Raw genomic sequence first — 461,373 nt, 5'->3', positions numbered from 1 at the left:
GTAGCGTTGGTAAACGGTCCTGCAGTTGGAGCCGGAGCGATGTTGGCGTTGATCTGTGATTTTGTTTTGGCAACAGACAAAGCGTATTTTGCTCAGGCATTTTCTAATATCGGTTTAATTCCTGATACGGGTGGAACTTATTTCCTTCCAAAATTACTCGGAAGACAATTAGCTAATTATTTAGCATTCACAGGAAAAAAATTATCTGCGGAAGAGTCAAAATCTTACGGTTTGGTGGCAGAAGTTTTCACTGAAGAAGAATTCAATTCAAAATCAATGGAAATTTTAGAAAAAGTGTCAAATATGCCGACTGTTGGTTTAAAACTAACCAAAAAAGCATTTGCTCATTCTTATGACAATACACTCAAACAGCAATTGGAGTTAGAAGGCGATTTACAACAGAAAGCAGCAGAAACTGAAGACTTTAAAGAAGGAGTAAGTGCCTTTTTAGAAAAAAGAAAACCTATTTATAAAGGAAGATAATTAATTTGAAAATGAGTTAATTTGAGAATTTGAAAATGTTTAAAGAGCATTAAATGAGAAATGATAAAGAAAATATTATTGTAAATAAGACTTTTGATTTTGCATTAGACATTATCGAATTTTCAGAAGGTTTGTATGAATCTAAAAGATTTCCATTAGCAAATCAGATTTTCAAATCTGGAACTTCGATTGGAGCCAATGTTAGAGAAGCCCAAAATGCAGAAAGCAAGGCAGATTTTATCCATAAATTGAAAATTGCCGCTAAAGAAGCTGATGAAACAGAATATTGGCTTTTACTGTGTTTAAAGTCTCCACATTTGCAATCGCCCAATGAAAAATTAATTTCAGATTTAAAAGAAATTTTATTAATTCTATCTAAAATTATTTCAAGTTCGAAGCTTAAATAATTTTCAAATTAACTCATTTCCAAATTTTCAAATTAAAAATATGAATGTAGGAATTATCGGTGCCGGAACCATGGGAATCGGCATTGCACAAGTAGCCGCAACGAACGGATGCAAAGTTTGGGTTTATGACGCCAACACAAAACAGGTAGAAACGGCAACCGTAGGTTTGGAAAAAACGTTAACCAGATTGGTTGATAAACAGAAAATTTCGGCAGAGAAAATGACTGAAATTTTATCTAATATTTCCATCGCTACAGAATTGAAGGACTTCAAAGATTGTGAATTGATCATTGAAGCCATCATTGAAAATAAAGAAATCAAAACCAAAGTTTTCACAGAATTAGAAAAACATGTTTCTGAAAGTTGTGTGATTGGTTCCAATACATCTTCCATTTCCATCACCTCTCTTGGTGCGGAATTACAGAAACCGGAGCGTTTCATCGGAATTCACTTCTTCAATCCGGCTCCGTTGATGCCTTTAGTGGAGGTTATTCCATCCTTATTAACCGAAAAATCTTTAGCGGAAAAAATCTACAATCTCATGAAAGATTGGGGGAAAACTCCGGTTATTGCAAAAGATATTCCCGGATTTATCGTCAACAGAATTGCCCGTCCTTTCTATGGAGAAGGGTTGAGAATTGTTGAGGAAAGCATCGCAACGGTAGAACAGGTTGATGATGCCATGAAAACTTTAGGTAACTTTAAAATGGGACCTTTTGAATTAATGGATTTAATAGGAGTTGATGTGAATTTATCGGTGACTAAAACTGTGTACAACGAATATTTCTACGATCCGAAATACAAACCATCTCTTCTACAGCAAAGAATGTCGGAAGCCAAACTTCACGGCAGAAAAACAGGAAAAGGTTTTTACGATTATTCGGAAGGAGCTGTTAAACCGGAACCAGTGAAAGATGATGCGCTTTATCAACAAATATTCATGAGAATTATTTCCATGCTGATTAATGAAGCCGTAGAAGCAAAAAGGTTAGGCGTAGCAAATGACGAAGATCTGGAATTGGCAATGCAGAAGGGCGTAAATTATCCCAAAGGTTTATTGGCTTGGGGAAAAGAAATCGGATATGCTAAAATCTCTGAAACTTTGCAGAATCTGTACGAAGAATATCAGGAAGAAAGATACAGACAAAGCCCGTTGCTTCGTAAATTGAATTAAAAATTTGAAAATGTGCTAATTTGAAAATTTATTACAGTAGGTTTTGATTTTCAAATTCTCAAATTGATTTAATTTTCAAATTAAAATTATGGATATAGAATTATTCAGAGCCGAACTTGAAACAAGGCTTATCATTGAAAAAGAATACATCAGTCAGGAACTGTCTTCGATACATGATTATCAGGAAAAGCTTGAATTATTAGGCAAATTCAATGAAAAATATAAAGAACTGATTAAAAGATTAGCAAATGAATTTGGAATTAATTTACATGAACGTTTTCAAGCAGAAGATCCATCAAATTCCGAAAATCTTTCATACAATCAAATCATTCTTGGAAAAACCATGGTGGTTTACGACAAGTTAGCTGATGAATTATATGAAGAAATAACACATTAATCTGAAATTTAAACCATGTTTAAAAGAATTTTTACAAAAAAGAACTTTTTACGCTCATTCGTGAATGCCGTTATTTTTGTAGTTGGATTTTCTCTTATCAAATTTCTTTTTTATTATTTGGGATGGGACGATGAAAAAAGCATCAATATATATGGTTTTATCGTTTATTTCATCTTTATGTTTTTAGCTTTTTTCATTTTGGACGGCAGAGAATACACATGGAAAGATGTGATTAGATTTAAAAATTTAAATAAGAGTAAATGAATCCGAGACAGGTTGCAGAATATATGTTTGATCAGGATTATTTTTCCCAATGGATGAATATCAAACTGATTGAAGTTAAAGAAAATTATTGTTTAATTGAAATGCCCATTAAAAAAGAAATGATTAACGGGCTGAAAACGGTTCACGGAGGCGTTACGTTTGCTTTTGCAGATTCTGCACTGGCTTTTTCGTCCAACAATTCCGGAGATGCAGCCGTTGCATTGAATTGCATCATCAATTTTACCAAAGCCGGAAAAGAAGCGGATACTTTCAGAGCAGAAAGTATTTTGGTCAATGAAACCAGAAAAACCGCTGTTTACGATATTAAAATTACCAATCAAAACGAAGAGTTGGTGGCAAAATTTGTCGGAACAGTGTATAAAATAGGAAAAAAAGTAACGGAGCTATAGCTCAATGTAACAATTTATCAGTATAATAATTTAACAATGATGAAATAAAAATTAATTTTAACACAAATGATTAATTTCGAAAATAATCCATTAATTGAGAAAACAGTTCAATTTTCTTTAGATATCATTGAATTTTGTGAATTGTTGGACGAAAAGAGAAAATTTGTTATTGCTAAACAATTGTTGCGTTCCGGAACAAGCATCGGAGCCAACTCGTTTGAAGCACAAAACCCTAACAGCAAAAATGATTTTGTCAACAAAATTAAAATTGCAGCTAAAGAATTAGAAGAAACAAAATATTGGCTCTATCTCTGTAAACACTCTAAAAGCTATCCATTTGATGAAAAATTGGAAAGTCAGATTATAGAGATTGGAAAAATTATTTATAAAATATTAAGTACAAGTTTAAAAAATTAATGTAACAATGTACCAATATAACAGTCTACCAATGATTGTTACATTGTTACATTACTAGATTGTTAAATTGAATTATTATGAACAACGTATATATCATAGATTACATAAGAACTCCCATTTCAAAATTAGGCGGAGGTCTTTCAGAAGTAAGAGCCGACGATTTGGCTGCCATTGTTATTAAAGAAATTGTAGCAAGAAACCCTGAAGTTCCTGTTGAGGAAATTGAGGACGTTATTTTCGGGTGCGCTAATCAGGCAGGAGAAGATAATAGAAATGTTGCCAGAATGGGGCTTTTATTGGCTGGACTTCCATATAAAATCGGAGGGGAAACGGTGAATAGATTGTGTGCTTCAGGAATGTCTGCGGTGGCAAATGCTTTTCGTGCAATTGCTGCAGGAGAAGGTGAAATTTATATCGCAGGCGGAGTAGAGCATATGACACGTTCTCCTTATGTAATGTCAAAACCAAGTACAGCTTTCGGAAGAGACAGTCAGATGTTTGACACCACTTTCGGATGGAGATTCATAAACCCGAAAATGAAAGAAATGTACGGCGTTGACGGAATGGGGGAAACTGCAGAGAATTTAGCAGACATCCACAACATCAGTCGTGAAGATCAGGATAAATTTGCCCTTTGGTCTCAGCAGAAAGCTACTAAGGCTCAGGAAAGCGGAAGACTGGCAGAAGAAATTGTAAAAGTTGAAATTCCTCAGAAAAAAGGCGAACCGAAAATATTTGATACCGACGAATTCATCAAGCCGACTTCTTCAATGGAAGGATTAGGAAAACTTCGTCCGGCTTTCAGAAAAGAAGGAACGGTAACCGCAGGAAATGCTTCCGGAATGAATGACGGAGCAGCAGCTTTAATTTTAGCAAGTGAAGAAGCTGTAAAAAAATATGGTTTAAAACCTAAAGCTAAAATCTTAGGTTCTGCTGTTGCCGGTGTTGAGCCAAGAATCATGGGAATCGGACCTGTAGAAGCGACTCAAAAACTATTAAAAAGACTGAATCTTTCATTAGACGATATGGATATCATTGAGTTAAATGAGGCATTTGCGGCTCAGGCTTTAGCTGTAACAAGAAGTTTAGGCTTACAGGATGATGATTCAAGAGTAAATCCAAACGGAGGTGCTATTGCAATCGGTCATCCACTTGGAGTTTCCGGAGCCAGAATCGTTGGTTCTGCGGCAATGGAACTACAGAAACAAAATAAAAAATATGCATTGTGTACGCTTTGTATCGGTGTCGGACAAGGGTATGCGATGGTGATTGAAAGAGTTTAATTTGAAAATGTGCTAATTTGAGAATTTGAAAATGTCACATCGCATTTTAATTTCAAATTGGTACATTATCAAATTTTCAAATTGATTAATTCTCAAACTAAAATTATGAATATCTACTCATATCACGGAATTCGCCCCATCATAAAACCTTCAGCTTTTGTTCATCCACAAGCAGTGATTATTGGCAACGTGGAAATCGGCGAAGAAGTTTATGTTGGTCCCAATGCAGTGATTCGTGGCGACTGGGGAAAAATAATAGTAAAAGACGGTGCCAATGTTCAGGAAAACTGTACCCTGCACGTTTTTCCGGGAATTGAAACCATACTTGAAGAGTCTGCACACATCGGGCATGGAGCGATTATCCATTCTGGGCATATCGGAAAAAATTGTCTGGTCGGAATGAATTCTGTCGTGATGGACAAAGCGGTCATCGGTGACGAATGTATCATCGGCGCTTTAGCTTTTGTTCCGGCAAACTTCAGATGTGATGCCAGAAAATTAATTGTCGGAAGTCCTGCAAAGATTATTCGCGATGTTTCTGATGAAATGATCAAATGGAAAACGGAAGGAACAAAATTATATCAGGAACTGGCAAGAGAAGGAAAAGATGCTATTCTGCCTTGTGAACCTTTCACAGAATATATTCAGCAGATTCCTACGAAAATTGTGGATTACAGCATTTGGAATGATGTGAAATAATTAAAATTATTATGATCAAAAAACTTCTCATTTTCTGCAGTATTCTGTTTGCATTTCAGTCTCTGGTTTTCGCCCAGACTGAAAATGTAAAACCACTGATTATTGGAGAAATCAGAACGATACAATCTAAAATTTTGAATGAAGAGAGAACTTTGAACATCTATCTTTCACAAAAATTCGACAAAACAAAATCTTATCCAATTATTTATCTTTTGGATGGAGGTATGAATGAAGATTTTATTCATGTGACAGGCTTGGTTCAGTTCTTTAACCAAATGTATTCCATGCCGGAAACAATTGTGGTTGGAATTGCGAATATTGACAGAAAGAGAGACTTTACTTTTCATACGGATTTAAAAGATTTACAGAAAGATTACCCTACAACAGGACATTCAGATAAGTTTATTAATTTTTTAGATAAAGAATTGAAGCCTTATATTGAAAGTCAGTTCAAAACCACCGATAACTATCTATTCGGACAATCTCTCGGCGGACTTTTAGCAACCGAAATTTTATTGAAAAAGCCTGAACTGTTCAATAATTACTTTATTATCAGTCCGAGTTTGTGGTGGGATGATGAAAGTCTTCTAAAACAGGCTCCTCAATTATTAGCTAAAATTCCGGATACTAAAAAATTTATTTACATTTCCGTTGGAAAAGGAGAGCATCCTGTAATGGTAAAAGATGCAGAAGATTTATTTGATGTTTTAAAAAAATCAAACAAGAAAAACTGGACAGTGGAATATAAAATGATGGAAACAGACAATCATGCAACAATCCTACACAGAAGTTTGTATGAAGGTTTGGTAAAATTGTTTCCGTATCAGGAACCGAAAAATTAAAAATGTAACAATATAAAAATGTATCTGTGTAAAAGATTGATACATAGTTAAATTAAATATTATATGGAAAAGTTAAAAAACTATATCTACGGCGAATGGATCGAAGGAAACGGAAACGGGATTCCTTTATACAATGCTGTAAACGGAGAACAGGTTGCCATTTCCGACACGGAAGGTCTGAATTTTGAGCAGGCTTTAGATTACGGAAGAACGGTAGGTTACAAAAACCTTTCATCCATGACATTCTACGATCGTGGTGAAATGTTGAAAAAAGTCGCGCTTTACCTTTTAGAAAGAAAGAAAAAATATTACGAACTATCGTATAAAACAGGAGCAACTCACGTTGACTCCTGGGTAGATATTGAAGGAGGTTTTGGTACATTCTTCACGTATTCAGGATTGGCAAAAAGAATGCTTCCGAACACCCCATTTTGGGTAGATGGAGATACTCAGAAAATTTCAGCAAACGGAACTTTTTTGGGAACTCATATTTTAACGCCGAGTGAAGGGGTTTCAGTACAAATTAATGCTTACAACTTTCCAGTTTGGGGAATGCTGGAAAAGTTATCTACATCATTGTTAGCAGGTGTTCCTTCGATTGTAAAACCTTCTCCTTTCGGTTCTTATTTAACAAACGCTGTTTTTCAGGATATGATTGAAAGCGGAATTCTTCCGGAAGGAGCGGTTCAGTTGGTTTGCGGTGAACCGGGAAATATTCTGGATTATGTGCAGGATGGAGATTCTGTTTTGTTCACAGGTTCTGCAACAACAGGAAGAAAATTAAAATCTCTGCCTTCAATTGCAGGAAATGCCGTTCGTTTCAATATGGAAGCAGATTCTTTGAACTGTTCAATTCTTGGGTTGGATGCAAAACCGGGAACTCCCGAGTTTGATTTATTCATCAAAGAAGTTCGTAACGAAATGACGACGAAAGCAGGACAAAAATGTACGGCAATCCGTAGAATTATTGTTCCCGAAAACTTAATTGGTGATGTTCAGAATGCTTTATCTAAAGCTTTAGACCAGACAAAAATCGGAAATCCGTTGAGTAGAGAAACCAGAATGGGATCTTTGGTCGGAAAACAACAGTATGATGAGGTTTTAAGAAAAGTTGATTTGCTTAAAGCTGAAACCGAGTTAATTTACGACGGAAAGCACGAATTGGTAGATGCCGATTATGAAAACGGAGCTTTCATGAGTCCGAAATTATTCTTAAATGACTCTCCGTTTACTAAAAATATTTCTCACGATGTTGAGGCTTTTGGTCCGGTTTCTACGTTGATGCCTTACAAAGATGCGGAAGAAGCGGCAGCTTTGGCAAAAAGAGGAAAAGGAAGTCTTGTTGGCTCAATTATCTCGCATGATGACAAATTTGTCGCCGAAACAGCGTGGAAAATGGCTTCACAGCACGGAAGAATTTTTGTACTGAACAGAGACAGTGCAAAAGAAAGCACAGGTCACGGTTCTCCGCTTCCGACTTTGATGCATGGCGGTCCCGGAAGAGCAGGAGGCGGTGAAGAAATGGGCGGATTAAATGGTCTTCATTTCTTCCTTCAGAAAACGGCAATTCAGGGTTCTCCGGATGTTTTAACCGCGATTACCAAAATTTATCAGCAAGGAGCCGAGAAAAAATATTCAGACAAACATCCTTTCCAGAAATATTTTGAGGAAGTTGAAGTGGGAGATTCTCTGGAAACAGCAGGAAGAACGGTTACAGACGCAGATATCGTAAATTTCTCCAATGTTTCATGGGATCACTTCTATGCACACACGGATGCAACAAGTTTAACAGGAACAATTTTCGATAAAACTGTTGCTCATGGCTATTTTATTCTTTCCGCAGCGGCAGGATTGTTTGTTTCAGGGAAAAAAGGACCGGTTATCGCGAATTACGGACTGGAAAACTGTTCGTTCTTTAAACCTGTTTATGCTGGAGATACCATTACGGTGTATTTAACGGCAAAAGAAAAAATCAACAGAGGGGTAAAAGGAAGAAATATTCCTTCCGGCGTTGTGAAATGGTTAGTTGAGGTCGTAAATCAGAGAGATGAGATCGTTTGTGTGGCAACTATTTTAACGTTGGTGGCAAAACAGTCTCCTTTTATCAATTTAAACTTAAAAAATATTCAGAAAATACTAAATGGATTAACAGATTCTACTCAGCCAAACTGGGGAAAAATGTCTCCTCAGCAAATGATAGAACATCTGGAACACGGGGTTTTGGTAAGTCTTGGCGAACCGGAAGCTGATAGGTGCTTCACTCCTGAAGAACAGTTGGAAAAATGGCAGGATTCTTTATATAACCACAGAAAAATGCCGAAAGATTTCCCTGCGCCGTTTTTGGCGGATGATGAAAAACTATTGGAGTTAAGACATAAAAATCTCGAAGCTGCAAAACAGTCTTTCATTGATAATTTAAAAAGATTTGTAATTTATTACAAAGAAAATCCACAGGCAGAACACATGAATTTCGTATTCGGAAAACTGAATAAGGAAATGTGGGAATTGATGCATAAAAAGCATTTTACGCATCATTTTGAGCAGTTTGGATTGATTTAAAATTCAAATAATCAATGTACCGATATAACAGTGTAACAATTTTGTTGCGCTGTTTTTTATTTTAAACTCTACAATCATAAAAATACATCTGTTAAATCATTATATTTATTTTATGGAAACTTTTGCTCAGCAAGTAATTGAATTCAATAAAAAATTACAATATTCCGGAAAACTTCCCGAAGATTTTCAGGTGCTTAATCCATATCTTGATAATCCTGAAACGCTGGTCGTCATGGAGAAGTTTTATCAAAAGTTTTACAACGATTCCAATCAAAGAAAATTTTTAATAGGAATTAATCCGAGTCGTCATGGAGCAGGAGTTACAGGAGTTCCGTTTACGGATACCAAACGATTGGAAAGCGTCTGCGGAATTCAGATGAAATCTGCCCGGACTCATGAAGTTTCTTCGGTTTTCATGTATGATATGATTGAACAATATGGCGGAGTGGAAGAATTTTATAAAGAGGTTTACATCAATTCGCCGTTTCCTTTAGCAATTGTCAGGAAATCGAAAGGCAGTTGGATCAATGCCAATTATTATGACGATAAAGGTTTGTTTAATGATGTGAAAGAATTTATGATCAGCTCATTACAAAAACATTTAAGTTTAAATCTCCAAACTTCGGAAGTTTTTATTTTAGGAAAAAAGAACGCAGATTTTATTTCAAAATTAAATCAGGAAGCAAATCTTTTTAGTAAAATGACCGTTTTGGAACATCCCAGATATATTCAGCAATACAAATCTAAGGAGAAAGAAATGTACATCGACAAATATATTTTGGCTTTGAAGAATAACGGTTGATTTATTTTTGAATCATATTTTCACTTTTATTTTTCTAAAAACTCTGTTATTAGTATTTTTGTAAAAATCCACCTTAAATTGTAAAAATGAGCGATTTCGTAACATCTGAAATTAAAAATAATATTGCCGAAATAACATTCGGAACAGCAAAAAGTAATTCCCTTCCGGGAGCAATCCTCGAAAAATTGGCGCAGACCATCCTTGATGAAGGCGCTAAAGATGAGGTGAAAGCAATTTTAATAAAAAGCGAAGGTGAAAAAGCTTTCTGTGCAGGTGCCAGTTTTGATGAGCTTTTGGAAATTGAGGAACTGGAAAAATCAACTCGGTTTTTCGGTGGCTTTGCAAAAGTTCTGAATGCAATGAGAAACTGCGGGAAAATTGTTGTGGTGAGAGTTCAGGGAAAAACTACAGGTGGTGGAGTGGGTTTGGCTTGTGGAGCGGACTACTGTTTTGCGACTACCGATTCTGCCTTAGCGTTAACAGAAATCAATTTAGGAATCGGACCATTTGTGATAGGACCGTATGTTGAACGAAAAATAGGAAAATCACAATTTTCGGCAATGGCAATTGATGCAGATTTCAGATCTGCAGAATGGGCAGAACAGCATAATATTTATCATTCCGTTTCACCTACGATTGCAGAAATGGATTCTCAGTTGGATAAATTTTTAGAAAAATTATCTTCGAGAAGCAAAGAGGCTCTGGCTTTAATTAAAAAAGTTTCGTGGGAAGGAACTGAACATTTTGATGAATTGATGCCGGCAAGAATTCACATGAGCGCAAGCCTGATTCTTGAAGAATCTGCAAAGAAAAATATTGAGGCAATTAAAGAAAAATTAAGGACTAAATAGATATTCTTTCTTTTGATTCCTTGAAAAACCGTTGTAATATCGTCAACGGTTTTTTTATAAAAACTTGACTATATTTAAAAAATAAACTAAAATGGGTTCTTACGAAATTTTCATTTTGCTGATATGTCTTTCAGCAGGATTTGCTTTTATTAATCAGAAGTTTCTGAAGCTGCCTTTTGTGATAGGATTATTTTTTCTGTCAACAGCTTTATCTGTTATCGTACTTACTTCCCAATTATGGATTGATATTGATGTAAAAGGGCTGGAAAAATATCTGGAAAACTCACACCTGGACAGGCTGATCATTGATGTTTTTCTGGGTTTTTTACTTTTTGCAGGCGCACTCCATACGAATTGGGGCAATCTGCGTTCTCAGATTAAGCCTATTGCAAGCTTTGCTTTGGGCGGAGTAATTCTTTCTACAGTTATTATTGCCGGTCTTTTTTATTTTATTGCCGGCTTATTGGGAATTGATATCAGTTTTGTGTACTGTCTTATTTTTGGAGCTTTAATTTCACCTACCGATCCGATTGCGGTCCTTGGAATTTTAAAACAGGCAGGAGTTCCCAAGAAAACGGAATCTGTAATCGTGGGAGAAAGTTTGTTTAATGACGGAATCGGGGTGGTGTTGTTTATTGCATTGCTGGATACGCTCCGTGTAGGAGAATTTGATTTGGGGCATTTTGGTCTGCTTTTTATGCAGGAAGCCGTAGGTGGAATTTTGCTTGGTCTTGTGTATGGGTATTTCCTTCATTTGCTGCTGAAAGCTGTAGATCATTATGAAACAGAAATCCTGATTACCCTTGCTTTTGTTATGGGAGGATATTATCTTGCCAATCATTTTCACATTTCAGGAGCCTTGTCTATGGTTGTAATGGGATTGATGGTCGGAAATTTCCGGACGAGTCTCTCAATGAGTGATACTACCCAGGAATATGTCAATAAATTTTGGGAACTGGTAGATGTGGTTCTCAATGCATTGCTTTTTATTCTTATTGCTTTCGTCCTTATTGAAGTTGATTTTAAGATTGAATATGTAATTCTGGGCATTGTATCAGTGCTTATAATTCTTTTTACCCGTGCATTTTTAGTGTATCTTCCATTAAGTATCTTTCCTAAATTTTTTAATCTGAATAGAGTAGACGCAAGAATTATTTCCTGGGGCGGACTTCGGGGCGGGCTTTCCCTTGCATTGGTATTATCACTTCCTCACAATTCTTCTAAAGAAGTTTTGCTGGTTGCTACCTATTGTACTGTTTTGTTCAGTATTCTTATTCAGGGACTTACTGTAGGTAAAGTAGCCAAATGGAGCAAATAAACTAACTTTAATATTAATCAAAGACTGAAAAATTCTTCAGTCTTTTTTTATTTTAAAATAAATATTTGGAAAATTCAATAAAATTAATAACTTTGTAATTCAAAGTTCTTTTATATGGAATCAAAAAACTTTCACGAAGACTTATCACACATTCGTTCTATGATGGAGCGATCTTCAAGGTTTATTTCATTAAGCGGGTTATCCGGAGTTTTTGCAGGACTTGCTGCGATTATTGGCGCAGTATATGTTTACTTCGCTTTTCAGCGCGAAGGAATTGACTATTTTGAAGGCGACAGAAATATTTTTGGAAAAGAACTGGTAAAAGAATTGGTGATGACGGGATTTGTGATTTTGGTTGTTGCTGTTTTGTGCGGATATTTTTTTACTGCAAGCAAAAGCAAAAAGAAAGGACTTAAAATCTGGGATGCTACCACAAGAAGATTATTGGTAACATTTGCAGTGCCTTTAGTAACCGGAGGATTGTTTTGTCTGTTGCTTCTGTATCATCATTTGTTCGTTTTGGTGGCTCCGGCAACTTTAATTTTTTATGGACTTGCTTTGGTGAGTGCAGAAAGATATACTTTAACGGATATAAAATATTTAGGATATTGTCAGATAATCTTAGGATTACTTTCATTTATGTTTCTTGGTTGGGGTTTAGTAGCCTGGACAATCGGTTTTGGTGTGCTGCATATTGTGTATGGATGGATTATGCATGTGAAGTATAAGTAATGATGCTCATTCAGTTCATATTTTTTGTTATGATATGTGGGATTTCTCTCATCTTCCTTTTATTATATTATGGAACTAAAAATAAAGTCTTTAAAAAATTATTTATAGGATATTGGTTGTTTTTTATTTTATCATTTGTGAGTTTGCTTGTAGTCGGTTTTATTAATAGTCCAACTACTGTTGATAAAGAAGATATTTACGGAATATACGAAGTTGATAAAGATATGTTCAGAGGAAAGAATGCTGATTGGCAATTTCAACATTTTAGTTTTGAAATTAAAGAAAGTGGAACATTTTATTTTTATGAATATTATGATGATGGAAAAATTAATAGAAAGCACACAGGAAATGTAGAATTTATTGAAGGCTACGCTAGTCCGCATTTAAGATTAAGTAATGTAAAACCAGAGCATCAAATAGTAGATAATGAACCTTTATTAGTAAGAAATAAGTGGAATTTTTATTACGTTTTTAAATCTAAAAAATTTGGAAATGTATTTTTTAAGAAGAAAAATAATTAGTCTCAAGCAAATTTAATATCAATGATCAACATTTCAAAACTCAATAAAGAATTCGAAAGCCGTGTAAGATTGGGCATAATGTCCGTTCTTATGGTGAATGATTGGGTTGATTTTTCTGAAATGAAAAGTTTGTTGGAAATCACAGACGGAAATCTGGCAAGCCACAGTAATGCGCTTGAAAAGTCAAATTATATCGAAGTAAAAAAAGAATTTGTAGGTAAAAAACCAAAAACGTCTTATCGGGTTACTCAAAACGGCCGAACTGCTTTCACAGAGCATTTGAATGCTTTGGAAAAACTCCTCGGAAAATAACTTCGATATTTTTTTAAATTTAAACTTTGAAATACAAAGTACTTTATAATAAATTAAATAAAAATGACAAACAGAAACACAACACTAGCAATTTTTGCTGTTCCCGCACTCTTATTGGCAGCAGCATTTTTAGGAAATCTTTTTGTAGATGGCTGGAACTGGTCAGGATTTGATTTCCTTGTTGCCGCAGTCTTACTTTTCGGAACAGCGGGTCTAATCTTTTTGGTACGGACTTTCATAAAAAACAGAAATTACAGAATCTTATTAAGTCTTATAATTGTCGTATTTCTTGTTTTAACATGGATAGAATTGGCAGTAGGAATCTTTGGAAGTCCATTCGCAGGAAACTAAAAAAAGAAAATGACCAGAAAGAAATTTTTAAAAAGACTTTTGCAGCTTTCTGCAGTCGGAGCTTTGCCTTTTCTCTATTCATGGCAGATTGAGCCGTTTTGGGTAGAGTTTGTAGAGAAGAAACTTCCTGTTAAAAATCTGCCTGAAAATTTGGAAGGAAAAATTTTAATGCAGATTTCAGATTTGCATGTAGGAAACAGATTCGACTGGAATTTTCTGATTGAATCGTTCGCAAAAGCTCAAAACTTTCATCCTGATTTTGTGATGTACACAGGTGATTACGTCAACCACGGTACTCCGGAAGATCACAAAAGTTTGCAGAAAGTAATGGAAAAAGCAGTTTACGGAAAGCTGGGAACTTTCGGAATTTTAGGAAATCACGATTACGGAAAAAACTGGAAAGATCTCGGTTCTTCGGAAGAAATTTGCCGCATTTTAGAAAATAATAGTATCACGATGCTGAAAAATCAGCAGACAGAATCTCACGGATTAAATTTTATCGGCTTTGATGATTTATGGTCACCCAATTTTGATCCGATGGAAATCATGAAAGATTATGATCCGGAAAAAGCAAATCTGGTACTCTGTCATAATCCCGATGTTTGCGATAAAGATGTCTGGAACGGTTATCAGGGCTGGATTTTGAGTGGTCATACTCACGGTGGACAATGCAGAATTCCGGGAGTGATTACCCCGATTCTTCCTGTGGAAAACAGAAAATATATTTCGGGCGAGATTGATCTTGAAGACGGAAGAATACTCTACATCAACCGTGCTTTGGGACATTCTTTTCAGGTTCGATTTATGGTTCGTCCGGAAATAACGGTTTTTACTTTAATTCAAGCTTAAAATAATGAAGGATTCAACCATCATAAATATAGGAAACTACGCTTTCTGGGTTTCGTTTGTTCTAATAAGTTTTTGCTTTTTAGGATCATTTACAAGTGAAGGATTTTTATTTGGAATTCTTGGAGCAATTCTAATGCTTTTTGGAGGCTTTATTAATATGATGATATTTTTTTTCCTTATGATTTATGGTTCTTATCACGAATCTCAGTTCAATATTTGTTATAAATCCGCTATGACAATTTTAAAGAATATTCTTGTTATAATTTTTTATGGAATTTTAATAAAAATAATAGAATTATGAATAATTAAGCTATTTAAACATAGGAAAATACACATTCGGATTGTTTTTTCTTCTTGGAAATATTTGCCTTCTCGGATATATGAGTACAAAAATTGATGCTTTCCAGATTCAGGATTTACTTTATTGCAATTCACAATTCCTATTTCTGTCCTTACTCATTTATGGTTTATTCCGAAAAACTAACTTAAAAGAATGTGTTAAAGCGTCACTAATCATTTGCATTAACAATCCCATTGTAATTCTGTATTTTCTATTTAGTTATTTTCTTAATGGGATTTTAATTCTAATTAATCTTCAAAAATATATCAACTATGAAAAACTACGCACAAAATTTATCATATTCATGTACGAAAACTCCCAAAAACAGTACAGGAGATATTTTAAAAAGAAAAAAAGGCAATGGCAGTTTAACGAAGAACAACTGTTAAGCTTTAAACAAGATTCTTTGGGACGAACCTTAGGCGAATTTTACAAAAAGCACGGTTTCAGGATGATTCCAAAAATGGAAAATCACGATGTTTATCATCTGATTACCGATTGCAGTACCAATATTTAGGATGAAATTGCCATGCAGTATCTGCTTTTCGGAAACGGAAAAAGAAGTGCTTATCTTTTAGGCGTTTTGGCTTTGGGAACTGTTGTTTTTCCGGAATACTTCAAGACATACATCAACGCTTATAAAAAAGGCAGAAATATGAGAACCTTTCACCACTGGAATTTTGAAGAACTTTTGTGGCAGAATTTTGACCATTTGAAAGATTTTATCAGGCAAAAAGAAGCACCTGTTGCTTTTTAGTCTCAACCTTAATTTTAACTATAATTTTATGAAAACACATCACTATATATTCATTTCGACCGTACTTTTCGTTATTCTTTTTTATAACGAAAGTATAGGTCTTAATCTTGGAATTTTAGGAATTTCCTATTCAGTTTTTACAATAATCAAAACGCCTAAAAGAAATTATACCAAAGTATTTCTGTTGCTTTTTGTGACGAGCATTTTATCAAGTCTTGCATTTGCCTGGTTTGTGGATTTTGCCTCTTTTCTGGCATTGGTTTTATCGCTTTTACTGCTGTCTTTTAAAGCTAAAAACAAAAAGATGAAAAGTCTTTTTCTCCTTCCTGTCTTTGTTGTAAATGTTTTTACTTTTATTTGCAGGGTTATCAGTTTTGATGAATGGCTTCCAAAACAAAATACTTCAGAGCTCTGGAAGAAGATTTTTGCCTTTGTGTTGATTCCTTTTATTTTCGTAGCCGTATTTTTCGGAATTTATTCTGTAGGAAGCAGTCATTTTGCCAATATTTTCAAAGATGTCGAACTGGATGTCAATCTGTTTCAGATTTTTGCATTAGGAGCTTTAGGCTTTTTCATTGCGTTCAATTACTTCAATTTTGCGGTAGAAAAGTTTTTGTATAAGCAAAATTGCTTACTGAGCAATGATTTTCAGCAAAAGCATAAAACACCAAAACCTACATATTCATTTCTGGATTTGAACACGGAAAGATTGAGCGGTATTATTTCTCTTATTTCTCTGAATGTGCTTCTTATTTTCTTTATCATCACCTACAATTATGAGCAGTTTTATGAAATAGTAAAAACTCCGAATCAGCTTTCTGAAGAGACGCATGAGAGAGTAAATGCAGTGATTTTGTCTATCATGATGGCAATTCTGGTCATTATGTTTTATTTTAAATCCAATTTTAATTTTGATCCTGAAGCGGGATTGCTGAAAATCTTAGCCAAAGTATGGTTGCTGCTCAATGTTGTCCTGATTTTTTCGGCAATTTTAAAAAATTCAGAATACATCAGCAATTATGGTTTTACCTACAAAAGACTTGGGGTGTACGCTTTTCTGCTTTTGTCATTGATCGGATTGACGCTTACTTTCATCAAAATTCAGTATAGAAAAACCAATGCATTCCTTTTCAATTCAATGAGCTGGAGCTTTTATGGAATAATTTTAGTATGCAGTTTTATTAATTGGGGTGGTGTCATCACTTCCCAAAATATGAAAAGAAAAGATTTTGCGGTAAATTATCATCTGAACAGCATCAATTTCAGCGAAAAACAGCTTTTGAAATATGCTGAAGATCATAATGATACATCGCTGAAAAATAAAATTTCAGAAAGAGTCAAAGAGCATCAGTCAGCTTCTTTTCTTTCTCAGATTCTGTATTATAAAACACTAAACTAAAAACTATATCAATATGAAAAAGTCAGTTCTCTTAATTATTCCTCTACTGATGGCTTCATGCAGCAAACAAAGTTCAGAAGCTCAACAAAAAGAAGATTCACTCACATCTGTGGTCAATACGGATGTAAAAAGGAAAGATTCTGTTTCTAAACCAATTGTTGAAGATTCTTTACAAACAAAACAAGTAAAAAATGCAGGCGAAACAGTAAAAATTCTGAATGCCGAAAAACTTCCGTGTACCATTGATCAGAAATTTGATGCTAAAATCCAGAAGCTGGTGATCAGGATTCCCAATTACAGCAAACCTGAAATTCATGGAAGCATTTCCCCGCAAAAGAATAATATGAATGTTCGCTTCAATCAGATCAAATTACCTGACGGGACTTATGACGGTCCCTTTGGAAAAGAAATTTCTTACCAGATTAAAAATAAAGGTGAAGTCTGGCTGATCATCGGCAAAAATCTGATGGCTGAAGGAGCAGTTGAAGGAGATTTTTCGGTAACGGTAGAGTAATTGGTATAATTTCTGTAACTAGAATTTTAATCAAAAATAGGGATAGGTCTTTGCGATATAAATCGTCATAAACAATTCCACGCAATTTAAATCATTAAAAATCTACTTATGAAAAAGGTATTTTCAATAGCCATTGTATCGTCGGTTTTTTTGACGAGCTGTGGTGCAGTACAGTCTATTGTTCAGAATACATTTCCGTATACAACCAATGTTCTTATATCAACGGGAGTTCCTGCCAATAAAGAAGTTTCGTCTACCTCTACGGCTTCCAATGTGCAGACTTGGGTAGGAGGCAATAATAATGCTCAGATTAAAGATGTAAGAATTTCTGATGCAAAAATTTCGGTAGTTTCTCCTACAGGAGGAAATTTAAGCGCATTAAAATCAGTAAAAGTATACATTTCTTCTACCGGAACAAGTGAAAGACTGGTTGCTTCAAGAAATGATATTTCTACCAATTCATCCAGTTTAAACTTAGATCTTAACAGCGAAACAGGATTTTTAGACAGCATTGTAAAGAGTTCCGGACTTTCTGTAAGAACGGTTTATGAATTGAAGAATCAGACTTCTTCAGACATGAATATCAAAGTAACACTCAATTTCAGCAGTGTTCCTGTAAGATAATTTTAAATCAGTTAAATTTTATATTAGGGAATAGCTTTTCAGTTTTTGAAAAGCTATTTTTACTTCTGTTCTGTAGGAATAGGTTCATATTTAAAATGAATAATAAGTTCTAAATTTTTTGAAACGGATTTATTTTATTTCTTAGCTTTACAGTTCAAAAACACTCAACAATGGAAATCGTCGCCCAAATTCTGATTGCAGTTGTAGCTGCAGAACATCTTTATATTCTCTGGATGGAAATGTTTGCATGGGAACCTAAAGGAAAGGAAGTTTTTAAAAAAGCGTTACCGGCAGAATTATTTAAACCAACAAAAGGTTTAGCAGCAAATCAGGGTTTGTATAACGGTTTTTTGGCTGCCGGATTGATCTGGTCATTTTTTATTGAAGATCCGAAATGGCAAACCAATATTGCATTGTTTTTCTTGGCATGTGTTGCGGTAGCCGGAATTTACGGTGCTGTTTCTGCGACAAAAAAGATTTTCTTTGTTCAGGCGCTTCCCGCAATTGTAGCAATTATTGCTGTGCTTTTAAAATAAATTAGTTGAATATTGTTCAGAATCATTATTCAAATGGATCAAAATTTATGAATTAAGGTAACAGAATCTTTTTCAGTTTTTCTGCCATATTTTTAGGGGTAAGCAATCCTTCATGGTAATCAATAAGTTTCTGATTTTTATCTAATATAATCCACAAAGGGTAAACAGGCTGATTTTTGTTTTTAGCTAAAGCCGTGGCAAGCTCGTGAATTCCTGAATTTCCATTGGGCAAGTATGTAAATTCTTTTTCCTGAAAACTGATCGTTTCTTTTGTTTTTTCTGCTTCAAAACTGATGAAGTAAAAGTGATCATTAATAAACTGAGTTAATTCTTTATCCTTATTGAGTTTGAATGATTCAATTTTGCAAACCGAGCACCAGTCGGTATAAATGTGAATAATTACAGGTTTGGGATTATTCTTTTGCAGAGTTTCTACCTCCGAAAAAGAATGTTGTTTTAACTGTGAAAAATAAAACCCTGAAATGGTTAACATTATAATGAGTGAAAATTTCATGTTGACTGATATTTAATTTCATACCTAATTTAAAGCAATATTTATAACTTTAATAAAACTCAATTACTTTAGTTATTGAAGTTCTTTGCTGAAAAATTGAATCTTTACATTAAAACTTATTTCAAATTATATTTGACGCCTAAAAAACCTCTGATTCTCTGCATCGGTGCAAATCCGTAAGTTGTATCAAATGTATATCGGTTCGGGTTGTTTATTGGATCGTTTATCTGATTGTCAAATGGATCAAACGGTCTGATAATAGGATCTTTTGGGGTGAAATTGAATAAGTTTTTAATTCCGCAATACACTTCAAACCCAGATCTGAAACTTTTTGAAACCTGAATATTTGCTAAAGAATACCACGGAGAATATTCCGGTCTGTAATCATTTTCTAAAATCGGCAGTCTCATAGGACCATACAGTTGTCCCGTAAAATCTACAGTCAGATTATTTTTAAATTTATACGTTAAGCTGTAAGTTCCGCTCCATTTTGGTGCATGAAGCTGCTGTGACTTTTGCCTTTCATCATCAAATTTTTGGTAAACATCAAGATACGTTATTCCCAGATTGATGCTCAAAGGAAAGCTCAGGGCAAAATCTGCATTTAGAGAAACACCTCTCGAAATACCGTAGCCATTGAGATTATCATAGATAATCTTTTCAGGATCTGAGTCAAAATCACCCACAATTTTATTGCTGAAATAGGTATAAAAAGCCGATGCATCAAGATTGATCAGCTGATTTCCGGCAGGAATTTTCCACATGTAATTCAAATTTCCGTTTACTGATCGTTCCGGCTGAAGATCAGACTTAATTATTACCTGTCTGGAACCCGTCAAAGCAGCATGGTCTTCGGTAAACAGGTTTACTACCCGGAAACCCGTTCCGAAATTAAATCTCAATGTATGAAAAGGATTGGGTGAAAGTTTCCAGGCAAACCTTGGTGAATGTACACTCTGATGTATTTTGTCATAATCAAATCTATACCCGAGAAGCAACGTATTTTTTTCATTGATTTCCCACTGATCCTGAATGAAAGCGCCAAAGATTGGTGAATTCATCGGTTCATTATTTAGTCCGTCTGAAGATAAAGTTCCTGGTGTATTGTCATCATAAAAAGTTTTTTTGTAGGTCAGTCCCAAAATAAAATCATGATTTTGTATTTTTTTATCCCAGTAAGTCTGAATAAAAGCTGTTTTTTGCGTAGCGAGATAGGAGTTGTTCCCATAAAATGAATTCTGATCATGAAAATTATATGAAAACTGCGTCATAATATTTTCTTTAAAAGGAAGCTGATAAATACCAAAAGCTTCAAAACGATTTGTGTAAATGCTTTCTCCATAGATTTGGTCACTGCCGCGGTAAGATTTGTTCCACTGCATTTCTCCTCCAAAACGGTCTTCGTATAAGTATCTCAGCGCAAAGCTTGCCTGTCGATTTTCTTTTCTTCTAAAATTCCATTTGTTAAAAACCGAAATTCTGTTTTGCAAAGCTCCGTCTGTAAAGTTGTCATTGTTTTCGTCAAATCTCTTGGTGAAATTAAAATAATTCAGACTCAGTAATGAAGCTGTATTTTTACCCAAATTAAATTTTGTAGACAGATCAAGATTATTTTCTGCCCAGCTTGTAGTCATTACATCAATGCTTAATTTGGGTGCTGTCAAAGCATTTTTAGTGATGATATTGATGACTCCGCCCATTGCTTCGGAGCCGTAAATAGATGAAGCCGGACCTTTCACAACTTCAACTCTGTCTATTAAACTGTTTGGAATTCCGCTTAAACCATAAACGGTGGAAAGTGAGCTTACAATGGGCATTCCGTCAATTAAAATCATCGTGTACGGTCCTTCCAGTCCGTTGATGTGGATGTCTCCAGTATTACAGACCGAACAATTCAGCTGTGGCTGCACGCCATTTACCATCGAGATGGCTTCGAAAATATTAGGTGTCGGATTTTTCTGAAAGAATTTTTGGGAATAAATTTCTACCGCAACAGGACTTTTTGATTTACTGACAGGCTTTATTGTTCCCGTAATGACAACATCATCAATTTCTTTAGTATTTAGCTCTTCCTTTTTAGGAATTGCAGCCGAATCTGTTTTTTTTAATTGTTGAGCAGCTAAGCTATCTGTTTCCTGAGAGAAACAAAATAAAGACAAAAACATAAAAGGAAATAATATTTGCCTCATAAAATTAAAATTGTTAGACAAAACTAACAATTATTTTTAGAATATAAAAACTAAATATTGTCAAAATTAATTTATAGAAATTGATGCTTAAAAAATGTGATTTAAATTGTTTTCATTCATTTCATTTAAAAATGTTAAATTTGAGAATCACATATACCAAGTAAAATGAGATACCATCAGTCGGGAAATATCCCTCAAAAAAGACATACCATTTTCAAATCACCGGAAGACAAATTCTATTACGAACAGCTTTTCGGAACGGAAGGTTTTCACGGAATTTCTTCCCTTTTATACCATATTCACCGTCCCACCCAGATCAAATCAATCGGGGAAGCAAAAGATGTTGCTCCGAAAATTGCAATTGAGAAGAATGTAACTCCAAGGATGTTTAAGGGAATGAATGTAACTCCTGAAGACGACTTTTTGGACAGCCGTAAATTTCTGATGGTCAACAACGACCTGAAAATGGGACTGTCAAAACCGAGAAAGTCAATGAATTATTTCTATAAAAACGCAGAATGCGATGAGCTTTTGTTTGTACATCAAGGAGCAGGAATTCTGAAAACTTTTGTCGGAAATCTGGAATTTTCTGTAGGTGATTACCTGATTATCCCGAGAGGAACGATTTATCAGGTTGAGCTGAATTCTGATGATACAGTATTGTTTGTTCTGGAAAGTCATTCTCCGATTTATACTCCAAAAAGGTACAGAAACGAGTTTGGTCAGCTGCTGGAACATTCGCCTTTTTGCGAAAGAGACATTATTGCACCCACATTTGTTGAACCAAAAGATGAAAAGGGTGAATTTTTGATTAAGGTTAAAAAAGAAAATCAGATTACAGATTTCATCTATGCAACACATCCGTTTGATGTCGTAGGCTGGGATGGATACTTTTATCCGTATAAATTCAATATTAAAAATTTTGAACCGATAACAGGAAGAATTCATCAGCCGCCTCCGGTTCATCAGAATTTTGAAGGACACAATTATGTAGTTTGTTCGTTCTGTGCAAGAATGTACGATTATCATCCGCAGGCAATTCCTGCGCCTTATAATCACTCAAATATTGATTCTGATGAGGTTTTGTTTTATACCGAGGGTGATTTTATGAGCCGGAATCATATTGATCTGATGGATTTTACGCTTCATCCTGGAGGAATTGTTCACGGACCGCATCCGGGAGCAATGGAAAGAAGTATCGGAAAGAAATTTACCGAAGAATATGCCTTAATGGTAGATCCTTTTAAACCATTAAAAATTACTGAGGAAGCATTGAAAGTTGAAGATCCATCTTATAAGACCTCTTGGCTGGAAAGCGAAGACCACAGTTTAAAAGATCGTTTGCAAGAGTAGCTTTTATTTTAATTTAATAAAAAACATCAGTAAATTATTGCTGATGTTTTTTATTGGGGCTAAACTTCGTGCTATAAATGTATTTTAACTGCCACAAAATCTTTGGTGCAATTGTTTTGTCTGTCGATACTGTTATTGATGTTTAGTAATGTCTTTATGGATATAGCACAAAGCTGATAAAAGTATCAATGAACAACACTTTTATCAGCTATATTAAGGTGAGTGAGAATTCTGTTTTATCCTATTGAATGGAATCCAACTTTGTTTCCTTCTGTATCGATAAAAAGCGCAATAAAGCCTCTGTTTTCACCAATATTAGTTTTCGGAAGAATAATTGTGCCACCAGCACTTTCTACTCTGCTTAACGGAATCGAAAGGTCTTTTCCTCCATCTAAGTATACGGTTGTGCCAGTCATTGAAGGAACGAATTTCTCACCGATAGCAATTGCTCCGCCAAATCCGCCTTTTTGTGGATCAGACGGTAAATATGCATATTGCATATTAGGGTCTTCATGAATTTGAGCATCTAACACTGTAGCATAAAATGTTTTTGCTCTAGCGAAATCTATTGCAGGGATTTCAAACCAATTTAGAGTATTGACCATTTTTATAAATTTTTATTTGTTTTTATTTTTTTTAGTTTGTTAAGAATTAGCAAAGTTTACTTATAGTTTAACTGTTCTGCATTGTCTATGTGTTTCGGCGGAGTCTTTTAAAAGTTTGCACGAAAATGATGGGATTTTTAGGAAAAAAATGCCTTTTAGTATTTAACTCGCTAACAAATCACCCAAATACAGGTAACACCAACTGATCAATCTGTGTCTTGGCATTGCGTATTTTCTCCTCAGGATTAAACAAAAGTCCGGAAGCATCAATAATTTGGACGTGTTGAATACCCAATGTCTGCCATAAATACTTTGCATACGGAGTTGCGAAATCCTTCTCGCTGCCTATGCCAGTACCGCCGCTGGTAAACAGGATGTAAACGCTGCGGGCTCGGAGTAGACCTTGCGAAACACCGTCTACGTATTCAAAGGTCGTATTGAGACGGCTGACATGGTCGACGTATGATTTAAAAGTAGAAGGAACAGTCCAGTTGTAAAGTGGCATGCCAAGCACCACCACGTCTGCGGTAATAAGTTCGGCAACCATCTCGTTAGAAAGCTGCATAGCCTCCTGCATGACTGAAGTTGGGTTTTGCATGGAATACAGACTTCCATCAACAAAAGCCTCATTTGGGAGTGGTAAGCCTGTCGCTAAATCTCGGGTCGTAACGTTAGCCTCAGGATATTCCCGCAACAAGCGAGTGACTAAGTGGTCGGTCAGATGTCGGGACACTGAATCGGCATAACGCGAGCTGCTGTCTAAGCGCAGAATTTCAAGAGGGCGGATGAAAGAGTTGTTAGTCATGATAAAAAGAATTGAAATGAAGTAATTGATTTTCTATTTTTTGTTTAGTTTTATTTATTTTTGTATTGCAAATATGCAGAGTTAAGTTAAATAAAAAAAGTAGGACATTTAAAACGTGTAAGTATGGAAAATAGTACTATTACTGAAAATAAGGAAGATAAGTCAGAAAAAAAAATCATTTTTGATGAAAAGTCTTGTCCCGTAACAGCAACAATGAAAGTTTTGGGCGGAAAATGGAAAGCAATATTAATTAATGCTATCTATCATACCTCTCCTGCAAGATTTGGAGAATTGAGGCGAAGTGTAAAAGGAATAACCCAATCAATGCTCACTTCTCAATTGAGAGAGTTAGAAGATGATGGAATTATTAACCGAAAAATCTATGCAGAAATTCCTCCAAGAGTAGAATACACTTTGACTGAATTTGGGCTTACCTTATCACCTATCATGCAATCAATGGCTGATTGGGGCTATGAATATAGAATGAAAAAGCAAAAGGAATAGTGTACTAAATTTCTACTCTTTAAGTTGGTCGCATATTTTGTCATCATCTTTTTGAATTCAGCAAAATTTTGTTTCGATTCTGTTTAGAAAAATGCTTTGAAGTCCTAACTATCAATTTTCGGTTAAGTTAAACAAATATAAATTTGATATATATTGGCATTTGAAATGATTTTTTTATGGACAAAATTCTCCGAGAATGGTGAGTTGACAAATCAAATGATAGCTACAGTAAGGAAAAATTAGAACTAAAATACTAAGATGAGTAAAGATGTAGTTTTAAAAAATGAGTAATTTTGTAATACTACATTATTACTCACTGCCCATTGCTATGGAAGAAGTTATCACAAAACCAATTATTGCGAAAGAACTGCTGGAATCTCTCCAGACAAAAATAGAGGAGGAGAAACAGGTCATTGTACACTGTTGCTTTCCCGCATCTCCCTTTTGGGGAAATCTTATCAGAATTTGGAATACCACATATCTTATTGATGAGACTTCCGGACACAGAAGCAAACTTATTCATGCAGAAAATATCAGCATTTATCCTAACTGGACTCCCGTTCCTTTTATGAGAGACTTCTGGTTTACATTGGTTTTTTCAGGCTTACCTAAGGATTGTAAAAGCTTTGATTTTAAAGAAGTTATTCCCGAAGAAGGTGGCTTTTTTGTTAAGTCGATTAAAAGAAATACATCAGATATTTACCGAATTAAGATCTCGGAATAATTTTTATTTTAAACTGATCAGAACAGGGTTGTATACCTTCAATCCTGTAAAAGAAATTTAAACTTACTGTTTGTCATTTTAAAACCACACTTAATTCCCAATATTTAGGACAGAGATTAACCATGTTAATGATTTAATTCAAGTTATTTCAGTTTTTTCAGGGAAAGCAAAACCGCCTTTTCTTCACACTTTTCAAAAGTGATTTCGAAAGAAGGTTTTTTTTCAGGATAAGACAGAAGATAATCCGGACATGGCTTCTTTTGTGCATTACTGCGGTCAAAATCAATTTTTCCGTTGGTGATGATACTGTCTTTCAGAAACTTTTCATCTATTTTCAAAGCATTCATTTCAGATTTAAACTGATCAGAATATTCAAAGTCTTTAGAAAGTGTTTCGGCGATAACACGGCTGTTAGGAAGATATCCGCTGCAGCTTACGCCTTTTTTATTAAGTACGAAAAAAACAATAATCAGCCCCGGAACAAGACCAATCATAAAGAATTTTAGCTTTTTCATTAGAAAATTAAAAGATTGATGTCATGATAAGTAAGTCCAAAGCGGTCGCAGATTACTTTTTTAGTATGTCTGCCTTTGTACATATAAAGACTTTGCTTCATTTCATTTTTTCGTAAAAGCATATTTTCAAAACCTCCTTCTTCGTCATAATTCAGGATATATGATAAAAAGAAATTTGAAATCGCTTTGGTTGTAGTTCTTGGCATTTTAGAAGTTAGATTCGGAAGTCCGCAGTGGATAACACCATGCTTGATGATGTAAGGATCTTCCATCGTAGTAAGTTCGGAAGTTTCTATGGCTTTACCGTTGTCAATAACAATATCAATAATTACGCTTCCTTTTTTCATCTTCATCACCATTTCTTCTGTGACGATAGGCTGCATGTTGAGTCTTGGTAAAGCGCCGATTACTACATCAGCTCTTCGGATGCTTTTGCTGAGTTCTTTAGGGTCAATAATAGAAGTCGGAACTCGGCTGTCTACCAAAGTATGTAATCTTCTGAGTTTGGAAAGTGAATTATCAAAAACTTTTACGCTGGCTCCCAATCCGATGGCTGCTTTGGTTGCAAATTCGCCGACAATACCGGCTCCCAGAATCACAACTTCGGTTGGTCTTACACCGGTGATTCCGCCAAGCATCAATCCGTTGGATAAAGCTAATAGTTCTGATGCATAAAGAATAGAAACGCTTCCTGCAATTTCTCCGATTAATCTTACCAGTGCAAGCTGTTTGTATTCATCCGCAATAAATTCAAAAGCAATAGCATTGATTTTTTTCTCGGCAAGCTTCATGAAATAATCTTTGTCACGGAGATTGATCTGAAGTGCAGAAACAAGATACGAACTGGGTTTCAGATATTCTATTTCCTCTTCAGTAGGAGGATTTACTTTAAGAACAAGATCCTGTGCAAATGCTTCTTTGGGATCCTGAGTAATTTTGGCACCTGACTCTGAGTATTGTAAATCTGTAAAAAATGAGCCTTGTCCTGCGCCTGATTCTACAATGATTTCGTGGCCATGTTCTATAAGAACCTGCACTGCATCGGGAGTTATACATGTTCTCCTTTCGTTGAGACACGTTTCTTTTGGAATTCCGATACTGAATTGTTTGCCCTTTTTGATTACTTCCAGCTTTTCCTCTTTCGGCATCAGTTCTTCTTCTGAAAAAGGCGTAAAAATATTTGTAGTACTCATTTTTATTCAATTATGACTTACCATTTTGTTCAGCAAAGATATAATTTTTAATCGAATGTGATTTCTCTGCTTTCGCCGGTATTCTGTATGCTCATTGAGTGAAACTTCAGACCGTAAAGTTCATCCTCGTATACTTCGGGCCATTCTATGATGCACAAAAAAGAATTATCCAGATATTCTTCAATTCCAATGTCGTAAACTTCATCAATATTTTTGAGACGGTATAAATCAAAATGAAAAATCTTTCCTTTCGGAGAACTGTATTCATTGACGATAGAGTAGGTAGGTGAGCTTACTTCATCTGTACTCCCCAGATTTTTAAGTAAAAACTGGGTAAAAGTTGTTTTTCCGGCTCCTAAATTCCCCTTTAACAAAAGAATATTATGCTGTAGCTCAGGTAAAATTGCATCTGTGACCTTTTGCCAGTCGTTGATGTTTTTTATGCTGAAATTCATTGATTTTATTTGTTGCAAAATTATAACAAAACTGTCATATTTGTTACTTTAATTCCTATTTTCACTACTTTTGCGGTTATGATCTCCAAGCAGACGATAGATAAAATATTTTCCACAATCAGGGTAGAAGAGATTGTTGGTGAATATGTGCAGCTGAAAAGAGCAGGATCCAACTTTAAAGGGCTGAGTCCGTTTCATGAAGAAAAATCGCCCAGCTTTATCGTTTCTCCCAGCAAACAGATCTGGAAAGATTTCTCAACAGGAAAAGGTGGAACGGCGATTTCATTTCTAATGGAAATCGAAAATTTCACTTATCCGGAAGCGCTTCGCCATGCAGCTAAAAAATACGGAATTGAAATTGAAGAAGACAAACGGGAATTTTCTGAAGAAGCCAAAATTGCGCAGTCAGAAAGAGATTTACTCTACAAAATTCATGAAGTTGCCAATGAGTTTTTCCAGAATGTTCTTTGGGAAAATGAAGAAGGAAGATCAATTGGTCTGTCTTATTTCAGAGAACGGGAACTGAAAGACGATATTATCAAAAAATTTCAGCTCGGATATTCTCCCGAAAAAAAGAATGCTTTTACCGAATTTGCACTCGAAAAAGGATACACCAAGGAGGTTCTGGAGAAATCAGGACTTTCTATTTTTCCTGAAAATTCTCCCGGCGGTATCGACCGTTTTAGGGAAAGAGTGATTTTTCCGATTCATAGTTTTTCGGGGAGAGTTTTAGGCTTTGGAGCCAGAATTTTAAAAAGCAATGTAAAAACTGCCAAATATCTCAACTCGCCTGAAACAGAAATTTATCACAAATCTAATGTTCTGTATGGTTTAAACCAAAGTAAACAGGCGATTTCCAGAAAAAATGTCTGCCTTTTGGTGGAAGGATATATGGATGTGATTTCTCTGCATCTTTCAGGAATTGAGAATGTAGTGGCGAGTTCAGGAACTTCTCTCACAACGGAACAGATTAAGCTGATCAAAAGACTGACAGAAAATGTCACCATCCTTTTTGATGGGGACAATGCAGGAATTAAAGCGAGTTTCAGAAGTATTGATATGCTTTTGGCAGAAGGGATGAATATTCGTGTTTTGCTTTTTCCTGAAGGTGATGATCCGGATTCTTTTGCCCGAAAACATCCGCAGGATTATGTGGAAAAATTTATCGAAAACGAAGCTACAGATTTTATAGATTTTAAAGCTGAAATTCTTCTGAAAGATGCTGGAAATGATCCTATCAAAAAAGCAGAAGCAATAAGAAATATCGTAAAATCTGTTTCTTTTGTACAGAATGCTTTAAAGAAAGAAATTTATTTAAAAGAAGTTTCCGGCAAGTTCGGTCTGTCTGAGCAGAGTCTATTCAACGAGCTGGATGTGCAGCGGCAAATTACCGAGAATCAAAACCAAAGAGTTCAGCAGAAAGAGCAAAAACCTGCCAAGCTTGAAATTGTTCCTAAACCTGAGCTGGAGGTTGATTCTGTTCAGTTTAATATTTTTCATCAGGAAAATAAACTTATTAATCTGATGATGATGTTTGGGGATGTTGTCCTGCAACGCACCAATGAAGAGAAACAAAAGTATGAGATTACGGTGATTGAAGAAATTCTCCATCATTTTGAAGAGGAAAACTATGAATTTCAAATAGAAATCAACCAAAAAATTATTGAGTCCATCAAAGAAGGAATTGAAAATGAAGAACTGCGTTCAGGTAATTTTTTCCTTAAAATGATGGATGAAAATATTACTCATAAGGTTGCAGATGCTCTTATGATTCCAAATGAGCTGAGTGACTGGACAACCCGGAATATTTTTCCGCCAAATATCGGTGATTTTGTTTCTACTGAAGTAGAAGCTGATATTCTGATTCACAAATATTACTATATTCATTTTATAATTAAAAAAATGACACAGGAATTGGAGCTGTACCGTGATACAGATCAGCAGAAATATTTTGAGAACATTAAAAAGATCATGATGCTTACAGAATTTTCTAAACATATTATTGATAAGTTAGGATGGTCGCCTGTGACAAAAAGTCCTATAAAATTTTAGGAATAAAAATTGTAATTTAGGTATCAGTAAATTTTAAGAAATTATACCAATAGATATGGACATTAAAAAAGAATTCAGAGATTTCTCAGTAAAACATTTGGGAAACAGCGGTTTGGTAACCGATCAATATATGGGAGCATTCAATCCTACCAATCTTACACCTTACATTATGGAGGAAAGAAGAATGAACGTAGCGCAAATGGATGTTTTTTCCAGATTGATGATGGACAGAATTATTTTCCTTGGAACAGGAATAGATGATCAGGTTGCGAATATTGTAACAGCACAGTTATTATTCCTGGAAAGTTCTGATCCTAATAAAGATATTCAGATTTACATCAATTCTCCGGGGGGAAGTGTTTACGCAGGTTTGGGAATTTATGATACCATGCAGATCATTAAGCCTGATGTTGCAACTATCTGTACCGGAATGGCAGCTTCTATGGGAGCGGTTCTTTTGGTTGCCGGTGAGAAAGGAAAACGTTCTGCTTTGAAGCATTCCAGAGTGATGATTCATCAGCCAAGCGGCGGTGCACAAGGTGTAGCTTCGGATATGGAAATTAATCTGAGAGAAATGCTTAAGCTGAAAAAAGAATTGTACGATATTATTTCTGAACATTCCGGACAGACGTACGAATGGGTAGAGAAAGCGTCTGACAGAGATTATTGGATGACTTCTTCTGAAGCAAAAGAATTTGGAATGGTAGATGAGGTTTTACACAGATCAAAAGAGAAATAATTTTTTCCTCGAACAAAATAAAATTCGGCGCACCTCTGCGAGGCGCGCCGAATTTTTTAAATATCTTAGATCTATTATTTTTTGTCTAAAAGCGAAATATACTCTCCGTATCCTTTCTGTTCCATTTCTGCTTTCGGAATAAATTTCAGCGAGGCTGAATTGATGCAGTAGCGAAGTCCGCCTTTATCTGCCGGACCATCGTTAAATACATGTCCCAAATGTGCATCTCCTGTTTTGCTTCTTACTTCAACTCTGGTCATTCCGTGAGAACGGTCTAATTTTTCATCAATCAGCTTTTTGGTAATCGGCTTAGAAAAACTTGGCCATCCACAGCCTGATTCAAATTTATCGGTTGAGATAAACAAAGGCTCTCCGGTGGTAATATCTACATAAATTCCTTCTCTTGTTTCGTCCCAATACTCATTTTGAAATGGTCTTTCAGTTCCGTTTTCCTGCGTTACATTATATTGTTCGGCAGTAAGTTTTTCTTTCAAAACTTTCTTATCCTGCTTTTGGTATTTTACCTCTTTTTTAGGCAGTGGGTTTGCATTTCTTGCCATTTCAAAAAGACCCGGCTCAATATGGCAGTATCCTCCCGGATTTTTGTCCAGATAGTCCTGATGATAATCTTCTGCTTTATAGAAATTTTTCAAAGGAATAGTTTCTACCACTACCGGTTTGCTGTAGTTTTTGGCTAGTTTTTCCACTTCAGCTTTCACAATCGCTTCAGTCTCTTTGTCTGTTGAGTAAATTCCTGTCCGGTACTGGTTTCCTCTGTCATTTCCCTGTTTGTCTATACTTGTAGGATCAATAGTTTTAAAATACAGATGAATTAAAAGTTTAAGATCTACCTGCTCAGGATCATAAAGTACCTTTACCGTTTCGGCAAAACCCGTAGTGTGGCTTACGACTTCTTCATAAGTAGGATTTTTAGTATTTCCGTTGGCATATCCTACTTCAGTTTTTACCACTCCTCGAACTTGTTGAAAAAAATGCTCGGTTCCCCAAAAACATCCTCCTGCAAAATAGATTTCTTTTAAGTTTTTACTGTTCATAATGGTGTTATTTTCTTTTTTATTTTCTGTGGATTTTGGTTTTGCATCTCCACAACTTCCTGCAAACACAGCTATTCCGAAGCTTAATCCGAATAACATTAATATACTTTTCATTTTTCTCTTATTATTTAAATTCATTATTTATCATTTAAAATCATTAATCCAAATCCCAAGAGCATCAAATCTTTCAGAATGAAAAAATCTGTAACAGGAAATCCGTCAACAACTTTCCATATTCCGGGAGTTGTGAAGAGATAGCTTAGTGTTACGGTGAACACTGCAATCATTCCGATTCCTGCAAACCTTTTCAGCATTGCAAATTTCGCACTAAACAATAATACAATTGCAATGATAATTTCTATCGTTCCGATAGCATTTGATACCGATTGAACATTTATATAATCATAAACGAAAAAAGTAAGGAAATGGTTTTCCAATAAGGGTTTTATTGCGTTGGCTTCTGTAGGAGTGAATTTAAAAAGCCCTATCCACAGCAAGATTAAAGAAGCTCCTAATAAGGAAATAGTGTAGCCTGTTTGGTACGTTTTGTTTTTAACTGATGTTGTTCCGCTCATTTTTTTTAGTTTTTAAATGAATACTTTTATTTTCAAAAGTATAGTCGGAACAAGAATAAAATCCTGACAGCTTTTTTCTATATTTTCAGATTTTTCATCGTTTTTTCTTTAAAATTCTGAATATCAACTGAATCAGTTGATCTTTCGGACTGAATTTTTCTTTTTAAAATATCATCCAAAATTTTCAATTTTTCCTGATAAGATCTGCACCATCTGCATATTTTCAGATGAATATTGAGCTGTTTTTGTTCTTTGGAAGAGATCGTTTTTGCAATACTTTTTTCCATGAGCAGGGTAGCGGTGCTGCATGGTAGAAAGAGTTTATGAATTAGTTTTTTTAGCATTTTCAGTTCATTTATGTGGACAAAAACCAATTGAGTTCCAAACACTCTCTTAGCTGTAGCCTGCTTCTTTGTAGAATCTTCCAAAGATTAGTCGCAGAAAGTTTTAATTCCTGACAGACTTCTTCTCCTTTTTTTTCTTGAAGATAATACAATTTTATGGGAATTTTCCATCTTTCCGGTAAATTTTCTATACAACTATCAAATATTTGATTAAAATCAGAATCATTCAACAGCTCGTTTTCTTTATCTGAAATGTTCCATTCTGCCAATACATCATCATTTCTCCATGAGCCCGTTTCATCAAAATAATGATCAAAACTGATATGAGGTTCAGATTTGTATTTTTTTCGGTAAAAATCAGAAACTTTTCTTTGAAGAATTGCCATAAGCCACGTTAAAGGCTTGCTTTTGCCTTCAAAAGATTCATAAGAATGAAAGGCAGCAACAAAAACGTCCTGTACAATGTCTTCTGCCTCTGTTTTGTCTGAAAGTAGAAAAACGGCACGTTTCAGTAAAGGAGCCGAATACTGATCAATCCAGTTTCTGAAGGTTTCGTTTTTGGTCATTCTTTCGATAGGTCAAGTGCTGAATAATCCGATCATTAAATATTTGGTAAAAATTTAATTATAATTATCCAGCAAAGTTTGAATTTATTTAACAATAAAAAGTAAAATTAATTTAATTTCAATAATCAGCAAATAAAAATGTCTCTGGAAATTTCAGAGACATTGTATGTTTTAAAAATTAAAATTCAGCGTTTTTCGGTGTTCTTGGGAACGGAATTACGTCTCTGATGTTCGTCATTCCCGTTACGAAAAGAACCAGTCTTTCTAATCCTAATCCAAATCCGGCATGCGGTACAGAACCGAATTTTCTGGTATCTAAATACCACCACAATTCGTGCTCATCAACGTGCATTTCTGCCATTTTTGTTTTTAGAACATCTAATCTTGCTTCTCTTTCGGAACCACCGATTATTTCACCAATTCCCGGGAAAAGTACATCCATTGCAGCAACCGTTTTATTGTCGTCGTTCAGTTTCATGTAGAATGCTTTGATTTCTTTCGGATAATCAAATAATACTACCGGGCTTTCAAAATGTTTCTCAACCAGATATCTTTCATGCTCAGACTGAAGATCGGTTCCCCAATTCTCCACCGGATATTGGAATTTTCCTTTTTTATTCTCCTTTGAGTTCATTAAGATCTCAATAGCTTCTGTGTAAGAAACTCTTTTGAATCTTTTAGAAACTACATTTTCAAGCTTTTCAATCAGACCTTCTTTTGCTCTCTCTTTTTCAGGTTTAGATTTTTGTTCTTCTGCGAAACGCTTGTCTAGGAAATCCAGGTCATCTTTGCAGTGATCCAGAACATATTGAATTACATATTTTAAGAAATCTTCTGCAAGATCAATGTTATCTTCCAGATTATTGAAAGCCACTTCAGGCTCAATCATCCAGAACTCTGCTAAGTGACGTGTTGTGTTTGAATTTTCTGCACGGAATGTCGGTCCGAAAGTATAAATTCTTCCCAATCCCATTGCTGCTGTTTCTCCTTCAAGCTGTCCGGAAACCGTCAAATTGGTTTTTCTTCCGAAAAAGTCCTGAGAAAAATCAATATCTCCCTGCTCATCTCTTGGAATATTATTTAGATCAAAGTTGGTCACTCCAAACATTTCTCCGGCTCCTTCCGCATCGGCTCCTGTAATAACTGGTGTGTTGATGTAGAAAAACTGGTTTTGGTTGAAGAAAGAATGAACGGCAAAACTCACCGCATGACGTACTCTGAAAACAGCTCCGAATAAATTGGTTCTGAATCTTAAATGCGCCTGCTCTCTCAAAGTTTCCAATGAGTGTTTTTTAGGCTGAAGAATTGTTTTATCTCTTTCTTCGGTAAAATTATCTCCTAAAATGGTAATTTTTTTCGCCAGAATCTCTACGGTTTGTCCCGCTCCCTGGCTCTCAACAACTTCACCAACAATTTTGAGAGAAGCTGCTGTACTGATTTTAGAAATTATTTCTTCATCGAAATTTTCAAAATCAACAACAATTTGCAAATTATTAATTGTAGAACCATCATTTAGCGCAATAAAGCGATTAGAACGGAAAGCTCTTACCCAGCCGTAAACCGTAATGTCATGATGTAATACTTTTTTGTAATCCTGTAGGATTTCCTTAATTGTCTGCTTTTTCATTTGTTGATAATAAAATTTTTTGTCTAAAAATTAATGTGCGCAAAGTTACAAAAAAACAGCGCAATTTGAGGATTAGGCTGTTTTAATTCAATTTATTTATCCATTATTTGATGAAAAAACTATGCTCTCAATATGAATCAGTTGAAGAAGATAGACTTCTTTCTCTCTTTTCCTTTCCTGATTTTCCATGCATGATAAGAGCTGGGAACATCATATTGCCATTTTGGAAGAATTAAAATAATCAGAATAACATCAAGATGAGAGATAAATCCCAGAATTATTGTTAAGATGAAAGTCCAGTCGGCTTTTTGCAACCCTATTAAATATGTTAATGCTAAAAGTAAACTCAATCCCCATAACTTTGAAAGCCATGCATGAGTGGAGGTTTCCTTTCCGAATTTTATCCAGCTTATGATATAACAAAGTGCTTCCATAAAGAAAATTAAAGCAATTCCTTTCCATTCGTTTTTTATTATTTCCGGATTAAGGAAATAGGCTGCAAAACCTAATGATAGCCAGAAAAACAAATCTACCTGACTGTCGAGTCTTCTTAATTTTTCGGATGAAACACCAATTTTTCGGGCTATAATTCCATCAAAGATATCAGTTAATAAACCGAAATACATTAAAGCTAAAATTAAAAATTGGGAATCTTCACTCTGGAAATAGGCTAATAAGAGTATGACAGGGGCTAAAATGAAGCGTATGGCAATGAGAATATAAGGTATATTTTTCATGTTTTATATTTTATTTAAAAATAACATTATTGGATTCTTTTATATTTTTCTACATAATTGATGCTATATCCCGATCCCATAATTAAGAGAAAGGCTCCGTCGTTATTATAATAATCCTGTATAAATAAACCGTTCTTACCGGTAAGTCCTATTTGTGATTTAAATCCCAGACAACCGCCCAGCAAATAAGGAATTCCGTGACATTTTACAGTATGATTCTTTAATACCAATACTCCTTTCTTAAGTTTTGCGTCATATTTAAATGAATATTTGAGTGAGTCATTTTTTAAGATCCTGAATTGTACTTCATAGCTTTTATCCTTTAAATTTGAAACAGCTTTTACAGATACTTTATCAGATTCTGAAATATTGGGATTTTTTATATTAAGCATTTCCGCAACAGTTCGCAGTCTGTCAGATTTCTGGTTTCCTGCATTAATGTGCTCATATCCTTTAAACTCAAACTCTCCATTAATCAATGAAACATTTTCTTTTTTAAGTGTTGTCATATCATCTTTAATCAATTTGCGATCAAAAGAAACACAGGAATTAAAAAACAGTGCAAGAAGTAGAATTAAAAAAAAGTTTTTCATAGTTCAGAATTTTAAAATTTTATAATTCAAAATTATTGGCAGAAAGCACAAAAATGAATGCGATAAAAAATTAAAATAAATGCCTAAATTTGTGAAAATCGCAAATTGTGTTTCAGGAGCTTTTACTTAAAGAAATTAGAAGAAAAATAGGCGACAAATCTCTTAATGATGAGATTGCGAATATTCTTAATATCAGTTATGATGCGGCACACAGAAGAACATCTTTGAAGGCTAAGTTCAGTCTTGAAGAAGCTTTGGAACTTGCAAGATATTTCCAGATTTCTCTGGATCAGTTTCAAAATTCTGATCATCATATTTTGGTTAAAAGAACAACAGCTGTAAAACGAACAGAAGATCTAAAATCTTTTTTTCAGAATAATCTGAATGTTTTTGAAAGTCTTCCTCTTTCCGAAGAGATGACGATTTATTATTCTGCTAAAGACATTCCTTTTTTTTATACACTTTCAGATTCCATGCTTTCCCGTTTTAAAATTTATGTATGGATGAATCTGCTGAATGCGAAGCAGGTGTTTATTCCTTTTCTGGAATTTTCGCCACCTGATTTTGAATTGGACACACAGGAGTTAAAGAAAAAATATGAAGAACAGAATATTGTTGAATTATGGAATGATATGACGGTGTCCAGTATTTTACAACAGATTATATTCTATGCGGAAACGGGACACCTGAAAACGAACGAAGCACAGGTTATCCTTTTTGAGCTGAAAGAACTTATAAGATATATCGAAGACAAAATAGAAAACAATCCAAAATTTCAGTTGTACGAAAATGAGCTGATGCATCTTTCCAATGACATTTTTTTTCATCATCCGCAACGGTCACTTTTTGCAATTCCAACAAATATGTTTGGTTATCTCTTAATTAATAACGAGAAAACCTGTAAGGAAACTCATAATTATTTTGAACACCAGATCAAAAATTCAAAATCGCTGAATACCTCCGGCAACCGCGACCGTAAAATATTCTTTAATAAAATGTATCGTCAGATTGAGGCTTTAGAACAAAAATTATTAACTGGAATGTGGTTTTAGATTACTGAATTATTCGTCCTTTTTAGAAGGAGCCAAAAAAACATCAATAAGACCTTCCGGAAGCTGCATTTTGATGAATCTTTCTTCTCTGTTCACTTCAAGAATCCAGTCCTTAATGATCGGGATTACCACTTCCTTTCCATCCAGATTAGTTACAAAATAGTTTTGAGCAGTCTGATCGTTTACAGATCTTATCACGCCACAATTGTTTCCGGCATCATCCAAAATTTCAAAGCCAATAATTTCATGATAATAAAATTGCTTTCCGGTAAGTTTTGGAAGGGTAGATAAGGGTAGGTAGACATTTTTTCCTAAAGACTGGTCTACCAATGCTTCAGTGGAGTTTTTAAAAGCAATATTCAACGCATCATTTTTGCTCCAGGAAGATTTAGCAATAAAAAAAGGAACCAGCAACCCATTGATTTCTATAAAAATAGAATCAAGTTTATTATAAATTTCTGGTTGATCTGTATCAAGTTTTAGGATTACATTTCCGGCAAGACCATGTCTTCTGGTTATTTTTCCTAGTAAATAGCAGTCTTCTTTTTTCATATTGCAAATATAAGAGAAACGATCAAATTTTTTGTGAATCTGAAAGTTTAAAATAAAAAAGGCACGATTATTTCGTGCCTTTTTTGTATTTCTTAAAAAGATTAAGCCTGAGTTTCTTCAGTTCCTTCTGCTTCAGCAGCCGGAGCTTCACCTTCAGCAGTCTCTTCAGCTGGAGCATTAGCAGCTTCTTCAGCAGCTTTTGCATCTGCTTCTGCCTGTGCAGCAGCAGCAATTCTAGCTTCATTTACTTTTTGCTCAGCTTCTAAAGCCGATTTTTTCGCATCAGCTTTAGCAGTTGCCAAACCATCAACTTTACCTTGTACTTTTGCATCTTTCGCATCAAGCCAAGCATTGAATCTTTTCTCTGCTTCAGCTTCATCAAAAGCACCTTTAGCAACACCACCTTGTAAGTGTTTTTTGTAAAGAGCACCTTTGTAAGAAAGAATAGCTCTTGCCGTATCAGTTGGCTGAGCTCCGTTGTTTAACCACTTTACAGCAGCATCAACGTTCAAGTCAATAGTAGCAGGGTTAGTAACTGGGTTGTAAGTTCCTATTTTTTCGATGAATCTACCATCTCTTCTTGCTCTGGAATCTGCAACCACGATGTGAAAGAAAGGCTTACCTTTTTTACCGTGTCTTTGTAATCTGATTTTTACTGACATAATGTTTGATTGTTATGGGAACTCGTCCCGGTTAAATATTTAAGTGTGCAAAGATATATAAAAAAAACAATTCTGAGAAATTTGCCTGAAATTTTAAGTTTCAACTTTTATCCTTATCTCTCTTCCGTTTTAGGCTGTATCTTTTTGAGCGGCGTTTTTTGGTGGTGTTTCAGAAAAAGGAAGCTGTTTCACTTGGGTCTATTTGGGGGAGATGTCAGGAGTTAGGGGTTAGGAATTAGGAGTTAGTTAGAGTTATAAATAAGAAGGTAAGAGGAAAGAATTTCAATAACTGAGCTTGTTTGGATAAGTAATCATTAGGTGCCTTAAGTGTAAAGTAAATCAAATTGACATTTTCAATATAGCAGTCCTACGGACTGCCCCTCACTTCCTGTCTGTAGCCTCCCTCTTTCTTCACCATCCTCCACCATTCACCATTCACCATTCACCATTCACCATTCCCCTTTTGTAAAATTTTTCTTTCGAATAACCAGTTAGTTAGGGGTGAATATGGATTAAATATGAATTTTATGTTAAATAATTTTGGAATTTAAAGGAAATAGTTGGTATTTTTGCCGGACTTAAGACGAGAGTTAAGGGTAGCGCAGAAGAGCATTGAAAAGCGGAGAGAATTATGATCTTTTCTTTTACGGATTACTTAAGGGTAAGAGTAGAGGGGGTATGAATCTTTGGGCGGCTGGTTATTTTGGAAATATTTTTTTAAAAATAAAGCTTGCCGGAATAAAAAAGATTTGTATCTTTGCAGTCCCGATACGGGGAGCGCAGGAGATTGTTGGTTTAATGGGATTGAGGAGTTAGGGTTAATAAAAAAACTTTAAAATTTTCTTGAGAAACATTTGGCTGATAAGAAATAATTTTTTACTTTTGCACTCGCAAATACGGAGCGACACTGACAGAAAGATTGCTTCGTTATAAAGCGGAAGAATAGAGATCATTGAAAAATAGATATAACAACCAAGTAAGGAAAAACTAAAGCGTCAAATAACTTTGAGTGAGTCAAGACAAACATACAATGGAGAGTTTGATCCTGGCTCAGGATGAACGCTAGCGGGTGAGCGACACTGACAGAAAGATTGCTTCGTTATAAAGCGGAAGAATAGAGATCATTGAAAAATAGATATAACAACCAAGTAAGGAAAAAACTAAAGCGTCAAATAACTTTGAGTGAGTCAAGACAAACATACAATGGAGAGTTTGATCCTGGCTCAGGATGAACGCTAGCGGGAGGCCTAACACATGCAAGCCGAGCGGTAGAGTCTCTTCGGGGACTTGAGAGCGGCGTACGGGTGCGGAACACGTGTGCAACCTGCCTTTATCAGGGGGATAGCCTTTCGAAAGGAAGATTAATACCCCATAATATAATGAACGGCATCGTTTATTATTGAAAACTGAGGTGGATAGAGATGGGCACGCGCAAGATTAGATAGTTGGTGAGGTAACGGCTCACCAAGTCAGTGATCTTTAGGGGGCCTGAGAGGGTGATCCCCCACACTGGTACTGAGACACGGACCAGACTCCTACGGGAGGCAGCAGTGAGGAATATTGGACAATGGGTGAGAGCCTGATCCAGCCATCCCGCGTGAAGGACGACTGCCCTATGGGTTGTAAACTTCTTTTGTACAGGGATAAACCTAGATACGTGTATCTAGCTGAAGGTACTGTACGAATAAGCACCGGCTAACTCCGTGCCAGCAGCCGCGGTAATACGGAGGGTGCAAGCGTTATCCGGATTTATTGGGTTTAAAGGGTCCGTAGGCGGATCTGTAAGTCAGTGGTGAAATCTCACAGCTTAACTGTGAAACTGCCATTGATACTGCAGGTCTTGAGTAAAGTAGAAGTGGCTGGAATAAGTAGTGTAGCGGTGAAATGCATAGATATTACTTAGAACACCAATTGCGAAGGCAGGTCACTATGTTTTAACTGACGCTGATGGACGAAAGCGTGGGGAGCGAACAGGATTAGATACCCTGGTAGTCCACGCCGTAAACGATGCTAACTCGTTTTTGGGTTTTCGGATTCAGAGACTAAGCGAAAGTGATAAGTTAGCCACCTGGGGAGTACGTTCGCAAGAATGAAACTCAAAGGAATTGACGGGGGCCCGCACAAGCGGTGGATTATGTGGTTTAATTCGATGATACGCGAGGAACCTTACCAAGGCTTAAATGGGAATTGACAGGTTTAGAAATAGACTTTTCTTCGGACAATTTTCAAGGTGCTGCATGGTTGTCGTCAGCTCGTGCCGTGAGGTGTTAGGTTAAGTCCTGCAACGAGCGCAACCCCTGTCACTAGTTGCCATCATTAAGTTGGGGACTCTAGTGAGACTGCCTACGCAAGTAGAGAGGAAGGTGGGGATGACGTCAAATCATCACGGCCCTTACGCCTTGGGCCACACACGTAATACAATGGCCGGTACAGAGGGCAGCTACTATGCGAATAGATGCGAATCTCGAAAGCCGGTCTCAGTTCGGATTGGAGTCTGCAACTCGACTCTATGAAGCTGGAATCGCTAGTAATCGCGCATCAGCCATGGCGCGGTGAATACGTTCCCGGGCCTTGTACACACCGCCCGTCAAGCCATGGAAGTCTGGGGTACCTGAAGTCGGTGACCGTAACAGGAGCTGCCTAGGGTAAAACAGGTAACTAGGGCTAAGTCGTAACAAGGTAGCCGTACCGGAAGGTGCGGCTGGAACATCTCATTTTAGAGCGTTGAAGAACGTTAAACAAAATTAGTGTAGCAATACACAAAAAACTTACTTAAAGTTAAAGCTTTAGTTTTTTATTTGGTTGATATATTAAAAAATACAAAACCCACTAGAAATTAGTATCAGGGAACAGAGAGACGGGGTACGAGTTAATGGATACGGATAACCCGGAACCAAGAACACGGAACACGGAACACAAAGAGTCTCGTAGCTCAGCTGGTTAGAGCGCTACACTGATAATGTAGAGGTCGGCAGTTCGAGCCTGCCCGAGACTACTAATTATAAGACGGGAAGATGTGAGATATTAGACACCAGATTTTAAGTCTGAAATCTAGAATCTGACATCTGAAGTCTACTAGAGGGGAATTAGCTCAGCTGGCTAGAGCGCCTGCCTTGCACGCAGGAGGTCAAGGGTTCGACTCCCTTATTCTCCACATATTGTATGATGTACGAAAGTACAAGATATAATGTATGAGGGTAATATCAGGAAATGTGTACTGCATAGTGACGGAGCCGTCATTAATACATTTTACATATTACATTAGTACAAGAAAAAAGATCATTGACATTAACGGTAAAGACATCACAAAGAGAAAACCGAGCACTTATAAGTGCTTGAGTAACCTAAAAATAGGAAAGAAATCGTTAAGGGCGTATGGCGGATGCCTAGGCTTTCAGAGGCGACGAAGGACGTGGTAAGCTGCGAAAAGCTCGGGGGATTGGCACACACGAATTGATCCCGAGATGTCCGAATGGGGCAACCCAATACATTGAAGATGTATTACCTCTTAGGAGGAGCAAACCCGGAGAACTGAAACATCTAAGTACCCGGAGGAAAAGAAATCGAAGAGATTCCGTAAGTAGTGGCGAGCGAAAGCGGATTAGCCCAAAAGTCTTTATATATTTAGAGGAATGTTTTGGAAAGAACAATCAAAGAAGGTGATAATCCTGTACTCGAAAGGTATATATAGATGATAAATGAGTATGGCGGGACACGTGAAATCCTGTCTGAATATGGGGGGACCATCCTCCAAGGCTAAATACTCCTGAAAGACCGATAGTGAACAAGTACTGTGAAGGAAAGGTGAAAAGCACTTCGAATAGAAGGGTGAAATAGAACCTGAAACCGTACGCCTACAAGCGGTCGGAGCACCTATATGGTGTGACGGCGTGCCTTTTGCATAATGAGCCTACGAGTTAATTTTACTAGCGAGGTTAAGGACTTCAGGTCCGGAGCCGGAGCGAAAGCGAGTCTGAATAGGGCGGATAGTTAGTAGGATTAGACGCGAAACCTTGTGATCTACCCATGGGCAGGTTGAAGCTTTGGTAACACAAAGTGGAGGACCGAACCGGTTGACGTTGAAAAGTCTTCGGATGACCTGTGGGTAGGGGTGAAAGGCCAATCAAACTGGGAGATAGCTCGTACTCCCCGAAATGCATTTAGGTGCAGCGTCGATATATAGTTTATTAGAGGTAGAGCTACTGATTGGATGCGGGGGTTTCATCGCCTACCAATTCCTGACAAACTCCGAATGCTAATAAATGATGGTCGGCAGTGAGGGCATGGGTGCTAAGGTCCATGTCCGAGAGGGAAAGAACCCAGACCAACAGCTAAGGTCCCCAAATATATGCTAAGTTGAAGCAACGCGGTTGAACTGCATTGACAGCTAGGATGTTGGCTTGGAAGCAGCCATTCATTTAAAGAGTGCGTAACAGCTCACTAGTCGAGCGGTTCGGCATGGATAATAATCGGGCATAAGCATATTACCGAAGCTATGGATTTATAATTTAATTATATCTGGTAGGGGAGCATTCTGTTTGCGCAGAAGCAGTATCGTGAGGTATTGTGGAGCGGACAGAAAAGAAAATGTAGGCATAAGTAACGATAAAGGGGGCGAGAAACCCCCTCACCGAAAGACTAAGGTTTCCTCAGCCATGCTAATCAGCTGAGGGTTAGTCGGGACCTAACGCGAATCCGAAAGGAGTAGTGGATGGACAATGGGTTAATATTCCCATACTTGCTCACACTAAAAAGGGGACGGAGTGCCGTACTTACTGGAGACTGACGGAATAGTCAAGGCCTAGCCTTCGGGCGAAGCTGCTGTAGGGAAAGTGCTTCCAAGAAAAGCCGAAGTGAAGCAACCCGTACCAAAACCGACACAGGTAGTCGAGGAGAGAATCCTAAGGTGCTCGAGTGAGTCGTGGCTAAGGAACTAGGCAAAATAGTCTCGTAACTTCGGAAGAAGAGACGCCATCAGCAATGGTGGCCGCAGTGAAGAGGCCCAGGCGACTGTTTATCAAAAACACAGGACTCTGCTAAATCGAAAGATGCTGTATAGGGTCTGACACCTGCCCGGTGCTGGAAGGTTAAGGAAGGTGCTTAGCGTAAGCGAAGGCATTGACTGAAGCCCCAGTAAACGGCGGCCGTAACTATAACGGTCCTAAGGTAGCGAAATTCCTTGTCGGGTAAGTTCCGACCTGCACGAATGGTGTAACGATCTGGGCACTGTCTCAGCCACGAGCTCGGTGAAATTGTAGTATCGGTGAAGATGCCGATTACCCGCAATGGGACGAAAAGACCCTGTGAACCTTTACTATAACTTCGTATTGACTTTGAGTAAGTAATGTGTAGGATAGGTGGGAGGCTTTGAAGCAGGCACGCTAGTGTTTGTGGAGCCAACGTTGAAATACCACCCTTTACTTACTTGGAGCCTAACTTCTTTTAGAAGGACATTGCGTGGTGGGTAGTTTGACTGGGGTGGTCGCCTCCAAAAGAGTAACGGAGGCTTTCAAAGGTACCCTCAGCACGCTTGGTAACCGTGCGTAGAGTGTAATGGCATAAGGGTGCTTGACTGTGAGACCTACAAGTCGATCAGGTGCGAAAGCAGGACATAGTGATCCGGTGGTTCCGTATGGAAGGGCCATCGCTCATAGGATAAAAGGTACTCCGGGGATAACAGGCTAGTCTCCCCCAAGAGCTCACATCGACGGGGAGGTTCGGCACCTCGATGTCGGCTCGTCACATCCTGGGGCTGGAGAAGGTCCCAAGGGTTGGGCTGTTCGCCCATTAAAGTGGCACGCGAGCTGGGTTCAGAACGTCGTGAGACAGTTCGGTCTCTATCTATTGCGGGCGTTAGATGTTTGAGAGGGCTTGATTCTAGTACGAGAGGACCGAATTGAACAAACCTCTGGTGTATCAGTTGTACCGCCAGGTGCACCGCTGAGTAGCTATGTTTGGAAGAGATAAGCACTGAAAGCATATAAGTGCGAAACTCGCCTCAAGATGAGACATCTTTTAAGGGTCGTGGGAGATGACCACGTTGATAGGCTACAGGTGTAAAGTTGGTAACAGCATAGCCGAGTAGTACTAATTACCCGTAGATTTATAGCCTATTGGTTTACATTAAAACAAGCCTTATAAGTGCAATCAAGGTTTTGCCTTTGTGATGAAATTTACCGATAAAAACAGATGCCAGATATGAGACATCAGATAACAGAGTTTTTTTAAATCTGAAATCTGAAATCTTCCCTCTGATATCTTATATACAGCCTTTAGGGTGGTTTTAGCGGTGGGGCTCACCTGTTCCCATTCCGAACACAGAAGTTAAGCCCACCAGCGCCGATGGTACTGCGACAAGCGGGAGAGTAGGTCGCCGCCAGTTTTTATTCAAACCTCATACACAAATGTATGAGGTTTTTTTATGCCCTTTTTCTTCCTTCTTTCCTTCTCATTTCCTTCTTCTTTGTTCTATTATCCTGTTCAAAACTGTTTGAAACAGCAGGATAATGATAGAGTAACAATCACAGACTCATACTAAAAATTTACTACCTCAAACTATTTACATCTAATCTAAGGTGTTTACTCAAAGCAAAGCAAAAAGTAGATTAGATTAGAATCAGCTTTTAAAAATATTTATAATATTCAGGATAAGATTATTTTAAATTTCTTCTACAATAAAAATAGTCACAAATTTGCCCACCAATATTTTTAAAACTAATTTTGCATGAATCTAAAATAAAGTAAATATGTCAACTTACGTAGTTGTAGGTCTTCAATACGGAGATGAAGGGAAGGGTAAAATCACAGATGTTTTATCTGCAAAATCAGATTATGTTGTACGTTTCCAAGGAGGCGATAATGCAGGTCATACGGTTTATGTAGGAGATGAAAAATTTGTTTTACATCTTCTTCCTTCCGGAGTTCTTCAGTGTAAAGGCAAATGTATTATTGCCAATGGAGTAGTTGTTAATCCTAAAGCCTTCATGAAAGAAGTGGGGCAGATTGAAGAAAAAGGTCTTAAAACGGACCATATTTTTATCAGCAGAAGAGCTCACGTAATTATGCCGTATCATATTCTCTTGGATACTTACCGTGAAGAAGAGCATGGAGGCACACAGATTGGAACTACCAAAAAGGGGATCGGACCTTGTTACGAAGATAAGATTGCAAGAGTAGGAATAAGAATGGTAGATTTACTTAATCCTGAAATTTTAAGAGAAAAAATTGAAAAAAACCTAAAAGTAAAAAATTCTCTTTTTGAAAAATACTACGGAAAACCGACATTAGATGTTGAAGAGATCTATAACGAATTTCTAGAAATCGGAAAACAGCTTCAGGACAGAATTGTTGATACTGAAATTGAACTGAATGAAGCTATTCAGCAGGGTAAAAATGTACTTTTTGAAGGTGCACAAGCTCTAATGCTGGATATTGATTTCGGGACATATCCTTATGTGACATCATCTTCTCCATCAACAGGAGGAGTTTGTACCGGAGCCGGAGTTCCGCCGACTTCGCTCAAGAATCTAATTGGTGTAGCAAAAGCTTACTGTACTAGAGTAGGTAACGGACCGTTTCCATCTGAACTTGATAATGAATTGGGTGAAAAGATCAGACAAATTGGGCATGAATTCGGTGCTACGACAGGCAGGCCAAGAAGAACAGGCTGGTTAGATTTAGTATCATTAAAACATGCTTGTATGATCAATGGTATCAACAATTTAGTGATTACAAAACTAGACGTACTGACAGGAATAGACACCATTAAAATTGCTACAAAATACAAAACAGAAGACGGTAAAATCATAGATTATTTTACATCTTCCACTACCAAGCTATATGATTACGAAGCGATGTATGAAGAGCTTCCGGGCTGGACAGAAGACATAACCAAAGCAAGAAGTTATGATGAACTTCCTTTAAATGCTCAGAGATACATAGAATTTATAGAGGAATATTTAGGAATTAATGTCTATCTCGTTTCGGTAGGCCCTGAAAGAAGCCAGAACATTATCAGAAAAGAGTTGTTTTAATATTTCAAAAATATAAAATAAGAGACTGTCATTTGGTGGTCTCTTATTTTTTGGAGCTAATTCCCGCTATCGCTACTCGGTTTTTCTAATTTCGGCGGCTTTTCCTCCGGAATTAGAAAAGAGCTCAGACATGCCGCTCAATCGGGGCTAATAAACTGTGCTCATTAGAATGTAACCCTTTTTCATCATATTCTAATTATTATTCAACGGATAGTTAAATTTTATTTTTATTACGGTTTTAATTTAATTATTTGTTTTGTGTTAATGATTTGGCAAATATTTTGATATTAATCATGATAATTGAATGATTTATTGAAAACTGATAATTGTTCATCTTAACAATTAAATTTTACTGTGATGAAACACCTAGAACACAACCAGGAATTTCGGCTTAATGAAATTCTTTTCCAAAACCGTAACAAAGCGTATGGTGCGTACGCTTTAAGAAACGAATCAAACAGAATTTTAACTAAAGCACTTGTCATTGGAGCTAGTTTATTAGCCGCTGTAGCTGTAACTCCGCTCTTAATTAACGCTTTTAAAACAACTGAAACTGCTCCGCCACCTTTTGTTTTGCCGCCTCCAATGCAGATAGTAGATGTACAAGAAGATCCACCTGCTGTAGCTCCTACTCAAACTGTAACTCCACCACCAAGTGTGAAACAGTACGATTCACAGGTCGTAACTCCCACCAGAAATGCAGATGAAAGTAATTTGGTAACGGAAATACCAAAGGATGCGATTGCGGGATTAAAAAATGATTTTGAGGCAAAACCTGCTGACCAGAATATCTACATTCCGGTAAGTGTTAACTCTGGATTGGGTACAATTGCTCCTCCAAAGATTGTTCCTCCTGCTGAAAGCGATTCTGATGATGCAGTGAAAAATCCGGACATACTTGTTGTAAATGCAGATTTTGAAGGGGGAATTAATGCATTCAGAAATAAGGTAATGAATAAGTTTGATATATCACCATTTCAGGATGAAGGAAGTATAAGCACAACCGTTACATTTGTTGTAGAAAAAGACGGAACAATTTCAAATATTAAAACCAACGGGAAAGATGCAGGATTTAACGCTGAAGCTGTTAGAACAATAAAAGCAGTAAAAGGAAAATGGATTCCAGGTAAAAATAAAAAAGGTGAACCCGTGAGAAGTTTATTTAAATTTCCTATCTCAATGAAATTTGATAGTTAGTTTACATAAAAACCTATATATATAGTTATCCACAAAGAATTTTTTTTGTGGATAATTTTTTTACGATGTAATCTTCTTATTAACAATATTTTAACTCAATTTTCGTTTTAGCTATTCTTTAATAGCAGAGAAAAAAGTGTATTTTTGAGCATTAAAGTTTGAGCAATGGCAAAAATTATAGGTATCGCTAATCAGAAAGGGGGTGTAGGAAAAACAACAACCGCCGTCAACTTAGCCGCAGCATTAGGTGTATTAGAAAAGAAAATTCTTATTATTGATGCAGATCCGCAGGCAAATGCAACTTCTGGTTTGGGTGTGGAAGAAGTGCAGTATTCTACCTATAATCTTCTGGAGCATAGTGTCGATACCAGAAACTGTATTCAGAAAACCACTACTCCAAATTTAGATATTGTACCTTCTCACATTGATTTGGTTGCGGCGGAAATTGAATTGGTTGATAAAGAGAATCGGGAATATATGCTTAAAGAAGCATTAAAAGGAGTTAGAGATGATTATGACTATATCATCATAGACTGTGCACCAAGTTTGGGTTTGATTACAGTAAATGCTCTTACAGCGGCAGATTCTGTTATTATTCCTATCCAGTGCGAATATTTTGCCCTTGAAGGTTTGGGGAAACTTTTGAATACTATTAAAAACGTACAGAAAATACATAATAAAGATCTTGATATTGAAGGTTTGTTGCTTACGATGTATGACAGCCGTTTGAGACTTTCTAATCAGGTGGTGGAAGAAGTGAATTCTCATTTTCCTGAAATGGTTTTTGAGACCATCATCAGTAGAAATGTAAGATTAAGTGAAGCTCCAAGTTTTGGTGAAAGTATCCTGAATTACGATGCAGAAAGTAAAGGCGCAATTCAATACATTCAGCTGGCAGAAGAAGTTTTATTAAAAAACGAAAAATTAGTTAAAAATTAATATGATTTTTGTAGTGAATAATTAATTCATCAATTATCATTTATAATAATCATTTATAAAGAATGAAGGACAAAAAAAGAGCAATGGGACGTGGTTTAGGAGCTATCCTGAGTGCAGAATCCAAAGCTACAGTCAATACGGCGACCGATGAAGGTGCAGATAAATTTGTTGGAAACATTATGGAAGTTCCGATAGAAGATATTTATCCTAATCCTACGCAGCCAAGAACTTATTTCGACGAAAAAGCATTGAATGAGTTAGCACAGTCTATTAAAAATCTTGGCGTAATTCAGCCGATTACTCTTAGAAAAGACGGTGAAAAATTCGAGATTATCTCGGGAGAAAGAAGATTCAGAGCGAGTAAAATTGCAGGTCTGTCTTCTATTCCGGCATACATCCGTCTGGTAAATGATCAGGAGCTTTTAGAAATGGCTTTGGTTGAAAACATCCAGCGTGAAGATCTGGATGCTATTGAGATTGCTTTAACATATCACAGACTTTTGGAAGAAATAGGTCTTACCCAGGAAAATCTAAGTCAGAGAGTAGGTAAAGACAGAAGTACTATTACCAATTCTATAAGATTACTGCGATTAAGTCCGGATATTCAGAATGCTATCAGAAGCGGAGAGATTTCTGCAGGACACGGAAGGGCAATTATCAGCCTCGAAAGCGAAGAGCATCAGAAAGCACTTTTTGATATGATCATCAAAGAAAAGCTGAATGTCCGCCAATCTGAACAGGCAGCTATTGCTTTGAAAAATCCTAAATCTCCTGCTGCAAAAAGAGCAAAAGCAGAGCTTTCTAATAACTATAAAAGAGCACAAAAAACAATTGCAGATATTCTTGATGTAAAAGTAGAAATTAAAACGACTGGCAGCGGAAAGAAGGGTAAAATTGTTTTAGATTTTAAAAATGAAGATGAGCTGGAATATATCTTATCGCATATTAAATAAATGAAAAAAAATCTTTTCACTTTCTTTATTTTTTTATCAGGTCTGGTTTTTTCACAAATCAACCCGAGAGACAGTATAAGACTTGAACATTACGCTACCGACAGTATTCCTGCGGCGAAACCTCAGGCTCCTGCAAAAGTTATTCAGGAAATAGAGAGAGTAAATGCACCTGCAAAAGACAGGGTATCTAAACTAAATCCTACAAAAGCAGGTTTATATTCTGCGGTACTTCCGGGTTTAGGACAGACTTATAACAAAAAATACTGGAAAATTCCTATTGTTTGGGGAGCTGTAGGAACCGGAGTGGGAATTGCCATCTGGAACCAGAACAGATACAAAGAATACCGGGAGTATTATATTGCAAAATTAAACGGAACTCCAAATGAATTTTTGACGAGATTTCCGAATCTTGACGCCGTTGCTTTAGGAAATGCACAGGATCGTGCAAAAAGGCAAAGAGATTATGCCATTGCAATTACAGGATTGATATATATTTTAAATATTGTTGATGCAGTGGTAGATGCTCATTTATATGAAGGAAGAAAAGACCCGGATCTCACCTTTACGCCTGCAGTAATTTACGATGATTACAATTTAAACCCGCCTAAAACAGGATTGGCATTTACCTATAGATTTTAAAGAAAAAAAAGATTTTACTAGAATGAGAATAGCACTAGTCGGATATGGAAGAATGGGCAAAATTATAGACGATATTGCCACTAAAAGAGGTCACGAAATTGTTGCCAGACTGAAGGAAACACCGACTGCGGAAAACCTAAATAATCCAGATGTTGTCATAGAGTTTTCGTTGCCGGAAGTTGCTTTTGATAATATTAAATCTTGTCTTGAAAATAAAATTCCCGTAATCTGCGGTACAACCGGCTGGCTGGAAAGAAAATCAGAAATTGAAAATATTACTGTTCAGAATGACACGGCATTTTTATATGGCTCCAATTTCAGTTTGGGTGTAAATTTATTTTTTGCTTTAAACGAAAAACTGGCAGGACTCATGAAAAATGTTGATCAATACACCTGTCAGATTGAAGAAATTCATCATATTCACAAACTGGATGCGCCAAGCGGAACAGCTATTTCTTTGGTAGAAGGAATTATCGGTAATTCGGACAAATATGATGCTTGGAAGCTCGAAGAAACTCAGGAAAAACAATTGGGTATTTTCGCGGTAAGAGAAGATGAAGTTCCGGGCACACACAGCGTTTATTACCGAAGTGAAGTAGACGAAATAGAAATTAAGCATACCGCTTTCAACAGAAATGGTTTTGCATTGGGAGCAGTTGTTGCAGCAGAGTGGATCAAAGATAAAAAAGGAAATTTCACCATGAAAGATGTTTTAGGACTTTAGTTTTGTAACAAAATTCCTACCTTGCAAACTAATAACAATGAATGATAATATGCAAATAGTAAATCTGTTATCATCTATCGCTCATCATTAATCATTTATATAGATTTAGGCACAAAATTTATGAATTACTTTTTAACGTATACAGTTTATGTCCTCATTTTGTCAATACTGATGGGGATTTCTACATGGAAACTGTTTAAGAAACTAGGGTACAGTCCGCTTTTTGCATTCATACCTTTTTATAATTATTTTATTATCCTTAAAGAGACAAAACATCCGAAATGGTGGGCGGTTTTATCATATTTACCAATTGTGGGACCTATTATGATGAGCGTTTTTCACTTGTATCTGATGAAAAAGTTTGGGAAAACTCTTTTTAAAGATCAGTTGCTGACCGTAATCTTGCCTTTTATCTATATGGCAACAGTAAATTATTCAAGAGATGCTGAGATAGAGGATGAAAACGAAATCTATCTGACTCAGGAAGAAAAAGAAGCAAAAAAGAAAGATTCCTTTATGGGATCTATTACTTTTGCTGTTGTTTTTGCTACCATCATTCATACTTTTGTTACTCAGCCTTTCGGAATTCCTACCGGTTCAATGGAAAGAACTTTGCTGGTTGGAGATTTTCTTTTCGTGAATAAATGGAGCTACGGTTACAGGCTGCCAATGCGTCCACTAGCAATTCCTTTTTTACAAGGAACAATTTATGACTTCCAAAAGGATGGTAACCCCAAAAATGACGGAAAATCTTATGTAGAAGCTGTAAAATTACCTTACGAAAGAATTTTTCAGTTTAACAAACCGCAAAAAAATGATATTGTTGTTTTCAATTATCCACGTGATTCTGTGCACGTTTCATTAGACAGAGCCGATCCCTATGTAAAAAGATGCGTTGCTGTTGCAGGAGATACATTTGAGATGAGAGACGGCAGAATGTTTGTGAACGGAAAACCGGAAACAGTTTTGGGAGATCAGGAAGTTCAGCATAGATATATCGTTAGTACCGGAAGCCAGCTTGATATTCCGGGTTTGTATAATATTTATGGATTTTTGCCTGTACAGGAAATTCAGAATGGGAATGGTTTTATATATGCATTTCAGGGTTTGACGAATAAGGTTGCTGCAGAAATTAAACAGCTTCCTCAAGTTGTTGAAATGAAAGAGGACATTCAGCCTAAAGGTGAATCTGCTATTGCATATTATAATAATGAGACAAAGTCAAAAATAGATACTACAAATTCTATTTTTCCGATTAATAAAGCTTGGAATCAGGATCAGTACGGACCGCTAAAGATTCCTAAGAAAGGAGATGTAGTTACCATCAATCAGGAAACTTTGCCGGAATATCAGTGGATCATTAAAAATTACGAGCACAATACACTTGAAAATAAAAACGGTAAAATTTTCATCAATGGAAAAGAAGCCAATCAATACACGATTCAGCAGGATTATTATATGATGGTTGGAGATAACCGTGATGCTTCATTGGATGCAAGATTCTTTGGTTTTGTTCCTGAAGAAAATATTGTTGGAAAACCAATGTTTACGTGGATGAGTTTGCAAGGAGCATTTTCAGATAAAAGCTCATCTTATCAGGCTCCATTCAAAATTCGTTTTGACAGAATGTTTAAGGCGACCAACACAGGAGAAGCTAATAAAACATCTTATTGGTGGATTGCGGCAATGATTCTTATATTGTTTTTCGGATGGGAATATTTTGTGAAATTATTCAGCAAAAAGAAAGACAGCGACGAGATTTAATGATAATTTTAAAAAAAATAAATGAAGTATTTGAATAAAGTACTTCATTTTTCTATAAAGACTATGCAGAATATATTACTACCCGTATTTTATTTACCGCCTGTTTCATGGTTTTCAGAATTTTTAAATGCTGAAAATGAAATCATTTTTGAGCAGTTTGAAAATTTTCCTAAGCAAACCTACAGAAACAGAACCAATATCTACGGAGCGAACGGGAAACTTTCATTAATTATCCCAATCAATCATAACGGAAGCAGAATTTTTAAGGATATAGAAATTTCTTACAGGGAAGATTGGCAAAAACTTCATTGGAAGTCTATAAAAACAGCGTATCAAAGCTCGCCATATTTTGAATATTACGAAGCTAAACTGATTAAGCTGTACGAAAGCCGAAGTAAGTTTTTACTTGATTTCAATCTGAAAAGTATTGAGATCGTTCAGAATATTTTAAAAATAGAAAAGGCATACTCTTTGAATAATGAGTATGTTAAATTTCCGGAAGAAGTTAACTTTAGAGAAAGATTTTCGGCAAAAAATCCTTCAGAATACGAAATGAATGAATATTACCAGACATTTTCTGATAAGATGGGTTTTCTAAAAGATTTGTCGATTTTAGATCTTATTTGTAACAAAGGTCCGGAATCTGTTACTTATCTTAAAGAGATAAAGTAATTATTTAAATTAATTTTCAAAAAGAACAATAAATCTAAATATGAAAAAGGTATTTTTAGCAGCGGTTTTTTTAGTAGGTTTTACCTATTCATCTGCTCAGCAGATTTCTGATAAAAAAGAAGATAAAGATTTGATGACGTGGTATCACAAAGATTTTGCGACGTCAAATGTGTATGGAGTAAATACAGAAAATGCATACAAGTTTTTAGAATCAAAAGGTTTAAAACCTCAAACTATTGTTGTAGGTGTTTTAGATAGTGGTGTTCAGGTTGATCATCCAGGCTTAGTAAAAAACATGTGGACAAATCCTAACGAAATTCCAGGAAATGGAAAAGACGATGACGGAAACGGATATATAGATGACATCCACGGATGGAATTTCATCGGAGGGAAAAATGGAGATATTGGTGTTGATAATATGGAAGTTACCCGTGTTGTTGCAAAATACAAACCTGTTTTTGAAGGAGATGACTCTACAAAAAATAAGGCAAACCAGGCAAAAATGCCGGAGGAATTTGCAATGTATATGAAATCTAAGGAAATTTTCAATAAGAAAAGTGTAGAAGGAAAACAGCAGTTCAAGCAATTCGAAATGATTAGTCAGTCGATTCCAACGATAGTATCACTTTTAAATGGAAAGCCTTTGACAACAGAAAACATTAAAGGAATTACTCCGAAAAAACAGGAAGAGGCAATTGCATTGGAAATTCTTAAAAGTCTGGCAGGAAATCCTGAATTTACGGGTAAATCTCCGCAGGAAGTAGGTGATATGATTGCAAAAGAAATAAAACCTGCGCTTGATCATTTTGGTCCGATGGCAAAACAATATGATTTAAGTTTTGATCCGCGTAAAGAAATTGTAGGGGATAATTATGATGATTATTCTGAAAAAGCATACGGGAACAATCATTACGAAGGTCCTGATGCAGAACACGGAACACACGTAGCCGGGATTATTGCAGGATTGCCCCAGGGAAAAGAAGTACAGTATGGAGTAGCTTCCAGAGTAGCAAAAATTATGACGGTAAGAACAGTTCCTAATGGCGATGAGAGAGATAAAGATGTAGCCAATGCTATCCGGTATGCTGTGGATAATGGAGCTAAAATTCTAAATATGAGTTTCGGTAAACCTGTTTCTCCAGGGAAGAATGTGGTTTGGGATGCTTTCAAATATGCAGAAAATAAAGGTGTTTTATTGGTAAAAGCGGCAGGTAACGAGAATGAGGATGTTGCAGAACATCTGGCTTATCCTACTAACTTTAAAAACGTTAGTGATGCAGCTCCTTTTGTAAATAATGTAATGGTTGTAGGAGCCAGTACGAATAGAAACGAGGATCTGAGAGCAGGGTTTTCTAACTATAACAAAAAAATGGTAAATGTCTTTGCTCCTGGTGAAGAAATTTATTCTACGGTTCCTAAAAATGATTACAGTTATCAGCAGGGAACTTCAATGGCATCACCTGTTGCAGCTGGAGCAGCGGCAGTTCTGCTGGCTTATATGCCCAATCTGAAACCTCATCAGATCATAGAAGCTTTAGTGAAAACAAGCAACATCAGTAAAGAAAATGAATTTGGAGAAAAATCTCAGGCAGGTGGCGTAATTGATGTTAAGAAAGCAGCAGAATATGCTTATAGCAATTTCTATGATGGAAAAGCTTCATCTCAGAACTCAAAAACTGGCAATAAGAAAAAAACTTCAAGAAAATCTGTAAAGAGATAGTTATCAGTTAGTTTTAAAAGAATAATTTATTTAAGCCTGTTTTTACAGGCTTTATTTTTTTGTTCATGAATTAAATTGGCACGGTTTTTTGTAGTATCTTTAAATGTTAAAATAAATAAACGGAAAGTGAATCTATTGTAATAAATGCTTTTGATTTACTTTAACATTAATAATAAACATTAAACTATGAAAAAACTATTACTTGCAGGCATAGTGGGAACTTCACTTTTTGCAGTGTCTTGTTCCGGAGTTAAAAAGGCAGGTGAGGCACAGAACCAAAGAGCTGAATTTCTGAAAATGAAAGGTGATTGGCAAATCGTTAGTATAGACTACGATAAGTCTTATAAAATAAAGCCTTTTGACGAAGGAGCCGATGCTCAATGCTTTATTGGCAGTCACTGGAGATTTATTCCTAATAATTATTCAGGATCGTACACATTGAACGGTGGCGGATCTTGTCCAAAACTTATCCAGCCGATTAAGGTTGATATCAAATCCAATGTATTTAGTTTTAAAAAAATTGCAGAGGGAACAAAAGCTAAACAGAACACGGCAGGATATACATTAAATCTAATTGATAGAGGTACAGATGAGTTTTCTTTAGAACAGAATGTTCCATTTGAGGGCAACACAATTAAGGTCGTGTACAATTTTCAGAGAACAGGTATGGATTTTACCAGATAATTTTTAAAAATATTTACAATGAAATTTAATAAAACATATATTAGCGCATTATTTTTATCTTCAGCTTTAATTTTAACAAGCTGTGAAACAGTAAAAAACTCCAATCATCAGCAGAGAGGTACCGCAGTAGGTGTGGCTTCTGGTGCAGTAATTGGCGGGATTTTAGGAAATAATGTAGGAAAAGGGAAAAATGCGGCTTTAGGTGCAGTTTTAGGAGGAGTTATTGGTGGTGTTGCAGGTAATGTTATTGGCAGTAAAATGGATAAGCAGGCAAAAGAGATTAAAGACACTCTTCCTGGTGCGGAAGTTGAAAGAGTAGGTGACGGTATCAAAATTACTTTAAATGAAAGTATTGTTACTTTTGCATTCGATTCTTCCAATCTTACTGCTTTGGCAAAGACTAATCTTGATAAATTATCAGAGGTATTAGTTAATAATCCGGATACGAATATCAATATTTATGGTCATACGGACAGTAAAGGTTCTGATGATTACAACCAAAAGCTTTCTGAAAGAAGAGCCAATGCTGTAAAATCATATTTAGTATCAAAAGGTATTGCGGCAAGCAGAATGTTTGCTTTAGGAGAGGGTGAGGCAATGCCAATCGCATCAAATGATACTGATGAAGGAAGAGCAAAAAACAGAAGAGTTGAGTTTGCTATTACTGCAAATGAAAAAATGATTAATGACGCTCAAAACGGTCAGTAATACATTTAATAAATAAATATTATTTCAAAAAACCGCCATGGCGGTTTTTTTTGTATTTTTATACGTGAATATTTTATAAATCTGTATTTTTGCACCTGAAACTACATAAATGAAGAAATATCTAAAGCTGCTTCGTGTAGAACAATGCGTGAAAAACCTGTTTGTCTTTGTACCATTATTCTTTTCCGGGAATATTAATAATATAGATTTACTGTCCAAAAGTATTTTTGCTTTTGTCATATTTTCTTTAGCTGCCGGAGTTGTTTATATTCTGAACGATTATAATGATATTGAAGCAGATCAAAAACATCCGGAAAAGAGAACAAGGCCGTTGGCAAGCGGAGCTGTTTCCAAACAGAAAGCAATAGCCATTCTTACCGGATTGATTATTACAGATATTCTTTTAGTATTATTTGCTCACTTTTTCTTTCATATTGAGGTGTGGAGATTTGCTTTAATCATCATCTTTTATTTTGTGATGAATCTGGCATATACTTTCAAGCTGAAACATGTTCCTATTATAGATATTTTTATTATCGCCATAGGCTTTGTCCTTCGTGTTCAGGCAGGAGGGTATATTACAGGAATTTTCATATCACAATGGGCAACATTGCTCACATTTGTTTTAGCATTGGTATTAGCAATAGGCAAAAGAAGAGGAGAGCTGATTAATGCACAGATTTCAGGTAAAACCAGAAAGTCCTTAGATGGTTACAATGTTCAGTTTGCAGATATCACGCTTTCAATTTCGGTGGCTCTGGCAATTGTCTGCTATCTGATGTTTACTTTATCACCAGAAATTCAGGGAAGGCTGCATTCTGCGGTTTTTTATACGGTTATTTTTGTTGTATTTGCTTTTTTGAGATACCTACAGCAGACTTTAGTGTACAATCGTACCGAATCGCCAACCAAAATAGTTTATAAAGACCGTTACATACAGGTTACTTTAATATTGTGGGTAGCTGCATTTTTAATTTTAATCTATTTTAAATAATGAAGCCGGATTTCACACAAAAAGTTTCAAACTGGGGTAATTTTCCTGTGGTGGAAAAGCAAATGAAGTCGGAAGACAGCTTTAGAAAAATTAAAGAATTTATTCAAGACCACAATGAAGTTATCGCAAGAGGCAACGGAAGATGTTACGGTGATGCTTCTTTGGGTGAAAATATTTTCTCAACCAAAAAGCTCAATAAGTTTATCAGCTTTGATAGGTTAAACGGAATTATTGAATGTGAATCTGGGGTTCTTTTGTCAGATGTTTTGGAAATTTCTGTTCCGCAAGGTTATTTCTTAATGGTGACACCCGGAACCAAATTCATTACAATTGGCGGGGCTATTGCTTCAGACGTGCACGGAAAAGGGATTCACTGTTTTTCAGAATGTCTTATAGAGTTTAGTCTGATGAATGAAAGTGGAGATGTTTTAAAGTGTTCAAGGGATGAAAATTCTGAGAAATTTTGGGCAACAATTGGAGGAATGGGACTTACTGGAATTATTCTGTCGGCAAAATTCAGGCTTAAAAAAATTGAAACAGCGTATATTCGTCAGGAAAGTATAAAAGCGAAAAATCTGGATGAGATTTTTGAATTGTTTAAAGAATGCGAAAGCTGGACCTATAATGTAGCATGGATTGACTGCCTTCAAAAAGGTGAAAACATTGGAAGAAGTGTACTGCAAAGAGGTGAATTTGCTTTGAAAAATGAGCTTCCGGAAAAATTTAAAGGAAAGCCGCTTCGTTTGAAAACAAAAAAATTACCAGCCGTGCCATTTTATTTTCCGGGTTTTGTACTTAACAATCTTACGGTAAAAATTTTCAATTTTTTAATTTACAATAAGCAAAAAAATAAAATTGTAAAGAATATAATACCCTACGAAAGCTTTTTTTATCCCCTTGATATTGTAGAAGACTGGAATAAAATTTATGGTAAGTCCGGCTTCATACAATACCAAATGGTTATTCCTAAAGAAAAAGGAAAGGAAGGAATGAGAAGAATATTGGAAACTATTGCTAATTCTGGGAACGGCTCTTTTTTGGCAGTTCTCAAATTTATTGGTAAAAACAATCCAATGGCATATAATTCATTTCCATTCGAGGGTTACACTTTAGCATTAGATTTTAAGGTTAATAATAAATTAAAAAAACTTGTGGCTGAGCTTGATCATATTGTAGAAGAATTTGGCGGAAGAATTTATCTTGCCAAAGACAGCATGAGCAAGTCTTCTTTAACGGACTATCTGCGAAATGTAGAAAGCTCAAAGTTTGTATCTCTGCAGCATAAAAGAATCTTAAATAATAAATAAATGATTGTTCTCGGTACAACATCCGAAGTTGCCCAGGCTTTTGTAGAAAAAGCTTTGCAGGAAGGGGAAAAGTTTGAAAAAATTTATCTCTTCACATCAAATCTGGAGTCTGCAGAAAGATTTGCCAGACATATTGATGTGAAATTCTTACAGCAATCAGAAGTTATTGAATTAGATTTAACAAAAGAAATAAAATATTCTGAGTTTGAGCACATCAATTCGAATGTATTATTTTGTGCAACAGGGTATTTAGGAGAAGGAACGGAAGAGGGTTTATACGATAATAAAAATACAGAAAGGATTATCGAAATTAATTACTCCAAGCTTGTTCCTCTGATTAATTATTTTGCCAAAAAGTTTGAAAGCAGAAGATCAGGAACCATCATCGGGCTTTCTTCTGTTGCAGGTGAAAGAGGAAGGCAGAGTAATTTTATTTACGGAAGTGCAAAAGCGGCATTCACAGCTTATTTGAGCGGACTGAGAAATTTTCTTTTTGAAAAGAAAGTCCATGTAATGACAGTAAAACCAGGCTTCATGGCTACAAAAATGACAGAAGGTCTGCCACTTAATCCAAAATTGACAGCAACTCCCAAGCAGGCGGCAGAATTCATTTTTAAAGCATACAAAAAGCAGAAAGACGTTGTGTATGTTTTGCCGGTGTGGGGAATTATCATGATGATTATCCGCAATATTCCAGAGTTCATTTTTAAAAAATTAAAGCTTTAAGTAATGAAAAAACTGTATTGTTTTGATTTTGACGGAACAATTACCTATAAAGACACAATGTTCTTGTTTCTCCGATATTATAATCCGGTGAAATTCAGAATGCATTTTATCAGGCATATTCCGCTGTTTGTTCTTTTAAAATTGAAACTGGCAGATACTGAAAAAGTGAAAAAAAGTTTCATTGGTTCTGTTCTGAGAGGTCAGCTTCAGTCAAAAATAGAAGAGAAAGCTGAAAAATTTTTTGAGGAAAATTATCCTAAAATCATCAGAGAAAACGCTTTAGATTTTATTAACAATATAGACAGAGAAAATACTCACAGTCTTATGGTAACTGCATCTCTTGATATTTGGGCTAAGCCTTTTGCAGAAAAACTGAAGATGCAGCTGGTTTCTACTCAGGCAGAGTTCAGAAATGGTATTTTTACAGGAAATTTTATTGGCATTAATTGTAACGGAAATGAAAAGCTGGAAAGAATAAAAAAAGAAATTTCCGGACATAAGTATGATAAAATCATTGCTTTCGGTGATACTTCCGGGGATAAGGCAATGTTAAAATGGGCAGATGAAGGTCATTACCGATTTTTTCATTAATTTTGAAGAATCAATAAAAATAAAATGAACAAATTGCTAATTTTGTTTTTTGCAACAATACTGAGTTGTACAGGAACTACAGCACAAAAAACTTCGAGTATGCAAAATCAGGCAGAAATTCTTGTTTCTGAAACTCAGGGCGGAACAGAAAAACAAGGATTCAGAATTTTAAATAACCGACAGGAATTGGCAGACGAAATCAAAGACAGATATACTGCATCCAGACAAAGTCCTATAATAGAAACACCCGCTTTCCCGAAAGATAAGAAAGTAGTGGTTTATTATATGGGAACTTTCAGTTCCGGAGATCACCAAGTCAATGAAATTAAAAATATTTCAGTAAAAAATAATACCCTTTTTATAGAAATACCCGAATATGAATCTGGTGGAATGGCAATTCAGGTAATGTCAAATCCTTGGTTTGTGTTTTCGGTTCCGGAGAGTTACCAATTCACTTCTGTACAACTAAAATCTTCAAAGTAAAAATGAATAAAATATATTTGGATAACGCTGCAACAACACCTCTTTCTGATGAGGTAATTGATGCAATGATTGATACCATGAAAATCAATTTCGGAAACCCGTCATCTACCCACAGTTTTGGTCAGGAAGCAAAAATCCTGATAGAAAATGTGAGAAGACAGGTCGCAGATTATCTTCATGTAAGTCCTGCTGAAATTATTTTTACTTCATGCGGAACAGAGTCCAATAATATGATTATTAAATCTTGTGTAGAGCATCTCGGCGTAGAAAGAATTATAAGTTCTCCGATGGAACATAAATGTGTTTCCGAAAGTATTCTGGATATGAAAAGCAGAAAAGGAGTAGAGGTAAACTATATTCGTCCCAATGAAAAAGGAGATATTAATCTGGCAAAATTAGAAGAACTTCTAAAATCTTCAGATAAAAAAACACTGGTAAGTTTAATGCACGCCAATAATGAAATAGGAAACCTTATTGATTTGAAAAAGGCTGCACAAATTTGCAAAGAAAATAATGCATTGTTTCATTCAGATACTGTGCAGACAATGGCTCACATGCACCTTGATTTTTCTGATATTCCTGTAGATTTTGCTTCATCCAGTGCACATAAATTCCATGGTCCGAAAGGGATCGGATTTGCTTTTGTTCGTAAAGCAACAGGTTTGAAAGGCATTATTACAGGAGGGCCACAGGAAAGAAGCCTGAGAGCAGGAACGGAAAATGTTGCAGGAATTGCAGGTTTAGGAAAAGCATTGGAACTTTCCATCCAAAATATGGAAGATTATGCTGATCATATGCAAAGCATTAAAAAATATGCTGTAGAAAAACTTTCTGATGAAATTCACGGAATAAAATTTAATGGTAGAAGTGCAGAAGCTGAGAAGAGCTTATATACAGTAATAAGCATTTTACTTCCGTACAAAAATCCGCTTATCGGATTGCAGTTAGATATGAAGGGTATCGCAGTTTCGCAGGGGAGTGCCTGTTCTTCGGGAGCTTCTAAGCCATCTATGGTCATGATGATGGTGTTGTCTGAGGACGAAATGGATCATTGTACACCGCTGCGTGTTTCTTTCAGTCACTTAACTACAAAAAGTGATATTGATGCACTTGTACAGGCTTTGAAAGAGATTTCAAAAGATTTTGTTATAGAAAATACAAATGTTGAGCATAGATAGTCTTATGGCTCAATAGTTGTAAATTTGTATCTATAAATTAGAATATTAATAATAAAAAATAAAAACATGGCTTTAGAAATTACAGATAGCTCGTTTCAGGAAACAGTTTTAAAATCAGATAAACCGGTATTGGTAGATTTTTGGGCAGTATGGTGCGGACCATGCAGAACATTAGGACCAATCATTGAAGAAGTAGCCAGCGATTTTGAAGGAAAAGCTGTAGTAGGAAAAGTAGATGTAGACAACAATCAGGAAATTTCTATGCAGTACGGAATCAGAAATATTCCTACAGTATTGATTTTTAAAAACGGAGAAGTGGTAGATAAATTGGTAGGAGTAGCCCCAAAAGAAGTTATTGCAGAAAAATTAAGTGCACACTTATAAAAATAATTAATTTGATAATGAATGCTTTCCGGATTCGGGAAGCATTTTTTTGATCTGATGTTTGTAAAATAAGTTAAAAAGTGTATTTTTGCAGTACCAAAATGATCCGGTAGTTCAGCTGGTTAGAATGCCGCCCTGTCACGGCGGAGGTCGCGGGTTCGAGTCCCGTCCGGATCGCAACTACAATATCAAAGTAGTACAAAAAGCTTTAAAACATACGTTTTAAAGCTTTTTTTGTTTTATGTATGTTCAAAGAGAACTAAAAAATCACAATCTGAAAGTGACCTATTCAGTGACCTGTTGAAACAGGTTAAAAAAGGTCACTGGAAATTCAGACAAACCCTGTTCAGCAGCTAGTTCAGCAACTGAATATCTTGTGATAAGTTTTTGCTAAGGTTAATTTTAAATCTTAAACGCTAAACAATATGAACAAGACATTCAATTTACTTTTCTATGTAAAAAAAGCTAAAATCAATTCTGTAGGAGAGTCTCCTATTTATTTGCGGATTACCATCGACGGCAAAATAACCGAGGTAAGCACAAAGCGTACAGTAAAGCCTACGAAATGGAATTCTGCAATGCAGAAGGTTAGTGGTTCTTCAGAAGATTGCAGATCCCTTAATTATTATTTGAAAACATTTGAGCAGAAAGTTTACGACACCTATCACGAATTAATCAGAGATAACGAAACAGTAACTTCTGAGGCTCTTAAGAATAAGTTAGTAGGTAGAGGTAGAATAACCCGAACACTCATTCCCGTTTTTCAGGATCATAATGATCGAATGGAGAAACTTATAGACAAAGAATTTGCCCAAGGAACATTAACCCGTTATAAGACCTGTCTGAAACATACCAAAGATTTTTTGAAATGGAAATACAGTATTACCGACATTGAAATAAAAAAGATCGATTATGCTTTTCTAAACGATTTTGAATTTTTTTTAAGGACTGAAAAATCCTGTAATAATAATTCTGCAGTAAAATATATCAAGAATTTTGGTAAGATTATTCGTATCTGTCTTGCAAATGGATGGCTGGAAAGAGATCCTTTTATGAACTATCATTCTAAGTTTAATGAAGTGACAAGAATGTTCCTTAATGAAAAGGAGATAGAAGTACTTTTTGCCAAAGATTTTAACAATGAAAGATTGTCTTTGGTAAGAGATATTTTTCTGTTCAGCTGTTTCACCGGACTAGCGTACATTGATACTCAAAAACTAACATATCAAAATATCAATTTGGGACTTGATGGCTCTCAATGGATTTATACAAAACGTCAGAAAACTAAAACTACTTCTAATATTCCCTTGCTTTCTCAAACAGAGAAAATTATTGAAAAATACAAAAATCATCCAGTATGTCTTAATAATGGAAAGTTGCTGCCCATTCTTAGTAATCAAAAAATGAATGCATATCTTAAAGAGATTGCTGACTTGTGCGGAATTAACAAAGAATTGACCTATCATATTGCACGACATACCTTTGCAACTACAATCACTTTGTCTAATGGGGTTTCCATTGAAAGTGTTAGTAAAATGCTAGGTCACAAGAGCATTAAGACAACACAGCATTATGCGAAAATACTTGATAAAAAAGTCAGTAAGGATATGATGGAATTGAAACAAAAATTTACTAACAAGGAAACTGTTGTAATTTTTTAGGTAGCTCGGTTTTGCTGAAGGATTTTTGATAATTGTAATAATAAAGATTATCTACTGAACTTTGGGAACAAACTTAATTTCAAGGAAATCGGACTGCGTTTTCCCATCATCTATACGAAGCACTCTTTCGATTTTTATTGATTTATAATAGCTAATTAATTGAAATCTGTGAGTATCATTTATATGTTATTTAATAGATAATGTATTAAAAAAATGCTCAGCAAAAATAAAACAATGGTGACTATGAGCAAGAAAATGTTGTTCTCGTAAAATGTATTATTATTAATACGTTTTTTGTTATTGTAGTAGTTAATATATGAAAATAATAAAACTATAGCTCCAACAATTACAATTATAATCCCTACAAGACTGGAATGTCCATTTTGAAAGTGAACTATGTTTTTAGCTTCTGCAACTAAAGATATCTGCTTAAGAAATAAGGAAAATTTAACTAATACGAATCCGAAACCCATCAATGCTATCGATGTTCGCATCCACGCAAGAAATGTTCTTTCATTTGCCAAATGTTCACTGGTATGATTAGGTTTATCTTTATTCATATCTTATTAAAATTTATCTTGCCCACAATAGCTAACAATACCAAATTTACAAATTAAGTTTGAAATAGATTTTTTATCGATTAGCAATTTGCAACAAGATAAAATGTTCTAGGTTACATATTGACGGTTTACATTCAGAAGAATTACATTATATTAGATGAAATATTTTTGCAATGGAACATACTGCATTTTCTTCCGATGTCATTTCTTCACAGGAATTACTTGATAAGCTTTACCAAAATGGTAATCTAAAAACCTACCGGGAAGGTGAAATCATTCTAGATGAAAATGCTTCGATCCGCTCTATACCAATTGTAATGAAGGGATTGTTGAAAGTAATACGAACGGAAGAAGATGGAAGAGAAATATTATTATACTATATTAAAGCAGGTGAAAGCTGCATTATGTCTTTTCTTGGTGGAATGCATAATGAAAAGAGTATTGTAAAGGCAGAAGTTGAAGAAGATTCCGAAATACTTTTCTTACCTGTAGAAAAGGTGTCGCTCTTTATCAAAGAATATCCGGAATGGCTGGACTATATTTTCAGACTATATCACAAACGCTTTGAAGAATTACTGGATATTATTAATGCTATAGCTTTTAAAAAGGTAGATGAGCGACTACTAAATCTTCTTACTAAAAAAGCAGAAATAGCAAATTCAAATACTATAGTCGTTACTCACGAGCAACTTGCGAATGAACTTGGAACAGCAAGAGTTGTTGTTTCCCGACTTCTAAAGCAATTGGAAGATTCTGGAAAAGTGAAATTGGGAAGAAACAAAATTATTGTTTCAGATCTGAATTAAAATTTTCTTATGTAACAAAAGTAGCGGTGCAGTAAACACGAAATATCCATTTTTGTCATATAAAAGTAAAGAGATGGAAATTTTCGGATACATTGCCGCAATATTTATTGGTATTTCCTTAGGGCTGATAGGAGGAGGGGGAAGTATTCTTACTGTGCCTGTCTTAGTATATCTCTTTGGTATAGATGCCTTCGTAGCCACAGAATATTCACTTTTCATAGTTGGAATCAGCAGTGTGGTAGGTTCAGTTTCCTATTTTAAAAAAGGGCTGGTCAATATGAAAACCGCTTTGGTTTTTGGCATTCCGTCAATAATTTCTATTTTTTTGACCAGAAATCTTATTTTGCCACTGATTCCCGATGAGGTTTTTACAATCAGTACTTTGGTGGTGACCAAAGATATCTTATTACTTCTGATTTTTGCAGTATTAATGATCCTCGCTTCCTATAAAATGATTTATAAAAGCGAAGCACTGCAAATACAAACCATTCATTCCGATAAAAACAGCACTCTTTTAGTATTGGGAGAAGGTTCTGCAGTTGGGGTGTTGACTGGTTTGGTCGGTGCGGGTGGGGGCTTTATGATTATTCCAGCACTCGTCAATCTCCTAAAAACCCCAATGAAGGTGGCCATCGGTACCTCGCTCGTCATCATTTCCCTCAATTCCCTTATTGGATTTTTTACTTCAATGCATAATGTTCCCATCAACTGGAAACTACTTGCAACGGTCTCATCCATCTCTATATTAGGGATTATCATAGGGGCACAATTGTCAAAAAAAATAGACGGTGGAAAACTCAAACCTGCTTTCGGCTGGTTCATTCTAACAATGGGAATTTTCATCATCGTAAGAGAAATTTTCTTGTAACTGTTAAGCGACTTTTGCAGTATAATTTTGGCAAAGAATTAATACATCCATCTTCGTTATTTTTTGCAATAGAGCGAAAAAGAAATAATAACTCTTCTGTAACAAAAGTAACCGTAATAGTAATCCTAAAGATATAATTTTGAAATAAATTAATTAAGTACAATGATAGAAGTTATAAAACAACCCTGGCCGTGGTATATAGCGGGTCCGTTAATAGGGCTTACAGTTCCGGCTTTGCTGATAGTGGGCAACAAATCTTTTGGAATCAGTTCCTCTTTAAGGCATATTTGCGCAGCGTGTATTCCTGCCAACATTAATTTTTTCAAATACGACTGGAAAAAAGAACTCTGGAATTTGTTTTTCGTCTTCGGAATTGTACTAGGTGGAATCATTGCTTCCCAGTGGCTGATGAATCCGGGAGAAATCTCTGTCAATCCCAACTTAAAAGCTGAGTTAGCAACGTACGGAATTACCGATTACAGCAATCTCGTTCCAGTTCAGTTAATGAATTTTGCCAGTCTGTTAACTTTAAAAGGTTTCATCACAATGGTTGTCGGTGGATTTCTGGTAGGTTTCGGAACACGCTATGCGGGTGGTTGCACCAGTGGACATGCTATTATGGGATTGTCAAATTTACAGTTGCCATCACTCATTGCAACCATTTGTTTTATGGCAGGAGGTTTTTTAATGGCGAATGTGATTTTGCCGATTATTCTTTCACTTTAATTTGAAATAAGATGACAAAAGAAAAAGATTTAAGTCCACAGGACAGCGTTGGCGCAACACAAAGCTATTTGACTCAAAAATGGTATTACAATCTGAAGTACCTTTTTGTGGGAGTAGCATTCGGAATTGTTTTTGTAAAAGCAGAGATCATCAGCTGGTTCAGGATTCAGGAGATGTTCCGTTTGCAGTCGTTTTTTATGTACGGCGTAATCGGTAGTGCAGTTCTTACAGGAATGATTTCAGTGTTTATTATTAAGAAATTCAACATCGAAACAATTTATGGGGAAAAGATTTCAATTGCACCGAAGAAATTTAACAAAGGGCAGATCTATGGCGGATTGATTTTCGGTTTTGGCTGGGCGATTACAGGGGCTTGCCCGGGACCCCTTTTTGCACAGATCGGAACGGGAGCATTGGCAGTTGTCGTTACTTTAATCAGTGCTATTTTAGGAACCTGGGTCTATGGATATTTGAGGGATAAATTACCCCACTAATATATTTTTCAGTAAAAATCTAATTCTTTGAGACTGGTTCGGCTTGGATGCAGTCTCTTTTTTTATTCAGGGATATGTCTTGTTTATCACTGTTGATGATCTGTATTTCTTGCTTTATTATCAGATCATCAAATTATTTTCAGACAAATAGGTCACATCCTGACGTATTAGGTAATAGGGGTAGCATTCGTTCACTAATTTGTATATTAAAAACTAATATAGAGGATACCGATCAGGAAACGATCTATCAGAAAACAATTATAGTTATCTTAGTAGAGTGACGACTGATAGATTAAAAAAAATTAACTTATGTAACAAAAGTAGCGGTATGGCAATTTACAAACACTGAAATTTGTACTATAAAAATTAAAAGTTTAACCTTTAAAAAATTAATGGATGTTTTTTCAGCATATTTACGATAAGAGCCTTGCGCAGGCCAGTTATTTAATCGGTTGTCAGGCGAAAGGCGAAGCCATCGTAATAGACGCCAAAAGAGATATTGATACCTATCTACAGGTTGCCAATGAAAACAATCTGAAGATCACACATATTGCAGAAACCCATATTCATGCCGATTTCTTGTCAGGTTCCAGAGAACTTGCGGAAGTTACCGGAGCTAAAATGTATCTTTCGGATGAAGGTGGTGAGGACTGGCAATATGAGTTTCCGCATATTGGTGTAACCGACGGAGATATTATTACTGTTGGAAATCTTAGCCTAAAAGTAATTCATACACCAGGACATACACCTGAAAGTGTTAGTTTTCTTTTGACTGACCATCCTGCTACTGACGAACCGGTAATGATCTTTACAGGCGACTTTATCTTTGTTGGCGACATAGGAAGACCTGATCTGTTGGAGAAGGCTGCCGGAATTGTCGGTAATCAGGAAGATGGTGCGAAAGAAATGTTTCATTCTGTCAGGGATTTCACTAAACTGCCGGAGTTTATCCAGGTCTGGCCAGGCCACGGTGCTGGTTCCGCTTGCGGAAAATCTTTGGGAGCAGTTCCAAGTTCTACGGTAGGTTACGAAAAGATAACCAATTGGGCTTTCCAGTACGACGAAGATGAGGACGGTTTTGTAGACTATCTGCTGGAAGGGCAGCCGGAACCTCCAAAATATTTCGCAATGATGAAGAAGCTTAATAAAGTGGAAAGGCCTTTATTGACGGAAGTTCCCAAACATAAGAAACTTTCCAAAGGTGTGTTTTTGGAGGCTTACCATAATGGCGTTAAAATAATTGATACGAGAAACAAAGAAGATTTTGCTGACGGATTTATTCCAAGCAGTATTAATATTCAGGGGAATAATTCTTTTTCCACTTGGGTGGGATGGCTCGTAGATTACTCGGAACCTTTCATTCTGATCGCTCCGGAAGAAAAAATGGACGATCTTACACGGAAATTAATGAGAATCGGGATGGATCAAATGTTGGGATATATCGTTACAGTTGAAAATTTAGGCTTAGATCTCCAAACCGCTGACGTTGTAGGAATTGAAGAATTTAGATCATATCTGAACAGAGATGACATTCAGGTAGTAGATGTAAGAAATCAAACGGAATACGAAACTGCACATATCGAAAATGCCGAAAATGTTTTTGTAGGAACATTGGAAGATAATCTTGACGAGATATCCAGTAGTAAGCCGGTGGTCATTCATTGCCAAAGCGGTGATAGAGCCACCATTGCATATTCACTGCTGAAAAAAAATGGATTTGTGAATGTGAAAAATTTTTCAGGCGGAATGAAGGAATGGACAGAAAAAGCTAACCCTGTAAAGAAATAAAATGGATTTACTATCATTGTTATTTGGCAAAAAGGATAATTCTGCTGTGATAAAAGCTTTGGATGAAGGTGCTTTTTTAGTTGATGTGAGAACTCCCGGAGAATTTGCTTCAGGAAGTGCAGAAGGAGCTGTGAACATTCCTCTGAGAATGATTAAAGACCAACTCTCAGAATTCAAAAACAAGGAAAATATCATTGTTTTTTGTAAAAGTGGAACCCGAAGTGCAATAGCAAAAGGTACTTTAGAGCGAAACGGACTTGCTAAAATTTTTAATGGCGGAAGCCTAAAAAATATGATTAAACTAATCGAAAAATAATGAAAGACCTCTGGAACGAACGATACAGGCAATCTGATTTCGTTTACGGCGATCAGCCCAACGTGTATTTTGCAGAAAAATTGGCTGGACTTAAACTGGGGAAAGCAATTTTTCCCGCTGAAGGAGAAGGCAGAAATGCTGTTTTTGCCGCGACGAAAGGTTTTGAAGTCGATGCTTTCGACCAGAGTGAAGAAGGCAAAAAGAAAGCTGAGCGACTTGCGGATAAAAATTCGGTCACCATTACTTATAATTCGGTTTCGGCGGATCAAATCAACTATGAAAACGGGAGTTTTGACCTATTGGTAATGATATTTGCCCATTTTCCTGAAAAAATGAGACGTGATCTGCACAGGCAATTTTCTTCGCTTGTCAGGAAAGGTGGAAAGATTATTCTGGAAGGATTTAGTAAAGACCATTCCGTGTTTCAGAAAGAAAATCCAAAAGCAGGAGGACCGAAAGATTCGGAAATGCTTTATGATATAGAAGATTTGAAAACTGATTTTTTCGATTTTGATTTTCAGGAAGCATTTATATCCGAAACTGTACTGAATGAAGGTCCTTATCATCAGGGAAAAGCATCGGTTGTGCGTTTATTTGGTACAAAAAAATAGAGAAAGTATGAATAATTTATTGAAAAAATGGAACTTTGTACGAATGCTTCGTTTGGCAATGGGAATTTTTCTTATGGTGGAATCGATACAATCAGGAATGTGGTTGCTGGCGGCTATTGGAGCAATTTTTGTTGCAATGCCATTATTGAATCTAGGCTGTTGTACAACAGGAAACTGTTCGATGCCGACTCGTGATTTAAAAAACAGCAATGATGAAGTACATTACGAGGAAATTATATAAAAATTGAGTAAAATGAATAAATTTCAGGAACTAATCAGTCAGGAGAAACCCGTATTGGTAGATTTCTTCGCAGAATGGTGCGGTCCATGCAAAATGCAGGCGCCTATTCTTCAGGATCTCAAAAAGAATATTGGTGATGCAGCAAGCATTGTTAAAATTGACATCGATAAAAATCAGGCAGTAGCAGCGCAGTTCGGAATCCGAAGTGTTCCTACTTTGATGATCTTCAAAAATGGAGAAGTAAAATGGAAACAATCCGGTGTTTTTCAGGCGGATGAACTGGAAAGATTAATCAAGCAAAACCTTTAAAATGTATAAAAACCTAATAGTTGTATTTTTTCTCATCGCAATTACAGGATGCGGAAAAGCTCAGAGTAACAAAAGCGAGAGCAGTCTTCCTGCCAAAGAATTTTCTAAAAAATTGGACCAGACCAAAGATGCACAATTGGTTGATGTAAGAACACCTGGAGAATTTCGTAACGGTCATCTTAAAAGTGCAATGAACATCGACTGGAATGCAGATGACTTCACAGAGAAAGCAAAAGCGCTCGATAAGGATAAACCTGTATTTGTGTATTGTATGAGCGGACCCAGAAGTACGGCCGCCGCTGCAAAACTTCAGGAAATGGGTTTTAAAAATGTATATGAAATGCAGGGAGGGATGATGAAGTGGAGGAACGCTGAGCTTCCGGAGATCAAAGCATCAACTGCTGCAGGAATTAGTCTTGCCCAATATAAGGAAATGTTGAAAACCAATACTCCCGTTCTGGTAGATTTTTATGCCGAGTGGTGCGCTCCCTGCAAAAAGATGGAGCCTTACCTTAAAAAGATGGCTGCTGAAATGCCGGATAAGGTGAAAATTTTAAGAATAGATGCAGATGCAAATACAGAACTCTGCAAAGAACTGAATGTTTCTGCACTACCGGTCCTGAAGCTATATAAAAACGATAAATTAGTCTGGGATAATTTAGGTTTTGCAACAGAGCAGGAAGTGAAAAACAAGATTGCACAATAATGTATTTCATATAAATTCTGTTAATGTTTTTGACCTTACTAATTAAAAATTTATATTTGCAGGAATGACTTATCAGAAATTAAATACCAATCATATAATGAAAAGCGTTATTTCAATGTTTTTCATTATATGTATTTTAATTTCTTCCTGCGCTGTAAAATACGGTATCAAAAACCTACTCAGTCTGCAGCCTTCCGCTAAAAGTCATACCTCCGCACCAAAGGAGAAATTTACTACCAACACAACCACGGCCTCTGTCTGCAACTTTTGCAAGGAAAGAGAAATTACCGCTAAAAATGATACCCATTTTTCAGTGGCGGATTTTCAGGAGCTTGCTGCATTTACATTCATTCTATTTGCAGGGGCATTTCTGTTTATAAATCTTAGAGTACATCCATTTTACAGTACTTCCAAAATTGGAAATACGGTTCCCATCTTCATACAATACCGCAAACTTATCATTTGATTTAAAATTTAATTGGTCTCTTCTTGTAGAGACTCAAACGATTGATTTTAAATTTTTATTAATCCTTATCGGAATCATTTCGGTAACTGTTAATCTTTCATACAATGATAAGAAAAAGTCTTTCAGTCCTTATTTTTGGGCTGATTACTCAACAGTCTGTCCTTTATGCCCAGCAAGAATCACTTTTGGGTAAAATATGGACAGAAACACAAAAAAACTATTCAGGGATCCGTGCAGCCGAGTCTGCAATAGAATCTTCAGAATATAACGAAGAGACAGTAAAATCCAAGGCATTACCACAGGTAAAGCTTCAATATCAAAATACCTATGGAACATTAGAGGGAAGCAGTGGTGGTTTTTTCCCACAGTCCGGTTTTTTTAATGTTTCCGGAAACAGGAATTCAGGCTCCTCTTTATCCTCAAACAATTTCGGCTCAGCCATTGCGGAGTACGAGATCTACAACTTCGGGCGTCAGAGATCCGAGGAAAGATCAGCAAATGAGTTCACACAAAAGCTCAGGACAGATAAAGAATCCTATTTGCTGAGGCTCAAAAAATTGCTATCACAACGTTATCTTGACTATGTCTTTAATGGCGCCAAGCTCAGATGGGCAGAGAGAAACTCGACGAGGCTCGAAGAAATCCACAGTTCAAGCAAAGCCCTTTCGCGTGCCGGTCTCAAACCGGAAGCAGATTCTGTACTTACCTATTCATCGTACGTTCAGGCATTGGCAATGCAAGATAATTGGTTTGGAAAGCAGCAGGCAGCCACAGAAAAACTTAAGGAATTTTACATTGATAATTTTAAAGTAGAGGATTACCAGGTCAGTCATTTTCTTGACCCTGAAATAAATTCTTTTAACAGTGAGAAGGTTAATCCATCACATCCTTTTTTAAAGTCCGTCCATCAGGAGTCCGAATACTACCAGACCAAAGCGGAAACAGAGAGAAGATCATCACTTCCGTCGCTTAAGATCTTGGGAGGTTATGCTTACAGAGGTTCAGGATCCGATCCATATGGCAATGTCTCAGGGAAATTTACCGATGGTTTCTCCAATTCTGCCAACAATGCTCTTGTTGGACTTGGATTGACGTGGAATATCAGCAGTCTTCATACGAACAGGCAAAAAGCCAATATGATGTCAAAAGAAGCAGAACGTCTGGGTTATCTCGAAAACCAGTATCAGCTATCAATGCAGACTGAGATTAAAGCCCTTGAAAGCAGGATTGTAGAACAGCAAAAACAACTTAAGAAAGAAAGTGCTTCTGTGAAAGGCGCATCAGATGCGTACGAAATGTATGTAGCAAGATACAAGAGTGGGCTTATTACCCTCACTGAACTGTTACAGATCCGTCAGATTCTTGAAAATGCAGAAAAAAGTCAGATCGATGCCGCAAAAGAATTCTGGGAGCAGGTCATAGCAAAGGCTGAACTCACCGGCGATTTTGATTATTTATTTACCCAACTTTAAAATTTTAGAATGAATTTAATACGTTTTGCGCTCAGAAAGCCCATTGCCGTCATGGTCGTTTTCCTGTCGGTCATTGTGCTTTCCCTTACAGCTATAAAAAAAATAAAAGTAGATATTTTCCCGGAGGTAGAGTTGCCGTCAATGTATATTGCGATGCCTTACGGAGGGCTTTCACCTCAATATATGGATGGTTTTATGTCCAATGAATTTCAAAAAGTTTTACTCTTTGTGAATGGTGTCAAGAATATTGATTTCAAAAGTGTTCAGGGACTGACCTTAATGAAACTGACCTTTTATCCAGGCACCGATATGGCTCAGGCTGCAGGTGAGGTTTCTACGCAGGTTTCACGGGCAATGGGATTTTTACCACCCGGTGCAGTACCGCCCATGGTTGTGCGGTTTGACGGTAATTCACTTCCGGTCGGTCAACTTGTCTTTGAAAGTGACAATCACTCTGTAACAGAGCTTCAGACAATGGTCCTAACCAAAATCCGGCCGATGTTTGTTGAGATTCCCGGTATTACGGCTCCGGCACCTTTTGGGGGTAACATCCGTTCGATCGTTGTAAATATTGACCCGGCTGCAATGCAGAGTAACGGACTGAGTCCGGAAGAAATTACTTTGGCGATCACAAAAAGCAGCCATCCTTCGCCAGCAGGAAATATCAGAATGGGCGAAACGAATTATATGGCACCGATCAATTCCATAGCCAAAGATCCTGCGGAGTTTCTTAAAATCCCGATAAAGACCCAAGACGGTAGAACTCTTTACGTGGGTGATGTAGCCAATGTTCAGGATGGAGCTGACCAGACATCTGGATATGCATTGGTCAATGGGAAACGCTCTGTGTATCTCCCGGTGATCAAAAAATCAGATGCTTCAACACTGACAGCAGTTGAAAATCTAAAAAAAGCAATGCCAAAACTGAGAGATCAGCTTCCAGATGATGTGAAGGTAAGTTATGAATTTGACCAGTCAAAATATATTGAACGTTCCCTTTCAAATCTAATTCATGAAGGACTTTTGGGTGCACTCTTTACAGGACTGGTCATTATTCTTTTCCTTGGTGACCTTCGAGGTGCACTGATCGTGGTCTTTACAATTCCCATAGCAATATTAACAGCCGTCTGTGTACTCTATTTTGCAGGATATACTATTAATATAATGACCTTGAGTGGGTTAGCCTTATCCATCGGAATTTTGGTAGATGAAGCCACGGTCACGATCGAGAATATCCACCAGCATATGGAAATGAGGAAAACCAAACCCAAAGCCATTCTTGATGCAGTACTTGAAATTTCCATTCCGAAGGTGCTGATATTATTATGTATTTTGGCTGTTCTTACGCCTGCCTTCATTATGACGGGCATTCCAAAAGATATGTTTCTTCCGCTTTCTTTTGCAGTTGCATTCGCAATGATAGCTTCCTTTCTGGCATCCCAGACCTTCGTTCCGATCCTGGCTAACTGGATGATGAAGAATAAGCATATTGAGAAGCATTATGTTAAAAACAGGAGTTTTTTCTATCGATTCAGAGCGGGCTACAGTCACAAAATGAGAAAATGGTCGGGAAGGACTTTGGTGTTGTTTTCGGCCTATATCATTTTCTCGGGTCTTTTAATATTTTTAATGATGCGCTCATTGGGAACCGATATTATGCCTCTTTCCAACAGCGGTGATTTTCAGATGAGAATTGATGCGCCACAGGGAAGCCGTCTGGAGAAAACTGAAAAGCTGGTGAAGGATATTCTCAAAGATATTGAAGGTATTTTGCCAGAAAATGCGGTCAGCATCAGTTCGGCCTATGTCGGTTTACATCCGGCAGCAACGCCGATTAATCCCATATTTCTTTTCACCAACGGAACACACCAGTCTGTTTTGCAGGTTTCTGTAAATAAGGAGTTCTTTTCAGGGTCTATGGAAGATCTGAAAGAAAAGATCCGCAAGACGATTGCTGAAAAGCATCCTGAAGCGCAAATCAATTTTGAACCGATGGAACTTACCGAAAAAATCATTGGACAGGGATCGATGACCCCGATAGAAATCAAGGTAGGATCTCCGAATCTGAAACTGGCGGCATCTCACGCAAAAAAAATAGAGGAAAAGCTAAAAAGTAACGATTTCCTGCGAGACGTCCGCATTGCAGAGCCACTTCAATATCCGACGTTACAGATCAACGTAGACCGAAATCTCGCTGCGCAGTTCGGACTGACGATGCAGGATGTGACACGCAGTCTTGTGACCGCTACCTCTTCAACCCGCTACACTGACAAGAACCTCTGGGTCGACCCAAAATCAGGACTTGTCTTTCAGACACAGGTCCAGATTCCAGAAAGTATAATGAACTCTGAAGAGATCCTGAAATCACTTCCACTGAAAAAAGACAGCCCGAGACCTGTTCTTGAAGATATTGCTACAGTTAAAAAAACGACCGCACCTGCACAGGTCAACCGAAAGGGACCTATGAGATATTTAACGATTATCGGAAATGTGTACGGAAAAGACCTGGGCTCTGCTTCCAAAGCGGTGAAAAATGCCATCAGTGAGACCGGAAAACCTCCAAAAAGTGTTTCTGTCTGGACAGAAGGCACACTGCAGCTACTGGATGATACACTCGACAGTCTTGCAATGGGACTTTTGGCGGCAGTACTAGCGATATTCCTAATGCTTTCTGCTTATTATCAGTCATTTAAAGTACCTTTTGTTGTTCTTTCCGTGATTCCTTCCGTGATCGTGGGAAGTCTTGTTTTGATTTTCATTACCGGCAGTACGCTCAACCTCCAGTCATATATGGGGATGATTATGTCCATCGGTGTTTCGGTTTCAAATGCCGTATTACTTATCAATCAGGCAGAGTACTACCGTAAACATTACCATATCAGTGCGCTTCATTCTGCGAGAATGGCAGCGGCGTCCAGACTCCGCCCTGTACTGATGACCGCTTTGGCGATGCTTGCCGGGATGATTCCTATGGCAATCGGTATCGGGGAAGGTTCTGAGCAGGTTGCTCCACTTGGTAGAGCTGTTATCGGTGGTATCATCGCATCCACTCTTACCATTCTGCTTTTGGTTCCGCATTTTTTTGCAGCAGTAATGTCCAATGCAGGACATTCAAATCCTTCCTTGGATCCGGAAGATGAGGAAAGTAAATTTTTCGTACAATCTTAAATAATTAAAAAATAATGAAAATCATCAATAAAATAAAATACATCTTTATTCCGGTCGTTCTTTTGGGAGTGATTTCCTGCTCGGGCGAAAAGGAAAGTAAAAATGAAACAAAAAAAACAGTTCAGCCTGCTCGGTCTTTCGTGACCACAGAAATCAAGCTGATAAATCCCACTTATCAGATTTCCGTTCCAGGCGAACTGAAACCTTATGAATCGGTGCAGATCTTTGCGAAGGTTGCCGGATTTATCAAGAAAATTTATGTTGACAGAGGTTCAGTTGTGACCAAAGGTCAGCTTCTTGCAGTTCTGGAAGCACCAGAAATGAATCAGGATTACCTATCCGATAAATCTTCACAGCAGAAAACATACACCGACTATCTTTATGCTAAACAGGCTTTTGAGCGATTGCAGGATGCTGCCAGTACAAAAGGAGCTGTTGCGGACATAGAACTGGATAGGGCTAAAAGCATTATGCAGAGTTCCAAAGCAACATACGAGGCATCAAAAGCGGGCACCGGTAGGTCTTCACAGATGAATCAGTACCTTAGGATCACGGCACCTTTCAGTGGTGTGATAATGGATAGGAATCTGTCGGTAGGAGCCTTGGTTGGTCCCAATTCAGGAATGGCTCTTTTCAGTATCGCTCAGAAAAATAAGCTGAGACTGACGGTATCTCTTCCTGAAAAACACGCATCAAGTGTCAATGAGGGGATAGTGGCGCAATTTACGGTCAACTCGATCCCAGGAAAAAATTTTGAAGCGCATCTTTCAAGGAATTCCGGTGTTATCAGTCAGGAAAACCGTTCGATGACCCTTGAGTTTGACGTTCCAAATCCGGGCACTGTCTTAAAAGGGGGAGAATATGCACAGGTCCAGCTCAATCTGAAAAGAAGTGCACCTACATTTTTTGTACCCACGAAAAGTATTCTGCAGACTCAATCCGGAACCTTTGTGATGACCTTCAATGATAATACGGTAAGCAGAGTTGCTGTGAAAGAAGGAATCACCTACGAAAAAATGACCGAGGTCTTTGGTGCACTATCCGGCCATGACAAAGTTCTAGTAAAACCTTCCGAAGAAATTGAGGAAGGAAAGATATCAACCCCAAAAAAAAATAAATAATGATAACGACCTTAAAATTTAAAACACCTATTTTCATTCTTATGATGACCCTGTTTTCTTTTTCTTTGAGTGCGATGCAATCAAGAGTTGAGAATCAGGATGGGCCCATCCCACAAAATAATGTAAATGATAATGAGGATATCATCTTAATCGATGAGAACGGAAAGAAAATTGCTTTGAGTGAACTGAAAGGAAAAGTGGTCTTTGTAAATTTCTGGGCCACATGGTGCAGGCCTTGTGTCGAAGAAATGCCGAGCATCAGAGACCTGAAAGACAAATTCAAGGGAAATGACAATATCGTTTTTGTCCTTCTCAATGTGGAAGCCAACCTGACAAAGTCTAAGAAATTTATGAAGGATAAAAACTACGATCTTCCGGTGTATGTCGCAGCCGACACTATTCCTTCGCAGTACTTTCAGGGAGCAATTCCGACGACTTTGATCTTTAATAAAAAAGGAGAACTCGAAGCACAGATGCAGGGAGGGCAAGATTTTGACCAGCCTGAGATTTATGAAGCACTGAAAAAGTTAACCGGACAATAATTTATTAAAATAAGAACAATGGAAAAATTTAAAATATGGCTTCGGAAGAACTGGAGTACGGCACTTTTGGTGTCAATATTCATCGTGTTGCTTGTGAGTCCCGATGCAAAAGCATGGCTGATGCGCCAGATCATCTCTACCGGTCTTATGAACTCAAAGATTGAAGAAAAGGAAACAGAGCCGACCGTTGAGTCGACTCCTTTGTCCAGTACTGAAAACTTCAGTGTCAGGAATGATAAAGGTGAGATCATCAATACTTCTGACCTCAAGGGAAAAGTGGTGTTTATTAACTTCTGGGCGTCTTGGTGCCCGCCTTGCCGTGCGGAATTCCCTTCGATTCAGACATTCTACGACCGATCTAAACCCAATAAAGATCTTGTTTTTCTTACAGTCAATCTGGATGAGCAGACCGCCTTGGGTAAGATGTATCTTGAGAAAGAACAATTCACTGTTCCGTTTTTAGTTGCAGAAGGTTCGATTCCAACTGCTTTTTTTAATGGTTCGCTTCCTACGACCGTCGTTTTGGACAGATCAGGAAAAATCAGGATGCATCATGCGGGAATGGCAGACTACAGCAAAGAATCATTCTATCAAGAAATCAATCAACTTTTAAATGAAAAATAATGAAAAACTTAATTAAGATATTGACCATCTCAGTTTTCCTGACAGGGTTTATGGGTTTTGCGCAAAAGGCAACAGTTTACGAATCTGCAAAATCTATTAATAAGGAGTACAAGGCTTTGTATGTGATCAATGAAGGTGATGACCAGAAAATCAGAGTCATTATCAGAAATATCAATAACGCGATGGAAGATCCCAGGCTGAAAGGCAAACTGAAGGTCGAACTGCTGGCCTTTGGGGGCGGAGTGGAAATGTTCAGAAAGAAAAATCCCTATGGAGAACTTCTTACAGGTCTGCAAGATAAGGGGGTAGTGATGGTACAGTGCGAAAATACCCTTCGTGAAAAAAAGATCGAAAAGTCCGAATTATTTGAGTTTGTAAATTACACCCCCAGCGGAAATGGGGAGATGATTTTGAGACAGGATGAAGGATGGGCAATAGTTAAACCATAATATTGGAAATTATGAAATTATCAATAGGATTCATCAACGATGTGCACGGCTATATGGAACCCCATCCAGAGCTGTTTTATGACTATCAGAAAGAATATGTTAAAAGTGCAGGAGGTTATGCCAGAATTCAGACCATCTTCAAAAAGATCAGGGCAGAAAATCCGAACGCATTGCTCTTCGACGGAGGGGATACGTTTCACGGAACAGTTCCGGTGGTACAGTCGAAAGGAGAGGTCTTGATTCCCATACTTAACCAACTTGGATTTGATGCAATGGTAGGACACTGGGACTTTGCCTATACACCAAGACATCTGTTAAAATTGGAAAGCCAGCTCAATTATCCCGTCTTGGGCTGCAATGTTTTTGATGAGCAGGGAAAACGATTTCTGCTACCTTACAAAATATCTGAAATTGGAGGACTCGTAATTGGTATTATCGGGATCTGTTCCAATATTATCGATAAGACAATGCCGGAGAAGTTCAGTGAAGGCATAACGGTGACCGATGGAATTGAAGAGACAAATCAATGCGTCAGAGAATTAAGAGAGGATGCTGTGGACATTATTATTCTTTTGTCGCACAATGGTTATCCGCAAGATATCGAACTGCTCAAAAAAGTGGAAGGAATCGATATTTGTCTCAGTGCACACACCCATAAGAGGATGTACGAAGCAGAAAAAGCAGGAAACTGCATTATCATCCAATGTGGCTGCCACGGATCATTTGTAGGACATCTAAAGCTTGATGTCGAAAATGGAATGATTACACATTTTGATTACAAGCTCATTGAAACTGACGACAGTCTTGATGAAGATGTAGAAGTTAAAGATATGGTTGAAAAAAGTTTACAGTCTTTTTCTGAAATGAAAAGTACAGTATTGGGGACGACAGAACATATTTTGCACCGCTATTCCACGCTGTCTTCTACTATGGATGACTTTCTTCTGTCTGCCGTCAATTTTGCCACGGACGTTGATATCTCCTTTTCCAATGGATGGCGCTATGGTGCACCTATAGATGTCGGAAATATTACCCTATGGGACTTATACAAAATCGTACCGATGAATCCGCCTATTTCCACCACAGAGCTTACTGGAAAAGAGATCTTCGAAATGTTAGAAGAAAATCTGGAGAGGACCTTTTGCGCAGAGCCGATGAAACAAATGGGAGGCTATGTTAAGCGTTGCAACGGATTGAGAATTTTGATGCGCATTGAAAATCCGCCGGGTTACAGAATTCAGGAAATCTATTTTCAGGGAAGACATTTACAAAAAGACAAGGTTTACAAAGTTGCTTTCCTCACCGAGCAGGGTGTTCCAAAGAAATATGGAAAAAACCGCACAGAGACAGGATCTAATGCCATAACAGCAATGACATATTATCTTGAGAATAATTTTAACATTAAAAGATCTGAAGATTCTTTTCTTTTGGTCTGAAATAAAGGCAGAAGATCCGAAGATCCTCTGCCTTTTATTTTATGTGCTGGGCAATTCCGATGATTGAATGTTGCTATTTGATCAGGCTATTGATAAAGTTTTCCAGATTAGTAAATCCTGTTAGAGTGATGACCGATCCGTCTGCGGCATCATTCAAGTTCAGTCTGTTTTTATTTTCCCAGTCATCAGGTATGCCGTCGCCGTCTGTATCTTTCAGCTTTGATGTCTCCTGCTTCACTTCCGGTTGCCCTCCGGCATCGACTTCCGTTTTAAAGATCTGGCCTTTCTTTCCAAGGCTTTTAAAATATCCGATGATCCGTTTATCAACCGCATCCCGTTTTAAAGAAGACCCAGCTTGCGCCAAGACCACTTTCCATGCTTCTACGGCGGCACTGATCGTAACATTACTTCTTGATATTGCAGATGGTTCTTTTACAAGCGTTGCAGTTTGTTTGATAAAATCTTCATCAGTGACCAACCGCCCGTTTACTTTGCCATCTTTATTGAGGTCTACATAATTATCTTTGTGATAAACATGATCGGTAGCAGTGAACATATCTAGGAAATGATCGGTCGAACTCGGTCCGGCAATAAAATAATTACCTACAAGGTCCTGATAATGATCTGTCGCCGAATGTCCTCCAACGAAAGCACTTTTGCCCCAGTTGTACACGACATTGTTAATATATTCAATTTTTGCTTTTGCTTTGGGATTCCGGCTTTGATTGCCTGTCCACAGGCAATGGTGTACTGTTATATCGACAGGATTTTCCAACAAGGCGCCGAAACGCTGCGGATCGATACCTTCACCAATAAGACAATATTGCAGGGTAATATTAGTACTGTTCTTTATATGCAGGTTGTCCCATCTGCCCCATTGAATGGAAACATGATCAAAAATAATATCCTTCAGGTCATCCGCCACTACAGTACAAGCACCTTTGGGCATATCAATACTTCCTCTGAACCTTATAAACCTGATGATAGAATTTCCGCCAAAGGAGATACCATTACCATATACAGTGATTCCGGAACCTGGTGCAGTTTGCGCGGCAATAGTAATTCCTGGAGCTGCTGCAATCTTTTCTTTGATCTTGATCACACCGGCAACATCAAAAACAACAGTCCTACCGGTTTGGCTTACCGCATCCCTGAATGAACCACTGCCTGTATCGTTAAGATTGGTAACGCGATAAACAGTTCCACCACGACCACCCGATGCAAAGCGCCCAAAGCCTTCTGCTCCAGGAAAGGCCAGCTGTTGCGCATTGATCATCAAATTGAAAGAACATAAAATGAAGGATAGAGATATTTTCCAAAACATAGCCATTTGATTTATAGCGAAATTAGTGCGAACATACTGATGGAGTGTCCTGCACTTTCTGTTTTTTAAAAATCTTAATTACGATAATTCTCAATAATGTAGAAATATTTTGGTGAATCAAGGAATGACAGGAAATAGAAGCTTCCATCAGTGATGAAAATGGTCAGAAGGGAAAACTGCAGTCATAAAAAATGCCCTTGGTTACAGATCCAAGGACATCTTTAATGTTAATAAAACTTCCACTTCATTATAGGTACAGAAGGAAGATATCAAAGTTATTATGCCAATCGATTCAGACAAGCAAGTTCCGGAGTACTACGAACCTCGTCTAGCCGATAGTAATATTCATCTCCGGCATTTTTCAAAGGTCTTTCTACCCTAAAGGAATAGTGCCGTTCATCCACCTCTGTAATAACTACAGGTATGGCTTTACGTCCATCATTGGAGATCCAGGCCTCATCTCCGACATTAAACTTCTCTGGTACTCTTTTGCTGTAGTGTAAAGGAATAACATTTTTCACGAAAACGATTTTTCTAATATCATTTTTAGGTGTTGGTGTTTTTGTTACTATTTTATCCTTATTTGGCTGCAGACTGCGTTTAATATTTGCATTGTAGCTTTTCCACGCATTTTTCAAAGCATTGACAGCTTCTCTTGCAGCACTTTTTGATCCTAAATATGATTCATAGTTCTCAAGATTGTCAAATGACGGCCATGTGCTATCCGTTTTCACGTCTCTGGCCAGATCGCCTAGCGGTGAATCCCTGTTGACCTGTTTGCTCAACCAATCGGTGAATGTTAGATGTGCTACAATGGTATGAGATGGTTGTGGCTCTGCATCAAAACTCCTAAGGCAGTGTTTCCAGTTTGAAAATCCATATTTTTTGGCAGTAATATCCAAAGCCTCAGTATGCTGAATTCCAAGTTCTCTTTTAAGCTTTTTTGCTTGTAGTTTATAAAAACTGATCGTATGATTGTTCGGTTCCATTGAATTTCTCTTTTATTTCACAAGAAATAAATGTCACCCACTAACCACTACTCTTGTGTATGAAACAAAAGTTATTCAATTAAAAAGAATTACAGTGCTTATCAGCTTTGCTACTAGTGGGTGGCAGGCTCTGTAGAGTAGACCTACACAAATATATAGAAACTAACCTAATAAACATGATATAATCAAAGTTTATTTAGAAACTATTTTAAATAATATCTGAGAGACCTTTTCCGAACCTTTGATCTCCCTTTCGAATATCGATCAGTTCATCTATATTTTTGCCGGTATATTTTTTTGAAAATTCATAAAGCTTGTTCCAATATTGAGAACTGTCATTTTTATGTCTTCTGACAATTCGAATATCGTGATGTCTTCCTGTTGCTTCTCCATATTCATCGGTCGTAGGAATTGAGTAGATCAGATAATCAGCCAAATGATGAAACTCCGAGTGATCAAATATCTCCGTATCAATAAGCGATTTCGATACCTGGGCGTAACGACTGTCAAAAAGTTGACGGTCATTCATAAATATTGAATAGAGACATTCATGAATATAAGTTGTTATATCTTTTCCACGAAAACGATAAATACAATCGATCTGTTTATTTCCCAGCATCAGTGCATCTCTCCATTCGTCTCTCCACTCGTCATGAAATTCTTTACCGTCAAGCTCGATGGCAACCAGATAGTCATTAGATCTCAATAAAAAGTCCAAGCGAAAAAGTCCGGCGGAATTTCGGATCTCATATTGTGGTATGATCTCAAAACGGTCATTCACAAACTTTTCAAATTGCTGGATGAAAATTTCTTCCAGAGGACTTTCAAGTTGGTTTCTGTTGATATGGATGGTGTTACTCATAATTATAAAATTAGTAATATATTTTGTAGATCAGATCATTATTATTGAAGGTCAGTCTTTTATCACGAATTTTATTCTGATTAAATTTTTATAATATTGCTCCAAATAGGCTCGTGCGTTATCGTAACATTTTATGTCGGGGCAATCCGATCTCTTTTTCATGCGGATAAGGTTCCCTAAAAGTTAAGCTCACATCTTCACGAAGGCTCCTTTCTATTTCGTGGGCTTTATACTTGTCCATTGAATAACGTGGATCTGCGATCAGCGGCATCTTTGCCATCTTGGTAATGGTTACTGTAGGAAAATGATAATCGACCTCAACCGTTCCCAGTAATAGGTAGATCCCACCTTCTTTAAAAGGAAACCTTCTCAGGCTGTCCGGAAAATGGGCGGTATCAAAATATTCCCCTTCAGCATCGATCCAGGTTCCGAAATACATATCATCTTTCTTTCCGGGATGATCTTTCTTTTTAATGGGCACATGCTTTCTGGAGATCAAATAGGCCAGCATCTTGACCTGTTTTTTATGATATTTCAGCAGATCCCTCACCAGCACATGGCCTCTGTACTTAGTTTTCAGCAGGTCAAACATAGAAAAGGAGACAGGAAAGCCCAATATCTCAATTTCATCAAAAGCATCTTCAAATTGATTCCGTTCAATAACCGGCAGTTGATAATCCTTCTGCGGCTCATCAAATAAAGAAATGACTTTTATTCTATATTGCCCTTTAGACAATAGAAATCTGGCTTCGATCAGCAATTCATGTTTTTGTTTCCCTGTAGATCTGAAGGCGCCAATAAAAATGAGTATCTGCAGTGACTCTATACCGATGGGCACTCTTTTAATAAAATCCTCAAGTGATGTATAATCTCCATTGTTTCTTCGTTCGTCAGTAATGAGCTGCTTGAGCGAGGCTTCCAGTTTTTCAATGTGCATAAAACCCAGGTATACGTCTGTTCCATACACTGTCGTCTGAAATTCGCTGAGGTTAACACAGGGATTATGAATGGTCGCTCCTGCCATTTTTGCCTCGTGAACATATACTTCCGTCCGGTAAAATCCACCACCGTTGTTGATGGCTGAGACCATAAATTCAATAGGGTAGTAAACCTTTAGATAGAGACTCTGATAGCTTTCTACGGCATAGGAAGCGGAATGTGCCTTGCAGAATGAATACCCAGCAAAAGATTCGATCTGGCGATATACTTCCTGGGACAATTGTTCAGGATGTCCTTTTTTCCTGCAAGACTCAAAGAATTCATCTTTTAGTTTCTGCAATGCAGATAAAGAACGGCCTTTGCCACTCATGGCTCTGCGCAAGACATCACCGTTTTCTGCAGAAACACCACCGAAATGAAGGGCAATTTTGATGACATCCTCCTGATAGACCATGATTCCATAGGTTTCTCCCAATTCCTTTTCAAAAACCTCGTGAAAATATTCAAACTGATCAGGATGGTTATGCCGAAAGATATACTCCCGCATCATCCCGCTCTGTGCCACACCGGGACGGATAATGGATGAGGCAGCCACCAAAACCTTGTAATTCTCACACTTCAATCTTCTCAACAAGCCCCGCATAGCAGGCGATTCAATATAGAAACAGCCAATCGTCTTTCCGATACTCAGATATTCGTTGCACTTGGCCTCATTTTTTGAGATCCTTGTATCCTCAATGTCGACAGTGATCCCTCTTTTTTCTTCGATCAGTCTGACCGTATCTTTTATGGTTCCCAATCCTCTTTGTGATAGAATATCAAATTTTTCGAGACCGATCTCCTCTGCGGTATGCATATCAAATTGTACGATCGGGAATTCCTTTGGGGGAAATTCCAAGGCAGAATAGTTCGTGATCGGTTCCTCTGAGATCAGGATCCCACAGGAATGCATACTTCTTTGGTTAGGAAAACCTATCAGTAATTTCTCATATTTGTAGATCTCCTGAACGATGGAATTCTGATCATGCTGATCTTTCGGTCTTTTGGAGAGCTGATCGAGTTCATCTTTTGGCAATCCGAATACTTTGCCCAGTTCCCTGAATCTAGATCTGCTTTTAAATTCTACATTGGTCCCACAGAATGCCACATGGTCTTTTCCATATTTTTTAAAGATATATTCCAATATGGCATCTCTGTTCTTCCAGCTCCAGTCGATATCGAAGTCAGGAGGTGTCTTCCGGTTAAGATTCAGAAACCTCTCAAAATAAAGATCCAGTTCCAAAGGACATATGTCAGTGATCCCGATGCAGTAGCTGACAATGGAGTTGGCACCGCTTCCTCTTCCGACATGCATAAATCCTACACTTTTGCTGTATTGTACAATATCCCAGGTAATTAAAAAGTAACCGCAAAAATTCAACTGGTCAATAACTGCCAATTCTTTTTCCATTCTTTCCCTGGCTTGCCCATTATCAAGAGAATAGCGATCACATAAGCCTTCAAAAGCCAACTGATTCAGCAGTTTGAAATCATTTTCTTTGCTATTGGTATAATATTTTTTATTTTTTGGTGTCTTGAAGTCAAAATCGAAACTGCAAGCATTGACAATATATTTGGTGTTTTCAACGATCTCCGGATATTGGGAATACTTGTCTAACAGTCCTCTTTTACCAATAAAGGTCTCATTGCTTTTACAGTAGTCATCTTCTGTAAGTTTGCTGAATAAAGTATTTCCTGCTATTGCCCGTAAAACTTTATGCAGTTCATATTCCTCATCTGTCTTAAAAGTGACCGGTTGCAGGATGACCATTTTATGGATCAGAGCTTTTAGTTCAGGATTGAACAGCAGGTTTATCTCATCCTGTCTTATTCCTATAAATTCATGGTCCAGCAGTTGTTCAGGAATATTTTTTAAAGGATAGATCACAAAAGTATTTTCCAGTTCAGGATTAGCTTTAGGAATCTCAATTCCTTCACAATTATAATTGGTCAAAAGCCTGTTGATCTCTGCGATACCTTTTGGGTTTTTTGCAAGACATATATAATACTGTTCATTCTCAATCCGTACATCAACACCGACGATCGGTTTGATTCCATTATCCTGACAAAGCCTGTAAAACTGGTAGATACCGGTAACCGTATTGATATCACTCAGTGCCAAAACCTTTAATCGATGGTCAACAGCCAGCTGGACCAGATCTTCAATAGAGATGGTTCCGTAACGTAAACTGTGATATGAATGGCAATTCAGAAACATAATAAAATATTAAAGTAATAGACCTGATGCTCTCCCGACACTGGATGGACCGAACCTGTCCTTCAGATGATCCATTGTCTGATACAAAGAGATCAGTTCTTCCGTATCTTCAAAAAGATCCATCTGATGAAGGCCATGAACCAGACCGGTAAACCTGACACCGATCAATCGGATCCTCATTCTTCTTGTGTAGACCTTATTGAACAGTTCCAAAACATACCGCAATAAGGTATGGTCAGCCGAAGTATAGGGGATCCTGCATTGTTTGGTCTCCGTATCAAAATTGGCATACCTGATCTTAATGGAAACCGTTGAGGTCAGCCATTTTTCGTGCCTCAGCTGATAACAGAGCTTTTCAACCATTCCTGACAATACACTTCTGATATTCTGAATATCGATAGTGTCCTGAGAAAATGTATTCTCCGTCGAGATCGATTTTCTTTCACAATAGGGTATGACCGGCGTTTCATCGATACCGTGTGCTTTCTTCCAAAGTACCGTTCCATTCTTTCCGACCAGTTCCTGTAATACATCGACCGGCATCTCAGAAAGGGTCTTTATGGTCTTGACACCTAATCTGGAAAACAACTGGAAGGTCTCAGGCCCCACCATCGGGATCTTTTTTATCGATAACGGATTTAAGAAAGGCTGGACATCCAATGCTTTTACCTCCAATTTCCCAATAGGCTTGGATTCACCCGTCCCGATCTTGGAGACCGTCTTATTGGTAGAAAGGGCAAAGCTGATCGGCAAGCCTGTATTTTTCATCACGGCATCGGCAACTTCATTCGTCCATTGGTAACAGCCAAAGAATTTATCCATTCCTGAAAGATCCAGATAAAATTCATCAATGCTTGCTTTTTCCAATACCGGTACTTTTTCCTGAATGACCTCGGTCACCACATGTGACATATTGGAATAATATTCCATATCACCTTTGATCACTCTGGCTTCAGGACATAACCTCAAAGCCATCCTAATGGGCATTGCCGAGCGGACACCGAATTCCCTCGCCTCATACGAGCAGGATGCCACCACACCACGGTCACCGCCTCCAATGATCACGGGCTGTTTCTCCAACACAGAGTTTTTCAGCCGCTCACAGGATACGAAAAATGTGTCCAGGTCCATATGTGCAATTGCTCTTTCCATACTGCAAACTTAGTCACGTTTTTAAACAAATTATGTATATTTGTTGTCATAAATTATGACAATGTCAATTTTTGCAGATAACATCGTGTTTTTAAGAGGTAAGAAAAATCTAACGCAGCAGAAGCTGGCGGATGAACTCATTCTTACCAGATCGAGATATGTTTCTTATGAGTATGAAAAGGCAGAACCGCCAATTGATGTGTTGATAAGGATCTCCAAATATTACAATATCAGCATTGATCTTTTAGTTACTGTTGACATTCGAAAATATCCAATTGATGATATTTTGAATCTGCCCAATAATCGGGTAGTCTTACCTATTGTTGTGGATAAGGATGGTAATAATTACATTGAGATCGTTCCACAAAAAGTTTCAATGGGTTATTTGAAAGGCTTCAATGATCCTGGCTATATTGAAAAACTTATGAGGATTCTTCTGCCATTTTTAAAAAATGGAAAATACAGAGGCTTTCTGGCAGACGGCGATTCAATGCCACCTTTTGCCGATCAATCTATAATTATCGGAGAATATGTTGAAAAACTGGATGACCTTAAACCTGATAAGGATTATGTTTTTGTGACTAAGGAAGGTATCACTTATAAGACATTTTTAAAGAGAAATAAAAAATCAATTATGGTAGCAGCTGATAATTTATTTTATGAACCTTATGACATTGCATTAGGGGATATAGTTGAAATATGGAGTTATGTAATGGGAATTTTACCTAAAGACTATAAACCTTTAATGCCGGATTATGCCAATTTAAAAATGATGATTGGGGATTTGAAGACCACGATTCTTAACCTGGAAAATAAGGTTTCTAGTTTTTAAACATAGTCTGTTAATTAAAGACCTTCCCAAAAAGAAAATTAAAAACACAAATGATAAAAAAATATCCCATAGAAATGGGATAGCATAAAGAAAAATATTTTAAAAGAAAATTGCAATGGGCCAGCTGACTTTATTTGATACTGAAGAATTTTACGAATTTCCAAAAGACCTTTTGGAATATAAAGAAAATTTCTTGAGCAGGGAAGAGGCGGATCGATTGAAAGACCATCTGTTTAAAACGGCTCCATGGGAACAACGTACCCAGAAAATGTATGATAAGACAGTCATAACCCCACGACTAACCGCCTGGTATGGTAATGACAAAAAATCTTACGAATCGGCTGATAATAATACTTCAAGTACCAATCCCTGGACTCCGGAGTTGCTGGCATTAAAAGAAAGAATTGAACAAGAATTTGGTTGTAGGTTCAATGGGGTTCTATTAAACCTTTATCGTGACCAAAATGATTCAGTAGCTTGGCACAGAGATAAGGAAAGCAGATATGGAAAAAGACCTGTTATTGCATCTATCAGCCTTGGACAGACCAGAAACTTTGATTTCAGAAAAAAAGACCATCATCAGAGCAAATACAGTCTGCCACTTCCAAACGGTTCATTACTGATTATGAAAGGGGATTTACAGGAAAACTGGGAACATCGGATTGCCAAATCTACTATACCAATGAAAGAACGAATTAATCTGACATTTCGAATGATTCGTGAAAGTTAATATATATATAATTACTGGCCTTGTCAAAATAGGATTGGATTTAATAAATAATTTGTAGCAATATTAAAAATTACATCTTATGCAATATTTCGCTTTATATTTCTATCTTTAGTTTCATATATTAATCATTAGATGTGAATGAAAACAATTGATTGGTCACGTTTCAATTCTGATATTTTTACGCATTTTTGTAATGCGTTACTATCTTTTGAATTTGGAAATAAGTTTATACCTTTCAGTGCACCAGGTAACTACTTAATTACCTTATTTAAACCTCCTTTAACAAATAATTCGCCTCATCTTGAACTCAAAGTTTTCAGTCAACTCATTGTTGAAAAATTAAATTTGTTTGTGAAAAAAATAATTACAACTTTAATTGGTGAAGTCTCCGCTAATACTAATTTGCCATTTTGAAATAATTACTATTTCAATATAAATTGTTGTAAGATTATTTTTCTGGTTGTAAGGAAAGTATTAGGCTTAAATTTTATAAATCATGATCAATAATAATCTCCCTTAGTTTATCAGTTATATTGAATTTCGTATGTTCAAATGAAAGGTCTTGAAAAAGTTGTATTATTAATTCAGTTACAAAATCAATTTTTACTGCAACTAGAAAGCCTTTATCTTTATGATTCTCGGTCATAATTCCAACAAGATAATATTTAGAAATTCCGTTTTCATCTTTATCGTTAAAATCAGGAACATGCCAGAGGCCACTACCACTAATCCCTTTCAATTCTTTTGTTATCTGTGGTAAATTAGAATTTAGAGGTATTACTTTTCTTTTATACTTGACCAAAATAAAATTATCTCTATTGAAACCAAATTTTTCATACGTTTTTTGATCAACTGTTTCAGTAATAAATTTAACAGGAATTGGTTTAAATTCAGCTTTACCAGCAACTTTCTTAACGCCGCTTACAGGATATCCAGAAATGAAATAATATCCTTCATCATCTAATATATGATTTGTACTGATCTGTTCTGGAGTAATAAATTTCCATTGTTGATCATCAAAGTGTTTGTTCATACGTGGGGAAAACTTAAAAAGAGAAAAGTCTATATCATCAGATTGATTACCATCTTGAAAAGTTGTAGCTAGTACTCCATTTAAATTCAAAACCTTAGTTCCCCCTGACGGAACTATCAAACCTTTCCAGTCTTGTATATTTAAAAGATGCCCAGCGCTAATTAAATATCTGGATTTTTGTGTTTTTAAATAAATTCCACAACCAACGGGTTTAGCCGAGGGGGGTGCAGGTGTCAGGATTACTGGGGTATGGTTAAGAATTGCATTATTTATGCTCGGGAATAGTTTAATAAGGTCTTTATTCATATCAATTATAATAATAACATTCGCATTATTTAACTTAAAATTTGTGAGTAAAAGTTATTTTAATCAAATTCTTTCTACTGCAATAAAATCTCTTTCTTCTCCAAGTTTCCCCCCTTTTATGATTCCTTGATTGTAGATTAAAGAAATCGGATCACAAAAAGCGTATAAAATTACAGAATGATAATCAGTATTAACAAGATCATTATTTTGAGGAAAAGAGTGGTAAAGAATTTTATTGTAGTGGGGCTGCAGATGTTTGATTAATGCTTTCTCTGCATCTAGTGAAACCGTCTTGTCACTAGGAAGTTTATAATTTAGGATAAAGTCAGCCATTTCTTCCGGTGTAGCCTCTTTACCCCAGCTAACAATACTATTATTATCGCATATTCTCATAAGCAACACCATAATCTCATTGGACGGAATGTTACCAAAACTAAAAGGAGTTTCATTGATTAATATTTCCTGAAAAGTTGAATGATTTGATAATCTTTTGCAAATATTCTGCTCTGTTGATTTGCCGACGTAGTGTATTTTATAATTGAGCATATCTTGATAATCATCTGAAAATTGAGCATAAAGATTTCCTTTCCAATGATGATAAAAAAGTTTATCAGGAGAAAACCAAACTGCCAATTCGCTCTTTTGCGTTAATACATCCCTCTCCAAAATGGAAAATGCTTGGATTCCATCAAAAGGGTATTGAATTTGTTTTTCTAAAGTATTTCTCCTGTCATGTGTTCGAAGCTGTATTTCTTTTTTAAAATCTAGTTTAAAACTTTCTTGATTTAAAGGTAGTTCACAGGCAATAATCTTGCTAATACCTTCCTGATGAATTTCAAATTTTAGTATACGCTTGTTCGAGAAAGAGAATTTATGAAATGTGATCTCCTTTCTTTGTACAATAATATATAAGTGACTGTCAATAACATTTTTATAGAAGTTTTTGTCACGAGTTAATAGACTTAGATGGTAAGCACTAATAGCAGAATAACCCAATTCGATATCGTTATATAAAATCCCTTTTTGCATATTTAATTTAAGAAGTTTTCGTTTATTAGTTATAATTTGTGATTTTGTGATTTAAAATGTATACTAAAAACTTTATACAAAAAAGTTATAGATTCTTATAATGCTTATATGAAATTTTAAAAATATTACTCTTTTATGTAATTGAAATCCTTTATGAATTTTACGTTTTAAAATATCTTATAACATTAGATTATGCTTACTATTTGAACGTCTTTTGTTACAAACAAGTAGTCCAGATTTAAAAATAATCAAAGTTTAATACCTAAAATGGACTTCGTTACAAGCAGAAAGTTCTTTTACTTTAAGATATTCCTAGATTTTATTTGTTCAACAATACTATAATATTCTTCTTTGTAAGATGTTGGATTTTCTAACCAATTAAAATTATGACCGAACTGATTATCCCAAAATTTTAATCCAACACAAGCAATACCCCAAATCTCATGAGAATCATGAAAATTAAACATCTCGAGTATATTTGTTAGTCTATCTTCAGAATTTGGATGCTGTTTTCCTTCTGTCGTGGCTTTGAAAAAAAACATTGATAAAACACCGATTACCGCTCCAACACTAACAACAGTTTTTTTCGCAATTTCAAAAGGACTTTGAACATCACTTAGCCCTGCCTTAATACTCTCAATAGCTTTACTGTCTGCCTCAATCTCATATTCTAAATAATGACTATCAGTAGTCTCAGAAGTTATTTTGTCAAAATGCAATTCTAAATGAATGATCTCATGACAAAAAATAAATTTTACAGCTTCAGTGTAAAAACCATTAGTCTGTTCAATATATAATCTGTTTTCGGCTAAAAATCTCTCAGGATTTGGTAGAATATCTTTTTCCCAAGGCGTATAATCAACAATCAAATGTTTAGCATAGTTGAACATTTCGTATGCAAGCTGTTTGTTCTCTTCTTTTATTGGATATACTTCTCGATTATGTAATTTGTTGTACTTTGGGAAATCTATTTCTTCCAAGTAGATTACATAAATTGAATAAGTTATACACCATATGTAAGATAAAAAGGTTTCATGAATTGTTATTTGTTTAGTATGAAGATTTGCATAAGGAGTTCTAAATCTGCCGTTCTCAATCATTATTGGTTCTTCCCCAAATTCAAAATTTAATTCTGAATTAAATTTTCCCTCCCTTATAAGTTTTTGTAAATTTAAAAAAAAATCTTTATTGGTATTATTGAACATAAACACAATCATATAATGTAAAACCCTAATTGGTTGTGTACCAAAATCAGTATTTTTGTGATGATCAATGATTCCAAATTTTTGTGTTAGCCAATTCATCTTTGAATCTATTATTAAATTTTAATAAAATTTTATTTTTAAAACCAAATCTATGATGTAAGTCGAGTACATGCTTAACTATGTTTGACTGTATTTTTCATTTTCCCATTTAATGACATTTAATTGTGATAGGCATATCTTTACAGATTTGATGAAAATATCTAGTTTTAATATGATAGGATTATTTATTGAAAAATATTCGATAGGATCACCGACTTCAGTACTTGAATATCTGTAACTATCTAGACTATATTTTGTGCATAAACAAGAATTTAAAAACAACATTCTCATTATTGTTGCACCTACATTTAACTGATTAAAGAAATCCGAAGCCATTTTGTTGTAATACGCATTTTCCTCTATAGAAAGTAATGATTCCTTTTCTTCAAAATTTTTATCAACAATATAATTTTTAAAATTCTGAAAAGATGATATATTGCTATCTAAATCATACAAATTTCTTGTGCTTTTTTCAATTTCGGACAAAGTATTATTCACAAGTTGTTCATCTGTTAGCTGCTTTATGATCGATGCAAAGTTATCAATTCCCTGACCACCAAATATGTTTTCTTTTTCATCTAAAATCTTAAAAACTTTTATAGGATTATGGCTGATTTTTCGTCTTAAATCATCAGTGTCAATAACTCCTATTCTTAAGCCAAGATATTTTACTGCTTTTTCGACTGCTTGATGATAAAAATATATTGCATTACTGTATATTTTGTTATTAAAAAGCAACTCTGCAGTATTAATATCATTTCGAGCTATTTGTAATAAATCGTTCATGGTTATGTCTTTCAAATATTAGTAAGTAAATATAAATATTTATTAATAGTTAAAATATGTTTTTAAGGCTAACAGATTTGTAATCTTAGCTATTTAAACTATAATTATCTGCAACTTTTCTTTTTGAAAGGAGTCCAAAAAAAGTCCTCGAATAAATCGGGGACTAAAAACTAATAACCATGAAACTCAGATTAACTGGGGATCATTGCAAATATATAAATTTACATTAAAAGAAATGGTTTTAAAATAGCAATCAATCTAATGTTTATATATTCTTCAGTACCAATAAGAGTTTTAATTAGTCAGTTTTCTTTCTATGAATTTACTATTGCCTCAATATTGGCAATGTAATATTGCTTTTACTAAAGAAGAATTTATAAAATCTTCAACAAAAAATAATATAAAATTTACACTGTACCGATTATACATCTTCTATGTAGAAGTGGATTATGACGATCAGGACAATAAATAGTAAATCATAGCAACTTTATAAATGCTAGAAACTAAAAGGGATAATTTCAAATTTTCAAAACAAACTGCTGTTATCAGTTTTTTCTACTTCTTCGGTTATTATGTAGTTTAACTTCGTCTTCGGTTAATACCCTTTTTTCAAGTATGACATAGTTTTTAATTACCTTACCATTCTTGTCAAAATCAACGGTGTCATTTTTCCTTCTATTTACTTGAATTCGCAATAAAACAAGATCATTACTTAAAATTTTTTCAGGTAAGAGTTTAGTATAAGAACTTAATCCCAAAGCCTTCGCAGCAAGATGCAACTTTCTAATGTTATAACGAGCGTTCGAGCCGAAATTTTCAACTTTACCTACATAACCATCTGCAAAACCCATTCTTTGTGATAGCTCTACCTGAGATATGTATTTGTCCGCTCTTCCTCTGTATTCCCTAATTATATCAATCATAAAGAGATCAAGCTCAGATATAATAATTTCAACAATTTTACCGTCCACCATTTTTAATATTTCCCCCCAATTACAACAATATTTAAAAAATACACACATCCATATTTGGATGTATTGGATTTTATATTTATATTTGCTTTTTACGTTATAATACGTAATTTTGCGATACTTCAAAGAATTATAGAAGCTATTGCTTAGAACCTCGTACTAGAAAATCGCCAATTTTCAAAACAATGCAACGAGACCATAAGTAAAGTAGCTCACGCTTCGGCGTGGGCTCACTTACGGAGTTTGTTGCAAGGTGTTTGGCGATACCTCTAGTACAAGCGATGATGTAGTGAGTTCCACGCTGTTTTTATTCCAATGCTGTTCGTTCGCTCTACATTCTAAGCCGCTTCCACAAAATACAGTATCAGACTGCACGATACAATGGGGAGTACAATCCATTGCGGCCTTACAGCTTTGACGGGACACAATTTCATTCATATTATTTCAAGATGTGCTGGGGCAGGAGGTTTTGCTATGTCCTTACTGAAGCTTCCTCCCAAGCATCATCAAATAGAAACGCTAAAAACATATTCAAGAAACAGAAAGTGTAACGTAACCATAGAAAAACAAAAGCCCTTTCCACAAAAGTTGACTGCTAGCGTAGGAAAGAGCAAAGTCTAACGAATTAAACCTATTCAAAAGTATGAAAAAAAACTTTTGCAGCCTAAGTCATCTTCAATTGGCTTTTGGCTTCACCTTGCTCGTCTCCGGCGTAGCAATAGGGCAGATGCGCACCATTACAGGCACTGTCACAGAAAATAACCAGCCACTCAAAGGCGTTTCCGTATTCCAGGAGGGTAGTAATGAAGTGGCTGTGACCAATGCATCAGGCGTTTACCGTGTTCAGGTATCGGGAGAAAACCCGATAATCATTTACCGCCATCCGGACTATCCCGAAAGAAAAATCACTTTAGGCAGCAGGATAACCGTCAATATCTCATTAGGTAAAGAAAAAGAAATTGAGGAAGTTGTTCTCAATGCAGGTTATTATAAGGTCAAAGACAAAGAAAGAACAGGAAGCATTGCCAAGATCTCAGCCAAAGACATCGAAAATCAACCAGTAACAAACATTCTTGCTTCTGCACAGGGCAGAATGGCAGGTGTCAGCATTACCCAAAACTCGGGAACCGCAGGCGGAGGATTCGATGTCCAGATCAGAGGAAAGAACAGCCTTCGTCCTGAAGGAAATTATCCTCTTTATATTGTTGACGGCGTTCCCTTGAATTCGCAATCCAATGCGCTTACCTCACTTTCGGTTGGTATTCTATCAAAAGGAGAGGCAAGCCCGCTTAACTCCATCAATCCAAATGATATTGAGAGTATGGAGGTATTGAAAGATGCCGATGCGACAGCAATATACGGTTCAAGAGGTGCTAACGGCGTTGTGATCATTACTACAAAAAAGGGAAGTTTCCGCAAGGCTTCACTTGAATTTACAATGAATACGACCATTTCCAAAGTGAATCAATTTATTGAAATGGCGAATACTTCACAATACCTGCAGTTGAGGAAGGATGCTTTTAAAAACGATAATATTTCTGCATATCCTGTAACGGCATATGATCTCAATGGCAAATGGAATCAGTCACGGGAAATAGACTGGTACAAAACTTTTATCGGAGATACATTCCTTAGCCAACAGCAACAGCTTTCATATTCAGGTGGAAATTCACAGAATCAATACCATTTAGGAATCCATCATCAGGAACAGGGCACAGCTTTCGGAAATGGGATGGGCTATAAAAGATCGGGGTTCAATTTAAGCAATACCTATTCTACGGAAGACAGAAAGCTGAAAATCAGCCCGACCATTTATTATACGGTTCAGGACAATACTCTGAATGATGCCGATCTGACAAGGCAGATTCTCCTTGCACCGAATGCACCAGTCTTGTACAATCCGAATGGTCAGCTGAATTGGGAAAACAACACATTTGCCAATCCACTCGCAAAGCTTGAAAATAAGTACAGTTCAAAGATCAAAACCCTGACATCTAATATGAATGTTGATTATCAGGTGTTTGAAGATTGGTCACTAAAGCTCAATGCCGGATACACGCTTACGGAGCAGAATGAATCCCGTCTCAATCCGTCGACTGCGTTTAATCCGTCCACCGGAGCCAACAGCAGTACATCAATGAGATACGATGGAGTCGTTGTACGAGACAGCTGGATCATTGAACCACAGCTTCACTGGAATAAAAAATGGACTCATCATAAGTTAAGTGCATTGGCAGGAATGACCGTAGAGGAAAGGAAGGATCGGATCCTGCGTCTTCAGGGAAACGATTTTTCTTCCAATGACCTTATCGGTAATCTTTCCAATGCCAAAGTACAAAAGGTTCTGGACGATAATGAAGTACAATACCGTTACAATGCCTTTTTCGGGAGGTTTAATTATGATTATTCGGGAAAATATATTGTGAACTTAACTGCCAGAAGGGATGGTTCAAGCCGATTTGGTCCGCAGAAAAGATTTGCCAACTTTGGAGCGGTAGGAGCAGCGTGGATCTTTTCGAAAGAGTCTTTTCTGGAAAACACTTCGTGGCTGAACTTCGGAAAACTGAGAATGAGCTTAGGAACTGCCGGAAGCGATTTGATCGGGGACTACCAATTTATGGATACCTATACCACCACCACCCAGATCTATGATGGTGTTTCGGGAATATACCCGTCGAGGCTTTTCAATCCTAATTTCAGTTGGGAAAAGACAACAAAGATGGAAACAGCATTGGAATTAGGCCTGTTCAAAGATAAGGTCAACCTGACCGTGGCATATTACCAAAACCGATCATCCAATCAGCTGGTAGGTCTACCTTTGGCAGCCACCACAGGGTTTTTAACCGTGCAGAGCAATTTTCCTGCAAAGGTGCAGAACGCAGGTGCGGAAGCAGAGTTGAATGTCAATCTTATCCGTAAGAAAGACTTCCGATGGTCAGTCGCAGCCAATCTAACGGTTCCCCGAACGAAACTCCTCGAATTTGAAAACATTGAATCCACCTCTTATGCAACGATGTACGAGGTTGGGCGTTCAATGAATATTAAAAAGGTGTATGAGTTAAAAGGTGTAAATCCGGATACTGGTGTATATGAGTTCAGTGATCTGAACGGTGACGGGAAGATCGATCTGAATGACAGGATCAAAGTAGTTGATATTGGAATGAAATTCTTCGGAGGGCTCAGCAGCCAAATCAACTATAAGAACTGGTCATTTGCCTTTTTGATCCAAGGAGTTAAACAACGGCAATACAGCCTGGATTACAGCATTTCACTCTTGGGTATTATGTCCAACGTCCCTTCTTATATGCTAGACTACTGGACACCCGAAAACAGGGATGCACGTTATCAGCGTCCCGGCACAGGAACCAATTCCGATGTGACCCGTGCTCATTCCCTATACCAAAGCAGTGATGCGGTCATTGTTGACGCTTCATTTATCAGGCTCAACAATGTTCAGCTAAGTTATAAGATTCCATTAAAAGAAGGTCTCATTCGCGACCTTACATTACAGGCACAGGCGCAGAACCTTTTCACGATCACAGGATACAAAGGTTTGGATCCCGAAGTTGCCGGCTTTTACCTGCCTTCCATTAAATCGTACTCATTAAGTGCCACCCTTAAATTTTAAGTTATGAAAACAGAAACAAACTATATCAAGAAACATATCGGCAAAAAGCTGTTTGTAGTTGGAGCAGTAGCGGTATTGATCTCCTCAGTCGGCTGTGAGAAATTCCTCGAAGTGGATGAACCTCAGAATCAGATCTCTCAAAGCATGGTGTTTAAAGACAAGAAACTGGCGTATGCGGCACTTTCCGATGTTTATTCCAACCTGCGAAGTAATACTCTGCTGAATGGAGGACTAGCGGGTGTGGGAACATTAATGGGGTGCTATACCGATGAGCTGACCTCTGTGAGCAATCAGCCTGTCGATTTCAGAAGCTTTTACGAATTAGGTGTTCAGCCCAATACCCCTACGGTCAATACCCTTTGGGTCAATTCGTACAAACAGATCTATGCTGTGAACAGCATCATCGAAGGGGTTTTGCGGAGTGTTGCCTACCTTGATGAGAGTACGATGCTTCAGATCTTAGGGGAAGCCTATTTTATCAGGGGATTGCTTCATTTCTATATGGTCGAACTGTATGGTGATATTCCTTATGTTTCAACGACTGATTACAATATCAATCAATCGGTATCAAGAATGTCTGTTAGCGAAGTGTACTTAAGAATCGAGGAGGATCTGAGAAAGGCTGAAACCATGTTAACTGATACCTATCCAAGTGCTAACCGCACCCATATCAACCGTTCAGGGCTAAGGCTTTCCCTCGCAAGACTATACCTGTATCAAAACAAATGGTCAGAAGCGAGGAATTATGCATCACTGGTCATTCAGAATCCTGCGTATTCCGTGGAACAGGACCTCAGCAAAACATTTTTAAAAGATTCGAAAAGTGCCGTTTGGCAGTTTATGCCAGTAGATGCAGGGATCAACACTTTAGAAGGTCAGTATTATACATTTTTGACTCTTCCGCCAGCCAATGTGGTCCTGTCGCAGAGCCTTCTTAATTCTTTTGAAGCCGGAGATCAGAGAAAAGTACAGTGGACAAAGAAATTGTCCAATTCCCAAGTGAGCTATTCCCACGCTTACAAGTACAAGCAGTACAATAAAACCTCGACCACATCATTGGAATATTCGGTGGTACTACGAATTGAAGAAGCATATCTTATTCTTGCGGAATCAGAAAATGAACTGGGGAACACAGGGTCAGCACTTATTGCAGTCAACAAATTGCGAACCCGTGCCGGACTAACTGCACTGAGTGGACTTTCTCAACAACAGCTCAGAACGGCGATCTTGGATGAGAGACGTCACGAACTGTTTACAGAGTACGGACACCGCTTTTTTGACCTGAAAAGAAAAGGCTTGTTAGATAATACCCTATCTCCATTAAAGCCGGCTTGGCAAAACTTCCGAAAACTGCTGCCTTTACCGGAAAGAGAACTATTTGCCAACCCAAAACTAAATCCGCAAAATGAGGGATACTAATATCAGAAAAGTAGGAAGGAAAGTAAAGGCTCTTTCAATGATCGCTTTGATGATCCTCCCAATCAGTTTCTTCAAAGCCCAGCAGCGATTTGCACCTGATACTTTTAAGCAGTGGTACCAACTGGGTAACATATCCGTCAGCGATTACGGGAAATACAGCTATTTTATACGAAAGTATGATGACAGGAAAAGAGATGCTGTACTGTTAAATAATGTGACTGGCGAGAAAATAGTAAGCGGTCTGGCGGTGAAAAGCGGCTTCGGTCGCGATTTTTTTATTGCGTTGGATTCAAACGGAGTATTGGATGTCATCAACCTGAAAAATGAAAAGCGTTTAAAAATAGATCAAGTCAAAGATTTTTACATTTCTGAAAATAGTAACAGTTGTTACTTGTTAATGAATGATGGACAACTCAATATGATGAAAGCTGACCAGTTAAAATATGTTCAGATTGCAAAAAATATCGGCAGACTTGAGATATCTTCGGATAAGAAATGGATGCTGGCGATGTCTGATCAGAGTTCTCTTCTTATAGAACTAGAAACTGGAATTAGAAGGAATCTAGGGTTGGTCGATAAATCTAATTTCGTTCGGTGGAATCTAATTTCGTCGACTGCAAAATTTGATATTCTGATTACAACGGGAAATAATTATAAAATGGTCACGTATGATAAGAACGGAATTTTGATCAAAGAAATTGATGTTAAAAATCCCGGAAAGGAATACAGACTTACAGGATTCACGGATAGTGGTCAATTGATTGCCATACGATCGAGGTCTGCAAAAAAATTGCAGGACAGCATTGAGGTTTGGAAAACGGATGATCTGGCACTCGGAGCCAATCTTAACAAACGCGAGGGTCAGTCTTTCGATGCATTAATTATTGCTCCGGTTAAGAAAACAACAGTTTCTTTTCCATATACGGAAGGCGTAACAGATGTAATGCTGGTCTTCGGTGATCAATACTTGCTCGAAGTGATGGCTTATGCCAATGAAAATTTTACGGATGAACATTTGATACCGGGCATCAGGCTTAAAAATCTCAGCAGTGGTGTAGTGGAATTCTCAGTTCAGCGGTCTCCATCATATATTCCGACCAAAACAGGAAAACTTTTCTATTTTGAAGGGAAAGACTGGTGGATGTATGATCCGGTGCTGAAAGTCAAACGAAATCTAACAGCAGAAATTGATGACCAGTTTTTTTCATACAACAGGCAGAATATTAAATCAACCTTACCCATAGGCGATCTTCATTTTTCCGAAGATCAGCAAACCGCATATGTAACAGGTAAAAATAATATCTGGAAAATGGATACGGGAACGGGCAGATTTACCAATCTTACACAGTCAAAAGACAAAAATATTTCTTTTGGGATCTTAAACAGGTCTTCCGAGCTGATAGAAAAAATGAAATGGACAGAGTTTAATACTATCAAAGAAGACTGGCTGTTAATAAAAACATTGCATCAAGATCAATTACAGGAAGGTCTTATCGTTGTGAGGAACAAAAAAATAACAGTCATAGAAGGACCTCAAATTATACAGATCGACAATGTGGTGATCGAAGATAATTGTATTTCCTATACCATAGAAAACTCAAGACTTCCGCAGGAATTAAAGATGTACGATCTCAAAAAGAAAAAGTTAAAATCAGTTTATTCTTCAAATGAGAGCAATCTGACAAGTATGGCACTGCCTGCCTCAGATTTGATCTATTTTACGGACAAGCACGGAAACGAAACTTACACTGCGGTGATTCTACCACCGGATTATGACCCTGCTAAAAAATATCCTGCGATTGTACGTGTTTATGAAAATACAGCTTCGTCGGTAAAGAAATTTCTCTCGCCATCATTTTATAATCAGCCCGGATTCAACAGATCGTTGGTAGCAATGGACGGCTATATCGTTATTATGCCCAGAATATTCTATCAGATCAATAAACCCGGAGAGTCTGCATTAGAAGCGGTGGAAGATGCTGTGAATAAAACCGCAGAAAAATACAGCATTGATAGAAATAGACTAGGTATAATCGGCGAGTCTTTTGGCGGGTTTGAGGTCAATTATATCATAGCCAATACAAAGATGTTTCGAGCAGCTGTAAGTGGTGTGTCGCTTTCAGATATTACGGCATCGTACTTTTCGATGAGTAAAAAATACCTTCGTCCCGATATTTGGCGGTATACGGATCAGAGCTTCAGGTTTTCGGGGAATTTTTATGAGCTGAAAGATGTTTACATCAAGCAAAATCCGGTTTTTCATGCCGACCGTATTGATACCCCTTTGTTGATATGGACAGGAAAAGAAGACAACCACGTTGACTGGGAACAAAGCGTTGCGATGTTTATTGCATTGAAAGGCCTGGCAAAACCAGCAGAACTTATACTGTTTCCGAAAGACGGTCACGCTTTGCAGAGACCATCAAATCAGATACAGGCAACAATTAAAATAGGAGAGTGGTTTAATAAGTACCTGAAAAAGTAGATATTACTATAATGTTCTTAATAAATACGCAGCCCAAAAGGACTGCGTATTTATTTTTGTAAGGATATTGATCAATTTCAAAATCCTAAACAAAAGAAAGGCTGCCTTTTGTGAGACAGCCAGATTGATTTAAGGTTTGAATAATTGCTCAGGGCAGCTCGTTCCCTGAAGTTCAAAAAGCTGGTTTCCTACTGTGTCCTCACATATGAAAGGAGTAGCAACGTCTGAACATGCGACATGCATGTTTTCACAGGTTGGATTTTCCGGATCAGACTCATCGATTCTGTATCCGTCAACAATTGCTTTGTCAGCTGTTTTAAAACTTTGTGTGACAAAAGCTGCACCTGAACCCATAAGGATCACAAATGCGGGTAAAATGAATTTTTTCATAATAAAAGTATTAAATGATTGTGCTTACTCTTTTTTCAGGTTTTCAGCTTTCCCTGTCTGAAAATGTTTCGATACTGACTGCGCATATCTGTATCTCACAATTTCATTTTCTGTAATGGTATAGAAGTATTTTTGTGTTGCAAGCATCTGGCTCATTCCTGAATTGTTTTTGTTGCTGATATAAAAACTACCGAAATATTCCTGTTTACTGATATTATACATATCAACGACACTGGATTTCTTCCAGAGTTTCTGCGACTCAAATTTACCTTTGATGTTAGATTGGTTAAAAAGGACATCGTCGTAAGCAGAAGCATTAACATTGACGATCACTGGCGGCGCTGCCATTTTGCGATGACCATTCTGCTTGGTTACAATCTTAAGTTTCGTGCTGTTTAAAGTATCAATCGTTTTAAGATGTTGAAGTCCTGAGAAATCAGGGTTGCTTACACTAAAAGTATTTTTGTAATAATGGATAAATATTAATTTGTCTGCATCTGAACTGTACAGTAATTTTCCATCTGTTGAAAAGACTCCGTCTCCGTCCGATAAGATCATATCATTATTGATGACCACACTTTTGGAATCTTTTATTTTCAGAAGCCCTAAAACATGCTTGTCGCTTTTTGAGCTTTTTGCTCTGAAAACAATTGATGTGCTATCGGGAACCACATAGTCATTAAAATAAACATCTTTAAAACTGTAAACATTCAAGGCTGAACTTCCTAATTTTGCCCGGTAGATAATTGGTGCGCTTCCGTCAGCCAGATAAACGAAAGGAAATCGTACGACCATCTTCAGATTTTTAAGAATGAGTTTGCTCTTTGGAGGAACAAGCTGATACTGCTGAATTGTATTAAAGCTATTATCTACGATGCTGAGCGTAAAGGGCGAAGTATAATTTCCGAGATAGATATATCCATTATGTTCACCTGCAAAATAATACGAATTGACTTTAAGATCCAGCTTGTTTTCTTCAATAACGGGATGGATCAGAAATCTTCTTGTAAAATTATTTTCTTTCTTAATGATGTGCTCAGACGAAAAAAATAATACAACAATAAACAGACAGCTCAGTAAATTGGAAATCAATAACAAAAAAACACTTCGTCCCAGTCCATTGGTCTTATTTCTTTCATGTAAGATAACAGATGCTGCACCAAGTACAACACAAGAAATATTAAAAATGAGATGTTCGGTCCATCCCAGATCTTCAAGTATGCCACCGCAAGAACATGGAACAAAATCACTGTAATTCAGAATCAGATAGATATAGATCGTAAAGGCGGACATCAAAGCTGTTGCCGCATAGAGAGCAGAAATCCTTGTTCTTTCAAATATCAGGAGTATAGAAATTAAGATCTCAACAATGATGACGGAATAAGAAACTATTCCTGCGTAAGCACTTAACAATGGTGACTGACCAATTTGGATTTGAAAATTCTCAAAATCCATTAATTTACTGATACTCGCATAGCAGAAGAGTAGTATAAAAAAATAGCGCACGAATTCTACAAATCTTGTTCTGATGGTTTTCATAGTTCTGTTATTTATCCTTTTCTGACTAAAATCCATTTGACGTTTTTACCGCAGTAGGCGGGCATTACTTCGCCTTTTGAAACATAAACTACAGTGCTTATACTTCCTTCAATTTCCCATTCTCCACTTACGGTACATTTCTTTCCTGTATTTAAGATGACTTTCTGATTTTCCATTTTTGAAACTGTATCAGTTGAGCAGAAATCATCCTTACCAGATCGTATCCTGCACTATCCTCCAGTGCTGCTTATCCTTTTTCGGTTCATCGTCATCACCTGTATCCATATTGTCAGAACCTTTTTCTTCTGCAATGCCATTTTGAATCCTTGCAGATTCTTTATTGCTTTGAACTTTCATATTTTGTTGTTTCTGTTCTGTTGTATTTAAATCAGACTCAGATCTTTCACAAGACTGCATAAAGAATGCAGTCATTAGACTTAAAAGTGAGATATACTTTTTCATTTTTTTAACAATGGTTTTAAAGTTATCCCGGCCGGTTTTTGATATTGATTAGAATTCTGATGTCGAAATTAGGAGGGTTAGGGAATTAAAAAAACTATTGTTGCATCAATTGATACATTAAATGTAACTATTGATCAATTCTACCAACAAAATTAAGGTGTATCGTATTGGTAATCAGTTAGTTGTTTTGAGTGTAAAGTTTGAACAAGCGTTTGATTGTGGATTTTTTGTTAAATTTGTATATATCTTATCATAATGCATTATTATAATGGAGTTTTAACGCTATTATTCACTTTGTTTGTGTTTATGACACAAGGTCAAGAGATGCAGCAACAATCTTACAAGGAGATTTCCCGATTGATTGATTCTTATTCTGAGAATGATGAAAGGGCAATGGTTTTTGTCAAAATGTACATTGACAAAGCAAAAAATGACCATAACCTTAAAAAACTGATCCGAGGTTACGAAGAAGCCATCTATTATAGCAAAAAAACCAGCAGGAAATTATCTTACGCTGACAGTGCCATTATCACTGCAACCAAATCAAACGACCAGGATCAGATCGCAAGAGCCTACGCAGGAAAAGGAATTATTTATTACTATAATCTAAGACAATATAAAAAAGCTTTAGAAGAATATTTGATAGCATTCAAATATTCAAAAAATTCAAAAGATGGTTACCTTAAAAATAAGATTATCTATCATTTGGGAATGATCAAAAGCTATTTGGGATACTATAAATATGCAGCCGTACATTTTGAAGAGACAGCTGATTTTTTTGAAAAAAATGCCAAAGAGAGTTTAGATCGGAACATTAGGTTCAATAATGAATCAGGTTATTTTAACAGTATTTATCGCTTAAGCACTTGTTATAGAAATCTAAAATTATATAATAAGGAAGACTCCCTCATAAATATTGGGCTGGAAAGGCTTCATAACAACAGCGAGCAGGTGATTGAGTTTGGGTACTTCCAGAAAGGAAAGGGAGTGCAGTTACTTAGAAAGGGAAAAGCAGATGAAGCATTGAAGCACTTTAAAGTGTCTCAAGATATTCTGAGCAGCAATCAGGATTACGCTTCATTGACGAGCGTCTATTTTTATATAGGGAAACTATATAGATCAAAGGGAAACAAAGCTGAATCGTTAAAATATTTTAATAAAGTTGATTCGCTGGTCAATAAATTTTGGTTTATTACCCCTGAGATCAGATCAAGTTACCTGTATCTGATCGGTGATGCTAAAAAAAATAGGAATTCTGAACGGAAGATTTATTACTCGGACCAGTTGTTAAAGGCCGACTCAATTATTAATGCTGACTTTGTGATGCTCACGGACAAAATTTATAGCGATTATGATACGGACAATTTAATAGAAGAGAAGAAGCAGATGATCAGAGGTCATCAAGTTATTTTATATTCTTCCATTGGTGCGGGACTGGTAATCTTGTTTTTTTTAATTTGGAGGTTCAGGAAAAGAGAAAAGGAATTGAATGCCAGGTATCAGGAAGTGCTTGAAAAATTAAATACCTCAAAAGAAACCATTAGTTTCGACGTCATACCACCCGCTTCATCTGATGAAAACAGTTTAGACTTATACAGTTCAGAAATTATCGAGGACATCAAAACAAATCTAAAGATTTTTGAAGACGAAAAACAATTTCTTCAGCAGAATTTAACACTTGACATTGTTGCCAAAATGATAGGAAGCAACCGCACCCATTTATCGCATGTACTCAATGTACACTTTGATGTAACATTTCCAACATACCTTAAAGCTTTAAGAATCAGATATATAACCAATTTGCTTGTAGAGGATACTAAATATCTTAGTTATAAAATTGAAACACTCGCAAAAATATGCGGGATGGCGAACAGGCAGATCTTCTCAGCACACTTTCTCGAGATCAACAGTATCAGGCCTAGAGATTTTATCAGAATGAGACAGGAAGAATTAAAGAAGACCTGACTTTTTTATTTTTTAGCCCGATTTTTACGTTAACAATAAATTGAAAAACGTATGAACGGACAAAATTTTAAAAAAAAAGTTGATCAACTTTGGAAAAATCTTACAACAGCAGTATATCAGATCAACAGAAGTGAGAATGATATTGTGATTCGGGCAGAAGAAATTCTGATGGAAACAGACGCTTCTATAAGACAATTGAAAGACCTATTGCGCCAATATCAATTTCCGGACTGGAGTAACGAAATATATTTCTTTAAAAATACCAAACCGCAGTTCGTAGCAGTTTATATTTACTACTCCAAAGTGTTAGCTTTAGAAGCCTCAAAACCCTATGCTGATTCGCAGTCGTTAAGATCGTATTATGAAAATGAGAGATCCAATCTTTTATATTTCTATAATGAGCAAAGAGAATTCATCAGTTATTATCGTCGTAAATCGACATACTTGGACAAAAAATATTTCGTTCGGTTCAAATTTGATTTTAAATTGAAGCTCAGTCCTGAACTGTATAGTTATGATGAGGAATTTTCCACTTCCCACGACCATATTGTGTCTCAAATAATGGCAAATGATCTTTTAGAACAATATTTAACAAATAAAATTGATTCAAACGACAGTAAAGAAAACTCTATTGACCATATTAAGAATCTGGAATGGACAGCCCCGAAAGTTGCCCTTATTGAGCTGTTGTATGCACTTCATCAAACGAAGTGTTTTAATGGAGGTCATTCAGATCTGGCGGAAATTTTCCGCTGGGCAGAAAATTCATTAAATATTAGTTTAGGGAATTATCATAAAACACTCAGCGAAATCAGGTTAAGAAAAACGGATAGAACTAAATTTTTGTCATTGCTTCAGCAAAATTTTAATCAGTATTTGGATGACTTAGACCTGTAAGGAGAACAATTAGTTTCTACACAAAATTCTCCAATTTCAAATAAGACCATCTTCTATTTCACCATTAAAAACATATAATACTTTAAGCTGCCTTAATATTGACGGACTATTAATTCAGAGTCCTTAAAGTTTATAATTTCAACAATTGACTTATGAAATAGCATATCATAGGACTTGTAATTGTAAATCTTTCGGTAGTATCGATAAGCTACCGAAAGATCTTCTGTGTGATTTATTCATAGAGCAGCTTTCTATACACCATTATCAGCGAGATTGCTACTTAGATGATCTTTAAAAGTATTTCAAGCTAATTTGAATTCGATCAAGATAATTCTTAAAAATGTCGGGAAAACTATAGTCTTAATGGCAAGAAATAAAAAATTTATATAAATATTGAATGATAATCCAATAAAAGTGTTGCTTATCGCAATGGATGGGATGTTTATTTTACAATTTCAAAAAAAATCAGTTTAATCACCATTAACCATTGATCTAAAACTCAGTATTCAAAGGATGTACAGGAGAATCTTTCGGTAGTACCGAGAAACTACCGAAAGATATAAAGCGTGATTTTGAAATTTTGTCGAACAAAATAATTGACAAATGGCAATATCTATTATCACCAAAGAAGACCTTCAGCAATTCAAAATTGAACTATTGGAAGGCATTGAAATATTACTCAAGGGTAAGACGACAGAGCAAAAATTATGGCTTCGGAGTTCTGAGGTCAAGAAGCTTCTTAATATATCTTCAGGAACCTTACAAAATCTGAGGGTCAACGGAACATTATCGTACAGCAAGATAGGGGGCTCCTTGTATTATAATTATAAAGACATCCAAAAATTACTCACGGATAAAAAACATTAATTTTTAATACGGAATTATGAAGAATAATAAAAATATCATCGGCTTTTTTGAGCGTGTTATTGAAGATGAGCGATTGTATCCCTCTCATATAAGTATGTATGTGTCTCTTTTCCAGTTCTGGAGTTTGAACCGGTTTCAGAATCCTTTTCGGATCAGCAGGGAAGATGTGATGAAGTTAAGTAAGATCAGGTCAATCGCTACCTACCATAAATGCATCAGAGAACTTTATCGCGCAGGATTTATACGTTATTCACCAAGTTATAACTCATACAAAGGAAGCTTGGTCGAGATCATTGATTTTGACACTGAAAAAGCAGGTGAAAAAAAAATATCTCAAAATCAAAATTTCTTACTACAAGATGAGATTCGGTTTTTAGTTCCGGTGTTCAATGAAGTTGAGTTATATTTTACTGAGCGGGATCTTCCATCTGCTGAAGCAGATCGTTTTTTCTCTTTTTATCGATCTAAAAACTGGAAATTGAGTAATGAGAAACCAATGAAATGCTGGCAGGCTGCTGCGAGGAATTGGATCTCTGAATTGAAAAAATCTATAAATTAAGAACAAATGAAGAATATAGATCCCAAAACTCCGATATGGCGACTAACTGTTGAAGAATTTTTGGAGGTTTCCAAAGAAATTAATTCGGAAAAAAAATATGAATATGGATTGAAAGGTCTGGCGAAAATGCTGGGATGTTCTATTTCGAAAGCCTCGGAAATAAAATCTTCAGGACTGTTAGATGACGCCATCATTCAAAAAGGAAACATTATCATAATTGATAAGGAAAAGGCATTAGCGCTTTTTGCACAAAAATAAAGATGCATTACCTTGAATTAGTGCAGCGGTTTTGGGATTTTAACCAAAAAACATCAATTGGAACAACGGGAATTTCAATGTACTTGTACCTGCTGAAAATTGGTTCTGACAATGACTCTTGTGATTTTCAAATTTCTGATGTTGTCATAAGCATAGAATTAGGAGTCACTCGAAAAACGGTAAAATCCACTAAAGAAAAACTCCGGAATTTAGGATTAATTCAATACCAAACAACAAGCGGACTTGCGTGTAAATACAGGTTAATAGAAGATTATCCTTCACATATTTCTAGCCCTGAAATTGTGCATAAAGAAGAAATTGGAAAGGACGAATCTATTCAAAAAATAGTAGAATTCGGAGTTTCATTACTTACAGGTCGTCCCGTTCAAAATCTTTCTGAAAACACCAATGATCAGGAAATTGAAAGCCATTTATCGCAATCGATACAATCCTTACAACCACAACCAACAACTCAAAAAGGTAACAATGAAAATATTCCTTCTTTGGAAGAATTTATGACGTATGCGGAAACATTAAAAATTTACGCTGCTGAGTTAGATTCTGAAATACAATCGAAATATGAAAACTGGAAAAACAATGGCTGGAAAAATAGTTCTGATAGACCCATTACCAATTGGAAATCTTCATTGAAAAGTACGTTACCTTTTATGAAAGGTCAAATGGAAAGTCATCAACTTTCACTTCAATCCATTCCGGATATAAAACGTCCAAAATCACAAAACGGCAACCTTTGAAAGCTCGGCAAATGTCTACGATAAAAATCCACTAAAAAAATTGAATTATGACACTATCAGATTTAAAACCCGGTCAAAAAGTAACCATTAACGGAATGCTTGCCGAGTACAAAGGAATTCAAAAAGTGAAGATCCCAAATTTCGGTAAAATCGAGAAAAGGGTCTTTCAAGGTGAAGGAATTAATATTTACAAATATTACAGTATTGCGGACGGTACTAAAACGCTCGAAAGCGAGATAATCAAGTTGATATAAAATTACAAATCGATTTTAATCAATTTAGAATATAAGGAAGGAAAATAAAGACTGAAATTTTAAACCAAATTGAAGCATTATTATGGCTGTACCGGAAAAGGATTTACGGTTGATCCGCAAGAATTTTGAAAGTAATAATGAAGTAAGTCCTGAGAGAATTCGGTTGGGAAACCATTTCGTGGACGATTTTATTTTCGAAGGTCACGAGGCTGCGGATATTCCCATCAATGCTCTTAGGGTGATATTTAATATTGTTTCTACCATCAGTAATGAGCAATTTCGTCCGGAAGACCGACCTAAGCAACTCTCCTTGTTTGATGAGGAGTTTGAAACCGAGAACAATATTTTCGCTTCCTTAAAAATCAGGAATAGCAAAATTTCGCCAAGCGGTTCTACTAAGCAAGTGGTAGATGCTTACGAATTTCTTACGAAATTCAAAATGAGCTGGTACAAATCCACTAATTCCAAAGGCAAGGAAATCAAAACTTTTGGAGGACTAATTTCTATACCTAGTTATGACCAGAGAGGTTACACCACGTTTTTAATCAGCAGTTATTGGCTTAAAAAACTAATGGTTATTCCGGAATATAATTACGTTTTGTACAATTTGGTGTACAATATCAGGAACAATAAGCATATTATTTTCGCTATCTGGCTTGCAAAGCTACCTGAAAACGGAGCCTTTTTAAAACTCTCAACACTGAACAAGAAATTTGGATTGAAGTATAAAACTTCCAAGGATTTTTGTTTCAAATTTTTAAAACCTGCAAGAATCAGTTTGAATAGATTTAATACGCTTTCCTTCAATTACAAGTACAGAGGCGATGCAATCTTTATTATTCCTTATTTCACTAAAACCATTTTGAACAACAATTCATCTCAAACCACAAGAGAACATTTGGAACCAAGCGAAGCGTATCTTGACCATAGGGAAAAAATTGCCCAGAGATTAAGTTACATCAGAAAAAGATATGGTCTGCACGAAAATGAAATGCTCCAGTTTTCCCATCAATACAGAAACGTTCCACAAACCAGAGTTTTGATAGAAATGGCATTCAAAGAATTTATCCGAACGGCTCGATTGAAAGAAATTAAATCTACGGAATTTCAAGGAAAATTATTTCTGAATGAAATTCAGGAACATCTCATACAGATTTATCGGCGTACAAAAATGGGAGAATTATTACCAAATGGTTATCCGATAATTATTTGAATTCGGAATTGCGCTCACCCGCAATTCGGAATTGCGGTCACTGAAGTTAAGAAAATGTTAAAATTCCGAAACTTTTGATTGAGATTTCGGAATTGCGCTCACTCCGAAATTCAAAACCCACTAGAAATATGGATAATCATAAAAAAATGTGGATAACTACGAGTATAATATTAAAAATGAATGAAAATAGAAAGTTGAATTCGGAATTGCACTCACCCGAAAACTGTTGTTTTTTCGGAATTGCGGTCACTCTACTTTCGGAATTGCGCTCACTGGAATTCGGAATTGCGCTCACCGAAAAAGTGCCTTAAAACCTTTGCTATAAGAGGATGCAATGCCTCATTAAAAGTATATTAAAAGTAGTTAAAAAGTCTTTTTTTATTAAAAAGGAAAATGTGGATAAAAAATTTGCTTTAAAAAAGAAAAAAAATGAATTGTAAAGAAGTAAAAGAAAAAGTCAATATAAGAACAGTTTTGGAATCGTTCAGCCTTTTTCCTGTTAAAGAGAATCGGAAAACTGCATTTTACTTTGCGCTCGACAGGGAAGAAAAAATACCGAGTTTTTCGGTTGATTTCGTAAAAAATAAAGCATTTGATTTCGGAACTGGGAAAAGTTATGATGTTATTTCAATTGTTCAGCAAATGAATCGATGTTCAGTTTCTGATGCTTTGAAATATCTTGAGAAATTTGACTTCTCAGTTCAAAATAATACCCAGATTGAAGATGTCGACAAAGTCAAAAGTTATCAAATCATAAAAGTAAATCAAATTCAGCACCCTGCTTTAATTCAATATTTGAAATCCCGAAAAGTGTGTGTACAAAAAGATTTGGTAAAAGAAATTGAGTACCGGTTGAATGGTAAGAAATATTTCGGGATTGGATTTTTCAATAATTCCGGAGGTGTTGAAATCCGAAGTAAGTATTCAAAAATATGTTTGGGCAAAAAAGATGTCACTTTGATGAAAAATGATTTGAATAGTTCTAATGAAATTGTGGTTTTTGAAGGTTTTTTTGATTATCTGACTTTTAAAAATTTGGAAAGTGCAGAAAGTTCAATTTCAGATTGTTTGGTTCTCAATTCTACAGCAATGCTTTTTAAAGTCGATGATAAACTTAGAGAATATGACAAAATCTCACTTTTCCTGGATAATGATGATAATGGAATTACAATCAAACAGGTTATCCGGAAAAACTATAAAAATGTTGAAGATTGCTCTTTGCTGTACAAAGATTTTAAGGATTTGAACGAGTGGTTTTGTGCAACAAAGTAAAATGTAAAAATTCTGAAAATAATTTTAACGAGAAATTATATTTTAAGAATGATAAAACTGGTTAAACCTTAAAAAAACAGATTAGCTAATGTTCGATTTTCTATTTTTCCTACTATCAAAACCGTCTATTTAATCACTTCTAACTGATGTTTGGCTTTTTACTATTGCAAATGTAGGACAGCATCATTCACCTAAAAAAATATTTTTGGGTTTCTATAAAAATTCTTTCCACGAGTTCCAATAATTTTTTCAGACACTCCTGAATCCTTCGGACAAAAATATTTCGAGCCACAATCCTCCAAAGCTTTGGAGGATTGTGGTTTTATATGCCTGATACTTTCCTATGATCATCGGCAAAGAAAAAGACGGAACCTCAGTTATACGAATCAATTAAATCGCAGACGGTCTTTGACATCAACGGAAAAAACAACAAAATAAAACAACAAATAATTCTGCTTTTCCAATTGGATATAAGCAGAAAAAAAAACGAGTGTCCTCGAAACCAAATCAATCAAATCGAAAATTTTAACAAACTCGAAAATCAATTATTAACAATCAAAAATTAACATTATGAACATCGTAGGCAGAATTACAAAAAACGCAGAAATCAACACTTTAAAAAATGACAAACAGGTCGTGAATTTTTCACTAGCCATTAATGACAGATTTAAAACCAAACAAGGCGAACTAAGAGAACAGACCACTTATTATAACTGCTCCTATTGGCTAAGTGCCAACGTAGCTAAGATTTTAACGAAGGGAACATTAGTAGAGCTTACAGGCAGAGCAAGTGCGAGTGCGTGGATTGGAAAAGATGGAGAAATAAAATCGGGGTTGAATTTCCATACTTCTAACATCAAAGTACACGGAGGCGGAAAAAAGTCTGACACAGAAGAACAACCAGCTTCACAGCCACAGAAATCCAATGCTTTTGCGGAAGATACGGACGATGATTTACCATTCTAAAAGCATTCAAAATATGGAAGCACAATATAACTTTCAAATGAAGCCGAAAAGTGATAAGAATGATTGGGAAAAGGTGGAAATCTTTTCCCAATTCTATTGCGAGAGAACGACAGCAATACGGTATGCAAAAAGTCTTTCAAGAAAATTCAAATCAGAAATCCGCCTTACAGAGGGAAAAGAACCTTTCAAAACAAGCGGAACATACATTTACGAAAACAACAATTATACAACAAATATTATGGCAAATTGGTGCAACAATAAAGTAACATTCACAGGAAATCGAGAGGTTTTGGACAAAGTCTCGAATGTATTTCAAGAAATGATAGAAAAGGAAACTAAGGGAAATATTGGGCAACTGCCCGATTTTGTCAAGAGCAAAAACGGTTACTTCTGTGAAATTTATCGAAGTGAAACAGATGAATGTTCTTTCCATTATGAGACAAGATGGAGCCCAAATATCGAAGCATTATGGATTGTTGCAAATCATTACGATGTCGGATTTGTATTGGATTACGAAGAATCTGGCTGTATGGTTTTTGGCAAGACCATATGCGAAAACCAAATCTTACAGGATTATTTTCTCAATCAATGTGACTTTCAAGACTTCATCTACAATGTAGATACAGATTGTTACGAATTCGAAGGTGAAAATTACGATTACAAAGAGGAGATTATGACAATCCTATTAGACAGGAAAATAAATAATAACAAACAAAAAATTGCATAAATGAAAACATCACTTCAACAAACAGAATATTTACTGATAAAATCAATGACCAACAGTGAATGGGATAATGGCGATTTTGCCATTATCCACATTACGGGAGAATGGAAAGAAATCCAAAAGAAAAGGCTCGAAGCCGTAAAGCCTTTGGAAAATGACTATGATTTAAAATGGCTGAATTATGCCGATACCAATGTAGAGTTTTTCAAATTTTCGGAAGAAAATTATCCCTAAGTTGAAGAATGGCTTTCGGAGAGAAGCAGGATTTTTATCGAATTGGAAAAAGAGGATTTGAAAAAATTTTTGCAACCCGAAAATAATCTGAATTGCTACCAAATGCAAGTCTATAAAAACGGAAATGCCATTTACAACGCTTTTGGAAAACAGACAGGCGAAGAATTTTGGACAGAAGAATTTTCATTATATCAATTAACTCAACAACAATGAGAGTAACAGACTTAAACGGTTGCAAGATTAAAGTAACCAATCTTGATGAAGCTATCCAAATTACAGCAGAGTAAGGAATATGAACATACAAACAAAGAATTTTCAGAATTAGATAAAAGACTGAGAAGGTTTTGGAAAGATATGTACGGAAAACTACTAAAATCAAAACAATATGAGCAATCTCGCAGACAAAACGGAGTATAAAGCATTGAACATTATTGCCAAAATGGTAAAACAATATGAAAAATTACACTATTTGGATATGACCAAAGAAGATGATTGGAATGCCACAAACGCAAGAAACCTATTACAGAGCATTATTCAAAATAATGAATATAAAATTAATTATAACAGAAATAGTAAAAAATCAATTTTAAAAACAAAATTATGCAAACCAATTTTTTCAGACAGATAGGCAAACTCAATCTTACAGGAGATTTGCAAATCACACTCCGACAAGGGGCAGAAAACAGTTTCGTTCTTTCCGTATTGCTCAACAATGAGCAATGCGGAGACGAGGCAAGGAAAACGATTCCGCCACTCAATTTAAGGGGGACAGCGGAAGAATTGGACAACGGATTTTTTGAAAGTATTTCGACACCATTGCAGACCGCATCGGGCTTAATGGTAGATATGGAAAGTTTTATGAAACAGGTCGAAGAAGCCAAGAAGAAATCGGCAATGGAAAAGGAGAAATCCGACAAGGAGAAAAAAGAAAAGGAAGGCAAAGATAAAAAGTACAAAGAAGCCTTGCAAAAAGCCGAAGAACTCGAAAAAGACGGCAAATACAAAGAAGCGTGGTCAGCTCTTCCAAAAGTATCGGAATTTCCCGATTATGCTGAAATCATCCGCAAAAAGCAGGATGAATATGAGAAACATTTTGCACCAAGCCTATTCTCTGAAACGACCAATGAAAATGTTGAATCTTAAAAATATTATAAATGTTACTTGCAACCCTATTAGACCGAGTTTTTATACTCAAAGATAACGGACAGGAAATACGTTTACCTGACCCTGAACCAAAATGGAGCGTAGAATCAGTAATGAACTTTTACGCCAACACGTACCCGATACTGACCACTTCAAAAATTTCAGCACCGAAAATCAAGGATGATGCTGTTGAATATCAATTTGAAAGTGTGATGGGAACAAAAGGATAATAAATAGTTGATGGTTTTTGGTTGACAGTTGATAGAATTACAATCTAAAAGCTAACAACCATCAACCATAAACTGACAAACAAAAATAAAATGAATGCAACGAAAAACCATATCGGGGACAATTCAACCTCCCGAAGAAAAAAAACAAAGGCAACTTCACTTACAATTGAGGGAATACGCACAATGGATGCATCAGATAAAAGACAGTTCGGAAGTTCAGAAAGACCAACGGAAATCCGTTCCAATCTCCCAACTTCCAATGCTTTTCTGAGAACCTGCTTTATGCCGAAATTAAAGGAGAATGAAATAACAATAACACAGGGCAAACGTAAGTCTGCTAAAACAGAAAGGGATTTTTATAAGTCCCTTTCTCAATTAGCAAAGCATTATGATATAACCCCAATGCCGACACAGCATTTTAATTATCCATACAATATCAGCCTTGCTTTGAGAGATATTGAAACGCAGTTGAAAACCAAGACTGAAAATTGGCAGAGTGTTAGGCTGATAGAAAAAGGGAGTAAGACTTGCTTTGCAATAGAAGAAAGATGCAACACAGGGGCAACCTTGTTTTATGTTCCCGTCGTACCGCTTTATCAATTGCTCCGCAATAAGGTACACAGAAAAGCAGCTTGCTTACTATTGTCCGTATGCACTTATCTGTATAGAAATGTAGATATTCCATATTACAGACAGGAAGATTCTTATCTCTATTGGAATTACGAAATGCTTACTGATTGGATAGAGCAGGACGAAGAAATAGAAGATAACCACATCTGCAAAAAAGAACTTCAAAGGGCGGAAATCATCGGAGATATGATGGGACAAAAAATTTCCAATGCTAAGAATCTTCTTTTTTTTGAGCAACGCTTGAAACGTTTTATACCGAAAAACAGGTTTGATAAAGAATGCCTTCAATTGGCAGAAAAAACCTTTAAACTTTATTGTGATTACCCTAATGAAAGCATTTTCAGAAATGCCCACTATAATAATGCAAACAAGCCCTCAGAAATGGAGGGAGATGACAATTATAATGAGGAAACTGTTATCGCAATGGATAAATATATTTCCTTTTTTGCCGAGAGTGACGGATTGATTTATGATAATCTAACGAGTATGGTCAATAATGAGTTCAACGAATATGCTGAAACACAGCAACCAATGATTTTTAAAACCTTTGACGGAAGTGATATATTGGATAAAAACCTTGATTTTGAAAATCAGTTGTTTAAGGTCTTAAACGAATTGTGCCGATTGCTCAACTAATCTGTGCATACACGGCGCAAATAATTCAATTATAAAAACAAGCTATGAGAAATACAGCCAATACAATTAAGAACGAAGAAACCGACATAACCAATAATTTTGGAACACTTTACTATCCTAAATCAGCACTGGTCTTTTATGAGACAGAAGATTATAATCGCGATGGTTATGTTGAACATTTTGATATTGACCCTAATGGAAACCCTGTCAATGCCCACCCTTTGACTGTAAGGGAGGCACAACGACTCTCCAAATCTTTAAATATTCAAAATAAGAAAGAAAAAGATTTTCTAAGACCAAGTGGTATTATTTCTGAAACTGTACTATTTATAGATACATCGGAAAATGGAAAAGTGGTCTGGTACACAAAAGCACAGGAACGACAGTTACTATTTACCGAAAAGCTTTCCATTCCAAATGATTTAGCGAATGTGCCACCTTTGCTATGGTGTGCCAATAAGCAGGGAATGAAAATATTCGCATTGGAGACAGACCAACGCCCCAATACAGATACACCACTATTTCACGCTCCGTTCTTTAATGTTTACGAAAGCGGAAGTGTTTGTATGGGAACGGTCGACGTAAACATTAAAAGTTCCGCATCACTCGAAGAGTTTACTAAGAAATGGGAAAACTATTTTTTCAATTCTTATTTCAGCCATTTGGTCAACAGCCATAATCCGATTAAAGGAAACTTGGTAATCCTTTGGAAAAGCCTTATTGATTCAAAAGAGCCGTTTCCGACAGATATTCTAATCAATTCAAATCTAACTTTAAAAAATCTACTCTAATGATACAATCTGAAAAAACAAAAGTCCATTTTACCGATGATAGCCTTTTAAATCCTACCAATCCTGTAATGGTAAACCTCATAGGTGCAGGTGGTACAGGTTCTAAAGTATTGACCGCCTTGATCGAAATGAACCATTCATTGATTGAATTGGGACACGCAGGATTACAGGTGCGGTTGTGGGATGATGATATTGTCACAGAAGCGAATCAAGGCAGACAGCGTTTTGCAGAATGTGAAGTAGGATTACCAAAGGCAGTTGCACTGATAAATCGGGCAAACCGATGGTCTGGAACGAATTGGAAAGCCGAAGTCAGAAAGTTTGAAAGAGATTCTTTAGGAAGAATCCAAGAGAATATGCAGTCCGCAATTTATATGTCGTGTGTTGATAATGTCAAATCACGATTTGAAATTGCTGATATTCTGAATGAATTGAAAGAGGGTAGGAGATTATACAGAAACCAGGCTAAATATTGGATGGATTTTGGCAACAACCGATATTCTGGACAGGTTTTGCTTTCTACAGTTGAGAATATAAAACAACCTGATTCCGAAAAATATCAAACAACGTCGAATCTTCCTTATGTGACGGAAGAATTTGGAGAACTGCTTTTGCAGTCTGAAACGCAAGATGATACACCAAGTTGCAGTTTAGCAGAAGCATTAGAAAAGCAGGATTTGTTTATTAATTCTACATTAGCACAAATGGGATGTTCTCTATTGTGGAACTTGTTTCGCAACGGACTGACTGAAAACAGAGGTTTTTTCCTTAATCTAAAAAATTTCCATTCTCAACTGATAAAAATATAAAAAACCGCCTGACCAAAAGTTGGGCGGCAAAAATGCAATTCCTCCCTGCGGTCGGAAACGTATTTTTGCGGAAAGCGGAACAACCCCATTTCTAAAACAATTCCGGACTTTGGCTTTGGTTTGTTTTAGAAAAAAGGTTGTAAGTATTAACTGACTATAGAAAACTCGTTGTGCATAGTTTCAATTAAGCATTAAAATAGTTAGTTGAAACTATGCACTTTCAGTGCAAGAATTTCAGTTTCTATAAATTTTTTATTCGACACAGATGCACAGATAATAAAATGAATTTTTTAATATTTTATTATCTGTGCATCTGTGGAGTTTTTTAAACGAATTTCATTCGTTGTTCAAATCTATGGACTGAAAGTCCATAGTGGTTTAGTTATTTACAACAAGCATTTCCCTCTTGAATAGGTGGGCACTTTACTGTACCGTAACTACAAAACACGCAACAATCTCCCTTTATAGGTTTTAGAGTTGTTTTGCAACTCTCACACTGATAGAAAAATTGACAAGCATCAGTTGGCATTTCTTCGGATTTCTTATGTCCGCAGGTTGGACAAGTTATTTCGGATATTAAAATGATGTCCATTATGAAATAATTTTGCTTTTTAGTGATTTGTAACCAGTAGAGTTGATAGCTTTTTCGATTTGCTCGATGCTGGTTTGTTTGTTGTCGAACTTTACAATTGCGTTGCCTTTTTCGTAAGAAACAATAACTTCAACAATGCCTTTTAGTTTGCTAATTTCTGTCTTTACATGATGTTCACATCCTGAACAAGTCATTCCTTTAATAGTAAATTCAACTTTCTGAATTTTAGAAGTCGAAGTAACAATTGCCGTGATTTTTGTCTTCGGAACAAAGATGTGAGCATAACTCGGAAATGATAGAAGTAAAACTGATATTACGGTAATACTTCCTAACAATGATTTCGTTTGCATAAAATTTTGTTTTTGATTTGTTTCACAATTACAGTCAATTTGTTTTTGAGGTTTCAGTTTTTGATACCAAGCAAAGCCAAGAACTAAAACAGTCATACCAATAAAATAAGGTCGAAAAGGTTCGAGCCACGAAAAGGTAGAAGCAATTCCGCTTGAACCCGCAACTATAGCCAAAATTGGCGTAATACAGCACAAGGACGAAGCAATTGCTGTCAAAAGTCCTGCACCGATTAATTTTTTTTCTGTTTTCATATTGCTTCCAAAATTTTGTTTTCGTTAAGGATTTTGAAAAAAGGTTTGAGCATTTTTTCATACTCTTTTGCCAACGAATAGAAAATAGTTTGCGCTTGTCTTTCCGTTTCAATGAGTTTTCTGTCTTTGAGTTTTCGCAAGTGCTGAGAAACTGCCGAAATGGTCATACTGAGAATATCGCTTAGGTCGCAAACACAAAGTTTCTTTTCTTCATAAAGAAGAAAAAGTATTTTCAGTCTTACATTGTTACCCGCTAACTCAAGTCCGCTGGATAAATAATCAACTGTCCCTTTGATTTCACTAATCCGGTCTTTGCAACGCATTATCTGCTTAACGTCCGCCTGCTGCCTTATACAAGAAAGATTATCCATAAGTACAAAGATAAGCAAATTGTTTATTTAAGCAAATACTAAAATACAAAAACATCTTTTTATACATTTTCATAAAAGGATAAAAGATTTCCGTATAAGTCTAATGCTGCAAATTCTCTTGTGCCATAATAGGTACTTTCTATCTCTGTTTTTTCATTGTGAAGCACCTCTTTTTCTTTTAGCTCTTTATACAGCTCTTCAACTCCTTTTACTTCAATTCTGCAACTGTGTGTTCCTGCTAAAAAGCTTTCTGCCCCACTACTAATCGGTTTTAGAAATAGAAAAATGCTTTTCCATTTCCAACTATAATTGCAGGAAGCCCACAAATGCAGTTCTATGTTGCCCCGAACCAAAATTGCAAAAGTGTCTTCCTTGTGCCGACAATCAAAACCAAATTTGTCTTTGTAAAATTGAACTGCTTTGTCAATTTCCCTGACAGGAAATGCGGGTGTTGCCTTTATCAGTTCTATCATTGTCATGTGCAATTTTAAATTGTAATATTGTGGTAAATAGTTGAGACAGCTCAAACGGATTGAAAAAACGTTTTCGGTTTCCTGGCTTAGCTGTTTATCCTTTGTTTTAATAATTTAAAGATAACCCAATACCCCAGCCCATATCGCTATCATAATGTGTACGAATACCCACATTTTTATTGATAATATATTTTAGCTCTGTCATATATTCCATATCGGTGTTGACCATAAAACCAGCCCTCAATCTCTTTGTGATGGGAATATCTTCACGCATTAAAGAAAGACGTACAATTCCATCGTGATATACCTCTGCCTGAAAGTTTACTAACATTGGTAATGTGTACATAAAGCCCAAGCTAATAGCTCTACGTGTATCTTTTTCATTTTTCTGTCCGAATAAATTGGTTTCGTGTTCATCCATACCCATTTTACGATACCTCCAATCAAAACCTATAAACGGCATAAACCATTGCATTTTTCCAATGTACCTTCCTAAATGTGTTTCTACTTCATAACCGTGCATATCGTTATAGCCTAATCGCCATTCTGTCCCTAAACTCCATCTTGAATTCTGAAGCATCGCATCACCATCATTTCCATTGCTAGCAAAATCATTCTGAGCCATTAAGTGTGGCATATTGCTTTCTCTTTGCAACATATTATATGCTTGTTTTTTGTTAGGTAAATTCGGATTTTGATAATCGTCAACTGCAAATACCCTGTTCATTCCTGACATCATATGATAAAGGATATGACAGTGGAAAAACCAATCTCCTTCTTCGTTTGCTAAAAACTCAATGGTATCAGTTTCCATTGGCATTATATCTATAACATTTTTTAGTGGTGATTTTTCGCCTTTGCCATTGATTACCCTGAAATCAAAACCGTGCAAGTGCATTGGATGGCGCATCATTGAGTTATTATGAATGGTAATTCGTAGAATTTCTCCTTTTTTCACAGGTATTTTATCAACTTCTGAAAGTATTTTATTATCCATACTCCACACATAACGGTTCATATTTCCGGTAAGGGTAAATTTCAATTCTTTTACTGGCGCATCTTTAGGAAGTTCCGTATTGGAAGGAGATTGTAGCATTGCATAATTCAGCGTTTTGATTTCTCCCAAAGCATTTGCATTGTAACGGTTGGGATCATTTTCCATATTCATATTGTGTTGACTATGGTCTTCTTTTGGTTTTGCCTCTCCAGTAATTTCAGGATACATTACCACGTTCATATCCATTTGGTTCAGGCTCATTTTCATTCCCATATCGTCCAAATCTCCATTCATCTTCATCATATCGTTCATCATCTTCATCCCTTCAAAATATTTTAATTTAGGAAGTGGTGATATTAATTGTTTGATGCCATTGCCCACAAAATAACTTGCGGATTGTGTTCTGTCTTCAGTAGTAGCTAGAAACTGATAAGCAACACCATCTTCAGGAATTGTTACTACAATATCGTAAGTTTCAGAAACCGCAATGATTAATCTATCTACTTCCACAGGTTCTACATCATTACCGTCATTTGCAACTACGGTAATTTTACCGCCTGCATACCGCAACCAAAAATAGGACGAAGCACCACCGTTTGAAACTCGCAATCGTACTTTATCGCCCGCTTTTAGCGTTTTGCCGTCCACCTTTTTTAAATCGGTCGTATGGTTTCCATTGATTAAAATTTTGTCATAATACACATCGCTTACATCCATTGCCAACATCCGTTTCCATTCGTTGGTTAGTTTTGTTTTGAAATGTCCTTCTCTAATAGCTTCTGCATAAGACTGTGTTGCATTTTTTTTAATAGCTGCCCAATCGTTGGCATTATGCAGCATCCTGTTGATGTTGTCGGGATTAAGATTTGTCCACTCGCTTAAAATGATGGGTACAGTCGGCAAATCGTCAATTCCTTTTCTAAAGGTTTTATCATCATCCTTTTTCTTCATTATAAAACTGCCATACATCCCAATTTGCTCCTGCAAACCAGAATGTGAGTGATACCAATGCGTTCCGTGTTGGATAATTGGGAAGCGATAGGTATAGGTTGTGCCTGCCTTAATAGGTTTTTGTGTAAGCCAGGGCACACCATCTTCTTTGTTGGGCAGGAACACTCCGTGCCAATGCAATGAGGTACTTTCTTTTAATTGGTTATGTACAACGATTTCGGCTGTATCGCCTTCGGTAAAAGTGAGCGTTGGCATTGGTATTTGACCATTTACGGAAATGGCTCTTTTTTCTTTGCCTGCGTAGTTTACAAGCGTATCTTTTACATACAACTCGTAACGAACTACTTTTTGTGCAAAGAGAGATTGCGAACATAACAGTATAAAAACTGCTTGCAGCAACCTGATCGTAACATTTTTAGGTATATTCATTTTGATATTTTTTTTCTTGAAACTTAATCCTGCTCTTTTAGCCAATTGGTTAAAACTTTGATTTGCTCATCATTCAGTTTTGTGTTTTTATGCATCATTGTATATGATGCTAAGGGCATTTGTTTAGTTTCGATTTGTTCTTTAATTGAGTTTAATAATCTTTCCTGCTTCCTATTTGAGTATGTACCCCATTCGTTGAAATTCAAATCCTCTTTTGCGTTTTTTATGTGGTTTTCTACTAATGCTCTCATAGGTTGCACATAGTCGTACCAAACATAATTAGTATTGTTACTATGACAATCGTAGCAAGAGGTTTGAAGCATCGCTTTTACTTCAACAGGCATTTTATACGCTTGGGTAAAATCGGTTGTGTAAACCTGCCCTTTATCTACATTAAGGGCAGGCTGATAAAATTGAATAGCAATAAAAATAAACAGCACTATTGTCAACATTATCTTTAATACTCTCTTCATTTTTAGAACTCTTTTTTTACAGAGCCACAGGTAAGCATCTTGCTGCCATAATAAGGATTTTTGATAGTCTTAGCTTCGTTAATCCAAACCGCACCTTTACCATCATTGTACATTGGGCAGTAGTCCTGATATAATTTTTGGGTAGTTCCAAATAATGTGATAAGGTCAGAAACGTCTTTACTTAGCGATGCTAAATGCTCTCTCTGGTGGTCTATTTTACCAGCATTGTCACTAATATGCTCTGCATTTTCTTTGGCATTTTCCGCTATTTCCATATATTCTTTATGTTTATTCGCTGGGATAGCGTTCATATCCACATTTTTTAAGGTAGTAAACAATTGCTTTCCTGCATTAGCCGCTGCTTTGTCATTATCTTCAACAAGTGCATTTTTTAAAGCCAAATAATCCTTAATTATAGGTGCGACAGTAAACTTTTGAGCTTGCTTCACATCGGACTTTTCTGCCTCTTGAGAAGATGTATCCGTTGAAGTAACAGTTGCTACCGTATCATTGTGTGTAGGTGATTGTAACTCCGGAGTTGCAGCAATTGTTGTGCTATCATTAGCTTGCTGGTCGCTATTTTTATTTGAAGATTGATTGCAGGAAATTGTTACCGCTGCAACTGTTACTAATGTAATGATTGAGAAAATTATATTTTTCATTTTATTTATTTTTGATATTATTGAAGAAATTTGTCTTATTTATTTGTTTTCAAATTCATTTAGCTTACGCTTCATAAATTCGATTTCTTGTGCCTGTGTTTCCAGTATGTTTTTTTGTAACTGTATCAATTCGGGGTCGGTAAGCTTAGCTTTTTCAGACATCAATACTGCTGCTGCGTGATGCGGTATCATACCTTTTACAAACTCTTTATTTCCCACAAATAATTGCTCCCGAATACCAAACCAAGAAAAGATACCAATCGCAAGGGAAACCGTTATGATTGCCCAGTTGATTTTTTTGCTTTCATACATTCCTTTCATTATCAATAGTTCTATAATCAACATTGCAGAAACCATCAGCAAAGTCATATACAAATTATTGATGTTCAGGATAAGGTTCTGTAAGCCGTCAATCATAGCATACATAATGAAGTACATAGCTATGAACATAGCAACAGCCATTACAGCAAAGCGTTTGTACATTGCTAAAGAGTGATTAGTATTATGCTTTTCATTCTTATGGTTATGTTGCATTTCGTGTTGGTTTTCCATACTTTCCATAACAATAGCGTTTTATTTGTTATTAATAGTTTCCTGTACGCTACCGCAAGTAAGCATTTTGGAGCCGTAATACGGGTTTTTAATTGCTTCTTCTTTGCTTAGCCAATTTGCTCCTTTACCATTATTGTACATTGGGCAATGTTGATAATAAACAGGTGTTTCTTGTTTTGAAACTTTGGCTAATTCGTACATATTATTAGCCAGTAAAGCGAAAATTTCTCTTTGTTTGGTAACATCTTTTGCTATAGCAATTTTTTCTGCATTAGCAGTTAAATCTTTCATTACTTTCATCCAAACGGTATGTTCTTCGTTGGAAAGTTTTGTCATTTCTACTGCTTTAATGGCTTTTACCAATTCGGTAGCTTTTGCGGAAGAAGTACCTGCATCAGTTTTTACCAACGCATCTTTCACTGAAAAATAGTTATTGAAAACGGCTTTTAATTGCGGTACATTTTGTGTTTCAGTGGTATTTTTTTGAGCTATATCGCTTTGGTTATGGTTGGCGTGTTCATTTTTCATATCCATACCTGCATCTCTGGTTTTTGCAACTGGTTTTAGTTCCCTTTTATACTGGCAACAGTCGGATAATTTTGCATATACATCATCTGGAGCCAAAAATTTCTCACTGTCATAACCTGCTAAGGCAATGCGTTTCAATATTTCGTCCTGATTTGTTTTTTTACCATCATAGTTGAGTGTAGCAATCTTGGTATCTTTATTCCAATCTACCGTGGCTACATTTTTTAAATTTCCTGCTTTTTCGATGGTTGTTTTACACATTTCGCAGTTGCCATATATTTTTACAGTTTCTGTTTTTGCATTTTTGATTTGTGCAAAACTGTTTACGGCTGATAGTAATACGATGATTACCATCAATATTTTTGATATTGATTTCATTTTTATTTTTTTTAATTTAATAAGATATACGAAGAGTTTGCGAAAACTGGATTCAGCTTTCGACAAGGCACACGTATGGCTAACAAGCCATCGTTTTAGCTTATTTTAGGTGGTTGCCAAATGGAAGAGTAGCCTGAAGAATAGTAGGCTTCTTTGAAACCGAATTTTTGCTTTTTAATTTCAGCAAAAGGGTTAGCTGTTTTTAAATCTATTGGTATTGGTAAGCTTACAGAAGATGAAGAAGTGATACATCCACATGAACTGTGCTTACAATTGCCGTCGCAGTCGTGACCATTTTTGCATTTTTTACAGGACTTGTCCTTGCAACTGCTTTTATGTTCTGCTTTTGCAGATTGATCTTTTGAGCAGGACTTTTGCTCTGTCTTAGTTGTTTTTTTTGCACAAGCATAGCTTATGCTTGGCATTAGGAAAAAGCCCAAACATAGTAAGATGACAAAGCTGATATGTTTACTCAAATTTTTCAACACTACAAAATTATGAAATTATTTCTTTTAATTGCTATATTTTGCACTTTCGTGAACTGCAAACACAGAATTATAGATAAAATATCTAAATCACTAGTCTGCATAGTCCTTTTTATGCTTATTAAAATAAATATACAGTTAATTACCTAAAGTGTTTGTTATAAGTTAAATAACTAAACAGGTTATTAGGATAAGGAAATTATCTTTGTTTAATGGTTCTATCTTAAAACCTGCTTTCTGTACAGTTTCAATTACCTGTTCTTGTGTAATTCCTTCTGATTTTACGGTAAGCACCTTGTCTTTAGTTGTATCTACTTCCCAATGGCATATTATACCATGGTATTATCCAAATGAGGTTTTACAGATGCTACACATCCACCACAGTTAATATTTGTTTTGAATCGTAAGTCTTGATTATTCTTTTCCATTTTGTTTATTGAATAATTCATTTAAAGTTTAAAACTGCGTAATCGCAATGCATTTACGATTACCGATACAGAACTTAAAGACATTGCTAAAGCTGCAATCATTGGAGATAATAAAATTCCGAAAAACGGATATAAAATACCTGCTGCAATTGGAACACCAAGCACATTGTAGAAAAAGGCAAAGAATAAATTTTGCTTGATGTTTTTCATAACAGCATGGCTCAAATTTTTTGCTTTAACGATACCTAATAAATCGCCTTTTACTAAAGTTATTTTGGCACTTTCTATGGCTACATCAGTTCCAGTTCCCATAGCTATTCCGATATTGGCTTGTGCTAATGCCGGAGCATCATTTATACCATCACCAGCCATAGCTACAATTTTCCCTTCTGCTTGTAAACGTTTAATTTCGTTGAGTTTATCTTCGGGTAAGCATCCTGCTTTATAGGAAGATAAACCTAATTCATCCGCTACTGCTTTGGCTGTATTAACATTGTCGCCAGTAAGCATAATTACTTCTACACCTTGGAGCATTAGTTCTTTTATCGCTGCTGCACTCGAAGTTTTTATCGCATCGGTAATTGAAACAAAACCAACTGTAACATCATCAACAGCAATGTAAGAAACCGTTTTACCAAGTTTTTGTTCTGCAATAATTTTGGTTTCTAAATCGTCAGAAATAGTTGCCTTAACCTGTTCCATTAGTTTTTTATTGCCTAATGCTACTTTTCTATTGGTAACCGTTCCTGTAACTCCTTTTCCTGTAACATTTTCAAAATCTTTGACTCCAATTAATGAAATAGATTTTGTTTTGGCATAATTGACTACTGCTTGTGCCAATGGATGTTCACTGTATTGGTTTAAGGAAGCTATATTTTGCAATAAATCATCCTCGTTATTAGTTGATGCGTAAATTTTTTCTACAGAAGGTTTTCCCTCAGTTAGCGTTCCTGTTTTATCTGTTATTAAAACATCCACCTTATTCATATTTTCTAAGGCTTCGGCATTTTTAATTAATACTCCAGATTGTGCTCCTTTGCCCACACCCACCATCACAGACATCGGCGTGGCTAAACCTAAAGCACAAGGACAAGCTATGATTAAAACTGCAATGGCATTTATAAATCCATAAACCTTCGCTGGTTCTGGACCAAATAGTGCCCAAACAAAAAAGGTAATTACTGAAATGATTACTACAATGGGTACAAAATATTTAGAAATACTATCGGCTAATTTTTGAATGGGTGCTCTTGAACGAGAAGCATCGTTAACCATTTGTACAATTTGAGAAAGTAATGTTTCAGAACCTACTTTTTCGGCCATCATTACAAATGATTTGTTCCCGTTGATTGTTCCCGAAATTACATTATCGTCTTTCTTTTTGTCAACGGGAATTGGTTCTCCTGTAATCATTGCTTCATCAATACTGCTTTCACCATCGGTTATTTTTCCGTCAACTGGAATTTTATCTCCTGGTTTTACGCGTAATAAATCACCTTTCTTAATATCATGAATGGAAATCACTTTATCGCCCCCTTCACCAATCAAAGTAGCTTCGGTTGGTGCTAATTGTAATAACGCTTTTATAGCTCCACTGGTTTGGCTATGTGCTCTTGCTTCTAACAATTGTCCCAACAAGACCAGTGTAATGATTACTGTTGCTGCTTCAAAATAAAGATGAATGGTTCCGTGTTCGGTTTTAAATTCTTCCGGAAAGATATTCGGAATCAGCATTCCTACAATACTAAACAAAAATGCAACTCCAGTTCCTATTCCGATAAGGGTAAACATATTTAGATTCCAAGTGATTATGGATTTCCAAGCTCGTACAAAAAACATCCAACCAGCATAGAAAACAACAGGAATTGAAAACAGAAATTGCACCCAGTTCCACATGTTGCTGTCCCTTATTTGAAATAACGGATTGTTATGTACCATTTCCATCATGGCAATAATAAAAATTGGCACCGTAAAGAGGGTTGCAATTTTCATTTTTTTAAGCAAATCCAGATAGGTTTTTTTTTCTTCGGAATCGCTTGGTTCCATGGGTACTAAATCCATTCCGCATATAGGACATGAACCCGGACTATCTTGAATAACTTCGGGATGCATTGGGCAGGTGTACATCGTTTTCTTTACATTCAATTCTGCTTCTTTTACCAAATGCATTCCACAAACAGGGCAATCGCCAGCTTTATCATAAGTTTTATCGCCTTCACAATGCATTGGACAATAGTATTTGCCTTTTATATTGCTAGTCACTTCGATTGTTTTTTTATCATCGTGAGAATGAGCAGAGCAGCAGGATTTTGCCACTGGTTCATTTGTCGTGGTATGTTGTGGGCTTTTGTTATTGCTCATTTCTATGGTATATTTTCCAACAGCGGTTAATGCTTTTTGCAATTGTGTAGTTGGAATGTGTTTATCCATTGTCAGGGTAGCTGAGTTTTCATCTTTTGAAACTTCAACATTTGTCACATTTTCAACCTTTAATAAAGCTGATTTCACCTTTGCTTCGCAACCTCCACAGGTCATACCTGTTACTTGATATTTGTGTACCATTTTGTATGAGTTTTATGATACAAAGTTCCGTATTGTTTCCATTTTTTCGTTGTGGAATTTTGGGAATGATTTGTAAGATTTACTTAGACCTTATCCAAAGGTTTTCTTTTATCCTCTCGTATTCGCTTGAAATAACTTGGGGTAAGTCCTGTTACCTTTTTGAATTGGTTGCTTAAATAGGCTACACTTGAGTAATTTAAACGGAAAGCAATTTCACTCAAAGATAGTTCATCATATACCAATAATTCTTTTACCTTCTCTATTTTTTGGGCAATAAAATATTTTTCGATAGTAGTGCCTTCAATTTCTGAAAATAAATTAGAGAGATAATTATAGTCGTGGTGTATCTTGCTATTTAAAACATCCGACAAATTGTATTTTGTTTCGCCATCCTGATGATGAACGAGGTCAATAATAATATTTTTTATTTTTTCTATAATTCGGCTTTTTTTATCATCTATTAATTCAAAACCTAATACAGTCAGTGCTTGCACTAAATTGGTTTTAACGTTTTCAGCTAATTCTTTATCCAAGGTAACTTCTCCCAGCTTTATATTTTTCACAGTCAATCCAAGCTTCTCCAATTCATTCTGCACTACCATAATACAACGGTTGCAAACCATATTTTTTATAAAGAGTGTTGTCATATATTTTGTGCTTTATTTGAAATTAGCTTAAAATAAGCTCTATAAAATTACAATTAATATTTTCTTGTAATTGTAGAACAGTTGTCAATTGATGTATTTATCCACTGCGTTGTCCAATTCTTCATTTTTAATATTGCTTAAATTTATATCTGCCAAATGAAAAACTGGTCAAGTAGTTTGCTGACTTTCTTTATATCATTTCTTTATTCAAAGCATCAATGAGCATTTTGGTCATAATATTTCTTCTTTAGCCACAAACTTGCACGTACCAATAATATCAGTACAGGAACTTCCACCAATGGGCCGATAACGCCCACAAATGCCTGTGGCGAATGAATACCGAAAACCGATATTGCTACGGCTATTGCCAATTCAAAATTGTTTCCTGTGGCTGTAAATGCGATGGATGCGTTTTTATCGTAAGGAACTTTAAGAGATTTATTGATAAAGAAGCTCACGAAAAACATAAGTATAAAATAGATGATTAACGGTATTGCTACTTTTACTACATCCATTGGCAACTCTACTATTTTATCGCCTTTCAGACTGAACATCAATACTATAGTAAACAGTAAAGCATACAATGTAATGGGCGATATTTTGGGTACAAATTTCCGGTTATACCATTCTATACCTTTTGATTTTACAAGGATGTATCGGCTTAAAAAACCTGCCAAGAAAGGAATACCTAAATATATCAATACGCTTTCGGTAACATCTTTCATTGATACGCTTACATTGAAATTGGCTAATACTAATTTTGCAGGTAATACGTTGATGAATAACCATACTAAAAAACTGTAAGTAAATATCTGGAAGATACTGTTTAATGCAACTAACATAGCTGTATATTCTCTGTTTGCTTTAGCTAAATCACTCCAAACGATTACCATTGCGATACATCTTGCCAAACCTATCAGTATCAAACCTGTCATATAATCGGGTTCATTCCTTAAAAATAAAACGGCTAACCCGAACATTAGCACTGTACCGATAACCCAATTCAGCAATAAGGATATACCAATTACTTTTTTATCCTTAAACGCCATAGGCAATAATGAATAATCAACCTTTGCTAATGGCGGATACATCATCAATATTAAACCTATTGCCAACGGAATATTTGTAGTGCCTACGGATAGCGCATTTGTAATTTTTGAAATACCGGGAAAAATATATCCCAATCCTATACCTACTGCCATTGCAAGGAATATCCATAAGGTAAGGTATCTGTCTAAGAATTTTAGTTTTGGTTGCATCGGCTACATTTTAATCATTGAAAAAACATAGAACATTTCCGTTGCTATCTGTAAACTTCTATCAGCATAGACCTTTGATTGTTCCGGTGTATTGTCTGAAATTTTAGGGTCTTCAAATGTGATAGGTATTCTCTTTTCTGCTCCTGCAATAAAAGGGCATCCGCCGTCTGCCTGTGAACAGGTCATAATAGCTGCAAACGCTGATACAGGATTGAAAGGGCTATCATATTTTTTGGAGAAACCAACAATCGGCAAAGAATTATCACTATACTTTATGGCATATACAGGATTGTCGGTATCTGCTATTTTGAAAATACTTAATCCCTGATGTGTCAATGCTTCTGCCACTTTCGGGAATAATGCCGTTTCTTCTGTACCACCCGAATAACAATGTACCTTTGGGATAACATAGTGTGCTGCTGCTACCTGTGCCCAAACCTGCGATAAATGGCTTCTTCGGGAATTGTGGGTACAAATGAAGTTGATACTTATTTCCTGACTATTGTTTACTTTTTGCTGTACAAAATCTATCAGTGGTCGTAATATATTTTTGCGTTCTTCACTGATGTTTTGAAAAGTAGTAACATTATTTATTGTTTCAACTAAATTCTTATACATTTTGATTGATTTAAAGGGTTTAACAACATCCTGAATTAGGTGTGCAGGAAGCATTATTCAACGCTGATAATTTTATTTTTTGCTTTTCGACAGGAATACCGCAAGCATCCTGAGCAAGACAAGCTGTTGTTTTACTTTTCAGTACGAATGTTTTTCCGTTGAAATCCAAATCATATTTCCCGATAGTATCAATTTGATATTCTACTTCAATTTCGGCATCTTCCATACCTAATTTTTCTTCGGATAGTTTGATGATATTTAATAGTTTGGTTGGCTTCAATCTATGTTCGTAATCGTCAGCATTCCATAATTGGAAATTGACAACTTTTTCATTGCGGATTACACCACCACAATCAATAAAAATTTTATTGATTTGCCCAACTTCGGTAACGTGGAAATGTTCGGGAACAAACGTTCCGTTCTCTAATTGAAATTCAACATGCTCTAATGTTGGTAAGATTTCTTTGATTTTTGATAGTTTCATAATTTCATTATTTAATTGTTATATTGCATTATTACGATTGATTTGGTTAAAATAAATGCTTAGCAACATTTATCTATACCTATATCGTCAACAAAGAAAGTATTGAGTTCCTTCTTAATCTGCTGCCAGACATTTTCATCAATGCAGTAGCATACACTGGTTCCCTCTATATTTCCTTTGATAATACCAATGTTTTTTAGTTCTTTCAAATGCTGCGAAATGGTAGCTTGTGCCAATCCCAATTCCTCTACCAAGTCATTACAAATACAGGCATTTTGTTTAATGATATATTGCAGGATAGCTATGCGTGCAGGATGAGCCAATGCCTTTAGCGAAGTTGCTAAACGGTTCTGCTGTTCCGTGTATATTTCAGTTTTTGTAACTCCCATTTTTATCAAAAATTATACATCGCAATATTACGATTAATATTTTAACTACCAAAATTGTTTAAAAAAATATTTAGTGAAGTTTACCCCTGTTGCACCAAATGTTGCAAATTCGGATCATTTTTTTTATCCGCTCTTTTTCATTTTCAATAATATTTACAATGTTTATTTTTATCTGGCGGTAATTCAGTAAAGATATCCTGTTGTTGATTTCCGGGCAATGATGGCGGTTGCTTTTAGGGTTGGTTTTGTTGGATGTCCTTTCAAAGCCACTTCGCTTTTTTGCAAAACGCAATTCCAAAGTCTAAAGTCCTACGTTTTTCCGAACAAAAAAGCTTTGAGGGGATGTCAGGTTCTCTTCCCTTTTTTAATTTGACGGAATGTATTGTGAACTCTGCTGTAGCTTTCCCTGCAAACTGTATAAAAAGGATTATACTAGTCATCAACCTGCATAAAATAAATACAGCTTTAAATTCATACCTGTGTAAATAAGATACAGATCATCATCATAAAATAGAATCATGCCGATCATCAAACCTGCGTAATACACATACAGCTGGAGTTCATACCTGCGTAAATCATATACAGGTCACCTGCTTAAGATAAGTACAGGTCAAAATCCTTACGATTTGATCTACAATACGATAGATAAATTATCACTTTGAAAGGATTTATTATTTACTTTCGTATGCTCAGACTTCACTTCCACACATTTCCAATAAAAACAATAAAAGAATCAAAACTGCTGATTATCAATACTATTAATCGTTTTTCAGAACTCCGAAAAATAAGCGGCTTTTTTTGAGCAAGATGTGTCTTTGTATATACAAACTTTTCAAGTTTTATATCCAAAGACGATCTTGCCTTTTTTTCAAAAAGGGGAAAAAAACTGCGGAACTTGTTTTTTTGTTTTTAATTAAATTTTGGTACAAGAATCCAAATTAATCCAAATCATTCTTTTTTAATCCTGGGAAGTTTCCAAACTAATCCAGATTATTCTTATTTAGCCCAAACCCATTGAATACTATTGTTTTAGAAGGTTTTAACGCCCAATTTTGTCACAGAATTTTTAATCAAAATACTAATGAAAAAATTGAGTCATCTTCTACTGGCATTAATAGTAGTATCAATCCAAGGTCAGGTCGGCATCAATACCGAAACTCCAGAGGCGACTTTAGAAGTGGTAGGAAAACCAAATGATGTCAATCATTATGACGGAATTATTCCTCCACGAATTACAGGAAATCAACTCGCTGCAAAGACATATTCATCTACAAAAAAAGGAACTGTCGTCTTTGTAACATCTCCGGCTAACAATTTATCAGGACAAGTCATTCAAATAACTGAACCCGGATTATATTATTTTGATGGCAATTTGTGGCAAAGATTTTCAAAAGAAAAGCAACCCACTGAATATAGAATTCTATTGACGTTTGACCATACCAGTACTGCGGCTCTTAGTGCAACTTCTACATGGTCCGCTCCGGTTAATTATAATGGAAATACAAATAATTATTTAACCGCTTCTAAATACTATACCATTGGGACCAAAAATTATGGAGGCTTAAAAGGATCCGTATCATTCAGAAAAGTTAATGGTATCGTCAATGTAAAATTTCAAATATTCAGGTCGACTGATTCAGAACCAATTACTTCCGACGCACTTATAAATATTCCGGATATCTTTAGTGACATAGGGTATATTCCTAACCAGATTGTTTTTTTACATCCTGAGAATTCAACAATGCTTATTCCTGCCTTGCTTGAAAATTTCACCATAAAAATTCCTCAAGCTTCTTTAGGCGCAATATCAACATCATATTATACTTATGGAGAAGTTCAGGGCTACTCAAATTGGATCAGACCCTATCTACACTAGGACGCTAAAATTATAGCAATTAATACAAATTATACACAGTTAATACGATTCTTAAGACCAAATGAATTTTAATAAAAAATAAAATGAAAACATTAATTTATTTTTTTCTGCCTTTCATAGCAACAACAATACAGGGACAGATTGGCATCAACACCCAGACGCCCGAGGCTACTTTAGAAGTTGTAGGGAAACCAAATGACACCAATCATTATGACGGGATTATTCCTCCAAGGATTACAGGTAACCAACTCGCAGCAAAAACATATTCATCTGCAAAAAAAGGAGCTGTCGTGTTTGTAACATCTCCAGCTACTAATTTATCCGGTCAGGTTATTCATATCACAAAGTCCGGGTTGTATTATTTTGACGGTGATCTATGGAAGTCATTTATAAAAGAAGACCCACTAAATACAGTTGCACTCAAGGGCAACACTTCTACGGTTGAACTTATTGTCAAGAACAGTCTGCATCTTAATTTTGATGAGAAAGAAAATTACATACTGGGAAATTCCAGAAGTCCAATCACCGGTGACTACAATTCTATTTTTGCAACCGACTCTAATATAACCTCTGGAAAAGGAAATTCCGCTAGTGCTTATGCAATGTCTCAAGGAGAAGTTACAGGCAAACTTAATTATGCTGCAGGAGTTTCTGCTTTGAATGGCATCGCAAACGGCGTAATCTCCGGTAGTAGAAATATTGGAATTGGTCCGGGAGCTATGTCCTACATTACTTCAGGAAATGATAACATCTCTATTGGCTATCTGTCAGGAACAGGAAACCGAACAGGGTCTAACAATATTTTCATCGGCATTGGCGCTGGTAGCCCGGCCACAGGAAACAGAAGCGTAAGTAATAAACTAGCTATACATTCAACCCGCGTTACAACAAGTTCAACCAGCTTTTGGGATAGTATCACGAACAATTATACGGATTACAAATTTGCTTTGATTTCGGGGGATTTTTCTGAAAGATGGTTAAATATCAATGGCAAGCTCAGCGTTACACCTTCCCAAATGCCCAATGCAGACGGAGATTCATCCTATACGAAAAAAGTAGTTGCCAAAACAGATGGTTCATTTGGTTTTGCAACAGAGATAGTTCCAACTCCGCCTGCTACCGGAACATATATTCTAAAAAGCGTAAACGGTTTGACAAGTTGGGTAACACCTTAATCATAAACTATGAAAAACTTTTTCAAATTTTTATGCCTGATGATCACTCTTTCACTAACATCTTGTAGGTCTATTGTTTCGAATCCTGGCAAACCATTAAAAGATAATTCTTTAGCATTAAATCACAAATATGACGTTCAGGATTTCACTGCAAAAATCCACAAAATAAAAATCACATCAGTTGATGGCAACAATATTTATGGTATTTCCAAAAAAGGAGAGACGATTTCAATAGATAAAAAACAAATCAGGGAAGTGAAAAAAGTAAAAGTCGTTAGTTCTATCGTTGTAGGCATTATGGCAATTGCGGCGGTCATCTTTGTTCCAATATAGAAAACAACATTTTTAAAATCAAATTTGAATTTGAAAGATGAATATTGATGAGCAAAAAGATGAAGTTATTTTTTTCAGAATTAAGAGTGAAAAGAAGAAAGATTGGAAAAAAATCTGTTCCAATAAACAAATTTCCCTGACTAGTCTAATCATCAATTCCGTAGAGAATAGAATGATGGATGACGAGAGACGAAAAGTATTGGCGTTCATTGAAAAACAGGATAACATCTTCGGAAAAATTGAAAATAATATCAATCAGGTAGCAAAAATAGCAAATGGTCAAAAATTTATCAGCGAAAATAAACTCAGAAATTTTTCGGATAAGTTATCAGAGATCATAATTCTGAAAAAAGAACAGAACGAAATCTTTACAAAAATCTATGCAAAGCTATCAAGATGATTGTTAAGATCATGGATCCGGCAGGTCCGAGTTTTCCAGGAGTTCATTATAACGATAAGAAAATTGATAAAGGCATTGGAGAATTAATGCTGATGAAAAATTTTCCTTCATTCATTAACGAATCAAGCAGCAAGCAAGAAGTAAGAAACTATTTAAGAGCTATTTCAATCGGGAATAAAAAAGTGTTGAAGCCTCAATTTCACGCGATGATCTCTACAAAATTTCAAGGGCATTCGAAAGAAGAGCTTACTAAGATAACGGAGAATTTTATGGATGAAATGAAATATGGCGAACAGCCTTTCATTGTGGTTTTTCATAAGGATACAGATAATAATCACGTACACATTGTTTCAACCCGGGTTGATAAACAGACAGGGAAAAAGATCAATGACAGTTATGAAAGGCTTAAAGCCCAAAAAGCATTAAGCGTTACAATGGAAAAATTATATGGTCAGAAACCGGAAGAAGAACTGGAAAAGCTGCTGAACTACAAAATAAGTTCGCTTGATCAGTTGGAAACTCTACTCAGCAGAAATGGTTACAAGATAGGCAAAAACACAAGTGATGAAAATTCTTTTAACATTTTAAAAAACGGAGTAAACCAAAAATCTATTAGAGGGGATCAGATTGTTTTTGATAACAGCAAAAATGAAAAAAGGGCTAAGCAGATGAAAGCCATATTAAGCAAATACAAAGAATTGTATTCCAATAAGGTTTTTAAAGTGGTGGATAATAGAAAAAATGAAGCAGTGCTTCCAAAAGAGAAGACTACTGACGGAGGAAATGATTCAAAAATGAAGATTGCCTTTGAAAGCGAGCTCCAAAAAAAGCTGAAAGATGTTTTCGGGATCGATATGGTTTTTCATCATAAAGAAGATAAAAATCCTTTCGGCTACACCGTGATCGACCATAAAACAGGAGAAGTATACAAAGGAAGTGATATTATGAAAATGAATGAAGTATTTGAATTTACTTCTGACAAGGTGGATAAGAAGACTTTTGAAATACTGAAGGATTATAATATTCGCAGCCAGGAAACAAAAAAGATCCTGCTTGAATTTTTTAAGAAGAATAATCCGGAAGCAGAAATCAAGGACTTTATGCTTTTTGAAAACCGAGGGAAGAAAGATTTGGAAACCTACCGAAAAGTCCAGTTTGAAGTAAAGGACTTTATTAGAAATAACAAAAACACAAATGATGAAAAAAAAGATATTTCTATAACAAAAGGCGAAGATGGAAAGCTGTATGCTGTTCATACCAGATTTCATTACGTGGGTGAACTTCAACCATTAATCGGAGAAAAGGAATATCAAAAATTTCTGAATCCCATAAGCGTCAATGAAGTGCAGACAGAAAACCGGACTGAAAATAATGAAAAAACAGAATTAAACAAAGCCGTCAACGAAATGCTTTTTGAGTTGATGAAAAGTTCGGGAACTGCAAAAGACCCTGCCGAAAATGAACTCAAAAAAAGACGAAAAAAGAGACGATAAAGTTGATGGAAAAATCATCTTCAGTCCAATAAAAATCAACTAAAACCTATGATCATCACATTTGCTACCCAAAAAGGAGGAACCGGAAAAACGACATTAGCCATCGCTTTTGCCAATTACATTACCGCACTTTCAGAAAGAAAACTCAATGTTTTCGATTTTGATTATCAGAAATCATTCTATCACAAATGGAAAGAAGATGAGCTATTGGACATTCCAAAATTGTACGATGTAGAAATTATTGGCGAGGAAGAAGAGCAGCCTTTTTCAGACTTTGAAACTCTCATTAATTTAAAAGAAAGCGATGAGATCAATCTCTTTGATTTGGCCGGAACGCTCGATGCAAAATACAGTGATTTGCTCATATACAGTGATTTTATCGTAACACCTTTTGAGTATTCCGATGTTTCTGTAAAATCGACTTTGGTCTTCATCAATATGCTGGGACTACTGGAAAGTGAGGCCGAAAGAATATTTATCCGTTCCAAATATGATAAAGGCTACAAGTATCTGAATCAGGAAGCAATGGACATTGAGCTCGCAAAATATGGAATGCTGCTGCCAAGCCCGGTATTTAAAAGAAACTGCCTACAAACTATTAATACCAGAAGCCTTATAGGCAAGCAAAAATATGCAGTAGAACATACATTCGATGAACTTATAAAATATATCAATGAAACCTCAAAAATCAAAATACAAGTGATTAAAAAGAGGTAAAAAATCAAAGATTCAATACCAACAAACGACAACGATTGACTGACAACTAAATCAATAAAAAATGATAAAAATTTCACTTACTATTCTGGCTGTTTACGTGTTGTATTATGCAGGTAACATTGTATACGATCTGTTTCTGAAGAAAGAAAAAGAAACCTATAAAGAAGAGACGGAGGAATTTTCTTTGTCCGAAATTTCCGAACAGTACGAAGATCTTACTGCAACTATAGGGATTGAAGATGTAGAAAATCTCAACACTCCCAAGTCCTTTAATAAAAATGTAATCCATTCTGATATCACTGAAGGAAATGAAGAACGACAAGATCTGGAGTATTTAAGAAAACAATTTGAATCTGAACAAGATCTGGATGAATTCGATAATCCATCAAAAAAGGATTTTACCGAAATTGAAAACCAATCACATCCTGAAAATGCTGAATCAAGCGAAGAGTATTTTGAACAAAAGGAAAAAATATCAACCGAAAAGGAAAATCAGAAACCTAATGAAGTGATTAGCGAAAACCCGATCACGGTTAGTGCAGACCAGAAAACTTCCAGAATTAAAGATTGGAAGGCGATGCTGAATCTTTCTGAAACCCTGGTTCAATTGGTTGCAAATCACGATGGATATAAGGTTTATCAATCCATTATGTAGTTAGTCAACTTAAACAAAATCTAACGTACTGATTATTAGACTTAACAGCGGATTTCCATCCGTTGTCCGGGACTTCTATGCCCAAAATTTAACACTCAATTGATTATTAACCCTTTATAAATTTTTTGAATTATGATGAAAAATTTTTTCACAAAAAACGTGACAACAAAGAAAGTTCTAACCCTAGCCTTGGCAATTATGGCGATAACTCCAGCATTTGCACAAGGTGGTGCAACCGCTATTTCAAATGCCGCAAGTGATATCACTGATTATTGGGATCCGGTCAAGCTGATTTTGAAAGCAGTAGGAGGATTGGTCGGTTTTATCGGAGGTCTCCGAGTGTATAATAAATGGACGAATGGTGACCAGGACGTCAACAAAGAGATCCTTGGTTATGGGGGAGCAATGATCTTCTTGATTGTAGTTCCGGAATTCGTAACAGCATTCTTTGCCTAATATGGGATTCTACCTTTATAAGGGGCTGAAAAAGCCCCTTATATTCTTCGGACTCAAAGGGAAATATATCTTTTACGCAGTTGGTGTCATCGGAGGCGGGGTCATTTCAGCATTGGTACTCTCGAAGTTCGGTCTCTTAGGCTCTTTACTTGGTCTTGCAGTCACCGCAGGCGGAGTTTATCTTATCTTCAGAAGACAGGACAAATATGGTTTGTATGACAAAACCAAAAACTTCGATCACATCTTAATTTTTCCCAAAAGGTTAGACAGTAATAAACTTTTAAAGAATGGCAACAACAAAAAAACAGGCATTTAGCATTCCTTTTATCGGATATGATCTTGGAAAGGATTTCAATTGGGATTTTGATGTACTTTTCGGACAATACGGAAACCCTATTATCGGGATCAAGATAAAAAACATTGTCGAGCAATATTCGGCAGATCCTGACAGCTATCTCACTTTCCACACGGTTTTAAATCAGGTGGTATCAATCATTGGAGAAGGAAGAATTGTTCAGAAGCTCGATATTTTTTCAAAAAAGAAATATTCAGCCGAACAATCCAACCAATTTCTACAACAAAAATATTCGGAACATTTTGACGGCAGACTTTTCAAAACCATTGAAACGGTTCTGTTCTTTACCGATATTATTGATGACAAGCTGAAAAAGAAAAATAAGCATTACAATTTCTCTGAAAAAAGCTATAAAGAACTACGGGACAAATGTCAGAAAGTATTGATGCTTTTGAAGCAGAATGACTGTGAACCGCAGTTTTTGTTTGAGAAAGATTTTGAATATTATATATCAGGTGTTTTGTCGATGCAATTTTCCGATTCTCCCATATTTGATAATATCAAAAGCACCAACGAATTTTTGCAGATCGGAAACAGGTTTGTAAAAAATATTTCCTACGTGGATGTAGAAAATATTGATCTTCCTTCAGAAATTGAGCCTTACTCTGTTCTCGGCGGTAACGGTGCAGCAGCAGAAACAGCAGTTGATAATTTTAGTTTTATCAATGAACTAGAAGATTATGAGACCATTGTCTACAATCAGATCATTACGATTCCGCTTCAGGCACAACAGCAGAGGGAACTCGACAAAAAAAAGAAAAAGCACGAAGGAGCAGCCAACAATTCTCCGTCCAACGCCATTATAGCAGATGAAATCCAGACCCTGCTTCATAACATAGCCATTGACGGACAGCTCGTTGTCAATGCTCATTTTTCAATCCTTTTTTCAGCACAGACACTGGAGAAAATGGAAAATATTCAGTCAATGATTGAAAACAAGCTTTTTACGAAAGGAATCATTGTTTCTAAAAACGCTTATAACCAATTGGAACTCTTTCGGTCAGCTATTCCGGGCAATGGAACAGAACTTAGGGAGTATGATTTATTTATGACGACAAGCGAAGCGGCCTTGTGTTTTTTTTTTAAGGAAAGTTACCCCGTCAATGAAGAGTCCAATTTCTACCTGAGATTCACCGACAGACAAGGTGTTCCGCTAAAAGTTGACCCATCGGATCTACCGATGAAAACAGGAAGAATAAACAACAGGAACAAGTTTGTATTAGGACCGTCAGGTTCGGGGAAATCATTCCTGATGAACAATATTATTGAGCAGTATTTGACCTACAATTATGACGTGGTCATTGTTGATACAGGAGATTCGTATTCGGGAACGTGCAAATATAAGGGAGGCAGATACATCCAATACACTGAAGAAAAACCAATCACGATGAATCCTTTTCTTATGGATCAAAAAGAATTTAATATCGAAAAAATAGAATTTTTAACCAACCTGATCTTCTTGATTTGGCAAGGTCCGGATTCTTCAATGTCTTCCGCACAAAAATCCATTTTAGACAATGTGTTGATGTCGTTTTACCACGGGTATTTCAATGCTGGAACTCGATGGTATGAAAATAAAACTTCTGAAGAACTGATTCTATATCTCGGAAAATACAACATTCACGAAGATGATCTATTCACGGAATATGAGAATGAAGCAAAAGGACAGCATACTTACTATGACATTTTGGGAATTACTTTCGATGCCAGTTCCGATGAAATAAAGGAAGCGGGAAGAAAATTATTGAAATTCTATCATCCTGATAAGAACATCAATAACCCGGAATATGAAAGCGAAAATTTCTATAAAGTGTATGAAGCGTATGACACGCTGAACGATGAAGAAAGAAGGAAAATATACAATGAAACGCAGTTGATTTTAATCAAGTCGAATGACATCATCAGGCAACCCCGATCAGCAGAAGAATGGAATGAATCCTTTAGAAAAGCCATCATCAGGAAAATAAAAGAACTGGAAGAAAAGCTGGTTGTAACAGAACTTTCGTTCAATGGGTTTTATGATTATTGCGATCAATTTCTTCCTATTTACCTGAATAATAAAAAACATAATATTATAGAGAAAGAGTTTAATCTGCGCACCTTTTTATTTGTACTGAAAGATTTTTACAAAGGCGGAAGGTACGGAACAACGCTCAATGAAAGTGCAGATAATACGCTGTTCGATGAATCTTTCATCGTTTTTGAAATTGATAATGTAAAAGATAATCCCAAGCTCTTTCCGATAGTAACGCTCATTATTATGGACACTTTCATTCAGAAAATGAGACTCAGAAAAGACCGCAGAAAAGCCTTAATAATCGAAGAAGCATGGAAGGCCATTGCTAGTAAATTGATGGGTGGATACATTCTTTATTTATATAAAACGGTGAGGAAATTTTGGGGAGAAGCGGTGGTGGTAACGCAGGAACTGGATGACATTATTGGAAATGCAGTGGTTAAAGATTCCATCATCAATAATTCGGATACATTTATTTTGCTTGACCAGACGAAGTTCAAAGACAACTTTGATAAAATCGCTTCATTGCTATCGCTCAATAAAGTAGAGCAAAACAAGATTTTTACCATCAACAATCTCAACAACAAATTCGGGAGAAGCCGATTCAAAGAATTTTACTTAAAAAGAGGTTCAAAAGGAGAGGTCTATGGAAATGAAGTTTCGCTTGAACAATATCTCACCTACACTACAGAAAAACCGGAAAAATCGGCAGTTGAATATTATGTGCACCAATACGGAGACTATGATGAAGCATTGCGCAGAATAGTTGGTGATTTAAAAACCTTCGGAGACAGTCTGGAAAACTTAGTGTCACTCGTGAATTTATACCAAAATCCTTTAGATCAAAAAATCAATTCCTTTTATAGAATGATGAAAAAAGAGAACAAAGGAAAGAATGTTTTTAAAATCATTTCACAGCAACTGGAAGACCGTAATATCAGTTTTTCAGAATTAATCAGTAAACAAAATTACGCTTATGAAAACGTTTAAACCTATAAATTTCCCAAGAGGATTTCGTCACGTTTCATCTCTGGCGAACCATATTATATTGAAGGTTTTTCTACTAATTTTCTCCCTCTGGGGGACAATGGGATTCGCCCAAAACACCTACATCGACCCTACGGTAACAGCGGCAATGATTCTTTATTCTGAAAATCTAAAAGCCAAGCAGAACGAAGTCATTGAGGAAACTTCAAAATTAAAGGACGCACAGACCTGGGTGGGAACACAGATGGTAGCGGCTAATGACATTCAGAATAAAATTCTGAAGGGTTTAAAAGAGGTTTCCGGCACTTTACAAAATGGAATCCAAGCACAGGAAATCTACTCTGAGCTCAATAAATGTTATGCTTATTCATCACAAGTGGTACAACTAGCATCAGAACATCCTGAGTATGCCATTTTTGGGGTGAAAGCTTCACAAAAAACGTATGAGCAAAGTCTAAAGATTGTTACCGACGTTTCTGATATTCTCGCTTCCGGAGAGCTGAATCTTGCAACAGCAGGAGACCGCTACAAAATTCTTCATAATATTTCCGGTAATGTGAAAAATCTGAAGCTTTGGCTTTTAGCAATCAAACTGCGATTAGAAAAAGCAAACCGATTGGGATTCTGGAATTCTATTAATCCATTTGCCGGATATATCAATACAGACAAAGCTATTGTTGAAAATATAATGAACCGGTATAAACGGAATTTTTAAATTTTTCTATGATGAAATCGAAAAATGAGATTCGCCGACCTTACGGTGGCAAAAATAAAATTGTTGTCAGTTTGCTTATTCCTCTAGTTTATTTGGTATTGAGATCCTCCGGTGGTGGGTCTACCCCTGCATGGCAACAGGAAAATGTTTCATTTCCGATGATGGATATAGAAATCAATGCCACGATGAAAGAACACGACAGGCAAAAAGAAATGCGACAAAAACAAATTGCGAATGCCACCGTAGAAACGGCCAACAGAAACCAATGGAACAATTTTAAAGAAAAAATCACCAAAGTTCAGGACAGATTGCGAATTGTTTCATTTGCCATTCAAGCGATACCCACCGGAATAGCAATGAGCAGGGAAATAACCAAAATAACAAACAATCAGACTGCTATTATCAATGAAATAAACGATGCTCCCTATTCCATTATCGCTGTTTTGCCTTCTCAGGTTCAGTTTGTTGATGATCTGCAAATGGTAACACGGCTGGTAACCGGGATCATTTTGTCTTACGGAGCCATCAACCAAATGGAAAAATCAGAACGTAAAGTATTATTAGACTATGCTTTGGGTGAAGTAAAGGCGATAAGCAGAAATTCTACCCATATGCTTTTAAAGATAAGGGATATTAAAGCCAAGGTAAAACGTAACAAAAGAGCCTTTCAATATTATGTCAACAGGGATAAGCAAGTAGTTGAAAGCATCATGGATAACATTAAATCTTTCTAAAATGAAAAAAATATTTTTTTCCGGAGTTTTTTTCTTCTCTGTTGCATCTGTAAAAAGCCAGCAAATAGTGATTAACGACAAACTTCTGTCACAGATCACCGTAAACCACGGTGTTCGATTAGGAAGCGAACAGGCTTTTCTGGATTCCTATGAAAAGCAAAAAGAATTGTATGATGATATCAACAATAAAATCACGCAGATCATTGCGATTCAGGAATACATCTATCAACAACTGAAAAATGTGAATTCAGCCTTGACCCAGAGCAAAAAACTCATTTATCTCTATCAATATTTGGGTAAAATAGTAACGAACTCCAATAAAATGCTGGATCTATCAGCACAGCATCCTGAATATTCGGTACTCATTTCAAAATATTATGTTGAAATCGGGAAGCAGACGACGAAACTTCAGCAGGAAGTTACGCAGGACATTCTAAATGAGGAAAAAGATTTTCTAATGGACGCAATGGATAGGGAAATGCTGATTGAAAAGATTTTTACAAGGGTCAGAAATATCAACGGAAATATTCTGTACATCAATTTACGATTAGAGAATGCCAAGAAAATCCCTTATCTGTATCAGGTTCCGGTGCTTCGTAATTACATCAATATAGACAAAGCCATTGTTGGCGACATCATCACCAAATACCATTACCTCTTTAATTAAAAAATTATGGAAAATCTACTAAAAAAAATCAGCCTATTTCAGTTCATCTTGATTACAGGCAGTGTGTTTGGACAAGTCAGCGTCAAGAGATTAAATGATCCTTCCATTGTTGCCCAGCATAAAAGAATGGTCTTTCAAGATTGGGGAGATTGGAGACCATATCCAAAATACTTTTTAGGAATCCAAACCAATTTTGCCTACGCAACGGTGTGGGGAATTTGGGCTCCAAAAATCAACAGGGATTATAAGGATGGGGAAGACATTCGTCCATTAAAACCGACAGGAGTTCAAAATCAAAGGTTTGCCCAGCTAAAGTTTCAAGAGGAAGAAGCAAAAAAGATAAAAGCAGCTTCAGATACCATTCATAAAAGGAGCGTTCAGGATTTTGCCCATTGGACGTCCGCTACTGTCGATGCCGATCCTCTTTGGCTATTGTATTACAAACGAATGCTAAAACCTATTACTGAATTTCCCGATACACCTCAAAATTTTATCGAGTGGCGACTGAAAGACCTGCAAACGTTTGAAACACTCAGCTCAACAGGAGCATTAAAAAGACTTCAGGAAGAACTGGATCTCATCAAAGAAAAATATTCAATGTCCAGAAGTATGGATATGCCAAGGGGAAAAAGGTTCATTATGTACCACGAAACCCTTATCAAATGGCGAAAATTTGTTCAGGAATTAAGGAAGCACAACAACAAGACAACACTTCTTACAGATTACAAGAATATTCTGAAAAACCATTCAAATTTTGCTTTGCCACCTGCGTGGACACCTTCATCAGACGGGCAGATTGTTCAAAATATAATGAACCACTACAAACACCGATATTAAAAATGAATAAAACGATAACATTAACTTTTTGCCTATTAGCAATTCTTTTACCTGTAATGGGTTTCGCCCAGACAGACGGCGATTACAGTAATCTACTCCAATTTTTAAAAGGAGATGGCGCTTTTGAAAAATGGTTTATGGAGGTTTTTACCAAATTAGACAATAGTGTACAAGATAGCGCCGCCGGATCTGCTTTGGTAGGAAAAGCAATAGGCGGCTTAGGCGCTCTCATGTACCTTGGATATATGGGTTGGCAAATGGCGGCCGGAGATAGAGAATGGGAAATCACTCCAATGCTGAAACCAATTCTTATCGGATTTACGCTTGTTTATTGGAGTGGATTTGTCAGTATGATTCAAGCGCCATTTGAGGCCATTGCCGAACCCGGAATCTCAATTTTCAGCGAAATCGAATCGGAAGTCAATGATCTACGGGTTGAAAGATTTAAAAAACAGCAACAATTATTGGATGCTGTTATAAAACTGAAAGCGGAAGAAGATGCGAAGCAGGAAGTCATTGAGAATACCACTGAAGATGCTGATGATTCGTGGTTTGATATCAGTGAGGGATTGGATAAATTGATTCAGCCTATCAAAGAATGGTCAATACGAATGGAATTCCAAATGCAAAAATTAGTCGCAGAACTCATTGAGTTTTGTTGCCTTTCCATTCTTAGGATTTGTGTATATCTCATTTTCTTCATTCAAAATATATGGTCTTACATTTTAATCATTTTAGGACCGATAGCTGTTGGAATGGCTCTTATTCCCGGATTTGAAAATTCATTATACAGTTGGGTATCAAAATTCATCAACATTAATCTTTACACTTTTGTTGCCTATACGATCATCAACATCGGTCAGCAATTGATCGCTTCCGGTTATACAATGGAGATCGAAAGGTATGATACCTTATTATCCAATGGAACCATTACCAACTTAGACGCTTTGATGGTCTATGTGAGCAACTCCGGAATGATCTACAATCAGCTTTTCACCTGTGTTGCCTATGTTGTTACGGGAATCGGAGTACTAATGACCCCAACCATTGCAGACAGTATTGTTTCTGCAGGAGGGGCGGGAGCAATGACGAAAATGAAAAGTGCAGCAGGAAAAATGGCAAGCAGTGCTAAAACAGCAATATTGGCTGCCAAAACAGGAGGAGCTTCTGTAGCAGCAAGTGCAGCAGCAGGTTCAGCATCAGGCAGAGTTCAAAGAGCGATGAAAAAAGGAAAATAAATGTTGTACGAATGACCAACAACCAAACATTATCAACCAACAACTAAAATAAAGATGCTTATCAAAAATATAGAACAAAGAATCAAGATCAACAAGGTCATTTCTTTATCCACCATTGCTTTTGCTGTTTTCATTGTCATTGCCGGATTTTTCTTTGCATACAGAATGATCGAGGATTCCAGAAAATCAATTTACATTTTAGACAATGGCGTTCCGGTTCTTGCCAAGCAGACTGATGTCCTGCTGAACCGACCTGTTGAATATAAAGCTCAAATTGAATTATTCCACAGATTGTTTTTCACACTCGCTCCCGATGATACCTATATCAAGGATAATATTCAAAAGTCATTGTATCTTATTGATGACAGCGGAAAAAAGGAATATACGAACCTAAGGGAAAAAGGATTTTACAATCAAATAATAGCTTCCAGTTCGATGGTCAGTATCCATACCGATTCGATTACGCTTAGTATGGAACAAAAGAAATTTAGCTTTTTCGGTAAGCAGATGATCACAAGAAAATCTTCTGTCATTACGAGGAAGCTCATCACCGAAGGTTTCTTTGAAGACATCATCAGAAGTCCCAATAATCCTCACGGTGTGATTCTTAAAAACTGGCGAATCATCAATAACGAGGAACTGTCCAATCAAAATAAAAATTCTTACTAAAATGGAAACTACATTAAAACAAAAGGGTCAGAAATGGCTGCAGTGGGCAGTTCAAAATCCAAAGAAATTCTTCACGTATTCAATGATTCTACTGTCGGTTTCATTTATAGGGTCTCTAATTCAAGGTATCTTTTTCCCTTCCGAAACAGCATTTAAAATAAGACCTCCGGTTCTCTATTCTAAAAATAAGTCGAGTCAAAATCTATCTGTCAACAATGATAAAGAGATGGAAAAAATAGTACAAGAACTGAAAACTTTAAAAGTGAAAAGAGACAAAAACGCACTGAAAAAAGAAGACAGTTTACGAATTGACTACTTGTTCAACCAATACCAAAAATTAAAAAATGGACATTAAAAAAATAAATTTTAAAGAAAAAAAATATGTTCTGCCTCTTTTGGCTCTGCCATTTCTTTTTCTTTTCGGCTACGTAGGAGCACAGTTTCTCAAAGAAGATACTTCTGAAAAAAATAAACCAAAAGAATTGTCACTATCACTCGGCGATACGCAAGATTCCATTATGACCAAAAATGATGCGTATGATGCTTTTTTCAAAAAAGAGGATAACAGAACGATGCTTGGTGGTTTGGATAAAGAAGAAGATAGTTTATTGAACTATGATGACCAATTGTCACTGGACCAAAAAAGAAAAATTGACTCCTTAAAAGCAGAAAACGGAAGACAAAACAGATACCAGGCAAAAGAAAATCAATCCTCGTATTACAAACCAAATCAATCACAGAGGGATGACAAAGATTACAACAGGTCTTCAGAAATCATTAAAATGCTGAATGACAAATCTTACGGGAACCAAGAAGATAAATACGCAGATACACCAAAAGAAAAGACACAAAGTGTCCAACCAGACCCTGTAAAATATCTGAAAGAACAAATGCTCGTGATGGATTCTTTAGAAAAATCCCGTGATCCTGAGTACCAAAGTAAACTCGCAGCAGAACAAAAACTGAAGTCCAATAAAGAGAAAATGGAAGATTTTCTTAATTCAACTTTCAATGTGAGCAAATCCGGAATCAACAGTGGTTTCAATGCTTTCTATAAGGAGAAAGAAAACAGCTTTATCAAAGCGGTCATTGACGAAAATAACAAAGGCTTTCTTGGAAGCAGGATTAGGTTCCGATTGTTGGAAGACATCTTTGTCGGGAACAAAAAAATAATCAAAGGTTCGATATTATACGGACAAATCTCAGGATTTTCAATGCAGAGAGTCAATCTCAACATTGTATCTGTATTCACAAAAGGAGAAATCTATCCTGTCAATCTTTCGATTTATGATGTTGACGGGATGAAGGGATTGTACGTTCCGCAAAGCGTTTTCAGAGATATGATGCGGGAAATGGGAAGTAACTCAGTACAAGGAACTCAGATGGATATGGGCGGAAAAGGATTTTTCTCAAGCATTGGATCCAGCCTGTTTACATCAACATCTAAATCTATTGCCAACCTGATCAAAGAAAATAAAGCAAAACTGAAATACAACTCATATGTCTTTTTGATCGACGAAAATCAATTGAAAGATTCACAAAACCAACAAAAAAAATAAAACAATGAGAACTTTATTATACACCCTTTTAATATTCACAGCTCAATTTTTCACGGCTCAAACTGCAACCAAAGAACAGATTGTTTCCGATTTACCTGAGATTGAAATTACCGAAGGCATCAACCTGCATATTATCTCGCCTGAGCCCATTCAGTACGTGGATTTGTCAACAGAAAAACTGACTGGAGATTTGCCTTCTACAAACATTGCCAGAATAAAGATCACAGACCATCCTGATTCTGACGAGAAAGGAAAAATCAATATACCTTCCGTTTTTGTTAATGGAAATACTATTGGGATCATTACCGTTGTCGCACAATCTTTCATTGCACAGTATAAAGTGGTGCATAGAAATCAGGATAACCTCAATACGATTACCAATATTCATATACAGCCCGAAGCGATGCAGCCTGTAGAATTTGATAAAATGGTGTTCTCTAATCTTGAACTGAGAAAATTTTCGATGGATATTATTCGAAAAAAATCTGAAAAAAATCCGATTAGAGAAGAAAAAAATCTAAAACTCAGCTTCCAGCTCAATAATGTCTATGTGATGAGTGCTTATATTTTTTTAGATATGACCATCAAGAATAATTCTAATCTGAACTATGATATTGAGGATTTGAAATTCTCCTTGGAAGACAAAAAAATACACAAAGCCACCAATAACCAAAGTGTAGATCTAACACCCATTTTACAGCTCAATCCGCAGAAACACTTCAGAAAAAATTTCAGGAATATTTATGTTTTCAAAAAATTCACTTACCCAAACAGTAAAGTGATGATGATTCGCTTGATTGAAGAACAGCTCTCGGGGCGCACCATAGAAATGAAAGTCAACTATTCAGATATTCTGAAAGCAGATACCTTTTAATATTAAGACTATGGAAAATTTTACAGTTATGCTGTGTTTTGCACTGGTGATATTACTATTTACCTACCATTCTGTTGCTATAATTATTATTTATAAAAAACGAAAAGAATTTATCATTGCCTATAAAAGGGTGTTAAACCTTAAAGATTGGTGTGATAAAATATCTGAAGAGCCAGGTCACTCATACATTATCGAGAGTGTCGAAAAAAGAGGAAATGAATTAATAAATAAATTGAATCTGTTGAATGCCAAACTTGTTAAAATACAGGAACATCATAAAAATTTGCAGGAACGGCAACAGAAGCTACACGATAGTTTACTGGAAGAACACAAATTACTGAATCAATATTTCGAAAATTATTCTTAATGCAAGAGCAACAACACCAAATAAAGATCTATGGCTTTCTACAAAAAGCGGTGTACGCAGTCGTAGCACTCGATTGTGCTTCGCTTTTCTACCTTAATGCCAATGTTCCGGTAGTATCAAACTTGTTGAAAAATTTTTCAAAGTTGAGTTTTATCTACCCTCCTATCAATGCCAAATTTGCAACATTGATTCTGATTGGATTAGTGGCTGTCGGAACAAAAGCCAAGAAAAAGAAAGACCTTAATATTAGTAAAGAGATTATTGCTCCTATGATTTTGGGATTGCTGATGATTTTTTCTTCACTGGTTTGGCAGAATGAGGCAGGAAATGAAAAACTTCCAAGAGTGTTTCCCGGATTTAATCTCTATCAGGGAATCTATGCAGTTCTTTCTTTTTTAGGGGCAGTTATTCTTCAAATGGGTGCAGATAGTATTTCAAAACTGATGCAGCAGAAAATGGGAAAAGACCGATGGAATGTTGAAGAAGAATCTTTCGACCAAAATCAGGAATTGGTAACATCGGATGTCACAATCAATATTCCATACTTGTTCCGTTACAAAAACAAAAGCAATAAAGGTTGGATGAACATCAATCCTTTTAGAGGAACGATGGTCATTGGAACACCAGGTTCTGGTAAATCTTTTGGTGTGATCAATCCTGCCATAAGACAAATGATTGCAAAAGGTTTCTGTCTCTGCATCTACGATTTTAAATTTCCTGATCTAGCACAGATTGCATACTACCATTATTTGTTGAAAAAAAGTAAGGAAGCAGACTACGATTACAATTTCCACGTCATTAATCTGAAAGAGGTTGAAAAATCAAAACGAGTCAATCCATTTCACAAAAAGTACATCCAAACTTTAGCAGAAGCCCAGGAAATGGCAGAATCAATGGTTTCATCTCTACAGAAGGGAGGTTCGAGTTCCGGAGGTGGTTCTGAAGCTTTCTTTACCCAATCCGCCATCAATTTTCTGTCTTCCTGTATTTATTTTTTTGCAACATTTGAAAATGGAAAATATTCTGATCTGCCTCATATTCTTTCCTTTATGAACCGCAGTTATAAAGAAATTTTTGACACACTTTTTACCAACGAAGAAATTTTCTCTTTGCTTTCGCCTTTCAAAACGGCGTATGACAACAAAGCGTTTGATCAGCTGGAAGGACAAATTGGAACTTTGAAAATATTCCTTTCCCGATTGGCAACTAAAGAAAGCTTTTGGGTGTTTTCGGGAGATGAAGTGGAATTGAAGATTACTGATCGTGAAAATCCATCCATTATCATATTAGCATCAGATCCGGGAACACAGGATATTAACTCAGCCCTTTATTCCTCGGTGTTAAACAGGACTTTAAGATTGATCAATTCCAAGCACAATTTACCGGGAGGAATTATCGCAGACGAATTTCCGACGATTTATATTCATAAAATTGATAACATCGTGGCCACTGCAAGAAGCAATAAAGTTGCTGTAATGCTTGGATTACAAGAAATTCCGCAGCTCAGACAGTTCTACAAAAAAGAAGTTGCAGATACTATTTCTGCGATTGTTGGAAATATTATTTCCGGTTCTGCCAGAGACAAAAATACATTGGATTGGTTGGAAAAACTATTTGGGAAAATTAAACAGAAATCATACTCACAATCAATTTCACAGCAAGGGACGACCACCAGTATTAATGAAAAGATGGACAATATGATTCCTGCCGGAAAAATTGCGGCTCTGAAAACCGGAGAAATGGTTGGAATGATCGCACAGGGAGAAGAAAATGATGCTGAGGAATATAAAACGTCTGCAATTAGTGGTAAAATTAACCTGGATATGAAAGCGATTCAAGAAGAAGAAAAAAACTATGTTAAAATGCCATCTTATTACTCTTTTGTAGATAAAAAAGGGGTTAACCGCAAAGAAGAAGTGCTGATGACCAACTTTAGAAAGATCAACAAAGAAGTGGAACTCATTGTGAATGAAAATATTAAAGCTGCGTAAAATGAAAAAACTAAAATACACATTTACATTGATGGCGCTGTTTTACAGCTGCTTATGCTTTGCCCAATTCAATACGATTACACCAACAATACCGAAAAAATCTGAAAATCCAAAGGTATCCGAAAAATCTAATATTGAAGATAAGGTAAAACAAAAGAAGGCTAAGAAATCTTGGAAGCAAGTTTTAAATATCACCACAAAATCAGATTTAAAAAATGAAACCAAAGGTTCGACGAAGTGGTTAACGAGTCAAATAGATTCACTGAAAACACTGATTAAAGAGTATAGCAGTGTAAAAGAAATACGAAAAAATGAGTTTGAAAAACTGAAAGATTCTTTGATGCTGCAAGCACAAAATAGAGTAGAAGAAACAAAGAAAGCATCAAAAAAACAAAACTTTTTTACAACGTATGATTTTGTAGACGAACCTGCAGCATCTTTTTCAAAAATTGTAATGCCTCTTAAAAACAAGATCACCATTACATCTTCTTATGGGACAAGAACTCATCCTATTTTCGGAACAAAAAAAACGCACAACGGCATCGACCTTAAAGCCAGTTATGAGAATGTCTATTCTGTAATGGATGGAATTGTTGCAGCAACCGGTTGGGATTCTAAAGGCGGAGGGAATTTCATAAAGGTAAAACATTTTAACCGTTTCGAAACTTCCTATCTACATCTTTCAGAAATGTATTATCGAGCTGGAGAAATAGTAAAAGCTGGATTTGTCATCGGAAAAAGCGGGAATACCGGAAACTCCACAGGACCACATCTGCATTTTTCGGTGAAAGAATTCGGACAAAACATCAATCCTTCTCATTTTTTAAATGACCTCATAAAAGTAAACAATTTAATAGCAACATACAATGAATAACATAACCTTACCTACCGATGAACTGAAAAAATACGGAATTATTAATGAGGATAATTCTTTCTCTAAAAAGCTAAATATAGAGGATGTTCAGAAATTTCTGCAAGGATATACCATCGTTGCAGACCACGACAAAAACAGGGCGACTTTTCAGCTGACTGATAATAATACTAAACTGAAGGTCATCTTTTTGGAAAGAGATAAAAGTATTTCTGACATCCTCGAAAACAGTAAAAATAATATTCAATATACTGATGTCAAGAATGTTTCTAAATCTGAAAATGAACTGAGTTTCGAAAAAAAAGCTTTCATTTTTGACAAAGAGACCGAAAAAGTAGTTGAATTTGATTTCATTAAAAATGCAAGAGAATTGACCGCAATTATTGCAGATAAAAAAAATACAGAAGAACTTAACCGTTACATAGCAGAACTTCTAAAACTTAAATCTTTTCTGCAAGATAAAATTGTTCAGTTCCCAGAAATGGCAAAAGAAATTACGAATGATTTGAATATTGTATCCAAAGAATTTAATACAGTTGCTGGAATCTCTGAAAAGCAAAATCACTCTCAAAAGCAGGAAAAATCAGATTTACAACTAAATGTGAACGACCCTGATGTCTATCAGGATGCCAATCGAATGAGAGATGAGGAAAGCCAAGAGCAGGACGAGGAAATACCAAAGTCAAGAGGTTTTAGAAGATAGCTTAATAGGTGGAAAAAATGGAAGACAATCTAACCTGGTTTGATAAGAATATAGTTCCCAGAACGAAGGCTTATAAAAATTTTGTGAAGGAAATTGAAAACACTTCACCTGAACAGTTTTTTCGGGACGGAGAGAGGCTGTTTACCGATAGAGAGAAAAAGTTTATGGCAATTCATCAATCTAAGGGAAAAGAATTTATTCAAGGTTCAAATTTTACATTGAAAACATTTTTCAATTCAAATCAGGGTTTCCCTATTGAGGATAAATTTAATACTACCGCTGAATTAGTCAGATTTATTGAAAAGCAGCAACTAGCCAATAAACATTTGATTTTGCAAAATAACAGGGAGTCTACTGAAATTGCTATAAGTAATGAGTCCATAAAACAGAAATTTCTCTCTGATCTCTGGGCTCAGGAATTGGAGAAAAAAACTGATTTAAGTTCCGGATTGACCTATACGCAAATTGATGAAAAGCAAGCTCATCATTATCGAAATTATGAAGTTGAAGCTGTAAAGTTATCATTAGAAGGGGTTCATCAAATTGAAATGACTGATCTGGAAGAAAATGCAGACTTTTTTTCAGATGAAGGCTTTGAAGAAAATTTAACCCCTGCATCTGACCTTCCGGACGGCTGGACCTGGAACGATTACGATGATGGGAGTGGCTCGCTGAAGAGTCCAAGCGGTCATAGGTATTACAGCTATGATCTGCAAACTCAGGAATATACATTACCGTACGGTCGGCGAGAATGGACAGGTATGAGAGATTTTTATGATGCTCCAAAAAGTTTGAACGAATTCAAAAGCTATGTCGAAAACGACTTAAAAGCAAAAGCGGTGCAAAATAATCTTTATCCGAAACTTTCCGAAGAGGAAAAAAATGATATTCTCAAATACAGGATCTTTATGAAAGAAAACGAATTCATACTGGAGAACTTGCAGATCACAGCGAGCCAAAGAAAAGCTTATTCAGAGAAAATGGAATTCGGAACAACAGATGGAGATTATTCTCTTACAAAGGCACAAATGGACACAATCCCAAATGTTATTGATGGTCATACGTTGTCAAAAAATGACAAATACGAATTGGCTTTCGGCCTATTGGAAAAACAGCTATATGGGGAATCCTACGAATTATTGGATAGCGGTGAAATTCTAAAAAATTATCTGGATGAAAATGTTTTTTCAAGAAACAGAATATTAACAATGAATGATATAAAATTTAACAATCAAACCCCAAACATTATGGAAACACAGAACGAATATGAACCATCTCAGTATCCGAAATTTCAATTAAAATATCTTGGTTTCGGAGAAGGAGAACAACTGCACAAAGATTTAGAAAACGGAATTAATGCTCCCGAAAAAGAGTTCGAAATTAAAACCACTTCCGACAAAACGATGCCCGGAAATGAAATGGAATTCACGTTAAAATTCAATAAGATAGAAAATGGAAGTGTCTTTATGAATTTTTATAATGCTAAACTCACTAAAGCAAATGGCGACGTTATCTCCCACAATTTTCCTGTTAACAGGGTGAATACATTTACTGCTAAAGAAGCAGTCAACCTTTTGGAAGGGCGTACGGTAAAAATACAATTTCACAATCCGAAAACAGAAAAAATAGAACCTGCATTTGCCAAACTGAATTTTAACGAACCCAAAACCGAAAAAGGAAATTACAATTTCCAGAATTTTTACAAAAATTATGGAGTTGATACGGCTCAGATCGTAGAAAAATCCAAACTGATCTTCGATAAGCCGGAATGGAAGGAAAGTACCATAAAATCTTTGGAAAAAGGAAATATCGTGAAGGTAAAATTTGAATTGGATGATAAAGTAATAGAAGGCAAAGCGGTGCTGAATCCGCAATACAAAAATCTGAATCTGTATGATTCTGATATGAACAGAATCAATACCAACAAGCCTTTAGAAGGTTTGGAACAAGACAACAAGCACGAAAAAAATAACGTGAAAGAACAAAGTATTAAACGATAGATAACACTTACAACCAATCATTTATTTCCCAGCGGTAAGTCAAATTAATTAGGCTGCCGCTTTTTTAAACCCTATATCTATGAAAAAACTTTTAATACTACCCAGCTTGTTTTTTCTTTTTGTAAGCACTTCCTGCCACAAAGAAATCAAATCCGAAAAAGGAGGAATCGATGTTGTCTCCAATGTATATTTTGATGTTTCCAAAAATCTGAACAATATCCAAAGTTTTCATTTGTCAAGCCTTAATTATTCAGGAGATTCCATAATAGAAAGGATTCCGGATGTTGATGCTCCCGAAATAACCCAACAGATTTATTTCATTAAAGATTCATTGTGCTATACTATTGAAAATGAAAATCCCGGCAAAATTATTCTGTCAGACATCATAAAGAAACAAAAGCCGCTTTCGGTTGAAAAGAAAAAAGGAGGAACATTGTTTTCTCAGGAAAAAATCCCCAATTACAGAAACAGAAAAAATCTGAATGATACGGTTTTGTTTAAGAAAAAATACAAACGATTTGAAATCAACTCACCTTGGATGTACACCCGGTTTTACATTTATCCAACGGATACTATTTTACCGTACTCTATTTACAAACACGCGGAAAAGGACTACCACGGAAGGCTCGAAAGGATTGATTCTTACAATAAAAAGACGGACATATTCGTGACGCTTCAATTAATATCAAGAAAAAACTGGGACAGTGAAGCCAAAGAAATTTTTGAATTTAACCACTTCATAAAAAACAGAAAAAAGTGAAAGATGAAGATTTTTTTAATGAGATAAATGATGACATTTCTGTAGTTGAAGGAAATAAAAAGGAACTTATTGTTTTCACAAACAGTAAGGATATGCTTTCATTCTTGGAGCTTCTTCAATTGAACAAGCAAGTCAATAATAGAACAATTATTACCTTAAATTCCGGTTCCAATAGCAAAAAGTTCCTCAATAGATACCAGAATTATGATGGCAAAATGTTTTTATGTCTGAGCGGGGACAGAACAGGAAATGCAATAACCAGAAAAATTCTTACAGAATTTAATGGCAAAAATATCAAAGACGTTCGTCCGTTGTATGAAATTTCTGAAAATGGGAATCAAGACCTGACCGAATATTTAGAGAATAAACTCAATTTTCAAGATAAAAATACTAATTTAGTTGAACCAAAAATTTCTGAAAATGAAAGCAATGCAATTGAATCCGGAACAACATCCGATCCTCAGCAAGTGGGAAACGGAACACCTGAACAAAACACTGGAGAACTTGGCTCAAAAATCCAATCCGAGCAAAACGGAAGTTACGAAAGCGGACAAGCAGTGGGCAGCAACAATGCTGGAAATGGACTTGCAGGCACAGAACGGAGCGATTTGGGAAACCGAAACCGAGGAAGAGGATCCAATGGAGGAACACAACCGCAAAATGATGAAAAAAATGAGGGAAGAGAATATTCCTTGGGCGGAATCGTATCCGGGAGAGCTATATCCGATAGAAGAAGATCCGATAGAAGACCTTCCGAGGTAAGTGAAAATTCAACAAATAAGGTAGAGCTAGATGTTCTCATTTCAAAATATAAAGGGCGAAAACTTAATAATGAACAAGTTGCGGAAGTAGTTTCTGCAGCTTGTTTTGTTTCTAATGACAACAGAATTCTTCTCAAAGAAAATCTGAAAGTCACGGATGATTTAAAAGAAATCTGCAATCAATTCCAAAGTGGCGGAACCGCAAAAGAAGGCAGAGGGATTTTAGATGAATATTACACACAAGATAAAATTGTCGATGCAGTCCGCAATTTAATCAAAGACCATTTCAAAACTCAAAAAGGAATTTCTGTTTTAGAACCCAGCGTTGGTACAGGAAATTTTATCTATGCCACTCGCGAATTATCTGTAAATTCTAAAATTACAGGCTTTGAAATCAACGAAACCACGGCGAAAATTGCAAAAATTCTACATCCCGAAGTCGAGATCAACCTTCGTTCGTTTGAAACTGAATTTATTGATGACAGAGGTAATAAAAAAGACTCAAAAGATTTTTCAGAAAGATATGATTTGGTCATCGGAAATCCGCCTTATGGCGAACATCGTGGGCTTTACAAAGGATTAGGCGAAGAACCTAAAATTTCAAAATACGAAGATTATTTTGTTAAACGGTCATTAGATTCTTTGAAACCCAACGGCGTTTTGGCGATGGTTCTTCCATCAGGTTGGCTCAACCGACAAAAGAATTTACAGAATGCTAGTGTTTTGGAAGGTTTCCGTTTACCCAATGGCGCTTTTGCAGGAACACAAATCGGAACGGATATTATCATTCTCAAAAAAAACAATCACCAGATTTCTGCGGATATTTCCAAATATTTTGAAAATAATCACACAAGAGTTCTCGGGGAAAACCGTGAGAAAACCAATCGTTTTGGGCGTTTGGAAAATTATATCCACGGAAATTTGGATGAAGCTCTCTTTAAGATTGAACAATTTAAAAATAAAAAAGAAACCGAGAGAATCGGAAATCTTTTTGAAGATTTGTTTTTAGAAAATACTGAGTCCAATTCTGTTACAAAAGTTCCTGTAAAAAAAGAAATTATTGCGGAGAAAATAGATGAGTTGAATTTAACAGAAACTCAAGAAAAAATTGAATTGGTACTTTCTAAACTCAATAACATCAAGTTTAAATCTCCCACCATTACGACTGAAATAAGAAAGTATGAAAAACTGCGCGAAGATTTAATCACAAAACCAGCATCGTTTTCAGAAGAAAAATTAAAAGAATTGATAGAAAAAAGTGATAGAATAATTTCTATTCACAATACGAGAACTGAGAATGAATATAAAGTCCAAACGGAGCCTTCCATAAAGAAAGGAATTTTAAAATATCAATTCTCCAAACAGGATGAAATTGTAAATACTTCCTTGCAAAATAGTTCAAACATTACGAAAGAACAAATTGAAGCATTCAGAGATACATCTTACGATGGAACGCTCAACAATCACGAAAAACATTCCAAATTTTCAAATTATTCTGATGGAGTTTGGATTCACGATTTTTATTATGCAGAAGGAAATATTTATGCGAAGTTAGAGCAGCTCGAAAAAGATTTTGCAGATAAAAATGCTGTTGGTGGAACGGAAAATCAGTACGAAAAACAAAAAGCATTATTAGAAAATGTTCTACCAAAAGCGAAATCTTTAGATGAAATTTATATCAGTCCGAACCACGAGTTCGTGCACAAATTTGAGTTAGGCCAAATAGAAAAAGACCAATATAATCATATTACAAAACGTACCGAATCAGTCATTGTAGATTACAATCTTGCGGAAAGATTCAAAGACTTTGTAGGCACTTTGTCAAGTGAAGCCTTTGCGGGTTCTTCAGCTTGGGAAGTGCGAAGCTTTGTAGATAATGAAACGGTTACAGGAAGCGATAAAGAGCGAAATGCGTTAGTCAGAGAAAGACGAAAAGCTGCTGCGAATGATTTGTTTTACAAATTTGTACGTGAAGAATTATCAGATGACATTAGAACTCGTTTTGTAAAAGATTTTAACCGCAATTACAATAACATCCACGTTCCGGATTATTCTAAATTCCCATTGTTTTCAAAGATTCATAAGAATTTCAAAGGAAAGGAATTTAGATTAGCAGAGGTTCAGAAGGCGGGAATCGGAAGACAGACCACAAAAGGCGTAGGACTTTTAGCGCACGAAGTGGGTTATGGAAAAACATTGTCCGGAATCCTTTCAATGCACGAAGCAATGGAAAGAGGAAATGCGAAAAGACCAATCATCGTAGTTCCGAATGACAGCATTATGAAACAATGGGTGGAAACGATTTTTGAAACGATTCCCAACGCGAAAGTTAATGTTTTAGGGAATTTGGGGAAAGATTATGACCTTTCAAAATTTGATAATAAAGACGGAGAAATAACCATCGTTACTTATGAAGGTTTTAACAATATTGGATTTTCATCAGAAATAACCGAAGAACTTTCGTCAAAATTCAGTTACATCTCTGCAAGTGAAATGAAGGGCGTTACCAATACCGAAAGAGACCTCCAAATTGAGTTTCAGAAAGAAAAGGAGATTGAGGGAAAAATGAAGCGTGGTAAAATCTATGACTGGGAAGATTTTGGATTCGACCATTTGACTTACGACGAAGTTCACAATGCCAATCATATTGTAGGAAAAGTAAAAATTGAGGACCGAAGATTTGCGTCCGATTTTAGAAGTCAAAACCAACAGACTTCCAAACTGGGAATCAATACCTGGATGGCAGCTCAGTACATTCAAGACAAAAACGACGGAAGAAATGTGACCTTGCTTTCCGCAACGCCTTTTACCAACAAGCCTTTGGAATATTATTCCATTCTTTCTTTAATAGCAAATAAAAGATTAGAAGAATCGGGATATTTCAACGTCAATACTTTCTTCGAGACCTTTATGGAAGCGGATAATGATATGGAAATTGATGCAAAGGGTGATGTGAAATTTAAAGCCAACGTTCGGAGATTTAAAAATAATTCGCTGTTTCAACAATTACTTTCGGAATTCATTGATATAAAAGGAGAAGAAGACAATCCTGAATTAATTCGTCCCAACAAAATTAACAAAGAATATAAAATTGAACAGAATGATCTCACAAGAGAACAGTATGAGCTGCTCAATGAAAATTTCAGTGAGACTGAAAAAGGAGCAATTTTAACACATATTCTCAATGCCAGATTGATTGCTATTTCACCGTATTTATCGCCATTTTATGATGGCGAAGAACCTTCAATAAAAAAATTCATAGAAAATTCTCCGAAGTTAAAAGACACGATGGATTTGATAAGGCAGAACAAAAAAGATCTTCCTGACTCAGGACAAATTGTGTATTCTGAATTAGCAGTTGCTCAGTTTCCAAAAATAAAAGAATATCTCATAACAGAAATTGGTTACAAACCCGAAGAAATCGGAATCATTACCGGGGCGACCAATAAAAACCAAAGAATTTCTATTCAAAATGATTTTAATGAAGGAAAAATAAAAGTAGTTATTGGAAGTGAAGCCATTCAGGAAGGAATGAACCTTCAGGAAAACACAACCGATGTTTATATGCTTACGTTGCCATATAATTTTACGTCACTCCGACAAGTGGAAGGACGAGCCTGGAGGCAAGGAAACAAGAACGAAAATGTGCGGGTTAATTTTATGCTGACCAATGACAGTATTGATGTGTTTATGCTTCAAAAACTGCAATCCAAACAGGCAAGATATTTAGAAGCAATGAAAAAAGGAGCCGATGTTTTGGATATTTCAGACATCAGGACTCAAGAATTAAAAACCTCCATCATTACCAATCCCGAAACCAGAGCCAATATCGAAATCGAACTCATTAAAAAGAAGATTGAAAGTGAAAAAAATAAACATTTGGCCGATAGTGCATTTGTTCTGAGAAAATATGAAGATGTTTTGAAAGTAAAAGAATTGGTAACCCAAGCCGAGCATTCATATAATAGAATTGAAGGCTATTCGAAAAATGGCGATGCAAATGCTGAATATTGGGCAACCCAATTACCATCATATCAAAAAACAATTGAACTTCATAAAGTTCAAGTACAAGAAGTAATTGAAAATTTAGCTCAGAAAGGAATAGATGTTACTCAAATTGAATATCAAACCAAAATGACTGAAGATAAAATTGCGGAACTGGATAAAAAGCTGGAAGAGCTTCCAGCAGTTAGAGAAAATTTAGTAGTTCAATACAGAATAGAAAAAGAGGAACAGCTTAAAGCGAATGAAAATAGAAATTATGTGAGAGAAAGAGCGAGGGAAAATACAGTTTTATATAACAATTTAACAACAGTAGATTTTATAGATAAAGTATTAAACCAAAAAGAGAATATTTACTTAGATAATTTTCAGAATGTTGTCCGAAGAAGGTAGTTATTTATTTGTATATAGCTTAGTAAGATATATTTATATTGATTGTTTAGTACGGATTATTAAAAGAGATTTGTGCTTTGTAAGATACTGTAGTATAAATAATTTTTTTTAAAAGTCTTGTTAGTAATAAATTTTAAAAAAATAGATAAAATTTAATATATATTTATAAATGTAAAATAATTAACTTTGTCGCATGAATTTTCTAAGATTGCTTTTTACAGTCTACTTCATGGCATTATCATTAATGCCATGCATGGATGTTGCAAAAGCGCAATCAAAAAATGAAAATGTATCATATTCCTATATAAAATCTGAGCAAAACGATGCTCATTCAAAAACAGATTCTTGTTCTCCTTTTTGTTATTGTAATTGCTGCAGAATCAGCGTTACTTCGCTCAAAATAAATCCTGTTTTAGAATATCGTAAACAGATAAAAGAGTACTATTCTAAAAAAATTCTTTTCATAAAGAATGACTTTGCATATTTGGTGTACGATCAGATATGGCAACCTCCTAAAATATAATTTTTGTTAATCAGACGGAAGAATTGTCTTTCGTCAAAACAGTTATGGAAACATTGCAATAGCATTGCGTTGTATTCTTACTCATTTTTGTCGCTCGATTTTTAGAACAAATAGTTGTTCCAAAAGGTAGTTGTGACATTCAATAAAAATTATATTCTCATGTTAGATAAAATCATAAGATTTAGCATCAAGAACAAGATTGTCATTGGTATAATGACCTTGTTGTTGATTATTTGGGGAGTTTGGAGCGCAACCAAACTTCCGATCGATGCCACACCCGACATCACCAACAATCAGGTTCAAATAATCACGGTATGTCCTACTTTGGCCGGTCAGGAAGTTGAACAGTTGGTGACATTCCCTATAGAACAGAGTATTGCTAATGTTCCTGATATTGAGGAGACCAGAAGTATTTCACGATTCGGTTTGTCTGTAATCACTGTTGTATTTAAAGAAGAGGTTGACGTTTATTTTGCCCGCCAATTGATCAGTGAAAAGCTGAAGCAGGCTGCTGAAGAAATTCCAAAAGGAATTGGCACACCAGAGTTGGCTCCGGTAAGTACAGGACTTGGGGAAGTATATCAATACATCCTTCATCCAAAGAAAGGAAGTGAGAAAAAATACGATTCCAAAGAACTTCGTACAATGCAGGACTGGATCGTTCGAAGACAGCTTAATGGTACTCCCGGAGTTGCAGAGATTAACAGCTTCGGAGGACAGCTAAAACAATATGAGGTCGCTGTTAACCCTGATCGTCTACGAGCGATGGGAGTTAGTATTTCTGATATTTTTGCAGCTCTTGAAAAAAATAATCAGAACACAGGCGGAGCCTACATTGACAAAAAGCCTAATGCTTATTTTATCCGTGGAATTGGACTTGTGACCTCTCTTGAAGATGTTGGGAATGTTGTAGTTAAAAATGAAACAGGGAGTGTGCCTATATTCATTAAAGATGTTGCTGAGGTTCGTTTGGGAAGTGCGGTTCGATATGGTGCCATGACATTTAATGGTGAGGTGGATGCTGTAGGTGGAGTGGTGATGATGCTTAAAGGTGCTAATAGTAATGAGGTAGTGCAATTAATCAAAGAAAAAATACCAACTATTCAAAAATCTTTACCTACTGATGTGATTATTGAGCCTTATTTAGACAGAACTAATCTAGTTGGCAGAGCTATTGATACTGTCGAGAAAAATCTTATCGAAGGAGCGTTGATAGTGATTTTTGTGCTGGTAGTATTTCTCGGTAATTTACGAGCCGGTCTTATTGTGGCATCTGCCATTCCGTTGTCCTTACTCTTTGCTTTGGGAATGATGAACGTTTTCGGAGTAAGTGCCAACTTAATGAGTTTAGGGGCGATTGATTTTGGATTAATTGTCGACGGAGCTGTTATTATTGTTGAAGCGACTCTTCATCACTTAGGATTGCGGAAAACAACACGTCTTCTTACCCAGTCTGAGATGGATGAAGAGGTATTTCTTTCAGCTTCTAAAATCAGAAGCAGCGCAGCATTTGGGGAGATTATTATTTTGATTGTCTACATTCCTATTTTAACGTTAGTAGGTGTTGAGGGTAAGATGTTTACTCCGATGGCTAAAACTGTAGGTTTTGCAATCTTTGGTGCATTGATATTATCATTGACCTATATTCCAATGATGAGTGCACTTTTTTTATCGAAGAAAATCTCGCATAAAGAAAATTTCTCAGATAAAATGATGAACCGACTCCAAAAAATCTATCAACCTCTACTAGAGAAAGCTTTAAAAGTAAAATATTGGTTAGTAAGTGTTACTGTTGCATTATTTGCAGTTTCATTATTTATATTTGGAAGAATGGGGGGCGAGTTTATCCCTCAACTCCAAGAAGGTGATTTTGCTTTTCACTGTATTCTTCCACAGGGAAGTTCATTAAGTCAGAGTATTGAAACCTCTATGCAGGCCTCCAGGCTGATCAAGCAGTTTGACGAAGTTAAAATGGTTGTAGGGAAGACCGGTGCTGCTGAAGTGCCTACTGATCCAATGCCTCCTGAAGCTACTGATATGATGGTGATCTTAAAACCGCAAAGTGAATGGAAAACAAAAAAATCATATGATGAATTAGCAGATGAGATCTCTGAAAAGCTTGAAGCTATTCCCGGGGTATTTTTCGAAAAAAATCAACCGATCCAGATGCGTTTCAATGAGTTGATGACAGGAATCAGACAAGATGTAGCGGTTAAAATTTTCGGTGAAAATTTAGATTCTTTAGCGATATATGCGGATAAAACAGCAAAAATTATTCAGTCTGTTAATGGTGCGAGTGCTCCACAGATCGAACGTGTTAGTGGTCTTCCGCAAATTAATGTTGAATATGACCGCACAAGAATGGCTAATTACGGGCTGAATATTGAAGACGTAAATACTGCTGTAAGTACTGCTTTTGCAGGTCAGGCTGCAGGTCAGGTATTTGAGAATGAAAGAAGGTTTGATCTGGTGGTTCGTTTGGATAGTTTACATAGAACCAGTATTGATGATGTCAACAATCTGATGGTGTCTACGAAGACAGGAATACAGATCCCGCTTTCACAGGTGTCCAATATCAATTATAAACTTGGCCCCGCACAGATTAGTCGTGAGGCAGGTAAAAGGAGAATCGTCATTGGTTTTAACGTAAAAGGCCGAGATGTAGAAAGTGTAGTAGAAGAAATCCAGCAGAAGCTTAATAAAGAAAAATTACCATCAGGATATTATTATACATATGGCGGACAATTTGAGAATCTTAAAGCTGCCAGTAAACGACTGACCATTGCTGTACCTGTATCATTATTTTTGATCTTTATGCTGTTATATTTTACTTTTGGTTCGCTAAAGCAGGCTGCCTTGATCTTTACGGCAATTCCAATGAGTGCTATCGGCGGTATATTCGCGTTAATGCTTCGCGGTATGCCTTTTAGTATCAGCGCGGGAATTGGGTTTATTGCATTATTTGGTGTAGCGGTACTTAATGGTATTGTGTTGATCGGAACATTTAACGAGTTAGAGAAGGAAGGTGAAACCAATATTTTAAAACGTGTGATGGAAGGAACTAAAACTCGTCTGAGACCTGTTTTAATGACAGCCACAGTCGCATCATTAGGATTTTTACCTATGGCAATTTCAACCGGAGCCGGGGCAGAAGTTCAGAAACCTTTGGCGACCGTTGTAATCGGGGGACTGGTTACAGCAACTTTCTTGACTCTTTTTGTTTTACCGATGTTATACATTATCTTCAGTACTAAACTAAAAATCAAAAAGCCTTCAGGTAATAAGCCACTGACAGCGGTTTTAGTTTTAGGTTTTTTATTCATTGGACAGACCTTTAACGCACAACAAGGTACCCCTGTTACAGTTGAGGAAGCTACGAGCATCGCATTGACCAACAATAATTTAATGCGGTCGAAAGATTTGGATATTAAAGTAACAGAGGCACTGAAACCTACTGCTAAAGAACTTCCAAAAATGAGTTTAGATGCTCAGTTAGGCCAATACAACAGTAAAAAATTCGATCAATCTTTTTCTATATCTCAAAGTATTCCGTTTCCAACATTGTTTAAAGCAAGAAGAGAACTTATCGCTGAACAGATCAAAGGAAAGCAGATCAATAAGGAGATTTCGGTCAACGAACTTGCAAGACAGGTTAGGACCTATTACTATCAGATCGAATATCTGCAATTTAACCAGTCAAAATTAAAAAATCTGGATAGTTTATATCAGGATTTTATAAGAATTGCTACGGTCAGATTTAAATCAGGAGATATTAAAAAGATAGAGATCAATACTGCAGAAACTCAGAAAGGGGAGATCAATTTGTTGTTGAAGCAAAATGAAGTTTATTTGAATAATGCATACAAAAACTTAAAAACCTTATTGAATACTTCGGGAGACATCTCGGTTCCTTATAACACAAATTATGAGCCCCTGAAAGCTAATTATGTATTTGACAGCGCGTCAATAGCGAATCATCCAACAGTAAGGTCTTACTATCAGGAGATGACCATAGCAGAAAAAAATAAAAACGTTGAAAGGTCTCTGGGCCTACCTGATTTCAGTATAGGTTACACCAATCAGTCTTTAATCGGTACCCAGACGATCAATGGTATGGATCGGAATTTTAATGCGGGAAATAGATTTCACGCAGCAACTATTGGCGTTACGATTCCCCTGACTTTCGGTGCTACAAAAGCGAGAATGCAATCTTGGGAGTTCCAAAAGCAAGTAGCGGAATCTAATGCAAAATTACAGCAAAAACAGCTGGAAGCGCAACTGGAAAACGCTTTGAATCAATATCAGCAGGATGTAGAGCAATATAATTATTATATTAATCAGGCTATACCCAATGCTGAGAAAATAGCTAAAGCCGGACAATTGGGATATAAAACAGGAGAAATTTCCTACGTTGAATATCTTTTTGCGCTTCAGACTTCTACCAATATTCAATTAAAGTATCTCGAATCGATTCAACAGGTTAATCAATCTGTTATTACCATTAATTCTATCATAAACAAATAAAATGAAAATTAAATATAATATAGTATCTACGCTGTTAATTTCTTTTTTAGTCTTAAGCTGTGGAAAAAAAGAAGCCTCTGAGGAAACGGAAGTAAAAGCAAAAACCGAACAGGTAGAGGAGGCTCATGAAGAGGCACCGCAAACGATCGCGGCATTAACAGAAGAACAAATGAAAGCAGTCGGAATCTCCTTAGGTAAAATTGAGATGAAAGATCTGACCTCACTTGTTAAAGCCAATGGTGTATTGAGTGTTCCCAACAATAGAAAAGCTACCGTTACCTCTCTGTATGGTGGGGTGATTAAGACATTAAATGTACAGATAGGAGATCATGTGAGGAAAGGGCAGGTAATTGCATCAATCAATAATCCCGAGTATATTCAGCTTCAGGAGCAATATCTTACAGTGAACAGCAGGATCGCGTTTGCTGAACAGGAATATAGAAGGCAACGTGAACTATTTGATAATGATGCCGGAGCAAAAAAGAATCTGCAAAGCTCTGATGCTGAATTAAAAAGTTTAAGAACCCAAAGATCATCACTACAGAGACAGCTCCAGCTTATGGGGATCAGCCCGGGTAAAGTAAGCAATGGTAATCTACGATCTGGGTTGGTTATAACTTCACCGATCAGTGGAACCGTAAGCAGTATCAATGCGCAGATTGGAAGTTATGTTGATGTGGCATCACCAGTTCTTGATATTATTGATAATAGTTCTATCCATTTAGATCTTCAGGTTTTTGAAAAGGATCTACCTAAAATGAAAGTTGGACAAACTGTACAGTTTAAGCTGACCAATAATCCGGAAACTTTGTATAACGCTACCGTATTTAGTATCGGGTCGTCATTCGAAAATGAGAGTAAAACGATCTCTGTACATGCGAGTGTTACAGGAAATAAAGTGGGGTTGATCGATGGGATGAATGTTACCGGAATGGTAAGCCTTGGAAACTCAAGCACCGCTGCCGTTCCTGATGAAGCAATCGTGGAAGCTGACGGTAAATTCTATGTTTTCATACAGACTTCTAAAAAGCCTGAAGAACATGCTGAAGAGGAAGAAGGGGGTGAGAAAGAGGAAGGTACAAAAGAGGCAGCGCATACCAAGAATCAAGGAAAAACATTGAATTTTGAGAAAATAGAAATTGTTAAAGGTTCTTCAGATCTAGGTTATACTGCAATCACTCCAGTGACCAAAATTGCACCTGATACAAACATTGTGGTAAAAGGTGCATTCTTCGTCAATGCTAAATTATCTAATTCAGGAGGGCATGAAGATTAGATTTATTATTACGAAAGCCTTTATATAAAAGTTTCAGCTGTAATAAAAAATAACATTATGCTACGAATCGAATTAAATCGTGAACTACGTATCATAATGTTATATCAAATCTATAAACAAAAGTTATGTTACTAAACAAGAAAATTTCAATCTGGTATTTTATTGATCAAATTAAAAGCCAAATATTACTGATTGTTATACTTGCTGTAGGTATAGGTTTGTTGGATCTGCATCCTATTTTCAAAAAAATATCAATTCCATTAAGCATTCCCGCAATTTTAGGAACTGCTGTATCACTGCTACTTGCATTTAGGACGGCGCAGTCATACGAGAGATGGTGGGAAGCAAGAACCGTTTGGGGTGCTATTGTTAATGATTCCAGGTCTCTTATCCGATTAATTATTCAGTTCATTCCTCAGGATAGTGCGGACGTTAAAATATTTGCAGAAAGACAAATCGTATGGGTCTATGCGTTAGGCGAAGCATTAAGAAAACAGCCTTTTTCCGGTAAAGTAGGGGAGTATTTGAATATGCATCAGATTAACGCTGTTAATATACCCAATGCAATTTTGGATGAACATTCTTATCACTTAAGACAAATAGCCGAAAAAGGATTGGTATCAGATTTCAAGGAGGTTCAGCTTAACGAAGTTCTCATGAGGCTGTGTGACAATATGGGAAAATGTGAAAGATTGAAAAATACGGTATTTCCACGTGCCTATAGTATTTTACTGCATACTCTTATATATGTTTTTGCTTTTATACTCCCTTTCGGATTGGAAGATTCCCAGCTCACCTTGGAAATTATTACAACGATCACTATTCCTCTGCTATTTATAGCCATTGAGAAAACAGCAATCATCATGCAGGATCCTTTCGAGAATACTCCTGTGGATACGCCAATGACATCTATTGCACAAACTATAGAAATCAATATTTTACAGATGATCAAAGAAAATGATATTCCTGTTAAAAAAGAAAATAATACTTACTTCGAAATGTAGAGTCAATCTAGTAAATACATAAAATTATGAGCGACACAAATAAACAGACTGGATCTGCATCAAGCAGACATAAGAAAAATTTACTCATCGTCCTAGCACTAAGTGGTACTTATCTTATTGCTGAAGTCATTGGAGGAATTGCAACAAAAAGTCTTGCATTGCTTGCGGATGCTGCTCACATGCTAACAGATGTTGTCGGTTTACTCCTAGCATTTATTGCAATCAAAATTGGTGAGAGAAAGGCTAGTCCTGAAAAAACATTTGGGTACTATCGCACAGAGATTTTGGCTGCTGTGATTAATGCTGTTGTGCTATTGGGTATCTCATTATTTGTTTTATATGAGGCATTTCAAAGATTTAAAAATCCTCCTGAAGTGCAAAGTGGCTCCATGATGATCGTTGCAGGAATTGGTTTTGTGGTCAATATCATCGGTATCCTTATCATAAGAAAGGACTCCAATGAAAGTCTTAATATGAAAGGTGCTTATTTTGAGGTCTTGTCGGATATGCTGACATCCGTAGGAGTAATGATCGCAGGTGTGATAATGCTGACAACACAATGGTATTACGCAGATCCGATCATTTCTGCGGCAATAGGTCTATTAATCATTCCCAGAACCTTAAAGTTGCTTATGGAAGCGGTTAATGTCTTATTGGAAGGTACACCGAAAGATGTAGATATCAGCAAGCTTAGAGCATCACTGGAAGAACTCCCGGAAATCAAGGGACTCCACGATCTTCATGTTTGGTCTCTTACGTCAGGCGTTAATGCCATGAGTGCTCATGTGATTGCAGATGAAAATAAAAATCGCAACGAAATCCTGAAAATATTAACAGACAAAGTGACAACAGATTTTAAAATAACCCACACCACTTTTCAAATCGAATATGAAGGCTATGATGAAAGTGTAATACACTTATAGATGAACGGTAAAAATAGATTGATAATAAATAAAATCTAATGGTTAGTTCTCTATCACATAAAATTGATTTCAAAGGATAATAATGTTTTAATCACTTATAAAACTTGTTTATGAGACTAATTAAAATTAAGAGAAGCACTTATAGCCTGCTCACTAATTTTTTCTTATTATACATGATCTTGTCCTTTTTTCTTAGGATAGGGCTTTCTGTGGCCAGCATTCAAAAAGCTGATCTTAGTTTTATTTCATTGTTGAAAGTATTTGCTATGGGATTTTTGTTTGATATTGGTGTAGGGGTATTTTTTGTGCTACCATACAGCCTATATCTGCTTTTGTTTCCCCAGAAATATAATAATTCGCTTTTCAATAGAGCTATGACTTTTTTTTGTTTTACTGTAGCTGTGCTTATATTGTTGTTTTCATTTTTTGCTGAAGTAACATTCTGGCAGGAATTTGAAAGTCGGTTTAATTTTATTGCAGTTGATTATTTGGTTTATACCTATGAAGTAATCAATAATATTAATGAATCATATCCTTTGCCATTGCTCATTACAGCCATGTTACTAATGACCTCTTTGGTATTTTTACTTTTCTATAAGAGGCATTATTTCACAGATAATTTTGAAGGCAGTACACCTTTTATACAGCGATTCACTATTTTTTTAGGATTGCTTTTTATTTCAGTCTTCTACACATTTTTTATTGACAACAGTTTAGCAGAGAGCAGTGAGAACAGGTATAGGAATGAGTTGTCAAAATCAGGAATCTATTCTTTTTTTTCAGCTTATAAAAATAACGAGATCAATTATGAGCACTTCTACACACTCATCGATAATAGAGAGGCGTTTAATATTGTGAGAACTGATCTGCAGGAAACTGACTCACATTATGTATCAAAAGATTTCTCAATTGTACGTAACATTAAGGGAGATGACTCCTCTGAGAAGCCCAATGTTATTATGATCACATTGGAAAGTTTCAGTGCAGACTTTATGAAAACATTTGGCAACAATCAGAATCTGACACCTACGTTGGACTCATTGGCGAATCGAAGCATTTTATTTACCAATATGTATGCTACCGGAACAAGAACCGTGCGAGGAATGGAGGCACTTTCACTTGCCGTTCCGCCTACACCGGGGAATAGTATTGTTCGTAGGAAAGACAACGATAATCTGACCACTGTAGGATCTATCTTCGGTCAAAAGGGATATGATACTTCATTCTTATATGGTGGTGATGGATATTTTGATAATATGAATAATTATTTCGGTAATAATGGATACACAATTGTTGACAGGAAAAGAAATTCTTTTGTAGGGGAAGATTATCAGTCTCCAAGAATACCAATAGAAGACAATGAGGTCACTTTTGAAAATGCCTGGGGTATTAGTGATGAAAATCTTTATGATCAGGTGATAAAGCAAGCAGATCAAAAATTTGCAGCGGGGAAACCTTTTTACGATTTTGTAATGAACACTTCCAATCATCGTCCTTATACATATCCTGAAGGAAAGATTGATATTCCCTCGGGATCGGGAAGGGAAGGCGCCGTGAAATACACAGATTATGCGATCGGTCAGTTTTTTAAAAAGATAAAGAATAAATCCTGGTACAAAAATACCATTGTTATAATTGTTGCAGATCATTGTGCCAGCAGTGCGGGCAAGAACGATATCGATGTCGCAAAATACCATATCCCTGCAATGATTGTCAACCTGAACGACAACGAACCATTCAGAATTGAAAAAATGTGCTCTCAGATCGATTTGTATCCAACACTTTTCGCACTTTTAGGTTGGACATATCAGAGTAATCTTTATGGTAAAAATGTTTTAGGCGAAAGCTATATTCCAAGAATATTTGTAAGTACCTATCAGAAACTTGGATATATGGAAAACAACAAATTGGTTATTCTAGGTCCACAGCAAAAAACAGAGACGTATTTGTATGACAAGGAGAAAAATAAACAAAATCCAGAGATGCTGTCTGAACAGTATGTAAAAAAAGCGATAGCAAATTATCAGTCGGCCTACTATCTTTTCAAGAATGAAGGATTAAAACAGAAGCGGATTAAAAAGGGAAATATAACCACAACTAGATAAAGTGATATAAAATGGATCTAAAATTTGAACTTTTACTTGCCGGAAAATTATTATTAGCACTGTTTTTTGGCGCGATAATAGGTTTCGAAAGAGAAACTGCCCATAAAGATGCAGGGGTTCGCACTTTTGGCGTTCTCTGTATGGCTTCTTGCTTATTTGTGGCAGTTGCCTCGCATCTTACAGATGATAAATCTGCAATAGCGAGAATGTTGGCGGCGATACCTGCCGGTTTAGGATTTATCGGAGCTGGACTGGCATTTAAAGATAGTTCCAAAAGCATGCAGGGGCTTACAACATCCACTGCTTTATGGGCTGCATCGGCAATAGGATCTGCCCTTGCACTGAACATGTTTTTGTTATCTTTTTTAGCAACTGTTCTTACCTTGTTCATCTTAAGTATTAACAAATTTGGCTGGTATAAAAAAATTCTAAAAACCGGAAGACAATCAGACCAGGATATATATATAAAGTAACCTAAAAATCATAAAAATAATATTATTATGGAACATAAACACATCTACGACGAAAATGGAAAGCAGCTCTGCTGTACTCCACAGGAAGGCAAAATCTATAAAGATGCTGGAGCCAAAAAATTAGTTGAAGAAGACGGATGCTGCGCTCCAAAGAAGAAAACGGAAGATCATCAACATACAGATGATGATGGACATGATCATGCAGAAACTGATAAAACAGCGTTTCAGATGTTCTTGCCTGCGATTATTTCTTTGGTATTGTTATTAGCAGGCATTGCATTGGACAATTACATTAAGCCTGAATGGTTTAAAGACTGGGTACGTATTGTCTGGTACGGTGTTGCTTATCTACCGGTAGGCCTACCGGTTTTAAAAGAGGCATTTGAAAGTATCAAACAAGGTGATGTGTTTTCAGAATTTTTCCTTATGAGCATTGCAACGATAGGGGCTTTCATTATCGGAGAATTTCCTGAAGGAGTAGCGGTTATGTTGTTCTATGCAGTAGGAGAGGTTTTTCAGACTCTGGCTGTGTCGAGAGCTAAAACCAATATTAAGGCTCTTTTAGATCAACGTCCTGATGAGGTAACGATTATTGAAAATAATCAGCCTAAAAAAATCAAAGCTGCCGAAGCCAAAATCGGGGATACGATTCAGTTAAAATCAGGAGAAAAACTGGCATTGGACGGAGAACTGATCTCCGATTCTGCGTCTTTCAATACCGCAGCGTTAACAGGAGAGAGCAAACCTGATTCTAAAAATAAAGGTGAAACAGTTTTAGCCGGAATGATCAATATGAACAGCGTAGCTTTGATTAAGGTTAATACAGCTTATGAGGATAGCAAACTCAGTAAGATCCTTGAACTGGTACAAAATGCAACAGCTCAAAAAGCTCCGACTGAACTTTTTATCAGAAAATTTGCAAGAATTTACACCCCAATTGTGGTTGCATTAGCTGTTTTGATCTGCTTAGTACCTTATTTCTTTGTTGATGATTATGTTTTCAGAGATTGGTTGTACAGAGCATTGATTTTCTTAGTTATATCTTGTCCGTGTGCATTGGTGATCTCTATCCCGCTTGGCTATTTTGGAGGTATCGGAGCAGCGAGCCGCAATGGTATATTATTTAAAGGAAGCAACTTTTTGGATAAGATCGCTGAGATTCAGAATGTGGTAATGGATAAGACCGGAACTATGACAGAAGGTGTTTTCAAAGTTCAGGACGTTACCATTAAAGAAGGATTTGACAAAGATGAGATTCTCCAATTGGTCAATGTTGTTGAAAGTAAAAGTACCCATCCTGTGGCTACTGCTGTTCACGAGTTTGTAGGAGAGATCAACAATTCGATCAATTTAGAGGATACTGAAGAAATTGCAGGGCATGGGCTTAAAGCGAGAGCTAATGGGAAGGAAATCCTGGTGGGTAATTTTAAACTATTGGATAAATTTAAGATCGGTTATGATGTAGACCCATCCAAAATCGTATATACGGTGATAGCTATCGCATATGATGGAAAATTTGCAGGATTCATTACGATTGCCGACCGAATCAAGGACGATGCAAAGCAAGCAGTTGAAAAACTTCATAGCTTGAATGTAAAAGCGACTATGCTAAGTGGTGACAAGACAACTGTAGTAAAATATGTGGCTGAGCAGATCGGTATTGACAATGCTTTTGGAGACCTGCTTCCGGAAGATAAGGTCAACAAGGTCAAAGAAATCAAAGCAAGAAATGAAAGTGTGGCTTTTGTTGGTGATGGTGTAAATGATGCGCCTGTAGTAGCATTAAGTGATGTTGGAATAGCAATGGGTGGACTTGGCAGCGATGCGACCATCGAAACTGCCGATGTTGTGATCCAGGATGATAAACCATCAAAAATACCTATGGCGATCAATATTGGAAAGAAGACCAAAAGGATCGTCTGGCAGAATATCATTCTTGCCTTTGTTGTAAAAGCCATCGTGCTCGTACTTGGAGCTGGTGGACTGGCTACGATGTGGGAAGCTGTATTTGCTGATGTGGGAGTTGCTTTGATTGCAATACTCAATGCAGTCAGGATTCAAAGAATGAAATTTTAAAAGAGATTATCACAGATAAAAATAGAGCAAATTCTAGTATCCTGTTTCCTTAGGATATTACAATTCTAAGGAAAATTTGCCTCCACTCATATTATTAAGATTGAGTTCCCATAAAAGATGGGAACAGGGAAGTTACATCCAATTTTACGATATAAAATTGAATACTATTAATGTTAGATCCGAACAATAAAAATCAGAAATATAATTTTTATGTGGACTTATGTAAAAAAAAACTCAATACTAATCCTTTTACTGAAATTCTCTCTAAGTATTTATGCTCAGGATAGTTTGTCATTGCAAAAAACTGCTCAACAAGATTCTTTAATAATAAGAGATGATACTTTGGATTATAAAAAACTTATTGTTCCGGTTAGCTTGATTTCGGCAGGTGCAATTGGTTTTACAATTCCTGAAATCAAAAAGTTTGATTATGATGTGAGAAGGGAGGTAAACGATCATACATTAAACAATTCAAAATTAGACAACTATACCTTATTTGTACCAGCTGCGCTCGTTTATGGTTTAAACATAGCGGGTGTTCGAGGGAAACATAACTTAAAAGATCGAACGATCATTTTAGCAACATCACAAGCTATCTTATTGGCAATAGTTATTCCTTCAAAATCATTGATCGGCAGGGAGCGGCCTGATCAATCAAATTATATGTCATTTCCCTCAGGTCATGCAGCGATCGCATTTTCAACTGCACAGTTTATGTTCAGAGAATATAGGGACAGCAATTATTGGATCAGTCTGTCAGGATATCCGTTTGCCATTTTTACTAGTGTGTACAGAATCATCAATAATAAGCATTGGGTTACAGATGTCCTGTCTGGTGCTGGTATCGGAATTTTTTCTACTGAGATAGCATATTGGTTATATCCAAAGATCAAAACTTTATTTAAAAGTAAGAATGAAAAAACATTATCTATGATTTCTCCTTATTTCCAGAAGAGTTATCAGCAGAAAAGTTTGGGTTTGAATTACCAGCTATTTTTTTAAATGAGAAATTATGGGATTTAAAAGACGATTTAGGAGACGAATAATCAGGAGGGGAAAGCATCGGCTTGCGTCAGAAGATATATTCTATTTGATAGTTTTTAGTATCCTGATACTATCTCTTATAACATATGGATTTAAGAAATATTTTCATCCTGTCAAAGACCATCATTTTAAATATCATCAAAGTAAAAACTAATCAATCTACTTCCTAAAACGATCAATAGTTAACTATGGACAGATAGAAATAATATTTTTTTAGAGTAATGTTTTAACATATCACGTTTTTAAAGGACATTTAAAATTATTTAGATGTTTGAAGCAATATTGTTTAAAACAATGGAAAGTATTTAAAATCAGTAGATTATAGCTTTGTTTTGGCATCTTATTTGCCTTTCACAAATAACAACATATATAAATTAATATTCACCTTTAAATTAAAATGTTATGAACAGCGAAGATCAAAAAAAAGAGACACACGACCATCCAGAACATCACGAACACAAAGAACATCATCCGCACAAGGAACATCACGAGGGTCCTGAACATGCAGATGAGCCGGAGCATCACGATGAGGCCGAGCATCATCAAGAAAAAGAACATCACGATGAGAAAGAACATCATGATGAGAATAAGAAGTAAATAGCATAGTTCTTATAAATACTGAATTTCAATACTGGAATTCAGTATATTTTTAATAATATAATGTACCGTATTTTAATCTTTCTTCATAAGTGAGCATTTTCAAATATTAATATTTAATTGAGTCGTTATGTATAAAATCTAGATTGAATTCGCTAATTCCAGTAATCCTACGAAACAGTCTTTCTTGCTTTTTGTCCCTTAACAAAAACATAAAGAATATCCACGGAGTATTAACTCAAGAATGACTTTTTGCTCAATCCTAAGATCTGCGGAGGCAAATTATTAGAAATACGTTGAAATACCAAAGCTGAAGCCTACAGTTTTTGCCGCAGGGTTCGCAAAAATGTCTTTCTGTTTCTGAAATCTATAATTAAGTCTAAAAACAGTTTGTGCATTGGGTCTAAAACTGATTGCAGGCATAATACTCCATAAATCTTCTCCAATTTTGCTGTTGTCTTCTCTGAAATGACCTACGTTCCAATCTACATACTCTAAACGGCATGCAAGATTAACGGTTGCTCTTTCCCAATCCAAAATTTTTCTTTTAATTATTGGCTGAACAATGTCTATAAATCCTCCATGCTGCCTGTCTCCATATTGTTGTGTATAAGTTTCCGGGACATCTACTTTAACCCAAGCCCATTCTGCAGTAATTAAAGTTCCAAGGTTTGGAAGTGTATTATTATAATCCAATGCAAATACCCGAACCCTTCTTTTATCGTCAACCTGAAGACCTTCATCCTGAAATTTATTATAGATTCCTCCCATATAAGAGACTCCAAATTCTCCTGCTTTTTCATGTCTTGTGGCAATTTTTGCTGTTAAAAGAGGAACACCGCTGTTAATTTCTTCAAAACGTTCAGGATTACTTTTGGCAGCAGGTAAGTACGTTTTGTTTTGATTATTGTCAATAATTGAATTATCAAAATTTCCTGATAGATATACCTCGTATCCGAACATCCACTCGGCTTTATACATTTTTCCATAAAATCCGAAACCAGCATTACTGAATGTAGCAGGCAACATTTCTGTAGCAGATATAGGACGATCGGTAAACTCCCATTTCGGACCGTCATGATTTTGGTTGAAAGCACCAATTGGATTCATAATAATTCCTCCTCTCAAATTAAGCAAGGGATTAAACTCTACATCAATGGCAGCAAATTCAATATTAATCTCTTTACCTCCTTCTTCTAATTCTATTTCACTCAGAAATTTAATTTTTGAGGAAATTGTAGAAGATACAAAAAGTGTCATCCTACGTAATTGAAATTGATGTCCATCAGATATACCATCAGTGCTGATATGCTGCCAATTGGCTTCCGCATAGCCACCAATAGAGACAGGCACTTTCCCTAATCCTAAGAAGGGACGCTTGTAAACGGCATCCATGTTCAAAGAGCGAGAACTGTCTACAGGTATTCTTTTTAGTAATTCAGAATCTATCTGTGCTGTGGCTTCCTGAAAAATTAAAATTATAATTAGATAGATAATTTTTTTCATACCGGTTTTTTTAAAGAAATTTTCAAAAAATCCGATTCTATGTATACTGGAAATTTTCTTAAGGTCTGATCAGCAGGACCGTTTTGTACTAAACCTTGGTTGGAAAATTCACTACCATGTGCAGGACACTGTAGCTTATCTCCAAATACTTGTAACTGGCTACCCTGATGGGTACATTGCATCCATAATGCTTCATACTCAGTTTCCGAAAAACGAAATACACAAATGGGATATTTGAGAGATTCATTTTGAATAATTACATAGGATAATTTTTTGTCAGGATATTTTGTATCCATAAAATCCTCCAAAGGCAATATGATATAATCGTCTTTAATCGCTCCTGAAATCATTTTATTGCTTATACACCCTGAAAGAATGGGAGGAATTGCAGTAAAGCCTAAACAGACCAAACTGCATTTTTTGAGAAATTCAAGTCTGTCCATAATTATAAGGATTTCAAAAATTTAATAATAGCTTCTTTTTCTTGGACTGGTAATTGAGTGTAATTGGTTCTGCTGGTTGCAGCCTCTCCCCCGTGAAGCTGTATTGCTTCTTCTATACTTTTTGCCCTGCCATCATGCATTAAGAAGTATTGACCGCCTTGTGATTTTGGAGATAAACCTAACCCCCACAGTGCAGGCGTACGCCATTCATAAGTTTTCGCAGTGCCTTCCGTATAGTTGTCATCCAAAGAAGCACCCATATCATGAAGTAATAAGTCTGTGTACGGATAAAACTTTTTATTGGATAATGGTGAAATTGAGGAGGATGAAGTTTTCAGTTCCGGGACATGACATTTATTACAACTTATCTGAGAAAATATAGTCTGACCTTGTTTAATGATACTATTTTCTGCGTCTCGCTGAATAGGTGTTTTCAATGTACGAAGATAAAATACAACATCTGCGATGGTCTTATCAGAAACTTCGGGATCAACATTCATTCCTGAATAAACATCGTGAGGATTAAAAGTTGAAGTAATGCCCATATCTTGATTGTAAGCATTAACGGTTTGTTGTAGTAAACTGTATGTGGATGCCTTTTTACCAAATCTTCCGATATACTTCCCTCCTTTTGTTACAGCAAAGAAGAATGGTGCTTGATATGCCGGAAGATCAATATAATTGGGGACTCCTGAGATGCCATCATTATTTGTATCAAAAGGGTCAGCCATTGCCAAAATATCCATATCAGAAACCAATTCAATAAAACCTAATCCGGTATTGGCAGGCGGAGTAAATTTAGAAAATGTTGCTCCGGGAGGAATTGCTTCCGGAGTATAACCTGGTATCGCCCTATTTTGCAATTGAGGACCACCTAAAAGCAAAAATAAATTTCCTGTTTCGTCAGTCTGTCCAAAACGTATAAGAGTAGTAAAGGGAGTCCCTTTTCCATCACCAGCATGACAGCTTCCACAACTTGTTGCCACGAAGGTTGGACCAAGACCTTTCCCGACCGTGAAGGTTTCATCGTTAAAGGCGATATCCCCTCGCAAAAATTGTTGGTTTTCAGCATATGATAACCCCACAATGGAGCCATCAAGTAATTCACTCTCATCTATCGCTTCAGGCTGAAGTTTATCACAAGCTTGTACGATCAGAAAAAGAAGATAGAAAATTATAATAATAGGTATATATCTCTTGCTCACGTTTTTTTTTCAAATATAATAAAAAGTTAGATTAATCTAACTTTTTATTTCGCTATGTCTAATTATTTTTATGACTGCTGTGCATTTATAGCAAACACTATAAATAAAGATTAGATAATTTGAAACGGAATTTAATCTCAGGATATGTGCTGTTAGGATATTTTTCTTGAAAAACAATAACCTTTATCGCATAGTAAATTAATGTGGATATTGAACAGTCCTAGTGTACAAATTTTAATAGCCAGACGAAACAGTTGGTTGCCAAGTGCTAAGGTTGACCGTCTTAATAGTAGTAGGTAATTATTTTTTGTAAATTATACAATTTTACCATCTAAACTTACCAAAGATAAAAAGGATGATAGTTCATTAATGATTTTTGGTTTGGGGATTTATATCAAAAGCGAAAAATGATTAGGGCAGGGTATATTTGTTATTTGAAAATCTGTGGATTATGGAAGAGATAGAAAAAAGATCTACATTTATTTGTGAAAAATAAAAAAAAACATATCTTTGCACCAGTAAAAACGACGCACTCTATTTTTGTTTATTAAAGTGACCTATTCGGTGACCTAAAAATAAGAGAACGACATAAAGCTTATGGATAGGGAGTTTTTCAAATAAGAACAAGTCCCGTCCGGATCGCAATCCTGTAAGATATTACAGGATTTTTTTATTCATTAACCTTAAATAGCATTAAAAATCATTATGAGCGATACTATCATTTGTCCTAAATGTCAGTCAGAATATACGTATGAACAAGACGGAATGATGGTTTGTTCCCAGTGCTTTCATGAGTGGAATCCTTCTGAAGCAGCAGATGAAGATAAAATTTTTGATGTTAACGGAAATGAACTACAAAACGGAGATTCTGTGGTTGTAGTAAAAGATTTACCTGTAAAAGGGGCTCCGAAACCCGTAAAAGCAGGAACTAAGGTGAAGAATATACGTTTGAGACCGGGATCTGATCACAATATCGACTGTAAGATTGATGGGTTTGGAGCAATGGCTTTAAAATCAGAATTTGTGAAGAAAGCATAAACACAAGGCTATTATATATCAAATAGCTATTGTCTCCTGTGCTGGCTGAATTTGAGGTGAAAGTTAGATGAAAATGATTTTTACTGTACCTTCAATCTGTTTATCAGTAAACATCAAAAGCTTTTTATTTTTGTATCTGATTTTATTCCAGTAATGGTTTCCTGCAAACCTGCTTTCGAGAACTTCGGCAATACTTCCATTTTCTGAGATTTTGATCTGGTGCGGATAATAAAAAAAACTGTCGACTTCCAGTTCTTCCATTTCATTGGGTGAAAACAGGTTTACTTCTCCAAAAAGTTTTGCAACATATTCATTTTTTGGATTTTGATAAGTTGCTGCTGCATTATTGTTTTGAATTAAGTCACCATTTTTAAGAATAACAATTTCGTCAGTCCATGCAATAATATCCTGAAGTTCATGCGTAGAAATAATAAGGCTGATATTATTTTCTCTCACATATCTGAAAAGTTTCTCCCTAAGCTCAATTTTTCTGGCAAAATCAAGATTGCTGAATGGTTCGTCAAGTAAGAGTAACTTGGGCAAAACAGAAAGTGCTCTTGCAATGGCAACTCTCTGCTGTTGTCCTCCGCTCAGATTTTTAGGTAAAACTTTGGCAAATTCAGTTAATCCTACAACATCAAGCAGTTCTTCAATTTTTTCTTTTTTCCGGGTCAGATTAATATTTGAAATAAATTTTCCAACATTGTCAGCTACAGTAGCATAAGGCATGAGATCGAAACTCTGCGCTACAAACTTCATTTCAGATTCTCCCGGGACAAGATTTCCTTTAGGACCCAATAATTTTCTTCCTTCAAAAACAATATCACCTTTTTCCCAATCATGTAATCCATAAATGAGACTCAATAAGGTGGATTTCCCACATCCGCTTTCTCCGGCTAATGCAATAATTTTACCTTTTTCAAACTGAAGGTTGAGGTTTTCAAAAAGTTTTTGATCTTTTGAATAGGAAAAATGAAGGTTCTTTATCTCAAGTAGCATATTGCAAAAATAAGGTTTTTAGGTTAAGCTGGCATATTTTTAGTAATTTAGCAACAGCAAACTTATATAGATTTAAATTGAGAATCAATCAGTTTTTATGAAATCTGACAATAATAAACTTTTAAATATGAAAAAAAATATCTTATCTTTTGCTGTTACTGCATTTTTTCTGTCAATTATCATTGTTTCATGTTCTAAAGAAAAACCTGTTACAAGTGATTCTAATGAAGTTTCCACCACTAAAGAGGGTGCCAGGTTTGTAGTAGATACTTTAAACAGTAATATAGAATGGAAGGGATATAAAGTTTTTAAAACAGAAAGTTCAAGCCACTTTGGAACCATAAAATTTGAAAGCGGAGTAGTTACCGTGAAAGATGGAAAACTGGAAAGCGGAAATTTTGTTGCTGATATGTCTTCATTAACCTCAGAAGATTTGAAAGACAAAAAAGATGATCTTGAAAAGCTGAACGGTCATCTCAAAAGCGCAGATTTTTTTGAAGTTGATAAATTTCCAACCTCTTCCTATGAAATTACTAAAGTGAGTCCGACTGCTGAAGGTGATTATAACACAGTTCTTGATGGAAATCTTACGATAAAGGGAATTACAAAGCCTGTGCAGTTTAAAGCAAATGTGGCTGTAAAAGGAAATGAAGTAAGTATTGCTACAGAGCCAAAAGATATCATGAGAGAAGAATTTGGAGTTAAATTTCAGTCACCGGTTGAAAATGGAGTGATTAAAAACGAAATAACGCTGCAAATGAAAGTTAAGGCGCTAGAAAGAAAATAATTGTAGATTCTGATGAGTAAAGCAATTCTAATATTAAGTATTATCTGCATGATTTTTTTAGTAAGTCTGCAGTTATTCTTTTACTTATCTCTAAATCACCAGATTATCCGTATTCTGGGAGAAATGTTTACAATACCTTCGTTATTATTGTTAATTTTTCTGTTTTTCTTTAGTTTGATCAATTCATTGAGAAAGAAAAAAGAATATTATTTAATTTTTGCCATTAATTTTTTTACGGTTCTCACAATTACGGTCACTACAATAATAGATCCAAAGTAATGATATCAAATAAGAAAAGTCTGTTTCTGAGTGGAGCAGATTTTTTTATAATATTAGAAAAGGTTTTTAAGCCGAAAAGCGTATTTTTGCAAATACATTTTTTTGAAAGTAAAAGCGATGATTGATAAGATAGAAGATTTACTTGAAGAAGTAAAAAACTTCAGCACTACAGGTAAAGACGAAATAGAGAGCTTCCGGATCAGATTTAACGGTAAAAAAGGAATTCTGAATGATTTTTATGAAACATTGAAAGAAATTCCTAACGACCAGAAAAAAGAATTCGGACAGAAAATCAATACTCTTAAGCAGGCTGTTAATGCTAAGCTGGAAGACTTAAAGAATGCTTCCGAATCTTCTGTTGTTGTTGAAAAAGAAGATCTTACACGACCTGCTTTTCCTCTGGATTTAGGTTCCCGTCATCCCATCAATCTTGTTAAAAGCAGGATTATAGAAATTTTCAGATCCATAGGTTTTGCAGTTGCAGACGGTCCTGAAATTGAAGATGACTGGCACAACTTTACAGCACTCAATCTTCCTGAGTATCACCCTGCAAGAGATATGCAGGATACCTTTTTTATCGAACAGAATCCTGATATTTTACTCAGAACGCATACCTCATCTGTTCAGATAAGATATATGGAAGAAAATCAGCCGCCAATCAGAATTTTATCTCCCGGTAGAGTTTTCAGAAATGAAGCGGTTTCTTCTCGTTCCCACTGTATCTTTCATCAGATTGAAGGATTGTATATTGATGAAAACGTAAGTTTTGCAGATCTTAAACAGACCATTCAGTTTTTTACGACAGAACTTTTTGGAAAGTCTAAAATCAGAATGAGACCATCATATTTTCCTTTCACAGAACCAAGTGCAGAAATTGATGTGTATTGGGGTTTAAACTCTGAGACAGATTACAGAATTACAAAAGGAACGGGATGGCTCGAAATTATGGGCTGCGGAATGGTAGATCCTGCTGTTCTGAAAAACGTTAATATAGATGCTGAAAAATACTCTGGTTATGCTTTCGGAATGGGAATTGAAAGAATTGTGATGTTATTGTATCAAATGAGTGATATCAGAATGTTCTTTGAAAATGATATAAGAACTTTAGAGCAATTTAAAACTTTATAAAAACAATAGTATTAATATTTTATGCTTTTAAATAGTAAAAAACCATCTTTACGATGGTTTTTATTATTTTACAATATCTGTGTCAATGATTCTCGTTTTGCTGAATTTCTGTTCTGTTTCCCAAAGAAGAAATTTGTCTACTTCTTTTATAAGCTTGGGAATGGTAAATGATAAAACTGCGAGATCGTCTAAAACTCCTACAACAGGAATGATAAAATCAGGAACCAGATCTATGGGAGAAATTACATATAAAATTCCCATTAGCGGCAAAATCATATTGATAGATTTTACAGGATACAATCCTTTTCTCCAAAGATTAACCATTCTGAAAATATCTGGTATTTTTCGGACAAATCCCTTGTGGCTGATTGCTTCTTTTGCTAAACTGATTTTTGAATACTTCATTTTTTGTGTTTGTTTTTTATAACTTCAACATCATATAATTTCCAAATTGCGTACCAATGCAATATAAAATTTCGTTAAAGTTATTATTTGATAATATTGTCTATAAACTGATGTACAGACTCTGTATTCCAATCGGTATAAGCATCTTCTTTTATTAAAATTCTTCCGTTCTGATCCAAAAGGAATGTAGTAGGAAAAGCTTTTGGAAGCACCTTTTCTGAGATTGGGCTTTGGGCAATATATACAGGAACAGTATAATTATTTTCCTGAAGAAATTTTCTCACTTTGGCTTCGTCATCTTTCATTGCAATTAATACAAAATTGATGTTTTCTTTTCTTGAATCATACAGCTTCTGGATAGTCGGCCATTCTTTGATGCATGGAGGACACCAAGTTCCCCAAAAATTCAGGAATAGAGGTTTATTTTTGAAATTTTTAAGATTGGTACTTGGAACATTAATTCCCTGTAAATCTATATCGTAATCAACTTCACTTATGTGAACTGCACTCTCAATGGTAGCAACCGGGAAAAACTGATCTTTCAGAAAGTTTTTAACTCCCGGAATGAAGGCTATAGCAGCAATTATAATGATGAGAACTAAATATATAAGGTTTTTTTTCATAATAATAGTAAAATATAAGTCATTCTAAATCAGGTTTCTTTTTGGAGGATTTACTTAAAGCAGATTCGTTAGAAATCTGGTTTTCAACCGACAACAATATTAAACATTTTGAAAGAAAACTGCAAAAGAATTTATCTCAATAAATCGCTAACTGATAAAAATCTACAATCACAAGGCAAAGCTGTTAAATATTATTTTTTTTGTTGGTCAATGATAAAATTTACCATGAGATTGCTGATCTCTTCAAGTTCTGCTTTGTCTGTAGTACTGAAACCGTGATTTCCTTTTTTGATAATGATAAGCTTATTTTCAGTATCGGCTTTTTTGAGCATTTTATAAAGTCTTTTTGAATGTCTTGCCGGAGCTATTTTATCTTTATTGCCATGAATAATAAGGGTTGGCACAGTATTTTTGTTATAGGAAAGGGGAGAAATATTTTCACAGAATTCTGCAATCTCTTTTCTGTTTTCTTTAGCATTCATTCCTGTAATTCCCATAATGAGTTTACTACGGAGATCAATAATTTTTTGTGAAATTAACCCAACAGCAAAAAGCAGAGGCTGTGGAGCACGGGTATGAAGAAGCCTATTCATATCAGTAGGTCCGAAATTATCAACAACATAATTTACCTTTGCTGAGTAGGGAGAAAGAATAGAATCACCCGGAAATTGTGTGTCTTCGGTATAAGCGCTCAGCAAAGAAAGATGAGCTCCTGCAGAAACACCCCACATTCCTATATTGTCGGAGTCTAACTGATACTTGTCTGCATTTTTTCTGATCCATCTTACTGCGTCTTTAGTGTCTTCTATCGGAGCGGGGAAATGAATGTTTTCACTGACTAAACGATAATTGATGCTGATTATCGCAAAGTTTTTATCTAAAAGTTTAGAAATGGTATTTTCTACATAATTATCAGCGTAGATTGTTTTGCTTCCTTCTACCCAAGCTCCTCCATGAACAAACATTACGACAGGAAATTTTTTTATCCCGTTTTTTTGTGGTGTATACAAATCAAGTAATATTTCTCTTCCACTTTCGTCGGTTTTATAAATTATATTTTCCTGGACATTTGCCTTTTCAAACAGAAGGGTGGTTTTTTGCCGTTGAGAAAATAGTAAAGCTGAGAAAATCAGAAATTGTAATACAAGTATTTTCTGTAAAAATGCTTTATGTAAAGAGGTTAATTTCATAATGATGATAAATGAAATGCAAGTGCAATATTTATGCAAAGATCAGCTTCACGCACAACAAACTTTATCATTATGATACTGATGATAAAGTCTTGCCTTTTTCCAAAAGATCAAAGTGAAATTTTATATTGGCAATATTTTTCCAGGTTGCATATTTGAAAAGAGTAAAACCAAGCAGCATTCCGAAGGTGTTGAGAAAAACATCATCTACATCTGCCACCCCTCTTCCTGACAAAAACTGGGCAGATTCTATCAAACTTATTGAAATAAGAAAAAATATAGTGATCGGAAGAAACCGGTTGAATTTTTTAATGCATAATCCCAGCCATCCAAACGGACTGAATAAAAATATATTTCCAAAAATATTTACAATAAAATCTGGGTTTTTAATTTCGTTATTGGTGAAGAAATTTTGAATTGTGAGAAATGGTTTGTGCTGAAAGTAGGCAATCTCAGAAGGCTCTCTTCCGGAAGCATAAAACATCATGTACAATAAAACAGCCGTATAAATGGTAATAAAAACTGCAAAGTATCTTTTCATAGGTTTCCTTTTAAGGATTAGTAATAAAAAAAGTTTGTAGTTATTAGTTCAGATGTTCTTAACACCAATTATCTCACCTTTATTTCATGCTTTAAAAAAGTTTATTATTTTTTACGAGTATTTAACATAATAAAAAACCTTACTTCATAAAAGTAAGGCTTGTAAGTATTTTGGTTAAAAATTTAAACCTGAATCACTCCCAGGTTAAATTTTTCTGTGATAGGAGAGTGGTCGGCGGCTTCAATTCCCATTGAGATCCATTTTCTGGTATCTACAGGATTGATGATGGCATCAGTCCACAACCTTGCCGCAGCATAGGTAGCCTCTGTCTGTTTTTTATATTTTTCTGAGATTGAATTTAAAATTTCTTTATGCTCTTCTTCAGTAATTTCTTTTCCTTGCTTTTTTAAAGTGGATTCCTGAATTTGTGCTAAAACTTTAGCAGCCTGTGCTCCGCCCATTACAGCAAGATCTGCCCATGGCCAGGCTACGATCAATCTTGGGTCATACGCTTTTCCGCACATTGCATAGTTTCCTGCTCCATAAGAATTCCCGGTAATAATAGTGAATTTTGGAACAACTGAATTTGAAACCGCGTTCACCATTTTAGCTCCGTCTTTGATAATTCCGCCATGCTCAGATTTTGAACCTACCATAAAACCCGTTACATCCTGTAAAAATACCAAAGGAATTTTTCGCTGATTGCAATTGGCAATAAATCTTGTTGCTTTATCTGCGGAGTCGGAATAGATCACTCCTCCAAACTGCATTTCTCCTTTTCCGCTTTTTACCAGTTTTCTTTGGTTGGCAACAATTCCTACAGACCATCCATCAATTCTTGCAGTTGCACAAATGATGCTTTTGCCGTAATCAGGCTTGTATTCTTCGTATTCTGAATTATCTGTAAGACATTTGATAATATCTAAAGTATCATACTGATCTGCTCTGGAAACCGGCATGATCCCAAATATATTTTCCGATTTCTCTTTTGGCGGGAAACTTTCAATTCTGTCAAATCCTGCTTTTTCATAGCTTCCGACAGATTTCATGATGTTTTTTATACGATCTAAAGCGTCCTTATCATCTTTAGCTTTATAATCTGTAACACCCGAAATAGCACAGTGTGTTGTGGCTCCGCCTAGAGTTTCATTATCAATAGACTCACCGATTGCAGCTTTTACCAGATAACTTCCGGCAAGAAAGATTGAGCCTGTTTTGTCTACAATCATCGCCTCATCACTCATGATTGGAAGATAAGCACCTCCTGCAACACAGCTTCCCATTACTGCTGAAATCTGAATAATGCCTGCAGCACTCATTTTTGCATTATTTCTGAAAATTCTGCCAAACATTTCTTTATCCGGGAAAATTTCGTCCTGCATTGGCAGATAAACTCCGGCTGAATCTACAAGGTAAATAATTGGAAGCCTATTTTCCATCGCAATTTCCTGTGCTCTGAGGTTTTTCTTGCCTGTAATTGGAAACCATGCCCCGGCTTTTACCGATGCATCATTGGCTACAACAATACATTGTCTTCCGGAAATATATCCCATTACAACAACAACCCCTCCGCTTGGACATCCGCCGTGTTCTTCATACATATCGTATCCGGCAAAAGCTCCGATCTCAATAGAATCTGAATCTTTATCAAGAAGATAATCAATTCTTTCTCTTGCCGTCATTTTCCCTTCTTCACGAAGTTTTTGAAGTCTCTTTTCACCGCCTCCTTTTTTTATTACATTTAAAAGACGGTTGATTTCTGACAATTTTAATTTATTCTGATCCTCTCTTTTATTAAATTCAATATCCATGAAATCTTTATTTTAACTGCCTAAAGATACTATTTTTGGTAAAAATATGGCAAAATGATTGTAATCATATTTAAGTTTTTGGTTTTCAGAATTTTATGAAAAGTTTAACAAACTTATGTTTTGTTATGTTCATAATATTTTCTAATTTTACAGCAGAGTAACAAAGGTTATACTTTGGTTATACTCTAAGTTCCTAGTTTATTTTTTTAATAGTTTATTATTTGAAGGCCCTGAAAGTTTCATAGACTTTCAGGGTTTTTGTTTTGAAGACGATTTTTGTTTAAATATATTATTGCTTCTTTAGATTATTGTTAAAAATATAAAAGGTATTAGTAAATTTGCAGTTTGGTATTTTAAGATGATTCATGCAGAAATTAGCACTTTTCAGATTACATTTTATTGTTTTTCTATGGGGATTCACCGCAATATTGGGTAAAATGATTACCGCTGATGCGCAGATTCTTGTTTTTTACCGGATGCTTTTTGCTTCTGTATTTCTCTATATATTCATTAGAATTTATAAAAAAGAAAGTATAAAAGTCTCAAAGAAACTCCTTTTTCAGCTGGCTGGCGTAGGTTTTTTCATGGCGCTTCACTGGTACTGTTTTTTTTATTCAATAAAAGTTTCCAATGTTTCCATAGCATTAAGCTGTCTTTCTCTTTCTACGCTGTTTGCCTCTATTATGGAGCCTTTGGTTTATAAAAGAAAAATAGATGTTTCTGAAGTAATTATGGGGATTGTGATTGTTACCTGTATTTTGCTTATTTTTAAAACTGAATTTCAATATAAAGAAGGGATTTTCTTCGGAATTCTCTGTGCTGTTTTCGGAACTGTTTTTTCTGTTTTCAACGGAAAGCTTTTTGGCAAGACAAGCTCAGGGAATATTATTTTTTATGAAATTTTCTCCGGATGGTTTATTTTAATGCTTTTTTATCTCATCACCGGACAAATTGTTCATATCAACGAAATAAACTATAAAGATTTGGCGTTAATAGGCTTATTGGCAAGTGTGTTTACGGCTTATCCGATGTTTGAATCTGTAAAACTGATGAAATATATTTCGCCGTTTACATTAATTTTAACAGTAAATTTGGAACCAGTCTACGGAATTATATTAGCTTTTTTTATCTTTGGAGAATCAGAAAACATGAGTTCCGTATTTTATATCGCCTCATTGGTTATGATTCTGGCAATTGTAGTAAATGCCATAATTAAAAACAGAAAACAGAAAAAACTTAATTAAGCATCAATTTATATGATGAAAAAATATTTTTTATTATTGACTTTAATGATTGCAGGGACATTTCAGTCGCAGATCATCAGAAAATATTCCAACGAATTTCTCAATATCGGAGCCGGAGCAAGAGGAATTGGTATGGGAGGAGCTGTGATCACCAATCAGGATGATGTATACTCTCCAATGTGGAATCCCGCAGGATTAATGGGCATTCAGAAAGACTGGCAGGGAGCAGCAATGCACGCAGAATATTTCGAGTCTATTGCAAAATACGATTACCTTGCCTACGCCAAAGTTCTGGAAACCGGTGTTTTCGGTGTTTCGATTGTAAGACTTGGGGTAGATAATATTCTTAATACAACACAGCTGATTGATACAGAAGGAAACATAGATTACGATAAAATTACAAGATTTTCTCAATCTGATTATGCAGGTATTGTTTCCTATGCTTTTAATCCGGGCGGTAATCCTAATCTGGATGTTGGGATCAATGCTAAAATTGTTTACCGAAATGTAGGTAAATTTGCAAACGGTTATGGATTCGGATTTGATATCGGGGCTATTTATAAATTGGATAACGGCTGGAAGTTCGGAGGGATACTTCGTGATGCAACTACGACAGTGAACTTCTGGAATATCAATCAGAATGAATTATCAACGGTTGTCAATGGCGAAGAGTTTAACCCTGCTCCAACTGATAAAATGGAACTTACGATGCCAAAACTTAATGCAGGAGCAAGCAAATTGTTTGAAATCAACAGCAGTTTGTATGTGTTACCGGAGGCAGGAATTAACGTAGATTTTGCTAAAACAGCAGCGCTTCTTTCTACAGATTTTGCAAGTATTACCCCTTATGCCGGTGCCGAATTAGGGTATCAGAAAATGATTTTTGTTCGATTGGGAGTCAATAGATTCCAGTCCATTACCGATATTGAGGATCTTAAAAGAAAAGTTTCGTTTCAGCCGAGCGCAGGTATAGGAATAAGATACAGAGGTCTTACGTTGGATTACGCCATCAGCAATTCAGGAATCGGTGGTTCTAATTTTTATTCTAATTTCTTCTCTTTAAAACTTGATATGGGAGAGTTTAGAAATGATTAACTATTTTAATTTCAGCATGAAAAAATTATCTTTGGCAATACTTACTGCAGGTTTTACAATGACATTTGCACAGAAAGTGTCAGATTACAAATACATTGTAGTTCCGAATTCATTTGAAAGTTTCAAAAAACAAAATTACGGTCTCAGTAATGCGTTAGCAAAAAGCCTTAAAGCTAAACAGTATATTGTTATTTCTGACAACAGAGGAGAATGGTCTTCGGAAGCCAACTCAAATCCCTGTCATATTCTCAATGCGGATATTAAAAATGACAGCAGCTTTTTGAGAAACAAAATATTGGTTGAATTTAAAGATTGTAATAATAATGTGATTGCTTCACAGAAGGGAAGTTCTTCAATCAAAGAATTTGAAGAAGGTTTTCAGGATGCTTTAAAGCAGGCTTTAATGTCAGTTCCTGCTGCAAATCCTAAAGAAATTAAAACTGAAAATCTTACTCAGGAATTACAGACAGAATCGGTAAACGAAGCTGCTGTTCAAAAAATGGTGACTACAGCAGAAAAAACAGTTAAGTACAGCAATGGAAAAATAGTTCTTCAAAAAATACAGCTTGAAGATAATCAGTTTATTCTGGTTGAAAATAACAGCAGTGTTCCATTTGCTACTTTTAAAGCTACGACAAAAAAAGACAGCTTTAAGGCGAAATTACGGTCAGGGGAAAATACATTCGGTTATCTGGAAAATGGAAATGTTATCATTGAAATTCCAAAAGGGAATGATGAATATTCTAAAGAAGTATTTTCATTGGTTAAATAATAAAAACCCTGCCTAAATATCAATTTAGACAGGGCTTCCTTAAAATAAACCATAAAAAACTAAAACTACGGTAATAGAACAGTATCTATTACATGAATAACGCCATTAGATTGATTTACATCTGCAATAGTAACTTTGGCTTTGTTGCCTTTAGCATCTGTTACATACAGATCTTTTCCTTTTGTCCAGAATGTTAGCTGTTCACCTTGTACAGTATCCATCATTGCTTTCCCGTTACCGGCTTTCACAGCATCCCAAACCTGTTTAGAATTGTATTTTCCCGGTAAAACGTGATAGGTGAGAATTTTTGTAAGCATTTCCTTGTTTTCAGGTTTTACAAGATTTTCAACAGTTCCTGCAGGTAATTTAGCGAATGCTGCATCGGTAGGTGCAAACACTGTAAAAGGTCCGTCGCTCTGAAGTGTTTCTACAAGACCTGCTGCTTTTACTGCTGCTACCAATGTTTTGTGGTCTTTAGAATTCACTGCATTTTCTACAATGTTTTTAGAAGGATACATCGCTGCTCCGCCTACCATTACTGTTTTTTCTTTCATTTTCTGTGCAGCTGCATTTCCGCTGAATGCAAATGATAACGCTACCATTCCGAATACTGCGATTTTTGATCTTGTGTTCATTTCTTGATTTTTTAAAATTATTATTTGAGTATTGTTTGTTTCTAAACTCATTTACGAGGAGTATTTTTTTTTAGATTTAAAAAAAAATATTTTAACAGTTATTAACTTTTCAAGAAAGAAATGTAGTCAAATGCCAACCGAATCAAATATGATATGCTTAATCTGGCTGGGCAATTAAATTAATAAGGAATAATTAGTTTTAATTAAATACCTTATGATGTTTGTATAAAAATTAAAGTTATTGTGTAATTACTTTCTACAGCTTTATAGAACAAACACATTAATATTATATTTTTTTAATTTTTTTGAAATTGTATGTTTTATTTTACTAAATTTGGGATGAAAATTATTTACAATCAAAACAAAATATTCAGAAGAAGAGCTTGTAGTTTTACTGAGAGAGCGAAACGAGACTGGTTTTCATCATTTGTATGATAACTATTCTGGTGCTTTATACGGTGTTATTCTGCGAATTGTTCAGTCTAAAGAATATACCGAGGAGATTATTCAGGATGTTTTTGTTAAGATATGGAATTCAATTCAGCAGTATGACTCCTCAAAAGGAAGATTTTATACATGGATGATCAACATTGCCAGAAATACGGCGATAGATTATCTTAAATCAAAAAGTTTCCAAAATCAGCTAAAAAACCAACCTTTACCAGATTTCGTATATGAAAATGCGGAGCTTTCAACATCTAATAACTCAGATTTTATTGGGTTTAATAAAGTGCTCGAAAGTTTGGAATCTGATAAGCAGGAATTGATAAACCTTGCTTATTACCAAGGATACACGCAGAGTGAAATATCAGAAAAACTGAATATGCCTTTAGGTACTGTAAAGACTAAAATGCGAAATGCATTGGTGAAATTAAGAGATTTGTTAAAAGATTATCAATAAATAAATTGGATATCAAGGAATACATATCATCCGGAATTCTAGAATCTTATATTCTAGGTCTTGCTTCTCAGGAGGAAGCGAGCATTCTGGAGTGTGTGATGAAGAATAATGCTGAAGTGAAAGCCGCCTTTGAAGAGGCGCAGATAACTTTTGAGATGCTTGCAACTTCGCAGGCAGTTGCACCACCCCATGATTTGAAAGCAAAAATATGGGATAAAATTCAACAGGAAAGCGTTGTTGTAAATAACGAAAATATTGTTGTAAAAGAAGAAATTAATATTTCTGAACTATCTGAACAGAAAGATCAAGATCAATCTAAAAGGATGAATCATTCTTTGCAGATGGAACGTTTTGATCAGCCAAGAAGTAATTTTAAAAACTTTGCTATTGCAGCTTCGGTTTTATTTTTAATCAGTGTAGGAATCAATCTTTACTGGTTAAATAGTCAGGCTGAAACCAAAAAAGAGTTGGCGGATCTGAAATCTGCAGGTCAATCTCAAAAGCTGGCGATGCAGGATATGGAACAGAAACTTAAAATAACTTCCAATCCTGATATGCTTAAAATTGCTTTAGCAGGTGTTGATAAACACCCCGATTCTAAAGCTGTAGTTTTTTGGGATAAAAATACCAAAGATGTTTATTTGTCAGCAAATACTTTGCCAAAAGTACCACAGGGAATGCAATACCAGTTGTGGGCAATTTCTGACGGTAAACCTGTAAGTGCAGGGATGTACAGCGAGGATAAAGATTCAAAAATCTCTCTTTCAAATATTCCGAATGCACAAGCCTTTGCAATTACGTTAGAAAAAGAAGGAGGAAGTGATGTGCCCACAATGGAAAATATGTTTGTAATGGGCGGAGTTTAGGTCATCAGCAATTTTATAGAATAAAAGAATCTTTCACCATTACGATGAAAGATTTTTTTATTCTGCATTAAAAAAGTCCCAGACAATTTTAGCTTTGTATTTTCCTAAGATTTCTTCCAGAGTTTCAAGATTGGCTTCTTTTATTCTTTTTACTGATTTCAGTTTTGATAAAAGCAGTTCGATGGTTTTGCTTCCTACGCCCGGGATTTCTTCCAATTCAGATTTTATGGTAGAGTTTTTTCTTCTGGTACGGTGATGTTTTACCCCGAAGCGGTGCGCTTCGTCTCTCACACGCTGTAAAATTTTCAGAGTTTCAGATTTTTTATCTAAGTATAAAGGGATGGAATCTTCCGGGAAAAAAATTTCTTCCAGTCTTTTAGCAATTCCTACAATCGTAATTTTCCCATATAAACCAAGTATTTTTAAGCTCTTTACTGCGGAAGAAAGCTGACCTTTCCCACCGTCAATCAAGATTAATTGTGGCAAGCTTTCCCCTTCATCAAGCATTCTTTTATATCTTCGGTATATAACTTCTTCCATGGTGGCAAAATCGTTCGGACCTTCTACCGTTTTCGGATGAAAAATTCTATAATCTGCTTTGCTTGGTTTTCCGTCTTTAAAAACCACACAAGCCGAAACCGGATTGGTTCCCTGAATATTTGAGTTGTCAAATCCTTCAATATGTCTTGGTTCTACAGGCATTCTCAACAGCTTTTGCATTTCTGCCATAATCCTGTTTGAATGTCTTTCGGGATCTACAATCTGTACCTGTTTCAGTTTTTCAATGCGGTATTCTTTTGCATTTTTTTCAGAAAGCTCTACAATTCTTTTTTTATCACCAACTTTAGGTACAATTAACTTTACATTTGGGATCTCGACACTCAGGTGAAATGGAAGCAGGACTTCTTTGGAATCTGAATCAAATTTCTGACGGATTTCAATCAGGGCTTCCTCCATGATTTCCTCATCTGTTTCTTCCAGCATTTTTTTAATTTCGGTGGTAAAGCTCTGTATAATATTTCCGTTTCTGATTTTAAAATAATTTACATACGCAGCTGTTTCATCGCTTGTCATTCCAAAAACATCTACGTCATCAATATTGGGATTTACAACCGTATGTTTAGACTGATAATCTTCCAGAATATTCAGTCTTTCTTTAATCATCTGAGCATTTTCAAATTGAAGATTAGCTGCATATTTTGTCATTTGATTGATCAGATATTCTTTTGCTCTGCGGAAATCTCCTTTAATGATTCCGCGGATGGCATCTATTTTTTCGTCATAATCTTCTTTGCTTTCTAACTCTTCACAAGGTCCTTCACAGTTTTTGATATGAAATTCCAGACAAACTTTATATTTTCCTTCATCAATTTTAGCGGGTGCCAAATTCAGATTGCACGTACGAAGTTTATAAATATGCTTGATCGTATCCAGTAAAATCTTGGCAGGACGTACTTTTGCGTAAGGTCCGTAATATTCAGATCCGTCTTTTATTTTGTTTCGGGTAAGAAAAACTCTTGGGAACTCTTCATTTTTAATGCAGATCCACGGATAAGTTTTGTCATCTTTCAGCATTACATTATAAAACGGCTGATGTTCTTTGATGAGATTGTTTTCCAGTAAAAGCGCATCGTATTCGCTGTTGACAATAGTTGTTTCCAGACGGTTGATTTTCCCAACCATAATTCTTGTGCGGTAGCCTGAAAGTGTTTTGTTGAAGTATGAAAGTACTCTTTTCTTTAGATTTTTTGCCTTTCCTACATACAGAAGATTGTCATTTTTATCATAATACCGATAAACACCGGGTTCGGAGGGTAAGGTTTTAAGCTGTAATTCTAAAGACGGATTCATATAGCAAATTTAAGCATTATGAAGCAGAAAAAAAGTGAAAGAAAGTCCTTCAGCCTTATAATATGTGTTAAATTTAAATTTATGGTTACGCATTTAAGGATATTAATATCTCAACCTCAACAGATGGCTTTTCCGGTATGCTTTAAAATGTGTATTTTTAGGCAAATTTTTTAAGTAATGACATACGGTATTGATACTTTCAGTTTTCATGATGTTTTGGAAATATGTAAAGACCCTAATAAAGCCCAGCTAAATGAAGCTGCAAAAGAGCAGATTTTAAATTCTCAGAAAAATGTTCAGAAAATTGTAGATTCAGATCGCTGTGTTTATGGTATTAATACAGGTTTCGGACCGCTTTGCGATACTAAAATTTCTGCCGATGAAACTGCACAGCTGCAATATAATCTGATTATTTCTCACGCAGTTGGTGTGGGAAAGCCTATTGATAAAGAACTTTCCAAAATCATGATGATCGCAAAAGTTCATGCGTTGTCTAAAGGATTTTCCGGAGTTTCTCTTCAGGTTATCGAAAGAATGATTTTGATGCTGGAAAAAGATATTATCCCAGTTGTTCCAGAGCAGGGTTCTGTTGGAGCATCAGGAGATTTAGCACCGCTTTCACATCTGGTTTTGCCGCTTTTAGGACTTGGACAAGTATGGGTAGATAACGAAATATTTGAAACAGCAGAAATTCTTGAAAAAAATAATCTGAAGCCTTTAGTTTTAGGTCCAAAAGAAGGATTGGGACTCATCAACGGAACTCAGTTTATTTTGGCTCATGCTATAAAAGGTTTAGAAAAGTTTGAATATCTTCTGGATCTTGCGGATCTTGCCGCTGCAATGAGTCTGGAAGCTTACAGAGGTTCAGCAAGCCCGTTTAAAAAAGAGCTTCACGAAATAAGACCATTTGAAGGAAGTAAAAAAGTAGCCGCAAGAATGCTTAATTTCTTAAAAGATTCAGACAATCTTAAAGCGCATGAAGGATGTGAAAGAGTTCAGGATCCTTATTCAATGAGATGTGTTCCGCAAGTGCACGGCGCAAGCAGAAATGCTTTTGAACATCTAAAAATGATGGCGGAAACAGAACTGAATTCCGTAACGGATAATCCGATTATATTAAGTGCTGAAGAATCTATTTCGGGCGGAAATTTTCACGGTCAATTAATGGCTTTACCTTTAGACTACGCAACTTTAGCGGCAGCAGAACTGGGAAATATTTCAGACCGCAGAAGTTATTTGCTGCTGGAAGGCAAATATGGTTTACCACGATTATTAACGGAAAGCTCTGGGTTGAATTCAGGATTTATGATTCCTCAATATACTTCGGCAGCTTTGGTCACAGAAAATAAAACACTTTGCTTCCCAGCTTCAGCAGATTCTATTCCGACGAGTTTGGGTCAGGAAGATCATGTGTCAATGGGAAGTATTTCGGGTAGGAAGTTTAATCAGGTTCTTGGCAATTTAGTCAATATTCTTGCCGTTGAATTGATGTTTGCAGCGCAGGGTCTGGAATTCAGAAGACCGGCAAAATGTTCCGATATTATTGAAGAAAATTACGCTATTCTTCGTTCTCAAGTAGCAAAGCTTGAAGATGACCGATTGATTGGGAAAGATATGTTGGCGATTGCGGAGCTAATTAACGATAGAAAGTTTATCGTCAATTAATTACCTTGAATTACTAGATATAAAAAATCAAGCCCGGCAATAGTCCGGGTTTTGTTTTAAAGTAAAAGATAAAGTTTTTTTCAAAAATGGAAAACGGAAATCTTTCTTTAGTTCAAAATAATCATTATATTCGTCATAATGAAAACATTACAATTATTTTTACTGTCTTTAAGTGGATTTTTGTTCGGGCAGAATATTCAGAGTATACAGCTGTTTAATCCTCAGACAAATGACGAAACCCCCGTAATTTCAATGGGACAGCAATTGATTTTGAGATTTGATGACCTTACTAATTCCAGTGAAGTATACCGTTATACTATAAAACATTATGACAGAAACTGGCAGGATGATAATTTGTTTTTCAGTGAAATTGCCAATGGTCAAATGAATGCAATGCTGGATGAGTTTCAGTATTCCTTCAACACATTACAGCCTTACACGCATTACGTACTGAGGTTTCCCAATGAAAAAATTCAGCCTAAAATTTCAGGAAACTTTGAACTGATCGTTTATAAAAGATCTGCAGATCAGCCGATCATCAAAAGGAGATTTTCTATAGTTGAGGATCAGGTAAATCTGGCGTTAAATATTTCCCGTTTTGCAGATGCAAAAAATCCGGGTCTTAACCAGAGAGTAGAAGTGCAGGCAGTAGCAAAAGCAGGAGATCTCACTTCTAATGTTAATTCAATGACGCTCACTTTGATGCAGAACAATAATCCTCATATGGTAATTTCTGGTCAGAAGCCGAGTGCTACGATGGGAAATAAACTTCTTTTTCAGCAGCTTAATCTTATATTTCCTGGAAATAATGAATTTTATTATTTTGATAATAAAAATATGCGAATGGCAGCAGATATGGTAAGAGCCACGGAAGTTTTAGACGGTGTTAATCAAACCTATCTACATCCGGTTTGGGCATATCCGCTGAATTATCAGTATCAGCCTGATGTAAATGGAGCATGGTATTACCGAAGAAACGATCTTGGATTGGAAAGAAATGCTGAACGTGAAGCAGATTATTCCTGGGTGCATTTTTCATTAGATTCCGAACCGATGAATAAAGAGCTGTATATTCTAGGAGGATTCAATGATTTTCAGCCTAGAAAAGAATTTCAGATGCAGTATGATGAGGCATCTCAAAAATATATAGCTAAAATTTATCTGAAACAGGGTTTTTATAATTATATTCTGGCAACAAAAGAAGCAAATGGAAGTTTGAATTTTGGCGAAATCAACGGTAATTTCTGGCAGACCGAAAATCTTTATCAGGCATTTTTGTATTACAGACCTTTCGGAAGGAATTATGATGGCTTAATTGGCTACGGAGAATTCAGGACGCCGGTAAGGTAAAGTCCTTCATAAAATAATTAAAAAGACACTTAGAAACCTAAGTGTCTTTTAGTTTGATGTAAATTTTGTTTAAACGAAATAAAACTCGTTGAGTTTTTCTTCACACAAAGTTTTAATCACTTCAATCCACCGGTCTTCATCATTCAGGCAGGGAATATAATGGAAGTTTTCTCCTCCTGCATGGGTGAACTGTTCTTTTCCTTCTACAGAGATTTCTTCAAGAGTTTCCAGGCAATCAGATACAAAAGCAGGACAAACTACTGCCAGATTTTTTATTCCTTTTTTAGGAATCGTCTCAAATGTTTCATCGGTGTAAGGCTCAATCCATTTATCTTTACCTAACCTCGACTGAAAAGAAACAATAGTTTTTTCTTTTGGAAGATTCAGTTTTTCTATTACCAGGTTGGTTGTTTTAAAGCATTGATGTCTGTAGCAAAACTGATGACTCGGATTGCTTTCTCTTGAACAGCAGTCGTTAAGATTACATGTTTTGGTAGGATCTGTTTTATAGATATGTCTTTCAGGAACTCCGTGATAAGAAAATTGCAACGCATCAAAGTTCTCCGGCAGTTTTTCCTTAATACTTTCAGCCAAACAATTGATGTAAATTTCTCTGTTGTAAAACGGCTGAATGTAATTGATTTTTATATTCGGGAATTTTGCTTTTCTCACTTCCTCAGCTTTTTCAATTACTGTTTCCGTGGTACTCATTGCATATTGAGGATACAGCGGAAAAAGAATAATTTCCGAGACGCCGCGATCTATGAGTTTTTGAATTCCTGTTTCAATGCTGGGTTGTGCATAGCGCATCCCGATCTCTACAGGAATATCAACCAGTTTCTGTAGTTTTTTCTGGATTTTCTCTGTAATTACAATGAGAGGAGAGCCCTGCTCTGTCCAGACTGTTTTATAAGCTTCGGCAGATTTTGCAGGTCTTGTATTGAGAATAATTCCGCGAACGAGTAAAGCACGGAAAAACCAGCGGTAATCAATCACTTTTTCATCCATTAAAAACTCATCCAGATATTCTTTAACATCTGGGACAGCGGTAGATCTTGGTGAGCCGAGATTGACTAATAATATTCCTTTCATATAATGTATAAGTAATGAGTGGTATTTAATAAGTAATAAGTAATAAGTAATAAGTAATAAGTAATAAGTAATAAGTAATAAGTAATAAGTAATAAGTAATAAGTAATAAGTAATAAGTAATTTTGCTTCTAACTTCTAACTTCTAACTTCTAACTTCTAACTTCTAACTTCATTTTATCCGTTTACAGCTTCTACTTTTTCAACAAGATCCGGAACGAATTGCTTTAAAATGTTTTCAATTCCGCCTTTTAAAGTTGCCGTTGAGCTCGGACAGCCGGAGCATGCACCCTGTAAAAGCATTTTAGCGGTTTTGGTACTTTCATCGTATTCCATTAAAGAAATTTTACCGCCATCATTCTCTACCGCCGGAGCTACATATTCATTTAGAATATCTGAAATTTTTTGCTCGTCATCCGTATAATCTCTGTTGATGATCTTTTCAACAGGATTTTCATGTTTTTGAGCTTCAATATTTGAAATTTCTCCTCCATTCTGTAGATAATCTGCGATAAGTGCACGAACGGTAACCATTACCTGATGCCATTCTACACTGTTATCTTTGGTAACTGCAACAAAATTATCTGAAATGAAAACTTCATTCGCAAAATCAAATTCCTTAAAAATAGCCTGAGCCAGAGGAACTCCATTGGCTTCATCTCGGGATTTTATCTCAACAAATCCGTCCAGAAGAAGTTTGTTTGATACGAACTTCATTACATTAGGATTCGGTGTCATTTCAGCATAAATCTGATACATTTCTTTTTTCTTCTGCAGGTAGATTCTTGGGTTTGCCAATAGTTCATCTTCAATGACGTTTTTCAGACTTTCTACTACATGTTCCCATTCTACGGTATCCTGTTTTGCAACGGCTACGAAATTAGCAGTAATGAAGATTCTTTCTACAAAAGGATAATTAAAAAGTTCCTGTGCAATAGGAATTTCGGATATATCTGAATCTCTGTCCAACTCCAATGATCCGGGAATCAAGTTGTAGTCGGCTACAAATTTCATCACTTTTGGGTTTTCTGTTGGTTCTATAAGGATTGTACGCATTTTTTCGTTAAATTTGAGAATACAAAAATACGGATTAGAAGTTAGAACGGGGAGGATTGAATTTAGATTTTTGCTATCGGTGTAATTTGAGTGGCAGAGCTTGTAAAATTCAATAATTTATGTTTTCGGAATAACTTAATTTTTCTAATGTTAAATTGAAATATGGCTTTAATAAAAGAACTTTTAGGAAAAACACCACAAATTGGTGACAATACTTTTTTAGCAGAAACAGCAACTGTAATAGGTGATGTCACAATGGGAGAGAACTGCAGTATTTGGTATAATGCGGTAATAAGAGGTGATGTGCATTATATAAAAATGGGAAGTAAAGTGAATGTGCAGGATAATGCAATGCTTCATTGCACGTACGAAAAATATCCTTTGGAAATCGGAAACAACGTTTCTATTGGTCATAATGCTATTGTTCATGGCTGTACCATCAAAGATAACGTGCTGATTGGGATGGGTTCTATTGTGATGGATAATTGTCTGGTAGAAGAAAATTCTATTGTTGGAGCCGGTTCTGTGGTAACTCAGGGAACACACATCAAATCAGGTGAAGTCTGGGGCGGAGTTCCGGCGAAAAAAATTAAAGATATTTCTGCCGCTTTACTGGAAGGTGAAGTTAACAGAATTGCAGATAATTATGTGAAATATTCTTCATGGTACGAAGGATAAAAATCTATTTAGAATAACTTAAAGCTCTGATTTGTCAGAGCTTTTTTAAGTTTAATAAATAAATACTGCGTTACCGTTTTCACATCGTACTCCCGTTGGCTCTGCTGCCAACATACAATCGGAAACGATATTATATTTATTGTTAAAGTCAGACATTTTTTGCGTGTAATCGCTGATTTTTGGGGCTATTACATCTTGAATTTTTTTAGGATAAGCAATATAGCGTACAGGACCTCCGCAAGCTTTTGATCCCATTGGGGCAAAAGTCCATTCTGAAGATTTGCTGCATTTTTCTTTAGCGATTGCTGATTCTATTTCTGTCCGCATTTCGTCCAATAAGGCTTGATCGTACTTTTCACTGTTTTCATCAGCTGGTCTTTCGGAGATGTCTTTAGGAAGTGTGGAGTCGTCCTGTGAATTTGCCGATTTACAGGAGTTTGCCATTGTTACGAAGGCTAAAATGATTAAAAAAATGCTGAAGAAATTTCTCATAATGCAGTTGTTTATCGGTTTATTAATAATGTCATTGTTGATGCTGATTTAGTACCATGCAAATTTCATTATTATTTTTTAATTTAATCAAAATTTATTCCCTAAACTCTTTTTCGTAATTTTGCTGATGATGAACAATCATTTTTTTGAATTAATAGAATTTACCAGCAGAAGCGTTTTTCTTACTGGAAAAGCTGGAACTGGTAAGACCACATTTCTTAACGAATTTGTAAAAAAAACGAAAAAAAAGCATATCGTAGTAGCTCCTACCGGAATTGCTGCCATCAATGCAGGCGGAGTAACCATTCATTCTATGTTTGGTCTTCCGTTGCGTACTTTTTTACCGACTACAGATCGCATAGACAGTAATATAGCCAATAATATTGTTGATCTTCAGCAGCATTTTAAATATCGTAAAGATAAACTTAAACTTTTGAGAGAAGTTGAAGTGATCATTATTGATGAGGTTTCTATGCTTCGGGCAGATGTTTTGGATATGATGGACTTTTCTCTCAGGTTTATCCGCAGAAATAATCAGCAATTTGGCGGGGTTCAGATGTTGTTCATCGGAGATTTGTACCAGCTTCCACCTGTTGTGAGAGACGAGCATGTGCTTAAAATGTTTTACAATTCTCCCTTTTTCTTCGATAGTATCGCCATTAAAGAAATTCCTTTGCTTACAATTGAGCTCACGAAGGTATATCGGCAGACTGACGAGCATTTCCTTGAAATTTTAAATGCAATTAGAGATGGTGATGTTGCTAATATTGATTTTGAAGAATTAAACAAAAGATACACTCCTGATTTTGAATCAGGTGAAGAACCTTACGTTTACCTTTGTTCTCACAACAAAATGGCAGACGATATCAATCAGGAAAAACTGAAAGAGATCAATCTCACACCGGGAATTTACGAAGCTAAGCTTTTTGGTGAGTTTAAAGAAAATCAGTTTCCCAATGATCAGTTTCTTGAGCTGAAAGTCGGAGCTCAGATTATGTTTATCCGAAATGATATTTCAGGCGATAAAAAATATTACAACGGTAAGCTTGGTGAAATTTCGGCTTTGGAAGAAAACGAGATAAAAGTTATTCTGGAAGGCAGCGAAAGAGAAATTACGGTAAAGCGTGAAGTCTGGGAACAAAAAAAATACTCTCTTGATTCTGATAAAATGATCAGAGAGGAAGTTTTGGGAAGTTTTGAGCAGTTTCCGATAAAATTGGCTTGGGCAGTTACGATTCATAAAAGTCAGGGACTTACCTTCGATAAAGTTATTATAGATGCTGGTAAAAGTTTTACTGCAGGGCAGGTGTATGTTGCTTTGTCTCGCTGCCGAACTTTGGAGGGAATTGTTTTAAAATCAAAAATTACTCCTGAAGTTATTTTTAAAGATAACAGAATTTTAAAATTTCAAGGTGATACCCATGCCAATGATCATGTGGAAACAATACTGAATCAGGAAAAATACGATTATGCCATCAGAAAACTTCTTCGGACATTAGATTGTCAGTGGTTGATGAAAGAAGTGGAGCAGTGGAATAATTTGTCTTTGGTCAACAAAAGTATTGATCGGGTAAAAGCGAATCAGCTCTACCTGCAGCTTAAGCATGAAACTCAGAACCTCAGCAAAATTTTTGAAAAACTGGAGCGGATTATTTTTCAGAAAGTCAGCCTGTTTATTCAGGAAAAAGAAGAATGGATCGAAATTGAGAATAAATCCAAAGGTGCGGTTAATTTCTTTTTCAGTGAAATCAATAATAAAATTTTCAGTCCGTTAAAGGATTTTTATGCTGAAATTAAGGGTGTAAAAGGACTTAAACAATACAACGAGGAAATCAGAAGCTGGCTTGAAGATATTGAAGATTATCTGAATGGATTAAAAGAGAGCCATCTTTTGGATGTAAAACTTCTTGATGAGAAAAACAATAAAGAAGTAAGCATGAAAATAGCTAAAGTTCCTTCTCAGGTTCTTACTTTTCAATTATTTGAAGAAGGAAAAACAGTTTCTGAAATTGCCTTAGAAAGAGGTTTAGTAAAAGAAACAGTTCTGGGTCATTTGGCTAAATTTGCTGAACAGGGTTTGCTGGATATTTCCAGAATCATCACTTCAGATAAAATTAAAGCTTTCGAAAAAGAATTTTCTCAAAATTCCTATGAAAGTCTCAATGAATGGAAAAATGCTTTACCGAAAGATTTTGAATTTAATGAAATCAGAATACTGATCAACCATTTTACTTATCAGAAGACTAAACACGAAGCCTGATAATTATTTGCCGAATATTCGTTTTAAACAAATAATTTAATTCAGGTTTAAAATGAATTATTTTCCAGATTAATTTTTCAGACTCTTTTCTAAAACCTCAATCCTGCTCAGAATGTCAGCAAGTATATTTTTTTGTTCAAAAGAAATATAACCTGCGACTTTATAGACTTCGGTTTTCTGCCATTTTTCTTCAGGAATTTCAGAAAGGTACTGAAGGTTTTCTCCTTGTAATGTAACGAGTGTTTCGGGTTTTTCAGACTGGAGATCTGTTTTAATGAGAAATAGAAAATCTCCGATATTGTAATTAGAAATAAGCTGTTTCTTTTCTTTGAACTCAAATATTAAATCAATTTTTGCTAATATTTTTTGCAAAATATGGACTTGATCGGTATTTTCTGCTAAATTTTTAACAGTATTGTTTAGCTTACTAAATTCTTCAATTGGCGAAAACATGAGCGTGTCAATGACTGATCCGCTTACAAGATTGTTTACCTGTAGTGGTTTTGTCAGGAAATCGTTGATGTCCAGATTAAAATAATGGGCAACTTTTAGAAGTGTATCAATTTTTGGTTCTGCTCTTCCTTCTTCGTAAGCACTTATTACACCGCGATTTAACTCGAATAAATCTGCGAAGGCCTTTTGGCTTAACCCTTTAACTTGTCTGATCTTCTTAATATTTGTTCCAAAAAAACTCATAAGTCTAATCTTTTTTGCAAATATAAGTTTATTAATGGAAAATTTTGCTAAAAATATTTGCAAATTGTAAAAAATTTATTACTTTTGCTTATCTAAAAGCTAAAACGCATGGAATATGAGCGAAAAGAATAAAATATTTAATAAGGTTAAAGAATGGTTGTTAGATTATGAATTTAACATAAGTTTTGAGGATGAAAATCAAAAAGTACTGATTATTGAGAAAGAATCTAACGGAATCAAGAACATGATTCTGATTGTTTCAGATTCAATATTAATTATGGAACAGTTTCTTTTTGAAATTAAAAATCCCACAGAAACAATGTACCGCACCTTGCTTCAAAAAAACAGGGATATTGTACATGGGGCATTTGTTCTGGATCATTCCGGGAAAAAAGTGATTTTCCGTGATACGTTGCCTACGGATAATATGGCGCAAAATGAAGTAATGGCTTCAATTAATTCTTTAGGGATTTTGGTCGGGGAGTTCAATAGCGAAATGATAAAAATGAGTAAATAATAAAAATCAAAATATGAATATTTTTAAAAGATTATATGCAATAGGAAAAGCTGAAGTCAGTTCGGCATTAGAAAATTTTGAAGATCCTATAAAGCTTACAGAAGCCGGAATTGCTGATATGAAAGATCAGCTTGCGGAAAGTCTTGAAGCTTTGGCTCAGCTGAAAGCGCTTTCAATCCGTAAAAAAAACGAAGCGGAAGCAAAAGATCATTCTGCGGGAGATTATTACGCAAAAGCAGTCTTGCTGGTCCAGAAATCTGAAAAAGGGGAAATTGAAGTTTCGGAAGGCGACCGTCTTGCAAAAGAAGCTTTGAAGAAGCAAAATGAATCACAGAAAAGGGCTGAAGTTTTAAAAACTGAAACCGAAAAGCTGCAGCAAGAATGTGAAAAAATGCAGACCAACATTAATCAGCTGAAATCTAATATTTCCAAATGGGAAAACGAACTGCGTACCTTGGAGGCGAGAGTGCAGGTAAGTGAGGCTACAAGAGATATCAACCGAAAAATGACTCAGATTGACAGCAGCAGTGCAGTTTCAATGCTGGAAAAACTAAAAGACCGAGTGGTTCAGCAGGAAGCGGTGGCAGAAGCGTATTCTGAATTGGCGAAAACCGGGAAGACGGTAGATGAGGAGATTGATGATTTGTTGAAAAATACAGACGGAGAAGCAGAGAGCGCTCTGCAGAAATTAAAAAATACACTTAAAAAAGGCTAAAATATGACCTTTCAGGAATTTTTACATATTGCTTTTACTCCGGTAAATACTGTTTTGAGTGTGCTGCTTATTTTGGCGGTTATCTACTGGCTTTTTACCATCATTACAGGTTTGGATATTGATGTCGGTATAGATGCTGATTTTGATGTAGAAACTCCGGATGGAGATGTATATGTTCCTGAAGATCCTTCTGCTAGGATTCAATTTTTAAAATTTCTGAATCTTGATATTGTTCCGGTGACCTATTTTTTAACGATTTCGCTGTTTTTTACATGGCTGGCTTCTTTTTATGTTGAGGTTTTTATTTCACCTGGTTTTTGGATGGCTGTTTTGATGGTAATTCCTGCTTTCTTGATCAGTATTTTGGCAACAAAAATTATTCTGAAACCATTAAATCCCTTTTTCAGGGAAATTAACCATAAAGGTGAAAAAGCGCACGATTTTCTGGGAAGAGAAGGTAGGATGAAATCAACCATTCAAGACCAAAAAATAGGAATACTGGAAGTTTTTATCGGGAGTGATCCTATGACACTGATGGTAAAAAGTAAAGACGGTGAAAGAATAGAACACGGAACCACCGTTATTATAGTGGATGAAGATCCTCAAAAGAAATTTTATTACGTAGCTACAGAAATCCGCTTTTAAAAACAACAAGTCATGCTTACTTTTTTTATAATGATTTTCAGCTATATCCTGGAAATGATTCTTTAATTGATTTGGAATCACAAATGTTTGAAATATATTTGCCGGAAATCCAGTGTAGGTAAATCTTTTTGAACGAAAATAGACTAAATAATATTAAATATTGCGCATTTGCATTTAATAAATTAACAAAAACACAATAAAAATAATAAACTAAAAAAATATGAACACAACTTTAATTGCAGGAATTGTTATCATTGCGATAGCTTCCATTGGACTAATTTTCTGGATTTTATCCATGTACAAAAAAACCGTTCAGGGAATCGTTATTTTAAGAACAGGTTACGGAGGTACAAAAGTGTTCTTCAATGCGGGAATCGTAATTCCGGTCATTCACCGAATGGAGTCTATGGATATTTCAGTAAAAAAACTTGAAATTGCCAGAGAAGGAAGAGCGGGATTAATCTGTAAAGACAATATGAGAGCCGATATTCAGGTGGCTTTCTTTATCAGAGTTAATAAATCGGTTGATGATATTGTAAATGTTGGTCAGACCATCGGATGTCAAAGAGCTTCTGATATCAATACGTTGAGAGAATTATTTGAAGCTAAATTTTCTGAAGCCTTAAAAACCGTTGGTAAAAAGTTTGAATTTATCGAGCTTTACGAAGCAAGAAGCGAGTTTCGTCAGGAAATTTTAGATATCATCGGAACAGATTTAAACGGTTATGTTCTGGATGACTGTGCGATTGATTTCTTAGAGCAGACTAAAATCGAAAATTTAGATAAAGACAATATTCTTGATTCTGAAGGGATTAAAAAAATTACCGAATTAACAGCTAATCAAAATATTAAAGCCAATCAGGTTCGCCGAGACGAAGAAAAAACGATCACAAAGCAGAATGTTGAAGCTCGTGAAGCGATTCTGGAGCTTGAAAAACAATTAGCGGAAAAAGAAGAATCTCAAAAAAGAGAAGTTGCCAATATTAAAGCCCGTGAAAATGCTGAAATATTAAAGGTTAATGAAGAAGAAAGACTGAAATACGAAACGGTTCGCATTGCAACAGAAGAAAAGCTTCAGATTGCTGAAGAAAATAAGCTGAGACAGGTTGTTATAGCCGCTAAGAATAAAGAGCGTGCCGATTTGGTAGAAACTGAAAGAGTGCAGAAAGATAAAATGCTTGAAGCAACAGAAAGAGAAAGAATTGTTTCATTAGCTCAGATTGAAAAAGAAAAAGCGATTGAACTCGAAAAGAAAAATATTCAGGATGCGATTCGTGAGCGTTTAACGATGGAAAAAACCGTTGTAGAAGAGCAGCAAACCATTAAAGATTTGGAAGCTTTCAAAACAGCTGACAGAACGAAACAGGTAGAAATTACTTTGGCAACTCAGGAAGCTGAGAAGAAACTTATTCAGGAAACAAGAGCTGCAGAAGCAAGAAAATTAGCTGCTGAAAAAGATGCTCAGAAATATGTAATTGAAGCACAGGCTAAACGTGATGCTGCTGAAAAAGAGGCTGAAGCACGTAAAATTATTGCCGATGCAAAAGCGAAAGAAGAAGCTACCGTTGGTTTATCTGAAGCGCAGGTTCTTCATGCAAAAGCAGATGCAGCAGAAAGACAGGGAATCGTAGAAGCAGTAGTGATTGAGAAAAAAGCAGATGCTATCAAGAAAGAAGGAATTGCTCAGGCGGAGGTTATCAAAGAAAAAGCTTTAGCTGAAGCAGCTGGAATAACCGAAAAAGCTGAAGCGATGAAAAAACTGAATGATGCAGGAAAAGATCACGAAGAATTCAGATTGACTCTAGCAAAAGAAAAAGAAGTGGAACTTGCTCAAATTTCAATTCAGAAAGATATTGCACAAGCTCAGGCAGGAGTTTTGGCGGAAGCCTTCAAATCTGCAAAAATTGATATTGTAGGCGGTGATAATACTTTCTTTGATAATGTAGTTCGTCAGGTTTCTGCGGGTAAAGGTTTGGATAAATTTATCAGCCACAGCGAAAACGCAACTTTAGTGAAAGAAAATCTTTTGGGTGATGGAGAAAATATCATCGGAAAAGTGATGGGAATGGTTGATAAATACAATATTTCTTCAGAAGATATTAAAAACATGAGCATTGCAAGTCTTATTTTTAAACTAAATGGCGTTGCAGATCAACAGGAAAAAGGTCTTCTGTCCAGAGCGATGGATATGGCAAAACATTTAGGGGTAGATCAAAAACCGATTAAATAAGATTTAATTTTTCAGGAGCGTACAAAACACTCACTATATATCTGAAACTCTCATTGTATGATTTACTGATACTTTGAGAGTTTTTAAACAAGCCATTTAAGCAGTTAAATGTATGTTTAAAGCATTTTAATACGATGATAGTCTAAAATCTAGCATCTAACATCTAATATCTCAAAATATGTCAGAACAATTAAATTCAGGGACATACGAAATCATACAGAATCGTCTGAACGAACAGAAAAATGATCTTATTCAGAGGCTTCAAAAACTGAACGAAAACCGTAAAGAAATTTTCGGAGGTGTAGATTTTTCGTTGATTGCCAATGAGAGAATTTCTACCGAACACAACTGTATTGCCAAAGATATTTTTTCTTTAAAAAATACATTGATTTTTGGTTCAAATGCTCACTTAGGTCTGCAGACGGAAATCAATATTTCCGATGTTTTTTCAGTATATTCCATTAATAATAAACGATTCGAGCCAAAGGATATTTCTTTGATTGCAGATGAAATTTTCATTGAAGAATTTAAAAATCTCTATAAATATTACAGAAACACCTTTTTTGTCCGCTTCCACTTTACCGAAAACTATTTGTATATGGTTTTCCAGTTATCAGAAAGTACTTCGGATATTAAAGCATTCAAATGGCTGATTAAAGAAGACCAACTGGTGTATGTAGATTCCAGAAGTGCTTCGGAAGTTACCTATCCTCCGCAACATGGTTTTGTGTGGACAAAAGCAACCAGAGATATGCAGCGTACCGGGAAATTTCCGCACGTTTCTTTGGCAGATAAAGTCTTTGTGGAATCTCTTCACGGCGATATTACCATAAAAGTTGAAGACAACACCGACACCGGAAAAGGAATTTATTCGGAAGATGTTATTCACAAGGATCAAAATCTGGATGATGCTGAAATCCATTTTTGTGATTTGGATAATCTGGTTTTGTTTAAAATAAAACCGTATCAGGAAACAGAACGGTATTTCATTTATAATCATAAAGAAAAGAAAGTTTCAAGAGTAGATACACTGAAGCATTCTGCGGTTTTGCTTCCGGAAAACCAAGGTGTGCTTTTCTCGAATGGTTATGCATTGCAGACAGGAGGTTTGAAGGTGATTTCTCAGGATGTCAACAGGCTTCATTACCTGAAAACGATTCAGGAGCCAAATGGTGAGAATTTTATGTATGTCTTTTATGATGATAAAACCAATAATTATCAGCTGATTTCGTACAATATCATTACCCAGACTATAGAAACGCCTATCCGTTGCAGTGGTTTTTCAATTTTAAATGAGGGAAAACTGATTTATCTGCGGGAAAGTGTAGAAACGACGAAACATCATTTAGCTCAAATCTGGCAGACTCCGTATTCAAAAGAATTGCAGCCGAATACAGAAAAATCTGATACGCTTCTTTACAAAATCGGGAATAAAGATATTGTAAGAGTAATGGCAGAAAGTCAGGAATTGATCACTTTACTGAATAAGAAAGATTCTTATAGCGGATTGTATGATGATATTGTAAAACTTTCTACTACAATTTTAGATGCGTATTATTTTCTGGGTGACGATGAAGTTCAGAATTTAGATCAGCCTTTAAAGGAAATCAGAAAAATTGCTCATTCTGCCATTAATGAGTATGAAAAAGTACTTGAGCAGAAGAAAAATACGGCTGAAGCTGTTGAAAAAATAAAAGCAGCATCTGAAAAAACCTTAGATGACACCAAAAGAATCAATTATTCTCAGCTCACTGAATATATTGATATGCTTTCTACAATCAGAGCCTTGCGTGGTGAAATTACCGGAGCGCGAGATTTAAAATATGTAGATGCAGCGGTGCTTGATTCTTTGGAAAAAGCTTTGGCTGAAAGATCGGAAGAGCTTTCTAATGCCTGTGTGAATTTCCTTCTTCAGGATGATGCGCTGCTTCCGTATCAGAACAGAGCGCAGCAGATTTCTGAAAATATCATCAGTTTACAGAAAGCGATTGATGCCAAAACAATTGAGGAGGAAATTAATAATCTTTCCGGGCAGCTTGAACTTTTGGTAGATATTGTCAATAATTTAAAAATTGAAGACACGTCACAGTCTACTCAGATCATTGAAAATATTTCAGTGATTTTTGCAAGACTGAATCAGGAAAGACTGGAACTTTCAAAAAGAAAAAGAGAAATTTCAGGAAAAGAATTATCTGCTGACTTTCAGGCGCAAATGACATTGTTTGATCAGTCGGTAATAAATTTTATGGAGTTGTCTCAAAGTCCTGAAAAATGCGATGAATATTTAACAAAGCTTTCCATTCAGTTAGAAGAAATGGAAACGAAATTCGTTGATTTTGAAGAATTTATCCGTAAAATTGAAGAAAAAAGAGAAGAAGTTTACGGGCATTTTCAAAATAAAAGAGTTCAGTTAACGGAATCCAGAAATAAGCGCACTCAGAGTTTGTACGATTCTGCACAACGGATTTTAAAATCTGTTCAGACAAAATCCGAATCATTTGATTCTGAAAATGAAATCAATGGCTATTTTGCAACCGATTTGATGGTGGAAAAGGTACGTGATATTTCACGACAGCTTATGGAAATGGAAGATTCTGCAAAAGCGGAAGAAATTCAGACTTTACTGAAAACTTCACAGCAGGAATCCGTAAGAAAACTGAAAGATAAAAAGGAAATTTATGCAGATGGAGACAATGTCATTGCTTTAGGTGATTATAAATTTGCCGTAAACCGTCAGAAATTAGATCTGACTTTGGTGATGAGAAATGCACAGTATTATTATCACTTGACAGGAACTGCATTTTATGAGCCTTTAAATTTTGAAGCCGTTGCAGAGTACAAAGAGGTTTGGAATCAGGAATATATTTCTGAAAATCAAAAGGTGAAACGTTTTGAATATCTGGCTTGGAATGTCTTTTCTCAAAATAAAAACATCAATACCGAAGAGCAAAACCGAAATGCTGTTCAGCAGTTTATGACGGAGCATTTTGGAGAAGGTTTGGTGAAAGGGATTCATGATGATGATGCATTGACGATTGTTTCAAAACTTCAGCAGATGCACAACGAACTGGGATTGATGCAGTTTACGCCTTCCGAAAGAGCGTTGGCGCAGTTGTTCTGGTATTTTTTGAACCCAGAAAGAAAAGAATATTACCAAAAGCAGTTTGAAGCAGCAAATTTAATTTCAAAATCTTTTACAACAGATAAAGGTTTTCAATATCTGAATGAAGAATTGTCCAATGAAATAAAATTATTTGCTCAGAATAATCAGCTTTTTGCTGAAGTAAATTATCTCAATGCTGCCATCTATCTGAAAAGAGAAAACAAATCAGTATTTTTAGTTTCTGAAAAAGCAGGTCTTTTATATGAATCATTTTTAAGAGATCTGAAAGAAAAAGGAAAAGATTTAGAATTTATTGATCAGCTGAATGCTTTGAAAAAATATCCTGCAGCCTGTTTTTCTATTGCTGAGAGTGCTTTGAATGCCTTTTTGTTTAATTCAGAATCAAAGGTTGAAGATGATATTAAGAAAGAAGCTGCCGTATTCTTTGTAACGCAGAATTTTGATGCTAAAAATGTTCTTCACATTTCTTACGAAACAGTTCTCAAAGAATTAAAATCATTGGAAAAAGATGCCGATTATGCTTTAAATTATTATGAATTCAGTTCCCGTTTATCTAATTTTAATGAGGTTATTGTTCCGAAATACAAACGGCTTCAGGAATTGAAGGCAAAATGGGTCAATGATAAAAAGAAAGCTTTAAAAATTGATACTTTCAAATCTCAGGTGTTAAGTTCGTTTGTGAGAAACAGATTAATCAGCGAAGTTTATTTTCCTTTGATCGGAGCCAATTTAGCCAAGCAATTAGGTACAGTAGGAAACGACAAACGTACCGACAGAATGGGAATGTTGCTTTTGGTTTCACCTCCGGGTTACGGAAAAACAACCTTGATGGAATACATGGCAGATCGAATGGGATTGGTTTTTATGAAAATCAACGGTCCTTCAATCGGTCATGATATTGTTTCTACTGATCCGAATGAAGCAAAAAATGCCGGCGCAAAACAGGAACTCGAAAAGCTGAATCTAGCTTTGGAAATGGGGGATAATGTGATGCTTTATCTGGATGATATTCAGCATTGTAATCCTGAGTTTTTGCAGAAATTCATTTCTTTGGCAGACGGACAGAGAAAAATTGAGGGAATTTATAACGGAGAAAGTAAAACGTACGATTTACGATCCAAAAGGTTTTGCCTTGTCATGGCGGGGAATCCTTATACAGAAAGCGGTGAGAAATTCAGAATTCCGGATATGTTGGCAAACCGTTCTGATACGTATAATTTGGGAGAAATTTCTGGCAGCAAAACAGAATTGTTTGATTTAAGTTTAATTGAAAATGCATTGATGTCCAATGATTATTTCACACGAATGACCAATCAAGGGATGGAAAATCTGTATAACTTATACAACAGTATTCAAACCAATTCTCCGAATGTAGATCTGATTGGTAATTTCAGTTCAAATGAAATTTCAGATTTCAGAAAAGTGCTCGAAAATACTCTGAAAGTAAGAGATGTTGTTTTAAAAGTCAATAAACAATACATCGCTTCTGCGGCAATGTCTGATGAATACAGAAACGAACCGTCTTTCAAACTCCAGGGTTCTTACCGAAATATGAATAAGCTGATTTCCCAGATTCAGCCAATATTAAAAGAAGAAGAAGTCACGCAAATGGTTCTAAATCATTATCAGAACGAATCTCAGACTTTAACAACCGGAGCTGAAGCCAATATGCTGAAGTTAAAAGAACTGATGGCTTTGATTTCCGAAGATGAAAAACTGCGATGGGAAGAAATCAAAAAGACCTTTGTTAAGAATAAAATGATAAAAGGTCTGGGAGAAAACGACAGAATGACTCAGATTGTGGCTTTACTGGCTCAGTTCAGCGAAGGATTGGATGGGATAAAAGATGTTTTAAAGAAGGATTAATAAAAAAAATACTACGTTTTTTACGTAGTATTTTTTTTTAAATTAAGCCAGTTCACTTTCAAGAATTTTTTTCCATTTTGAAAAAGTTGTCCGACTGATTTTGTATTTTCTGGACATGAAACTGGTAGATAAATCATGTTTTTTTTGGTAACTTAACAACTTCAGCATAGTTTTTTTATCATACGTTTTAAGCTGTTGATTGGTTTTTGCTGTTTCTTTTGTGGGTTTGAAAATCTTTTCATTAAGCTTTAAAATTTCTTCGGTAGAATCTAGTCTCGTAAGCTGTTCCCTTACTTTCGGACATTCCAGTTTTTCAGGATACTGCATTTTCAAAAGATCCTGATAGATCTTATTGTAATTTGGTCTCATAAGAATACTATAGTTTGATTGTTGGTGTTAACTTTTTTTCAGAATCCAGCGGTGCAGCGTGCTTTTCGGAATTGAATATTCTTTGATTACTTCTGCCTGAGTCATTTCGCCGGATTCTATTCTTCCCAGAATAAAATCTTTAATCTCCTGCGTATAAATATTTTTTCTGAATTTAGGAGTGGTGTCGTTTTTTTTATCCGTTTTCTTGTTGGCTGCAGAAGGAGGAGCATACAGAATGAGGTGTGAAGTATACAATCTGAAAAAATCAAATTCAAGAAGTTTGCTCCATCTTAAAAGAATGTCGGTGTCTATTGATGGACTTTCATATACTTTTTCTACAAAATCTTCATCTTTTCCCAAAAAATTGCAGATTCGTTCCAAAGAAATTTCTTTGTTTGCTACCATTTCTTTGATGTACTTCCCTATGTGGATATTTTTATATAACATTTTTATTAAAAACTAATTATTTTTAAATTAATCGTATTTAATATAGTAAAGAAGTGATTATGAGAGCTTTGTAATAGGGAAAAGTGAATTATCTTTTAATTATTAAAAGATAATTTATTAAAGCTGTATCATTACTTTACAATATTAAATTTGCATTCAACTGTAAAATTTTGATTTTCAGCAATTTGTGTTTTGTGATCGGTGTGGTTGTAAAATAGTACACCATTTGCAGTACGCTGCAATTCCCATGATAATTAAATATAATCTAAATTTTGTGAGTTAAATTATTCAATTAAAGCAACTCAAGATGGTTATGATTGTATTTAGCTGTAAGATTTAAAATCTTATTTGTTTCAGGGTTATTAGGTATTACTTGTGTCAAATTTATAAAAAAAAACAGGAGTTACAAACTATTTTTCTGTTTTATTAAATATGTAACAATAATTAATTTATTTTAGATCATATATATTTATTCTTTTTTTTGAATAGTGTTTTGTTATTTTTATATTGTTTCTATTAGTTATTTTAGTTGATGTTTTTTTAAGTTTTGTTTGATTTATCAAGAAATGTTAAAAGATGGTGTCTTATTAATATTTTTATTACCACAAGTGTGATAATATCTTAATTTAAGTTCTCTTTTAGGTGTTGTTTTTTTGCAATTTTATTTTATGGTATATTTATTAAATGGTATTTATTTTTGAATTTATTTTAATTTCGTTTTGATGATTTAAATTTTGATTAGTTAATGAAAAAAATCCTATTTAATAACAGTTTTTTTGCTTATGTAATTGAAAATTTATGTAACTTACTGCTTGTATTGTGTAGTCACTGTTACTACTATTAAAATATAAATCATGGAAAACGAAGAAAAACAATTTAGCAATATATTACATAGCAGCAATAAAGAAACGGATAATTATCAAATGCTTGTAGTTGATAGAGAAGGAAACGTAGATTTGGGTCATTTAACAGATGAAGATCTCAAAAAATATGGAAAAGTAGCAGATTCTATTGATGAGAAAAGCGCTTCTTCTGTAGTGAATTATGGTTCTGAGCTTCAGAAATTGCTGGCAAATCAAAGCGACAGTTTTTTAACAAATGTGCGTAAATCAAACTCAGGAGAAATTGGGGAATTAATCAATAATCTTTTAATAGAGTTAAATTATATTGATATTGATGAATTGCAGGGGAATAAAGTAAAAAGCTTGCTTGGTAGACTGCCATTTATGAGTAAAATTTTCACTGAGGTTGATAATATTTTTGCTAAATATGATAAAATTACCAACAATATTGAACGGATTTCCCAAAAAGTAAACGCTGGAATCATTATCTCCACTAAAGATAATGCGGTTTTACAAAATATTTTTGATAGCAATATAAATTCAATTAAAGCCATTGAAGAACTTATTATTGCAGGTTATATAAGGATGCGTAAAGCAAATGATGAACTTTCGGGAATGGAATTGAATTTGCAAAATTATGCTGATTATCAGATAGCTGATAAAAGAGATTTTATCTTAAGATTAGACAGGAGGCTTGCGGATTTAAAGGTAGTACGTTTTATTTTGTTGCAATCCCTTCCTCAAATAAGATTAGTACAAAACAACAATATTTCAATTGCTGAGAAAGCACAGACAATACTCAATACTACACTACCTGTATGGAAAAATCAGCTTTCCTTAGCTGTTGCTATGCACCGGCAGCAGCAAAATATTGAAATTCAGCAAAAGGTTTCTTCTACAACTGAAAAAATTCTTAAGAAAAATGCGGAACGTTTAAATGAAAATTCTAAAAATGTTGCCCGAGCTAATGAGAAAACCATTATTTCAGCTGAAAGTTTAAGAGAAACTACTTCTTTGCTGATCAATACTCTTAATGAAGTTAAAGCTATCCAGAAGCAGGGAAATGAAAACCGCAGAAAGCTTGATCAGGATCTTGAAACTTTAGAAAAAGAGCTTAAATCAATAATTAAAAGTAACTGATTAAATCCAGGCTGATCAAATTTGATATGTAATTTATATTTTTTTAATGAAAATACTGTAATAGCTGTATCTTTACGAATGTTAATTTTTTACAATAAATTTTTTTAAGTGGATCATCAGAATATTTTAGATCTTCATCCCGGTTTGGTATGGGGATTTGCCGTAACGGTTATCGTTATGCTGCTACTTGATTTAGGAGTTTTTAACAAAAAGAGTCATGAAGTTTCTTCTAAAGAAGCGACTATATGGTCTGTTGTATGGATCTCGCTGTCTATGGTGTTTTCAGGAGTGGTATATTGGGTTTACAATTCTGATATGGGTCCCGGAAGCCACGAAATAGCGATAGAGAAATTTACGCAATACCAGGCTGCCTATTGGATTGAAAAAGCGCTTTCGGTTGATAACCTATTCGTATTTATCTTGGTTTTCGGTTTTTTCAAAGTTCCGAAACATCTTCATCATAAGGTTCTTTTCTGGGGGATTATCGGGGCATTGATTTTCAGGGCAATCTTCATTTTTGCAGGTGTTGGATTGATTAACTTAACCTATCTGCCTGAAATGAATATTTTCGGATATCCTGTAAAAATTAATGTAGTGATGACTTTGTTCGGATTGTTTCTGGTTTACGCAGGAATAAAATCCTGGGGTGGTGGAGATGATGATGAAGATGAAGATTACAGTAATACAGCAGGTGCGAGACTGATTAAACGATTTTGGAAGGTTTCGGATAATTATGACGGTGACAAATTTTTCACGGTTCAAAACGGGATAAAAATGGCAACGCCGCTTTTGGTAGTTGTGGCGGTAATTGAATTTACAGATGTTCTTTTTGCAGTAGATTCTATTCCTGCAATTTTTGCAATTTCTAAAGATCCTTTTATCCTTTATACGTCAAATATTTTTGCTATTTTAGGGTTGAGATCTCTTTATTTTCTATTGGCAAATTTTATTCACATGTTTAGCAAACTGCCTTATGGTTTGGCGGTGATTTTGTCTTTCATCGGTGTTAAAATGTTGATTGCTCCGTGGTTTCACATTCCGTCTCCTGTTTCTTTGGGAATCGTTGGAGGAGTTTTGCTGATATCGGTTCTTGCATCAGTTTTATTTCCTGACAAGAAAATTGAAAAACTTTAATATTCTAAATTCATTATAAATTAAGGCTTTATTTCGGTAGAGTCTTTTTTATTACTATTGCAGCTCTTGTTCAGCTTCCAATCTTAAACCATATCTTTGCAATAAAAAAATATGGGAGTAGCAGATATGTTATTTAAACGTAAAAAAGAATTGGCAGAAAAAAACCTGAAAGAAGGTCAGGAATATATGCTTGAATACGGAAAAAGAGAATCGGTGGTACAATTGCCAAGCGGTTTACAGTACGAAATTATAACAGAAGGAGATGGCGAAAAACCCGGACCGAAATCTATGGTGAAATGTCATTATCACGGAACAACTATTGCAGGGAAGGTATTTGACAGCTCGGTGAAAAGAGGTACACCAGCATCATTTCCTTTAAATAAAGTAATTAAAGGATGGACGGAAGCATTACAGTTAATGTCTGTCGGAAGCAAGTGGAAACTTATCATTCCGCCTCATTTGGCTTACGGAGATCAGCAGATCAGTAAAGAGATTGGTCCCAACAGTACTTTGGTATTTATTGTGGAGTTGCTTGACATCAAATAATCGGTAGAATATCATTAAAACCATTTGTATATCAGATGGTTTTTTGTTTATTTTAATGTAATTTATTTTGTTACAATTTAAAATTGTGTTACATTTGCAGCATCAGAGATGAATAATACAAGATTTGCAACTGCAGTACATATCATGACGATTTTGTCAAAATTTCCTCAGGAGTTTCTTACTTCTGATTGGATTGCGGGCAGCATTAATATTAATCCTGTAATGGTACGAAAAGAAATTGGCGTGTTAAAAGATGCTGGTTTAATTATAAGCCGTCAAGGTAAAATTGGAGGGAGTCAGTTGTCAAAAAGTGCTTCTGAAATAAGCCTTTCTGAAATTTATACGGCTGTTAAAAACTCTGAAGTTCTGGGTAAAAAAAATCTTAATCCAAATCCTGCATGTTCTGTAGGTAAAGATATTAATGCCAAATTAAATTGTCTTTTTGAAGAGACAAATGATTTGGTGCTTCAGTTTTTAGAAACGAAATCCTTAAAAGATTTTACTGATCAGTTCAGTTAAAAAATTTTATTTAAAAATGTAACAAATTTTATTACAATTAATAATTAATCACATGAAAAAAGTAGCAGTAATAGGAGCGACCGGTTTTGTAGGAACTCAGGTTGTAAAAGAACTCGAAAACAGAGGTTATAAAGTAGAAGCTATTGTAAGAGATGCTTCAAAGGTTAAGCAAAATGAAAATGTGACCGCCAAAAGTGTTGATGTAAATAATATTGAAGCTCTTGTTGAAAATCTTAAAGGCAATGATGCGGTAATCAATGCTTTTAATGCAGGCTGGACGAATCCTAACCTTTATGATGATTTCTTAAATGGTTCAGTTAATATAGAAAAGGCAGTAGAAATGTCGGGAGTTAAAAGATTTATTACGGTAGGCGGAGCAGGTAGTTTGTACATTGATGGGCAGCAGTTGGTAGATAGTGAAAATTTTCCTTCTGATATTAAACCGGGGGCAACAGCGGCAAGAGATTATCTCAATAAAATTAAAGAAAACGAGACTTTGGACTGGACTTTTTTTAGTCCTGCAATCGAAATGCATCAGGGAACTGCAGGAGTAAGAACCGGAACATACCGAACCGGGCTTGAAAATCCTGTCTTTGACGAAAATGGCAGAAGTATACTTTCTGTGGAAGATGTAGCGGTGGTCTTGGTAGATGAACTGGAGCAGAATAATCATATTCGTGAACGTTTTACAGCTGCCTATTAAAATGGTTTAAGATAAATTGATCTGATAAAAAAAACGTCGAAACCAAGGTTTCGACGTTTATAAGTTATACTCTTATTTTGTACTCGTTACATATTCATAAATAATTTGGGATTCACAGGAGTATTATTTTTATGAACTTCATAATGTAAATGAGGTCCCGTAGAACGTCCCGAATTTCCGGATTTTGCAATAACCTGCCCCACTTTTACTTTGTCATTGGTTTTAGCGACAAGTTGGGAAAGGTGTCCGTAAAGAGTTGCTAAGCCGTTACCGTGAGAAATGATTACACAATTTCCATATCCGCTTTTCTGCCCTGAAAAAATGACCGTTCCAGCTGCGGTTGCTTTTACATCTGAACCGGATGGCAGAGCAATATCCAGTCCTTTATGAAACTGCATTTGATCAGCTTCTGCGGGAGCATTATTAGCAGATTGTACTGGGTTTTTAGCAATAGCTGGAGCTGTAGTGGCAGCTGTATTAGTTTTCGGAGTTACCATTACCTTTACTTCTCTTTTATTTCCGTAGCTGTCAGTCAGTTCAATGGTTTTTTCAACAGGTTCAGCTTTTATTTCCGGTTTAGGAGCAGATGCGGTAACATTTGCTGCAGATTCAGGTTTTACTGAAGCATACACTGTTTTGTAAGGAATGGGATTTTTTCTGATTCCAAAGTTGGAAGAAATATATCCTTCACTTGGCATTCCCAAAGGAACGTACATCAGCTTTTTCTGAAGATCCATCAGATACTGGCTGTATCGGTTGGTTTGTTTAGCCAGATAAATTGAATTTGAAATACTGTCCTGATCAAGTACCATCAGCTTTTCGTTTGTTATATTTTTTGCTTTAAGAAAAGAGTTAAGCTGAGTAATTGTTTTGTCTACCAAGCCAAGATCCGATTTCATTTTCAGGTAATCTATACTGTCTTTCTCGGTATTGATTTTCACAAGGTTCACTTCATAATTCTTATCGTCTTTTTCGGAAAATAATCTAGCAATAAAGATGCTTTGTGCAAAAACGATCAATAGTAAACTTCCTAAAGTAAAGGTTACTTTCTTTTTGCTGCTTAAAAATTTCTTCATTTTCTTTTTTAGAATTTAATAAAGGTTTTAAGATGGCAAATTTAATTAAAAATATATTTTTATGATGATTCTTAAATAAAATTTGAACAACAAGAGATATAAACGCAATTTTATAATTTTAATTGTGTTGAATGTAACCTTTTTCATTAAGCCAGCGGTTTTATAGGTAAATAAAGTTTTTATATGTTACGGTTTTAATATATTTGCAGTTCACATCTTCATTATGGCTAAAAAGAAAAATAATTCAGACAGTACAACGGGTAAGAAATCTAAAAATGATGTGGCTGTTGGAGTTGTAGGGAGCGGAAGTTTTGCAACGGCAATCGTGAAAATGCTGGTTGAGAACTGTAAAACCGTTCATTGGTGTGTAAGAAACGAATTTGTAAAAGGAGCAATAGAACTCAGAGGTCACAATCCTACTTATCTTACGGCAGTAAATTTTAATTTGAAAAGTTTAAAGCTTACAACAGACATCAACGAGTTGGTATCGTCGTGTGATATTGTAGTTCTGGCAACTCCCTCCATTTATCTGTCGGATACACTGGATAAAATGAAATGCGATTACAGGGATAAAATATTTGTATCGGCTATTAAAGGTATTATTCCGAAAGTAAATGATGTAGTGGCACATTACCTTAAAGAAGAATTTCAGATAGGTTTTAGAAATCAGGCAGTTATTGCGGGACCATGTCATGCAGAGGAGGTTGCGATGGAAAGACTTTCTTATCTTACTTTGGCAACAGTAGAAGATGAGGTGTCTCAGAAGCTGGTAGATATTTTCAACTCAGACTTTATTAAAGTTCATTCCAGTAAAGATATTTTGGGGAATGAGTATAGTGCAATTCTCAAAAATATTTTTGCGATTGGTGCAGGTATTGCCAGTGGTTTGGGTTATGGAGACAATTTTACGGCAGTATTTGTTTCTAATGCCATCCGCGAAATGGAAATTTTTCTGGAAGCAATTTATGAAGCTCCAAGAGATGTGAATGAAAGTGCCTATCTCGGCGATTTGCTTGTGACGGCGTATTCATTATTTTCGAGGAATAGAAATCTAGGTAACCTCATCGGGAAAGGCTATACTGTGAAATCAGCAATACAGTCTATGAACATGGTCGCAGAAGGATATTATGCAGCAGATTCTATCTATAAGACGGCAAAAGAAAAAGGCTTGAAGCTTCCTATTATTGATACCATTTACGGAATTCTGTATGAAGGCAAAAATGCTGAAAAGCAATATAAAAAGCTCACGGCAAAGCTCAATTGATAAAATATAATTTTAATCTTATAAAACCAGATGCGCTGCATTTGGTTTTTTGTTTTCACGAAATATGATAAAAATCTTTGTAAAACAGGTCTTTTTTACAAATAATATGAAGTATCTTTAAATCTGAGAATCATCAAAACAAATAAGTATGTATAATTATATCAGTGCAGAAGAAGCAATTTATACGATAAAAAGCGGGAACCGTGTTTTCTTTCACGGAAGCGCCTGTACACCAAATTATTTAATTGACGAATTGGCGAGGCAGTCCCATCGTCTTGAAAATGTAGAAATGGTTTCCATTACACAGCAGGGAAATGTAGAGATTGCAAAACCTCAGTATAAAGGTAAATTTTTTGTAAACTCACTTTTTGTTTCTTCTCCGGTACGTGATGCTGTGAATTCTGACAGAGGAGATTTTGTGCCTGTTTTTTTAAGTGAAATTCCGATTTTATTCAGAAAAAATATTTTACCGCTGGATGTTGCACTTATTACCGTTTCACCTCCCGATAAACATGGTTTTTGTACCCTCGGAACTTCTGTAGATGTAGCTAGAGCAGCGGTAGACACGGCAAAAATAATTGTAGCGGTTGTAAATCCTCTTATGCCCAGAACGCACGGTGACGGAATGATTCACATTAGCAGAATTCATAAACTGGTATGGCACGAAGAAGAACTTCCTACAGTAGATTATGGAGCAAAAGTAGGAGCCGAAGAAATGCTTGTAGGAAAAAATGTGGCTGAACTCATAGAAGACAGATCAACTTTACAAATGGGGATCGGAACTATTCCGGATGCTGTTTTGAAATGTCTTGGAAATCATAAAGATCTCGGAATTCATACGGAAATGCTGAGTGATGGCGTGATAGATTTAATTCAGAATGATGTTATCAATAATAAATATAAAGGCTATAATGACAATAAGACAATAACAAGTTTCTGTTTTGGGACAAGAAAGTTATATGATTATGTAGATGATAATACTGTTTTTTCGTTTGATGATGTAAGTACAGTCAATTTTCCGATCAATATCATGAGGAATAATAAGATGGTTGCCATCAACTCTGCCATAGAAATAGATCTTACAGGACAGGTCTGTGCAGATTCTATCGGAACAATGCAGTATAGCGGAATTGGCGGTCAGATGGATTTTATGAGAGGTGCTGCACTGAGTGAAGATGGCAAACCAATTATTGCAATTACATCAAGAACAAAGAAAGGAGTTTCAAGGATTGTTCCTTTTCTTAAACCGGGAGCAGGTGTGGTTACAACCCGGGGTCATATTCATTATGTTGTTACAGAATATGGTACAGCGTATTTATATGGAAAAAATCTTCGTCAGAGAGCGCAGGAATTGATCAGTATAGCGCATCCAGATGACAGAGAAATGCTTGAAAGAGCAGCTTATGAAAGATTTAATTCATAAAAATTCATAAAAAAATCATTTTAGTTAGATGTATTTAGTATATTGTGGTATAACTATGGCTGTGGCAGTATTTTTGCTAATAGCAATTTCTAAAAAAAACATAATTGAAAACAATATATAATTCCATAAAGGAAGATATTCTTAAGCATTCTAAGGTGTCTAATTCAGTTTTGGGAAATACTTCAGGATGGAAAAGAAGCCATTTTGTGATCTTATCTGAAATTATAAAAGATGAATTGGCGACTTCCGAAGAATTGAGAGATCAAAAAAAGTTCGAGTTGGGAAATACAATTTCTCACGTTACATTGCAAAGATTTTTTGAAAATGAATACGACGAAAAAACACACAATGATCTTCGTTTTTTAAAAACTCTGGATAAGATTTGTATATTTTTAGGCTTTAAAAATCTCAACGCCTACATTCAGCATTATCGTGAATCAGTAAAGGTATCGGAAACTCATCATAAAAACAATTTTACTAAACATATTGTATATCAATATTGTTCTTCGGTGTTTGAGCTTTACAAAAATTTTCCTGTTTTGAAACTGGAGCTGTTTAAGGATCTTGTATTTGACAATTCTCCATTCTTAGAAAGGGCATCCAATTTCAGCAGAGAACTCTGTGAAAGAGAATTTGAATTGGTGACCAAGAATAACCGTTCAAATTATGAAGTTTTTGATATCAATATTCTTACCGATGAGCCAGATAAAAAAATACTGGAAGCTCAGGAATTCTGGAATTTGCTTTTCAGGACGGGTTCAGGCGAAGAACATTTTGTCAATCAGCTTAATACTCAGATTTATTTTATTCGTAAAATTAATGATGAGTGGAAAATTTGGGATAATTATAATCCTGATGCCGGAAGATTGAATAATAAAAAATAAAAGCCGTAAATAATTACGGCTTTTGTAAATCGAAATAGTTTCTCTTCAACATCTGTCTTCCATTACAAATGTAGATTTTTTTATTATAATTTGTATAAACTTAAATTTACTTAAATGAACTCTTTGCTTTGTTGTTAATTTAATAATAATTCATTGATTAGTTCTAATTACTTATTATTTCTCAGAATTTTGTAATTTGCAGACAAAATAAAAGTAAAAAATAGAAAATATGTCAACACTCACATTTGCCGAGAAAATTGCTCAGGCAGAAAATTTTTTGCCAATCAACGGTACCGATTATATTGAATTTTACGTTGGGAATGCAAAGCAGGCTGCGCATTTTTATAAAACTGCTTTCGGATTTCAGTCTCTTGCGTATGCAGGACCGGAAACAGGAGTGAGAGATCGCGCTTCTTATGTTCTTCAGCAGGGAAAAATCAGATTGATTCTTACAACAGGATTAAAATCTGATTCTCCAATTTGTGAGCATGTAAAAAAGCATGGTGACGGGGTGAAGATTTTGGCACTTTGGGTTGATGACGCTTATTCTGCATTTGAAGAAACTACAAAAAGAGGTGGAAAGCCCTATTTGGAACCAGTTACATTGACTGACGAGCATGGTGAAGTAAGAATGTCAGGAATTTATACATACGGTGAGACGGTTCACATGTTTGTGGAAAGAAAAAATTACAACGGAGCATTCATACCTGGATATGAAAAATGGGAAAGTGATTATCAGCCGGAGGATGCTGGTTTGCTTTACGTAGATCACTGTGTAGGAAATGTAGGTTGGGACAGAATGATTCCTACAGTAGAGTGGTACGAAAAAGTAATGGGATTTGTAAACATTCTTTCTTTTGACGATAAACAAATTAATACAGAATATTCTGCATTGATGTCTAAAGTTATGTCAAACGGTAACGGGTATGCAAAATTTCCTATTAACGAACCTGCGGAAGGTAAAAAGAAATCTCAGGTAGAAGAATATCTTGATTTCTATGAAGGAGAAGGAGTGCAGCATATTGCAGTAGCAACCAAAGATATCATTCATACAGTTACGGAATTGAAGAAAAGAGGAGTGGAGTTTCTTTCTGCACCGCCGGAAGCGTATTATGAAATGGTTCCGGAAAGAGTAGGGCATATTGATGAAGATTTAAAAAAATTACAGGATCTTGGTATCTTAATTGATCATGATGAAGAAGGCTATCTGCTTCAGATTTTTACGAAGCCGGTAGAAGACCGTCCGACTTTGTTTTTCGAAATTATTGAAAGACATGGCGCACAAAGTTTCGGAGCTGGAAATTTCAAAGCGTTGTTTGAAGCTTTGGAAAGAGAGCAGGAAAGAAGAGGTAATCTTTAATTTTATTTACAATATTAAGTTTTGTCAGGATGCAGATCTTGACAAAACTTTTTTAATACCAACTTAGATGAGAAAAATTTTTATTGGAATATTTTTGCTGACAGGTTTTGCATTTAATGCCCAAAACTATGGAGCGATTAATGATATTCTTACCCTGCTTGAAGAAAAAAGAGGAATTAATCAAAATCTTGAAAACCTCAGCGTTGATAACAGAAAATTTGTCCTGATAAAAGATTTTCCCGATCACACGGAAAGAAATTTTATCGTTATTAAAGGCAAAGATGCAACATATGTAGAAATGTTTGATGATAAATCTACGGGCGAAACCAGCTCTAATGTTTTCAGCGGGGATATTTTAAGAAAGAAGAATATCGTTTCGCTGCGTGCAGACAAACTGGAAAACAAAAAAATTCCTATTCCCGTTACCAAAACTTTACTTCTTACCAAACAAAAAGAAATTCTTTATCTTATAGACATCAATTCCCGTGAAAGATGGATTGATGAAAAAGCATATTCAAAAAAATAAAAACAGATCAGTTTTTTTGATCTTAAAATTTAAAAAATTATGAAATCATTTGTAGAATATTCCTCAGAGTCAGATTTTTCTATACACAATATCCCATTTGGCGTAGCGGTTTTCAATAAAGAATTCATTGCATGCTGCACAAGAATCGGAGATCAGGTTATTGATCTTGCGACATTGTACGATTTAGGCTATTTTGAAGAAATAGAAGGTCTTGTTGATAATGTTTTTGAAGCGTATACTTTAAATGAGTTTATTGAATTGGGAAAACCGATTACCAATGCGGTTCGACTCAAGATTCAGGAATTATTGAACGAAGGCTCTATTTTGTCTAAAGACGAAAAAACAATAGAAGAGGCTTTTTATAATCTGGATGAGGTAAAAATGATGATGCCTGTGCATGTTCCGAATTACACCGACTTTTACAGCAGTATAGAACATGCTACCAATGTAGGTAAAATGTTCAGAGATCCTGCCAATGCATTGCTTCCCAACTGGAAACATCTTCCGGTAGGTTATCATGGCAGAGCTTCATCTATTGTAGTTTCCGGGACAGAAATAAACCGTCCGAAAGGTCAGATGAAACCTGCGGATGCGGATAAACCTTTTTTCGGACCTTGTCAGCAATTGGATTTTGAGCTGGAAATGGCTTTCATTATCAATAAAAATACGGAAATGGGCGAAAGTATTTCCACTAAAGATGCGGAAGACGCTATTTTTGGAATGGTTGTTTTCAATGATTGGTCGGCGCGGGATATTCAATCTTGGGAATATGTTCCGCTAGGACCTTTTTTAGCTAAAAATTTCGGCTCGTCAGTCTCTCCGTGGGTTGTAACTCTTGAAGCGTTGGAGCCATTTAGAACCGCTTCTCCAACTCAGGAACCTGAAGTTTTAGATTACTTGAAATTTGAAGGTGACAAAAATTACGATATTAATCTGGAAGTATATATTAAACCTGAAAATGGAGATGATAATTTAATCTCGGAAAGCAATTATAAATTCATGTACTGGAATATGACGCAGCAATTGGCGCATCATACGGTAAACGGTTGCAATTTAGAAGTGGGTGACATGTATGCAAGCGGAACAATCTCGGGAAGCGATCCAAAATCTTTCGGTTCTATGCTGGAATTAACGTGGAGAGGACAAAATCCAATAACATTAAACAATGGTGAAGAGAGAAAATTCATTAATGATAATGACACAGTGACAATGAAAGCCTGGGCTGAAAAAGATGGCGTAAGAGTTGGTTTCGGTGAAGTTTCAGGTAAGATTATTCCTGCGGTTTAACTTATGTGTCAAGAAATTTAATTGGTAATGAAAACACTTATTCCATCAGAAATAACTCCCGTGCAATTACAAACTGTTATGCAGACTGCTGTTTCGCCGCGTCCTATTGCATTGGCTTCAACCATTGATAAAGAAGGAAATCCTAATCTGTCGCCTTTCAGTTTTTTCAACATGTTCAGTACGGTTCCACCGGTTTTGATTTTTTCTCCATCCAGAAGAGTTCGTGATAATACCACAAAACACACTTTGGAAAACGTCTTGGAAACATCCGAAGTTGTTATAGGAACTGTAAATTTCCCGATCGTACAGCAGATTTCTCTGGCTTCAACAGAATATGGAGATAATGTAAACGAATTTATAAAATCTGGTCTTACCATGAAAGATGCAGATTGGGTACAACCTAAATTAATTGCAGAATGTCCTGTTAATTTTGAGTGCAAAGTCTTAGAAGTTAAAGCTCTCGGAGATCAGGGTGGAGCGGGAAATCTTGTGATTTGTGAAGTAATGAAAATTCATATCCGTGAAGAATATCTTGATGAAAATGGTAATCTTGATCAGGCAAAATTGGATATGGTTGCAAGATTAGGCAGCAATTGGTATTCCAGAAACAATGAAAATAATCTTTTTGAAGTTCCTAAGCCATTGGTTACAAAAGGGATAGGGTTTGATCGGCTTCCGGATTCGGTAAAGCTCAGTAAGATATTCACAGGAAATGATTTGGGAATGCTTGCGAATGTTGAGGTTTTGCCTTCTGAAAACTGCCATTCAGATGACAATATTCATCTTATTGCCCAGAAACTATTGCTGGAAAATAAAATTGATGAAGCCTGGAAGATTTTAATTAAATAGCTGTTGAATATTTTAATGAATAATTTACGTACAGTAACAGTGATGAGATACATCCTCCCGCTTAGAGAGGGAGGGTCTCTTCCTGCTTTGGCTGAGGCTGATGATGATTTTAAGTATGTTTTGAAATTTCGTGGTGCTGGTCATGGGGTCAAAATGCTGATTTCTGAACTGTTGGGAGGTAAAATTGCTGAAGCTTTGGGGCTTCCTATTCCTGAACTTGTATTTGCTTATCTGGATGTGGATTTCGGAAGAGCTGAAGCTGATGAAGAAATTCAGGATTTACTAAAATTTTCTGAAGGTCTCAATTTGGGTCTTCATTATCTTTCAGGTTCAATTGCTTATGATCCTGCCGTTCGGATAGATCCTCTTTTAGCGTCAAAAATTGTATGGTTTGATGCCTTTATCACCAATATAGACCGGACTTTTAAAAACACCAATCTTTTGATGTGGCATAAAGAGCTTTGGGTCATTGATAACGGAGCTTCGTTTTACTTTCATCACTCTTGGCAAAACTTTGATGCCGCTGCAAAAACACCATTCAAATATGTAAAGGATCATGTTTTGCTTCCTCAGGCTGTTAAGCTTGATGAAGCAGATCAATTTGCGCATCAGGTTCTGAATGATCAGATTTTTCGGGATATTGTGAATACTATTCCGCAGGATTGGCTGCATTGGGATGATGCGGAAGAAAATCCCGATGAAATCCGTGAGATTTATTTTAATTTTCTAAAGACAAGATTAGAAAATTCCTTAATTTTTTTAAATGAAGCCAAAAATGCAGGAAGATAAAATATATGAATATGCAGTAATAAGGCTAGTTCCGAAAGTTGAAAGAGAAGAGTTTTTCAATATTGGTTTGATCTTGTTTTCAAAAAAAGAAAAATACATTCAGTCACGATTTTATCTGTGTCCTGATAAATTCAGGCTGATGCGAAGTAAGCTTGATTACAATGATGTTTTAGAAAATCTGAAGAGTTTCGAGAATATTGCTGACGGTAAAAAAGAGGGTGGTCCTATCGCAATGCTGGATATTCCCGAACGTTTCAGATGGTTAACTGCGGTTCGGAGTTCCGTTGTTCAGACTTCAAGACCTCATCCGGGAAAATCTAAAAACCTCAACGAAACATTTCATAAGCTTTTTGAGGAGCTGGTTATGTGAGTTTTATGTTGTTTGTAATTGGCATGCAGAATTAATGTTGGCTCTAATAAAAATTACCGTAGTTTAAAAACCGAAATTTCTGCCGATTTATCCGTAAGAAGTCCCACGTTTAATCCTCCCTGTACCAAACCAAACCGTAACCGATCTCCTGCTTTCAGCTGATAAATATGGCTGATCTGCCCTTGTGTAAGAGTAATATTTACAGCAATGGTAACGCCATTCAGCGGAAATGGCAGCTGAAGATTAAGTAGATTTACTCCTCCAAATTGCCGGTAATCCAATAAAGATGTTGTGGATCCTGCTGTCTTGGTAATCGCAATTCCCGGTAAATTCGATAATAGTTCTGCAGAAATTCCCTGCCCAATTCTAAAACTGTAATTAATGTGATAAAAACCGTCAGATGGAGCAATATATTCATTGTTGGAAACCTGATTGGTAGTGATTTCTGTATTAACATTGGTGGAATTTGCACTTAAAGGGATATAATAGAAAGCGCTCGAAAAAAGGCTTAGATTTACGTTTATTAAAGAAAGATTGCCTGAAAATTTTGCTGCGTATACACTGCTTGATGGTGTGTTTTCACTGGAAGGCATTTTGTTCCATATGCCCAACGTACTGTTCGGATGGGTGTAGTAAGCATCATATACAAAAAGACCGGTGGTTTTTACATCTTGTGTTTTCGGTTCATTGTCACCCGTATTTGTAATGGGACTTGTTACATAAACGATGGCTCCATTTTGTGCAGAACCATAAGCTGAAGCTTTTAATCTTAATGAATCTCCGGAAATCCTTGGTGGGATAACGCCATCAGGAAATTTAAGATCTGTTACCTTTTGGATGTGAAGTGTGGATTTAGGAGTTTCGGTATTTATTCCCACTTGTGCATCTATAATGCAAAAAAACATTATAAATATTGCAGAAAGACAAACGTTTTTCATATTATTTAGCTTTTGTTTTTTGGTATGATAAAGTTAAAACAAAAGAAATATAAAAAACAATAAAAGTGGTATTTGTTTTTGGTATTTATATTTTTTTAGTGAAATTACGGTTGATGTGGTATTAAAAGATGCTCCTAAGAGTATATTTGATAAATTTAATCCATTGATTAAAAGAGATCTTTAGCCTAGTAAATAAAGATATATTTTATTGTTTGGTTTGAGAATCCATTATAATAGTTACGGGTCCGTCATTGATTAAAGAAACTTTCATATCGGCTCCGAAAATTCCGCTTTCTACTTTAAGGTGCGATTTTTTAAGTTCATTTTTAAAATAATCAAAAAGCGGAACCGCCTGATCTGGTTTTGCTGCTTTTATAAAAGAAGGACGGTTGCCTTTCTTGTAATCTGCAATCAGTGTAAATTGGCTTATGCATAAAATTTCTCCTTTTGTATCAAGCACGGAAAGATTGAGTTTTCCATCATCGTCTCCAAAAATTCTCAGATTCAGAATTTTTTGAACGAGCCACTCAGCATCAGGTTTGTCATCATTTTCGTCAATACCAACGAGAAGCATCAGACCGCTATCTATTTTACCGACAACTTCTTCGTTAACTTTTACACTAGCTTCAGTTACTCTTTGTACAACAACTCTCATCTTAATTATATAAAGTTAAATTTTTGGTAGAAGCATCATAATTCCAGAAATATGTTTTTGGAGGAAGAGATGATCCGGAGGTTGGCTGTCCGCTCAGTAATATCCATGTGGCATTGTCTTTAGGACATACAATACTTATATTGTCTTTTACCTCAAGAGTGGTGTTGTTATCTGGGCAAATGTGAGGTGCATTTCTGTCATATACCTTAAAAGATGCGGGAGCGTCGGCTGTTCTTACTACAATTAAACCTCTTGTGCCGGCTTGCTGCTCGTTCACATAAATCCACCCTCCAACGAAGTTCAGATTGTTGTAACCTGCAAGATTCAGGTTTAAGCTTACGTTAATAGGCGTCAATGGAAAACAGCTTACCGTGTCGTCCCGATTGCTACATGAGTTTATATTTAAAAAGCTGAATGCCAATAAGATGAAAATTGATGCAATTGAGAAACTTTTTTTCATTTGAATATAAATTTTTATATATTTGTAAAACAATAACGATTAACAAGCAAAAACATTGTCCGACAAATGTCGGATAATTTTTTTATAATAAAATAAAATTTTAAAGATTATGGCAAGCTATGTAACAAAGGAAGGATTGGATAAAATGAAAGCAGAACTGGAGCAGTTGGAAACTATCGAAAGACCTAAAATTACCCAGCAGATTGCGGAAGCCAGAGATAAAGGTGACTTGTCTGAGAATGCTGAATATGATGCTGCAAAAGAAGCGCAGGGCATGCTGGAAATGAGAATTTCAAAATTGAAAGATATCATTTCTACTTCTAAAATTATTGATGAAAGCCAGCTGGATACCTCAAAGGTTTCGATTCTGACAACAGTAAAACTGAAAAATAACGATACAAAAAAGGAGCAGGTTTTTACTTTGGTTCCGGATAATGAAAGTGACCTGAAAAGCGGTAAAATTTCTGTAAATACTCCCATAGCCAAAGGACTTTTGGGTAAAGTAATCGGAGAAACAGCTGAAATTGTACTTCCTAACGGTAATAAATTGTCTTTTGAAATATTAGACATAACTTTGTAATACTATTTCAGAAAAAATGAGCTCAGTTTTTACTAAAATTATCAACGGTGAAATTCCGGCTTATAAAATTGCAGAAAATGAACATTTTATTGCTTTTTTGGATGTAATGCCTCTGGTAAAAGGTCATACTTTGGTAGTACCTAAAAAAGAAGTGGATCTTATCTTTGATCTGGATTCTGAAGATTATAAAAATCTCTGGTTATTTGCCCAAAATGTAGCAAAAAAGGTTAAAAAGGCGATTCCATGTGTAAGGGTAGGTGTTGCTGTCGTGGGTTTGGAAGTACCTCATGCACATATACATCTTGTACCACTGAATACTGTAGAGGATATGAATTTCAAAAACGAACGGCTAAAGTTATCAGCTGAAGAGTATTCTGAAATACAAAATTTAATAATTAATTCCTAATATCATAAAGGTCGTAAAAAAGAAATTTTTTACGACTTTCTTTAATAACATATTATAAAAATGAATCCAAACCAATGTTCTTTCTGTGGTAAAAAAAGAAATGAGGTGCAAATGCTTATTTCAGGACAGAACGGCTTTATTTGCGAAAACTGTATAGAACAGGCGCATGCTATTGTGAAAGATAATGTTTCCACGGGAGGTTATTCTCCGGCTGAAAGTATTGATGAGCTTAAAAAGCCAAAAGAAATAAAAGAATTTCTTGATTTGTATGTGATAGGACAGGATCAGGCAAAAAAGCAGCTCGCAATTGCGGTCTATAATCATTATAAGAGACTGCTTCATGCAAAAGAGGAAAACAGAGAAGTGGAACTGGAAAAGTCCAATATTATTATGATTGGAGAAACAGGAACGGGTAAGACGCTTTTGGCAAAAACTATTGCAAGAGAGCTGAATGTGCCGTTCTGTATCGTAGATGCTACCATTCTTACTGAGGCAGGATATGTGGGTGAAGATGTAGAAAGTATACTTTCCAGACTTTTGATGGTTGCAGATTATGATGTAGAGAAAGCTGAAAAAGGAATTGTATTTATTGATGAAATTGATAAAATTGCCAGAAAATCAGACAATCCGAGTATTACAAGAGATGTTTCTGGGGAAGGTGTGCAACAGGGTTTACTAAAGCTCTTGGAGGGAAGTATTGTCAATGTCCCGCCGCAGGGAGGAAGAAAGCATCCTGATCAGAAATATATTCAGGTTAATACTCAGAATATTTTATTTATTGCAGGTGGTGCTTTTGACGGCATCAAAGAAATTATCGAAAGAAGAATGAATAAGCAGGCGATTGGTTTCAGTGCAGAAAAAATAAACAAGATTGATGAAGATGAGTATGTGTTAAGAAATCTTAATGCAGTTGATTTGCGTTCGTTTGGTTTGATTCCTGAGTTGCTCGGAAGATTCCCGATCATCACATATTTGGAAAAACTCACAAAAGAAACGATGATCAGGATTATGAAGGAACCAAAAAATTCTATTGTAAATCAATTTGTAGAATTATTTAAAATGGACGAAACAAAACTGGTATTCACTGATGAGGCAATAGAAACCATTGTAGAAGAAACAATAGAAAAAGGTCTTGGAGCAAGAGGCTTGAGAGGAACTACAGAGAAGGTTTTAGAAGACTATATGTTTACTGTAGGTGAACAGGATGAAATTGTATTAAATAAAGATAATATTCTGATTAATAAATAAATTTGGTTTTTTATTTAAAAAAAATCATATCTTTGCAGGGAATATTGTATAACACAAAAAAATAGATACAATGAGAAAAAATTTATTAACTATTGGTCTTTTAGCAGTTAGTTTATCTGTTCAGGCGCAGACAGTACTATTGCACGTTGATAATACAGCAAATATGTATGTAAGCAACGGTACCTTGGTTTACAATGGCGGAGGTCTGCAAACCAAAGGTAGTGGAAAGATAGAACTTTATGGTAACATGATGGTTCAGGGTAATGGTAGTTCCGATGTTTTAAAAACTATTACCAATGATCCAACTCCTATTGATAAAGTAAACGGAGGTAATATTGTAATCAAGATTAACAATCCTGCAAGTCCTGTAACCTCTCCTTATGGTCAGCTTTTTATAAGAGGTTTTGCTCAGTCTGCAATTACCGGTATTGTTGATAAAGAATATGCGGCAACTAAGCATGGCGCTTATCAACAAATGGGTATTCCTTTTATGGAAAAAAGTTTCGAGTCTTTAAGTACTGATTTTGGGAACGGAACGAGCATGTTTAATTCTACAAGATGGAGCGGAAGAGAAGTTTTAAAATGGAGCAATCAAAATTTAAGATGGGATGGTTCTATTATTCCTACAGCTCCTATAACGAGCGCTAGTCAGCCAGGTATTGCAATTAATATTTCATCTGCAAACTCAACAAACCTTACAGACAGAACAGCATACTATACTATGGGTACCGCTCTGATGGACCCCACTTTACTCCGTACACTTAGGGGAAAACCTTTTGCAGATGGTATAACAGGTGCTAACAGAGTTAGTCTGACTCCGCCTAGTACAGCGATTGCATTTGGAGCTGGTGGTATCAACAGAAATATTTATCAGGAAAGATATAATACTTATATTTTTGATGCATTTGATACTTCGCCTGCTTGGACTTCCACCTGGGGTAGAAATACTTATCAGTTTTCCAATCCTTTTCTTACCAATATAGATTTATCTTTGATTGGTTTTGATGAAACTACTACCGGTGCAGCTGTAGGTGATAACAATGCCCTGACAAATATTTATGGTATAGCTGTTGATCCTCAAAATGTTGTTTTTAATTCAACTTCAGGTACTACAGCAAATTATGCAGGTCTCCAAATGGTAAGCTTTGATCCTGTTTCGGGAAAACCTGCAGGTTCTTTTAATGCGCTTGTAATAAAGCCTTTAGGTACGTTTAAAATAAAACTTCGTGATGGTACATCTCAACAACTTGATTTTGATAATCTAAGAAGATTTAGCAGTACACCAAGAGCAGAAAATGTTTCCTATTCTGTAACTGCAGCAAAAAATAATAATACCGGAGTAATGAAACAACTGGGTGTTTTAGCGTTAGATGCCGCAGGAAATCAAATTGGTGAGACTTATTATGTGGTAGCACCACATTTCACAACAGGAAATATTCAAAATCCAAATATTGCATCAGTACAGGCAGTAACCAATACTAATGCTATCATTCAAACTTTTGAAGAAAGTGTAAATGGTGGAATAGATTCTAACTTTTCCTCTGCTTACAGATTATACATCAATGAGGCCAATGAAACAAACTATTTAGGTAAAAGAATTGATTTAAGTATTTTTGGATCTAATGTAGCATCGTTAAAGTTTGAGTTAAGAGATGATACACATCTTGTTCCTAATGGAACGCATTTGTTATCTAGTGGTAAAGGTTTCTATTATAATGTTGGAACGAGCGGTCAGCCGGTTCAGATTAATCAGGGAGATATTATTCCTGTTAATGGTTCTAATTTCGGTCTTTACTATGGAACGCCACAAACGAATGGCTCGTTGAACACGCAAGAAAATAATATTAAATCCAGAACGCTGGTGACTTATAATCCTGGCATTGAAAATTACATAGTTCGCTTTGATCCTGCATGGAAGTCTGCTTCAGTAGAAGTTTTTGATGCAAGTGGTAAGCTTGTTATTTCCCAAAAATCTGTTAAAGCTGATTCTGACTTTATAATAAAGCTTGACTCAACAGTTAAAGCTAATTATATCGTGAGAGTTGTAGGTAATGATTCTACAATTGTAACAGCTAAAATATTAATTAAATAACGAAACTATGAAATTATTATACAAGAAAGTATTACTCGCGTTATTAATCGTGGTTTATGGTTTAATTAATGCGCAATCCAACGGTCCTGGTGTTCCTTGTTTTCCTGGAGATCCATGCGACCCTCCAGCTACACCAATTGATATGTATCAAACTATTTTAGGAATTGTTGCAATTTTTATTATAGTTTACGCATTACTCAAAAATAAAGTTCAAAAAATATAAAATAATATTAAAATAAGGTAATGTCTCTGAATAATCAGAGACTTTTTTTATTTTTACAGTATGAAAAAAATCTTTTTATTATCAGGTTTTATTATGGCAGCTCTCGCCAAAGCACAGTTTTCTGTATATATTGAGTCACAGCAAAATTTTAATGAAACGGAGGCTATCTTATATACTTTAAACGGTTCTAAGGATATTGTGATTACAAAAGAGAAAGTCAAAAATAACTCATGGCTTTTTAAATATCCTAAAAAATATGTAGGAATGATGAAAGTTTATTTTCCGAACACCAATAATTCAGTCACATTTATTTCTGAGAATAAGGATGTAAATATAAAGATTGAAACGAAAGATACTAAGATTCAGAATATTCAATATAAAGATGAAGCCAACGAATTGATGAGCAATATACAGGAGTATTCTCAAAAAAAAGAACTCATACTGCCTGCTTTAGTTCAGATTAAAGAATATTATAAAGATAATACTGAGTTTGGGACAGCTTTGATCAAAGAAATGGAAAAGCTTTCCGGAACTAATACCGCTATAGATCAGGCAAAACATCCTTTTATACATTATTATAATACCAATTACAATAAATTTTTGTCTAATGATATGACAAAAAAAGTAAGTCAGGAAGAGATCATTAATTTTATAGACAAGTCGGGTGACATGCTTGAGTCTTCATCATTACTGCGGCCTGTTCTTGTATCTTATTTGAATGTTGGTGGGAATAATAATATTAACTCATCCGTAGATCAGATGATCAATAAACTGAATGTTGAAACTCCAAGAGGTCAGACGGTTTTATCTGAACTAATTGATATCTTTGATGCTTATGATATGACTGAGTATAAAAACAAGTATCTCAGTCTAGCTAAAAATTTGAAATGTACAATTAACGATCGTCTGGCTTCTACTATTAAATCTAATTCTGATACAGATCTGGGTGCTGTTTTTCCTAATTATACATTTCATTCACCTGTAAATACTAAATTAAAAACCATTGCAGATGTAAAAGCAGATAAAAAGGTAATTGTTTTTTGGTCATCTACCTGTTCTCATTGTGAAAATGAGCTGCCGCAGCTCCTTAAAGTTTATAAAGATTTACAGGCAAAAAAAGTAGAGATTATCGGTTTATCGTTAGATACAGATAAGAATTCTTATACATCAAAAATTGCTGCATTTCCATGGATCAATGATTCTGAATTAAGAGGTTGGAACAGTAGTGTTGCTGAAAAATATAATATTCATGCTACGCCTAGTTATTTTATTTTAGATGCTAACAATAAGATTATCAGTAAGCCCAATCATGTAGGAGATGTTTTGGAATATTTTAAGTTAAAATAATTTTGGAGAGTTGTAAATATTTTCTATATTTGCACCACCAAAACGGCGAGGTAGCTCAGTTGGTTAGAGCGCAGGATTCATAACCCTGAGGTCACGGGTTCAATTCCCGTCTTCGCTACAAATAACAAGCTGATTTTCAGTGATTTAACTCTCTTTTTCCAGAGAGTTTTTTTGTGCTTTAAACTTGGGTACAACATAGGTACAACATTTTGCGGTTTAAATGGTTTAAACTGGATTATTATGGTAAAAATTTTTACCTGATAAATTTTAGATAGTCTTTTATTTTTTTAGTACGACAGTTTGAGTTGTTACGACAGTAAAAGCTGTTTTACCTGTTTTGTTTAGCTCTGTCATTTTTGATTCAGGTATTTGTGAAATTAAATTGTTCCACTTCACAGACTTTAAATCATTTAGATTTATTTTGCCCGCTTCTAACCCTGTAATATCATAGCTTGTAAATGGGTTATCGGATTTTATTTTCTTTGGATAGCGTACTGATTTAGTTATTTGTTTTTTTGTATATATTTGGTATTCCATAATTTAAAAATTTTAAGATGAAAAATGTCGATTATAATTATTTCTTGCCTATTGATGTACTTAAAATATACATGAATAAAATTGTAATTTTACATTATAATGATGATGTCTACACATGTAGAATAAACGCAAGTAAGATTCCTTTTGAAGAAATTGACGAACTTTCTGAATTCGCACAATCAAATTTTATTGTGACTTTAGAAAGAGTGATTAATCTGACTAAGTTCAGGGACTCTAAATTTAAAACTGATTTTGAAGATATAGAAGTTCGCTTAGGTAGCATTGGAGATGTAAACCTTAAAGATTAAAAATAGTGTAATTTGGGTATTGTTGCCAAAATTTTTAGCCCACGGAACAGAAAATCAAAACTTAGAATATATTCAGTCAGATTTATTTGATCTGCCATCAAAACTTGATGCTAAATTCGATATTGTTTGTAGTTTTGGTCTTATAGAACATTTTGAAAATAAAAAAGAGCTAATGAAAATGCACCATACGTTCCTTAAAGAAAATGGTTATATTCTAATTTTAGTTCCGGAAGATACATATCTTACACTTGTTTATTACGAATTACATCCGGAACTTAATAGAGGATACAGAGAGTTATTATCTAAAAATGATTTAAAGAATATAATGACAGAAAACGGATATAATGTTTTGGAATTAGGCTCAAGTTCAGAATATGTGTATGATTTTGCAGGAATTCTGTGTCAATTAAAATAATAAAAGAATGATTAATATTACTGCTCAAGAGAATGTGATTGAAGATTTCAAAACATTTGTAAATGATTACATCAAACCCAAGGCAAAAGACATAGATATTAACCAAAGTATTGATAGAGAAATTATCAGGATGTTGTGAGAAAAAAAATATTTCGGAATTCGTTTTCCTGCTGAATATGGCGGATTGGGAGTAGATTGTATGATATTGGGGAGAATAACGGAAGAAGTGGGAAAAGTAGCTCTTCATTTCGAACACTTTTTACGGTACACTCTACATTGGTAGGAGAATCAATTTTGAGATTTGGGACAGAAGAACAAAAGAAATGTTGGCTTCCTTTAATAGCATCAGGCGAGAAAATTGCAGCTTTTGCACTATCAGAACCTAAAAATGGGAGTGATGCCAGAGGAATCATTTGTCAATATAGGAAAACTGAGAACGGATATGTTATTTCAGGAAATAAGAAGTGGATCTCTTTTGCAGGAATTGCTGACTTATTCCTTGTATTTGCAAAAAATGAAAATGAAGCTATTTCTGCATTTATTATAGAATCAAACAATCCAAAAATAAAAACTGAAGAAATTAAGAATTTGATGGGCAACAGAGGTTCCCATATGGCCTCAATATTTTTCAATGATGTTGAAATACCGTCAAATGCTTTATTGGGAAAAGAGGGTGCCGGGTTTGATTTCGTTGCAAATTATGCCTTGGATTGGGGTAGATATTCAAGTGCATGGGGAGGACTTGCTGTTGCACAAGCAGCATTAGAAGAAATGACAATATACTCGGATGAGAGATACCAATTTGGAGAAAAAATATCAGAACATCAATTAATTAAAGGAATGATAGCTGATGCGGCAGTAAAGTTAAATGCTGCAAGATTAATGTGTATAGAAGCTGCAAAATTGCGAATGGAAAAAGATGAAGACTATAGTATACAGGCAACACTTGCTAAATATTATACTTCTAAAATTGCTTGTGAGGTGGCATCAGACGCCATTCAGATTTTGGGAGCCCAAGGGTACTGTTCTGAATATCCTGTTGAAAGACTGTTCAGGGATGTAAAATCATTAGAAATTATTGAAGGAACAAGCCAGATTCAACAGTTAATTATTGGAAAACATATTATTAATTCGTATTTAAAATAAATTTTATGAAATTATTATTAGAAAATCAGGAGACTGAAAGACTTAAGTTTAGAAAACTAAAGAAGGAAGATTTTAATATTTGGAAAGAACTTTTCGAGGATGAAAACACGTCAAAATATTTAGGAATGGATTATTTAAACACAGCTGATGAACGATGTTCATATTGGTTTGAATTAACTTTCAATCGTTATGAAAAAGATTTAGGAGGGCAGAATATATTAATTGATAAAAAGACAAACAAAATAATTGGGCAGGCAGGATTGTTGGTAAGAGATATTGATGGACAGACAGAAATTGAAGTTGCGTATTCCATTCTCCCTCAACACAGAAAATTAGGTTACGCAATTGAAGCCGCATCAAAATGCAGAGATTTTGCTTTTGAAAAAAAGTTAATTGAACAACTATATTCAATTTATCCATGTAGATAATGAAGATTCAAAGAAAGTTGCATTGAGAATGGGAATGAATAAAATAAATACCAGTTTATATGGAAAAATGCAGGTCGATTTTTTCAAAATAAATAAACAAGACTGGCAAAAATAAAGTTTCTAGTTGTGGGTTGTTTCAGATTTAGTGATATTCAATTTTGAAAATTTAATTTATAAAAACGAGGGTAAGATAATCTTGTTATCGTTTATTGTTGTAGAAAAAACATATTGCAAATGATTGAAAAATCATAACAGGTGTTCCAAAGATTAGTGACACCAAAATTACTCTTCACGTAGTTTCCAAGAAACTAAAATAAACTGTTTGCAACTATTATTAGTCAAGGAAAACTTGCAAATTATGTGCAAATAAAAAGAGTTACAGATGGGAATTCTGTAACTCTTTGATAATCAAGTGAGCGCGAAAGGATTCGAACCTTTGACCGTCTGCTTAGAAGGCAGATGCTCTATCCAGCTGAGCTACGCACCCATTTGTAATTTTGAGAAAATTATCGAAAACTGTCGTCCTGTCGGGACAATTTTCGAACCATTTTGTTAATGATTTAAAACTGTTGTTGTCCGATATTGACTTTTAATATCATAGAAAATTCAAGTAAATGAACTTTATCTTTTTTTATTAACGGTGCAAAAATATGCATTTATAGTAATACAAAGCAACAATTTCGTTGCGAAAATTTCGAAATAATTTATAAAAAACTCTATGCCAATACTTTAATTAAAATTATAAGACAATTTTAAAGCATAAAAGATTAATTTAATCAGTATTTGCAAATAATATGAGTTCTATAAACGCTAAAAATGTTATTGGTAATAATTTAGTAAATTGTATTTACAGCATTTAATTTTTATATAACTATACATACATAACTTCATTTAGTGTATGAAATGTCACACATTTAAACTCTGTTTTCATTTTTCGTCCTGCTCATCCATTCTTTTGATAAGTGCATCGCGAAGACTATCGAGAAATTTGGTTCGATTTATCTTCCTTCCTTTTAATTCTAAATAAGAATGATAGAAGTCTCCTAAATCAATATTAAACATATTCTCAAATGTTTTTGCTATAACCTTAATATCAATATTACCATTTTCAATTGAACCATTGGAATGTAGAGAATAGATTAACTCAACCAAAGCTGTTTTACTACCAGTCCAATTTAAACTTAAATTTTTTGATATATGTTTTTTATTATTGCTATTCAATTGGTCTTCAAGATATACCTGTATTAAATCGTTGGCAATAATTTTAGCTACTTTATAATCGTGTGAGGTTGCAAATTTATGATCTGCTTCAAAATAATAAGTATCTAAGCTTAATTTTATATCATGATTTCCTCTGATAAAGTATTTTTTATCTAAATGGGTGCTATTAGTTCTGTAGTATTTATAAAATTCCAAATTAGCATCAAAAAAACGCTTGATCTTACTAAGCTCAAAATTGAGATATTGTTTAATAATTTTATCACCTCCTCTGGGCCGTTTTGTTTCAATTTTATATATAGAATTTAAATATATCAATTTTGAAACTAACTGAGGTTTAAGTTGTTTGAAAAAGAATATTTCTTCATCTTCATCTTTGAATCCTTTTTTCTTGACATATTCCTTTGCCGAATCAAGCCTTTGTAAAACTAATACAATAGCATTTTCATACAACTCTAACGAGTTATTGCTATGCTCGTAAGTCAGTTCAGTTATTCTATCATCCAATTCATTCATCAAAGAATGGCAATAATCTATCATTAAAACAAGGATTTTAAATTTAAAAACTGGCATAAAAAATAAAATGAGGTAATAATTGCAGGCATCCTACAATAAATTACCTCATTTTAAATTGCGATAGTATAATTATTTAAAAGAATACCATCCTTTATCACTCTCAGGATAAAATATAGAGTGATAAATTACTCTGCTAAAGGTTCTGCTTTAAATCCTTTTCTCTTAACGATAGCGATGATCTCATCTTCTGTAATTCCTTCTGATTTTACAGTTAAGATTTTATCATTATTAGCTGTATCTACATTCCATTCACAGATACCTTCCGCACTGTCAAAATCTGCTTTTACTTTCGATACACATCCTCCACAATTAAGGTTTGTCTTGAATTGAAATTCTTTATTTTCCATTTTTTAATTTATTTATAATGTATATTTATATTACAAAAGTCTGTATTTTCTTATTTTTTTTATTATGATATTCCTTGTTTGATTTACGATTTTTACTGATTTTTTTTAGTGTTTGTGATGATGATTATGACCTTCGCTCGTTTTGTTACCCTCAGCAACATGTACCGTAAAATCTACAGTGTGCACTTTATTACTAATCTTAAATTGCATCCACATTCTATATAAACCTGGTTTCTTGATTAGTGTTTCTGCATAAATCTGATAACTTTCATTAGACATTGGGTGAATATGCAAAAATTCTTTTTCAGCTTGGCTAATCATTACAATATGAGCTTTTGCTCCTAAATAGTTTTGCAATTCATCGTCATTGATCTTGTTGCCATCTTTTAGAATCTCAAATTGCAATGGCTGACTTGTATTTGTTTTCAAATCTGCTCCATTCAATATTCTAGCTGTGTAGCCATCTGATTCTGATTCAAATTTTGCATTTGTATCTAACTGTGCTATTTCTGTAGTATTTCCTACTACATTTAACGAATGTTTGTAAACATTCCCTTCCTCGTTCTCAGGCTTATAATCTACAAAAAATAAGTAGTCCCCAGCAGTTGGAAATATTTCATCAATAAGATAAGAACCGTCTTCTTGTTCAATGGGATGGATATGGTCAAACCAAGTTAGTTCTTCATTCACAACTAGAAGATGCATTTTCATTTCATGTACTTCTTCTAATGACACAACTTTATCTTCGTTCTTTACAATGATTTTAAACTGCGTCGATTTCCCTGCTTCAATAACTTCAGGTTCAGAAGATATAATCACATCAAAATGTTTTGCTGTTCCTTTATTTTCTGGAACTAAATTCATTCCACATTTTGAACATTTATCACCTTTATTCCCTTTGACTTCTGGGTGCATAGGGCAAATAAATATATTTTCGCTGCTGGATTGATGTTGTGTATTCATAATATTTTTAAGAAAAACGTTAATTATTTTGATATTATAACTTGATTCTTTTCTAATTACAAAGTTCCTTATTATTTCGTTTTTATTAGTTACGATTTTTTGGAAGATAATTGTGATTTTTACTGATTCTCGTGCGCGCTCTTATTTGTCATTATAATTTTAATTACCGCAATTAATGTAATAAGAAGCATTGGAATTAAAACAATATTAATGCCATTCCAGCCCCAATTATTAAATAAACTTCCTGCAAAAAAACTGGCAATACTGATTACTGCAAAAACCGTGAAGTCATGAAATGCTTGTGTTTTTTCTTTCTCTTCAGGTCTATATACTTTTGTTAATAATGCGGATCCACCAATAAACAAGAAGTTCCAACCTAAACCAACAATAAATAATGCTGATACGAAATGTGTAAAATCGGTACCAGAAAGAGCAATGAAAATATAGAGAAACAAAATCAACAATCCAGTTGTAATGATTTTATAAACTCCAAATTTCTGAATGAGGATGCCTGTAAAAAATGAAGGCAAAAACATACCTAACACATGCCATTGAATTACAGTTGCCGAATCATCAGAACTATGACCGAAACCATGCATTGCAATAGGCGTAACCGTCATAGACATTCCCATCACCGCAAATGCTGTAGCTGATGAAAGCACAGCTAAAACGGCATCTTTACTTTTGAAGATTTCTTTTAATGAACGACCTTTTTTTAAAGATTCATTATTTCGAGCTACCGGCTTTGCTTGAAATTTAAGTAACGAAACTACTCCAAATGCCAAGACACTTAAAAGTACAATAGAAAAAAAAGAATATGCATAAGGCACGCTTCCCAAATGCTGTGTAAATCTTGCCAAATTAGGTCCCGCAAATGCTGCAACGACACCTCCGGCAATCACAAAAGAAATGGCTTTACTCTTTGCATTATCCGGCACAGAATCTGCAGCCGCAAAACGATAATACTGTGAAAACCCTTGATAAGCGCCAATCAACATATTTCCAATAGCAAAAATCCAGAACGAATTCTGAACAATTCCATACCAAGAAACTAAGCCAGCAAGAACGCCTATCAATGTTCCAATCATAAAGGCTTTCCTTTGACCTAAATTTTTAATAATTATTGACGCTGGAATCATCATAGCTGCTGCGCCAACTGTAATCATCGCAACTGGAATGGTTGACATGTTTTTATCAGAAGCCATAACCATTCCTACAATTCCTGAAAGTGTAATGACTAATATCGATGCGGTCTGAAATAATGCTTGTGATAAAAACAAGAGATATACATTATTCCATTTTATTTTAGCTGTCATAATCTTAAAAATTTACAATACAAAATTGTCAAATTAGTTTAATCTTCTTGTTGTGATATTTCTTGTTTGATTTATGAGGTTTACTGATTATTCCGTACTTGTGTAAAATAAAAAACGGTTATGACGTAATGTAATAACCGTTTTTATTTCCATTTGTTGTTAATATTAATAATTAACTGACAAACCTACTCCAAAGCCCATATCGCTATCATAATGTGTTCTCACACCGATATGTCTTGTAAGGATATATCGCAAATCTGCCATATATTCCATATCCGTATTTACCATAAACCCTGCTCGCAATCTTTTGGAAAGAGGTATATCCTCTCGCATTAGCGAAACACGAAAAATACCATCGTGATATACCTCCGCTTGTACATTAACCAACATAGGTAAGGTATACATAACACCAAGACTAAATGCTCCTCGTTTATCTTTTTTATTTACTTGTCCAAAAAGATTTTTTTCATGCTCATCCATCCCCATTTTACGATAACGCCAGTCGAAACCAATAAAAGGCATCAACCATTGCATTTTTCCTATATAACGACCAAAATGAGTTTCCACTTCGTAACCGTGCATATCATTGTAACCTAATCTCCATTCTGTACCCAAACTATATCGAGCATTCATAAACATCATTTCACCGTCATTACCATTGGTCGCAAAATCATTCTGAGCCATAAAATGGATCATATTACTTTCACGCTGTAACATTTTATAGGCTTTATCCTTATTGGGTAGATAAGGGTTTTCATAATCACCCACAGCAAAAACTTTGTTCATACCTGCCATCATGTGATACAATATATGACAATGAAAAAACCAATCACCTTCTTCATTTGCGAGGAATTCAATGGTATCGGTTTCCATCGGCATAATGTCAATGATGTTTTTCATCGGAGCGTTTTCTCCTTTATCGTTTAGTAATCTAAAATCGAATCCGTGTAAGTGAATGGGATGTCGCATCATTGAATTATTATAGAGTGTAATGCGCAATACTTCTCCTTTCTTTACAGGTATTTTATCGCTCTCAGATAGTACTTTATCATCCATGCTCCATACATAACGGTTCATATTTCCAGTCAATGTAAACTTCAATTCTTTTACTGGTGCATTTTTGGGCAATTCAGTATTATTTGGGGATTTCAGCATGGCGTAATTAAGCGTAACAATCTCGCTTAATGCATTCGCATTATAGCGATTTGGATCTTCATCCATACCCATCTCACCATGGTTCATTTTACTATGATCGGTTTTTTCAGCACTTTGCTTCATGTTCATAGTTCCATGATCCATTTTGCTATGATCCATAGCTTCGTCCATTTTCTTTCCTTTCTTCTTTTCTGCACCTGTAATCTCTGGATACATTACTACATTCATATCCATTTGATTCCAACTCATATTCATACCCATATCATCAAGGTCGCCATTCATCTTCATCATATCATTCATCATCTTCATTCCTTCAAAATACTTGAGACGTGGCATTTCTCCCACCTTTTCTCTTTCTCCATTACCAATGAAATAACTGGTAGATTGCGTTCTATCTTCAGTAGTAGCCATAAATTCAAAGGCTTTGCCATCTTCAGGAATTGTAACGACTACATCATATGTTTCTGATACAGCAATAATTAATCGGTCTACATCTACAGGTTCTACATCGTTACCATCACTTGCTACTACAGTCATTTTTCCACCTGCATATCGCAACCAAAAGTAAGACGATGCACCACCATTAGAAATACGCAAACGTACTTTATCACCTGCTTTCAGAGGTTTGCCATCTATCGACTTCAAATCTGTCAAATGGTTTCCATTCATCAATACTTTATCATAATACACATCACTTACATCCATTGCCATCATACGTTTCCATTCATTTTTCAATTTCGTTTTGAAATTGCCGCTTCTAATGGCTTCTGCATAACTTTGAGTAGCTCCTTTTTGTATAGCAAACCAGTCGCTTGCATTATGTAACATGCGATGAACGTTTTCTGGCTTTAGATTTGTCCATTCGCTTAACATTATTGGTACTTCTGGCAAATCGTCAATCCCTTTTCTAAATGTTTTATCATCAGCTTTCTTATGCATGATAAAGCTCCCATACATACCAATCTGCTCTTGCAATCCTGAATGAGAATGATACCAATGCGTTCCCGTTTGAATAATAGGGAAACGATACGTAAAGGTTTCACCAGGTTCAATGGGCATTTGCGTTAAAAAAGGAACGCCATCTTCTTTATTGGGCAGAAATAATCCGTGCCAATGCAATGAGGTACTTTCTTTAAGTTGATTATGTAACACTATTTCTGCCGTATCGCCTTCAGTAAATTCAAGTGTTGGCATTGGTATTTGCCCATTTACAGCGATTGCTCTTTTTTCTTTGCCTGCATAGTTTACGATGGTATCTTTTACATACAAATCGTAACGTACTACTTTTTGGGCTATACCGACCTGTGATATGAAGAGCGCTAACAGAGTTAGCAGCAACAACTTTTTGTGAAGAAATTTTTTATTATTCATTTTAAAAATCGCATTGGTTATACAAAGATTAAAAGGCATTGTTCACTGAGCAATGCCTTAAAGGTTTTTATTATTTAGTTTCTGCAACTTTACCACAAGTAAGCATTGATGAACCATAATAAGGATTTTTAATATCTTTCTCTTTGCTCAACCAATATGCTTTTTTCATAGGACAATACTGATAATAAACAGGTTGACTTACTTTATCGGACGACTTTACCAGTTTCCACATTATAGTAGAAACATCGTTAAAAGCTGCTCTTTGCTTTTCAATATTGTTTCCAGCCTTGTTTAATTTTTCTGTAGCTTTTAACAGATCGGTTTTCTGTGAAAAATTATCTTCACCTTTTACTGCATCGTTGAAAACCGAAATTGCGGTGCTCGCTGCTTTGCTATCACTACTTACTAAAGCGTTTTTTACACTGATGTAACTGTTTAACAGATTGCTTGTGTTTTGTGCAAAAGCAGAAAATCCAAACAACATTACGGTTATTGCTATTATTAACTTTTTCATTTTTTATCTCTTTTTTATGATTAATGAATTGCTTATTATATTATTGTGAAATAGGTTCGGCTTTAAACCCTTTTTTCTTAATAATTGTAACGATTTCGTCTTCGCTAATTCCTTCTGATTTTACCGTAAGGATTTTATCACTATTTGCAGTATCTACATTCCATTCGCTGATACCATTAGCGCTATCTAAATCACCCTGTACTTTAGCAACACAGTTACCACAGTTAAGGTTTGTCTTGAATTGAAGGTTTTTGCTTTCCATTGTTTTGAACTTTTTAATTGTATTTCTTGAGTACAAAGTTCATAAGATAACAGGTAATATTGGTTGTGATATTCTTTGTTTGATTTATGACATTTACTGATTATTTACCAAAAATAGTTCCACTTGTAATATTTCTGGTTTGTTTTATGACTTTTACTGATTATAATGTTTGTTATAAATAAGTGAAATACATTTACCAAAGAATAACACTAACTAATTATAAAATGTCTATCAAAACCTTTCTTTCGGTTTTGCATCGTGCTATGTTATAGCTGGGATACAAGTTCTAAATACAACTACACTTCATCCAGTGTACACAAATCATGTATCAAAATCATATTATAAAAATAAAAAACAATGACAAATAAATTAAAAAGCGTTGAATACGGTTTAGAAAAAATATTTGAAGGAGCACAAGACTTTCTTCCACTATTAGGAACTGATTATGTAGAATTTTATGTAGGTAATGCTCTTCAGGCAGCGCATTATTACAAAACGGCTTATGGATTCCAATCTGAAGCTTATGCAGGATTAGAGACCGGAGTAAAAGACAAGGTATCCTATGTGGTAAAACAAGACAAGATCCGTATTGTATTGACCACTGCACTTAACTCTTCTTCTCCAATCGGGGAACACGTGAAAAAACATGGAGACGGAATAAAAGTAGTTGCTTTATGGGTGGAGGATGCCAAAAGTGCATTTGAAGAAACTACCAAACGTGGAGCTAAGCCATTTATGGAGCCTACCGTTACTAAAGATGAAAATGGAGAAGCAATACAAGCGGGTGTTTTTGTATATGGTGAAACGGTTTTTATGTTTACAGAACGTAAAAATTACAAAGGAATCTTTTTACCTGGATTTACGAAATGGGAATCAGACTATAATCCGGAACCTGTTGGTCTGAAATTTATTGATCATATGGTTGGAAATGTAGGATGGAACGAAATGGATACATGGGTAAAATGGTTTGAAGATGTAATGGGATTTGTTAATTTCTTATCTTTTGACGATAAACAGGTTTCTACTGAATATTCTGCCCTGATGTCAAAGGTTATGGCAAATGGTAATGGAAGAATTAAGTTCCCTATCAACGAGCCAGCTGAAGGTAAAAAGCGTTCTCAAATAGAAGAGTACTTGGATTTTTATGAAGACGCCGGAGTACAGCATTTAGCTTTGGCTACCGATGATATTATTAAAACGGTAGAAGAAATGAAAAAAAGAGGTGTCGAGTTCCTGTCCGTTCCGCCACAGGCATATTATGATGCCATCCCTGATCGCATCAAAGCTCATGCCGAAAATTTCAAAGAAGATTTAAATGAATTGCAAAAACTGGGAATTCTGATAGATGCTGACGAAGAAGGTTATTTGTTACAAATATTTACAAAACCTATTCAGGATAGACCTACATTCTTTTTCGAAATTATTCAAAGAATGGGAGCTAGAGGTTTTGGTGCTGGAAACTTCAAAGCTCTTTTTGAATCAATTGAAAGAGAACAGGAACGCAGAGGTACCTTGTAATGTATAATGTGTAATTTTAGTTTAATATATACAAAGCCCTAAAAAAAATAGGGCTTTGTTATTGGGACAAAGGTTGGAACAAATATTCATAGATAGAGAAAAAATGGATGCCGGATTAAATAAAAGACAATCGATAGGATATCTGGATTTTGATAATAAATCTGAAAATAAGATAAATAGCAATACGCTGCTGGAAGACCACTATAAAATCATTTATATGGAGAAAAACGGTAGCATTACCGTAGATTTCGTAGAGTACAGCTTTACAGAAAACGCCTTGCTTTTCTTCAGTATTGGTCAGCATTTTCAAATATCCAAGGAATCTAGAGGAAATCTAATTTATTTCAATCCTGATTTTTATTGCATAGCTTTCCATGATAAAGAGCTTGCCTGTGACGGGCTCCTTTTTGATAATGTATTCGAGCAACCTTATCTAAATTTGTCGACGAATCTGGACATCCTTTTCCTAAAACTAATATCTTCTGTAAAAAAAGAGATTAATAAAAAAGATTTTTGGGCTGAAGAAATGATAAAAACATACATCAAGCAAATAATCATTTCAGCAACCAGGACTTTGATAAAATCAAATAATGACAGTCAAATCGTTTCATATGATAAGGAGTTAGCCAGAAAATTCAGCCAATTGGTAGAGCTTCATTATCGAAAGAACCATAATGTCTCTGACTATGCAAATATGCTGAACATCACACCTAAAAACCTCAATAAAAAAATTGTATCTGAAAAACAGGTAGCACCAAGCATCATTATTAAGCAAAGAATTATTCTTCAGGCTAAAAGGTTACTTGCCAATACAACCTTAAGCATTAAAGAAATTGCTGATTATCTCGGGTATGAAGACTACTCCTATTTTGTGCGATTTTTCAAATCTCAAACGGGTCTGCCACCTCTTTCTTTCCGAAACGCTATTTAAAGTGTTCGTTAAAGGAAAAAAGTCCTATTAAGAATGAAGTATATGCATTGATGACACGTTTTTTAGATAGTAATTTTGTCAAGTAATTTAAAACAAATTTAAAAATGAAAGCAAAAGTAACAGCTAAGTGGCAAGGTAATTTTAAAAATGGAAGCGGTAATTTCGATGCAGCACATTCAGCCATTGGAAGCAGTGTTTTTAAACACAATAAATCTGAAGGAGAAAATACCGCTACAAATCCAGAAGAATTGATGGCCGCAGCACACGCTGCATGTTATACAATGACGTTAAACTATATACTTACAAGCAAAGGGATTGAGGCAGAATCTTTAGAAACATCTTGTACAATAACAGCAACCAGCTTCGATATTACGAACTCTGATTTGGTGCTAAATGCAAAAATATCAGGTTTAAATGAAGAAGAATTTTTAAACTATGCAGAACAAGCAAAAGCTATGTGTCCGGTAGGAAAAGCTTATAAATTAGAAGTTTCACTAGTAGCCACTCTAAATTAAGACTAATTTCGTTTATTCTTATTAAAAAAGTCACGTTTTATATTCCGTGACTTTTTTAATAATTGAATTAATAGATAGAAGAAAGGCAGATGAAAATATCTGCCTTCTTAAAAATTACCAAATCTGGATTTTAGATCTGTATCAACAATCCGAGAAGTGAAGACAGTAACAGTACACACTTCCAACAGTTTAGTCTGTTTTTCATAATCAATCAATTTAAAGATAAATTTAAAAGTATTTTGTATTTATTTATAGATGTATTGCCTCACCTAAGGCATCTTCAATAGCATCTTTTATGGCTTCACTCATAGTTGGATGTGGAAAGATAGTATCCAATTGCTCGTGCCATGTTGTTTCCAATTTACGCGCAGTTGTGGTTTGAGCTATCAACTCCGTTACATTATAGCCAATCATATGCGTTCCAATCCATTCTCCATACTTGGCATCAAAAATCACTTTTACAAAACCATCAGTAGCACCTACTGCACTCGCTTTACCACTTGCCATCAATGGAAATTTACCTACTTTAATATCCATTCCCGCCTCACGTGCCTGCTTTTCGGTTAGACCAACCGAAGCAATTTCAGGTCCGGTGTAGGTACATGCTGGCATATTTCCGTAATCTAAAGGCGTTGGTTGATGGTCGTATTTACTTTCTTTAAAAGCTATAGCTTCGGCACAAATTACAGCTTCTTTCATCGCTTTGTGAGCCAACGCAGGACCAGGAATAATATCGCCGATTGCATATATATTATCTATATTGGTTTTACACCCTTCATCTACCAGCACTTTTCCACGCTCTGTTTTAATCCCTAACTCTTCAATACCAATATTTTCAAGATTTGTTACAATGCCTACAGCACTTAACAGTATATCCGCTTCCAATACCTGTTCGCCACTACCATCCGTCTTTTTAATTGTAGCTTTTACTCCTGTAGCTGAAACATCTGCTTTTTCTACAGAAGCATTGGTAATTATTTCAATTCCTTTTTTCTTAAATGCTTTTTCCAATTCTTTCGAAATATCTTCATCTTCCACAGGAACAATACGAGGCAAGTATTCCACAACAGTCACTTTAGTACCTATACTGTTATAGAAATAGGCAAATTCTACACCTATGGCTCCACTTCCCACAATGATAATGGATTTGGGTTGTTCAGGTAATACCATTGCCTCACGATAGCCAATGATTTTTTTGCCATCTATTGGAAGATTTGGCAATTCTCTAGCTCGTGCACCTGTAGCAAGAACGATGTATTTTGCCTGATAAGTTGCTGTTTTTCCATCTGATCCTTTAACAGTTATTTCATTTTTGGAGATAACTTTACCAACACCGCTAATGACATCAATTTTATTCTTTCTCATCAGAAACTGAACGCCTTTACTCATTTTGTCAGCAACACCGCGGCTTCGTTTTATAATGGCAGCAAAATCTGCAGAATACCCATCTACCTTTGCTCCATAGTTTTCTGCATGAGCAAGATATTCAAATACTTCTGCAGATTTCATTAAAGCCTTTGCAGGAATACAGCCCCAGTTTAAGCAAATTCCTCCTAGGCTTTCCCTTTCTACAATGGCTGTTTTAAGCCCCAATTGTGAAGCTCTAATAGCTGCTACATAGCCTCCTGGACCACTTCCTAAAATAATTACATCATATGTCATAGCATTACTTTTTACGGTTAAACTTTATTAAATCTTTCTTTAAAGCTATTCAAAATAACGTTTACGGTTATTGTACGATTTTTTGTTTAATTTATAATTTTTACTGATTTCTGGTTTTTCTAATTGTCTTTTATTGCTGGAATAACCAGTACTGGGATTTTTACTAAATGGCGTACTTGATTTATCGTTGCACCATACAATAGATCTTTTAATCCTTTATGCCCATGTGCACCCATTACAATAAGCTCTGCCCCGGATTTATTTACAATCTCTCCAATGCTGTCGGCTGTTTTTCCAAAGCCAAGCTTTGCTTCTACATGATAGCCTTGTTGTTGTAGTTGCTTTACATATTCGTCCAAAAATTCGCGATCTTTTATCGTTTCTTCATCTGTACTATCTTGAAGATGGGAGGCAGAGGCAACACTTTCTACAACGTGTATAAGTGTATAGGTACAATCTTTTCCACCTTGTGTAATAGCATAGTTGATAACCTTTTGGTCAAGTTGTTTGAAATCGACAGTAATGGCAATTTTATTAAATGAAGCATAAGATTTTAATAGCAAAGGTTCAGGTTTATCATGCGGTGTTATTTCACAAAACGCTTTTCTGCTAAACAAAGGATATAATGTGGTATATGCCAACAAGATCATAAAACCAATCCCACCCAAAATGATTAATCCTTTCCAGACTATATTACCTGAAGTAGCAAAGAAAGTGATAGCCTCTTCTACCAATAGTTTGGAGTTGAGATATACCAGTACGACGGTTATAATCCAAGCCGCTATTTTTATTACGGGCTTGATGGCAAATTTGCCCATTGTCTTTTTATCGCTTACAAAATGAATAAGAGGAATGACCGCAAAGCCTAATTGCATACTTAACACTACCTGGCTAAAGATAAGCAGGCTATCGACATTCCCCTCACCATTAATGAGAATTACCAAAGCCGCCGGAACTATGGCAAGTAACCTTGTGATAAGTCTTCGCAACAAAGGGTTCATTCGAAAGCGTAGATAACCTTCCATTACTATTTGTCCGGCAAGCGTACCCGTAATGGTACTGCTTTGTCCGGCAGCAATCAAAGCTACAGCAAATAGTTTTGCTGTAAAATCGCTTCCGAGGTGCTGTGGCAATAATTCATAAGCCTGCTTTAGCTCTGCCACGTCGGAACGTCCGGTTTTATAAAAAACTGTAGCGGCAAGAATTAATATAGCTGCATTTACAAGCAATGCCATATTTAGAGCAATGGCACTATCCCAAAAATTGAGCTTAATTGCTTTTTTGATACTGGCAGCATCACGATTAAATTTACGTGTCTGCACCAGTGCAGAGTGTAGGTATAAATTATGTGGCATTACCGTTGCACCGATAATACCGATAGCAATGTACAATGCAGTATCATTCTGTATATGTGGTATCAGTCCTGTTGCAATTTCATCTACATTAGGGTCAGCTACCCATATTTGTACAAGAAACGACATTCCTATAACGAATATCAAACCGATGATAAAGGCTTCGAGCTTGCGCATTCCCCATTTTTGCAAAGTCATCAACAGGAATGTATCCAAGGCTGTAATAGCAACACCCCAAATCAAAGGCATTCCCGTGAGCAACTGTAAACCAATTGCCATCCCCAATATTTCTGCAAGGTCTGTCGCAACAATAGCGACTTCAGCAAGTATATATAATACAAAATTGACCTTCTTAGGATAAGTTTCCCGGTTTGCTTGAGCCAAATCTCTATTTCGAACGATCCCTAACCTTGCAGACAAGCTTTGTAGCAACAAGCCCATAATACTACTCATTACTAAAACCCAGAGTAATGAGTAGCCAAATTGGCTACCACCGGCCAAGCCTGTTGCCCAGTTGCCCGGATCCATATATCCAACACTGACAAGATAAGCCGGTCCAAAAAAAGCCAAAACTCTTCGCCAGCGAGATTGACCAGGAACAGTCGTGTCTACAGAATTATGTACTTCGCTTAATGAAGATTGTGATTGTTTTTTAGCCATTTCACAAATATTTTTAGGATAAAAAAACTGCCGCAAGATTTCTTGCGGCAGTCTAGCTTCTTAGTTAGAACTTCATCTTTTGAATTCGAACCGCATTTAGAATAGCTAATAAAGCTACACCTACATCTGCAAATACGGCTTCCCACATGGTAGCCAGCCCGCCTGCACCAAGAATAAGAACAACTGCTTTAACCCCGAAGGCTAAAATAATATTCTGCCAAACAATTTTCTTGGTCTGCTTACCGATGTTAATAGCCATTGGAATTCTAGACGGCATATCATCCTGAATGACAACATCAGCAGTTTCAATAGCGGCATCACTACCTAATCCTCCCATTGCAATCCCAGCATCACTCAACGCAATAACAGGCGCATCATTTACACCGTCTCCAACAAAAGCTACACTGCCATTTCTGGATTTTATTTCTTTAACCTTACTTACTTTGTCTTCCGGTAATAAATCTCCGTAGGCACTATCAATCCCCAATTGTCCAGCTACATGTTCGACTACAGCGCTCTTGTCTCCACTTAGCATAACTGCTCTTACACCAATACTACGCAACTTGTCTATTGTAATCTTAGCATCTACCTTAATACTATCGGAAATGGTCAAATAACCCACGAATTTTCCGCCATATGCTATTGCAATTACGGTATAAACAATATTTGCGGTATCAGCATCATGGTTAATATTAAACTTATCTAATAATTTGAAGTTACCTACCAGTAATTCTTTACCATTTACAGTCGCTTTTAAACCATGACCGGCTATTTCCTCGGTATTTTCTAGCTTGATATTATTATCTATTTCACCGACATAATTATAGATAGCTGTCGCAACAGGATGTGTGCTATGGCTTTCTATCGCGTTTACCAAATTCAGAATTTCAGTTTTGTCAAATTCAGGTTTTAAAATCACTTCCTGAACCTTAAAAACACCTTCTGTCATTGTTCCTGTTTTATCCATCACCACATTCTTAACACTGGCTAGAATGTCAAGATAATTGGATCCTTTAAACAAGATTCCATTGCGACTCGCAGCTCCTATACCTCCAAAATAACCTAGTGGAATAGAAATAACCAAGGCACAAGGACAGGAAATAACAAGAAATACTAAAGCACGATACAACCATTCACTGAACACATACTCGGAAACAAACAATGCTGGTAACAATGCAATTCCGATAGCAAGGAAAGTAACAATAGGTGTATATACTTTTGCAAATTTTCGAATGAATAATTCGGTAGGTGCTTTTTGTGCAGTTGCATCCTGAACCATTTCCAGAATCTTACTCAGTTTACTGTCCGTGTAAGCTGTTGTAACTTTTATCTGACTAACTGTATTCAAATTAATCATTCCTGCCAGTACCGTTTCACCTTTTGATTTGGTATCCGGCTTACTTTCTCCTGTTAAGGCAGCCGTGTTAAAAGATCCCGTTTCTGACTCCAATTCACCATCTAATCCTACTTTTTCTCCAGGCTTTAGCTGGATAATATCGCCAATATTCGCATCTTCTGCTTGAATAATGGTTGCTTTTCCGTCCTTTAAAACAGTAACTTCGTCAGGTCTTTGGTCTAATAGTGCTTTGATATTGCCTTTTGCCCTTGATACAGCCAGTGTTTGAAACACTTCACCTACGGCGTAAAACAACATTACTGCAACACCTTCTGGATATTCCCCAATAGCGAATGCACCAATAGTGGCTATACTCATTAGGAAAAACTCTGAAAAGAAATCTTTGTAACGAATACTTTCAATCGCTTCTTTAATAACAGGTAAACCTACTGGAATATAAGCAACTACATACCAAATAATCCTTACCCAACCCGTAAACCAAGTTTGTGGAAAGTAATTATCAAAACCAATGGCTACCAATAGCAATACCAATGAAATGATTGCCGGAGTAAACAACTGAAGAGCTGTTTTATCTTCTAAATCGTGGCTATGGTCGTGCCCGTCGCCATCGCTATGATCGTGTCCGCCTTTTTTCTTTCCGTGATTGTGTCCGCTGTGGTCATGATCGTCGTGGCTACCGTGATCGTGTCCATCACCATCTCCATGATCGTGTCCACTATGGTCGTGATCGTCGTGATTGGCATCTTTCAACAAATCTGCCGCACCGGCATTTTTATAAATTTTTTCTGTTTTCACACAACACAACTGATTACCTTGAGTATCATATTTATGTTTGTGCGGTTTTTTACCCGTAAGATCCAGGCCACCATCATCGGTGCTGCAACATATTTTTGACATAATTATTATTTTTTTAGTAAACTGTATTAGTAGTCGTTTTTAACTAATTCCTATTTGTACAGCAAAATTATAATCTAAATTTGGGAACCTGGTTGCAAATACAAAACTGCTTTTCAGACTCCCCGAAAAACTGATACAAGCCTTAATTTGCTACTAAAAAAACATTAAGGCTTGTAAAATTTTCATTTAAATATGAATAGCTATCTTATCAACATCAAGGCAAGCTTCACGCAAGTTTTCATAATACGTTGGATGCCCGTGCGAAATGCGTGCAATATCTTCTGCTGAAGCTCTGAATGCCATTGCTACAGTCGGTTCACCTATTAAATCAGAGGCTCTTTCACCAATAATGTGAAAACCTAAAATTTCATCCGTTTCCGCATCTGTCAAGACTTTTGCAATACCCTCTGTTTTACCACTTGTGATAGCTCTTCCTGATGCAGAAAAAGGAAATTGTCCTACTTTGTAATTTTTCCCTTCAGTTTTCAGCTCTTCTTCGGTTTTCCCTACACTTGAAACTTCAGGACTGGTATAAACAATTCCAGGAATTAAATTATAATCAATGTGAGGTTTTTGCCCAGCGATGATTTCTGCCACATAAACACCTTCTTCAGACGCTTTGTGAGCAAGCATAGGTCCTACAACAACATCACCGATGGCATAGATTCCTTTTACATTGGTTTCAAGATTGCTATCGGTGGCAACCTGTCCGCGTGGAGTCAATTCAACTCCAACATTTTCCAAACCTAAACCTGTTGTATAAGGTTTTCTACCTATTGCCATTAGACAATAATCCCCTTCAATTGCTACGGTATTACCGTTTTTATCTTCGGCAGTAACGGTTACATTATCACCATTATTGGTTGCTCCGGTAACTTTATGATTTAGCAAAAATTCAAAACCTAAATTCTTTTTTAAAGATTTTTGAAGTTCGACTCCCATTTTTTTGTCCATACTCGGAAGTATTCCTCCTGTATATTCAAGTACGGTTACTTTGCTTCCTAATCTTGCGTAAACCGAACCTAATTCCATTCCGATTACACCACCACCAACTACGATAAGATGTTTCGGAATTTCTTTTAAAACCAACGCTTCGGTAGAACTGATGATTCTTTTTTTATCAATGTCAATTCCCGGAAGCGAAGCGGGCTTAGAGCCCGTCGCTATAATGATATTTTTACCGGTAATTGTTTTTTCTTCGTTTTCGGATTTCAGAAGAATGGTGTTTTTATCCACAAAAGATCCCGTTGCCTGAAATACTTCAACCTTATTCTTCTTCATCAGATAACTTACACCGCCGTTTATTTTAGAAACAACATCTGCTTTTCTGGCAATCATTTTTTCCAAATCAACTTGCAAATTATCAACAGAGATCCCATGAACATTTACGTTATCCTTGATTTCATGGTACCGCTCAGAACTGTCTAACATTGCTTTTGAAGGAATACATCCTACATTTAGACAAGTTCCTCCAAGTACTGCATATTTTTCGATAATAGCTGTTTTTAAGCCTAATTGAGCACAACGGATTGCGGTTACATAGCCACCTGGTCCAGATCCGATAATGATTACATCAAAATTATTTTTCATGATTTTTTTTAAATTATGTTAATGGCTATGACCACCTGTATTACTAAGCTTAGCATTAATAAAAAAAGCACCTTTAGTTACAATCTGAGCATTTTGTGGAATCTCTTTAACCGGAGTAATAGCTGTATATCCCATGTTTGAAGTACCCTTTGCTACTTCAATTTTTTCAAAATTCAATTTCTGTGCTGCTTGGGTAGCATGCTCAGAAGCTTCTTTTTCATTTTTATGCCCATGTGTTGCTTCTCCTTCATCATGACCATGACCATGATCGTCATGACCTCCCTCATTATGTTCTTCCGGTTCCTTATCTGTCTTAATAAATATGTAGTATTTACCATCCGCTTCCACAATTGCCTCATTTGGAACAGCAGAAGTCAACACATCATCAAGACTTACGAGCCCAGTGATATTCATTCCATCTATTAAACCTGATTTGTCTCCAATAATTTCACTATGAACAGCAATTGATTTACTTTCTCCACTAAAAGATGATCCTATAGTAGTTACTTTAGCGGCATAGCTTTTTTGCGGATTATTAGTAATAGTGAAGTTAATTTTCTGTCCTACCTTGATTAATGGAAGATCTTTTTCAAAAACCTGTAAATCTAAATGAATAGAGCTATTATTAATAATTTCAACAATAGGCGAGGAAACGTCCACATAACTTCCAATTTTTGCAAATACATCACTGATGGTACCATCAATTGGACTTGTTACCGTTAGACTTGAACGAAAATTATTATTAGCAATATTGTTGGGGTTAATTCCCATCATCTGAATTTGTTGCTGTAATGAAGCTTTTCTAGCTTTTAGAGTACTTAATTCTGCAGTAGCATTTTGTAAGTTCTTTTTAGCTCCTGCATTTCCTTCGTTCAACTCTCTCTGACGCTCTAACTCTTGTTCTGCAAACGTTATTCTGCTTTGGATGGAAGAGTATTCTTCTTGTAACTGAACAAACTGAGGGTTAGAGATAGTTGCAATCACCTGACCTTTTCTTACATAATCACCAAGTTCAACAGTTAAGGTTTTAATAACTCCACCAAACAAGGAAGTTGCATTAGCTTTGCTCTTATTCGGAACCCGAAGTTTACCGATGGCTTTTAAAGATGCCGTTAGAGACTTTTGCTCAATACTTCCTAATTCAATTCCTGCCGTCTTTATCTGGTCTTCAGTTAACGTTGCTATATTTTCAGCCTCTTCTGAGTGACTTTCTTTTGATGATTCTTGGGAAGTAGAGTGGTCATGTCCATCTCCTTCTTTATGCTCTTTACCTCCACATGATATCAAAAATAAGGATGCTAGAATAATACTTAACACCGATGTTACTTTTATTATATTGACTTTCATTTTGTTTATTTATTTGTTAATGAATAGATAACAATCACAGATTCATTTATTTGCTGTATACTTTTAAGATAGTTTAAATAGGTATCAGTAGCTGTTTGAACGGCATACAGATATTCTACATAAGAAAGGTCTCCTGTGCTATATCCCAAACGTGAAGCATTTATAATTTCTTCTGCATTCGGAATTGCCTGTTCAATAAAATAATTAAACTGACTCACATTTTGCTCATATTGAGTCATGGCATTTTTCATTTCTGTTTTCAAAACATTTTCCTGCCATTGCGCATTCATTTCTGCAGATTCTTTTTGAATTTCCAACGAACGAACCCTTGATCTTGTGGTTGTAAAAATTGGAATAGAAATTCCTACATCGACAAATCCAAATCTTTGACCTCTTCCATAAAACTTTTCTACACCATTTTTGCTATGTTCACCAATCAATGAGATATTGCTGTAACCTAAAGTAAAGTCTGGCAATCCATTCGCTCTTTCTACCTTTTTACTTTTTTCAGCAACAAGTGCTTCTTGATACAGAGATTGAATACTTGGATGATTCCTAACAGCATCATTATCTATTATGTCACTTATAAATACAGGCTTATATTCTAGTGCTTTTTCGATGGTGAAATCCTCCTCAATCTGCATTAGATTTTTTAAATTCAGGTATGCATTTTTTCTTAATACCTCATTTTGTTGAGCAAGAAGGTTGATTTCACCTCGTTTAGTGTTTGCTGTACTTACATCAATTTTACCAATATCACCAGTCTTATATCGCAAGTTAGCTACTCTTATAAAATCAAGATAAATGCTATCAAGGTATTGAAGTTTTTTAGCATTATTTTCAAGATACTCCAACTGATAATAATAGGTACGTACTTGCTTCTTTAATTCATTTTCTGAAAGAGCCTTTGCCCATTCTTTGCTTTTAATTTCTTCTTTAATAAGATCCTTTTTTGCTCCAAATAGTGTGGGAAAAGGAATGTTTTGAGAAATCATAACTCCATCATTATATTCAAATCCTTCGTTATTTCCGTATTGAATATTTAGTTCGGTTTTCGGTAATTCATAAGCTGTTCGTTTCAGACTTTCAGCTGCCCTTACGTCTAAATCTTTAGATTTAATTCCTGAATTATTTTCTAATGCAATTCGGACAGCTTTATCTGCGGAAATATCTTGTGCTTGAATATTTTGTGAGAGACCTAAAAATATGCCCAATAATATTATTGGAGTTATCGATTTAATTTTATTATTATTCATTGCTTTATTTGTTTTCATAAATACCAAATACAGTAGCGGAAGAACAAAGAGTGTTAATGCTGTAGCTGAAATCAGCCCGCCAATTACTACGGTAGCAAGAGGTTTTTGTACTTCAGCTCCCGCACTGGTACTTAAAGCCATAGGAAGAAAACCTAAACTGGCAACAGATGCCGTCATTAGAACAGGACGTAACCTTGTTTTGGTTCCTTCAATTACCCGTGCAACTATGTCATCCCAACCTTCTTTTTCTAACCTATTGAATGTTGCTATAAGTACGATTCCGTTTAGTACCGCCACACCGAACAAAGCAATAAAACCAACTCCGGCTGAAATACTAAATGGCATATCTCTCAACAACAATGCAAATACTCCACCTATGGCACTCATAGGTATTGCAGCATATACAAGTGCCGCTTCTTTAAGTGAACGGAATGTAAAGTAAAGAAGTACAAATATTAGAAGAAGTGAGATCGGCACTGCGATGAGTAAACGATCGCTTGCTTTTTGTAAATTTTCAAATTGACCACCATACGTTACATAGTAGCCGCTCGGAAGTTTCACTTCTTGAGCGAGTTTGTCTTGAATATCTTTCACCACACTTGCAACATCTCTTCCCTGAACGTTAAAGCCAACATATATACGACGTTTTCCGTCTTCACGGCTTATTTGTGCTGGACCTAATTTATAGTTGACATCAGCTACTTGAGAAAGCGGAATTTGTTCTCCACTAGGCGTTGGTATGAATAGATTACTTACATCTTCTATAGAGGTTCTGTGCTCATTGTCCAGACGAACTACCAGATCGAATTTTCGCTCATTTTCATATACTACACCTGCTGCTTTTCCTGCAAAGGCAGTACTCACAATGTCATTAATATCTTGAATTTTTAAACCATAGTTGGCAATTCTCGCCCGATCATAATCAATGTTGATTTGAGGGAGTCCATCCACTCTTTCTACTTGTGGCGCAGTCGCTCCCGGAATTGTCTGTACTATAGTATTAACTTTATTAGCATACACCAATAGAGAATCCAGATTTTCTCCAAAAATTTTCACTGCCACATCCTGACGAATCCCCGTCATTAATTCATTGAATCTCATCTGAATAGGCTGATTAGCTTCAAAGAAAACCCCTGGGATACTTTCTAGTTTTTCCATCATTTCGTTTGAAAGCTCATCATAAGATTTTTTTTCTTTCCATTCTTTTTGTGGCTTAAGAATGACCATTAAATCTGTAGCCTCCGGAGGCATCGGATCAGTAGGTATCTCACCGGCACCTGTTTTTCCTACCACCATTTTAACTTCGTCAAATTCTTTCAGAATTCGAGACGCTTGCATAGATGTCTCCAAACTTTGACTTAAAGAAGTCCCTTGAGGTAGAATACAATGCATTGCAAAATCTCCTTCACCTAGTTTCGGTAAGAATTCACCACCCATTCGGGAAAATAAGAATAAGCTGATTGCAAATAAACCTACCGCTGATCCTATCACTACATATTTTAATCTAATAGCTTTTTCTAAAAGGGGCTGATACACTTTGTTTAAGAAATCCATCATTTTATCTGACAGGTTCTTTTTTGTGATAGGTTTCTTTGACAAGAACAGTGCACTCATCATAGGGATATAGGTGAATGAAAGAATTAAAGCTCCAATAATTGCAAAACTGACTGTTTGAGCCATTGGTGTAAACATTTTTCCTTCGATCCCTACTAATGTTAATATTGGGATGTATACAATAAGAATGATGATTTCTCCGAAAGCCGCACTTGTACGTATTTTTCTTGCAGAATCGAACACTTCTTCATCCATTTCTCCCTGTGTAAGTCTCTTATTTGATTTTCTAAGCCCTAGATGATGCATTGTTGCTTCCACTACAATCAAAGAACCATCCACAATCAAACCAAAGTCTATAGCTCCTAAACTCATCAGATTGGCACTCACTCCAAACAATCTCATCATACCTAATGCAAATAGCATTGACAAAGGAATAGCAGAAGCGACAATTAAACCAGCTCTTAAATTACCTAGAAACAGAATTAAGACAAAAATTACAATTAAAGCTCCCTCTATAAGATTTTTCTCAACCGTATCTATGGCACGTCCAACAAGGTCTGTTCTGTCGAGATAAGGTTCGATAACGATATCGTCTGGTAGAGATTGTTGTATTGTCGGAATTTTCTCCTTAATACGTTCTACCACTTTGGCACTGTTTTCTCCTTTGAGCATCATGACGATTCCTCCCACAGCATCTACCTCTCCGTTGTAGGTGAGCGCACCGTAACGAATGGCATTACCAAAACGTACTTCTGCTACATCTTTTACCAGTATAGGAACTCCTGAAATATTCTTTACAACAATATTCCCTACATCTTCAAGTGTGTTTACCAAACCTACACCTCTAATAAAATATGCATTGGGTTTCTTGTCAATATATGCACCTCCTGTATTTTGGTTATTAGTTTCCAATGCAGAAAATATTTCGGAAATACTCACATCCATAGCTCTTAAACGATCTGGATTGACAGAAACTTCATACTGCTTCAGCAGCCCTCCAAAGCTATTGATTTCAGCAATTCCTGGTGTTCCATATAGTTGACGAGCAACAATCCAATCTTGCATTGTTCTCAGATCCATAGCGGTATATTTGTCTTCGCTACCTTTTTTAGGATGTAGTATATACTGATACACTTCACCTAAGCCAGTGCTAACAGGGGATAGTTCCGGTGTGCCTACACCCTCAGGAATTTGCTCCTCAGCTTCTTTCAATTTCTCATTAACCAGTTGTCTAGCAAAGTAGATGTCTACTTCATCCTTAAAAACAACGGTAACGACTGAAAGTCCAAAACGGGAAATACTTCGTATCTCTTCCACATCAGGAAGATTGACAATACTTTGCTCTACTGGAAATGTAACTAATTGTTCAACTTCCTGCCCCGCTAGAGTAGGACATAGAGTTATAACTTGTACCTGATTATTTGTAATATCAGGCTGGGCATCTATAGGAAGTTTTGTAGCACTCCATACGCCCCATATTATCAGCAGCAAAGTCATTACTCCAATAATGAGCTTATTCTTGATACTGAATTTAATTATGTTATCTAACATTTTTGATTAGTATTAATATTTAAAGTATATACGATTTCTATCATTTAAAATGATAGTACAATAATTTTTACTGACGCACACGAAGAAATATTCTTCACAAGCGCAAGAGAAAAGACTAGTAATTACTTTTTAAACATTAATCTTTGGCGGTTGCCATATGCTCCCGGAGTATTGGGAATAGAGATTTACATTTCTAAGAGAAACCTTTTGTTTAGCGTTCAATTTAAGTTTTGGGGATACTACTTCGGTTATGTTGAAATCCGAAATAGCTACAGTAATGGTTCCACAACATTGGCAAGAACAAAAAGGACTACAAAAATCTTTGTGTTCCGTTTTATGATTATCTTCATGTGATAGTCCAATTTCTACTAACTGGTTGTTATTTGCTGTACATTCATACAAAGCGTCTGTGCAGGGAAGTATTGACATCCCTAACATATAAACACTGAATATAAATACAAATATTTTCACCTCTCTAATTTTAAACTTTAATTGATTGATAATCCATCCAATAAGTCGGTACAAACTTACAAAAAATATAATAGCACTCAACTTAACAAATAAGTTATTTTTCTCATGAATGAAATCTATAAAAGATTATGTAATTAGCAATTTATTTAAAATAAATTTAGTCATTTAACACCTCTTTCATTATAAAGCAGCCTGTATATCTATCATCTATCATTACAAGAATCACCTTTTCATTGATATGATTCAAGCTTTCATCATAATAAAAATCGTAACATTTCATCAATTCAAGATTTCCAATAATTACTTCATGATTATCAATAAAACCTTTAATTCCTCCTTGTATTTCTTCAACTTTTTCAATTCTATAGTCTGATAATTGTACAGATGGCAACACTTTAAAAATAGCTCTTGCTATAGGGTGTGATGACATAGATTGAAGTATTGATGTATAGGTATACATTGTTTCTTTTTCAGAAACTACACATTCAATTTTTTTTACCTCAAAATCTGGGTTATCTACGTAACCTGATTTTATTTTCGAGTTATTATTATATCTATTTTCCATATCTATATTATGAATTTTTACACAACAAAATTAGCTGTAGTATTTGGGAACCTGGTTGCAAATGCAAAACAGCCATATTTACATATGGCTGTTTTTTAAAATGCGGTTTTATTTGGAGTTATTTGTTTCTTAAAAAATCTCGAACACTCATTACACATTCCCTTCATTACAAAATTTATACTTTCCAATAAAAAACTATCTGGCAGCTGAATCGGTGGAATAGCAATACTTTCAAGACAAAAAGTATTCTTACAGCGGTTACAGTTGAAATGTACATGTAGGTCACCTACATTGCACATACATGAATCACTACAAATTGAATATTTCATTGAGCCGGAACCATCATCGATCGTATGAATGAGTAAGTTGTCATGAAAAAGGGTCAAGGTCCTAAAAATAGTAGATTTATTTACCGTCTCTAGTTCCGTTTCCAAATCGGTCAGGCTAAATGCTTTTTTAAATTCAGACATTGTCTGAAAAATTAATAATCTAACTGATGTTGGTTTTATACTTCTTTTTTCTAACCTTTCTTCTAAACTTTTCATCTTGCTTTTATGGATTAAATGAGCTAATAAATCCAATGTAAAAGTATAGAAGTCGATTTTATTCCATCTTGTAATATTCTTTGATAGATTTACGAGATTTACTGGTTACTGTCTTATAAATAGTGAATGTAGCCTATTTCGGGCAAATATTTACAGTCTTCGCAATTATCGTATTCTAATGTTGATTGTTCAGGTTGCTCAAAATTGGCTTGTAAAAAAGCATTTGAAAACAAAGCATAAGGGGGATATTCTGCAATATGATTTTTAAGCATTTTGTGTGCTTCTACTACAGGTGCACCATAAAGTTTCTCAAATTTTCCGATTTTGTACTGGGTAAATTCACCGTAATGGACTATTGTCTTTAAAGAAAGAGGTATTTCTATTGCTAACTGTTGAGATAAGCGCTGTAATTCCTTTTGAAAATTACCGTAGATAAGCTCTATCTGCATTAAACTCTCTTCAAACGTCGGTAAGTTTTGGTACTTATAGAAAAGTATTGCATCGCCTTCAATTTCAGAAATTTCAAAACACAGAATATTACTATCCATTATTACTTTCAGGAGATTTTCTGTTATATATTTTCCAACAAACATATTCGACTTGACAACAAAATCTGTAAAGCCTGAAATATCCGGTATCATCAATACACCTTTTGGGTTATCAGTATGCTGTTCTTGTATCATTTTATCATAATTTCAATTTTAAAAATGTAGAGGCATATTGAGCCTCTACATTATATTGTTAATGACTACTGTTTTATTTGTCCGATGGCTTTGTGATAAACAGCTTCAGCAATTTTGTATCTTACTTTTGCATCAAGCATACTGCTATACGCACGCTGCCAAAGTGTTTCTGCTATTAATACATCTTCTCCAGTGATAGTTCCTGCTTGAAAACGATCATTACTTAATTTTAGATTTTCATCAGCTTCAATTAGTGAAGCCTGCATTAAATCTATATTGTTTGCCTGCAGTTGAAGGTTAAGTGTTGCTTGTTCTATCTCCACATTAATCTGGCTTTGAAGTTCTCTCAATCCATATTCTGCCGAACGTATGTTAGCTTCCTGTTGCTTTACTTTCTCTCGCTTACTTCCCCAATCGAATACGGGAATCTTTACGCTTAACATTCCGAAATAAGTAAGCATACTGTTTTTGGTTGGATCTCCAAAATTAATACCTTCTTTTCCAAAGGCAGCCATTCCGTTAAGTGATAAGCCAACTGTCGGTTTTAGATCGGCTCTGAGCATATTCTTTGTAAGTTCACTCATTTTTATGGCACTTGTGGCTAAGTCTACTTCAGGACGATTTACTTGTACGCTTTGTAACATCTCATAGTTTCTAAATTCATCATCACTCAATGAACCAACTACATCAATATCCGTTTGTTCTTCTATTCCAGTTAACTGGATTAATCTTTTTTTGGCTAATATTAGTTTGTTCTCAGCCGCCTGTAATCGAGCTTCATTTTCATTTTGAAGTACTTTTGCCCGAAGCACATCATTTTTATAAATAATACCTGCCTGGAATTGATTATTTAAAAAAGTATAATGGGAAGCTAACTGTCTTTTAACTTGTTTCTCCATTTTTATTTCTTCTTTAGCCTGTACTACAATCCAATAGGCAGTTTCGGTAGCTAACAACACATCGTCTTCGACCAATCTCTGCTGAGCATTGCTCATCTCTATATTGGTTTCCGCCATTTGTTTACCGTACTTAATCTTTCCTCCTGTATAAATAGGCTGAGTAACGCTTACCATCGGGGCGAAACCGTACTCAGGAAGCATGGAATTTAATGGCTCACCAAAGTAAAATGCAGTTGCAGAAGCATCTATTTTGGGTCTTGCCGTCGCGTCTGATATTTGTTTCTCAGATCTGGAAGCAGTAACATCTTCTTTGGCTTTACTAATCCTGTAATTGTTTTTCAGGGTTAGTTCTTTACTTTCTGCAAGAGTTAATTGCTGTTGGGCAAACAGGTTATCTGTTCCCTGTAAAACAGCAAAAGCAAATACAAAAGCTTTTACGAATATTTTATATTTTCTTTGTAACATGATTTATTTTTTTTCAATTAACTTTCGTGATGAAAATCATATTTCTCGTGTATACCTTTATTCAAGGGTTTCTTTGACGGTTTTACGAATCTGCTATACAATACCGGAACTATAAATAAGGTAGTAACCATAGAGACTAAAATACCTATTGATATTGTACTCGAGATTGGACCCCACTCAGGAGAACCACTCGACATTAGCGGGATCAATCCAATAGCTGCTGCCATAGAAGTAAGAAAAATGGGTCTCATTCTTCGCTTAGCCGCTAATAGAGCTGCCTCTTTAATCGTGTGTCCATGATCACGCACCAATTCATCAGCGTAGTCTACAAGGATAATTCCGTTTCGAACTACAATACCCAATAAGGCTGTAATACCGATAATTGCCATAAAACCAAATTCATAACCTGTAAGAAATAATCCCAGCATCGCTCCAAGTAAACTCAATGGGAATGATGCCAGTACAATGAACACTTTGCCCACTCGTTTGAATTGGAATAGCAGAACTAAGAATATCAACACGAAACTTATCATAAAAGCTTTTCCCATTTTAGGACCGCTTTCCAGACCATCTTCATACTCTCCTCCATAGGCAATTTTAACTCCTTTAGGTAGTTCTAAGCTATCGATTTTCGGTTGTGCCTCGGCGAACACTTCAGCAGGTTTTCTACCCAATTGTGCTTCAGAAGAAACAGTTAATGTTCGCAATCCGTTACGGTGTACAATAGCTCCCGTATGCCATGAAGGTTGTAAATCCACTACTTGTTTTAAAGGTACTTTAGCTCCAAATGATGAGGTGATGTACATATTTCCCAAAGCATCCAGATCTTGCCTGTCAGCTTCGTCCGTACGCAATAGTATATCTATGGCTTTGTTACCTTCCCACATTTGTGATATAGGAAAACCTTTTATTTTAGCACCTAAAGCCTGTGCAATCTGTGCTTTGGTAACACCTAATCGTAAAGCGACATCTTCTTTTACTACAGCCTTAAGGCCTACATAATCATCCTGATAATCTGTACGTACCCAGTTTGCTCCTTTTGTGTTTTCTAGTATTGTAGCTACTTCTTTGGCTACTTTTTTCTGTTGCGTAATATCTTTACCAATCACACGGATCTCAATCGGAGCAGGCTGTTGTTTTTTACTTAACTGTCTAACGCGGACATATCCATTTGGCAGGAAATTATTGAATTTTTGAACATATTCATCTATCATTTCATTTGTGGCATCATTACTTTCTGTATTGATAAATATTTGCGCAAAATTTTCTCGCGGGTTTTCCGGTGAATATGTAGAATAAAATCGTGGTGAACTTGTACCAATAAAACTTGCTGTGGTAACAATACGCTTGTCTCCTGCGATTTCCCTTTCAATCTTTTTAACTGCTGCTTCTGTTTCATGAATATTTGTACCGTTGTCCATCCACAATTCAAGATTAAACTGATTTCTTTCCACAATTGGGAAAAACTCGGTTTTCACTTGGCTTCCTACTACAAATGAAAGGAAGAAAATCGCCAGACCTGCAAACAAAGTCGTTTTCTGATATTTCATACAGAACTCTATAGCTCTGTCGAAACCATCCTGCATTCTATCTAAGAAATTACGTTTTTTAGGTTTTTGTGTATCATGGTTTTTCAATCCTTTTTTAAGGAAATGATAACACATATATGGTGTAAGAAACAACGCGACTAAGAATGAAACTGCCAAGGCTATGCTAACCGTAATTGGTATCCATTGTACGAACTCTCGTGTCATTCCTGTTAGTGTAAATGCTAATGGTAAGAATGATAGAACAATAGTAAGTGTCGCAGTGAATATCGGAACCATAAGCTGTGTTGCACTTTGCCAGGCAGCAGTCCATGACGGTACTTTTTCATCTACTTTTTCTATATAATTGTCTACGACAATTATGGCATCATCGACGACCATTCCAAGTACAATAATCAATGCAGCTAAACTAACCTGGTGCATTTCTACACCTATCATATTCAGAATGGCAAATGTCGCCAAAATGGTTACAGGTGCCGCAATAGCAGAAATCGTAGCTACTCTAAACGGAAGCAAAATCATTACCACCAGAATAACGGCTCCAATGGCAATTGCAAACTCAATAAAGAAATGCCCTAAGTTCATATCTACTACAGCAGGCTGATCTACAATGGTATTGACCTGTACATCTGCAGGTAAAACTTCTTTTACTTCTGTTACTTTTTGGGTCAATGCTTTACCTAAGTCAACAATATTCTGACCAGGTTGCATTTCTACAGTAAGCATCATTACATCATTACCAGCTACAGTAATTTTACTTTTTAGGTCTTCATATCTTCGTTCTATTTTGGCAATATCTTGCAAACGGATATTACCACCTTGAGGAGAACTATATACAATCAGATTACCGATTTCATTTTCATTTTGGTACTGAGCATCTGTAAAAATCAATAAGCGATTTTTGTCAATTTCAATATCTCCACTTGGGATCGTAACATTCTGCTGGCTCAATGTGGAAGCAATTTCATTGATGCCAAAACCATATTGTTTTAATACATCTTCACGAAGTGTGACATATATCTGTTGCTTCTGACCTCCGTAACGTTTTATTTTTGAAACTTGAGGAATCGTTTTAATACCGTCTTCCAATTCATCCAGATAATTTTCCAATTCGGCATATGTACGTCCTGGTGCAGACACAGCAATCATCTGAACCACCACGTCACCAAAATCACTGTTCACATACGGCCCTTGTACGCCTCGCGGAAGTATCAAAGGCATATTGGCATCTAAACCGTGCTGTAAAGTATTCCAGAATTTTTTAGTATCCTTGACATAGTCCTGTAATTCAACTGTGATTACAACCTGTCCAGGTTTACTTTCTGAATGTGTTTTTTCCTTCTTTATTTCTTCAAAACCGAACAGATATTGTTCCAGTTTATCCGTTACTTCTTTCTCCATCTGTTCTTCGTCACTTCCTGGATAAAAAGCAACGACAAGCCCTTGTCTAACTGTTATACGCGGGTCTTCACTTCTTGGCATTGTCAATAATGAAATCAGACCTGCAAGCACCATAATAACGGTAATCGCTATCGGTACTTGTGGAAATTTCATTGCCGCTTCAATGAGGTTTATCTTTCTTTTCATAAATTATTTTGTTTTTAGAGCGGATGTCGTTTTAGATACTGCTTGTGTTTTTACTTTTTGCCCATCCTTTACATTATTTTGCCCGGCAAGGATAATAGTTTGATTTTCATCAAGTCCGTTGGTTATTATAACCTCATCGCCTGCAATTTTACCAACAGTAACCCTTGTCAGTTTTGCATTGCTATTTTTGTCTATCACATACACGTGAGGGATTTTATCAACATTGTTTATGATAGCTGTAAGTGGTACACGTACTTGTTTAACTTTAGCCGGAATACCTGCAGATACTTCGCTAATCATCCCAGGCATTAAAACACCTTTTGAATTGTCAAGACGTACTTTTAAAGTATATGCTTTGGAAATTTCATCAGCGACAGGATTGATAATTGTGATTTTACCTGTGAAATTGCGTTGCAGTGTAGGTATGTTTACTTCTACCTGCATACCTTGTTTGAAGTTTCCTATTTCGCTTTCCGGTACTGAAAACTGAGCGTATACAAGATCTGTTTTAACAATTGTAAAAGCCGGCACTCCTGGTGCTGCCATACCTCCGATTTCAGCTGATTTAACTGTAATTATTCCATTAGTAGGCGACATTAAACGGCTGTCGGCAATACGCTTTTTATTAATTTTTTTATTTGCCTGTGCCTGTGCAACTTTAGTTTTGATATCGATGTAATCTTTTTCAGGAAAACTTCCTTTTTTATACAATTCATCAAACCTTCTGAATGCATCCTCGCTCTGTTCTAATGTAGCATTGGCTATTTGCAAGGCCGCTTCATATTCTGTAGCATCTATACTTGCTAAAAACTGTCCTTTACTAACTTTTTGACCTTCATTGACACTCACATTATTGATTGTTCCGGGAACAGCGAAGCTCACGGTGGTCATATTATCTGGAACGATGGAACCTGAATAAACAACAGATTCTTCTGTTTCTGAACTTTGGATCGTACCTACTGTTACAACCGGAGGCTCATCTTTTAATTGTTTTTCTTCTTTTTGTTTACAACTCTGTATCAAACCTATCCCTATTAGGAAAAGGAATAGTAAACCTATTTTACCTGTTTTCATCATTACATTTATTTTGTTACGTTTATTTTAACTTTAGATTTCAGGGACAAAGGTCGGTTTACAACATACAAACAGCTATACGAAATGACCGCTAAAAGTTGTGAAATTTACTTTTCATAAGGTGCAATAATTGACATAAAACAAAGAGCTACTGAATGATCAGTAGCTCTTCACAGTTACATTTAACTTAAATAATAGGACGTGAATAATTCAGTCTTTTGATTTAAAGAATCAAAGTTTGATTATCCCTATCCTTTAGCTGTTTAAAATAGCTTGATGTAAAGCCTGTATGCTTTTTCAATTGATTGGAAAGGTATGCCTGACTACTATAACCTAATACATTAGCAATCTCGGTCAAAGACATTTCTGTATTCATCAAAAGTTCTTTTACTTTTTCAATCTTACAGTGAATAATGTACTTTTCAAGTGTTATTCCTTCTTCTGAAGAAAACAATGCACTCAGTGTATCGTAATTCTTGTTTAACTTATTACTTATAAGAGCTGTAAATTTTGTAGGTATTCCACTTTCCAATTGCATATTAATACCATTATCAACCAACTCTTTAATATTGTTTATTGCTTTTTGGTTTTTATTATACATTAATTCAAAGCCATTACTTTTCAGCATCGCTTCGATTGCTCCCAGTTTTTGCGAAAAAGCTACTGTATCTTTTATTATCGCTTCTCCTAGTTTTACATCCACTACTTCAAAACCCAAAATAGTTAACTCTTTTTCAAGAACATACATACATCTATTGCACACCATTCCTTTTATTAACAGTGTCATAAGCTCTATATTATATTTAAAAAACAAAATTCAGCATTTACTAAAAATAAGACTTTATGATATTTCGGTTTTCTTTTGTGATATTTTAAGAAAGTATATTCAACAACATTAAATATCATAAACTAATCAAGGAAAAGTATATATCCAGTACCATTAATCATAACGAATTTTGTAATAGACAATATCCATTAAAATGAATAGTAAAGAAATAAACGAACATCCAGTTTTAGATATATTGAAAGATTATAACGCAGGTAAAACCGGTCTGGAACTTTTTGAGAAATATGGTATATATGGTACAAATATTTTTGAATTGAAATCAAAATATAAGGATTTAAGATCCGATATCCTTTTAGAATTGGTAAATTTAAACGAAGAAAATAGCCGATTAAAAATAATGTATGCTGACTTGTCCGTACAACACCGAAAATTAAAAGATTTGTTGCAGGAGGATTTCTAAAAGTACAGCGATAGGATAATAGTAACTTAATAATATTATGATATGACAAATGTAATGTACAAATATGCCACAGTGTTGGTAGCGATTGAAAATCTTCGCAAGGAAGGTTACGATGTAGATTTTAATCTTGAAGACAACTGCTTAATTTGTGGCAACAATAAATATACTATTGATGACTTTGAAATTGAGCAAGTCTACCGATATGAGGGAGATAGCAACCCCAGTGATGAATCTACTGTTTATGGAATAGCCTCAAAAGATGGCTTAAAGGGAATTTTGGTCACTGCTTACGGTGCTTATACAGATGGAATGAGTGCTGCGATGCTTAGGAAATTATCCCTTAAAAATGAGTAGAAATTGTATTTTCAATTTGATTTAAGGACCTAATAGAAAGTTATTAGAAAAAATTATGTTCTTGTTTAATAAACAATACTATTAACATAACTTTTTGATAAATGAGAAGATAAAAAAGCCAGGTTAAATTGTTGTAACCTGGCTTTTGAATATTAATATAGGGATACATTATTTGATTGTTGTTCCACCATCTACTGGTAAATTTACTCCTGTAATGTATTTTGCTTCCTCTGATGCCAAGAATAATGCAGCATTCGAAATATCTTCAGCCATTCCCAATTTTTTCATCGGAATAATTCCTAAAAAATAGGCTTGATAGTCTGGACTATTCAAAAATGCCTCGCTCATAGGTGTTAAGATATAGCCCGGATTAATGGCATTTACTCTAATTCCAAAAGGTCCGAAATCCACGGCGGCTGCTCTGGTAATTGCTGAAACCCCACCTTTGGAAGCCGTATAAACTCCGGGACCTGACATTCCGGTTAAAGCGGCAATAGACGAAATGTTCACGATACTCCCGCCTCTTTCTTTCAGGTGTGGTAGTGCGGCCTGCATTCCCAGCATCACGCTGTTTATGTTGATGTCATATGCTTTTTTCCAGGTGTCTTCGGTTTGATCTTCAAAAGGAACTGCCACTGAAATCCCAGCATTATTGATTAAAATATCCAGTTTTCCAAAAACGCTGATTGTTTCTGGAAGCACTTTTTCAAACCAGTCTTCCCGTTTTGATACGTTATGTACTAGAGCAATGGCATCACCACCATCTGATTTGATTTTTTGTACAATAGTTTCTAATTTATCTTTTTGAATATCGGTCGCTACTACTTTTGCTCCTTCTTTGGCAAAAGAATAAGCCATAGCTTCCCCCATTCCGGAAGCTGCCCCAGTTATTATTGCTACCTTATTATTTAGTCTCATATATCTTATTATTTTTTTGCTGCGTGATGTGCTATAATATAACCAAATACCAATCCCTGCCCGATGGTTCCGCCAGCTCCGGGATATTTATTTCCAAAAATATTTGAGGCATTATTTCCCAAAGCGTACAAACCTTGGAAAGCGGTCTGATTGGTTTTCAATACTTGTCCCTGTTCGTTTGTCATCATTCCACCGCATGTTCCCAAGTCTGATAAAACGATTTTTACCGCATATAATTTTCCAGAAAGCGATCGAAGACAATTATTAGGCATTTGTGTTGGATCTCCATAATAACGGTCGTAAGCGCTGTTTCCTTTTCCAAAATCGGTATCTTTTCCTGTAGCTGCAATGGTGTTGAACCTGCCAAATGTTTCCGTAAATGCTTCGACAGGTAATCCCACTTTTTGAGCCAGTTCAGATGCATTTTCAGCCGTAAAAGCAATTTTTGCATCAAACCACTCTTGTGGAATTTTCATTCCCGGAAAAAGTGTGCCGGCAAGCAGATAACTATTTCTGTAGTTCTGATCAAAAATCAACCACATATCTTTTATAGGCGTTCCATACTTTTCCTGTTCTAAAACGATTTGTCCAAAACTCATATAATCCACCGCTTCGTTTATAAACCTTTTTCCCGTATAGTTTACCAAAAATGATCCCGGAAGCGAACGCTCTGCCAATAATACTTGTGGTTCGCCTTCTTCTGTTAACGGAGCTATCGCAGGAAACCACCATGTTGAAGTCATATTGGTAATTTCCGCTCCAATCTTTTCTCCTAACAGAATGGTATCACCTGTATTGCCTTCGCTGCCTAAACTTACATTTTTTAAAGAGGGAGATTGGTATTGGTGGCGCATTAGCATATTATGATCAAATCCGCCTCCTGCCAAAACCACACCTTTCGTCGCATTTATCTGAACCAATTTTCCGTTTTGAACCGCTTTTATTCCAGTTACTTTATCACCATCAAACAATAATTCTGTAATTGAAGTATTGGTCCAAACCGGTACACCTGAGCGAATTAAACCAGCAAACATCCCTGAAGCCAGTGCCTGGCCACCACCAACTAATCTTTTTCCAATCAATAACCCACCAATTCCCTGAATTCCTCTTTTCAGCATAATTGGTATAGACTTAAATGGTGTTTTTTTCATTAAGTTGAGCCATTTGTAATCGTAGCCTGTCACGGGTACAGGTACAGGTGCCTCAAGTTGGCCGGGACGAAACCTTGCTGTGTCTTTTCCTAATAAGTTCATATTGAAAGGACGACATTCGCATGTTCTTCCTAAGACTTTACCACCTGCAACTTCTGGGAAATAATCTGAATATCCTTTTGCCCAAAAGAATTTCATAGGCGTGGTTCTCTCCAACATTTCTACTGCTGCTGAACCATTTTGCAAGAAGTTTTCCCAACGGGATTTAGGAGCATTATCTCCAACTAAATTCGTTAAATATGTTTCTCCATCTTTCAATGTATCATCGGAACCATCTTGTTTCAAAACAGGATTTGCCGGTATCCAAAATGCACCACCGGAGCGTGCAGTAGAGCCACCAACCAAAGCTGTTTTTTCGATAACTAATACTTTTAATCCTAATTCATGGGCTGCTAGTGCAGCTGCCATACCGGTTCCCGAACCTACAACTACCAAATCTACGGTAATATCTGTGGCTGTTGGCCCCGGGATTATTTCTTTCTTGCTCATATTCAGTCTTTTTTAATTATAATTTATACAGGTAGTTTAGAAGAAGTGGCGTATTTGGGTATAAAAACACAGTTGGTTGTCTGAAAAACAGTGGACATACATTTATTGCATTGAATACATCTTCCTCTTCCCAACGGATTATCTTTTAATTTATTGATGATATCAGGCTCGCGAAGTAACGCCCTTCCCATCGCAACAAAGTCAAAACCTTCCTGCATAGCCGTTTGCAAATGCGCATAATCATTAATTCCTCCCAACAGAATCAGTTGGGCATTTTTCACTACTGTCTGGAATTGACGAGCCGATTTAAGCATATAAAGATGTTCGTACGGGTATTCACCTAACACTAATTTTCCAAACCATTTTACCCCCAATCTGAAAATTCCTTTCTGTGTTTTTGACATGCCCTCTAAATCAGTTTCACCTCTGAACAGATACATTTGATTTTTTACCGAAGATCCCATCGTTAGCTCAAACGCATCAACAGCGCCTGTTTCGTCCAGAATTCTTGCTGTTTGTGTGGACTCATCTAACCAGATTGAGTTTTTAATACCATCATCCATAGACATTTTAACAATAATTGCCAGGCGGTCTTTCACCCGTTCTTTTACCGCAAGGAGGATTTCTTTTGCAAAACGTGTACGATTTTCAATAGAACCGCCGTATTCATCTTTTCTTTTGTTGATCCAGGGACTAAAAAAAGAAGATACCAGATATAAATGTCCAAAATGAAGTTCGATCGCATCAAAATCGGCATCAGCAGCGACTTCTGCGGCATCCGCAAATTGCCTGATAATGGTTTTCATTTCCTCTCGGCCGATTTCACGACAAACCTGAAAACTAGAAGGACTTCTAAACCTTGACGGAGCGATTGGTTGTACACCTGTGATTTGTTTGGTGGCCACGGGACCGGCATGCCCTAACTGTGCGGAGGCTTTTCCGCCAGCCTTATGCATCGCCTGCGTAAATTGTTTGAGGCCTGAAATATTTTCACGAATCATCAAAATTTCTCCCGGTGCTGCAAAACCTTCTGCGGAAATAGCGCAGTAGGCAATAGTTGTCATACCAACCCCTCCTTGTATAAAGCCCACATGGAAGTCTATTAATGCTTGTGTAACTTTTCCGTCAGGGCTTCTACCTTCACTAGTTGCCGCTTTTATAACCCGATTCGGAAGAATAATAGGTCCTAGTTTTGTGGGTGAAAATACTTTATCAGGATTAATTGCATTCATAGGATATTGAAGTTATTGTTTCTTATCAAAGATAAACAAATAACAAATAAATGTTACATAGTGTAACATTTAAAAAATTATTAATTTTGCACCAATTAAAATCATTATATGAATTTGAAAGCTAGATCCGATTCTGTTCAAAATAAAGTAAAAATTGTAAAAACTGCTTTGAATCTATTCATGGAGAAAGGAATAGATATTCCATTGACTGAAATTGCCAAAGAATCTGATGTTTCCAGAATGACTTTTTATCGTCATTTTCCGGATCGGGAAGCTCTTGTGTCGGCAGTATTTCATTACAATCTAGATCAACTTGATTTATACGCTAAAGCATTGCATGAAAACAAAAATGGATTCTATCTGTTGTTAAAAAAGGTATTGATACAACGGGTGGAATATCATAACTTTTTACCTTATATCAACGGACAGGAACAAACCTTGACTTCTTCCAGATTGTTTGAGATTTTCGAAAAACCAATTCAACTCGCAAAAAATAGCAACTTATTACGAGATGACTTTTGTTGTGAAAAAGATTTACTGATATTAATATCAATGGTAGGTGGCGCAGTTGCATATGTTCAGATGTCTGGTCAATCTGCCATTGAGCGAACATTAGAATTGCTTATGAACGGAATTAAAGTAGTTACAAAAGAGTAAGTTGCACATCTCTAGCTATTTCGATATGTCGTCAGTATTTTAATATCAAATTAAAGGCTTAACAGCATATTATTTAATCAATATCGTTTTTCTTATTCACGATACAGTTACACATACATCCGCATTTGTCGGATAGCTTTGGCACAATAAAATTATTCCCTCGGCAATATCCTGTTCTGTCAGAGCCCCATTATGGAGCATCCGTACTTCGCCATCTGTTTTTACTGCCCAACAAGCCCCACAGGTTCCGTTTTTGCAGGAACTCGCTACTTTGATATGATGCTCTTTCATTGCATCCAAAAGAGATTGCTTCGGCTGCACCTCAATGAGTGATGTGCATTCATAGGTCTGCTTTTCATCATTCTCGTAGTAGTCCTCATAGTAATTTACAATCACATCTTTTACAACACCGTCAGTTTCCAAATCTCCCACATCAACTGGAACTGGGTCGAAATATTCCAAATGAATATTTTCTTCTGGAATATTCAGTCCTGTTAAGGCATTTTTATATAAATCCATTAAGCCGGTAGGTCCACAAATGTAGTAATGGGCATCGTTTATTTCAGGAACAAGTCGTTTGATTATGGAACGAAGTACCAATAGAGAGAATCGTCCTGCAATATGATTGATTTTAGTAGAGATAAATTCGGGGGAAGTAAAGGAATAGCATATTTCGAGACTTTCATTTATCTCTAAAGTTTCCAGTTCATTATAAAAAATAGTTTCACTTGGCGTTTTATTACTGTATATCAGTAAGGGAATTTGACGACTACTATCAATACTATTGAGCATAGAGAATAAAGGTGCGATACCGCTACCACCGGCCAAAAGAACTATTTTGGATTGTCCAGCTATTGTATCTTCCAAAACAAAATTCCCAAACGGTGCTTCAATTTCCCATATTTCTATTTGGTCTGCATTTTCAAAAATATAGTTACTCATTTTTCCTCCAGTTACTCTTTTTACTGTAATAGCTGGATTAGGATCTGAGGGTTTGGAACTAAATGAATACGACCTAATTACTATCTCTCCATCTATGGTGCATCTGATGTTTAGATACTGACCAGGCAAGTAGGAAAATTGTTGTTGATCTGTTTCAAAGTATATGGTCAGAGTATCCTGTGTTTCCTTCACAGTTTTATGGGTTCGCCACGTAAATTTCTTCATTTTAAATAATTTCTATCTGCTTTGTTATCTTTAAAAGGAAACCTCTACTTGTTGTTCACAAAGAGAGGTTCATCAAAACATGATATTTGATAATTAAATTTCGTTTTACTTTTCTTGCTGTCTTCTGATAATTGCCAGCTTGTTTTTTCTTATCTGTTTGAAATGGGCAGACGTTAATCCTGTATAGGTCTTTAATTGCTCGGTAAGCTCCGAAGCTTTTTTATAACCTAACGATTTTGCAATTTGCGTGATAGTTTGCTCGGTATATACCAGCAATTCTTTTACCTTTTCAATTATTCGCTTTGTAAATATAATTTCAAGGCTGACATCACATTTTAAAAGAAACAGATTGTTCAGTTCTTGATAATCCGTATTGAGTTCGCTTGTTATCTGAATCGCAAACGGAGCAGATGAACCTGTATCCAATTGGGTCTGAATAATCTGATCTGCTACCCGGTGTACTTTCGTTATTACATCCGAACAGTCACCTAATTTTAATTGATGTAACATAACTTTTTATGTTAGAGATTGGGAAACACTGTTTTGGTACCCTAAGAGTAAATGGAGAAAAGCCCAGGGATATATTCAGCAAATCCCCGAGCAATATTGAACTTACACGCAGCAAGAGCAGCTTGACGTTTTTTCGCTATCTCCGCCATCTACTTTGTAGCCAGCTTTCTCAATAGCCTGGACCAACTCTTGTTTCACACTATCATTCTCTATTGAAACAGCAAGTTTCCCTGCTTCTAATTTTTCAATAGTAACGCCATTAATATCTTTGATTGCTCCATTTACTCTTGATTGGCAGTGAGCACTTTGCATGTCTGGTATGCTTAATTCCAAATTTTTCATTTTATCTTATTTTTAATGTTTAACAAATTTCCGTCTTAATTTGATACTTATTATTATGGTATTCCTTGTAAGATTTGTGACTTTTACTGATTTTAAAATTATGATTTTATTCTACAATGAACTTACCCTTCATATAGATGTAGTGGCCTGGGAAAGAGCATAAAAAATCATAAGAACCTTTTGCAGGAGCAGTAAAAGTAATTTCGGCAGTTTGTCCACCACCAATCATATCTGTTTTGGTAATAACGGCTTTTTCCATTTCTTTTGGAATATAGCCATTATCTTTAGCGTTGATTGCTGCATTAGCGAAAGCATTGAAGTCTGTACCTTGTGCAAGAATAACAACATTATGTCCCATTGCTTCAATCGGAGCTTTTCCGGTATGCTTAAGAATCAGCTTTACAGTTTGTCCTTCTTTTACTTTAAGTTCGGTTTTATCAAATTTCATATCATCACCGCCACTGATGGTCAACTCAACTTCGTTTGCTTGTTCTGTCGGGACAGTTGTTTGTTCTAATACAGGCTGATTGTTTTCCTGTACACTTTGTTCTGTTTTCTTATTGTTGTTACAGGCAGTAAATATGATTACTGACAAGCCTAAAACTAACTTTTTCATTTTCTATGTAATTTTAAAATTGTTATCTGATACTGCAAATTTCAGCACAATTGTTATCCTAAATATTATGCAATTCCTTTTTAGATTTATGATATTTACTGAATTGCAAAATTGTATTGTTGATGCAATGCAAAACACCCGTTGTAATTATTACAACGGGTGTCTGTTCCTCTAATTTTATAAGGTTACTTTTGACTATTTGGAATGCTCAATACGATAATAGTACCAAGAATTGCAGGTATTGCCCACACGGCAAAATTAGCAAAGTTGGACAGTTCTGATGCGATAAGAATACCGCCAAGAATGATTGCAACTGCTGCACCTATACGACCTACTGCAAGGATAGTACCTAAAGCTGTACCACGAGTGGCATCGGGATAATAGGTAGCGATAAAGCCATTCAACAAAATTTGTGCACCTATGGAGCCGAAACCAACTACGGCTACAAGCAGGTAAGTAAGGCTCATAGACCATCCATTACCGTCTCCTGTACTAAAGCCAAGAGCCATTAGGAATAATGCAATGCCTGCCATCGCAAATGCCGCTGAAACAACTCTTTTTGCTCCGAACTTGTCTGCCAATGGGGAAGCAATTAGCGAACCTGCTACTGCTCCAGCATTCGTGACCAACAAGAACGTTAATGCTGAAGTAGCCGAATAACCTGCAATAGTTAATAACGTAGGCAACCACGTATTAAGTCCATAGATTAAAATCTGACCAGAAATAGCTGCGAGCAAAAACACAATTGTAATCAATGCCCAGCGACCTGTAAAGATTGCCAATAAAGGATTGCGTTTTTTTTCGACTTGCCGAACTTCTTTTTTAATTGGCGAAGTTGGTTCTATGGGTGTTAAGCCGTATTCTGCTATAATTGTATCTGCTTCTCTAATGCGACCTTTTGATCTTAAATATACCGGACTTTCAGGGAGATAATAGAGTAATAGTGGTACAACGGTAATTAATGGCAATGCACCGATCCCTAACATTCCACGGAAACCAATTGTTTCTACTAAACCGATAGCCAACAATGCGGCGAAAATACCTCCCATAGAATAACCGGAAAACATTAAAGCGTTATTGAAATTTTTACGCCCTGCTCTTGAAAACTCTACTGTTGTAGCTACTGCTGTAGGGATTACACCACCGAGACCTAAACCAGAAATAAAGCGAAAAAGCCCGAACAGAAACGGTGTAGGAGCCAACGCCGTCGCAATCATAAAGAGAGAAAAAAATGTGACTGCTCCAATTAAAACTTTTCTACGTCCAATTAAATCTGTAAGGTAGCCAACAGTAAGTGACCCTATTGCCATTCCCACAAGAGCCAGACTATTTATAGAGCCTGTTTCAGCGGTAGTTAACCCCCATGCTTCATAAGCTAGAATAGATTTTACTATTGTTCCGTATACTACTAAATCATAGCCATCAAATACTAAGACGATAAATGCTAATGCAATAACAATGGCTGGGGATTTTTTTATTTTAGTTTTAGAGTGATTGGACAAACCTGTCTCAAGGGCACTCTCTTGAATATTTTGTTTCATTATTAATATTTGTAAGAATTAAAAAATTGTTTATCAATTTGAGTTGGATTGGTATTTGCCAAACCCAGAAAAAGTAAAGTGTATTATCGGGTTTGAATATAGTCCTCAACAGTGACAACAACAATCAGATTTCTCACTGTGGTAGTGAGTTAATCCAAAAATAATTCTATTAATAATGTTCAACATTTTGTTTTTACTTTAATTATAACTTCTATACTGCAAATTTCGGTATTGCAACCAAGCTTTCCATTATACTTTTCTTTATTAGTTTTATGATATTTACTGATTGTACAAGACATAAAAAAAAGAGGATGTAATACCCTCTTTTTTTTTCGAAAAATACTTATTAGATTATGCTGCCATCATTTCTTCACAAGCTTGAGCACATTTTCTACAAGCTTCGGCACATTCTCTACAATGCTCCATTCCCATAGCAACATGTTTTTCACATTCTTCAGCACAAGCGTTGCAAATTTCCATACAAAGTTTGCAAATGTCTTTACTAAATTTACCGTCAAGACTTAGAATATTGGCTGCTGCCTGACAAATTGCAACACATTCTAAATTGAGTTGAATACATTTTTTTAGATGAGCTACTTCTTTCTCATTTAAGCAAGCAATAGCACACTGGTTACAGATCGCCACACAGTCAAGGCAGGCTTCTATACACGATTGGAATTTTGTCTGTATCATAATAAACTTTTTAGATGAAATTCTAAATTACTGTTACTTTATGAAAATACAGTTGTAACATTTTTTATAATTTTTGTAAGATTTACGGATTTAAGTTAAAATTAAAAAAAATAATTAACAATAAATCAAACTTTTATACAGACCAAATGCTTATGGTTATATCTCAAAAATCAGTTTGCTTAACTGTTTTTTTGAATTAGAAAATGTTATTAAAATTTAAAACACAACCTCACTATTAAATGTAAAAACAATTGCATTTAAATAATTACTTCAGTTTATTACATTTATAATTATCATTAAAATAAAAACAAAACGGCAATTCCTCTTTCAGAAACCACCGTTTTAGCAAACGTAATAACAATAAAGCTTATAATGATTACTTTTTCAACTTGTCTGCAGGTGGATTATAATCAGGTAAAGAAGTTACCCTTACCGTATCTACCCCAGCAATATCCCAAGTGATAGGAATCATCGTCATATACTCACATTTTGGACACATATCGCCTTCAGATCCTACCATTTCCTTATGTCCAGGACAACCGGTTATCAAGTGTCCGTGGGCATCGATCAATTCACCTTTTTCATTTCTGTCTTTAGCCGCAATTTTATCGGCAGACTTCTCAACTTGTTGTTCTGTAGCGTGGTTATGTCCATCGCCTTCTGTATGTGCGTGTCCGTCTTTTCCTGCTTTTGTATCACCTCCACAAGCAGTAAAGAGAATGGCTAAAGAGGCTAAAGCCGATATCATTAATTTGTTCATTTTCATTTTATTTATTTTTTAAAGATTAAATCTTATTTAAGTACTATTGAATGATTTTTAAGTTTAATGCTGATGGTCATGTGCTGAAGGAACAGCTTTTACACTACATAATATTGAATTATCATGTTGATGTTGGGGTGTCTCTAATTGAATAGTTACGTGATTAATACCTAAATGTTCCAATTCATGTTCTATTTTTCGAAGAAGTAGCTCACTTTGACCAATTGTCATTTGTTCATCTACCACAGCGTGACAAGTAAGCGCATTTAACCCACTTGTAATTGTCCAAATATGCAAATCGTGGATAGCTTGGACACCATCGGTTTTTAAAATTTCGTCTGCTACCTTCTCAATTTCGATATTATCAGGTGTTCCTTCCATTAATACATGGACAGATGATTTGGTAACCAGATATCCACTTCTTAAAACCAAGATAGAGACGATAATACTTGCTAAAGGATCTGCCCAACCCCATCCGAAAAACATAATAAGTAAGGCTGCGATAATTGCACCTACAGATCCTAGCATATCACTGATAACATGCAGATAGGCACCACGCATATTGAGGTTTTCTTTTACATCCGCTCCACGCATCATGATCCAGGCCACCAAGATATTAACCAGTAATCCTATAAATGCTACAATCAACATCCCACTAGACTGGATTTCTGGCGGACTCTGAAAACGTTCAATAGCCTCATAGATAATATATCCAGAAATCAATATTAGTGTTGCACCGTTGATAACGGCTGCCAATATTTCAAAGCGTTTATATCCATAGGTTTTAGCATAATCGGCTATTTTGCTACTGAATTTAAAAGCCATTAATGCAATGAACAAAGATATAGCATCGCTCAACATATGTCCGGCATCTGCCAATAGTGCAAGACTATTCGTAATCAATCCACCAACAACCTCTACAATCATATAGACTGTAATGATCACCAAGCTGATGGTTAATGTCCGTTTATTCGCGGTATGCGAGTGGTTATGCTCTTGTCCCATATTTTTATAATTATTGTTTTGCTACTGCAAATATCAGCAGCAAAACGTTTTAAACTATTTCGATATTTTTTGTTTGATTTGTAAGATTTACTTCTTCCACTTCAAGCGCAAGCTGTTACTCACCACACTTACACTACTTAAAGCCATTGCAGCTCCTGCAATCATCGGATTCAATAAGAAACCATTAATTGGATACAATATACCTGCTGCAATTGGAATACCTATAAGGTTGTAAATAAAAGCCCAGAACAAGTTTTGTTTGATGGTAGCTACTGTTTGTTTTGACAATCTGATCGCTTGTGGAATCTTAGTCAAATCGGAAGAGATGATGGTCATTTTTGCTACGTCCATCGCAATATCGGAACCTTTACCCATTGCGATACTTACATCGGCTGTTGCCAAAGCTGTACTATCGTTGATACCGTCACCGACCATTGCAACTACTTTGCCTTGGGCCTGTAGTTCTTTTACAAATTCTGCTTTCTGATGTGGTAATACTTCTGCTTTATAATGACCAATTCCAGTCTGCTCAGCAATAGCTTTTGCTGTTGCTTCATTATCGCCTGTAAGCATGTATAAATCAATACCCATACCTTGCAATTCTTTAATTGCGGCTACTGAAGTTTCTTTAATTTTATCAGAAATAGCCACTACAGAAAGTGCTTCTTTACTATTGGCAAACCAAATTACCGTTTTAGATTCTTTACCCCATTCATCAGCTTGAGATTGTAACTGAGTAGGAATACTAATGTTATTTTCAAACAATAACTTTTTGTTTCCAACATAGTAAGTTTCGTTATTGTAGTCGGCTTTTGCACCTTTACCTGTAATACTGTCAAATCCACTCAAACTTACGGTTGATGTACCTTCTAAGTTTTTTACTACCGCTTCCGCTAATGGATGCTCTGATTGTTTTTCAATACTCAACAAAATATTCTTAGTAGTATCATCATTATTCAACCACGTAATACCGGTTACTTCTGGCTTACCTTCGGTAATGGTTCCTGTTTTATCTAAAATGATAGCTTGCACTTTTTTAGCCAATTCCAAACTTTCAGCATCTTTAATCAAGATACCTTTCTCTGCACCTTTACCAACGCCTACCATTATCGCAGTTGGAGTAGCTAATCCTAAAGCACAAGGACAGGCAATAACCAATACCGTAACGGCGGCTAACAGACCTTGTACAACTCCATTGTCCCCGCCTAAAATCAACCATAAAACGAAAGTCAAAATGGCGATACCAATTACTACAGGAACGAAAATACCTGCAATTTTATCAACTAATTTTTGCACTGGAGCTTTACTACCTTGCGCATCTTGCACCATTCTGATGATTTGTGCAAGCATAGTTTCTTTACCCACTTTCACGGCTTCAAATTGGAAGCTTCCTTTTTGATTGATGGTTCCGGCAAATACTTTTTCTTTCTCTTTTTTCAATACAGGAACGGGTTCGCCACTCAACATACTTTCATCTACATAAGAGTTACCAGATATCACCATTCCGTCCACAGCAATTTTCTCACCTGGCTTTACTAAAATAATATCGCCAGCATTTACATCTTCAATAGCCGTTTGTTTTTCTGTACCATCTTTTTGAATGACGATAACGGTTTTAGGCTGTAATCCCATCAATTTTTTGATAGCAGTCGAAGTATTTCCTTTTGCTTTTTCTTCTAATAACTTACCTAAAAGAATGAAGGCTATAATAACCGCTGCAGCTTCAAAATACACGTGGGGGTGAATGCCTCTTGCCATCCAGAAATCCATAAATACCATATTGAAAACACTGAACAGATAGGCGATACCAGTGCTCAACGCTACTAAAGTATCCATATTAGCAGATTTGTTTTTGGTTTGCTTCCAGGCATTGATAAAAAAATCACGACCAATCCATAACACTACCGGAGTAGAAAATACCAACATAATTTCATTGGCATAAGGCATATCCATAAAGAACATTCCTATAACAACTACAGGTAATGATAGAATGATCGCCCAAGTGGTTTTATTTTTTAACTGTTTGAATTTCTTTTCGTGGATGGCTTCTAATGTTTCTTGTTGTTTAGATTCATCTTCAATCAACAAGTCATAGCCTCCAGCTTGAACAGCTTTTCGAATAGCATTGGCATCTGTCATATTTGGAAAATATTCAACAGACAGATTTCCAGTAGCAAAGTTTACAGAAGAATTAACAACACCAGGTACATAACGCACCACACTTTCTGCACTACCTGCACATGAAGCACAAGTCATTCCCAAAACCGGAAAACTAGCTTTTACTGTTGGTACACCATAACCTAAATCTCTTATGGCATTTACAGCATCAGCGACTACTTCTTCTTCCTTAACCGTAATAGCAGCTCTGCGATTATTGATTTCAACTTTTTGACTTTCAACGCCTTTTACTTGCGCTAGTCCTTTTTCGACTATCAATGCACAGTGTTCGCTTTCTACATCCTCTAGAGGTATGTAAATTATTTCTTTATTTGTTGCCATATTTCGATTGCTTTATTTTACAATACAAAATTGACAATAAATAGATAGATATTTATTGTGAAATTATGGGTTTGATTTGTAAGATTTACTTAAACCTCGTCTAAAGGCTTACGTTTGTCTTCTCGAATTTGTTTAAAATGGCTAGGTGTAAGACCTGTTACCTTCTTGAACTGATTACTTAGATAAGCCACACTTGAATAGTTCATGCGATCGGCAATTTCACTTAATGATAACTCATCATAAACTAAAAGTTCTTTCACTTTTTCTACTTTTTGAGCTATAAAATATTTTTCAATAGTTGTACCCTCAATATCAGAAAACAAATTAGAAAGATAATTATAATCATTATGTAATGCATCACTTAAAACATCGGAAAGATTTGTTTTTACGTCATTGTCCTGATGATGTACCAATTCAATGATAACGTTTTTTATCTTCTCAATCATGCGACTTTTCTTGTCATCAATGACCTGAAAACCTAAGGGATCTAACGCACTTTCTATTGCTTCTCGTTCTTTTGTAGTCAGATCTTTCACGAGAGAAACTTCTCCCAATTTTATATTACTAGCCTCTAAACCGAGCTTATCGAGTTCGTTCTGAACAACGAGAATACAACGGTTGCAGACCATATTTTTTATAAACAATGTCCCCATATATCACAAAGTCAGTTTTTAATTTACATAAATACACAAATACAAATTTATGATTAATAATTTAGTATTTATCGTTTATGGGTGGTTAAGTGATAAACCGCCGATGAAAAACGATTAAAATCTTTCCCATTGTAGGGACACATTGGTTATTAAATTACTATTTATTGGTAAAATTTGTGTGATACCGATATTGATAATAAAATCTTCCTTTATGAGAAAGTCAATAAACAATATTGTTAGCGAAATTCAGGAGCAAGAACGGAAACTCTCAGTCACGTGCTCGGGACTAATTGAAGAAGCTTTTCAAATGACGGTCTTTCTTCAGGAGCTATTGGTTTCGGCAAAAGAATATGTGTTAAGTTCGGGATTTGAGAACGAGGCAAAAGAGATTGAATTCTTTAAAATGACTAAGCCCCAAATCCTCGGAAAGCTAATTTACTATAATAAACTGTACCGGATAGAAACCTCGTGCCCGGTCAATAATGGAAAAATCTACCGCAACTATTTCTCGAAACATTTAACAGAGCTGAAGATTGAGTTCAGGGAACATATCTGCAATTCCCACTTTTACCGATACTACCGTTCAGGCAGAATAGATAAAGACCAAGAATATTTTAAACGGGGGCAGATAAATTACCTCGAAGGGCTTAATAGTTATGTGTTTGAAATCGACCCGCTTTTCTCAACCTATTACGATTACAAATTAGCTCGTATTCTCTCCAACGACCTGTTATATGCCTACCTCTTAACCAAAATCAGTCCCGAAGAAAACTCTGATACATTTTTCAGCAGCACCAGCGAAATTAAAGAGCTATCTTGGACGGACAGCAAGAATGCTTTGATTGAGCTAACGTATGCCCTATACGCATCTGGTGCTATTTCGGACGGTAAGTTAGGCATCCGGAAGCTCACTGCTATTTCACAAGTGTTGTTTCGAATACCACTGACCGATGTGCATCACGCATTCCACCGTATGAAAACCCGTGCAGGCTCTCGCACCTTGTTTTTAGACCAGTTGAAACAGGCATTGGAAGAATATATGGATAAGGACTTATAAACACCCCATCAATAAAGAGTTTAAAAGCGATACGCATCCCGTATTGCTTTTTTGTGTTTACACTTGCCCATATATGCCAATTGGCATATATAGGCTTGTTTTACCATGGCTCAAATCGGAAAATCTAACGAAAGCCTTATTAAATAAGGCTTTCCGTCAAATTGTAAAATTTTCAAAAAACCGCTAAACCAATTGGCAAGGCTTGGCAGACAAACACTGCCACCTTTCTCAATTTTGCATTGTAAACATTAAAGAGCAATGCGATGAAAATTATAACTATTGAAGCAGCAGCAGGGATACAGCTTAATAACTGGATAAATACTATTACTGATTATCTACAAAGGCTGAATGATACAAGCTAAGATGACTTATGGCAAAAGGCAGAAAGCTGAAAACAGACAAAAAAATAAATCCTTAAAAACATGTGCTATGAATATTGATAGAATGGAATTTATATCGTGGATGGAACGCATCATGGACAGATTTGATATGTTGGGCGACAATATTGACGATTTAAAAAAGAAACGAAATACCATTGATGGAGAGGAACTACTCGACAATCAGGATATTTTGCAAATGCTGAAAGTCAGTAATCGTTCTCTGCAACGTTATCGCTCTATTGGGAAGCTCCCATATTACACGATTAGCGGGAAATTGTATTATAAATTATCAGATGTACATCAGTTTATCAGAGAGAGCTTTAATAAATAGAACAGAACGCCAATGAAAGCCAAACATTTCCATTGACTGCCACTTTAGGCTAAGCAGGAAGCACTTCCTTTACTTTCGGCATAAAAACTTTAAAATTTTCAGATTATGAGCGAAGAAACAAAGAAACAGGAAACCTCCGAGCAATCTGTTCAGAACGCACCAGAACAACTGTCGGACATACTGTTAATATTGGATAAGGAAAAAATGAAAATCCAAGCCGTAAAGAGCATTGACGAAAACGGCAAAATGGAAACCGTTGACCCTACTAAAAAGAACCAATCTGATTTTATGCGTGTGGACAAACACGGCGATTTCGTTTCCAATTTCCTATCCAATTTTTGGAGACAGCTAAAAGATCCTACCAATTTCACATTCTTTAAAGTGCCGGCAGGAGAAGCTGTAGAAAAGGCAAAAAAATTTCAAAAACAGGTAGATAACCCTACACCGGAGGGTAAAAAAGAAATGGAAAAACACGAGGTGAAAAATGAACCCGAAAAAGAACAAAAACAAGAAAATAAAAATGATATGGCAACAACACAGACAACACCGGAAACAAACGAATACCGTTTCAAGCCAGAACAGATTGATTGGGAAACAATGAACAATCTCGGATTAAGTAAGGAATACCTTGAAAAAAAGAACCTCCTTGAACCATTATTGAAAGGTTACAAGACCAATGAGCTTGTACCCATTAGCGTTAATCTTGGCGGTGCGGTAGTTCGCACAGATGCCCGTTTATCGTTACAGCCTACACCGGATGGAAGTATCGTGGCGGCAGTACACGGTATCAGACGTGAACCCAACTTAAACTTTGAGTTCTTTGGACACAAGTTTAACGAAGAAGACAAAAAGAACTTGCTCGATACGGGTAATATGGGGCGTGTGGTAAATTTGAAAAATCCCAAAACAGAAGAAATGATGCCGTCCATTATCAGTGTGGACAGGCTTACCAATGAGCTGATTGCTTTAAAAACAGAATTTATCAAAATCCCTGATGAATTAAAGGGGATAAAACTGAACGATGTGCAAAAACAAACCTTAATGGAGGGGAAACCTCTGTTTATCGAGGGAATGATTTCTACAAAGGGAACCACCTTTGATGCAAATGTTCAGTATAATGCTGACAAAAGATTTGTTGAGTTTTTGTTTGACAGAAACAACAATAACCAGCAATCCCAAAATAAGCAACAAAGTAATAAGCAAACCAGTCAACAAAAGCAATCGCACGAAGCTCCGAGAACTTTCAGAGGTAAGGAACTGACTGATGAGCAGTACAACAAATTCAAAGACGGACAAACCGTATATATTGAGTTGAAAGACAAAAAGGACCAGCCCTACCAGGGTTACATCACTTTCAATAAGCAAGATGGAAAAACCAATTTTGAGTTCCCAAATCAATATAAGGAACGTGTAAAACCTACCGAAGCTCACAAAACACAAACTGCGGTTAATTCTGAAGGAAAAACCAACGAAGCAACCAAAAATGTGAAAGAACCTTTGCAAAAAGGACAGCAAAGACCAAAAAATGAAAAGCAACAGGAAAAACCCCAAGCTCCAGCAAAATCAAAAGGTAAAAAAGTAAGTTAGTTATGAAAACAGTTATCGCAGAAAAACCAAGCGTAGCAAGAGAAATAGCCAGCTTATTGGGAGCATCTGATAAAAAAGACGGTTACCTAACAGGTAATGGCTATTTTGTTACCTGGGCATTCGGTCATTTAATTGGCTTAGGAATGCCCGAAGATTACGGGATTTCAGGATTTGACAAGGCTTCATTGCCCATTCTCCCGAACCCGTTTGTTTTAACCGTTCGCAGGGTCAAAAAAGACAAAGGCTACGAGGTCGATACAGGAGCATTAAAGCAACTGAATATAATTAAAGAACTGTTCAAAAAAAGCGATAGTATTATCGTTGCTACCGATGCAGGACGTGAGGGCGAACTCATCTTTCGCTATATTTATGAACACCTGAAATGCAAGAAACCATTTGAACGGCTTTGGATTAGTTCATTAACTGAAAAAGCCATTAAACAGGGTTTTGACAACCTAAAAGATGGTGTAGCATTTGACGGATTGTTTCAGGCAGCACAAGGCAGAAGCCGTGCTGACTGGCTGGTGGGCATCAATGCTACACAGGCACTAAGTATCTCGGCAGGCAATGGTATTTATTCGCTGGGCAGAGTGCAAACACCTACATTGGCCTTGATTTGCAAACGCTATCTGGAAAACAAAAATTTCTCTGTTAAGAAATATTGGCAAATTCAGCTATCACACAACAAAGACAGTATTGATTTCAAAAGTATCTCTAAAAAGAAATGGGACGAACAAAAGTTTGCCGAAGATGCTTTGAAGTTGATCCAAAGACAGAGAACTGCAATTGTTGTGTCGGCGGAAAGCAAGAACGTAACGGAGCAATCACCCTTATTATTTGACCTTACAGGTTTGCAGAAAGAAGCTAATAAAAAACTTAACCTGTCTGCCGAGCAAACGCTCAATATTGCCCAAAGCCTTTACGAGCAAAAATTTATTACCTATCCCCGTACCGGAAGTAAATACATTCCTGAAGATATGTGGACTGAAATTCCCAACCTTGTAAGAGCATTACAGGATAATGAACAATTTAAGCAAGCGGTATCAAAATTAAAATGGGGTCGGTTTAATAAACGTATCGTAAACGATTTGCGTGTAACAGACCATCACGGGTTACTGATAACTGACAAAATTCCATCTGCCCTTAGTGCCTATGAAACAAAGGTGTACAATATGATTGCCTTTCGATTGCTCGAAGCCATTTCACAAGCCTGTATAAAAGAAGTTACGGATATAGTACTGGAAGCATCACATTACGATTTTATACTGAAAGGCTGTAAGATATTAGAGGCAGGATGGCGTTCCATAAAAGGTAATTTCTCGGACGATGATGCCGAACCAATACAAAACTTGCCCGAACTGAAAAAAGGCAATGAGCTGAAAATTAAAGAAGTTGTTTGCTTGGAAAAGAAAACCAAACCGCCCGTACTTTATACAGAAGCCGGGCTATTGTCGGCAATGGAAAATGCAGGAAAGGAAATCGAAAATGAAGAAGAAAGGAAAGCCCTGCAAAATATCGGTATCGGTACGCCTGCTACAAGGGCGGCAATAATTGAAACCCTGTTTACCCGTAATTATATTGAAAGAGAAAAGAAATCCTTGATCCCAACGGAGAAAGGATTACAGGTTTACGAATTGGTTAAAGAACGTAAAATTGCAGATGTAATAATGACTGCCGAATGGGAATTGGCTTTACAGAAAATTGAAAACAACGAAGTTGATGCAAGAGTGTTTTTGAGAGAAATGGAAATCTATGCGAAGTCCATAACAGACGAACTCCTGCAAACTTCCATTGCTCAAAACAACCTGCCTAAACTGAATTGCCCGAAATGTAAAAGCCAGCAACTCATCATACGGGATAAAATTGTAAAGTGTCCTGATGAAGTTTGTAATTGGATACAGTTCCGTAATGTGTGTGGCGTACAAATCGGCATAACTGATATTGAAAGCCTTATCAGTAAAGGCAAAACTTCTCTCATCAAAGGAATGAAAAGCAAGTCAGGAAAGAAATTCGATGCCTTTATCATATTGGATGAAGAATACAAAACCTCTTTTGAATTTGAAAAAAACAAAAGTTACAAAAAGTAATGGAAAACAAACCTACCATTAGCACAACGGAAATCAAGAGCCTGATTTATTCCATACGTGGAAAGCAAGTGATGCTGGATAGAGACCTCGCTTCCTTATACCAAGTGGAAACAAAGAACCTCAACAAAGCGGTAAAAAGAAATATGGAAAGGTTTCCTATTTCATTTTGCTTTCAATTGACAGATGAGGAATTTGAAAACTTGAGGTTCCAAATTGGAACCTCAAGTTTAAACTATGGTGGAAGACGTTATCTACCTTATGCTTTTACCGAACAAGGTATTGCATGGCATCTGCTATACTCCGTTCACATATTGCTATTAAAGTGAGCGTTGAAATTATGGAAGCTTTCGTAGAAATGAGAAGAATGCTAATCAGTAACGCCTCTTTATTTCATCGTTTGGATAAGATTGAATTGAAGCAATTACAAGCCGATCAAAAATTTGAGGAAATCTTTAAGGCTTTGGAAAACGACAAGCTCCACAGCGAAAAAGGTATCTTTTACAACGGACAAATTTTCGATGCCTATACCTTTGTTTCTGATATTATCCGAAGTGCTGAAAGCTCCATTATCCTGCTTGATAATTATGTGGACGATACGGTACTGACCTTGTTGAGCAAACGCAAGGATACTGTAACGGTAAAAATCTATACCAAAAGCATCAACAATCAGCTCCAATTGGATTTACAACGGTATAACAACCAATATCCTCCAATTGAAGTTGAGATTTTCTCTGATGCACACGACCGATTTTTGATTATTGACAATACGGAGCTTTACCATATCGGAGCATCACTTAAAGATCTGGGCAAAAAATGGTTTGCCTTTTCAAGAATGGATATTGAGGTCGCTAATATGTTACAATTTCTGAACGGTTTATAAATTAGTTTACTTAGCCTCCTCTTGGGGATTCTCCAAAGGATGAAAAGCTGCAATCCTGCCACTTCCCAAAACATGCAAGGAATAGTGATTGCCGTTAAAGTATAGCGATTTGTCCCCGAAAATTCTGAAATCCTTGCCTTGCGATAGCCTGTCGTTTATTTGTGGTAAGAGGTTCTCAATGGCGATTTTTAGAATACGCCTTATGTCCTTATAAGAATACTGAAATTTCGTTTTATTCTCAAAGTGGCCTTCGATGGCTAATTCATCACAATGACGCAGATAGATGTGAAGAAACCCTTCGTAATCCCAATAGATAGGCTTAACAACGTTATGATAAGCCAAAGTTTCATTGTCAAACTCAATCCTGGAAATTTCAAGAGCCTTGTAAATTTCCGGGTATTCTTCTTTGAACTTTTCTAAAGTCTTATTGGTAGAACGCTTAATTTCTTTGACGACAGCTTCAATACGCACAGCTTTACGCTCCTTCAAAAACTCATTAAACTCCAGTATTTCTTCCGCAGAAATATCTTTGGCGTATAATTTAGCTTCCAACTCAAAAAAACGAGATAAATAGGTTTTATTTCCATCTTCTGAAAATCCTTTATTCTTTATAATATCCAAGTTCGCTGATTCAGGTTCTAAGTAAAATGATAGACCGCAAAACTTAGCCCATTCATCATCAGTTAGCGGATATCCACTTTTAATCTTTTGTCCTAACAGCCAATGATTTGATCGGTTCACATCAAATCCTGTGGGGTCCATTTTTATTTCAATTGTGTTTGGTATTTCTTTCTTGCCGACTTGTCCGAAGGCTTTTGGGGCAGGAAGATTCGTAGCTAAAACTTCATAAATATCACCGCTAATGAATCCTTCATTCTTTAGTTGTTCTTGCTGTTCCTTTGATAAATGCTCATCTGTGGAGTCAAATTTTACAAGGCCATTTGTTCGGGGCACATTCCCGGATTTAATGACTTGCTCCAGTGCTTCACGTTCTGCCTTTCCATACAATATAATACCCGAAATGTTACGTCCATATTTTTGCGCTGATTCGCTGTATTTGTGGAACTCAATACTGATGAATTTTCGTTCGTATTGACCATACATGGCATAAATCTCTTCAACAGAGAATTGAAATCTTTCCTTTTTCTGATCCTCAATTTCCTGTTTGAATTTTTCCAGCTCACCCCGGTATATTGAAATCGCATATTCCAATTGAGCGATTATTTCTTTATTCTCCGCTGGTGTAGCGGCTAATGTTTTTTCATGTGTGTTCAACTGTTCCTCGACTATATCACTAAGTAGATATAAACCTGGATCATTTATCTTATGGGTAATTCCATACATAGTTTCTCGATTTATTTGGTTAGTTTTTCTTACTATTTTCTATCAGTATAATTCACTTTGGATTAATCAATTCGTAAATCTTTTCACGCCTCGAAGTTGTATAGTTTTCGACTTTCGCAATAAATTCTTTCCGGTCCTCATGTTCGCTAATCAATAGAAATTCACCTTCCTCGTCTATAATTCTAGGATCGAAAATAATATTCATTTTGAGAATATACTTTTTGAAAAAGTCACCAAAATCATACGACTTAAAGTGAATGTTTTCCACATAAGTTCCCTCGTGGATATTAAAGGAACCTACTAAGACCTCAGCGTTTTTTCTATCAAAACCCGCATAGAATTTTGCATGAAAATCACGTTTGAACAAAGCCTTCTTATCAGTTAGTTCATCTACAGTTGGATTTAAAAGTCCGTAATCTTTAAGAACATTAATGTCCATACCTGTATTAGCCGAACCTTCAAGGAAAGATGTAAGGGTCGCTTTTCTCGTTAGCAAGGTTGTTTTATGCGGAATTGTGTTTTTTAGTATCCAATTCCAAAGCTCAACACGTTGTGCTTCGCTATTCTTAAAGTCAAAACCAATAAAGGGAACTGCTAAAAAAACTTTATTGTAGTAAACCTGCCATCTTATTAATAGCTTCTGAAGAATTGACAAGCAATCATCCCTATCGTAAACGCCATCTATTGTGAACTCCAAATCTGCACCTATCACATCTATCAGTATCAGTTGATGCTCTTCCTCTATAGGCAATTCCCTTTCTATAAAGTCCTTATATAAAACTCCTTTCGTGTTAAATCCGCAAGAGCATTGATAATCTACTACAACAATGATACTGTCCGGGTTTCCAGCTCTTCCTTTGAGGTAATAGTTTAAGTATGAATTTATTGACTTGTTTATCGAGGGTAACTTATCAGAAAGTTGAGCATATAGGATTGGTTCAAGGTGTGTTTTGCATCCCGGACAGAAAAAGATATTTTCTTCAATATCGCTAAAAGTAGGTTTTTCATATTCTCCCGTTTGAACAAATAGTAAGTTGTCGAAACTAAAATCTTCAGGGAAACTATCTAAGTCATGTTTTTTTAACGTCATTATTTTTGACTCTGGAACATCATTATCCCAAGAATCTAAAATCTTTGCTCCAGATTTGACTGAAGAATAATCGTCCGGATTCTTTACCTTATAAGGAAACTTTGTACCACAGTTATCACACTGCAATATCCACCCTCCACTATCGTTAACACCGCCCGGTACTTTACCAATTGACAATTGGATATTTCTTGGACAGGAAGGATTTGGACATTTTACCACTTCTGTTCTATGACTAATTTCAAACATGATCGTTATGTTGTTCGGTTATAAGCATTTCCTCTGATATATATTCAGATTCTCAGTTCAAAAATACAAATTAATTCCTCTGGTATTTTACGAGGTCACGCCAAATCCCGCCTCTCAAAGCCAAAGCCTACCACTTCTGCAAAGGAACTTATCTGCTACTATAATTTTAGGCATTGAGCAAAATTCTAAATAAAAAGTATAGTATGAATATACAGCAAAAAGACCTCTCGTATTTCAGATTACGACTGCAAGAATTATTAAACAATAGCTTCCCCGAAAAGGCGAATGATAAAAAATTTATCGAGCAACGTGCATCGTGGGCAGCAAATGCCTATGAGGGTGCTTTCAGTTCGGGAAATACTATTGAGCAGTGCAGCGAAATAGCGAATTATATCCTGTTTGAAAACCTGCATTTTTCCAAGTTTGATACCGTGTTTCAAGTCGTGTGCAATGAGTTTGATACCATAATGGCAGACGAGGAACTGCGACCGTTCGCCCTGAAAATGTTTCCTGTGTGTGAGCCTGTTTTCGAAAGATATGAGCTAACCGATGATTTCACATATGACACAGAGTTTGACCTGCTCTATACCGAACTGACCGGAACCATCGCAATATGGATAGAGGAAAATGGGCTTCAGTAAACGCCAACATCTCCAACAGAACATTGATGCCCTGCGAATTGCTTTTAAACTGGAAAAGGAGAACCGTCAAGCCACCGTAGGCGAAAGACTGCTAATGATGCAATACAGCGGATTTGGCGGTCTTAAATTCGTTCTGAACCCCGTAGAGAACGAAATAGACATCAATAATTGGAGAAAAACGGAACACGACCTTTTCCTGCCTACGCAGGAACTCCACCAACTACTCAAAGAAAATTCCCAAGACGATAAGCAATATCGCAGGTATGTGGATAGTATGAAAAGTTCTGTACTAACGGCTTTTTATACACCGCCACAGGTTATAGATGCTATTTCCACAACCTTGCGTGATAGCGGTCTGAACATTCAGAAATTTCTCGAACCCTCCGCAGGTATTGGCTCATTTATACAGTCCTTTTATGAAAACCAAAAAGCGAGTGTTACCGCTTATGAAAAGGATTTGCTTACAGGTAAGATTTTAAAACAGTTTTACCCCGAAAGCAATATCCGTATAAGCGGGTTCGAGGAAATACCTGAAAGGGAGCAAAACAGCTATGATGTAATTGCCAGTAACATCCCGTTCGGCGATACTTCTGTATTCGACCTTTCCTATTCCCGAAGTAAGGACAGTGCAAAGGTTCAGGCTGCCCGAAGCATACACAATTACTTTTTTCTGAAAGGTGCTGATATGCTCCGTGATGGCGGTATATTGGCTTATATCACTTCGCAAGGCATACTTAACAGCCCAAAGAACGAACCCATACGCAGGGCGTTGATGCAGGATAATAACCTGGTTGCAGCTATCCGTCTGCCCAACAATCTGTTTACAGAATATGCAGGTACAGAAGTAGGAAGCGATTTGATTATCCTGCAAAGGAACACAGCAAAACAAGGTCTGACCGAAAGAGAAGATTTATTTTGCCAAAGTACGAAAACAGGCTACGGTACGCCAAGCAATGCTTTGTTAGATAAAAGTGGACAAATTGTACATACACATTGGAAAGTAGCTACCGACCCTTACGGGCAACCTGCTTTAATCTATACACACAACAAGGGTGTTGAGGGCATTGCAAATAGCCTTGAACAGATGCTTTCCGATGATTTTGGAAAGCATTTAAACTTGTCTTTGTACAAAGAAAAACGGAATGATGAACCTATTGTTCAAATTCCGACACAGCCCATTGTTACACCTCCAGTTATTGAACGTGAAATTCAAGAGCGTGAAATCATTCAGCCGGAACAACATCGTTTAACACAATCAGCCATCATACTGGAAAGTCCGCAGGAATTAAAACAGTTAAGCATTTTCGACCTGTTTGAAAATGATGATGAAAACATAGCGGTTTTAACTCCACCAAAGAAAGCAACGAAATCTAAAAAGCAAACTACCAAAAAACAACGGGCTAACATTGGTCGCCAAATCGACCTGTTCAGTTCAGCAATGCAGCAACCTTATACGCCTTCAGTTTCCAATGGCTCGGTCAATAGAATCGTTCCACCCAACGGAACAAAACAGGAAATTATTCGCGATTTATTTTCGCAGTCTAACGGAAATGACCAGGCTGATAAACCAGCTATTTCCGTACCTGTTCTTGCAGCCATTCCTAAGCCTGCTCCGTATAGTGGCGAATTGCAATCGTTCCATCGTAACGATTGCCTTGTGGTTGATAATGGTTGGGTAGGTCATTTACAGGAAGTAGATAAAGTGGATAAAACTGCAATGTTCTACCCATTGCAATTACCTTCTTTACAGAAAGCAAGAGCCGAAGCGTATATCGGAGTACGTGATATTTACCAACAGCTTTACAATAAAGAAGCGGAACTACAAACCGAACATAAGGCAGAAAGAGAAAATTTAAACCAACTGTACGATGCTTTTGTAAAAAGGTACGGTAGTCTGAACAGTGCCGATAATATCAAGCTGATTAAGACGGATAGTGCCGGAAAAGAAATCCCTTATTTGGAGCGTGTAAAAGGGAGTGTTATCCATAAAGCGGATATTTTCAGCCATCCTGTAAGTTTTTCCACGACAACATTAGCAACCGATAATCCCGAAGAAGCATTAGCATCCTCATTGAATAAATACGGAAGTGTTGATTTGGACTATATGTCCGAAATCAGCAGTATGTCTGCAGATGCCTTGAAAGATGCTCTGCACGGTCGTATTTTTTATAATCCCCTGCAAAGTGAATACGAAATTTCCGAACGCTGGATAGCCGGTAACGTGGTAGAAAAAGCACAGGAAATAATAGAATATGTAGAAAGCAATCCCGAAGATACCGAAGCAAAGCACAGCCTTATGGTATTGGAAGAAGCCCGACCAAGACGTATCGAATTTGAGGAACTGGACTTTAACCTTGGTGAACGCTGGATACCCACAGGTATTTATGCCAAATTTGCTTCACACCTGTTCGATGCGGAAGTGAATATCCATTATTCCGACAGTTCCGATGATTTTTCCGTAATCTGTAATCGGGGCAATCAAAATATATGGGTAAAATATGCGGTAAAGGCTGAAAGCAGGACGTTTGATGGCGTTGCTCTGCTCAAACACGCTCTTGTCAATACGACGCCCGATATCACCAAAAAAGTCGAAATAGACGGCAAGGAAGTCAAAGTAAAGGATATGGAAGCCATACAGATGGCAAACACTAAGATTGACGAAATACGTACCGCTTTTACCGATTGGTTACACGCACAGAGCAATGAGTTTAAAAAAAGGCTAACCGACCAATACAATGATAAGTTTAATTGTTTTGTTCGCCCAAACTATGATGGAAGCCATCAGGAGTTTCCGGGATTAGACCGTAAAGCATTGGGCATTGAAGACCTGTACGGAAGTCAAAAAGATGCCGTATTGATGATTAAACTCAATAACGGTGCTATCTGCGATCACGAAGTAGGTACAGGAAAAACATTGATAATGTGTACGGCAGCACAGGAAATGAAGCGTTTGGGACTTGCTCATAAACCAATGATAATCGGGCTGAAAAGTAATGTGCACGAAATCGCCGAAGCCTATCGCACTGCCTATCCGCACGCTAAAATCCTCTTTCCGGGCAAAGAAGATTTTACACCGCAAAAACGCCTGCGAATTTTCGGAGATATTAAAAACAACGATTGGGACTGTGTGATTTTAACACACGACCAATTCGGTATGATACCGCAATCGCCAGAAATTCAAAAGGAAATCCTCGAAATAGAATTGGATAATGTGGAGCGAAACCTCGATGCGATGCAGTCGCAGGGAGCTGAAGTAACAAGAGGTATGCTTGCCGGGTCCATTAAACGGAAAGAAAACCTCGAAGTAAAGCTAAAGACTTTACAGCACGATATTGAAAATCGCAAAGATGATATTGTCGATTTTAAAATGATGGGCATAGACCATTTATTTATCGACGAGAGCCATCAGTTTAAAAACCTGATGTTCAACACCCGTCACAGTCGTGTAGCGGGATTGGGTAACGCGGACGGTAGCCAAAAAGCTCTGAACCTATTGTTTGCTATCCGAACCATACAGGATCGTACCGATGCGGATATGGGGGCAACCTTTCTTTCGGGAACGACTATCAGCAATTCATTAACGGAATTGTACCTCCTGTTCAAATACCTGCGACCACGAGCATTGGAAAAACAAGGCATTAACTGTTTTGATGCTTGGGCTGCAATCTATGCCCGAAAAACGACTGACTATGAGTTTTCGGTTGCCAATAATATCGTGGCAAAAGAACGTTTCCGCTACTTTATCAAAGTACCAGAGCTTGCACAGTTCTATTCGGAAATTACAGATTATCGTACTGCAAAGGATATTGGTATCGACCGACCTGTAAAAAATGAAATCCTGTATAACATTCCACCAACTCCCGACCAGGATGTATTTATTAAAAAACTGATGGAATTTGCCAAAACAGGAAATGCAGTCTTGTTGGGAAGACCGCCCTTATCTCCAACAGAAGAAAAAGCAAAGATGCTGATTGCTACGGACTATGCCCGTAAGATGTCATTAGATATGCAAATGGTAAGCGGAGCTTACAAAGACCATCCCGATAGCAAGGCTTCACATTGTGCAGGTAATATTGCCAAATATTACAACAAATTCAACGCACAGAAAGGAACGCAGTTCGTGTTCTCGGATTTGGGAACGTATAAGCCTAATGAATGGAATGTGTATTCCGAAATTAGACGCAAACTCGTGGAAGACCACGGTATACCTGCAAACGAAGTACGCTTTATACAGGAAGCAAAAACGGACAACCAACGTAAGGAACTGATTAAAGGAATGAATGAGGGCAAAATCCGTGTGTTATTCGGCTCAACAAGTATGCTCGGTACAGGTGTCAATGCACAGAAAAGAGCTGTTGCCATTCATCATCTGGACACACCTTGGCGACCAAGTGACCTTGCCCAACGTGATGGTCGAGCAATCCGCAAAGGCAATGAGATTGCCAAGTTCTTTGCCGATAATAAAGTAGATGTAGTTATCTATGCCGTTGAAAAATCACTAGATAGTTATAAGTTTAATCTGTTGTTCAATAAACAGTTATTTATCGACCAATTAAAATCCAATAATCTCGGTAAACGTACTATTGATGAGGGCAGTATGGACGAAAAATCGGGAATGAATTTCTCAGAATATGTAGCAATTCTTTCGGGAAATACTGACCTGTTGGATAAAGCCAAAGTAGAAAAACAGATTGCAGGATTGGAAAGCGAAAAACAGGCGTTTAACCGTTCCAAATCAAGTGCGAAATACAAGCTGGAAGATTTTACGGCAGAACTGGGTAAAGCTCAATCCCGCTTTGACAGGATGAGCCTTGATTGGACTAACCTTCAAGGACGTATTCAGAAAAAACAGGACGGTACAGTTGTCAATGCAATTCAACTGACCGACCTGCCGCCAACCTCAAATGTAAAACAGATTGGAGCGAAACTCAATGAATTGGCGGACAAAGCCCATACAGGTGGTGACTATAAAGAAATCGGCAGCCTTTATGGTTTTCAGCTTTTGGTTAAAACTGAAATGACACAAAAAGACAGTAGCAGTCTTGTTGAAAAACATAACCGTTTTTTTATACAGGGTGAGGGAAATATTAAATACACTTTCAACAATGGTGTAATGGCTAAAGAACCTGAAACAGCTTCGCTGAACTTTCTAAGGGCATTGGAAAAATTGCCAACTTATATCAAAAAAGAACAGGAACATATGGCAGAGTTCCAAAAAAATATACCGATACTTCAGGAGGTTGTTAATGGTACTTGGCCTAAAGAGAAGCGGTTAAACGAACTAAAAACCGAATTAGCGGGCATTGACCGGAAGATACAATTATCCCTTTCGCCAGATAAAAAAGCAGATGCTCTGGAGCAAGTGGAAAAGCAGAAAGAAACTCCAAAATTTCAGGAAGGCATTATACGGACAAAAGGTATTCATATACCTCGTAGTATATTTTAGTAACATAGTATACGGGCAAAATAAAAGGGAGATCTAACATCTTCCTTTTATTTTATCACTCTTGCACCAAATACTGCAAATCTGGATCGTTTTTAATTCGCTCCAATTCACTTTCAATTATATGAACTACGTCTGATTTTATCTGCCGATAGTTTTTTTCAATCTCTTGTTTCATATTATTTGTACCGTTCTTATCTGTGAAAGATAAAATCTGCGGTATTTTTTGATAGGCTTTAGTTTCGGAAGCTACTTTGTCATTATCTACTACGATTTCACAGTGAAATATTTTCTGTTCAATACGTTCATCAAAATTGTCTGAAATTGCTCCTACAAACATCCCTTGTGTTAGCGTCGATATTTTAGATGCCGGTATTAAACTATCTAACTGAGTTGAAATAGAAGTAGATTTATCATTTCTGTTGATGGTTAAACTCTGCCTTTTTTGTAGAACCTTCCCGAAACGTTCCGAAAGACTTTTTGCCGTTTCTCCTACAACTTGTCCGCTAAAAATATTGCCGACTGTGTTTTGAATCACTTTAGCTTCCTTATCTCCATAATCACGTATTAATTGTGAGAAATCCTGAAATCCTAGGCAAACTGCTACCTTATTACTACGAGCTGTTGCAATCAAATTATCCAACCCTCTGAAATAAATGGTAGGCAGCTCGTCTATGATAACTGAACTTTTCAATTGTCCTTTTTTATTGATGAGTTTTACAATTCTTGAATTATATAAACCCAATGCTGCGGAGTAAATATTTTGACGGTCAGGATTGTTCCCAACACATAAAATCTTTGGTTCTTTCGGATTGTTGATATCCAGTGAAAAATCATCGCCAGTCATTACCCAATATAGTTGTGGACTGATCATTCTTGACAAAGGGATTTTTGCCGATGCGATCTGCCCTTGTAATTGGTCTTGTGCTCCACCTTGCCACGCATCCATAAAGGGTGATAAGTAATTTTCTAAATCAGGATATGAGGTAAGAATTGTGAATACATCCGAATACTTTTTATTCAGCAATTCTATGGCGTGGGGAAAAGTGCAATACTTGCCATCCTCATATATTTTTAGATACCAGATAATGGCAGCTAGTAAGATAATCGGACTTTCCACGAAGAAATCCCCTTGCTTCTGGATCCACGATCTGTTAAGATTCAGCATTATCGTGTAAGCTGCTTCATAAGCATCTGAAATGTCCGTCATAAAGTCGGGATTGAGTGGATTGCAACGGTGACTCTTACGTGGGTCGTCGAAATTTATCACGTAGAATTTCGGCTGAATTTTATACTTGTCTCGATGCTTCAGCAAATGATTATAGGCAATGGTAGAAAGATCGTCAAACTTGAAATCGTAAATGTACATGGAGAAGCCTTTCTCAATCTGCTGTTTAATGTAATTGTTTACAATAGCATACGATTTACCCGAACCCGGTGTCCCCAACACAATCGTTGCCCTAAACGGGTTTACGATATTTATCCAACCGTTATTCCATTTATTTTTGTAATAAAACTTGGTGGGTAGATTGACAGAATACTCATTTTCCATCAACTTTGTTTCCTGCTGAAAACTCTCATTTTCATTATTGAAAACATCTTCCATTAAATTGGTGCGAAGCAAACGGCTCATCCATACTCCGGCTACCATTAAGCCGATATAACCTAAACTTGTGGTAAGGATATACAGAAATGTAGCAGTGTTCAGTGGTAGCTTTAATAATGGAAAGTTCAGGAAGAAAAGGATAAAACCGATAGCTAAAGCCACATAGATTTTAGTCCAGGTTATCTTTTCGTTTTTAACGCCCTTAGTACCCAAACAGCTTAAAGACAACAAAACCAAAGCAAATACTTTGGTATATAAGGTATTCGAAAACAGCCCTACCGTTCGCTGAAAATTGCTTAATATTTCGTTGATGACTTCTAACGTACAGCCACGTTCTATAAAGAAACCGTAGCAAAACCAATACAAATGCATCAATACTATAATGATGCTTACTGCTCGCATAAAAGCCATTATCTTGGCAAGCCCTCTTAAATCGTCTTCTCCTTGCATTATTTTGAGTTTTAATGTTCGGGCGTGAATTTAAGGGCTGTGCCGAGTGGTTATTAGAATCTGGCATTCTATGGCGGTGCGTGGCGGTGTTTGGCTGAACCAAATTAATAATATTTACGGCTTATTGATAGTCCGCAATGCTTTTTTTAGAATGTAAATCGTTTCCTTTGTTTCACTTTCTTTTTCCCACCGCTTGCAAAGTGCCTTTACAAAATCGGGGTGGGTTTTACTTGCGTCATTGAGCCAATTACCTACACTATCTTGCACGTATTTTGATTTGTCGGATTTTAAGGCTTCTAATATTGGCAGTCCCAAATCGGGATTTTGCTTTAATTCTTCGATGTGTTCGCACCATACTCCACATGGTCTTGTTGCTTCGGTAGTAAATCTTCTGATCTTTTCATCTTCGTTTGATGTCCACTCCGAAAGAATTTGAATGCTTTGGGTAAGGTTTTGAGAAATTTTAGCTCGTACAGCTAACCAAGCTATTTCCCTTACTCCAAAATGTTTATCTGCTGAAAAAGGTTGAATTTGTTTGAGTGTTTCTGCAATGTTCAACTTTTCATTTTTGCCAATGGTGTAAGTTGCCCAACAGCGAACTAAATCGGCTTTGTGGTGAGATAATACGGTTAAGAAATCACTATCATTATGCTGTATTGTTTGCTCAAAAATTCCTGTTCCGATAGCTTCGTTTATTGTATTTACAGTTTGCTTTTTCAGTTGGTCGATTTTGTTCAGAATTGGTTTCAGATAATCTGTTCGTTGATTTTCTGTAAGCAAATTTTTTAGTAACAGACGCTGATCAACAGCTAACCACTCTACGAGGTTAGCTGTTTCGATTTCTCCAGAATTAAGCTGTGCCAATATTTCTGCCGGAATATCCTTTGTGCTTCTTGCTCCTTTTCGTTTTACTTCGTTCATAATTGCTCTATCAGTTCTTGTATATTTATCCTGTTCATATAGTTGGTATCAACAAATTTATAGACAATGCTACTATTTGTATCTATCACAAAAACGGCAGGAACAGGCAATTCGTTATTATTATTCTCGTTGTATTCTGACAGCTCTATACCCAAACTGCTATAAGTCGGAATTACATAGTTTTGAAGTTCAAACGTAATACCAAGCTGTTTAGCCAAAGCATTGTTTTTATCTGTCAATAATTCAAATTCTAAATGGTGATTGATTTTGAGTTCTTCGCTATAATCGGACGTTTGAGGGGAAACAGCAATGAGCGTTACATTTTTACCTGTAATCTGTTTCAAATTATCCTGCAATGCTTTCAGTTCAAGATTGCAATAAGGACACCAACTGCCACGAAAAAAAGCTATTATCACTTTTCCGTTTTGTAAAAGCTCTTTTAACGCTACGGTCTTATCGCTCGTATTTGGCAGACTAAAATCTGGAAACTTATCGCCTACGCTGATACTGCTATCTTCCATATTTTTAGCTTTCAAATCCTGAATAGATTTACCGAATACCTCTAAAACTTCTGTCGGAAGTTGTTTTGCTAAATTTTCATTTAGTTCGTTAATCTGTTGTTCTAAATTTTTCATATCTTATTTTATATTTTTGCAAAGTTTTGAAAGTAAATTCATAACTACAATACCGCATATAATTGTCCCTATGGGATAAAAAAGTCAATTTTATGAAAACAAAGGAACGAGCGATAGAAGAAAAAATTTGTCCATTGGAATTTGCTGTAAATGCTATCAGCGGAAAATGGAAAATCCCTATCGTATGGCGAATAAATGAAGGCGAAAAACGTCCAAGTGAAATGTTAAGAGGTATTGCAAAAGTGGACAGGCGTGTTTTAAATCAGCATTTAAAGGAACTGGAACAAGACGGAATTTTAACCAAGAAAATATTTAATGAACTTCCACCTCGTGTTGAGTATTCACTTACACCACTTGGGGAAAAATTAGTAGATGTACTTTGGAAACTGAATGATTGGGGTAAAGAGCTATTAATTGTCAAGAAATAAAAAGTATGCTATTTTTTTTATTTTCTCCTTTTCTTTCTCATCTTGTTAGCAAAGTCCTGTTCTTCGTAATCTTCGCTCTGGGCTTCGGGCAATAAACCGCCTAATGCTTCAATCAAACCGTCTTCGTGTTTTTCCGTAGTTAAAAAGTCAAACAAATGGTGTGGTTCTTCCGCAGGAATATCCGTATCATTTGATGTGGGTAGCTTGGGTTGCTGTAAAACAGGTTCTTTAATTTCTGGTTTGATGTTATTGTTCCAATAATTATTAAAGACATTGGCAGAAAGTTCCTTGCCCAAACGTGAACCGTTCCAAACCGTTTTAGAATTATGGTCTATGAAAGTCATTCCGTAAATACGCCCAGCATCATTTCTACGCACCACTACGTTAATGCCCTGTTCAGCTAATTGCTTTTTAAAAGCCTGCTCATCGCTTGTTGATTTCAGGGCAATGGTAACTGCGGATTGTAAAGTCTTTTGGATTGGATTGCCTTTCAAAGCCGTTTTGCATTTCGCAAAATGTAATTCCAAAGCTGGAAATCCTGCATTTTTTCCAAACAACGAAGCCTTAAACGGGTGTCCAGTTCTTTCGCCTTTTTTATTTAACGGAATGTATAATAAACCTTGCTGTGGTTTTCCCTGCAATTCGCCTTCCACTTTTTCGGTCGTAACATTGAACAGGGAAAGCAAAGCATTGTATTCTCCCAAAGTTTGATATTGATAATAGTTAGGCAGGTGTCGTACTACCGAAGCTATCTGACTTTTCACATCGCCAGCCCGATAATCCACTGGACGGAATACCTTATCATTTTGTTTATGTTCTTTGTCTGTTGCTGGTATCAATCTGTATTTCCTTTCAAGTTCACGGCATACATTCATAGACCGCATTTTCTCGAACTTATCCGAAATCTTTTTGCCCTCTTCGTCCACGCAAACCGATACGATATGGATATGGCTGCGGTCAATATCGGTATGTTTAAACACAACAAAAGGCTGTTCGCCGTAACCCATTTCCCTCATATATTCCTCTGCCATTTCCCTAAACTTGTCATCACTAACCTTGTCTTTCGGGTTCGGATTGAGCGAAATATGCACCGTATGCTTTTCTGTATTGCGGTTGGCTATAAGGTAAGGAGCAAAAGATTGGGCTAATTGTGCAACGGAATAATGACCGTTAGCGGTTTCAATTATCTTATTGGCGAACAAAATCAGTCCGTTTTCATTCTCCACTTTGAGCTGATTGTAAGCCAATGCACCGTATAAATTTCTACTTCTACCAATCTTTGCTATCATTTCTAAGGCTGTTTTTTCAGATATTTTGCTTCAAATTCCTCACTTATCTGAATGATTTTTTGGCATAACACCGCCATTTCAGCCGTCTGTTTTTCCAATTTATAGAGAAATGCCGCCGCCTTTTTCTCGGAAAAATGACGGTACAACAGCTTCACAATCTGATTATAGTTCACACCCACAGAACGGAATTGGCTGTGAAAAGAAGTAAGTCGCATATAAAAATCAACCGTTCCTTTGTCAATTTTGACCGATTTCATTTCCTTACTGAACAGCAGGGAAATGATAAACTTTGCTTTATTGGACATTCCCGATGCTTCAAAAAGCGATAAAAGTTTGGCATTTTCTTCGTCTGTAAGACGGAAAACGTGGCGGTGGATGCTTGGGTCGGTCTTAGGTATCCGTCCGCCCTTATTCTGTTTTTTGTTACTGTTGTCGTTCATCACTAATCCATTTTTAATCTACACAAAACCTCGACTTCGGAGAGTGTTTTTTAGCTCCCGGCAGGGCAAGTTGTTTTAGGCACTAACTCGGTTTCGAGTGCCTTAAAACACAACTTGCCGTGTTCTGATGAACACAATAATCCGCCCTACGGGTCGGATTGAATGTAACAGGGAAAAACGGCTTGTTGCCGTTCCCGTTGCCACCTGATATGTCAAAAGACTTTTGCATAAATCCGTTAATAAAAATCATTACACAAAGTAAAGGCTTGTTTTTGAAAGCATTGTACTGTGACACAGTGCCAAAAACTGCCTTTGAACGCCAAAAACTGCCACATTGAAGGAACTGCTTATTTATCTCTTTTTATTTGTACCGACCTGCATAAATAGTTATGCACGTAACAAGCTAAGTATATAACTATCGAGGTAGATAGATAAAAAAACAAGTACATAGGAAAGTACATCTTCAGATACCTATCTGTGTAATTCTATCTGTAGAGATGCAGGCATATCAGTAAGTAGGTTTTTCGATACAAACTTACTTACCTGCACACCTACAGAGGTATGTGTTTAGGTGCATAAATGCCTGTCTAAATATATCTGTATTGAGAAACATACCTATATGCAGAGATAAATATGTAGCAGACTGCAAACATAGGCACCTACGTAAATGAGTATATAAATAATTTAAAAAAAGTTAAAAAGATGAATGCAAAACACAAAACAGTTTTTATCGCCTTTTCTTCTCAAAAAGGCGGTGTAGGTAAGAGTACGTTCACAACACTTGCGGCAAGCATCCTGCATTATCGTTTGGGTTACAATGTAGCTGTATTTGATGCAGATTTTCCACAGCATAGCCTGTTGAAAATGAAAGAGCGTGATTTGAAAATGGTAATGGAAAACGAGGCTTTGAAAAAGTTGGCGTACAAACAGTTTACCACTATAAACAAAAAGGCGTACGAGATTATTCAACACAGAGCGGATAGCGTACTGGAAGCAGCCAACGAATTTGTTGAGGCTTCTCCGGTTTCAATTGATGCTGTATTTTTTGACCTTCCGGGAACGGTAAACACGCCGGGTATTCTGAAAGCATTGGCGGGAATGCACCACATTTTTACGCCAATCACGGCAGATCGTGTAGTAATGGAAAGCACGCTCGTTTTCACACAGCTCTTGCAAGATGTGATTATGAAAAAAGGTGAAACTTCCATAAAAACGATCAACCTGTTCTGGAACCAGGTTGATGGCAGGGAGAGCACACCTTTATACGATGTGTATAACAACCTTATCAATGATTTGGGATTTAGTCTGATGCAAAGCCAAGTCAAAAACAGCACACGCTTTCGCAAAGAAAGCGAAGTGAGCAGCAAAGCTATTTTTCGCTCAACGCTGATGCCTCCGGACGAAAGGTTGATGAACGCCTGCCAACTAGACCTTTTTATGAACGAATTTTTAAAAATCATTCAATTATAATCCCTATGGAAAAAGATAATAAGAAAAAAATTACTCCTGATATTGACGAGGAGTTAATGATGAATCTGATGGTTGACGGTGTAAAGAAAGAAGGGTTACAGCTTCCACCGGAACCTGAACCAAAAATAACCGAAACGGAGGTCGTTAAGCCAAAGGAACTATCACAGGAGAAACAGGCTGTCAGGGATAAGATCCGTAGTAAGAGAAATTCTGAAGTAGATTACGAAAGTACATTTTTTAAGAAATCAGACACCAATGCCCGTGACGGAAAAACAGTTTATATCAGACCAGAATTTCATGAAAAATTGACACGCATCATACAGGTGATTGGCGAAGATAAGATTACTATTTATGCTTATTTGGACAACTTACTGGATTATCATTTTCAGGAATTTGCCGAACAGATTACCAAGAGCTATAACGAAAAGTATAAACCGATTTAATAGTTATGGAAACATTAATTGTAATATGCCTGCTGATAGTCATTGGGCTATTGTTGCATGATAAGATTGTTATCAAAAAGAGGTCGGAGCAAAAGCCGAAACAGGAAAAAGTCAATCCTAATCATCCAGATATAATGGGACAACCGAAATCTATAAGAAGCCAATTAGTGCCAAACACCGCCACTGATCGCCAAGTGGAGGAACCAAATTTTAATCCTGATAATTTAGACATAGAATACGACGAGAATGAAAACTTAGGTATTCAAATTCCGCAGGAAGAGCTGGATAAGGTTTTTAGTAATACGCCTGATTTTGAGGAAGAGGAAGAAGAATGGAAAAGGTATGGAATATCCGGTGGCAATAATGGTTTAGCCCAAGGGGTTACTTTTGAAGAACTAAGCTCCGTGGGGGTATTGCTCCAAAAAGAAAAGTTGGAAACAGCCCAAAAGGAAACAGCGATAGCTATAGTTCAGAAAATACAGGGAACCGAATTATTCAGTCTACTGGAAAATTCCATAGACGGTGCATCCAGAAAAATTGCCGAGCTTTTGGATAGCACAATCATTTCTGAAACGGATGCCAGTTCTTCCACTTTGCGGAAAAGTGATTTGAATGATTTTGACATTGGGGAGTTTGTGTAAGGATTTTTATCCTTCAGCAATAACAAAAGCCTGAGAGAAAGAAGAAGAATGGCTTATACTAACATGCCAGTTCTTAATCCCTAAAGATATAGATAGGTGTAGTGGAGTACCTGATAAGATTATATTTGGTCTTCCTGCATCTTCTTTTAATATTTCAATATCGGTTAAAGCAATTCCGTCTTCCATACCTGTAAACAAGCATTTTAGAATAGCCTCCTTTGCCGCAAATCTACCCGAAAGAAATTGTAGTGTTCCTTTTGCTGGACAGAGGTCTAACTCCCTATTAGAAAAGATTCTAGATTGTATAGCTCTATTATTTTCCCAATCTAACTTTCGTGAAACAGTATGTTCTACTATATCACAGCCAATTGAAATAATCATTACTAAAATGAAATATGTTTTAATTTTCTATTTGCTGTATCAAATTCTATAAGACCGCCCTGATTTGATATCAGAAATCTAAAAGCAGCATAAGATTGTAATATGGCATATTCCCATTCTTCAGAGGTACGAACGCTTACTTCAAAATTCTCTGTCATTTCTTTAATTATTCTCAAAGTAGTTTTTGATACTTTTGATTTTCCTTTAAAAAAATTCTTTCTTTTTGCTTCATTAAATATAATCATAGAAATTGCTTCCTCCGTAATTGTGGCTCTTGCACCGTCTTCTATTTCATCAACCAAAGTGTTACTTTTTCGTTTTCTTTTCATCATGGCTCTTGTACATGGAGACCATCCCAATAGAGCGGCAAACGAATAATGAAATATATCATGATAACGATAGTAATCATTTTTATAAGAGTTGTCATTAATAACATCTCCAAGTTGTTCAGTTCCATTAAAAATTACTCTTACTTCGTTCTTTTGGTCATTTCCTACTTCTTTAAATGACACGTTAAAATATCTAGGGATTTGCTCCCCAGATATATAGTTGTCGTCAAAAAACTTTTTCTTAATTTGTTTTATCATAGTATTTTATTCTTTAAATCAGAAATAATGTTTTCGTTAATTCCCCATTTTGGAGGAAACCAATAGTCAATAGGTTTAGAGTTAAGTTTGTACACTTGCTTAATCCTTACTCTATCACTATTGCCTTTTATATCAGGATGTTTTACTCTTGCATACTTATCTACTTCACAAAATAAATTTTGACAATCTATCAGTTGTAATCGCCTTCCCCAAAGTGTTTTGAAATCTAACTGTAATCTTTCAAATTCCATTTCCTGCCTATCGGTCATTAGTTTAATGATTTCAACATTGCTTAACCCTCCTGTATTAGCAAAGCATTTACTTATTCCACCTAAAGCTCCAGGGCCAGGTACTACAAATTCTGATTCTGAAAAATCAATTATATTAGAGTAATTAATGTCAATTAAAATTTGATACGCTAAAAAATCGCCTAATCCCGGAAAACTTTTAACAATGTCAAATGCTTGTTGCATTTTGTTACAATCCATAAGTTGTATAGAAGTGTCTTTTTTCAAGATATAATCTATCAATTTTAAATGATTTGAGTGTTTTCGCTCGTAGCCAAATTGCCTTACAGAAGGCATTATATATGCTGCTGAATAGATTGTCTTCTTTTCTGCGAAAGCCTTACTTAGAACTTTATCATACCTTTTAAAATCAAATTCTTCATAATTTAAGTCTCCAATATTTTTTTTTAGCAATTCCCATGTGTCAATTTTGTTAAACAATTTGAACAACAGTATTCTAAAAAGAACTTCATCGGGTGAGTTAGAATAATCATCATTGTAAATAACTTCCTTAATTAAATACTGACTTACTCTATCCGAAGCCCTGTAAGCATTTGTAAATTTATGTTTAGATAAAATGGGGTCGTTTGTCCAAGGATATTTATCCCCTTGTATTCGACTAAAAAAAACATCTTGTCGTAATACCGCAAACCTCCAATAGCTATCAAATACCTCTGTTGTTTTAGCAGGTAATAATGGCTTATATATTGTAAAAGTGTTCTGCTTTTTAGCTATTGTACTCATTAGTTTTCTACCTTCATTTTAATTATTAATCCTTTTGCTTGAGCTTTTGTTAAATGGTCTAATTTTTCAACTCCAACAAAACAATTAAATCGTTCCAATTCTAATCCAGCTTGCTGTGCTACAAACTTTCCAAGATTGATTAACCCTAACCAGTTTCCATAAGCTCTCTGATACAAATACTGCATAGCATAAAAGCTATTTATTATTAATCCTCCATTTTCTGATTTATAGAATGAAACATGTTGTAAACAAGGAAAACTCTGGAATACGCCATTTTTATGGTCTTTTAATGGGTCAAAAATAGCAGCTTGTGATTTCGAGCGACGTTTTATTTTAGAGTCTTCACTTAAAGAATCAATTATTATTTCTAATTGATTCTTTTTACTGTCTCCAAATGCTATAAGGCGTTCAAAATAAGTTCCTGCACTGTTTCGCTTATCAATTTTCTTTAGTCTTGGTAAAACGTTTTCTAAATACAATCTAAACAACTCTTGCCGGTTACTTTTGTTAAACAGATATAAAGATTGTGGAAATATTGTTTCAGAAACAATATCAATTGAATCTAGTTGGTGTTCTGCCAAATCTTTGTTCAATTCGTTTTTTATAGTGTTATCCTCGTCAAAATCAGATAAAGTCAAAACTAATGGTGTAATTTCATTACCCGAGTTATCGATTATATGTTGTAACACTTTACACCATGCTTTCGATAAATTATTCTCTTCTATTAGTACTGGTATATTCATTTTATTAGTTTTCTAAATGTCTATATTCCGCAAAACCAATATAGTTCTGTGGTTGGATTCTCACAAAGCAACTGGTTTCACCACTTGTTGAATAAATGGAAGATATTCCAGATTTTTTCGCTAAATATAGTGTCCCAACTTCTGTGCTTTTTATCTTTTCTAAATAGTTATTATCAACTTCTAAATCAGAAGGAATAACTAAGTAGTTTGAAACTTCTAAATCAATAGGTTGATTATTTGTTTTAAAATCAATAATCTTGAAATATGCTTTTTCTTCAACGTTGCCAAAATGCTTTTTGAATATTTTGGAAGGTGTATGTTTAGATAATTCCATGTATTTATATTCATTCATTAACATATTGACTTTACAATGTGTAATTAACGTTTGATATCCAACCCCTAATACAGAACTAACTATATAATAATCAATTTCTCTTGCGGTATTAAAATCAAGCTTTCTTTTTTTGAACTCTGATTGTACACAAGCAATTGGCATTAACAAATGAGCAGAAAATGCATCAACTAATTTCTCATCATCACTTTTGTAATTTGAGTTGTCATTTTCGTCTGTAAGAATATCTAATTTTAATCCATGGTTAAAAACATGATGACCTAATTCATGTCCGCAAGTAAAAATTCTTCTTGGGAACGGACGTAGACGTGAAATTATAATTTTGGGTTGGCTTGTATTGTTCATAATGATATTATTTACATAAAGACCTTCCATATTAATATCAACGAATTGTACATCTATGTTTAATTTAGAACAAACATCGTAGATGTTTATAGCCTCATATAAACTGAGCCCTAATTTTAGTCTTGTTTCACTTGCTTTTCGGATAGCACTTGTATATAACTCATTCATTTATTTCGGAAGTATTCTTAAGATTTCTAATAGCTTCTTTCTGTCGGATTCATCCATTTTCCCCAATTCCCTTGCAGCAATTTTTGTTTGCTCATCTAAAGCCGATTCATTTTCCTCTTTCAACAAAAGCCATGAAGTGCTTACTTTGTACAACTTAGCAAATTGAATAATCTCTTCTGCACTTACTTTTCGTTTTCCACTTTCTATTTCAGAAATAGCTGGTCTTTGTATTTGTAAGATTTTTGCAGCATTTTCTTGCGACAAGCCAGACATAACCCTTGCTTCTTTTAATCTTTCAGCAATTTGTTCTCTTTCAGTCATAGTACCCTTATTGTTCATTTTTTGACAATTTTAATAGCTTCGTTGCAGCCTCTTTTATATTTAATTGTTTCTTCGTTTTTTGATCATGGAAAATATAGCAATCATTTGGTATAGTAATACCTGTTTTAATCTCAATTTGAGAAAAAATGGAAACTAACACTTGACTCATAATGAAATTTCCAGGATAGAAATTTCCACTTACGACTTCTTCAACTTCTTGATGAATACAAACTTCTTGTATAATCTCAATTATTTCTTTTTCTAATTCTAATATTTCCATGATTGTAAGAATTTCATACAAAAGTATGTAAGATTTTCTTACAATCAAAATATTTTGATAAATATTTATGCCACTCAACGCCAAATCATTCCTTTGACTGCCACTTTGTTATAACCCCTTGATTTCCGAAACATCTTTGTCCCGAAAGCCCGCAAGGTGTGGGATAACAAAAACAAATTAATGTGTTTCAATTAAGGAAAAACAAAGAAAAAAAGTTTTGCTGGCAACCGTAGCGATGTTGTCAGGAATTGGTTCTTTCGCACAGGGAAATGGTTCGGCTGGGATCAACGAAGCTACCCAAATGGTAACAAGTTATTTCGACCCCGCAACCCAATTAATTTACGCCATCGGTGCGGTGGTTGGGCTTATCGGAGGCGTTAAGGTGTACAACAAATTCAGTAGTGGCGACCCCGATACTTCGAAGACGGCAGCTTCATGGTTCGGTGCGTGTATCTTCCTGATTGTAGCGGCTACTATTCTACGTTCATTCTTTCTTTAATCTTTTGCCTTATGAATTACAATATCAACAAAGGCATCGGAAGAACGGTAGAATTTAAGGGATTGAAAGCACAGTACCTTTTCATCTTCGTAGGTGGATTGCTCGGTACCTTAATCTTCGTGATGATAATGTATATGGCAGGTGTAAATTCTTACATCTGTCTATTACTCGGAACCGGAGGTGCTTCACTCATCGTATGGCAGACTTTTTCACTGAACAGGAAATATGGCGAACACGGACTGATGAAGTTGGGAGCCATAAAAAGGCATCCTCGCTACATAATCTGTCGCAAGCCTGTACACAGGTATTTAAGATTCACTCCTAAACCCAAAACCGTATGAGAAATGTAGCTAAGACAGCCACATTGGAAAACAAATTTCCTTTGCTAGCAATAGAGAACAACTGCATTCTTTCTAAAGATGCAGACATTACCGCCTGTTTTGAAGTACGGTTGCCAGAACTGTTTACCGTTGCGTCGGCAGAATACGAGGCTATCCATTCCGCTTGGCACAAGGCAATCAAAACCTTGCCAGACTTTACAGTCATTCATAAACAGGATTGGTACATCAAAGAAAACTACGCTCCCGATCTGGCACAGGAAGACCAAAGTTTTCTGTCAAAATCCTACCAACGTCATTTTAACGAGCGACCATTCCTAAACCATTATTGCTATCTGTTTCTAACCAAGACGACCAAGAATAGAATGCATATGCAAAGTAATTTCAGTTCGCTTTGTAAGGGTACGCTTATTCCAAAGGAAATCAATAAAGAAACGATACACCGATTTATGGAAGTGGTGGCTCAGTTTGAGCGTATTGTGAACGATAGCGGCTTTATAAGCCTGCGACGTTTGACTGAAGACGATATCATTGGTACGGACGAAACACAGGGATTGCTGGAACAATACCTAACGCTGTCAAGAGAAAACGGAACGGCAATGCAGGATATAGCACTCAGTGCTGAAGAAGTCCGTATTGGAAACAAAAGGTTGTCCCTGCATACCTTGTCCGATACAGACGACCTGCCTGCAACCGTTTCGGCGGATACCCGATTTGAAAAACTTTCCACTGATCGAAGCGACTGTCGTTTATCCTTCGCTGCACCTGTGGGATTATTGTTGAGCTGTAACCACATCTACAACCAATACCTGTTTTTAGATAATAGCGAAGATAACCTGCAAAAGTTTGAGAAGTCAGCAAGGAATATGCACTCACTGGCTCGGTACAGCCGTGCCAACCAAATCAACAAAGAATGGATTGAAAAGTACCTGAACGAAGCCCATTCCTTCGGACTTTCTTCAGTTCGTTCACACTTCAACATTATGGCTTGGTCGGAAGATCCTGTGGAACTCAAACAATTGAAAAACGATTGCGGTAGTGCATTAGCATTAATGGAATGCAAGCCACGCCACAATACAACTGATGTAGCTACCCTGTATTGGGCAGGAATGCCAGGCAATGCAGGTGATTTTCCGAGCGAGGAAAGTTTTTACACTTTTATTGAGCCAGCCTTATGTTTCTTTACCGAAGAAACCAATTATCACAATTCACCATCGCCATTTGGTATCAAGATGGCTGACAGGCTTACAGGAAAACCTATTCATTTGGATATTTCGGATTTGCCAATGAAGCGTGGCATTATCACGAACCGGAACAAGTTTATTCTTGGTCCGTCAGGTTCTGGTAAATCTTTTTTTACCAATCACATGGTTAGGCAATACTACGAGCAAGGTGCTCACGTACTGCTGGTAGATACAGGTAACTCCTATCAGGGGTTGTGCGAATTAATCAAAGGAAAGACTAAAGGCGAAGACGGTGTTTACTTCACTTATACCGAAGATAACCCGATTGCCTTTAATCCATTTTACACCGATGATGGTGTGTTCGACATTGAAAAGCGTGAGAGTATCAAGACTTTGATACTCACGCTTTGGAAACGTGACGATGAACCGCCTACAAGGTCAGAGGAAGTTGCTCTTTCCAATGCGGTTTCAGGTTATATCGACCGAATAAAAAGCGAGGGCTTTTTCCCATCGTTCAATGGCTTTTACGAATATGTGAAAGGAGATTACCGCAAGGTACTCGAAGAAAAACAGGTTCGTGAAAAAGACTTTGATATAGCCAATTTCCTCAATGTTTTAGAACCTTATTATAAAGGTGGCGAGTATGACTATCTGCTGAACTCGGACAAGCAGTTAGACCTTTTATCCAAACGCTTTATCGTGTTTGAAATTGATGCGATTAAAGACCACAAAATCCTCTTTCCAATAGTTACCATTATCATTATGGAGGTATTCATCAACAAGATGCGAAGACTGAAAGGTATTCGCAAACTGATACTGATTGAGGAGGCTTGGAAAGCAATCGCAAAGGAAGGAATGGCTGAATACATAAAGTATCTCTTTAAAACGGTTAGAAAGTTTTTTGGCGAAGCCATAGTCGTAACACAGGAGGTAGATGATATTATCCAATCTCCGATTGTGAAAGAGAGTATCATCAACAATTCCGATTGCAAAATCCTGCTCGACCAGCGTAAGTATATGAACAAATTTGATGATATACAGGCAATGCTGGGGCTTACTGAGAAAGAAAAAGCACAGGTTCTCTCCATCAATATGAACAACGATGCCAGTCGCTTGTACAAGGAAGTTTGGATTGGATTGGGCGGAACACACTCGGCAGTGTACGCAACGGAAGTAAGCCTTGAAGAATATTTGGTGCGCCCATAAGGGCATATAGTGAATGTGGTTTGGCAACCACTGGGCAAGTGTTTATAACGCCCATCAACAGCCGACTTATCCGAACGGGAAACCCGACGGGGAGTGTAGCATGTCGGAAAAGCCATAAGTCAACTAATTGTCGTGTTGCGACTGAATGGCGAGTTGAAAAGTTAGATATAAGGATGAAGTCTTGATTGATTGAACGACAGTCCGAACGGTCAGTTCTTAGGCAGTGACGGAAGACAGTTACCAACGTCACTTTGTGGTAATATCCTAATGACAGGTAGTAGTGATAGCATAAACAGACCACAACGTAACTGCAATAAGCAGAAAAGGGCGAACATCGCATCCGACAATCTAACGTGCCAATAGTTGCTATATGTCTAAATGGGGATTGCCTAAGTCGGAATGCCACAGGCGTGGCTATGGAAAAAGCTCCTGAATATCCGATACGGCAACGGAGTCTCCGTAGTAGTCCGAGCAGGGGAAAGCCCTGTACATGGCGAAGGGAGACAGTCAATTTAGTTTAATACGATTAACGGAAAATGTGAGAGACATTATGAGAAATCCAGAAAAAGTATTGAACAGTCTAATAAGGCACAGCAGAAACACGGACTATAAGTTCGAAAGGCTGTACAAGGTTCTGTTCAATGAAGAGATGTACTTTATCGCCTATCAGAAAATCTACAGTAAAGTAGGCAATATGACAGCAGGAGTTGATGGAAAGACCATCGACGGAATGAGTATATCCCGCATTGAAAGGCTGATTGCATCGTTGCGAAACGAGACCTATCAGCCAAACCCATCCAAGAGGACATACATTCCGAAAAAGAACGGGAAGAAACGTCCGCTTGGTATACCATCTTTTGATGACAAATTAGTGCAGGAGGTTATCAGAATGATATTGGAAGCAATTTATGAGGGTAGCTTTGAGCATACTTCACATGGGTTCCGACCCAATAGAAGCTGTCACACAGCCCTATTAAGCGTCCAACAGTCATTCACTGCTGTACGGTGGTTCATCGAGGGCGATATAAAAGGCTTCTTCGACAATATCAATCACGAAATATTGATTGGTATTCTAAAGGAGCGTATCGCTGACGACAGGCTCATTCGGTTGATACGAAAGTTCCTCAATGCAGGGTATATTGAAGATTGGGTGTACCACAAAACATACAGTGGCACACCGCAAGGTGGGATTGTAAGCCCCATCCTTGCCAACATTTACCTTGATAAACTCGATAAATATGTCAAGGATTATATCAAGGACTTCGATAAGGGTAAAAGAACTACGGCAACACGCCAGTACAGGGTACACGAACAGAGACGATACCGCTTGGCCAAGAAACTCAAATGTGAGACAGACGAAACTGTCAGAGAGCAGATGATTAAGTACATCAAAGAGTTGAGACAGGAAAGAAACAAATATCCAGCTTATGACAAGATGGATGGCAGTTTCAGAAAGTTAAAATACGTTAGATATGCGGACGATTTTCTTATCGGGGTCATAGGTAGCAAAGAAGACTGCAAAAAGATAAAGGAAGACATCAAGGTTTACCTTGATGAAAAGCTGAAACTTGAACTGTCTGATGAAAAAACCTTGGTGACTAATGCTAAGAAACCAGCCAAATTCTTAGGCTTTGATGTCTCCGTGCGAAACTCCGATGAATCCAAGAGAGATAAGCACGGTAGAACCGTAAGATGTTTCGGAGATAAGATTGTACTCCGTGTCACAGCAGACGTGATGAAGAAAAAGCTACTGAGCTATAATGCCATGAAACTGGTAAATGAAAAAGGCACAGAAGTTTGGAAACCACGCTCACGCTATTTCATGAAAGACTTGGATGACTTAGAAATCATCAGTCAGTACAACGCTGAAATACGGGGCTTTTACAATTATTACTCAATTGCCAACAACAGCTCGTTTGTCCAGTCATTTTCTTACATCTTGGAGTACAGTATGTACAAAACGTATGCACTGAAATACCAAACTTCAATCAGTCAGGAAAAGACTAAAAGATGTATCAACGGAGTGTTTTCCATTCCCTACAACAACAGGAAAGGAGATATAATGTACAGACGCTTTTACAAAGAGGGTTTCAAACGCCAAAAAGCTGCCCGTGGTGCTTACGTGGATAGTTTACCTGTCACGGTTACCATTACAGGAGGAAGAAACAGCCTTATAACAAGGTTGCAAAACCAGAAATGCGAATTATGCGGTGCCAACGAGAAATTGGAAATGCACCATATACGCAAATTGAAAGACCTGAAAGGTAAGCAAGACTGGGAAAAACGAATGAGTGCAAGGAGAAGAAAAACCTTGGCAGTATGCTCAAAATGCCACGATAAGATACACGCAGGCAAGTTAGACTGAATAAATTGATGGAGAGCCGTATACCTGGAGACAGGTACGTACGGTTCGGGGGAGAGTTCTTGGAAACCTACCATAGTCAATATGGCAAGGCGCCGGGTCCTTATCCTACGCTTATACGACAGAAGAAACCGAAAAAATGGAAGTGATGCAGCTCGCTTCCGAACTGGGCGGTAACGTGGAACTCGCAATTAAGCATATCGCTATGCAAAGGCGCGACAACTTAAATCAATAGTAATTAACAATCAAAAATTTCAAGACAATGAAAAAAATATTTTTAATGATGCTCACGGCAATCATGTTTGTCGTAGCACCGTCAGCAAAAGCTCAATTTGTCGTGACTGACCCCGCAAATTTAGCATCAGGTATCCTCAACAGTGCGAACGAAATTGTACAGACTTCCTCTACGGTAAGCAATGTCGTAAAGAACTTCAAAGAGGTTGAAAAAGTGTACAAACAAGGCAAGGAATACTACGATAAACTGCAAGCTATCAACAACCTTGTAAAAGATGCACGTAAGGTGCAACAAACAGTTTTACTGGTGGGCGATGTGTCCGAAATGTATGTGACCAATTTCGGTAAGATGATGAACGATCCGAATTTCAAACCAAATGAATTAGTAGCCATTGGTAACGGGTATTCAGCACTGCTGAATGAAAGTACTGAACTGCTAAAGGAATTGAAACAGATCATCAGTGCATCAAGTCTTTCACTGAATGACAAAGAGCGTATGGATATTATTGATCGTGTGTACAAAGAAGTAAAAGAATACCACAGCCTTGTACGCTATTACACCAATAAGAACATATCAGTAAGTTACCTGAGAGCAAAAAAGAAAAATGATGCTAAAAGAGTGCTTGATCTGTACGGAACTTCTAACCAAAAATACTGGTAAATTATGGAATGGGATAATCTTCACGAACTTCTGCGTTCGCTATACGATGATATGATGCCTCTTGCAGGTGATATGGCTGCGGTTGCGAAAGGTTTGGCAGGATTGGGAGCTTTGTTCTATGTAGCATTAAAGGTTTGGCAGGCTTTAAGTCGTGCCGAACCTATTGATGTTTTCCCATTACTTCGCCCATTTGCCTTAGGACTCTGTATTATGTTTTTCCCAACTATTGTGTTGGGAACCATTAATGCGGTATTAAGTCCTGTTGTAACAGGAACCCATCAAATACTCGAAGACCAGGTACTTGATCTGAACAAGCTACAACAGCAGAAAGACCAATTGGAATATGAAGCAATGGTCAGAAACCCCGAAACAGCCTATATGGTATCGGACGAAGAGTTTGATAAAAAGCTGGAGGAACTGGGTTGGTCGCCATCGGATATTGGAACAATGGCAGGAATGTATATGGACAGACAAGCTTACAAGATCGAAAAAGCTATCAAAGATTGGTTTCGTAACCTACTTGAAATACTATTCCAAGCTGCGGCTTTAGTCATCGATACTATCCGAACGTTCTTCCTGATTGTTTTAAGCATTCTTGGTCCAATTGCTTTTGCCATCTCCGTATGGGACGGTTTTCAGTCCACGCTCACACAATGGATCACCAGGTATGTCAGTGTATATCTCTGGCTTCCCGTTTCGGATTTGTTCAGCTCTATGCTGGCAAGAATACAATCCCTCATATTAGAACGGGATATAGCTATGCTAGCAGACCCAACTTATATACCCGATACGAGCAATACAGTGTACATCATTTTTATGATTATCGGCATTATCGGATACTTCACTATACCAACAGTTACAGGATGGGTAATCCAAGCCGGAGGTGCAGGAAACTTTACACGCAACGTAAACCAAGCAGCTATGAAAACTGGAAATATTGCAGGTGCAGGAGCTGGTTCAGCAGCAGGAAATATCGGTGGAAAATTAATGGGAAAATAAAATAATTAAATCAGTTAAAAATGGAATTTAAAACTTTAAGAAATATAGAAAACAGCTTTAGGCAGATACGTTTGTATGCCATAGTATTTGCAGTTCTCTGTATTGGTATTGTAGGATATGCCGTATGGAAATCCTACAGCTTTGCCGATGAGCAACGCCAAAAAATCTATGTACTGGATAACGGTAAATCCTTAATGCTTGCCCTGTCGCAAGATGCCAATATTAACCGACCTGTTGAGGCTCGGGAACACGTAAGGCGTTTTCACGAGCTGTTCTTTACCCTTGCTCCAGATAAGAATGCAATCGAGAGCAATATGAGCAGGGCATTCAATCTTGCCGATAAAAGTGCTTTCGATTATTACAAAGACCTATCGGAAAAAGGTTACTACAGCCGTATCATTTCGGGTAATGTACAGCAACGCATAGAGGTGGATAGTGTCGTGTGCAACTTTGACAGTTATCCATATGCGGTGCGTACCTACGCAAAGCAGTTCATCATAAGGTCTAGTAATGTAACACGTCGTAATCTGGTTACTTCCTGCTATCTCGTAAACTCCGTTCGTTCCGACAACAATCCACAAGGTTTTAACATCGAAAAATTTGCGGTGGTAGAGAACAAGGATATAGAGGTCATCGAACGCTAAAACAGGATATATGAAAAAAATCAGGGAAAATATGGAGAGGTTTTTTGACAAGCTGGACGACCGTTGGAGGGCTCTACCATTGAGGAAGCAACACCTATACACGCTGTACTTCTTTATTGGCTATCTGCTGGTTACTGTAGGCGTTGTTGCCAAAGTATGGTACGATACAAGCAATTCAAAAAATGATATGCAGATAGAGCATATTGAAAACCCTGTCCTTAAAAAGAACGAAAGTCCTGCAACGTTGCAGGACACATTATCAACAATTTTAAAAAATCAGATTTATGAAAGAAAATGAGAACAAAAAGTCGGCTGTTCGGGTAACAGAGGGTAACCCGAAAAAAACCGCCGATTTACTGCAAAACGGTAACGAGAATAAAATGAAAAAGCTTAAAAAACCTTTGATTTTTGGTTTGATGGGTATTGTTTTCGTTGGTTGTATGTATTTAATTTTCAAACCGTCGGAAGACAAAAAGGAAATCGAAAACATCGGGCTGAACGATGCCGTTCCACAAGCTACCGGAGCAGGAATGCCTGCCGACAAAGGCAAGGCGTATGAACTTGAAATGCTGGAACGCAAAGAACAGGAGAAACGTAATGGTTTGGCAACGCTTTCAGATTATTGGAACACAGATGACAAGAAAGAACCTGCGGATGAATTTACCGAAGATGATGATGAAAGCACCGGCTATGGAGGTGGTAGTAGAAATTCGGGAAGAAACAGTAGTCTTGCATTAAACAGCTATCGAAATGCACAAAGCACATTGGACAATTTCTATCAGGACAACAATTCGGAAACAATGGAGCTTCGCAAGCAATTGGACGAGTTGAAAGAACAACTAGCCGATAGAGATATGCCAAAGCCTACAACCGTAGATGACCAGATTGCATTAATGGAAAAATCTTACCAGATGGCGGCAAAATATCTCCCGACAAATACGAATCCCAACACAGCAGAACAACCTGTACCCGCAACAAATGGTACCACTTCAGTGGTTTCGGGTGCTAGTAAAAAAGAGCATTTTGTATCATTTACTGCTGCAAGGAAGAATACCGTATCTGCTTTATATCGGGAGCCTACAGATAGTGAGTTTTTGGAAAATTGGAGTGAAACTCGAAACAGAGGGTTTTATACCGCAGGTACTACCGAACAAGTAGTACAGCCCAAAAACAGTATCAAAGCCTGTGTACACGATGCGCAGACAGTGGTTGGCGAAACGGGTGTTCGTTTGCGATTATTAGAACCAGCAAAAACACCAAGTCGTACTATTCCGCAGGGAACGATTGTAACCGCTAATGCCAAGTTTCAAAGCGGACGTTTACAGCTTAAAATTACCTCTGTTGAACTGGAAGGTAATATCATTCCGGTTGATATCACTATCTATGATATAGACGGACAACAAGGCCTGTATGTTCCATATTCTCCCGAAATGAACGCCCTTACTGAAATGGCTGGCAACATGAGTCAGCAATCAGGGACAAGTCTTATGCTCACGCAGAATGCCGGACAACAAGTTGCTGCCGATTTGAGCCGTGGTGTAGTGCAAGGAATTTCGGGCTATTTCGCCAAGAAAGTACGAACGCCAAAAGTTACCTTAAAGGCAGGTCATCAGGTCTTTCTCGTTTCCAAACAATAATGTTGAACTCAAATAAATAAAATAATGAAAAATCTTTTTAAAACCTTTTGGGCGGTTGCCCTGACTATCGGCTTTGCCGTAACCTCTTTTGCACAGGATAGTGCAAATACAAAAACACCGCTTGCAATGGGCAAGATAGAACCTTATCGTATGGAAGTTACCTACGATAAAACTTCACATTTGATTTTCCCTACCGCAATTCGTTATGTGGATTTGGGAAGTGAGTACCTGATTGCTGGAAAAGCAGAAGATGCAGAAAACGTATTGCGTGTAAAAGCATCGGTTCGGAATTTTGAAGCCGAAACCAACTTTTCCGTCATTACCAATGATGGTCGTTTTTACTCTTTCAATGTATATTACAGTTCTTACCCGGTAGCGTTGAGCTACGACCTGCTAACAATGCAAAAAGCTGTAGATAAATCCAATGGAAACGATGTGCTGTTTGAAGAATTGGGCAACAATTCTCCGTCTTTGGCTGGCTTGTTATTGGAAACCATTTACAAGAAAGATAAGCGTATTGTAAAACACATCGGGGCAAAGAGCTTTGGTATTCAGTTTATCCTGAAAGGTATCTATATCCACAACGGGAAATACTATTTCCATACAGAATTACGAAACAAAAGCAATGTACCGTTCAATATTGATTTTATCAATTTCAAGGTAGTAGACAAAAAGGTAGCCAAACGTACCGTAGTACAGGAACGACCTATGATACCGCTTCGCACTTATAAGCCTTTGGAAGACGGAATAAACGGACAATCTACCGAGCAAAATGTTTTTCTGTTAGACCAGTTTACCATTGCCGACAATAAGGTGTTGCTGATTGAAATCTTTGAGAAAAACGGCGGACGACACCAAACGCTTCAGGTGGAAAATTCGGACTTGATCAAAGCCCGTGTAATCAATGATATGCACCTGAAATTTTAATAACCTTTTAAAGCAATTACAATGAAAAAATATATCTACACCGTGATGTTGCTCTTTATGACCATTACAGTAACACAGGCACAAAGAATGCTACCTAAACAAAAAGGTTTGGAGATAAGCACAGGCATTTTGTCTGATGATAAAATCAGCAACGATTATTACATCAATGTAGCAATGACCGTAAACGGCAAAAACGGTAACTATCAGCTTTGGGCGTTGGAATACACGCATCAATACCACGATTATAAAGACCTCCGTATACCGCAGGAAACCTATACGGCAGAAGGAGGTTACAGTTTCTTTTTATTAGGTGATGCCCGTAAGAATATCACGCTAAATGCCGGGATAACAGGTGTTGTTGGTTACGAAAACATCAACCGTGGCGAAACGATGCTGTATGATGGTGCGAAAATAATGAGTGAGGATAATTTCATTTACGGTGCCGGTGGTCGCCTGACCTTTGAAACGTACCTGTCTGACAGATTTGTATTGGTTTTGCAAGGGCGTACCAAAGTGTTATGGAGTACAGATTTGCGACAGTTCCGACTGTCCGCAGGTGTGGGATTAAGGTTTAACTTTTAAAACATAAAACGATGATAGCAATATTTAATAAATTCAGAATAGGATTACTAGCGATATATGTACTATTGGCAATCTTTACAGCTTCGGTTACTTTGGTATCTTGTAGCAAAGATGATGAACTCGAAATAAAGAACGATTTTCCTTTCGAGGTCAATGTAATGCCAGTGCCTAAAGATGTTACCAATGGGCAGACCGTTGAGATACGCATTACCATACAGCGTACAGGAAATTACAGCAACACACAATATTTCCTACGCTACTTCCAATTCGACGGACAAGGTACTTTGCAGTATTATAATGAGCCTCCGTATCTTCCGAATGATTTGTATCCTTTGGCATCGGAACAATTTCGATTGTATTATACTTCAACTTCAGCAGTTTCACAATCCTTTGACGTTTGGATTTCGGATAGTTTTGGGAACGAAAAACAATTGAGTTTTCAGTTCAATAGTAGTGATTAAAAAGAAAAAGAAATCCTGTCATAAAAAGGCAGGATTTCTTTTTTAGGATAATGAGTGGGAAAATTATTTTGTAAATTTAAAATGTGAATTTAAAGTGATTTTGTTATGATTTCTTCATTGGTTATAGGGATAATATCTTTAGTTGCAGGTTTGGCACTCCGTTACTGGATTAACCGAAGAAAGTTTTATAGAAGAAGTCACTCTGGTGCAGAGGGCTTTTCGTCTTATGAAAAGCAGGTCACCATTAAGTTTCTTGAACGAGTTGGTAAATGGATAGCTTATGCACTGATTATTTTCGGGCTGTTGTCAGTGTGGGTTTACTCTCGTGAAAAAAAGGCAATAAAAACAGAGCAATCAAATCAAAAATAATTTCTAATTACATTTTTAGGAGAATCGGATATCTAAAAGGTTATCCGATTTTTTGTTTTTAAAAGAGATAAAGATTGATAAGGGTTACAATTATAGAGAGAATGCTAATCAATTAAAACGACTTTAGTATATTTACTTAGTAAAATAAGACAACAAGACAATAAGTAGGAACGCTCACGCTAGGCGTGGGCGCTCGCTTATTCGTTGTCGGGTATACCAGTGCCTCAGTATCGATAAGTTGTAGTTGCCTACGCTTCTTTTTTGTGCAGGCAATCCATTAATTTGATACGAGAATAAATATGGAAACTGGTACATCACAACAAAAAATCACCCTTGCTTTTATCGATGGCAAAAGCCCAATTTTGGATCTGATTTACAACGAACTCATAGCTTCAGGAATTGAAGTGTTGTTTAGATCGGAAAGTATTAAAGATGGATTAATTCAATTATCTGATTTAAAATCTATACCAAAGGTTTGTATTATTGACATTGATTTTTACGACAAGAATATACTGGAACAGCTACAGAAATTGAGATCAAAATATCCATCGATTAAGCTACTTGCTCATAGTGATATTGACGATGAGCAAGTAGGCAAGGCTCTTTTGGATATTGGTTTTTCAAATTATCTAATTCTTGGTAGTGACGTAGATAATTTTAAAAAAGCCATTGACAAGGCTGTCAATGGCTAGGATTTATAGATATCTTTCAATTAATTTAAAATTGTCAAAATTTTCAGTGTATTCATCTATATTTTTCTTAAAGACGATTTCTGTTTCATCTATTTTTTCAACATATTCGATAAGTTCTTCAATTTCATCAAAACTAAATCCGTATTTAATTAACCATATTTCAGTCTCATTATTAGTACCGTATTTTATATAATTGCTTAAAACTTGTGCTCTAATATCATTAGTTTTTTGAAAATATAATATAAAGGCACTTGACAAAGGATCTTTAAGGGATAATGACAACACTTTGTCTATATAATCATAGGTATCATATATTATCTTGTCAAAATCAATATCAACTATATTGGTATCTCTTGGAAATAATGAAACTGGTCGTTTAAAGGTCTTATTTGGCAAAGGTTCTGCGATGCAAGAAAACCTAACTTTTTTCTTTGATAATAATAGTCTAAATTCTCTAGAAGTTATCTCTTTTTTTAATAATTGTCTTCTCAATGCCCTCCTATAATCTTTTTCTGACAAAAAAGCATGTCGTAATGAAATAATTTCAGCAAACGATTTACCTTGAATTTGCCAGAGTAAAATTGGAATAGACGTACTGAGAACATTTTTTTCTCCATTTGATAACTCAGTACGTCTAAGATGTGCTTTATATATATTTTCAAACGATATTTTAATTTTTTTTCTTTGATCATCTTCTAGTCTATAATATTCCTTTACAGTTAACGGTTGTGATTGCTTATTTAGAAATTTATCTAAGATAAAAACTATTTCGTCATCAAGGTTTGCACCTGATATCCGTTTAATCTGGCTCTCAGTAAGCTGTAAATCAACATTAAAGGTGTCATTTTTAATTGCGTCAACAATATCTATAAAATCTTCATTGTTGGGATCTGTTGTGTCATCTAAATTAGATGTAGTTGTTAACTTCGACTCTTTATTTAGCCTTTCTATAAAGAGCTTTTTGTTTTTTTTCTCTATCACTACGTAACCGAAGTCAAAACAATCATTTTCAGTTGTTGTCCGTCCAGCTCTACCAATCAAATTTTTTAGATTAAGAGTTTTTTGATCTTCGTTTCCAGTAAATGTGAAATTATTGATCCAGACTATATCGAAAGGCATATTAATGCCTTGAATTAAAGTTGATGTTGAAAAGCAAATTTTTGCATGATGTCCATTAACGAAATCTTCGATTATTAAACGAGCTTTAAGCGGTATTGAACCATGATGGATAACAATTCCTCGTTTCATTAAATAAATTAATACAGAGTTTTTTTCTCGGTCATCTTTTGTTCCCAAAAACTCTTCAAGTTTACTGATATAAGATAAACCTTTTTCATCTGAAATTTCAGGACACAATTCAATATACTCGGCAAAAGTTTCAATAAAACTCCCATCATATATTTTTGATTTAGATATATAAATTAAAGCTGTACCATTATTTTGAATGATCTCTTTAACAATATTATTATCTATACCTCTTCCTTTTATTCTATCGTCGAAAGGCGAAAAGTATTTAAAACCATTATCAAAATGCTCAATGTATATTTTTCCGACAGTCTTTTGATTGTATGTTTCTGAATCTGTGTTGTTTGTAATGTCATGTTTTTTGAATTGAGCATCTGGGTTGAGTACAAATGGATGAGTAAAAATTTTTTTAACATTTTTTAGCTTTTTATCAATTCTCCTAACCAAAGAATCAAATTTCATTCCTCTAATTCCTTCTTCTGAAATCTGAGCCTCGTCCAATAATATTAGTTCTAAATTTAGATTATCTATATTCCTGAAAATCTCTTCACCCCGTTCAGGAGTAATAATATAAATTCTGTTTTTTGTGCGCTTAGTGTTGACAATTTCAATGAATTGAAGTACTAATGTTTCCTTAGAAACTAATTTTTTAACTTTTATTAAGTATTCTGAAAGTAATGCTCGTGATGGCAAAATAATAATTATATCTCCCTTGGATTCTTTTATCAGTTCTTGAAATAGAAAAGATTTCCCTGCACTTGTTGGAGCAGAAAACGAAAAATTGGTGTATTTCTTTATTGAATTATACGCATCGGCTTGAACAGGTGTAAAATTATGCCCTGTTTCTTCAATTATTGATTCAGCATATACATTATATATTGTTTCGATGAACGAATTAGGTGTGCTTGTTTTGTAAAACAGTCCCATAAGAAACATTAATTTCCCTTCATATTTTTTAAAATCTTCTGGTATATATTTTTTTAAATACGATAAAGATTCTAAATGACTGTTGCTGACAGGTCCATATTTATGAAAGTCAAAAAGAATTTCTTTAATAGTTTGTTCATCAACCTTCTGCTGAAATAAAATGTTACTTAACATAATTCTACCGCGATTAAATATAATTCTTTGTGTTTAATTATCTCTTTAATTGGTTTAGAATCAAGAGCATTATTCAATATCGTGATAATACTAGCACTATTGAAAGAAAATGCCGCGGCATATCCCTTTTCATCATTAATGATGTTGTTTTTTGTAGTTTCGTCTAAAAATGGTTGTAACCAAAGTAATTCTCCATTATCTCTATCATTAATAAAATTATTTATTTGTACTAATGCTTCAGGTCTTGGAGTATCATTTGTGCTAAACTTTGCTTCTCCAAATATTAAATAATTAGCAGAACTAATGCTGTGAAAGTCAAAACCAGGATTACCAGATATTTTTTCTTTCAATAGTTCGGCTAGAGGTATTTTTTTATGTAGGAATTTAACTTCCAACGCGTGTTGTGCTGAGTATGAAACAATATATTCGCCAATATCCGTATTCACAGTAGTTGAAACTTTTGCAATTATTTCATTAACTATCTTGTTAATAGTTTTTTCAGCATTTGCTTTAAAAACTTTCTTGGAAATTTCATCCAAATTATTTATCCAACTCGTATCAGAAATATTAGTTTCTATTTCTTTAATGATAGGCTTAAAATCATCAATTTTTATATGAATGCAGTTAATATTGCATTCAGAACCAATTGGGAGTTTACTAAGTATTTTATTATCAATATGGTTAATATTCATTAGTGGTTCTGATTTATAATTACTTATTTTTGGTCAAATAGAAATTCAATAACGAATCTTGCTACAAATAACAAACTTACTGAATTAAAGCAATGTTTAAACAACTAGCAAACAAAAATCTATCCTAACCAAGCGACGTTCTTTTGCTTCTCCTATGTTTGTATAATATAATCTAAGTGAAGAAGGGCGAGAGCAGATTTTGCTTTAAATAGCCTTATGGTATATTCAAGAAAAGAGACTGCCTCCTCTTCTTTAACCTTTTAGAATCTGAACAGAATGTAAGGAATTTGCTCATTATTATGAGTTTAATAGCCAGTATATCCAGTCAGGAGAAAAGATGAAGGAAGGTTATCACTTACCTAAACCATATAAGATGAAGGTATTATTAAAGCAGACAGTAGGAATTGATGTTGCACAAAATGAATTAGTTGTATCGCTTGGTAGAATGGATGAACAGATCAGCATAGAAGTCTATGGCTACAAAGTATTTCCCAATACTAAAAAAGGGTTTTCAAGTCTTGTATCGTGGGTAAATAAACAGACATCAACTACAACAGAAGTACGGTACGTAATGGAAGCAACAGGAGTTTACCATGAATCCTTAGCCTACTATCTTTACAGTATTCAAAAACAAGTCAGCATCGTTTTGCCAAACAAGATCAGTAATTATGCAAAAACACTTGACATAAAAACCATTACTGACAAGAGCGCTTCACAAGCGATTGCTAGATTTGGTTTGGAAAGGCAATTGGAAGTATGGCAACCTCCTTTAAAAATATTTAATGATTTGAGACAGCTTTGTCGGGAACGTGAGCAGCTTGTACATGAGCGTACAATGTTGAAAAATCAACTGCACGCAGAACGTACTTCTGCAACTTCAAGTGAAAGCTCAGTTAAACGAACTAAAAAAAGAATAGCTCTTATTGATTTGCAGGAAAAGCAGATAAGAGAAGAAATTGCTATCCTTATCAAAGGAGATCAAACTCTAGTAGAAAAGATGAAAATAGTATCTTCAATTCCGGGAATTGGAAATCTGACTGCTGTAACAATTATCGCTGAAACCAACGGATTCGAGTTAATAAAGAATAAAAGACAGTTGGTCAGTTATGCAGGATTAGATGTAAGAGAAAAGACATCTGGAACCTCAGTGAAATCCAAACCTCGAATTTCCAAGCGGGGTAATAGGAATTTAAGAAAGGTAATGCACTTTCCAGCATTAGCTGCAATTAGGACTGATGAAAGGTTCAGAGATATTTTCTTAAGAATGGTTTCAAGGCATGGTATCAAAATGAAGGCTATAGTTGCCATCCAAAGAAAACTCCTAGAATTGACTTTTATATTATGGAAAAACAATTCTTATTATAATTCAGAACACCAGCATCAAATCATTCCGTTTCAGGAAGTAGCGATGTAAATAAAGAGAAGCTTAATTCTCTATCGATAATTTGTTTAAGAGGTTGGCTTTAGCTTATAACCCCCGAACCATTTTTGTGTTTATTTAAATCTAATATTTAAACTTAGTTTAAAAGTAAAAGGCTGAAATGCACAAAAAAACATCGAAAACCATAGAAAAAATCTGATAGCTTTCGATGTAAACTTAAATATACCAATGTTACTTATTAGTCATTACTTTGTAGGTAGGATCTTCGATAATATTCACATCTATAACTGTTTCAGCATTTTTCAGTAACTGTCTGCAATCTTGGCTTAAATGTCGTAAATGTAGTTTTTTACCTTCCTTGTGATACTTCTCCGTAATTTTATTTAAAGCTTCAATAGCAGACATATCAACTACTTTACTTTCCTTAAAATCAATTACAACTTCATTCGGGTCATTTAGTACGTCAAATTTTTCAATAAATGCGGCAGTAGAACCAAAGAACAGCGGTCCAAAAATTTCGTAATGCTTTACACCATCTTCATCTACATACTTTCTTGCACGTATTCGTTTGGCACTTTCCCAGGCAAATACAAGAGCTGAAATAACTACACCTATCAAAACGGCTAAAGCTAAATTGTGTAATAGTACAGTTATAACTGCTACCAGCATACCAATAAAAATGTCGTGTCGAGGCATTTTATTAATAATTCGAAAGCTAACCCACTCAAATGTGCCTATAGCTACCATCATCATCACCCCGACTAATGCCGCCATTGGAATTTGTTCTATTACAGGACCTGCAACCAGAATGATCAATAAGATTGCAATTGAGGCAATTATTGCAGAAAGTCTGGCTCTTCCACCGGCTCCGATATTCACTAAAGTCTGAGCAACCATTGCACATCCACCCATTCCTCCGAAGAAACCGTTGGTGATATTTGCTATGCCCTGTGCGGCAGCCTCACGGTTAGATTGTCCTTTTGTGCTGGTTATTTCATCAACCATATTAAGCGTTAACAGACTTTCAATCAACCCAACACCTGCCATTACTAAGGCGTAGGGGAAAATAATTTTCAGGGTTTCCAGATTAAACGGTATTCCTGGAATATGAAATGATGGCAGTGAACCACCTACTGAAGCTATATCAATTACTTTTTTAGTATCAATACCGAAAAAATATACGATACCGAATACAACAATTATCGCTACTAACGATGCAGGAACCGCCTTTGTAAATTTTGGTAATATAAATACAATTGCTATGGTTAACAACGTCAATCCCGCCATTAAATAGAGGGCAGAACCCTGCATCCAACCTTCTATTCCGTTTTCTACTTCTTTAAATTGTGCTACCTGTGCCATGAAAATGATTACTGCAAGACCATTTAAAAAACCGTACATTACCGGTTGCGGGATCAGGCGTACAAATTTACCAAGTTTAAAAATTCCTACTAAAAATTGCATAAGACCTGCCATTATAACGGCAGCAAAAAGATATTCCACCCCATGTGATGCTGCCAGTGCAATAAGTACAACAACAGTCGCTCCGGCGCCCCCGGAAACCATTCCCGGTCTGCCCCCTAGAATTGCGGTTACAATACCCATTAAAAAGGCTGCATAAAGACCTGTCAATGGCGATAGCCCCGCTAAAATAGCAAACGATAAAGACTCTGGTATCATGGTCATGGCAACTGCAAGACCTGCAAGAATTTCATTCTTGTAATTAATTTTCTGTTTGAAATCAAACAAATTGATAATTTTCTCCATAAAAAATTATGTTTAAATATGTAAAATTTGAATAAAAAGTGGGTACACTGAAGTAAAATCTTCGGGTACGATAAAAAAGCCAATAAATTAAAATTGGGAAATAAAACAGTTTAGCCTAAGATCAAGGCGGCGTAACTTGAGATGATATTTGTACTGTTCTTTTCATTAAGTTACGCAAAAGTACAATTTAAAGTCATTTTACACAATTTATCACTAAATAAAACTAAAAAAAATTGTTTTACAACACAGAATCTTTTCTTTGGTCGATGCGTGGAAAGAAAAGAAGTCATATCATAAACGACAAAAAGGGATAACGAATATCCCTGCAAAACAGATCGCAACCTGTTTGATGAAATGTGACGTGAGGACGGTTCGTAGCCTTACATTTTGGCAAAGTGGTTGTTCCGCTTAGATGCAAAAAGACTGCCCCGACCTTCGGGAGGGAGTGTCTTTTTGCCGCCCGATTTCGGCTATCGGGCGACTAATATTGGTTGTGAGCGAAAATCTTTCAGATTGACAAAAAAGCCTCTATATTCCGTCAATCCATTACGAAATAAACCCCATAACAAAGAACTGCCCATTTGAGCCAATGACGAATTGATATACAAATCCTGTTTTTCCAATGCTTCAGCTAAACTGCAACTTGGTGTGTCGTCTTGCTGTTCGGACTGCTTCAGCAAATCGCCAAATTCTTCTGTAACCATTGGCAGATTAGAAACGGTTTCGTATCTGTCGGAATTGGGTTGTTTTATATCTCCTATGGTTGATAACAATACTTGTCCAGTATGTTGGCTGTTTCCATAATCCAACCAATACTTTGGTTTATGGTGGTAATGCTTTCCGTTGTCCAAAGCTTTCAATATTTCGGCAATACCAAATCTTGCTTTTACACTATCTACACAGGTAATAAAGATTGTAGCCAGTGCGTTTTCGGGAACTTTTCCGAAACTATCCTTTTCAAACCTTTGCGTTTCGGCTTTCCAGTTTGTACCTGTAAAGCGGTTGGCTCGGTTGATGAGAGCAACGGATTTATATAGCCCAACCTCACACTCTGCAAAACGCTGTCTACCCAAATTTGCTTCTGTGATAACATCATCATCCCAAAGACGAACGGACAATCCTGCGTGTCCTAAAGCTATTAAACTGTGGTTCATTTCCATTAAGGCGGTCAAAACCTTTGAGCCTGTGCCACCTGCACCGATAAGGTTTATGGATATGGGATTGGTAGCGTTTATCAAACTATTGTCCGTAAAATGGACTGTTATTTTTTCGTTGTTCATCGCAATATGTCTTTTAAGGTTAGATTATTTTTTGTCAATACTTCCATTGGAAAGGCTTCACCTGTGGCAATTAAATTTTCCCAAAGGCTTACGCAATTTCCATTTATCGGGTTATGACCGTGCATTAAATGACTGAAATAGCTGTTAAAGAAAAAACCTTCCCATTTGTTTATAAATTCTTCCAATGAAGCGGTTTTCTTTATGCGTACATCAACTGTACCCATACATACATTGCCGTCCTCATACACGTTAAAAAAAGGAGCATTGTACAGCTTTGTTTTTATTGTAGGTCTTCTGCTATTTGGTAAGGCAAAAACGGCTAAACCGTTTCGGTTTGCTACCCACAACATGGGCGGTACATTGGCTTTGCCTTTAAGTATGCCCAGACTTTCTACAAAATACATTTCCCTTTGTGTGGCTTTGGTAAACCATACTAATTTGTTTGCATTAGGCTCAAAGTATAAAACCTCATTGCTTAATATTCCCTGCGGTTTCAATAACGGTTCTTTTTCCTCTTTGGCGGTCTTCAAAGCCTTAGCCAGTTGGTTAGCTTCCTTTACGGTCAAAGGGTGTGCATTAATAGGCATACCGTTTTTATCCATATCAAAATGCTCTACATAAGTATCGTTACCCTTTCCGGTAGTCTGATAAAATACCAATGCCGATTTTGGATAGTACAATGTTCCGAAATCCTGTGTTATATCGTTCATAGCTTTGTTTTTAAAAATTATTCAAAATGTATGTCAATTCATTTATCATCGGTAGCAAACGGTTTTCAAAATCCAAAGTATTGGCGGTTATATCACTTCCGTCAAACCGTTTGATAATAATGGGTTCTTCCATCTGTCCGTATTCCTGTAATTCGCTATTTACAGATTCTACCACATTATCCATAAGCCAGCCTGTACCGTCTGCACAGAATGAAACATACTTCTCCATTGAAATGATATTTTCCATGTCTTCTTCATTGGCTTCGCCATTTGGTCGGGCATTGCGGAATACGTTTGTATTAGGGTACTGCTGATAAATGGCATAGGCTTCCTGTGCTACTTTAAAGCAATCAGCATCAATCTTATCTTTCGATTTAAAACGGTTTAACCGTTCTTTAAAGAGCCTTAAATTAGCTTCGTTGTAAATTTTCTGTTCCATACGGTCGCCAATCCATTCTGCTTGTGCAAATTCGCTGAGGTAGGCTTCTGTATCTTCTCCGTAATCATCTTCGGTTACCCAATCTTTGTGCATTTCATACATCCAGTACAGGTAACTACTTTCCTGTCTGTAGTATGGAATGTCGGCAATGTGGTACAAATAACTGCAAACTGACAAAAACAGTTGAGCGGTATGTTTTCGCTTTGGGTCTTTCAACCAACGAAATAAGGGTATTACAGGAATGTAATACAGGGTTGCACCAGTATTATATCTTTCCTCGCTTGTAAAAAACACTTTCTTGCTATCCTGTATCAGTCTGATTTCTTCCCAATCCGTTATTTTAAGTTTTAGCTGTTCTTCGGTGTCTTTTAAAGCCAATGCGATATTGTAGGGGTAGCCGTAAGATTGCGTTGATTTCGGAATGATACCGTAATGCTCTGCCAATTGAGAAAGGGAACTATAAAAATCCCTTTCCATTTTAGCATTATCCCTGCAAGCCTGTACGGTTTCTGTTTCGTTCAGTCTTGGGAGAAACGAAGTCCTTAAAAAACCATTGGCAACATGGCTACTGGTACGGACTGCTGTTTGTCCTTTTGGATTTCGTTTGCGTCTTTCGGTCGTTGCATCCAGTTTGCAAACTCGCTCAACTGACGGTGCAATTGCTTTTGCTTGGGTTCTTGGGGCATTTGGAATGTTCCCGATACGGTATGTCGTTGCATAAGTCATTGTTTTACTGTTTTAGTTTAACCTTTTGTTCCCATTGCACTTTCAAAGCGGTACTGTACGGTATCGTCCTTGATTTGTGGTGCTGATACTTTTGCGGTAGTCAGAATGGGGTATGTATTGGAATAAAAATTCATTACTGCCTGTACACTCCATTGCGGTTCGGGGTCGTTGAGTTTGATTTCCTGCCCCTTATCATTCAATATAAAAACTCGTTGTAATTGCGTTGCTAATAACATAACATTTGATTTTAGGGTTAATACTTTTATTCTTCTTCTCCTGCTTCATCAATCGGGTAATCGTCTGTAACTACTGCCGATTGTATCGGTTCGGGTGCTTCTTCCGTAGTACCGAAAAGGCTCGGTGTGGCAAACTTGTCCGATAGTGAAGTTTTGCGTTTGCGTATGGCTTCTGCATAGTCGGGAAAATCGACAGGGTTCGGCACTTTCATCCACGCTTCACGGAATTTGCCCTCTTTTTCCAGTTCGTCTGCCTTTGCCATAGCTTCTTTATACTTCTTGTCCCTGGCTTCCTTTTCTTTCTTCTCCTTATCGGCTTTTTCCTTTTCCATTGCCGATTGTTTTTTGACTTCCTCCATTTGTTTTAAGAACTTTTCCATATCCACCATCAAACCCGAAACGGTCTGTACTGGTGCGGTTATCTGTTCAAAAAATCCCTCATCAAACTCCTGTGCGGTAGCATTGAATGTAAGGGGCGGAATAAGGTTTTTTGCACTATCCCCGCATTGTTCATTGTTAAGCATAACCGATACGATTAGCTTGGTTTCTGCTCCCTTTGAAATGTTCAGTTGCAATACTCCTGTAAAGTCCAACTGCTGTATCTGATTGAAAAAATTTGTGTTCATCGTTCTAATTTTTTTGTTTATCCTCTAATCGTTTTTTCTTAGCTGTCAGTTTATTGAACATATCTGTCCAGTAGGCGTTCTGTCTCTTGTCGAACTCTGAAAAACTTTCGTCCTCGTGTCTGTAACCAGTGAACCGCTTGCTAATCTTTATGGCTTCATCAAGGTCAGTGACTTCGATAGAGCATCCGTTTAAATCCGTTACTTTCATAGCAATGATAATTTGCGTTCCAAAAGCGTTTCCAGTATTTCGCAATCACTTTCATAAGTTTCCCCCTCAAAATGGTAAGTGTCTGTATCTTCATCAAAATCATACGCTTCTATGTCTTCATCGCTCAAACATACATCGTCCAGTATGCCGTTTTGATAGGTTGCTCTACCATATATCCCGTTTCCCATTTCCTCATAATCCTGTACAAAATCAACTTGGTATCGGTCTGCTATGCTCCGCAGTATCTCGGAGTTAGGCGACCATTTGGTTTCGTACTGAAAATTTCCTTCATCGCCCTCGTTCCAGTAGATATTGAAGAAATACCCACCGTTCGTACTGTCTGAAAAGTCGGGCAATTGCCCTTCTTCGGCTTGCTCTTCCTTTTCCTTTAAGATTTGGAAAAGTTGTTGTATCTGTGTGATTGCTTCGGGTTTTCCCTCGAACACAACCGTATTACTACACCAGTTCGCCATTGCTGTTATCATTTAAGGTTATTTCAATCATTTTTTGTTCTCCGAAAAGCAGGTGTATAGCCTGTTTTAGTTGGTGGTTACATTCGGGTTTTTCCGCATATTCTATCAAGCTATTTGAAACAAATATGGCATTGTAACCGTCAAAAAGTTGGTCAGAAAATACTCTTGGGTTTCGCTGTAACATCACGTTGTACTGCTTTAAAATTCTTTCGGTATTCTCTACAAGACCAAACCAAAAATTGGCTGTAATAAGGGTTTTATCTGCCCATATACTCCGCATATATTCCTCGTGTTTTCTGAAACGCTCGGTTTCCTGCTGTATAAAAAGGCTTATTTCCTTAAGGTTTTTGGAAAACAGTTTTGCCAGTATATATCCCTTTTCCACATTGTTCATTTCTTCTAATGCTTTCATTGTAATGCTTTTTAAAGGCTACCACCGTTTGTAAGGCGGTAGCCTGTCGTTTAATTAATTGAGTTGAAAAACGTCTGCACCGACTTTCTGAAAAGAGGTACATAATTCAAATGCTTTCTGTGATTTCAGTTGAGCAGTACCACCCATTACAATACTCTGTAATTTGGCTTCGTTGTCTTTGTAATTTCTTACGTTCTGATAGTAGCCTGTTACCGCATTGTATGCTCCGAACAATGTACCTTTGGTGGTTTCCATTTGTTGGGTATCGCTTATCATTGCATAAGCAAAAGCATCTTCAACAACGTTTTTGAATACGGTGGAAACTTCATCTTCCGCACCTTTTTTCAGCAGTTCCAATGTTTCCTTATTTGGGCAAAGTGCCAATTGGATTAGCTTTTTAACTTCTTGGTCTGATACCTTGACTTTCGTCCACTCATTGAAAATCCCTTCTAACTGGTCGCTGAACTGGTTAGCAAGTCCCATAACTTTATGTGCGTTGTCTAAACGTTGTTTTGCTCCTGCGGTGTGCTTGATGCGTACCACATTGCTCATATTGCGTAAAGAAGCATTTAAGGTATTTTGGCAAACAATTCGGATAGGTGTAAAAGCGGCTGTAATACTTCCGCTACCGTCATGCGAAGTGGTTAGAAAAATGTATTTTTCTGTCACATCATCGCCATTGCCCACACGGATATAACTCGGCAATTTGGCTGTAATAAAAATGCGTTCACCGTTGCCCAAAGCTCCTGCGGTTTCGTATAAAATGCCGTCCGTACCGCCTACAATACTGTCAAAGAATGAAAAAGCATCTCTGTTTTGTACGATATGGTAGTCTTTACCCACAACACCCACAACCGCATTGTTATCGGTGCGTATGTTGGCGAAATAATTAGGTACTTCCAGTTCGCTATTTCCAATCTCGATACCGTTAGCAGTTTCTATAATGCCTGAGCTTTTTGTAAAGAGTGGAGATTTTACCACTTCATAATCTAACCCTGCGTGTCTGATTGCTTGTTCGCTTGTTGGGTAATCCTGTACGATTTTCCCCAAACCGTGCCACGCTTTTTCCTTTACGCTAAAGAATGAGTAACGTCCTGTCTTGCTGTTGAAATTGATATTATGTGCCATGCTGTTGAAATTTTAAAAGTTTGAAAAATGAGTATTTGATAGCTGTTAAAATGGTAGGTCATCTTCGGTTTGCTCCGCCTTAACCTTACCTTTGTTATTGTCAGTAGCCTGTGTGGTTTCTGTTTTCCTGCTACCTCCGTGCAGTTTGATTTGCGAGGTATGAAAATTCAGTCCTGCTTTTGGTTCTCCGTCATTTCCTGTCCACGCTCTTATACTTACTCTGCCTGTCAGTTCTACCAGTGTGCCTTTTGTGAGTAGTCTGGCTACTTTGGGAGTTATCCAGTACGAGCAGTCGAAATAGGTTGTTTGCTCTATGCGTTCGCCCTGCTTGTTTTTGTAGCTGTCGTTTGTTGCTACTGAAAAGTTTACTACTTGTTTGTCCTGTGACGTTGTGCGTACTTCCGCATCCCTTGTCAGTCTTCCTGTGATGTTCATGATTTTCGATTTTTACGTTGTTAAATTCCTGTTTGATTTTTTTTGATTTGATTTTATTCGGCAATGAGAGGAGGTGCTTGTTTTCGTTTCACTTTTTCCATTTCCAATGCTGATATTTTTCATTTCTGACATTTTTTTTATTCGTGTAAAGAGCCGGAGTATGCTTTGTTTCGTTTCACGAGCATAAAAGGTTAGTGTTTAGCAGCAGCAAGGTTTTGTCAAAAAAATACGACCCGCATGGGTGGAGATTATTTTGCAAACCCAAAGGGCACGACCTTGCTGTTGCGTTATGAACACTGAAATACCTTTGCTCTTGAAATGGGACAAAACCAGCATACCGGCTCTTGGATAAAAAACAATGTGGAAGCCAGTGGAAAAGGCATTGGATAATGACCCGATGCGTGTAGAAAACACGCAGCCATCGAAGCTGAATTTTACAACACTTTAGTGTTCAATCAGTAGCTTATTATTTGCTATCTCATTCGGTCGCCAATAATATATGGTCAAATACTGCCTTTAAAAGACAAAGACTACATCTTTGGGCTTTCGCTTTAAAATCATACATAATTTCAAAATCCATATTTTCTAATAGGGTTGGTTATGAGAGATAATTCACAAAAAACTAAGGTTACCGCTGAAAAACTTAAGAAAGTTCTGAAAGGTGATAAGACGGAAATGTCAAATGAAGATGCTACGAGAATGCTTCAGTTTTTAAGAAAACTAGCACAGATCGCTGTAAAAAAATATTTGGAAAGATGAGAGTAAGCAGAGAGCCCATTGCAGACATTTATGTACGTGTAAGCACAGATGAACAGGCCGATAAAGGTTACTCGCAACGTAACCAGGAAGAAATGCTACGCAAATACTGTGAAAGCCATTCCATAGAAATACGTCATGTCATATACGAAGACCATTCTGCCAAAACCTTTAATAGGCCTGAATGGAAAAAATTGATAGCTAATCTGAAGAAAAACAAGAATCGTATCGATCTTATTCTATTTACCAAATGGGACCGTTTTAGCCGTAATGCAGGCGATGCATACCAAATGATAAATCAACTCCGAGATCTCAATGTAGAACCACAGGCAATTGAGCAACCATTGGATCTATCAATACCAGAAAACAAAATGATGCTGGCATTTTACCTTGCAGCTCCAGAAGTTGAAAATGACAGGCGGGCATTAAACGTATTTTATGGTATGCGACGGGCGAAGAAAGAAGGAAGGTATATGGGGCTGGCTCCGGTTGGTTATAAGAACAAGATTGATGAGGCCGGAACTAAATACATTACACCAAAGGAACCAGATGCTTCCACCTTACGGTGGTCGTTTGAGCAATTAGCAAAAGGAACATACAACACCGAACAAATTTGGAAGAAAGCAAAGGAAAAAGGTCTAAAATGCAGCAAGAACGCTTTTTGGCAAGTAATAAGAAATCCACTTTATTGCGGAAAAATATTTATACCCACATTTAAAAATGAAGAGAGTTATTTTGTGCAAGGGCAACATGAAGCGATATTAAGTGAAGAGCTATTTGAACAAGTGCAGGACATTTTGGATGGTAGAGGTAGAAAATACCGCTTAAAGATTGAAACTCGTAATGAATTCCCACTACGAGGATTTCTGATCTGTCCAGAATGTGGAAAATTATTAACAGCAAGCCGTTCCAAAGGCAGAAACAAATATTACAATTATTATCATTGCTATAAAGGATGTTCTATGCGAATCGGTGCGGAACAATTAACTGAATTACTTGAAAATGAGCTAAGACGTTATGTACCTTCAAAAGAAGTATTAGAAGTCTACAGAGATATTTTAGTAGAGAGCTATTTAGAACAGACCAGGGACATTCAAACTTCAAAAAAACAAATTTCTGTACAACTGAAGGATTTAGAAAAGAGGGTATCGCATATCAGGGACTTGTTGGCCACTGACAAGATTGATGCTTCGGAATATCATGAGATAAAGAACCAATACAGTACGTCAATTGACCAGCTAAATAAAAAGTTTCAGGAAGTTTGTGGGCGAATACCAGATATAGACGAGCTGTTGAAAAATGACATTGCAGAATTTCTCAAGCTCGATAAGGTTTTGGAACAAAGCAGCAGTGAAGACTTCAGGGGATTTTTAAGCCTGATCTTTCCAGAAAAGTTGCTATTCGATGGGATATCGTTTTCAAAATCAAAATTCTGCACCGCTGTACAAATAGGTTATAGTTATATCTGATTATCCCAACTATAAAAATTACTGTAGAAAAAGCACCTATCAAAAATGCCCAAGTTGGGCATTTTTTTTTGGTTTATTCCGTACAGGATTGCATGAGATTTATCGCTGACAATCCTGAAAATCATTTTTAAATAAAACGGCTATTTTATACCAATATTCCTGAAAAGTAAGGGATTAGATGATATTGTTTTAGTAATTTAGTGCCAATGAAAGCCAACGAGTGCCATTAAGACAAAAGATACTGTTTAATACTTTGCAACGCAGTTTTTTTATCGGACAACTCTTAGGTCATATTATGTGCAATTTTAGATTTAAAGCGATGGGTTATATAGCAGACATTTACATACGAGTTAGTACAGACGAACAAGCTGATAAAGGTTATTCCCAAAGAAATCAGGAAGAGATGTTACGTAAATATTGTCTTAATCAGTCTATTGAGATAAGGGATGTTATTTATGAAGATCACTCAGCAAAAACATTCAATAGACCGCAATGGAAAAACCTTATCACAACGTTGAAAAAGAAAAAGAATCATGTGAACCTTATCCTTTTCACGAAATGGGATCGTTTCAGCAGAAATGCTGGTGATGCCTATCAAATGATTAACATTCTTCGCGGGTTGGGCGTAGAACCGCAGGCGATAGAACAACCACTTGATTTGTCTATCCCTGAGAATAAAATGATGCTGGCATTTTATCTTGCGGCTCCTGAAGTTGAAAATGACCGTCGTGCATTGAATGTATTTTACGGAATGCGCCGAGCGAAGAAAGAGGGGCGCTATATGGGATTAGCTCCTGTAGCATATGAAAATAAAACTTCCGAAAATGGAAAGAAATTTATTGCACCGAAAGAGCCTGACGCTTCCGTTTTAAGGTACGCATTTAAAGAAATAGCGAAAGGTATATTCAATACCGAGCAGGTGTTTAAGCAAGCGAAAGAAAAGGGATTGAAATGTAGCAAGAATGCTTTTTGGCAGGTTATACGAAATCCATTGTACTGTGGTAAAATATTCGTTCCCCAGTTCAAAGACGAAGAAAGCTGTTTCGTTGATGGGCAACACGAGGGAATCATATCTGAATCGCTCTACTATGAAGTACAGGACGTATTAGATGGACGCGGACGAAACTATCGTCCCAAGATAAAAACCATTGATGAGTTTCCGGTTAGAGGATATTTGGTTTGCCCTGAATGCAGTAAGTTATTGACTGGAAGTAAATCAAAAGGTAGAAACCGTTACTATGCATATTATCATTGTATCGGAGGATGTACGCATCGTGTGAATGCTGAAAAAGTCAACGCGGCTATTGTAGAAGACTTAATTGAATTTCTTCCTAAAATCCAAAATAGATCTTTCTATGAAGAAACCATTTCGAAAGACTACCTAGGTGGAACACTAGAAGTACAATCAGAAAAAAAGGAGATTTTGGCAGAAATTAAAGATTATGAAGATCGATTATCTCACACGCGAGACCTGCTTGCTACTCGTCAGATTGAAGCTGAAGACTATAGAGAAATGAAATCAGTCTATAGTTCAAAGATTTCTGCTCTGGAAGCAAAGCTAAATAGAGTTAATTATGATTCAGATAACATTCAAGACCTTATAAAACAAGGAATTAACAAGATAATTGAGATAGAGAAAAATGTAATGAAAGGAGAACTTGCAGAGATATCAAAAGATATTGGTTCAATTTACCCTGAAAAAATCATTTTTTCAGAAAGCCAAGTTCGAACCGCTCGTCGAAACGATTTTATACAACATATCAACTTGATAAACAAAAAGTTATATACAAAAAAAAACGGGACAAAAGTAGATTTTTCTACTTTGTCCCGTGAAGTCGGGGCGGCAGGATTCGAACCTGCGACCTCCTGGTCCCAAACCAGGCGCGATGACCGGACTACGCTACGCCCCGAGTAAATAAAATGCGGAGGGTAAGGGATTCGAACCCTTGCGACACTTTCGCGTCGACAGTTTAGCAAACTGCTCCGTTAACCACTCCGGCAACCCTCCTTTTTTATTTATATTTTAAAGATCTTTGTTCTGTTATTGCGAGTGCAAATATAGAATAGATTTCTTTATTTACCAAATAAATTACAAGAAAAAATTGCGTATTTTTACGCTAATAAACAATTGAAATTTTAGACAAATGCGTAAAACATTATATATCATCGGCTTAAGTGTTTTTGTGTTTTCGTGTGCTCCTCAGAAAAGTACCAAAAAAACGACTTATCGTCCGAAAACCGCAGTGGCACAAGCTAAACCCATCAATACTGCGGCGGCTGAACAAAAGGAGAAACCTAAGATTACAAAAGATCACGGAATAGAGTTTTATACTACCAATATTGCAGATATTACCAAGAATGATAATACCGCAAGCTACGGATCAATTGTATCTGCCAAACCTGCAGGTTATAACGTTGTAAAAACATATTTTCCCGCTGTTGCGCAAAATTTCAGACAGAAATATTTGATTCTTCATTATACTGTTTTACCGGATGATAAATCCATAGAAGTACTTACCAAGCAAAATGTAAGTGCGCATTATCTTGTGAATAATCTGGGTGACAACGAAATTTATCAGCTTGTGGATGAAAATAAACGTTCTTATCACGCGGGAGTGAGTGCGTGGAGATCAGATAAGAATCTTAATGACACTTCTATTGGAATTGAGATTGTAAATTCTGGCTACAAGAGCGATGCAACGGGAAAAAAAATATTTCAGCCTTTTAGTGATGAGCAAATCAAAAAAGTTGCTGCTTTAGCTAAAGATATTGTGGTAAGATATAATATTGCTCCAACCAATGTGCTGGCTCATTCTGATATTGCTCCTACAAGAAAGCAGGATCCTGGTCCTCTTTTCCCTTGGAAAAAGCTTTATGATGAATATCAGATCGGAATGTGGTATGATGAAGCGGTAAAGCAGACCTTCATGGTTTCTGCCGAAGCAGATCTTCCTGCACGATACAATGATACTGCTTTCATTTTCCTGGTTCAGACTGCACTTCAGAAATTCGGGTACGATATTTTTCCGAACGGAAGATGGGATGATGCAACCAAAAAAACAATTGAGGCATTTCAATATCATTTCCGTCCTCAAAATTATGATGGAATAATGGATGCTGAAACGTGGGCAATTCTTCAGGCATTAAATCAAAAATATTCAAAATAAGGGTAAGACAGAGAGTGAAAGTTAAGCTGTGATGCTTTTTAACCTCAATCTCAAAGTCTAACTTTAATTCAATTTTATTGACATGGGAAATTTCAGAAAAGAAAGTGATCTTTTAGGAGAATTAAATGTTCCTTCAGATGCTTATTTCGGAGTTCAGACTCAAAGAGCTATAGATAATTTTAAAATTTCGGGACAGCTTCTGTCTTCTTATCCTGAATTTATCAGAGGACTTGCTTTTGTAAAGAAAGCAGCAGCAAAAACCAACTATGAATTAGGTCTTTTAAGTGAAGATTTATACTTCAACATTGCCGAAACCTGTGATGAATTGATAGCCGGTTTATTGCACAGTGAATTTCCGATAGACATGATTCAGGGAGGAGCAGGAACTTCAATCAATATGAATGCGAATGAAGTCATTGCAAACCGTGTTTTGGAAAAACTGGGAAAAAATAAAGGTCAATATGAATTTTGCTCGCCCAATGATCACATCAATCTTTCGCAGTCAACCAACGATGCATATCCTACGGCAATCAAGCTGGGATTATTGCAGATGAATGAGAATCTGGTAAAAAAACTGCAGAATATTGTAGAAGCATTCCGGGAAAAAGGAAAGGAGTTCCGTAATGTTATAAAGATGGGACGAACTCAGCTTCAGGATGCGGTTCCGATGACAATGGGACAGGAATTTGAAGCATTTGCAGCTACTCTGGAAGAAGATATCTCAAAATTGAATAACAATGCTAATCTTTTTGTAGAAGTCAATATGGGGGCAACTGCAATCGGCACGGGAATTAATGCTCCCATTGGTTATGCGCAGCTTTGTGCAGCAAATCTTGCAGCAATTACTGGCTATCCTATTGTTTCTGCTCCTGATTTAGTAGAAGCTACTCCAGATACAGGTTCGTATGTAATTTATTCTTCTGCGATGAAGCGTTTGGCTGTTAAATTATCAAAAATCTGCAATGATCTGAGATTGCTTGCTTCGGGTCCGAGAGCGGGTCTTTCAGAAATCAATCTTCCGCCGATGCAGCCGGGTTCTTCCATTATGCCCGGGAAAGTAAATCCGGTAATACCGGAAGTGGTTAATCAGGTTTGTTTTAAAATTATAGGAAATGATCTGACCGTAACTTTTGCAGCAGAAGCAGGACAGCTGCAGCTGAATGTCATGGAGCCGGTTCTTTCTCACGCAATCATGGAAAATATTCAGTTTTTGTGTAATGCGCTGGATACACTTCGTGAAAAATGCGTAGTAGGAATCACCGCAAATAAAGAAGTTTGCCTGAATATGGTAAGACACAGTATTGGAATTGTAACTGCCCTCAATCCTTATATTGGATATAAACAATCCACAGAAATTGCAAAAGAAGCCCTTGAAACTGGTAAAAGTGTTTATAATCTTGTTCTGGAACATGGGTTGCTTTCGCAGGAGAAATTAGACGAAATCCTTGATCCTAGGAATATGCTTACTCCTCATTATAAATAATACTAACGGTAATTGATCAATGATTATTGATGAAGTTCAAGTGCTGAATATTTATCATTTATCAATTTTTATTCATCATTCATTTTGTCTTGAAGTTTTTAATCATAATTCCGGCACACAACGAAGAAAAAAACCTTCCGTTTACTTTAAATTCCTTACAACAGCAAAGTTATAAGGATTTTAGAACAGTGATTGTAAATGATGGTTCAACTGACGGAACATCTGATGTTATCAAAAATTATACTGAAAATGACAACAGATTTTACAGTATTAGTCTTGAAAAATCGGCTCATCAGCCTGGCTCAAAAGTGGTTGCTGCTTTCAAAAAAGGTCTGGAAACACAAAATCCGGACGATTTCGATATAATCTGTAAGTTCGATTCAGATGTAATTCTTTCGGAGAATTATCTGGAAACAGTAAAACAGGCTTTTCATAAAAATCCTGATTATGGTTTGGTTGGAGGATTGTTATATGTGGAAAAAAATGGAGAATGGATATATGAGGGAAACTCAAATAAGCATCATGTACGCGGTCCGATGAAAGCTTATCGCAAAGAATGTTTTCAGCAAATGGGCGGTCTGCGCGAAACGCTCGGTTGGGATAATATTGATGCCATTCTTCTGAAAAACTTAGGCTGGAAAGAAGTAGTGATTCCTGAATTACATGTAAAACTTATTAAAGTAAAAGGTGCAGATTACACCATAAAACCCGCCGATTATTATGGGAAGTACTTTTATTTTTTAGGTCTAAACCGTTTTCTGACGTATGTCGCAGCAGCAAAAGAGGCAGTGAAAATTAAATCGCCATCATTTTTAATGAAAATTATCAGCTCTTACGAGAGATGTAAATCTCAGAATCTTGAGCTAAGAATTTCCAAAGATGAACAGAAAATAATTAATCAGGAACGGTGGAATCAGTTTAAGAAGAAATGGTTGAAATTTTGAAAAAAATAGCCTACATAGAAATTGATACCCACGCTGAAATTGCTGAGGATTTTATGGATTTAATGGAAGATTCAAAAGAATTTTCTGTAGATTATTATTTTTCAGAAAAGATCAAAAACAGAATTTCAAGAACTTCTGATGGTATTTTTTTATCAGATCATTCGATGATTCTTAATCAGCTGAAACGAAATAAATACGATCTGGTTATTATCGGAACTGCTCACCGTTATTTCAATACTTTTTTGTCCATTACAAAAAAATACAAAACCGCTGTCATTGTTCATAATCTCAATTTTTCTAAAATTTCTTCATTAGCTTTGTTTAAAAATATCTTTAAAGAAGATGTTGTGTATAGGCTTAAGCTTTTGTTAAAAGAAGGTTTGCTGAGTGCGGCAAAAGTGTACAGCAGTGCAAATTGTCTTTTCGTTTTAGACGAAAATCTATTGTTAAAAAATCATCAGTTTCTGCCTCTATTTTATACCAGAAAATATGCCAAGACTGAAAATAAAGCTTTAACGATTGTGATTCCGGGAGGAGTTTCACAAAAAAGAAGAGATTATCATCATATTATTAGCGTTATTAAAAACTCAGAAGAAGCAAAAAAAATAGAATTTGTTTTTCTGGGTAAAGCTTCGGGCGCAGAATTGAAGGAAATTCTTGATTTAAAACGTGAGGTTGAAGATGTTAATATCACATTCTTTACCGAACGCATTTCTCAGCAGGAATTTGAAATCTGGATGAAAAAAGCTGATCTTATCTGGTGTCCTATTCAGCAGGAAACAGAGTTTTTCAGTCAGAAGGAGAGATATGGGCAAACCAAAATGACCGGTAATATTGGCGATGCCATTAAGTTTGGTAAAGCTGCCGTTTTCCCTCAAAATTATTCTTCAGATTTAGAATTTATTTTTCCTGAAAAAGAAAATGTAATTCAACAGTTTTATGACTTGAGAAAAATTCAGTTTGATTTTCAGGAAAAATTTAGCAAAAATCAGATTCTTAAGAAATTGGAGGGAAAACTCTCCCGAATTATTTGAATTTAAGGATACTTCTTATAAATTTCATATTCACATATTGTTCTACCGGGAAAATTTTAGTAAAATAATTTCCGATGAAGATGAGCAATAAAACTACCGCTGGTTTGTATACCATGTTGATGAAATTGTTCTCAAAAACGGGCAAAACGATCGCAACTGTAATTGCCAATGTACAAATTATCGAAACAAAGATCATTTCAATGGAAAAAGGTGAAACCTTGAATACAAAATAATTAAAAATAACTTTTATCAGATTATAAAGACTTACCGAAATCGCGGTCGACAAAGCAATTCCGATCAGTGAAAGCGCAGTGTAGTTGATGAAATACCAGTTAAGTCCAATGGTTAGTCCTGCTAACAGTAGCATTACGATAATATTAAATTTATAATATTTGGAAAGCGAGATAATGTTTCCGTTGAAACCGGTCGCCAAATCCATCAAAACTGCAGAACCCCAAATCCAGATTACAGGTTCATACATTCTGAGTGCATCTCCTTTATTGGGCATAAAGTGAGTGAGATACGGAAACCCAACCATGATACAGCCAAATAAAACTGCTCCCAGAAAGTAAATTGTCAGTGAGGTTTTTTTGTGAAATCTGTCAAGCTCTTCCATGTCTCCATCCGCTAAATTTTTTCTGATAAGAGGTGCGGAAATATTAAATAAACCCAGCTGCGGAATAGAAATCAGAGAGATTAAAGCTAATAAAATACTGTAAATCGCAATTTCTTCTTCACCGATAAATTCACCAATCATATAATTATTAATCGCCATGTGATTGCCGAAAGTTCCAAGGAAACCAAAAAAACTGTAAGACGCAAATTCTTTATAGAAGTTATCTTTTTTGAAATAATCCCTGTTGAAATCAAGATGTACTTTTTCAAGTTTGTTGGTGTAATAAATATATCCTGAAAGCATTAAAGCAAACATACCGAAGAAAAATGCCAGTGCAGCCTGTTCAGAAAACTGAAAGTAAAAGAAAAGGCAAAATGCACCCAGATTCGCCAGTTTAGGCAAAAGATTATCAAAAATATTAGAAACAACAATTCGCTTATAGTTGGAAATATATTTATTGAAGACCGCACACAAAGAGAGTATTAAAACAAGAGGAAGAATGTATTTCTTACTCTCCCAGATTTTCATCTTAGTAAACTCAGGGAAAAATTGCGGGATAAGAAAAAAAACAGCAAGAAAAACCACAAAATTTACAGATACTAAACCCAGGGAAAGGGATAGCATATTTTGATGTTTTCCATCTTCGTGAGCTTTTCCGAAAAACTTTACATTGGAATACGAAATGCCTAAAACAACAAAAGGAACCAGCATTTCTGCTGCCGACATAATGTATCTTAAAGTTCCGTAAAAAAAGAGATCATTGGTGAAAATGAAAATAGAAAACATCCCGATAAGGGTTGCTGTATATCCAATGAGTGAATATTTAAAACCTTGTCTTGCAACTACACTCATATTCAGGATTGTTGTTTTGGAATGAAAATGATGTTGTTGATGTATTCGGTTTTGTTTTTTTCGTCCTGAATATTTCTGAGCAGGATTTCTTCCGTCAGTAATTCAGGTGTGAATGTTTTTCGGTTTAAGTAATGCGCTTCAAATCCCCAGCTTTTAACTTCTTCAATTTCTTTCCAGATGGGGTTTTGGTGATGTCGCTGTTCCATTTCCACCATCAGAACGGGCTTAAACTTCCGAATCGTATTTTTTCCTCCGATTAATGTTTTCATTTCATTGCCTTCTACATCAATTTTAATAAAATCTAATCTTTCTACGGGGTTTGATTTTATCCAATCATCCAGTTTTACCACGTCAACGATTTCGGTGTAGCTTTTTTCTTCGCCTTTTTCTTTATAGGAAGTGTTAAGTGTTCCTCTGGAAGCAACTGTTTTTCCTTTAATAACCGGAACTTTAAATTGGGCAGTTGTATTTTCATCAGAAAGTGCAGCCGAAGAAATTTTCATTTTAGGAAAAAGTCTTTTCAGTCTGATGTTTAATTTTTTGTTAGGCTCAAAACCGTAAATATTCTTGTGGTTCAGCTTATTTTCAAACTGATAAAGAAAAGTTCCCACATTGGCTCCAATATCGAAAACAACAGCGTCTTTGCTTAGAAAGTCTTTTATCCATACCAGTTCAGGTTCTACATTTCTATCCGAAAAGTTCTCTTTACTGAGGTTTTTTAAATTCTTAAAATATCTCTGCTTATAGAAACTGGGACTTATATATTGCAGATTTTCTGCTAATTGCTGATATAAAGACATTCGATGGAATTTAAGCTTGCAAAATTAAGGAAAAATGATGGTCTGTTTGTAGAGGTGGTTAATTTTTATCCGTTTTCGATTGCATTTTCCAGAAAATCGTTCAGAGGCTTTGCAGCTGAAAATACCGTGGAGAATTTTTGAACAGCATCAGGATGAGACACTTCTGTGTCGGATAATCGGTGAATACCAATGAAGCTTTTTAACTTTAGATATTCCGACATAGGATCTTCTTTTTCAAAACCCTGCGGCACTTTTTTTAGTTTGTCTTCCTGATCCAGTTCGCCAAAATGTTTTTTAAAGTCATTGTTTTCTATAGCTTTTAAAAAATCATCTTTAAACAGAGATATTTCTTTTCTTATTGATTTTAAAACGGGTGATTCCGGAAGATAGATTCCGCTTGCCAGAAAAGATTTTCCTGGTTCTATATGAATGTAATGTCCGGATTTGCTCCCGTTTTTTCCCATTCCGAAAGAAGCTCCGAAATTGATCTTGTACGGAGTTTTATCTTTTGAAAATCTTGTATCACGGTAAATTCTGAATAGGGATTTTTTAGGATCTGCCTTTAGGATATTTTTATCAAATTTTCCCAACTCGTTCATCAGCGCTTCTATAAAATCCTGAAAATCAGATAAGGCTTCTGTATAAAGTGTTTTGTTTTCGTTGAACCATTCACGGTTGTTGTTTTTTTCGAGATGACGCAGAAAATCAATTATTTTAGCAGAAATAAAAGTTGCCATTGGTTTTTTAATCAAAGATAGATAATAAATATGAAATGATTGGATGATGTTTTTATCAATTCATAATTCATAAGGAAATTTTGATTCTCATTTAGACGGCAATTATTGTTGAAAAATTTTTAAATTTAAAATAAAAAAATTGTGGTTTTTCTGTATTATTTTGAAAATGATTATGGTTTTACAAATTAAAATTATCAATTCGTTAATATTATATAATCTAATATTCAAATAAATATTGTATCTTTGCAAAAATTTTATAATATTTAATGAATTTATTTACGGAGACCAATTTAAGTCCTGATTTACTTAAGGCAATTGGCGAACTGGGTTACGAAAGCCCGACAGAAATCCAAAAACAGACTATCCCTTTTATTCTTTCAGATATTCGCGACTTGATCGCACTTGCGCAGACAGGGACAGGCAAAACAGCAGCGTTTTCGCTTCCGATTTTGGATATGATTGACGATACGAGTCGCAAAATCCAACTTTTGGTGCTTTGTCCGACACGGGAATTATGTCTTCAGATTACGAAAGACATCAAAAATTATTCAAAATACATGCAGAACATCAAAACTACAGCAGTTTATGGTGGTAGCAGTATTATGGATCAGATTCGTTCTTTAAAGGAAAAACCGCAGATTATTGTAGGAACTCCGGGAAGAGTGATTGATTTGATTAACAGAAAAGCTTTAGATTTTTCTGCAATTCACTGGCTGGTTTTAGACGAAGCAGATGAGATGCTTTCAATGGGGTTCAAAGACGAATTGGAAACGATCATGAGTGAAACTCCTGAAACTAAACAGACTTTCTTATTCTCTGCTACGATGAGCAAAGAAGTAGAAAGAATTTCTAAGAACTATCTTACAAAACCTCACAGAATCTCAGTAGGTTCTATTAACGAGGTTAAAAAGAACATTAAGCATGAATATTATGTTGCAGGTTACCGTCAGAAAAAAGAAGCTCTGAAGAGACTTATTGACGCTAATCCTAACCAGTATTCTATCATTTTCTGCAGAACAAGAATGGAAACTCAGGAAGTTGCCGATTTCTTGATGCAGAATGGTTATGCAGCAGATGCGCTTCATGGCGATCTTTCTCAGGCGCAGAGAGATACGGTGATGAAGAAATTCAGACTGAAAAATATTGATATTCTGGTTGCTACCGATGTTGCGGCAAGAGGTTTAGATGTAAATTCTCTTACGCACGTAGTGCATTATTCTTTACCGGATGATCCGGAAGTTTTCGTACACAGAAGCGGAAGGACAGGAAGAGCAGGTAAAGACGGTATTTCAATTGCATTGATAAAGCCTGAAGAAAGCAGAAAATTGAAGCAGATAAAATCTGTTACAAAAATAGAAATCAACGAAGGTAAAATTCCTACCGGTGAAGATATCATAAAAGCACAGGTTGGAGGAGTTTTTGAAAGTCTTTTTGAAGTACACGAAGATTTCTTTGAGTTTGATGATTCATTGATCCCTGATTTGTCGGCTTTTTCAAAAGAAGAATTGGTGCACAAATTACTTCAGTTCCAGCTAAAAGAACTTGCTTTGTACTATAAGGACAGACATGATCTGATAGAGCAAAAACTAAGCAGCAGAGATGATGACAGAGGTGGAAGAGGAGACAGAAGAGATCGTGACAGAGGCAGAGACCGTGACAGAGGAAGGGATCGTGAACGTGGCGAAAGAAGAGGCGGTAAGCCAAGACAGCGCGACGAAAACATGACGAGATTTTTCTTTAATCTTGGTAAAAAAGACCAGCTGAAGAAAATTGATGTTCTTGAAATTATCAATAAAGCAACTTCAAGCAAAGGAAACAAGCGTGCTGAAATCGGAAATATTGAGATTCTTGAAAAATTTTCATTCTTTGAAGTGGAGAAATCATTTAAAGGAGAACTTTTAGGAAATATTTCTTCAATGAAGTTTAAAGGAAAGGAAATGAGAGCTGAAGAGGCTAACTAAACATTTCTGAAGATATATGAAAACCGGCATCACTGCCGGTTTTTTGTTTTCGGGGATAATATCACTTCAATATTAACAAAAATTAATGTTGGAAGCTTCATTCAACAATCCTTTTTTAAGAAATTTGCACTCGAAATTTATAAACACTATATATGGGAATTGGTAATATTTTCCACGCTTTTCAACCTAAAGATAAAATTTTCTTTGTGCTTTTCGAGAAAGTTACTGATAATCTGGTTGCTATGTCTAATGAGTTTAATCACGGAATCAAAGATTTTGATCTGAACGATGATTCTATGCTTAAGCTGATGAGCGATTATGAGCACAAAAATGATGAGCTTACCCACGAGATTTTCGTTGAGCTTGGAAAAAATTTCATTACACCTTTTGATCGTGAAGATATTCACACTCTGGCTACAGGTCTTGATGATATTGCAGACTATATCTATGCTTCGGCAAAATATATTTTCCTTTACAAGTCTCCGAGAATGAAGGCTTATGCTGATTTCTCTTTGCTGATCCACAAAGCATGTCTGGAAATTCAGAATGCTATGAAAAATCTGAAAGGATTCAAAAATATGGAGCAGGTAAAAGAAGCTTGTATCAAAGTAAATTCTATTGAAAATATTGCGGATGATCTTCTTTCTAATTCTATGGTAGAATTGTTTGAAACCAACGATGCGATCAACATTATTAAAGTTTCATCTGTATTGAATTATCTTGAAATAGTAACCGATAAAGCAGAAGATGTTGCCAACACGATTGAGAACATCATGATTAAGTACGCATAAAACAAGATAACAAAAATGGAATTTCCTATTTTACTTACGGTTATTATTGCTTTAGCCTTAATCTTCGATTATATCAATGGTTTTCACGATGCGGCAAACTCTATTGCAACCATTGTTTCTACAAAAGTTCTTACGCCATTTCAGGCGGTACTTTGGGCGGCTGTATGGAATTTTGCAGCATTTTTTATCGCAGCTTATGTTATCGGAGAGTTTAAAATCGGTAATACGATTGCCAAAACCGTCAACGAAAATTTTATTACGCTGGAAGTGATATTTTCCGGACTGATTGCTGCAATTGCATGGAATCTTCTCACATGGTGGTTTGGTATTCCTTCATCATCTTCCCATACCTTAATTGGCGGATTTTTGGGAGCAGCTTTAATGCATGCTTTTATGATGGACTATCATGATGTAGCTTCTGCATCACCAGAGCTTGGTTTTTTTGAAACGGTTAAAGAAGCTTTCACTCAGTTAGCTCAGCAGAATGTTGTGAAATTTAACAAGGTAATACCTATTTTCCTCTTTATATTTCTTGCTCCGATTATCGGGATGGTAATTTCTATCATCATTACCCTGATTATTGTGCATATTTATAAGAAATCTAATCCTCATAAAGCTGATAAAGCCTTCAAAAGAATGCAGTTGGCGTCTTCGGCTTTGTTCAGTTTAGGGCATGGTCTTAACGACGCACAGAAGGTAATGGGTATTATTGGTGCTGCATTGATCTATTATCACGTTAATATGCTTCAGGATCCTGTTTATCTTCAGATTCCTACTGCTGAGCGTTTTAATTATTTTTCAGAACATTATATGTGGGTACCTTTGGTTTCCTTTATTGCAATTGCATTGGGAACGATGAGCGGAGGCTGGAAAATTATTAAAACTATGGGAACTAAAATTACCAAAGTAACTCCATTGGAAGGGGTGAGCGCGGAAACTGCGGGAGCGATTACGCTTTTTATTACCGATCACTTCGGGATTCCGGTTTCTACTACCCACACGATTACAGGTTCTATTATCGGGGTCGGTCTTACTAAAAGAATTTCAGCGGTACGTTGGGGAATCACGGTAAGCTTGCTTTGGGCATGGGTTCTTACCATTCCAATCTCGGCAATTGTTGCAGGGCTTACTTATCTTGCTGTGACGATGTTTTAAAAAGAAATCTAAATTTAAGAATATTTAATGTGCTGATGTTATTTAAACATCAGCATTTTTTCATCAATAGTTTTTCCCTGAATGTCTCATCAATCCTATCAATTACAAAAAGTAACTAATGTAAATAAATAGTTTTACATTTGCTTTTCAAATAGAATTACATGAAAAATTTTGAAATATCAGTATTGGATCTTGCGCCGGTAAAGCAGGGCAAGACTGTTCACGATACTTATCAGGACAGTTTATCTTTAGCAAGGCACGCTGAAAATTTAAATTATAAAAGATTCTGGCTTGCCGAGCATCATAATATGGAAAGCATTGCAAGTTCTGCCACTTCTGTTTTGATTGGTTTTATTGCCAACGGAACGCAAAAAATAAGAGTCGGATCAGGAGGTATTATGCTCCCTAATCACAGTTCACTAGTGATTGCCGAACAGTTCGGAACATTAGAATCGCTTTTTCCCGGAAGAATAGACCTTGGCTTGGGAAGAGCGCCCGGAACGGATGGTTTAACGGCTCAGGCTTTAGGAAGAAATCCGGCAATCATCAATGAGCAGTTTCCAAGACAGATTTTAGAATTACAAAAATATTTTTCTAAAGAGAATTCGGATGCATTGGTGCGTGCAATTCCGGGAGAAGGTTTAGATATTCCTTTATATATTTTAGGCTCAAGTACTGACAGTGCTTTTCTTGCGGCAGAATTGGGGCTTCCTTACGCTTTTGCAGGACATTTTGCACCGGAACAGATGGAAATGGCTTTCAATATTTACAAAGAATATTTTGAACCGTCAAAATACCTGGATAAACCGTATATTATTGCCTGTGTAAACGGAATTGCTGCAGAAACCTCTGAAGAAGCACAAAAAATTTCAACAACTTTGTTTCAGGCTTTTATCAATATTATCAGGAATGACAGAAAGCCTTTTGCGCCGCCCGTTGATGATATGGACAGCATTTGGTCACCTATGGAAAAATCTATGGTATTACAGAAATTAAAATTTACCCTTATCGGAAATCAGTCTGAAATTGAAGCTAAGCTGCAAGGTTTTCAGGAAAGATTTAATGTAGATGAATTGATGATTAATTCTCATATTTATGATCATCAAAAAAGATTAGGGTCTTATGAGATCATCCAAAAAGCAAAAGACTCATTATTTGGCTCATAAATGATATTACTACAATTCCTAAAAACGTAGATAAGCACAAACTATTCATATTAATTGTTGATGCTTATTTTATTAAGTATCTTTGCAAAAATTTAAAGTAAAAATGTCTGATATTAAATTAAATACTATTCCAGAGGCAATCGAAGACCTTAAAAATGGTAAAATAATCATAGTAGTAGATGATGAAGACAGGGAAAATGAAGGTGATTTTCTTTGTGCAGCAGAGCTTACAACGCCGGAAATCATCAATTTTATGGCACTTCACGGAAGGGGGCTGATCTGTATGCCTCTACCTGAAAAAAGGTGTGATGAACTGGGGCTTGAAGTGATGGTAAGCAGAAGCAGCGATCCAAAAGAAACTGCTTTTACTGTTTCTGTAGACCTATTAGGAAACGGAACTTCTACAGGAATTTCGGCAAGTGACAGAGCTAAAACAATCTTAGCTTTGATGGATGAAAAATCTAAACCTTCCGACTTTATGCGTCCCGGTCATATTTTTCCGTTAAGAGCAAGAAAAGGCGGAGTCTTGAAAAGAGCAGGACATACAGAAGCTGCGATTGATTTAACTTGTCTTGCAGGTTTAAAAGAAGGTGGTGTTATTTGTGAAATTATGAACGAAGATGGTTCTATGTCACGGTTGCCGGAACTTTACGCTTTTGCACAGAAGCATGATATGAAGATTGTTTCTATAGAAGATTTAATTCATTATCAGCTTAAAAAAGGAAATCTTATTGAGCGAATTGAAGAAAGAAAAGTAAAAACAGCTTACGGTGATTATGATTTCCTCGCTTTCAGAGAAACTTCAAACGATCAGATTCATTTTGCTTTAACAAAAGGTTCCTGGACGGTTGATGAACCTGTTTTGGTAAGAGTGCAGTCATCAGATTCTTATTTTGATGTTTTAACACGATTGAATAACGGCGAAAAACCATTGCTGGAAAGAGTAACCAGTATGGTGAATGAAGCCGGAAAAGGAGCAATTATTTTTATCAATAATGTCTCGAATTCTGAAAATACATTAAGGAAGCTGCAGCAGTTTCTGAATTATCAGGACGGGCAACAGCAGCACCCGACTTTGGCATTCAATTACAGAGATTACGGAATCGGAACTCAGATCTTAAAAAATCTGGGAATTAATAAATTTAAAGTTATTACTCAGAATCCAAACATTAAACCTCAGGTTGGTGGTTATGATGTTGAAGTTACGGAAATGGTACAACTCTAAATTTCCAGTAAATAAAAAGTAAATCTGTCTCAGAAATGGGACAGATTTTTATTTTAAAATTTATTTAAATTTTTAATGATCAGTTTATGTATTCAAGAGTGAAGAGAGGTATTTTATTTCTTAATACAATATCTTATAAATTTTCATGAAAAGTTAACTGATTTATTGTGTGTTATTATTTTAATTCATATTTTTGCACCTCGAAATAATTAACAAATTTATTTACATTATGAACAATTACGAAACTGTTTTCATTTTAACTCCCGTTCTATCTGACGCTCAGGTGGAGGAAGCAGTGAAAAAATTCGAAGATCTTTTGAAAGAAAAGAACTGCGAAATTGTAACCAGAGAAAATTGGGGATTAAAAAAATTAGCTTATCCTATTCAACTAAAAAAGAATGGATTCTATACTTTAATCGAGTTTAAAGGAGAAGGTTCTGTAGTGGCTGATCTGGAATTGGCTTTCAAACGTGATGAGAGAGTTATCCGTTACCTTACTACAAAGTTAGACAAGCATGCTGCTGAATATGCTGTAACCAGAAGAACTAAACTAAAGGCTGCAAAAGCTTAATTGATTAACCCACAATTTAAAAGACAAAGATATGGCAATAGATGATATGGCTAAACAAGCCTCAGCTGGAGGAGAATCTGAAGTAAAATTCCTTACTCCGCTTGATATCAATACAAAATCTGAAAAGAAATATTGTAGATTCAAAAAATACGGGATCAAGCATGTTGATTACAAAGATGCTGATTTCTTATTACAGTTCGTAAACGAGCAGGGTAAAATTTTACCAAGAAGATACACAGGAACTTCTTTAAAGTATCAAAGAAAAGTTTCTGCTGCGATCAAAAGAGCAAGACATCTTGCTTTGATGCCTTACGTAGCTGACTTATTAAAATAATAAGACAAAAAATAAATAAAAGAAGAGAGCAATCTCTTCTTTTGTTGCTGAATAAATAATTAAATTCTAACTTGATTTAGATTTCAGATAATGATTTCAGATAACAGACAAAGTCTAATTTCTAACTTCTAACATCTAATTTCTAACATCTAAAAAAGGACAACAACAATGGATATTATCCTAAAAAAAGACGTAGAAAACTTAGGTCTTGAATTCGACACAGTAAATGTAAAGCCTGGTTATGCAAGAAACTTCTTATTACCGCAAGGTTATGCAGTTTTGGCTACTCCAAAAAATAAAGCAGCTCTTGAGGCTACTTTGGAAGCAAGAAAAGAAGAAGAAGCTAAATTGATCGCTGATGCTAACGCTAAAGTAGAGCAATTGAAGAAAACTTCAGTTACTATTCCTGCAAAAGTAGGTTCTGGAGACAGATTATTTGGTTCTATCAACAATGCAGATCTTTCTGCAGCTCTTGAGAAAGCTGGTGTTTCTGTTGAGAAGAAATACATCAAGATTCCTGGTAATACAATCAAGAGAACTGGTAAAGCTACTGCTAACATCAGATTGCACAGAAATGTAGAGTATAACTTCGAGTTTGATATTGTATCAGACGCACCAGTAGAAGCTCCTAAAGCAGCTCCTGCTAAAAAAGAAGAAACTCCTGCTCAAGAAGCATAAGGTAAAATCTCTTTATAATATAAAATCCGTTTTACGTTTCGTGAAACGGATTTTTTTGTAGAAATTTTTTCATTAGGAAATTTAAATTAACCTGAGTTCGGGATAAGTTTTCTTAAACGCAACGTTAAACAAAGAGATTCAATTATCAAGAATTCAGCTTTTAAGATATTTCAAAGGCACTTCGACTACGCTCAGTATAAACTTTAACTTATCAAAATAATACCATTTTCGTCTTTTTTCAATAAACGAAGTGCCTTTGTTTAGCTTAAAAACTTTCAAAAAGTAAAAAAATCTTTTATTTTTCTTTGCAATAAATTAAATATGATGCTATAAATCAATTATTTAAATTTATTTCTTATCCCGAACTTGAGGTTAAATTAGGCTTAAATTAAGGAGTTAATGTGAGGTCGGGATAAATGGTAAGCCAAACAAGAGATCGGCGTGATTCTACACTTAAACTAAACAAAGGCATTCGACTACGCTCACTAGAAACTTCAGCTTATCCAAATAATACAGAATTACGTCTTACTTAATAAAAGAAGTGGCATTGTTTAACTTAAAAGCCTTTCAAAAGTAGATATTCTTTATTTTTCTTTGCTGTAAAATATGTTTATTTTGAAAATCAGTTATTATCCCGAACTTAAGTTATTTACAAATAGTAAAAATAAAAAAATCGCAACACATTAGTGCTGCGATTGATATATCTAAAAAGGAAAAATTTATAAGCTCTTTAACAATTTTTCTGTGTCAGTGGCATCTTGTCCGGTTGCTTTCGCTAGTTGGATAGATTTTTCTGCCCAAATTTTAGCATTTTTCTTATCACCGACTTTGTTATATAAATTAGCCAGGGTGTCTGTATTGGCAAAATTTTCATTCTTCTTTACTGATTCCTGAGCCCATTTTACAGCGGTTTCTAAAGATGATTTTGTTTTGATGTTTTCAAAGAAATTCCATGCGATAGAATTGAGTTCTTCTGAAGAAGCCGAGGCGTAGTCTTTGTAATGTTCTAAAGTAAGTTTTTCATAGGCTGCAAAATCTTTATCTTTCAAGGCTCTGCTTGATTTTACTTTAATCAGTAATTTTCCAGCTTCTTCCTTCGTCATAAATTTTTGAGTTTCTGCTAAAAAATAGCTGTCATCAAATTTTTTTGTATTTGGATTGTAAGATTTGCTTACTGCTGTATTTATTTTTACATTTTTGTCGATGTTATCATAGTTTTTTTCGGGCATCATTTTCAGAATCTCTGCTTTTTTAGCCTGAAAAATCCTGTATGATGAATCATCGGTGCTTTTCATTGCCTGAAACAGCAATTGAAGATTGCTCTGATTTAACTCAGGATTTCCATCAAAATATCTTTCAAGAATCTGGTTAGATAATTTGGTATCACTGTAGACTGTAAGCTCTGCAAGATTTAACAAAAAAGCAGGATCTTTTTCTCCTTTTTCAAATTTCTGTTTTAATGATGTAAGTCTTTTAGCAGGATCTTCGGCATCTTTTGCAAATTGGATGAAATCATTTTCTTCTACATAGCCTATTGTTCTGTGAACTTCTTCTCCGTCACCGTCAATAAAAAGATATGTAGGGAAGACTTTTACATTGTATTTTTTTGCAAGTTCAATACCTTCACCTTTTTCCATATCAATTTTAGCATTGATGAAACGGCTGTTGTAAATATCACCGACAGATTGAAGCGGAAAAATATTTTTTACCATCAGCTTGCATGGTCCGCACCAGACTGCATAAGCATCAATAAATATAAGTTTGTTTTCTTTTTTAGCTTTTGCCAAAAGAGTTTTGAAGTTTCCTTCATCAAATTTAATTCCCTGTGCAAACGTGAATGCAGCAAAGAAGAGAAATGAAAGTATTGCTGTTTTTTTCATGAATTTTTTTTGTTGGATACAAATGTAATGATTATGTTAAAAAATTATTCTCTTTTCATAAATAATAACATAAGTGAAATAAAAAATCCGCAAAATTATTTTGCGGATTAAAATTTTATCTTGAACCTCCTACCGAAGTGTTGGGTCTTGATTCTTTACTTTTATAGTCAGTAGCCGAGGCTGCTGTATCTCTCAATGCTTTAGGGGTATCTGTATCAGGATAGGGTGACTGTTCCGAATTTGAAGCGGCAGTTTCGCCCATATTGTTTCTCATAAAATCTTTGTTGTGTTCTTCTTTGAACTCTTCTCTGTTTTCTTTTTTATCTGCACAGCTTCCAAAAGTAAGAGAAGCAAGTGCAATGATTGCAACTGTTGTTTTCATATTATAATATATTTGACTGTTATTGTGTTTGCAAAAAATCTGCCGAATATTTATTTGATAATTTATCGGTTTATATTTCGGAGTTATAAAAATTTAAAAAGCTATTTTTGCAGAAAATTTTTTTATGCAAAATTATCTTGAATTCAGTTTTAAAATATCTCCCCTTCAGCCGTGGAATGAAATATTGATGGCAGAGCTTATTGAAATCGGTTTTGACAGCTTTACAGAAGAAAATGATGGTATTTTAGGATATGTTCAAAAAGATTTATTTGATGATAATCAGCTTAAAAACCTTCCGCTTTTTCAAAATCAGGATGTAAAAATTGAATTTTCGTTTACCGAAATGCCTAATATCAACTGGAACGAAGAGTGGGAAAAGAATTTTGAACCTATTAATATTGATGATAAAGTTTTAATAAGAGCCGAATTTCATGAATCTGTTCCGGGAATGCATGAAATTATCATTCAGCCTAAGATGTCTTTTGGAACAGGTCATCATCCTACCACTCACTTGATGATTCAGCAGATGATGGAGATGGATTTTAAAAATAAAAAAGTATTGGATATGGGGTGTGGAACTTCTGTTTTAGCAATTTATGCAAAACAGATAGGCGCTGGTGAAACAAAAGCAATAGATATTGATGAATGGTCTGTAGAAAATTCTAAAGAAAATGCTGAAAGAAATAATGTAGAACTGGATATTGAGTTGGGAACTGCTGAAAATTTGGGTGAAGATCAATACGATATTATTTTGGCTAATATCAACAGAAATATACTGATATCTGACATTCCTGTTTATGAATCTGTACTGAATAATGGTGGTCAACTTTTATTATCCGGACTTTGTTTTTTTGATGTGGATGATATTCTTGAAGTTTGTACGGAAAATAATCTTAAAATGAAAAAGAAATTACAACGTGAAGAATGGGTAAGTATATTACTTGAAAATAATTGACCATATTCTTACAGAGCCAATAAAAGAGTAAATGATAAATAATTAATTAACTTTTGCTAGAACTTTATTTAAATGTTTGGTATTAAATTTTTATCAACATTTTTTTATTTTTCTGTTTAGGGATGGCGTGTGGTATAATTTTTATCAAAATTCTATCTTTTTTTTGTTGGTAAATGTTTAACACCCATATTTTTTTATACAATTAATATAACTACATTTGCAGAAAAATAAGCAAAATACAAATTCATTAAATGAAAAAGCTTAAAGACGCTTTTAGTTCATTATATACAGGGGATAATGTAGTAAAACTCACAGAATTAAGATATATACCCAGGTGGACAGTATTGTTTTTAGATTTATCAATAGCTTTTTTATCTATTTTTATATCTTACTATTTTATTGAGAAACTTCATGTTAGAGTGAATTTCCCCGAATATATTTATATCAAGATAGCAATTATTATCACAGTAAATGCTTTCTTCATGTTTGTATATAAAACTTATGCCGGAATTATCAGGCATTCAACCTTTTTTGATTTTTTTAAAATTATTTTATGCTCCGGGAGCACTCTGTCTACACTTCTGGTTATTAATTTTCTATTTAATCTGGATGTAGGTAAACCGCTGTTTTTGTATCCGAATTTATTTCTTTATTTCTTTATATCCATTTCTATTATGTTTTTTTTCAGAATGGTTATAAAGCAAATGTTTAATATTCTTATTGATTATAAAGGCAGCTCTAAGGTCAGAGTTGCTGTGGTTGGCGTTGGTGATGCATCAGTATCTTTAGCAAGAGCAATTCTTCACAATCCTAATTATCCTTATCGTTTAGAAGGCTTCCTTACCAAAAGATCAGACTCTAATAAAGCTTTATTACTGGGACGGAAAATATATAATATTGATAAGTTTTTTAAGGATAAATATTTAATCGGTCAGTTTGATGCAGTTCTTATTATCAAAGAAATTATGAGCAAGCAAGAACTTGTAGAATGGATGACTTATGCCTTGGATAACGGACTAAAGGTTTTAAAAGCACCTACTTTAAGCAAGATGCGGGAGTCAGATTTTGTAGGGGGCATTCGTAATCTTCAGATAGAGGATTTACTTAACAGAAAACCTATTAAAATAGAAAATGAGGCGGTTAAGAAAAGGCATTCAGGGAAAAATGTTTTGGTTACTGGGGGAGCGGGATCGATTGGTAGTGAAATTGTAAGACAGGTTGCCCAGTTTGAGCCGTCTGTAATTGTTGTTGTAGATCAGGCAGAATCACCATTATATGAATTGGAATTAGACTTGCTTGAAAAATTTCCGAATCAGAAATTTAAATTCGTTTTAGCTGATATTTCTAATAATTATCGTTTAGAAGCATTGTTTGAAAATTATCAGTTTTCAATGGTATACCATGCGGCAGCCTATAAACATGTTCCGCTTATTGAAGAAAATCCACATGAGGCTATTTTTGTTAATGTTCTGGGAACCAGAAACGTTGCCATGCTTTCTAAAAAATATAAAGTGAACCGTTTTGTAATGGTATCCACAGATAAGGCAGTAAATCCTACTAATGTTATGGGTGCTTCAAAACGTACTGCTGAACTTTTTGTGCAGTCACTACAGGGAAGTGAGGGAAATACTACAAAGTTTATTACTACAAGATTTGGTAATGTTTTGGGATCTAATGGTTCTGTGATTCCCCATTTTAAAAAGCAAATTGAAAAAGGAGGACCTGTTACTATTACTCATCCTGATATTATACGTTATTTCATGACTATACCTGAAGCCTGCGAATTGGTATTGGAAGCGGGTACAATGGGCAGCGGAGGTGAGATTTATGTATTTGATATGGGAGAGCCGGTAAAAATTTTGGATTTGGCCCGCAGAATGATAAAATTGTCTGGTTTTACTCCGGATGAGGATATAAAAATTAAGTTTATTGGCTTAAGACCAGGAGAGAAGTTGTATGAAGAGTTGCTTAGCAATGATGCTACAACTGTCCCGACCCATCATCAGAAAATTATGATTTCAAAAGATCCATGCTTAAGGTTCTCTGAAATTGAAATGTTGTGCAAACAAATAATAAAATCGGCTATAAAAAGAGATAAATTGCAGGTAGTAAGAATTTTAAAAAAAATTGTACCGGAATTTATCAGTAATAATTCCGAATTTGAAGTTTTAGATAAAAAAAAGATTGAAGTTTCAGATATTTAATATGTCTCATTCAATGAAAATATCTAATAAATTTAATACTCTATAATTTAAAAATAATATTGAAATATTAATTTTGCCAATGTTTAGAAACAAATTACCAATTACAAATAATAATCCTATTTTTGTGAAAAAATTATCAAAAATGATATTAAGAAAATATTTCGTTTACGGAGTTCTTGGTTTATCTGTTTTTTCCTGTACCCCAAGACAGGAAATAAACTATATGAAGGATATAGAAAGTATTGCATTGAATAATTCTGTTAAAAATAGTAGAAGCACCCTCCAACCGGGAGATCAGTTAGTGATTAATGTTTCTGCCAAAGATATGGATGTTGTAAAGCCATTTAATCAGAATTACTCCTCAAGCACTACCATTACTCAATATTCTATGCCAAGTTCAAATAATCTACCACAGCAACTGCCTGTTTCGGGACCAATGTATATGGTTGATACTGATTGGAATATTACATTTCCGCAAATAGGAAAAATAAGTGCAAGAGAAGAAACGGTAGAGACTTTCAGGACAAAATTGGTAGACCTGATCTCCAAATATGTTAAAGATCCTGTTGTTGATGTAAAACTGGTCAATTTTAAAATTTCAATTTTAGGAGAAGTTGCAAGACCCGGACAATATATTATTCCCGATGGCAATACAACGCTTTTTGGAGCTTTGGGAATGGCTGGAGATTTAACTCCTTTTGGTTTAAGAAAAAATGTTCTGATTGTCAGAAATGTGGACGGTCAGTTTACACAGCAAAGAGTCGATTTAACAAGTGCTGAGTTTATTAGTTCGCCTTACTATTATCTCAAGCAGAATGATATGATTTATGTGCAGCCAAATGCTGTACGTGAAAAAGCAGCCAGAATAGACCCTAATACAGGTCTTTATATATCTGTTGCTTCGGTAATCGCTTCAATTGCATTAGGTGTATTAGCACTAACAAGAAATTAATTTAAGATATATAATAGTGGATTACAATCAGGAAGACATTCAGGAAGAAAATCTAAATATCAGGGAAATTATTAAACCTTATCTATACCGATGGTATTGGTTTTTTGCAGGAGCTATTGTTGCAGGACTTTTAGCATGGTTTTTTCTAAGATATTCAATACCAGTTTATAGTACTGAATCTACATTATTGATTAAAGAGGTTAAAAAGTCAACTTCTGGGCAGCCTGAGATGTCAGTAATTTCAGAGTTGGGTGGTATCGGAGGAATGGGGACTAATTCTGTTGATAATGAGATTGAGATTTTAAAATCAAAAAAGCTCATGCTTTCGGTTGTGCGGGAACTTGCACTGGAAACGAATATTTACTCAAAAGGAAAGATCAAAGAAACAGAACTCTATAAAGAAAGTGCACCTTTCTTTGTAAGAGTTATCAATGAAAAAGATAAAGCGGTATATCCCAAGCATGAAGTTACTGCAAAAATCACTGGGAATGAGATTTTTATTGAATCTGAAAGCTTTAAAAAACCAATAAAGGCATCATTCAATAAAGCGGTATCTATGCCGTTTGGTGTTGTAATGTTTCAGAAAAATACAGGATTTAAAAACTCTGTCAATAATGAAGTTTATAAGCTGCAGTTTATGTCTGGAATCAATAGGGCGAGATATTACCTCTCTAAACTTAATGTGAGCTTGGTACAAAAAGAAGCTACTGTACTCAAAATTGCTATTACAGATCCTGTTTCGGATAAATCTGAGGATATTTTAAATCGCTTAGCTGTAAATTATAATAGAGAAGCGATTTTAGATAAAAATTCGGAAGCTCAGAAAACAGCCAGCTTTATTGATGAAAGAATTAACCTTATCAGTAAAGAGCTTGGCAATGTGGAATCGCAGAAAGAAAGTTTTAAGGTTCAGAATAATATTGCAGATATTCAGACTGAAGCAGAACTTTCTTTGCAGACAGCTGCAAACGGCAGAGAAAAACAAATTGAAAATGAATCGCAATTGGAGCTCGTTAATAGTCTGTTAAATTCTATTAACCGACAGGGAAACTATCAGGTTTTACCTTTGAACGTTGGACTATCTGATTCAGATGCTTCTACCAATATAGGAGCATACAATCAATTGGTTATTGAACGCAACCGTTTGCTGGAAAATTCAACAACAGCAAATCCTCTTGTGCAGGACATTACCAGTCAAATCAACAGTATGAGAAGTTCTGTAATCCAAAGTTTACAGAAAAGTAGGTCAGCATTGCAAATAGCAAGAAGCAATATTTTGGGTGAACAGAGCCGTTTATCAGGCAGAATTTCCAAAATCCCTGTTCAGGAAAAGTTATTTAGAAGCATCGAAAGACAACAGAATATAAAAGAACAACTGTATTTATTGCTGCTTCAAAAAAGAGAAGAAGCTGCTATCTCGCTCGCGATTGCTGCCCCTAAAGCCAGAATTGTTGATGACGCATTGACAAATCCCATACCAGTATCTCCCAAAAAGATAATTATTTATCTGGGAGCAATGCTTGTTGGGCTATTAATACCTTTTGGAATCATTTATTTTGCTGAATTATTCAATAATAAGATAAAATCAAAGAATGATCTTGAAAAGCTTGCTAATGGTACAACGGTTATTGGTGAACTGCCATCTCTTAATAAAGGTGAGCAGGAGATCGTTCAAATGAATGACTTATCACCTTTAGCGGAAGCATTTAGAATCCTGATAACCAACATCAATTTTATGCTTCCTAAAAATAAAAAAGGACATGTTATTTTTGTAACATCAAGTGTTAAAGGAGAGGGTAAAACATTTACTTCTGTTAACTTAGCACTGACGTTAGCAACACCACGAAAAAAGGTGATTATTATTGGATCTGATATTAGAAATCCACAATTGCAGAGATACAACGAAAGCAGAAGAGGTTTAGTTGGTTTGTCAGAATTTATGTATGATGATGATCTACAGGTATCTGAAATTATACATCCGACATCATTTAACCCTAATTGTGATGTTATTTATTCTGGGGCTATTACTCCGAATCCAACCGAATTGTTATCAAACGGACGATATCAGGAACTTGTTGAAAGCCTAAAAGACATATATGATTATATTCTTTTGGATACTGCTCCAATGATGCTGGTGACAGATTCTTTCCTGATTGCTGATGTTGCTGATGTTACAGTCTACGTCACCCGGTCAGGTTATACTGAGAAAGAATTGATATCTTTTATCAATAAACAGATAAAAGATAAGAAAATTAAAAATGTTGGCTTGGTGCTTAATGATGTAAGTAAAATGCATAGTGGATATGGTTATGGCTACAAATACGGTTACGGCTATACAGCTGATGAAAAAAAACCGTTTTGGAAAAAAAATATTTAATAGGTAATTGATAAGCTGTACACTTTAGGATATTCTGTTAACTTTCATAGAATGAACAAAAAATATAATATTGCAGTAATTGGTTTGGGATATGTGGGATTACCGCTAGCTCGACTTTTTGCAACTCAATATCCTGTTGTAGGGTTTGATATCAATCAGAAAAGAATTAACGACCTTCAGAAAGGCAATGATAAGACTTTTGAAATAGAAGACAATATATTGCAATCCGTTCTTGTAAAGACTAATCCTTTTTTAAGAGAAAACCAGAACGGTTTATTTTGTTCAACATCAGTAAATGATATTACTGATGCAAATGTTTATATTATAACTGTTCCAACGCCTATAGATAAGCATAACAGACCAGATTTGACTCCACTTTACAAATCAAGTGAAACGGTTGGTCATGTATTATCTAAAGGAGATATAGTTATTTACGAGTCAACGGTTTATCCCGGAGTCACTGAAGAAGAATGTGTTCCTGTTTTAGAAAAAATATCAGGTTTAAAGTTTAATGAAGATTTTTTCGTAGGTTATTCGCCTGAAAGAATCAATCCTGGTGACAAAGAACATACGGTTGAGAAAATTTTAAAAGTTACATCCGGATCTACACCTGAAATAGGAAAAATTATTGATGACTTATACAAATCGGTGATTGTTGCAGGGACACATTTAGCACCTACTATTAAAGTTGCGGAAGCTTCAAAAGTTATTGAGAATTCTCAACGTGATCTGAATATTGCTTTCATGAATGAGTTGGCTAAGATTTTTTCTTTAATGGATATTGACACCCATGACGTTTTAGAAGCAGCAGGAACTAAATGGAATTTTCTTAAATTTAAACCAGGTCTAGTTGGAGGACATTGTATTGGAGTAGATCCTTTTTATTTAGCCCAAAAAGCTCAGGAAATAGGATATTATTCTGAATTGATTTTAGCAGCCAGAAGATTGAATGATTCAATGGGATCATTTGTTGCTTCTCAGGTTGTTAAATTAATGATCAAAAAAGATATTAAAATAAAAGGAGCAAAAATCTTAAACTTGGGTATTACTTTTAAAGAAAATTGTCCGGATATCAGAAATTCAAAAGCAATAGACGTTATTACGAATTTAAAAGAATATGGTGCTGAAGTAATAACTTTTGATCCATGGGCAAATTCTTCAGAAGTTTCTGAGGAATATGGTATAAATTGTTATTCTGAATTATCGTTACATGAATTGCAAGACGATCAGAAATATGATGCTGTAATTGTTACTGTTGCTCATCAGGAGTTTCTTAGCCTTAACTTGAATCACTTCATTAAAAAGAATGGAGTGGTTTATGATGTAAAAGGTGTATTTTCAAAAGAAGATGTAGACAAAAGACTATAATTAAATTTTATTAATATAATTCCTGTATAAATCGTGGTATATTTGCAGGTCAAAAATAAATAGAAAAGAATGTTAGAACATGATGTAAGACCTTGGGGAGAATATTGGGTTTTGGAAGATGCTGAAACTCATAAAGTAAAAAGAATTCTGGTGAATCCGGGAGAAAGATTATCTCTTCAATATCATCATCACAGAGCTGAAGTTTGGACTATAGTTTCTGGTGTTGGTACCATTACAATTAATGATGAAATAAAAGATTATATAATAGGTGAAGTTGCACAGATTCCTTTAGGTGCACATCATCGTATTGAAAATAAAACTAATGAACCGGTTGTTTTTATAGAAGTACAGTATGGAACCTACTTTGGTGAGGACGATATTGTAAGAGTTGAAGATGATTACGACCGAGCATGAGATTACCACTGATAAACTATAAAATTAAAATGATTCATAGTGGAAAATTCCACATGGCCTTAAAAAATAAACATCTCATATGAAAATATACAACGTAATTTTATCAGGAGGTGTAGGAAGCAGACTTTGGCCTCTTTCCCGTAAGCAACATCCTAAACAGTTTCTCAAATTATTTTCTGGTAAAGCATTGTTTGAATTAACAGCAGAACGTAATCAGAAAGTTGTTGATCAAATTATGGTCGTGGGTAATACAGATCATATTGAATGGAGTAAAGAACTTCTAAGTGATATTTTTCTTCCTAAGAGTTTTATTACAGAAACCGCTGCTAGAAATACAGCTGCAGCTATTGCATTTGCTGCTCTGGCAGTAGATCCGGAAGATATATTGATTATTACGCCTTCAGATCATTTGATTCAAAATCAAGATGCTTACGAAAAAGCAATAAAAGAAGCAGTTGAATTAGCTAAAAAAGATTTTCTTGTAACTTTTGGAGTAGTTCCTTCAAAACCTGAAACAGGATATGGTTACATTGAATATGAAGGTAAAGATGTGCTGTCTTTCAGAGAAAAACCAAATACTGAGACTGCTCAGGAATTTTTAGAAAGAGGAACTTTCCTTTGGAACTCCGGGATGTTCTGCTTTAAAGCAGGAATTCTTTTAGAGGAATTAAAAAATTATCAGTCTGAAGTATATGATAAATGCAGTGAAGTTTGGCAAACATCAGAAAACCAGTGTCTGAATATGGAGGCGTCACTCCAGATTCCTTCCATCAGTATTGATTATGCAGTAATGGAAAGATCCAAAAAAATTAAAGTCGTTCCTGCTCATTTTCGATGGAATGATTTAGGCTCTTTCGAATCTTTATACGATTATTTGCGTTCTACCGGTCATTCTGTTGATGAAAACGGTAATATGGTCATCGGAACAGAAATCTTTACAGCTTTTGTAGGGCTTAAAGACTCTATTTTGGTTCATACCCCGGATGCACTATTGATTCTTCATAAAGAAAAATCACAAGATGTAAAGAAAGTGTATAATCAACTTGAAAAATACAAATCTACTTTAAGATAATTAAATTTGAAAGTGAATTCAAAAGAGTCAGTAATATATATAGCAGGACACCGTGGTATGGTGGGTTCTGCAATCTGGAGACAGTTATCAGAAAAAGGTTACACTAATTTGATTGGTTTAACCAGTAGTGAACTTGATCTTAAAGATCAAAAAGCGGTATCTGAGTTTTTTGAAACTAGAAAACCTGACGTGGTAATTGATGCAGCAGCAAAAGTTGGAGGTATTTTAGCTAATAATTCTTTTCCATATCAATTTTTAATGGAAAATATGCAGATTCAGAATAATTTAATTGATGCTTCATTGAAAAATAATGTCGGAAAATTTATTTTTCTAGGTTCATCTTGTATTTATCCTAAATTAGCACCACAACCGCTAAAAGAAGAGTACTTATTGACAGATTCTTTGGAACCAACTAACGAATGGTATGCGGTAGCCAAAATTACAGGTATTAAAGCCATAGAGTCTATCCGAAAACAATTCGGTAAGGATTATGTATCTTTGATGCCGACCAATTTATACGGAACACATGATAATTTCGATTTGAATACATCGCACGTTTTGCCTGCAATGATCAGGAAATTTCATGAAGCAAAAGAAAATGATAATGCCCCCGTAACATTATGGGGATCTGGAACTCCTATGAGAGAATTTCTTTTTGTAGATGATATGGCTGCCTCAGTAATTTTCGCTTTGGAAAACAGACTTCCAGAGCATTTATATAATGTAGGAACAGGAACTGATTTAACGATTAGAGAATTAGCAAAACTGATTCAGAAAGTAATTGATCATACCGGAGAAATTCTTTGGGATATAGATAAGCCTGATGGAACGCCAAGAAAGCTCATGGATGTATCAAAAATGCATGAGTTAGGCTGGAAGCATAAGGTGGAACTTGAAGATGGAATCGCAAGAACCTATCAATGGTTCTTGGAAAATATAAATAATTTTAAGGAAGTTAAAATGTCATAGTTGAATTTTTGAAATTCACTATACATTGTATAAAAAATATATCATTAGATGAAAGCAGCATTAATAACAGGAGTTACAGGACAAGACGGTTCATATTTAGCAGAGCTTTTATTAGAAAAAGGATACAGAGTTCATGGTATTAAAAGAAGAGCATCTTCATTCAATACACAGAGAATTGATCATTTATATCAGGATCAACACGAGCAAAATGTAAATTTCACATTACACTATGGTGATTTAACAGATTCTACCAATATCATCAGAATTATTCAGGAAGTTCAGCCGGATGAAATTTATAACTTGGGAGCAATGTCTCATGTAAAAGTATCTTTTGATTCTCCCGAATATGTTGCGAATGTTGACGGGATAGGAACCCTTAGGATTCTTGAGGCTGTTCGTATTCTTGGTTTGGAAAAGAAAACAAGAATTTATCAGGCTTCCACATCTGAATTGTATGGTGGTTTGCCTGAAAATAAAAATGCTGCTGGTTTTTACGATGAAAGCTCTCCGTTTTATCCTCGTTCACCCTATGGTGCAGCAAAAATATATGGTTTTTGGATAACCAAGAACTATCGTGAAGCTTACGGAATGTTTGCTTGCAATGGTATTTTATTTAATCACGAATCTCCTAGAAGAGGAGAAACATTTGTGACCCGTAAAATTACAATGGCTACTGCTGCTATTGCAAAAGGAAAACAAAATTGTCTTTATTTAGGAAATCTAAATGCACTTCGTGACTGGGGTCATGCTAAAGATTATGTAGATGCCATGTGGAGAATTCTTCAGCAAGATAAGCCTGAAGACTTCGTAATTGCTACAGGTGTTACAACTTCAGTAAGAGATTTTGTACGTATGGCATTTAATGAAATTGGGGTAGAATTATCTTTTGAAGGTGAAAATAAAAATGAAATTGCAAAAGTTAAAGCATGCAATAATCCTTTATACCAATTGGAAATTGGTAAAACAGTAGTTTCAGTAGATCCGGATTATTACAGGCCAACAGAAGTTGATCTATTAATTGGTGATCCTACAAAAGCAAAAACTCAGCTGGGCTGGAAACCTCAATATGATCTTCGAACTTTGATAAAGGAGATGGTGCAAAGTGACTTGAGTTTTATAAAATAAATATGTAATTCACATTACTTCATTTATATGAAAAAAATGAAAAAGAATCTAATTATATTCGGAACAAGACCAGAAGCTATAAAAATGGCTCCTTTGGTAAAACAATTTCAAAAGCATACAGATAGTTTTGAAACTAAAGTTTGCGTTACAGGTCAACATAGAGAAATGTTGGATCAAGTACTTGACTTTTTTCAAATAAAACCAGATTTTGATTTAGACTTAATGAAACCTAATCAGAATTTATACTCGCTAACAGCTGATATCATAAATGGTATGAAATCAGTTTTTAATGAATATCAACCAGATTATATATATGTGCATGGTGATACAACGACAACAATGGCTGCGAGTATTGCAGGATTTTACTCAGGAGCTAAAATATGTCACGTGGAAGCAGGACTTAGAACTCATGATAAGAGATCTCCTTTTCCGGAAGAAATAAATAGACAAATAGCAGGAAGAATTACTGATTATCATTTTGCCCCTACACTTCAGTCTAAAGAGAATTTGTTAAAAGAAAATGTTGATCAGGATTCCGTTATTGTCACAGGAAATACAGTGATTGATGCATTGCTAGATAGTTCAGAAAGAGTTAAGTATTTTGAGAATTCTGAAATAGATTTGTTAAAAAATACAATTGATTTTAATAAAAAATTGATTTTAGTAACCGGACATCGTCGGGAAAATCATGGTCAAGGATTTATTAATATATGCGAAGCATTAAAAGAAATTGCAACCACTAATGAAGATGTTCAAATAATTTACCCTGTACATTTGAACCCTAATGTTAAAGGTCCTGTCTATGAAATTCTATCAAGCATAAATAATATTTTATTGATTGATCCTCTTGCTTATCCTGCTTTTGTTTGGCTGATGAATCAATCTTTTATAATTATTACAGACTCAGGTGGAGTGCAGGAAGAAGCTCCAAGTTTGGGTAAACCAGTACTGGTAATGAGAGAAACTACCGAAAGACCTGAAGCTGTTGATGTTGGAACCGTAATTTTAGTAGGTACAGATAAAGATAAAATTGTAAGAGAAACAAATAATCTTTTACGAGATACGGAGAGATATCAAAATATGAGTACTTTGCATAATCCTTATGGTGATGGAAAGGCTTGTGAACGAATTGTGAACTTTATTAAATCAAAATAAAATATAACATTGAAAACAAAAGTTGTTACAATAGGACTAGGTTATATAGGCTTACCAACATCGGCATTAATTGCAAATAACAAAATTGCTGTTCATGGCGTTGATATTTCACAAAATGTAGTTGATACAATCAATGCAGGCAATATTCATATAGTTGAACCTGACTTAGATAAAGCAGTTTCGAAAGCCGTTAGTGATGGGTATTTAAAAGCAGATACGACCGCTGTAGTGGCAGATATATACTTGATAGTGGTTCCTACACCATTCAAAGAGAATCATGAACCTGATATATCATATGTACAGGTTGCTACAGAAGGCATCATCCCTCTCTTAAAGGAAGGAGATTTATACATAATCGAATCTACATCACCGATAGGTACTACTGAAAAAATGATGGATCTCATCTGCTCTAAAAGGCCAGAATTACGAGATAAAATTTATTTTGCTTATTGTCCGGAAAGAGTGCTTCCTGGAAACGTAATGCATGAACTTGTTCATAATGATCGTGTTATTGGTGGCGTTAACAGTATTTCTACTGAAAAAGCAATAGAGTTTTATAAACAGTTTGTGAAGGGAGATCTTCATGCTACCAATGCGCGCACAGCCGAGATGTGTAAGCTTACAGAAAATTCCTCAAGAGATGTTCAAATTGCTTTCGCAAATGAGCTTTCATTAATTTGTGATAAAGCAGGAATCAATGTATGGGAACTTATTAAGCTTGCGAATAAACATCCGAGAGTAAATATTCTTCAACCAGGCTGTGGTGTAGGTGGACATTGTATTGCAGTTGATCCTTATTTTATTGTTTCTGATTATCCATTAGAATCAAGAATTATTGGTAAAGCACGGGAAGTAAATAATCATAAAGCATTTTGGTGTGCTGAAAAGATCAATGAAGCCAAAAAAGATTTTCAATTAAAACACAACAGAGCACCAAAAATTGCTCTTATGGGAATGGCCTTTAAACCAAATATCGATGATTTAAGAGAGTCTCCGGCAAAGTATATTGTACAAAGAGTTTTACAAGATTCCAACGATGAAGAGTATTTTATTGTAGAACCTAATATTACTGAACACAGCGTTTTTAAAATTACTCCTTACCAAAAGGCAGTTGAAAAAGCTGATATTGTGGCTATATTAGTTGCTCATAGTGAATTTAAGGATTTAAATTTTTCAGATTATCAAATTGTTCTAGATTTTTGTGGTATAAGAAATTAAGTTTTCTAAAATTTTTATTTAATTAATTTCTATGCTTGGCAAAATATATTTATTATTTTCAGATAAAATAAAGTTATTTTATAGCAGAGAAATTTTATCTGCTTTTAAATGGAGTTTTATTGGTCAGATTTTTACAAGGTTAATTAATCTTATAGCTGTCATTATTTTAGCTAGATTAATGCTGCCGGAAAAATATGGCGCTTACACTTATCTTATAGGGACATTGGCTTTTTTTAGTCAAGTTGTAGCATTATCAATTAGGACAACAAGTACTAGAAATGTTGCGTTTTTACTTGGTTATGATAAATTAAGCTGTGAAAAATATATAAAACTTACAGTTATTATTGGACTCATATTAAGCACTGTAGGATTCATGATTATTTGTATTCTAATAGTTTTATTTTCTGGTGCAAGTGCACTTAGTTATTATTCAATACCATTGCTTATTTCAGCAGCTCTTGGAATTTTTTCTGAATTATTTTATGGGCTAATTTTAGGAGTATTGGGTGGTTTAAATGCATTTAAAATTATAAATGTAATTACAATTTGGTCTAATTTTGCTAAGTTTATTGCAACGATAATCTTTTATTTACTATTTGATTTAGAGGGTGCTGTTTTGTCTTGGGTAGGTATATCAATAATTATAGCGTTAATAGCTTTTAGTAACCTTTCTAAAAAACTTTCTCAAGAAAGCCTTCAGATTTACAGACATAGTCTAAAAAGTATAAAAAAAGAGTTTTTACTTTTTACTAAAATATCAGTGCCTATATCTATTGAAGCTAGTTTTATTTTAATTTCTACATGGTATATTCAAACTTTAGTACTTAATGTACCTGAAGATGGAAAATCTCAATTAGCTATGTACAATGTTGCATATCAATGGAAAAGTTTGGCAATTTATTTACCTGCAATTTTGATTAATTTATTACAACCTTTTTTATCCAATTTTCATAGTTCTGGGAATAAAAGCGAGTTTAATAATATTATTAAGAATACAGAAAAAATAGTTTTTGCAGGTTCAACAGTTATAACTATAGCTCTCATATTATTTTCACCACTAATTACAAAATTATTTGGAAAAGGTTTCGAACAGTCAAATAAAATATTAATAATTCTTGTTATACCTTGTATTTTTATAGGTTTAAGCTCTTTATATCGTGAAACATTTATAAGTCGGGGATTTGTTTGGTTAATTGCAATTGGTAATTTTATAATGTCAATAATTAATTTATTGTTGTTTTTTTATTTTAAAAATCATTATTCTGTTTCAATATCTTTTGCAATTTCAATTTCAATTGGTGAAGTTTTTCTGTTCTTTTTTTATTATATAATTAAATCTAAATATCTTACAAAATATGAATAAAATATTATATATTGATGTAATATGTGCAGATGGTCATATAAATTTTAATAAAATATATATTAATAGCCTGATTGAATCAAATGAGAATGTAAAACTTATTTTGAAGAAAGGGTATGCAAACAAAATGGGGTTTAATTCAAAATTTGTTTTATTCGAACTTCCGGAATTTTTGTTCTATGATTTTAAAAAAATTCGTTTTTTTAATAGACTTATGATGACAATCAGTCTTATGTATATAAATATTAGAATTTTATTCAAAAATTATTCAAATATATATATAGGGTCTTACGAAGAAATATCTTTTTTTTGTAGTTTTTTTGGAAAAAAAACTATACTTATTAATCATAATAATATTTCTGGATTATCTAATAGCTTAAAACGATTTTTTTTCATTAAATTGTCTAAGAAGCATACAATGCTAGTTTTTAATAACCAAATTAGAGACTATCTTTACGAATTAAATATTAAAAATGTTATAGTTAAACCTCACGGTTTACCAGAAGTTTTTTCTAAAAATATAATTAATCCCATTCGTAAACATAGTGAAAGAATAATTTTTTTACCTTCACATAATAGTATTGATGTTAATTTTATTGATGATGCTTTTAATAATGAAATGTTACTATCATTATTAAAAGAGTATAATTTTAAAATTGTTAAAAAAGGAGGAACTGTTTACAAAGATTCAAATATTGTTACAATTGACAAAGTTTTAGGATACGAAGAATATAAATCAATTCTTTTAGAAAGTGATATAATTCTCTTACCTTATCCTTCTACTTTTAGGTATAGGGTAAGTGGTATTTTGCATGAGTGCTTTGTAAATGATAAGCTTTGCTTATTATCCAACATAGATGCTTTTAGAGTTTATGAGGGGAATTTTAATTACAATCCATTTTTTTCTGATGTTAATGATTTATGTCGGAGACTGTCAGAATTAATGATTTCGTTTTTATCAGAAGAATCTTATAATGGAAATTATTACAAAAATTTATCTGAATTAAAGCCTATCTTTTAAATAATTATTGGTAGTAGGTGTTTTTGATATGAAATATAAGTTTAATATTTTATTGCTTTTTATTATTATTGAAGTGTTTTTGTTTAAAGATCAGGAAGAGCTTCAATTTTTATTTTCAATAGTAGAATATCTATTTGTTATTTTTTGTTATTCCAGAAATAAAAAGCTTGGAATTTTATATTTTGTAACTTTTACATTATTGTGTATGGGAGAGTGGAGTTATGTGATAAATGAATCTCCACCTTACAACTTTTATGGTTTAAGAATTGCAGGTTTTTCTATAAATATATTAATTTCATTAATTTTATTTATAGATGTTTTAATCTCCAATGATAAAAAACTTAAAAACTTTGCCTACATTAAAAAATTTAAATGGATATTTTTATATGTGTTTTTTATTTTTATTGTTGGATTAATAAATTTAATGAGTGCAAAAAATTATTTTGATAATTTCATCAGTGATATTTTTACTTATTTACCTTTAATTTTATACGTTTATCTGATTTCTGTAATTGATATACAATCTTTAATAAAATTGGTCAAGTATTGTATTTCTATAACTGTCATCTCTTATGTTCTATCTTATATTACTAATACAAAATTTGCTTATTTTGAGGGGCAAGAATTTTTATTAATGAATGCATTTTCATTTATAGTACCATTTGCGGTCTATTTTCTAAAAGATTTATACTCAAAAAAAATTTATTACCTTCAAATTATTATAGTTTCGTTTTTTATTTTAACTGGTCAAATCTTTATCAGTGGAAAATTCATTTTTATTTTTATTTTGGTTATACTATGGTTTATAAGTAAAACGAAATATAAGCTTATTATTTATAGTAGTTTAATTGTATTATCTTTTTTTGCAAAACCAATTTTGGAAACAGTTAAAGATAATTTTAATTCGAATGTTGTTATTTCATGGAAAATTCAACAGGTTGAAGAGGGGATTTTAGCAATAGGATCAGGTAGTTCTGAAGTTGAAGGTAGTTTTGGTAATCTATTTGATGAAGGAAGGGCTATTTTAGATTATTTTGATAAAAATAATATCGCCTTATTTACAGGAAAGGGTATGGGTGGTGGTGTACCAGATACTTTTAATAAGTTAGCTCCTTTCGCTGGTAACTCAGGATATGCACTACAAGATAGAGACAGAAATGATTATTTTGTAATGCATCTGTCTATTCTAGATATTTTTCTGAAAGCTGGGGTTATTTGGTTAATTCTATTCTTGTTTTTTTTATTTAAACAATTTAATAATATAAAGATATTTGGTTTTATAACATTTGTTTTATTATTCACTGTTTTCTACACCTCTAAAGAAATGATGTTATTGACTGTAATATTTTATAGTATCTCGCTATATACTATGGATAATAATAAAGAAAAGAATAAAAAGATAATTAATGAAAAATAAAATTTTATACTTATGTGCTAATGACGGTTCTGATACAAGAGTCTCAAAAGAAATTGAAACCCTATCAAAATCTTTTGATATTTTTTATTTGGGTGTTGGAAAGAAATCAGATTTATCTTTTTCATTAGAACAGACACATATAAATAAGTTAATTCCCGGAAGTCATAAATCTTTAAAAACAATATTAATTTTAATTATCAATATAATAAGACTATTATCTAAAAATAAATTCGAAAAAATACATATAGTTGATGAACAGTTCTATATTTTTTTTCTTCCTTTTCTTTTAGGTCAAAAAGTAGTACTTGATATTTTTGATTCTTTTTTTCTAAAGCTTAACTTAGCAAATAATAAATTTTATGTAGGCAAAAGAATAATTTATGGTTTTCCAAAAAAAATTATTGTTACAGATGAAAATAGATTTGGTTTACTACCTAAATTTGCACAAAAAAAAGCAGTCGTAATTCCCAATGTTCCAAAATATCAAAAATATGTGAAAGTTACGAATGATAATCGTAAGTTAACTATTTGTTATTTTGGATCATTGCATAAAGATAGGGGTACACTTTTTTTAGATGAACTTCTGTCACATTCTGACGAAGTCAGAGTGATTGCAGCGGGTTGGCTTATGGATGATTATACAAAAAAATTTATTAAAAATGACAAAGTAGAATATTTGGGGATAATGAGACAGCAACAAATTAATGAAATCTTAACTAATAATGGTGATTATCTGTTAGCATTATACCCCGTCAATAATATTAATAATATTTATGCTAGTCCGAATAAAATTTATGATGGAATCCAGACTCAAACACCCGTAATCATAAATAGTGAAATTGTTGTTTCTTCATTTGTGAAAGATAATAATTTTGGTTTTGTTATTGAAAATAAGAATGATATAAATTTTGAAAAACTACTATACGAATTAAAAAAATTAAAAGATACTTATACCTTTGACCCAGAAACTATAAAAAAATATAGTTGGGAAATGTATGAGGAAAAATTAATACAATTATGAGAAATTACCAAATATGTTCAATAAGTGTGATGGACACTTCAGACTCTCGTATCACCTTTGACGAAAACGGAGTTAGTGATCACGTTATTGATTTTTATAATAATGTAAAACCCAACTGGCATACCGATGAAGTTGGAAGAAAACAGTTGGAGGAAACGATTGCTAAAATAAAAAAGGAAGGCGAAGGAAAAGAATTTGACTGTATTTTAGGGATGAGTGGTGGTGTAGACAGCTCTTACATGCTCCATTTAGCGGTGAAAGAGTTTGGTCTTAGACCTCTCGTGTTTCACGTTGATGGAGGATGGAATTCCGAATTGGCTGTTCACAACATTCAGGTAATGGTAGATAAACTGGGGCTTGATCTTTATACAGAGGTTATCAATTGGGAAGAGATGAAAGACTTTCAACTTGCATTTTTCAAATCCGGAGTACCGCATTTAGATATCCCACAGGATCATGCATTCATCGCCACACTTTACAATTTTGCTGATAAGCACAATATAAAGTATATTCTTAATGGCGGAAATATTTCTACAGAATGTGTAAGAAATCCTATGGAATGGTTGTATTATGGTACAGATATGGCACAACTGAAAGATATTATTAAAAAATTTGGGACCATTAAAATGGAAACATATCCTTTTAGCCCGATTTTCAGACATAAATTTTATTTACGTTATATTCGCAAAATTCAAGTTGTGAAACCTCTGAATTTTATGCCCTATATTAAAGAAAATGCGTTACAGGTTTTAGCTGATGAATATGGATGGAAGCCTTATCCGCAAAAACATTTTGAATCTCGTTTTACAAAATTCTATGAAGGGTATTGGATGCCTGAAAGGTTTGGTTTTGATACACGTAGAGTCCAATATTCAAGTTTGATTCTTACCGGGCAAATGACTAGAGAAGACGCTCTTGAAAAATTAAAAAAGCCGGCTTATAATCCGGAAACTATTCAGGAGGAGTTTAATTACATTGCAACAAAACTTGGTATAAGCTCTGATGAACTTAGGAAGTATTTTGAAATGCCTAAAAAATTCTATTGGGACTACAAAAATCAGGAGTCTTTATTTAATTTTGGAGCTAAAATTTTAAAGTTTCTAGGGGTAGAAAGATCAATAAAAAGATGATAACAATTATAGATTACGGTTCAGGAAATATTAATGCAATAGCAAATATATATGAAAAGCTAAGGGTAGATTATACTATTGCAAAAGATCCTATGCAGGTAAAAGATGCTCAAAAGATATTTCTTCCGGGAGTAGGTTCTTTTGATGAAACAATTTCAATGCTTGATACAATTGGTTTTAGAGAAGTACTTGATCATGAAGTTCTGATTAATAAAGTTCCAATTATAGGGATTTGTGTAGGAATGCAGATTCTTGCGGAAAGTAGTGAAGAAGGTTCTTTAAAAGGTTTAGGATATATAAAAGGAAAAGTGAGAAAAATTGACTCTTCTACTATTACCCATAAACCAAAACTGCCTCATTTAGGATGGAATTCCGTCAATATTGAGAAAGACCATAAAATTCTTCAGAATATTGATCCGAAATTAGGTTTTTATTTTCTTCATTCTTACTATTTTGAATGCGCGAATGAATCAGATATTCTTACAACTTCCATCTATGGAAAATCATTTGCTTCATCGGTAACTAGAGAAAATATATTCGGAATACAATTTCACCCGGAAAAAAGTCATCATAACGGAGTTAATTTACTCCATAATTTTGCATTACTATAATGTTACGATCAAGAATTATCCCATGTCTTTTAGTTCATAAAAGAGGGCTTGTTAAAACAGTTAATTTTAAAGATCCTAAGTATGTAGGTGATCCCATAAATGCGGTTAAAATCTTCAACGAGAAAGAGGTTGATGAGCTGATGGTGATTGATATTGATGCCACTGTAGAAGGAAGAGAGCCAGACTTTGAGATGATAAAAAATATTGCTGTAGAATGTAGAATGCCTTTTTGTTATGGTGGTGGTGTTAAAAGTGTTGCCCATGCAAAAAAAATCATCAGTTTAGGTGCTGAGAAAGTGGCTATTAGTGCTGCAGCTCTTCAAAATACAAAACTTTTGAAAGATATTGCAGATGCGGTAGGAATTCAAAGTGTTGTTGTTGTTATTGATATTAAGAAGAAAAAATTCTTCGGAGGATATGAAATTGTAACACATAATGGTAAAAAAACAGCAGATGTAAAACTTGAGCGCTTTCTTGCAGAACTAAATGAGATAGGAATTGGTGAACTTGTTATCAACTCAGTAGACGAAGATGGAAAAATGAATGGATACGATTTTAAACTCTTTGATATAATAAGAAAAGAAACCGATATGCCAATGACGATTTTAGGTGGAGCCGGTTCAATTGATGATATACGTGTTGCAATCGAAAGATATCAAACTATTGGGGTATCCGCAGGAAGTCTTTTCGTATTTAAAGGAAAATATAGGGCTGTACTTATTAGTTATCCTTCTATAAACGAAAGATGGGATCTATATCAATTGAAAAATTAAATGTACATAAGAAAAAATGAAACAAATTATACAGTCATTTAAAACAGGAGAAACAATTTTAGAAGAAGTACCGGCACCTCAAATAAAACGAGGATGTGTATTAATTCAAACGACGCGCTCATTGGTGTCATTAGGAACGGAACGTATGTTAGTGGAATTCGGTAAATCAAATTTAATTCAGAAAGCACGTCAGCAACCGGATAAAGTAAAACAGGTTTTAGATAAAATAAAAACAGATGGCTTAATGCCGACTGTTGAAACTGTATTTAATAAATTGGGAGAACCACTTCCTTTAGGGTATTGTAATGTCGGAAAAGTAATTGCAGTGGATGAAGGTGTTAATGATTTTAAAATAGGAGATCGTGTGGTTTCTAATGGACAACATGCAGAATTTGTATGTATTCCAAAAAATTTGGTAGCACATATTCCTGATAATGTTTCTGATGAAGAAGCTACTTTTACAGTTATTGGATCTATTGGTCTTCAGGGAATACGTTTATTAAATCCTACTTTAGGCGAAACTGTTGTAGTCGTTGGTTTAGGTTTAATAGGATTGCTTACAGCACAGTTATTGGTTGCAAACGGATGTCGTGTAATCGGTACTGATATTGACGAATCAAAGCTTGAAATGGCTAAAAAATGGGGAATAATTCCATTTAATCCTTTAAGCGGAGACGTCGTTAAATTTGTTGAAGACCTTACTGACGGAATTGGTGCAGATGGAGTTGTAATTACTGCTTCTGCGAAAAACAATGATATCATCTCTCAATCTGCGCGTATGAGCAGAAAAAGAGGTCGTATTATTTTGGTCGGCGTTATAGGTTTAGATATCAGCAGAGCAGAATTTTATGAAAAAGAACTTACATTTCAGGTTTCATGCTCATATGGTCCGGGTCGCTATGATGAAAATTATGAACAAAAAGGAGTAGATTATCCTTTACCTTTTGTACGTTGGACCGAAAAAAGAAATTTTGAAACCATACTTCAGGCAATCAGTACAAAGCGTATTTTCGTTGAAGAAATGATAACAGAGATTGTTGAACTAAATAATTATCTTAACATTTACGGCGAAATAGGAAGCAGTCATTCTATTGCCTCTATACTAAAATACGATGAGAAAACTTTACTAAATCCAAGTCGTAATATAAAATTAAAAGATACCGATTTCTCAGCTTCAAAAGGAGTAATTGGAATTATTGGTTCTGGGAATTTTACAAAAATGACGATGATGCCTGCTCTCAAGGATAGCGGAGCAAGCTACAAATATATTGCAAGTAATGGAGGGGTCACTGGAACAGCAGTTGCCCAAAAATACAATATAGCCAATTCTACAACCGATTATAAAGAAATTTTAAATGATTCACAAGTTGATCTTGTTTTAATTACCACTCGTCATGATCTTCATGCTCCAATGGTTAAAGAAGCATTGAATGCTGGTAAAAATGTATTTGTCGAAAAACCTTTAGCTCTAAATCTGACAGAACTAAACGAAATAATAGAAGTTCAGCAGAAAACTGGAAAAAATATAACTGTAGGTTTTAATAGAAGATTTTCTCCACATACGATAAAGATCAAACAACTCGTAGGAAATTCTCAGATGAATGTAATTGCTACAATGAATGCTGGTTTCATTCCTGCAAATATTTGGGTACATGACATGAAAGTTGGTGGTGGTAGAATTATTGGTGAAGCATGTCATTATATTGATTTAATTACTTATCTTACAGGTAGCAAAGTGAAATCCGTTTGTATGAATTCTATGGGTGTAAATCCCGAAGAGAATACCGATAATGCAACTATTTTATTAAAATACGAAAATGGTTCAACAGGAGTCATCAATTATTTTGCAAACGGATCTAAAGCATATTCTAAAGAAAGACTTGAGGTTTTTTCACAGGAAAGAACAATTATAATGGATAATTTCAGAAAAACTGAAGGATTCGGTGTAAAAGGATTTTCTAAACTAAAAACAAATTTAGATAAAGGGCATAAAAACCAGTTTCATACATTAGTTAAAAAAATTAAAGAAGGAGGAAACCCTTTAATTCCGATGGATGAAATTGTAAATACTACAAAAGCTTCTTTCGCTGCAATTGAAAGTTTAAAAACTAAAAGCTGGATAGATATCGACTAATCGTATGAGCCTGAAACTAGCTTTACAGTTATATAAAAACATGGGGACACGATATGTTATGTATCGTGTTCGTCATGAATTTGAGAAAAAAACCGGTCAATTAAAGAAAAAACATCCCAACAATTTACGTCTTTCTCAAACTCTTTCTTTAACGGAATGGAAAGTTCGGAAAAATGAGTTTTTAATTGATGCAAAAGAAAATTTAAACTTTCCAAAATTAACTTCAAACATATTAAAAGATAAAGCTGAGAAAATTATTTCTGGTGAATTATTATTTTTTAATGCCAATTGGCTGAATCTGGGTAATGATTATGATTGGATTACAAATCCATCAAACGGATTTAAATATGATATTCAAAAACATTGGTCTGAAATTCCGGACTTATCTGGAGAAGCAGGGGATATAAAATTCGTGTGGGAGAAATCCAGATTTTCTTATCTTTTAACCCTAATTCGATATGATTATCATTTTGATAAAGATTTTTCAGAATTTGTTTTTTCAGAAATTGAGTCTTGGATAAATGCAAATCCTATCAATCAGGGACCAAACTGGAGATGTAGTCAGGAAATCTCACTTCGTATTTTCAATTGGTGTTTTGCTTTATATTATTATCAGAATTCTACCGCTTTAACAGAAGATCGATGGCAGAAAATACAGAATGTTATTTATGCATCTCTTCATCATGTTTATCAAAATATCAATTTTTCTAGAATTGCGGTTCGAAATAATCATGCGATTACAGAAACTTTGTTTCTTACTTTGTCAAATATTTTGTTTCCATTTATTCCGGAAACAAAAATGTGGTCAGAAAAAGGGTTGAAATGGTTTGAAGAGGAAATAAATTATCAAATTTATGATGATGGTACTTTTCTGCAGTTTTCAATGAATTATCATCGTGTTGTGATTCAGTTATTTTCTTTCGGATTGAGTCTTGCGTATAAAAATGATTTTAAGTTTTCAGATTCTATTTATAATAAAGCTTATAAATCGACATATTTCCTGTATCAATGTATGCAGGATAAAAACGGAAAACTTCCAAATTATGGTTCTAATGACGGAGCTTTATTTTTTCCTTTGTCAGATTCAGATTACAGAGATTATAGACCGCAGTTAAATACATTACACTATGTTTTAACAGGTAAAAATATTTTTGAAAACAGAGAAATAGAAGAGGATCTTTTCTGGAACGGGAAAATAAATAGTAAGAAAAATTTCGATCCAATTTTAAAACAAAATGGTGTTTTATCTTTTGAAAATGGAGGATATTATGTATGTAGAGAAAATGATTTTTTTACTTTCATAAGATGTGGAGATCACAAAGATCGTCCGGCTCAAGCCGATAATTTGCATTTAGATATTTGGTATAAAGGTAAAAATATTCTGAGAGATTCAGGAACTTATAAATATAATACAAACGCAGAAAAATTAAAATATTTTATGGGTTCTCTTTCTCATAACGTCGTTATGGTTAATGATGAATCGCAGATGTTGAAAGGCAGCCGTTTTATATGGTATTTCTGGTCACAAAAAATTTCGGCTTCATGGAAAGAAACAGAAGGCGAATTTGTCTTTTCTGGAAAAATAAAAGCTTTTCAGTTTTTAAATAAAAAAGCTTTTCATAATAGAATTATAAGAATTTCTAAATTAATTCCTCAATGGATTGTCGAAGATGATTTACAAAATTTGACAGATTTTTCAATGAAGCAAATTTGGCATCCAAATTCTAACAATCTTATAGTTGAATCGGAAAAAGAAAAGCATAATTTTGATTCGTATAATTCCGATTATTACGGAAGCTATACTGAAGAAAAATCAATTTATTTTCAGTTTAATAATAATATCAAGACAGTAATTACTTATAGCAAATAATGAAGATTCTAATATTACATCAGTATTTTTTAGAAGAAGATGATTCTGGAGGTTCACGTTGGAATGAAATTACCAAAACGTGGACTTCTCTAGGGCACGAAGTAACTGTAATTGCAGGAATGATGCATTATACAGGCTCAGAAAAAAGAGCAGAATATAAAGGGAAATACTTTATTAAAAAAAAACAAGGTGATGTTACAGTTCACAGAACTCATGTCTCTGAAGCATATAATAAAGGATTTATTGGGCGTTTGTGGGGATATTTTTCATTTATGTTTTCTTCACTGTGGGCAGGGATTTTTAAGGTTGAAGGAAAATTCGATGCGGTTATTGTAACTTCGCCACCATTATTTGTCGGAGGTTCGGGCTTTCTTATTTCAAGACTGAAAAGAATTCCAATGGTTTTTGAAATCAGAGATTTATGGCCAGAATCTGCAATTGATACAGGTGTACTAACAAATAAACTGGTTATTAAACTCGCTTATTGGTTTGAAGCTTTTATCTATAGAAAGGCAAAACTTATTAATGTTCTTACTCCTGCTTTTTATAAAACCCTAAATGAAAAGAAAGATGTTGATAAAAGTAAATTAATAATGATCCCAAATGCGGCAGATTTTTCACTTTCGGAAGAGATTTTAAGAAATTTTGATCGTGAAAGTTTTAGAAAAGATCATGATCTTGAAAATCATTTTGTGATTACTTATGTTGGAGCTCATGGTGTTGCAAATCATTTAGATCAAATTTTAGATGCTGGAAAAAAACTGGAAGATACAAATGTTTTATTTTTGTTAATTGGTCAAGGTATGGAAAAGGAACGATTAATAAAGAGAGCAAAGCAAATGGCTGTTGTTAATGTACGTTTCTTGGATCCTGTTCCAAAAAAAGAGGTTTTTAAATATATTTTAGCATCAGAAATGGGAGCATCTGTATTAAAAAAAGTAGATACATTTAAAACGGTATATTCAAATAAATCTTTTGATTATTTTTCATGCAAAAAACCCATTTTAATGGCAATTGACGGAGTATCACGGGAATTAGTTGAAGAAGCTCAAGCAGGTATTTACGTTGAACCTGAAAACGATGAAGAATATAATAAAGCAATTCGTAAATATCTAAATGATGAATTACGACTAAAGAAAGAGGGCGAAAACGGATATAAGTATGCAAAAAATAATTTTGACAGAGAGTTTTTAGCTAAAAAATATTTAGGATCAATAAAAGAGATTGTTGGTTAATCAAGTTTCCTAGTAATATAGTAAAGAATGTATAAGAATTATTTTAAAAGATTTTTTGATTTCATTATAGCATTTTTTGGACTGATAATTTTAAGTCCAGTTTTTATATTGGTTACTATAGGATTATATTTTGCAAATAACGGTAAACCATTTTTTTTTCAGGTTCGTCCTGGTTTAAATGAGAAAATTTTCAAAATTATCAAGTTTAAAACAATGAATGACAAAAAAAATGCTGATGGAACTCTACTTTCTGATGCAGAAAGACTGACGACAATCGGTGCATTCGTTCGCAAAACTTCACTTGATGAGATACCACAGCTTATAAATGTTTTAAAAGGAGATATGTCTTTGATTGGACCAAGACCATTATTACCTCAATATTTAGCTTTATATAATGAAAATCAAAAACGTAGGCATAATGTTCGTCCGGGAATCACAGGATGGGCGCAGATAAATGGTAGAAATGCAATTTCATGGACTAAAAAATTTGAGTTGGACGTTTGGTATGTGGATAATTTATCCCTTATGACGGATTTAAAAGTTTTTTTTACAACATTTAGAAAGGTTTTTAAAAGCGAAGGAATTTCACAGGAAGGTCAGGCTACAATGGAAGCTTTTAATGGAAGTAATTAATAAAATAGTAAATAAACAATGAAAAAAATAGCGATTTTTGGAGCAGGTGGATTTGGGAGAGAGGTAAAGACTATAATTGACGAAATTAATAAAGATAATAAAACTTATGATTTCATAGGTTATTATGATGATGGTAAAGAGATTGGAACAAATATTAATGATTTTCCTATTTTAGGCGGAGTAAAAGAACTGAATGATCTTAATGAAGATTTATCGTTAGTAATATGTGTTGCTGAGCCAAAAATTAAGAGAAAAATAGTTGAAAATATAAATAATAATAAAATTAATTACCCCTCTATTATACATCCAAAAGCTAGTAAATCAAATGATTATGTTTTTATTGGAAATGGTTGTGTTATTTGTGAAGGTGTAATTATTACCTGCAATATTGAGATTGAAAATTTTGTTATACTTAATCTATCTTGTACTGTAGGACATGACACGAAAATAGGTGCATATTCGTCATTTATGCCTTCTGTAAATATTTCAGGCGAAGTAAATATTGAAGAGTGTGTTTATGTAGGGACAGGTGCAAAAATAATCAACCTTCTTGAGATTGGAGAAAATACAATCGTTGGAGCCGGAGCTGTTGTATCAAAATCACTCCCTAAAAACTGTACAGCTGTAGGTATTCCTGCAAAACCAATTAAATTTCACGAATAATTATGAACTCAAAAATATGGCTTTCTTCTCCACACATGGGCGGAAATGAACAAAAATATGTAAACGAAGCTTTTGAAGCCAATTGGGTAGCGCCTTTAGGTCCTAATGTAGATGGTTTTGAAAAAGATTTGGAAACCTTTTTAAACGAAGATGTAAAAGTTGCGGCTCTTTCTGCCGGTACTGCTGCGCTGCATTTAGCTTTAATTGAATGTGATGTAAAGCACGGTGATGAAGTCATTTGTCAATCTATGACATTTTCAGCTTCTGCAAATCCAATCGCCTATTGCGGAGCAACTCCCATTTTCATAGACTCTGAAAAAGAAACCTGGAATATGTGTCCTGCTGCTTTAAAAGAAGCTGTGGAAGACAGAATTTCTAAAGGTAAAAAGCCAAAAGCAATTATTGTTGTTCATTTGTATGGTATGCCTGCAAAGATGGATGAGATTTTAAAAATAGCTTTGGAATATGAAATTCCTGTGATTGAAGACGCTGCAGAAGCTTTAGGTTCTACTTATAAAGGTAGAGCTTGTGGAACTTTTGGACGTTTTGGAATTTTATCATTTAACGGAAATAAAATCATTACTACTTCGGGTGGCGGAGCATTGGTTTGCCATACTCAGGAAGATAAAGACAAAGCGGTTTTCCTTTCAACTCAGGCTAGAGACAATGCACCACATTATCAGCATTCTCATATTGGTTATAACTATCGTATGAGTAATATTGTAGCAGGAATCGGTCGTGGACAAATGGAAGTTTTGAATGATAGAGTAGAAGCACGCAGAAAAATGCATGATTTCTATGTTGAAATATTCAATGACATCAACGGTGTTGAGGTGTTTTCAGAACCAACTGCTGATTATTTTTCTAATCATTGGTTATCTGCTATTGTTGTAAATCCTGAAATTACCGGGAAGAATCGTGAAGATTTAAGATTAGCTTTTCTTGAGGACAATATTGAATCTCGTCCTTTATGGAAGCCGATGCATTTGCAGCCTGTTTTTGCGGATGCACCGTATTATGGAACAGATATTTCCGAAAATCTGTTCAATGACGGTCTATGTTTGCCTTCCGGATCAAATCTTACAGATGAAGACCGTGAAAGAATTAGAACAATGATTAATAATTTTTTTTAATAAATAAAGATTCTTTTTTGTTAATAAATTTTTAAAAACGGCTTAAAGTATAACCAATTATACCATAATTTCGACTAAAGCGGGGCAGTGATCAGAATGCACTGCCTCTTTTAAAATAACAGCACGGGATAATTGATCTTTCAGTGAATACGAAGTGAAGTTGTAATCTAAACGCCATCCTTTGTTTTTAGCTCTGGAATTCTGTCGATAACTCCACCAAGTATAATTATCCGGTTCAGCATTAAAATATCTGAAACTGTCGATCAGTTCACATTCATCAATAAAACGAGTCATCCACTCACGTTCCATCGGTAAAAATCCGGATACATTTTTAAGACGCACAGGATCATGAATGTCTATTGCCTGATGACAGATATTAAAATCTCCTGAAATAATGAGATTAGGGATAGTCTTCTTTAGATTTTTAATATAATCTGAAAAATCATAGCAGAACTGCATTTTAAAATCCAGTCTTTCTATATTGGAAGCAGACGGAACGTATACTGAAATAACCGAAAAACCTTCAAAGTCAGCACGGATTATTCTTCCTTCATTGTCATAACTTTCTATACCGCAGCCATATTCTACGTGACTGGGTTTTATTTTTGAAGCAATCCCCACTCCGCTGTAGCCTTTCCTTACTGCGGAATGCCAATAACTGTGATAGCCTGCTTTTTCAAGGCTTTCAATGTCAATCTGGTCTGTTCCTGCTTTACTTTCCTGAATACAGATAATATCCGGATCAGCAGTTTTCAGCCAGTTTAAAAAATCTTTGGTAAATGCAGCACGTATTCCGTTGACGTTGTAGGTAATTAATCTCATAATTCAAAAATATAAAAATTCGGGCGGAAAGTTTAAGTTTTCCGCCCGAATCAGTTTAAATTTAGATCAGCAATTAAAGCTAAAATTCATGCCGGATTATTTTGGTTCCAGAATACTGATCGGAATAATGCATTCCTCCAGAGAAATTCCGCCGTGCTGATATGTTTCTTTATAGTAATTTACAAAATGATTGTAATTTTTGGGATAAGCAAGGAAGATGTTATTTTTAGCAAAAATATATTTTGAACTTAGATTTCCTTTAGGTAAAAACAACTTTTCCGGATTTGTTATTGCCCAAACATCGCTTTCGTCATAGGTTAAGCTTTTTCCGGTTTTATAGCGGATGTTGGTTGAGGTTTCTCTGTCGCCTACAACCCGGCTTGGTTTTTTGACATAAACAGTTCCGTGATCGGTCGTAATGACCAGTTTAAATCCGTTTTCAGCTGCGGTTTTGATGATTTTTACCAATGAAGAATTTTCAAACCAGTTCATAGTCAGCGATCTGAATGTTTTATCGTCCCGAATAAGCTGGTCTACAATGTGATTATCGGTTTTTGCATGAGACAGAATATCAATAAAATTGTACACAATTACCAGAAGATCATTGTTTTTGTGCTGATTAAAATCTTCATAAATTTTTTTTTCAAAATCGGCATTCAATACTTTCAGGTATTTCATAGATTTAGAATTGAGACCGACTCTTTTCATCTGATCTTCAAGAAAATCACGCTCAAATTCGTTTTTATTTCCTTCCTCATTATCATTAAACCATTTGTCAGGAAAACGCTTCTCAATTTCTGAAGGCAGAAGACCTGCAAAGAAAGAATTTCTCGCATACTGAGTCGCTGTAGGCAATATACTGTAATAATAATCTTCCGAGATCTTGTTGTAGAATTTTGTGAAAAGCGGTTCAATTACTTTCCATTGATCGTAGCGGAGATTATCAATCATTAAAAGAAGAACTTTATCTTTTTCAACCTCCGGCTTTATCTTTTCTTTAAAAAGAGTGTGGCTCATCATAGGCTTTTCCGAGCCTTTCAGCCATTCTTCATAATTGTTTTCGATAAATTTGGCAAACTGAATGTTGGCTTCTTCTTTTTGTGACTGCAAAAGGTCTGCAAATTCATTATCGGTTACTTTATCGAATTTCAGTTCCCAATTGATGATTTTTTTGTAATAATCTGCCCATTCCTGGTACGTTTGGAGATACGAAAGTTCCATAGAAAGATTCCTGAATTCCTGCTGATACTGCAAAATAGTTTTCTGTTCTACCAGATTATCTTCCTGAAGATTTTTTTTCAGCGACAGCAGTATCTGATTGGGGTTCACAGGTTTTAGGATATAATCGGCAATCTGTGAACCGATGGCTTCTTCCATAATGTGCTCTTCTTCACTTTTGGTAACCATTACGATTTTTAGCGAACTGTCTATTTGTTTAATCATCGGAATAGCTTCCAGCCCCGAAATTCCGGGCATATTTTCGTCGATTAATGTTAACGCAAATTTTTCAGATTCAATAAGTTCTAAAGCTTCATTTACATTGTTAACAGGCGTTACCTGATAACCTTTTTTTTCAAGAAAAACGATATGCGGTTTCAGCAAATCTATTTCATCATCAATCCATAATATTTTATCTGACATACAAGTTTTATTTTTTGTTGAGTAATGGCATCAAAATTACGACCAATTACTTTTAATTTCTCACAAAATGCTCTGCTAAAAAGTTAAATCTTAGTTAAAAGAATTTTGATCATTAATTAAAATGCAATTTTTATATGAAGATATGATAAATATTGTAATCTTAAAGGATGCAAATTAAATTGTAGTAATAATAATCTTCACCATGGCTGTTTTTGGCTTTAAAAGGTTAATTTTGCATACTTCATCCTAATTTCTATGCAGAACAAGCTTAAAATCATCAACGATCCTGTACACGGTTTTATAAAAATTCCTCACGAAATTCTTTTTGATGTAATTGAGCATCCGTATTTCCAAAGATTAAGGAGAATTTCACAAACAGGTCTTCTTAACCTTATTTTTCCGGGAGCAACACATACAAGATTTCATCATGCTATTGGAGCGATGCATCTTATGTTTACTGCTTTAGAGACTTTAAAGCAAAAAGGAGTAAAAATTTCAGAAGATGAAGAAAAAGGAGCCATGTTGGCAATTTTAATGCACGACATTGGGCATGGTCCTTTTTCACACGCATTAGAAAGCATGCTCATGGATGACTGGCATCATGAAAATCTTTCTCTGTTGTTGATGAACAGGCTGAATGATGAATTTGAAGGACAGCTGTCGGTCGCAATTCAGATGTTTCAGGGCAAATATCACAGGAAATTTTTCAATCAGTTAATTAGCTCTCAACTGGATGTTGACAGATTAGATTATCTGAACCGAGACAGCTTTTTTACCGGTGTTTCTGAAGGAAATATTAATACCCAAAGAATTATTTCCATGATGAATGTCTGTGAAGATGAGCTGGTAATTGATGCTAAAGGAGTTTATTCCATTGAAAATTTTTTAACGGCAAGAATGTTTATGTATTGGCAGGTTTACTATCATAAGACATCAGCTTTGGCCGAATTTATTTTGGTGAAAATTTTAGAAAGAGCTAAATATTTAACTTCTCAGGGAATAGATCTGCCTTCAACGGAAAATTTGAGATATTTTCTGAACAGAGGTAAATCTGCAGCTACAGAAGAAGATATTCTGCGTTTTACTGAGCTGGATGATAATGACATTATTCAGGCTATGAAACTATGGCAGACTGCAGATGATTTTATTTCGTCTTACTGGTGCAGATGTGTGGTCAAGAGAAATCTTCCCAAAACAATTATTTCTTCCAGACCATTTGAACAGGATTTTATTAATGAAAAAATAAAAATCAGCAACGAATTTTTCGGAATTGATAATGCAGGAGAATTGGTGAATGAAATACAAAGAGAACTCAGACCTTATAATACAGAAAAACAGCCTATTTATCTCTTGCAGAAAAGCGGTAAAATCATCAAGCTGAACGAGTCGGAAGATCAGCTTTTATCAGGGTTGATTATGAATAAAACGAGGAGATATATTCTTGCTTTTCCTAGAATATAATTTGTTTTTTCATAAATATTCTTAAAAACGACCTGCCGTAAATTAAAAAAATGTTTGCGAATTACAGAATTTCTTATCTTTGCAGAATATGGAATTTACAGCTTCGCAGATTGCAAGTTTTATTGATGGAAAAATTATAGGTGATGCGAACTCACTTATAACGGGCGTTTCTCCTATTGAGAGCGGTGAAAAAGGGCATCTTTCGTTTATTGCTCAGGATCGTTTTGCTCATCATCTCGAAACTTCAAAATGTTCTGTTCTTATCGTAAGTGAGAAACTCATTACCAAAAGTCAGTACAATTCAACTATTATTTCGGTAAAAGATGCTTATCTTTCTTTTCAGATTCTGATGAATCTTTATCAGGAAATGCAGGGGAGGAGAGAAGGTATTGAAGATGGCTCTTCTATTCATGATACTGCCGTTATTGGCGAGAAAGTTTATATTGGCGCATTTACTTATGTTTCTCAAAAAGCTAAAATTGGTGACGGAACTCAGATTTTCCCACAAGTTTACATTGGAAAAGGTGTTAAAATAGGAAAAAACTGTAAAATTGACAGTGGAGCAAGGATATATGATTACTGCATCATTGGTGACAATTGTGTTATACATTCCAATACAGTGATTGGTGGTGATGGTTTTGGTTTTCAGCCAACTCCGGAAGGCTTTCAGAAAATTCCTCAACTGGGTAATGTAATCATTGAAGATAATGTTGAAATTGGTTCTAACTGCAGTATCGACCGTGCAACAATAGGATCCACAGTGATTGGTAAAGGAACCAAAATAGATAATTTAATACAGATTGCTCACAACGTAAAAATCGGAGCCAATAATGTAATTGCAGCTCAGGCAGGAATTGCAGGTTCTACAACCATAGGTGACTGGAATCAGATTGGAGGACAGGTGGGAATCGTGGGACACATCAAAATCGGAAATCAGGTGAAAATTCAGGCGCAGAGCGGTGTAAACTCCAGTGTGAATGACAGAGAAACAATGTACGGATCACCTGCGATCAGCTATAATGATTATTTGAGAAGCTATGTGCATTTCAGAAATCTTCCGGAAATTGTAAAAAGAATAAATAATCTTGAGAATAACTCAAAAGATAAAACTAATGAGTGATATGCAAAAAACCCTTCAGGAAGAGGTTTCTCTTTCTGGAATAGGTCTTCATACGGGTAAAGAAGTAAAACTAACCATTAAGCCTGCTAAAGAAAATACAGGTTTTGTTTTTGTAAGAACAGATCTGGAAGGACATCCGCAGGTTGAAGCAGACGTAAACTACGTTGTAGCTACAGAAAGAGGAACTACCCTTGAAAAACTGGGCGTAAAAATCAATACCTGCGAACATCTTTTAGCAGCTTTGGTAGGCTGTGATATAGATAATGCAATTCTGGAAATGAATGCTTCTGAGCCACCTATTTTAGATGGTTCATCAAAGTTTTTTGTAGAAGCTATTGAAAGCGTTGGTGTTGTAGAACAAAATACGGCAAGAGAATACCTTGTAGTAAAAGAAGTTCTCAGCTACAGTGATCCTGCTACAGGTTCAGAAATAACCATCATTCCTTCAGATACTTATGAAGTAACTACAATGGTTGATTTCGGAACTAAAGTTTTGGGAACTCAAAATGCTACTCTGAAAAATATTTGTGAATTTAAAGAAGAAATTTCCTCAGCAAGAACATTCAGCTTCCTGCACGAACTGGAAATGCTTTTGGATCATGGACTAATCAAAGGCGGAGATATATCGAATGCTATTGTTTACGTGGACAAAGATCTCACTCCTGAAACTACAGAAAAACTTAAAAAAGCCTTCGGAAAAGATAATGTTTCTATCAGACCGAACGGAATTTTAGATAATTTGACTTTAAATTATCCTAACGAAGCGGCAAGACACAAGTTACTTGATGTGATTGGTGATTTAGCTTTGGCAGGAGTGAAAATTAAAGGAAAAGTAATTGCCAACAAGCCGGGACATTTTGTCAATACACAGTTTGCAAAAAAACTAAACCGACAGTGGAAATTACAGAAAAAGAAAAACGTTCCGGATTTTGATTTAACAAAAGAACCGGTTTTTGACATCAACGGTATTATGAAACTTATGCCGCACCGTTATCCGTTTTTGTTGATTGATAAGGTTTTAGAACTTTCAGATTCTCACGTTGTAGGATTAAAAAATGTAACTTTTAATGAGCCTTTTTTCATCGGGCATTTTCCGAAAGAGCCTGTAATGCCGGGAGTTTTGCAGGTGGAAGCATTGGCACAGACAGGAGGTATTCTTGTTTTGGCAAGCGTTCCGGATCCGGAAAACTATTCAACTTATTTCATTAAGATTGATAAGGTGAAATTCAAAAGAAAAGTAGTTCCGGGTGATACAATGATTTTTAAAATTGAACTGATGGAACCTATCAGAAGAGGTATTGTTCACATGCAGGGTTACGGATACGTAGGAGATACAGTTGCGGTGGAGGCCGAATTAATGGCTCAGGTTGCAAAAAATAAAATTGATTAAATGATTCATCAGTTAGCAGCCGTTGATAAGCGTGCAAAAATCAGCAAAAACGTAGTTGTAGAACCTTTTACAACCATTGCAGGTGATGTGGAAATAGGTGAGGGAACCTGGATAGGATCGAATGTAACCATCATGGATGGAGCGAGAATAGGCAAAAACTGCAGGATTTTTCCGGGAACCGTAATTTCAGCAATTCCTCAGGATTTAAAATTTGACGGAGAAGATACACAGACGATAATTGGTGACGAAACCACCATCAGAGAATGTGTAACGGTAAACAGAGGGACAAAAGCTTTGGGCTTTACAAAAATAGGTGCCAATTGTTTAATTATGGCGACATCCCATATTGCTCACGATTGCGTGATTGGTGATAATGTCATCATTGTAAATGGATGCGGTATTGCAGGTCATGTAGAAATTGGTGATTATACGGTAATGGGAGGTTTATCTGCGGTACATCAGTTCGGCAAAATTGGTAAACACGTCATGATTTCCGGAGGAACTTTGGTAAGAAAAGACATTCCGCCTTATGTGAAAGTTGCGAGAGAACCTATGTCGTATGCAGGAATCAATTCGGTAGGATTAAGAAGAAGAGGATTTTCCAATGAGAAAATTTTCGAAATCCAGAAAATCTACAGAGCCATATTCCAGATGAAAATGAATGTTTCTCAGGCAGTTTCATATATCGAAAAGGAAATGCTGCCTACTGCTGAAAGAGACGAAATTCTTCAGTTTATCCAAAATTCGCCGAGAGGTATTGTAAAAGGATACGGAACAGGTAAAGAGTAATGCTTTTCACTAATTCTTGAGAATCCCAATCAAAAAAAAGGAAATATAATATTAAACATACATCATCGGATTTGAGCCAAAAACTTTAACCCGAAACTTTTAAACAAAAAATAATGGCAACAAGTAACGATATCAGAAAAGGTCTTTGTATAGAATACAGTAATGATATTTTTAAAGTAATCGAATTTCTTCACGTAAAACCGGGTAAAGGACCTGCTTTCGTAAGAACTAAACTAAAATCAGTAACCAACGGTAAAGTAATCGACAATACGTTTTCTGCAGGTCATAAGATTGACGAAGTGAAAGTAATCACAAGAAAATTCCAATATCTTTATGATGATGAGAATGGTTTTCACTTTATGAATAATGAAGATTTTTCGCAGTTATATCTAAACAAAGAGATGATTGAAAATTCAAATCTGATGAAAGCTGGCGAAGAAGTTACCATTATCCTTAAGGAGGCAGATGAAACGCCGCTTTCTGCTGAATTACCACAGTCTGTTTATTTGGAAGTTGTGGAAGCAGATCCGGGAGTGAAAGGAAATACAGCAACCAATGCATTGAAAAACGCTATCGTTGAGACAGGAGCAAGAGTAATGGTTCCTTTATTCATTGAGCCGGGAGACAAAATCAAAGTAAGTACAGAAGACGGTTCTTATTTGGAAAGAGTGAAGTAATCATCTTACAATATCGTGAAGCTGGAAGCTAATAGCTTTCAGCTTTCATTTTTTTATGGCAGCTTTTTCCGTCCTCCGTTCCCGCTTTTTGCCTCCGCTTCGCTCCGGCAAAAAGAGCTCCACTCAGGCCGGGCTGCAAAGTCAAACAGCAAAGAACTATGTTAAGAATCAAAACCTTAATATGGTTGATTTAACTAAACATCATTTTTAAGAATATGACGTTTCATCATCCACAAAAACTTAAAACAATTGCTGATCTTATCGGAGCAAAATTTATTGGCTCAGAAGATTTTGAAGTTTTAGGAACCAACGAAATTCACAGAGTAAAACCCGGCGAAATTGTTTTCGTCAATCATCCAAAGTATTACGATAAAGCACTGAATTCTGCTGCAACTATAATTCTTATTGATAAAGAAGTAGAATGTCCGGAAGGAAAAGCTCTTCTGATTTCTGATGACCCTTTCAGAGATTTCAATAAGATCAATACCCATTTTACCAGAATTTCAAACTTCACAGAAGAACTGCACGACGTAAAAATAGGAGAAGGTACAAAAATTCATTCTTCTGCAGTAATTGGAAATAACGTAAAAATTGGGAAGAATACCCTTGTCTTTCCGAATGTAGTAATTGGTGACAGAACGGTAATTGGTGATAATGTGGTCATTCAGTCCAACACAGTTTTAGGTGGTGATGCATTTTATTACAGAAAACTCAACGGGAACTTCGACCGTTTAATCTCCGTAGGAAACGTAATTATTGAAAATAATGTAGAAATAGGAAATGGCTGTACCATTGACAGAGGCGTTACAGATTCTACCATTATCGGAGAAGGTTCTGTTTTAGATAATCAGATTCAGATTGGTCATGATACGGTGATTGGCAAAAGATGTTTGATTGCTTCGCAGGTTGGTGTAGCAGGGTGTTGTATTATCGGTGATGAGGTTACTTTATGGGGTCAAGTTGGTATCGCATCAGGCAACCATATCGAAAGTGGTTCTGTACTTTTAGGCAAAACAGGAGTCAACCGTGATCTAAAAAAAGGGACTTATATCGGGATGTTTGCAGAAGATTTTAAAACGTATCTGAAAAAAGAAGTTAAGCTGAGGAATCTTGGGTAAACTAATTGCTCATATTTATTTATAATCAAAGAAAAATAAGTAAATTTGTGAGCGTTAATAAATCAGAAAAAATAAATTAAAACAACAATAAAATGTCAATTTTAGTAAACAAAGATTCTAAAGTAATTGTACAGGGATTTACAGGTAACGAAGGTACTTTCCATGCTGGTCAGATGATTGAGTACGGAACCAACGTAGTAGGTGGTGTTACTCCTGGTAAAGGAGGAAGCGAGCATTTAGGTAAGCCGGTATTCAACACCGTAGCTGATGCTGTTGAAAAAGCAGGAGCAAACGTGAGTATTATTTTCGTTCCGCCAGCATTTGCTGCAGATGCTATTATGGAAGCTGCTGAGGCAGGTATCAAAGTTATTGTATGTATTACTGAAGGTATTCCTGTTGCAGATATGGTTAAAGTAAAATCTTATATCGCTGATAAAGATTGTAGATTAATCGGTCCTAACTGCCCTGGTATTATTACTTCTGAAGAAGCTAAAATTGGTATTATGCCTGGTTTCGTTTTCAAAAAAGGAAAAGTTGGAATCGTTTCAAAATCAGGAACTTTAACGTATGAAGCTGCAGATCAGGTGGTAAAAGCCGGTTACGGTGTTTCTACAGCTATCGGAATTGGTGGTGACCCGATTATCGGAACTACAACGAGAGAAGCTTTAGAATTATTTATCAATGATCCTGAGACTGAAGCAGTTGTAATGATTGGAGAAATTGGTGGTGGTCTTGAGGCTGAAGCTGCGAGATGGTATAAGGCGAGTGGTTCTACAAAACCTGTTGTAGGTTTTATAGCAGGACAAACTGCTCCTAAAGGAAGAACGATGGGACACGCTGGTGCAATTGTTGGAGGTGCAGAAGATACCGCACAGGCTAAAATGGAAATCATGAGAGAAAACGGTATCAATGTAGTAGATTCCCCTGCTGATATTGGTGCAACTGTTGCAAGAATTTTAGGTTAATTTTAAGCATTGATGATATGAAAAAAATTTTATTAACCACAACATTGGCATTATCTATTTCCTCATTTGCTCAGATTGATCTGAGAGGAACAAGATTTGGTCTTACTGCAGGTGGGAACTATTCCAGAGTAAAAAATGCACACAATCCTTCAGGCGCACGCTTTGCTTTTCAGGGTGGTGTTTTGGCGCTTATTCCATTGGGAAGTGATGACCAGTTCTACATTCAGCCCGAAGTAGTCTATTATGGTGCCGGAGAATCAGGAAAAGACAAAGACGCAAAAGGTTCTAAAGGATATAACGCAATGTATGCGAACAATTATATCAGTGTTCCGGTATCTTTTAAGGGATACTTTTCTGAAGCAGAATCTGAGTTTTTCGGATTAATTGGTCCAAGATTCAATTTTTTGATTGATCAGAAGGTGACTAACGAATCTCGTGAAATCTACAGAACTGATCAGTTAGGTAAAGCAAAGTCCTTCAACTTCGCAATTGGTGCAGGAATAGGATATAGCTATAAACGACAGCTTGAATTGGCTTTAAAATATGATTTTGGTTTATCAAATACTTATCCTCAGCTTGATGAAAGTAAACTTGATCCAAATTCATCAAAAAAGAAATCTGAGCAGGTTTTGAGTTTAAGCCTAAGCTATATTTTCGAATAGATTTTTTTCAGTCAGAAAAATATAATCCCAAACCTGTAAAGTTTGGGATTTTTTTATGAAGTTGTTTAAAGTAACTTAAAAATTCACTTTGTTGAAACTCCTTTGGATTTTTATCTGTGTAGAAATAATGTTCAAAACCATTCTGCGTTCCGTAGGAACGCTATTTATAAGTATTGAATTTAGATATTTTATTGCAATCCTATGCGCTTGACTTAATTGCTATTATCCTTACACAGGCTCTGCTCCTAAAGGAGCATTTATGATTTTTTTACGATGATTATTCTTTTTACTTTAAACAAAGTTCGCTATAAAATAATTGTTATAAGCATAAAAAAAGCCTTTAAAATTTTTAAAGGCTAAGTATTTTACTTTTATTAATATCTCAACATTTCCTCAATCTTACTGCTCAACTTTTCAGCATTTGGAAGCATTTCTTTTTCTAAAACTAAGTTGATAGGAACAGCAGGAGTATCCAGAGAACCCATTGTTTCAACCGGGGCATCAAGATATTTAAAGCAGTTCTTGGAAATACGGTGTGCAAAAGCTTCTGCAAAAGAATTATTTAGCTGTTCTTCTGTTAGAACGATGCATTTTCCGTGAGCTTTTACTCTTTCAAAAACCAGTTCTTCATCCAAAGGAATTAATGTTCTCAGATCAATTACTTCAACTCTTCCGTTAAAGTTTTTCGCCGCTTCTTTAGCCCAGTAAACCCCCATTCCGTAAGTTACAACTAATAAAGTTCTGCCTTTTTCAGTCTCATTTTTACCCGCTTCAATGATTACTTTTCCTTTCCCGAATGGCAAAATATAATCTTCAGCAGGCTCAATAGTTTTGGCATCTTCGGTTCCGGGAACTTTACTCCAGTAAAGACCTTTATGCTCCAGCATTACGACTGGATTAGGGTCATAATATGCAGCTTTCAGTAGTCCTTTAAAGTCTGCTGCGTTACTTGGATAAGCAATTTTAATTCCTTTAATATTGGCTAAGATACTTTCAACGCTTCCGCTATGATAAGGACCTCCGCCTCCGTAAGCTCCGATAGGAACCCGGATGATATTACTTACAGGGAATTTTCCCTGACTCAAATAGCTTGATTTTGAAATTTCTGTAATCAGCTGATTGATACCCGGATAAATATAATCTGCAAACTGTACTTCAACGATAGGCTTTAATCCAACAGCGCTCATTCCGGTTGTGGAACCAATAATATATGCTTCCTGAATTGCGGTGTTGAAAACTCTTTTACTTCCGAATTTTTTTCCTAGCGTTACAGTTTCACGAAAAACCCCGCCAATTCTTTCACCAACATCCTGTCCGTACAGTAAAGCTTCCGGATGCTTCCACATCAATTCCTGAATAGCGTGAATAGCAGCATCAACCATTACAATTTTTTCTCCGCCTTCCGGTTCACGGGTTCCCACTTCTTCGGTAATCGGAGTTGGAGCAAAAACATGATTCATTACCGTTTCAGGTTTCGGATCTTCTGCTTTTTGAGCTCTATCAAAAGCTTCTTCTGATTCCAGACGGGCTTTTTTAGTCATTTGTTTTAAAAGATCTTCATCTACACCACTTTCCAGAAGATATTTTCTTAAAATTTCCCCGGGATCTTTTGCTCTGTGTTTCACAAGATCTTCTTCATCTCTATAAAATTCTCTTCTTACCCCGGAAGTATGATGCCCTATTAAAACAGTTTTAGCACAAACAACTAAAGGTTTTCTCTCAGTTCGTACAAAATCGACTGCCTTTTTCATGACTTCAAAACTTTCTACGAAGTCAGTTCCGTCAACCCGCATTCTTCCTAGTCCTTCAAAACCTGCCACAAAATCGTAGGCATCACAGGTTCTCGCTTCTTCTTTAGTTACTGAAATTCCCCATTCGTTATCCTGCACAAGGAAAATTATCGGAAGCTGGTGTAATGCAGAAAACTGAAGTGCTTCACTCACTTCACCTTCTGTTACAGAGTTGTCTCCAAGACTGCATATTACAACCGGATTATTTTCAAATTGTTTCAGATTAAAATCCTGAATGTATTTTATCCCTTGTGCAACTCCGGCTGTAGGAATTGTCTGCATACCTGTTGCTGAACTTTGGTGGATAATTTTTGGCATATTTTCATCCCTGCTTGATGGGTGGGAATAATAAGACCTTCCTCCGGAAAATGGGTCGTCAGCTTTTGCTAATAATTGTAGCATAAGCTGATATGGTTCAAAACCAATGCCTAAAAGAATACTTTCATCACGATAATAAGGAGATACCCAATCTTCTTTTTTTAGTTGATAAGCAGTTGCCAGCTGAATAGCCTCATGGCCTCTGGATGTACTGTGAACATACTTACACACATTTCTGTTCTCTTCATAAATGTCTGCCATTGCCTTAGCAAGCATCATATGGTTGTAAGCTTTAAGTAAAATATCCTGTGAAACTTTTTCGTGAAGTGTATTTTCCATAGATAGCAAAGATAGATAAAAAACAAAATACTAACAAGTGTTAGTATTGAGCAAAAGATCGGATACCATTATCTTGCTTACAAGATATTTTGTGGTTTTTAAGCGAGTAAAAAAGCTTTTAAGCAAACCAGCTATTTAGACAAACAAGAATTTATTTATCTTTGCAACCATAAAATAATGACAATACAAAGAGCACATATCAGTTTAAATCTATGCGATCGCCCTGTAGTAAAGGGATCGTTTGGATATGAATGGATGATATCTTATGAGGCGAAATGTGCTTGCTTTGAAAATTATTTACTGTAAACTCGTAAAAATTTTATCAAAATACTGCAAAAACGCCTCAATTACCGAGGTGTTTTTTGTGTTTTTAGAGTAGAAATTATTTAGAATGAAAAAAAATAACCATAAAAGTGAAAAATATTTAATCAACAATGAACAATTAATAAGAAAATAAAGCGTGATCAGTAACCCGATGAGAGACAGTCATTTAGGTATTTAAGACATCTGCAAGACATTGCGGACAGAAATTCTCTATGCTGAAAATTAAGTATAACTAATTGATTTTTAAATAGTTAATTAGAAAATAAATTTGTGAGTTAAAAAAAATCATCTTTACTTTGCAACCGAAAATTAAAAGCAACACGTTTTTAATCATTCAGAAAAACATTTTTAAATAACAAGAATATAATGAGACAATTACATAACATATCTAATCAGTATTCAATACAACACGGACAAAAACCCATGGGGAAAGGATATGCTTGTATTAATCTTCTTGATAGTGAATTTGTGGATAAAAGGTGCTTATATAAATGGGTCAGCTAATGTAGTGACACGTCAAAATATATCAAGCGCCTCCCGAAAAGAGGCGCTTTTTTTATGGTTTCTTTAGCTTATTTGGTAAAGCGCCGGTCTGTGGAACCGGAGAACAGGGTTCGATCCCCGGAGAAACCCAAAATGAAAATCTCATAGCTCAATGGGTTGGAGCATCGGTCTGATACGCCGAAGGTTGAAGGTTCGAGTCCTTCTGGGATTACAAAAATGTGAACAGTCAAATGTGAATTTTGTTTCAAGTGAATTAAAAATTGACAAGCAAAGCGAATTGACGATTGACCATTCACAAATTAAAACAATCTCATAGCTCAAATGGTTAGAGCACCGGTCTTTTAAACCGGGGGTTGAAAGTTCAAATCTTTCTGGGGTTACAAAGATCTCGTAGCTCAATTGGATAGAGCATCGGTTTTCTAAACCGAGGGTTACAGGTTCGAAATACGAAGTATTCGTGAATACCATAAGTGAAATATGAAGTTCATGAACAATCCTGTCGAGGTCACAAAAAAGGTCTATTGAGGTAATGGCTAACCTGCCTGACTGTCGCTCAGGTACTGCGAGTTCGAAATGCAAAGCATTCGTGAACTCAATAGAAAAAAAATATATGCGATAGTGAACAATCTCGCATAGACCGCAAAGATTCACGGAAAATTTTCGATCCGACTGTCTCTCGGAAAAGAAATTGAAGTGAATCTGAAAAACTGGAAAGATAACGGTGGTTGTTTCCCCGCCTTGGACGCGGGAGGTCGCAGGTTCGAACCCTGCTTTCCAGACAATTTGCTCCATTCGTCTAATGGTTTAGGAGACGGCTGCCTTTCGAGCAGTAGATAAGAGTTCGATTCTCTTATGGAGTACAAACGATTTCGTAGCTCAATGGTAGAGCGCCGGTCTGTTAAACCGGAAGTTGAAAGTTCGAGCCTTTCCGGAATCGCAAAAACTAAATGTTAATTGTTTCAAAAGAGAAAAAGAAAAGGCTTGTCGAGAGCAGAAGATCTTTAGCCAAAAACACGATATTATATAGACAGGCTTTTTCTTAACTCATTTTGAAGCGGGATAATGAAAGTTTTAAACATAATATAAATTTTAGATCAGATAAAGTTTGTCAAAGCGCAGAAGTTCTTACATCAAACAAAAATTAAGACAGGCTTTATTTTTTTGATTAGAAGTTAGAGATCTGATATTATCTAAAAACGATCAACCAGCAACCAAAACTAGTTGCAAAAACGATGGTTCGCCGAAGTGGAAGAGTCGGGGCGGTCTGCAAAACCGTTGCGTAAGCTGAGTGGGTTTGAATCCCATAACCATCTCAAATAACTAAAATGAGATTAGTTCCGAAGAAAGAAAAAGTTTGTCGAGCGCAGAAGTTCTTACATCAAACTAAAAATTAAGACAGGCTTTGTTTTTCTTCAAAAATTAAAGATTAAAAAGTTAGTTGGAAAATATTACTGATTACCAATTACTTATTACTCATGAAAAAAGGGAAGTACGCCGAAGTTGGAGAGTCGGGGCAGACAGTAAATCTGTTGCTTCATTGCTGAGTAGGTTCGAAATGCTTAGCATTCGTGAATTCATTAAAAATAAATAAAAAATTCATGAACAATCCTACTACTTCCACCAAACCGCTGATAATGTAATGGCAGCATGCAGGAAATGTACTCTTGTTGTTCAGGTTCGACTCCTGGTCAGATGGTCAAAGAAAAGTGAATGGTAAATAGTCAATTGTCAATTTAAAAAAATGACTGCAAAGAAATTGACGATTAACAATTCACAACAAAAATGCTCTATTCGTCTAACGGTTCAGGACGCCTGCCTTTCGAGCAGAAAACAAGGGTTCGATTCCCTTATAGAGTACTAGGTTAAATGGAAAGAGAAAGGTCTGTCGAGCGTAGAAGATCTTTAAAAAAATATTACAGGCATAGTTTATAAATATAGACAGGCTTTTCTCGGACCTAAAAATATAAGTAATAAGTAATTAGCAATGAGTAATTATTTGAGGTTAATATGAATTGTAAATTTATAGACGGTAATTTTTATTACCAATTACCAATTATCAATTACCAATTACCAATTACCAATTACTCATTACTAATAAAATCCGCGGGAATGGTGGAATTGGCAGACACACTTGATTTAGGCTCAAGGTTTGGGGGTTCGAATCCCTCTTCCCGTACAGAATATGAGTAATAGGTAATAAGCAATGGTTAATAAATTACAGGCAAAAGACATTACTGATTACGAATTACTCATTACCTATAAAATTGGAAGAGTGGTGTAGCAGGTCTGCACGTTAGTCTGAAAAACTAAAGGTACAGGTTCGATTCCTGTCTGTTCCGCAAAACTGATTCATAGTGTAATTGGTCAGCACACAAGACTTTGACTCTTGTTGTTCAGGTTCAAGTCCTGATGAATCAACAAAACTACTTCGATGGTGTAATGGCAGCATCTCAGTCTCCAAAACTGATGGTATTGGTTCGAGTCCGGTTCGGAGTGCAAGAATGTTAATGGTCAATGGTGAATTTGCTTCGCAAGTGAATTTTAAATTGACAATACAATAAATTGACAATTTAAAATTGACATAATTATTAAAATTTAAACAAAACAAAAAACATGTAGAAAGAATGGAAACGCAACAACAAGTATGGCAAAACATGACAGGAAAAATTTTCCAAAACTCTATCACACAGCTGGTAGAAGAAGCCATCATCCGCGAACAGGCAAATGGACATCGACTGAAAGTGTGTGTTGGTTCAGACTCCCACGTTTATGGTGATGCCATCAATTATGCTACGGCAGTAGTATTTATTCGTGAGGGAAAAGGAGCGTTTACCTTTATCAGAAAAGAAAGAGAAATACAGAAGATCAGTATCAAAGAACGTATGCTCAATGAGGTCAACAAATCCGTAGAAATCGCTTATGCAATTTGTTCTATTCTGGAAACTTATGATGTGGAAATGGAGGTACACGCAGACATTAACACCGATCCGGATTTCAAATCCAATGTTGCCTTAAGAGATGCAATGGGATATATTCTGGGAATGGGATATGTATTTAAAGCAAAACCTTACGCATTCGCAAGTTCAAATTGTGCTGATATGATGGTGTGATAAAATAGCTGGAAGTGGGATGATAGAAGATGAAATTTTTTTTAAGTATGAATTTAACTTCCCTCATCTAGCCCCTAGCCTCCATCCAAGAATTAAAAACTTTAAAAAGTTAGTAACCATGTATTTTTTAGTTCAGGCTAATATATATTTAGATCCCGATCATTACAGGATTTTTGATGCTTTGGAAGAGTTAAATATTGATTACAGCGTAATTAATATTCCTCCAACCGCACAAAAAATTGACTTCGAAACAGACCGAAAAGATGTTTTCGTATACGGTTCGGTGACGATTGCAAGATTGGCAAAGCAAAATACAGATTGGTTTCCCGGTTCTTTTTACGGAGGTAATCATTTGTATGAAGTGTATTCCAAATATTATGGTGAAAACCTTCTGAATCACAAAGTTTCCGTTCATAAAATTTCAGAAGAATTGATTTGGAAAAAAGATGAACTCAAATTCATTAAACCATACAATGAAGCTAAAATTTTTACTGGAAAAGCTTTCAATGAAACGGAATGGAAAGATTTTGCTTTTGAAGCATTGGAAAATCAAACCAACAGAATTACAGAAGATTCTTTGGTTCAGATTTCTGAAGCAAAACGGACAATAAAAGAAGCAAGACTTTGGATTATTGGCGGACAGATTATCGATGCAGGATATTATAAATTTAATGATAATGCGCCTTTCGAAGAAAAAGTTTCAGAAGACGGATTGAATTTCGCCAATGAAATGATCCAACTTTTCAATCTTGAAGAAGCTTTTGTAATGGATATTTGTTTAACGGATGAAGGTTGGAAAATTGTTGAAATCAACTGCATCAACAGTTCCGGATTTTATCCCAATACAAACGTGAAAAGTATTATCAAAGCTTTGAATATTTACTTTTCAAATTAAAAAATAAGGAAATGGAAATAACAAAAAGATTACTGTTTCTGGACGATATAAGATATCCGATTGAAGCGTATCATTATACCAAACAGGATATTTTCCTCAGAAAAGACTGGCATATCGTTCGGAATTACGAACAGTTTGTCAGCAGGATTTTGGAAAAAGGACTTCCGGAAATGATCTCTTTTGACCACGACCTTGCCGATGAACATTATTTGGAACCCGATTCTCGGGAATTTGTTGAAAAAACAGGTTACGATTGTGCAAAATGGCTAGTAGAATATTGTATGGATAACTATTTGGATTTCCCACAGTTCTATTGCCATTCCATGAATCCTGTTGGAAAAGAAAATATTGAAAGCCTTTTAAAAAATTTCGAAAAATTTTAAAAATTAAAAAAATGATTTTCAAAACATATAACTCAATAGAAAACGCTTACCAGACCCGCGTGATCGATCAGATCAGGATTCAGGGTTTTGGGGATGAGGTTTTCATTGTGCAGGAGAAGGTTCACGGAGCTAATTTCTCTTTCTTTACCGATGGAAAGGAAATTAAAGTCGGGAAGAGAACTGCTTTCATCGAAAAGGATGAAAAATTCTTCAATGCACATCAGATTTTAGAACGTTACAGAAAAAACGTCATCGAAGTTTTCGAAAAAGTGAAAAATATTCATCCGGATGTTGAAACGGTTGTAATCTACGGTGAATTGTTCGGTGGCGGTTACAAACACAAGGAAGTGGAACCTGTAAAAGATGCGGTGAAAGTTCAGAAAGGTATTGAATATGCAGCTCACAACGAATTTTATGCATTCGACATCAAGCTGAATGGAACTACTTATCTGGATACAGATTTAGTAAACAAAATTTTCGAAGAAACCGGATTTTTCTATGCAAAAATTCTTTTTCAGGGAACTTTGGAAGATGCTTTAAAGTTTCCGAATGTTTTCGATTCTAAAATTCCGGGCTGGCTTAGACTTCCTGAAATTGAGGACAATAAGTGTGAAGGAACCATTGTGAAAACTTTAAAAACCAGATATTTTGGCAACGGCTCAAGAGTCATTTTGAAAAATAAAAATGAAAAATGGATTGAAAAATCTAAAGTAGTAAGAAAACAGGAAAAAACCGTTCAAAAGCAAATCAGCTTTAGCGAAAAAGCTCAGAATATCTGGGAAGAAATCCAAAAATATGCAACTGAAAACAGGCTAAACAACGTGGTCAGCAAAATTGGTGAATTTGAAACCAAAATGGTCGGTAAAGTCATTGGTCTTTTTGCGCAGGATATTTTAGAGGATTTTGAAAAAGATTTTCCGAATGTTTTCACAACAATTGAAAAAGAAGAACAGAAAAGAATCAACAAAAAACTGAATTCTTTAGTGATTGATGTGATAAAAGAAGAGTTGATGATCGTTAAAGTCTAATATTAAAAGTTTAATTCGGAACTTATTATGAACATTTAAAAAAATGAAACCAAAAATCTTTTTCATAGCAGACCGCCTTTTGCTCCGAGAAATTAATAAGCTGGAAGTCTGAAGTCGGGTACCGGAAGTATTTCCGTGCTCTTGAAACTTCCATCTTCAAACCTTTAAAACAAAAATCATGAAAACAACAAACAACATATTAGTTATAGACCTCGAAGCCACATGTTGGGAAGACCGACCGCCGAGAGACCAAGAAAGCGAAATCATAGAAATTGGAGTTTGTATCATGGATGCAAAAACCGGAAAGATTTCCAGAAATGAGGGTGTTTTAGTAAAACCTCAATACTCGAAAGTGAGTCCGTTTTGCACAGAACTGACTTCCATTACACAACAGATGCTTGATGATGAAGGCATTTTGCTGGAAGATGCATTAGATATTCTGAGAGCTGAATATGATTCTGAAAATCTTACCTGGGCAAGTTACGGAAATTACGATCTGAATATGCTTCAGAATCAGGCAAGAAAATTCAAGGTTGATTATCCATTAAGTTATAATCACATCAATGTGAAAACATTATTCGGAGAACTTCATCCAATAAGAAAAAGTATAGGAATGGAAAGAGCTCTTAAAGAATTGAAACTCCCGCTGGAAGGAACCCATCACAGAGGAGTTGATGACGTAAAGAACATTGCCAAGATTCTATTTTGGTGTTTGCAGAGAATCTGATTGAAAAAAAAGAAAATTTATAGCAATTAATTTTACTACGCAAAAACATTGCGCAAAAGCATTCTTACTTTGCATCAGAAATCAGAGAGGAAGTGATAATCTTCTGAAAATGTTTAACAAAAAACAGTAACCATGAAATTTAATTTTTTAAGAAAAGAGAATAAAGTAGTAACGAACTACGAAGGTGCAAAAGCTTATACGATGACACCTGCAGAAGAACTATACAGCGCTGTTGTTACAACAGGATTATCAAACACGACCTATGAAAAAGGAAACGAAAGATTGGCGAGAATTCAGTCTTTGATTACAAAAAATGATCCTGAGTTCGTTGCAAAATTAGCGGTATACGCAAGAAAAGATATGTATTTGCGTTCGATTCCATTGGTTTTGACGACTGAATTGGCAAAACAGACTTCAGGTACAGATTTGGTGAGCAGAACTGTTGACGGTGTAATCCAGAGAGCAGACGAAATCACAGAATTGCTGGCTTATTACCAATTGGCAAACGAAAGAACAGATCTTAAAAAACTGAACAAATTGTCAAAGCAAATCCAAAAAGGTCTGGTAAGGTCTTTCAATAAATTTGATGAATACCAGTTTGCAAAATACAACAGAAAAGCGGAAGTAACTCTGAAAGATGCTTTGTTTCTGGTTCACCCGAAAGCAAAAGACGAAAATCAGCAGTTAATTTTCAATAAAATCGTCAACGATGCGTTAGAAACTCCATATACTTGGGAAGTAGAACTTTCCGTTTTGGGTCAGACCAAATTTGCGGATGATGCCGAAAGAAAATTGGCTTTCAAAAACAAATGGGAAGAACTGATTTTCAGCAACAAACTCGGTTATATGGCAACGTTGAGAAACCTGCGAAACATCTTAGAAGCCAACATTTCTTCAGATGCCATGCAGAAAGTTTGCAGATATTTGTCAGACGAAAAAGCCGTTAGAAACTCAAAACAATTGCCATTCAGATTTTTGGCTGCGTATAGAGAATTGAAAACAATCGATTCAAAATATATTTCATCAATTCTGGAAGCATTGGAAGATGCTGTTTTGGTGAGTGCCAAAAACATCAAAGGTTTTGGTTTCGATACTTCGGTGGTAATCGCGGCAGACGTTTCGGGTTCCATGCAACAGCCGGTTTCTCCGAAATCTAAAGTATTGTTGTACGATATTGGCTTGCTGATGTCGATGATGTTGCAGTCACAGTGCAAAAACGTGGTTTCAGGTATGTTTGGTGACCGTTGGAAAAGAGTTCCGATGCCTAAAAACGGTATTCTGAGAAACGTAGATGCGTTCTACAAAAGAGAAGGTGAGGTAGGTTACTCCACAAATGGTTATCTGGTAATCGAAGATTTACTGAAAAGACGTGAAAAAGTGGATAAAGTAATGTTGTTTACCGATACTCAAATGTGGGATAGCAACGGCGGTAGAAATTCCTTTGAAAACTCTTGGAATCAGTACAAAAGTATCAATCCAAACGCAAAATTGTATATTTTTGATTTGGCAGGTTACGGAAAACAACCGTTGGATGTGAGAAAAAATGATGTCTATCTTATCGCAGGTTGGTCCGACAAAATTTTCGATGTACTGAATGCTTTAGAAGACCGAAAATCTGCAGTAGAAATAATTAAAAAAGTAGTGCTGTAAAAGGCACTGCTTTTAAAAATAAAACTAATAACCAATTTTTTTAGGAGCTTAATCCCGCTTTCCGCTATATCTTTTTCGCCAACGCTTTTTTTCAAAGCCATTTTAGAAAAAGGATGCCGCTGCAATAGGGGCTAGGAATAAAAACTGCATAAAAATGATACAACTTTTTAACGTTATTGAAATTGATCCTTTTGGATTTTCAAAAGAAGGATATGAAATTCCTGAACTTTCATGTTCATCAAATCCTGAAGATCATTATGAAAGATGGCAAAAAGCTATTAAAACATTAAATCTAGATTTGAATCCAATTGAAAAAGGTTCTTATTTTGTGGATATTGAACACATAGATGATAAAAACTTAAAAATTATTTTAAAAGTTATTTTTGAAGATGTTGAGATAGAAGGAACTGATTTTCTGGCATCATTTAATGGAGGTCTTATTTTAATGGAAAACAATGAAATTTTAATTGAACCCACCTGCTGCTGCGATCTTGAAAATCTAAAAAACTGGGAATATGTTTTTGAGAATGACTCATCAGAATGGTCACAATTATGGATTGGTCATCCGTGGATTTTCTATAAAAAAGAAAATGGTAAAATTCAATTTTCCGATTATACCGAGAATCTGTTAAGTGAATTAGAAAGTATACAATCTGTTTGTGAAGTTGATGAATTAGCTTTGCAAATTGAAATTAATAAAATGAAAGAACGACAAGTACATTTCAATAATAGAGTTATTAAGCTTTTGACAGAAATATAATTTCAAATTTTGAGATTGTGCTTCGTCACTTCACTTCTTGCAATAACTAAAACAATAGTTGTGAAAACGACACAGGAAATGTAGATGTTAAGAAAATAAGCTATGCGAACGTTTAAAAAAATTCTACTATTCGAAGCGCATCACAAATTCAGAACCGAAGAACAAATATTGAATTCGCGCGAGTTTTAGAATTTTTAGAGAGTATAGATTATTTTTAGCCGGAGTTTCCAAGTCTTGAATTTTTGGTTCTTTTGCTTCAAGGCAAAAGAACAAATATAAAAATGAGATTGCTTCGTCATTTCCTTCCTCGCAATGATAAAAAAGATAAACCGGTGCCGTAAGAAAAGAATTCCTTCGACTTCCAATTGAAAAATGAGTCTTTTCGTTAGATTGCTCGGTTTTTATAACCAATGTCGTTTTTAAGAGTTCCATCGTCAAACTTAAAATTTGAACAGTATTCTAAAACTCTTATAACTTGTTACTTGGTTTAAAATAAATTTAACTGCGTAAAAAGAATGCGCACTAAGACGATAACTTTGCATCAACAAGACATATAACTATGAATTATTACAAAAAATGGCTTAAAGGAACATTGTATTGAAGTTAAATACTCAATACTTATGAAAAAATTTAAAACATTAAAAAAGTCTTTCGGAATCAATGAATATGGATTAATTGACCTTCCGAAGAAAATTTCAAATATCCGGATTTCCAGAATTTTATATGGAAATGAGATGGGATGCTCTTATTGTTTTCCGTATGGTTTTGAAACCATTAATTCAAAAGAAATTAAGTTTCAGAGAAACTGGAAAAAATACAGAAAAACCCAATGGAAAACTAAAAAGTAAGTGTCGTAAAACAGAATTACTTCGTTAAAGGGCGGTTTTGCAGGTTCGAATCCTGCTCCTGAAAATTCAGGATGGTGTAATTGGCTATCACGTCGCGGTCAAGTCTCTGTTTGATTTTTCACCTTATTTAAAAAATTACCGATGCCGTAAGAAAAGAATTCCTTCGATCTCCACTTGATAAGAGTCTTTTCGCCAAATTGCTCGGTTTAAATAACCAATGTCGTTAATATAAGAGATCCATCGTCATACTTCTTTGAATAGATATTAAAAACTCTTATAGCTTGTTACTTGGTTTTTAAATATAAAATAAATTTCAACTGCGTAAAAGAATACGCACTAACAAAATAATTTTGCAACAACAAAACACAATAACCATAAAAATTTTAAAAAAGCAAGTGTAGTAAAACAGAGTTGCTTCGTTAAGAGCGGTTTTGCGGGTTCGAGTCCTGCTTCCAAAGTGAATAGCGTAAATGGTAACGTATCGTACACAAGTTCTGTTTGAATTTTCACCTAGCTTATAACTGATGCCGTAAGAAAGAGCTCCTTCGACTTTCCATTAAAAAAGACTCTTTTTGAAAATTGCTCAGTTTTTATTACACGCAAGTGCCGTAGATAAAAGTTACTTCGATTTTTTACAAAGGTTCGAAATCGAAGATTCGACGGAGTCAATCCTTTTGCCGAAAAAAGGCACGGTCGAGTGGTTAGACAAATTTTAAGACCGCTTTATCAGAATTTGCCTTGTTTTTTTTAAAATATTAAAAATAAAAATCAAGTGTCGTTTTAGAGTCATACTTCGGTTATTAATCATTGGGGCGCAGGTTCGAGTCCTGCTTTTTCCAAAAGAAAAAGTAGCTCAGTTGATAGAGCAAATGCACAGAAAGATTCTATATTTTTACCTTGATTTAATAATAAAGAGTGTCGTAGAAAAGACTTACTTCTTGGTATAATTTTGGTTCGAGTCCAAACGATCTGAAAAAGATCGGGAAGTCTTTTGATTGTAACCTCTTTGAAAACAGAGTGCCGTTAGAGAAAACTTACTTCGGTTAATCTTATGATGTTGGTTCGACTCCAGAATAAATCTGCAAATGATTTATAATAAAGAGTTTTCTCGCACATTGCCTCTTTTTAAATGAGTATTACAAAATTTTAATGCCATATTTATTAATACAAAAGCCAAAAAAATGAACTTTTTTTGTTATTATTACATTCTTAAACATAAAAGATCAAAATAAAATGTCTACAAAAAAACTCGGTGAATGGTACGCTACAGCGATATGCGGAAATGATATTACCTCTTCTTGTCTTTACGTTTCTGCTTTGGCAATAGTCGCTGCAGGACAATATGCCTGGATTGCTCTTCTCATGGTTGCAGCAATACTTTTCTTGTTCCGTAAAATTTATGGTGAAGTAGTAGGAGCACTTCCTCTTAATGGTGGTGCTTACAATGTATTGCTCAATACAACAACAAAAAGCAATGCTTCAGTGGCAGCCTGCCTCACCATTCTCTCCTATATGGCAACAGCCGTTATTTCTTCAAGCGAGGCAATGCATTACCTGCATCACATTCTGCCATATTTTGATGTAAATATTGCAACCTTTGTTCTGTTGCTGATCTTTTTGGGACTTACTGTTTTGGGTATCTCAGAAAGTGCTGTTGTAGCATTGGTAATATTTATTTTCCACCTTACAACGATGGCATTATTGATAGGTTCCTGCATTTATTTCGTAATGAGTAATGGTTTTTCTATACTTACATCCAATTTTCACCTGCCGGTAAAAAACGGAAGCATTATGACGGCCATATTTTTTGGTTTTTCTGCTGCAATGCTCGGTATATCTGGGTTTGAGAGTTCATCAAATTTCGTAGAGGAACAAAAGAGAGGCGTTTTTGCGAAAACTCTCAGAAATATGTGGATTGCAGTTTCTATTCTCAATCCGCTGATTGCCTTTTTGGCAATTTGCATTATTCCGATTGCTGAGGTTGGTGAGCATCAGAATTCTTTTCTCAGCTATATCGGAAGTTTAACAGGTGGAAGCTGGTTGGCGACAATTGTTTCAATTAATGCTGTTACGGTTTTGAGCGGAGCAGTACTTACTTCGTTTGTTGGGGTTAATGGTCTTATCAAGAGAATGACCTTAGACAGGATTCTTCCAAATTATTTTCTCAAAGAAAACAAAAGAGGCAGTACATACAGAATCCTTATTCTGTTTTTTCTTCTGTGCTGTTCTGTTTTGCTGGTTACAAAAGGCAAATTAGGACCTTTAGCTGCAGTATATGCACTTTCATTTTTAACAGTAATGGCATCTTTTGCCTTAGGGAATATTTTATTAAAGTTAAGACGCTCCCGGCTTCCAAGACCGGAATATGCCAAACCCGGCGCTGTATTGATAGCACTTTTTGCTATTATTATTGCATTGTACGGAAATGTGAAAGCAAACCCGCAGTATCTGGTTACCTTTTTACAATATTTTGTGCCTTCAGTTTTACTTATTCTGGGAATGCTGATGAGAAAAGATATTATGCACTTTATTGTAAATATTCTGGAATCGGTATCTAAAGGATATAAACGATACACCGTTACAAGACAGCGTTTCTTAAACAGAAGCCTGAAAAAACTGTATGAACAGAATTTTGTGTTTTTTTCTAAAGGTGATGATATTTCTACCCTCAATAAAGTAATGATGTATCTGCACGAAAATGAGGTGACCAACAAAATGAAAATTGTAACGATTCTTAACAAGGATAAACAACCTGACCCCAAATTTCTTTCAGACTTTGATACGTTGGACAGAGCTTATCCTGAGGTTGATATGGAATATATTACAATGGTGGGAGAGTTTACTCCTGAGCTGGTAGATAAGCTGAGCAAGGAATGGAATATTCCCAAAAATTTCATGTTCATCAGCAGTCCTGGTGAAAGATTCAGCTACAGGGTTGATGAGTTGGGCGGTGTAAGACTTATCTTGTAATTGTTTTAAAATCTCATGAGGTAACCATAATTTAATCTTTTAATACTTTTTTAATTTTGCAAACTTGTAAATAAGATTAAAGTTTGGTTACCTTTGCCATCAGAATGTCAAGTAGATTTTATCAGTTTTTATATAGTTCGCTGTTTGCTTTACTTACCGTTTTAGGTATGTATGACGGGCAACTGCAGCAGTATATTTCTCAGGATACATCTTTTGATCTTCAATATAGCAGTGGTTTAAATCAAAATGAGCATCCGGCTTTTTACTTTGGTAAAGAAGACCGGAAATTTTGTTTATATACCGCTGATCATCCGCATTACATCAATATTTGCGCTGACTTCTCGGAAATTGATTCTGAAAATGACGATAATGTTGGGACTTCTTCAGAATTGCTTACGCTTTTCAAGGAAGATTTCCGGCATATGATCTCAAATTTTGTTACGAAATTTCACGACAAAAAAGTTGCTGTTTCTCTGGCTCATTCAGAGCTTTTACATCCTTCTCAGGATGATCTGTATATTCAGTACAGGGTCATCCGGCTGTGATTTTATAATAATTTTTCCGGAAAAAATTAAAGCTTTCATTGGTTATCCTGAAAGCTGAAAAATCTATTTCAATTTTAAAAATTATTATAAAATATTATCATCATGGTCAAGAAAAGTCTCATGTATATCAGTCTGTGTCTTGTTTTTTGGAGTATAAGCTGCCAATCAGAGAAAAAGGAAAAGACAGAAGAGGCATCTTTTAATGTGACAAGTCCAATCGTAAAAGATACATTAATCAATAAAGATTATGTAGCTCAAATCCGTTCCATCAATCATATTGAGCTTCGTGCTCAGGAAAAAGGATATATTCAGTCTATCTATGTAGATGAGGGGCAGTATGTTCAGAAAGGACAGCTTTTATTCAAAATAATGCCCAATTTATATCAATCTGATGTAAATAAAGCTAAGGCTGAAGCCAGGTATGCCGAAATTGAATATCAGAATACTAAAAATCTTGCAGACAAAGATATCGTAGCTCCACAGGAAATGGCGATGGCAAAAGCCAGATATGAAAAAGCCAGAGCGGAGCTTTCTTCTACAAATATCCATTTAGGTTTTACTGAAATAAGGGCACCTTTTTCTGGAATTGTAGGAAGACTTCATGTGAGAAAAGGAAGTCTTGTGGATGATGGCGAATTAATCACAGAACTTTCGGATAACAGTAAAATGTGGGTATACTTCAACGTTCCGGAAGCTGAATATCTGAATCAGATGAGTGACAGAAAAACAAATGATCCTTTGCACGTTCGTCTCAGAATGGCAAACGAGAAAGAGTTTCCTCAGGACGGAATTGTAGAAACTATTGAGTCTGATTTTGATAATGAAACAGGAAATATCGCTTACAGAGCAACTTTTCCCAATCCAAAAGGCTTATTAAGATACGGTGAGACAGGAAATATAGTCATCACTTCACCTTACGCCAATGCATTAATAATTCCTCAGAAAGCAACTTTTGAAGAATTGGAGAAAAAATATGTATATGTAATTACAAAAGATAATAAAGTAAAAGCAAGAGAAATAAAAATTGCTGCTGAATTGCCGCATATTTATGTAGTAGCCTCAGGTCTTGAAAAGAATGAAAGAATTCTTCTTGACGGTCTTAGAATGGTTCAGGAAAACCAGAAGATTAATGTCAAATATCAAAAACCTGAAAAAGTGATGTCGAATCTGGATCTGTATGCCGAGTAATTTAAAAGCAGAATTATGTTTAAAAGAGTTATACACAGACCGGTTTTTGCTATTGTATTATCGGTAGTTATCTTATTTATCGGAGGTCTTGCCATTAAGCAGCTTCCTACCGAGCAGTTTCCCAAAATTGCTCCTACTACGGTTGCTGTTACCATTGCTTACCCGGGCGCAAGTGCAGATGTATTGGTAAAATCTTCTTTAATTACCATAGAAAATGCGATTAATGGTGTTCAGGGAATGCGGTATATCACAACCGATGCAACAAGTGCAGGAGAAGCCACAGTGAATGTAGTTTTTGATCCCGGAACCGATGCTAATGAGGCTGTTGTTCTGGTAAAAACAAGAGTAGATCAGGTAATGCCTCTGCTTCCCGAACTGGTACAGAAGGAAGGGGTTGTAGTAAACCCTATTCAGCCAAGTATGTTGATGTATGTAAATTTATACAGCACCAATAAAAGCATGGACGAAAAATTTCTGTACAATTATGCAACAGTTAATATTATCCCGGAAATCAACCGTATTCATGGGATTGCTAAATCTCAGATTCTGGGAAGCCGCAGATATGCAATGCGTATCTGGCTAAATCCGGACAGAATGCGAGCATACTCAATTTCTGTAGATGAGGTTATGAAAGCAATTGGTGAGCAAAGTATTATCGGCCGTCCCGGTAGAATAGGGCAAAGCTCTGGTATTGCAGCACAGTCGCTGGAATATGTGCTTACTTATAAGGGACAATACAATAAACCTGAAGAATACGAAAATATTATTGTTCGGTCCAATTCTGAAGGAGAAAATATCAAACTGAAAGATATAGCCAATATAGAATTGGGAAGTGAGTTTTTTGATATTTATTCGAATCTTGACGGTCACCCTTCGGCTTCTATTGTATTAAAACAGAACTATGGAAGTAATGCGAATGATGTAATTAAAGATGTGAAAGCCAAATTGGAAGAAATGAAAGGAAGCTTTCCTCCGGGAGTTGATTATAAAATCAGTTATGATGTTTCACAATTCCTTGATGCTTCTATTGAGCAGGTAATGCATACTTTAAGAGATGCTTTTATTTTGGTAGCGATTGTTGTATTTATATTCTTAGGAGATTGGCGGTCAACATTAATCCCGATTATTGCTGTCCCGGTTTCTTTGATCGGAACTTTTTTCGTCATTCAGCTTTTTGGGATGTCAATTAATCTGGTAACACTTTTTGCGTTGGTTTTAGCCATCGGAATTGTAGTAGATAATGCGATTGTGGTAATTGAAGCCGTTCATGCCAAGATGGAAGAAAATAGTACTATTACTCCTTATAAAGCGGTAAAAGAAGTAATGGGAGAAATTGCAGGTGCGATCATTGCCATTACTGCGGTAATGGTTGCAGTATTTATTCCGATTTCGTTTATGACGGGTCCTGTTGGTACTTTCTACCGCCAGTTTTCAATTACCATGGCAAGTTCGATTGTAATTTCAGCGGTGGTAGCTTTAACATTGACTCCGGTTTTGGCAGCTATGTTATTAAAAAATCACCATGGAAAACAAAAAAAATCTAACATTTTCGTTAAATCTTTAGATTCTTTCAATAAAGGATTTGATAAGATAACAGGAAAATATGCATTATTCCTAAGAAAAATAGTAACCCGAAAAGTAGTTACATGGGGAATTCTAGGCGCTTTCTGTGTAGGAATTTTTATTGTCAATAGGTTGCTTCCGGGCGGTTTTATTCCCAACGAAGATCAGGGAACAATTTATGCGATTGTTCAGACTCCACCGGGATCAACGCTTGAGCAGACCAATAAAGTATCAAGAGAATTACAAAAAATCTGTGAAAACGTAGATGGTGTAGAATCGGTTTCATCATTGGCAGGTTACGAAATTATGACAGAAGGCCGTGGGTCCAACGCCGGAACATGCTTAATTAATCTTAAAAGCTGGAATGAGCGTGAGCATAACGTGAAAGAAATCATGGAGAAGCTTGAAGAAAAATCAAAAGATCTTGGAGCAACCATTGAATTTTTTGAACCGCCTGCAGTTCCGGGCTTCGGATCTTCGGGAGGTTTTTCTATGAGACTTCTTGATATGAACAGAACCACCAATTATCAGGATTTTGATAAAATAAATAAAGATTTTATCGCTCAACTCAAAAAACGTAAAGAACTTACCGGAGTGTTTACCTTTTTTGCAGCAAATTATCCGCAATACGAGTTGGTTTTCGATAACAATGCAGCGATGCAGAAGGGTGTATCTCTTGGTACTGCAATGGAAAATCTCAATATTTTAATCGGAAGTACTTACGAGCAGGGATTTATCCGTTTCGGGCAGTTTTTCAAAGTGTACGTGCAGTCATCACCGAAATTTAGGAGACTTCCTACTGATATTTTAGGGTTGTACGTGAAAAATGATCATGGTGAAATGGTTCCCTATTCAGCATTTATGACCATGAAGAAGACTCAGGGTCCGAATGAGATTACGAGGTATAATATGTACAATTCGGCGGCAATCCGTGGACTTCCGGCGGAAGGATATACAACAGCAGATGCCATTCAGGTAATCAACGAAGTAGCAGAAAAGACGCTTCCTCACGGTTACAAAGTAGCTTGGGAAGGACTGTCTTATGATGAAGCACAGCGTGGTAATGAAGCAATTTATGTATTTCTTGTTGTTTTAGTATTTGTTTATCTGGTATTGGCAGCACAATATGAAAGTTTTATCATTCCGTTTGCTGTTTTATTCTCATTGCCGGTCGGAGTTTTTGGGTCATTTTTATTATTAAAAGCGATGGGACTGGAAAATGACATTTACGCACAGGTAGGATTAATTATGATCATCGGATTATTAGGTAAAAATGCTGTTCTTATTGTAGAAGTTGCGGTAAAAAGGCGGCAGGCAGGAGATTCTATTGTTGATGCTGCCATTGAAGGCTCAAGAGCACGTTTCAGACCTATTTTGATGACCTCATTTGCATTTATTGCAGGTTTGGTTCCGCTCGTTTTTGCACGAGGAGCAGGTGCGGTGGGAAATCATACCATCGGAGCCTCTGCTTTAGGGGGAATGTTGGTAGGAACTCTGTTCGGAGTGATTGTAATTCCGGGGCTCTACTACATTTTTGCTAAATTATCGGACGGCAGAAAAATGATCAAAGACGAAGATGAATCACCATTAACTGAAGACATGATCCATTATGAATAAGAATAAATTATATCAATACGCAGGAGCGGTAGTCTTTCTAATAAGCCTTACTGCCTGCAAACCTGTAGAAATACAGCAACGTGCCGAAAATAAAACAGTTCCTGAAATGTATGGAGCTGAGCAAAATGATTCTTCCAATACGGGAAAAATAAAATGGAATGAATATTTTAACGATCAGAACCTTCAGACATTAATTAGCCAGGCACTTCAGAATAATCAGGAATTAAATATTGTTCTTCAGGAAATTGAAATTTCTAAAAATGAAATTAAAGCGAGAAAAGGAGAATATCTGCCGACAGTTGGTCTGAAAGCAGGAGCCGGAGTTGATAAAGTAAGCCGCTATACCAATATCGGTGCAATGGAAGCTAATACTGAAATTGAACCTGGAAAAGAAATGCCGGAGCCATTATTTGATTTCGGAATAGGAGCTCAGGCAAAATGGGAAACCGATATCTGGGGGAAACTTCACAATGCAACGAGAGCTCAGGTTCAGCGTTATTTAGCGACTGTAGAAGGTAAAAACTTTATGATTACCAATCTGATTTCTGAGATTGCGGATTCTTACTATGAGCTTCTTGCGCTGGATAATGAACTGGTCATTTTAAATCAAAATATTAAAATCCAGAATGATGCTCTGAATATTATAAAAGAACTGAAAAAAAATGCACGCTCTAATGAACTTGCTGTGAAAAGATTTCAGGCTCAGGTTTTGAGAACGCAGGGAATGCAGTATGAAATCCAGCAGAAAATTGTAGAAACCGAAAATAAAATAAATTTTCTGGTAGGAAGATTTCCTCAGCCGGTGGAAAGAAGCCATGATTTTGACTCTGTAATTCCACAAACGGTTTTTGCAGGAATTCCTTCTGAGCTTCTGGAAAACCGTCCTGATATTAAGCAGGCAGAGTATGAACTGGCTGCATCAAAGCTGGACGTTAAATCTGCAAAAGCAAGATTTTATCCTTCTCTTGATATTGGAGCAGGAATTGGTTTGCAGGCATTTAATCCGGTATATTTAATAAAACCTGAGTCGTTTTTGTTTTCTTTAGCCGGAGAACTTACCGCACCGCTCATTAACAGAAGTGCAATAAAAGCAGCATATAAAAATGCAAATGCAAAGCAGATTCAGGCAGTTTATCATTATGAACAAACGGTTTTAGGAGCTTACATTGAGGTGGCAAATCAACTTTCGAAGATCAAAAATCTGAATAATAGTGTCAGTATTAAAATGCAGGAAGTTGATGCTTTAACAAAATCTATTGATATTTCTAATGATCTTTTCAAATATGCAAGAGCAGATTATATGGAAGTTCTGCTTACACAAAGAGATGCTTTAGAATCAAGGTTTGAACTTGTTGAAAAGAAAGTTGATCAACTGAAAGCCAGTGTTGCTGTTTACAGAGCACTTGGCGGTGGGTGGAATCAGAACCCAATAAATCAGGAAAATTTAATTAAAAAATAAGAATTGTTTAATTAATCAGAAAGAGACTTATCGGTTGGTAAGTCTCTTTTTATTAAGAATGAAAATCTGATATTTTAAAACCAAATAATTTTGTTGCAATAGGTGTGATTTTAACAAAAAATTATTAAATAACCTCTTATATGCAGACAAACCCCGACAAAAAGAGGAAAGTGTTTTAAATAACCAAAGAGCAAATTCAACTATTCATTGACAGACAGCAATGGATTATGAGGAAAAAGAGAAAAACGTATACGGATTATTTTATTCCGATGATGAAAATCTAAGAAGCTCCTTGAAAAACATAAAAAAAAACGTCTTCGAAGATGGAAAATTTTCTCTTGTGAAAACCAGTGAAAATGGTGAACCGTTATTTAAAATAAATTGCTTAAATCTTGGTATAAATAAGCATCTCAAATTTCACACATTTACTTTTAAGATTTTAAAAATATCAAAGTTTTATTGGAAAGAGAATTTTTTTTATTCGAATTCTGTAAAAAACCTGCCGAAAAAATTGCATGAAAAGAAAATCGTAAATATATTTGTAGGAAACACAAAAACCAAATGAAGAAAAAGAATGTCAATTTCTTACCTAATATTGACCCTAGAATTTATGTAAGCTTCGGAATAATCTTACTTCTTAGTCTCCTATTTCTTATATACCAGTACTTTCGTCATGTAGATTGTGAAAATGCAAACTATTACATTCATGCAGACGAATATATTGTCAATAAAGTGGTCGAATTCAATGACAATACAAAAGGAGCCACTTCCTGGGAATGGGATTTTGGCGACAGTACCGCAATAGACAGAAGACAGCGTACTCTTCATTATTATAAAAAGCCGGGAGAATATATTGTAAAGCTCAAAATTAATGGAAACTGCGTTCACGAAAAATCAGTGATCATTACCAGCATTAGTCAGCAGACAGGCTATCTTCCGATTATTATGGCTCCAGATGTAGCAACAGTAGGTGATCCTGTATATTTCAACGCAGAAAAAGAAGGTGGGGAATCGTGGGAGTGGAGTTTTGGTGAAACAGCCAGTACAGATGCGCTGGGAAAATCCCCAGTTTATCGTTTCAAAACTACGGGAGATAAAAAAATAACCCTTATCGTCAATGGAGATGTAGAACATACCGCTGTAAAAACAATCTATGTCGCTCCAAAAACCATCAAAGCAAAACAGAAAATTGATATTAAATCATACGAATTTGAGAAGCCTCATTCTGCCTTTTCATTGCCAATAGGAAGTGCGCAGAAAGATCCGCTTGTCGATATGTTGCAATATATACCTGTTTCACCTAAAACAAAATCCAAAAAAGATTCTGTAATTGCGGTAAAAAAAGCACCTGAAATTTCCAATGAGCAATTTAAGTTATTGCTTAATCAGGTGGCTGCAGAGGCAAAAACAAAAGATGATTTTAAAGATTATCTCTGTGAAAAATATGATATTCCTGTTGTTGCGAATGATAAGAAGTTAATTCCATTTGAACAGTTCTGTCAGAATATTGCAGGAAAAAAGATAAAAATCACAGCATTACGCCTAAACAAAGATGCTCATAACTGTATTCAGAATATCAATATCCAATACAAAATCAAAAAATATTTGATTTGGATGAAGGAATAAAAAAACTAAAAAAAAACACAAAACATTGAAGATGAATCAAACCAATACCTACAATCAGGAAGTTACCAAGGCGCTCAACATCGCTCAAAAAATAGGACGAGAAAACCTTAATGCTTATTATTCGGGTTCACATTTACTAAAAGCAATGCTCAACAGGGATTTATCTTTGTTAAAGCAATTGGAATCTTTAGGAGTTGATGTTTTTTATTTAGAAGAATGGGCAGAAGTACGCATAGAAGAACTTCCAAAATCGCCCAACAGATACTCTTGTGAGCCCGATGAAATTATAGATGAAATATTTGCAGAAGCAGATGCCGTTAGAGAACTATTGGCAGAAGAAGAAATTTCTCTTTTTGCGGTAATGGTTGCCATCAGTTCGCCCGGAGTCGCCTTCAACTTCGATCAGATGAAAACCTTTCCGGTAACCCGAAACGAACTGCTGAAAGAAGTATCTGCATTTGGAGGATCGGAGGAAAATATACAAATAGATTCAGCTAAAAAAACAAGCAAAGGATTTTTACAAAAATACTGCATCAACAAGAAAGAACAGGTTAAAAAGAAGAACAAAAAAGAGCTTTTGGTGGGTAGAGATACCGAAATCAATAAAATCACCGAAATCCTCTGTCGTTTCAGCAAACAAAATGTATTAATTATCGGCGATCACGGTGTAGGAAAAACTGCTTTGATAGAAGGTTTTATTCAGAAAGTTTTATTAAAACAGATCCCCGATATTCTTTCCGGGCTGGAGATTTTTGAGTTGGATATGGGAGCTTTGGTTGCAGGTGCTTCTTACAAAGGAGAGATTGAAGATCGTATCAAAAATATTGCTTTAGAAATCAAAACTGTTCCAAAAGTAGTGTTGATCATTGAAGAATTTCATTCTTTATTTGGAAGTCAGGGGTCGGATTCCGGTATTGTGAATCTGTTGAAAAGTGAATTATCCAACGGACTTACCATTATATCCACTTCTACGATTGAGGAATATACCAAAAAAATAGAAAAAGAACAGGGTTTGGCAGGGATGTTCGAGCTTTTGAGGCTAGAAGAAACCGATGACGAAATGCACTTCAGAATGCTGAAGCAGACATTAGAAGAATACCAGATTCATCATAAAATCACGATAGATGATGATACGATGAACGAGGCTATCCGTCTTTCCAAACGGTATATGAAAGAAAAAAGCCTGCCCGCATCTGCAATTGATTTAATAGATCATACGATGTCTGTTCTTAAAACTGCGGGAGAATCTTTTCTAAAGGAAAGAAACCATTTGGTGACAAAAATTATCCATCTGGAAGACAATACCAATAATTTTACGGAAGACGAGCGAAGAATGCACGCAGATTGGTTACTGAAAGATCTTATTGCAAAAACCAGATACCTGATCAGTACGGCAGATGAGCAGCAGGAAGAAAATGAACTTCCGAAATTTGAAAGTACCGAAGAAGTCTTGAAATTTTCCCGGGAACTGATTGAAAAAACCGAAAAAATAGCTCAGGAAAAAAGAACGCATATTACCGAATTTGATTTAGGTTTAATTATATCTCAAAAAACCAATATCCCGATTGGAAAACTAAAAGAGGAAGAAAAGCAAAAACTCAACGAGATGGAAGGTGTCCTTGCCCGAAGAGTTGTTGGGCAGGACCACGCAATAACAATAGTTTCTGAAGCTGTTTTAGAAACGCGCTCCGGACTGAGCAAAGCCGGACAGCCAATTGGTTCTTTTTTCTTTTTGGGACCTACCGGAACCGGGAAAACCGAATTGGCAAAATCGCTGGCGGAATTTCTTTTTCAGGACGAAAATGCCATTATTCGTTTTGATATGTCTGAGTTTAAAGAAGAACATTCTGCGGCACTTCTTTATGGTGCGCCTCCGGGATATGTTGGTTATGAAGAAGGAGGTTTGCTTGTTAATAAAATAAGACAAAAACCTTATTCTATTGTACTTTTTGATGAAATTGAAAAAGCACACGCATCGGTTTTCGATGTCTTTTTGCAGATTATGGATGAAGGAAAACTGCACGACAGATTAGGCAAAGAAGGAGATTTTTCTAATGCTATTATATTATTTACATCCAATATTGGTTCAGAGTTTATTGTAGAGTCTTTCGGAAAGGGAGAAATTCCGCCGTCTTCAAAGCTGCTGGAAATGATGAGCCGTTTCTTCCGTCCCGAATTTTTGGGAAGGCTTACCGAAACCATTCCTTTTGCACCAATCAGTAAAGACAATGCCCTGAAAATTTTTGAAATTCACCTTAAAAAAGAATTGCTGGATTTAGCTAAAAATCTGAACATTGAACTTATTATTAGTCAGGAAGCGAAAGAATATTTATCAACAGAAGGTTACGATATCAAATACGGAGCCAGACCTCTAAAAGGTGTTATCCGTGGAAGATTAAGAAGACCACTTGCCAAAAAAATCGTTGCAGGAGAATTTAAAGAAGGTGATAAAGTGGAAGTTTTATTGGCAGATAATGACTTGATCTGGAGGAAATTGTAGTGAAATAAAAGATTGTATTAATTGTAATAAAATCTGATTATTATTCACAAATCATTGACCGTTGATGAATATGAGCATTGAATATGATTAATATAATGAATGATGATTCAATGAATAACATTATACAATTCATTAATTTTAGTTGTTTGTTTAATTTTTATTTAATTTTTAACCTAAAATTTATTTATTGATAATATTTTACGGATAAATTGATATATTTGTTAAAACCAAATTTGATGAAATTTAATAAGCTATTTTACATAGTAATTCCTTTTATATTCTGTGTTATTGTGTTTTCCTGCGGTGGCAAAAAATACATCAGAGAAATTCCCTACAATTATTCGTCAGACACATTCTCTCAAACCGTTCAGAACCAAAAAGAAAATTCTGATCTCAATTATTCATTAATAGATGATAATCCGGATGGGCTTAGTGATGATATTTTAAGGATTAAAGAAAAGTATTCCATTATTTTGGAAGTAATGCCGAAGGAGATCAGGGATTACAAATTGTATTCTTATCTGGATGAATGGATAGGCACTCCTTACAAAAAACAAACGTTAGAAAAGCAAGTAGGTGTAGAGGCGTCTTATTTTGTTCAGGCTTTATACAGTGATATTTATAAAGAAACCTTTCCGAAAACTCCGGACGGAATCTTTCGTTCCAAATCAATTCAGCTTTTTACAGGAAGAACTTTTTTAAAAGAAGGAGACATCATTTTCTTCCGCTATGATAAATTCCGTCCCATTTCTGATGTGGGAATTTATCTTCATAACGACAGGATTCTGGCGTGTACTGCACAGGGTCTAAATATCTATGATTTTAACGACGAATATTTTCAGCTTCGCTATGTAGCAGCAGGAAGACTAAAAGAAAAGCAGTAAATGATGGAGCATATGAACAATATAGCAGATGTTATAAGAACGCTTGAACACGATATAAGAGCTGAAGTTATTATCAACAGCCTGCAAGAAAATAACGATATTACAGAGGAAGAATACGTGATTTCTAAAGAAGGTCAGTTTTCCCGGGCATACCGTTTTGATGTTCTGGATTCCAGAATTGTAGATTATAATTATGACAGTACGCAGATGCTGAGTCTGGATCTCTCCAGAGACAGTATGTACGATATGCTGCCAGAAGGAATAACTCATTCGTCTAAAAATGACACCCTTGAAAAGGATGTAGATGTGATGATTCGGGAATATAAAAACCAGAAGAAGCAACAAAGATCGGCAAGGAAATTTTTTCAGCCCTTTGAAAACGAAATGTTCAGGTTTGGAGTAAGTACGGAAAATTTTGAAAATGAATTTTTGTACGGACTCAATGGCAGTGCAGCACCGGAAATGTTTTATGATTTTTGGAATATCGACCGTCATTTTCCTCCTTTATTGGTTTCTAAATTTATACGTTTATTACCTTTTGCGTATAAAATCGTAGGGAATATTCCACTGGCTGCTCATATTCTTTCTGTTCTGCTGGAAGAATCCGTTGTTGTAAATGATAGAGATTATCAGGAATATGCAGATGAGAGTCAGGGTATTTCACTGGGTGAGACCCGTCTCGGTCTGGATAGTATTACAGGAACCCGTTATGACGATTATTCTCGCCATCTGGATATTAAGATTGGACCTTTAGAAAAATCTTCTTTTACAGATTTTATCCACGATGGTAACAAAAAGAAATTTACCGAAATGTTTTATGAGCATTTCTTTCCGCTGGAGGTCGAAATAAAAACCATTATTGTTCTTCCAAGGCATAAGCAAAACTTTGAATTTAATACTGCAGAAGCACCCGTTTTGGGTTATAACACGAATATATGAACAAGATAAAGAATTATTTCACCAATTTATTCGATCCACAATTGCTGATCATCGTGCTTGTGGTCATTGCACTGTGTATCATATTAAGTATGATATTTTCACAGAAAACGTCTGATTTTAAAGAAAAGTATCGATCTAAATTTTACATTTATCTGTTTTCGTTTGCTTTTGTATATGCTATTATTGCGCTATTGGGTTACAACAAGCTTTTGCAGGATAATAATCTGTATGAGTTTGTGTTTTATCAAATATGCTCTCTTATTATAGGAATTGTTCATTGCTATGCTTACAGGGGTTATTTTGAAAAATTCGGTTCTAAAAAACCAGGCAATGAATATCTCTTTGCCCTATTGTCAGTATGTTTTGCCTCGGTTCCTTTTATGCTCATTTACACATTTTTGAATGGAACTGATCTGGTTTACCTGATGCTGGGACATTTCATTGTATTCTTCATTCCGACTTTCCTTAACGATACTTTTAACCGTGCGATGAACATTCCTCCGAAAGTATATGTTACCTGGCAGTTTCCGGAGAATTACAAAGAAGCGGCAGGTGTAAGTGATGAAGAAATGAGAGATCTGGTCGTATTCACATTATTGATGGAAAAAGATAAAGAAGCGACTAAATACAGTGTTTACCGAGCCAAAGGACCTACCAGAATAGATTTTGGGAGATTATTTTACAATTTCGTGCTGGATTATAATGACCGTCATCCCGGTGAAGAGATACAGATTGAAGACGAAAATGGTCTTTTTGACTGGGTTTTCTTTCTGCAACCTAAATGGTATGAAACAACCAAATATATTGACCCAAAACTAACGCTTTATATGAACGGGATTGAAGAAAACAGTGTGGTTTTCTGTATGAGAACGGATCAGATGTTAGGCGAAAATAATACAATCCAAAAGACAGATTTTGAATACGATCAAAAAAAGGATAATGAACGAGTAATAAGCGAGTAAACTAAAGCACTATGATAGAAAAATTAAACCATTTTCCCGTAAACTGGATAGACGGGATGAAAATTAATAAGACCCATTTCACAGAAGTACAAAATTTTGTAAGCGATTCTGTACGGGATGCAGTAGGTGTTCATACTTCAATGATTGGTTATGGACTTTTACCTGTAAAAGATCCGGTTAAAATTAATTTAATTATTGATAATCATAAACTTTTGCGAATAAAAGTAGAAGAATGCCACGCCATTACTCCTAACGGTTCTAGAATAGAAATTGGAGAAGGAACATCAGAAAATCTCAGTCTTTCCATTCCCTATCCGGAAGCGGTAAGAGAGCTGAAAGACAATGAGGAAGCTGTTTTATTGGCGTGTATTTCAGTCAATCCTTTCAAAAGAACTCCCTATGGTGAACCAGACCCTGAAGAAAACCCGCCAAGGTATCCGTATACCCTTCCCGAATATACATTGAATCTTATCCCGGAAGATGAGCTTAAAAATACCGTAGGATTCGGTACTCATTATCTTACCATCGGTAAAATATTGGTAAAATCCGGCGAGTCTAAGATTGATGAAAATTACATTCCTCCTTGTGTGACGGTTTCCAGTCATCAAAAGCTTCAGGAATTACACACCGAGATTGATCGTTTTTATGGGCAGATTGAGCAGTATGCAGTACAGATTGCTCAAAAAATATATGCCAAAAAGCAGAACAATGCACTGGCAATGATGATGGAATTGATGGCAGACAAAACCCTGAATTATCTGGGAATGGAAATCAATAAACTCCGTTGGCTGTCTCCTCATTCTTCGCCTGCCGAAATGCTGGCGTCTGTTGTTGCTTTGGCAAGGGTGCTGAAAAATTTTATTGATGCACGTTCTGGTGCCGGAAAAGAAGAGTTGCTAAATTACTTTGCTGAATGGTGTAATGTGAGTCAGGGAGATTTTGAAATTATTTTTACGGAAGCCATTAATACCGATTACGTTCACAATCAGATGGATGTGGTGATTGCTAAAGTAAAAAAGTTTATGAAAACACTGGAAGATCTGTACGCCGTGTTGAGCAGACTGGATTATATTGGCAAGAAAAGAGATGGAAGTATTTTCGTTTCTGAAAATACCGATGAAAGAGACGCCGTTATCCACGCAAAAAGAAGCCGTACATTTTTGGCAGATTAAATACTATAAATTCAAAACCCTAACCTATTGATATGGAAGTTTTAAATAAAACACAACGAAGAAGTGCTTATTGGTTTTTTGTGCTGTTTTTTCTCATTACCGTTGCCGTGCTCATTACTGCCGTTTTCTTTAACGCCTATTTTCCCTTTAAGGAAAACAGTCTTCTGAAAACGGAAAATGCTAAAATGAAAAAAGAAATGGAGACTCAGGAAAAATTTTCTTTCCAGCTAGAGAAAGTAAAAGTAGCGGTAGATTCTATCGGAGTTCCCGGGCAGAACGATTTTTTTAATGAAAAACTGGGACTTTCTATTTTGGCAGATATGTATAAGCAACTCCCGAAAGATACTCTGAAGAACAAAAATATGTACAACAATACCATTATGACCTATAAAGATTTGATTGATGCTAAAAAACAGATAAAGCAGCTTTCGGGAAATCAGGCATTAATGGACAGCTTGAGTACCATTAATAAAACGTTGAAAGAAGAGTATGATAAGATGAAAACCGATCTTGAGGTTTGCAGACAATTGTATCAGGCACAATAGGAATGATGATGAATCTTAAAAACAGTATTCTTTTTTGTTTTTTCTTAATCTGTTCGGGTTGGATCAATGCTCAGAACAAAAAAGCTGATTCTACAGAATTTGCGCATTTCGATTGTGATATTACACAGACTAAGCAAAGACTGGACAAGCGTTTTTTTGCCAGCACTCCTTCACTCCAGTTGAGGGTTAATAATGATGAATTTACTTACACTACCATTCAGTATGGAAAAAGGAAAAACAAGATCTATTTGTACTTGAAGATATTGGCAGATAATGTATGCATCAAAAAAGACAAAAATGTAGATGTCTATTTTAAATCAGGAGAGGTAATCACTTTAAAAAATGAGTATCCGCTTAACTGCGAAGCTTTCTTCGCAAAGCAGATGAAAAAGAAAGAACTTCAGAAATTAAAGGATAATGAGATCTCCCTAATCAAAATATATACCTACAAAAAGAATTATGAGATGTATGTAAGTGAGGTTCAAAATCAGGACATCCACCATTATATTGACTGTCTGTCTGCTTATAAGGTTAAAAAAACCGATGAAGTGAAAGTAAAAAAGAAGAAAATAGAGGATAAAATCGCAAATCAAGAACCAAAAACAGCACCATCAACCGATAACGAATAACCAAAGAACAATGAGTCCACTACCAGAGCTTAATCTCAACTTAGGAATGACCAATAATTCCGGCTCTCCATTTTACGGAGGGAACGGAGAAGAAGGTGTTGTAGTACGTACCGATTCCGGATTAAAAAAACACACCATCACAATTATTATTTCAGATCAGGAAGCTGGATGTGTTTCTCTTAAAATAGGCGAAAAAGAAATTGAAGTTCCTACTTACAAACTCACCTTAACCGATGACAAGACTGAGGAAACAGAAGCGTATCAGGTAACAAGGGACACCCTTGGTTTCGTTAATAGCAAGACTAAAAAAAGTTTTTTGTCATTTTTTGGATTCAAGCGTTTTGATAAAACCTCTTTTCTGTATGATACTATTGCCTTTGAACCTCAAATAGAAGACATTGAAAAATTTGATATTTCAAGACATCGGAAATTAAACCACGATCTTCTGACCTATGAGCTGGAAAGAGACGGGCAAAAAGTAATGCTGTACGCAGGAGATATTAATGAGTTTGCCAAACCAGAGCATATTGACCAATATTTTATAATTGTGGATAAAGATGGCGGAAAGAGCTTTATTGGAGACATTCTCTTTCGTGAAAATTTTTTGAAGCTTACTCCCAAAGTGGAGCTTCATCTCATTAAAAGAAAAAAAGTGCCTAAGAATTTTGAATACGACGATAAAGGGAAGATTAAAAAAGTAATGTATATCTAAAAAATATAGGAATACTAATGCAAGGAGTTTATTATAATTTACCACTGGATTTTGAGTCTTTAATCGAAAAAAAAGATGCGGAAAAGGTCACTTTGGAGACCTCCATTCGTCAGCACATCTTCCTACTGGCAACCACAGCTTTAGGCGAATGTAAATTTGATGAAACCTATGGTACCGAAATATGGGAAATGGATTTTGATTTGATGAAGAGCGACAATATGCTGAAAGAACTGATTTCGGAAACACTGAAGACTTCCGTTACAAGACACGAAAAACGATTGATATTGGAAAATGTAGAAGTATCCATAAACGATTATAACCTGGGAACATTTGGGAAAAGAAAGATGAAAAAGAAAGTAACCCTTGCTATTAAAGGACTGATATTGGAAACCAACCGCCCTTTTACTTTCAGTAATTCGTTCTTTGTAGGACCGCTTTCGTATTAAAAAAATAGCTAAAAAAAATCTGACAACCATCAACTGACAAAAAAATGAATCAAGACCGCATAAAAGACCGCATATTAAGAAGAGCCGCCCGAATGTGGGGTTACAATGAATTGGAAGCAGAAACTTCATTTGATCCTGTTATCAGTTTATTACTGTCTGCCTGCGCAGCCGAGTTGGAAAAATTAGGTTTTGAATTAGAAAGTTCACGAGCCAGGATTATCGAAAGAGTTTTAGAGGTAATGTTTCCAGAAGAAGTTTCTGGAGTCGTTCCGGCAAGAACACTTCTACAGGTAAGCCCATTGGAAAACAATGCTAAAATCTCTCTCTATAACAGTTTTAAAACATCCATACGAAAGCAGAATATATACAATCCTGCGGAAAGCACAAGTAAAGATGTCTATTTCAGTCCTTCCATAGAAGCGAAACTGACCACGGCAAAAGTGAAATATATTGCCTATGCTGATACTTTAAATCAAGTCGAAAGCTTCTTCTTTGAAGATGCTGTTGGAAAAGCAGAAATGCACATTCCTTCCGGAGAATTGTGGCTGGGTATTCATTCTCCCAACAAAGAAAATGTAGAAGATTTGATGTTTTTTATTGACATTAATAATGCCTATCAAAAAGAATTGTTCTTTTACTACCTTCATCAGGTAAAGGTTTTTTTTGCAGACAAAGAATATGAATTTAAAGAAGGTTACAACGTAGACAATGAAGGTTTAAATCTTGAAAATATCATTACCAAAAACTATTCTGATCTGGAATATATCTATAACGAAGTCAACCAATATTATGCAGGCAATTTTTTTACTCTGAAAGGTAAAATTGATTTTTCAGCAAAACCAGAAAAAGAAGAACTATTCATTAAGAACTTTCCGAATCACAGAGCAGGAGAAGAAGAGGATGTCATCTGGCTGAAATTCAGGTTTTCAGAAGCCATTGTACCAGATATATTAAAAAATATACGTTTTTCTCTGAATTGCGTTCCTATGCTTAATATCCGAAATAAAGATATTGGCCGCAAAATTAAAGGACGGCTTAATATTATTCCAATTGATGAAAAAGACTATTTCTTAGATTTGGATTATGTCTCTGATGACCGTAATGGGAAAAGACTGGATATAAAAAATTACGATACAGAAAATGAAGGAATGACTGCTATGTTAAGAAAAGGCGGTGTTTCCCGATTTGATCGCAGAAATGCTTCAGAACTTTTACAATATCTTTTGGAACTCATTAAAGATGAAACAGCGGCTTTTGCTGCAATGGGTATCAATTCAGTTAACGAAACTTTAAAACAAATCAACCAACACGTGGCCTCACTTCATCAGGTCGCCAAAGAGAAAAATTTTACAGAAGCCAACAATCCATATCTTATTATTTCTTCAGGAAACGAAACATCAGAAATTAATTGTACAATTTCCTATTGGTCAACAGCAGCTGAGGAAGCGAATAATCTAAAACCAGGCACGATAATGACAGAAGAAAACAAAGGAAACCGCTCAATGAATCCCACGGCTGTAATGATACAAACCTCTGTGGGAGGAAGAAAAAAACTGTCCTCACAGGATAAAATTCTGGAATACAGGAGCGCACTTCTTACCCGCGGAAGAATTGTTACCGTAGCCGATATAAGAGCTTTTGGGATGAATCACTTCAAGAACACCATTACGGGGATTGAAGTGAAGAAAGGAACCAAAAAAGAAGTGTCTTTGAAGGGAGGGTTTAGCAGAACGATAGACGTTTTTCTGATCCGAAACAAAGAAAATGCAGTGGCAGTTGAAGAATCGGAATGGAACTATTTGTGCGACAGTTTTTCATTAAAACTGAAAAATGCATCTGCCAATATTTATCCATACCGATTATTTGAAAAATAAAGTTTTGTATTATCAAAATTTCATATATTTATATAAATAAAAAAACACACATTGATGAAATCTTTAAATTCCTTACAAAGCCCGAATAATTTTCGTTTCAGCTTTTCTTTTGTGGAAATTACGATGCCATCTCTGGATTAGAATTAAAAAACAACAATTTTAAACCATATACTATGTTGACAAACAAAGGAATTGGTGGTAATGAAGTACCACTAGACGCAAGTGAAGCGATTTTCGAAATCCCGCAAAACAGAACACTTTTCGCACAGAAATTTACTGCAGATGACCCTGTAAAACCAGAATTGGTAGAAGGGCTTACTACAGTAGAAAAAGTTTTTGAACATTACAAACCAGAAGTCAAAGTTGATTTTGAAGATGCGAACGGTTCTATCCGAATGGAAAACCTGAAATTCAAAAATCTTGGAGATTTCGGAACGAAAGGAATTACGGCACAAAGTAGTTTTCTCACCGGACTGGAAACAGAAAAAGACCAGTACCAGAAGATTGTAAAACAACTGAAAACCAACAAAATTCTTAAAGCTGCATTGGAAGATCCGGATGCTAAAAAAGCACTCCAGGATACGTTGCAATCACTTATAAAAGAATTAGAAGAAAACAAATAACCAAAAACACAAATTACAATGTCACAAAAACAGCAAGAAACACAACATTCAATAGAGACTCCTGTTTTGGAGCAAAAAAAAGGAGGACAAGTATCATTAGACAAATCCATAGAAAAACTAGCCCGTTACGGAGGTTTTGATTTATTGGAAACATCTATTGAGAATGTTCAAAATATCAACCCGGACAGAAAAGCAAGAAGAAAAATCTTCCTTACCGAAAAAGGGAAAGAAAAAGAAAGAGAAACACTCAAAAAAACCTTAGAACTCTGGGCAAGTGTGATCAGTAAAAGCGATTCTCTTACTGATATGGTAGCACATTGCGAAGACCAAAGAAAATCAGCAGAAGAACTGCTTTCTAAAAACTTGTCTAAAGCGGTAGATGCTACCAGAGAGCTGGAAGGCAATTACAGAACAGTTGCATTATTTTATAAAAATACAGAATCAGATAAGGTAAAGAATGTAACCGTTGTCAATGCAACATTAGAACAGCTTAAAGACTTAGACAACACCCGTTTTATAGATACTATCCACGCAGAACTATCAGATAATTATGACCGTTTGGATCTTAAAAACAATTATGGACTTTTGGTTATTCCGGGATATTTGGGATCTAGTACTGTAGTAGAAAAATGGGCAAAAATTGCACACCAGAATAAAGTGATGCTGGTAACCGATTTTGAACACTTGGACGAACCGGATGATGTGATGGAAATGTTTGATCAGGCTTACCTTACCGGAGGCGATATTTATCGTTCCAATGTACTAATGACCTGCAACTGGCTTGTTGGAAGAGGAAGATTTGAAGAAATTGACGAATTGGATGATCTTTTCATTCCGCCATCAGGAGCATTGGCAGGAAAAGTATATAAAACGCTGATGTCACAAGTTACCGCAGGGAAAAAATTCGGAGGAATCAATGAAGTTGACGGAGTTAAATTTGATTTAAAGAAAAGTGAAATTGCCAATCTTGAAAACCTGGGATTGATTCCGATGGTCAACGAATACGGAAAAGTAATGGCATTCTCTGGTAAAACTTTATTCAACGGAGATAACTTAGGGCTTCAGACTTATTCTGTAGTAAGAGTATTTGATTATGTAACCAAGGTATTGATGGACTTCTTAAACAGAAGAGCTTTTGAAAACTTTACTGCGGTGACCAGAAAAGAAATTATGAATCAGATTGTTCGTTTCCTTGACGGCATTACCGGTCCGGGAAAACTGATTGAAAATTTCGAGATTAGAAAATTTGAGCAAGATCCTGTACAAAAAGACAGAATACATTTGGATATCCATATGAAACCATACTTCCCGGCTAAAAACTTTCTTATTAAAATGGACGGTCATAAAGGAGATGATGGAAACGAATGGGATACCGAATACGAACAAAAATAGAAGAGTTTATTTCTTTAATATCATTTGTGTTTTTAAGCATAGAAGCGGTTTTGCTTCTATGCTTTTTGTTGATAAAATATGGGTAATAATTCTTTGGAAATGGTACGCTATTTTGTTCTTTAAGAAAAAAGAACACTTTGATGGTCAGAAAGTAAAATTGTTTAAGATATTTTACATTGAAATTTAATTCAAGGTCAGATTATCTTCCTGTATTTTTCAATTTCTAATTATTCAACTAGCAATTTAATGTTATGAAAGGTGATTTTTTCGGTAAAATATCAAGTGAATTTTGTCAAATTTTGTAGATATTTATCTATAGACCTGTTTTAAGTGAAAATTTCATCCATTACGAATAATTCAATGGTAATAAATTATTTATATTATAAAATAATTTGTATTTGTTTTATGGAGATGTTAAGCCTGTTTTTCGTTGAATTATTTTTCAAAATTGATTTGTAAATTATTGATAATATTGCGATTATAAAAATTTGATAGATGAAAAACTGTTTGCAGGATTAAAAAATATTTCTACATTTGCTATGTAGATATTTCTACAGGAGAGTGAAAACTTAGAATTAATTTCACCTCATTAAGAATATATTCCATATTTGGTTTTTGTAAAAGTATATATTTCGAACAAAAAAGCATCATAAAGAATATATTCCATTTTTGGTAGTATTAAAAGTTAAACCTAAATATATTAATTATGTCATTTAAGACCATTTTCGACTGCGTAGGAAAAACGCGTAATGTATTATCTGTAGAATACGCAATGCTACAGGAGACCGACAAAACAGGAAGACCCTCTTCCGTAACCCGTGGCGGTAAAATCTTTATCACAGTAGAAGGAACCGGAGAAACCGATCTTTTTGAATGGATGACCAATTCATTTGAAAGAAAAGACGGAGTAGTAAAATTCATCAAAAGAGACAGTGATGCTACCTTAAAGGAGCTGAAGTTCAAAGAGGCATACATTGTGAAATACACTGAAAATTTTGATGCTTCCGGTGAAAACCCATTGACGGAAACTTTCGTACTTTCTGCAAGAGAGATAGAAATGGGTACTGCAAAGCATACCAATGAGTGGGTATAACCCAATAACTTTCCTTTAATTCTTTAAACTATTGTTGTTTAGGTAGGGATTGGTTAATGTAATTTCAATTATCCTGATCTATTCAAACTTAATGGTTGAAAGATTTTAAAAAACACAAAATCCAATTATAATAATTAAAAATTACAATTATGTCATTTCAAGCTACATTAAATGTTTCAGGAAAAAAATACAATGTATTGAATGTAAACTACGGTTTATTCCAGGAAACAGATGCCACAGGGAGACCTTCAACTATTACCAGAGGTGGTAAAATAGATATTACTGTTGAAAGTACTGGAGAAACCGATTTATTTGAATGGATGACCAATTCTTTCGAAAGAAAAGACGGAAGTGTTGTATTCTACAAAAGAGACAGCCAGGCAACGCTGAAAGAATTAAAATTCTCTGAAGCCTATTTGGTGAAACACAAAGAGAAGTTTGATTCGGTAGGAGATAATCCACTCACAGAAACCTTTACTATTTCTGCAAGAAAAATAGAAATGGGAAGCGGAGCGTACGAGAATGAATGGGTGTAACTCATTGAATAAATAAAAATGGGTAATCTTTACATTACCCATTTTTTTGCTTTTAGGAACTTGTTTCAATGCGGATAAGTTAAAATCCATCTACAGACAATCATCAACCAACAACTACAATATGTCGTTTTTATCAAAATTAGAATTAGACGGTAATACCTACAATATACTGGAATGCAAGTATACATTTGTACAGCCAATAGACACAACAGGAAGACCGAAAGGAATGCCAAAAGGCGGTGAAATCATCATCCGTATAGAAAGCACAGGAAATCCTGAATTATTAAGCTGGATGCTTGATCATAGCCAGGTCAAAAATGGAAAAATTGTTTACTACCGAAGAGATGCAATGAGCAAACTGCAGGAACTTGTCTTTGAAAAAGCCTTCTGTGTGCAGTTCACAGAACATTTTGATTCGAATAATAATGAACCCTTACAAATCGAAATGCAGCTGATGGCAAAATCATTTAATGTGAACGGAGCCCATCACGAAAAGCTTTGGAGTGAATAATCAAGTGTTAATATTCATTTTTTTTAAATTTACAACACAACACAAATTATGGAAAACGAACCTTTTAACCTTTCTATATTCGGAACATCACGATCTTTCAAAGAACAGCTTAATGATCCTAAGAATCCCAATGTTTACTGTCTTTTTATGATGGATGGCAAAGAGTTTCTCCTGAAAAACAGTTACAACACAGAGCTTCATCAGAAAACGGCAGATCACGATACTTTTTCTATTACCGTTCCAGATGATGCTTTGGATAGTTTTAAAGGGTATGTGCTGGAGAATTCTAAAAATATTCTTGGAAATAATATTACGATTAATTTCTGGCAATGGGGGAAAATTCAGCAATCGTTCAGCGGAATTATTGGTGGAGTTGACAATGCGAAGAATGAAGGTGGAGGTTATGGTGATTTGATTATCACAGGATTTTCCCCAAGTATTCTGTTGGAAAGCGGACAAGACTGCCAAAGCTTTGAAGACAAAACGTTAGAACAGATCATTGGTGAAGTTTGTGAAATTTATCCAAAAGAAGCCAAGATAAAGGTAGATTTACCCAATGTAAAACACGCTCATCCCTTTACCGTTCAGTACAAAGAGTCAGATTATCAGTTTATTCGCAGGCTGGCAATACGCCACGGTGAGTTTTTCTATTACAATGGCGAAGAGCTGGTTTTCGGAGCAGGAACACAACCTACCCTAAAATTACGAGAAGGTGATGACCTAATGGATGTTACCTTTTCTTTAAAAATCGGTGCGCAGGATTTTGGATTGATGAGTTATGATGCCCAAAGCGGAGCTAGAATAGAAAAAGACGGTACGTCGCAACAGAGCGAGTTCAAGGCAAATCTTTTCCAAAGTGTTGCGATTAACCGTTCCAAAAACATCTTCAAAAAGAAGCCAAAAATGCACTTCAATCATACAGGCATCTCAGATATGTCTGAAAAAGAATTGCAGGAAGCCCTTCGTTTAGAAAAAGAAAAAAGGGAAAACCTGATGCACATCAAAGCTCGAAGCTACAATCCTGCGGTAAGAATCGGAGGTCGTGTGGAACTTTCGGACATCAACGGCAAAGCAATGGAAACCTACCGTATCATTGACATCAAACACATCCACGATCCAAGCGAATATTATAACGAATTTACGGCAATCCCAGATTTGTTTAATGCAGCACCTTACATTGACACCGAGGCTTTTCCTAAATGTGAAGCCCAGTCTGCAAGAGTAATGGACAACAATGATCCTAAGGGAATGGGCAGAGTGCGGGTACAGTTTCCTTGGCAGGAAGATAAAAACCAGATGACACCGTGGATACGATTGATACAGCCCCACTCCGGAGTAGGAAAAGGTTTTCACTTTATTCCAGAAATTGGCGAAGAAGTCCTTGTAGGTTTTGAAAGCGGAAATGCTGAGAAGCCTTTTGTGATGGGAACGCACTATAATGGTAGTGAAACAAGCTCTTACCATACGAGTGGAAATGATAAAAAAGTAATCCACACCCGAAGTGGAACGAAGATTATTTTAAACGATGCGGAAGGTTCTGTTTTTATCGAGGACCCAAGTGGGAATACTTATTTGATGGATGGTGCTGGGAATATTAATGTGAATGCGCCGAAGAATATGACTTTTACTGCTGGTGAGAATCTTAATATTAACGTTGGGAAAAATATGACGACTTCTGTTGGTAATGATAATAAAGTTAATATTACTAATGATCACCAATTCACATCTAAAAATTATAAGCAAACAGTTAATGAAAATAAGACCATTAATATTACTGGAGATTTAGATGAAACAACTTCTAAAACAACTCATAAAGCTAAAAATGGAGATATATTGATACAAAGTGCTGGAGTTGCAAAGGTTTTAGGGAAAATAGATGCAAAAGTGAATAAAGGATAAAGTAGTGAAGAAAATAATCATAGCATTTATATCTTCACTTATCTCTATAATCGTTATTCTTTTTATATTAAATAGCGTTGAAAATAAAATAAGTCTTGGTTATAAAGATTTTTTTGAAGTTTTTTTATTAGGTATTATGGAAGGTTTTTTCCCAATGTCATTTATCCTACCTTTTATATTTTCTAGCTTAAGTAAAAATAAAACTGAAGCAAAATTTAAAATGTTTTGTTTATACTCAATTTTAATTACCATAGTTATAATTATATTAGTTGTGTATATTTTCATCAACTTACCGATAGAACCAAGTACTTCACATATATAAATGCAGTATTCAATGCTATGATAAAAAAATTAACACAATATGGTTTGATATTTCTATTGTTTACCCAAATGATATCTTGCCAAGAAAAAACACAAAAAAACACAAAAATGGAAGAAGAACAATTTAGTTGGGAAGCGCAAACGTCCTGTCCCCTTGGTTACCCTGTGGAAGTGTATAAAGGAGGGATAGGTTTTAAGAGCTTGAATAACGGTCTTTGTACAGCTGTTGCACCGTGGGGAACTACAAGCGGAGGTATGGATAGTCGCTCAGATTGGATGCCTAGATTCTTAAATGTAACCTGGCTCTCGTATGCCGAAGATTGTATGTACACCATAGAAACCCCAATAGACCATCAGAAATTATTTGATCTTTTCAAAAAAGGCTATGAATCAAAAGAAGTTAGCGGGAGCGGAAAAATCAGACACGAAACGTATAGCGGAATCTGTACAGGTTTTGCACCAGGCGGTGTGGTGGTAGTTTGGGCAGTTGGTGTAGGTAGACAAACAGAAATAGGCAGGTATCAAGGGAAGAAAATTGTAATATCCCAATCAGAAATCGATGCTTTAGATAGTCACAAGCATTTGCTATTTGATGCAAAATATAAAAAAGGAATAATGACGAGCGAAGATGTTATACCCAAAGCAGTACAAGAAGCCAATAAAAACAAACCTATTCCTTTTGGTTTGTGGGACACCTACCGCATAAAATACAATTGGAAACCTGTTTTTGAGTTGCAGAATGGTTCGGTTCTGAATGAGAAGAGTGATTATGGCGTAGATTATTTGAACGGAGAAGGAGAATATATATTTAATGAAAAATTTTCTTTGCAAGAACCTCAAGACTCTTTTTTTAAAAAATATTCTATAAAGGAATACATAAAAAAAGCAATACCTAGAACAATTACTTTTTCTTGGAAAGCTACTGACGGGAAATATTATGCGGGAAATTGCAACTTGAATGAAGAATCTGCTTTCAAAGCATTCAAAGAAGTCTATGGAGAGCATCCTGAAAATATTACCGCAGATTTGGACATTCGTGTCAATATTCCTAATACTTTTTTTACGGTAAAGCTAAAAGGCAACGGCAAAGACATTTTTATCAAGACGGAAAATTTAGAAGTTTTTGAAGCTACAATATTTAAATAATTATGGGACAAACATTTGTATATAACGCAGGAGCACCCGTAGTTCCAGAGGGTGACCTTCATTTGGAGTTCGGGATGTTCTTTGACGGGACACTTAATAATATGTACAATACAGAATTAAGAGAAAAATATAGGGACAAAGAGAACAGAATTAGACCAAAAAACGATTATATCTACAAATCGGATGGCAGTAAGATACGTGATGATACTTATAAAAAAGTAGTGGAGGAAAATGAAAAAGCCATAAAAGCAAGACGAGATGCACAAGAAGCAGAATATGATAAGCTTGGAAATACAGACCCAGACCCTAATGACAGCGAATATGTAAGATACCTGAAATCTAGCCATAGAGAACCGTTAAAACCAGGAGAACGTAAATTTGGGATGGATGAATTGGGCGTAGATAATAGTTTTTCTAATGATTATACCAATGTTGCCCGTATGTATAAATGTTGCGAGAAAAAAGAATATGCAATTTATATAGAAGGCATTGGTACTATCGGCGGCAAAGATGAAAATGGAAAAGAAAAAGTGGGCAGAGATGTGGATGATGGCTTTCAGTACGGCTCTGGCTTCAGCGGCGTACGCGGAAAAGTAAGAAGAGGATGTGAAATGTTGGCAGAAAGTATAGAGAAAGCAAAAAAGAATAAACAAAATGCTAAAAAAAAACTGAGTCAAATCACTATAGATGTCTCTGGTTTCAGCCGTGGTGCAGCGGCAGCACGCAATTTTGTGTATGAGGTTAATAATCACAGCAAAAGACCAGTAGATAGAGAAGTTACATACAAAACAAAAAGCAAAATAGTGGGCTACAGAAACAGCCGTTCTCTTGCAAATGATGCGCCCATACCCATAATTGAATATTATAAAGTTTACACTACTAATGACAAAAGTGTAGTGGATCCACAATACTTAGATAATGGTAAAATGCCAAGATTTGGATACTTGGGATATTATCTCCTAAGCAAAGGAGTCTTGAAGCTGGAAGAATTAGAAAGTCTAAAATTGGATATACGTTTCATAGGTGTTTATGATACAGTATCTTCCTATGAAGAGTTTGGAGATATGGGAGGGGGTAAAAGAGCAGCCGTAGGTGCAGGGCATGCTACCCTAGGTGCAGAACATCATTTTGGAGACGATGTGGAACAACTACAGCTTAACAATCTCGGAGGTTTTGCAGAGGCTGTCCACTTTACAGCAATGGATGAGCATAGAGAGAACTTTGCGCTTACACGTTTTATTGGTAGTAAGGAGTTTAATTTTCCCGGAGTACATTGCGATATTGGTGGAGCCTATGAAACTGGAACAGAAATAGTAGATGAGATAGAAACCGCCAATATTGGACTGGCACTTACAGTACTATCTAGTGTAAGCATAAACTCAAATCTAAAATTAGAGACGAGAAAGCAACATCTTATTGATGAGCATTGGTATAAAGAAGATGAGCTTGATATTTCCGTTGAGAAGCATAGTTTATATACGCCTGGTGCTTATAGAAAACTAACGGGTACAAGGTTTCTAAAGAAAGAATATAGCTATATTCCGCTTCATTTTATGGAGGAACTTGGTTCAAAACATATGAAACATAAAATGATAAAAGGCACATATCCAACAACAGCTTACCCGATAAATGATAATATTTTGAACCGAGCAAAGACACATTTGAAAAAATATATTGACGGAGAAGCAAGAGAATGGTTATTTATTAGTGATAAAGAATTGGCACGTATAAGAAAAGAAAAAGCAGAAAGAGATAGAATAGATAAAGAAATTAGAGATATGTCGAAACATAAAGTTGAACCGGCAAAAATAGACAATCTTCGAGTTTTTATTCCTAAACAAATTCCAATCATAGAAAAACCAAAATTTCCCCCAACTGCTGAAAACAATGGAAATGAGAAAGAAATAAAAACCATCGATATAGAAGAAGTCGTAATAATGAATACAGAGCAAGAGCTTTTACGAACATTGCGAAATAAGTACCTGCATTGGTCGGCAAATAGAGATTGGCTAGGTATGGATCCTGCAAAAAATTATAAAAGGGTATATCATAAATAATAAAAAAATATTCCTTATTAAAAATGATAAATGTTAAAATGTACAAGTTTGAAAGCATTGTTTTGGAAGAAATTATGCTAAACTATTACACTCAAAAAAAATACATTCGAGATGTAGAAATTCATTTTCTGAAAAAACGTAAAGAATTATATCATTATCATATACTTTGTACCAAGTTTGATTTTTCTGATCAGGATACAGCAATAGGGTTTTTCTTAAAAAAAATAAGTTACCTGTTCGACGAGATAGACCTCTATGCCGATGAAGAGAATAATATTGTAAAGCTGAACAACTTCATTACTCTTAAATTGAGATGGAAAGAATTGCAGATGAAATTGTGGGAAACTAATAAAGGTAGCGAAGTCGAAAATTATTTTAGACAAATATCTAATCTCTTGGAAGATGAAGGAAAAGTAATTAAATTCTTGACAGGTTATAATATGTTTGGGTTGTATTTTAATGGGCAAACTGGGCAATATTCGGAAGATGGAAAAAAGACAAGAAAAATTTCCGAAGAAAAAATGGAATATTTACATAAAAAAATTTCTTCCGAAGAAAAGATAACAATAAAAATGAGAACTTCTGAGGATATAGATGAAAACCTTACGGAAGGTATTTCAATTTATGAAAAGGGGTTTTTAAAGGAAAATTTTGTAAAAATCACAGAAAACAACTGTCAAATAAAATATTCACTATTATGGGTTGGCTAAGTAGTAATAAAAAAAGGTCTTTTGCAGAAAAACTGATGAAGGATATCCGCGCTCGTGAAGAGAAAGAAAATGTGGATGTCATAGGAAAAGTAAGTCCCGAAATTCAAGAGAAAAGAGCCGTTGAAAAATCTCAGGCAAAAATCAGTGCGCGGGGGGAAGAGATCCGTGAAGAGCGTGAAGAGAAAGATAAGGCGACAGAAGACCAACTGATAGTAATACACGGGGCAAAAATAAAGTTCAATTCTCATATGGGAGAGTTCAAGGTTTTGAATGATGTTCCGACCACTCAAGGTAAGCTTACTGGTACCAAAGTAGAAAAGCAAATCCCAAACTTTACCTTTTATGATGGTTTTCAAATGCTTTTGCTCACAGAATGGCAAGACTTCGGAACTGTGAAAGTCCAAGACAATGAAGCACTGATAAAGAAATCTACTTTGCCAGGAACAGGCAAAATGCCCGGAAATATACCACCTGAAAGTGGGAAGATTGAGTTTGTGGATTCTGGGCAGGTCAACGTACCGGAAAATATTACAACAACTGGTGCTCCGGTGCCAGAGAATGAAGAAAACAAAAAATGCTATTGCAATAGAGATTTTACGGAAGAAGAAGTAAAAACTATTATTCAAAAACTTAGAGAAACAGAAAAAATAAATACAACTTCTTTATTTTATGATGAAAACTGCCCATTGCCAGAATCTGATAAAACCTATAAAAAATTGTGTGAAGAACTTAATAGCGTGATGAATAAACATAATATAAATACTTGTATTAGAAAAATTCATTTTTTAGCTCAGTCTTATCACGAATCGTCAAGATATGGCACTACGCTAGAATATTCTTCTGGTAAGAAGTACAATCCAGGAAATCATAGTGATGCAAAGAGTATGGAACATACAGTGGAAGGAGATGGACCATGTTATAAAGGTAGAGGAATAATTCAATTAACTTGGAGAAAAACTCAAAAGAAATACTTTTCTTATGTATTAGAAAAAGAACCACATTTACTAAATAATAAAAAAATAGATGAACTGTTTGATAGGAAGCCTCTCTACAAAGAAAAATATATCTATTATAAAGATAAAGTAGATGCAAATGGTAAAAAAATTCTGAATAAAAAAGGAAAGCCAATTAAAGAGAAAGTTGTAGAAATAGTAGATGTAGATTCTGCTTCACTTATTGCGAGTAATTTACATTTTGCTTTTGGTTCAGCTGGATGGTATTGGGAAAATCTTGGAAAAACAGTGCCAACAGGGGAAAATATTAACTTAGTTGCAGATAAAGATGATGTTTTAAGAGTATCACAATGTATAAATGGAAAAGTAAAAAATCCTTATGGACTGAATGAACGAAAAGAATTTACAAAAAATTTAAAATTATTATTTAAATATGATGATGTATGTATATCTAAGAAAAAGTAAAATTATTTTATTGGTTTTATTTTCTTTATTAAGTAATGCCCAATATAAAAAAATAGCGAGAGCCGATTTAAATAAAGACAATAATAAGGATATTGTATATAAGGATTCGGCTACTAACGCATTAATTTTTGAATATGGAAAATCAATTGGAAAAAAAAGTGATTCAATATTTTTTTTCTCAAACTATAATTCAGAGGTAGGAAGTGCAAATTTACAAATAATTAAAAATATTAATATTAAATTTACTTATGCGCCAAAATATCTTGACTATGATTTACTAAGTTTTACCTATGATAAACTAAAAAAAGATTGGTATTTATTAACTCTTTCAAGTTATAGAACTAATCCTTTAAGTGAGAGATTAATAACTGAAAAATGTCAATATAAAGTTCCTAAGAAATTGAGTTTTTCTTTGAAAAAAAATATTTTTGACGATATACAGGAAAAATTAATAGACAACAAAAAATATTTGATCAAATGTTCAAAAAGTAATCTTGAATAAAAGCAGATACCCAACTTTACTTTTTACGATGGATTTCAATTGCTTTCCCTCACAAAACGGCAGGACTTCGGTACAGTAAATGTACAGGACAATTTTGCATTGTTAAAAAAATCTACTTTGCTAGGATCAGGCAAAATGCCGGGAAATGTGCCTACTGAAAGTGGTAAGATAGAGTTTTTAGATTCTGGGCAAATAAATGTGCCGGAAAACATAACTACAACAGATGTGTATGCACATGATAATCAAGAAGTTAAAATCAATTTTATTGTTTATCCTAGAGTCTGGCTAGACAGTCGTTGGATGATGAATTATAATCTCGACTGGGATCGAGTTAACGATGAAAAATTTTATATACGTTCAAAAAAACATTCTGAAATATTTGATAAATGTGTAAAGGGGAAAGAAATTTTCATTGATTTTTATAATGAAACTAAAGTTAAGATAAATAATAAAGAATATTCCCCGCCGTATTTAAGAATGTTTAAAAATCATAATATTGTAACTGGGCAAGATGTAGTCCTAAGCTTATATATAACATTTGATGACGTAAAAAAAATCAGTAATGATAAAATTTTATTAGAATATGATAACTCAATATTTGATATTGGTTTTACGGATGATGGTAAGACAATTAATAATAAAGAGTTTGTAATTGAAAAAAAATATTTCAATGAAGATTATTATGCTTTAAGAGACGATGCAGAAGAGAGAAAATCAAAATATGAGGTTGTTGTTACCAATGATAAAGATGAAAAGCTATTGGTAATAAATAAGCTTATTGTAAAATGTAAACAAGATTTTGGTGAAAACCAAGAAATTAAATTTTTAAATGAAAAAAAAGAAATTGTTGGTATCTTAATGGTAAGACCTAATGACTTGTTTATTTTTTCTAAAAGAAAATTCAGATATATTAAAATAAAAAGAAAATCTTATATCAATCAGGATCTTGAGAGTATAAAACAAAATTTAATTAGTACATACATCCAAGATGCAAAAGGCAAAGGAGTAAAATTTGAAACCGAGAATTCTTTTTTACAGAAATTTACAGAGAAACTTACTAATACTTATTTTTGCAAAATAGGTGTAAATTTTTCTTCAAATATTACATTAGATGAAATTGAAATCGATGAATCCAAGCTAATCGAAAAACAAATCATTTCTAACTCTGTAGTTTTGGATGGTGTAAAGTATCTGACTGAAGTTCAAGAACAGTTCTTTAAAGAAAAAGGAATTACAAAAGAACAATTAAAGGACAATATTTTTGTTTTTGTAAGCCCAATTGATGAACCGCCTAAAACTGGGAGTAATCAAAAGACTGGTGCATTTGTAGTATATGAAGATGTATATAATTTTTCTTCTATGGTTTACAACTTTGATGCAGATACTATTTTACACGAAATAAGGTCACGAAATGGGTTTAAAACATCCTTTCGAGGTAACACCAAAAGATTTATCATCCAAACAAACCTACTTAGATCAACTAAAGAATAATAAAATTATTTATCAAGAAAACTTGTCTAAAATAGAAGGGTGGAGAAAGGATTACGATATTCGAAAACCTAAAGATTATCCATTTAAATTTGGAGAAGAAAGCATTTCTGACAAAATTAATTGGAAAAAGAGAATAGATGAAATTGAATCAGAGTCTAAAAAGCAAATTGCCGACTTGGAAAATAAAATAATCTCTACGGAAAATTTAATCAAATTTTATACAAAAATAGAGGAATATCACAAAATATATTTTGTTGAAAAGGCAACCGATACAATTATGGACTATGATTCTTTTAAATATGGTTTTTTGATTATCAATTTGACATAATAACAAAACTAAATGAAGAATTCAATCATATATAAAATATTTTTTTTCTACATCATATATACTTTTACAGGATGTAAAACACCTATATATAGAGATGATAAAGCAACTCCAGATTTTGGCACTCGAGCAATTGAATGGAATTTAAAAAAAAAACATAAGAGAAAAAAAAACAGCAACATATATTTATCCTGAAATGGGAACCAAATTTTCATTAAAGAAAGGAAAGTTTAATGGAACGTTTCAGATAATTGATATTGATAAAAATGATACAATATTTTACTGTAATTACATTGATAATTTACCCGTAGGTCGATATATTAAAAATTTTTATTACCCAAATAATTACACACATTTTAGAACTCTTCCACTAGAGCCAAAAATAGATTTTGAAGATGGTAAAGGTTTTTTTAATGACCAACATCAAAAAGAAGGTGTATGGATAGAATTTGGATATTGTACTCTAAAAGGAACTTATAAAAAAGGTAAAAAGGAAGGGATTTGGGAAGAAAATTGTTATAGCGATACTGGTGGTGATACCAAAAAAATATTTATTTAACCTGAGTTCGGGATAAGAACATCAATAAAATTTGTGTAAAATAGCAATAATTCGTATATTTAAGTTTCTGACATTCAAATATTTAAACGAATTACTGCTATGGATTTGAAAGACCAAATTACAAATATTTTTGTACAAATAGATGATTTTTGTAAAGAGTTTGATGCTCAAATTAAAAAAATGAAGTTTGAAACACTCGGCGATAGCAAGAAGAGAAGAAACAGAGCCTCTCTAATGTCAGATTCTGAAATGATCACCATTATGATTGGTTTTCATTTGGGAGCTCATAAAACTTTTAAACATTATTACCAGCAAATAGTTTGTGGTTATTGGAAAGACTTATTTCCTAAAACCCTTTCCTACAACAGATTTATTGAACTCCAGCAAAGAAGTTTTGTGGTTTTTGCTTTGTTTCTAAAAGAAAAATGCTTGGGAAAATGCACAGGAATTAGTTTTATGGACAGCACTACTTTGAAAGTTTGCAGAAATCAAAGAATACACAACCATAAAGTTTTCAAAGGTTTGGCAGAACGCGGGAAGTCTTCAATGGGCTGGTTTTATGGGTTTAAGTTGCATTTGGTCTGTAATGAAAAAGGTGAACTCTTATCCTTTTATCTTACGAAAGGAAATGTGGATGACAGAAATCTGAAACACATTAAAAAAATGACCCAGCAACTTTTTGGGAAACTATTTGCAGACAAAGGATATCTTTCAAAAGCTTTGTGGGAGATGCTTTTTGCAGATGGCATTCAACTGTTTACCAAGCTTAGAAAAAATATGAAACCTAACAAAGTGGTTCGACGTAGTCAAAAATCATATTATGAAAATGGAAGACAAGATTTTGCTCAGAAAAAGAGCGATTATTGAAACCATAAATGATGAATTAAAAAACCATTGCCAAGTGGAACACACCAGACATCGAAGCGTGAACAACTTTATGATGAATATTTTGGGAGGGCTGACTGCGTATTGTTTTTTTCCAAAAAAACCGTCATTAAACTTCCAAAAAGTAAATGACGGTCAACTTTTTTTAAACTTCGCTTAACCCGAACTCAGGTTATTTATTAAAACATCTTCTGATGACTTACTTACATCTTTTTCAATCTATAATGACTATGATGAGTTTTTACCTGTTTATTTAGAAAAAGATTCAGATATTTCTTTTTTAGATGGAGTAATTACTATAGAAAATTCCCAAATAATGTTTGATGAAACAGTAAAAAGAAAACCACTTAATATAACAAATGAAATTAAAGAAATTATTAAAGATCTTGAAAAAATAGACTCTCTTTTTGAAAAAGATTTTATTTACTTAGATTCAGACTATACTATAATTTCTACTGGAGAAATAGATTTAAGTAATAATTATTCTTATAATAAATTGAAGAATGAGTATAATAAGAAAACAAAATTAAGCGAAAAAAATTTAAATACATTGTATCAATTTAATAAAATTAAAGGAACAGCCGTTTCTATGGAAGAATATAAGTTTTATGATACAAATCTTATAGCAAAATGTTTGAAAACTCCTTCTACAATTGTTAAAGAGAAAGAAGACAAAAGATATAATGAATCAAATCCTACCAAAACAGCCGAAGTACAATCAATGCCCTATATTAAATGAAAAAATACAAAGTTAGTCTTACTAAAAAAATTATATATGGGATAATAAATGTTTTGTTGTTCATACAACTAACACAATGTCAAAAAATGAGAGATAAAAAAATGGCTTTTCAGGTGGAGATATGTTCTCCATCAACAAAATATAGAATAGAACCTGTAGCAGATAAAATTAAAACATTGGAAGGTACTCCTGCAGGACTGCCATATGGTGGTTCTTCCGGACGATGGGGAGACTACTCTGGTTCAGGCTGGACAGAAAAGTACGGAACGCCTATTGGTGCAGATATCACGTATTATTCTCCCTACGAAGATGCTTTTTACAGATTAAATGTAGATTTCCCTGTAGATACCATAAAAGATTATATGGAGCGTGCCTATTCAATTTTGGGATGACCTTAAGGGTGAAACACAGGAATATAAAAGGCTGGGAAGAGGGTATAAAGCTTCTAATGGTACTAATTCTTACGATAGTTTTTCTACATTAGTTTTCGGTTTTGCTCCAAAAGGGATGGTTGTAGTGTGGCTTAATTTTGGAAATACACGTATTGAACTTGGGCGTTAGGCAATAATTATCACCAATAAAGAGGAAATAGCTAAAGCTAAAGAAAATTACACTAAAATATTTAGAGTAACTACCGAATTCAGCTATAAAACTATGAAAGAAATTGGTGGATATCCAAGCCCTCAAGAAACGTCTCAAAAATGGGATAATTACAGAATACGTTATCAATGGCATCCTGTGGTTTCTTCCAAAAATCCTAAATTCAGATTATTTGAAATTCTTAATCACACTTTTAATGGTGAAAAAGAGGGAGCATTAAGACCTTGGGTTTTGGATATGCCCTATAAAGAGCGTGCTATTCCTTAGGAAATGGTATTTTTTTGGGAGACAGGAAAAGAAAAGTCTGAAAAATTTAACGCGAGAGCATTTTTCGATTGGGAAAAAACCAATGAAGCTTTTAAAAAAGAAACAGGTAAAATAGATATGCAAGTACAAATTTCGGATGACAATAATTCAATTGAGATTTTGCTTAATGGTAAACCTTTGGAAACTGACAGTATTCGTATTTACCAATGGGAAGGAGATTATAAGGAGAGCTATAAATAAAGTAAAAACCTTTTTTATTTTTCAAAGGTTTCATTTTATCCCTGAAATTTGGGAAGAAGTTTTGGTAAGTCATGAATCTCAGAATGCAGGAAAACCGTTTGTGATGGGAACGCATTATAATGGCTCAGAAACAAGTTCTTATCACACAAGTGGAAATGATAAGAAAGTGATTCATACGAGAAGCGGAACCAAGATTATTCTAAATGATGCAGAAGGTTCTGTTTTTATCGAAGACCCAAGTGGGAATACTTACCTTATGGATGGTGCTGGGAATATTAATGTGAATGCACCGAAGAATATGACTTTTACTGCGGGAGAGAATGTAATAATAACGGCGGGAATGAATATTACTGCTTCTGCTGGAATGAACATTTCCGAAACTGCAGGAATGAATCACAGTAGTTTTGCGGGAGCAATGATGATGCAGAATGCGGTTGCGGATTATTCTTTGATGGCAGCCAATATTATCGAAGTAGCACAAGGAGAAAAAAAATCTAAAGCAAAGGAAGTTACCGATCAATCCAAAGAAAAGGTGATTGTATCAGAAAAGAAAAATGAAGTCCACACAAAAGGAACTTTTGATAACAATAGTGGCGAGAATTCAAAATTACACTAAAGATGGCAGGTGGAAAAATTACAAGAATTGTAGGAAAAACAAACAGTATAGAATGTGAAACTTGGACAGTTTATACTGAAAAATTTACAGCATATGCAGGAAAAGGCAGTCATTTTACAGCAGATGGAGGAACTATCATTGGTAAACCAAAAGATCCCTCACCTGCAGGGAAGCATATGGTAAGAGGTTGGTGGACGGATGATAATGATAAACCTATAAAGGAAGCCTCTATTGGTGACAAAGTAAAGTTTCATCTGCAAATGCAAAAAATCCCACCAAATGATACCAAACGTCAAGTTAAAATTGAGTTGCGGGATTGTGAGGACTTCTCGTTACTATATTTTATTTTGGATGTTGAAACAGATAAATTTAAAGGATATGATAAAATTTCCATAAAGTCATATGACAAAGACGGCAATGTTTATTCCAAAGAATATTGGGATATGGATTCTCAACAAAAAGTTATTATTAAATTGGTTTTGGGAGGCGACAGTCTTATTAAAATGATTTCTGAGGAGCACGACAGAGATCTTGAATTGTATTTCAGGGCATCTTACATTGACCCCGAAAACCGTATCGAAGTCTTGCATTTTCCGGAACTAGGCTCTGATTATCTGAAAGTGAATCCGCCTCCTGTGGTAGAACCCATTATTTTTGTACAAGCATCAAAAGAGCATAAGCTTCCCGCACTTTACTCTGCAGATGATGAAAACCCGTGGTATGTTAATATTAAAGAGCCTATTCATAAACAAATAATGGATGAAGCCGAAGGCATTGTAGGGGATATAGACACCATAAAGAATTAGGAAATCTTAAAAACTTGCATTGGATAAATGTTTCGGGAACTCAATTAACAGAATTTCCAATAGAGATATTAAATGCACCTAAATTAGAAACTATTGATGCAAAAGGATTGAAGTTGAAGAATTACAAAGAGACAAAAACCATTTGCAATGAAAAGAATATTAGATTTCATTATGATGAATATGTTTTATTTGTTTTTTTAATTGAACAAAAAAAGATTTCAGAAGAACTCTTTACAAAAATCTTAAAAAGAGTATATAGAATACGACAGGAAATCAGTGGATTTTGAATCCTATTTCATAAATAAAAATAAAGGAAAAAAAGAAGCTTCCACTATTAGAAAAATCTAATGTTTTGCAGAAGAAACAGATGATAATTTATCATTTTAAAATTTAGTAGGTAATCTACTAAAGCAACCCTTTCTACTTCATTGCTGGATTGCAGAGAAAAAGTGGACACTAGAAAGGCAAAATAGTGAAGAAAAGATTTTAAATCGTACCTCTAAATTGGAGTATATTAGTTTTGTGTTGAATATTAGATGGTTATGTATTATTTATTAATTTAATAATTAATCAATTATAACTTCTCCATCTCTTTAATATTTTTCTTCCAAGTAAAGAAAAGATTCAACACCTTAATAATTTTAAAAATAAAAATAAAGACGAAAAATGAAATCAGAGTAGTATAGATAGAGTAGTTCGGGAAAAATACATACTGAACAATAAAGGTTACAATATTCAGTGCTACAAAAGTTAAGGTAATTCTTTTGTGAGACAATCCCAATTCTAAAAGATGATGATGAATGTGCGATTTGTCTGCCTTGAATGGCGATTTTCCTCTCGAAATCCGGTCTGCATAAACTCTCACAGAATCAATTACGGGAATCGTAAATACAAAAAGAATAAAGAAAATACCGTAAGGGAATTCACCGGTGCTTCTGTCGAATTTCGTAATGTAAATTCCCAGACAAATCAACAGATATCCCAAAAATAAAGAACCTGAATTTCCCAGAAAAATTTTATTCTTCAGAGAGAAATTATAGCGCAGAAATGCAGCAATACTTCCCACGAAAAGCAACCCGATTCTTGCCAGTCCGAAATTTCCTTCAATTAAAGCAATAACGAAAAACAAAGCAAAACCTACTCCGGCAACACTTCCTGCCAAACCGTCAATGCCGTCAATTAAATTAAAAGCATTTACAGCCGTTGTAATGATCAAAACCGTAAGAATATACTGAAAATAAACATTCATTTCATGGATTCCGAAAAGTCCGTAAAGAGTAGTAATCCGGATACCTGAAGTCGCAATAATCACACTCACGCAGATCTGGATTCCCAACTTGTAGATCGCTCTGATGTCTGTTTTATCATCCAGCGTTCCCACAAAAAGCATAATGTAGGACGTAATGATGATCGGAAGAATGTCTTTCCAGCTTTTGTCATCAGAAACCCATAACAGCAAAAAAACTACAAGCCCGATTACAAGTCCGCCAATCAGCGGAATCGCAGTCTGATGTACTTTTCTCGCATTGGGAACATCCACCAGCTGAATTTTGTGGGCAATCATTCTCATCAGCGGAATCACGCACATCGAAAGGATGAATGCAAGAATTCCGTATATGGAAAGTTCTACAAAGTTTTTCATAGCCTTGGTTTTTAGCAGTTTATTTAGAGTTGTTGAATAGTTTAATGTTTTTAAGATGCTCTACGTTATATTTTTCAAGAATTGCCTCATCCAGTTCTGAAATTTCAGGCATTACATTGGTTTTCTGATTGATAGTAAAGGTTTCTTCGATAAGCTGACTGTATTTTTTAGCGATTCTTTTCCAGGTGTATCTTCGTTCTGCTATTTTTTTCATTGTTCCGGCGCAGAGTTCCAGATCTTCTTTGCTGAGTTTTTCCAGAATACTTTTAAGTTCATTTTCGTTCGAAAAATAAAATGCCTGATTCTCGGTTGTCGTTCTGTTGTAAGAAACGCCGTTGCTGATGATGGGAAGACCTAAAAACATGGCTTCCACAAGCGAAGGATTGGTTCCTCCTGCAGAATGTCCGTGAATATAAAGGGAAGCATTTCCGCGGATCAGATCAATGGTTTCCTGTTCATAAATAGGATCGAGGAGAAGAATATTTTTAAATCCTGAATACTGTTGTTTCAGATTTGCTCCGTATTCGCTGTTTTGCCAGTTTCCTACCAAAACCAACCTGCGTTCAGGAAGGGTACTGAATACTTTTAAAATCGTATGAACATGATTTTCAGGTTCAATTCTGCATACTTTTACCGCATATTCTTCATTCAGGAAAGGATATTTTTCAAGATTTTCTGAAGAAGGAGTACGGTTGATTTTCGTATGATCCGCTCCGTATTCAATAACGCGGCTTATCGTTTTATAGCGTACTGAAGTATAATCCTGAATCGATTCGTTATCCGAAATGTCAATATGAGAAAACTTAACCGCCAGTTTTTCCGCCCACCACAGATAGAGTTTTGCAGGAACAGACCATTTGTCTCTTTTCCATTCAATTCCGTCGATGGAAATAATAATTCTTTTATTGGTGAATAATTTTACTAATGGTAAAAGCCACGCTCCGGCAACGCCTAAAATAAGAAGAACATCACTTCGGAACAAAGCATGAAAAATAGACCATGTATCGTAAGGAATGCTCTGGATTCCGTTGGCGTCCAAAGGAAGATATTTCAGTTTTGCACCTTTCCAGCTTTCGATTCTTTCCTCTTTGCTGTATTTTTTTGAAGAACAGTATACCGTAAAATTATAGGTGTCGGAAAGCTCTTCCACAAGATGAGCCGTTAAGGTTTCGAAGCCGCCGTATTTTGCAGGCAGACCTACTGTTCCTATAATTGCTACTTTTGTCTTCATAATTATTTTATTTTAATACTTTATGGCTATTTATGTTCCAAATCATATAAAATATATAACATAATGAAAATAAGGTGATTATAATTTAATTGGAGTGTGCCGAATTTCCATAATCTGGAAAATGGATTATAAATTGGAAATTATCTCCAGAGATTTTCTTTCAAAATACCCCTCGGAAAACAGAAGACTTTTCTCGTAAGAAGCCTCACTGAAGGATTTATAGACCGATGGATTGTTCAAAATATGATTTAATTTTTCAGAAAGTTCACTGGTGTTTTTAGAATCAATTAAAAACCCGTTTTTGTTATCTTCAACCAGTTCTGTAACACCTCCTACAGGTGCAACGATCGCAGGTAAGCCGTAACGCATTCCCTCCAGAATCGTAAGTCCGAAAGTTTCCACCCAAAGATCGGGATGGGAGAGATTAAGAATGATACCGGCTTCCTGATAAAAAGGATGGGTGTCCGTTTGCGTAGGATAAATTATAAGCTGTTTTGGAATTTCTTTTCCTTTAAAATACTCCTGAATTTCCTTTTCCGTGGCATTCACCACAAGTTTGAAAATGTAAGACGGATTTTTTTTGGCTAATTCCAGAAATTCATCAACTCCTTTGTACACTTTTAAAGAACAGATCATTAAAACCACAGGGATTTCTTTTTCCATATTTCGGAAACGGTCTGCTTTTTCTGCAAAATCGCTTTCCAGAACATTGTACAGCAGTTCCTGATTGTTAATTAAAGATTCCTGTTTCAGAAGATATTCCGAAACAAAAACAATTTTATCAGCAGTCAATTTTGCTGTTCCGAAAAGAAAATTTTTAAATATTTTCGGCTTTACCGAAGTTTCGTGGATATGATAAATAATCTTACAGCCTCTAAGTTTTCCTGCAACTGCCGCTCCGAAAGGCAACACTGTATTGATGTAAACCAGATCACTTTTTTTCAGGAAAAAGAGCAATTTAATCATCAGGAAAAACTGACTCAGAAAGAAATTAACAATTCTTATCAGCGCATTGGATGAAAAACGATACCAGAACAGATGATTTTTCACCTTGGGAATATCAGATAAAAAACCTTTTCTACCTCCTGAAGTAAAAAGATGGACATCCATCCCGTTTTTTGTCCAGGATTTCAGTAGCTGCATCAAAACTTTCGGGCTTCCGCTGTAATCATTCAGAAGATGAACAGATACAATTCTTTTCATGGCTAAATTTGGTTGTAGATTGTATTGAGATGATCGCCTCTTCTTTCCCAGGAAAATCGGTCAAGATAATGCTTTCTTGCTTCGATGCTCATTTTGTGCTGAAGATCTTTGTCTGAAAATAACTTCAGCAAATCATTGCTCAATTCCGTTACCGTTTGTTTATATTCCTGCTGTGGAACAGTAAAACCACATTTTTCGGTAATAAATTCTCCGGGACCTTCATTTTCAATACAGACAACCGGAAGTCCGAAAGAAAGGGCTTCCGGAACCACCATTCCTGCTCCTTCATGCGACGGAAAAAGAAAAACAGAAGCTTTTTCATACAGTTTCATCAGTTCTCTGCGGTCGATCCATTCAATAATTTCAATGAAACTCTGCATTCTGTATTTTTTAATGAGCGACTGATAAAATGTTTTCTGCTCACCAGTTCCCACCAGAATTAGTTTGCAATTCTTCTGATCATTGGTCGAAAGCAGTGCAAAAAACCTTGCAAAAGATCTTATGGTGAGATCAAAACCTTTCAACGGAACAAATCTTCCAACACTGATTACAGTAAAATCTGATTTTACCGTGGTTTCATCTTTTTGATAAAAATCTTCCGAAGCAACGGAAGGATAAAGTGAATACTGATCTTTTTTAAGTTTAAGTTTATCCGGAACTCCGCTGTTCATGCACCAGATGTGATGAGAATGCTGAACTGTTTTTTTCAGAGAAGGCGAAAGTTTCCAGAAAAAATTCTTCACCATCCATGTTAAACGGTCTTTAAGAAAATATTTTTGGGAATAATCTTTCAGGTATTGTTTAGGAATGAGAGGATGATGTCCTACAGGTCCCCAAACCAAAGGTTTTTCCAATTTCCACAAAAAACTGGGAGTCCAGTCGTTATGGAA

437 protein-coding genes, 20 tRNA genes, 3 rRNA genes and 4 pseudogenes (2 of these 464 running past the window's edge) are annotated in these 461,373 nt (G+C 35.5%); 320 read left to right on the top strand and 144 right to left on the bottom strand.

The window, feature by feature from the left end; translation table 11 throughout:
* The 24 genes from FNE73_RS08510 to FNE73_RS08400 form a co-directional block, all read left to right on the top strand.
* Positions 1 to 483, top strand: partial view of an enoyl-CoA hydratase/isomerase family protein gene (locus tag FNE73_RS08510; RefSeq protein ID WP_143884203.1) — the 3' portion only. It extends 318 nt beyond the left edge of the window; 483 of the gene's 801 nt are visible here — the last part of the coding sequence; its start codon lies beyond the left edge, outside the window; it ends in the stop codon at positions 481 to 483.
* Between the two features lie 53 nt (positions 484 to 536).
* Positions 537 to 890 carry a four helix bundle protein gene (locus tag FNE73_RS08505; protein ID WP_143884202.1) on the top strand — a complete coding sequence of 118 codons (354 nt, stop codon included), beginning with the start codon at positions 537 to 539 and terminating at the stop codon, positions 888 to 890.
* A gap of 40 nt (positions 891 to 930) precedes the next feature.
* Positions 931 to 2,064 (top strand): 3-hydroxyacyl-CoA dehydrogenase NAD-binding domain-containing protein, encoded by a 1,134-nt coding sequence (locus FNE73_RS08500; RefSeq protein ID WP_143884201.1) that lies wholly within the window; start codon positions 931 to 933, stop codon positions 2,062 to 2,064.
* An 88-nt stretch (positions 2,065 to 2,152) separates the two neighbouring features.
* A complete protein-coding gene (locus FNE73_RS08495; protein ID WP_143884200.1) occupies positions 2,153 to 2,461 on the top strand; it encodes a hypothetical protein in 309 nt (102 codons plus the stop codon).
* Positions 2,462 to 2,721: 260 nt separating this feature from the next.
* Positions 2,722 to 3,135, top strand: coding sequence for a PaaI family thioesterase (locus FNE73_RS08490; protein ID WP_143884199.1), 414 nt, complete (start codon positions 2,722 to 2,724; stop codon positions 3,133 to 3,135).
* 66 nt (positions 3,136 to 3,201) lie between these two features.
* Positions 3,202 to 3,552: a four helix bundle protein gene (locus FNE73_RS08485; protein ID WP_143884198.1), complete on the top strand. Its 351-nt coding sequence runs from the start codon at positions 3,202 to 3,204 to the stop codon at positions 3,550 to 3,552.
* 77 nt (positions 3,553 to 3,629) lie between these two features.
* Positions 3,630 to 4,835, top strand: a complete 1,206-nt coding sequence (gene pcaF, locus FNE73_RS08480) for a 3-oxoadipyl-CoA thiolase (protein WP_143884197.1) — start codon at positions 3,630 to 3,632, stop codon at positions 4,833 to 4,835.
* A 105-nt stretch (positions 4,836 to 4,940) separates the two neighbouring features.
* The gene (locus tag FNE73_RS08475) at positions 4,941 to 5,534 is read left to right on the top strand and encodes an acyltransferase (RefSeq protein WP_143884196.1); all 594 of its coding nucleotides are present in this window, start codon (positions 4,941 to 4,943) and stop codon (positions 5,532 to 5,534) included.
* Between the two features lie 11 nt (positions 5,535 to 5,545).
* Complete coding sequence (locus FNE73_RS08470) at positions 5,546 to 6,376, top strand: alpha/beta hydrolase (RefSeq protein ID WP_143884195.1); 831 nt, start codon at positions 5,546 to 5,548, stop codon at positions 6,374 to 6,376.
* Positions 6,377 to 6,439: 63 nt separating this feature from the next.
* Entirely contained in the window at positions 6,440 to 8,935 is a 2,496-nt protein-coding gene (gene paaZ / locus FNE73_RS08465) for a phenylacetic acid degradation bifunctional protein PaaZ (RefSeq protein WP_143884194.1), read from the top strand.
* Between the two features lie 112 nt (positions 8,936 to 9,047).
* Complete coding sequence (locus FNE73_RS08460; RefSeq protein WP_143884193.1) at positions 9,048 to 9,737, top strand: SMUG2 DNA glycosylase family protein; 690 nt, start codon at positions 9,048 to 9,050, stop codon at positions 9,735 to 9,737.
* An 86-nt stretch (positions 9,738 to 9,823) separates the two neighbouring features.
* Positions 9,824 to 10,588, top strand: a complete 765-nt coding sequence (locus FNE73_RS08455; RefSeq protein ID WP_143884192.1) for an enoyl-CoA hydratase/isomerase family protein — start codon at positions 9,824 to 9,826, stop codon at positions 10,586 to 10,588.
* A 91-nt stretch (positions 10,589 to 10,679) separates the two neighbouring features.
* Positions 10,680 to 11,906 (top strand): cation:proton antiporter, encoded by a 1,227-nt coding sequence (locus FNE73_RS08450; protein WP_143884191.1) that lies wholly within the window; start codon positions 10,680 to 10,682, stop codon positions 11,904 to 11,906.
* A gap of 114 nt (positions 11,907 to 12,020) precedes the next feature.
* Positions 12,021 to 12,638, top strand: a complete 618-nt coding sequence (locus FNE73_RS08445; protein WP_143884190.1) for a hypothetical protein — start codon at positions 12,021 to 12,023, stop codon at positions 12,636 to 12,638.
* Positions 12,639 to 12,667: 29 nt separating this feature from the next.
* Positions 12,668 to 13,159 carry a hypothetical protein gene (locus FNE73_RS08440; protein ID WP_185147318.1) on the top strand — a complete coding sequence of 164 codons (492 nt, stop codon included), beginning with the start codon at positions 12,668 to 12,670 and terminating at the stop codon, positions 13,157 to 13,159.
* Positions 13,160 to 13,180: 21 nt separating this feature from the next.
* Positions 13,181 to 13,471, top strand: a complete 291-nt coding sequence (locus FNE73_RS08435; RefSeq protein WP_143884188.1) for a winged helix-turn-helix domain-containing protein — start codon at positions 13,181 to 13,183, stop codon at positions 13,469 to 13,471.
* A 63-nt stretch (positions 13,472 to 13,534) separates the two neighbouring features.
* A complete protein-coding gene (locus FNE73_RS08430; protein WP_143884187.1) occupies positions 13,535 to 13,822 on the top strand; it encodes a hypothetical protein in 288 nt (95 codons plus the stop codon).
* A gap of 9 nt (positions 13,823 to 13,831) precedes the next feature.
* Complete coding sequence (locus FNE73_RS08425; protein ID WP_143884186.1) at positions 13,832 to 14,671, top strand: metallophosphoesterase; 840 nt, start codon at positions 13,832 to 13,834, stop codon at positions 14,669 to 14,671.
* Positions 14,672 to 15,315: 644 nt separating this feature from the next.
* Entirely contained in the window at positions 15,316 to 15,528 is a 213-nt protein-coding gene (locus FNE73_RS16885; protein WP_228429964.1) for a hypothetical protein, read from the top strand.
* Between the two features lie 12 nt (positions 15,529 to 15,540).
* Positions 15,541 to 15,768 carry a hypothetical protein gene (locus FNE73_RS16880; protein ID WP_228429961.1) on the top strand — a complete coding sequence of 76 codons (228 nt, stop codon included), beginning with the start codon at positions 15,541 to 15,543 and terminating at the stop codon, positions 15,766 to 15,768.
* Between the two features lie 28 nt (positions 15,769 to 15,796).
* On the top strand, positions 15,797 to 17,167 hold the full coding sequence (locus tag FNE73_RS08415) for a DUF4153 domain-containing protein (protein ID WP_143884185.1): 1,371 nt from the start codon (positions 15,797 to 15,799) through the stop codon (positions 17,165 to 17,167).
* A gap of 13 nt (positions 17,168 to 17,180) precedes the next feature.
* Positions 17,181 to 17,681, top strand: a complete 501-nt coding sequence (locus FNE73_RS08410; RefSeq protein WP_143884184.1) for a hypothetical protein — start codon at positions 17,181 to 17,183, stop codon at positions 17,679 to 17,681.
* 108 nt (positions 17,682 to 17,789) lie between these two features.
* Positions 17,790 to 18,305: a hypothetical protein gene (locus tag FNE73_RS08405; protein ID WP_143884183.1), complete on the top strand. Its 516-nt coding sequence runs from the start codon at positions 17,790 to 17,792 to the stop codon at positions 18,303 to 18,305.
* A 170-nt stretch (positions 18,306 to 18,475) separates the two neighbouring features.
* On the top strand, positions 18,476 to 18,841 hold the full coding sequence (locus tag FNE73_RS08400) for a DUF1304 domain-containing protein (protein ID WP_143884182.1): 366 nt from the start codon (positions 18,476 to 18,478) through the stop codon (positions 18,839 to 18,841).
* A gap of 52 nt (positions 18,842 to 18,893) precedes the next feature.
* Here FNE73_RS08400 and FNE73_RS08395 read toward each other — a convergent pair whose 3' ends face one another.
* On the bottom strand, positions 18,894 to 19,355 hold the full coding sequence (locus tag FNE73_RS08395) for a thioredoxin family protein (RefSeq protein WP_143884181.1): 462 nt from the start codon (positions 19,353 to 19,355) through the stop codon (positions 18,894 to 18,896).
* Between the two features lie 116 nt (positions 19,356 to 19,471).
* Entirely contained in the window at positions 19,472 to 21,544 is a 2,073-nt protein-coding gene (locus tag FNE73_RS08390) for a TonB-dependent receptor plug domain-containing protein (protein WP_143884180.1), read from the bottom strand.
* Between the two features lie 165 nt (positions 21,545 to 21,709).
* Between FNE73_RS08390 and FNE73_RS08385 the strand changes: the two genes are divergently transcribed.
* On the top strand, positions 21,710 to 22,897 hold the full coding sequence (locus FNE73_RS08385; RefSeq protein WP_143884179.1) for a homogentisate 1,2-dioxygenase: 1,188 nt from the start codon (positions 21,710 to 21,712) through the stop codon (positions 22,895 to 22,897).
* Positions 22,898 to 23,133: 236 nt separating this feature from the next.
* Here the strand turns inward: FNE73_RS08385 and FNE73_RS08380 are convergent, their stop codons facing one another.
* Positions 23,134 to 23,502 (bottom strand): VOC family protein, encoded by a 369-nt coding sequence (locus tag FNE73_RS08380; RefSeq protein WP_143884178.1) that lies wholly within the window; start codon positions 23,500 to 23,502, stop codon positions 23,134 to 23,136.
* Between the two features lie 178 nt (positions 23,503 to 23,680).
* A complete protein-coding gene (locus FNE73_RS08375; protein WP_143884177.1) occupies positions 23,681 to 24,307 on the bottom strand; it encodes an FMN-dependent NADH-azoreductase in 627 nt (208 codons plus the stop codon).
* A gap of 123 nt (positions 24,308 to 24,430) precedes the next feature.
* Here FNE73_RS08375 and FNE73_RS08370 point away from each other — a divergent pair, with 123 nt between their 5' ends.
* Positions 24,431 to 24,811: a winged helix-turn-helix transcriptional regulator gene (locus tag FNE73_RS08370; RefSeq protein WP_143884176.1), complete on the top strand. Its 381-nt coding sequence runs from the start codon at positions 24,431 to 24,433 to the stop codon at positions 24,809 to 24,811.
* Positions 24,812 to 25,094: 283 nt separating this feature from the next.
* Positions 25,095 to 25,535, top strand: a complete 441-nt coding sequence (locus FNE73_RS08365; protein ID WP_228429958.1) for a hypothetical protein — start codon at positions 25,095 to 25,097, stop codon at positions 25,533 to 25,535.
* Between the two features lie 143 nt (positions 25,536 to 25,678).
* On the opposite strand, the gene FNE73_RS08360 is transcribed toward FNE73_RS08365, so the two are convergent.
* The 3 genes from FNE73_RS08360 to tsaE are packed head-to-tail and all read right to left on the bottom strand — an operon-like array spanning position 25,679 to position 27,698.
* Positions 25,679 to 26,050: a hypothetical protein gene (locus FNE73_RS08360; RefSeq protein WP_143884175.1), complete on the bottom strand. Its 372-nt coding sequence runs from the start codon at positions 26,048 to 26,050 to the stop codon at positions 25,679 to 25,681.
* Positions 26,050 to 27,243, bottom strand: a complete 1,194-nt coding sequence (locus FNE73_RS08355; protein ID WP_143884174.1) for an alanine dehydrogenase — start codon at positions 27,241 to 27,243, stop codon at positions 26,050 to 26,052. The genes FNE73_RS08360 and FNE73_RS08355 overlap by 1 nt, the downstream gene beginning before the upstream one ends.
* Positions 27,244 to 27,290: 47 nt before the next feature.
* Positions 27,291 to 27,698 carry a tRNA (adenosine(37)-N6)-threonylcarbamoyltransferase complex ATPase subunit type 1 TsaE gene (gene tsaE / locus FNE73_RS08350; RefSeq protein ID WP_143884173.1) on the bottom strand — a complete coding sequence of 136 codons (408 nt, stop codon included), beginning with the start codon at positions 27,696 to 27,698 and terminating at the stop codon, positions 27,291 to 27,293.
* 78 nt (positions 27,699 to 27,776) lie between these two features.
* Here tsaE and dnaG point away from each other — a divergent pair, with 78 nt between their 5' ends.
* Both dnaG and clpP read left to right on the top strand, forming a co-directional pair.
* Entirely contained in the window at positions 27,777 to 29,750 is a 1,974-nt protein-coding gene (gene dnaG / locus FNE73_RS08345) for a DNA primase (RefSeq protein WP_143884172.1), read from the top strand.
* Between the two features lie 55 nt (positions 29,751 to 29,805).
* Positions 29,806 to 30,489 carry an ATP-dependent Clp endopeptidase proteolytic subunit ClpP gene (gene clpP / locus FNE73_RS08340; protein WP_143884171.1) on the top strand — a complete coding sequence of 228 codons (684 nt, stop codon included), beginning with the start codon at positions 29,806 to 29,808 and terminating at the stop codon, positions 30,487 to 30,489.
* A 74-nt stretch (positions 30,490 to 30,563) separates the two neighbouring features.
* On the opposite strand, the gene msrB is transcribed toward clpP, so the two are convergent.
* The 7 genes from msrB to FNE73_RS08305 form a co-directional block, all read right to left on the bottom strand.
* Positions 30,564 to 31,658 carry a peptide-methionine (R)-S-oxide reductase MsrB gene (gene msrB / locus FNE73_RS08335; protein WP_143884170.1) on the bottom strand — a complete coding sequence of 365 codons (1,095 nt, stop codon included), beginning with the start codon at positions 31,656 to 31,658 and terminating at the stop codon, positions 30,564 to 30,566.
* A gap of 23 nt (positions 31,659 to 31,681) precedes the next feature.
* The gene (locus FNE73_RS08330; protein WP_143884169.1) at positions 31,682 to 32,119 is read right to left on the bottom strand and encodes a DUF417 family protein; all 438 of its coding nucleotides are present in this window, start codon (positions 32,117 to 32,119) and stop codon (positions 31,682 to 31,684) included.
* A gap of 77 nt (positions 32,120 to 32,196) precedes the next feature.
* Positions 32,197 to 32,463, bottom strand: coding sequence for a hypothetical protein (locus FNE73_RS08325; protein WP_143884168.1), 267 nt, complete (start codon positions 32,461 to 32,463; stop codon positions 32,197 to 32,199).
* Between the two features lie 11 nt (positions 32,464 to 32,474).
* The gene (locus FNE73_RS08320; protein WP_143884167.1) at positions 32,475 to 33,029 is read right to left on the bottom strand and encodes a sigma-70 family RNA polymerase sigma factor; all 555 of its coding nucleotides are present in this window, start codon (positions 33,027 to 33,029) and stop codon (positions 32,475 to 32,477) included.
* A gap of 178 nt (positions 33,030 to 33,207) precedes the next feature.
* Positions 33,208 to 34,656 (bottom strand): asparagine--tRNA ligase, encoded by a 1,449-nt coding sequence (gene asnS / locus FNE73_RS08315; RefSeq protein WP_143884166.1) that lies wholly within the window; start codon positions 34,654 to 34,656, stop codon positions 33,208 to 33,210.
* Positions 34,657 to 34,793: 137 nt separating this feature from the next.
* Positions 34,794 to 35,393 carry a CDP-alcohol phosphatidyltransferase family protein gene (locus FNE73_RS08310; protein ID WP_143884165.1) on the bottom strand — a complete coding sequence of 200 codons (600 nt, stop codon included), beginning with the start codon at positions 35,391 to 35,393 and terminating at the stop codon, positions 34,794 to 34,796.
* A gap of 26 nt (positions 35,394 to 35,419) precedes the next feature.
* Positions 35,420 to 35,986 carry a hypothetical protein gene (locus tag FNE73_RS08305; RefSeq protein ID WP_143884164.1) on the bottom strand — a complete coding sequence of 189 codons (567 nt, stop codon included), beginning with the start codon at positions 35,984 to 35,986 and terminating at the stop codon, positions 35,420 to 35,422.
* A 107-nt stretch (positions 35,987 to 36,093) separates the two neighbouring features.
* Here FNE73_RS08305 and FNE73_RS08300 point away from each other — a divergent pair, with 107 nt between their 5' ends.
* Positions 36,094 to 37,038: a helix-turn-helix domain-containing protein gene (locus FNE73_RS08300; protein ID WP_143884163.1), complete on the top strand. Its 945-nt coding sequence runs from the start codon at positions 36,094 to 36,096 to the stop codon at positions 37,036 to 37,038.
* Positions 37,039 to 37,047: 9 nt separating this feature from the next.
* Here the strand turns inward: FNE73_RS08300 and rimM are convergent, their stop codons facing one another.
* Positions 37,048 to 37,590 (bottom strand): ribosome maturation factor RimM, encoded by a 543-nt coding sequence (gene rimM / locus FNE73_RS08295; protein ID WP_143884162.1) that lies wholly within the window; start codon positions 37,588 to 37,590, stop codon positions 37,048 to 37,050.
* 101 nt (positions 37,591 to 37,691) lie between these two features.
* Positions 37,692 to 38,252, bottom strand: a complete 561-nt coding sequence (locus FNE73_RS08290; RefSeq protein ID WP_143884161.1) for a 30S ribosomal protein S16 — start codon at positions 38,250 to 38,252, stop codon at positions 37,692 to 37,694.
* 1,200 nt (positions 38,253 to 39,452) lie between these two features.
* Here FNE73_RS08290 and FNE73_RS08285 point away from each other — a divergent pair.
* The 25 genes from FNE73_RS08285 (at position 39,453) to FNE73_RS08165 (ending at position 63,609) form a co-directional block, all read left to right on the top strand.
* Positions 39,453 to 40,969: ribosomal RNA gene (locus FNE73_RS08285) — 16S ribosomal RNA — on the top strand.
* A 204-nt stretch (positions 40,970 to 41,173) separates the two neighbouring features.
* Positions 41,174 to 41,247: transfer RNA gene (locus FNE73_RS08280), tRNA-Ile, on the top strand.
* 85 nt (positions 41,248 to 41,332) lie between these two features.
* Positions 41,333 to 41,406, top strand: a tRNA-Ala gene (locus FNE73_RS08275).
* 201 nt (positions 41,407 to 41,607) lie between these two features.
* A 23S ribosomal RNA gene (locus FNE73_RS08270) occupies positions 41,608 to 44,363 on the top strand.
* A 162-nt stretch (positions 44,364 to 44,525) separates the two neighbouring features.
* Positions 44,526 to 44,634: ribosomal RNA gene (rrf, locus tag FNE73_RS08265) — 5S ribosomal RNA — on the top strand.
* Together the 16S, 23S and 5S rRNA genes with 2 tRNA genes alongside form the textbook arrangement of a ribosomal RNA operon.
* Positions 44,635 to 44,998: 364 nt before the next feature.
* The gene (locus tag FNE73_RS08260; RefSeq protein WP_143884160.1) at positions 44,999 to 46,285 is read left to right on the top strand and encodes an adenylosuccinate synthase; all 1,287 of its coding nucleotides are present in this window, start codon (positions 44,999 to 45,001) and stop codon (positions 46,283 to 46,285) included.
* A gap of 357 nt (positions 46,286 to 46,642) precedes the next feature.
* Positions 46,643 to 47,482: an energy transducer TonB gene (locus FNE73_RS08255; RefSeq protein ID WP_143884159.1), complete on the top strand. Its 840-nt coding sequence runs from the start codon at positions 46,643 to 46,645 to the stop codon at positions 47,480 to 47,482.
* A gap of 165 nt (positions 47,483 to 47,647) precedes the next feature.
* Positions 47,648 to 48,421 carry a ParA family protein gene (locus tag FNE73_RS08250; RefSeq protein ID WP_143884158.1) on the top strand — a complete coding sequence of 258 codons (774 nt, stop codon included), beginning with the start codon at positions 47,648 to 47,650 and terminating at the stop codon, positions 48,419 to 48,421.
* Between the two features lie 62 nt (positions 48,422 to 48,483).
* Positions 48,484 to 49,374, top strand: a complete 891-nt coding sequence (locus tag FNE73_RS08245) for a ParB/RepB/Spo0J family partition protein (protein ID WP_143884157.1) — start codon at positions 48,484 to 48,486, stop codon at positions 49,372 to 49,374.
* Positions 49,375 to 50,013, top strand: coding sequence for a DUF5683 domain-containing protein (locus tag FNE73_RS08240; protein WP_089745174.1), 639 nt, complete (start codon positions 49,375 to 49,377; stop codon positions 50,011 to 50,013).
* 22 nt (positions 50,014 to 50,035) lie between these two features.
* Positions 50,036 to 50,737 (top strand): 4-hydroxy-tetrahydrodipicolinate reductase, encoded by a 702-nt coding sequence (dapB, locus tag FNE73_RS08235; protein WP_143884156.1) that lies wholly within the window; start codon positions 50,036 to 50,038, stop codon positions 50,735 to 50,737.
* 120 nt (positions 50,738 to 50,857) lie between these two features.
* Complete coding sequence (gene lepB, locus FNE73_RS08230; protein WP_143884155.1) at positions 50,858 to 52,501, top strand: signal peptidase I; 1,644 nt, start codon at positions 50,858 to 50,860, stop codon at positions 52,499 to 52,501.
* 63 nt (positions 52,502 to 52,564) lie between these two features.
* A complete protein-coding gene (locus FNE73_RS08225) occupies positions 52,565 to 53,173 on the top strand; it encodes a WbqC family protein (protein WP_143884154.1) in 609 nt (202 codons plus the stop codon).
* A 40-nt stretch (positions 53,174 to 53,213) separates the two neighbouring features.
* Entirely contained in the window at positions 53,214 to 54,893 is a 1,680-nt protein-coding gene (locus FNE73_RS08220; RefSeq protein ID WP_143884153.1) for a S8 family serine peptidase, read from the top strand.
* Positions 54,894 to 55,079: 186 nt separating this feature from the next.
* Positions 55,080 to 55,577, top strand: coding sequence for a lipocalin family protein (locus FNE73_RS08215; protein WP_143884152.1), 498 nt, complete (start codon positions 55,080 to 55,082; stop codon positions 55,575 to 55,577).
* Positions 55,578 to 55,595: 18 nt separating this feature from the next.
* Positions 55,596 to 56,285 (top strand): OmpA family protein, encoded by a 690-nt coding sequence (locus FNE73_RS08210; RefSeq protein ID WP_143884151.1) that lies wholly within the window; start codon positions 55,596 to 55,598, stop codon positions 56,283 to 56,285.
* A 109-nt stretch (positions 56,286 to 56,394) separates the two neighbouring features.
* A complete protein-coding gene (locus FNE73_RS08205; RefSeq protein ID WP_143884150.1) occupies positions 56,395 to 57,279 on the top strand; it encodes a UbiA prenyltransferase family protein in 885 nt (294 codons plus the stop codon).
* Positions 57,279 to 58,586 carry an FAD-binding oxidoreductase gene (locus tag FNE73_RS08200; protein ID WP_143884149.1) on the top strand — a complete coding sequence of 436 codons (1,308 nt, stop codon included), beginning with the start codon at positions 57,279 to 57,281 and terminating at the stop codon, positions 58,584 to 58,586. The genes FNE73_RS08205 and FNE73_RS08200 overlap by 1 nt, the downstream gene beginning before the upstream one ends.
* Positions 58,587 to 59,312, top strand: coding sequence for an SDR family NAD(P)-dependent oxidoreductase (locus FNE73_RS08195; RefSeq protein WP_143884148.1), 726 nt, complete (start codon positions 58,587 to 58,589; stop codon positions 59,310 to 59,312). It begins immediately after the preceding gene.
* 3 nt (positions 59,313 to 59,315) lie between these two features.
* The gene (locus FNE73_RS08190) at positions 59,316 to 59,903 is read left to right on the top strand and encodes an HAD family hydrolase (protein ID WP_143884147.1); all 588 of its coding nucleotides are present in this window, start codon (positions 59,316 to 59,318) and stop codon (positions 59,901 to 59,903) included.
* A 24-nt stretch (positions 59,904 to 59,927) separates the two neighbouring features.
* A complete protein-coding gene (locus FNE73_RS08185) occupies positions 59,928 to 60,386 on the top strand; it encodes a hypothetical protein (RefSeq protein ID WP_143884146.1) in 459 nt (152 codons plus the stop codon).
* A gap of 2 nt (positions 60,387 to 60,388) precedes the next feature.
* Entirely contained in the window at positions 60,389 to 61,564 is a 1,176-nt protein-coding gene (locus FNE73_RS08180; protein WP_143884145.1) for a cysteine desulfurase family protein, read from the top strand.
* Positions 61,565 to 61,630: 66 nt separating this feature from the next.
* Positions 61,631 to 61,948 (top strand): thioredoxin, encoded by a 318-nt coding sequence (trxA, locus tag FNE73_RS08175; RefSeq protein ID WP_040995543.1) that lies wholly within the window; start codon positions 61,631 to 61,633, stop codon positions 61,946 to 61,948.
* A 103-nt stretch (positions 61,949 to 62,051) separates the two neighbouring features.
* Positions 62,052 to 62,125 (top strand) — tRNA-Asp (locus FNE73_RS08170).
* 248 nt (positions 62,126 to 62,373) lie between these two features.
* A complete protein-coding gene (locus FNE73_RS08165) occupies positions 62,374 to 63,609 on the top strand; it encodes a site-specific integrase (protein ID WP_072410508.1) in 1,236 nt (411 codons plus the stop codon).
* Between the two features lie 179 nt (positions 63,610 to 63,788).
* Here FNE73_RS08165 and FNE73_RS17025 read toward each other — a convergent pair whose 3' ends face one another.
* Positions 63,789 to 64,169, bottom strand: a complete 381-nt coding sequence (locus FNE73_RS17025) for a YidH family protein (protein ID WP_072410509.1) — start codon at positions 64,167 to 64,169, stop codon at positions 63,789 to 63,791.
* A 173-nt stretch (positions 64,170 to 64,342) separates the two neighbouring features.
* Between FNE73_RS17025 and FNE73_RS08155 the strand changes: the two genes are divergently transcribed.
* The 18 genes from FNE73_RS08155 to FNE73_RS08070 all read left to right on the top strand — a co-directional run bounded on the left by FNE73_RS08155 (position 64,343) and on the right by FNE73_RS08070 (position 80,312).
* The gene (locus FNE73_RS08155) at positions 64,343 to 64,975 is read left to right on the top strand and encodes a Crp/Fnr family transcriptional regulator (RefSeq protein ID WP_072410510.1); all 633 of its coding nucleotides are present in this window, start codon (positions 64,343 to 64,345) and stop codon (positions 64,973 to 64,975) included.
* A gap of 73 nt (positions 64,976 to 65,048) precedes the next feature.
* Positions 65,049 to 65,843: a sulfite exporter TauE/SafE family protein gene (locus FNE73_RS08150; RefSeq protein WP_072410511.1), complete on the top strand. Its 795-nt coding sequence runs from the start codon at positions 65,049 to 65,051 to the stop codon at positions 65,841 to 65,843.
* 162 nt (positions 65,844 to 66,005) lie between these two features.
* The gene (locus tag FNE73_RS08145; protein WP_072410512.1) at positions 66,006 to 66,569 is read left to right on the top strand and encodes a YeeE/YedE family protein; all 564 of its coding nucleotides are present in this window, start codon (positions 66,006 to 66,008) and stop codon (positions 66,567 to 66,569) included.
* 11 nt (positions 66,570 to 66,580) lie between these two features.
* Positions 66,581 to 67,063, top strand: a complete 483-nt coding sequence (locus FNE73_RS08140; RefSeq protein ID WP_072410513.1) for a DUF6691 family protein — start codon at positions 66,581 to 66,583, stop codon at positions 67,061 to 67,063.
* A 396-nt stretch (positions 67,064 to 67,459) separates the two neighbouring features.
* Positions 67,460 to 68,851 carry an MBL fold metallo-hydrolase gene (locus tag FNE73_RS08135; RefSeq protein ID WP_072410514.1) on the top strand — a complete coding sequence of 464 codons (1,392 nt, stop codon included), beginning with the start codon at positions 67,460 to 67,462 and terminating at the stop codon, positions 68,849 to 68,851.
* 1 nt (position 68,852) lies between these two features.
* Positions 68,853 to 69,167 carry a rhodanese-like domain-containing protein gene (locus tag FNE73_RS08130; RefSeq protein WP_072410515.1) on the top strand — a complete coding sequence of 105 codons (315 nt, stop codon included), beginning with the start codon at positions 68,853 to 68,855 and terminating at the stop codon, positions 69,165 to 69,167.
* Entirely contained in the window at positions 69,167 to 69,778 is a 612-nt protein-coding gene (locus tag FNE73_RS08125) for a class I SAM-dependent methyltransferase (RefSeq protein WP_072410516.1), read from the top strand. The genes FNE73_RS08130 and FNE73_RS08125 overlap by 1 nt, the downstream gene beginning before the upstream one ends.
* A gap of 7 nt (positions 69,779 to 69,785) precedes the next feature.
* A complete protein-coding gene (locus tag FNE73_RS08120; RefSeq protein ID WP_072410517.1) occupies positions 69,786 to 70,019 on the top strand; it encodes a hypothetical protein in 234 nt (77 codons plus the stop codon).
* Positions 70,020 to 70,031: 12 nt separating this feature from the next.
* Positions 70,032 to 70,328, top strand: a complete 297-nt coding sequence (trxA, locus tag FNE73_RS08115; protein WP_072410518.1) for a thioredoxin — start codon at positions 70,032 to 70,034, stop codon at positions 70,326 to 70,328.
* Between the two features lies 1 nt (position 70,329).
* On the top strand, positions 70,330 to 71,034 hold the full coding sequence (locus tag FNE73_RS08110) for a thioredoxin domain-containing protein (RefSeq protein WP_072410519.1): 705 nt from the start codon (positions 70,330 to 70,332) through the stop codon (positions 71,032 to 71,034).
* Between the two features lie 115 nt (positions 71,035 to 71,149).
* Positions 71,150 to 71,500 carry a hypothetical protein gene (locus FNE73_RS08105; RefSeq protein WP_185147317.1) on the top strand — a complete coding sequence of 117 codons (351 nt, stop codon included), beginning with the start codon at positions 71,150 to 71,152 and terminating at the stop codon, positions 71,498 to 71,500.
* 104 nt (positions 71,501 to 71,604) lie between these two features.
* The gene (locus FNE73_RS08100; protein WP_072410522.1) at positions 71,605 to 72,972 is read left to right on the top strand and encodes a TolC family protein; all 1,368 of its coding nucleotides are present in this window, start codon (positions 71,605 to 71,607) and stop codon (positions 72,970 to 72,972) included.
* 9 nt (positions 72,973 to 72,981) lie between these two features.
* Entirely contained in the window at positions 72,982 to 76,140 is a 3,159-nt protein-coding gene (locus FNE73_RS08095; RefSeq protein ID WP_143884144.1) for an efflux RND transporter permease subunit, read from the top strand.
* A gap of 14 nt (positions 76,141 to 76,154) precedes the next feature.
* The gene (locus FNE73_RS08090) at positions 76,155 to 77,261 is read left to right on the top strand and encodes an efflux RND transporter periplasmic adaptor subunit (protein ID WP_072410526.1); all 1,107 of its coding nucleotides are present in this window, start codon (positions 76,155 to 76,157) and stop codon (positions 77,259 to 77,261) included.
* Positions 77,261 to 77,803, top strand: coding sequence for a TlpA family protein disulfide reductase (locus tag FNE73_RS08085; RefSeq protein WP_072410527.1), 543 nt, complete (start codon positions 77,261 to 77,263; stop codon positions 77,801 to 77,803). The genes FNE73_RS08090 and FNE73_RS08085 overlap by 1 nt, the downstream gene beginning before the upstream one ends.
* An 18-nt stretch (positions 77,804 to 77,821) precedes the next feature.
* Positions 77,822 to 78,427: a TlpA family protein disulfide reductase gene (locus tag FNE73_RS08080; protein ID WP_072410529.1), complete on the top strand. Its 606-nt coding sequence runs from the start codon at positions 77,822 to 77,824 to the stop codon at positions 78,425 to 78,427.
* Positions 78,427 to 78,876 carry a DsrE family protein gene (locus FNE73_RS08075; RefSeq protein ID WP_072410531.1) on the top strand — a complete coding sequence of 150 codons (450 nt, stop codon included), beginning with the start codon at positions 78,427 to 78,429 and terminating at the stop codon, positions 78,874 to 78,876. Before FNE73_RS08080 ends, FNE73_RS08075 begins: the two co-directional genes overlap by 1 nt.
* Positions 78,877 to 78,887: 11 nt before the next feature.
* A complete protein-coding gene (locus FNE73_RS08070) occupies positions 78,888 to 80,312 on the top strand; it encodes a bifunctional metallophosphatase/5'-nucleotidase (protein ID WP_072410533.1) in 1,425 nt (474 codons plus the stop codon).
* Between the two features lie 73 nt (positions 80,313 to 80,385).
* Here the strand turns inward: FNE73_RS08070 and FNE73_RS08065 are convergent, their stop codons facing one another.
* From FNE73_RS08065 to dinB, 5 genes are all read right to left on the bottom strand, one after another.
* Entirely contained in the window at positions 80,386 to 81,636 is a 1,251-nt protein-coding gene (locus FNE73_RS08065; RefSeq protein ID WP_143884143.1) for a pectate lyase family protein, read from the bottom strand.
* Positions 81,637 to 81,914: 278 nt separating this feature from the next.
* The gene (locus FNE73_RS08060) at positions 81,915 to 82,625 is read right to left on the bottom strand and encodes a YozE family protein (protein ID WP_072410538.1); all 711 of its coding nucleotides are present in this window, start codon (positions 82,623 to 82,625) and stop codon (positions 81,915 to 81,917) included.
* A 208-nt stretch (positions 82,626 to 82,833) separates the two neighbouring features.
* Positions 82,834 to 83,487 carry a hypothetical protein gene (locus tag FNE73_RS08055; RefSeq protein ID WP_072410540.1) on the bottom strand — a complete coding sequence of 218 codons (654 nt, stop codon included), beginning with the start codon at positions 83,485 to 83,487 and terminating at the stop codon, positions 82,834 to 82,836.
* Between the two features lie 118 nt (positions 83,488 to 83,605).
* Positions 83,606 to 86,683, bottom strand: coding sequence for a DNA polymerase III subunit alpha (locus tag FNE73_RS08050; RefSeq protein WP_143884142.1), 3,078 nt, complete (start codon positions 86,681 to 86,683; stop codon positions 83,606 to 83,608).
* Between the two features lie 9 nt (positions 86,684 to 86,692).
* Positions 86,693 to 87,835, bottom strand: a complete 1,143-nt coding sequence (dinB, locus tag FNE73_RS08045) for a DNA polymerase IV (protein ID WP_072410544.1) — start codon at positions 87,833 to 87,835, stop codon at positions 86,693 to 86,695.
* 61 nt (positions 87,836 to 87,896) lie between these two features.
* Between dinB and FNE73_RS08040 the strand changes: the two genes are divergently transcribed.
* The 3 genes from FNE73_RS08040 to FNE73_RS08030 all read left to right on the top strand — a co-directional run bounded on the left by FNE73_RS08040 (position 87,897) and on the right by FNE73_RS08030 (position 89,811).
* A complete protein-coding gene (locus tag FNE73_RS08040) occupies positions 87,897 to 88,667 on the top strand; it encodes an XRE family transcriptional regulator (RefSeq protein WP_072410546.1) in 771 nt (256 codons plus the stop codon).
* Between the two features lie 115 nt (positions 88,668 to 88,782).
* Positions 88,783 to 89,397 carry an alpha-ketoglutarate-dependent dioxygenase AlkB family protein gene (locus FNE73_RS08035; RefSeq protein ID WP_072410548.1) on the top strand — a complete coding sequence of 205 codons (615 nt, stop codon included), beginning with the start codon at positions 88,783 to 88,785 and terminating at the stop codon, positions 89,395 to 89,397.
* Positions 89,398 to 89,535: 138 nt separating this feature from the next.
* The gene (locus FNE73_RS08030; protein WP_072410550.1) at positions 89,536 to 89,811 is read left to right on the top strand and encodes a hypothetical protein; all 276 of its coding nucleotides are present in this window, start codon (positions 89,536 to 89,538) and stop codon (positions 89,809 to 89,811) included.
* A gap of 73 nt (positions 89,812 to 89,884) precedes the next feature.
* On the opposite strand, the gene FNE73_RS08025 is transcribed toward FNE73_RS08030, so the two are convergent.
* The 5 genes from FNE73_RS08025 to FNE73_RS08005 all read right to left on the bottom strand — a co-directional run bounded on the left by FNE73_RS08025 (position 89,885) and on the right by FNE73_RS08005 (position 94,829).
* Positions 89,885 to 90,736, bottom strand: coding sequence for a hypothetical protein (locus tag FNE73_RS08025; protein WP_072410552.1), 852 nt, complete (start codon positions 90,734 to 90,736; stop codon positions 89,885 to 89,887).
* Between the two features lie 63 nt (positions 90,737 to 90,799).
* Positions 90,800 to 91,765, bottom strand: a complete 966-nt coding sequence (locus FNE73_RS08020) for a hypothetical protein (RefSeq protein WP_072410554.1) — start codon at positions 91,763 to 91,765, stop codon at positions 90,800 to 90,802.
* 296 nt (positions 91,766 to 92,061) lie between these two features.
* On the bottom strand, positions 92,062 to 93,069 hold the full coding sequence (locus FNE73_RS08015) for a phage exclusion protein Lit family protein (RefSeq protein ID WP_072410556.1): 1,008 nt from the start codon (positions 93,067 to 93,069) through the stop codon (positions 92,062 to 92,064).
* A gap of 78 nt (positions 93,070 to 93,147) precedes the next feature.
* Positions 93,148 to 93,855 (bottom strand): HEPN domain-containing protein, encoded by a 708-nt coding sequence (locus FNE73_RS08010; protein ID WP_072410558.1) that lies wholly within the window; start codon positions 93,853 to 93,855, stop codon positions 93,148 to 93,150.
* Positions 93,856 to 94,400: 545 nt separating this feature from the next.
* Positions 94,401 to 94,829 carry a transcriptional regulator gene (locus tag FNE73_RS08005; protein ID WP_072410560.1) on the bottom strand — a complete coding sequence of 143 codons (429 nt, stop codon included), beginning with the start codon at positions 94,827 to 94,829 and terminating at the stop codon, positions 94,401 to 94,403.
* Between the two features lie 640 nt (positions 94,830 to 95,469).
* On the opposite strand from FNE73_RS08005, the gene FNE73_RS08000 reads away from it, so the two are divergent.
* The 3 genes from FNE73_RS08000 to FNE73_RS07990 are packed head-to-tail and all read left to right on the top strand — an operon-like array spanning position 95,470 to position 102,358.
* Complete coding sequence (locus FNE73_RS08000; protein ID WP_072410561.1) at positions 95,470 to 98,454, top strand: SusC/RagA family TonB-linked outer membrane protein; 2,985 nt, start codon at positions 95,470 to 95,472, stop codon at positions 98,452 to 98,454.
* A 3-nt stretch (positions 98,455 to 98,457) separates the two neighbouring features.
* Positions 98,458 to 99,873, top strand: a complete 1,416-nt coding sequence (locus FNE73_RS07995) for a RagB/SusD family nutrient uptake outer membrane protein (protein ID WP_072410562.1) — start codon at positions 98,458 to 98,460, stop codon at positions 99,871 to 99,873.
* Positions 99,860 to 102,358, top strand: a complete 2,499-nt coding sequence (locus FNE73_RS07990) for an alpha/beta hydrolase family protein (protein WP_072410563.1) — start codon at positions 99,860 to 99,862, stop codon at positions 102,356 to 102,358. The genes FNE73_RS07995 and FNE73_RS07990 overlap by 14 nt, the downstream gene beginning before the upstream one ends.
* Positions 102,359 to 102,487: 129 nt before the next feature.
* On the opposite strand, the gene FNE73_RS07985 is transcribed toward FNE73_RS07990, so the two are convergent.
* Genes FNE73_RS07985 through FNE73_RS07975 form a run of 4 tightly spaced genes read right to left on the bottom strand, consistent with a single transcriptional unit; the run spans position 102,488 to position 104,749 of the window.
* Positions 102,488 to 102,748 (bottom strand): DUF6520 family protein, encoded by a 261-nt coding sequence (locus FNE73_RS07985; protein ID WP_072410564.1) that lies wholly within the window; start codon positions 102,746 to 102,748, stop codon positions 102,488 to 102,490.
* Positions 102,749 to 102,772: 24 nt separating this feature from the next.
* A complete protein-coding gene (locus FNE73_RS07980; protein ID WP_072410565.1) occupies positions 102,773 to 104,287 on the bottom strand; it encodes a DoxX family protein in 1,515 nt (504 codons plus the stop codon).
* 11 nt (positions 104,288 to 104,298) lie between these two features.
* Entirely contained in the window at positions 104,299 to 104,463 is a 165-nt protein-coding gene (locus FNE73_RS16725; protein ID WP_159745729.1) for a hypothetical protein, read from the bottom strand.
* Positions 104,464 to 104,497: 34 nt separating this feature from the next.
* Positions 104,498 to 104,749 carry a hypothetical protein gene (locus FNE73_RS07975; RefSeq protein ID WP_139255475.1) on the bottom strand — a complete coding sequence of 84 codons (252 nt, stop codon included), beginning with the start codon at positions 104,747 to 104,749 and terminating at the stop codon, positions 104,498 to 104,500.
* Between the two features lie 324 nt (positions 104,750 to 105,073).
* Between FNE73_RS07975 and FNE73_RS07970 the strand changes: the two genes are divergently transcribed.
* From FNE73_RS07970 to FNE73_RS07885, 20 genes are all read left to right on the top strand, one after another.
* The gene (locus FNE73_RS07970) at positions 105,074 to 106,714 is read left to right on the top strand and encodes a helix-turn-helix domain-containing protein (RefSeq protein ID WP_185147316.1); all 1,641 of its coding nucleotides are present in this window, start codon (positions 105,074 to 105,076) and stop codon (positions 106,712 to 106,714) included.
* A 51-nt stretch (positions 106,715 to 106,765) separates the two neighbouring features.
* Entirely contained in the window at positions 106,766 to 107,611 is an 846-nt protein-coding gene (locus FNE73_RS07965; RefSeq protein ID WP_072410568.1) for an RteC domain-containing protein, read from the top strand.
* 603 nt (positions 107,612 to 108,214) lie between these two features.
* Positions 108,215 to 108,478, top strand: a complete 264-nt coding sequence (locus tag FNE73_RS07960) for a helix-turn-helix domain-containing protein (RefSeq protein WP_072410569.1) — start codon at positions 108,215 to 108,217, stop codon at positions 108,476 to 108,478.
* Positions 108,479 to 108,494: 16 nt separating this feature from the next.
* A complete protein-coding gene (locus FNE73_RS07955; RefSeq protein WP_072410570.1) occupies positions 108,495 to 109,037 on the top strand; it encodes a hypothetical protein in 543 nt (180 codons plus the stop codon).
* Between the two features lie 6 nt (positions 109,038 to 109,043).
* Positions 109,044 to 109,295 carry a DUF3853 family protein gene (locus tag FNE73_RS07950; protein ID WP_072410572.1) on the top strand — a complete coding sequence of 84 codons (252 nt, stop codon included), beginning with the start codon at positions 109,044 to 109,046 and terminating at the stop codon, positions 109,293 to 109,295.
* Positions 109,296 to 109,297: 2 nt separating this feature from the next.
* Positions 109,298 to 110,050: a hypothetical protein gene (locus FNE73_RS07945; RefSeq protein WP_102980527.1), complete on the top strand. Its 753-nt coding sequence runs from the start codon at positions 109,298 to 109,300 to the stop codon at positions 110,048 to 110,050.
* A 47-nt stretch (positions 110,051 to 110,097) separates the two neighbouring features.
* Positions 110,098 to 110,304, top strand: a complete 207-nt coding sequence (locus tag FNE73_RS07940) for a hypothetical protein (RefSeq protein WP_072410574.1) — start codon at positions 110,098 to 110,100, stop codon at positions 110,302 to 110,304.
* A gap of 82 nt (positions 110,305 to 110,386) precedes the next feature.
* Positions 110,387 to 111,517: a hypothetical protein gene (locus FNE73_RS07935; RefSeq protein ID WP_143884141.1), complete on the top strand. Its 1,131-nt coding sequence runs from the start codon at positions 110,387 to 110,389 to the stop codon at positions 111,515 to 111,517.
* 176 nt (positions 111,518 to 111,693) lie between these two features.
* Positions 111,694 to 111,828 (top strand): hypothetical protein, encoded by a 135-nt coding sequence (locus FNE73_RS16965; protein WP_262711336.1) that lies wholly within the window; start codon positions 111,694 to 111,696, stop codon positions 111,826 to 111,828.
* 118 nt (positions 111,829 to 111,946) lie between these two features.
* Positions 111,947 to 112,789 (top strand): toprim domain-containing protein, encoded by an 843-nt coding sequence (locus FNE73_RS07930; RefSeq protein WP_072410577.1) that lies wholly within the window; start codon positions 111,947 to 111,949, stop codon positions 112,787 to 112,789.
* A gap of 570 nt (positions 112,790 to 113,359) precedes the next feature.
* Positions 113,360 to 113,755: a single-stranded DNA-binding protein gene (locus FNE73_RS07925; RefSeq protein ID WP_028122590.1), complete on the top strand. Its 396-nt coding sequence runs from the start codon at positions 113,360 to 113,362 to the stop codon at positions 113,753 to 113,755.
* Between the two features lie 13 nt (positions 113,756 to 113,768).
* Entirely contained in the window at positions 113,769 to 114,482 is a 714-nt protein-coding gene (locus tag FNE73_RS16720; protein ID WP_159745727.1) for a DUF1281 family ferredoxin-like fold protein, read from the top strand.
* Positions 114,483 to 114,713: a hypothetical protein gene (locus FNE73_RS07915; protein ID WP_051889993.1), complete on the top strand. Its 231-nt coding sequence runs from the start codon at positions 114,483 to 114,485 to the stop codon at positions 114,711 to 114,713.
* A 42-nt stretch (positions 114,714 to 114,755) separates the two neighbouring features.
* Positions 114,756 to 114,926 carry a hypothetical protein gene (locus FNE73_RS16715; RefSeq protein ID WP_185147315.1) on the top strand — a complete coding sequence of 57 codons (171 nt, stop codon included), beginning with the start codon at positions 114,756 to 114,758 and terminating at the stop codon, positions 114,924 to 114,926.
* Between the two features lie 172 nt (positions 114,927 to 115,098).
* Positions 115,099 to 115,341 carry a hypothetical protein gene (locus tag FNE73_RS16710; RefSeq protein ID WP_028122591.1) on the top strand — a complete coding sequence of 81 codons (243 nt, stop codon included), beginning with the start codon at positions 115,099 to 115,101 and terminating at the stop codon, positions 115,339 to 115,341.
* On the top strand, positions 115,314 to 115,856 hold the full coding sequence (locus FNE73_RS07905) for a PRTRC system protein E (protein WP_028122592.1): 543 nt from the start codon (positions 115,314 to 115,316) through the stop codon (positions 115,854 to 115,856). The genes FNE73_RS16710 and FNE73_RS07905 overlap by 28 nt, the downstream gene beginning before the upstream one ends.
* An 11-nt stretch (positions 115,857 to 115,867) precedes the next feature.
* Positions 115,868 to 116,086 (top strand): PRTRC system protein C, encoded by a 219-nt coding sequence (locus tag FNE73_RS07900; RefSeq protein ID WP_027379053.1) that lies wholly within the window; start codon positions 115,868 to 115,870, stop codon positions 116,084 to 116,086.
* Between the two features lie 90 nt (positions 116,087 to 116,176).
* Entirely contained in the window at positions 116,177 to 117,352 is a 1,176-nt protein-coding gene (locus tag FNE73_RS07895; RefSeq protein ID WP_028122593.1) for a hypothetical protein, read from the top strand.
* 44 nt (positions 117,353 to 117,396) lie between these two features.
* Entirely contained in the window at positions 117,397 to 118,143 is a 747-nt protein-coding gene (locus tag FNE73_RS07890; RefSeq protein ID WP_143884140.1) for a PRTRC system protein B, read from the top strand.
* A gap of 2 nt (positions 118,144 to 118,145) precedes the next feature.
* The gene (locus FNE73_RS07885; RefSeq protein ID WP_028122595.1) at positions 118,146 to 118,952 is read left to right on the top strand and encodes a PRTRC system ThiF family protein; all 807 of its coding nucleotides are present in this window, start codon (positions 118,146 to 118,148) and stop codon (positions 118,950 to 118,952) included.
* Positions 118,953 to 119,334: 382 nt separating this feature from the next.
* On the opposite strand, the gene FNE73_RS16875 is transcribed toward FNE73_RS07885, so the two are convergent.
* The 16 genes from FNE73_RS16875 to FNE73_RS07800 form a co-directional block, all read right to left on the bottom strand.
* The gene (locus FNE73_RS16875; RefSeq protein WP_072410579.1) at positions 119,335 to 119,544 is read right to left on the bottom strand and encodes a GDCCVxC domain-containing (seleno)protein; all 210 of its coding nucleotides are present in this window, start codon (positions 119,542 to 119,544) and stop codon (positions 119,335 to 119,337) included.
* The gene (gene merTP / locus FNE73_RS07875) at positions 119,544 to 120,146 is read right to left on the bottom strand and encodes a mercuric transport protein MerTP (protein ID WP_034975961.1); all 603 of its coding nucleotides are present in this window, start codon (positions 120,144 to 120,146) and stop codon (positions 119,544 to 119,546) included. Before merTP ends, FNE73_RS16875 begins: the two co-directional genes overlap by 1 nt.
* Positions 120,143 to 120,517 (bottom strand): ArsR/SmtB family transcription factor, encoded by a 375-nt coding sequence (locus FNE73_RS07870; protein WP_027381139.1) that lies wholly within the window; start codon positions 120,515 to 120,517, stop codon positions 120,143 to 120,145. The genes merTP and FNE73_RS07870 overlap by 4 nt, the downstream gene beginning before the upstream one ends.
* A gap of 59 nt (positions 120,518 to 120,576) precedes the next feature.
* Complete coding sequence (locus FNE73_RS07865; RefSeq protein ID WP_198417452.1) at positions 120,577 to 120,990, bottom strand: bleomycin resistance protein; 414 nt, start codon at positions 120,988 to 120,990, stop codon at positions 120,577 to 120,579.
* Between the two features lie 106 nt (positions 120,991 to 121,096).
* Positions 121,097 to 123,367: a multicopper oxidase family protein gene (locus FNE73_RS07860; protein ID WP_034742681.1), complete on the bottom strand. Its 2,271-nt coding sequence runs from the start codon at positions 123,365 to 123,367 to the stop codon at positions 121,097 to 121,099.
* Between the two features lie 23 nt (positions 123,368 to 123,390).
* Positions 123,391 to 123,840, bottom strand: a complete 450-nt coding sequence (locus FNE73_RS07855; protein WP_072410580.1) for a heme-binding domain-containing protein — start codon at positions 123,838 to 123,840, stop codon at positions 123,391 to 123,393.
* 2 nt (positions 123,841 to 123,842) lie between these two features.
* Positions 123,843 to 124,502, bottom strand: a complete 660-nt coding sequence (locus FNE73_RS07850; protein ID WP_072410581.1) for a DUF3347 domain-containing protein — start codon at positions 124,500 to 124,502, stop codon at positions 123,843 to 123,845.
* A 39-nt stretch (positions 124,503 to 124,541) separates the two neighbouring features.
* Entirely contained in the window at positions 124,542 to 125,063 is a 522-nt protein-coding gene (locus FNE73_RS07845) for a DUF305 domain-containing protein (RefSeq protein WP_034741369.1), read from the bottom strand.
* A 12-nt stretch (positions 125,064 to 125,075) separates the two neighbouring features.
* The gene (locus FNE73_RS07840; protein WP_072410582.1) at positions 125,076 to 125,960 is read right to left on the bottom strand and encodes a DUF3347 domain-containing protein; all 885 of its coding nucleotides are present in this window, start codon (positions 125,958 to 125,960) and stop codon (positions 125,076 to 125,078) included.
* Positions 125,961 to 126,186: 226 nt separating this feature from the next.
* Positions 126,187 to 126,369 carry a hypothetical protein gene (locus tag FNE73_RS07835; protein ID WP_143884139.1) on the bottom strand — a complete coding sequence of 61 codons (183 nt, stop codon included), beginning with the start codon at positions 126,367 to 126,369 and terminating at the stop codon, positions 126,187 to 126,189.
* Between the two features lie 525 nt (positions 126,370 to 126,894).
* Positions 126,895 to 129,435, bottom strand: coding sequence for a heavy metal translocating P-type ATPase (locus FNE73_RS07825; protein WP_072410583.1), 2,541 nt, complete (start codon positions 129,433 to 129,435; stop codon positions 126,895 to 126,897).
* 83 nt (positions 129,436 to 129,518) lie between these two features.
* The gene (locus tag FNE73_RS07820; RefSeq protein WP_028122606.1) at positions 129,519 to 130,082 is read right to left on the bottom strand and encodes a helix-turn-helix domain-containing protein; all 564 of its coding nucleotides are present in this window, start codon (positions 130,080 to 130,082) and stop codon (positions 129,519 to 129,521) included.
* A 215-nt stretch (positions 130,083 to 130,297) separates the two neighbouring features.
* Positions 130,298 to 131,341, bottom strand: coding sequence for an ACR3 family arsenite efflux transporter (arsB, locus tag FNE73_RS07815; RefSeq protein WP_034741357.1), 1,044 nt, complete (start codon positions 131,339 to 131,341; stop codon positions 130,298 to 130,300).
* 3 nt (positions 131,342 to 131,344) lie between these two features.
* Positions 131,345 to 131,959 (bottom strand): arsenate-mycothiol transferase ArsC, encoded by a 615-nt coding sequence (locus FNE73_RS07810; protein ID WP_034741354.1) that lies wholly within the window; start codon positions 131,957 to 131,959, stop codon positions 131,345 to 131,347.
* 19 nt (positions 131,960 to 131,978) lie between these two features.
* A complete protein-coding gene (locus FNE73_RS07805; protein WP_028122608.1) occupies positions 131,979 to 132,443 on the bottom strand; it encodes a DUF6428 family protein in 465 nt (154 codons plus the stop codon).
* A 59-nt stretch (positions 132,444 to 132,502) separates the two neighbouring features.
* Positions 132,503 to 132,832: an ArsR/SmtB family transcription factor gene (locus FNE73_RS07800; RefSeq protein ID WP_028122609.1), complete on the bottom strand. Its 330-nt coding sequence runs from the start codon at positions 132,830 to 132,832 to the stop codon at positions 132,503 to 132,505.
* A gap of 1,081 nt (positions 132,833 to 133,913) precedes the next feature.
* Here FNE73_RS07800 and FNE73_RS07795 point away from each other — a divergent pair.
* From FNE73_RS07795 to FNE73_RS07620, 36 genes are all read left to right on the top strand, one after another.
* The gene (locus FNE73_RS07795) at positions 133,914 to 134,708 is read left to right on the top strand and encodes a hypothetical protein (protein WP_143884138.1); all 795 of its coding nucleotides are present in this window, start codon (positions 133,914 to 133,916) and stop codon (positions 134,706 to 134,708) included.
* A gap of 83 nt (positions 134,709 to 134,791) precedes the next feature.
* Entirely contained in the window at positions 134,792 to 135,883 is a 1,092-nt protein-coding gene (locus FNE73_RS07790) for a hypothetical protein (RefSeq protein ID WP_034975952.1), read from the top strand.
* A gap of 9 nt (positions 135,884 to 135,892) precedes the next feature.
* The gene (locus tag FNE73_RS07785; protein ID WP_034975949.1) at positions 135,893 to 136,216 is read left to right on the top strand and encodes a bacteriophage spanin2 family protein; all 324 of its coding nucleotides are present in this window, start codon (positions 135,893 to 135,895) and stop codon (positions 136,214 to 136,216) included.
* 37 nt (positions 136,217 to 136,253) lie between these two features.
* Positions 136,254 to 136,616 (top strand): hypothetical protein, encoded by a 363-nt coding sequence (locus FNE73_RS07780; protein ID WP_034975947.1) that lies wholly within the window; start codon positions 136,254 to 136,256, stop codon positions 136,614 to 136,616.
* Positions 136,613 to 138,109, top strand: a complete 1,497-nt coding sequence (locus FNE73_RS07775) for a relaxase/mobilization nuclease domain-containing protein (protein WP_034975946.1) — start codon at positions 136,613 to 136,615, stop codon at positions 138,107 to 138,109. The genes FNE73_RS07780 and FNE73_RS07775 overlap by 4 nt, the downstream gene beginning before the upstream one ends.
* A 48-nt stretch (positions 138,110 to 138,157) precedes the next feature.
* On the top strand, positions 138,158 to 138,826 hold the full coding sequence (locus FNE73_RS07770) for a ParA family protein (RefSeq protein ID WP_040995592.1): 669 nt from the start codon (positions 138,158 to 138,160) through the stop codon (positions 138,824 to 138,826).
* Between the two features lie 61 nt (positions 138,827 to 138,887).
* Positions 138,888 to 139,481, top strand: coding sequence for a hypothetical protein (locus tag FNE73_RS07765; RefSeq protein WP_072410587.1), 594 nt, complete (start codon positions 138,888 to 138,890; stop codon positions 139,479 to 139,481).
* A gap of 135 nt (positions 139,482 to 139,616) precedes the next feature.
* Positions 139,617 to 139,937, top strand: coding sequence for a DUF4134 domain-containing protein (locus FNE73_RS07760; protein ID WP_371462110.1), 321 nt, complete (start codon positions 139,617 to 139,619; stop codon positions 139,935 to 139,937).
* 1 nt (position 139,938) lies between these two features.
* On the top strand, positions 139,939 to 140,253 hold the full coding sequence (locus tag FNE73_RS07755) for a DUF4133 domain-containing protein (protein WP_034975939.1): 315 nt from the start codon (positions 139,939 to 139,941) through the stop codon (positions 140,251 to 140,253).
* Entirely contained in the window at positions 140,225 to 143,299 is a 3,075-nt protein-coding gene (locus tag FNE73_RS07750) for a TraG family conjugative transposon ATPase (protein ID WP_072410589.1), read from the top strand. The genes FNE73_RS07755 and FNE73_RS07750 overlap by 29 nt, the downstream gene beginning before the upstream one ends.
* On the top strand, positions 143,286 to 144,011 hold the full coding sequence (locus tag FNE73_RS07745; RefSeq protein WP_228400879.1) for a hypothetical protein: 726 nt from the start codon (positions 143,286 to 143,288) through the stop codon (positions 144,009 to 144,011). Before FNE73_RS07750 ends, FNE73_RS07745 begins: the two co-directional genes overlap by 14 nt.
* 11 nt (positions 144,012 to 144,022) lie before the next feature.
* The gene (locus FNE73_RS07740) at positions 144,023 to 144,745 is read left to right on the top strand and encodes a hypothetical protein (RefSeq protein ID WP_072410591.1); all 723 of its coding nucleotides are present in this window, start codon (positions 144,023 to 144,025) and stop codon (positions 144,743 to 144,745) included.
* A 1-nt stretch (position 144,746) separates the two neighbouring features.
* A complete protein-coding gene (locus FNE73_RS07735) occupies positions 144,747 to 145,412 on the top strand; it encodes a hypothetical protein (protein WP_072410593.1) in 666 nt (221 codons plus the stop codon).
* Positions 145,413 to 145,418: 6 nt separating this feature from the next.
* Positions 145,419 to 146,249, top strand: a complete 831-nt coding sequence (locus FNE73_RS07730; RefSeq protein ID WP_028123315.1) for a hypothetical protein — start codon at positions 145,419 to 145,421, stop codon at positions 146,247 to 146,249.
* 2 nt (positions 146,250 to 146,251) lie between these two features.
* On the top strand, positions 146,252 to 147,487 hold the full coding sequence (locus tag FNE73_RS07725; protein WP_143884137.1) for a hypothetical protein: 1,236 nt from the start codon (positions 146,252 to 146,254) through the stop codon (positions 147,485 to 147,487).
* A gap of 54 nt (positions 147,488 to 147,541) precedes the next feature.
* Complete coding sequence (gene traK / locus FNE73_RS07720; protein WP_034975926.1) at positions 147,542 to 148,156, top strand: conjugative transposon protein TraK; 615 nt, start codon at positions 147,542 to 147,544, stop codon at positions 148,154 to 148,156.
* A gap of 1 nt (position 148,157) precedes the next feature.
* On the top strand, positions 148,158 to 148,511 hold the full coding sequence (locus tag FNE73_RS07715) for a hypothetical protein (RefSeq protein WP_028123304.1): 354 nt from the start codon (positions 148,158 to 148,160) through the stop codon (positions 148,509 to 148,511).
* Positions 148,507 to 149,715 (top strand): conjugative transposon protein TraM, encoded by a 1,209-nt coding sequence (gene traM / locus FNE73_RS07710; RefSeq protein WP_028123305.1) that lies wholly within the window; start codon positions 148,507 to 148,509, stop codon positions 149,713 to 149,715. Before FNE73_RS07715 ends, traM (FNE73_RS07710) begins: the two co-directional genes overlap by 5 nt.
* Before the next feature lie 4 nt (positions 149,716 to 149,719).
* Complete coding sequence (locus FNE73_RS07705; RefSeq protein ID WP_028123306.1) at positions 149,720 to 150,589, top strand: DUF4138 domain-containing protein; 870 nt, start codon at positions 149,720 to 149,722, stop codon at positions 150,587 to 150,589.
* A gap of 10 nt (positions 150,590 to 150,599) precedes the next feature.
* The gene (locus FNE73_RS07700; protein ID WP_028123307.1) at positions 150,600 to 150,956 is read left to right on the top strand and encodes a hypothetical protein; all 357 of its coding nucleotides are present in this window, start codon (positions 150,600 to 150,602) and stop codon (positions 150,954 to 150,956) included.
* Complete coding sequence (locus tag FNE73_RS07695) at positions 150,956 to 152,947, top strand: type IV secretory system conjugative DNA transfer family protein (RefSeq protein ID WP_034975924.1); 1,992 nt, start codon at positions 150,956 to 150,958, stop codon at positions 152,945 to 152,947. The genes FNE73_RS07700 and FNE73_RS07695 overlap by 1 nt, the downstream gene beginning before the upstream one ends.
* A gap of 1 nt (position 152,948) precedes the next feature.
* A complete protein-coding gene (locus tag FNE73_RS07690; RefSeq protein WP_143884136.1) occupies positions 152,949 to 153,821 on the top strand; it encodes a M23 family metallopeptidase in 873 nt (290 codons plus the stop codon).
* Entirely contained in the window at positions 153,814 to 154,521 is a 708-nt protein-coding gene (locus FNE73_RS07685; RefSeq protein ID WP_034975922.1) for a hypothetical protein, read from the top strand. Before FNE73_RS07690 ends, FNE73_RS07685 begins: the two co-directional genes overlap by 8 nt.
* 17 nt (positions 154,522 to 154,538) lie before the next feature.
* Positions 154,539 to 156,521: a hypothetical protein gene (locus FNE73_RS07680; RefSeq protein ID WP_051879934.1), complete on the top strand. Its 1,983-nt coding sequence runs from the start codon at positions 154,539 to 154,541 to the stop codon at positions 156,519 to 156,521.
* Between the two features lie 79 nt (positions 156,522 to 156,600).
* Positions 156,601 to 157,281: a hypothetical protein gene (locus FNE73_RS07675; RefSeq protein WP_034975921.1), complete on the top strand. Its 681-nt coding sequence runs from the start codon at positions 156,601 to 156,603 to the stop codon at positions 157,279 to 157,281.
* Positions 157,278 to 162,437: a helicase-related protein gene (locus FNE73_RS07670; protein ID WP_228429954.1), complete on the top strand. Its 5,160-nt coding sequence runs from the start codon at positions 157,278 to 157,280 to the stop codon at positions 162,435 to 162,437. The genes FNE73_RS07675 and FNE73_RS07670 overlap by 4 nt, the downstream gene beginning before the upstream one ends.
* Before the next feature lie 193 nt (positions 162,438 to 162,630).
* Positions 162,631 to 162,960 carry a DUF6660 family protein gene (locus FNE73_RS07665; protein WP_072410597.1) on the top strand — a complete coding sequence of 110 codons (330 nt, stop codon included), beginning with the start codon at positions 162,631 to 162,633 and terminating at the stop codon, positions 162,958 to 162,960.
* Positions 162,961 to 163,119: 159 nt separating this feature from the next.
* Positions 163,120 to 167,484, top strand: coding sequence for a CusA/CzcA family heavy metal efflux RND transporter (locus tag FNE73_RS07660; protein WP_072410604.1), 4,365 nt, complete (start codon positions 163,120 to 163,122; stop codon positions 167,482 to 167,484).
* A gap of 1 nt (position 167,485) precedes the next feature.
* Positions 167,486 to 168,760 (top strand): efflux RND transporter periplasmic adaptor subunit, encoded by a 1,275-nt coding sequence (locus FNE73_RS07655; protein WP_028123472.1) that lies wholly within the window; start codon positions 167,486 to 167,488, stop codon positions 168,758 to 168,760.
* A gap of 125 nt (positions 168,761 to 168,885) precedes the next feature.
* The gene (locus FNE73_RS07650; protein ID WP_028123473.1) at positions 168,886 to 169,764 is read left to right on the top strand and encodes a bestrophin family protein; all 879 of its coding nucleotides are present in this window, start codon (positions 168,886 to 168,888) and stop codon (positions 169,762 to 169,764) included.
* Positions 169,765 to 169,790: 26 nt separating this feature from the next.
* The gene (locus tag FNE73_RS07645; RefSeq protein ID WP_072410598.1) at positions 169,791 to 170,687 is read left to right on the top strand and encodes a cation diffusion facilitator family transporter; all 897 of its coding nucleotides are present in this window, start codon (positions 169,791 to 169,793) and stop codon (positions 170,685 to 170,687) included.
* A gap of 266 nt (positions 170,688 to 170,953) precedes the next feature.
* On the top strand, positions 170,954 to 172,792 hold the full coding sequence (locus FNE73_RS07640) for an LTA synthase family protein (RefSeq protein ID WP_228429951.1): 1,839 nt from the start codon (positions 170,954 to 170,956) through the stop codon (positions 172,790 to 172,792).
* 11 nt (positions 172,793 to 172,803) lie between these two features.
* Positions 172,804 to 173,265, top strand: coding sequence for an MgtC/SapB family protein (locus tag FNE73_RS07635; RefSeq protein WP_034975913.1), 462 nt, complete (start codon positions 172,804 to 172,806; stop codon positions 173,263 to 173,265).
* 27 nt (positions 173,266 to 173,292) lie between these two features.
* Positions 173,293 to 175,341 (top strand): heavy metal translocating P-type ATPase, encoded by a 2,049-nt coding sequence (locus FNE73_RS07630; protein WP_040995614.1) that lies wholly within the window; start codon positions 173,293 to 173,295, stop codon positions 175,339 to 175,341.
* Positions 175,342 to 175,551: 210 nt separating this feature from the next.
* Positions 175,552 to 176,343: a phosphatase PAP2 family protein gene (locus FNE73_RS07625; protein ID WP_034975909.1), complete on the top strand. Its 792-nt coding sequence runs from the start codon at positions 175,552 to 175,554 to the stop codon at positions 176,341 to 176,343.
* A 444-nt stretch (positions 176,344 to 176,787) separates the two neighbouring features.
* The gene (locus tag FNE73_RS07620) at positions 176,788 to 176,982 is read left to right on the top strand and encodes a hypothetical protein (protein WP_034975906.1); all 195 of its coding nucleotides are present in this window, start codon (positions 176,788 to 176,790) and stop codon (positions 176,980 to 176,982) included.
* Between the two features lie 285 nt (positions 176,983 to 177,267).
* Here the strand turns inward: FNE73_RS07620 and FNE73_RS07615 are convergent, their stop codons facing one another.
* The 3 genes from FNE73_RS07615 to FNE73_RS07605 are packed head-to-tail and all read right to left on the bottom strand — an operon-like array spanning position 177,268 to position 179,983.
* Positions 177,268 to 178,488, bottom strand: a complete 1,221-nt coding sequence (locus FNE73_RS07615; RefSeq protein ID WP_034975904.1) for a hypothetical protein — start codon at positions 178,486 to 178,488, stop codon at positions 177,268 to 177,270.
* On the bottom strand, positions 178,485 to 178,931 hold the full coding sequence (locus FNE73_RS07610; RefSeq protein ID WP_051879933.1) for a QcrA and Rieske domain-containing protein: 447 nt from the start codon (positions 178,929 to 178,931) through the stop codon (positions 178,485 to 178,487). Before FNE73_RS07610 ends, FNE73_RS07615 begins: the two co-directional genes overlap by 4 nt.
* A gap of 2 nt (positions 178,932 to 178,933) precedes the next feature.
* Positions 178,934 to 179,983, bottom strand: a complete 1,050-nt coding sequence (locus tag FNE73_RS07605; RefSeq protein WP_233788903.1) for a di-heme oxidoredictase family protein — start codon at positions 179,981 to 179,983, stop codon at positions 178,934 to 178,936.
* An 858-nt stretch (positions 179,984 to 180,841) separates the two neighbouring features.
* Here FNE73_RS07605 and FNE73_RS07600 point away from each other — a divergent pair.
* Positions 180,842 to 181,174, top strand: a complete 333-nt coding sequence (locus FNE73_RS07600; RefSeq protein WP_143884135.1) for a zinc ribbon domain-containing protein YjdM — start codon at positions 180,842 to 180,844, stop codon at positions 181,172 to 181,174.
* Between the two features lie 63 nt (positions 181,175 to 181,237).
* On the opposite strand, the gene FNE73_RS07595 is transcribed toward FNE73_RS07600, so the two are convergent.
* Positions 181,238 to 182,173, bottom strand: coding sequence for a sulfate/molybdate ABC transporter ATP-binding protein (locus tag FNE73_RS07595; RefSeq protein WP_143884134.1), 936 nt, complete (start codon positions 182,171 to 182,173; stop codon positions 181,238 to 181,240).
* Positions 182,174 to 182,300: 127 nt separating this feature from the next.
* On the opposite strand from FNE73_RS07595, the gene FNE73_RS07590 reads away from it, so the two are divergent.
* Positions 182,301 to 182,960: a YceI family protein gene (locus FNE73_RS07590; RefSeq protein ID WP_143884133.1), complete on the top strand. Its 660-nt coding sequence runs from the start codon at positions 182,301 to 182,303 to the stop codon at positions 182,958 to 182,960.
* Between the two features lie 396 nt (positions 182,961 to 183,356).
* Entirely contained in the window at positions 183,357 to 184,367 is a 1,011-nt protein-coding gene (pheS, locus tag FNE73_RS07585; RefSeq protein WP_143884241.1) for a phenylalanine--tRNA ligase subunit alpha, read from the top strand.
* Between the two features lie 63 nt (positions 184,368 to 184,430).
* Here the strand turns inward: pheS and FNE73_RS07580 are convergent, their stop codons facing one another.
* The 5 genes from FNE73_RS07580 to FNE73_RS07560 all read right to left on the bottom strand — a co-directional run bounded on the left by FNE73_RS07580 (position 184,431) and on the right by FNE73_RS07560 (position 188,937).
* On the bottom strand, positions 184,431 to 184,772 hold the full coding sequence (locus FNE73_RS07580; protein ID WP_143884132.1) for a YkvA family protein: 342 nt from the start codon (positions 184,770 to 184,772) through the stop codon (positions 184,431 to 184,433).
* A gap of 83 nt (positions 184,773 to 184,855) precedes the next feature.
* The gene (locus FNE73_RS07575) at positions 184,856 to 185,395 is read right to left on the bottom strand and encodes a TlpA family protein disulfide reductase (protein ID WP_143884131.1); all 540 of its coding nucleotides are present in this window, start codon (positions 185,393 to 185,395) and stop codon (positions 184,856 to 184,858) included.
* Between the two features lie 191 nt (positions 185,396 to 185,586).
* Positions 185,587 to 186,585: an alpha/beta hydrolase gene (locus FNE73_RS07570; protein ID WP_143884130.1), complete on the bottom strand. Its 999-nt coding sequence runs from the start codon at positions 186,583 to 186,585 to the stop codon at positions 185,587 to 185,589.
* A gap of 70 nt (positions 186,586 to 186,655) precedes the next feature.
* Positions 186,656 to 187,126, bottom strand: a complete 471-nt coding sequence (locus FNE73_RS07565) for a VanZ family protein (RefSeq protein ID WP_143884129.1) — start codon at positions 187,124 to 187,126, stop codon at positions 186,656 to 186,658.
* A 182-nt stretch (positions 187,127 to 187,308) separates the two neighbouring features.
* The gene (locus tag FNE73_RS07560; protein ID WP_143884128.1) at positions 187,309 to 188,937 is read right to left on the bottom strand and encodes an acyl-CoA carboxylase subunit beta; all 1,629 of its coding nucleotides are present in this window, start codon (positions 188,935 to 188,937) and stop codon (positions 187,309 to 187,311) included.
* A 365-nt stretch (positions 188,938 to 189,302) separates the two neighbouring features.
* Between FNE73_RS07560 and FNE73_RS07555 the strand changes: the two genes are divergently transcribed.
* From FNE73_RS07555 to FNE73_RS07545, 3 genes are read left to right on the top strand one after another with little or no spacing between them, the layout of a single operon-like run.
* A complete protein-coding gene (locus FNE73_RS07555) occupies positions 189,303 to 190,181 on the top strand; it encodes a DMT family transporter (protein ID WP_143884127.1) in 879 nt (292 codons plus the stop codon).
* A gap of 12 nt (positions 190,182 to 190,193) precedes the next feature.
* Positions 190,194 to 191,276, top strand: coding sequence for a putative type IX sorting system protein PorV2 (locus FNE73_RS07550; protein WP_143884126.1), 1,083 nt, complete (start codon positions 190,194 to 190,196; stop codon positions 191,274 to 191,276).
* Complete coding sequence (locus FNE73_RS07545; RefSeq protein WP_228429948.1) at positions 191,269 to 192,048, top strand: hypothetical protein; 780 nt, start codon at positions 191,269 to 191,271, stop codon at positions 192,046 to 192,048. Before FNE73_RS07550 ends, FNE73_RS07545 begins: the two co-directional genes overlap by 8 nt.
* Before the next feature lie 65 nt (positions 192,049 to 192,113).
* On the opposite strand, the gene FNE73_RS07540 is transcribed toward FNE73_RS07545, so the two are convergent.
* The gene (locus FNE73_RS07540; RefSeq protein ID WP_143884124.1) at positions 192,114 to 192,683 is read right to left on the bottom strand and encodes a fasciclin domain-containing protein; all 570 of its coding nucleotides are present in this window, start codon (positions 192,681 to 192,683) and stop codon (positions 192,114 to 192,116) included.
* A gap of 427 nt (positions 192,684 to 193,110) precedes the next feature.
* Between FNE73_RS07540 and FNE73_RS07535 the strand changes: the two genes are divergently transcribed.
* A complete protein-coding gene (locus tag FNE73_RS07535) occupies positions 193,111 to 193,584 on the top strand; it encodes an RNA polymerase sigma factor (protein ID WP_089745199.1) in 474 nt (157 codons plus the stop codon).
* Between the two features lie 5 nt (positions 193,585 to 193,589).
* Positions 193,590 to 194,450, top strand: a complete 861-nt coding sequence (locus FNE73_RS07530; protein WP_143884123.1) for an anti-sigma factor — start codon at positions 193,590 to 193,592, stop codon at positions 194,448 to 194,450.
* 57 nt (positions 194,451 to 194,507) lie between these two features.
* Here the strand turns inward: FNE73_RS07530 and uvrC are convergent, their stop codons facing one another.
* Positions 194,508 to 196,301, bottom strand: coding sequence for an excinuclease ABC subunit UvrC (uvrC, locus tag FNE73_RS07525; protein WP_143884122.1), 1,794 nt, complete (start codon positions 196,299 to 196,301; stop codon positions 194,508 to 194,510).
* A gap of 177 nt (positions 196,302 to 196,478) precedes the next feature.
* Here uvrC and hutH point away from each other — a divergent pair, with 177 nt between their 5' ends.
* Positions 196,479 to 197,966, top strand: coding sequence for a histidine ammonia-lyase (hutH, locus tag FNE73_RS07520; RefSeq protein ID WP_143884121.1), 1,488 nt, complete (start codon positions 196,479 to 196,481; stop codon positions 197,964 to 197,966).
* A gap of 138 nt (positions 197,967 to 198,104) precedes the next feature.
* Positions 198,105 to 199,316, top strand: a complete 1,212-nt coding sequence (locus tag FNE73_RS07515) for a type IX secretion system plug protein (RefSeq protein WP_143884120.1) — start codon at positions 198,105 to 198,107, stop codon at positions 199,314 to 199,316.
* 69 nt (positions 199,317 to 199,385) lie between these two features.
* Here the strand turns inward: FNE73_RS07515 and hemH are convergent, their stop codons facing one another.
* Together hemH and FNE73_RS07505 are read right to left on the bottom strand one after the other, a co-directional pair.
* Positions 199,386 to 200,408, bottom strand: coding sequence for a ferrochelatase (gene hemH / locus FNE73_RS07510; RefSeq protein ID WP_143884119.1), 1,023 nt, complete (start codon positions 200,406 to 200,408; stop codon positions 199,386 to 199,388).
* Positions 200,409 to 200,582: 174 nt separating this feature from the next.
* Positions 200,583 to 201,461: a NifU family protein gene (locus FNE73_RS07505; protein WP_143884118.1), complete on the bottom strand. Its 879-nt coding sequence runs from the start codon at positions 201,459 to 201,461 to the stop codon at positions 200,583 to 200,585.
* Between the two features lie 162 nt (positions 201,462 to 201,623).
* On the opposite strand from FNE73_RS07505, the gene FNE73_RS07500 reads away from it, so the two are divergent.
* The gene (locus FNE73_RS07500) at positions 201,624 to 202,139 is read left to right on the top strand and encodes a gamma carbonic anhydrase family protein (RefSeq protein ID WP_143884117.1); all 516 of its coding nucleotides are present in this window, start codon (positions 201,624 to 201,626) and stop codon (positions 202,137 to 202,139) included.
* Positions 202,140 to 202,190: 51 nt separating this feature from the next.
* On the opposite strand, the gene FNE73_RS07495 is transcribed toward FNE73_RS07500, so the two are convergent.
* Positions 202,191 to 202,631 carry a hypothetical protein gene (locus FNE73_RS07495; RefSeq protein ID WP_143884116.1) on the bottom strand — a complete coding sequence of 147 codons (441 nt, stop codon included), beginning with the start codon at positions 202,629 to 202,631 and terminating at the stop codon, positions 202,191 to 202,193.
* Between the two features lie 130 nt (positions 202,632 to 202,761).
* On the opposite strand from FNE73_RS07495, the gene FNE73_RS07490 reads away from it, so the two are divergent.
* Positions 202,762 to 204,891 carry a helix-turn-helix domain-containing protein gene (locus tag FNE73_RS07490; RefSeq protein ID WP_143884240.1) on the top strand — a complete coding sequence of 710 codons (2,130 nt, stop codon included), beginning with the start codon at positions 202,762 to 202,764 and terminating at the stop codon, positions 204,889 to 204,891.
* 69 nt (positions 204,892 to 204,960) lie between these two features.
* On the opposite strand, the gene FNE73_RS07485 is transcribed toward FNE73_RS07490, so the two are convergent.
* Positions 204,961 to 205,587, bottom strand: a complete 627-nt coding sequence (locus tag FNE73_RS07485; RefSeq protein ID WP_143884115.1) for a helix-turn-helix domain-containing protein — start codon at positions 205,585 to 205,587, stop codon at positions 204,961 to 204,963.
* 115 nt (positions 205,588 to 205,702) lie between these two features.
* Here FNE73_RS07485 and FNE73_RS07480 point away from each other — a divergent pair, with 115 nt between their 5' ends.
* The 5 genes from FNE73_RS07480 (at position 205,703) to FNE73_RS07460 (ending at position 214,684) form a co-directional block, all read left to right on the top strand.
* Positions 205,703 to 206,104, top strand: a complete 402-nt coding sequence (locus FNE73_RS07480; protein WP_143884114.1) for a YbjN domain-containing protein — start codon at positions 205,703 to 205,705, stop codon at positions 206,102 to 206,104.
* A 13-nt stretch (positions 206,105 to 206,117) separates the two neighbouring features.
* Entirely contained in the window at positions 206,118 to 206,819 is a 702-nt protein-coding gene (locus FNE73_RS07475; RefSeq protein WP_143884113.1) for a PspA/IM30 family protein, read from the top strand.
* A gap of 3 nt (positions 206,820 to 206,822) precedes the next feature.
* Positions 206,823 to 207,464 carry a hypothetical protein gene (locus FNE73_RS07470; RefSeq protein WP_143884112.1) on the top strand — a complete coding sequence of 214 codons (642 nt, stop codon included), beginning with the start codon at positions 206,823 to 206,825 and terminating at the stop codon, positions 207,462 to 207,464.
* A 220-nt stretch (positions 207,465 to 207,684) separates the two neighbouring features.
* Positions 207,685 to 209,694: a flotillin family protein gene (locus FNE73_RS07465; protein WP_143884111.1), complete on the top strand. Its 2,010-nt coding sequence runs from the start codon at positions 207,685 to 207,687 to the stop codon at positions 209,692 to 209,694.
* A gap of 178 nt (positions 209,695 to 209,872) precedes the next feature.
* Positions 209,873 to 214,684: a DNA repair ATPase gene (locus tag FNE73_RS07460; RefSeq protein ID WP_143884110.1), complete on the top strand. Its 4,812-nt coding sequence runs from the start codon at positions 209,873 to 209,875 to the stop codon at positions 214,682 to 214,684.
* Positions 214,685 to 214,726: 42 nt separating this feature from the next.
* Here FNE73_RS07460 and FNE73_RS07455 read toward each other — a convergent pair whose 3' ends face one another.
* Positions 214,727 to 215,053: a helix-turn-helix domain-containing protein gene (locus tag FNE73_RS07455; protein ID WP_143884109.1), complete on the bottom strand. Its 327-nt coding sequence runs from the start codon at positions 215,051 to 215,053 to the stop codon at positions 214,727 to 214,729.
* A gap of 27 nt (positions 215,054 to 215,080) precedes the next feature.
* Positions 215,081 to 215,500 carry a transposase gene (locus tag FNE73_RS07450; protein WP_143884108.1) on the bottom strand — a complete coding sequence of 140 codons (420 nt, stop codon included), beginning with the start codon at positions 215,498 to 215,500 and terminating at the stop codon, positions 215,081 to 215,083.
* A gap of 923 nt (positions 215,501 to 216,423) precedes the next feature.
* Between FNE73_RS07450 and FNE73_RS07445 the strand changes: the two genes are divergently transcribed.
* The 5 genes from FNE73_RS07445 to FNE73_RS07425 all read left to right on the top strand — a co-directional run bounded on the left by FNE73_RS07445 (position 216,424) and on the right by FNE73_RS07425 (position 220,384).
* Entirely contained in the window at positions 216,424 to 217,482 is a 1,059-nt protein-coding gene (locus tag FNE73_RS07445) for a toxic anion resistance protein (protein ID WP_394366297.1), read from the top strand.
* A gap of 108 nt (positions 217,483 to 217,590) precedes the next feature.
* A complete protein-coding gene (locus FNE73_RS07440) occupies positions 217,591 to 218,616 on the top strand; it encodes a TerC/Alx family metal homeostasis membrane protein (RefSeq protein ID WP_143884106.1) in 1,026 nt (341 codons plus the stop codon).
* Positions 218,617 to 218,727: 111 nt separating this feature from the next.
* Positions 218,728 to 219,162, top strand: a complete 435-nt coding sequence (locus FNE73_RS07435; RefSeq protein WP_143884105.1) for an FKBP-type peptidyl-prolyl cis-trans isomerase — start codon at positions 218,728 to 218,730, stop codon at positions 219,160 to 219,162.
* A gap of 108 nt (positions 219,163 to 219,270) precedes the next feature.
* Positions 219,271 to 219,681: an Rrf2 family transcriptional regulator gene (locus FNE73_RS07430; RefSeq protein WP_143884104.1), complete on the top strand. Its 411-nt coding sequence runs from the start codon at positions 219,271 to 219,273 to the stop codon at positions 219,679 to 219,681.
* A gap of 52 nt (positions 219,682 to 219,733) precedes the next feature.
* Entirely contained in the window at positions 219,734 to 220,384 is a 651-nt protein-coding gene (locus FNE73_RS07425; protein ID WP_143884103.1) for an NAD(P)-dependent oxidoreductase, read from the top strand.
* A gap of 86 nt (positions 220,385 to 220,470) precedes the next feature.
* Here the strand turns inward: FNE73_RS07425 and FNE73_RS07420 are convergent, their stop codons facing one another.
* Positions 220,471 to 221,460 (bottom strand): M23 family metallopeptidase, encoded by a 990-nt coding sequence (locus tag FNE73_RS07420; protein WP_143884102.1) that lies wholly within the window; start codon positions 221,458 to 221,460, stop codon positions 220,471 to 220,473.
* A gap of 223 nt (positions 221,461 to 221,683) precedes the next feature.
* Here FNE73_RS07420 and FNE73_RS07415 point away from each other — a divergent pair, with 223 nt between their 5' ends.
* From FNE73_RS07415 to FNE73_RS07375, 9 genes are all read left to right on the top strand, one after another.
* Entirely contained in the window at positions 221,684 to 222,724 is a 1,041-nt protein-coding gene (locus FNE73_RS07415) for an NAD(P)H-dependent glycerol-3-phosphate dehydrogenase (RefSeq protein ID WP_143884101.1), read from the top strand.
* Positions 222,725 to 222,872: 148 nt separating this feature from the next.
* Entirely contained in the window at positions 222,873 to 224,147 is a 1,275-nt protein-coding gene (locus FNE73_RS07410; protein WP_143884100.1) for an acetyl-CoA hydrolase/transferase family protein, read from the top strand.
* 104 nt (positions 224,148 to 224,251) lie between these two features.
* Positions 224,252 to 225,031 (top strand): hypothetical protein, encoded by a 780-nt coding sequence (locus FNE73_RS07405; RefSeq protein ID WP_143884099.1) that lies wholly within the window; start codon positions 224,252 to 224,254, stop codon positions 225,029 to 225,031.
* A gap of 229 nt (positions 225,032 to 225,260) precedes the next feature.
* Positions 225,261 to 226,391, top strand: a complete 1,131-nt coding sequence (hppD, locus tag FNE73_RS07400; protein WP_143884098.1) for a 4-hydroxyphenylpyruvate dioxygenase — start codon at positions 225,261 to 225,263, stop codon at positions 226,389 to 226,391.
* A 67-nt stretch (positions 226,392 to 226,458) separates the two neighbouring features.
* Positions 226,459 to 226,917: a hypothetical protein gene (locus tag FNE73_RS07395; RefSeq protein WP_143884097.1), complete on the top strand. Its 459-nt coding sequence runs from the start codon at positions 226,459 to 226,461 to the stop codon at positions 226,915 to 226,917.
* 39 nt (positions 226,918 to 226,956) lie between these two features.
* Entirely contained in the window at positions 226,957 to 228,204 is a 1,248-nt protein-coding gene (gene fahA, locus FNE73_RS07390; RefSeq protein WP_143884096.1) for a fumarylacetoacetase, read from the top strand.
* A 27-nt stretch (positions 228,205 to 228,231) separates the two neighbouring features.
* Positions 228,232 to 229,053 (top strand): flavin reductase family protein, encoded by an 822-nt coding sequence (locus FNE73_RS07385; protein ID WP_143884095.1) that lies wholly within the window; start codon positions 228,232 to 228,234, stop codon positions 229,051 to 229,053.
* A gap of 15 nt (positions 229,054 to 229,068) precedes the next feature.
* A complete protein-coding gene (locus FNE73_RS07380) occupies positions 229,069 to 229,842 on the top strand; it encodes a HipA family kinase (RefSeq protein ID WP_143884094.1) in 774 nt (257 codons plus the stop codon).
* Complete coding sequence (locus FNE73_RS07375) at positions 229,829 to 230,212, top strand: DUF3037 domain-containing protein (protein ID WP_143884239.1); 384 nt, start codon at positions 229,829 to 229,831, stop codon at positions 230,210 to 230,212. Before FNE73_RS07380 ends, FNE73_RS07375 begins: the two co-directional genes overlap by 14 nt.
* Positions 230,213 to 230,265: 53 nt before the next feature.
* Here the strand turns inward: FNE73_RS07375 and FNE73_RS07370 are convergent, their stop codons facing one another.
* The 3 genes from FNE73_RS07370 to FNE73_RS07360 form a co-directional block, all read right to left on the bottom strand.
* Complete coding sequence (locus tag FNE73_RS07370) at positions 230,266 to 231,150, bottom strand: hypothetical protein (RefSeq protein ID WP_143884093.1); 885 nt, start codon at positions 231,148 to 231,150, stop codon at positions 230,266 to 230,268.
* Between the two features lie 205 nt (positions 231,151 to 231,355).
* A complete protein-coding gene (gene dtd, locus FNE73_RS07365; RefSeq protein ID WP_143884092.1) occupies positions 231,356 to 231,805 on the bottom strand; it encodes a D-aminoacyl-tRNA deacylase in 450 nt (149 codons plus the stop codon).
* Between the two features lies 1 nt (position 231,806).
* The gene (locus FNE73_RS07360; RefSeq protein WP_143884091.1) at positions 231,807 to 232,265 is read right to left on the bottom strand and encodes a hypothetical protein; all 459 of its coding nucleotides are present in this window, start codon (positions 232,263 to 232,265) and stop codon (positions 231,807 to 231,809) included.
* A 109-nt stretch (positions 232,266 to 232,374) separates the two neighbouring features.
* Here FNE73_RS07360 and greA point away from each other — a divergent pair, with 109 nt between their 5' ends.
* The 7 genes from greA (at position 232,375) to FNE73_RS07325 (ending at position 238,279) form a co-directional block, all read left to right on the top strand.
* Complete coding sequence (greA, locus tag FNE73_RS07355) at positions 232,375 to 232,845, top strand: transcription elongation factor GreA (RefSeq protein ID WP_130915121.1); 471 nt, start codon at positions 232,375 to 232,377, stop codon at positions 232,843 to 232,845.
* Positions 232,846 to 232,861: 16 nt separating this feature from the next.
* Positions 232,862 to 233,251 carry an HIT family protein gene (locus tag FNE73_RS07350; RefSeq protein WP_143884090.1) on the top strand — a complete coding sequence of 130 codons (390 nt, stop codon included), beginning with the start codon at positions 232,862 to 232,864 and terminating at the stop codon, positions 233,249 to 233,251.
* 60 nt (positions 233,252 to 233,311) lie between these two features.
* The gene (gene clpX, locus FNE73_RS07345; RefSeq protein ID WP_143884089.1) at positions 233,312 to 234,499 is read left to right on the top strand and encodes an ATP-dependent Clp protease ATP-binding subunit ClpX; all 1,188 of its coding nucleotides are present in this window, start codon (positions 233,312 to 233,314) and stop codon (positions 234,497 to 234,499) included.
* A gap of 70 nt (positions 234,500 to 234,569) precedes the next feature.
* Positions 234,570 to 236,591 carry a T9SS type A sorting domain-containing protein gene (locus tag FNE73_RS07340; RefSeq protein WP_143884088.1) on the top strand — a complete coding sequence of 674 codons (2,022 nt, stop codon included), beginning with the start codon at positions 234,570 to 234,572 and terminating at the stop codon, positions 236,589 to 236,591.
* 7 nt (positions 236,592 to 236,598) lie between these two features.
* Entirely contained in the window at positions 236,599 to 236,814 is a 216-nt protein-coding gene (locus FNE73_RS07335; protein WP_143884087.1) for a signal peptidase, read from the top strand.
* A gap of 60 nt (positions 236,815 to 236,874) precedes the next feature.
* Positions 236,875 to 238,161, top strand: coding sequence for a TlpA family protein disulfide reductase (locus tag FNE73_RS07330; protein WP_143884086.1), 1,287 nt, complete (start codon positions 236,875 to 236,877; stop codon positions 238,159 to 238,161).
* A gap of 44 nt (positions 238,162 to 238,205) precedes the next feature.
* Positions 238,206 to 238,279: transfer RNA gene (locus tag FNE73_RS07325), tRNA-Met, on the top strand.
* A gap of 161 nt (positions 238,280 to 238,440) precedes the next feature.
* On the opposite strand, the gene FNE73_RS07320 is transcribed toward FNE73_RS07325, so the two are convergent.
* The gene (locus FNE73_RS07320; RefSeq protein ID WP_143884085.1) at positions 238,441 to 238,698 is read right to left on the bottom strand and encodes a hypothetical protein; all 258 of its coding nucleotides are present in this window, start codon (positions 238,696 to 238,698) and stop codon (positions 238,441 to 238,443) included.
* Between the two features lie 17 nt (positions 238,699 to 238,715).
* Here FNE73_RS07320 and FNE73_RS07315 point away from each other — a divergent pair, with 17 nt between their 5' ends.
* The 6 genes and pseudogenes from FNE73_RS07315 to FNE73_RS07300 all read left to right on the top strand — a co-directional run bounded on the left by FNE73_RS07315 (position 238,716) and on the right by FNE73_RS07300 (position 240,995).
* Positions 238,716 to 239,006 (top strand): hypothetical protein, encoded by a 291-nt coding sequence (locus FNE73_RS07315; RefSeq protein ID WP_143884084.1) that lies wholly within the window; start codon positions 238,716 to 238,718, stop codon positions 239,004 to 239,006.
* Between the two features lie 22 nt (positions 239,007 to 239,028).
* Positions 239,029 to 239,421, top strand: a complete 393-nt coding sequence (locus FNE73_RS07310) for a methyltransferase domain-containing protein (protein ID WP_185147313.1) — start codon at positions 239,029 to 239,031, stop codon at positions 239,419 to 239,421.
* A gap of 7 nt (positions 239,422 to 239,428) precedes the next feature.
* Positions 239,429 to 239,560, top strand: coding sequence for a hypothetical protein (locus FNE73_RS16960; RefSeq protein WP_262711335.1), 132 nt, complete (start codon positions 239,429 to 239,431; stop codon positions 239,558 to 239,560).
* A 60-nt stretch (positions 239,561 to 239,620) separates the two neighbouring features.
* Positions 239,621 to 240,048: pseudogene (locus tag FNE73_RS17020) on the top strand (acyl-CoA dehydrogenase family protein); the annotation flags it as partial.
* Positions 240,034 to 240,567, top strand: coding sequence for an acyl-CoA dehydrogenase family protein (locus FNE73_RS17015; protein ID WP_394366296.1), 534 nt, complete (start codon positions 240,034 to 240,036; stop codon positions 240,565 to 240,567). The pseudogene FNE73_RS17020 and the gene FNE73_RS17015, both read left to right, overlap by 15 nt.
* Positions 240,568 to 240,572: 5 nt before the next feature.
* Positions 240,573 to 240,995, top strand: a complete 423-nt coding sequence (locus FNE73_RS07300) for a GNAT family N-acetyltransferase (RefSeq protein ID WP_143884081.1) — start codon at positions 240,573 to 240,575, stop codon at positions 240,993 to 240,995.
* A gap of 413 nt (positions 240,996 to 241,408) precedes the next feature.
* Here FNE73_RS07300 and FNE73_RS07295 read toward each other — a convergent pair.
* The 8 genes from FNE73_RS07295 to FNE73_RS07260 all read right to left on the bottom strand — a co-directional run bounded on the left by FNE73_RS07295 (position 241,409) and on the right by FNE73_RS07260 (position 248,717).
* Positions 241,409 to 241,482 (bottom strand) — tRNA-Arg (locus tag FNE73_RS07295).
* A gap of 440 nt (positions 241,483 to 241,922) precedes the next feature.
* A complete protein-coding gene (locus tag FNE73_RS07290; protein WP_143884080.1) occupies positions 241,923 to 242,753 on the bottom strand; it encodes an RteC domain-containing protein in 831 nt (276 codons plus the stop codon).
* 161 nt (positions 242,754 to 242,914) lie between these two features.
* Positions 242,915 to 243,136: a heavy-metal-associated domain-containing protein gene (locus tag FNE73_RS07285; protein WP_038330965.1), complete on the bottom strand. Its 222-nt coding sequence runs from the start codon at positions 243,134 to 243,136 to the stop codon at positions 242,915 to 242,917.
* A 105-nt stretch (positions 243,137 to 243,241) separates the two neighbouring features.
* Positions 243,242 to 244,099 (bottom strand): heavy metal-binding domain-containing protein, encoded by an 858-nt coding sequence (locus tag FNE73_RS07280; RefSeq protein ID WP_228429945.1) that lies wholly within the window; start codon positions 244,097 to 244,099, stop codon positions 243,242 to 243,244.
* Positions 244,100 to 244,218: 119 nt separating this feature from the next.
* A complete protein-coding gene (locus FNE73_RS07275; protein WP_143884079.1) occupies positions 244,219 to 245,415 on the bottom strand; it encodes an MFS transporter in 1,197 nt (398 codons plus the stop codon).
* Positions 245,416 to 245,580: 165 nt separating this feature from the next.
* Positions 245,581 to 247,941: a multicopper oxidase domain-containing protein gene (locus tag FNE73_RS07270; RefSeq protein ID WP_143884237.1), complete on the bottom strand. Its 2,361-nt coding sequence runs from the start codon at positions 247,939 to 247,941 to the stop codon at positions 245,581 to 245,583.
* 70 nt (positions 247,942 to 248,011) lie between these two features.
* Entirely contained in the window at positions 248,012 to 248,455 is a 444-nt protein-coding gene (locus FNE73_RS07265) for a DUF3347 domain-containing protein (protein ID WP_143884078.1), read from the bottom strand.
* A 40-nt stretch (positions 248,456 to 248,495) separates the two neighbouring features.
* A complete protein-coding gene (locus FNE73_RS07260) occupies positions 248,496 to 248,717 on the bottom strand; it encodes a heavy-metal-associated domain-containing protein (RefSeq protein WP_038330956.1) in 222 nt (73 codons plus the stop codon).
* Between the two features lie 357 nt (positions 248,718 to 249,074).
* Between FNE73_RS07260 and hppD (FNE73_RS07255) the strand changes: the two genes are divergently transcribed.
* The 3 genes from hppD (FNE73_RS07255) to FNE73_RS07245 all read left to right on the top strand — a co-directional run bounded on the left by hppD (FNE73_RS07255) (position 249,075) and on the right by FNE73_RS07245 (position 251,681).
* On the top strand, positions 249,075 to 250,235 hold the full coding sequence (hppD, locus tag FNE73_RS07255) for a 4-hydroxyphenylpyruvate dioxygenase (RefSeq protein ID WP_143884077.1): 1,161 nt from the start codon (positions 249,075 to 249,077) through the stop codon (positions 250,233 to 250,235).
* A gap of 103 nt (positions 250,236 to 250,338) precedes the next feature.
* Positions 250,339 to 251,166 carry an AraC family transcriptional regulator gene (locus FNE73_RS07250; protein WP_143884076.1) on the top strand — a complete coding sequence of 276 codons (828 nt, stop codon included), beginning with the start codon at positions 250,339 to 250,341 and terminating at the stop codon, positions 251,164 to 251,166.
* A 104-nt stretch (positions 251,167 to 251,270) separates the two neighbouring features.
* The gene (locus FNE73_RS07245) at positions 251,271 to 251,681 is read left to right on the top strand and encodes an OsmC family peroxiredoxin (protein ID WP_038330952.1); all 411 of its coding nucleotides are present in this window, start codon (positions 251,271 to 251,273) and stop codon (positions 251,679 to 251,681) included.
* A 249-nt stretch (positions 251,682 to 251,930) separates the two neighbouring features.
* Here FNE73_RS07245 and lpdA (FNE73_RS07240) read toward each other — a convergent pair whose 3' ends face one another.
* The 14 genes from lpdA (FNE73_RS07240) to FNE73_RS07180 all read right to left on the bottom strand — a co-directional run bounded on the left by lpdA (FNE73_RS07240) (position 251,931) and on the right by FNE73_RS07180 (position 273,530).
* Complete coding sequence (gene lpdA / locus FNE73_RS07240) at positions 251,931 to 253,343, bottom strand: dihydrolipoyl dehydrogenase (protein WP_143884075.1); 1,413 nt, start codon at positions 253,341 to 253,343, stop codon at positions 251,931 to 251,933.
* A gap of 119 nt (positions 253,344 to 253,462) precedes the next feature.
* Entirely contained in the window at positions 253,463 to 255,355 is a 1,893-nt protein-coding gene (locus FNE73_RS07235; RefSeq protein WP_143884074.1) for an Nramp family divalent metal transporter, read from the bottom strand.
* Between the two features lie 64 nt (positions 255,356 to 255,419).
* Positions 255,420 to 257,609: a heavy metal translocating P-type ATPase gene (locus FNE73_RS07230; RefSeq protein WP_143884073.1), complete on the bottom strand. Its 2,190-nt coding sequence runs from the start codon at positions 257,607 to 257,609 to the stop codon at positions 255,420 to 255,422.
* 186 nt (positions 257,610 to 257,795) lie between these two features.
* Entirely contained in the window at positions 257,796 to 259,199 is a 1,404-nt protein-coding gene (gene lpdA, locus FNE73_RS07225) for a dihydrolipoyl dehydrogenase (RefSeq protein WP_038330944.1), read from the bottom strand.
* 18 nt (positions 259,200 to 259,217) lie between these two features.
* The gene (locus tag FNE73_RS07220; RefSeq protein WP_083206661.1) at positions 259,218 to 260,546 is read right to left on the bottom strand and encodes an efflux RND transporter periplasmic adaptor subunit; all 1,329 of its coding nucleotides are present in this window, start codon (positions 260,544 to 260,546) and stop codon (positions 259,218 to 259,220) included.
* 5 nt (positions 260,547 to 260,551) lie between these two features.
* A complete protein-coding gene (locus tag FNE73_RS07215; protein WP_084106824.1) occupies positions 260,552 to 264,907 on the bottom strand; it encodes a CusA/CzcA family heavy metal efflux RND transporter in 4,356 nt (1,451 codons plus the stop codon).
* Positions 264,908 to 265,036: 129 nt separating this feature from the next.
* Positions 265,037 to 265,378 (bottom strand): DUF6660 family protein, encoded by a 342-nt coding sequence (locus FNE73_RS17010; protein WP_350320026.1) that lies wholly within the window; start codon positions 265,376 to 265,378, stop codon positions 265,037 to 265,039.
* Positions 265,379 to 265,535: 157 nt separating this feature from the next.
* Entirely contained in the window at positions 265,536 to 265,943 is a 408-nt protein-coding gene (locus FNE73_RS07210; RefSeq protein ID WP_038330938.1) for a hypothetical protein, read from the bottom strand.
* Between the two features lie 95 nt (positions 265,944 to 266,038).
* The gene (locus tag FNE73_RS07205) at positions 266,039 to 266,488 is read right to left on the bottom strand and encodes a Fur family transcriptional regulator (RefSeq protein WP_052217463.1); all 450 of its coding nucleotides are present in this window, start codon (positions 266,486 to 266,488) and stop codon (positions 266,039 to 266,041) included.
* Between the two features lie 113 nt (positions 266,489 to 266,601).
* A complete protein-coding gene (locus FNE73_RS07200) occupies positions 266,602 to 267,171 on the bottom strand; it encodes a DUF2652 domain-containing protein (protein ID WP_143884072.1) in 570 nt (189 codons plus the stop codon).
* Between the two features lie 65 nt (positions 267,172 to 267,236).
* The gene (locus tag FNE73_RS07195) at positions 267,237 to 268,535 is read right to left on the bottom strand and encodes a TolC family protein (RefSeq protein ID WP_143884071.1); all 1,299 of its coding nucleotides are present in this window, start codon (positions 268,533 to 268,535) and stop codon (positions 267,237 to 267,239) included.
* 17 nt (positions 268,536 to 268,552) lie between these two features.
* Positions 268,553 to 271,636 (bottom strand): efflux RND transporter permease subunit, encoded by a 3,084-nt coding sequence (locus FNE73_RS07190; RefSeq protein WP_228429976.1) that lies wholly within the window; start codon positions 271,634 to 271,636, stop codon positions 268,553 to 268,555.
* A gap of 36 nt (positions 271,637 to 271,672) precedes the next feature.
* The gene (locus tag FNE73_RS07185) at positions 271,673 to 272,746 is read right to left on the bottom strand and encodes an efflux RND transporter periplasmic adaptor subunit (RefSeq protein WP_143884069.1); all 1,074 of its coding nucleotides are present in this window, start codon (positions 272,744 to 272,746) and stop codon (positions 271,673 to 271,675) included.
* 220 nt (positions 272,747 to 272,966) lie between these two features.
* The gene (locus FNE73_RS07180) at positions 272,967 to 273,530 is read right to left on the bottom strand and encodes a helix-turn-helix domain-containing protein (RefSeq protein WP_038330931.1); all 564 of its coding nucleotides are present in this window, start codon (positions 273,528 to 273,530) and stop codon (positions 272,967 to 272,969) included.
* A gap of 193 nt (positions 273,531 to 273,723) precedes the next feature.
* Between FNE73_RS07180 and FNE73_RS07175 the strand changes: the two genes are divergently transcribed.
* Positions 273,724 to 273,990: a hypothetical protein gene (locus tag FNE73_RS07175; protein ID WP_038330929.1), complete on the top strand. Its 267-nt coding sequence runs from the start codon at positions 273,724 to 273,726 to the stop codon at positions 273,988 to 273,990.
* Between the two features lie 42 nt (positions 273,991 to 274,032).
* Positions 274,033 to 274,344, top strand: a complete 312-nt coding sequence (locus tag FNE73_RS07170) for a hypothetical protein (protein ID WP_052217456.1) — start codon at positions 274,033 to 274,035, stop codon at positions 274,342 to 274,344.
* Between the two features lie 168 nt (positions 274,345 to 274,512).
* Here FNE73_RS07170 and FNE73_RS07165 read toward each other — a convergent pair whose 3' ends face one another.
* The 3 genes from FNE73_RS07165 to FNE73_RS07155 are packed head-to-tail and all read right to left on the bottom strand — an operon-like array spanning position 274,513 to position 278,194.
* A complete protein-coding gene (locus tag FNE73_RS07165; RefSeq protein WP_143884068.1) occupies positions 274,513 to 275,262 on the bottom strand; it encodes an SDR family NAD(P)-dependent oxidoreductase in 750 nt (249 codons plus the stop codon).
* Positions 275,263 to 275,270: 8 nt separating this feature from the next.
* A complete protein-coding gene (locus FNE73_RS07160; RefSeq protein ID WP_143884067.1) occupies positions 275,271 to 276,962 on the bottom strand; it encodes a 3-ketosteroid-delta-1-dehydrogenase in 1,692 nt (563 codons plus the stop codon).
* A gap of 23 nt (positions 276,963 to 276,985) precedes the next feature.
* Complete coding sequence (locus FNE73_RS07155) at positions 276,986 to 278,194, bottom strand: NADH:flavin oxidoreductase (protein ID WP_143884066.1); 1,209 nt, start codon at positions 278,192 to 278,194, stop codon at positions 276,986 to 276,988.
* 108 nt (positions 278,195 to 278,302) lie between these two features.
* Here FNE73_RS07155 and FNE73_RS07150 point away from each other — a divergent pair, with 108 nt between their 5' ends.
* Positions 278,303 to 278,851 (top strand): TetR/AcrR family transcriptional regulator, encoded by a 549-nt coding sequence (locus FNE73_RS07150; protein ID WP_143884065.1) that lies wholly within the window; start codon positions 278,303 to 278,305, stop codon positions 278,849 to 278,851.
* Positions 278,852 to 278,947: 96 nt separating this feature from the next.
* On the opposite strand, the gene FNE73_RS07145 is transcribed toward FNE73_RS07150, so the two are convergent.
* From FNE73_RS07145 to FNE73_RS07100, 10 genes are all read right to left on the bottom strand, one after another.
* Positions 278,948 to 280,018 carry an iron-sulfur cluster-binding domain-containing protein gene (locus FNE73_RS07145; protein WP_143884064.1) on the bottom strand — a complete coding sequence of 357 codons (1,071 nt, stop codon included), beginning with the start codon at positions 280,016 to 280,018 and terminating at the stop codon, positions 278,948 to 278,950.
* A gap of 105 nt (positions 280,019 to 280,123) precedes the next feature.
* Positions 280,124 to 280,528 (bottom strand): helix-turn-helix domain-containing protein, encoded by a 405-nt coding sequence (locus tag FNE73_RS07140; protein WP_052217452.1) that lies wholly within the window; start codon positions 280,526 to 280,528, stop codon positions 280,124 to 280,126.
* Positions 280,529 to 280,630: 102 nt separating this feature from the next.
* Complete coding sequence (locus FNE73_RS07135) at positions 280,631 to 280,870, bottom strand: heavy-metal-associated domain-containing protein (RefSeq protein ID WP_038330917.1); 240 nt, start codon at positions 280,868 to 280,870, stop codon at positions 280,631 to 280,633.
* A gap of 106 nt (positions 280,871 to 280,976) precedes the next feature.
* Positions 280,977 to 281,486, bottom strand: a complete 510-nt coding sequence (locus tag FNE73_RS07130) for a plastocyanin/azurin family copper-binding protein (protein WP_143884063.1) — start codon at positions 281,484 to 281,486, stop codon at positions 280,977 to 280,979.
* A 185-nt stretch (positions 281,487 to 281,671) separates the two neighbouring features.
* Positions 281,672 to 283,027 carry an MFS transporter gene (locus tag FNE73_RS07125; RefSeq protein ID WP_143884062.1) on the bottom strand — a complete coding sequence of 452 codons (1,356 nt, stop codon included), beginning with the start codon at positions 283,025 to 283,027 and terminating at the stop codon, positions 281,672 to 281,674.
* A 351-nt stretch (positions 283,028 to 283,378) separates the two neighbouring features.
* Complete coding sequence (locus FNE73_RS07120; RefSeq protein ID WP_038330913.1) at positions 283,379 to 283,720, bottom strand: four-helix bundle copper-binding protein; 342 nt, start codon at positions 283,718 to 283,720, stop codon at positions 283,379 to 283,381.
* 376 nt (positions 283,721 to 284,096) lie between these two features.
* Positions 284,097 to 284,480 carry a hypothetical protein gene (locus tag FNE73_RS07115; RefSeq protein ID WP_143884061.1) on the bottom strand — a complete coding sequence of 128 codons (384 nt, stop codon included), beginning with the start codon at positions 284,478 to 284,480 and terminating at the stop codon, positions 284,097 to 284,099.
* Positions 284,481 to 284,543: 63 nt separating this feature from the next.
* Entirely contained in the window at positions 284,544 to 285,485 is a 942-nt protein-coding gene (locus FNE73_RS07110; protein ID WP_143884060.1) for a cation diffusion facilitator family transporter, read from the bottom strand.
* Positions 285,486 to 285,572: 87 nt separating this feature from the next.
* Positions 285,573 to 287,984 (bottom strand): heavy metal translocating P-type ATPase, encoded by a 2,412-nt coding sequence (locus FNE73_RS07105; RefSeq protein ID WP_143884059.1) that lies wholly within the window; start codon positions 287,982 to 287,984, stop codon positions 285,573 to 285,575.
* Between the two features lie 89 nt (positions 287,985 to 288,073).
* Complete coding sequence (locus tag FNE73_RS07100; RefSeq protein WP_038330902.1) at positions 288,074 to 288,637, bottom strand: helix-turn-helix domain-containing protein; 564 nt, start codon at positions 288,635 to 288,637, stop codon at positions 288,074 to 288,076.
* 211 nt (positions 288,638 to 288,848) lie between these two features.
* On the opposite strand from FNE73_RS07100, the gene FNE73_RS07095 reads away from it, so the two are divergent.
* From FNE73_RS07095 to FNE73_RS07070, 6 genes are all read left to right on the top strand, one after another.
* Positions 288,849 to 289,694, top strand: a complete 846-nt coding sequence (locus FNE73_RS07095) for an RteC domain-containing protein (RefSeq protein ID WP_038330900.1) — start codon at positions 288,849 to 288,851, stop codon at positions 289,692 to 289,694.
* Positions 289,695 to 290,123: 429 nt separating this feature from the next.
* On the top strand, positions 290,124 to 290,405 hold the full coding sequence (locus FNE73_RS07085; RefSeq protein ID WP_143884236.1) for a helix-turn-helix domain-containing protein: 282 nt from the start codon (positions 290,124 to 290,126) through the stop codon (positions 290,403 to 290,405).
* A gap of 105 nt (positions 290,406 to 290,510) precedes the next feature.
* Positions 290,511 to 291,992 (top strand): DUF3945 domain-containing protein, encoded by a 1,482-nt coding sequence (locus FNE73_RS07080; protein ID WP_143884058.1) that lies wholly within the window; start codon positions 290,511 to 290,513, stop codon positions 291,990 to 291,992.
* A 2-nt stretch (positions 291,993 to 291,994) separates the two neighbouring features.
* Positions 291,995 to 294,079, top strand: a complete 2,085-nt coding sequence (locus FNE73_RS07075) for a type IA DNA topoisomerase (protein WP_143884057.1) — start codon at positions 291,995 to 291,997, stop codon at positions 294,077 to 294,079.
* Entirely contained in the window at positions 294,079 to 294,405 is a 327-nt protein-coding gene (locus FNE73_RS17060) for an ORF6N domain-containing protein (RefSeq protein WP_286651098.1), read from the top strand. Before FNE73_RS07075 ends, FNE73_RS17060 begins: the two co-directional genes overlap by 1 nt.
* Positions 294,363 to 294,959 carry a hypothetical protein gene (locus FNE73_RS07070; protein ID WP_286651097.1) on the top strand — a complete coding sequence of 199 codons (597 nt, stop codon included), beginning with the start codon at positions 294,363 to 294,365 and terminating at the stop codon, positions 294,957 to 294,959. Before FNE73_RS17060 ends, FNE73_RS07070 begins: the two co-directional genes overlap by 43 nt.
* 6 nt (positions 294,960 to 294,965) lie before the next feature.
* Here FNE73_RS07070 and FNE73_RS07065 read toward each other — a convergent pair whose 3' ends face one another.
* Positions 294,966 to 296,303: a hypothetical protein gene (locus FNE73_RS07065; protein ID WP_143884056.1), complete on the bottom strand. Its 1,338-nt coding sequence runs from the start codon at positions 296,301 to 296,303 to the stop codon at positions 294,966 to 294,968.
* Between the two features lie 52 nt (positions 296,304 to 296,355).
* Positions 296,356 to 297,639 carry a hypothetical protein gene (locus FNE73_RS07060; RefSeq protein ID WP_143884055.1) on the bottom strand — a complete coding sequence of 428 codons (1,284 nt, stop codon included), beginning with the start codon at positions 297,637 to 297,639 and terminating at the stop codon, positions 296,356 to 296,358.
* 203 nt (positions 297,640 to 297,842) lie between these two features.
* Here FNE73_RS07060 and FNE73_RS07055 point away from each other — a divergent pair, with 203 nt between their 5' ends.
* Positions 297,843 to 298,280: a DUF1896 domain-containing protein gene (locus tag FNE73_RS07055; RefSeq protein ID WP_143884054.1), complete on the top strand. Its 438-nt coding sequence runs from the start codon at positions 297,843 to 297,845 to the stop codon at positions 298,278 to 298,280.
* Positions 298,267 to 303,726 carry an N-6 DNA methylase gene (locus FNE73_RS07050; protein ID WP_143884053.1) on the top strand — a complete coding sequence of 1,820 codons (5,460 nt, stop codon included), beginning with the start codon at positions 298,267 to 298,269 and terminating at the stop codon, positions 303,724 to 303,726. The genes FNE73_RS07055 and FNE73_RS07050 overlap by 14 nt, the downstream gene beginning before the upstream one ends.
* 55 nt (positions 303,727 to 303,781) lie before the next feature.
* On the opposite strand, the gene mobC is transcribed toward FNE73_RS07050, so the two are convergent.
* From mobC to FNE73_RS07035, 3 genes are all read right to left on the bottom strand, one after another.
* On the bottom strand, positions 303,782 to 305,779 hold the full coding sequence (mobC, locus tag FNE73_RS07045) for a conjugal transfer protein MobC (RefSeq protein ID WP_143884052.1): 1,998 nt from the start codon (positions 305,777 to 305,779) through the stop codon (positions 303,782 to 303,784).
* Positions 305,780 to 305,893: 114 nt separating this feature from the next.
* On the bottom strand, positions 305,894 to 306,700 hold the full coding sequence (locus FNE73_RS07040) for a DNA alkylation repair protein (RefSeq protein WP_143884051.1): 807 nt from the start codon (positions 306,698 to 306,700) through the stop codon (positions 305,894 to 305,896).
* Positions 306,697 to 307,335 (bottom strand): peroxiredoxin-like family protein, encoded by a 639-nt coding sequence (locus FNE73_RS07035; RefSeq protein WP_143884050.1) that lies wholly within the window; start codon positions 307,333 to 307,335, stop codon positions 306,697 to 306,699. Before FNE73_RS07035 ends, FNE73_RS07040 begins: the two co-directional genes overlap by 4 nt.
* 92 nt (positions 307,336 to 307,427) lie before the next feature.
* Here FNE73_RS07035 and FNE73_RS07030 point away from each other — a divergent pair, with 92 nt between their 5' ends.
* Positions 307,428 to 307,763 carry a winged helix-turn-helix transcriptional regulator gene (locus FNE73_RS07030; protein ID WP_143884049.1) on the top strand — a complete coding sequence of 112 codons (336 nt, stop codon included), beginning with the start codon at positions 307,428 to 307,430 and terminating at the stop codon, positions 307,761 to 307,763.
* 17 nt (positions 307,764 to 307,780) lie between these two features.
* Here FNE73_RS07030 and mobB read toward each other — a convergent pair whose 3' ends face one another.
* Together mobB and mobA are read right to left on the bottom strand one after the other, a co-directional pair.
* Positions 307,781 to 309,052, bottom strand: coding sequence for a conjugal transfer protein MobB (gene mobB, locus FNE73_RS07025; RefSeq protein ID WP_143884048.1), 1,272 nt, complete (start codon positions 309,050 to 309,052; stop codon positions 307,781 to 307,783).
* 2 nt (positions 309,053 to 309,054) lie between these two features.
* On the bottom strand, positions 309,055 to 309,492 hold the full coding sequence (mobA, locus tag FNE73_RS07020; protein WP_065720161.1) for a conjugal transfer protein MobA: 438 nt from the start codon (positions 309,490 to 309,492) through the stop codon (positions 309,055 to 309,057).
* Between the two features lie 702 nt (positions 309,493 to 310,194).
* Between mobA and FNE73_RS07015 the strand changes: the two genes are divergently transcribed.
* Genes FNE73_RS07015 through FNE73_RS07005 form a run of 3 tightly spaced genes read left to right on the top strand, consistent with a single transcriptional unit; the run spans position 310,195 to position 312,046 of the window.
* Positions 310,195 to 310,962 (top strand): ParA family protein, encoded by a 768-nt coding sequence (locus FNE73_RS07015; protein WP_143884047.1) that lies wholly within the window; start codon positions 310,195 to 310,197, stop codon positions 310,960 to 310,962.
* Positions 310,963 to 310,967: 5 nt separating this feature from the next.
* Positions 310,968 to 311,405: a DUF3408 domain-containing protein gene (locus tag FNE73_RS07010; RefSeq protein WP_143884046.1), complete on the top strand. Its 438-nt coding sequence runs from the start codon at positions 310,968 to 310,970 to the stop codon at positions 311,403 to 311,405.
* Positions 311,406 to 311,410: 5 nt separating this feature from the next.
* Entirely contained in the window at positions 311,411 to 312,046 is a 636-nt protein-coding gene (locus tag FNE73_RS07005; protein ID WP_143884045.1) for a conjugal transfer protein TraD, read from the top strand.
* 6 nt (positions 312,047 to 312,052) lie between these two features.
* Here FNE73_RS07005 and acpS read toward each other — a convergent pair whose 3' ends face one another.
* Genes acpS through FNE73_RS06970 form a run of 7 tightly spaced genes read right to left on the bottom strand, consistent with a single transcriptional unit; the run spans position 312,053 to position 316,254 of the window.
* Positions 312,053 to 312,427 (bottom strand): holo-ACP synthase, encoded by a 375-nt coding sequence (gene acpS / locus FNE73_RS07000; protein ID WP_143884044.1) that lies wholly within the window; start codon positions 312,425 to 312,427, stop codon positions 312,053 to 312,055.
* A gap of 2 nt (positions 312,428 to 312,429) precedes the next feature.
* A complete protein-coding gene (locus FNE73_RS06995; RefSeq protein WP_143884043.1) occupies positions 312,430 to 313,014 on the bottom strand; it encodes a nucleotide pyrophosphohydrolase in 585 nt (194 codons plus the stop codon).
* On the bottom strand, positions 313,011 to 314,045 hold the full coding sequence (locus FNE73_RS06990) for a nucleotide kinase domain-containing protein (protein WP_143884042.1): 1,035 nt from the start codon (positions 314,043 to 314,045) through the stop codon (positions 313,011 to 313,013). The genes FNE73_RS06995 and FNE73_RS06990 overlap by 4 nt, the downstream gene beginning before the upstream one ends.
* Complete coding sequence (locus FNE73_RS06985) at positions 314,045 to 314,788, bottom strand: thymidylate synthase family protein (RefSeq protein WP_143884041.1); 744 nt, start codon at positions 314,786 to 314,788, stop codon at positions 314,045 to 314,047. The genes FNE73_RS06990 and FNE73_RS06985 overlap by 1 nt, the downstream gene beginning before the upstream one ends.
* A gap of 4 nt (positions 314,789 to 314,792) precedes the next feature.
* Positions 314,793 to 315,653, bottom strand: a complete 861-nt coding sequence (locus tag FNE73_RS06980; protein WP_143884040.1) for an ImmA/IrrE family metallo-endopeptidase — start codon at positions 315,651 to 315,653, stop codon at positions 314,793 to 314,795.
* Positions 315,654 to 315,992, bottom strand: coding sequence for a helix-turn-helix domain-containing protein (locus FNE73_RS06975; protein ID WP_228429942.1), 339 nt, complete (start codon positions 315,990 to 315,992; stop codon positions 315,654 to 315,656).
* Complete coding sequence (locus FNE73_RS06970) at positions 315,982 to 316,254, bottom strand: hypothetical protein (RefSeq protein WP_143884039.1); 273 nt, start codon at positions 316,252 to 316,254, stop codon at positions 315,982 to 315,984. The genes FNE73_RS06975 and FNE73_RS06970 overlap by 11 nt, the downstream gene beginning before the upstream one ends.
* A gap of 217 nt (positions 316,255 to 316,471) precedes the next feature.
* On the opposite strand from FNE73_RS06970, the gene FNE73_RS06965 reads away from it, so the two are divergent.
* From FNE73_RS06965 to FNE73_RS06890, 15 genes and pseudogenes are all read left to right on the top strand, one after another.
* Positions 316,472 to 316,753 carry a DUF4134 domain-containing protein gene (locus FNE73_RS06965; RefSeq protein WP_262711334.1) on the top strand — a complete coding sequence of 94 codons (282 nt, stop codon included), beginning with the start codon at positions 316,472 to 316,474 and terminating at the stop codon, positions 316,751 to 316,753.
* An 11-nt stretch (positions 316,754 to 316,764) separates the two neighbouring features.
* Positions 316,765 to 317,094 carry a DUF4133 domain-containing protein gene (locus FNE73_RS06960; protein ID WP_143884038.1) on the top strand — a complete coding sequence of 110 codons (330 nt, stop codon included), beginning with the start codon at positions 316,765 to 316,767 and terminating at the stop codon, positions 317,092 to 317,094.
* On the top strand, positions 317,091 to 319,481 hold the full coding sequence (locus tag FNE73_RS06955) for a TraG family conjugative transposon ATPase (protein ID WP_143884037.1): 2,391 nt from the start codon (positions 317,091 to 317,093) through the stop codon (positions 319,479 to 319,481). The genes FNE73_RS06960 and FNE73_RS06955 overlap by 4 nt, the downstream gene beginning before the upstream one ends.
* Before the next feature lie 490 nt (positions 319,482 to 319,971).
* Positions 319,972 to 320,721, top strand: a pseudogene (locus FNE73_RS17055) (reverse transcriptase domain-containing protein); the annotation flags it as partial.
* Between the two features lie 135 nt (positions 320,722 to 320,856).
* The gene (locus FNE73_RS17050; RefSeq protein WP_228429973.1) at positions 320,857 to 321,846 is read left to right on the top strand and encodes an HNH endonuclease; all 990 of its coding nucleotides are present in this window, start codon (positions 320,857 to 320,859) and stop codon (positions 321,844 to 321,846) included.
* Between the two features lie 259 nt (positions 321,847 to 322,105).
* The gene (locus FNE73_RS06935; RefSeq protein WP_143884034.1) at positions 322,106 to 322,738 is read left to right on the top strand and encodes a DUF4141 domain-containing protein; all 633 of its coding nucleotides are present in this window, start codon (positions 322,106 to 322,108) and stop codon (positions 322,736 to 322,738) included.
* 3 nt (positions 322,739 to 322,741) lie between these two features.
* Positions 322,742 to 323,737, top strand: coding sequence for a conjugative transposon protein TraJ (gene traJ / locus FNE73_RS06930; protein ID WP_143884033.1), 996 nt, complete (start codon positions 322,742 to 322,744; stop codon positions 323,735 to 323,737).
* A gap of 20 nt (positions 323,738 to 323,757) precedes the next feature.
* Positions 323,758 to 324,381: a conjugative transposon protein TraK gene (traK, locus tag FNE73_RS06925; protein WP_143884032.1), complete on the top strand. Its 624-nt coding sequence runs from the start codon at positions 323,758 to 323,760 to the stop codon at positions 324,379 to 324,381.
* Positions 324,382 to 324,391: 10 nt separating this feature from the next.
* Positions 324,392 to 324,679: a nitrogen regulatory IIA protein gene (locus FNE73_RS06920; RefSeq protein ID WP_143884031.1), complete on the top strand. Its 288-nt coding sequence runs from the start codon at positions 324,392 to 324,394 to the stop codon at positions 324,677 to 324,679.
* Positions 324,666 to 326,018, top strand: a complete 1,353-nt coding sequence (gene traM, locus FNE73_RS06915) for a conjugative transposon protein TraM (RefSeq protein WP_143884030.1) — start codon at positions 324,666 to 324,668, stop codon at positions 326,016 to 326,018. The genes FNE73_RS06920 and traM (FNE73_RS06915) overlap by 14 nt, the downstream gene beginning before the upstream one ends.
* A gap of 24 nt (positions 326,019 to 326,042) precedes the next feature.
* Complete coding sequence (gene traN, locus FNE73_RS06910; RefSeq protein WP_143884029.1) at positions 326,043 to 326,945, top strand: conjugative transposon protein TraN; 903 nt, start codon at positions 326,043 to 326,045, stop codon at positions 326,943 to 326,945.
* Between the two features lie 21 nt (positions 326,946 to 326,966).
* Complete coding sequence (locus FNE73_RS06905; RefSeq protein WP_143884028.1) at positions 326,967 to 327,527, top strand: conjugal transfer protein TraO; 561 nt, start codon at positions 326,967 to 326,969, stop codon at positions 327,525 to 327,527.
* 11 nt (positions 327,528 to 327,538) lie between these two features.
* Complete coding sequence (locus tag FNE73_RS06900; protein WP_143884027.1) at positions 327,539 to 327,988, top strand: DUF3872 domain-containing protein; 450 nt, start codon at positions 327,539 to 327,541, stop codon at positions 327,986 to 327,988.
* 105 nt (positions 327,989 to 328,093) lie between these two features.
* Entirely contained in the window at positions 328,094 to 328,357 is a 264-nt protein-coding gene (locus tag FNE73_RS06895) for a molybdenum ABC transporter permease (protein ID WP_143884026.1), read from the top strand.
* Between the two features lie 299 nt (positions 328,358 to 328,656).
* A complete protein-coding gene (locus FNE73_RS06890; RefSeq protein WP_143884025.1) occupies positions 328,657 to 329,049 on the top strand; it encodes a response regulator in 393 nt (130 codons plus the stop codon).
* 3 nt (positions 329,050 to 329,052) lie between these two features.
* Here the strand turns inward: FNE73_RS06890 and FNE73_RS06885 are convergent, their stop codons facing one another.
* Positions 329,053 to 331,395 (bottom strand): DEAD/DEAH box helicase, encoded by a 2,343-nt coding sequence (locus tag FNE73_RS06885; RefSeq protein WP_143884024.1) that lies wholly within the window; start codon positions 331,393 to 331,395, stop codon positions 329,053 to 329,055.
* The gene (locus tag FNE73_RS06880; protein WP_143884023.1) at positions 331,389 to 332,087 is read right to left on the bottom strand and encodes a hypothetical protein; all 699 of its coding nucleotides are present in this window, start codon (positions 332,085 to 332,087) and stop codon (positions 331,389 to 331,391) included. The genes FNE73_RS06885 and FNE73_RS06880 overlap by 7 nt, the downstream gene beginning before the upstream one ends.
* A gap of 373 nt (positions 332,088 to 332,460) precedes the next feature.
* Between FNE73_RS06880 and FNE73_RS06875 the strand changes: the two genes are divergently transcribed.
* The gene (locus FNE73_RS06875) at positions 332,461 to 333,501 is read left to right on the top strand and encodes an IS110 family RNA-guided transposase (RefSeq protein ID WP_143884022.1); all 1,041 of its coding nucleotides are present in this window, start codon (positions 332,461 to 332,463) and stop codon (positions 333,499 to 333,501) included.
* Positions 333,502 to 333,699: 198 nt separating this feature from the next.
* On the opposite strand, the gene FNE73_RS06870 is transcribed toward FNE73_RS06875, so the two are convergent.
* The 10 genes from FNE73_RS06870 to FNE73_RS06820 all read right to left on the bottom strand — a co-directional run bounded on the left by FNE73_RS06870 (position 333,700) and on the right by FNE73_RS06820 (position 341,908).
* Complete coding sequence (locus tag FNE73_RS06870; RefSeq protein ID WP_143884021.1) at positions 333,700 to 335,235, bottom strand: SulP family inorganic anion transporter; 1,536 nt, start codon at positions 335,233 to 335,235, stop codon at positions 333,700 to 333,702.
* Positions 335,236 to 335,705: 470 nt separating this feature from the next.
* Entirely contained in the window at positions 335,706 to 336,515 is an 810-nt protein-coding gene (locus FNE73_RS06865; protein WP_143884020.1) for a PRTRC system ThiF family protein, read from the bottom strand.
* Positions 336,512 to 337,225, bottom strand: a complete 714-nt coding sequence (locus tag FNE73_RS06860) for a PRTRC system protein B (protein WP_143884019.1) — start codon at positions 337,223 to 337,225, stop codon at positions 336,512 to 336,514. The genes FNE73_RS06865 and FNE73_RS06860 overlap by 4 nt, the downstream gene beginning before the upstream one ends.
* A 10-nt stretch (positions 337,226 to 337,235) precedes the next feature.
* Entirely contained in the window at positions 337,236 to 338,390 is a 1,155-nt protein-coding gene (locus FNE73_RS06855; RefSeq protein ID WP_143884018.1) for a hypothetical protein, read from the bottom strand.
* A 17-nt stretch (positions 338,391 to 338,407) separates the two neighbouring features.
* The gene (locus tag FNE73_RS06850; protein WP_038330829.1) at positions 338,408 to 338,626 is read right to left on the bottom strand and encodes a PRTRC system protein C; all 219 of its coding nucleotides are present in this window, start codon (positions 338,624 to 338,626) and stop codon (positions 338,408 to 338,410) included.
* A gap of 26 nt (positions 338,627 to 338,652) precedes the next feature.
* A complete protein-coding gene (locus FNE73_RS06845) occupies positions 338,653 to 339,252 on the bottom strand; it encodes a PRTRC system protein E (protein WP_143884017.1) in 600 nt (199 codons plus the stop codon).
* Positions 339,253 to 339,456: 204 nt separating this feature from the next.
* Entirely contained in the window at positions 339,457 to 339,933 is a 477-nt protein-coding gene (locus FNE73_RS06835; protein ID WP_038331135.1) for a DUF1281 family ferredoxin-like fold protein, read from the bottom strand.
* Positions 339,917 to 340,345 carry a hypothetical protein gene (locus tag FNE73_RS06830; protein WP_143884015.1) on the bottom strand — a complete coding sequence of 143 codons (429 nt, stop codon included), beginning with the start codon at positions 340,343 to 340,345 and terminating at the stop codon, positions 339,917 to 339,919. Before FNE73_RS06830 ends, FNE73_RS06835 begins: the two co-directional genes overlap by 17 nt.
* Positions 340,346 to 340,399: 54 nt before the next feature.
* Positions 340,400 to 341,473: a DUF932 domain-containing protein gene (locus FNE73_RS06825; protein ID WP_143884014.1), complete on the bottom strand. Its 1,074-nt coding sequence runs from the start codon at positions 341,471 to 341,473 to the stop codon at positions 340,400 to 340,402.
* Positions 341,474 to 341,518: 45 nt separating this feature from the next.
* Entirely contained in the window at positions 341,519 to 341,908 is a 390-nt protein-coding gene (locus tag FNE73_RS06820) for a single-stranded DNA-binding protein (RefSeq protein ID WP_143884013.1), read from the bottom strand.
* A 600-nt stretch (positions 341,909 to 342,508) separates the two neighbouring features.
* Between FNE73_RS06820 and FNE73_RS16705 the strand changes: the two genes are divergently transcribed.
* The 3 genes and pseudogenes from FNE73_RS16705 to FNE73_RS06810 all read left to right on the top strand — a co-directional run.
* Positions 342,509 to 342,667: a hypothetical protein gene (locus FNE73_RS16705; protein WP_185147309.1), complete on the top strand. Its 159-nt coding sequence runs from the start codon at positions 342,509 to 342,511 to the stop codon at positions 342,665 to 342,667.
* Positions 342,664 to 344,133 carry a recombinase family protein gene (locus FNE73_RS06815; RefSeq protein ID WP_052217447.1) on the top strand — a complete coding sequence of 490 codons (1,470 nt, stop codon included), beginning with the start codon at positions 342,664 to 342,666 and terminating at the stop codon, positions 344,131 to 344,133. The genes FNE73_RS16705 and FNE73_RS06815 overlap by 4 nt, the downstream gene beginning before the upstream one ends.
* 295 nt (positions 344,134 to 344,428) lie before the next feature.
* Positions 344,429 to 345,439: pseudogene (locus tag FNE73_RS06810) on the top strand (recombinase family protein); the annotation flags it as partial.
* A gap of 529 nt (positions 345,440 to 345,968) precedes the next feature.
* Here FNE73_RS06810 and FNE73_RS06805 read toward each other — a convergent pair.
* Both FNE73_RS06805 and FNE73_RS06800 read right to left on the bottom strand, forming a co-directional pair.
* A tRNA-Pro gene (locus FNE73_RS06805) sits at positions 345,969 to 346,043 on the bottom strand.
* A gap of 13 nt (positions 346,044 to 346,056) precedes the next feature.
* Positions 346,057 to 346,141: transfer RNA gene (locus tag FNE73_RS06800), tRNA-Ser, on the bottom strand.
* 136 nt (positions 346,142 to 346,277) lie between these two features.
* On the opposite strand from FNE73_RS06800, the gene FNE73_RS06795 reads away from it, so the two are divergent.
* The 4 genes from FNE73_RS06795 to FNE73_RS06780 all read left to right on the top strand — a co-directional run bounded on the left by FNE73_RS06795 (position 346,278) and on the right by FNE73_RS06780 (position 350,761).
* A complete protein-coding gene (locus FNE73_RS06795; RefSeq protein ID WP_143884012.1) occupies positions 346,278 to 347,300 on the top strand; it encodes an N-acetylmuramoyl-L-alanine amidase in 1,023 nt (340 codons plus the stop codon).
* An 82-nt stretch (positions 347,301 to 347,382) separates the two neighbouring features.
* The gene (gene aspA, locus FNE73_RS06790) at positions 347,383 to 348,783 is read left to right on the top strand and encodes an aspartate ammonia-lyase (RefSeq protein WP_143884011.1); all 1,401 of its coding nucleotides are present in this window, start codon (positions 347,383 to 347,385) and stop codon (positions 348,781 to 348,783) included.
* An 89-nt stretch (positions 348,784 to 348,872) separates the two neighbouring features.
* The gene (locus FNE73_RS06785; protein WP_143884010.1) at positions 348,873 to 349,727 is read left to right on the top strand and encodes a glycosyltransferase; all 855 of its coding nucleotides are present in this window, start codon (positions 348,873 to 348,875) and stop codon (positions 349,725 to 349,727) included.
* Positions 349,724 to 350,761, top strand: a complete 1,038-nt coding sequence (locus tag FNE73_RS06780; protein WP_143884009.1) for a hypothetical protein — start codon at positions 349,724 to 349,726, stop codon at positions 350,759 to 350,761. The genes FNE73_RS06785 and FNE73_RS06780 overlap by 4 nt, the downstream gene beginning before the upstream one ends.
* Here the strand turns inward: FNE73_RS06780 and FNE73_RS06775 are convergent.
* From FNE73_RS06775 to FNE73_RS06765, 3 genes are all read right to left on the bottom strand, one after another.
* On the bottom strand, positions 350,754 to 352,229 hold the full coding sequence (locus tag FNE73_RS06775) for a lipopolysaccharide biosynthesis protein (RefSeq protein ID WP_143884008.1): 1,476 nt from the start codon (positions 352,227 to 352,229) through the stop codon (positions 350,754 to 350,756). The genes FNE73_RS06780 and FNE73_RS06775 overlap by 8 nt on opposite strands.
* 2 nt (positions 352,230 to 352,231) lie before the next feature.
* On the bottom strand, positions 352,232 to 353,029 hold the full coding sequence (locus FNE73_RS06770) for an FkbM family methyltransferase (protein ID WP_143884007.1): 798 nt from the start codon (positions 353,027 to 353,029) through the stop codon (positions 352,232 to 352,234).
* A 65-nt stretch (positions 353,030 to 353,094) separates the two neighbouring features.
* Positions 353,095 to 353,766 carry a DUF2461 domain-containing protein gene (locus tag FNE73_RS06765; protein WP_143884006.1) on the bottom strand — a complete coding sequence of 224 codons (672 nt, stop codon included), beginning with the start codon at positions 353,764 to 353,766 and terminating at the stop codon, positions 353,095 to 353,097.
* A 266-nt stretch (positions 353,767 to 354,032) separates the two neighbouring features.
* On the opposite strand from FNE73_RS06765, the gene FNE73_RS06760 reads away from it, so the two are divergent.
* The 8 genes from FNE73_RS06760 (at position 354,033) to rplI (ending at position 361,647) form a co-directional block, all read left to right on the top strand.
* Positions 354,033 to 355,727, top strand: a complete 1,695-nt coding sequence (locus FNE73_RS06760) for a DEAD/DEAH box helicase (RefSeq protein WP_143884005.1) — start codon at positions 354,033 to 354,035, stop codon at positions 355,725 to 355,727.
* A 152-nt stretch (positions 355,728 to 355,879) separates the two neighbouring features.
* Positions 355,880 to 356,518, top strand: a complete 639-nt coding sequence (locus FNE73_RS06755; RefSeq protein WP_143884004.1) for a DUF47 domain-containing protein — start codon at positions 355,880 to 355,882, stop codon at positions 356,516 to 356,518.
* A gap of 15 nt (positions 356,519 to 356,533) precedes the next feature.
* On the top strand, positions 356,534 to 357,673 hold the full coding sequence (locus FNE73_RS06750) for an inorganic phosphate transporter (protein WP_143884003.1): 1,140 nt from the start codon (positions 356,534 to 356,536) through the stop codon (positions 357,671 to 357,673).
* Positions 357,674 to 357,834: 161 nt separating this feature from the next.
* On the top strand, positions 357,835 to 358,839 hold the full coding sequence (locus FNE73_RS06745) for an LLM class flavin-dependent oxidoreductase (protein WP_143884002.1): 1,005 nt from the start codon (positions 357,835 to 357,837) through the stop codon (positions 358,837 to 358,839).
* A gap of 103 nt (positions 358,840 to 358,942) precedes the next feature.
* On the top strand, positions 358,943 to 360,064 hold the full coding sequence (ribB, locus tag FNE73_RS06740) for a 3,4-dihydroxy-2-butanone-4-phosphate synthase (RefSeq protein ID WP_143884001.1): 1,122 nt from the start codon (positions 358,943 to 358,945) through the stop codon (positions 360,062 to 360,064).
* A 229-nt stretch (positions 360,065 to 360,293) separates the two neighbouring features.
* On the top strand, positions 360,294 to 360,635 hold the full coding sequence (gene rpsF, locus FNE73_RS06735; protein ID WP_143884000.1) for a 30S ribosomal protein S6: 342 nt from the start codon (positions 360,294 to 360,296) through the stop codon (positions 360,633 to 360,635).
* Between the two features lie 31 nt (positions 360,636 to 360,666).
* Positions 360,667 to 360,969 (top strand): 30S ribosomal protein S18, encoded by a 303-nt coding sequence (gene rpsR, locus FNE73_RS06730; protein ID WP_056215709.1) that lies wholly within the window; start codon positions 360,667 to 360,669, stop codon positions 360,967 to 360,969.
* A 168-nt stretch (positions 360,970 to 361,137) separates the two neighbouring features.
* A complete protein-coding gene (gene rplI, locus FNE73_RS06725; RefSeq protein WP_143883999.1) occupies positions 361,138 to 361,647 on the top strand; it encodes a 50S ribosomal protein L9 in 510 nt (169 codons plus the stop codon).
* Between the two features lie 719 nt (positions 361,648 to 362,366).
* Here rplI and FNE73_RS06720 read toward each other — a convergent pair.
* Positions 362,367 to 363,527, bottom strand: coding sequence for a thioredoxin family protein (locus FNE73_RS06720; RefSeq protein WP_143883998.1), 1,161 nt, complete (start codon positions 363,525 to 363,527; stop codon positions 362,367 to 362,369).
* A 115-nt stretch (positions 363,528 to 363,642) separates the two neighbouring features.
* Complete coding sequence (locus FNE73_RS06715; RefSeq protein WP_143883997.1) at positions 363,643 to 363,909, bottom strand: hypothetical protein; 267 nt, start codon at positions 363,907 to 363,909, stop codon at positions 363,643 to 363,645.
* Positions 363,910 to 364,033: 124 nt separating this feature from the next.
* Here FNE73_RS06715 and prmA point away from each other — a divergent pair, with 124 nt between their 5' ends.
* From prmA to FNE73_RS06595, 24 genes are all read left to right on the top strand, one after another.
* Complete coding sequence (gene prmA, locus FNE73_RS06710; protein ID WP_143883996.1) at positions 364,034 to 364,864, top strand: 50S ribosomal protein L11 methyltransferase; 831 nt, start codon at positions 364,034 to 364,036, stop codon at positions 364,862 to 364,864.
* A gap of 251 nt (positions 364,865 to 365,115) precedes the next feature.
* Positions 365,116 to 367,068, top strand: coding sequence for a nucleoside-diphosphate sugar epimerase/dehydratase (locus FNE73_RS06705; protein ID WP_143883995.1), 1,953 nt, complete (start codon positions 365,116 to 365,118; stop codon positions 367,066 to 367,068).
* Positions 367,069 to 367,210: 142 nt separating this feature from the next.
* A complete protein-coding gene (locus FNE73_RS06700) occupies positions 367,211 to 368,020 on the top strand; it encodes a polysaccharide biosynthesis/export family protein (RefSeq protein WP_143883994.1) in 810 nt (269 codons plus the stop codon).
* A 16-nt stretch (positions 368,021 to 368,036) separates the two neighbouring features.
* Entirely contained in the window at positions 368,037 to 370,397 is a 2,361-nt protein-coding gene (locus tag FNE73_RS06695) for a GumC family protein (protein WP_143883993.1), read from the top strand.
* A 51-nt stretch (positions 370,398 to 370,448) separates the two neighbouring features.
* Complete coding sequence (locus FNE73_RS06690) at positions 370,449 to 371,765, top strand: nucleotide sugar dehydrogenase (RefSeq protein ID WP_143883992.1); 1,317 nt, start codon at positions 370,449 to 370,451, stop codon at positions 371,763 to 371,765.
* A gap of 69 nt (positions 371,766 to 371,834) precedes the next feature.
* Entirely contained in the window at positions 371,835 to 372,179 is a 345-nt protein-coding gene (locus FNE73_RS06685) for a phosphomannose isomerase type II C-terminal cupin domain (RefSeq protein WP_143883991.1), read from the top strand.
* A 79-nt stretch (positions 372,180 to 372,258) separates the two neighbouring features.
* Positions 372,259 to 373,251, top strand: a complete 993-nt coding sequence (locus FNE73_RS06680) for a mannose-1-phosphate guanylyltransferase (protein WP_143883990.1) — start codon at positions 372,259 to 372,261, stop codon at positions 373,249 to 373,251.
* A gap of 12 nt (positions 373,252 to 373,263) precedes the next feature.
* Complete coding sequence (locus FNE73_RS06675) at positions 373,264 to 374,220, top strand: GDP-L-fucose synthase family protein (protein WP_143883989.1); 957 nt, start codon at positions 373,264 to 373,266, stop codon at positions 374,218 to 374,220.
* Between the two features lie 48 nt (positions 374,221 to 374,268).
* Entirely contained in the window at positions 374,269 to 375,345 is a 1,077-nt protein-coding gene (gene gmd, locus FNE73_RS06670) for a GDP-mannose 4,6-dehydratase (RefSeq protein ID WP_143883988.1), read from the top strand.
* Positions 375,346 to 375,381: 36 nt separating this feature from the next.
* Positions 375,382 to 376,500 (top strand): non-hydrolyzing UDP-N-acetylglucosamine 2-epimerase, encoded by a 1,119-nt coding sequence (gene wecB, locus FNE73_RS06665; RefSeq protein ID WP_143883987.1) that lies wholly within the window; start codon positions 375,382 to 375,384, stop codon positions 376,498 to 376,500.
* A gap of 9 nt (positions 376,501 to 376,509) precedes the next feature.
* Entirely contained in the window at positions 376,510 to 377,718 is a 1,209-nt protein-coding gene (wecC, locus tag FNE73_RS06660; protein ID WP_143883986.1) for a UDP-N-acetyl-D-mannosamine dehydrogenase, read from the top strand.
* Between the two features lie 31 nt (positions 377,719 to 377,749).
* A complete protein-coding gene (locus tag FNE73_RS06655; RefSeq protein ID WP_143883985.1) occupies positions 377,750 to 379,081 on the top strand; it encodes an oligosaccharide flippase family protein in 1,332 nt (443 codons plus the stop codon).
* Positions 379,074 to 380,099 carry a hypothetical protein gene (locus FNE73_RS06650; RefSeq protein WP_143883984.1) on the top strand — a complete coding sequence of 342 codons (1,026 nt, stop codon included), beginning with the start codon at positions 379,074 to 379,076 and terminating at the stop codon, positions 380,097 to 380,099. Before FNE73_RS06655 ends, FNE73_RS06650 begins: the two co-directional genes overlap by 8 nt.
* A gap of 28 nt (positions 380,100 to 380,127) precedes the next feature.
* On the top strand, positions 380,128 to 381,516 hold the full coding sequence (locus FNE73_RS06645) for a hypothetical protein (RefSeq protein WP_228429935.1): 1,389 nt from the start codon (positions 380,128 to 380,130) through the stop codon (positions 381,514 to 381,516).
* Positions 381,506 to 382,537 (top strand): glycosyltransferase family protein, encoded by a 1,032-nt coding sequence (locus FNE73_RS06640; protein ID WP_143883982.1) that lies wholly within the window; start codon positions 381,506 to 381,508, stop codon positions 382,535 to 382,537. Before FNE73_RS06645 ends, FNE73_RS06640 begins: the two co-directional genes overlap by 11 nt.
* Positions 382,534 to 383,667, top strand: a complete 1,134-nt coding sequence (locus FNE73_RS06635) for an N-acetyl sugar amidotransferase (RefSeq protein ID WP_143883981.1) — start codon at positions 382,534 to 382,536, stop codon at positions 383,665 to 383,667. The genes FNE73_RS06640 and FNE73_RS06635 overlap by 4 nt, the downstream gene beginning before the upstream one ends.
* Complete coding sequence (gene hisH, locus FNE73_RS06630; protein ID WP_143883980.1) at positions 383,664 to 384,278, top strand: imidazole glycerol phosphate synthase subunit HisH; 615 nt, start codon at positions 383,664 to 383,666, stop codon at positions 384,276 to 384,278. Before FNE73_RS06635 ends, hisH begins: the two co-directional genes overlap by 4 nt.
* Positions 384,278 to 385,051 carry an AglZ/HisF2 family acetamidino modification protein gene (locus FNE73_RS06625; RefSeq protein ID WP_143883979.1) on the top strand — a complete coding sequence of 258 codons (774 nt, stop codon included), beginning with the start codon at positions 384,278 to 384,280 and terminating at the stop codon, positions 385,049 to 385,051. The genes hisH and FNE73_RS06625 overlap by 1 nt, the downstream gene beginning before the upstream one ends.
* A 16-nt stretch (positions 385,052 to 385,067) precedes the next feature.
* A complete protein-coding gene (locus FNE73_RS06620) occupies positions 385,068 to 387,185 on the top strand; it encodes a bi-domain-containing oxidoreductase (protein WP_143883978.1) in 2,118 nt (705 codons plus the stop codon).
* 4 nt (positions 387,186 to 387,189) lie between these two features.
* On the top strand, positions 387,190 to 389,055 hold the full coding sequence (locus FNE73_RS06615; RefSeq protein WP_228429932.1) for a heparinase II/III domain-containing protein: 1,866 nt from the start codon (positions 387,190 to 387,192) through the stop codon (positions 389,053 to 389,055).
* Positions 389,055 to 390,290, top strand: a complete 1,236-nt coding sequence (locus tag FNE73_RS06610; RefSeq protein ID WP_143883977.1) for a glycosyltransferase family 4 protein — start codon at positions 389,055 to 389,057, stop codon at positions 390,288 to 390,290. Before FNE73_RS06615 ends, FNE73_RS06610 begins: the two co-directional genes overlap by 1 nt.
* A gap of 27 nt (positions 390,291 to 390,317) precedes the next feature.
* Positions 390,318 to 390,923 carry a sugar transferase gene (locus FNE73_RS06605; RefSeq protein WP_143883976.1) on the top strand — a complete coding sequence of 202 codons (606 nt, stop codon included), beginning with the start codon at positions 390,318 to 390,320 and terminating at the stop codon, positions 390,921 to 390,923.
* Between the two features lie 18 nt (positions 390,924 to 390,941).
* Entirely contained in the window at positions 390,942 to 391,586 is a 645-nt protein-coding gene (locus FNE73_RS06600; protein WP_143883975.1) for an acetyltransferase, read from the top strand.
* Between the two features lie 2 nt (positions 391,587 to 391,588).
* Positions 391,589 to 392,719: an aminotransferase class I/II-fold pyridoxal phosphate-dependent enzyme gene (locus FNE73_RS06595; RefSeq protein WP_143883974.1), complete on the top strand. Its 1,131-nt coding sequence runs from the start codon at positions 391,589 to 391,591 to the stop codon at positions 392,717 to 392,719.
* Positions 392,720 to 392,776: 57 nt separating this feature from the next.
* Here FNE73_RS06595 and FNE73_RS06590 read toward each other — a convergent pair whose 3' ends face one another.
* On the bottom strand, positions 392,777 to 393,541 hold the full coding sequence (locus FNE73_RS06590) for an exodeoxyribonuclease III (RefSeq protein ID WP_143883973.1): 765 nt from the start codon (positions 393,539 to 393,541) through the stop codon (positions 392,777 to 392,779).
* 96 nt (positions 393,542 to 393,637) lie between these two features.
* Positions 393,638 to 395,182 carry a T9SS response regulator signal transducer PorX gene (porX, locus tag FNE73_RS06585; RefSeq protein ID WP_143883972.1) on the bottom strand — a complete coding sequence of 515 codons (1,545 nt, stop codon included), beginning with the start codon at positions 395,180 to 395,182 and terminating at the stop codon, positions 393,638 to 393,640.
* Between the two features lie 255 nt (positions 395,183 to 395,437).
* On the opposite strand from porX, the gene FNE73_RS06580 reads away from it, so the two are divergent.
* The 8 genes from FNE73_RS06580 (at position 395,438) to FNE73_RS06545 (ending at position 403,364) form a co-directional block, all read left to right on the top strand.
* Positions 395,438 to 396,643, top strand: coding sequence for an HD domain-containing protein (locus tag FNE73_RS06580; protein WP_143883971.1), 1,206 nt, complete (start codon positions 395,438 to 395,440; stop codon positions 396,641 to 396,643).
* Positions 396,644 to 396,731: 88 nt separating this feature from the next.
* Entirely contained in the window at positions 396,732 to 397,763 is a 1,032-nt protein-coding gene (gene lpxD, locus FNE73_RS06575) for a UDP-3-O-(3-hydroxymyristoyl)glucosamine N-acyltransferase (RefSeq protein ID WP_143883970.1), read from the top strand.
* Positions 397,756 to 399,153 carry a bifunctional UDP-3-O-[3-hydroxymyristoyl] N-acetylglucosamine deacetylase/3-hydroxyacyl-ACP dehydratase gene (locus tag FNE73_RS06570; RefSeq protein ID WP_143883969.1) on the top strand — a complete coding sequence of 466 codons (1,398 nt, stop codon included), beginning with the start codon at positions 397,756 to 397,758 and terminating at the stop codon, positions 399,151 to 399,153. Before lpxD ends, FNE73_RS06570 begins: the two co-directional genes overlap by 8 nt.
* Entirely contained in the window at positions 399,154 to 399,942 is a 789-nt protein-coding gene (lpxA, locus tag FNE73_RS06565; protein WP_089743099.1) for an acyl-ACP--UDP-N-acetylglucosamine O-acyltransferase, read from the top strand.
* Positions 399,943 to 400,055: 113 nt separating this feature from the next.
* Entirely contained in the window at positions 400,056 to 400,619 is a 564-nt protein-coding gene (gene efp / locus FNE73_RS06560) for an elongation factor P (protein WP_143883968.1), read from the top strand.
* 215 nt (positions 400,620 to 400,834) lie between these two features.
* Positions 400,835 to 401,737 carry a UDP-3-O-(3-hydroxymyristoyl)glucosamine N-acyltransferase gene (locus FNE73_RS06555; RefSeq protein ID WP_143883967.1) on the top strand — a complete coding sequence of 301 codons (903 nt, stop codon included), beginning with the start codon at positions 400,835 to 400,837 and terminating at the stop codon, positions 401,735 to 401,737.
* 92 nt (positions 401,738 to 401,829) lie between these two features.
* Complete coding sequence (gene sucD, locus FNE73_RS06550) at positions 401,830 to 402,702, top strand: succinate--CoA ligase subunit alpha (protein ID WP_143883966.1); 873 nt, start codon at positions 401,830 to 401,832, stop codon at positions 402,700 to 402,702.
* A gap of 17 nt (positions 402,703 to 402,719) precedes the next feature.
* Positions 402,720 to 403,364 (top strand): porin family protein, encoded by a 645-nt coding sequence (locus tag FNE73_RS06545; protein WP_143883965.1) that lies wholly within the window; start codon positions 402,720 to 402,722, stop codon positions 403,362 to 403,364.
* A 374-nt stretch (positions 403,365 to 403,738) separates the two neighbouring features.
* On the opposite strand, the gene FNE73_RS06540 is transcribed toward FNE73_RS06545, so the two are convergent.
* Positions 403,739 to 405,811 (bottom strand): alpha-ketoacid dehydrogenase subunit alpha/beta, encoded by a 2,073-nt coding sequence (locus FNE73_RS06540; protein WP_143883964.1) that lies wholly within the window; start codon positions 405,809 to 405,811, stop codon positions 403,739 to 403,741.
* Positions 405,812 to 406,695: 884 nt separating this feature from the next.
* Here FNE73_RS06540 and FNE73_RS06530 point away from each other — a divergent pair.
* From FNE73_RS06530 to FNE73_RS06260, 60 genes and pseudogenes are all read left to right on the top strand, one after another.
* Positions 406,696 to 406,768, top strand: a tRNA-His gene (locus FNE73_RS06530).
* Between the two features lie 8 nt (positions 406,769 to 406,776).
* A tRNA-Ile gene (locus tag FNE73_RS06525) sits at positions 406,777 to 406,850 on the top strand.
* 95 nt (positions 406,851 to 406,945) lie between these two features.
* Positions 406,946 to 407,019: transfer RNA gene (locus FNE73_RS06520), tRNA-Lys, on the top strand.
* Positions 407,020 to 407,023: 4 nt separating this feature from the next.
* Positions 407,024 to 407,147: transfer RNA gene (locus FNE73_RS06515), tRNA-Arg, on the top strand.
* 199 nt (positions 407,148 to 407,346) lie between these two features.
* Positions 407,347 to 407,418, top strand: a tRNA-Pro gene (locus tag FNE73_RS16700).
* Between the two features lie 6 nt (positions 407,419 to 407,424).
* Positions 407,425 to 407,499, top strand: a tRNA-Glu gene (locus FNE73_RS06510).
* Positions 407,500 to 407,504: 5 nt separating this feature from the next.
* A tRNA-Asn gene (locus FNE73_RS06505) sits at positions 407,505 to 407,576 on the top strand.
* A gap of 294 nt (positions 407,577 to 407,870) precedes the next feature.
* Positions 407,871 to 407,952 (top strand) — tRNA-Cys (locus FNE73_RS16695).
* 471 nt (positions 407,953 to 408,423) lie between these two features.
* A tRNA-Glu gene (locus FNE73_RS06500) sits at positions 408,424 to 408,496 on the top strand.
* A gap of 246 nt (positions 408,497 to 408,742) precedes the next feature.
* A tRNA-Leu gene (locus FNE73_RS06495) sits at positions 408,743 to 408,815 on the top strand.
* Positions 408,816 to 408,905: 90 nt separating this feature from the next.
* Positions 408,906 to 408,978: transfer RNA gene (locus FNE73_RS06490), tRNA-Phe, on the top strand.
* Between the two features lie 6 nt (positions 408,979 to 408,984).
* Positions 408,985 to 409,057, top strand: a tRNA-Gln gene (locus FNE73_RS06485).
* A 7-nt stretch (positions 409,058 to 409,064) separates the two neighbouring features.
* Positions 409,065 to 409,135 (top strand) — tRNA-Trp (locus FNE73_RS06480).
* A 128-nt stretch (positions 409,136 to 409,263) separates the two neighbouring features.
* Positions 409,264 to 409,749: a ribonuclease H-like YkuK family protein gene (locus FNE73_RS06475; RefSeq protein WP_143883962.1), complete on the top strand. Its 486-nt coding sequence runs from the start codon at positions 409,264 to 409,266 to the stop codon at positions 409,747 to 409,749.
* Between the two features lie 118 nt (positions 409,750 to 409,867).
* Positions 409,868 to 410,644: an ATP-grasp domain-containing protein gene (locus FNE73_RS06470; protein ID WP_143883961.1), complete on the top strand. Its 777-nt coding sequence runs from the start codon at positions 409,868 to 409,870 to the stop codon at positions 410,642 to 410,644.
* Positions 410,645 to 410,655: 11 nt separating this feature from the next.
* A complete protein-coding gene (locus tag FNE73_RS06465) occupies positions 410,656 to 411,027 on the top strand; it encodes a cyclic-phosphate processing receiver domain-containing protein (protein WP_143883960.1) in 372 nt (123 codons plus the stop codon).
* An 11-nt stretch (positions 411,028 to 411,038) separates the two neighbouring features.
* The gene (locus tag FNE73_RS06460) at positions 411,039 to 412,055 is read left to right on the top strand and encodes an RNA ligase, Rnl2 family (RefSeq protein WP_143883959.1); all 1,017 of its coding nucleotides are present in this window, start codon (positions 411,039 to 411,041) and stop codon (positions 412,053 to 412,055) included.
* A gap of 178 nt (positions 412,056 to 412,233) precedes the next feature.
* On the top strand, positions 412,234 to 412,782 hold the full coding sequence (locus tag FNE73_RS06455) for a 3'-5' exonuclease (protein WP_143883958.1): 549 nt from the start codon (positions 412,234 to 412,236) through the stop codon (positions 412,780 to 412,782).
* A gap of 132 nt (positions 412,783 to 412,914) precedes the next feature.
* The gene (locus FNE73_RS06450) at positions 412,915 to 414,432 is read left to right on the top strand and encodes a TROVE domain-containing protein (RefSeq protein WP_143883957.1); all 1,518 of its coding nucleotides are present in this window, start codon (positions 412,915 to 412,917) and stop codon (positions 414,430 to 414,432) included.
* 154 nt (positions 414,433 to 414,586) lie between these two features.
* Entirely contained in the window at positions 414,587 to 415,192 is a 606-nt protein-coding gene (locus FNE73_RS06445; protein WP_143883956.1) for a hypothetical protein, read from the top strand.
* Between the two features lie 620 nt (positions 415,193 to 415,812).
* Positions 415,813 to 416,040 carry a phosphate ABC transporter substrate-binding protein gene (locus FNE73_RS06440; protein ID WP_143883955.1) on the top strand — a complete coding sequence of 76 codons (228 nt, stop codon included), beginning with the start codon at positions 415,813 to 415,815 and terminating at the stop codon, positions 416,038 to 416,040.
* 1,233 nt (positions 416,041 to 417,273) lie between these two features.
* A complete protein-coding gene (locus tag FNE73_RS06435) occupies positions 417,274 to 419,010 on the top strand; it encodes an APC family permease (protein ID WP_143883954.1) in 1,737 nt (578 codons plus the stop codon).
* A gap of 104 nt (positions 419,011 to 419,114) precedes the next feature.
* Entirely contained in the window at positions 419,115 to 419,555 is a 441-nt protein-coding gene (locus FNE73_RS06430) for a hypothetical protein (RefSeq protein WP_143883953.1), read from the top strand.
* A 102-nt stretch (positions 419,556 to 419,657) separates the two neighbouring features.
* On the top strand, positions 419,658 to 420,743 hold the full coding sequence (locus FNE73_RS06425; RefSeq protein WP_143883952.1) for an efflux RND transporter periplasmic adaptor subunit: 1,086 nt from the start codon (positions 419,658 to 419,660) through the stop codon (positions 420,741 to 420,743).
* Between the two features lie 15 nt (positions 420,744 to 420,758).
* On the top strand, positions 420,759 to 423,923 hold the full coding sequence (locus FNE73_RS06420) for an efflux RND transporter permease subunit (RefSeq protein ID WP_143883951.1): 3,165 nt from the start codon (positions 420,759 to 420,761) through the stop codon (positions 423,921 to 423,923).
* On the top strand, positions 423,916 to 425,382 hold the full coding sequence (locus FNE73_RS06415; RefSeq protein ID WP_143883950.1) for a TolC family protein: 1,467 nt from the start codon (positions 423,916 to 423,918) through the stop codon (positions 425,380 to 425,382). Before FNE73_RS06420 ends, FNE73_RS06415 begins: the two co-directional genes overlap by 8 nt.
* 561 nt (positions 425,383 to 425,943) lie before the next feature.
* Positions 425,944 to 427,008 (top strand): PKD domain-containing protein, encoded by a 1,065-nt coding sequence (locus FNE73_RS06410; RefSeq protein ID WP_143883949.1) that lies wholly within the window; start codon positions 425,944 to 425,946, stop codon positions 427,006 to 427,008.
* Between the two features lie 31 nt (positions 427,009 to 427,039).
* Positions 427,040 to 429,508, top strand: coding sequence for an AAA family ATPase (locus FNE73_RS06405; protein ID WP_143883948.1), 2,469 nt, complete (start codon positions 427,040 to 427,042; stop codon positions 429,506 to 429,508).
* A gap of 236 nt (positions 429,509 to 429,744) precedes the next feature.
* On the top strand, positions 429,745 to 430,392 hold the full coding sequence (locus tag FNE73_RS06400; protein ID WP_143883947.1) for an NlpC/P60 family protein: 648 nt from the start codon (positions 429,745 to 429,747) through the stop codon (positions 430,390 to 430,392).
* A gap of 12 nt (positions 430,393 to 430,404) precedes the next feature.
* Positions 430,405 to 431,331 carry a type VI secretion system baseplate subunit TssG gene (locus tag FNE73_RS06395; RefSeq protein ID WP_185147307.1) on the top strand — a complete coding sequence of 309 codons (927 nt, stop codon included), beginning with the start codon at positions 430,405 to 430,407 and terminating at the stop codon, positions 431,329 to 431,331.
* Positions 431,328 to 432,293 carry a TssN family type VI secretion system protein gene (locus FNE73_RS06390; RefSeq protein WP_143883945.1) on the top strand — a complete coding sequence of 322 codons (966 nt, stop codon included), beginning with the start codon at positions 431,328 to 431,330 and terminating at the stop codon, positions 432,291 to 432,293. The genes FNE73_RS06395 and FNE73_RS06390 overlap by 4 nt, the downstream gene beginning before the upstream one ends.
* 11 nt (positions 432,294 to 432,304) lie before the next feature.
* On the top strand, positions 432,305 to 433,465 hold the full coding sequence (tssK, locus tag FNE73_RS06385; RefSeq protein WP_143883944.1) for a type VI secretion system baseplate subunit TssK: 1,161 nt from the start codon (positions 432,305 to 432,307) through the stop codon (positions 433,463 to 433,465).
* A 32-nt stretch (positions 433,466 to 433,497) separates the two neighbouring features.
* On the top strand, positions 433,498 to 434,010 hold the full coding sequence (tssO, locus tag FNE73_RS06380) for a type VI secretion system TssO (RefSeq protein WP_143883943.1): 513 nt from the start codon (positions 433,498 to 433,500) through the stop codon (positions 434,008 to 434,010).
* Positions 433,983 to 434,639 carry a hypothetical protein gene (locus tag FNE73_RS06375; protein WP_143883942.1) on the top strand — a complete coding sequence of 219 codons (657 nt, stop codon included), beginning with the start codon at positions 433,983 to 433,985 and terminating at the stop codon, positions 434,637 to 434,639. Before tssO ends, FNE73_RS06375 begins: the two co-directional genes overlap by 28 nt.
* Before the next feature lie 10 nt (positions 434,640 to 434,649).
* A complete protein-coding gene (locus tag FNE73_RS06370) occupies positions 434,650 to 435,351 on the top strand; it encodes a hypothetical protein (RefSeq protein WP_143883941.1) in 702 nt (233 codons plus the stop codon).
* 17 nt (positions 435,352 to 435,368) lie between these two features.
* The gene (locus tag FNE73_RS06365) at positions 435,369 to 435,797 is read left to right on the top strand and encodes a GPW/gp25 family protein (protein WP_143883940.1); all 429 of its coding nucleotides are present in this window, start codon (positions 435,369 to 435,371) and stop codon (positions 435,795 to 435,797) included.
* A gap of 44 nt (positions 435,798 to 435,841) precedes the next feature.
* On the top strand, positions 435,842 to 437,671 hold the full coding sequence (locus tag FNE73_RS06360) for a type VI secretion system baseplate subunit TssF (protein WP_143883939.1): 1,830 nt from the start codon (positions 435,842 to 435,844) through the stop codon (positions 437,669 to 437,671).
* Between the two features lie 173 nt (positions 437,672 to 437,844).
* A complete protein-coding gene (locus FNE73_RS06355; RefSeq protein ID WP_143883938.1) occupies positions 437,845 to 438,294 on the top strand; it encodes a hypothetical protein in 450 nt (149 codons plus the stop codon).
* An 18-nt stretch (positions 438,295 to 438,312) separates the two neighbouring features.
* The gene (locus FNE73_RS06350; protein WP_185147306.1) at positions 438,313 to 439,686 is read left to right on the top strand and encodes a DUF5458 family protein; all 1,374 of its coding nucleotides are present in this window, start codon (positions 438,313 to 438,315) and stop codon (positions 439,684 to 439,686) included.
* A gap of 706 nt (positions 439,687 to 440,392) precedes the next feature.
* Complete coding sequence (gene tssD / locus FNE73_RS06345; protein WP_143883937.1) at positions 440,393 to 440,779, top strand: type VI secretion system tube protein TssD; 387 nt, start codon at positions 440,393 to 440,395, stop codon at positions 440,777 to 440,779.
* 149 nt (positions 440,780 to 440,928) lie between these two features.
* Positions 440,929 to 441,315, top strand: a complete 387-nt coding sequence (gene tssD, locus FNE73_RS06340) for a type VI secretion system tube protein TssD (protein WP_130913106.1) — start codon at positions 440,929 to 440,931, stop codon at positions 441,313 to 441,315.
* Positions 441,316 to 441,436: 121 nt separating this feature from the next.
* A complete protein-coding gene (tssD, locus tag FNE73_RS06335; RefSeq protein ID WP_143883936.1) occupies positions 441,437 to 441,826 on the top strand; it encodes a type VI secretion system tube protein TssD in 390 nt (129 codons plus the stop codon).
* A 48-nt stretch (positions 441,827 to 441,874) separates the two neighbouring features.
* Positions 441,875 to 443,725: a type VI secretion system Vgr family protein gene (locus tag FNE73_RS06330; RefSeq protein ID WP_143883935.1), complete on the top strand. Its 1,851-nt coding sequence runs from the start codon at positions 441,875 to 441,877 to the stop codon at positions 443,723 to 443,725.
* Between the two features lie 429 nt (positions 443,726 to 444,154).
* Positions 444,155 to 445,192 carry a DUF2931 family protein gene (locus FNE73_RS06325; protein ID WP_262711333.1) on the top strand — a complete coding sequence of 346 codons (1,038 nt, stop codon included), beginning with the start codon at positions 444,155 to 444,157 and terminating at the stop codon, positions 445,190 to 445,192.
* Positions 445,193 to 445,194: 2 nt separating this feature from the next.
* A complete protein-coding gene (locus FNE73_RS06320) occupies positions 445,195 to 447,249 on the top strand; it encodes a phospholipase effector Tle1 domain-containing protein (RefSeq protein ID WP_143883933.1) in 2,055 nt (684 codons plus the stop codon).
* A 23-nt stretch (positions 447,250 to 447,272) separates the two neighbouring features.
* Entirely contained in the window at positions 447,273 to 447,959 is a 687-nt protein-coding gene (locus tag FNE73_RS06315; protein WP_143883932.1) for a hypothetical protein, read from the top strand.
* Positions 447,947 to 449,377 carry a lysozyme family protein gene (locus tag FNE73_RS06310; protein WP_143883931.1) on the top strand — a complete coding sequence of 477 codons (1,431 nt, stop codon included), beginning with the start codon at positions 447,947 to 447,949 and terminating at the stop codon, positions 449,375 to 449,377. Before FNE73_RS06315 ends, FNE73_RS06310 begins: the two co-directional genes overlap by 13 nt.
* Positions 449,352 to 449,879: a hypothetical protein gene (locus FNE73_RS06305; RefSeq protein WP_185147305.1), complete on the top strand. Its 528-nt coding sequence runs from the start codon at positions 449,352 to 449,354 to the stop codon at positions 449,877 to 449,879. The genes FNE73_RS06310 and FNE73_RS06305 overlap by 26 nt, the downstream gene beginning before the upstream one ends.
* Positions 449,880 to 449,996: 117 nt before the next feature.
* Positions 449,997 to 451,370 (top strand): hypothetical protein, encoded by a 1,374-nt coding sequence (locus FNE73_RS16690; RefSeq protein WP_185147304.1) that lies wholly within the window; start codon positions 449,997 to 449,999, stop codon positions 451,368 to 451,370.
* Positions 451,371 to 451,392: 22 nt separating this feature from the next.
* Complete coding sequence (locus FNE73_RS06295) at positions 451,393 to 451,698, top strand: hypothetical protein (RefSeq protein ID WP_185147303.1); 306 nt, start codon at positions 451,393 to 451,395, stop codon at positions 451,696 to 451,698.
* 193 nt (positions 451,699 to 451,891) lie between these two features.
* The gene (locus FNE73_RS06290) at positions 451,892 to 452,254 is read left to right on the top strand and encodes a hypothetical protein (protein ID WP_143883928.1); all 363 of its coding nucleotides are present in this window, start codon (positions 451,892 to 451,894) and stop codon (positions 452,252 to 452,254) included.
* A gap of 99 nt (positions 452,255 to 452,353) precedes the next feature.
* A pseudogene (locus tag FNE73_RS06285) lies at positions 452,354 to 453,299 on the top strand (IS982 family transposase).
* A 156-nt stretch (positions 453,300 to 453,455) separates the two neighbouring features.
* A complete protein-coding gene (locus FNE73_RS06280; protein ID WP_143883927.1) occupies positions 453,456 to 453,878 on the top strand; it encodes a hypothetical protein in 423 nt (140 codons plus the stop codon).
* An 86-nt stretch (positions 453,879 to 453,964) separates the two neighbouring features.
* Complete coding sequence (locus tag FNE73_RS16855) at positions 453,965 to 454,270, top strand: hypothetical protein (RefSeq protein WP_228429929.1); 306 nt, start codon at positions 453,965 to 453,967, stop codon at positions 454,268 to 454,270.
* The gene (locus tag FNE73_RS16850) at positions 454,248 to 454,439 is read left to right on the top strand and encodes a DUF2931 family protein (RefSeq protein WP_228429926.1); all 192 of its coding nucleotides are present in this window, start codon (positions 454,248 to 454,250) and stop codon (positions 454,437 to 454,439) included. The genes FNE73_RS16855 and FNE73_RS16850 overlap by 23 nt, the downstream gene beginning before the upstream one ends.
* A 93-nt stretch (positions 454,440 to 454,532) precedes the next feature.
* Positions 454,533 to 454,745: a hypothetical protein gene (locus FNE73_RS16845; RefSeq protein ID WP_228429923.1), complete on the top strand. Its 213-nt coding sequence runs from the start codon at positions 454,533 to 454,535 to the stop codon at positions 454,743 to 454,745.
* A 3-nt stretch (positions 454,746 to 454,748) separates the two neighbouring features.
* On the top strand, positions 454,749 to 454,985 hold the full coding sequence (locus tag FNE73_RS16840) for a hypothetical protein (RefSeq protein WP_228429921.1): 237 nt from the start codon (positions 454,749 to 454,751) through the stop codon (positions 454,983 to 454,985).
* Positions 454,912 to 455,601, top strand: a complete 690-nt coding sequence (locus tag FNE73_RS16835) for a hypothetical protein (protein ID WP_228429918.1) — start codon at positions 454,912 to 454,914, stop codon at positions 455,599 to 455,601. Before FNE73_RS16840 ends, FNE73_RS16835 begins: the two co-directional genes overlap by 74 nt.
* 2 nt (positions 455,602 to 455,603) lie before the next feature.
* Positions 455,604 to 456,407: a hypothetical protein gene (locus FNE73_RS06265; protein ID WP_143883926.1), complete on the top strand. Its 804-nt coding sequence runs from the start codon at positions 455,604 to 455,606 to the stop codon at positions 456,405 to 456,407.
* 14 nt (positions 456,408 to 456,421) lie between these two features.
* Positions 456,422 to 456,694, top strand: coding sequence for a hypothetical protein (locus FNE73_RS06260; protein WP_143883925.1), 273 nt, complete (start codon positions 456,422 to 456,424; stop codon positions 456,692 to 456,694).
* 287 nt (positions 456,695 to 456,981) lie between these two features.
* Here FNE73_RS06260 and FNE73_RS06255 read toward each other — a convergent pair whose 3' ends face one another.
* From FNE73_RS06255 to FNE73_RS06240, 4 genes are all read right to left on the bottom strand, one after another.
* The gene (locus tag FNE73_RS06255; protein ID WP_143883924.1) at positions 456,982 to 458,049 is read right to left on the bottom strand and encodes a glycosyltransferase family 4 protein; all 1,068 of its coding nucleotides are present in this window, start codon (positions 458,047 to 458,049) and stop codon (positions 456,982 to 456,984) included.
* 19 nt (positions 458,050 to 458,068) lie between these two features.
* The gene (locus FNE73_RS06250; protein ID WP_185147302.1) at positions 458,069 to 459,280 is read right to left on the bottom strand and encodes a DUF1972 domain-containing protein; all 1,212 of its coding nucleotides are present in this window, start codon (positions 459,278 to 459,280) and stop codon (positions 458,069 to 458,071) included.
* Between the two features lie 126 nt (positions 459,281 to 459,406).
* On the bottom strand, positions 459,407 to 460,483 hold the full coding sequence (locus FNE73_RS06245; protein ID WP_143883922.1) for a glycosyltransferase family 4 protein: 1,077 nt from the start codon (positions 460,481 to 460,483) through the stop codon (positions 459,407 to 459,409).
* A gap of 2 nt (positions 460,484 to 460,485) precedes the next feature.
* Positions 460,486 to 461,373, bottom strand: partial view of a glycosyltransferase gene (locus FNE73_RS06240; RefSeq protein WP_143883921.1) — the 3' portion only. The gene runs 345 nt beyond the window's last position; only the last 888 of its 1,233 coding nucleotides appear in the window; its start codon lies beyond the right edge, outside the window — the gene reads right to left on this strand; it ends in the stop codon at positions 460,486 to 460,488.

It is taken from the genome of Chryseobacterium binzhouense (genome assembly GCF_007474545.1).
Classification (GTDB): Bacteria; Bacteroidota; Bacteroidia; order Flavobacteriales; family Weeksellaceae; genus Chryseobacterium; species Chryseobacterium binzhouense.
This window is presented reverse-complemented; position numbering and strand designations above follow the sequence as displayed.

What these genes read in the sequence shown, in the direction of transcription:
- FNE73_RS08505 (WP_143884202.1), top strand. Translation starts at nt 537, where the DNA reads ATGAGAAATGATAAAGAAAATATTATTGTAAATAAGACTTTTGATTTT.
- FNE73_RS08500 (WP_143884201.1), top strand. Translation starts at nt 931, where the DNA reads ATGAATGTAGGAATTATCGGTGCCGGAACCATGGGAATCGGCATTGCA.
- FNE73_RS08495 (WP_143884200.1), top strand. Translation starts at nt 2,153, where the DNA reads ATGGATATAGAATTATTCAGAGCCGAACTTGAAACAAGGCTTATCATT.
- FNE73_RS08490 (WP_143884199.1), top strand. Translation starts at nt 2,722, where the DNA reads ATGAATCCGAGACAGGTTGCAGAATATATGTTTGATCAGGATTATTTT.
- FNE73_RS08485 (WP_143884198.1), top strand. Translation starts at nt 3,202, where the DNA reads ATGATTAATTTCGAAAATAATCCATTAATTGAGAAAACAGTTCAATTT.
- pcaF (WP_143884197.1), top strand. Translation starts at nt 3,630, where the DNA reads ATGAACAACGTATATATCATAGATTACATAAGAACTCCCATTTCAAAA.
- FNE73_RS08475 (WP_143884196.1), top strand. Translation starts at nt 4,941, where the DNA reads ATGAATATCTACTCATATCACGGAATTCGCCCCATCATAAAACCTTCA.
- FNE73_RS08470 (WP_143884195.1), top strand. Translation starts at nt 5,546, where the DNA reads ATGATCAAAAAACTTCTCATTTTCTGCAGTATTCTGTTTGCATTTCAG.
- paaZ (WP_143884194.1), top strand. Translation starts at nt 6,440, where the DNA reads ATGGAAAAGTTAAAAAACTATATCTACGGCGAATGGATCGAAGGAAAC.
- FNE73_RS08460 (WP_143884193.1), top strand. Translation starts at nt 9,048, where the DNA reads ATGGAAACTTTTGCTCAGCAAGTAATTGAATTCAATAAAAAATTACAA.
- FNE73_RS08455 (WP_143884192.1), top strand. Translation starts at nt 9,824, where the DNA reads ATGAGCGATTTCGTAACATCTGAAATTAAAAATAATATTGCCGAAATA.
- FNE73_RS08450 (WP_143884191.1), top strand. Translation starts at nt 10,680, where the DNA reads ATGGGTTCTTACGAAATTTTCATTTTGCTGATATGTCTTTCAGCAGGA.
- FNE73_RS08445 (WP_143884190.1), top strand. Translation starts at nt 12,021, where the DNA reads ATGGAATCAAAAAACTTTCACGAAGACTTATCACACATTCGTTCTATG.
- FNE73_RS08440 (WP_185147318.1), top strand. Translation starts at nt 12,668, where the DNA reads ATGATATGTGGGATTTCTCTCATCTTCCTTTTATTATATTATGGAACT.
- FNE73_RS08435 (WP_143884188.1), top strand. Translation starts at nt 13,181, where the DNA reads ATGATCAACATTTCAAAACTCAATAAAGAATTCGAAAGCCGTGTAAGA.
- FNE73_RS08430 (WP_143884187.1), top strand. Translation starts at nt 13,535, where the DNA reads ATGACAAACAGAAACACAACACTAGCAATTTTTGCTGTTCCCGCACTC.
- FNE73_RS08425 (WP_143884186.1), top strand. Translation starts at nt 13,832, where the DNA reads ATGACCAGAAAGAAATTTTTAAAAAGACTTTTGCAGCTTTCTGCAGTC.
- FNE73_RS16885 (WP_228429964.1), top strand. Translation starts at nt 15,316, where the DNA reads ATGTACGAAAACTCCCAAAAACAGTACAGGAGATATTTTAAAAAGAAA.
- FNE73_RS16880 (WP_228429961.1), top strand. Translation starts at nt 15,541, where the DNA reads ATGCAGTATCTGCTTTTCGGAAACGGAAAAAGAAGTGCTTATCTTTTA.
- FNE73_RS08415 (WP_143884185.1), top strand. Translation starts at nt 15,797, where the DNA reads ATGAAAACACATCACTATATATTCATTTCGACCGTACTTTTCGTTATT.
- FNE73_RS08410 (WP_143884184.1), top strand. Translation starts at nt 17,181, where the DNA reads ATGAAAAAGTCAGTTCTCTTAATTATTCCTCTACTGATGGCTTCATGC.
- FNE73_RS08405 (WP_143884183.1), top strand. Translation starts at nt 17,790, where the DNA reads ATGAAAAAGGTATTTTCAATAGCCATTGTATCGTCGGTTTTTTTGACG.
- FNE73_RS08400 (WP_143884182.1), top strand. Translation starts at nt 18,476, where the DNA reads ATGGAAATCGTCGCCCAAATTCTGATTGCAGTTGTAGCTGCAGAACAT.
- FNE73_RS08395 (WP_143884181.1), bottom strand. Translation starts at nt 19,355, where the DNA reads ATGAAATTTTCACTCATTATAATGTTAACCATTTCAGGGTTTTATTTT.
- FNE73_RS08390 (WP_143884180.1), bottom strand. Translation starts at nt 21,544, where the DNA reads ATGAGGCAAATATTATTTCCTTTTATGTTTTTGTCTTTATTTTGTTTC.
- FNE73_RS08385 (WP_143884179.1), top strand. Translation starts at nt 21,710, where the DNA reads ATGAGATACCATCAGTCGGGAAATATCCCTCAAAAAAGACATACCATT.
- FNE73_RS08380 (WP_143884178.1), bottom strand. Translation starts at nt 23,502, where the DNA reads ATGGTCAATACTCTAAATTGGTTTGAAATCCCTGCAATAGATTTCGCT.
- FNE73_RS08375 (WP_143884177.1), bottom strand. Translation starts at nt 24,307, where the DNA reads ATGACTAACAACTCTTTCATCCGCCCTCTTGAAATTCTGCGCTTAGAC.
- FNE73_RS08370 (WP_143884176.1), top strand. Translation starts at nt 24,431, where the DNA reads ATGGAAAATAGTACTATTACTGAAAATAAGGAAGATAAGTCAGAAAAA.
- FNE73_RS08365 (WP_228429958.1), top strand. Translation starts at nt 25,095, where the DNA reads ATGAGTAATTTTGTAATACTACATTATTACTCACTGCCCATTGCTATG.
- FNE73_RS08360 (WP_143884175.1), bottom strand. Translation starts at nt 26,050, where the DNA reads ATGAAAAAGCTAAAATTCTTTATGATTGGTCTTGTTCCGGGGCTGATT.
- FNE73_RS08355 (WP_143884174.1), bottom strand. Translation starts at nt 27,243, where the DNA reads ATGAGTACTACAAATATTTTTACGCCTTTTTCAGAAGAAGAACTGATG.
- tsaE (WP_143884173.1), bottom strand. Translation starts at nt 27,698, where the DNA reads ATGAATTTCAGCATAAAAAACATCAACGACTGGCAAAAGGTCACAGAT.
- dnaG (WP_143884172.1), top strand. Translation starts at nt 27,777, where the DNA reads ATGATCTCCAAGCAGACGATAGATAAAATATTTTCCACAATCAGGGTA.
- clpP (WP_143884171.1), top strand. Translation starts at nt 29,806, where the DNA reads ATGGACATTAAAAAAGAATTCAGAGATTTCTCAGTAAAACATTTGGGA.
- msrB (WP_143884170.1), bottom strand. Translation starts at nt 31,658, where the DNA reads ATGAAAAGTATATTAATGTTATTCGGATTAAGCTTCGGAATAGCTGTG.
- FNE73_RS08330 (WP_143884169.1), bottom strand. Translation starts at nt 32,119, where the DNA reads ATGAGCGGAACAACATCAGTTAAAAACAAAACGTACCAAACAGGCTAC.
- FNE73_RS08325 (WP_143884168.1), bottom strand. Translation starts at nt 32,463, where the DNA reads ATGCTAAAAAAACTAATTCATAAACTCTTTCTACCATGCAGCACCGCT.
- FNE73_RS08320 (WP_143884167.1), bottom strand. Translation starts at nt 33,029, where the DNA reads ATGACCAAAAACGAAACCTTCAGAAACTGGATTGATCAGTATTCGGCT.
- asnS (WP_143884166.1), bottom strand. Translation starts at nt 34,656, where the DNA reads ATGAAAAAGCAGACAATTAAGGAAATCCTACAGGATTACAAAAAAGTA.
- FNE73_RS08310 (WP_143884165.1), bottom strand. Translation starts at nt 35,393, where the DNA reads ATGAAAAATATACCTTATATTCTCATTGCCATACGCTTCATTTTAGCC.
- FNE73_RS08305 (WP_143884164.1), bottom strand. Translation starts at nt 35,986, where the DNA reads ATGAAAAACTTTTTTTTAATTCTACTTCTTGCACTGTTTTTTAATTCC.
- rimM (WP_143884162.1), bottom strand. Translation starts at nt 37,590, where the DNA reads ATGAAAAAAGAAGACTGCTATTTACTAGGAAAAATAACCAGAAGACAT.
- FNE73_RS08290 (WP_143884161.1), bottom strand. Translation starts at nt 38,252, where the DNA reads ATGTCAGTAAAAATCAGATTACAAAGACACGGTAAAAAAGGTAAGCCT.
- FNE73_RS08260 (WP_143884160.1), top strand. Translation starts at nt 44,999, where the DNA reads ATGTCAACTTACGTAGTTGTAGGTCTTCAATACGGAGATGAAGGGAAG.
- FNE73_RS08255 (WP_143884159.1), top strand. Translation starts at nt 46,643, where the DNA reads ATGAAACACCTAGAACACAACCAGGAATTTCGGCTTAATGAAATTCTT.
- FNE73_RS08250 (WP_143884158.1), top strand. Translation starts at nt 47,648, where the DNA reads ATGGCAAAAATTATAGGTATCGCTAATCAGAAAGGGGGTGTAGGAAAA.
- FNE73_RS08245 (WP_143884157.1), top strand. Translation starts at nt 48,484, where the DNA reads ATGAAGGACAAAAAAAGAGCAATGGGACGTGGTTTAGGAGCTATCCTG.
- FNE73_RS08240 (WP_089745174.1), top strand. Translation starts at nt 49,375, where the DNA reads ATGAAAAAAAATCTTTTCACTTTCTTTATTTTTTTATCAGGTCTGGTT.
- dapB (WP_143884156.1), top strand. Translation starts at nt 50,036, where the DNA reads ATGAGAATAGCACTAGTCGGATATGGAAGAATGGGCAAAATTATAGAC.
- lepB (WP_143884155.1), top strand. Translation starts at nt 50,858, where the DNA reads ATGAATTACTTTTTAACGTATACAGTTTATGTCCTCATTTTGTCAATA.
- FNE73_RS08225 (WP_143884154.1), top strand. Translation starts at nt 52,565, where the DNA reads ATGCAGAATATATTACTACCCGTATTTTATTTACCGCCTGTTTCATGG.
- FNE73_RS08220 (WP_143884153.1), top strand. Translation starts at nt 53,214, where the DNA reads ATGAAAAAGGTATTTTTAGCAGCGGTTTTTTTAGTAGGTTTTACCTAT.
- FNE73_RS08215 (WP_143884152.1), top strand. Translation starts at nt 55,080, where the DNA reads ATGAAAAAACTATTACTTGCAGGCATAGTGGGAACTTCACTTTTTGCA.
- FNE73_RS08210 (WP_143884151.1), top strand. Translation starts at nt 55,596, where the DNA reads ATGAAATTTAATAAAACATATATTAGCGCATTATTTTTATCTTCAGCT.
- FNE73_RS08205 (WP_143884150.1), top strand. Translation starts at nt 56,395, where the DNA reads ATGAAGAAATATCTAAAGCTGCTTCGTGTAGAACAATGCGTGAAAAAC.
- FNE73_RS08200 (WP_143884149.1), top strand. Translation starts at nt 57,279, where the DNA reads ATGAAGCCGGATTTCACACAAAAAGTTTCAAACTGGGGTAATTTTCCT.
- FNE73_RS08195 (WP_143884148.1), top strand. Translation starts at nt 58,587, where the DNA reads ATGATTGTTCTCGGTACAACATCCGAAGTTGCCCAGGCTTTTGTAGAA.
- FNE73_RS08190 (WP_143884147.1), top strand. Translation starts at nt 59,316, where the DNA reads ATGAAAAAACTGTATTGTTTTGATTTTGACGGAACAATTACCTATAAA.
- FNE73_RS08185 (WP_143884146.1), top strand. Translation starts at nt 59,928, where the DNA reads ATGAACAAATTGCTAATTTTGTTTTTTGCAACAATACTGAGTTGTACA.
- FNE73_RS08180 (WP_143884145.1), top strand. Translation starts at nt 60,389, where the DNA reads ATGAATAAAATATATTTGGATAACGCTGCAACAACACCTCTTTCTGAT.
- trxA (WP_040995543.1), top strand. Translation starts at nt 61,631, where the DNA reads ATGGCTTTAGAAATTACAGATAGCTCGTTTCAGGAAACAGTTTTAAAA.
- FNE73_RS08165 (WP_072410508.1), top strand. Translation starts at nt 62,374, where the DNA reads ATGAACAAGACATTCAATTTACTTTTCTATGTAAAAAAAGCTAAAATC.
- FNE73_RS17025 (WP_072410509.1), bottom strand. Translation starts at nt 64,169, where the DNA reads ATGAATAAAGATAAACCTAATCATACCAGTGAACATTTGGCAAATGAA.
- FNE73_RS08155 (WP_072410510.1), top strand. Translation starts at nt 64,343, where the DNA reads ATGGAACATACTGCATTTTCTTCCGATGTCATTTCTTCACAGGAATTA.
- FNE73_RS08150 (WP_072410511.1), top strand. Translation starts at nt 65,049, where the DNA reads ATGGAAATTTTCGGATACATTGCCGCAATATTTATTGGTATTTCCTTA.
- FNE73_RS08145 (WP_072410512.1), top strand. Translation starts at nt 66,006, where the DNA reads ATGATAGAAGTTATAAAACAACCCTGGCCGTGGTATATAGCGGGTCCG.
- FNE73_RS08140 (WP_072410513.1), top strand. Translation starts at nt 66,581, where the DNA reads ATGACAAAAGAAAAAGATTTAAGTCCACAGGACAGCGTTGGCGCAACA.
- FNE73_RS08135 (WP_072410514.1), top strand. Translation starts at nt 67,460, where the DNA reads ATGTTTTTTCAGCATATTTACGATAAGAGCCTTGCGCAGGCCAGTTAT.
- FNE73_RS08130 (WP_072410515.1), top strand. Translation starts at nt 68,853, where the DNA reads ATGGATTTACTATCATTGTTATTTGGCAAAAAGGATAATTCTGCTGTG.
- FNE73_RS08125 (WP_072410516.1), top strand. Translation starts at nt 69,167, where the DNA reads ATGAAAGACCTCTGGAACGAACGATACAGGCAATCTGATTTCGTTTAC.
- FNE73_RS08120 (WP_072410517.1), top strand. Translation starts at nt 69,786, where the DNA reads ATGAATAATTTATTGAAAAAATGGAACTTTGTACGAATGCTTCGTTTG.
- trxA (WP_072410518.1), top strand. Translation starts at nt 70,032, where the DNA reads ATGAATAAATTTCAGGAACTAATCAGTCAGGAGAAACCCGTATTGGTA.
- FNE73_RS08110 (WP_072410519.1), top strand. Translation starts at nt 70,330, where the DNA reads ATGTATAAAAACCTAATAGTTGTATTTTTTCTCATCGCAATTACAGGA.
- FNE73_RS08105 (WP_185147317.1), top strand. Translation starts at nt 71,150, where the DNA reads ATGTTTTTCATTATATGTATTTTAATTTCTTCCTGCGCTGTAAAATAC.
- FNE73_RS08100 (WP_072410522.1), top strand. Translation starts at nt 71,605, where the DNA reads ATGATAAGAAAAAGTCTTTCAGTCCTTATTTTTGGGCTGATTACTCAA.
- FNE73_RS08095 (WP_143884144.1), top strand. Translation starts at nt 72,982, where the DNA reads ATGAATTTAATACGTTTTGCGCTCAGAAAGCCCATTGCCGTCATGGTC.
- FNE73_RS08090 (WP_072410526.1), top strand. Translation starts at nt 76,155, where the DNA reads ATGAAAATCATCAATAAAATAAAATACATCTTTATTCCGGTCGTTCTT.
- FNE73_RS08085 (WP_072410527.1), top strand. Translation starts at nt 77,261, where the DNA reads ATGATAACGACCTTAAAATTTAAAACACCTATTTTCATTCTTATGATG.
- FNE73_RS08080 (WP_072410529.1), top strand. Translation starts at nt 77,822, where the DNA reads ATGGAAAAATTTAAAATATGGCTTCGGAAGAACTGGAGTACGGCACTT.
- FNE73_RS08075 (WP_072410531.1), top strand. Translation starts at nt 78,427, where the DNA reads ATGAAAAACTTAATTAAGATATTGACCATCTCAGTTTTCCTGACAGGG.
- FNE73_RS08070 (WP_072410533.1), top strand. Translation starts at nt 78,888, where the DNA reads ATGAAATTATCAATAGGATTCATCAACGATGTGCACGGCTATATGGAA.
- FNE73_RS08065 (WP_143884143.1), bottom strand. Translation starts at nt 81,636, where the DNA reads ATGTTTTGGAAAATATCTCTATCCTTCATTTTATGTTCTTTCAATTTG.
- FNE73_RS08060 (WP_072410538.1), bottom strand. Translation starts at nt 82,625, where the DNA reads ATGGAACCGAACAATCATACGATCAGTTTTTATAAACTACAAGCAAAA.
- FNE73_RS08055 (WP_072410540.1), bottom strand. Translation starts at nt 83,487, where the DNA reads ATGAGTAACACCATCCATATCAACAGAAACCAACTTGAAAGTCCTCTG.
- FNE73_RS08050 (WP_143884142.1), bottom strand. Translation starts at nt 86,683, where the DNA reads ATGTTTCTGAATTGCCATTCATATCACAGTTTACGTTACGGAACCATC.
- dinB (WP_072410544.1), bottom strand. Translation starts at nt 87,835, where the DNA reads ATGGAAAGAGCAATTGCACATATGGACCTGGACACATTTTTCGTATCC.
- FNE73_RS08040 (WP_072410546.1), top strand. Translation starts at nt 87,897, where the DNA reads ATGTCAATTTTTGCAGATAACATCGTGTTTTTAAGAGGTAAGAAAAAT.
- FNE73_RS08035 (WP_072410548.1), top strand. Translation starts at nt 88,783, where the DNA reads ATGGGCCAGCTGACTTTATTTGATACTGAAGAATTTTACGAATTTCCA.
- FNE73_RS08030 (WP_072410550.1), top strand. Translation starts at nt 89,536, where the DNA reads ATGAAAACAATTGATTGGTCACGTTTCAATTCTGATATTTTTACGCAT.
- FNE73_RS08025 (WP_072410552.1), bottom strand. Translation starts at nt 90,736, where the DNA reads ATGAATAAAGACCTTATTAAACTATTCCCGAGCATAAATAATGCAATT.
- FNE73_RS08020 (WP_072410554.1), bottom strand. Translation starts at nt 91,765, where the DNA reads ATGCAAAAAGGGATTTTATATAACGATATCGAATTGGGTTATTCTGCT.
- FNE73_RS08015 (WP_072410556.1), bottom strand. Translation starts at nt 93,069, where the DNA reads ATGAATTGGCTAACACAAAAATTTGGAATCATTGATCATCACAAAAAT.
- FNE73_RS08010 (WP_072410558.1), bottom strand. Translation starts at nt 93,855, where the DNA reads ATGAACGATTTATTACAAATAGCTCGAAATGATATTAATACTGCAGAG.
- FNE73_RS08005 (WP_072410560.1), bottom strand. Translation starts at nt 94,829, where the DNA reads ATGGTGGACGGTAAAATTGTTGAAATTATTATATCTGAGCTTGATCTC.
- FNE73_RS08000 (WP_072410561.1), top strand. Translation starts at nt 95,470, where the DNA reads ATGAAAAAAAACTTTTGCAGCCTAAGTCATCTTCAATTGGCTTTTGGC.
- FNE73_RS07995 (WP_072410562.1), top strand. Translation starts at nt 98,458, where the DNA reads ATGAAAACAGAAACAAACTATATCAAGAAACATATCGGCAAAAAGCTG.
- FNE73_RS07990 (WP_072410563.1), top strand. Translation starts at nt 99,860, where the DNA reads ATGAGGGATACTAATATCAGAAAAGTAGGAAGGAAAGTAAAGGCTCTT.
- FNE73_RS07985 (WP_072410564.1), bottom strand. Translation starts at nt 102,748, where the DNA reads ATGAAAAAATTCATTTTACCCGCATTTGTGATCCTTATGGGTTCAGGT.
- FNE73_RS07980 (WP_072410565.1), bottom strand. Translation starts at nt 104,287, where the DNA reads ATGAAAACCATCAGAACAAGATTTGTAGAATTCGTGCGCTATTTTTTT.
- FNE73_RS16725 (WP_159745729.1), bottom strand. Translation starts at nt 104,463, where the DNA reads ATGGAAAATCAGAAAGTCATCTTAAATACAGGAAAGAAATGTACCGTA.
- FNE73_RS07975 (WP_139255475.1), bottom strand. Translation starts at nt 104,749, where the DNA reads ATGAAAAAGTATATCTCACTTTTAAGTCTAATGACTGCATTCTTTATG.
- FNE73_RS07970 (WP_185147316.1), top strand. Translation starts at nt 105,074, where the DNA reads ATGCAGCAACAATCTTACAAGGAGATTTCCCGATTGATTGATTCTTAT.
- FNE73_RS07965 (WP_072410568.1), top strand. Translation starts at nt 106,766, where the DNA reads ATGAACGGACAAAATTTTAAAAAAAAAGTTGATCAACTTTGGAAAAAT.
- FNE73_RS07960 (WP_072410569.1), top strand. Translation starts at nt 108,215, where the DNA reads ATGGCAATATCTATTATCACCAAAGAAGACCTTCAGCAATTCAAAATT.
- FNE73_RS07955 (WP_072410570.1), top strand. Translation starts at nt 108,495, where the DNA reads ATGAAGAATAATAAAAATATCATCGGCTTTTTTGAGCGTGTTATTGAA.
- FNE73_RS07950 (WP_072410572.1), top strand. Translation starts at nt 109,044, where the DNA reads ATGAAGAATATAGATCCCAAAACTCCGATATGGCGACTAACTGTTGAA.
- FNE73_RS07945 (WP_102980527.1), top strand. Translation starts at nt 109,298, where the DNA reads ATGCATTACCTTGAATTAGTGCAGCGGTTTTGGGATTTTAACCAAAAA.
- FNE73_RS07940 (WP_072410574.1), top strand. Translation starts at nt 110,098, where the DNA reads ATGACACTATCAGATTTAAAACCCGGTCAAAAAGTAACCATTAACGGA.
- FNE73_RS07935 (WP_143884141.1), top strand. Translation starts at nt 110,387, where the DNA reads ATGGCTGTACCGGAAAAGGATTTACGGTTGATCCGCAAGAATTTTGAA.
- FNE73_RS16965 (WP_262711336.1), top strand. Translation starts at nt 111,694, where the DNA reads ATGAATGAAAATAGAAAGTTGAATTCGGAATTGCACTCACCCGAAAAC.
- FNE73_RS07930 (WP_072410577.1), top strand. Translation starts at nt 111,947, where the DNA reads ATGAATTGTAAAGAAGTAAAAGAAAAAGTCAATATAAGAACAGTTTTG.
- FNE73_RS07925 (WP_028122590.1), top strand. Translation starts at nt 113,360, where the DNA reads ATGAACATCGTAGGCAGAATTACAAAAAACGCAGAAATCAACACTTTA.
- FNE73_RS16720 (WP_159745727.1), top strand. Translation starts at nt 113,769, where the DNA reads ATGGAAGCACAATATAACTTTCAAATGAAGCCGAAAAGTGATAAGAAT.
- FNE73_RS07915 (WP_051889993.1), top strand. Translation starts at nt 114,483, where the DNA reads ATGAAAACATCACTTCAACAAACAGAATATTTACTGATAAAATCAATG.
- FNE73_RS16710 (WP_028122591.1), top strand. Translation starts at nt 115,099, where the DNA reads ATGAGCAATCTCGCAGACAAAACGGAGTATAAAGCATTGAACATTATT.
- FNE73_RS07905 (WP_028122592.1), top strand. Translation starts at nt 115,314, where the DNA reads ATGCAAACCAATTTTTTCAGACAGATAGGCAAACTCAATCTTACAGGA.
- FNE73_RS07900 (WP_027379053.1), top strand. Translation starts at nt 115,868, where the DNA reads ATGTTACTTGCAACCCTATTAGACCGAGTTTTTATACTCAAAGATAAC.
- FNE73_RS07895 (WP_028122593.1), top strand. Translation starts at nt 116,177, where the DNA reads ATGAATGCAACGAAAAACCATATCGGGGACAATTCAACCTCCCGAAGA.
- FNE73_RS07890 (WP_143884140.1), top strand. Translation starts at nt 117,397, where the DNA reads ATGAGAAATACAGCCAATACAATTAAGAACGAAGAAACCGACATAACC.
- FNE73_RS16875 (WP_072410579.1), bottom strand. Translation starts at nt 119,544, where the DNA reads ATGGACATCATTTTAATATCCGAAATAACTTGTCCAACCTGCGGACAT.
- merTP (WP_034975961.1), bottom strand. Translation starts at nt 120,146, where the DNA reads ATGAAAACAGAAAAAAAATTAATCGGTGCAGGACTTTTGACAGCAATT.
- FNE73_RS07870 (WP_027381139.1), bottom strand. Translation starts at nt 120,517, where the DNA reads ATGGATAATCTTTCTTGTATAAGGCAGCAGGCGGACGTTAAGCAGATA.
- FNE73_RS07865 (WP_198417452.1), bottom strand. Translation starts at nt 120,990, where the DNA reads ATGATAGAACTGATAAAGGCAACACCCGCATTTCCTGTCAGGGAAATT.
- FNE73_RS07860 (WP_034742681.1), bottom strand. Translation starts at nt 123,367, where the DNA reads ATGAATATACCTAAAAATGTTACGATCAGGTTGCTGCAAGCAGTTTTT.
- FNE73_RS07855 (WP_072410580.1), bottom strand. Translation starts at nt 123,840, where the DNA reads ATGAAGAGAGTATTAAAGATAATGTTGACAATAGTGCTGTTTATTTTT.
- FNE73_RS07850 (WP_072410581.1), bottom strand. Translation starts at nt 124,502, where the DNA reads ATGAAAAATATAATTTTCTCAATCATTACATTAGTAACAGTTGCAGCG.
- FNE73_RS07845 (WP_034741369.1), bottom strand. Translation starts at nt 125,063, where the DNA reads ATGGAAAGTATGGAAAACCAACACGAAATGCAACATAACCATAAGAAT.
- FNE73_RS07840 (WP_072410582.1), bottom strand. Translation starts at nt 125,960, where the DNA reads ATGAAATCAATATCAAAAATATTGATGGTAATCATCGTATTACTATCA.
- FNE73_RS07835 (WP_143884139.1), bottom strand. Translation starts at nt 126,369, where the DNA reads ATGCTTGTGCAAAAAAAACAACTAAGACAGAGCAAAAGTCCTGCTCAA.
- FNE73_RS07825 (WP_072410583.1), bottom strand. Translation starts at nt 129,435, where the DNA reads ATGGTACACAAATATCAAGTAACAGGTATGACCTGTGGAGGTTGCGAA.
- FNE73_RS07820 (WP_028122606.1), bottom strand. Translation starts at nt 130,082, where the DNA reads ATGACAACACTCTTTATAAAAAATATGGTTTGCAACCGTTGTATTATG.
- arsB (WP_034741357.1), bottom strand. Translation starts at nt 131,341, where the DNA reads ATGCAACCAAAACTAAAATTCTTAGACAGATACCTTACCTTATGGATA.
- FNE73_RS07810 (WP_034741354.1), bottom strand. Translation starts at nt 131,959, where the DNA reads ATGTATAAGAATTTAGTTGAAACAATAAATAATGTTACTACTTTTCAA.
- FNE73_RS07805 (WP_028122608.1), bottom strand. Translation starts at nt 132,443, where the DNA reads ATGAAACTATCAAAAATCAAAGAAATCTTACCAACATTAGAGCATGTT.
- FNE73_RS07800 (WP_028122609.1), bottom strand. Translation starts at nt 132,832, where the DNA reads ATGGGAGTTACAAAAACTGAAATATACACGGAACAGCAGAACCGTTTA.
- FNE73_RS07795 (WP_143884138.1), top strand. Translation starts at nt 133,914, where the DNA reads ATGAAAAAATTGAGTCATCTTCTACTGGCATTAATAGTAGTATCAATC.
- FNE73_RS07790 (WP_034975952.1), top strand. Translation starts at nt 134,792, where the DNA reads ATGAAAACATTAATTTATTTTTTTCTGCCTTTCATAGCAACAACAATA.
- FNE73_RS07785 (WP_034975949.1), top strand. Translation starts at nt 135,893, where the DNA reads ATGAAAAACTTTTTCAAATTTTTATGCCTGATGATCACTCTTTCACTA.
- FNE73_RS07780 (WP_034975947.1), top strand. Translation starts at nt 136,254, where the DNA reads ATGAATATTGATGAGCAAAAAGATGAAGTTATTTTTTTCAGAATTAAG.
- FNE73_RS07775 (WP_034975946.1), top strand. Translation starts at nt 136,613, where the DNA reads ATGATTGTTAAGATCATGGATCCGGCAGGTCCGAGTTTTCCAGGAGTT.
- FNE73_RS07770 (WP_040995592.1), top strand. Translation starts at nt 138,158, where the DNA reads ATGATCATCACATTTGCTACCCAAAAAGGAGGAACCGGAAAAACGACA.
- FNE73_RS07765 (WP_072410587.1), top strand. Translation starts at nt 138,888, where the DNA reads ATGATAAAAATTTCACTTACTATTCTGGCTGTTTACGTGTTGTATTAT.
- FNE73_RS07760 (WP_371462110.1), top strand. Translation starts at nt 139,617, where the DNA reads ATGAAAAATTTTTTCACAAAAAACGTGACAACAAAGAAAGTTCTAACC.
- FNE73_RS07755 (WP_034975939.1), top strand. Translation starts at nt 139,939, where the DNA reads ATGGGATTCTACCTTTATAAGGGGCTGAAAAAGCCCCTTATATTCTTC.
- FNE73_RS07750 (WP_072410589.1), top strand. Translation starts at nt 140,225, where the DNA reads ATGGCAACAACAAAAAAACAGGCATTTAGCATTCCTTTTATCGGATAT.
- FNE73_RS07745 (WP_228400879.1), top strand. Translation starts at nt 143,286, where the DNA reads ATGAAAACGTTTAAACCTATAAATTTCCCAAGAGGATTTCGTCACGTT.
- FNE73_RS07740 (WP_072410591.1), top strand. Translation starts at nt 144,023, where the DNA reads ATGAAATCGAAAAATGAGATTCGCCGACCTTACGGTGGCAAAAATAAA.
- FNE73_RS07735 (WP_072410593.1), top strand. Translation starts at nt 144,747, where the DNA reads ATGAAAAAAATATTTTTTTCCGGAGTTTTTTTCTTCTCTGTTGCATCT.
- FNE73_RS07730 (WP_028123315.1), top strand. Translation starts at nt 145,419, where the DNA reads ATGGAAAATCTACTAAAAAAAATCAGCCTATTTCAGTTCATCTTGATT.
- FNE73_RS07725 (WP_143884137.1), top strand. Translation starts at nt 146,252, where the DNA reads ATGAATAAAACGATAACATTAACTTTTTGCCTATTAGCAATTCTTTTA.
- traK (WP_034975926.1), top strand. Translation starts at nt 147,542, where the DNA reads ATGCTTATCAAAAATATAGAACAAAGAATCAAGATCAACAAGGTCATT.
- FNE73_RS07715 (WP_028123304.1), top strand. Translation starts at nt 148,158, where the DNA reads ATGGAAACTACATTAAAACAAAAGGGTCAGAAATGGCTGCAGTGGGCA.
- FNE73_RS07705 (WP_028123306.1), top strand. Translation starts at nt 149,720, where the DNA reads ATGAGAACTTTATTATACACCCTTTTAATATTCACAGCTCAATTTTTC.
- FNE73_RS07700 (WP_028123307.1), top strand. Translation starts at nt 150,600, where the DNA reads ATGGAAAATTTTACAGTTATGCTGTGTTTTGCACTGGTGATATTACTA.
- FNE73_RS07695 (WP_034975924.1), top strand. Translation starts at nt 150,956, where the DNA reads ATGCAAGAGCAACAACACCAAATAAAGATCTATGGCTTTCTACAAAAA.
- FNE73_RS07690 (WP_143884136.1), top strand. Translation starts at nt 152,949, where the DNA reads ATGAAAAAACTAAAATACACATTTACATTGATGGCGCTGTTTTACAGC.
- FNE73_RS07685 (WP_034975922.1), top strand. Translation starts at nt 153,814, where the DNA reads ATGAATAACATAACCTTACCTACCGATGAACTGAAAAAATACGGAATT.
- FNE73_RS07680 (WP_051879934.1), top strand. Translation starts at nt 154,539, where the DNA reads ATGGAAGACAATCTAACCTGGTTTGATAAGAATATAGTTCCCAGAACG.
- FNE73_RS07675 (WP_034975921.1), top strand. Translation starts at nt 156,601, where the DNA reads ATGAAAAAACTTTTAATACTACCCAGCTTGTTTTTTCTTTTTGTAAGC.
- FNE73_RS07665 (WP_072410597.1), top strand. Translation starts at nt 162,631, where the DNA reads ATGAATTTTCTAAGATTGCTTTTTACAGTCTACTTCATGGCATTATCA.
- FNE73_RS07660 (WP_072410604.1), top strand. Translation starts at nt 163,120, where the DNA reads ATGTTAGATAAAATCATAAGATTTAGCATCAAGAACAAGATTGTCATT.
- FNE73_RS07655 (WP_028123472.1), top strand. Translation starts at nt 167,486, where the DNA reads ATGAAAATTAAATATAATATAGTATCTACGCTGTTAATTTCTTTTTTA.
- FNE73_RS07650 (WP_028123473.1), top strand. Translation starts at nt 168,886, where the DNA reads ATGTTACTAAACAAGAAAATTTCAATCTGGTATTTTATTGATCAAATT.
- FNE73_RS07645 (WP_072410598.1), top strand. Translation starts at nt 169,791, where the DNA reads ATGAGCGACACAAATAAACAGACTGGATCTGCATCAAGCAGACATAAG.
- FNE73_RS07640 (WP_228429951.1), top strand. Translation starts at nt 170,954, where the DNA reads ATGGGATTTTTGTTTGATATTGGTGTAGGGGTATTTTTTGTGCTACCA.
- FNE73_RS07635 (WP_034975913.1), top strand. Translation starts at nt 172,804, where the DNA reads ATGGATCTAAAATTTGAACTTTTACTTGCCGGAAAATTATTATTAGCA.
- FNE73_RS07630 (WP_040995614.1), top strand. Translation starts at nt 173,293, where the DNA reads ATGGAACATAAACACATCTACGACGAAAATGGAAAGCAGCTCTGCTGT.
- FNE73_RS07625 (WP_034975909.1), top strand. Translation starts at nt 175,552, where the DNA reads ATGTGGACTTATGTAAAAAAAAACTCAATACTAATCCTTTTACTGAAA.
- FNE73_RS07620 (WP_034975906.1), top strand. Translation starts at nt 176,788, where the DNA reads ATGAACAGCGAAGATCAAAAAAAAGAGACACACGACCATCCAGAACAT.
- FNE73_RS07615 (WP_034975904.1), bottom strand. Translation starts at nt 178,488, where the DNA reads ATGAAAAAAATTATCTATCTAATTATAATTTTAATTTTTCAGGAAGCC.
- FNE73_RS07610 (WP_051879933.1), bottom strand. Translation starts at nt 178,931, where the DNA reads ATGGACAGACTTGAATTTCTCAAAAAATGCAGTTTGGTCTGTTTAGGC.
- FNE73_RS07600 (WP_143884135.1), top strand. Translation starts at nt 180,842, where the DNA reads ATGAGCGATACTATCATTTGTCCTAAATGTCAGTCAGAATATACGTAT.
- FNE73_RS07595 (WP_143884134.1), bottom strand. Translation starts at nt 182,173, where the DNA reads ATGCTACTTGAGATAAAGAACCTTCATTTTTCCTATTCAAAAGATCAA.
- FNE73_RS07590 (WP_143884133.1), top strand. Translation starts at nt 182,301, where the DNA reads ATGAAAAAAAATATCTTATCTTTTGCTGTTACTGCATTTTTTCTGTCA.
- pheS (WP_143884241.1), top strand. Translation starts at nt 183,357, where the DNA reads ATGATTGATAAGATAGAAGATTTACTTGAAGAAGTAAAAAACTTCAGC.
- FNE73_RS07580 (WP_143884132.1), bottom strand. Translation starts at nt 184,772, where the DNA reads ATGAAGTATTCAAAAATCAGTTTAGCAAAAGAAGCAATCAGCCACAAG.
- FNE73_RS07575 (WP_143884131.1), bottom strand. Translation starts at nt 185,395, where the DNA reads ATGAAAAAAAACCTTATATATTTAGTTCTCATCATTATAATTGCTGCT.
- FNE73_RS07570 (WP_143884130.1), bottom strand. Translation starts at nt 186,585, where the DNA reads ATGAAATTAACCTCTTTACATAAAGCATTTTTACAGAAAATACTTGTA.
- FNE73_RS07565 (WP_143884129.1), bottom strand. Translation starts at nt 187,126, where the DNA reads ATGAAAAGATACTTTGCAGTTTTTATTACCATTTATACGGCTGTTTTA.
- FNE73_RS07560 (WP_143884128.1), bottom strand. Translation starts at nt 188,937, where the DNA reads ATGGATATTGAATTTAATAAAAGAGAGGATCAGAATAAATTAAAATTG.
- FNE73_RS07555 (WP_143884127.1), top strand. Translation starts at nt 189,303, where the DNA reads ATGCAGAAATTAGCACTTTTCAGATTACATTTTATTGTTTTTCTATGG.
- FNE73_RS07550 (WP_143884126.1), top strand. Translation starts at nt 190,194, where the DNA reads ATGATGAAAAAATATTTTTTATTATTGACTTTAATGATTGCAGGGACA.
- FNE73_RS07545 (WP_228429948.1), top strand. Translation starts at nt 191,269, where the DNA reads ATGATTAACTATTTTAATTTCAGCATGAAAAAATTATCTTTGGCAATA.
- FNE73_RS07540 (WP_143884124.1), bottom strand. Translation starts at nt 192,683, where the DNA reads ATGAACACAAGATCAAAAATCGCAGTATTCGGAATGGTAGCGTTATCA.
- uvrC (WP_143884122.1), bottom strand. Translation starts at nt 196,301, where the DNA reads ATGAATCCGTCTTTAGAATTACAGCTTAAAACCTTACCCTCCGAACCC.
- hutH (WP_143884121.1), top strand. Translation starts at nt 196,479, where the DNA reads ATGACATACGGTATTGATACTTTCAGTTTTCATGATGTTTTGGAAATA.
- FNE73_RS07515 (WP_143884120.1), top strand. Translation starts at nt 198,105, where the DNA reads ATGAAAACATTACAATTATTTTTACTGTCTTTAAGTGGATTTTTGTTC.
- hemH (WP_143884119.1), bottom strand. Translation starts at nt 200,408, where the DNA reads ATGAAAGGAATATTATTAGTCAATCTCGGCTCACCAAGATCTACCGCT.
- FNE73_RS07505 (WP_143884118.1), bottom strand. Translation starts at nt 201,461, where the DNA reads ATGCGTACAATCCTTATAGAACCAACAGAAAACCCAAAAGTGATGAAA.
- FNE73_RS07500 (WP_143884117.1), top strand. Translation starts at nt 201,624, where the DNA reads ATGGCTTTAATAAAAGAACTTTTAGGAAAAACACCACAAATTGGTGAC.
- FNE73_RS07495 (WP_143884116.1), bottom strand. Translation starts at nt 202,631, where the DNA reads ATGAGAAATTTCTTCAGCATTTTTTTAATCATTTTAGCCTTCGTAACA.
- FNE73_RS07490 (WP_143884240.1), top strand. Translation starts at nt 202,762, where the DNA reads ATGAACAATCATTTTTTTGAATTAATAGAATTTACCAGCAGAAGCGTT.
- FNE73_RS07485 (WP_143884115.1), bottom strand. Translation starts at nt 205,587, where the DNA reads ATGAGTTTTTTTGGAACAAATATTAAGAAGATCAGACAAGTTAAAGGG.
- FNE73_RS07480 (WP_143884114.1), top strand. Translation starts at nt 205,703, where the DNA reads ATGAGCGAAAAGAATAAAATATTTAATAAGGTTAAAGAATGGTTGTTA.
- FNE73_RS07475 (WP_143884113.1), top strand. Translation starts at nt 206,118, where the DNA reads ATGAATATTTTTAAAAGATTATATGCAATAGGAAAAGCTGAAGTCAGT.
- FNE73_RS07470 (WP_143884112.1), top strand. Translation starts at nt 206,823, where the DNA reads ATGACCTTTCAGGAATTTTTACATATTGCTTTTACTCCGGTAAATACT.
- FNE73_RS07465 (WP_143884111.1), top strand. Translation starts at nt 207,685, where the DNA reads ATGAACACAACTTTAATTGCAGGAATTGTTATCATTGCGATAGCTTCC.
- FNE73_RS07460 (WP_143884110.1), top strand. Translation starts at nt 209,873, where the DNA reads ATGTCAGAACAATTAAATTCAGGGACATACGAAATCATACAGAATCGT.
- FNE73_RS07455 (WP_143884109.1), bottom strand. Translation starts at nt 215,053, where the DNA reads ATGAGACCAAATTACAATAAGATCTATCAGGATCTTTTGAAAATGCAG.
- FNE73_RS07450 (WP_143884108.1), bottom strand. Translation starts at nt 215,500, where the DNA reads ATGTTATATAAAAATATCCACATAGGGAAGTACATCAAAGAAATGGTA.
- FNE73_RS07445 (WP_394366297.1), top strand. Translation starts at nt 216,424, where the DNA reads ATGCTTGTAGTTGATAGAGAAGGAAACGTAGATTTGGGTCATTTAACA.
- FNE73_RS07435 (WP_143884105.1), top strand. Translation starts at nt 218,728, where the DNA reads ATGGGAGTAGCAGATATGTTATTTAAACGTAAAAAAGAATTGGCAGAA.
- FNE73_RS07430 (WP_143884104.1), top strand. Translation starts at nt 219,271, where the DNA reads ATGAATAATACAAGATTTGCAACTGCAGTACATATCATGACGATTTTG.
- FNE73_RS07425 (WP_143884103.1), top strand. Translation starts at nt 219,734, where the DNA reads ATGAAAAAAGTAGCAGTAATAGGAGCGACCGGTTTTGTAGGAACTCAG.
- FNE73_RS07420 (WP_143884102.1), bottom strand. Translation starts at nt 221,460, where the DNA reads ATGAAGAAATTTTTAAGCAGCAAAAAGAAAGTAACCTTTACTTTAGGA.
- FNE73_RS07415 (WP_143884101.1), top strand. Translation starts at nt 221,684, where the DNA reads ATGGCTAAAAAGAAAAATAATTCAGACAGTACAACGGGTAAGAAATCT.
- FNE73_RS07410 (WP_143884100.1), top strand. Translation starts at nt 222,873, where the DNA reads ATGTATAATTATATCAGTGCAGAAGAAGCAATTTATACGATAAAAAGC.
- hppD (WP_143884098.1), top strand. Translation starts at nt 225,261, where the DNA reads ATGTCAACACTCACATTTGCCGAGAAAATTGCTCAGGCAGAAAATTTT.
- FNE73_RS07395 (WP_143884097.1), top strand. Translation starts at nt 226,459, where the DNA reads ATGAGAAAAATTTTTATTGGAATATTTTTGCTGACAGGTTTTGCATTT.
- fahA (WP_143884096.1), top strand. Translation starts at nt 226,957, where the DNA reads ATGAAATCATTTGTAGAATATTCCTCAGAGTCAGATTTTTCTATACAC.
- FNE73_RS07385 (WP_143884095.1), top strand. Translation starts at nt 228,232, where the DNA reads ATGAAAACACTTATTCCATCAGAAATAACTCCCGTGCAATTACAAACT.
- FNE73_RS07380 (WP_143884094.1), top strand. Translation starts at nt 229,069, where the DNA reads ATGAATAATTTACGTACAGTAACAGTGATGAGATACATCCTCCCGCTT.
- FNE73_RS07375 (WP_143884239.1), top strand. Translation starts at nt 229,829, where the DNA reads ATGCAGGAAGATAAAATATATGAATATGCAGTAATAAGGCTAGTTCCG.
- FNE73_RS07370 (WP_143884093.1), bottom strand. Translation starts at nt 231,150, where the DNA reads ATGAAAAACGTTTGTCTTTCTGCAATATTTATAATGTTTTTTTGCATT.
- dtd (WP_143884092.1), bottom strand. Translation starts at nt 231,805, where the DNA reads ATGAGAGTTGTTGTACAAAGAGTAACTGAAGCTAGTGTAAAAGTTAAC.
- FNE73_RS07360 (WP_143884091.1), bottom strand. Translation starts at nt 232,265, where the DNA reads ATGAAAAAAAGTTTCTCAATTGCATCAATTTTCATCTTATTGGCATTC.
- greA (WP_130915121.1), top strand. Translation starts at nt 232,375, where the DNA reads ATGGCAAGCTATGTAACAAAGGAAGGATTGGATAAAATGAAAGCAGAA.
- FNE73_RS07350 (WP_143884090.1), top strand. Translation starts at nt 232,862, where the DNA reads ATGAGCTCAGTTTTTACTAAAATTATCAACGGTGAAATTCCGGCTTAT.
- clpX (WP_143884089.1), top strand. Translation starts at nt 233,312, where the DNA reads ATGAATCCAAACCAATGTTCTTTCTGTGGTAAAAAAAGAAATGAGGTG.
- FNE73_RS07340 (WP_143884088.1), top strand. Translation starts at nt 234,570, where the DNA reads ATGAGAAAAAATTTATTAACTATTGGTCTTTTAGCAGTTAGTTTATCT.
- FNE73_RS07335 (WP_143884087.1), top strand. Translation starts at nt 236,599, where the DNA reads ATGAAATTATTATACAAGAAAGTATTACTCGCGTTATTAATCGTGGTT.
- FNE73_RS07330 (WP_143884086.1), top strand. Translation starts at nt 236,875, where the DNA reads ATGAAAAAAATCTTTTTATTATCAGGTTTTATTATGGCAGCTCTCGCC.
- FNE73_RS07320 (WP_143884085.1), bottom strand. Translation starts at nt 238,698, where the DNA reads ATGGAATACCAAATATATACAAAAAAACAAATAACTAAATCAGTACGC.
- FNE73_RS07315 (WP_143884084.1), top strand. Translation starts at nt 238,716, where the DNA reads ATGAAAAATGTCGATTATAATTATTTCTTGCCTATTGATGTACTTAAA.
- FNE73_RS16960 (WP_262711335.1), top strand. Translation starts at nt 239,429, where the DNA reads ATGATTAATATTACTGCTCAAGAGAATGTGATTGAAGATTTCAAAACA.
- FNE73_RS17015 (WP_394366296.1), top strand. Translation starts at nt 240,034, where the DNA reads ATGGCCTCAATATTTTTCAATGATGTTGAAATACCGTCAAATGCTTTA.
- FNE73_RS07300 (WP_143884081.1), top strand. Translation starts at nt 240,573, where the DNA reads ATGAAATTATTATTAGAAAATCAGGAGACTGAAAGACTTAAGTTTAGA.
- FNE73_RS07290 (WP_143884080.1), bottom strand. Translation starts at nt 242,753, where the DNA reads ATGATAGATTATTGCCATTCTTTGATGAATGAATTGGATGATAGAATA.
- FNE73_RS07285 (WP_038330965.1), bottom strand. Translation starts at nt 243,136, where the DNA reads ATGGAAAATAAAGAATTTCAATTCAAGACAAACCTTAATTGTGGAGGA.
- FNE73_RS07280 (WP_228429945.1), bottom strand. Translation starts at nt 244,099, where the DNA reads ATGAATACACAACATCAATCCAGCAGCGAAAATATATTTATTTGCCCT.
- FNE73_RS07275 (WP_143884079.1), bottom strand. Translation starts at nt 245,415, where the DNA reads ATGACAGCTAAAATAAAATGGAATAATGTATATCTCTTGTTTTTATCA.
- FNE73_RS07270 (WP_143884237.1), bottom strand. Translation starts at nt 247,941, where the DNA reads ATGAATAATAAAAAATTTCTTCACAAAAAGTTGTTGCTGCTAACTCTG.
- FNE73_RS07265 (WP_143884078.1), bottom strand. Translation starts at nt 248,455, where the DNA reads ATGAAAAAGTTAATAATAGCAATAACCGTAATGTTGTTTGGATTTTCT.
- FNE73_RS07260 (WP_038330956.1), bottom strand. Translation starts at nt 248,717, where the DNA reads ATGGAAAGCAAAAACCTTCAATTCAAGACAAACCTTAACTGTGGTAAC.
- hppD (WP_143884077.1), top strand. Translation starts at nt 249,075, where the DNA reads ATGACAAATAAATTAAAAAGCGTTGAATACGGTTTAGAAAAAATATTT.
- FNE73_RS07250 (WP_143884076.1), top strand. Translation starts at nt 250,339, where the DNA reads ATGGATGCCGGATTAAATAAAAGACAATCGATAGGATATCTGGATTTT.
- FNE73_RS07245 (WP_038330952.1), top strand. Translation starts at nt 251,271, where the DNA reads ATGAAAGCAAAAGTAACAGCTAAGTGGCAAGGTAATTTTAAAAATGGA.
- lpdA (WP_143884075.1), bottom strand. Translation starts at nt 253,343, where the DNA reads ATGACATATGATGTAATTATTTTAGGAAGTGGTCCAGGAGGCTATGTA.
- FNE73_RS07235 (WP_143884074.1), bottom strand. Translation starts at nt 255,355, where the DNA reads ATGGCTAAAAAACAATCACAATCTTCATTAAGCGAAGTACATAATTCT.
- FNE73_RS07230 (WP_143884073.1), bottom strand. Translation starts at nt 257,609, where the DNA reads ATGTCAAAAATATGTTGCAGCACCGATGATGGTGGCCTGGATCTTACG.
- lpdA (WP_038330944.1), bottom strand. Translation starts at nt 259,199, where the DNA reads ATGAAAAATAATTTTGATGTAATCATTATCGGATCTGGACCAGGTGGC.
- FNE73_RS07220 (WP_083206661.1), bottom strand. Translation starts at nt 260,546, where the DNA reads ATGAAAGTCAATATAATAAAAGTAACATCGGTGTTAAGTATTATTCTA.
- FNE73_RS07215 (WP_084106824.1), bottom strand. Translation starts at nt 264,907, where the DNA reads ATGTTAGATAACATAATTAAATTCAGTATCAAGAATAAGCTCATTATT.
- FNE73_RS07210 (WP_038330938.1), bottom strand. Translation starts at nt 265,943, where the DNA reads ATGGAAAATAGATATAATAATAACTCGAAAATAAAATCAGGTTACGTA.
- FNE73_RS07205 (WP_052217463.1), bottom strand. Translation starts at nt 266,488, where the DNA reads ATGAAAAGTTTAGAAGAAAGGTTAGAAAAAAGAAGTATAAAACCAACA.
- FNE73_RS07200 (WP_143884072.1), bottom strand. Translation starts at nt 267,171, where the DNA reads ATGATACAAGAACAGCATACTGATAACCCAAAAGGTGTATTGATGATA.
- FNE73_RS07195 (WP_143884071.1), bottom strand. Translation starts at nt 268,535, where the DNA reads ATGTTACAAAGAAAATATAAAATATTCGTAAAAGCTTTTGTATTTGCT.
- FNE73_RS07190 (WP_228429976.1), bottom strand. Translation starts at nt 271,636, where the DNA reads ATGAAATTTCCACAAGTACCGATAGCGATTACCGTTATTATGGTGCTT.
- FNE73_RS07185 (WP_143884069.1), bottom strand. Translation starts at nt 272,746, where the DNA reads ATGATGAAAACAGGTAAAATAGGTTTACTATTCCTTTTCCTAATAGGG.
- FNE73_RS07180 (WP_038330931.1), bottom strand. Translation starts at nt 273,530, where the DNA reads ATGACACTGTTAATAAAAGGAATGGTGTGCAATAGATGTATGTATGTT.
- FNE73_RS07175 (WP_038330929.1), top strand. Translation starts at nt 273,724, where the DNA reads ATGAATAGTAAAGAAATAAACGAACATCCAGTTTTAGATATATTGAAA.
- FNE73_RS07170 (WP_052217456.1), top strand. Translation starts at nt 274,033, where the DNA reads ATGACAAATGTAATGTACAAATATGCCACAGTGTTGGTAGCGATTGAA.
- FNE73_RS07165 (WP_143884068.1), bottom strand. Translation starts at nt 275,262, where the DNA reads ATGAGACTAAATAATAAGGTAGCAATAATAACTGGGGCAGCTTCCGGA.
- FNE73_RS07160 (WP_143884067.1), bottom strand. Translation starts at nt 276,962, where the DNA reads ATGAGCAAGAAAGAAATAATCCCGGGGCCAACAGCCACAGATATTACC.
- FNE73_RS07155 (WP_143884066.1), bottom strand. Translation starts at nt 278,194, where the DNA reads ATGAATGCAATTAATCCTGATAAAGTATTTTCACCCACAAAACTAGGA.
- FNE73_RS07150 (WP_143884065.1), top strand. Translation starts at nt 278,303, where the DNA reads ATGAATTTGAAAGCTAGATCCGATTCTGTTCAAAATAAAGTAAAAATT.
- FNE73_RS07145 (WP_143884064.1), bottom strand. Translation starts at nt 280,018, where the DNA reads ATGAAGAAATTTACGTGGCGAACCCATAAAACTGTGAAGGAAACACAG.
- FNE73_RS07140 (WP_052217452.1), bottom strand. Translation starts at nt 280,528, where the DNA reads ATGTTACATCAATTAAAATTAGGTGACTGTTCGGATGTAATAACGAAA.
- FNE73_RS07135 (WP_038330917.1), bottom strand. Translation starts at nt 280,870, where the DNA reads ATGAAAAATTTGGAATTAAGCATACCAGACATGCAAAGTGCTCACTGC.
- FNE73_RS07130 (WP_143884063.1), bottom strand. Translation starts at nt 281,486, where the DNA reads ATGAAAAAGTTAGTTTTAGGCTTGTCAGTAATCATATTTACTGCCTGT.
- FNE73_RS07125 (WP_143884062.1), bottom strand. Translation starts at nt 283,027, where the DNA reads ATGAAACAAAATATTCAAGAGAGTGCCCTTGAGACAGGTTTGTCCAAT.
- FNE73_RS07120 (WP_038330913.1), bottom strand. Translation starts at nt 283,720, where the DNA reads ATGATACAGACAAAATTCCAATCGTGTATAGAAGCCTGCCTTGACTGT.
- FNE73_RS07115 (WP_143884061.1), bottom strand. Translation starts at nt 284,480, where the DNA reads ATGAACAAATTAATGATATCGGCTTTAGCCTCTTTAGCCATTCTCTTT.
- FNE73_RS07110 (WP_143884060.1), bottom strand. Translation starts at nt 285,485, where the DNA reads ATGGGACAAGAGCATAACCACTCGCATACCGCGAATAAACGGACATTA.
- FNE73_RS07105 (WP_143884059.1), bottom strand. Translation starts at nt 287,984, where the DNA reads ATGGCAACAAATAAAGAAATAATTTACATACCTCTAGAGGATGTAGAA.
- FNE73_RS07100 (WP_038330902.1), bottom strand. Translation starts at nt 288,637, where the DNA reads ATGGGGACATTGTTTATAAAAAATATGGTCTGCAACCGTTGTATTCTC.
- FNE73_RS07095 (WP_038330900.1), top strand. Translation starts at nt 288,849, where the DNA reads ATGAGAAAGTCAATAAACAATATTGTTAGCGAAATTCAGGAGCAAGAA.
- FNE73_RS07085 (WP_143884236.1), top strand. Translation starts at nt 290,124, where the DNA reads ATGAATATTGATAGAATGGAATTTATATCGTGGATGGAACGCATCATG.
- FNE73_RS07080 (WP_143884058.1), top strand. Translation starts at nt 290,511, where the DNA reads ATGAGCGAAGAAACAAAGAAACAGGAAACCTCCGAGCAATCTGTTCAG.
- FNE73_RS07075 (WP_143884057.1), top strand. Translation starts at nt 291,995, where the DNA reads ATGAAAACAGTTATCGCAGAAAAACCAAGCGTAGCAAGAGAAATAGCC.
- FNE73_RS17060 (WP_286651098.1), top strand. Translation starts at nt 294,079, where the DNA reads ATGGAAAACAAACCTACCATTAGCACAACGGAAATCAAGAGCCTGATT.
- FNE73_RS07070 (WP_286651097.1), top strand. Translation starts at nt 294,363, where the DNA reads ATGGCATCTGCTATACTCCGTTCACATATTGCTATTAAAGTGAGCGTT.
- FNE73_RS07065 (WP_143884056.1), bottom strand. Translation starts at nt 296,303, where the DNA reads ATGTATGGAATTACCCATAAGATAAATGATCCAGGTTTATATCTACTT.
- FNE73_RS07060 (WP_143884055.1), bottom strand. Translation starts at nt 297,639, where the DNA reads ATGTTTGAAATTAGTCATAGAACAGAAGTGGTAAAATGTCCAAATCCT.
- FNE73_RS07055 (WP_143884054.1), top strand. Translation starts at nt 297,843, where the DNA reads ATGAATATACAGCAAAAAGACCTCTCGTATTTCAGATTACGACTGCAA.
- FNE73_RS07050 (WP_143884053.1), top strand. Translation starts at nt 298,267, where the DNA reads ATGGGCTTCAGTAAACGCCAACATCTCCAACAGAACATTGATGCCCTG.
- mobC (WP_143884052.1), bottom strand. Translation starts at nt 305,779, where the DNA reads ATGCAAGGAGAAGACGATTTAAGAGGGCTTGCCAAGATAATGGCTTTT.
- FNE73_RS07040 (WP_143884051.1), bottom strand. Translation starts at nt 306,700, where the DNA reads ATGAACGAAGTAAAACGAAAAGGAGCAAGAAGCACAAAGGATATTCCG.
- FNE73_RS07035 (WP_143884050.1), bottom strand. Translation starts at nt 307,335, where the DNA reads ATGAAAAATTTAGAACAACAGATTAACGAACTAAATGAAAATTTAGCA.
- FNE73_RS07030 (WP_143884049.1), top strand. Translation starts at nt 307,428, where the DNA reads ATGAAAACAAAGGAACGAGCGATAGAAGAAAAAATTTGTCCATTGGAA.
- mobB (WP_143884048.1), bottom strand. Translation starts at nt 309,052, where the DNA reads ATGATAGCAAAGATTGGTAGAAGTAGAAATTTATACGGTGCATTGGCT.
- mobA (WP_065720161.1), bottom strand. Translation starts at nt 309,492, where the DNA reads ATGAACGACAACAGTAACAAAAAACAGAATAAGGGCGGACGGATACCT.
- FNE73_RS07015 (WP_143884047.1), top strand. Translation starts at nt 310,195, where the DNA reads ATGAATGCAAAACACAAAACAGTTTTTATCGCCTTTTCTTCTCAAAAA.
- FNE73_RS07010 (WP_143884046.1), top strand. Translation starts at nt 310,968, where the DNA reads ATGGAAAAAGATAATAAGAAAAAAATTACTCCTGATATTGACGAGGAG.
- FNE73_RS07005 (WP_143884045.1), top strand. Translation starts at nt 311,411, where the DNA reads ATGGAAACATTAATTGTAATATGCCTGCTGATAGTCATTGGGCTATTG.
- acpS (WP_143884044.1), bottom strand. Translation starts at nt 312,427, where the DNA reads ATGATTATTTCAATTGGCTGTGATATAGTAGAACATACTGTTTCACGA.
- FNE73_RS06995 (WP_143884043.1), bottom strand. Translation starts at nt 313,014, where the DNA reads ATGATAAAACAAATTAAGAAAAAGTTTTTTGACGACAACTATATATCT.
- FNE73_RS06990 (WP_143884042.1), bottom strand. Translation starts at nt 314,045, where the DNA reads ATGAGTACAATAGCTAAAAAGCAGAACACTTTTACAATATATAAGCCA.
- FNE73_RS06985 (WP_143884041.1), bottom strand. Translation starts at nt 314,788, where the DNA reads ATGAATATACCAGTACTAATAGAAGAGAATAATTTATCGAAAGCATGG.
- FNE73_RS06980 (WP_143884040.1), bottom strand. Translation starts at nt 315,653, where the DNA reads ATGAATGAGTTATATACAAGTGCTATCCGAAAAGCAAGTGAAACAAGA.
- FNE73_RS06975 (WP_228429942.1), bottom strand. Translation starts at nt 315,992, where the DNA reads ATGAACAATAAGGGTACTATGACTGAAAGAGAACAAATTGCTGAAAGA.
- FNE73_RS06970 (WP_143884039.1), bottom strand. Translation starts at nt 316,254, where the DNA reads ATGGAAATATTAGAATTAGAAAAAGAAATAATTGAGATTATACAAGAA.
- FNE73_RS06960 (WP_143884038.1), top strand. Translation starts at nt 316,765, where the DNA reads ATGAATTACAATATCAACAAAGGCATCGGAAGAACGGTAGAATTTAAG.
- FNE73_RS06955 (WP_143884037.1), top strand. Translation starts at nt 317,091, where the DNA reads ATGAGAAATGTAGCTAAGACAGCCACATTGGAAAACAAATTTCCTTTG.
- FNE73_RS17050 (WP_228429973.1), top strand. Translation starts at nt 320,857, where the DNA reads ATGATTAAGTACATCAAAGAGTTGAGACAGGAAAGAAACAAATATCCA.
- FNE73_RS06935 (WP_143884034.1), top strand. Translation starts at nt 322,106, where the DNA reads ATGAAAAAAATATTTTTAATGATGCTCACGGCAATCATGTTTGTCGTA.
- traJ (WP_143884033.1), top strand. Translation starts at nt 322,742, where the DNA reads ATGGAATGGGATAATCTTCACGAACTTCTGCGTTCGCTATACGATGAT.
- traK (WP_143884032.1), top strand. Translation starts at nt 323,758, where the DNA reads ATGGAATTTAAAACTTTAAGAAATATAGAAAACAGCTTTAGGCAGATA.
- FNE73_RS06920 (WP_143884031.1), top strand. Translation starts at nt 324,392, where the DNA reads ATGAAAAAAATCAGGGAAAATATGGAGAGGTTTTTTGACAAGCTGGAC.
- traM (WP_143884030.1), top strand. Translation starts at nt 324,666, where the DNA reads ATGAAAGAAAATGAGAACAAAAAGTCGGCTGTTCGGGTAACAGAGGGT.
- traN (WP_143884029.1), top strand. Translation starts at nt 326,043, where the DNA reads ATGAAAAATCTTTTTAAAACCTTTTGGGCGGTTGCCCTGACTATCGGC.
- FNE73_RS06905 (WP_143884028.1), top strand. Translation starts at nt 326,967, where the DNA reads ATGAAAAAATATATCTACACCGTGATGTTGCTCTTTATGACCATTACA.
- FNE73_RS06900 (WP_143884027.1), top strand. Translation starts at nt 327,539, where the DNA reads ATGATAGCAATATTTAATAAATTCAGAATAGGATTACTAGCGATATAT.
- FNE73_RS06895 (WP_143884026.1), top strand. Translation starts at nt 328,094, where the DNA reads ATGATTTCTTCATTGGTTATAGGGATAATATCTTTAGTTGCAGGTTTG.
- FNE73_RS06890 (WP_143884025.1), top strand. Translation starts at nt 328,657, where the DNA reads ATGGAAACTGGTACATCACAACAAAAAATCACCCTTGCTTTTATCGAT.
- FNE73_RS06885 (WP_143884024.1), bottom strand. Translation starts at nt 331,395, where the DNA reads ATGTTAAGTAACATTTTATTTCAGCAGAAGGTTGATGAACAAACTATT.
- FNE73_RS06880 (WP_143884023.1), bottom strand. Translation starts at nt 332,087, where the DNA reads ATGAATATTAACCATATTGATAATAAAATACTTAGTAAACTCCCAATT.
- FNE73_RS06875 (WP_143884022.1), top strand. Translation starts at nt 332,461, where the DNA reads ATGAAGGTATTATTAAAGCAGACAGTAGGAATTGATGTTGCACAAAAT.
- FNE73_RS06870 (WP_143884021.1), bottom strand. Translation starts at nt 335,235, where the DNA reads ATGGAGAAAATTATCAATTTGTTTGATTTCAAACAGAAAATTAATTAC.
- FNE73_RS06865 (WP_143884020.1), bottom strand. Translation starts at nt 336,515, where the DNA reads ATGAACAACGAAAAAATAACAGTCCATTTTACGGACAATAGTTTGATA.
- FNE73_RS06860 (WP_143884019.1), bottom strand. Translation starts at nt 337,225, where the DNA reads ATGAACGATATAACACAGGATTTCGGAACATTGTACTATCCAAAATCG.
- FNE73_RS06855 (WP_143884018.1), bottom strand. Translation starts at nt 338,390, where the DNA reads ATGACTTATGCAACGACATACCGTATCGGGAACATTCCAAATGCCCCA.
- FNE73_RS06850 (WP_038330829.1), bottom strand. Translation starts at nt 338,626, where the DNA reads ATGTTATTAGCAACGCAATTACAACGAGTTTTTATATTGAATGATAAG.
- FNE73_RS06845 (WP_143884017.1), bottom strand. Translation starts at nt 339,252, where the DNA reads ATGAACACAAATTTTTTCAATCAGATACAGCAGTTGGACTTTACAGGA.
- FNE73_RS06835 (WP_038331135.1), bottom strand. Translation starts at nt 339,933, where the DNA reads ATGGCGAACTGGTGTAGTAATACGGTTGTGTTCGAGGGAAAACCCGAA.
- FNE73_RS06830 (WP_143884015.1), bottom strand. Translation starts at nt 340,345, where the DNA reads ATGAAAGCATTAGAAGAAATGAACAATGTGGAAAAGGGATATATACTG.
- FNE73_RS06825 (WP_143884014.1), bottom strand. Translation starts at nt 341,473, where the DNA reads ATGGCACATAATATCAATTTCAACAGCAAGACAGGACGTTACTCATTC.
- FNE73_RS06820 (WP_143884013.1), bottom strand. Translation starts at nt 341,908, where the DNA reads ATGAACATCACAGGAAGACTGACAAGGGATGCGGAAGTACGCACAACG.
- FNE73_RS16705 (WP_185147309.1), top strand. Translation starts at nt 342,509, where the DNA reads ATGAGAGATAATTCACAAAAAACTAAGGTTACCGCTGAAAAACTTAAG.
- FNE73_RS06815 (WP_052217447.1), top strand. Translation starts at nt 342,664, where the DNA reads ATGAGAGTAAGCAGAGAGCCCATTGCAGACATTTATGTACGTGTAAGC.
- FNE73_RS06795 (WP_143884012.1), top strand. Translation starts at nt 346,278, where the DNA reads ATGCGTAAAACATTATATATCATCGGCTTAAGTGTTTTTGTGTTTTCG.
- aspA (WP_143884011.1), top strand. Translation starts at nt 347,383, where the DNA reads ATGGGAAATTTCAGAAAAGAAAGTGATCTTTTAGGAGAATTAAATGTT.
- FNE73_RS06775 (WP_143884008.1), bottom strand. Translation starts at nt 352,229, where the DNA reads ATGAGTGTAGTTGCAAGACAAGGTTTTAAATATTCACTCATTGGATAT.
- FNE73_RS06770 (WP_143884007.1), bottom strand. Translation starts at nt 353,029, where the DNA reads ATGTCTTTATATCAGCAATTAGCAGAAAATCTGCAATATATAAGTCCC.
- FNE73_RS06765 (WP_143884006.1), bottom strand. Translation starts at nt 353,766, where the DNA reads ATGGCAACTTTTATTTCTGCTAAAATAATTGATTTTCTGCGTCATCTC.
- FNE73_RS06760 (WP_143884005.1), top strand. Translation starts at nt 354,033, where the DNA reads ATGAATTTATTTACGGAGACCAATTTAAGTCCTGATTTACTTAAGGCA.
- FNE73_RS06755 (WP_143884004.1), top strand. Translation starts at nt 355,880, where the DNA reads ATGGGAATTGGTAATATTTTCCACGCTTTTCAACCTAAAGATAAAATT.
- FNE73_RS06750 (WP_143884003.1), top strand. Translation starts at nt 356,534, where the DNA reads ATGGAATTTCCTATTTTACTTACGGTTATTATTGCTTTAGCCTTAATC.
- FNE73_RS06745 (WP_143884002.1), top strand. Translation starts at nt 357,835, where the DNA reads ATGAAAAATTTTGAAATATCAGTATTGGATCTTGCGCCGGTAAAGCAG.
- ribB (WP_143884001.1), top strand. Translation starts at nt 358,943, where the DNA reads ATGTCTGATATTAAATTAAATACTATTCCAGAGGCAATCGAAGACCTT.
- rpsF (WP_143884000.1), top strand. Translation starts at nt 360,294, where the DNA reads ATGAACAATTACGAAACTGTTTTCATTTTAACTCCCGTTCTATCTGAC.
- rpsR (WP_056215709.1), top strand. Translation starts at nt 360,667, where the DNA reads ATGGCAATAGATGATATGGCTAAACAAGCCTCAGCTGGAGGAGAATCT.
- rplI (WP_143883999.1), top strand. Translation starts at nt 361,138, where the DNA reads ATGGATATTATCCTAAAAAAAGACGTAGAAAACTTAGGTCTTGAATTC.
- FNE73_RS06720 (WP_143883998.1), bottom strand. Translation starts at nt 363,527, where the DNA reads ATGAAAAAAACAGCAATACTTTCATTTCTCTTCTTTGCTGCATTCACG.
- FNE73_RS06715 (WP_143883997.1), bottom strand. Translation starts at nt 363,909, where the DNA reads ATGAAAACAACAGTTGCAATCATTGCACTTGCTTCTCTTACTTTTGGA.
- prmA (WP_143883996.1), top strand. Translation starts at nt 364,034, where the DNA reads ATGCAAAATTATCTTGAATTCAGTTTTAAAATATCTCCCCTTCAGCCG.
- FNE73_RS06705 (WP_143883995.1), top strand. Translation starts at nt 365,116, where the DNA reads ATGAAAAAGCTTAAAGACGCTTTTAGTTCATTATATACAGGGGATAAT.
- FNE73_RS06700 (WP_143883994.1), top strand. Translation starts at nt 367,211, where the DNA reads ATGATATTAAGAAAATATTTCGTTTACGGAGTTCTTGGTTTATCTGTT.
- FNE73_RS06690 (WP_143883992.1), top strand. Translation starts at nt 370,449, where the DNA reads ATGAACAAAAAATATAATATTGCAGTAATTGGTTTGGGATATGTGGGA.
- FNE73_RS06685 (WP_143883991.1), top strand. Translation starts at nt 371,835, where the DNA reads ATGTTAGAACATGATGTAAGACCTTGGGGAGAATATTGGGTTTTGGAA.
- FNE73_RS06680 (WP_143883990.1), top strand. Translation starts at nt 372,259, where the DNA reads ATGAAAATATACAACGTAATTTTATCAGGAGGTGTAGGAAGCAGACTT.
- gmd (WP_143883988.1), top strand. Translation starts at nt 374,269, where the DNA reads ATGAAAGCAGCATTAATAACAGGAGTTACAGGACAAGACGGTTCATAT.
- wecB (WP_143883987.1), top strand. Translation starts at nt 375,382, where the DNA reads ATGAAAAAGAATCTAATTATATTCGGAACAAGACCAGAAGCTATAAAA.
- FNE73_RS06655 (WP_143883985.1), top strand. Translation starts at nt 377,750, where the DNA reads ATGCTTGGCAAAATATATTTATTATTTTCAGATAAAATAAAGTTATTT.
- FNE73_RS06650 (WP_143883984.1), top strand. Translation starts at nt 379,074, where the DNA reads ATGAATAAAATATTATATATTGATGTAATATGTGCAGATGGTCATATA.
- FNE73_RS06645 (WP_228429935.1), top strand. Translation starts at nt 380,128, where the DNA reads ATGAAATATAAGTTTAATATTTTATTGCTTTTTATTATTATTGAAGTG.
- FNE73_RS06640 (WP_143883982.1), top strand. Translation starts at nt 381,506, where the DNA reads ATGAAAAATAAAATTTTATACTTATGTGCTAATGACGGTTCTGATACA.
- FNE73_RS06635 (WP_143883981.1), top strand. Translation starts at nt 382,534, where the DNA reads ATGAGAAATTACCAAATATGTTCAATAAGTGTGATGGACACTTCAGAC.
- hisH (WP_143883980.1), top strand. Translation starts at nt 383,664, where the DNA reads ATGATAACAATTATAGATTACGGTTCAGGAAATATTAATGCAATAGCA.
- FNE73_RS06625 (WP_143883979.1), top strand. Translation starts at nt 384,278, where the DNA reads ATGTTACGATCAAGAATTATCCCATGTCTTTTAGTTCATAAAAGAGGG.
- FNE73_RS06620 (WP_143883978.1), top strand. Translation starts at nt 385,068, where the DNA reads ATGAAACAAATTATACAGTCATTTAAAACAGGAGAAACAATTTTAGAA.
- FNE73_RS06615 (WP_228429932.1), top strand. Translation starts at nt 387,190, where the DNA reads ATGAGCCTGAAACTAGCTTTACAGTTATATAAAAACATGGGGACACGA.
- FNE73_RS06610 (WP_143883977.1), top strand. Translation starts at nt 389,055, where the DNA reads ATGAAGATTCTAATATTACATCAGTATTTTTTAGAAGAAGATGATTCT.
- FNE73_RS06605 (WP_143883976.1), top strand. Translation starts at nt 390,318, where the DNA reads ATGTATAAGAATTATTTTAAAAGATTTTTTGATTTCATTATAGCATTT.
- FNE73_RS06600 (WP_143883975.1), top strand. Translation starts at nt 390,942, where the DNA reads ATGAAAAAAATAGCGATTTTTGGAGCAGGTGGATTTGGGAGAGAGGTA.
- FNE73_RS06595 (WP_143883974.1), top strand. Translation starts at nt 391,589, where the DNA reads ATGAACTCAAAAATATGGCTTTCTTCTCCACACATGGGCGGAAATGAA.
- FNE73_RS06590 (WP_143883973.1), bottom strand. Translation starts at nt 393,541, where the DNA reads ATGAGATTAATTACCTACAACGTCAACGGAATACGTGCTGCATTTACC.
- porX (WP_143883972.1), bottom strand. Translation starts at nt 395,182, where the DNA reads ATGTCAGATAAAATATTATGGATTGATGATGAAATAGATTTGCTGAAA.
- FNE73_RS06580 (WP_143883971.1), top strand. Translation starts at nt 395,438, where the DNA reads ATGCAGAACAAGCTTAAAATCATCAACGATCCTGTACACGGTTTTATA.
- lpxD (WP_143883970.1), top strand. Translation starts at nt 396,732, where the DNA reads ATGGAATTTACAGCTTCGCAGATTGCAAGTTTTATTGATGGAAAAATT.
- FNE73_RS06570 (WP_143883969.1), top strand. Translation starts at nt 397,756, where the DNA reads ATGAGTGATATGCAAAAAACCCTTCAGGAAGAGGTTTCTCTTTCTGGA.
- lpxA (WP_089743099.1), top strand. Translation starts at nt 399,154, where the DNA reads ATGATTCATCAGTTAGCAGCCGTTGATAAGCGTGCAAAAATCAGCAAA.
- efp (WP_143883968.1), top strand. Translation starts at nt 400,056, where the DNA reads ATGGCAACAAGTAACGATATCAGAAAAGGTCTTTGTATAGAATACAGT.
- FNE73_RS06555 (WP_143883967.1), top strand. Translation starts at nt 400,835, where the DNA reads ATGACGTTTCATCATCCACAAAAACTTAAAACAATTGCTGATCTTATC.
- sucD (WP_143883966.1), top strand. Translation starts at nt 401,830, where the DNA reads ATGTCAATTTTAGTAAACAAAGATTCTAAAGTAATTGTACAGGGATTT.
- FNE73_RS06545 (WP_143883965.1), top strand. Translation starts at nt 402,720, where the DNA reads ATGAAAAAAATTTTATTAACCACAACATTGGCATTATCTATTTCCTCA.
- FNE73_RS06540 (WP_143883964.1), bottom strand. Translation starts at nt 405,811, where the DNA reads ATGGAAAATACACTTCACGAAAAAGTTTCACAGGATATTTTACTTAAA.
- FNE73_RS06475 (WP_143883962.1), top strand. Translation starts at nt 409,264, where the DNA reads ATGGAAACGCAACAACAAGTATGGCAAAACATGACAGGAAAAATTTTC.
- FNE73_RS06470 (WP_143883961.1), top strand. Translation starts at nt 409,868, where the DNA reads ATGTATTTTTTAGTTCAGGCTAATATATATTTAGATCCCGATCATTAC.
- FNE73_RS06465 (WP_143883960.1), top strand. Translation starts at nt 410,656, where the DNA reads ATGGAAATAACAAAAAGATTACTGTTTCTGGACGATATAAGATATCCG.
- FNE73_RS06460 (WP_143883959.1), top strand. Translation starts at nt 411,039, where the DNA reads ATGATTTTCAAAACATATAACTCAATAGAAAACGCTTACCAGACCCGC.
- FNE73_RS06455 (WP_143883958.1), top strand. Translation starts at nt 412,234, where the DNA reads ATGAAAACAACAAACAACATATTAGTTATAGACCTCGAAGCCACATGT.
- FNE73_RS06450 (WP_143883957.1), top strand. Translation starts at nt 412,915, where the DNA reads ATGAAATTTAATTTTTTAAGAAAAGAGAATAAAGTAGTAACGAACTAC.
- FNE73_RS06445 (WP_143883956.1), top strand. Translation starts at nt 414,587, where the DNA reads ATGATACAACTTTTTAACGTTATTGAAATTGATCCTTTTGGATTTTCA.
- FNE73_RS06440 (WP_143883955.1), top strand. Translation starts at nt 415,813, where the DNA reads ATGAAAAAATTTAAAACATTAAAAAAGTCTTTCGGAATCAATGAATAT.
- FNE73_RS06435 (WP_143883954.1), top strand. Translation starts at nt 417,274, where the DNA reads ATGTCTACAAAAAAACTCGGTGAATGGTACGCTACAGCGATATGCGGA.
- FNE73_RS06430 (WP_143883953.1), top strand. Translation starts at nt 419,115, where the DNA reads ATGTCAAGTAGATTTTATCAGTTTTTATATAGTTCGCTGTTTGCTTTA.
- FNE73_RS06425 (WP_143883952.1), top strand. Translation starts at nt 419,658, where the DNA reads ATGGTCAAGAAAAGTCTCATGTATATCAGTCTGTGTCTTGTTTTTTGG.
- FNE73_RS06420 (WP_143883951.1), top strand. Translation starts at nt 420,759, where the DNA reads ATGTTTAAAAGAGTTATACACAGACCGGTTTTTGCTATTGTATTATCG.
- FNE73_RS06415 (WP_143883950.1), top strand. Translation starts at nt 423,916, where the DNA reads ATGAATAAGAATAAATTATATCAATACGCAGGAGCGGTAGTCTTTCTA.
- FNE73_RS06410 (WP_143883949.1), top strand. Translation starts at nt 425,944, where the DNA reads ATGAAGAAAAAGAATGTCAATTTCTTACCTAATATTGACCCTAGAATT.
- FNE73_RS06405 (WP_143883948.1), top strand. Translation starts at nt 427,040, where the DNA reads ATGAATCAAACCAATACCTACAATCAGGAAGTTACCAAGGCGCTCAAC.
- FNE73_RS06400 (WP_143883947.1), top strand. Translation starts at nt 429,745, where the DNA reads ATGAAATTTAATAAGCTATTTTACATAGTAATTCCTTTTATATTCTGT.
- FNE73_RS06395 (WP_185147307.1), top strand. Translation starts at nt 430,405, where the DNA reads ATGAACAATATAGCAGATGTTATAAGAACGCTTGAACACGATATAAGA.
- FNE73_RS06390 (WP_143883945.1), top strand. Translation starts at nt 431,328, where the DNA reads ATGAACAAGATAAAGAATTATTTCACCAATTTATTCGATCCACAATTG.
- tssK (WP_143883944.1), top strand. Translation starts at nt 432,305, where the DNA reads ATGATAGAAAAATTAAACCATTTTCCCGTAAACTGGATAGACGGGATG.
- tssO (WP_143883943.1), top strand. Translation starts at nt 433,498, where the DNA reads ATGGAAGTTTTAAATAAAACACAACGAAGAAGTGCTTATTGGTTTTTT.
- FNE73_RS06370 (WP_143883941.1), top strand. Translation starts at nt 434,650, where the DNA reads ATGAGTCCACTACCAGAGCTTAATCTCAACTTAGGAATGACCAATAAT.
- FNE73_RS06365 (WP_143883940.1), top strand. Translation starts at nt 435,369, where the DNA reads ATGCAAGGAGTTTATTATAATTTACCACTGGATTTTGAGTCTTTAATC.
- FNE73_RS06360 (WP_143883939.1), top strand. Translation starts at nt 435,842, where the DNA reads ATGAATCAAGACCGCATAAAAGACCGCATATTAAGAAGAGCCGCCCGA.
- FNE73_RS06355 (WP_143883938.1), top strand. Translation starts at nt 437,845, where the DNA reads ATGTTGACAAACAAAGGAATTGGTGGTAATGAAGTACCACTAGACGCA.
- FNE73_RS06350 (WP_185147306.1), top strand. Translation starts at nt 438,313, where the DNA reads ATGTCACAAAAACAGCAAGAAACACAACATTCAATAGAGACTCCTGTT.
- tssD (WP_143883937.1), top strand. Translation starts at nt 440,393, where the DNA reads ATGTCATTTAAGACCATTTTCGACTGCGTAGGAAAAACGCGTAATGTA.
- tssD (WP_130913106.1), top strand. Translation starts at nt 440,929, where the DNA reads ATGTCATTTCAAGCTACATTAAATGTTTCAGGAAAAAAATACAATGTA.
- tssD (WP_143883936.1), top strand. Translation starts at nt 441,437, where the DNA reads ATGTCGTTTTTATCAAAATTAGAATTAGACGGTAATACCTACAATATA.
- FNE73_RS06330 (WP_143883935.1), top strand. Translation starts at nt 441,875, where the DNA reads ATGGAAAACGAACCTTTTAACCTTTCTATATTCGGAACATCACGATCT.
- FNE73_RS06325 (WP_262711333.1), top strand. Translation starts at nt 444,155, where the DNA reads ATGGAAGAAGAACAATTTAGTTGGGAAGCGCAAACGTCCTGTCCCCTT.
- FNE73_RS06320 (WP_143883933.1), top strand. Translation starts at nt 445,195, where the DNA reads ATGGGACAAACATTTGTATATAACGCAGGAGCACCCGTAGTTCCAGAG.
- FNE73_RS06315 (WP_143883932.1), top strand. Translation starts at nt 447,273, where the DNA reads ATGATAAATGTTAAAATGTACAAGTTTGAAAGCATTGTTTTGGAAGAA.
- FNE73_RS06310 (WP_143883931.1), top strand. Translation starts at nt 447,947, where the DNA reads ATGGGTTGGCTAAGTAGTAATAAAAAAAGGTCTTTTGCAGAAAAACTG.
- FNE73_RS06305 (WP_185147305.1), top strand. Translation starts at nt 449,352, where the DNA reads ATGTATGTATATCTAAGAAAAAGTAAAATTATTTTATTGGTTTTATTT.
- FNE73_RS06290 (WP_143883928.1), top strand. Translation starts at nt 451,892, where the DNA reads ATGGGAACCAAATTTTCATTAAAGAAAGGAAAGTTTAATGGAACGTTT.
- FNE73_RS06280 (WP_143883927.1), top strand. Translation starts at nt 453,456, where the DNA reads ATGTTTGATGAAACAGTAAAAAGAAAACCACTTAATATAACAAATGAA.
- FNE73_RS16855 (WP_228429929.1), top strand. Translation starts at nt 453,965, where the DNA reads ATGAGAGATAAAAAAATGGCTTTTCAGGTGGAGATATGTTCTCCATCA.
- FNE73_RS16845 (WP_228429923.1), top strand. Translation starts at nt 454,533, where the DNA reads ATGAAAGAAATTGGTGGATATCCAAGCCCTCAAGAAACGTCTCAAAAA.
- FNE73_RS16840 (WP_228429921.1), top strand. Translation starts at nt 454,749, where the DNA reads ATGGTATTTTTTTGGGAGACAGGAAAAGAAAAGTCTGAAAAATTTAAC.
- FNE73_RS16835 (WP_228429918.1), top strand. Translation starts at nt 454,912, where the DNA reads ATGGTAAACCTTTGGAAACTGACAGTATTCGTATTTACCAATGGGAAG.
- FNE73_RS06265 (WP_143883926.1), top strand. Translation starts at nt 455,604, where the DNA reads ATGGCAGGTGGAAAAATTACAAGAATTGTAGGAAAAACAAACAGTATA.
- FNE73_RS06255 (WP_143883924.1), bottom strand. Translation starts at nt 458,049, where the DNA reads ATGAAAAACTTTGTAGAACTTTCCATATACGGAATTCTTGCATTCATC.
- FNE73_RS06250 (WP_185147302.1), bottom strand. Translation starts at nt 459,280, where the DNA reads ATGAAGACAAAAGTAGCAATTATAGGAACAGTAGGTCTGCCTGCAAAA.
- FNE73_RS06245 (WP_143883922.1), bottom strand. Translation starts at nt 460,483, where the DNA reads ATGAAAAGAATTGTATCTGTTCATCTTCTGAATGATTACAGCGGAAGC.